The sequence below is a fragment of the Campylobacter rectus genome (assembly GCF_004803795.1).
In the GTDB taxonomy this organism is placed as follows: Bacteria; Campylobacterota; Campylobacteria; order Campylobacterales; family Campylobacteraceae; genus Campylobacter_A; species Campylobacter_A rectus.
In genome coordinates this window covers 1,837,989-2,299,361 of the sequence record NZ_CP012543.1, presented here as the reverse complement: position 1 = coordinate 2,299,361, position 461,373 = coordinate 1,837,989, and the positions used below count along the sequence as shown (strand labels likewise).

Here is a 461,373-nt window from a genome sequence, read left to right as displayed (position 1 = left end):
GCGAAGAGCTAAATAAGCAAAACGTAAGCACCAATATGAGTAAGGCGAGCAAGGGAGATACTCTGGGTATAGAGGTTCATCACATAGACTCTGTTATGCATAAAATTTACGACGAATACGACGAAGGATACTTTGATAGGCAAGAAGAGGATAAAAATACGTTTGGTCTAGATACCGTAAAAAGAGACGCCAATCAGGTATTTGAGCCAAGCATATCGGTCATCTCCGATCTGGGCCTTAGATACGGTATGGCAAACTATACGGAGAAATTCGACTATCAAAACACCTCCAAGCTTCATCTCATAAACGTGCTAAAGGCTTCTCACTTTATGAAGCAGCTAGTTGAGGGGCTATATCTGATGGAGTATCTTTTAAATCATAAAGAAAACGAAGCTAAGATAAAAGATAAAGATATAGCAGGAGCCCTAAACTACCTAAACGACTACATGCAAACCCTAGCCTCTCAGATACTGTTTTATAAAATTTATCTAAAAAACGTTCCGAGGCTAGGCAATATGGAAGAAGAAAAGATCTCAATCCTCGAAAGCGCAATATATCCCGTAAGCCTATACGTAAACGACTTTGGATACGATGATATCGGCGAGGCGCCTAATATAGAAGATCCTGTTAGCTGCCTGCTGGCCTATAAGCAAGATAATCTACTAATAAAAATAATAGACAAAGAAGATATCAAGGATATCAAAGCCAAAACCGTCGCCGCCGAGGTCATACAAGAGGATCTGAATTTGATGTTTGCGATCTATGGATGCAGATTTTTTACGCTAGATAAAAAGTTAAATTTAGAACAAGCAAAAGATAGACTCACGTATATATCCGATTTTTATAAAGATATAAGCTCATATATCCGCTCGAAAAAAGATAGCGAGGAGCTTGAAAAATGGATAGAGGCTAGGATAGAAATTTGTAAAAGCGCATATGAGCTTAAATTTGAAGGGTGGAGGTATCTATCTAACGACAAGAAGCGTTATTTGGTATTTACGAAAAAGTCAGGGAGCGCATATAAAAAAGAGATAGACGAGGATCAAAGAACCATAGTCCTGCCCGTCATCGAAGCGCTAGCGGATATGTCTAAGGAAGATAAAGAATATCAAGCAAAACAAGTCTTAAAGATGATAAGGTTTGAGCCTAGCGAGCTTATGCATATCTATCATAAAAACTGCGATATATTTTTAAAAAGCGAAAGTGTATTTGATATAAAGCAGATAGAAAAAGATATGAATTTAAGTTTTAAGTATCTAAACACCAAAGTCTTTATGATGAGTAAGCTTTTAACCGGAGGCGAAGAAAAAGTAGATCACGAGCTTTGTTTTAAAGAAGGATGCGACCGAGACGAAAAGGAAAACCAAGAAAATGCGAGCAAAATTTCCTCCGCGTTAAGCCCTTCTTCTCAAAACCAAGCCGACAAAGAGGGTAAAGAGGATGAAAATAGCGCTATGTATCTCTTTCAGCCGAGAGATACCGGTAGCGGCATAGGAAGACTAAATTTATTACATAAAAACGCACAGGCATGGCTACTAAACTACGATATAAAAGAGGACAGCCTAAATATCAAGCTAAAACCTGCCGGCAAAAAGGCAAAAGAGCTAAAGGGGCTAAATCAAATCGCTCCCGAAGATAAAGCTTTTGACGAAACGATCGTTAAAACCGGCGTCGCATATCTGCATCCGGTCATAGAAGACGATATCATAACCTGCGAACACGGCGGCAGGGTAGTGCTAAAAAGCGTAAGAGGAAGAACGATAAAATCAAGCGGTATACCTCTGATACTAGGATGCGATTTTATAAACACCCCTATAGTAGGTTGCAGGATAGCAAAATCTCCTTGCACTAGAGTGGCCTTTGTGCCAAGCGGCGCCCTAAGCCGAAAAACCGTAAACGGCGATCATGCCTTGATGCAAGATTTCGTAAATCTATGTAGGAGCAATAGAGGCTCTATACTAACCTGCGTTAGAAAATCAAACAAGCTTAAGATATCGGATCCTAGGGGTATCGGCGGCTCTTATATCTCAAATTCGGACAAAGATAGCGCTCATAGCAACTCTCCTTGCATAAGGCTGCATTTTAAAAACTACGCCTCGCAAAAAGACAATCTGCCCGTAAATATCTACTATCTAAACGATGCTAAATCTGAAAACAAAGAGGGCTTTAGTCAAATACGGCTAAATTTAAGCGAAGGTAAAAATCCAAGCGACGGCGAACTGGATAAAAAGCTAAAGCAAAACTACAACGAAGATCATAAATTTAAAGAATTTGAGCTACGCTACGGTATAAATACGATAAAGTTGGTATTTGTGATCCCAAACTCTCCTCAAAAGGCTTGCAAACAAGCATACAAAGATGCGGGCGAACCTGAGAGCGGGGTAGGATACTTCACTAGACTAGATAAATACGAAAGCCTAGATAAGTCGCAAAAAAGACCCGTGCATACGTTAGTGTTTTTCTCACCTTCATACGCCAAAAGCATAAAACTGCAAATCGCTAAAGGATTTGATAAAGACAATGAGTTAAGCCTAGATATATGCGAAGTAGTAATGCTAAGCGGGCAAGTTTAAATTTAAACGCAAGGAAGTAAAGTGCAAATAAGCGATATAAGAACAGTGCAGGATATAGAGACGCTGCTGAAAGAATTTGACAAGTATGCCAAGCAGTATAAATATATAACTTTTTATTGCAGAAATCTCAACAGCTTTTATCACAATGACGTATTGCAGCCAAATACTCTGGGCAGTATGATAATGCAAAGACTTTTTGATATGAGCCCAAACATACGAGAGACTTCGCGCGGCGGCAATAATATAAAAATAGTAACGCCGCGTTTCATAGATAAAAGCGCGCTCATAGACGGCAAAGAGACGATAAGAAACGGCAAATTTAACATTAGAAGACTAAACAAAGTTATAGAGGTACATACCGTAATAGACGAAGCAGATCCCATAGAAAAATTCGTTAAAGAACTAATAAACCTTGCAAACAAAAATAAAAAAGAGTATGAAAAGGTAAAAAATTTCACCGATGCGGCAAACGAACTCGTAAAAAACTACGACGCAAACAAATCTAGCATCCAAAGCAATTTGGACGAGCTGCAAAAAAGCATAATCGAAAAAGCCGAAGCGATACTAGAAAACGAGAAATTTGCGCCTAAAGAGGAAGTAAAAAAAAGCATAAGTAATACGTTTAATAAACTAAAAAGCAATATAGAAAAAACATCCAAGCAAACATACGGCTTTACGGTAAAAGAGCTGATAAAAGCGCTTGTTAGCATAATAGACTTTACGGAATTTAAAAAGACATTTAAGCCAGCAGCTCTGCTAATGTCTGCGGGAGATATTTATGAAACCGGTTCTAAGATATACGAGTATAGTAAAAAGAAAGGTTTTTATGCTTTTGCCGGACCCGCGGCAAATTTGCTTGCTAGCGAGTTTGGTTTTATCTTTGGACTTCTAAATTCGAACTCTCTTAGCAATATCGTGGTTTTTAAAACTCAGAACGGTGAAAGCGGAGGGTTTATAGATTTTTCGGGATTTGAGGCTTATGGACTAAATGCTCAAACAAACGTAGATGAGTATCTAGGCGTTTGCGGAGATTTTATATTTAACGAAAATAAAAAAGACGAGACGATGGATTTTAGAAACAATCCTCTCAAACCAAATTACTTACCGGGCAGCGCATATCAACTAAAAAATAATATGGAGTTAAGTATCGCGGACTTTTTTGATATCAGGGCAAAGATTCGTAAAGCTCAAAACGGAAACGTAAGTATTTATAAAAATACCGGAATGAATGAGAAAAATAGCTATAGCCTATATGAAGCCGTCGAAAATAGTATAGTATCAAACGGCGCGCACTTCGTATACATACAGCATCCGTTTTTTAACTCGTTAAAATTCGCAAATCTCATCCGGGATAAATCCGCTGCCGACAAAGACCGGGATACAAACAGCCTGCGATACGGAAAACTAGCCAAAAACTATCTCGTACTATCAAACGCCCCGTTTAAAACTAATGCTAAACTAAGCGAGTATATAGTAGAAACGGCGCTTAGCTATAAAATAAACGATGAAAATAACAGAAGCGGTAAGGACTCAAAGTTAATAAAACCCGACGACATAAGCCAAATAAAAGACTACAGCAAATACTCCATAAGCGTAAACGCAAAAGACGAAGAGGACTTGTATCTGCTAAATTTAAGCCCGTTCGTGCGTATATCAAAGGAGGAAATAAATCAAATAGAAAACGACATACGCAGATACGGTCGCGAGATCGCCTACAAAAACGGCTCTATAGATAGAAGATTAAAAAAATCCGAAATAGACGCTATTTTAAAAGAGTCTCATGAGCTAGTGATGAAGACCGGTTCTTTGCAGATGAAGCTAAGACACATAGATTCATTTTTCAGATCTCCTGCAGATATGGAAGATATAAAAGAAAAAGAAGAGGAATTTTTAAAAACAAGCATAAAAGAATTTGCCGATTATTTTCAAACTATAAATAAAAAGCACAAGGTAGAAGTATCTTATACGGAAGGTAACTCTCATAATATCGGCGCTTACGATAGTTTAACCGATGCAAAACGGTATATAGAAGGTCTTAGCCAAGATAGTGCTTTAGGGAAATACTCTATAACCAGCTACCCTCACTCCGCTATAGACATATTCCTTCTAGCTACGACCTTTTACGTCATCAGACAAAAATTCGACCAATCTTTGATCGAATTTAACTCTCCGGGTAGTTTTTTTCATATCGACAAAGGCGAGTACATAACTGTATACGACGAGCGATTCAGGCTTTTAAGCGACGATGCTTTTTTACAAACTAGCGAAGGTAAAAAGAAAATTTACTTTTTTAAGAAAACGATGCAAAACGCGAACGAGAAAGACGCCATATGTATAGAAGAGATAGTAGACGGCTTTGAAAACGGTTTCGTAGAAAACGGTATGCAGATATTTGAAGATAGCTTTTACGAGTTTTTTAAAGATTTCGAGAAAGAATACGGCGCAAATTTTCACGGCAAAGTGAGAGAAGATGAGCGGTGGGCGTATGAAGATCTAAAAAAAGCCCACGATAATGCTATGGCGCCGTTTAAGTCTGTCTCTATGAATGAAAATTATAAATTTTATATAGATATGTCTCTGGTTTCTATCACAGATGATATTTTAGAGGAGCTTTTTCCTTTTTACGGATATTTTGGAAGCGAAGGCTATGCAAATATAGCCAAAAGTATGACTAAATATATGTTTTCAAAAAGCAGCGTCAAAGAAATATTTATGGAAAATATCGGCGAGTTTAGGATATTTATGTCTTTAAGCTCCGAAAATATAAGGGCGATGATAGTAGACGAGAAAAGAGCCCAGAGCCTAACTAAAAAACTCGAGAGTAAGGCCTTTGCCGATATAGTCGAGATAAAAAAGAATACCTTCGCCTATTATGAAGTCACGGATAATCTTAATCCAAAAGACGCCTCGGCACACCTATCTAAATTGAAAAATATATCAAAAGAGTATCAAGCGGACATTCATAAAAGCGTAAGACTTAAAGCTATAGGCAAATTCTTTGTTAACTCCGCCGCAACCACCCTAAAAACCATAATAACCGGCAGCGGGTTAAATTTTATCCTAGATAGCCTCTACACCTCCGAATACGAAAAACAAAAACGTAAATACGAAGACATCTTATACAAATACTATACTCACAAATACGATGAACCTTACGCCGTAAAAAACATATCCCTAACTCCTATGAGTAAAGATACTAAAGAGTATCTTTACTATCCTATGCAAATTCACTCATCCTTTATGAACGTAGATTTAAAAAGAACGATCATAGGAGGAAGACTATCCAGCGGAGGACTAGACTATCATAAATTCTTTTATTACGACATAAACGACATCTATACGAAAACAAACTCCAGTCTATCTAAAAATATGCCATTAAATAAACTAATAGCCTATCTTTGTTTAGACGAACTAAGAACTACGTATAAAGACGATCAAAGCTTCTTTAACCATCTAAAAAACCACGATATGCCCTTTGAACCAAAAGAGCTTATGGTAGCAGAAGCAAAGAGACCTTTAGATATATCAAATAGTAGTTTTATGGATCATACGCAAAGAGGGAAAATTTACGAGATGTATAAAGAAGCTCAAAGAAGCGACGATGAAGCCGTGGGATTTGAATCCCCGATAGATAGCTACAACGAAGCTATGGAGATACTCCAAGACTTTAAAGAGGGTAACTTTAACACAGGTACTACCGACAAAGAGACAACAACTGATAACAAAGCAAGAAGACTACTGCAAGCCCTAGACGTAATAGGCACGAATAATATCAAGGGGCTTTATGTGGGGTGTAAGGACTATGCGGCGGATAAAAAGAGAAGAGATAGTAAGAAAGCGTCAGAAATTCCTCCGCGCCTAGTAGGACGATTGGCCACTACAATCATAATGGAAGACGGTTTGTTTTTGGGATAAGCCATGAAAAAGATACTTATACTATTAGCGGTATTAATTACTGCAACGATTACGATATATTACTTAAAAGGAAATGCTATGAATAATGAAACTTATACCGTGCTTACTCCAGACGGCAGAGAGGTTAAATTTGACAAAAAGACAAATTTATTAATTCCAAATAACGAAGAATATGAAAAGGTTAGAACAAGGCAAGACTACTTGGAAATCCAGTCAAAATTCCTTCTTCAAGCTCGTCAAATCCTCGACTCCTCTGCTTACAAAGACTACAAACCAAGCTACTTTAATCCAAATCCTAACGACTACGGACAAACGGAGTATCTATCCTTTGAGTCTTGGTATAAACTAAGCTTTAAATCAAATTCTAAAGAAATTTCTCCTTGGACTAAAAAAGAAAAAGCTTATTACGAAAGTTTAAAAGATAAAAGAGACAGATATATCTACCTGGTAAAAAGAAGCAATCTAAAATGCTCTATGATAGAAATACCCGATGATGCCATAGGAAGAGTAGATGAAAGAGGAAGACTAACCAAACCGGAATACAAAGAAATTTACGATACGGTGGAGAGAAATAAAAAAACCCTAAAGTCAAATTTGTTTATAGGAGAATGGGGTATATGTGCAGGAATACTAGGGGATGTTACAGCTCTTGGAAGCGGAGGAAGCGGAGGATTTAAGGCAAGGAAATTTCAAAGAGTATTCTTAGCCGCTCAGTTAGGAGAAGTAAAAGCTTTAAAGTATTTATCCGATGCTTTTAAATATTACACTTATAATATAGGATTAAACAAAAACCTATCCCGCTCCTTAGAATACAAAGCCTTATATGAAAATCCTCCCCTAGACGAATACGGTATGATACCTTATCTGGATGAGATAATAGGGAGTGATTTTATTATGGATTTTTCAAAAAGCGGAGTTGCACTAGATCCAGATGGCGGAGTAATGAGGTATTTTAGGGAACAAGTAGAAGAAAAGGGTAAATTTTTAGATCCAAGGGATGCAGACGCAAACGAGAAAACCAGGGAAGAATTTGTAAAAGCCGTCGAAGAAGCCCTAAAAGACGAAGCATTGCCGTATGACGTAGCGGAGCCAGACGAAAAGGAATACAAGCAGGTCATCTTAAATAGAGATATTAATATCCTCGAATCCAAAATAATGTCCCTAACTCCTCCCGAAGGATATCCTAACGCACCGTATTATAACACTCCCGAAGAACTAAAAAGAATGTATAAATCGGGCAAACTGGATAAAAGACTAAATCCTTTAACTCCTACTATGTATAAACCAAGCTTTCCAAAAGATCTGAAAGACAAGATAGAGGAGTATGCCAAAGAGCATAATATCAAGGATTGAATAAATTTGAGCGCAATTACTTTAAATTTATCCAAAAGAGACCAAGAGACCCTTTGTGCCGCAACCACCCTAAAAACCATAATAACCGGCAGCGGGTTAAATTTTATCCTAGATAGCCTCTACACCTCCGAATACGAAAAACAAAAACGTAAATACGAAGACATCTTATACAAATACTATACTCACAAATACGATGAACCTTACGCCGTAAAAAACATATCCCTAACTCCTATGAGTAAAGATACTAAAGAGTATCTTTACTATCCTATGCAAATTCACTCATCCTTTATGAACGTAGATTTAAAAAGAACGATCATAGGAGGAAGACTATCCAGCGGAGGACTAGACTATCATAAATTCTTTTATTACGACATAAACGACATCTATACGAAAACAAACTCCAGTCTATCTAAAAATATGCCATTAAATAAACTAATAGCCTATCTTTGTTTAGACGAACTAAGAACTACGTATAAAGACGATCAAAGCTTCTTTAACCATCTAAAAAACCACGATATGCCCTTTGAACCAAAAGAGCTTATGGTAGCAGAAGCAAAGAGACCTTTAGATATATCAAATAGTAGTTTTATGGATCATACGCAAAGAGGGAAAATTTACGAGATGTATAAAGAAGCTCAAAGAAGCGACGATGAAGCCGTGGGATTTGAATCCCCGATAGATAGCTACAACGAAGCTATGGAGATACTCCAAGACTTTAAAGAGGGTAACTTTAACACAGGTACTACCGACAAAGAGACAACAACTGATAACAAAGCAAGAAGACTACTGCAAGCCCTAGACGTAATAGGCACGAATAATATCAAGGGGCTTTATGTGGGGTGTAAGGAGTACTATGAATATAAAAACAGCACGGTAAAAGAACCTCCTAAAAAAACTCCACCTAGATTGATTGGTCGTCTAGCAACTACCATAATAATGGAAGATGGTTTGTTTTTGGGATAATACTGTGAAATTTAGTAAATTTAAAATTTTATTTTTAAGTATAGTAATAATGGTTGCAATGGTAGGAATAATAGCAATAAATGAAGGAGAATCAATGGAAGTATATGTAGTAATAGCACCTGATGGGCAGGAATTGAAATTTGACAAAAATACAAATTTGCTTATCCCTAATAATAAAGCCTATAAGTCTGTTAGAACAAATCCTGAATATCTTAAAATTCAGTCAAAATACTTACTAGATGCTAGAGAAATCCTCGACTCCTCTGCTTACAAAGACTACAAACCAAGCTACTTTAATCCAAATCCTAACGACTACGGACAAACGGAGTATCTATCCTTTGAGTCTTGGTATAAACTAAGCTTTAAATCAAATTCTAAAGAAATTTCTCCTTGGACTAAAAAAGAAAAAGCTTATTACGAAAGTTTAAAAGATAAAAGAGACAGATATATCTACCTGGTAAAAAGAAGCAATCTAAAATGCTCTATGATAGAAATACCCGATGATGCCATAGGAAGAGTAGATGAAAGAGGAAGACTAACCAAACCGGAATACAAAGAAATTTACGATACGGTGGAGAGAAACGTTAATACTTTAAAATCAAGACTGTTTTCGGGAGAGTGGAGAGTATGCGCAGGGATATTGGGAGATAAAAGAGCATTTGCTTCAGCTACAGTACTTAATAACTCGGGCTTTAAATCAAGAGCTAGACAATCGGTATTCTTAGCCGCTCAGTTGGGGGAAGTAGATGCTTTAAAAGTATTGGCTAGATATTTCTCTACGTCTGCTTATATGTCGGGATCAAACAAAAACCTATCCCGCTCCTTAGAATACAAAGCCCTCTACGAAAATCCTCCCCTAGACGAATACGGTATGATACCTTATCTAGATGAGATAATAGGGAGTGATTTTATTATGGATTTTAATAGGGGAGGGATAGCTATTAATCCAGATGGTTCTTTGCATAGGGAAATTAAGAGGTTGGTAGAAAGTGAAGGCAAGCTTTTAGACCCTAGAGATATAGATGCAAATGAAACAACTAGAGAAGAATTTGTTGAATACCTAAAAGAAGCAAAAGATGCACATATGGATAGATTTGAGATACCGGGCTTTCCAAAAGAAATGACCGCTAAAGACATCTCCCTCTACATCGACTCCACCATCCTCGAATCCAAAATAATGTCCCTAACTCCTCCCGAAGGATATCCTAACGCACCGTATTATAACACTCCCGAAGAACTAAAAAGAATGTATAAATCGGGCAAACTGGATAAAAGACTAAATCCTTTAACTCCTACTATGTATAAACCAAGCTTTCCAAAAGATCTAAAAGACAAGATAGAGGAGTATGCCAAAGAGCATAATATCAAGGATTAAATAAATTTGAATAATTTAGGCAGACCCGTTAATCAAGCCTGCTTAAATCTCGAGAGGATTATTTTTTTGAGATATAGCTTTCTAGAGCCTTTAGCACTAGGTATTCAAAGGCCTCTTTTTTCTCCTGGGTGCTTTTGGTGACGGCTCCGGATAGGTACTTGAAAAACGAGTTGTTTTCTACTATATCATACATATGAGAGTATAACTCCTTGCATACTAGTTGTAATAAGACGGAGTTTATTAGCTTTGTAGAGTCGGTTAGCCGTATGGTAGATAGTATGGCTTCCAGATCGGCTACGCTTAGAGTAGCGGAATTTGACTCTATCGTATTTGGCATGATTTCGCTTCTGAGCTGGGCTAATAGCTTTTGCGTTAGATCGTTTAATGTTTGCGAAGATAGCATATTTTGCGTGAAAGGCTTTGGGGCGTATGCGGGATTTGGCTCGGGCGCCTTTGGGGAGGGGTCGTTTTTTATGTAAAATTCGTCGTCTTCTTTCGGGAATATATTGATATCGGGCTGTTCTTTGAAATCAACATTTGAAAGTTTGCCTCTAGGCTCAAGATACACATCATCAAGCTTATCGAAATTCGGCGTATTTTCTATGAGTTTTTGCGTTTTAATTGCGTATTCTTCTAGTTTTGAGGGATTTATGAACATAAGCTTTAAGCCTCCCGCCCTAAACACGTCCCCTTCATTAACGACCGTTTCATAGTCGCTTGCGATCTTTGAGAAAGAATCTGCGTAAAATATATCGCAGTTTTCGTATGAGGATATCGTAAAAAAGCCTTCTTCATAACCTATTCTGGCATGTTTAGCGTGGATGCTTCCGTTTGCATCTTGGCATCTGAAAGTCGCGCTACTGTCGCTCCCTATATCGCCGCCGTTTTCATCAAAGATATAAAATTTAGATGAATAGTTTGCGGCATTTTCTAAATTTTGTATAGTGACGGCCATCTGCTCCATGATCTTCCTTAATTTAAAATATTTTTAGGCAACTTAAATGAAGATATATTTCTTAAAAGTTCCATTAATTCGGCATTATTAGGCGTTACGTCAAACCCGAAGTAATATTTTTCTTGCGGATTAAGATAAAGCGAATATTTGCCTTGCTCGGAGTTATAGATCGAATTTCGCAAAAGTCTATGCCAAGCCCACTCGCCGCTAAACGTTTTTTGCTCGATCTTATTGCCATTTTGAAATTTGGCTATAAATTTGATCTGTGCGGAGGTGTCAAAGTCTTTAGGCGTTATGTATAGACTTGACGGTATCGTGTGATCATAAGTTATACTTTTGTCGTTTACCGATGAAACGCTGATATTACTAAAATCTGCCGATAAATCAATAGCTTTAATATAAAAGTTGATTTTTATCTCATCGTTTAGATCAAGCACGGTATTTGCGATATTGTCTATCACGGATATGTTTTCAAGGAAGCTTTTGCTAAATTTAAAATCCTTGGCATATGCCGATCTAACCCTATAGCCGTTTGATCCTTTGCTCAAAATTTTCTTCAAAAATCTATCATAAAACTGATTCCAAGCTCCGTTTTTCCCGAAAAATGCTTTAAACGATTGTATGCTCACGGACTGCGCCGCCGTCTCGTCAAAAGGATAAAACGGCCTAATCTCGTTTGTATAAAGGCTGTAAATTTCATCCTGCCACGCCGTATTTAAAAAAGTAGAAGCGCCTGATTCTACTTGTTTCCAGGATAGTTTTGATACTTGCTGATAATAGTTCATAAGCTCTTTTGGCAGCATTTTTGAGTCGTTATTTAAAACTATAAATGGATCATTTTCGTTTTTGACTCCACCTATTACATAAGTGATTTTGTCGTTTTCGCTTTGTAGCATCTCGTAGTTAAAATCAAGGATTTTTTTATGGATTTTGGATACGTCGTCGCTTATGGTATTTAGTATGCCGTTTTCTTTTGAGCTGTCGCTTAATGCATGATACGAGCTAAAATCCGAGCTAAAATTTGAAAATAATTTTCTAATCTCGGTAGAAGGATAACCAAGGCCGTATATATATTTTAAGAAAGTTTCGTCGGTTAGAAGAGTGTTCGTGTTTAATGTATTTACAAGCGAATTTACCGGATTTTCAACCTTTGATAAAATTTCCAATTCGTCTAGCGTTTCTTTTCTCGAGTTAAATTTTTTGGGCGTTATGCCTCCTATGACGGTTATCCATCTGGAGCGATATTTTTGTAGATATAGGTTGGCTATACTTAAACGTAGATTAGTTTTATCCTCGTTTGTGTCGAAGTTGCTTGCTCGCTCGTTTTGAAATAGCCATTTTTCAATATTTGCCGAGTCGTCTATATAGGAGCTTAAATTTGACAAAAACTCCCTCATACCGTCTTTTGTATAAATTTTATTAAACGGCTCGAAAGCGTTACTGTTTTCTATGACGTTGTCTATGCCTGCGATCTCTTTTTTTATATCGTAAAATTCTTTTTCGTTTTTATATGATATGAATTCCAAAAGAGAGTAGAGCCTCTCTAGCCTTTCTACTTTTATAAGTTTGTCGCCGGCTACTTTGATAGAATTTAAATTTTGATATATATCTTTTAAGTCGGCATTTAATACGCTATCCGCATGGGATAAAAAGTCATCTTGATTTATATTGTATTTTTCAAATTTAGACCAATTGGTCTTGATCCAAATTTTAAATAAATTAGCATTTATAAAATCTTTATCAAACAACGACTGATACATATAAAAGGCTTTTATGAGATTGTCGGGGTTTGTCTCGGTTTCTAGCATATTTTCCATCTCGACAAGGATGGTATTTTTAAGAAAATCTATCGTCAGCTCCGTATATAAGTCTTTAGCGGACTCAAAGCCTTTGTAGGATATATCCAAAAGCGGATATTCAAATTTGGTATCCCCCGAAAAAAGTCTAGGATATATTCTTAGAGTATCTTTTAGATTGCGCAACAATTCTATTTTTTGAGTAGGCGTATAATCTTTGTATTTTTGGCCGTCAAGCAAGGTGGATATCGAAAGCATAGCATTTTGCGCTTCCAGTTCTTTCGCCGATTTTAAGTTTATAAAATGGCTGCATGCAAAGTAGGTGGCAACGCAAACAAGAGCTATCGATGCGAAATTTAAAATTTTTGTACTTAGGCTTTTGTTTAAATTCGGATTTGCCAGATGGCCTTTAAAAACAATATCTTTTAGTAGCGATTTAACAAAATAACTTTGCTTACTGTAGTTATTAAGGGCTCTAGCTAGCGGCTTTTTGATCCCATATCTATCGCACACCGTATTTACCAGATAGTTTATAGGTATATTTTCTTGAAATGCGCTAACAAAGTAAACGCCTTTAATCGGCGAGCTATTTTTCAATGAATTTTCGTCTTTTAGTTTTAAAGCAAAGTCGCTCACGAGTGCAAACAGGTTATCTAGCTGCTTTAAAAATAAATATGAGCGTTTTTTGTCTTCGAGGGAGTGAGAAAGGGAGTTTTTGCTCATTATGTTATAAAGTAACGAGCGACTTAGTTCTTTAAAATCATTGTCCAGATCGTCTTTATTAAAGGTATTTGACAAGCTGAGACCAAAAGCTTTATTTGCGATATCGTCTTTGAAAAGTTTAAAGTAATCCCCCATACCTTCAACTAGGTCGAGTTTGCTAAATACCACATAAATAGGAAATTTTATTTTCAAGCTATTTTCGCAGTCGTTTACTCTTTTTACCAGATATCTTATTAGATCGTTTGAGTACTCTTTTGGATTTTCTAAAAACTGCTGAGTATCCACTATCAAAATAGCGCCGCCTAACTTAGAGTGAAAAATATTTTTATTTAAGAAATTTAAAAATTCTTTCCATATGTTCTTTTTAAGGAGGAAGTCTTTGTTTTTTTCTACATCATCCTCGGGAAGCTCGTCCGTTGAGGACGGATTAAATAAAACTTCTTGCGCAAAATGAACGCCTTCGGTATCTATAAGCGCTCCGTTTTTTGATATGTAAAGGTTGAAATTCGTCGTGCTTTGGTGTATCTTTTTGTAAGTATCAAGGCTATCTCCAAGCGGGTATTCTATATTGGAATAATTAATAAAAGCGCTTTTGCCCGCTCTTTCATTTCCTATTATCATAACAAGCGGTATTTTTTTAAATTTTATATCGTTTTTCCAAGTATTTTTTGCATCTTTTACGGATATGAAAAAATTTCTTTTTGCTTTATTTACGGACTCGTTTGATACCTTTTTTATCTCTTTTATTTGCTGCCTTTTGTCATCTTTCATAGAAGAGAAAAATTTGATCGTTGCGCGCAAAGCGAAAATAACGAATGCAATTAGCCAAAAAATACAAAGAGCTATTATCCTCGATGATGTATTTGCAAAAATATATACGTCGTTAAAAGCTATATCGGGGCTATACCGCCAAAACAGAATACTAATCGCAATAAGCGAGATAAAAATAGAAACGCCTTTTATTTTAAAAACACTAAGAATTCTAGATATGAATGAGAGAGACAACTTTACCACCGATCCGAGATTTGATTAAATAGTTGTTTGATTATATCACAACTTCTTAAAATTTAAAACGAGTACTCAATTTAAAATAGCGAAATATCATGAGTATAACCTAAAAAACATCAAATAAGAGTCTTTTTTGTTTTTTCCTATTATGGAGCTGTAGCCTAACTTGCTATGAGAATCATCTCCTAGTTTGAGATTCATTTTGGGAGAATATTTTATGCTTATATATAAATCCACGGCAAATTCATTATTTGTAAGAAAAATCACGCTTTCTTTCAGCTTGTCGTGCTTTTGCCCTTTAGGAAAATATTTAACGGCTTCATCGTAATTTATATCTTTTATATAAATAGCCATTTTACTTTGATAGTCCAGAACCCTTTTGCCTAATATAAAATTTTTACTTAAAGAGTTATTTAATTTACCTAAATAGCTGCGTTGTTTTGGGTCTATAACTACTTGATGCGGGATATTTTCCAATATAAAAAGTTTATTTTTAAGATTAAAGTTGTATTCCAATACTCTTTGTATTTGTAGCTTTGGTCTCCTTAGGCTCAGGAGTAGCGGCGCAAATGGCAGATAAGCCCTGGCTACCTCTTTGTCGTCTATGCCTAAAATATTAAATAATATGGCCGAAATTCTATCGCTAAAATCTTTTTTAAAAGATTTGGGATAATTTTGCATAGATATGCTCTCAAAAAATATCCATAGCAAATAATTATTAAAAAAATCAAAAAATAATTTCCAATTTTCGTTATCGCTTCTTGAAAATTTATCCAGCATATAGCTTGGTAATTGCGAAGAGCTGCCGTATAGCCCCATAAAATTTACCATTATTTCTAAGAAATTTTTCTTTTCTTCATTGTTTAGCTTGGCGTATTCTATTTCTTTATTGGGGTGGCCTAGTTTCGAGCTATTTCTTAAAACGATATCGTTTTTGTCATAGTCGTTTAAGGCTTTTTTAATAAGCCTATAAAAAGAAGTTTCGCTCGCTAATTTCACAGCAATGCTTTATTGCCGCTATAAAGCGGATAGTCTATCGTTATTTTGCTTTGGACGCATTTTACCTTTAGCTCGCAAAATGAATTTATAGAAGCGAAGCTGGATAGAAATTTGGATAAAACCAATCCCGCGATATAAACTTCCCCTATGCTATAAAATTTGCTTTCGTCTATATAAAATATGCATAGCGTGCCTTTTTTCGTCATATGCCCGTCTATTCTATAGATAGATTTGGTTTTTATGTCTTGTAGCGAGCTTGCCAGGATTTTAGATATCGGGCTATCGCCGAATGAAAAGGCGTCTAATACGGCTAGGAATGATTTTTTTTCGAGTATGGTTTGATAACTAAAAGATAGTATGGATACGAGCCGCCAAAGCAAATTTCCGTCTATCGCAACTTTTTGCATAGATGTGGGGACGGTAATATTTTTTGTATTAATTTCCGGCTGGGCAGGAAAGTCGTTTATGTCTGATATTTTGAGCTCGGACGGTAAATTTCCATTGCAGCACAGGGTCTCTACGGTTACCGTCTGCTCCTTTTGAGAGTTAGAAAAAAACGATATCTCTTTGAACAAATTTGAATCGCCGTCCGTCCTATCGCTTAAAGAATAAAAATCATCTATATTTTCGCCGTTAAAGAAATTAAATCGTTCAAAACTTTTGTAGTTTTTTAGCACTCTTCTGCCCGTATCGCTATTATGAGCGACTACTTTAGTAACTTGAACTATATCGTAAGCATCGATCTTTGCCCTGTCTAAAAAAATCCTATGGCCGTTTTTTTTATTGTTATTTAATATAGGCTCCGCACTCATCTCGAATAAATTTATAATAGGAGTAGAAGATAAAGAAAAATGCTCGACTCTTGGGATATAGCCGTTTGGAAGATCTCTATCAAATACAAATTTGATAGTAAAATTTCTAGAACCGGAAGATTTAAGCATATCCAAATTTTTTATCGTTATAAAATTAAATTTATACGGCATAAAAAACAGTTCTTGCAAAAGAGCAAATGCTTCAAAACCAAAATCTTCATAATCGAGCAGTTTATCGCTAAGCCCCATAACCTCGATCGACGAAGTAGGAATATTAAACGTTTCATCGCTATCGGAACAAAATACGATGATTTTTTTTAGATATGTTTTCATCCACATAACTAGCGTAGAGGACATATATACGTCGTTGCCTAGGTATAAATTTATACGGTTCATATCGATATCGGACAACCTTGCTTCATCTTTTGTGATATTTAATTCTAAATTTAAAACATAATCGCTTTTATTATTGCTTAAATAGGTCTTATTTATTTTTAAAGGATACAAATAGACGTCATACGCGGTTTTAAATTTGCATTTTACGTCATTAACAGGCTTGGAAACGACGACCGAGCCTTTTGGTACGATTGTGCTATTTTTCTTGCTATCGCTTTTTAAAGAAAATTCTTGAATACATACCGAAGGTACCGGGTTGGTATAGTTTGGCGATACGATATTTATAAGGGATTCGGCGATTAGCGGTATATTTTCATCGAGCTCTTGATGGATTTTGGATGTAAGTATGGCTACGTTTTCTATTATTCTTTCAACATCGGGATCTTTGCTATCGGCATTTAAAAACGGCGCTACTTTTGGAAATTTTTCTATAAAAAGTTCTCTCATTTCGTAAAGATAGGCCATTTCTTTACGAAAATATAATACGTTATTTTCGTTTTTTTTCATCATAAAACCTCACAATACCTATTATTGCGAAAAGTTACTTTTATGGCAAATTCCTTAAAAGCGTCGTTTTGTCTAGTATATCTTATATTAAAAGTTAATTGCCACGGCTTTAAAGAATCGTCATAATCTATGGCAACTATGTTGATTCTATTTTCATATTTTTTAATGAGGCCGTATATTTCTTTTCCCATCAGTTGACAAAGTTCGTGTGAATCGATATTTAAAAAAGACATATCCGGAAGGCTTGAGCCTTGTATGGTTATGCAGTCGTCAAATTTGGAATTTAAAAGTATGCTTATGTTTTCTTTTATATCGTTTAAAATATCTTGGCGATAGGGCTTGTCTGCATTTTCTTCATTTAATGTATGTAAAACCCTATCGCTTAATGACATAGTCCGCCTAAATTTATTCTTTATCTAGTTTTCCGACTAGAGATAACTCAAAATTTGCACCCATAAATTTAAAGTGCGGTCTGGCTAGCAGCTCTATTTTATACCAGCCGGGCTCGCCGGGGATGTCGTTTACGTTTATCTTGGCGCTTCTAAAAGGCCTTCTGCTTCTTACGTCTGCAGGCGGATTTTCCTGATCGGAAATGTATTGCCTTAGCCACTCGTTTAAGCCGCGCTCTACGTCGGCCCTTTCTTTCCATGTGCCTATTTCCTCGCGCTGTAAAACTTTGAGATAGTGAGCCAAGCGGGATATTAAAAATATATAAGGCAACTGCGTGCCTAGTCTAAAATTCGTTTCAGCCTGTTTTCCTTCCGGAGTATTTGGAAAAATTTTAGGTTTTAGAGCCGAATTTGCTGAAAAGAACGCGGCGTTGTTGCTATCTCTACGCAAAGTAAGAGTAATAAATCCGTTTTCGGAAAGCTCATACTCCCTTCTATCGGTTATTAAGACTTCGGTTGGGATTTTCGCCTGTACGCTACCGTAGTTTTCATAAAGATAAGTAGGCAGATCTTTGACCGCTCCGCCGCCTTTTGGGCCTATTATATTACCGCACCATCTAAAATCGGCGAAACTCTCCGTTAGTCTTGTGGCGAGCGTGTATGCCGAATTGCCCCAAAGTAAGTGATCGTGAGAGCCTTCCACGTTTTCCTTATAATTAAAGCTTTTTATCGGATTATCCTCCGGCAAATAAGGCGAGCGAGTTAAAAATCTGGTTGCCAGCAGGCCTACGTATTTTGCGTCCTCGTTTTCCCTAAAAGTTCTCCACCTAGTGTATTGAGGGCCTTCGAGCATACTTTTCATATCTTTTATGTTTTCCAGCTCGGCGTAGTTTTCTAGGCCGAAGAATTTTGAGGATAAGGACGTCAGAAACGGGGAGTGACTCATTGCGGCGATGGAGGACATCTTGTGTAAAAACGTCATATCGGTATTGGTTTTGTCAAGCTCGTAATCGCCTATGATCGCGCCTATCGGCTCTCCGCCGAACTGGCCGTATTCTTGGGAGTAAATTTGCTTATACATTACGCTTTGCGTGATATCCAAATTTGAATCAAAATCCTCAAGAGCTTCTTCTTTGGTTATATCGGAGAGGACGATTTTTATATTTTCGTTAAAATTTGTTCTCTCTACTAAAAAGCGGATACCTCTCCAAGTAGACTCAAGTTTTTGAAAATCTTTATTGTGAAGTACTTCGTCCATTTGCTTTGACAAAAGATCGTCTATGTGGGCTATCATTTCATCAAGAGCGAGTTTATTTATCTTCTCTTCAGGGTTTTCGGATGTTACTATATTTGAGATAAATTCCGCTACGCCTTTTTTTACTATGCTATAGCTTTCATCGTCTTTGGAGTACTTGCTTTTCTCCATAATGCTTTCGATAATCGGCGTTTTAACTTTTACTTCTTGCATTTTACTTCCTCATTTTACGTCTTGAGAGTCTTTTATTTCCAAAAGAAGCTCTTGTTTGGTTTTTTTGTTCTTTAACGCATCCAAAACCGCTTTTCTAAAGTCGGGAATGTTTCCCATTGGGCCCTTTAGCGATACCAGCGCTTTTCTTAGTTCCAAAAGTTGATTGATCTCCGGGATTTGCTTTGCTATGTTGTCCGGAGAAAAGTCTTTCATATTTGATATTTTAAGCTCTATGTTGATTTCATCCGAGCCCAGACCTAGTTTATTTTCTACGGCAAAATTTGCTTTTATATCCATTTTTTGCATTACTTGGTCAAAATTGATTTTATTTATGGATACCACTTCTCGGTCTTCGACCGGAGTGTCGTTGCGGCCGGTCAAATTTGCCATAACCATCAGCTTAAGCGGCAGCTCCACATCGGCTTCTTGGTTGTTCGTTTTGGTTTTATATGTTATGTTTATGCGTTCTTTGGGTGCGACGGAGTTCTTGGTCATATTGCGTCCTTGGTTTGAATTTAAAATTAACCTCTAAATTATATTTAAAAAAATATTAAATCCTATTTAAGTATTTTAGTGGCTCCTAACTTTAAAATGATTTCGCCTTTTTATATATGTCGGAAAGATACTCTTTGAGCTCGGTATTTTCTATAAAATTTACTATTTGAGCGTATATGGTTTTTGCATTACTTTTCATACCCTTGCCGGAAAAAGCGCTCGCCATCAAAAGCATCGAGTTTAAATTTTCTCTTGAGTTGTTGGTCGTATTTTTGGCATTTATGTCCATTAAAATTTCATTTATATCTAAATCATCGATATTTTTGTCGGAAGTATTTTCTTGTTTGGCACCCTTTTGATTCATAAAAAAATCAAAGGTTTCCTTTGGGCACATATCTTCCGAGCTTTGAAATTTTAATTTTCGTATATCTATATGGATGTTTAAAAATACGGCAACTTGTTCCGATATAAAATTTTCTATAAAAGATAGGTTGTTTTTTGCTAAAAATTTACAAAATATCATTAATCCATCGATCCAAAACGGATTTAAAGCCAAATTTTGCATAAAAAGTCTTAAATTTTCTAAATTTAACGATTCGATATTTTTAATGTTTATGATCAAATTTTGCTCAGGATATCTAACGGGCGTGATAAAATCGTTGCTTGCCGGCAAGGCCTTAATCCTGCCCCATAAAGCCTGCATAAAAATAGCGTAAGCATTTACGTTTCGCAAATCGTCTTTAAGGAGTTCAAGCGATAAGTTTATAAAAAAATCTCTATATTCCCTATCGTTTATGGATTTAATATCCGTATGAGCCGAAAAATTCAAAGAAGCCGCGGTATGCGCATTGCTTTGAACCTGGTTGGCGACTTGCGTCTGCGTCGGTCGCTCGCTTTCGTATTCGGACTGCTTTGACGTATAAGCCCGGACATCGATACTTGCAAATTTGTGGTTTATGTTTTTTCCCAGTTCGTTTAGCAAAGAGACCATAGAATCGACAAAATTTTGCGGACAATTTAAATTTTGTTTATTTAATTCTTCTATAAAGCCATCCAATGAATTAATAAAAATTTTTCTCTTTGTCGCCAGCAGTTTTTCCGTTTGGCCAAGTCTTTGCGGATCATCTTTGAGCGCTTCTAAAAAAGATTTTAGAACATCTTTTAAAATTTCATAGTTTTTAGGCAAATTTATATTTGTCGCCGCTATACACAAATAGCTAAAAAATTTCGTATCGAGAGAAAACGATTGTAAAATTTTATAAGAACAATCAAAAACTCTATCCCATTTTATGGTTTCGTGAGCCAATGTTTTGTATTTAGACATCTCGCCTTGCAGCTCGTCCAAAAAAGCATCATCGGAAAAATTTTTATTAAATTCATAATATAACCGCATCTAAAACCTCTATACTTAAATTTTTCGTAGTTATTATTAGCTAAAATCATAAAATTATTTACCTTAATAGTATTTTAAAATTACTTCGATATACTTGTATATAGATACTATTCAAGGGTTATTAATATGTTTAAAAAAGTGTTTTTAGCAGCTATTTTTACAGTATTTATCGTGGGTTGCGGTCAGATACAAGTCGGTATAAACAATATGCCTAATTCAAATTTAAATAATCGCGGCGATAATGTTCCGATAACGGTCATAGTTTATCAATTGAGCGATATTAAGAAATTTGAAGAGGCCACCGAGATGGAGCTCATAACAAAAGAAAATGAAGTACTGGGAAGGGACAAGATAGATTCCATTAAACTTCAAATTCAGCCAAATGCCAATACGGCTATTGTAAAAATAGACAAAGAAAACGTTCCTTATGTTGGCGTATTGGTGCTTTATGCCGATCAAGGAAAAACTAAAATCAAGGAATTTAAAAAGACTTCCGACGTAAAAGAAGGCTATTTAATATTTAGCATATCGGATAAGGACATAAAAGCTTTGAGCGCCAAATCCTTGGTTGTAAAAGAATAGACGTAAAGATGGCTGAAAATTTAAAAGTCGTTTGGTATAACGGGATGAATGTGGATAAAATTCATTTCGAACAACAAGAAAGATATCTTGAGAGAAATATAAATTTAAAGACTATTTCTTCTTTTTCTAACCTTTATGGTGTTTTGGATATTCAAATTTCAAATGAACTGCTGGAGCAAGGAAAAATAGGGCTAAGGAGTATTTCCGCTATCGCTCAGGACGGATCGGTATTTAACGCTCCGGAGGAAGACGAGCTTCCGGAGCCTCTAGAAGTAGAGTTTGATTCGTTGTCCTCATCCATAATAGTCTTGAAAATACCTATGGGTAATCTGGTAGTCGATGTTAGCCTCCAAAACAGCATAACTAGCTCTAAATTTAAAGCAACTAGAGCGCTTATTAGCTCTAAAGTTCATGACGATGCCAGCGTTGACGTGCTTAAGGATTTGAGCGACGAAGAGGAGTATCTACTGGGATCAGCCTTTGATCAAGACAAAGAAAGTATCGTTCTTGCTAGTCTTAAAACAAATTTGGGAGTTTTGGGTAGCAAAACTCCGTATGAGCTTGAGATACCGATTTGTAAAATACAAAATATAAATTCTAGCAAACAAATAAAACTGGACGATAAATTTATTCCGACCTGCCTCGACATAAGTAGGCATCCGTTTATAAGACAGTTTATCGATGAGATGATATATGCGACAAGGCAACATAAGCAGACTTTTTTAAGTATATTCAAGGGTATAGACCAATCGAAAAATACTCTTGATTTTACTACCTATTTAACCTTAAATATGCTAAAAAAATGGAGCCTGAACTTCGCGTCTATAGCAAATAGACAAAAGTTTCATCCTGAATTTTTGTATGAAAAGTTAGTTGATTTTCAGGCTGATTTGATCGCTTTGAGCAATGATGATAGTTTTAGCGATTTTATAGCTTATAAACACGACGACCTGAGCGCTACCTTTTCGCTGCTAATTAATAATATAAGGCTATTATTTTCCAAAATCATATCCCCTAAATACGTCATGGCCCGCATCATATCAAATGCTCACGGGTTTTTTGATTGTATGTTTGATAACGCAGGTATTATCGAAAAAGGCGAGCTATTTTTGGCTATCAGCTCTAGCGTCGGTAGCGATTATTTGCTTAAGAATTTTAAAGAACAGTGCAAGATTCATACTCAATCCAACATCAAAAATATAGTAGCGTCTCAGCTTAATGGTCTTAATGTCGAGCAAGTTTCAATTATCCCGACTACTCTCCCGAGATTAAACGGATATGTTTATTATAGGCTAGACAAGAACGACAAGCTGTTTAAGTCTTTTGTCGGAGAGAATATTATCAGCGTATATGTCACGAATAATATAACAAACCCGGATATAAAGATGTGGGCGATACTATAAAATTTAAAGGTCGATAAGTGCAAAATAAAGATAACTCCTTTTCTATATTGTTTGAGAGTAAGCTCCATGGGCTAGGAACAAATCAAGCCCTAGATCACATATTGCCTCTTTTGCTTCTTGCCAATAGAATGTCAAAGATACAAAGCATTTCCCAAGAACAAATGGTTAGCTTAAAAGAAAAATTGACCAACGATATACTCAGCATAAGCTCGAAATTAGCTAGCCTTAGGATTTATGACGAAGACGATATTACTAGGCTCAGGTACTGCGTATGCGTTTTTATAGACGAAAGCCTTATGAAAAATGAAATTTTTATGAATAGTTTTTGGGCTAACAATACCCTTACTATTAGACTATTTAACGAAAATTTAGGCGGGAATAAATTTTTTGGCATAATGGATAAATGGTTTGAAAACCCTACTAAAAACAAAGATCTTTTGGAAGTTGTTTATGCTTGTTTAACTCTTGGATATAGGGGCAAATACGACCTGGAGAATGATTGTAACGAAAAGATAGGATATCTTTGCGAAAGTATAGCGTCAGCTATCGCTCCTTTGATAGGTAGCGAGGAAGAGATACTATTTAAAAAAGCTTATACCCCCTCTAAACCTGACAATATACTGAAAAATTTTACTTTTGGTGGAGCTAGAACTTTGACGATACTGGCGGCCTTGGCGGCAGTTGCACTTTCGTTTATATATTCAATTTATACCTTAGATAAAGAAAATATAAAAAATAATACGAGTATTAACAACAAAATAGATATTTTTATGAGAGATTCCAATACGAAAACATAATCTAGCTAATGAGTTATGCATTTTGTTTTTAAATTTTCCCGTGCGTAATCCGTCTAAAATAAAACAGCAATTTATTGTGCGGTTAAGTTAAAAATCTCGATACAAATTTTCATACGGTGATTTTAAAGATTATAAAGCTTTTAAAAAATCTTAATTTGCTACTCCTCTTCTTCCTTTCTATCCTTAGGCAATACCAAATGACCATTCTCGTCAATGAGCGAGTATTGGATCAAGACTATGTAAATTAGGTCATGGATACGATATTTATCAAAATCGCCAGTATAATCATCATATTTTCTTAAAAACTCAGCATAAGGAACATTATCTGTTTTTTTTATATGTGTTATTTCTGGAGTAGATCGAATTATGGGTACGTATTTTAAGGTGTCCTCAAATACTTCTTTAAATTTTTCATAGTCCTCATCGTAAATTTTCTTAAATAGTTCCTTATCGTTCTTATAAAGCATTAAGGCTAGTTTAGTAGTGTAGGTTCGGTAGTATGACTTTATACAGTTAATAGTCATATGTATATAGCCAGGTCCCACATCGGGGTTTGGATAATTTTCTATGGAGCTTATGTAGTCTTTTTGGCTATATATCATACACTCTTTTTGGGTTTTTCCTATCCTCTCTCTAGCTATCTTCCTGGCTTTATCTTTTAAATTTGGGCTTTCTTTCACTATTAGATTATAAAGATCAGCAAAGTAGTTATCTCTAAAAGAGTTATAGCTTGACTGGCATATAAAATCTTCCAAAGAGTATTTTTTAAATTTATACTTTCCTTTGGTGTTATAGCAAGCAAAGCTTGGTTTGCTCTCTGAGCCATAGTCGTTTGTAGAATTTATAATCCAATCTAGCTGCCCAAGCTCTTCTGCTCTTTTACTTGCTTTGCTTGGAGTTAAAGGCTCAAATGGATATAAATTTTGCCACATAAACGCAAATGCTAGTAATAAAATTTTAAATTTCATCTCTTATCCTTTTATTTAAATTTCTTAAATATATTTGCTTCTCGTATGCGTTTATACAAATTTGCCAAAATGATTAATTATAAAAAGAGCTATTATAGTATCACGGATACTCAAAGCCAAATTCATACTCTTTTAAAACTCCGTCAGAAAAGATAAACTTTTCGTAGTAGAGCGGCATATCAAATTCTTGCAAGAGTTTGCTTTGGCTTTGCCCGGTGATGTAGGTGGCAATAGAGGTAGTATTTTCTTCTTGTAGATCGGTTGGCTTGCCTAGCTTCTTTAAAATTTGCTCTTGTTTTTCGCCAAGTTTGATACCTGAATTTGTAGCAAATTCTTTTAGTTTGCTGAAATTTATATTTCCTTCAGTTAAATTTTTATCAAAAAATTTGACATTTATCCTTTGAATTTCGCCACTACTGCCACAGCAAAAATCAAGCGTCATAATCTGCGTTTTAGACAAATTTACAAAGCTTGCCTTTTCGCCATCCAGAAAGTATTTGATATTTTTTGAAGCTAAATTTTTGGTAAATAAAATTTTACCTACTTTGATTTTGTCTATGCTTGTTGTGCGCGGCAAATTTTCACTAGCTGTTAAATTTAGAAAACCTAAAATTAGAGATAGTATTAAAAAGTGAAATTTATTCATCTTTATTAAAGTTGCCCCAGCCGTTGCTAAGATATTTTGGATTTGGGCTAAATTCTCCGGCCCCCATGTCAAGATCGCCGCTATTTGGTATCCTGTAATGACCCCGCGCGCACGGCCTTGTTTGCACCTTGCTCACCTCGCACTCTCCACAAAATAAATTATTTGCGTACAAATCCTCATCTTCTGATATATCGTCGTATAGCAATTTTTTATCGTTGTCAATGTACCATCTTATCAGCATGCGGCCTTTAGCTTGAAATTTTTCTGCTTCGCCTTTTAAAAAATAGGTCGCTAAGGCTATGCCTTGGGCATTGATTTTGCCTTTCATAAAATCATCAACGCCGTAGTTAAAATTTGTATATTTTCTTATTTCAGATATTTGAATTTCGCCGTTAAACGATTGAGTTTTTCCGGCTATTTTGTAGTTGCCAGATACTATATATTTTGACCTTGATATCTTTTTAACGCTGTCAAAATTTATATGTAGCCTATGATAATCAGCTCCGACATAGCCCAAAAATTTTGTACGCTTGTCAGCCAAAATGTTAGAAAAATCAAATTCGTCAAATTTGTCTTCTTTGGCAAAATGTGCTTTGTTATCTAAAAAGCCATTAAAACACTGCTCGGTAGTTTGCTCTGCAAAAAGAGAAGGCGACATAAATACCATTAGCAAGAAAAGAATTATTTTATTTATAGTCTTCATATTTTTTAACAAGCCATCACTGGTATCTATTTTGTAACTTTTTATAAAATTTATCAAACGCTGTGAGCAGCTCTTTATTTGTCATCTCAAGCTTAGATGTAAATTTATTTTGATCTATCTCTTGTATATTGTCGCTCTTAAAAATAGTTTTTCCTTGTCTTGAAATGGTCAAATACACTGTCCTGTCTGGCATTATATCGCCATAAATTTCACAAGTTAAGATAAAAAATCTAAAAATCATTGCTCCTCCTCTTCTTCCTTTCTATTCTCAGGTAATACTAAATGACCGTTTTTGTCTATTAGGGAGTATTGGACTAATACTATGTAAATTAGGTCGTGGATACGATATTTATCAAAATCGCCGGTATAGTCATCATACTTTCTTAGAAATTCAGCATAAGGCCTATCGTCTGTTTTTTTAATGTCTTTCAAGTCTCTAAAAGAGTAAAGTATGGGCACATACTTTAAGGTATCTTCCAATACCTCTTTAAATTTTTCGTAATCTTCGCCGTAAATTCTCTCAAACAGCTCTTGATCATTTTTATAAAGCATTAAGGCTAGTTTAGCCGTATAGCTTCTATAGTATGATCTAGTGCAATGAATAGAATTACCAACGCTATAATTATATTTAATTTGTACTCTAAAGACTTTAGAATATCCTTCTATACACTCTTTTTGAGTTTTGCTTATCCTCTCTCTAGCTATCTTTTGGGCTTTATCTTTTAACTTCGGATTTTCTTTAATGATTAGATTATAAAGATCGCTAAAATAGTTATCCCTAAAGGCAATAAATTTTGACTGGCAAATAAAGTCTTCTAAAGAGTACTCTTTAAATTTATACTTTCCTTTAGCATCAGAACATTTAAAGCTGGGAAATATCTTAGTGCCATAATCGTTAAAAGAATAGTCATCTCCGGTAAAAAAATTATTATCAACCTGCTCTAATTGTTCAATAGCCTTTTCACTAGCCTTGCCGGGCATTAAAGGCTCAAATCCATATAAATTTAAGCCTATCATCAAGCTAGTTAATAATATAGTTTTAAATTTCATCTCTTGTCCTTTTATTTAAATTTCTTAAATATATTTGCTTCTTATATTGCCAATACCTTACTTATTCTTATAAAAAATTTCTCTCATTTTATTAAGCAATTCTGGCGTGACTTCATTTATATATATCTTATCCTTTTCATTGGTATATTTATAATATATTTCTGCCTTATCAAATATTTCTTTATCGCTATTTTCATCTATGCGTCCAAATTTCCAAACATATTCATACAAATAAAAATCTGATTCTAGATACTTAAACGACATATAAAAATCTACTATGTTGCCAAGTCTATCCTGATTGCCGCCTCTAAATTCGATAATATCCTTTTTAGCAGAAACTTCTTGCATCGATATATTGTTATAACAAAAATGCCATTTCTTATCTTTATATTTTGAAACGATAACAGCACACTCTTTTACATCTATCGCTCGCCCTAGACTATCTTCATTATAGTCACGCAAAATTTTTACAGAGTAGTTATTGTTGTCTATTTTAAAATAATAATTAGATATATCTTTGTGTTTAAAATTTGAAATTTCATCTTTTCCCATACCATTGCAAGCTAACAATTTTTTGTTTAGTTTGTCGCATGCTTCAAATTTTACTACAGCTTTCTTGTTTTCATCGGCATCTATTCGCAAAGGCGAGAGAACATCCTTGTTCTCGTATGTATACTCATTTGCAAAATAAGCCAGATTTTCACCGTATTTGTCCTTGTCTGTTTCTAGGTCAAAATTTATATATTTATCCTTTGCTATTTGTTTGGTGTTTAAATTTACTCTTACAAAATTTAAATTATAAGTAAAAACTTGCGCAAATAAATCACCGTAAAGAGATGATATAAAAAATATAAATAAAATTTTTTTCATATGATGTTTTCGGTTATAAATTACTCGTGTAAATTTCAAGTATAAGATTAATTATCTTCATATACTAACTCCTTTATATGTCAATAACCCAGTATGACTTTTGCGTAAAATTTATTTTAATAGTACATTTCTATATTAAATTTGGGTATAACGATTTTATTTTTTCCTATTTTAAAATTTTTCATCAGCGGAGAATTTGCGGGTTTTACATAAAAAGTAAAATTTTTAATATCCATACACTCATCTTGATCCTCATCGTCTCCAATACAGTTCGCAGTATAGATCGCCTTTCCTGTTAATAGATTATAGTCTAGAGTCTCGACTTTTTTGCTCTTGTCAAGATGGGTTATCGTAGCACCTACTACTTTCCATATCTTATCTTTTTTATCATATCTATATTTATGTAAATACTGCCAAGTAAAACGTCCTCCGCCTCCATCGTGGCTTACAGATATCACTCTGTTTGACACGGATAGCTCTGCAAACGGATCACCCATAGCACCGCCATCATCGCTATTTATTACTATGTTGTCAAAGCTGTGCCATAGCTTCCATTCGCTTGAATTATTTTGTTTAAAAATTTGCAGCATTCTTTGACCGTCGTTATTTTCGCTTATGAGGACTTTTTCTTCTATGTTATCGCCGTCCAGGTCGCCAAAAACGGTAGTTAAGGACGATTTTTGAGGATGAGCGGATAATAATTTGTCAAATTTTAAATATTTACTATCGCAATCTTCGAAATGAATATATTGATTCATAGAATTTCCATAGTTTTGTATAACAAGAGTGTCATTTTCATATGCTGCTTGAAAATTTTTAAATTTTACATAAAATTCACCCTCGCCGTTACTTTTTATATTTGATATATATCCTTCTGATTTTGTTTGATTATTATCGACTATCCTATAAAAATATCCTGTTTTGTTAGCATTTGCGATTTCTATCGAGATATTGCAAGGCTCGGTCTTGTAAATTCCAGTCAAATTTATATCTTTGGCGCAGGCATTATGTATCGTAAAGATCAACAACATAAAATAAAAAATAACTATTTTATTTATCATATTTATATCCGCTATTTGTTTTTAAATTCTTAAGCATATGTCGCATTATACTCATTAATAAAGGCAAAAACCATATCTCTTTAATCTTCCCATTCTTAAATTTATATTTTCTTTCGCTGGATAGTTTTCCGATGTTTTTAAAATTTGATTCGCCATCGTTAGTTAGAGCGCTCTTATGTGGTTTATCTATTATCAAAATAGTTTCATCAGTGACTTCAAAATTTGGCTGCTTGCACACCAATCTACCTCACCTTGAAATTTGACCTTGTCGTCATCCTTCTTTTCAAAAATTCTTAAAGGCTCACGTCCGCTGCAGGTGGCATAGTTTTGTACGTCTTGAAATATCCGCACTTCACTATGATTAAATTTGGTATAAAAGATCAAATTTGCTCCAAATTCATACTCGCATTCTTGACTATAAATTTCTTCACCATTTATTTTTTAGAGCATTTGCTATTACTGCTATAAGTTTCTAAATTTAAATTTTGAGCATTAGAAAATATATCTAAAAATAGTAATAGATATAAAAGCCTAGTTTTTGTCATGATTTTTCCTGTCCTCAGGTAACACCAAATGACCTTTTTCATCTATTAGGGGGTATTGAGTTAATAAAACATAGCTTGCATCCCAACAATGATTATATCCAAAACTTTCAATATCGTAGTCTTTGTATTTTTCTTTAAAATTTTCATAAAGTCTTATGTTTTCTTCTTTTTGCTTTGCGCTTATGCCTTCAAATTTAAGATAATATATAGAAAGAGTATCTTTAAATACCTCTTTAAATTTCTCATACTCTTCACCATAAATTCTTTTAAATAGCTCTTTATCATATTCATAAAGCATTAGCGCTAGCTTTGCTGTAAAGTGCCTATATTTTTTGCTTATGCAACTTATACTTTCAGATACAAATAAAGCCTTGCTTTCTATAAAACTATAGTCATACTCTTTTTTTGAGTATCTTATACACTCTTTTTTGCTATCCTTTATCCTCTCCCTAGCTATCTTTCTGGCTTTATCTTTTAACTTCGAATTTTCTTTAATGATTAGATTATAAAGATCAGCAAAGTAGTTGTCTCTAAAAGAGTTATAGCTTGACTGGCATATAAAATCTTCTAGGGAATATTTTTTAAATTTATACTTTTCTTTGGCATCGTAGCACTTAAAGCTTGGTGGGATACCATGACTGCCATAGTCCATTGTGGGATCAAGCGGATAGTCGTTTATCTGCAAAAAGTCAGAGTCAAATTTTCTCATAGCTTCATCTGGAGTTAAAGGCTCGAATCCATATAAATTTAAACCTATCATCAAGCTAGTTAATAATATAGTTTTAAATTTCATAATCGTTTTATTTTATAGGTGTATCGCAAGGCGTTCTTTTTGATATGCTTTTTAGCTTTTTCTTGCCGTTTTTGAGTGTCTTTAGCACAAAATACTCTTGCTTGCAAACATCTGTATCGAAATTTACATATCTAGCCATTAGAAGATCGCTATCCTCTCTAGTATAAAGTTTAGCAAATCCACCTATTTCACTATCTTTAAATAATGGTCTAGTTTCGGTATTGTCAAATTTATCCATACCTTCTATATTTACGGTCTTGCCTGCACTTAAATCTTCTACTGTTCTATAATAGCAACTAGTGCCACAACTATGCGTAACTATCATGTATTTACCTGCAAAATTTACGTAAAATTCTTGCTGATTGCTTACAAATTTACCAAATTTATCTCTATAAAGTCCCTCTTCATCCTTCTTGTAACTCTTTGGTATTTTTATTTCACCTTTATATACTTCTTTAACCTTGTATTTGTCAAATTTAGCTTCCAGTTTTTGCTCCAGCTTAGCGCCAAAAGCTGATGTGAGCAAAGCAAAAATAAGCATCATTATATTTAATTTCATAACATCTCCTTTAATCTAAAAATCTTTTAATCTCTTCATCATCTATAGCCAAGTCACTTATGTCTCTTTTTTCTAATTCCAAATGATACATATAGTACTCCATAAACTTTTCCATAGTTATGGTGCGTTGTCCATACGGAGAGTCTGGCATGCTAGCCCATTCATAATGTAGTCTTTTAAACTTATTATCTGTTCTACTTCTAACTGCCTCGTCAATTTTTTCATCTGCTATCAAATCAAGAGCATTTCTAATGTGTTTAATTAATATCAAGCAAGCTTTGTCCTGGTTAATAGGAGAAAAATCAGTAATACCATAGGTCCTTTTGTATTTTTTGAGAATCATATCCCAAGTGCTAGATTTTATCTGATATGCACCAGCAGCACTAGAATCAAGAGATTTTACATAATATCTTGGATGATCTGAAAAGTCTTTTCCATAATCTTTTGTGAATAACTTTCCGCCAACATTTATTTCGTATCCATTATTTCCATTTGTTCCCTCACCGTATTTTATAGCACACATAAAAGCTCTTATTCTTAGAATTCTAATGTCTCTATTTATCTCTACCTTTATAGCTACATCCCCATCCACCCACATACCTTTATCTACTCTGGTTAGGCTCTTTGATTCGTTAAACGAGCTTATGAATTTATCCATATTATCTTTACTCAGTAGATTGATACCGTATTTGGTATCTTGGTTTATGTTTGTTTGACCTGTTTGGGATTGGACCGGGTTTGTATTGCTTGGGTTTTGATTGTTTGCGGAATTCGCTTCATCTATGTAAATTCGATAGTTCTTATTTGTCTTCTCATCGGTTTTTAGCTCTTTGCTTAGCTTGTCGTCTTTATAGATATTTATATCTTTAGAGGCTATATCTTTATTTATATACAAGTAGCCGCTTTTATTTATCAATGCATCATTATAGTTTATACCGGCCTTAAACACCTTCTGCTTTATAGCATGCTCAAATTCATAGACGATTACTCTATCGTCTTTAAATTTGATATATAGAGGTATCTTTATATCCACCCTCATATGAGTCTTACCGTATCCGGTATTAAACTGAAATTTAGCTTCATTCGTATCTTTGAACTTATCGTTTTGTTTTTTCTTCTTGTCCGTTTCTTTCTCTTTCTTCTCTTTTTCTTTAAGAGCGGCAAAGAATATTATAGAGTGTCCTCCTTGTTTTAGTTTGGCCAGGTCGTCTTTGGTTACCACCTTTGAGATTTGGATCGTTATCTCTTTGCCTTTTATTAGACCTTCTTCTTTGTTTGATTTATTATCTTTCGTTTCTTTGATTCGTTCGTCTTTTTTATTCTTTAAGAGTATGACGTCTTTAGGATTTGATTTTGATGCTTCGTTATACTCTACGGTTTTTATTACCTTATATCCCCATACTACCTCTTTATACTTTTTGTTTTCGTTTCCTCGTTCGTCTTTTTCCTCTTGTTTATATATAGCCTTTAGGGTTATGTCCTCATTTGTTTTAAACGGATACTCGTTATCCGAGATAACGTTTATTATATTATCGGTTATATCTCTTAGAGAGGTTTTTCTTAGGTAGCAAAAGCTTTGGTTGTTTTTATCTTTATAGCTTAGAGATATTACCGCAGTATCCGAGCGTTTATGTATATCTTTGGTGGTATGGGTTTTACTTAGATCGCTTGAATATATTATGAGCTTGGTATCTTTTTTGTTTTCTTTATCTATGGGTATGTTAAACGTAGCCGTATATGAGTTTTTAAACAACGAGTCTTTGTTTTTGGTTATTTTAAAATTTTTACCCATCTTACTAAAATTTTACCTTTTCTATTTATATAGGCTATTTTTTGCCATATTTTATCCTTTGTTTCTTCTAAAATTATAACTTCGTCTCCTTTTATTAAATAATCTTTAGTTAAGCTATTTTCATCAGGGCTTAAGCACAGATATGTTTTATCTCGTATAGTATTTTTATTAAAATTAGAAACAAAAGACATCAATGCTTACTTTAAAATTTCTTTGTGTTTAAAGTCGCTATCTTTGCTTAGATATTTTTCATATTCTTCTATGTTTTTAGGATTTATTGTGTTACAACGAATAGCATTATCTATCTTGCCTTTGTTTTGTTTTTTGCACTCATTTGTATCTATAAAATTGATATTCTCACAGTCAAATAGATGATCTAAATCATCCTTTATACTCCTTTTTAACTCAATCTTTTCTTTTTGCCGATCCATTGTGTAATATAATTCATCTCCCTCCCACTCCAGCATACACGCTTCATCCGTTTCGTTTATCAAAATGCAGCCATTTTGCATATCTATAACCAAACAATGCACCTTATCTTTCCACAAAGGTTTTTCATCTTTATCATCAGAATATCCAGTAATATAGCCTCCCTCTAAAGCATCTAATATTACGTATCTGCCAGAACCAGACAAGATACTGCTACTAGGACCAAAGTAGTACGTGGCGTTATTGATGTATATCGTAGAATTATATTCTTTGCTAGAAAAGATTAGTTTCTTGTATAAATTTACCTCAAAATGTTCGTTTTTCTCAGATTCTTTAAATATTAAGAAGTTACCATTTTCGGATTTTATACTAGCTTCTTTGGCGTTTAAATTAGTCACTAAAACAAATAGCCAAAGTATAAATTTAATTATTTTCATATAGCTTACCCTTAAATATATTTGCTTCTCTTATGCGTTTATACGAATTTATTCTCTTTTGCTTATCTGCCTTCTTGTTCACTATGCTTGTTACTTTATTTACTGCATCTTTGTTTTCTGAGTCCGATTTGCTATGATTTAGGCTTTTATCGCAGTATCTGCATTACTTCCTATTATATTCCCCTCATCGTCAAGATAGATTTCTACGTCCTTATACTTTTCGTAAAATTTAGGAGCCAGAATTTCATTGAGATATTTTTTGCCTTTTTCCGTTACAGCTACAAGGATATTATATTGACTCCAATCATCAGGCTTATCCCAAGAGGTGCAAGAGTATAGGACAGAGTAACCCTCTTCGTTATTTCTATCTTCGTCGTAGCTTCTACAAAATTTCTTTTTGTAGAAGAAGTTATCCCTAAAATATACCCAAGCTTCGTATTTGGAATTTCCGTAGTAAGACAAATTCGTAGGATAATCCGTTTGTTTATAATCGTCGTCCCAGTCGCATAAGAAGTCTATGTATCCGGCTAGAAAAAGATTTCCTACTATACTTATGTATTCGCTTATGTAGGTTGGCTTTGGGGAGTCTATGTCATCGTTATCGTAGCTTATTAAATGCGGCATCATTTCGTCTGATTCGTGTCTGGCAAATGTAGAAATAAGTCGCAAAAATAGATATTCCATAAACTCCAATATGACGACTTTTGTAGCATGCGGCATAACTTTTAAAAAGATACTTATCGTAGGCTTGCTAAATAATTCATCGCTCTCTCTAAAAACTTGCTTATTACATTCATAGATAATTTTAGCTTTTTTCATTTTGGTTCCCATCCTTTTATATGTACTTTCCATTGACCGTCGCTTATATTGCCTATTTTATCTTTGGCTTTTTTAACGGCATCCATCTCTATCGTCTCTCCGCCTGCGCCTGATCCCGTTCTATATTTTATAATAGTCCTTCCGTCATCCAGTTTATGCATTGCAATATCTTCTCTAGTTGTAATTTTGGTTTTTTTGTTTGTTATGGGGACTGATCTTTTTTCTATAAATTTAGATCCTTTGGAGATTCTTATCCAAAGCAGATCCAATTCTTTCTTATTATTAACAAGCCTTACAAAAACATCATCTCCCTTTTCCAGCCTCATAAATATCCCCACTATCTTTTCCCTAGTTAAACTTCCCGGCAGTTTGATATTTTTTGTATATTTGGCTAACTTTGACGTGCCTTTTTTGGCAAGTCCACCGATACCTAAAGAAACCAAGAAATCATCCTCTAAAGGCGGATCTTCGTCTTCTATATTAAATAAAATTTCATCCTTAGGGACTAGTATCTCTATATAGTCGCCGCTATCGTCTTTGGTTTCTATTCTTAAAACGTTATAGTTTTCATCCTCTTTATTTTCTTCTTCATACTCTTTATTTATATCCACCCTCATATGAGTCTTACCGTATCCGGTATTAAACTGAAATTTAGCTTCATTCGTATCTTTGAACTTATCGTTTTGTTTTTTCTTCTTGTCCGTTTCTTTCTCTTTCTTCTCTTTTTCTTTAAGAGCGGCAAAGAATATTATAGAGTGTCCTCCTTGTTTTAGTTTGGCCAGGTCGTCTTTGGTTACCACCTTTGAGATTTGGATCGTTATCTCTTTGCCTTTTATTAGACCTTCTTCTTTGTTTGATTTATTATCTTTCGTTTCTTTGATTCGTTCGTCTTTTTTATTCTTTAAGAGTATGACGTCTTTAGGATTTGATTTTGATGCTTCGTTATACTCTACGGTTTTTATTACCTTATATCCCCATACTACCTCTTTATACTTTTTGTTTTCGTTTCCTCGTTCGTCTTTTTCCTCTTGTTTATATATAGCCTTTAGGGTTATGTCCTCATTTGTTTTAAACGGATACTCGTTATCCGAGATAACGTTTATTATATTATCGGTTATATCTCTTAGAGAGGTTTTTCTTAGGTAGCAAAAGCTTTGGTTGTTTTTATCTTTATAGCTTAGAGATATTACCGCAGTATCCGAGCGTTTATGTATATCTTTGGTGGTATGGGTTTTACTTAGATCGCTTGAATATATTATGAGCTTGGTATCTTTTTTGTTTTCTTTATCTATGGGTATGTTAAACGTAGCCGTATATGAGTTTTTAAATACGGAGTCTTTGTTTTTTACCAAAGACGAGCTTTCATATACCGTTTTATCCGAGCAGTGATGAAGATATACTTTATCTATATCGCTAGCTTCTCCGTTTTCATTTTCGATGATGAGATCTTGGAGGGTAAGGGTAAAGTTCGAGCTTGAGTAAGAAGTAGGCGTAGCTTCGTTTCCGTAGGCAAGAAGAAGCTTCATATCAAACATAGCTGAAGCCTTATCGTCTCTAAGGGTAAAGTTGTTTTCCTTAGCAAAATTTAGGAGGGTGAAATTTAGATAGGTGAGCCTATGGGGCGAGGCTTGATTCGAGACTGAATTTAATGCTTTGAGATCCGAGTCGCTGTTTTGTTTAAAGCAACTCATCTCTACCATGCCCTCTTTTAGCTTATACTCCATATCTTCTTCGTCTCGTCTAATAGACGTAAAGTACGGGTTTTTCGGTTTGGTTTTATCGCTTGAAGATTTTTTACCTTCTTTGCTATTTGCCTCGCTTTTGTTTTCGTTATCGCCACTATCTTCGCCTCGGTAAAGAGTTACCGTATCGTTTGAAACGAATTTGCCCGTAAAGGGATCAAGGGACCTGCTACTTGTTTTAGCGTTTTTAAATTTTATCTCTTCAGTAGTAGGGGTTTTTGGATCTTGGGTAGTATGCTTGGCGTTTGCTTTTTCATAAGGGTTAAATTTAAAATCCGTAAGCAACAGCTCGCATAAATTTACCTTACCGTAGTTAGCTCTGTTCGGATTTAGCTCTCTTGGATTTAGCTCGCTACAGTCAAATGGGGTTTGGCTAGCCAGCACTATGGTAAAGCTGCTCTTTTTGGGTTGGAAAATTCTAATAGGAGTAGCGGTTTTAACCGGGCATAGTATGAGTATATTCTCTTGTTTATAGAGCTCTTCCTCTCTTTTTCTTAAGAGCTTGTTTATCCTTGAAGCGTTAGACCCCGCTGTGAGGGTTAGGTTTATGCAGTAGATGTTTTCTAAACTAAAGGTTTTAGAGGTATGGGGGGCTAAGAGAAAATTTAGCCTGTCCGCAAAAAGCTTAAACAAGGCTTCTTGTTTTGAAGCGGCGGATGCGTCGCCCGGTTCTGCGCCAAATCCGCTTGGGCTCGGATTTTGTTTTTTTGAGCTTAAGTTTTTATTTGAGGAGCCGTTATTTAAATTAGGCGCTTTACTCGGCTTTACTCTATTTGTCTCGTAGGTTTTTATAAACTCCAGGCAGGTGGCTTCTTCTACGCTCTCTTTGTCTTCTTCGTCTTTTTTAGGGTATTTTATCTTTGTTACGTTTAAATGGCTAAATACATCTATACACTCGCTAAAGCCGATATGCTCCGTGCCGACCTTGGTCGAATTTGAAGCGCTAAGGCCGGTTTGGTTCTTAAAAGAGGAGGATGAGCCGTTTAAATTTTCGTTATATGCGTCATACTCGAAAAGGCCGAATCTGCTTGAAATCCTCTCTCTTAGTTTGGCAAATTTATCGCCCGTTTTACCGCCAAAGCTTTCATAGGCCAGCCAATACCAAACCCTAAAGCGATTTTTACTCTTGATATAAGTTACCAGGGAGGGATTTAGCTCCTTTTTATCGCTAAGATAAAGAAAAGCCAGAAGAGCTACGTGTTCTTTGCCGGGACCTGATGATCGCTTATCGGATGAAGCGGCTTCCTTGCCGGACGTTTGACTAGAGGTAGCAAGCGTAATATCTCCTAAATTTCCAAGAGGCGAGCCGCTTAGCTTTTTGTTTATCTCTCGGACGAGAGGTTTTAGCTTTTGTTCAAGGATAGCATTTTTTTGATCCTCGGAGGTAAATTTAAACTCGGGCAAAGGGTTTTGAGGTTTCTCGGTTTGAGAGGACGGGTTTTTAAATGAAGAGGGCGAGGGAGATTTGCCGGAGGATCCACTTGACGTCTGTTCTTTAGCTGACGATTTAGAAGTCTTTTTTGAATCGTTTGCGGCTTTATTTATTTTTTTATAAAGCAAGGTGGCGTTTTCATCGCTTGATTTGGTTTTATCTTTTTTAAAACCGGCTATAGCCTTTTTAACCCCCTCAAGAAGCGCCTTGTTTTTCTCTTTTCCGTAAATTTGATCGCATATCGTATCGATATCGTCTTTTAGGCTAAAGCCGTGGCCTATAAATGGTTTGTCACTTAGGAAAAAAGGACGATTTGTATCGACGGTATCTTTATATCGTAGTTTTATAAGTTCTATTAAATCTTCTTTGAAATTCGTATGGCTTCTAGGGGTTAGAGGCATAAAACATCCTTGATCGCTTTTTGCTTGGTATATTATCACAAACCTAGAGAATATTCAATAATATGTCTTAAATAACAATAAAAAAGATTCTGTTTTGTTGCAAAAAATCCGTGAATTATTAATGCTTTGAGTATAAAATTTTTACAACCCCAAGATAACAGACATAGTAGTCAAAGACGGACTTAGCTTAATTGCCGAAACGGGACTTAACGCCGGACGGGAAATAGAAGTTTCGAGCAAAAGCCACTTTGTAGCTCCTAATGCATAACGTAACTGATGCAAGCAGAGGTAAATCTACCCTAACGGTGCAAAAAGGAGATAAGAGCATAACGATAAACGAATTTAGCAAAGAAGATAAATCCCTAGGTATAAAACTGGATAAAACGCTATAGAGGAATTTCAGATAAGCGACTACCGGACGGTAACGGCAGAGTCCATATATCAAGCGTTTGGGAAAACATATCCAACTGGCACGGATACGCAAAACGCTCCTTTGGCTTTGCTGGGAGTCCCAAACAAGACGAATGAGGATAGTCTAAACGATAACACATCCGATATGTAGATTATAAGCTAGAATGCCAAGCAGGATCGTATGGTTGGCTTGGGCTAAAATACCATAAATCTAAATCAAGGACACTTGGATGGAGAGTTATTAAATATTTCTAAACGCCTCCCAAATCATCAGGCAAGTGTCGTCTATGATTAAATTCAGACCCGAAATGCAAGTAATCTTATTTTTGAGAATCTTTATAAAAACATACTAAAATTACAAACGGCTTAAATTTTTGCTACATAAATTTTAAATTTGCTACAAATTTTAAGCTATATTTTATGAAAGGGAATTGCGATATAAAATCGTAGAAAAACCTATGCCTTAGGGCTTTATGGTGTCACGGGGGAGACTTGAACTCCCGACCTCCGGCTTATGAGACCAGCGCTCTAACCAGCTGAGCTACCGTGACGTTAAAGTCTGCAATTATATTCAACGTTTGCTTATATATTGATAAAATATTTTCATTTTTGCGCGGCGGAGCGCTTGGCGCCAAATTTTAAAAATTAAATCGCCGATTTGCGAGCATAAATTTCGTCAAATTTAAATCGACAAAATCTGCAGCGCGTAAAATTTGCGCGCAAAGCGTTAAAAATAAAATAAACTAAATTTCGCGTTTTCAAGATGCAGGTTTTGCGGCTCAAATTTGACGAATGAAAATTCCGCCAAGGTAGGGCAAATTTTAAAATTTGCAAAAATAAAAAGTCAAATTTGCAAATTTGACTCCGCTGGAGAAAACGCAAGGCCGAATTTACTTGATAAAATAATCCCCGTCAAAGCTCACCAGCGAATATCTGCGCTCGCTGCCGATGCTGCTAACCAGCTCGTCCACGTCTAAAAACTCGAGGCTGTCCGCGCCGATATATTTGCACACCTCTTCGGGGGTTTTGTTCGCGCTGATGAGCTCCTCGAAGCTCGGAGTGTCGATGCCGTAGCGCTCGGGGTATTTTAGCTCGGGGCAAGCGACCTTAAAGTGTATCTCTCTCGCGCCCGCGTGACGTAGCAGCTCGACGATCTTTTTAGAGGTCGTGCCGCGCACGATGCTATCATCCACGACGACCACGCTTTTGCCCTTGAGCAGGCTTGCCATCGGGTTTAGCTTGAGTTTTACCTTGAGGTTGCGCATCTCTTGCGTCGGCTCGATGAATGTGCGGCCGACGTAGTGGTTGCGCACGATGGCTAGCTCAAACGGTATTCCGCTGGCGTTTGCGTAGCCCAGCGCGGCCGGCGTGCCGCTATCTGGTACCGGCACGACGAAGTCCGCGTCGATCTTGCTTTTTTTAGCTAGCGTTTCGCCCATTTTTTTGCGCACTTCATAGACGCTTTTGCCCTCGATGACGCTATCGGGGCGCGCGAAATAAATATACTCAAACGCGCAAACTCTGGGCTCCGCCTCAAAAAGGCGCACGCTCTCAAACTCGCTTTTGCCGTTTTCAAAAACGATCATCTCGCCGGGCTCCACGTCGCGGATAAAGGTCGCTCCCACTAAATCAAACGCGCACGTCTCGCTAGCTACGATGTAGCCGCCGTCTTTTAGACGTCCCAGCGAGAGCGGTCTCACGCCCCAGCGGTCGCGGATGGCGAAAATTTTATGTCGCGACTGGATGAGTAGACAGTAGGCGCCTTTGATCTGCTTTAGCGCCGATACGATACGATCTCGCAGGTGTTCGCCGTGATTTCTGGCGATGAGATGGACGATGTTTTCGGTGTCCATATTGCTCTGAAATATCGCGCCCTCGGCGATCAGCGCGTTGCGGACTTCGTCTTTATTTACGAGGTTGCCGTTATGCACGACCGAGATCGGGCCTAGCGCGCAGTTTGCGGAGATGGGCTGGGCGTCGGCGGCGGAGTTTTTGCCTGCGGTGGCGTAGCGGTTGTGTCCGATCGCCATATCGCCTTTTAGCGCTTCAAAGCTCTTTTTGCTAAAGACTTCGGTGACGAGCCCGTGCCCTTTGACGGTCTCGATGCGCCCATACTCGCTTGCGCTTATGCCGCTTGCTTCTTGGCCTCTGTGCTGCATCGCAAATAGCGCGTAGTATGCCGTTTTTGCCGCGTCTTTAGAATTGATTACTCCAACTATCGCACACATTTTTATCCTTTTTTAATAGCGTTATCTTTTTGCCTTATGCTTCGTTAAAATTTAAATTTCAAGCTCGGCAGACTTTATGTCTAGCCTACGCTTAAAATTTAAATTTCGCCTCGCCTAAGTCAAAAATATCGCCGCCGAAATTTTACTAAAAATAGTCTCGCGAGCGCTTTTTGCGGAGCTTGAAATTTTCGCCCTGCGACAGACTACATGTCTAGTCTTGGACGAAAATTTCTGCGCAACCCCCAAAATCATCTCGCGATACTTTGCCTCTCATACTAAAATTTAATTATCAAAATTTGAACGTAAAACGATAAGGCGAAGGATTTTTCGCTTAATTAAGGCGAAATTTAATTTTTAAGCGTAGGCTAACCGCGCGGGTTGCCGAGCTTGAAAATTAAATTTCAACGCAGTAAGTAGAAAAAGCCAAGCCGCCTATTTTATAGTCCGAGGCAATCATCTATACCATAAAGGCCGTTTTGCTGCCCGGCAACCCAAATCGCCGCCTTTATCGCGCCTTTAGCAAACGTCGCGCGGCTAGTGGCGGTGTGATTTAGCTCGATAAACTCGCCCTCGTTGTAAAATCCGACCGTATGCCTACCCACGACGTCGCCGCCTCGCACCGCTAGGATCGCGATCTCGTCCTTGCTGCGAGCTCCGACCATGCCGTCTCTGCCCGTTACCAAAACGTCTTTTAGATTTAACCCTCTAGCCGTCGCCACGCGCTCGCCTAGGGTCAGCGCCGTGCCGCTTGGAGCGTCTTTTTTGTGTCTGTGGTGCTGCTCGACGATCTCGGCGTCAAATTCGCGCAAAGCCTTTGAGGCAAGCGCCGCCAAGCGATTTAAAACCGCGACGCCAAGGCTCATGTTGGTGGCGTAAAGTATCGGCATCGCCGCGCTTGCGAGCTTGAGCAGGTTCGCGCCGTCCTCGCCAAGACCCGTCGTGCCGATGACTAGTGGTTTTGGGTCGGTGCGGGCGTAGTTTAGCAGATTTATCGCGCCCTCTTTGATCGTAAAATCGATAACGACGTCGCAGTTTGCGAAAAGCTCGTCGAATTTGTCCGTGAGGATGACGCCATCAGGCAGCGCAAAATCAAGCGGCTCTATCGTATAAGCCGCGCTAAGAGTTGCGCCGGGCTCGTTTTTTAGGCACTCGATGATCATACGTCCCATTTTGCCGCTTGCGCCGTGGATTCCTATTTTTACCAAAATTTATCCTTTAAAATTTGGGCTAAATTTAGCATAAATTTTATAAAAAATAAATTTAGCACGGCCGCCGTCTTCGCTGTGCGTGGGCGAAAATATTAAAAATCGCGCTATACAATCGGCTTTTTAAATTAAAGGACGACGATAAGGAAAATTTTATTTTTAGCCGTTTTTGCGGCGAGCCTTGTAGCTAAACAAGCGCCGATCGCGCAGGCAGCTAAAACGCGGCAGGCGGATGCGAATTTGAGCTCGTTAAATTTGACGCCGAAAGATAAAAACGCGTAAAAGCTAAATTTGACCCAGGATCCCGCCATCATCGGCGGCGAGCTCGCAAACGGGCTAAAATACTACGTCAAGGAAAACAAGCGGCGCGCAAATTCGGCCTATTTTATCCGGTCGTAAGCATCGGCCTGGCCGACGAACGCGAAAACGAGAGCGGGGTAGCAACTACGAGCCGGCTAAATCCTAAGCGGCAAGCAACTAAGCTATAGCAAATTTATAGGTCGACTTTCGCAAGGATACGGCGCAAGCTCGGCTGGCGCGGACTTTGAGCGACTTTTGCGCGCGCTGTTTTTGGAGTTTAGTGAGCCTAGATTTGACGAAAACGCGCTAAAAGCTAAAAATCAACGAGCTTGAGCGGCCGGAAAAGACTAAAAATCTGTCCGAGCGCAAATTTCGCGACGAATTTGCGAGATTTTTCTACGAAAACAACTCGCTCGAGGCCGCCGATATAAACGAACCGCAGATGAACTACGTAAAAAAGATAAATTTACCGACGCGGCTTCGTATGATTTTATCGTGGCCGGCGATCTAAATTTGACCGCGGCCCAGCCTCTTTTGCAAAAATATTTGGCGAATTTACCCGCGCGCGTGGAGCGTGAAAATTTCGCGGATGAGGGCGTAAGAGCGATCGCGGGCGAGCGGGAGTTTAAACGAAGCCACCAAACCATGCAGCGAAGCGACGCCGTGACGATAATAAAAAACGAAAAGGCGAAGTATTCGCGCCCAGAGTTACTGCGCATAAACGCCCTATCTGCGGTGCTTTCGATGATGCTGCGCGAGGACGTGCGCGATCCTCGCGGACAGGTCTACGGCCTGGGTGTGCATATGAATCTCGCAAAATATCCGTACGAAAGCTTTGTCACGCATTTTGGCTTTACGGCTGCGCCTGATAACGTAAATGCCGTGCTGAGCGAGATAAAATCAAACGTCGCCGAGCTAAAAGGCGGCGCGGACATCAAACGCTATCTGCAAATTCAAAAAATCGGCGCTCGTAAAAATGCGCCAATCCTACGTTCAGGGCGAGTTTTGGACGCGCGCGGTCATGCGCGAGCTGGTTTTCGGCGATGAGATTTTAAGCCTCGACGAGTACGAAAACGCGGTAAATGCGCTCACCGAGCAGGACGTGAAAGACGCGGCGAAGCTATATCCGGACGAGAAAAACGTCGTGATAAGCGTGAATAACCCCGCCTTGGCGAAGTAAATTTAAGCCTCGGCGGTAAATTTGATTTGCCGCTTGGGCGACTAGCGCAAATTTAGCTTTAGACTCGGCTGGAGGCTGTTAAATTTGAAGCTAAATTTGCCTCTCGTCAAACGAAATTTGAGTTAAATTCGCTCAAATTTAATTCAAATTTTCGCTGAGTTTTTTGTTCCCTTGTCGGTTTTATTAATACTAAATTTGACTAAGCAAATCACCTTTACCTGCTTTCCACTATAGCCTTTATCTCGTCGGAAGTTAGTTTTTTGTACGGTTTGATTATGTATTGGGTTGCGTTGTCTTTAAGAATTATCTTATCTTTTTTGCGAAGCAAGATACCTTGTATCGCATCTGCCTTTTTATACTCGTTTACCCAAGTTATGAAAGTCCTTATGTCACTAAAGGTGGAATTTTTCTCGGAGCAGTATTTTTGTAGCGCGTTTTTCGTTAAATTTTCATATTTTAAGCTATAAGTCCCGTTGTCGTCTATACTATAAGCTAATATGATGCTAAGCGCGTATTCATCGTAGCACTCCTCATACGCCTTCTTTAGCTCCTCGTTCGTAGGTTGCCCAGAAACGTTGTTGTCTAGGAGTAAATTTAGCATAGGTTCGTAGTTTGGTATAGTATCTAGCACGGCATAATACGAGTACTTAAAAGGCGAACTACCGTCTCTTAGGCCGGGAAACGAGGATGGTCTATTTCGAAATTTCGGTTTATACCCGCTAGCAAGGGCAAGCTCGGCCATTTCTACGTAGCTATGACTTACTATATATCCCATAGGTTCGTCCGCGTCTTTTGATTCCGTATTAACTTGATAGTTGTCTTCAAATATTATCTTTACGTCGTCTCCGTTGATGATAAGTTTTTCGATGTTGTAGTAAAAAGGAGTTTTTCTATACCACTGCACCGCCTTAAATTTAACCCCGCTATCAAGTAGCAGTTTGGCGGTCTTTGTCTAGTTGTTTTCGATAGCGTAGGCTAGAGGCGAGAGACCGAATTTGTCCTTTTGTCTGATATTTGCCCCGAGCTTTATAAACTCTTTTGTCGTATTTTCATCATCAAAAAAGCTTGAATACATTATCGGAGTAGTACCATAGATGAGCTTATACTCTACGCCGATGTTGTTATCTTGCATAAATTTTAAAATTTGATCCGTCTGTTTTGATTTAAATAGCTTTTTTAAATTCGTATCGATATCAGATTCTTTTAATACGCTTTTTGGATTAGAAGCGAAATCTATATCCCGGTATCTAAAACCAAAAGCGTCTGTCTCCTCTTGCGTTACGTATTTGCTTAGCTTGGAGCCCGGGATTATTTTAGTATCGACGGTGACGACGAAACGAGTCGGTGAGTTAAATTTAGCAAACAGTCCGTATCTGTCCGCCAAAAGATAAAGTCCTAAAAACAGCGCAGCGTATAAAACGGTTTTAAAGATTTTTGGCAAGGCGTGCAAATTTGATCTTTTTTGCTAATGATTAAATTTGCGAAATCTTAGCCAAAGGGCGGTTAAATTTGAGTGAATTTGGAGTGGGGGATTTGAAAAATAAAACCGAAAAATCAAATCAAAAATGGCGGGTTTAGAACGCCGCAAAAATTTGAAAGGACAAAGCAGAACTCGGTAAATTTGAGAAAATTTGAAGTAAAAAATGAAAATTTAGCCGAAAAGCTCGGCTAAATTTGATAAATTTAGTGAAGGTTCTCGATGTAGCTAAGCGCGCTAAGGGCCGCCATAGCACCGTCGCTCGCGGCTACGATGACTTGTTTTGGCGCGTCTTTTCTGATGTCGCCCGCGGCAAATAGTCCCGGCACGCTAGTTTGCATCTTTAGATCGACGCTGACTTGGCCGCCGGCTTCGGTTTGGCATACGAATTCGCCGTTTTCTTGGCGGAGGACGTCGTTATTTACGTTAAGCCCGACGAACACGAAAACGCCCGGCACTTTTAGATCGCGCTCGCCCTCTTTCGTGTTTATGATTAGGCCTGCGAGACCTGCTTTGTCGCCGTAGGCCTGCTTGATCACGGCGCTCGTGATAAACTCGATTTTGGCGTTAGCGCGAGCCTTTTCTAGCGTGACGGGAGCGGCGCGAAACTCGTCTCTGCGGTGGATGATGTAAACGCGCGAGCAGATGTTGGCTAGATACAATGCCTCCTCGATCGCCGTGTCGCCGCCGCCTAGAACCGCGACTTCTTTGTTTTTATAAAAAAATCCGTCGCAGGTCGCGCAGGTGCTCACGCCTCTGCCGAAAAACTCGTCCTCGCCCGCAAAGCCCGCGCGGCGCGGCGTGGAGCCCGTAGCTACGATGACTGCTTTGGCGTGCTCTTCTTTGCCGCCTTCAAGCTTGACCGTGAAGCTGCCGTCCGGGTTTTTTACCACGCGCTCTACGCCCGCCATCTCGTGCTTTAGTCCAAAATGCGTGCACTGCGCTACCCACGTGCTCATAAAGTCCATACCGCTTTCGCCGGGCGCTTTTTGACCCGGATAGTTTTCTATCTCCGAGCTGCTCGTTATCTGGCCGCCGGGCATACCTTTTTCAAACATTACGACGTTTTTTAGTCCGCCGCGAGTAGCGTAAAGTCCCGCGCTAAGCCCCGCAGGACCGCCTCCTATGATCGCTAGATCTAACATATTTTTTCCTTTAAATTTTATTTATTTTCGAATCTTGTTTGTAAATCCGCCCCTTTTGCAGCTTTAGCTCGACGCTGGCGGGCAGAGAGGAGATGTTTAAGGTATTCATCAGCTTTAAGACGGTGTTGACGTCTGAAGCGATGAAGGTCATATTTCCCTCGCTCGGCGCGCGTTTTTGCAACAAATCCACGGCGACTATTTTTAAATTTTTATTTGAAATTTTTAAAATTTCTCTCCAATTAGATTGGTTGGAGCTAAAAACCACAAGTAAAAATTTATCATCCTCGGGCACGAAAACTTCACTCTTTTCGTAAAAAGTGAGCACCGAAAAATCCACGAATTTGTATCTTGAAAATCTGTAATTGTTGTAAGAAAATACGCCGGCGACCAGCGCCGCGCCGATAAACGACGCAAAAACGGAGCTAAGAGGAAGCAGGCTTCCTCCTCGTCTAAAAGCCATTAAAGAAGCGAATTTATCTTATCGGCGATGGCTTGTTTTGATTGCGCGCCGACCATCTGCTCTACGACTTCGCCGTTTTTGAAAAATAGAAGCGTAGGGATCGAGCGGATGCCGAATTCTACGGCTAGGTCTTGCACCTCGTCGGTATTTACTTTGCAAATTTTAGCCTTGCCCTCAAACTCCTCTGCCAGCTCGTCGATGATCGGAGCGAGCATACGGCAAGGTCCGCACCAAGGCGCCCAAAAATCTACTAGCGCGACGCCCTCTTTAGCGACGTCGAAATTCGCAGTCGTTAGTTCTACGTATTTTCCCATCTTGTTCTCCTTTTTAAAGATAGTTGTAATTATACACGAAAGTATTTAAATTTTAGCTAAATAAGAATTTTTACAAACTAATATTTTCTATCCACTTTATCTCGCCCTTTTTTATCGCGATCAAATCGACCTGAAAATCTGTCTGCGCGCCGTTTTGCAGCAGATAAAAATCGATAGTTTTTAAAATTTTATTAAATTTGGCGGGCGTTAGGCGATACTCTGCCTCGTAGTCGCCCTGCGTGGCTTTGATCTCAGTAAAGCGCAAAATGCCGTCCTTTTTAGCGACGACGTCAATCTCGCCGAATTTGGAGCTAAAATTTCTATCGAGTATCTCGCAACCGTTTTTTAGCAAAAATTCGCAAGCCAAATCCTCCGAACTTTTGCCGAAAAGATACGCTCTAAGCCCCAAATTTTTGCCTTTTTGATTTAAGTATATCGTTATTTGCCTTAGAGCAGTACTAAAATGCTCTAGTTTGTTATTAAATTTATCGGTTATTAAAAAAAAAAAGGGGGGGGGGGGGTAAATGGGCTTTTATTTTTTAAAAAGGAAAGTATATGAGTAAAATTTTAAAAGTTGCTTTGGCGGCACTGCCTTTGTTGATTTTGGGTTGCGATTCAAAGCCGAGCTTGGAGGAGCGTCGAGAAATAATACGCGAGCTCGCAATAAAGATGGATAGAGGAATGCCCGACAATCAAAAGATAAAACTTCTAAAACCTTGTTGCGATAAAGGTATCGGCGAGTTGTGCTTTATGATGATACTTCTTGAGATGCCAAAAGACGGCGTGAATAACAGAGATAACGAAAAATATATCAAGCGATTAAAACATGCTTATGACAATAGCATAGACGAGCAAACAAAAAGAGCGATAAAAAATTCAATTTATCATTTAGAAAAAGAGCTTGGAAGATAGTTTTTATTAAAATTTATAAAAAGCAAGGCAAATTTTTAACTTACCCTGCTAAAGTTTTTGATGATTCGTATTTGATTTACTCTTCTATCCTCATCATAAAAGGTTTTTCTTTTACGAACTCTTGCTCTTGCAAAATTTCCATAGTGCGCCTCACATCCTTTTCCACGCTCGTGTGCGTCGTGAAAAATAGCGTCGCATACGGGCTCTCGTCCTTCGGTTTTTGCAGCAAACTATCGATAGAGAGGTTGTTTTCGCTCATTAAATTCGTGATTTTAGCCAGCACGCCGACTTTGTCCTCGACTCTAAGCCTAAAATAATACTTCGTGCGAATTTCGCTCGGATCTAAAAGCTCAAGTGTGTTTAGCTCAAACGGCGCTTTGTAGCCTAGCATCGGAGATTTGCCGTCTCTAGCGATGTCGATCAGATCGCTGATGACCGAGCTAGCCGTCGCCGGACCGCCAGCGCCCGGACCGTAAAACATCGTCTCGCCGACCGCATCGCCCACTACGCTTACCGCATTTGTCACGCCGTCTGTTTTAGCTATCATTTTATCTTTGGGTACTAGTGCCGGATGTACGCGCAGCTCGACCTTGTCGCCGGTTTTTTTGGCGATGGCTAGCAGCTTGATAACGTACTCGAAATCGTTAGCGAAAAAGATATCCTCGGGCGTTATGCCTTCGATGCCCTCTATCAGGATGTCTTCGGGGTTGCCGTGCACGCCGTATGCGATGCTGGCTAGTATCAGTAGCTTGTGCGCCGCGTCAAAGCCCCCGACGTCAAAGGTCGGATCGGCTTCGGCATAGCCTAGCTCCTGGGCTTTTTTTAGCGCGTCTGCGAAATTTGAGCCCTTGCTCATCATCGAGGTTAAGATGTAGTTGCTCGTGCCGTTTAAGATCCCGTTGATGCTTAGGATGTGGTTGGCGCTAAGGCCCTCGCGAAGGGCTCTGATGATAGGTATGCCGCCCGCGACGCTAGCCTCGAAGCCAAACGGCGTGTTTTGCGCCAAATTTTGCAAGGCGTAGCGGTGATAGGCCAGTAGCGCCTTGTTTGCCGTTACGACGGCTTTTTTACGCTCTAAAATTTTGCTAACGACTCTAAACGGCTCCTTAACGCCGCCCATAAGCTCGACGAAAACGTCGATATCGTCGCGCTTTATGACGCTATCTATGTCATCAGTGAGCGGGATGGCGACGTCTCTTTTTTTGTTTAAATTTCTAATGACGCCCACGACGGGAACTATCTCTTCTCCGCATCTTGCAGCGATCAGTTTTTTGTTTTGGAGTAAAATTTTAGTTACGGCTTCTCCGACCGTGCCGACGCCTAAAATGGCTATATTCATGCAAATTCTTTCAGGTATTTTTTGATGTTTCGTGCCGCTTGGCGGATTCGGTTTTCGTTCTCTATAAGAGCGAGGCGCACGTAGTCGTTGCCGCCCTCGCCAAAGCCGATACCTGGGCTCACCGCGACGCCGGCTTTAGTTAAAAGCTGCTTTGAAAACTCGAGGCTGCCGATGTTTCCGACTTGCGGCGGGATTTTCGCCCAGATAAACATACTCGAGCTTGGCTTATGCATCTCCCAGCCTGCGCCGGCAAAGGCTTCTAGCATCACGTCGCGGCGTTTTTCGTAAATTTGACGGATATCCTCGACGCAGCTTTGATCGCCGTCTAGCGCGACGGTGGCTGAGACTTGGATCGGGGTAAACATGCCGTAATCGACCCATGATTTTATCTTTTTAAGCGCGGCGCAAAGGCGCTTGTTACCGCATAAAAATCCGACGCGCCAGCCCGCCATATTGTAGCTTTTTGATAGCGTATAGCACTCGACGGCGACGTCTTTTGCGCCTTCTACCTCAAAGATGCTCGGCGTCTTGTAGCCCTCAAAAGTAAGGTCGGCGTAAGCGATGTCGGAGATCACGTAAAAGCGCTCTTGTTTGCTCATCGCGACCAGCCGCTCGTAGAAGCTTTTTTGCACGGTTACGGTCGTCGGATTGTGCGGGAAATTTACGACGACGTATTTAGGTTTCGGCGAGCTTGAGCGGATCGTGTGAAGCAGGTCTTCGAAAAATTTATTTTCGTCAAGCTCAAATTTGTCGTTGTATTTTAGCGGCATCTTCGCCACGCTACCGCCGGCGAATAAAAACGCCTGCGTGTGGATCGGATATGCGGGATCCGGCACTACGGCGACGTCACCCGGGTTTATCACGGCCTGAGCTAGGTGCACGAAGCCCTCTTTGCTGCCCATAACGGCGACGGCTTCGGTGTCGGGGTCTAAATTTACGCCGTATTTGCGCTTGTACCAGTTACAGATGGCTAGGCGCAGTTTGTAGATGCCCGCGCTCGCCGAGTAGCCGTGAGTTTTGTCTTTTTGCGCGCTCTCGCAGAGTTTATCGACGATGTGCTGAGGCGTGCGGCCTTCGGGGTTTCCCATCGAAAAGTCTATGATATCTTCGCCTGCTCGGCGCGCCGCCATTTTTATGGCGTTTACCTCGGCAAATACGTAGTTTGGAAGTCGTTCTATCGTATTAAATCTAATCTCGTCAAACATAAATTTCTCCTTACTCCAGGTAGATTTTGAGTCCTCGTTTGATATTTTCCAGGCTGACCGCATCGCCCACCATTAGATATTTCGCGTTTTGCGGGAGCGATACTTTTAGGCTATTTGCGGCCTTGTCGCTTTGTCTTTCGTCGAGTAAATTTAAATTTTTATCCAAAATTCTCACGACGGCGGACCAGCGATCCTCCGCGCTAGCGCTTATGACTGCGCTTTTTGCGCCGCTAACGTCTATGAGGTAGGGCTCGAGCGGCTTTGAGAGCTGAATTTCTTGCGAAAACTGCACGGGAGTTTGGTTTATAGACGAATTTGACGCGTCGATGACATACTCGTAGGATAGCTCTCCGGGCCTATTGATGTCGGTTATCTCGGTATCGCTTTCTTTAAGCGCGGCGTAGAGCGAGCCTGGATCCGGGATAAATTTGGTATCGATCGTCACGCCCCAAAGAGCGCCGCCGGCGTTAGAAAATTCGCTCGTTAGGATATTGTTGTAGCCAAGCCCGTTTAGAGCGTCTTTTACGACTTTCATAAGCAGCAACGGGTTGTTTTGGTGCGAGATAAATTTGATATTTACCTTGACGTTTTGCTTGTATGATAGGCGCAGGAGCGAATTTGACTTTAAAACGTTTGAGATTTTAGCGATATCGGGCTTGCCGTTTGCGTTTAGATATGCCGAACCGTCGCCAAAGAGCTGGGTTGCTTTTGCGCTATTTTGACCCAGTAGTCCGCTAGCGATATCTATCACGCCGCTGGCAAGGCAAAAAGCCGCACTAACGGCTAAAAGTATAAGCTTTTTTACCACGATTTACCCTTGTTTAGAGCTACGAATTCGTCGTATGTGAGCAGTGAAACTTTATCTTTTTCTATTAAAAATCTTTTCGGTCTATCATCGCCGAATTTGATCGTTTGTCCGTCTATTTCGAGATTTATGTCGCCGTGTCCGGTTACGGCGAGTTGTTTTTTGCCTATCTCTATGCTAAAGCTATTTTTAATATCTATTGAGCGTTTTTTATTTTCTTGCAGGTCTATGACGCCTAGCCATGTTTTTTTATTCGGCACGATTTTTATCTCTTTGGTGTCCGCCGTTAGGTACCAAATTTTATCGGTATTTGCTTTTTGGAGTTCTTTAGGGGCTTCTACGGAAGCGTTTTGTTCCTCGTTTTCGGTTGCGTTTTCTTCTTTGCTAGGTTGCACGGTCTCGTTTGCGTCGGTATTTACGCTTAAATTTACCTCGGGTATCGCCGCGGCTACGGATATGTTTTCTTCGGGCGGCAAAACGGGCTTGATGTTTTTGATGGCGTATAGATTTTCGTCGTTTGTAGCGTTTTTGCTCTCTTGTTTTACTTCGTCCAGATTTTTGGCAGCTTGCCTGACGGTAACGGATCCTGTGTATGTTACGCTTTTATTTTTATCTTCAAATATATTTAATATGCCGTTAAAATAATTATTTTCACTAAGCATATATATCACGCCCGCTACGACTAAAACAAGCGTTAATACTAGAAATTTAAGGCCTGCATTGGAGTGCCCGCCGTCAGCGGTGTATGCGGAGATTTTGGGCGATACGGATATACTTTTGTGCTCGCTGTTTTGACTCCGCTCGGATACAAACGCCTCATATTCGCTCATCCACTGCGTAAAATCAATATCTAGCTCGCGCTCTAAAATTTTAATAAAACCTTTAACGTTAAATCGCGCCAATTTTTCGAAGTTTTTATCAACGATATAGCCTAAATACTCGGCTTCTATGTGCGTCCTTCTGGCTACTTCGCTAAGCCCCAGCTCTTTTAGCAAACTTATATCATTCATTTATAATCCTATCGCAAAGTATCGCAAAAGCGGCGGAGACGTTTAGACTGTCCCAGTCGTTTTTCATTTTTATTCCTACTATTTCGTCGCTTTTGGTGAGGACTTTTTTGTGCAGACCCTCGCCCTCGCTGCCCATCACGAGCGCGACTTTTCGGTCAAATTTGACCTCGTGAGCGTTTTTGCCGCCGCTTGCCGTGGCGTAAATTTTAAATCCGACTTGTTTTAGCTCGTTTAGCAAGCTAAGTCCGTCCTCTACAAGCGCGATATCGGTTTCATAGGCCGCTCCGCTGCTGGCTCGCAGTACGCCCTCCATCGCTAAATTTTTAGCTACTATTACGACTCCGCCGCAACCCAAAGCATGTGCGGTGCGAACGATAGCGCCGATGTTGCCCACATCGCTAAGTCCGTATAAAATGGCTATAAAATTTTGTTTTTTTATCTCGTCAAGGCTTTTAAACTCAAACTCCTCAACCTCGGCCAAAAAACCCTGGTGATTGCCGCCGTGCGCGAGAGCTTGGGCTTTTTGATTATCCACGCGTTTTATCGGCGCGCCGACGCCTACGATCTGCGAAAATAGCGCTTTGTCGCACTCTTTGGCGAGATAGACCGTTTTGACGCTTTTTTTATAGTTTTTTATGATGTGCAAAAATAGCTGTTTTCCGTATATTATCATCGCCCGATGATAGCTAAAAATCGGTAAAATTTAGCTAAATTTCGGATAAATTCGCCGCTTGTCTAAGTCTGCGTGCGAGTTTTAGCACGCGAGTTCGGAGTAAATTTCTTTGGCGTTTTTGCCTGTGATTTTGGCTAGGAGTTTGGCCTTGGCCTTTGGAGAAATTTCAAGCTCCAAAATATCTTCTTGAGTGATTTTTTCAGGAGTAAAATTTGGATTTTTCTGCACGACGACGCACCACTCGCCGTTTAAATTTGTCTCTTGCAGCTTTTGCGCCAGCTTGATTGCCGGGGCTTTAAATTTGGTTTCAAATTTCTTTGTCGCCTCTTTTATGGCAAAAATTTCTCTGCTTGGCTCGAGTTTAGCAAAGTCTAAAACGAGCGAAAGTATGCGCTTTGGACTTTCGTAGATGACTGCCGGGAAGGGCGAATTTAGCGCATTTTGCACTGCTGCGGCCCGCTCTTTGCCGTTATTTGGTAAAAATCCCAGAAAGCAAAATTCTTTCTCGCAAAGTCCGCTCGCGACGACGGCTAAAAGCGCGGCGTTTGAGCCGCTTAGCACCTCGTATGCGATACCGTTTTTTATCGCGAAATTTACGAGCGCGGCTCCCGGATCGCTGATGCCGGGCATACCCGCATCGCTTAAAAACGCTACGTTTTTATCAAAAATTTCAAGCTCGATTTTGGATAAAATTTTATCTTCGTTATGCGTGTGTAGCGGGATAAATTTTTGGATATTTATATTTGCGTCAAAACGCGTATTTAGCAGGTTTATGAGAGATTTTGCGACTCTGGTATCTTCGCAAAAGAGTATCTCGCACTCGCGCAAAACGCTCAAAGCGCGAAGCGAGATATCGCTTAAATTTCCTATCGGCGTAGGAACGAAATAAAGCAAAGCGTTATTTCATATTGTATTTTTTCTTAAATTTATCGACGCGGCCCGCGCTATCTACGATCTTTTCGCTGCCCGTGAAAAACGGATGGCACTCTGAGCAGATGTCCACTCTGATTTCGCTTTTGTTAGATTTTGTCGTGAATGTGTTTCCGCAAGCGCAAGTTACTTTGCACTCAACAAATTCCGGATGAATTTCTTTTTTCATTTCTTGTCCTTTTATCTTCTGATTTTTAATTTTCATTTAAAGTAAGGCGAGATTATACAAAAAACAGCTTAAAAAATCAAATTTAAATCAAAATCTTAGCCGTAACGCCTAAAATCGCCGTTTGCGAGCGCAAGATATTTTTTGCTTTTAGTCCGTATTTTTTCGCGACCGCTTCTCGTTCGCTCCGGCTAAATCCGCCCTCTGGCCCGATCGCTAAAATTTCCTTGCCCGCGTAGCCGTCTAAGTTTTCGCCTTCAAAGTCGATAAGAGCGACGTTTGGGTAAAATTTGACCAGCTCGTCCAGGCTCTTATAAATTTCAAATTTCATCAAATCGTTTCGCCCGCACTGCTCGCACGAGCTTATCAAAATGCGCTCCAGCCGCGAAAAATCGAGCTTAAAGTTTTTTTGCGAAAATTCGCCGTAAAAAAAGACGATTTTAGCTACGCCTATCTCGTTTAGGCTAGGTAGAGCTTTTTCGATCGTTTTTGGATCGACGACGGCCCAGGCTAGCGTTAGATTGCTATTTCGCGCTTCCACGTCGTGCGAAAATATCAAATTTAGCTCCGCGCCCCTTTTGTCCAAATTTATGATTTCATAGATGTGGTTTTGTCCGTCGGTCAAATTTCTCACGTCGATGCGCTCGCCTATCTTTGCGCGCCTCGCCTTTAGGTGCAAAAACGCCTCGCCCTCAAGCCTGATTCGCTCGTTTTTAGCCTCTTTTGAATATAAAAATTTCATCTCACCCCGCTTGCAATTAGTATCAAAACAAAATCGGCCGCGATTTTTAGGCGCATTTTGGCTCTAAAAGCGGCGAAATTTTTAGTTTTCATCGCCGCCTTTAGCCGTTTAAACTCCATCGCTCCAAGCCCGATTAAAATGACCCAAACCGCGATCATCACGAGAGCTTTGGGGCTCGGATAAAAGTAAAAAACGCTCATCAAAAGTAGTCCCGTAAGCATCATCGCGGCCAAAAACGCGTAGTAAGCGGGCAAAAATAGCCTGATACGCTTAGCGTAGGCGGGCGAATTTACGCCGAAATTTATCAGACAAAAGTGCGCCGCTACTAGCGCCAAAAGCGTAAAGGCAAGCCCGATATGGATGGAGCGCGCCAGCTCGTAAAGCTGTGAGAGATGCTCGTTAAATTTCATTTTTCGGGCACCGGCTCGGGCGGCATATTTTCATCGATGCTCACGTTTGCGTCGCTTTGCGCGATAGGCACGTCGCTAGGCACGCTGTCTCCCAGATCTAGCGCCGCAGGCTCCTTTTTCTCCTCGCAACCGCTAAAAAACAGCGCCGCCAGCATCAAGATCGCAAAAATTTTCCCCATCCGCGCTAGACCTCCTTTGGATTTACTATTTTTTTGCCCAGCTTGATTTTTTCAAACAGCTCCGCATCCTCCCACTCTGCTCTCACGCCCTCGGAAAAGACGATTTCGCTCAAATTTACCTCGCCCATTTTGACATTATACGCGTCCTTTTTGAAGCACTGGGCATAGCCCGTGTCGGTCTCGTGAACGATGACGCTGTGAAGTTTCACTTCACGCTCGCCGTTTTGCATCTGCGTGGTCTTTAGCAGCCTATCGATCATCACGAAAAATATCCTGCAAAACTGCTCTGCGGAGGGATTTAGCGGGATCTCGATCCAGCGCGCGGAGTGTTTTTTGAGGTCGTTTTTATACTCTTCGTTATCGCCGCGAAATATCGTCGTGCAGTGATCAAAGCTGTCGATGATGCAGCCGATATTACGCTTCATCAGGCCAAAATCATACACCATTCCCGCATTATCGAGAAAATTTGACTCAAGTAAAATTTCGGCCCTGTAAGAGTGCCCGTGGATGCTGGTTTTGCAGCGTTTTGAGCTGCAAAATCTAACGATGTGAGCGTTTTCAAATTTAAACATTTTTCTAATTATCATTTTGGCTCCGTTTCTTAAATTTAGTTTCTATGCCCGAATTTCGCCGATTTCTTATACGATATCGATCCTTTTATTTTAAAAAGACTCAAATTTTAAACTCGGCTTCGCAGCTTAAATTTAGCTTTCGCGCTGTTTTACCCGAACTGACAACGACGTATGATTTCTATCTTGCAACCAAGCTTCGCGTTTAAAGTCGCCGCTTAGGCTCGTTTGTATCGCTTTGTGAAATTTCGCGACTTCTCGCTTGCCATTTGGCGGCTTTATCTTGCGATTTGTTCGTTCAAATAAAATTTAAGCAATTTTGCGTTTATGACCCGTGTCTTTACGGCATCAAATTTGACTTTTTAACAGCCCTCTTTTGCCGTCAAGCCGCTCAAATTTAAGTCTCAAACTCCTTCCTTTGCGCCCCAAAGCCTGATGTGCAGGCGATCGGAGTAGTTAAAGCCGTGCTTGATCGCAAACTGCGCAACCGCCCTAGCGTTTCGCTCGAGGCTTATTTTATCATAACCTTGCGGCATACAAAAGACATCCGCGTCGCAAAGGCCTAAAATACGTGAAATTTGCGCTATTGCCGAGCCGTCCTCAACGCTTTTTTTATCAAGGACGAATTTATAAAAACTGCCGGCAGCGTTTTGCTTTATCGCTTTTAGCGCGGTAGCATTTATGCGCCTAGCCTCGCTCTCGCCGCTGTTTTCAAGCTTGACACTGACGGCGAAACGGCATTTTTTATAAATCTCAAATCTAGCGAAATCTACCTCGATAGTGCCGTTCGTCTCAAAATGCGGCTCGTAACCCTCGCTAGTTGCAAAATCCAAAAAATCCAGCAAAATTCGGTTTTTATGATGCAGTAGCGGTTCGCCGCCCGTGATGACGAGGATGGGCTTTTGGCGCAAATTTACGCTCAAATTTTGCGTGATTTTGGCAAGTTCGTCCGCGCGCGAGATTTTTTGATACGAAAAATGCCCCGTAAAAACCGCGCGAACCGTATCGCAGCCCACTAGCGTTTCGCCGGTTTTGGGCGAGATAGCTCGCACGCCAAAGCCCGCACAGTTTAGATTGCAGCCCGCAAATCGTAGAAAAATCGCCAGACGGCCGCTGCTTGCGCCTTCGCCTTGGATACTCAAAAAATTCTCGACTAAGTTTAAACTCAAATTTTACCTTTTAAATTTTGGGCGATTATAGCAAAATTTGAAGGGTGATTTTATTGAACAAAACGGATTTTGCGTCAAATTTGAGTGGGTTTTGCTAGAAAAACGGCGATAAATTTACGGATAAAAAATATAAAATTTATAAGGATAAATTAAAAATAGATTGCAAATTTTGTGATTAAATTTGATTTAAATTTAGGCTCAAGATAAGTTAAGCGGATTTTAGCTACGACTTGCGTTGCTACTTACAAGACCTCTTATCAATTTTAGCACAATATGATAGAGCTCTTTTATAGAAACATCACTTCGTGAGCGCTTCGCTTGTTTTGCATCTTTACTGTTATTGTATCTAAACTCTACTTCGCTACACTCGTAGCTGCGTCTTGAAAAGCTACGAATACAGTGAAGTAGAGCATAACACATTCCTTTAGATAAAGCAAGAAATTCTCTTTGTTTAGTTTCCCTGCGGTCGCTACCGTCGCTACGCTTAAGAAGATTTCTTTAAATTTTGTTTAGCGTATCTCCCGTCTTCTCTACTTCGCTACACTCGTTACTTTTCAAGAACATAGTTCTCATCGTAACTCACTGCTCCTTTGCATGAGCTTAAGTTAAAGAGAGCCAAAATTTAATAAAAAGCAGGCCAAATCTACGTTAAATCTAGCGTAAATTTAGCCCGAATTTCAGCCGCCCGTTTGGTAAAAGGCGCGACTTGAAGTTTCGTTTTGAGCGCCGATCGCCCATTTGTTTTCTTTGGGCTTGTTTTGCAGCACCTGGCGCAAGATCTCGCTCGCGCCCGCGACATCGCCCTTTCTCACGGCGTCTTTTATACTCATCGCATCCTCGAAATACAGGCACGGAATGAGATGCCCCTCGGCCGTGAGGCGGATGCGGTTGCAGCTCTCGCAAAAGTCGTGTTTGTGCGGGTCGATGACGCCAAAGGTATAGCCGTCCTCCAGACGGTAGATGCTAGCGGGGCCTGTTTGGATTTTTTCGGCCGCTTTGAAGCGATATTTTTGCGCGATAACGTCCAAAATTTCAGCCGATTTCATACCTTTTAGCTCGCCCGTTGCGTAGATGTTTTCCATGTATTCGATAAAGCGGATTTGACAATCCATAGAGCGCGCAAACTCTAGCAAAGAGACGATCTCGTCGTCGTTTACGCCTCTTAGCGCGACGGTGTTTAGCTTGACTTTTAGCCCGGCTTCAAGCGCCGCGTCAAGGCCCGCTAAAACCTCGTGCAGGACGCTTTTTTGTGCGATAAATTTGGCTTTTTTGGGATTTAAGCTGTCAAGCGACATATTTATGCGCTTTAAACCCGCGTTTTTTAGGGCTTTTGCGTAGTGTTTTAGCATAAAGCCGTTTGTCGTAATGGCTAGATCGACCTCGGGGTTGTGCTGGTTTATCATCGCGATAAATTTGTCCAGATCCTTGCGTAGTAGCGGCTCTCCACCCGTGATACGGATCTTTTTTATGCCTTCGTCTAGGCAAACTTTGACAAATAAAAACAGCTCCTCAAAGCTCAGTAAATTTTCTCTTGGTTCCCAGCTAAACGGAGTTTTAGGCATGCAGTATTTGCACCTAAAGTTACACCTTTGCGTGACCGAAATACGCAGATAATCAACCGTCCGTCCATGCCCGTCTATTAACATTTTTCCGCCCTTAAATTTTATCAAAACGATTTAATTTTGATTTGGTTAAGAGGCATTATAGGAAGTTAAGCTTTAAATTTTTTTAAAATTCGCGTATAAAAATAATGTTATTTTTTTATATTTCGCGCCTGGGTTTTAAAACTATATCAGCTCCCGCAGTTTCAGCGTCAGCTCGACCTTGCCGACGCCCACGCACAGCTCTTTTGCGATGCTTTCGACGCTTTTGCCTTCGCTATACATCTGCACGATTCGCTTTTCGTCGTCCTCGCCGTTTGGAGCGGAGATCTTGCTGATACTTTTGGTGCGCTCCTCAAGCGTAAATAGCCTATCTTGCTGCTGGCTTTGGAAGCTATCTATCGAGCTTTCGATGCCTTGGAGGGTGTTTATTATCGGGGTTATTTTTTGATTTATTTTTTCGTTTAAACGCTGTTCGAGATTGCTTTCTAGCTGCACTACGTCAAATTCGGCCGGCTCGCTTCGGTCAAAATTCGCGACCTGCTTTTTTACCGCGTGAAGCTCTTGTATCAGGCCTTCGATCGCTTTTTCGTATCTTGAAAATTTTCTCGATGCCTCTAAATCTTTTATAAAAACCAGCACGAAAAGCACCGTCAAAATCAGCCCGAAAATGACAAATATTATCAAGTCGTTATTCATCGTTCATCTCCTTTAGTTCTCTTATCATAGCGCGCTCTCTGGCCGTCACGTAGCCGTTGTAGTCGCTCTCGTCGCTCTCGTTTATGCGTGTGATTTTGGCGGTTTTCTCATCTAGCGCTTCAAAAAATATCGCCACGTCTCGCTTCGGAAAAATAGGCATGAAAATGCGTCCGTAGTAGCCGGCGCCGTTTTTAAATTTAGTCTCTTTTATCCTAAAATTTTCAAAATTTATCCCGTCTAGCACGCTAGATTGCGCAAGCTCGAGTTTTACGAATTTCTCGTTTTTTATGTAGGCGTTTAGCTCGTCAAATTTACGGTGAAGCTCGACTAGTAGCGTCAGTATCACCTGATCGCTTTCTTTCGTGTCGCCCTTTGCTTTGGCACGCTTTATCCACGCTCCTAGCGGATCGTCCTCGTTGCCGCTTAGCTTGTCGAATTCGCGTAAAAACTCGCTCTCTCGCTCGCCGACTTCCTCAAAAACTATGTCTAAATTTGCCGGAACCAGTCTCATAGGCTAGCCCAAACGAAAACGAAAAAAAGTATGCCCAGATAGCCGTTTAGCGTGAAAAACGCGCGGTCGATCTTGCTAAAATCTCGCCTGACGATGCGGTGCTCGGCCACTAGGATGCCCCCGCAAAGCAAAATGCCAGCAAAGGCCGCCGTGCCGAGCCCTCCAGCCCACGCAAAAAGTAGCCAAAAGATCACAGCCGTAGCGTGAAAGATCGCCGAGATAAACATCGTAGCTTTTTCGCCGTAAACGCTAGGTATGCTAAAAAGCCCGTGCTCGCGGTCAAATTTGACGTCTTGAAGCGAATAAAGCAGGTCAAATCCCGCCACCCAAAACATCACGCCAAGGCAGAGTAGCACGCTAAAAAGCGGTATCTCGCCCGTGACCGCTACGGCTCCGGCGATGGGCGCGAGACCCAGCGAGAGGCCAAGGACTAGGTGCGCTAGCTCGCTAAAGCGCTTAAAAAGCGAATATCCGCCAAGTACGGCTAGGATCGGAAAGCTCAGCCAAAACGCAAGCTCGTTTATGAGATAGGCGACGAGCACGAAGATGGCGGCGTTTGCCGCGATAAAAATTTGCAAATTCGTCCTGCCGATGCGCCCGTCAACGCTTGGGCGATTTGCCGTGCGCGGGTTTAGTTTGTCGATATCTTCGTCCTTGTAGCGGTTAAACGCCATCGCGAAATTTCGCGCCGAAACCGCGCAAAGAACGCCTAAAATAAGCAACTTCCAGCCAAACCAAGCCGTGCCGTTTACCTGCGCGCTCGCCGTTATCATCGCGGTAAATATAAAAGGCAGCGCGAAAATAGAGTGCTTAAAGACGATCAGTTCGTTAATATCTTTTAAAATATTTATAAATTTTTGCATAATCTTCCTGAAATTTTTGCTTTATTTTATCTTATAAAAGCGTAAATTGTGATAAAATTTGAGCCGATTCACGAATTTTAAGGCATTTTTATGAAAGAACTCGCCATCATCGGCACCACCGCTAGCGGAAAAACGGCGCTCGCGCTAAAGCTCGCGAGCGAATTTAACGGAGTGATTCTGAGTCTTGATTCGCTTTGCGTTTATAAATTTATCGACGTCGCCAGTGCCAAGCCGACCGCGGACGAGCTAGCCTCGGTGCCGCATTTTGGGGTAAATTTGCTGATGCCGGACGAGCATTTTGACGTCGGGATGTTTTTTGAGGTTTATAAAACGGCTCGCGAATTTGCGCAAAAAAACGGTAAAAATTTATTTATAACCGGCGGCAGCGGATTTTATCTAAAGGCGCTGCTATCGGGTCTAACGCCTAAATTTGAGCGCGTAGAAAGCGGCCTAAGCAACGCTCAAATTTATGAGCTCGTTTCAAGCCTCGATCCAGAGTTTGCCGCCAAATTTAGCGCAAACGATACATACCGCTTGCAAAAATGGTTCGACATCTACTCGTTTTTGCGCTCTAATGGGCGAGGCGAGGCCGTAAGCGCGTATCTACGCGAAAATACCCTAGCTCCTGTCGTTTCAAATTTGGCGATTTTCGAGCTTAGCTGGGATAGGGACGAGCTGAGAGGACGCATCAAAGAGCGCACGCGAGCGATGTTTGAGCAGGGTTTGCTAGACGAAGCGCGGGAGCTGTTTGCGCGGTATCCACAGCGACCAAAGCCGCTAAACTCGGTCGGTCTAAAAGAGTGCGGCGAGTTTTTGCGAGGCGAGATCAAGACCGAGGCCGAGCTGGAGGAGCTTATCTGCACGCACACGGCTCAGCTGGCCAAGCGTCAGCGGACGTTTAATAGATCGCAGTTTGAGAGTAAATTTAGCGGCAGCGTCGGGGAGTGCGAAGCGAAAATAATAGAATTTTTGAGTGATTGATTCTGATTTGCGGCTCGTCTCGCGAGCGCTTTTTAATGAGTTTTGTTTTTGCTCCTGCGGCAACCTACATGGTTAGCCTTAGTCGCAAAAACTGCAACAACATTAAAAATCACCTCGCGATACTTTGCCTTGACTTTTTACGCTCAAATTTGCAAATTTAACTCGAAATTTTACGCACCGAGACCCTGTGTTGTTTGGTGGCGTCTAGCTTTTATGTTAAGGGGGAAGGGGCTTGAATTACGTTCTGCTAGCAGTTGCGAGGCAAAGCCGAAGCAAAATAGCTCCCTTCCCCCTTAACGATCCCCCAACCCCTACGACGTGAGAGGTTGCTGCACTACGTGCAGATTTAAATTTTGCTGGACTTTAAATTTAAGCCGCTAGCTTTAATAAAATTTGCAGTTAAATTTAGTAAAATCGGCAAAAAATATTCAAGACAAAATAGGCGTAGTTTAACTTTAAAATTTTAACCCGTGGGGCGTAACATACGACCGTCACGAATTTAAATAAAAAAGGCGAAGTATCGCACGGCTAGACTAGGCGGCTGAAAATTTTGCGACGGGAGTTACCGTGCGGGTAATGACCGAGCAAAATTTAAGACAACGACGTATAGCGCCGCGAGACGAGCCGTAAATCAGGAGAAAAATGTTAGTTCATATTTGCTGTTCGGTCGACAGCCACTATTTTTTGCAAAGATTACGCGCCGACCTTCCGCACGAGCGTCTCATCGGCTATTTCTATGACCCCAACATCCATCCGTACAGCGAGTTTTTGATGAGGTTTCGCGACGTAAAAAGGAGCTGCGAAAAGCTAGGCGTCGAGCTCATCTGCGGCGAGTACGAGTACGAGGCGTGGCTAGAGGGCGCAAAAGGCCTTGAAAACGAGCCCGAAAAGGGCAAGCGCTGCGCGTATTGCTTTGATTTTCGCGTGGGAAATTCGGCTCAAAAAGCGCTCGAACTAGGTGAAAAATCTATCACCACGACGCTGCTGATGAGTCCGAAAAAGGACTTCTCGCAGCTTGAAGCCGCGCTAAATAAGGCTGCGGGGAAATACGGCCTTGAAACCTTTGCCGTGGACTACCGCGCTGGCGGCGGCACGAACGCGCAGTTTGAGCTTGCTAAAAAAGATCAACTCTATCATCAAAACTACTGCGGCTGTATTTTCGGGCTTAGCAAGCAGCGCGAGGCGCAAAAACTACCGCTTAGCGAGCTTATGAGTGAGATTAGCGGGCGCGTGATGCCGGGCGGCATCGAGGAGCGGCTGGAGCTTTATGAAAAGGTTCGAGAGTGCGAGGAAAAAGGCGTGAAATTTCATCTGTCGCGCAAATATTTTTTAAACTACCGCTTGCTGCGCGCCTACGTCAAATTTGACAAAGCCGCCCTGCCGTCGTATTTTTTGCTCTACTCGCACTTTAAGCGCGAAAACGTCAAATTTAGCGTGAGCGAGGCGGCGCAAATTTGCGACGAGCTGCGAGACGGCGTGACGCTACTAAATTTAGCCAAATTTAACGAGCTCTCAGGCGAAAATTTCGCTAGCGTAAACGAGCTTTGCCACCGGCCTATCGAGGTTTCGCGCGAGCTGGAAATCCGCCGCGAGCTGTGCGGAGAATTTAGCCAAAATCCCATAATCGTGCTGGATGAAATTCACGCGGGCAGATACGAAATCTACGCCAAAGACGAGCTTTATAACGATAGTCGCGAGGTTTTGACGATGGAAATTTGCGCCGCCCGGACCGGGATTTGACTCTCGCCGCAAGGACGGCAAATTTGGAAGCAAATTTGAAATATGAGCGGGCAAATTTGACTAAAAAAGCAAGAGCTGAAATTTGGGTTAAATTTAAGCAAATTGGGCGGGTAAATTCTGATAAATTTTGGCTAAATTCGAGGCAAAATTTAACCCGCTCGACAAAAAAATCAAGGCTGAATTTGAGCCCGAAACGGTCAAATTTAGCAAGCAAAAGTAAGCCGAATTTAGCTGGCCGAGCGAAAAAATAAAACGAAATCGGCCGAATTTGACGCAAGTTAGCCGAGTAAATTCGAGCAAATATCAAAACAACAAATTTAAGCAATCAAATTTGACGAATGCGGATGAGCTAAATTTGAGTTAATTTAAGGTCAATTTAGCTCGCGCCACAAATTCGCCCATTAAATTTGGTGCCAAAAAGCGCGAAAATTTAGCCGTTAAATTTCGCCTCGGCCAAATCAATAATCTTTTTCTTAGCAAAATTTGGCTAAAATCGGCTTTAAATTTTACTCACAAGGTTTAAAGTGATCGACATCGTTGAAATCCAAAAAATACTCCCGCACAGATATCCGTTCCTGCTCATCGACCGAGTGACCGAGCTAGAGCCCGCTAAACACATCGTCGCGTATAAAAACGTAACGATCGGCGAGCCCGTGTTTCAGGGGCACTTCCCAGGTCACCCGATATATCCGGGCGTGATGATCATCGAGGGTATGGCGCAGGCCGGCGGCGTGCTCGCGTTTAAGAGCATGAGCGACGCGCATCAGGCGGGCATCGAAAATAAGGTCGTTTATTTTATGAGTATCGACGGAGCGAAATTTCGCCATCCGATACGCCCGGGCGATAGGCTCGAATACCGCCTCGAAGTGCTAAAACACAAAGGTAACATCTGGGTGCTAAAAGGCGAAGCCTACGTGGACGGCGCGCTAGCATGCGAGGCCGAGCTAAAAGCTATGATCGTCGATAAGTAGGCGCGAAAATGAGAAATATCCATCCGCAAGCCGTCGTCGAGGACGGCGCGAAGATCGGCGAGGACGTAACGATCGAGGCCTATGCCTACGTCAGCAAAGACGCCGTGCTAGGCGACGGCGTACTCGTAAAACAAGGCGCCAGGATCGTGGGCGATACGTGTATCGGCGAGGGCGGTAAAATTTACAGCTACGCTATCGTGGGCGATATCCCGCAGGATGTGAGCTACCGCGCCGAGGAAAATACCGGCGTTCGCATCGGCAAAAATGCGACGATCCGCGAGTTTTGCACGATAAACTCGGGCACTCACAAAGGTGACGGGATCACGCGCATCGGCGATAACGCCTTTATCATGGCTTACTGCCACATCGCACACGACTGCGCCATAGGAAATAACGTCATCCTAGCAAACAACGCGACTCTGGCGGGCCACGTGGAGCTGGGGGACTATAGCGTCGTGGGCGGTATGACGCCGATACATCAGTTCGTGAGAGTCGGCGAGAGCTGTATGGTCGCGGGCGCTAGCGCGCTATCTCAGGACGTCGTGCCGTTTTGCCTGGCTGAAGGCAACCGAGCCTATATCAGAAGCTTAAATTTGGTCGGTATCAGGCGAAGGTTCGATAAAGACACGGTTGAAGAGATAAATAGGGCGTATAAATTTTTATTTAGAAAAAGCGGGGATCTAAAGGCTGCGGCTAGCGAGCTTTTAGAGGGCGCAGCGAACGAACAGGTGCGAAAAATGTGCGAATTTATCCTAAGTACCAAGCGCGGTATCCCCTTAGCAAAAGGAAGAGAATAATGGCGAGAAAATGTAATTTTTGCGGCGAGGTAGAGTCTGCCCAGAGGAGGTTGCTAGCCGATATAGACGGGATTTCGTTTATATGCGAGCACTGCATCACCGCCGCTTATAAGGTGCTTTACGGCGAGGAGAGCCGCGAGCAAGAAAAAGAAGAGCGAACTAGAGACTATCAAAATTTGACGCCAAAAGAGCTAAAGGCGGTGCTGGATAACTACGTCATCGGTCAAGATAAAGCCAAAAAGGTCTTTAGCGTCGGCGTTTATAACCACTACAAAAGAATTTTTAGAAAAGGAGAGACTCCGGACGATACGGAGATCTCAAAATCAAATATCTTGTTAGTCGGCCCTACCGGTAGCGGCAAGACGCTGATGGCGCAGACGCTGGCTAAATTTCTAGACGTGCCTATCGCTATCTGCGATGCTACGAGCTTAACGGAGGCGGGCTACGTCGGCGAAGACGTGGAAAATATCCTAACTCGTCTTTTGCAGGCTGCGGACGGCGACGTAAAGCGCGCCGAGCAGGGCATAGTTTTCGTCGATGAGATAGATAAGATCGCCAGAATGAGCGAAAATCGCTCGATCACGCGCGACGTGAGCGGAGAGGGCGTGCAGCAGGCGCTTTTAAAAATCATCGAGGGTAGTCTCGTAAATATCCCTCCAAAAGGCGGCAGAAAGCACCCAAATCAAGAATTTATCCAGATAGACACCTCAAACATCCTTTTCGTCTGCGGGGGCGCGTTTGACGGTCTAGCCGACATCATCGAGCGCAGGATCGGCAAAAACGTGCTGGGCTTTGGTCAAGATAAACGCTCCAAAGACGACAGAGAAAATTTACTGGACGCGCTTGAAAGCGACGATTTGGTGCATTTTGGACTCATCCCGGAGCTCATCGGTAGGCTTCACGTGGTCGCCACGCTAAATAAAATCACGCAGGATGATATGGTGCGAATTTTAACCGAGCCTAAAAACGCGATACTAAAGCAATACCAAAAGCTTTTTGCGATAGATAGGGCGAATTTGAAATTTGACGATGAAGCCCTAAAAGAGGTCGCAAGGCTAGCTATCGAGAGAAAAACCGGAGCCAGAGGACTGCGAAGCATAATGGAAGAGATAATGACCGATGTGATGTATGAGCTGCCCGAGCTTGCCGGCTACGACGTAGTGATCACCAAAGAGGTCGTAAGCGGCAAGGAAAAGCCGATTTTCGTAAAAAACAATAAAATAAGCGCATAAAAAGGTAGAATGATGATTTTAGACCAGATAATAGGATTTTTTTCGAGCGATATGGGGATTGACCTAGGCACGGCAAATACGCTGGTGCTGGTAAAAGATAAGGGGATCATCATAAACGAGCCCTCCGTCGTCGCCGTGCAGCGCGAAAAATATGGCAAGCAAAAGATCTTAGCCGTCGGCCACGAAGCAAAGGAGATGGTGGGTAAAACCCCCGGCGATATCGAGGCTATCCGTCCGATGAGAGACGGCGTTATCGCGGATTTTGATATGACCGAGAAAATGATCCGCTATTTCATCGAAAAGACCCACCGCAGAAAGAGCTTCCTGCGCCCTCGTATCATCATCTCCGTGCCCTACGGCCTAACTCAAGTCGAGCGAAAAGCCGTGCGCGAAAGCGCGTTAAGCGCGGGAGCCAGAGAGGTGTTTTTGATCGAGGAGCCTATGACTGCGGCTATCGGGGCAAATTTACCCGTGCGCGAACCGCAGGGAAACCTGGTCGTCGATATCGGCGGCGGTACGACCGAGATCGGCGTAGTGTCTCTGGGTGGTCTGGTCATCAGCAAGTCTATCCGCACCGCGGGCGATAAGATTGATATAAGCATCGTAAATTACATAAAAGAAAAATACAACCTCCTAATAGGCGAGCGCGCGGGTGAGGATATCAAAATTTCCGTCGGCTCGGCGATCCAGCTGCCCGAGGAGCTTAGTATCGTAGTAAAAGGTCGCGACCAAATCAGCGGCCTGCTAAGCCGCGTGGAGCTAACGAGCGAGGACGTGCGCGAGGCTATGCGCGAACCTCTAAAAGAGATCGCCGACGCCCTAAAAACCGTGCTTGAGATGATGCCGCCGGATCTTGCCGGAGATATCGTAGAAAACGGCATCGTGCTAACCGGAGGCGGCGCGCTGATCCGCGGTATCGACAAATATCTAAGCGATATCGTCAAGCTTCCCGTTTTCGTCGCGGACGAGCCGTTGCTAGCCGTGGCCATAGGTACCGGTAAAGCGCTTGAGGAGATTAAATTCCTACAACAACTCGTAAATGAAGAGTAAAATTTTATTCGTCGCTCTCATCGGCGCGCTGGTATTTTTCTCGCTGGATATGGGCGCGCTCGTCTCAGAGTACGTCGTAAATTTAAACAACCGCATAGTCGCCGCCTACGACGATGCGGTCAAATTTGTAAAAGACGGCGTAAACGAGCATTTTAGGCAGCGTGAGGAGATAAAGCAGCTTCGCGCTCAAAACGCCGAACTGGAAAAATCGGCGGCTTTGCTTTCAAGCTTCGCAAAGGAGCTAAATGAAATTTTGGTCGATAAAAACTCGACCGCCTACGAGCCTAGAGTGCAGCTCGTACGCGCCCTTAGCTACGTAAATATCAGCGATTATGACAAGGTCTGGCTGGATAAATTTGACGGCTACGACGAGTCTAAAATTTACGGGCTGATTTACCAAGGCAAGAGCGCGGGTATCGTCGTGAGCAAGGACGGCAACCCTATGGCCTTGCTGCAAAATGATCCAAAAAGCATATTCGCCGTATCAATCGGCGAGGAAAAAATCCCGGGCATCGCGCACGGGAGCAAAGACGGAATAACGGTGAAATTTATCCCCCAGTGGCTCAGTCCAAAAGAGGGCGACGAGGTCGTCACGAGCGGGCTTGACGGGATATTTTTCAGCGGGATTTCAGTGGGCAAGGTCACGGGCGTGATCCAAGAGAGCCTATATAAAAGCGCGGCCGTAAAGCCCTACGTAAGCATAACCATCCCCTCATATCTATACGTCGTAACAAAGGAAAAATAATGCCAAAAAGAACCGATATTAGCACCATTTTACTCATCGGCAGCGGCCCTATCGTCATCGGGCAAGCGTGCGAATTCGACTACAGCGGCACGCAAGCTGCAAAAACGCTAAAGCAGCTGGGCTACCGCGTCGTACTCATCAACTCAAACCCCGCCACCATCATGACCGATCCCGATTTCGCCGATGCGACCTACGTCGAGCCTATAACCAAAGAGAGTATCAAACGCATCATAGATAAAGAAAAGGTCGACGCCATACTGCCTACGATGGGCGGTCAGGTCGCGCTAAACGTCGCGATGCAGCTATATGAGGCGGATATGCTTGGCGGCGTCAAATTTCTAGGCGCGAACCCGCAAGCTATCAAAAAGGGCGAGGACAGGCAGGAGTTTAAAAAGGCGATGCAAAAGATCGGCATGGACTTGCCGCAAAGCCAGTACGCCTACGACATGGACGAGGCGCTAGCCGCAGCCGCAAATATCGGCTTCCCGCTCATCATCCGCGCCAGCTATACGCTTGGCGGCGCTGGCAGCGGCGTGGCGTATAATATCGATGAATTTAAAGAACTAGCCCAAACCGGCCTAGACGCCAGCCCGATACGAGAAATTTTGGTCGAGGAGAGCTTGCTAGGCTGGAAAGAGTACGAGATGGAGGTCATCCGCGACCGCAACGACAACTGCATCATCGTCTGCTCGATCGAAAACTTCGATCCGATGGGCGTGCATACGGGCGATAGTATCACGGTTGCGCCCGCTCTTACGCTAACTGATAAAGAGTATCAGGCGATGCGCGATGCGAGTTTTAAAATTTTACGCGAGATCGGCGTGGATACGGGCGGCAGCAACGTGCAGTTTGCGGTAAATCCGCAAACGGGACGGATGATCGTGATCGAGATGAACCCACGCGTGAGCCGCAGCTCGGCGCTAGCAAGCAAGGCCACGGGCTATCCGATCGCCAAGGTCGCGACGCTGCTAGCCGTGGGCTTTAGCCTGGATGAGATCAAAAACGACATCACGGGCACGCCTGCTAGCTTTGAGCCCGTCATCGACTACATCGTGACTAAGATCCCGCGCTTTACGTTTGAGAAATTCCCGGGCGCGAACCCGTATCTAGGCACCGCGATGAAGAGCGTGGGCGAGGTGATGGCGATCGGCAGGACGTTTAAGGAAAGTATCCAAAAGGCGCTTTGCGGGATGGAAAAGGACTATTATGGATTTAACTTCGTAAATTTGGAGAAAAACGCGCTAATTTATGGCCTTAGAAATGCGAACGAAAGCCGCATTTTATACGTCGCGCAGGCGTTTCGAGACGGGCTTAGCGTGGCCGAAGTGCATGAGATGAGCAAGATCGATCCGTGGTTTTTGGATCAAATTTGGCAGATAGTTAAATTTGAAGAGCGTATCGATATGGACATCCTAAACGACGAGCTGCTACTTCGCGAAGCTAAAACGATGGGCTTTTCGGACAAGATGATCGCGCATCTCATAAATTTAAAAGACAACCTCGACCTCGGTCAAAACGATATTTATTTTGCGCGCGAGAAAATGGGCATAAACCTCGAATACAACGAAGTAGATACTTGCGCGGGCGAGTTTAAGGCGCTCACGCCGTATCTTTATTCGACGACGAATATCACGAAGCTACCGCATCTTTCGTCAAATTTCGCGGAGCAAAATTTAAACGCAAATTCGGCGCAAAAAGAGAAAAAAGTGATGATCATCGGCGGCGGCCCAAACCGCATAGGCCAGGGCATAGAGTTTGACTACTGTTGCGTGCACGCCAGCTACGCGCTACGCGATATGGGCATCAAAACCATAATGTACAACTGCAACCCAGAAACCGTCAGCACCGACTACGATACGAGCGATATTTTGTACTTTGAGCCGATTGATTTTGAGCACGTTAGAGCCGTGATCGAGCACGAGAACCCAGACGGCGTGATCGTGCATTTCGGCGGCCAGACGCCGCTAAAATTCGCCAAACGCCTAAGCATAGCCGGCGCGAAAATCATCGGCACCAGCGCGCGCACGATCGACGTCGCCGAGGACCGCAAAAAATTTAGCGAATTTATCTCTAAAATCGGCGTCAAACAGCCGCGAAATGACACCGCTACAAGCGAAAAAGAGGCACTAGAAAAGGCCGCTGCTATCGGTTATCCCGTACTCGTGCGCCCTAGCTACGTGCTAGGCGGCCGCGCGATGAGACGCGTGCACGATGGCGAGGAACTATGCCTATATATGAGCGAGGCGGTCAAGGTCAGCAACCACTCGCCCGTACTAATCGATAAATTTTTACAAGACGCCGTAGAGCTCGACGTAGACGCAATCAGCGACGGCAAGGATGTCTATATTGGCGCCGTGATGCAGCACATCGAGGAGGCGGGCATCCACAGCGGCGACAGCGCGTGCATACTGCCTCCGTTAAATTTGACCGCGCAGATGATCGAAAAGGTAGAAAACCAAACCCGCGACATCGCGCTAAATTTAGGCGTCGTTGGGCTTATGAATATCCAGTTTGCCATCTACGAGAATGAACTTTTTATGATAGAGGTAAACCCGCGCGCTAGCCGCACCGTGCCGTTTGTGAGCAAGGCGACGGGCGTGCCGATGGCAAAGGTCGCTACGCGCGTGATGTGGCAGGGCGATTTGCGCGAGGCGCTTAAATTTTACGATAACTACGGCGCGGTTTACGAGGAGCGCGGCATACTCAAGCCTCGAGTGAAAAATCACGTCTGCGTCAAAGAAGCGGTCTTTCCGTTTAACAAGCTCTCTGGCGCAGATCTGATCTTGGGGCCTGAGATGAAAAGTACGGGCGAGGTCATGGGCATATCAAGCGATTTTGCAAAGAGCTTTGCCAAAAGCCAGATTGCCGCGAGCAACTCGCTGCCTACTGGCGGGCTAGTCTTTTTGACGCTAGCCGATGCGGACAAAAAATACGCCGCAAATTTGGCGCGCGAGCTGATAAATCTCGGCTTTAAAATCATCGCCACGGGCGGAACGTATAAAATTTTAGAGGGCGCAGGCGTAGAGAGCGAGTTCGTCTATAAGATCAGCGAAGGCCGCCCAAACGTCGAGGATAGGCTCAAAAACGGCGATATCGCGCTTGTTATCAACACCAGCGACAGCAAGTCAAATAGCGAGGACGGCAAGAAAATCAGACAAAATATCATGCGATTTAAGATCCCGTATTTCACGACGATGTCGGCGGCACTAGCGGCGGCTAAATCGCTAAAAAGCGTACAGGACGGCAGCGCGCTGGAAGTAAAAAGCTTGCAGGAGTATTTAGGCGGTGAGTGAGGCTAAATTTACGCGGTTAAATTTGACTGCGCTTGCCTTTTTTGTATAAACGGGCGTAAATTTTACACGTGGACGGCTTTGGCAATGAGTCTAAAATGCTGTAAAATAAATGAGATCGTCGCCGAAAACGGCTGTGCAAAACTTTAGCGGGCAAAGAGCGCATCACGAAATCTACCTAAGCGACCCTAGAAAAACCGTTTCGCAAAAATGCAAAACGATAATCAGGCACCCGATTGGAAAAATTTAGTTATTTTGGGCTGAATTGTGCTTTGTGGTTATTTAATAAGTGTAATTTTTATGTATTTTTTGATAAAATAATTGAAAATATGGAGTTTCCCGTGTCACACATTCAGGAAAAGTATATAAGGGACATCAGTATAGCAGACCCTTTTTTTGATTCATTAAGAAGTGATTATGTTGGATTTGATATTTGGCTTTCAAAGAAGGCTGAAAAAGGTGAAAAAGCACACATATTAACAGATAGCGACAATAAACTCTTAGCTTTTTTGTATTTAAAAATAGAGAATCCAGTGGACAATGCAGATATCAACCCTCAGCTTGATACAAACTATGCATGGTTAAAAATTGGAACATTGAAAATTAGTCCACATGGTACAAAACTTGGTGAACGTTTTATAAAGAGAATATTTGACTTTGCAATATCTAATAGTATTTTCAATATATATGTTACTGTTTTTGAAAAACAAGACTTGTTAATTAAATTATTAAAAAAGTACGGTTTTGTGTATTTTGGAAAAAAAGGTGACGAGTTAGTTCTTGTAAAAACTATATCTACATCATCAAGAATGCTTCAGGGGGATATTTTATTGGATTATCCATCCATTGCAACAGGTGGCGATAAATATATTTTAAGTATTTACCCTAAGTATCATACCGGAATGTTTTCTGATTCTATGTTAAAGACCGAAAGTTATGATATTTTGAAGGATTTATCGGAATCAAATAGTATTCACAAGGTTTATATTACAAAAATGAGCAATATTGAGCAGTTAAAACGAGGTGATTGTTTAATTATATACAGAACTCAGGACAAAAATGCTCCAAATGCAAATTATTCATCCGTAGCGACTTCTTTATGTATTGTTGAAGAATATAGGCACATATCTAGTTTTGAAAATGAAGAAGAATTTGTAAAATATTGTAAGCCACATAATATATTTACTGATTTGGAGTTAAAAAGTTATTTTAAAACAAGATGTTTTCCCAAAATTATTAAAATGACATATAACGTTTCTTTTAAAAAAAGAGTTGTATTAGATAAAATTAGGAAAATTATGGGATATGAACCAAAGTATTGGGGTTTTGTAAAAATAACAGATGATATGTTTTTAAATATTATACAAGAAGGGCTAGTGAATGACCGCATTATTATCAATTAAACCGGAATTTGCAGAAGCAATTTTTAATGGAACCAAGAAATTTGAGTTTAGAAAAGTTAATTTCAAAAAAAATGTTAGTAAGGTTAAAGTTTATGTTACAAAGCCTGTGGGTAAAATTATCGGAGAATTCTTAGTAGATGAAATTTTAAAAGACACCCCAAAAGAATTATGGTATAAAACAAAAACCTATGCCGGCATAGATGTGGATCGGTATTTTGAATATTTTAATGGCAAAGATATAGGTTTTGCAATTAAAATTAGACGAGCAGTAAAATATAAAGAGCCTATATGTCCATATCTGGAATATCAAAACTTTATTGCTCCACAGTCTTTTAAATATATTTAAGGAGTGCGTATATGAGTGACAAAAAAGCTTTTAACGATACCGTGTCTATCATGACCGATTCTGATGTATCTAAAAAAATAGATGCCGTACTTCATCTAAATATATTTTTGCCAAATGATAGAGAGAATTCATATATGGAAATTGGAATTTTGGTTTCCAGAAAAGAATATAATAACTTTGATAGAAATTTTAACATAGATATTATATTTCCTTTTGAAATATCAAATTATAATTTTAAAGATATGAAAAATGAGCTATGCGATGGTAAAACATTGAATATGATTTTTAATGAAGAGACATATCTTAATAGAGGTAAGCTTGATTTTAGACTCAAAGAATATAAACTTGGTAATATAAGGCTTTGCAATACGACCCTAAACAATGATTCAAGTATTACTATGAGTGTTGCTGAAAAACAGAAAAATAGCTATTTTAGATTTAGAATTAATAATATAAGCAATAATATATCAGAGGAAAAGTTATCAGATGCAAGAGTAAATCCATTAGCAAAAACTGTGCAAATAATTGGCTTTTCTATAAACTCAACCAAGCGATATACAAAAGAAGTAAATAATGCATTAAAGTTTAATGAGATAAATGCTTTTGTTATTCTGGATTCAACAACAGAATTGATAGAAAAGAGCAGACCAATTAAAAGTTTTAGAGTTTTGGAAGACAAGTTGTGGAAACAATATATAAAATGCGATATTAATTCAACTATGATGGTGTATCAATTTAAGGATAAAGCAATTAATGAGGATTCAATAAACGGATGGAGATTATTTTTAAAGAGTATGCACCATAAAAAATCTATAATAGATGCTGTGTTATTTTTGACATTTTTAATTGTAGTCGCTCTTGTTTCCAACCTTTTTTCTAAAATGCTATTTGGATAAAAATGATACATTTTGATAATAATATAATCTTAGACTCATTATATAATGCATCTATCTGTATAAATCAGCAAAATGAATATTCGGTTTATCACTATATAAAAGATGCAAAGCTATACTATCCAAATTTTGATATTTGGTATTTTGCAAACGTAATACCGTCCCTCAAAAATGGCTCGAAAAAGATTCTTTTGTCAGAAACAGAGGGTAATTTAAGGGGATTAGCCATACTTAAATATAGTGAAAAAAAGCTGTGTCATTTATCTGTAATAAATAATTATAAAAATAAGGGCTATGGCATTAAATTATTTAAGCAGTGTTTTGAGGAACTCAAAACAGAAAAACCATTTTTGACGGTGTCAGAAGAAAAGCTTCCAGAATTTAAAAGAATTTTTAATTACTTTAATTTCAAGCTTACCAATATAGTTGAAGACTGTTATAGAAAAGGCAAGAAAGAATTTTTTTATAACCAGGAATAGAAACCGTGTTATATAGATTATATTGTATAGATATTATAGAATTATAATTTATTGTAAACATAAATTACATCCGTAAATATATAATGTTCTAGTCAATTCTTGCCTGGTTAATTCATCTAAGTTAAGCATAAACCTATATACTTTGGCTTTAAATTTAAGGCGGCAAATGAGATCTCAGAGCGAATTTTTTGGCGTTTTCATCACGCTTCTTGGCGGCGTATTATGGGGCTTTAGCGGCGTTTGCGGGCAGTATCTGTTCACACAAAAGGGCGTCAGCGCCGACTGGCTCGTGCCCTACCGCCTGAGCCTTGCCGGGCTTGCGATGGTGGCGTATTATTTAGCGCGTTCGCCGCGCGCAGCCCTCGCGCCGCTAAAAGATCGCGCGCTTTTGCCGCAGCTACTCATCTACGCGTTTTTTGGGCTTATGATGACGCAGTACGCGTATTTTTACAGCATCGAGCTCTCAAACGCCGCCGTCGCGACCGTGATCCAGTACTCCGCGCCCGCGCTCATCCTCGCTGTCGTTTGCTTTTTACAGCGGCGCGCGCCTAAAAAGGTCGAGCTCATCGCGCTTATTCTGGCGGTGCTGGGCGTCATGCTGCTCGCCACCCACGGCGATCCGGGCTCGCTCGTTATCAGTGCGGAGGCGCTGGTTTGGTGCCTGATTAGCGCGCTTGGCGTCGTGATCTACAGCCTCATCCCCACGAAGCTAAATCAAAAATACCCCATTGCGCTAAATTTAGGCTGGGGCATGGCGATCGGCGGCGGCGCGCTTGCGCTTTACACGCGGGTTTGGCGGCTAAATGGCGTGAGCGACGCGCAGGGCTTTGCGGCGCTTGCTGCGGTCGTGTTCCTAGGCACGATATGCGCGTTTAGCTTTTACATGATGGGGCTAAAGATAATAGGCGCTAGCAGGGCGAGCATGATAGCGTGCATCGAGCCCGTGAGCGCGGCGGCGTTTGCTTATTTTTGGCTGGGGACGGAGCTCGTGTTTCTTGATTTTACGGGCTTCGTGCTGATTATCTCTTGTATATTTTTGCTGGCCAGAGACGATAAAAAGCAAAAGCGTAAAATTTAGTGCGAATTTTACGGCGAACAAAGATAGGGCCGGCACAAAATTAGGTAAAATTTACCTAGCGACAGATGCATTTTAGAGATAAATTTGGAGATTTGAGATGATTTATTTAGCGCAGACCGATACGACGGCGGGATTTTTGAGCAAGGATTTTTGCGAGATAAACGCGCTAAAACGCCGAGCGGCAAACAAGCCTTGCCTCATAACGACGGCTAAATTTAGCGAGCTAAAAAATCTCGCTCGCGTGCCCGCTAAATTTAAAAATTTAGTGCGCCGCGCGAGAAAAACGACGTTTTTGTATCCGAACGCCAAGGCCGTGCGCGTCGTGAAAGAGTGCGCTCACGAGGAGTTTTTGAGGCAATTTGACTGGCTCTATTCTAGCAGCGCAAATTTAAACGGACAAAGCTTCGACGAAGAGTGGGCGAAAGCGGCGGCGGACGAGGTTGTGGATCAAAATTTCAGCCAAAACGCAAGCTCGAAAATCTATAAAATTTCAAAAACGCGCCTAAAACGGCTGAGGTAGTTTAGGCTAAGGCCGCATCTAGCCTTGCTTGCCGTTAATGATTTTATTTACCGCCAAGGCCGCCAAATTTAGCCCGAAACACGCCGTTACGCCCATAAAGCTGCCCATCTTCACGCACCTTGGCGGCTCGGTCGAAAACACGACGTCAAATTTACCTTTAAAGCCCGCTTTTTTAAGTTCGGTGCGTATTTTTTTAGCAAAGGGGTCGTTACAGGTCTGCCAGATCTGGGCGACTTTGATCTGCGTCGGATCTAGGCGCTTTGCGCCGCCCATCGAGCTAATTAACTTTTTGTGCGTTTTTAGCGCAAGCGCGACTTTAGCAGGTACGTCGTCGATAGCGTCGATCACCAGATCAAAGGGCGAAAAGTCGAAATTTGCGATAAACTCCGGCGTCATCAGCTCTTGCAGCGCCGTTACGCACTCGTATCTTTTGGCGAATTCGCCGACCTTAACGGCGCCGACTGCTTCGCTGTAAATTTGACGGTTTTGATTGGTTATATCAAAAATATCCTTGTCGATGACGGTGATTTTGCCCACGCCCGCGCGAGCCAGCGCGTCCGCGCAGATACCGCCCACGCCACCTACGCCGCAGATTAGCACGTTTGCGTTTTGAAGCTTTTTAAAATCATCGCCCAGCAGCCAGCGAGACCTCGTAAATCGGTCGGTTTGATCTAAAATTCCCTCGCTCAAATTTGATCCTTTAGCGCGGTTTTTAGGCTTTGTAAGCTCGCGTGCGCGGTCATATCGAGCATGATCGGAGTGATCGAGGCGAAACCTTCGCTAAGCGCGCTGATATCGGACTCGCCGTTTTGTTCGTAGTCTAAATTCGACGGTTGTCCGAGCCAGTAGTACTCGATGCCGCGCGGGTTACGGTGGAGCATCGCGTGCGTGGCGTAGCTGCGTCTGCCCGCGGGAACGATGCGGTAGCCTTTAAATTCGCGAGCGGAGACGGCGGGGATATTTACGTTTAAAAACTGGCGCGGAGGCAAGGAGATTTTGCCCTCTAGTACGCGCGGGACGATAAATTTGACGGCTTGTTGCGTGAGCGAAAAGCCCAGTTTTTCGATGCTGTCGTTTTTATAAAACTGCGAAAACGCGATGCTGGGCACGCCTTGTAAAACGCCCTCCATAGCCGCTCCGCACGTGCCCGAGTAGGTGATATCCTCGCCGACGTTGGCGCCGTGATTTATGCCGCTGATTACGAGGTCTGGTAGTCTTTTGTAAAGTGCGTGAAGCGCGAGATAGACGCAATCTGCGGGCGTAGCGTCGTCGAGTTTGTAAAAATCGTCGTCAAGCTTGATAAAGCGAAGGGGTCTAGTAAGCGTAAGAGAGTGCGCGCAGGCTGATTTTTCGGTACTCGGCGCTACGATCGTAACGCGCGTATCAGGTAGCTCCCTCAGTGCGCTAGCTAAAGCGTGCAAGCCGCTAGCCTCGAAGCCGTCGTCGTTTGTGATTAAAATTTCTTTCAAATTTATTCCTTTTTATCACGATTAACTCAAATTTGACGAGCGCATTGCTTTCAAATTTTTGAAAAAGATTTTATCATAGCTTTTGTTATTAATCGGTAAAAATAGCCGTTTTTAAATTTTGCCGCATTTTTACATTTTATGAAAAATTTTGACTGCAGATATTACAAAATATTTATTAAGTGTAAAGGAAATTTTTGTAACCAGTTGTGATTTTATTCAAAATCTTGATCTAAATCAAGTAAATTTAAAGATAAATAATGATAATATTAAGTAAATGGATCTGATTATGATTTATTTAAATTTACAAAGGAGGTTAGAAAGCCGATTATGGAAAACGCAAAGAAAAAAGCGTCTAAATGGGTCATAGCTTTGCTGGCGGTTATCGGACTTACGGGCGGATTTGGGATTTTTACGTTCTTTTTCGCTAATGGTCCTCAGCATCTTACTCGCGATCCCGAAGCCTGTATAAACTGCCACGTCATGAACCAAGTCTATGAAGGCTGGTCTAAGGGCGGACATCAACACGTTACGACGTGTATAGATTGTCACATGCCTAAAGAATTCGTAAGCAAATGGCTGGCGAAAGCTAAATACGGCTTCTTGCACGGTTATGCGTTTACTTTCTTGGATAATCCCATATCGTTTACCGCAAGCGATGAGCAAAAGGAGATCATACAAAACAATTGTATAGAGTGTCATAAGGATTATGCTAGAAATTCAGTCGATCCAAGAGCTATAGGCGATAGCTTGCCGGGTAAACACGGGCAGTATGCTAATGCCAACGAGCCGTTAAAATGCGTATCTTGTCACAGACAAGCCGGACACGCACATAACTTTTAAAACAATCCTAGGAGGAGAATAAATGAAAAATAACAAACTGTTATACGCGGTTACTTTTTTAGTGGCCGTTGCACTCGGTGCAGGCGTACTTGCTCTTTATAACGACATAGCTCATAAAAAAGAGGAGTCAAAAACTTACCCGCTAATGCTAAACAAAGTTAGCGACGCGGAGCCGTCTTTTGAAAAATGGGGTAAAAATTTCCCGTCTCATCTCGACGACTTCAAAAAAATGGAGCATAAAAGCGACGAAAATCCAAACGGAACCGAGCTAATAGAGACTCCTTTCGGCGGTTCTTTCCCTTATAGTAAAATTATCCGCTGGCCTGCGGCTACGGTATTTTGGAACGGGTATGTATTCGGCGTGGATTACAGTAAGCCTAGAACTCACTTCTACAATCAAATAGACCAAATCGAGACGAAAAGAAACGACAAGGAATATATGAATGCTCACGGCTTGCCTGCGTTTAAGGGTCAAAAAGGTACCTGTGTAAACTGTCACACCGGACACCTTATGGCTATGATGGTAGATACGGACTACAAACAACTAAGCGAAAATCCGACCGCCGCCGCGACTAAGCCTATGCCGTTTTTCGACGTAAAAGAAAACGGCGCGCAGATGAAGCAAGCTTGGACGAAGATGAACTCTATGCCTTATAAAGAGGTTATGGATATGGTAGCCAAGAAACACGGAAAAGACTCTCACGGCGGTTCGCATATGGGTATGTCTTGCGCCGACTGCCACCACCCTGAGGACATGAGCTTAAGAATAACTAGACCTGCTATGGTAAACGCCATGGTTGAGCGAGGCTACGAGGCCGACGCTAAACAAGGCATAAAGGCAACTAGACAAGAGATGAGAACTATGGTGTGCATGCAGTGCCACGTAGAATACTACTTTAATGCGGATTCGACTCCTGTTTTTCCTTGGAGCAAATGGAAAAAAGGCGAGCCGTTTAAAATCGAAAATTTTGACCAATACTACGACGAGCAGCTAGCTAAAGAGGATGGATTTAAATCCGACTATATTCATAAAGATACGGGCGCTAAAATTGTCAAAATGCAGCATCCTGAGTCTGAGCTATTCTCGACTAGCGTTCACGCTAGAAGCGGCGTAACGTGCGCGGACTGCCACCTGCCGTATAAGAGAAGCGGATCGGAGAAGATCACGGATCACTTTATGGTAACTCCGTTTAACAACTTAACCGCATCTTGCAAAACTTGCCACCCTCAAAGCGAGCAAGAGTTGAAAGATAGAATTAATTTTATCCAAAATCGCCACGCTTACGAGCTAAGAAACTGCGAAAATGCGTTACTTTCTTTCATCCAAGACGTCAAAGTCGCAAGAGCCGAGCTAGCTAAACACGAGAAATTTGCTTCGATCGCCGATGAAAAAGAGAGAAAAGAGGCTATCAGCAAAGCTCTTGGAAAAACGCTTCTTTTCCATAGAAAAGCTCATATTCGCTGGGACTTCAGCTTTAGCGAAAACAGCTACGGATTCCACGGAGACGAAGAGGCGGCTAGAATCCTCGGACAATGTAAAGAGGTTGCTCGCCAAGGACAAATCGAGCTAGTAAACGAGCTTGCTCCTTACGGCATCAGCATCAAGCTAACTCAAGTGGCTACTCCTGTTGCAGCAGGTGCTCCTATCGGACACAAATGGCCTACCGGCGCTGTTCCGACAGAGAAGATGAAGCAAACAGATGAGAACGTCAAGAATCTAAATTTTAAATAAAACCCCTAAACCCAAGGCCTGCAGGCTTTGGGTTTTTAAATTTCACGCTTTAATCTTATAAATTTCAAAACACCCGATTTGCTTACAAATTTAAAATTTATTGTTTATTTAGCCTTTTTAAGCGATAATCTTCGTCAAATTTAAAGGATAAACTATGCTTAAAAAAATTATTTTTACCGCATTTGTCGCGGGTTTGGTTTTCGGTGCGCAGGAGCTTGCGATAAAGGCGAAAGCCTCGTCAAATTCGGATGCGAATTTTGAGCAAGCAGCCGACGAATCACAGCTACGAGTGGAAGAGTGCATACAAAAAGATAGCTCGACCGTGGGTATGATCGAGTGTATAAATGCCGAATTTGCCGTCCAAGATAAACTCTTAAACGAAAACTATAAAAAAGCTATGAGCGTGCTAAACGACGAAAACAAAAAAAAGCTAAAAGACATCCAGCGCAAATGGGTGGCCTATAAAGAGGCCAAATGCCCTTTTGTGCCGCCTACGGGCACGCTTTACCGCGTAGAGGCGGCTGATTGCTATTTGCAGATGACCAAGGAGCGCGCAAAAGAACTTGCTAGCGTGGCTGCGGACTTCGAGGGCAATCAGTGAAGCTACTCGTCTCTTGTTTAGAGGCCTCTGCGAATTTGCACTTAGAGCAGGTTTTAGAATACCTGCCAAAGTGCGAACTAAAGGGCATTTTCGATGAGAAATTCGGCGAACCTTTTATGCGAAGCTCGGAGTTTTCTGCGATGGGCTTCGTGGAGGTTTTGCCGCTTTATTTTAAGGCAAAACGCGCGATAAAAGAGATGACGCGCCTAGCGGGGCAGTGCGACGCCGTGCTACTCATCGACAGCCCCGCTTTTAACCTGCCGCTAGCTAAAGCGATCAAAGAGGCAGGCATCAAAACGCCCGTGACCTACTATATCTTGCCGCAGGTGTGGGCGTGGAAGGCCGGACGCGTGGCGAAAGTCGAGGCGTACTGCGATCATTTGGCTTCGATTTTGCCGTTTGACGGGATGTACTATAACCGCTCGCGCTACGTCGGACATCCGCTGCTTGACGAGCTTCGAGTACGAAAAAACGAGCTTTTGCAAAGCGGCAAGATCGCTTTTATGCCCGGATCCCGCCGCGCCGAAATTTCACGGTTGATGCCGATTTTTCGCGAGGTAGCGAGCCGGATAGGGGGCAAAGAAAAACTACTCGTCGTACCGCCTTTTTTAGCAAACGATATGCAAATTTACGGCGACGTTAGCGACTTTAACGTAGTTACGGACGCGCCGCGCGCGCTTTTACAAAGCGAGTTTGCCTTCATCTGCTCGGGTACCGCGACGCTGCAGGCCGCGCTCGTGGGCACGCCGTTCGTGCTAGCTTATAAGGCTAAAGCCATCGACATAATGATCGCGCGTATGTTTGTGAAACTACGCCACATCGGGCTTGCAAATATAATGTTTGATTTTATGGGCGAAGCGGCGCTACACGAGGAGCTGCTGCAAGAGAAAGTAACGCCGAGCAATCTAATAAAAGCCTACGAGAGCTGCGATAAAGAGAAGTTTATCAAAGGCTGCGAAAAGCTACGAAAATACCTAAAACACGGCTCTGCAGCCAGCGTAGCGCAAATTTTAATAACGAACAAAGGATGAAAAATGACCGAACCGATGACGCTTTTCGGATATGAAAAAATCACGAACGAACTAAAAAATCTAAAGACCGTCGAGCGCCCGAATATCGTCGAGGAAATCGACATCGCGCGCAGTCATGGCGACCTAAAAGAAAACGCCGAATACCACGCTGCACGCGAAAAACAGGCGTTTATCGAGAGCCGTATAGCGGAGCTTAGCGACATAGTAAGTCGCGCCAAGGTAATCGACCCTTCCGAATACGAGCACGATAAGGTGAAATTCGGCTCCACGGTCGTCATTATGGACGTAGAAACCGAGCTGGAAAAGACCTATACGCTAGTGGGCACGCCTGAAAGCAACCTGGAGCGCGGTCTCATCTCGATAAACTCGCCTTTAGCCAAACAACTAATCGGCAAGAGCGAGGGCGACGAGGTCGCGTTAAATTTGCCAAACGGCAGAAGTGACGTCGAGATCGTATCCGTTAGCTACAAACCGATCAAATTTGAGTGCTGATGAGCTTGGTTTCGTCTGCTTTCGGAGGAGTTAAATTTACGCATCCGGCAGGTAAATTTAAAGGCGCGTTTTTTGAGCCGAATGCGGTTAAATTCGAGCTCAAAAATGCGGTAAATTTTACCAAATTTAAAATTTTATTTACTTTGACGTTTTGTCCGCGTTTGGTAAAATTTAATGAATTCAAAGCGGTAAAATTTGCGCTTGGACGAGCTGCTTTGCCGACTATGTTTGCAGCGTTTTTTAAATTTAACAAAATTTTGTCCGTTACGCTCAAGCCCGAGCCGAAAAAAACGGCTACAAATTTTATGTATGCGGCGCAGGTTTTATTGCATCAAAATTTAGCGCAAACGGTAAAATTCGAGTCGTCGAATTTGACGGTAAATTTTAAAATTTTAGACCAAGCGCTCGCTAAATTTTACAAATTCGCTTTAGTCGAATCAAGCTTGCAAAATTTGCTAAATTTTAAAATCTGCGGCCGAAAATTTAGAGCCGCAAAAAGTAAAATTTGATGTCTGAGCAAATCGTCATAAAAAACGGCGCGATATTTATCGCCGACTCGCACGAAAACGAAAATCGCGAAAATTTTTGGTATTTTTTGCGCGCGCTAAAAAACAGCGAGATAAAAACGCCGCAGCTGTTTTTGATGGGCGATATGTTTGATTTTTTGGCGGGCGAGTGCGAGTTTTTCGTCAAATTTTACGAACGATACGTCCGCGCGATCGACGAGCTGGGCGAGAAAATGGAAATTTATTATTTCGAGGGAAATCACGATTTTAACTTAGCATCGCTGTTTAAAAACATCAAAATTTACCCCATCGGCGTTCAGCCTGCGAGGTTTGTCTCCGAGTGCGGACAGAGCGTGTTTATAGCGCACGGAGATATATTTTTGCCCTTCGTTTCAAAATACGCCCTGAGATTTTTGCGCGTCAAATTTTTTTTAAAAACGATGAATTTTTTCGATAAATTTTTAAATTTCAGACTCTCGAAACGAATTTTAAATAAACTTAAACGAAAAATTTTAGATTATAAAATCCCGAATTTTAAAAATTTAGCCGAGGCGAAAATGCGCCGATATAACGCTTTTTATAAAGCCGACATCGTCGTCGAGGGACACTATCACCAAGGCGAACAATACATACTGGGTAAACAAAAATATATAAATGTTCCTTCTTTTGCATGCGAGCAAAGCTATTTTGTAGTAAAATACGACCAAAATATTAAGTTTGCTCGAAAGAGCGTAAAGGTTTAGGATGTTTAACAGCGGCACACTAAAAACCGGTTCAAACGAGATGGAACTTGTTGATTTTCGTATCTTTAAGCAGGCGGGAGACAAGGTGTATGAGGGCATATACGGAGTCAACGTCGCAAAGGTGCGCGAGATCATCAAGATGCCTAATTTAACCGAGCTTCCCGGAGTACCCGAGTATATCGAGGGGATTTTTGACCTGCGCGGGGTCGTGATACCCGTGATAAATTTAGCCAAATGGATGCAGATAAACGAGCCTAAAAACGCGGCAATCAAGCCTCGCGTCATCATCGCCGAATTTAGCGAAATTTTAATAGGCTTTATCGTCCACGAGGCAAAACGTATCAGGCGCATAAGTTGGGCGGATATCGAGGCGGCGACCTTTGCTTCGAGCGCGGGGACGCTAGATAAAGGCAAGATCACGGGCGTAACGCGCATCGAAAACGACGAGGTTTTGCTCATACTCGATCTTGAAAGCGTCGTGGAGGAACTCGGCATTTATAGTCCGAAAATCGAAGTGGAAATCGATCAAAATAGGCTTTTGAGCGGCTTTGCGCTAGTACTTGACGATAGCTCGACGGCTAGAAAGCTCGTCAAAGACACGCTTGAAAAAATGGGACTAAAGGTGGTTGAAGCAAAAGACGGCGTAGAGGGGCTTGCCAGGATGCAAGATCTTTACGATATGTACGGCGACAAGCTCGATCAACATCTAAGAATAGTCTTAAGCGATATCGAGATGCCGCAGATGGACGGATATCGTTTTGCCGCAACGCTCAAAGACGACCCGAAATACTCGGGAATTCCTATTATATTTAACTCCTCTCTTAGCAACGACTATAGCGAAGCTCAGAGTAAAGAGGCCGGAGCCGCCGCGTATCTGACCAAATTTGATGCGACGTTATTTTACAATGAAGTGCTTCGCGTGATCGAAGCGCACAAGAAATAAGGGGGAAATCATGGATGATATGAAAGAGATAATGGAAGACTTCCTAGTTGAAGCTTTCGAACTGGTAGAACAAATAGACCATGACCTTATCGAGCTCGAGTCAAATCCGGAGGATTTGGATCTTTTAAATAGAATTTTCCGCGTCGCGCATACCGTTAAGGGCTCGTCGAGTTTTTTAAATTTCGATATCCTCACTAAGCTCACTCATCATATGGAGGACGTGCTAAATAAGGCTCGCCGCGGCGAACTAAAGATAACTCCGGATATAATGGACGTAGTGCTAGAGTCTGTAGATATGATGAAGGGATTGCTCCACGGCATCAGGGATAACGGCAACGATACCGACGTAGGCATCGAGATAGAAGATATCTGCAAAAGACTAACCGCGATATCCGAAGGCGAAGCTCCGAGTGCGGCCGCTAGCGAGCCTGCTCCCGCAGCGCCGGGGCCCGTAGCGGAGGCGCCAAAGGAGCCCGAGCCCGAACCGATCAGTGATGAAAATTTGTCAAATTTAAGTGATGAAGAAGTCGAGGCCGAGATAGAAAGGCTGTTAAAAGTAAGAAAGGCCGAGGATCAGGCAAGGCGCGCTCAAAAAACAGCCGGAGGCGAAGCGCCAAAACCTGCCGCTCCGGCTGCGCCGCAAACTCCTGCACCGTCAAATTCCGTCCCTGCGCCAAAACCCGCTCCCGCAAAGCCGGCCGATAAAAAAGAGGAGAAAAAAGTTCCCGCTACGGGAGGTGGAGCGAGCACGGACGAGCAGACCATACGCGTCGAGGTTAAGCGCTTAGATCACCTGATGAATTTGATCGGCGAGCTGGTGCTTGGCAAAAACAGGTTGCTTAAAATTTACGACGACGTCGAGGAGAGATATGAGGGCGAGAAATTCCTTGAAGAGCTAAATCAAGTGGTATCCAGCCTAAGCCTAGTGACCACCGATATCCAGCTGGCCGTTATGAAAACGAGGATGCTGCCGATAGCTAAAGTATTTAATAAATTTCCTCGTATGATCCGCGATCTAAGCCGCGAGTTAAATAAACAAATCGACCTTGAGATCACGGGCGAGGAGACGGAGCTTGATAAATCCATTGTCGAGCAAATCGGTGATCCGCTCGTGCATATGATAAGAAATTCATGCGATCACGGCATCGAAGACGGCGCGACCAGAGTGGCTGCCGGCAAACCGGAAAAAGGCACTATCCAGCTAAAAGCCTATAACGAAGGCAACCATATCGTAGTCGAGATCACCGACGACGGTAAGGGGTTAGATGCCGATATGCTAAAATCCAGATCTATAGAAAAAGGCATCATAACCGAGCGCGAAGCTGACGCGATGAGCGATAAGGAGGCGTTTGGACTTATATTTAAGCCTGGATTTTCGACCGCTGCTAAAGTAACTAACGTAAGCGGCCGCGGCGTGGGAATGGACGTCGTAAAAACCAATATCGAAAAACTAAACGGCATAATCGATATCGAAAGCGAATTGGGCAAGGGCACTACGATGAAGCTAAAAATCCCGCTCACGCTAGCTATTATCCAATCGCTTTTAGTCGGCGCGCAGGAAGAATTTTTCGCTATTCCTCTAGCTAGCGTGCTTGAAACCGTGCGCGTGCCGATCGACGATATCTACACGATCGACGGCAAAAACGTGCTAAGGCTGCGCGACGAGGTGCTTTCCCTCGTTAAGCTCTCCGACATTTTCGGCGTCAAGCAAGTCTTTGACGGCGGAGATCAGACCTACGTAGTAGTTATCGGCGTAGCCGAGGCAAAGCTAGGCATCATCGTAGATAGTCTCGTGGGACAAGAAGAGATCGTCATAAAATCGATGGGCGATTATCTGCAAAATATCCCTGGCATCGCAGGCGCTACGATAAGAGGCGACGGCCGGGTAACGCTCATCATCGATGTCGGTATAATGATGGAGATGGCAAAAGATATAAAAGTGGATATAAAAGCCAGTATGGAAGCCTCAAAGAGCGTCAAAGAAAAGCCGAGCGATTATAAAGTGCTAATCGTAGACGACTCGAAGATGGATAGAACCATAATGCAAAAATCGCTGGCGCCTCTTGGAGTAACCGTGATAGAGGCTACTAACGGCGTCGAGGCGCTAACTATCGTAAAATCGGGCGAACACGCGCTTGATGCGATGTTAATCGATATCGAGATGCCGAGAATGGACGGCTACACGCTAGCGGGCGAAATTCGCAAGTATTCAAAATATAGAAATTTGCCGCTCATCGCGGTAACCTCAAGGACGTCAAAGACCGATAGGCTAAGGGGCGTGGAAGTGGGAATGACCGAATACATCACTAAGCCGTATTCGTCCGAGTATCTTGAAAACGTAGTTAGAAAAAATATCAAACTAATAGGATAGAACATGAATGATAAACTAAATCAGGTTCTAAAAAGACAGAAAAGACAGGTGATAGATCCGAGCGAAAAAGAGCGCGAGGAGATCGTCCAACTAGTCGGTTTCATCGTAGGCGACGAGGAGTATGCGATACCTATTTTAAACATCCAAGAGATAATTAAACCCATCGAATACACCCGCGTGCCTAGCGTGCCGGACTACGTTTTAGGCGTGTTCAATCTGCGCGGTAGCGTCATCCCGCTAATCGATTTAAGAAAGAAATTTTCTCTAAATGCCGCAAAACCGAGTGCAAGTACGAGGTATATCGTGATGAAAGAGGGCGATAATGTCGCGGGCTTCGTTATCGACAGGCTAACGGAGGCGATTAGGATACGACAAAACAGGATCGATCCGCCGCCCGAAACGCTTTTAAAAGATAAAGGTATGATTTACGGCATCGGCAAAAGAGATAACAACATCCTTACTATTTTAAAAGTCGAAGCGCTGCTAAAACGCGATTTCTAGAGTAAAATTTGATAAAACTTTGCGTATTTGATTTTGATTCGACCTTGATGGACGGCGAGACGATAGATTTTCTAGCCGCGGCAAAAGGCGTCGGCGATGAAGTTAGCGAAATAACGGCAAAGGCGATGGCGGGCGAGCTTGATTTTTTCGAGAGTTTGACGCGCCGCGTATCGCTTTTAAAAGGGCTTGAGCTTGCCAAAGTAGATGAAATTTGCTCAAATTTGCCGCTCATGCCTGGAGCCGCCGATCTGATCGCGCATCTAAAAAGCAAGGATATCAAGGTCGTAGTTTTTAGCGGAGGATTTCACTCAGGCACGGACAGAGCGCAAGAGAAGCTAAAATTTGACGCTAGCTTTGCAAATATCTTGCATCATAAAGACGGCATCCTAACCGGACTCGTGGGCGGCGAGATGATGTTTGGCTTTTCAAAGGGCGCGATGCTTGCAAATTTGCAAAAAATGCTCGGTATCTCAAAAGAACAGACGATGAGCGTGGGCGACGGAGCCAACGACCTATCTATGTTCGAGCATTCAAATTTAAAAATCGCGTTTTGCGCGAAGCAAATTTTAAGGCGGGCCGCAACTTGTTGCGTGGATAAAAAAGATTTGCGCGAGATCATAAATTTGATATAAAAGGCGATAAAAATGTTTAATAACGATATAAATTTTTCATTGTGGTGCGACTTTATCGAGCGCGACTTTTTGCAAAACGAGTTTGAAAATTTGCTCCAAAGCGGCGCGATTAACGGCGTGACCTCAAATCCGTCCATATTTAAAGCCGCGTTTTTATCGGGCTCCTATAAAGACGTCATCAATCAAATGGGCAAAAAATACCCGAAAGCGCTTTACGAGGCGCTTGCGGTGCAAGACATCAAGATAGCCGCGATCAAACTCTTGAAGCATTATGCAAACGGCGACGACGGCTTTGTGAGTATCGAGGTCGATCCAGGCTTTTGCGATAACGCCGCAGCTACGGTGGATGAGGGCGCTAGGCTGCACGAGCAGATCGGCATGCCAAACGTTATGATCAAAATCCCGGCGACAAAAGCGGGCTTTGAGGCGATGAGCGCTCTAACCGCACGCGGTATCGCGGTAAATGCGACGCTGATTTTCTCGCCTGAGCAAGCCGTAGCGTGTTTGGACGCTTTTGAAGAGGGCGTAAAGGCCTATGAGAAAAAATTTCCTCTAACGCCGCTGCCAAAAAGCGTGATTAGCATTTTTGTTAGCAGGTTTGACCGCTTGCTAGATGAAAAAATGCGCGAAAACTCGCTACCGACGGGGCAAATCGGCATAATGAACGCGACTAAAATTTACAAAATCATAGAAAATAAAAGCTTGCCTACGACAAGAGCGCTTTTTGCTAGCACGGGCGTAAAAGGCGATGAGCTGGCGAAGGATTATTACGTAAAAGAGCTGATGTATCAAAATGCCGTAAATACGGCTCCGCTTGACACCATTAAAGCCTTTATCGCAGGCAAAAACGAACCTAAAACCGCCGTCAGCGACGACAGTATAGAGAAATTTTTCGGCGTGATAAAAAGAGCCGATATAGATATGGAAAAGGTCTATAAAGACCTGTTAAACGATGGTTTAAAGCAGTTTGTGGCGGCATTTGAAGAGATAATGAAAGCGCTAAAATAATTAGGAAGAGCCATGAAGCCTTTAAGATTTACTTCCGTGAATGAAGAGGATGTTAAGGATTACGAGCCTATCGGCTCTAGCATCAAATTTGACAGCCAAGACGACGAGCTTGAACGCATAATAAATCAACGCGCAAATGCGGTAAAAAACGACATAGAAGCCGTTAGGGCTAAAAATAAAGAAATTTTGCAAGAAGAGCCGAACCAAACCGTAATACCTCTAAAAACGGACGGCTCTTTGCACAATGAAGCCTTAATGCAGCCTGCGGTTAAATTTGAAAAAAGCGGCGATTTTGATGATTTGCCAAAGTTAAAGCCCATAGACGACGAACCTGTAAAAAGCGAAGAACAAGCGGAGGTGGTCAAATTTGATAACTTTGATAACTTTAACGAACTCTCGGAACTGGAATCAAAAAGGCAAGAGCTAAACGAAAATCTCCAAGCCATAAACGAGGCTTTAAGCGAAATAGACGCCCTAAACGAGATGACGCCGCAAAAAGAAGAGCTTAGCGAGGCTGCGGTTTTTGTTACGCAAGACGAGCCTCAAATAGCCAATGAAGCGCAAGAAGCGATGAAATTTGACGGCGATAGCGAAAAAGCGAGCGTTTCTTATTTTGAACCTTTGCGGGAAAAAGTAGCAGAGGAGCAAACCCCCAGCGAGAAGGATCAGCTTTTGGACTTTTTAAGAGACGAATTTGGCTCGGCGGAGCGTGATAAAGATAAAACCGATGCCGGCGATAAATTTAGCATAAACGAAAATGAGGATACTGGGGATAAATTTAATACGGATAAAAAAGAAAATGCCCCGGATAAATTTGATGTTGATAAAAACGAGATAAATTCGGATCAAGTGCGGCCGAATTTGACTGCGGATTTTTGTGATGTGCCGCAGAGCGAAGAGCAAGATGATAAAAAATTTTTAAAGATTGACGAGCCCGTAAATTTGGACGGATCCGAAAAGCAAAATTTAGAGCCGAATTTGACAGAGATGCAAAAAAAAGTAAATAAAGGAGTAGCACAGGTGCAAACTACAAACGATATACAAATAGAGCAGACAAATGCGGTAAAAGAGCCCGAAACACAGGTAACAAAACGTAAGGATAGGGGCGCGCTATTAGCCGAACTCGGTCTGGCGATGAATGAAGATTCCTTAGGAATGTCCGGCGGCAGAGCGCCTATAGCGCAGGATGATGACGAGAGCGAGAAAAAGGCCGCTATGAAAGCGGTGCTTGACGAATACCTGATAAAGCTCATTGAACTTGGCGGCAGCGACTTGCATGTAAAGTCCGGCAAAGTGATTCGCGGTAGATTTAACGGCGAGATCGTTGCGATGGATGATAAAATTTTGGACTACGACCGCTCGATACTTCTTGCTAAAGAAATTTTAGGGTCGAATTATTACAACCTTATGAAAAAAAAGAGCGTGGATTTTACGTATAGGCTAAATGACGACTATCGCTTTCGTTCAAACATCTTTTTACAGATGGACGGCGTATCTTTTGTGTTTAGAACGATCCCGACTAAGATTCCTACGATGTCCGACCTCTTGCTTCCGCCTATTATCGAGAAGCTTTGCGATAGAGTAAATAGGGGCATCATCCTGGTAACAGGTCCGACCGGAAGCGGTAAAACCACGACTCTGGCCAGTATGATAAATTACTTAAACCACACGAAAAACTATCACATCGTTACTATCGAAGACCCGATAGAGTTTATCTATAACGACGACAAAAGCGTAATAAATCAGCGCGGTATCGGTCAAGACGTCGATAGCTTTACCGATGCGCTTAGGGCGTCTTTGCGCGAGGACCCGGATGTTATATTCGTGGGCGAGATGAGGGATCTAGAGACGGTTAGAACCGCGATAAATGCCGCAGAAACGGGTCACTTGGTGCTTGCGACGCTTCACACGCTCGATGCCAAAGAGACGATCGGACGCGTTATAAATATGTTCCCTAAAGAGGAACAAAACCGTATTAGGATGACCTTTGCTTCGGTCGCCGAAGCCATCATATCGCAGCGTCTAGTAGTGACCACGGGAAACAAACGCCGCGTGGCTTGCGAAATAATGATAAAAAACATAAGAATAAGAGATATGATTTTAGAGGACAGAGATAGCGAAATTTACGATGCGATAGAACAAAGTAGAAACACCTATCAGATGCAGACTTTTGAGCAGCACCTACTTGAGATGTATATAGGTGGGATAATCACGAAAGAGGAGGCTCTAAGGAGCGCTAGCAGAAGGGAAAATCTCGATATTAAAATAAAAAGCGCCGACCTCGCTAAAAGGCGGGCGATGGTCGCATCTATCGAAGAAGATACCGAGCTGTTGAGGGAATTTCAAAGCGACGTCATCGCGCTTAAAGATATCAAGTAAGGCGAAATTTATATAAATTTAGATATTATCAGCCTCTATTTTTTAAGAAAGGAAAACGATGTTAGAAGGTATCGTTAGAGAGAGTATCGGTAAAAAGGCGTCAAAAGCCTTGAGAAGAGATGGTTATCTAATCGCCAACATTTACGGCAAGGGATTAGAGAATGTGCAGGCCGCTTTTAAAATCAACGATTTTATAAAAGAGGTTCGCAAAAAAGAGAGCCTTGCGTTTGACGTAAAAGTAGGCGAAAAAACCTTAAAAGTCGTAGTCGTCGAATACCAAAAGGACCCTGTGACAAATGCGCTAAAGCACGTGGATCTAAAGGTCGCGCTTCCGGGCGTCGTCTCAAAATATATGATCCCGGTTAAACCTTACGGAACTCCTGTTGGTCTAAAAAATAAAGGCGTTTTGATCGTCTCGAAAAGACGTCTGGCCGTAAAATGCGCGGCTGAAAATTTGCCTAATTCATTCGATATAGACGTTAGCGGTCTTGACGTAGACGACACCGTCTTAGTGCGCGACATAGCAGTTCCTGCGGGCGTCACTATTGTCGATGCCGATCGCGTCGCGGTTCTAGGCGTAATAAAAGCTAAATAAGGCTAGCTTTGATACTCATAGTCGGACTGGGAAATCCCGGTCCCGAGTACTCCAAAACAAGACACAATATCGGCTTTATGCTGATCGATAGACTCAAAAACTCAAATTTCACCGACGTAAGCTCGGCCAAATTTCAAGGCGAGCTGTTTAAATTTCAAAATTTACTCCTTTTAAAACCCGCGACTTTTATGAACCTAAGCGGACGAAGCGTAAAAGCCGTCGCCGATTTTTATAAGCCTGAACGCGTTATCGTTATTCACGACGATCTTGATCTAAATTTCGGCGTAGTTAAATTTAAAAAAGGCGGCGGAAACGGCGGACATAACGGTCTAAAATCAATCGATGCGCTAATTGGCGCAGACTACGAGCGCGTGCGTATCGGTATCGGCAGAAGTGCGCATAAGGGCGAAAGCGCGGTGACCGGCCATGTGCTTGGCGAATTTAATGCAGAGGAAAAAGAGGGTTTGGAAAAAATTTTGGGTTACTGCGAGGATGCGCTAAAAGAGCTAATAAAAACCGATATCGACGCCGTTTCGCAAAAATTTTCCGTTAAAAAAGGGATTTTGTGAGAGGGTTAAATTTGCAAAAGAAATTCGGGGTAAAGCCGGATAAAACAAAATGGAGCGAAAACTTTTTAAATTTATTATTTGCAGGAAAAAACGGCGAGATTTTGGTTCGGCGTTTAAATTTATTCGCGTCAAATTTGACGAGCGGCTTTGAAAACGGATCGAATTCGCAAAAAAATTTCAAAATAAAATTTGAAAAAAAATGCATCAAAATTCGGCAAAAATATTTTTTTTCAAATTTTATCCGAAATTTTGCGCTTAAGTTTAAAATTTTTAATCTCGCAAAAATTCGTGCCGACCTTTTTACGAAACTAAAATTTAAAAAATTTGGATTACCGTTTTTTACGGCTGATAAATTTACGCCAAAATCGCTTCCGCAAAAACTTTTCGCGCTATTAAATTCGGCTCAAATTTATAAACGTTTTCAAGGTGCGGGTCTCGGACGAAAAAAAATCACGCCATACGCATCCTTTAAAAATGAGTTTGCGCAGCTTATTTTTTCGCAGAGCACGTGTTTAAAGTCGGTTTTTTTCGTAAAGCGAAATTTAAATTCGTCGGCTCGAAAAATCCTTGAGAGAAATTTGAAATTTGAAAATAAGGGTACAAATTTCAAGCTAATTCAAACATCTTTGCTTCGGCGCAATTTGATCCAAAATCCCGCCGAAATCGAAAAAAACGTCGGCAATGTCGCTATGCCAAATTTGAAATTTAAACTCCAAAATCCGCTCATTAGCAAGGCCGTTGGCCAAAACGCCAAGCGCCAAAATGTAAATTTGAGCGCCCAAGCCGCAAACATAAAGATCTCGGCGACTATACGATCTCAAAGCCCAAATTTGAGCAAAAAAGAGCCTAAATGAACCTTTACGCGCGTTACGTCGGCTGGCTTTATTTTAAATATTTCGTGATTTTATTCGTCGCTCTCACGCTTTTTTACGTAGGTATCGACATCCTCACGAACCTCAAAAGCATGCCGGCAAGCGCAAATTTAAAGCTGCTATATTTCGGGCTTACTTCGCTTACGGCTGTTAATTACGTCCTGCCGCTTTCGCTTATTTTTGCGCTTATCGCGAGCGAATTTAGTATGATTCGCAGTAACGAACTGGTGAGCTTTTACGCGCTTGGTATCGATAAAAATCGCTTGATAAAGCCGCCTTTTTATATCGCGCTTACCATCACGTTCGTTTACGTCGGACTAAATTTTACGCCTTTTGCCTACGCCTACGAGTACGGGCGAAACATCGTCAAACTCTCGAATTTATCGCGCACGAGCTCTGATATTTTCTTAAAATTCGAAGGCAAATTTGTCTATATGGACAGTCTAAATCCCATTAGCGGCGAGGCTAAAGACGTGCGGATATTTGACATAAACGGCAGCAATTTGCGTAGCGCGACTTTTGGGCTTAGCGCGAGATTTGTGGATGACCTTTGGTTGGTCAAGCAGGCTAAAATCGTAAATTTGCCCCAAAATATCAAGCTTGGCGAAAAAGGACTGGATATCAAACGACTTGGCGAGCTGAAAACGCTTGAAAATTTCAAGCCGAAAACCATCGAAAATGCCGCGGCCGAGAGCTCGGCGATCACGATATCCGATGCTGTGGATTACATTCAGGCTTTCAAAAACGAGGGTATCGGGCTAAATTCGGTCAAAACCACGCTTTATAACCTGGCTTTCTCGCCGTTTTTCGCACCGTTTATGGTGCTCATCATTTACTATTTTTTGCCGGTTACCGGACGATTTTTTAACCTCGCTTTAAAAAGCTTCATCTTCACGATCGCTTCGCTTTGCGTCTGGGGCGCGCTTTTTGTGATGATGAGGTTTGCTAGAAACGGTGTCATCTCGCCCGAGATCGGCGTCTTGCTCCCCGTCATTTTACTCGGCACATACGCTTTTTATCTTCATTTTAAGGCTCGTTAAGAGAGATTTAGGTTAAATTTTTGTAAAATCTAACTATTTTTAAACAAGGTCGGTTATGGATTTTACGAATTTGGCGCAAAAATACGGTACCCCTCTTTACATTTACGATTTTGATTATATGGCGCACCGCTACGAAGCGCTAAAAAACGCGTTTCACGCTAGAAAATCTCTCGTGTGCTACGCCGTTAAAGCAAACTCAAATTTAAGCGTTTTGAAATTTTTAGCGGGGCTTGGAGCAGGATTTGACTGCGTGAGCGTGGGCGAGGTTAGGCGCGCGCTGTTAGCCGGAGCTAAAAGCTATCAGATCATCCTAAGCGGCGTGGGCAAGCGCGACGACGAGCTCAAATTCGCGCTGGAAAATGAAATCTTGATGATAAATTTAGAAAGCGAAGCCGAGATGAACCGTCTGGAATCGATCGCAAAGCAGCTAGACAAGCCCGCTCGCATCAGCATCCGCGTAAATCCCGACATCGACGCTAAAACGCATCCATATATCTCGACCGGACTAAACGAAAATAAATTCGGCGTAGATCCGCAAACGGCAAAAAAAATGTATCTGCACGCTAAAAACTCGCCGTATCTCGAGCCCGTCGGCATCCACAGCCACATCGGCTCGCAGCTGACGGACGTTTGGCCTCTTATCGAGGCTGCAAAAACGGTCGCAAATTTGACTCGCGAGCTAAAAGCGGTGCAAATCGATATCAAATTTTTCGATGTCGGCGGCGGGCTGGGCATCATTTACGGCGATGAGAGCGAGCCTGATCTCTACGAATACGCGCAGGGCATTTTGGCAAATTTAAGCGGTCTGGACGTGACGGTAGTTTGCGAGCCCGGACGCTTTATCGCGGGCAATGCGGGATATTTTCTAACTAGCGTGCTTTACGAGAAATTTAACAAAGACAAGCGCTTTGTCATCGTGGACGGCGCGATGAACGACCTAATACGTCCGAGCCTCTATCAGGCTAGGCATAAAATTTTCGCTCTTAGCGGCGGCGAAATCTTTGACGAATGCAAAAAAGAGCAGCTTAAAGAGCTAAAATTTAGCCCTTGCGACGTGGTCGGTCCGATCTGCGAGAGCGGAGATTTTTTAGCCAAGGATAGAAATTTACCGCCGTTAAACCCCGGCGATCTTGTAGTCATCAAATCAGCTGGCGCATACGGCTTTGCGATGAGTAGCAACTACAACACTCGCGGGCGCGTCGCGGAGGTCGCCGTAAAGGGCGGCGAGGACTTTTTGATAAGGCGCCGCGAGAGCTTCGAGGACATAGTGGCGCTGGAGTGCGAATTTCTGGGCTAGGGAGCGAAAATGCAAAACATAAACGACCTTAGAAACGAGATAGATAGGATCGACGACGAGGTGCTAAAGCGCCTAAACGAGCGCATGAATTTCGTGCGAAAGATCGGCGAGCTAAAGCAAACCAGCGGTAGCTCGATCTATCGTCCCGAGCGCGAAAGAGCGATCCTAAACCGCCTCGAGGAGCAAGACTCCGCGTTTTTAAACAAGGCCGCGATCGAGGCGATTTATCTTGAGATTTTCGCCGTCAGCAGAAACCTCGAGATGCCCGAAAAAGTCGCCTATCTAGGGCCTGAGGGCACCTACACGCACCAAGCCGCCGAGAGTCGTTTCGGCGCGATGAGCGCGTATTTGCCGTTAGCTAGCATCGAGGCGGTTTTTACTAAACTAAAGCACAAAGAGGCCAAATACGGCGTCGTGCCGATAGAAAACAATACCGAAGGCGCGGTGGGCGCGACGTTAGACTGTCTCGGGCGGTTTGATAGCGTCAAGGTCGTAGCCGAAATTTATATGGATATCCATCATATTTTTGCGAGCAACTGCGAAAATTTAGGCGACATCAGGCGCATCTACTCGCACCCGCAAGGCTACAATCAGTGCCGCAAATTTTTAGACGATCATATGCTCTCGCCCGTCGAGTTTATCCCGGCAAAATCAACCGCGCAGGCCGCGCAGCTAGCTAGTAGCGAGCCAAACTCGGCCGCCATCTGCTCTAAGATCGCAGCCAAGCTTTATGGCGTGCCGATCTTGTTTGAGACGATCGAGGATAACGCCGCAAACCGCACGAGATTTTTTATCTTAAGCGATTTTAAAAACGAGCGCGCGCAAAAAAACAAAACATCAATCCTGGCAAAGACCGAGCATCGTCCCGGCGGGCTTGTGGAGCTGCTACTAGCCTTTAGAGACGAAGGCATAAATATAACCAAGCTAGAGAGTCGCCCGATCAAACAGCGCGAATTTAAGGCGAATTTTTATATAGATTTCGAGGGGCACATCGACGACGATAACGTCCAAAAAGCGATACAAAAAGCGATAAGCTACGGTCACGAGATCGCGTGGCTGGGAAGTTACGTCGCGTGGGAGGAGTGAGATGAAATTTAACGAAAATTTGGCGAATTTAGTGAGCTACGAGGCGGGCAAGCCTATCGAGCTAGTCGTGCGCGAATACGGCATCGACGCTAAAGACGTCATCAAGCTAGCCAGCAACGAAAACCCATACGGCACGAGTCCTGCAGTAGTAAAAGCAGTCGGCGAGATAGTAAATAAAATGCACCTCTACCCGGACGACAGCTACTTCGAGCTAAAGGCCGCGCTAGCGAGTAAATTCGGCGTCAGCGAAAAATCTATCGTAATAGGCTCGGGAAGCGATCAGATAATAGAATTTGCCGTGCATGCAAAAGCAAACGCGAACAAGGGCATTTTGACTGCGGGCATAACATTTGCTATGTATGAAATTTACGCTAAAGCCGCGGGCGCGAAGGTCTTTAAAACCGAGAGCAAAGAGCATGATCTGGGCGAGTTTTTGCAAATTTACAAGGCAAATAAGGACGAGATCGGCGTGATATTTTTGTGCGTGCCAAATAACCCCCTCGGAGGCTGCCTGGATGCCGAGGAAATTTATAAATTTTTAGAGCAGATTGACGCCGATACGCTCGTGGTTATCGACGGAGCGTATCAGGAGTTTGCTAAATTTAAAGACGCGAAAAAAGAGATAAAGCCGAAGGGACTCATAGCTAAATTTCCAAACGCGATATATCTAGGCACGTTTTCTAAGGCTTACGGCCTCGGCGGTATGCGCGTGGGATACGGCATCGGTGAAGAAAGCGTGATGAATGAGCTGGGAAAACTAAGGGCGCCGTTTAATATAACGACGCTTAGCTTAAAAGCGGCCATAGAAGCGCTAAAAGACGAAGAATTCGTAAAAATGACGCTTGAGACGAATTTTAAAGAGATGAAAAAATACGAAAAATTCGCCGATCTTCACGATATAAAGCGCCTGCCTAGCTTTACGAATTTTATCGTTTTTGAATTTGAGCGTCAAAATGCAAGCGAGATTGCTCAAAATCTGTTAAAAAAAGGTATAATTTTACGTGATCTAAAAGGCTACGGACTAAACGCGATCCGTATAACGATCGGTTTGCCTAGTCAAAACGACGTAGTTTTAAAACAAATCGAGGAAAATTTAAAATAAATGGATTTTAAAACCGCAGTTCAGCAAATCGGCCAGGTCTATCACAACCTCTCGCTAAGGCAGCGTCTAGTCGCCGCGGGCTCGATCGTGCTCGTGGTCGGGTTTTTGGTATTTTTGAGCATTTATAAAAGCTCAAACGAAGGCTACGACGGATATAGCGTCCTTTTTGAAAACACCTCCGCCGCGGACTCTGCGCTGATAATCCAGCAACTTGAAAAAGATAAAGTAAAATATAAAATTTTAAACGAGGGCACGATTTTAGTGCCAAACTCGGACGTTTACCGCGAGAGGATTTCGATCGCGTCGCTTGGTATTTTAAAGGACGGCAAGGTCGGATTTGAGATTTTCGATAAGCAAGAATTCGGCGCTACAGACGCCGAGCAAAAGGTCAAATTTCAGCGTGCGCTCGAGGGCGAGCTAGCCCGCACGATCGAAAGTCTAGCGCCGATAAATAAAGCCATCGTGCGCATCGCGATACCCAAAGAAACGCTTTTTACCGAGCGAGCTACGCCGCCAAGTGCGTCTATCGTGCTTAATTTAAAAGACGGACAGAGCTTAAATTTAAAACAAATCGCGGGCATTAAAAATTTAGTCGCCGCCGCGGTGGCAAATTTAAAACCCGAGCAAGTAAAAATCGTAAGCCAGGACGGAGTGCCGCTTGGCGAGGAGGACGGCGAATACGATAGCGATCAGATCACTCAACAGATCCGCTATAAACGCGACGCCGAGCACAATCTCGAAGAAAAGATCATAAACGTCCTATCGCCTATCGTGGGCGGAGCGGATAAGGTCGTGGCAAAGGTCACCATAGATTTCGACTTTGCCAGAAAAGATAGCCAAAGCGAGAGTTTTGATCCAAACTCCGTGGCTAGAAGCGAGCAAAATATCGAAGAAAAGCGCCAAGGCAGCAAAGAAGCCGAAGTGCAAGGAGTGCCGGGAGCCGTGAGTAATATCGGTCCGGTCGAAGGCCTGCAAGATAATAAAATGAAAGAGCTCTACTCGAAAAGCTCGTCTACGACAAACTACGAGATATCAAAAAAAGTCGAGCGCGTCAAGGATCAGTTTGCCAAGATAAAACGCCTAAGCGCCGCGGTCGTCGTGGACGGAAAATACGAAAATAAAAAGGACGAGAACGGAAATCCGACCAAAGAGATCGCCTACGTACCGCTTGATGAAAATCAACTCGCGCGTATAGACGCGCTCATTCGTCAAGCCATCTGCTTTGATCAAAACAGAGGCGATGAGATCACGGTGAGCAACTTTGAGTTCCAGCGTCAAGACGGACAAACTCCTGCCAGCAAGGTAAATTCGTTTTTCGAGCTTTACGTAGTGCCGTTTTTACCGATCCTAAAATACCTTTTTGCCGCGGTTTTACTCTATATCTTCTACAAAAAAGTCATCGTGCCGTTTATGGCCAAGATGCTTGAAGATATCAAAGAAGAAGAGCCTGAACTCCCGGATAGCGACGACCAGCTGGGCGATAGCGAAGATACGCTGGAGAAATTCCAAGCCGCCAGGAAAAAGGTTGAGGAACAGCTGGGTATCGGCGATAACTTTAACGAAGACGATCTGCGCTACGACGTATTGCTGGAAAAGATGAAGCTAATCGCACAAGAGCGTAGCGACGAGATCGCCGTGCTGCTTCAGGACTTGGTCAAAAACGATTCGGATTTTAGCAACCGTAAGGACTTTTAATGGCAACAAAGCTAAACGAACAGCAAAAGATGATGTATGACGACCTTTCGATGCCCGAAAAGGTCGCTATTTTGCTTATCCAGCTGGGCGAAGATGTCACGACTCTGCTTTTTTCGCATATGGAAGTGGACGTCATAACCGAAATTTCGCGCTATATAGCCACCGCAAAGAGTATGGATAAAAGCGTAGCGGCCGCTATTTTGGAAGAATTTTACGCTCTCATGCAGTCAAACCAATATATGAGAAGCGGCGGTTTAGAATACGCGAAAGAAATTTTATATCGCACCTTCGGTCCGGAAACCGCGCAAAAGATCCTCGATAAACTCGCAAAAAGTATGGAGAGCTCAAAGAGTTTCGGATATCTTACCAAGGTCAAGCCTCAGCAGCTTGCGGATTTTATTATGACCGAGCACCCTCAGACTATCGCGCTTATTTTGGCGCATATGGACTCGACCAGCGCAGCTGAGACGCTTTCGTATTTTAACGACGAACTTAGAAGCGAGGTCGTCGTGAGGATGGCAAATTTAGGCGACATCAGCCCCTCTATCATCAAGCGCGTTTCAACGGTACTCGAGGGCAAGCTAGAGAGCCTCACGTCCTACAAGGTCGAAGTCGGCGGACCAAGAGCCGTGGCGGAGGTGCTAAATCGCCTCGGTCAAAAAGCGTCAAAAGCCACGATCGAATACATCGAAGACGTCGATGACAAGCTCGCTACGACGATCAAAGAGCTTATGTTTACATTTGAGGATATCAACACCCTTAACCAAGCTGCCATCCGCGAGATACTTAAAAACGTCGATAAAAAAGACCTCATGGTCGCGCTAAAAGGCAGCGGCGACGCGCTCAAGGAGAAATTCCTCTCCAGTATGTCTCAGCGCGCCAGCGAAGCGTTTAAAGAGGAGATGCAGTTTTTGGGCGCGGTGCGCGTAAAAGACGTCGAAGAGGCGCAGCGCCGCATAGTAGAGCAGGTCCAAGCCCTAGCCGAGGGCGGGGCATTCCAAATAGGCGAAGCCGATGAGATGATAGAATGAAAAGCAGCGTAATAACAAACGAGCGCTCAAAAGAGCACTTCGTAGAAAACTATCGGTTTAAAATTTTAGGTCAGGAAAAAAGAAGCGAAGAGACGCACGTTTCACAAGAGAGCGAGCCTCGCCGCGTGCCGGAGCATCACCAAGAGCGCGTCTTAAACGGCGAGCAAGATAGCTCAAATTTAAGCGAAGAAAAAGAGCAAGGCGCGCATTTGAAGTCCGAATCAAGCTTCATCGAAGAGCTGCTAAAGCGTACCGACGAGATGAGCGGCAGTATGATAAAGCTGCAAATGCAAATCGAAAATCAAGAAAACGAATTCGCCAAACGCCTAGAGAGCGAAACCCGGCGCGCCAAAGAGGACGGCATAAAGCAGGGCGCAGATGAGGCGGCGGCTAAATTTGACGAGGAGCTAAGGGCGCTTGAGAGCAGATATCTCGGCTCGATAAATAAGCTAGAGGAGCAAGCGGCTAAATTTGAAAACCTCATCGCGTCTAGCGAAGCGCAGCTACCCGCCACCGCAGTCGAGATCGCAAAAGAGGTCGTGAAAAAGGAGATTTCGCTAAATTCGGCAAACATCGCTGCGGCTATTTGCAAGGAGCTTTTTAGCGAGATAAAAGACGCTAAAGAGGTGCAGATAAAAGTAAATCCGAAGGATTATGAGTTTATCAAAGAAAATTTCTCCGGGCAAAACGTCAAAATCTCCGCCGACGAAGCCATCAGCGCGGGCGGAGCGATAGTGCTAAGCGACGCGGGCAACCTCGAGGGCACGATCGAAGCCAGACTAGAAAAAATCAAAAAGATAATAAGGTAATGATAGACGTAAAATCGATGAACGCAGAAGAGCTCGAGGCGCTTTGCGGGAAGCTGCGGGATAAAATTTTACAAACCGTCAGCGCAAACGGCGGGCATCTGAGCTCAAACATCGGCGCAGTCGAGCTTATCGTCGCGATGCACTATGTTTTCGACGCCGCAAAAGATCCGTTTATATTTGACGTTAGCCACCAAAGCTACGCGCACAAGCTAATCACCGGACGTTGGGATAAATTTGACACGCTTAGAAAATTCGGCGGTATCAGCGGCTACACCAAGCCCTCCGAGAGCAAATACGACTACTTTATCGCCGGACACAGCTCCACCTCGATCTCGCTAGCAGTGGGCGCGTCAAAGGCGATCAAGCTAAAGGGTGAGGATCGCATCCCTGTGGCATTTATCGGCGACGGCTCGATGAGCGCGGGTATCGCATACGAGGCGCTAAACGAGCTGGGCGATATCAAAAACCCTTGCGTCGTCATCCTAAACGACAACGAAATGAGTATCAGCAAGCCCATCGGCGCCTTTAGCAACTACCTCTCGCAGATGATGGCGGGGCCGCTGTATCAGAAGTTTAAAAGCCGCGTCGAGCGATTTTTGAGCTATATGCCCGACGGCGCCGCATATATGGCGCGCAGGATGGAGGAGGGCATTAGGCTGATTACGCCCGGGATGTTTTTCGAGGAGCTTGGGCTTGAGTATATCGGCCCCGTAAACGGCCACGACGTGAAGGCGCTCATTGAGGCTTTTAGCGTCGCAAAAGGTATGAAAAAGCCCGTCGTCGTGCACGCGCAGACGTTAAAGGGCAAGGGTTATGAAAAGGCCGAGGGGCATCTAGCCAGCTGGCACGGCGTGAGCCCGTTTGATCTGCAAAGCGGCGAGGCTATCAAAAAATCGGCCGCCAAATCGGCCACTGCGCTTTTTGCGGAAAATTTGCTTGAGCTAGCGAGCGAACACGAAAATATCGTCGGGGTCACCGCCGCGATGCCTACGGGCACGGGTATAGACGCTCTGATGGAGAGATTTCCCGATAGGTTTTGGGACGTCGCGATCGCCGAGCAGCACGCCGTCGCCTCGATGGCCGCGATGGCGAAGGAAGGCTTTAAGCCCTTTATCGCGATTTATTCGACCTTTTTGCAGCGGGCGTTTGACCAGGTCGTGCACGACTGTGCGATCATGAATCTAAACGTCGTCTTTGCGATGGACCGCGCGGGTATCGTCGGCGAGGACGGCGAGACGCATCAGGGCGCTTTTGACGTGAGCTATCTAAATTTGATCCCGAATCTGACGATTTTCGCGCCTCGTTGCGCCGATAGTTTTAGGCTCGCGATGCGCTATGCTTACGCTCACGAGGGGCCTTGCGCTTTTCGCTATCCGCGCGGAGCTTTTGCGCTGGCGCAGGGCGAATTTGAGGCGAGAGAGCTAAAGCTCGGCAAGGGCGAGATTTTGGTCGAGGGCGGCGGCGAAGCGGCCTTTATCGCTTACGGCAACGCCGTTGGCAAGGCAAATGCCGCGCGCAAAATTTTACTGGAAAAAACGGACGGTAAATTTGACCCAAGCCTTATTGATCTAGTATTTGTTAAGCCGCTTGATAGCGAACTTTTGCAAGAGATCGCCCGCAGGCATAAAATTTGGTACGTCTTTTCCGATACCGCAAAAAAGGGCGGCGTAGGCGAGATTTTGGCTGCGTTTTTACAGGAGCGGCGCATTTTTGACGTGCGCATCGTTAGCTTTGAGTTTGACGACGCCTTTATCCCGCACGGCGCTACGGCGGATGTCGAAAAGGCTCTTGGTATCGATGCGGCGAGCATTTGCGATAAAATTTTAGCCAAGTCTTCGGATTAAATTTGAGCTGAAGCGTTTTTGTGCGTTTAAGCGAGCATATTCGGGCGGAAAAGGCGAAAAATTTGAGCGAAACAAACCTTTTTATACTCGGTCTCGCCGCTCTTACTTTGATTTACCGCGCCTTAAACGGCACAGGCAAATTTGTGCGAGTTAAGCCGGTTTTATTTATTTTTATCTTCGTTTATCTTTTTTACGGGCTGGCTTGCGAGCGAATTTTAGGTTAAATTTGGGCCGCGATAGGCTTTTGGGCTAAGGTTTGTTTTGCTCGTTGCGGGCTAGGATTAAAATCGCTAAAAAACATTACAGACTTTCGTTTTTGCCGTTTATAAAATGCTTAAATTTGGCGCCAATGCTTGATTGGATGCGGATTTTATCGAAAAGGTAAAATTTAAGTAAATCTTCGCTCGTAAATTTAGTCGTGCGGCAAGGCATAGAAGCTTGTTTAAATTTAAAATCGCAATTAGCGAAAACTCAAAAATGCGAATTATTTTTACACCTTTGCTTCAAAAACGTAGCCGTATCTAAAACGCTGCGGTATCGCCGCAACCGACGAAAATAAATTTTACGGCAGCGATGATAAGCGGCGGTCGACTGCAACGATCGATAGCAAAATTTACGCCGCATTAAAAGTCGGCTTTTTATTTAAATTCGGCGAGCAAACCGTCAAATTTAAATCGCCTTGCAAATTTAAGCCCCAAAACACTAAATTCGGCAGGGTAAATTTGAGCCCAAACGTCTAAATTTTACCTTAGGTATAGCGCTTAAACTCGCAAAAAGCATAAATTTGACTACAAATGACACAAATTTTAGTAAATAATAATTTATATTATCAACTATAAAGAAGTTTTAAATAAAATTTTTGTATATTTAGCGAAAAATATCAGGAAAAACGATGAACTATATGGAACTTCTCAAAAATCGCGGCCTCAAAGCCACCCCGCAACGCCTCAGCGTGCTAAAGATCCTCGACAGCCACACGCACCCGACGATCGACGAGCTCTACGACGAGATCTGCGCCGAAAATCCGTCGGTATCGCTCGCAACGGTCTATAAAAATCTAAATATGCTAAAGGACGAAGGGCTTGTCGTCGAGGTCAATATGCCCAACCAAAAAGTGCGCTACGACATATTTAGCCGCCCGCATATCCACGTCGTATGCGAGAGTTGCGGGCGCGTGGAGGACTATGATTTTTGCGAGGCGCTAAGCGAGTACAAGGAAAATCTGGAGAGAAAGCTAGGCAATCTCATCGAAAAGATGAACGTGCTAGTGACCGTAAAAAACTGCAAAAACTGCCGTCACTAGACGGTTTTTCTCATCTTTATGCTTGATTAATTCACCTATCTTATTTTTGCGACGGTTTATTTTTATCCGTTTTTGTGCGTTGCTCGGTTTTAAAGCGATCGCCGCCAGCGAAAACGGATAATTTTTGGCTTGCCTACCTTTTGCGATCGACGAGCTCGAATTTTTTGTGAGCCGCGCTTGCTCGTGACTTTAATTTAGCGCTTTTTGGATTCGCCGACGGAGCAAAATACGGTAAATTTGTAAAATTCGTCTTTTGCTTTATCGGCAATCTTTCTTTTAAATTTATTTAGAAATTTTTGGGTTTGTTTCGGTTTGCATCGGTGCCGAAGCTAAATTTGACAGTAAATTTAAACTCATCGAAAGCGACCCTGGAGCGAAAAAGTCGATAAGCCGTGTTAAATTTGCAGACCGAGAGCTAAATTCGTCGCGGCGGTAAAATTTATAAATTTTACGTTTAAGATACGGGTTGCGCGTAAAATTCGCTTTTTAGTGAGGGCAAAGAGATCGGTGGCCGTTTTATCAAAATCGGCCTATTTTTATTTACGGTTTTCGCGGCGCGGTTAAATTTAGGCTCAAATTTATAAATTTTGCCGCCGTTTTGATCTGACGAGCGAGATTTCACCGAAATCTCAAATTTATATCCACGAGCACTTCGGTTACAGCGTCAAAAGCCTATGACATTTCGCCGTGCTCGGCAACAACCGAATTTATGCCGAATTTACGTTAATTTTCACTCTGCGCGCGATTTGTCCGAATCAAAAACTCTTTGCTGGGTCCTCGTCGTCGAGGCAGACGGGCGTTACGAGTCGGGACGCAGTTTTCTGGGTCGTCGTTAGATACCCCTTGCTCGCTGCTGAAATTTCGCGTTTGGATGCGCGAAAAATCATCCTCGTCGCCGTTTGGCGGCATGCTAAAATCCTCGTTTCGGCAGATTTCATCGTATTTGATCGCAATTAGCCGCAAAAATCAAGCCCGCTGCGAGCCAAAACGCAGGCCGTCGCAGACCGAGCCCATGCGAAAACTCGTCCTCGCCCGCATCGTCCGGCTACAGCGCGCATACCAAGCCCTCCGAGCTGTCTCAAACCGCTATATCTGGGTGTCAAGCTCGCGATCCTCGCCGTAAAACCAATGCCCCAGCTCCTCGTCGCGGTTTTTCTCATCGTCCGCGAAACGATATCCGTGCTGCGCTCGCGCTCGTTGCAGTCTCTCACGCAGACGCCCCTGCGGATAGAGATTGCCGCGCCAAAATTTAATCAAAATACGCCCGTATCGTTCGGTTACAGCGCGCATACTAAGCCCCCCCCCGAGCTTCTTTAGCGCGCGTATATCCTTGCGGTAGTGACCGCAGAAAAGCTAAGCAAAGAGAATTTCTTACTTCATCTTAAAGAGAATGTGTTCTGTTCTACTTCACTGCGTTCGTAGCTTTTCAAGACGCAGCTACGAGTGTAGTGAAGTAGAGTTTAGATGCAATAACAGCAAAGATGCAAAACAAGCGAAACGCTCACGAAGTGATGTTTGTATAAAAGAGCTCTATCATATTGTGCTAAAATTGATAAGAGGTCTTGTAAGTAGCAACGCAAGTCGCAGCTAAAAATCCGCTTAACTTATCTTGAGCCTAAATTTTTATATGTTTTACTTAAAATTTTGGATTTCATCCGCCTCGCGTTTTTAAAAATTACGCGAGATGTCGTGCTTCGAAACGATGGGTGTCAAGACCACCGCGTAGGAGCTTGATATTTTCTATCCGTGTGCACTGCGACGCGCAAACTTATCCGATTGTGATTTTAGATATTGCGAGATTTGGTCTATACGATCGCGCCGCCCGGCTCGTGAGCGGCTCTCATAATCCCGCCGAAAAGCCCGGACTGCGCCGTTTAAATTTATCTTAACGTCGCACGCCGGGCGCTATTTGTAGTCAAATTTCCCCGTTCCCGCCCTCGGTATCGCCAGATCAGTACGCGGTAGTTACATTGCATAGTTACATTGCCCTTGTAAATTTACTGAAAATAAATCGTAAAAAAGGGCGCGCCCGTTTCCGCGAGCGCTCTGATAGATATGTTCTCACAGAGTTGTACTCGCCTCTTGCGATACTTACCCGAAATTTTTCTAAATTTCGTCGCTAAATTTTTAGCTTTCGATCAGATCGATTTGCCAGTTTGCGCCTTGCAGCGTCGTGTCTAGCTGCCTGATTTGCCTAGCTATCTCGTCTATTTGCTTTTGCAGCGCCGCGACATCGACCGTGCTTAAAATTTTAATCTCGCTATGCGAATATAAATTAACTTTTTGCGCGGCAGCTTGCGCAAATGCCCGTAGCATGTTCGCTTTTAGCATGAGTATGTCGCGCTTGGCGATGAGCTCGATGAGGCTCTTGCCGTCCGCTTTTGCGGTGCAGTTGGTTAAATTTATCCGAACGATTAGCTGTTCAAGCTCTCTGCTTAGCGCGTCCAGCTCGGCTAGTAGCGTCTTTGGCTCCTCGCCGGGCTTCTCGCCTTCTTGCACCTTCGCGTTGTCCGTGAGCCTTGATCTTAGCTGCTCGATGCGTTTTTGTATGTCGGCGCGCAGTATCAGCGCCTCGGCTAGTTTCATTTTCGTCCTTTTTTAAAATTTATTTACCGCCGCCAAGCTGTCTATCCTGGCCGTATCGCGGCGAATACGGGCCGTAGAGCAAGCAGTCTTTGCAATCTGTGCTAAACAAAATCGCGTCCGCGTGCGCCGAGAGGTCAAAGCTCGCGTCCGAGACCGAGTCGGCGATTTGTTTAACGAGCGCGGAGACTAGCATGCCGATGAGGTTGCCCCTGCCGCCGCCGGAGTCGTTTGCCGCCGCCGCGCTTTTTTGCCAGAGCACGGCGCTCGTGTTTAGATCGACCAGAGTCGCTGCTACGCTCACGCGCGTGACGCTGCTAAGCAGCATATACGAGGTGCCGTAGTCCGCGACGTTGAGGTAGAGCGCTGCGTCGGCGCCGAATATCCGCTTTAGCTTATACGCGGAAACCTGCGCGATCTCTGCTGCATCGTAGATACCGTTGTTTTTAAAGGTCTCATTTACGAGTGCGGGCGAAAATACGTAATATCCAGCCTCGCTAAGCGGATAGAGTGCGTTTGCCAGCACTGCCGCGGAGGCCTTTATCTCGGCTGCGTCGCTGGTGGGCATCATAACGACGATCGAGCGAGGCTTGGTCTGCAAAAACGCCGAGTAGTCGTATATCTGCGGCTGCGAGCCTGCGCACGCGCCCAAAAACAGCACCGCAAACGCGCCAAGAAGCGCCGATTTTATTTTATTTTTCATTTTGGCTTCCTTTTGCGGTCTTGCTCGTTTTGGCGGCGTTTTTACTTCTTTGTTCGGAGCTTATTGCGCTCGTGTTTGAGCTAAATTCGGCGGGCTTTGTTTGTTTTTCTTTTAAATTTTGCTCGCTTGAATTTTGGCCTTTGGCATTCGAGCTTAAATTTGACCCGTCGGCTTCAGATTTTAGGTCGCTTTTTGAGCTGTCGTCTAAATTTGAGCTTTTAGTGTCAAATTTGCCGCCGTTTCGCCCGTCGTCGATGCCTTTGGCTTGGTTGTTTAAATTTGCCGCGCCTGCGCCGACTTTTTCCTGCGACCATGTGCCTAAATTTGCGTCTTTATCGCTCAAATTTGCCGCAGATTTGCCTACCGCGCCCGCCGTTTTGCCGTTTTGATTTAGCAAAAACATCGCGTAGTCGCGCGACTCGGGATAGAGCTCGGCTTCTTTTTCGACGTAGGCTTTAAATTTAGCCCCGTTTCCTTGCGAAAGATAGAGCAGGCCCAGATGCGCGTGCAGTCCGGGAGGGACTTTGGCGGCTCTTTGATAGGCTTTTTGCAGGCTTTCCTCGAGCGCTGCGATCTGTGCGCCCGCGTCGCCTTCTTCGGTTAGATACTCGTAGACCGAGCCCGTGTAGGCGCCGTCCCAGTAGTATAGCTGCCTAGGAGAGTCGTCCGCGCAGCCCGAGAGTAGCAGGGCAGCGGCGGAGGCGAGCGCGAAATTTGCTAGAGTTTTAAAGCGCAAAATTTATCCTTATTTCGCGTTAAAAGCGCCGCTTTCAAGCCCGCGCGTTAGGTTATTTACGGCCTCGATGATGGCTAGGCTTAGCACCTTGCCGTTTAGCGTCGAATCATACCCAGCGCTTCCGCCAAAGCCCAGTACTTCGCGGTTTGAGAGCTCATACTCGCCGGCGCCCTGAGTGGAGTAGATCACCTCGGAGTTTTTCACGTCCACGACGTTAAGATTTACCTTTGCGTAGGCGGTTTGGGTTTTGCCTTTGCCAAGTATCCCGAAAAGTTGATGGTCGCCCGTAGTTTTGCGGCCAAACTCCGTCACGTCGCCCGTGATGACGTATCTTGCGCCCTTGATGTTTTGCGCCTCTTTGTTTAGCGCGCTTTCTTCTTTGATGGCGCGCATGTTGCTGCGGTCAAGCACCGAAAAGCGCCCGCTTTGCTGTAAATTTGAGATGAGGATGGTTTGGGCTTGGTTGCCTAGTCTGTCCTCGCCGTCTGAAAATACGCCGTTTTGGTATGATGACTGGTTGCTAAAGCGGCCGATCGAGACGGCGATCTTTTGTCCTTGATAGGCTGTGTTTAGGGTTTGAACTTTTGGCGTTTCGACCACGCGAGATCGCTCTGTCGCGCAGCCCGTTATCAGCATCGCGGCGCATGCGGCTAGTAAAAATTTGAGGTTTTTCATATCTCTCCTTTAAATTTGATTTGCATTATTATCTTAGCTGTTTTATGCTTAAAAATAGATACTGCAATCGCCCGTCCGTAAAATCTTTGCATGGCTAATCTTTGCGTTAGCTAAAACGCTTTTTTAGATTGTTAAAAGCTAGTTCAAGCGCCTTTACTTCATACCCAAGCTCTTCTATGACCTTTTTTCTAAGATTCAAGTTCTTGGCTATAAAATCAGAAAAATTTAGTGATAGAACAAAAACATCTTCGCTACTAAAGCGATATTCGATATCCTCAAACGTAAAAACTTTTGCCGAAAATTTAACGTTCGCCCAAGCTATCCTTTTCACTTTTAAAAACCCGCTTTGAAGATAAACGGCTTTTGTCGTAATTAGGGCGTTTTTAAAGATGATAAGCGGCAACTCTATCGGTAGGTCGTTTCTTTTTAGTCCGAGTTTGTGTCGTTTTAAAAATTTATTCGCCGCCTCGAATAAGCTATAATGGCTATTGCGTTTGGTCTCGTTAAAATACGAAACGCAAGCGTAAAAGACTTCGAATAATATGCCGCTTGACGAATCTTTATATAAAGTATCGTCGCCTTTAAGCGTAGTAAACGGCGTTACGATGTCTTTTTCGGTTTCGCTAAACAGATAATCGGTCTCTAAATTTCTAAACGGAGCGTAAAATTCCTCATAAAAAATATTTAGAATTTGCGTAAAATCCTGAGTATTTAAGCCGAGTTTGGCGCACTCTCCTTCGTAATATTTTCTCTTTTTCTCATAAAGCTCTTTTTGCTCGCGGGTTTCATTTTTATCTAGGCGCTTTTCTAGAATAGGAACCAGCTTTTCTTTCGCATTCTCTACGCTGTTCTCCCAGATGCCGCTCATTTGAAATATATCGTAAGGAAGCGTTAGGGCGTTATAAGTGAGCCTAAGATTGCTTATTATTTCATAGTCGTCTTCGTCATCCTCTTTTTTCTCAAAACTGTTTTTGTATAGCTCTCCAAGCATAAAGCTGGCGATAAATTCGTCCCAGCCGTTAAATTCGCTAAGAATTTTTTCACCGTAGAAATTTACGATTTTTTCATATTTTTTTTGCCTCAAATATAAATCCTCAAAGCCGATTATCGCCAATGCTATTATGGATGCGTAATCGTAAGCTCTTATGTTTTGTTTTTCGCAAACAGCGAGTATATCGCTCGTATCGGCGCAAAATTCGATAAATTTGCGTAAATTTTCATTTTTATAAAAATCCTCGGCGATTTGCATAAATTCGGCTTTTTTATCGACAAAGTCATCTTCGTTAAAATCGTCTTTATCAAAGGATACGCCGAAATTTTTAAACTCTTTTTTTATCTCCTCATCGGTTAAAATTTTATTAAACTCATCAAAGCTTAGCGTCTCAAGCTCATCTTTTATTTTATATAAAAAGTTAAATAAAATGCATTCGTAAATATGCTTGTCCAGCTTTTTTATATAGTTCATAACATCTTCTTCTAAAACTACTTGGTAAGCTTCCCGCAGTGCGTTTGGGGATCTGTAAAAACTACTCTCGTAGTCCTCGGAAATACAAAAAAATCGCTCTTCTAACAGCTCCTTGCAAAAGAAAACGTTCTGCAAATCATACGCCTTAAGAGGAAAAGCGAAAATGTTGTTGGGGTTAAAAACCTTATTCATTCATTACTCCTTAAATTTATTTTTAATAACTATTATTGCGCCGAGTTTATGATTTATAACGATAGCGCAAAATAAATCAAACCGCATTATAAGCCGTAAATCGCCGTTAAATTTGATGTGCTTTGCGCTTAAATTTAGCTCAAATTTGCCCGCGCAAGCCGCCTAAAATGAAATTTAATTAAAATTGATTATGTCACGCTCTGCCGCCGAATTTTACTTGGAGCTCAAATTTGGCCCGTGTCAAATTTACCCGAGACGTCGCGCGTTAAAATTAAAATTTAGCTTGAAATAACGCCGAATTTGCCGAATGCGCCGCCAAGTAAAATTTAAAATCGGCGCTGCAACAAGGTCTAATTTATCAAAATCGTCGTTTCGCGAAAGTCTAATTTGATCCAAAGCAAATCCGCAAGCGGGCGGAGTCGATTACAAAATCTCCGCCTCTTTGCTTGCGTTTACCGAGCTTAGCGCGATGCGGTCGCCGGGTTTTAGCTCGCTTAGATTTACCGTTTTGCCGTCCTTTTGTACTCGGACGAAATTTGAAATCTGTGCGAAAAACGACTCTTGCTGCGCATATGCGGCGCGAGCTAGTTTTAGCGCGTTTTCAAATTTGAGCAGCTTAGTTTGCGCGGCGGCGTCTAAAACCTGCCTTAAATTTAGCAAAATTTGCTCTTTGCGAGCGATTTTTTGCTCTAAACTCGCCTGAGAAAATCTCGCTCTCATCATGGCTAGAGCGTTAAATTTACGCTCCCAAACGCGCATAAAGGCCGCGTCCGCCGCCTCGCTTAGCCTGTCTATGCTCTGCATTAGCTCGCCTGCATCGGGCAGTAGCGCAGCCATCGCCGCGCTTGGTGTCGGAGCGCGAAAGTCTGCCGCAAAATCGCTGATGACGTAATCAATCTCGTGTCCGACGGCCGATATCACGGGCGTGCGCGCCGCGTAGATCTCGCGGGCTAGATTTTCGTCGTTAAAGCACCATAGATCCTCTCTACTACCGCCTCCGCGTGCCAGCACGATCGCATCCGCACCGCTTGTATCGGCTCTTTTTAGGGCGCGTATGAGCGAGGCGGGCGCGGTTTCGCCTTGCGTTAGCGAGTCAAAAACTATGATTTCCGCCGGCGCCCAGCGCTGCGAAGCGATACGCAGCATGTCTTGCAGCGCGGCCGAGGTTTTTGACGTCACTAGCGCGATCTTGCGGGGAAATTTAGGTAGTGGCTTTTTGCGCGAGATATCAAAAAGCCCTTCGCTCTCAAGCCGCGCTTTTAGCTGCTTAAATGCAAGCTCGAGCTCGCCTTCGCCGCTTGGGCGTATGAGAGTTGCGATAAACTGATAGCTGCCGCTTGGCGAGTAGAGCGAAATTTTGCCGTAGAGAGCGACTTTCATGCCGTCTGCGACGTCAAATTTGAGCTTGGCGGCGTTAAATTTATAAATGACCGCCGAGATCGCGGCCTTTTCGTCTTTTAGCGTGAAGTACCAGTGTCCGGAGCCGTGTTTAACGAGCCGAGAGATCTCGCCCCCCACTTCGACGTAGGAAAACGTCGTCTCAAGCAGCGTTTTGGCCTGCTCGTTTAGCTCGCTGACGCTTAGCACTCACGCGCCTTTTGCGCGATGAAAAGAGTAGAAATATCCATCGAAAAGCCCTTGCAAAGGCGCATCTCAAAGCCCGCGGCAGCTAGTTCGTCCGCAAAGCTTTTGGCGTCTAAAAAGCCCTCGATCGAGCTTGGCAGGTACTCGTAGGCTTCTTGATTTTTGGAGATAAAGCCGCCTATTTTAGGCAAAATTTTGCTTAGATAAAAGTCGCGAGCGCCAGTGAGAAGGCCGCTTTTTTTGCGCTTAGTAAATTCTAGCACTACGACGTATCCGCCCGTTTTTAGCACCCTGTTAAACTCTCTTAGCGCGGCCCCCCTTTCGACCACGTTTCTGATGCCGTAGCTGATGCTTAGCACGTCCATCGAGCCGCTATCAAGCGTCGTTTGCGTGGCTAGCGCCTCGATAAATTTAAACTCGGGAAATTTTTGCTTAGCGACTGCGAGCATGCCGCTTGAGGGATCGATGCCGATTAGATTTTCGATTTTTGCGTTAAACTCGCCAGCCGTCTTTTGCCAAAAGCCCATCATATCGCCCGTGCCGCATGCGACGTCTACGATATTTACGCTTGAGTCTTTGAAATTGCTTAGAACCGTTTTGCAGGCGATCTTGCGCCAGCTCACGTCCGCACCCATGCTCAGCACGCGGTTTGCTAGGTCGTAGGTGGGCGCGATGTCGTTAAACATTTGAACTATTTTTTCTTGTTTTTCCATTTTTTCTCTTTAGATATAGTAGATTTTTAAGCCGTGCGAAAGCTTTGTGAGGCTTTTTAAAATTTTAGGCTTTGAGTCCAAAATTTCGCTTCGTAGCTCGTAGATTTTTTTGTAAATTTTGCTCTGAAGCTTGTCCAGGCGCTTCTCTTGGGCGCCTATTTTTATATATGCAAATAGCCCCAGCCAGACGTCGGCGTCTTGCAGCGAGCCGAAAACTTCTTGTAAAATTTTGGTCTTTTTAAAGCATTTTCTAGCCGCAGGGAAGTCAAAACCGCTGCCGAAAATCTCGCTTAAGTATCTCAGCCTTTTTATCTCGATGCGACACTTATGAAACTGTGCGTTTTCGGTGGTTTGGCTCAAATTCGAGAGAGATTTTTTAAGGCGTAAAATTTGAGCTCTCATGGATTTTGCGGCGAGTTTTTTTATCGGCGCGTCTCCTAGCTCGCCTTTAAAAAAGTCGCTCCCCTCGCGTAAAAATACCTCCCAGTCGCGCAAAATTTCGTTCGCTTCGTCGCTTTGTAGCTCGGCTTGGACGCTTTGGGCTAGAGTTTTGCTTAAATTTTCCAGCTCGCTAGCTATCGCCTCAAAGCCTTTTTGCCTTTGCAAAAACTCGCAAAATACGTCTATATCGCGCTTTTGATTAGTTAGCTCGGCTAGTTTTTTAAAATTTAGCAGAAAATAGCAAGCCGTTTTTCGGTCGAAAACGAGAGTGAAAAGTTTGAGCAAAGAGCGGGTTTTGCGCAAATTTATGCGGATCTGGTGTAGCGCCTCGGCATCGCTAGAGCTTGCGTATTCGTTTAGGCGTTTGCCAAGCATCGTAAAAATCTGAAAAAACACCGTCCGCATCGCATCCATCGCGCCGATGTAGCTCGGTAAATTTAGCTCCAGCTCCGGGCTGTTTTGTAAAATCTCAATGCTCTTTTGTGCGTCAAATTTGCCCTGCGGCAAGCCAAAAAGCGCTAAATTTTTATTTTTATAGCGCTCATCCTCCGTGACCTCGCTAGCTATGTGCGCGGCGATAAACTCGGGCGGGTTAAACTCCGCCGCCTCGCGCTCGCTAGCAAACTCGGCCTCTAAAGTCACAAGCCCCTCTAAAGCGCCGTGAAAAATATCGACGTTGCAAGCAGCGCCATCAAGCCGAAATAAAAATCTCGTCTTTTTTATCGGAGCGGCGACTACGTTTTTTAGGGCTTTTTTAAAGCTTTTGGCGTCCGTTTCGCTCTCATTTTCCTCGCGCGCTAGACCGATGCCTGATTTTTGCGTGATCGTAAAAACGCCCGAAGCCTCGCGAAATCTAATCTCCTCAAGCGGAGTGATTTTGACGTAAATTTGCGTCACCTCTTTTTGCTCGGTGCCGATGTCGCGGGCCTTTAGCTCGCTTATGACGGCGGCGTCACGCAGGATAAATTTACGCTCGATCTCTATCAAATTTCGCTCCTTAATATGAAAAATTGTATCAAAAGGTAGCTTAAAGTGTAAAATTTGCGTCCTTTTGCCGCCGCCCTTGCGACGCAAAATGATTTTTTAACGCAAATAACGCTAAAATCAGCTCAAATTTGAAAGGAGTTTGGATGAATAGAAAGCTAAATTTTAGCGCGGGACCTTCGGCTCTGCCTCTTAGCGTGCTTGAGCGCGCGCAAAACGAGCTCACGGACTATCAGGGCAAGGGCTTTTCGATAATGGAAATCAGCCACCGAAGTAAAATTTACGAAGAGGTGCACTACGGCGCGATGGCGAAGGCACGCGAGCTATACGGCATCGGCGAGGAATTTGACGTGCTATTTTTGCAAGGGGGCGCGCATTTGCAGTTTGCGATGATACCGCTAAATTTAGCCGCCAAAGGCGTCGCGCAGTACGCAGACACGGGCGTATGGACTAGCAAGGCGATAAAAGAGGCCGCAAATGTCGGCGTATCCTACGAAGTAGTCGCCAGCAGCAAGGAAACCTCCTACGACCGCATCCCTGAGGTTAAATTTAGTGATGACGCCGCATACGGCTACGTCTGCACGAACAACACCATCTACGGCACGCAGTACCGCGAGCTGCCTCGCTCCAAAGCTCCGCTAGTAGTCGATGCGTCGAGCGATTTTTTCTCGCGGCCGATTGATTTCACGGACGTGGGGCTGCTATACGGCGGCGCGCAGAAAAATGCCGGCCCAAGCGGCGTAACCGTCGTCATCATCCGCAAGGACCTGCTAGAACGAGCCTGCATGGAGCGCACTCCGACGATGCTTCGCTACGACACGCACGCTAACGCTGCGTCGCTATACAACACGCCGCCGACGTTTGGCATATATCTGCTAAATTTGACGCTGGGCTGGGTGCAAGAACAGGGCGGTCTAGCGGGCGTAGACCGGATCAATGAGCAAAAGGCGGCGCTGCTTTACGGCGCGATCGACGGTTCTGGCGGCTTTTACAAAGGTCACGCGCAAAAAGATAGCCGCTCGCTGATGAACGTTAGCTTTACCATCGCAAACCGCGAGCTGGAGGCGGCCTTTATCTCCGAGTCCGAAAGTGCGGGCATGCTGGGACTAAAAGGACACCGTCACGTAGGCGGTATCAGGGCCTCGATATACAATGCCGTAAGTATCGAAAACGTGCGGACTTTGGCTGAGTTTATGAAAGAATTTGCGAGGAAAAACGGGTAAATTTGGCTGGACGCGTCGCGCGAGTTTGGCTTTGCTTCGGGTAAATTTAAGCCCGAGGCTAAATTCGGCGGTGCGTTAAATTTTGCTTTTTACTCAAATTTAAGCGGCTTTGGCTTGAGGGCGGCTGCTTAAATTTCTTTGGTTTTACGGCGAGCCGATTTTAAATTTACCTAGTTAAATTTAGCAAATATTTAGGGCTAAATTTAGCTCGCGTCCGCCTTTTATTGTGCATTTTTAAATTTGACCGCGTGAAGCAAAATTTGGAAAAATTTGAGAAACTACGACGAAAATCTCATAATCATAAACGACTACGGCGCACTGTTTTTGGCAGGTTGGCATATTATTCTTTTCGCGTTTGGTGTTTTTATAATTGTTTTTGGCGATGCTACGCTTTTATTTCGCATTTGTATGATTGCGCTATTAATCGGCCTTTTGTTGTTTGCCTTGCATAATACTTACGTCTTCGTGCCGCGAGTTTTCAAATAAAAACCAAGCTTTTTTAGATTTTCGGGCAGTATATTTACGTAGATAAAGTAAAGAGCGATGAAAAAGTCGCGCTCGCAAAGGATGCGGAAAAGGTCTATTTTTGCGTTATCAGCGAGCTTGATAGCTGATACGGCAGATTTCACTTTTTACCCCGTATCAGCTCTATAAAAAATCGTCAATCGGCGTGCATTTTAACAAAACGAAGGACTTTATAAGGTATCTTTTAGTGTATTTGATATTTGCGCTACCGTTAAAATTTATAAACTAAAAAACCGGCGAACCGCTGTGGTTACTGCGTAAAAATTTCGTCATCAGGATGAAAAATAGAAATTATTTTGGTAAATTGCTACAGCAAGGATGATTATTTTGAGCTGCTACGGTTTTTTGGGGCAACAAAATCCCCGTGGAGGACAAGACGAAATTTATGCCACAAGCTCAAAGGTCGGCGATATTTTTTGAGGACAAACACGAGATCCGGAGCGACGATGCAAACGACACGGAAATATCAAAAGACGACTGGAAGCGCAAGATGAGGCGGTTTTTTAGTTTGGAGTAGTAGCGGTAGGGGGGCCTTGCTGTGTTTTGGCGTTAAACCCGCTCAAGCGCGCCGTTTTTAAGAGAGTAGGAAATAGACGCGGCGAGATCAAATCGACGAAGCAGTAGTTACGACCCTTTAAATTTAGCGCTAAATTTACTCTTCGCTCGCTTAGCGTAAATATTTACAAGCCGCCTTTGCAAGGCTTTTTGACTGGTGCCGTAAAATTTAACTAGCCGTCATTAAAATCATAAACCGTAAAAAATGTCGCCTTAAATTTTGCGTTTCGTGCGCTAGCTCGGCAAATGTCTACAAAAAACAAATTTAGCCAAAATGCGACCGAGTCGGCTAAATTTGTTTTTTGACCTGTAAATTTATCTTACCGTCCGCCTCGAAAAATTTGTATTCCAAATCGTCTGAAATATAGCTTATGCTTTTATTCTCGCAAATTTGTTTCTTGCGGGAGGCTATCTTTTCTAGCATCGGCGGCAGCTCCTTGGCGATCAAAAGCTTGATGGACATATCCAGGCCGTGCGTTAGCTTTTTGAGAAATCTGCCGTCAAGTTCGCTCTCGTCTTTTATCATATATAAGGTCGCGTCAAAGCCGAGCTTTTGCAGTTTGTCGTAGAGCTCGCTTTTTTCTTCGGGCGGCGCGCAGTGGTCGCTTACGGCGCAGTGATAGCCGACGTAAATAGGCTTCGGGTATGCGCTTTGGATTTTTAAGTGTTCGATATTTAATATGTTTCTTATGTCTTCATGCGCTTGAGAGAAGTAGTTGGGCGAGGACTCGTTTAACGTCCACATAGTTTTGTCGGAGACATAAACTAGGATGTTGTCAAAGTGCGTATCGGTCGAATATCCGTAAAATTTAAGATAATTGACCTCCTTGCCAAATCCGATAAGCTCCCAAAAGAGCTTTGCGTAGCTACTATTGTCGATGAGGCCGTCTATTAACCATGGCGCAAATTTTGCCGCCAAAGCATTTATGTAGGCGCCGTGCGAACTGCCGACTAAGACTACGGGTAGCTCGTTTATATCGGTCGCGGGTTTAAACGGCGGGTTTGCTTTGATAAAAAGCGCGGCATTTATCACGTCTTGGGCTTGCATAACGCCGAAATTTTGATATTCGTTTTTAGTCGGTTGTAGCGTAAGTGAGATTTCCAGCTTAAAGTCGCCGGGTAAAATGCCGTTATTTTTTCTCGCAGTTATCTCGTCGTCTAGCTTTAACAAAAAGTAGTCGGCTATGTAGTCCGGGGCTTTTATTCCGATTTTCAGGCATTTATTTTTAAGGATGATTTTGTCGATCTCGTCTAAAAAATACGTCGCTCCGGTTTGAGGCCTGTTGCCGATGCAGTGATAATTCACACTCGCTACGGCTACTTCAAATTCGCTAGCTACGAATTGCGCTAAGCGCTCTCTATAGTTTTCGTTCGCATCGCCGCCAAGACCGGGCACTATAAAAACAAGGGCCCTGATCGCCTTTTCATCGTCGTAGCATAGCTTAAATTCTAACACGGATTCTCGCTTTACGCCAAGCTCTACGTCGTCGCAGGATGGAATTTCGTATGTTTTGTTTATTATCATTTATTCTACTTTTTGTATTGATTGGCTTATTATATCCGCACTCGGCTAAATTTAATAAAAATTTGATGAAAACAATCCTATGAAAAATATTCGAGCTCGGTTATTTGGCGATAAATTTAACCGCTGTTATTTTGCGCAAAACGCCGCATCCGGTATTTTGCGTGATTATAAAAGACGGACTAAATTTGCCCGCAAGCTTGCACATTATCGTTTCAGAGTGTTGGTGTTTTGACAGGCTAACGGCAGGTGTTAAAAAGTCTGTAAAATTTTAAAATAAAAAAGCAGCTTTAAAGTTTAACGCGTAATATGGAAAATTATAGTTACAAAACGTATTAGGAATTTGGATTATCTTAAAAGCAGTTGCGCCGGGTGAGACTATTTGCCGTAGTTTTCGCCGCCGAATTTTAACAGCGCCGAACCCCACGTGAAGCCGCCGCCGAATGCATCCAGTAAAATCAAATCGCCTTTTTTGAGCCTGCCCGCTTCATATGCTTCGTTCATCGCCATCGGTATGGAGGCCGAGCTTGTGTTGCCGTATTTTCCGACCGTTACGACGCATTGCTCGTTCGTGAAATTTAGTCTTTGTTTTACGGCTTCGATGATGCGTAAATTTGCCTGATGCGGGATAAAAAGATCGACTTTATCGCTTGAGATTCGGTTTTTATCCAGGATATTTACGACATCTTTGGTTAGCGTCTGGACGGCGATTTTAAAGACTTCGTTGCCGGACATCTTGATAAATCTCTCGTCTCCGCCGGGCGTGATGAGTAAATTTGCGTAGTTGCCATCGGCTGCCGTGTGAACGTCTATGATCTCGTTTGATTCGCGTCCGCTCACGACCGCTGCACCCGCTCCGTCGCCAAAGAGTATGCAAGTCGCCCTATCCGTCCAATCTACGATCTTGCTTAGTTTTTCGGCTCCGATTATAAGCACGTTTTTTTTACCGCCGCTTTCTACTAGAGATTTTGCAAGCTCGAGCAGGTAGATAAATCCCGTGCACGCCGCGCTTATATCAAAGGCCGTAACGGCGTCGATGCCTAAGTTTTTGGCGATCTTGCAGGCGGTTGATGGCATGCAAAGATGATCGGGCGAGATAGTGGCGCAGATGACGGCATCGATATCTTTAGCCGTCAAATTCGCTCTTTCAAGCGCTATTTTCGCCGCTTTCGTGCCGAGCTCGCTCGTGTCTTCATCCTGTGCTATGCGTCTTTGGCTGATGCCTGTGCGCTTAACTATCCACTCATCGCTGGTTTCTACGGTTTTTTCAAGGTCGAAATTCGTTAAAATTTTGGGCGGAGCGTATGCGGCTATGGAGATGAGCGAGGCTTTGGGCATTAAATTTTTCTTTGTAGTTTCATTTGGTAAAATGCGAGAGCTCGTCTTCGATGATTTTGTTTATGTCCGAGTCTGCAAATTTTAGAGCTTGAAATATCGCGTTTTTGATGGCTTTAGGCGTGCTTTTACCGTGGCTGATGATGACGCAGCCTTCGACGCCCAGCAGCGGTGCGCCGCCGTATTCGTCGTAATCGACTTGCTGTTTTAGAGTCTTAAAAACTTTTTTCATTAGAAGCGAACCCGCTATGGCGACCGGGGATTTTTTAACGTGTTTTTTTATGATTTTGGTTATCGCGTCGGCTACGCCTTCGCTTGTTTTTAGAAGGATATTTCCGACGAATCCGTCGCAAATTATAACATCCACGCTTCCGTCAAAAACCTGATTTCCTTCCGCGTTGCCTACGAAGTTATCGAGTTTTGAAATCATCGCAAAAGCTTCTTTCGTGGCTTCGTTGCCTTTACTGCTCTCTTCGCCGTTTGAAAGAAGCCCTAGTTTAGGGGATTTTATCTTTAAAATTTCCTTTGCATAGGCTTCGCCCATTATAGCAAACTGAAACAGATGCTCAGGCTTGCAATCCACGTTTGCACCGACGTCCAAAACCAGCGTTTTGCCCCCTGTTACGTTTGGCATCAGCGTCGCTATCGCGGGACGAGAGACGTTTTTGAGCCGTCCGACGCGAAGCGTGGCAAGGCTCATCGTGGCCCCGCTGTGTCCTGCCGAAACGACGGCTTTGGTTTGCTTATTTTTAAGTAGCTCGATAGCCTTAAATATACTGCTTTCTTTTCGCTTTAACGCATCGGTGGCGCCCTCGTTCATAGAGACGACTTCATCGGCTTGAATAAATTTTACGTATTGTTTGAAATTGTGCGGGATAAGGCTCTCTAAAATTTTCGTATCGCCTACCAAAACGGCTTCGAATTTTACTTCTTTTAAAGCCTCGATCACGCCGCCGATAATAGGCTGCGGACCGAAGTCGCCGCCCATCGCGTCAATGCAAATGCTGGTCATTAGTATTAATACTCTCCGGTAGTTTTATTTACGCGGTGAGGCATTTTCCATGAGCCGTCTTTGTCTTTTACGGGAACGGGAAGCGTTACTTTGTAGTGTGTTCTTCTCTTTGCCGCGCGAGTATGACTTACTCTTCGTTTAGGTACTGCCATTTTATTCTCCTTTATAGATTTTTACATTTTTCGCAATAAAAATAATCGCTCTTAAAAGCTTCTATTTCGCTTGTCAATACTTCTTCTAAATTTACAAAACCGTCGAAAAACTCGACCGCATCGTCGAGATTTTCTTCTTTATCTTTGTAAATTCCGTCGCTTAATATCAAATTTACATCTTCATCAAGCTTTAAATTTATATCTTCGCCGCATCTATCGCAGTTATGCGCTATTTTGCCCGCGATTTTGCCTTTACAGCTAACTAAATTTTGGCTTATTCTTTTTAATTCGCCGTTAAAATTTACCCCATCCAAGCCTAGCTCGAACGGCATTTGATTATTTGCGATTTTGGCAAAAGATATTTTCAAAATTTAACCTAAATTTAGCAAATTTCTCTTGTCGCAAAGAAAAATGCGATCTCGTTTTTAGCGTTTTCCAGGCTATCGCTGCCGTGAACGGCATTTGCGTCGATGCTCTCGGCAAAGTCGGCTCTTATCGTGCCCGGTTTTGCCTCTTTCGGGTTGGTTGCACCCATCAAATCGCGATTTTTAGCCACCGCGTCGTCGCCCTCAAGCACCATAACTACGACCGGTCCGCTTGTCATAAAATCGACTAAGTCGTTGAAGAAAGGTCTGTCCTTATGAACTGCGTAGAAAGCCTTCGCGTCGCATTTGGTTAGTTTGACTTTTTTCATAGCGGCGATTCTTAGTCCGTTGCTCTCGAATCTATCTACGATTTTTCCGATAACGCCCTTTTTAACGGCATCAGGCTTGATAATAGAAAGCGTTTGCTGCATAAAATTTCCTTATTTGTAATTTTTTATAAGGCGGTGATTATATCAGAAAAAAATTAAATTTCAAAATAAGCTCTGCAAAAGGTCTTAAATTTGGCGCTTAGGGTATGATAGCGGTTGCGCCCGTTCTCATATCGCCGCCTATGTCGGTACGAGATGGTTGCCCGACGCAAGGCGCGTCCCATACGATGCATCCGTCGGTCGGACAGGCGTATGCGCATGCGGGTTCGTCGTTAAAACCTACGCACTCGACGCATTTATCCGCATAGACGTAGTATGCATCCTCGCCGGTCGGGTTATCCGCGTCGTCTACGATAGCGCTAACAGGGCATTCGTCGATGCAAGAGCCGCAGCTTATGCAAATATCGGTTATTTTTACCGCCATTTTTTATCCTTTTTATTTAAAATTTTTATAAGGCTATCAAAAACTAAGTAAATTTGATATTAAATTTTCTCGTTAAATTTTTAAAACGAAAACATAAAATTTTTAGCTATTTTTAATTTTTAATTGATATAATTTCGCTACAAATAAAAATTATTAAGGAGAAAAAATGTTAGTAACGAAAAAAGCACCTGATTTCACGGCTGCAGCGGTTTTAGGAAACAATCAAATCATAAATGATTTCAACCTATACAAAAATATCGGCAAGAAAGGCGCGGTTGTATTTTTCTATCCGATGGACTTCACTTTCGTTTGCCCTAGCGAGATTATCGCTTTTGATAAGAGATACGACGAATTTAAAGCTCGCGGTATCGAAGTTATCGGTGTTTCAACGGATAATCAGTTCTCTCACTTCGCATGGAAAGAAACTCCGGTAAGCAAAGGCGGCATCGGTCAAGTTCGCTTCCCGCTGGTAGCCGATATGACGAAGTCTATCGCTCGCGGTTTTGACGTGCTTTTAGAGGATGCGGGCGTCGCTCTTCGCGGTAGCTTTTTGATCGATAAAGACGGCACCGTTCGCCACGCGGTCATAAACGACCTTCCGCTTGGAAGAAACATCGACGAGATGATAAGAATGGTCGATACGATGCTATTTACCAACGAACACGGCGAGGTTTGCCCTGCGGGATGGAATAAAGGCGATAAAGGTATGAAGGCCGATACCGCAGGCGTCGCGGACTATCTAGCGCACAATGCGGAAAAACTATAATCATCCAAATTTAAGGGCGAGTTTTCGCCCTTTTCTTCTCGCTTTTATCCGGCTGTCTAAAAATTTTTAATAAAATCTACGAAAAATTAAACTAAAATAAAAGAAATTTTACTATAATTACGATAAAATCTTTGAAATTTCGGAAGGAAAACTTTAAATGCTAGTCACGGATAACGGCGAATCTCTTATTTTGGAAGGCGCTATCAGCGTATTTTCAAGGGCTTTAAAAGACGGCCATCAAATTCATTTTTTAAATTTGTACAATGGCGTAAAGGTAGAGTGTCAGGGTAGCGTGATATCGGTCGAGGATGAGACCGTGGTCTGCAAAGTGACGCTAGAGCAAATTTTAGCGATGAAAGAGGAAAAAAACGCCTATATCGTGCGGGACGAGTATTTCGCCGAAAATTTAAGAGCCGACATCGTAGGGTTTGACCTGTCGAATTTGACCGTGACGCTTAGAAATTTTATCTATATGCATAACTTGCACGCAAATTTGCGAAAATATCAGCGCGTCTATCCAAACAGATACACCAAGGTTTCGCTCGCTCAAAACGGCAATGAAGTGCAAGGAAATTTATACGACATATCCGAAGGCGGACTAGGCGTCGTTAGCGCTGACGACGGAGAGTTTAAGGACGGCGAGCAAGTGAGGGCTAAATTTGAGCTGGATATCCCCGACTACGAAAGCGGCTCTTGCGAAAAAGCGGACATCGATATCGATCTAAAACTAGTTACCGCGCTAAAATACAAAGGCGCTATGAGATACTGCTGCCAAGTGATGAACAAACAAAACGCGCATCAAAATATCGTAAAATTTACCGACAAGCGCGTAAAAGAGACGCTTGAAGATCTAAAAGAGCAGCTAAAAACTTACCAATAAATTTATCGTAAAATTTAAAAGGCGGGTCTCGCGCTTGCCTTTTAAATTTTACCCGCTTCGATTTCAAATTTACCCTGCAGCTTCACCCGAAATTTAATCAAAAATCAGTAAAATAGCCCAAAATTTACAAGGAAATTTTATGAAAACCATCCAAGAAAATTTAAAGCTGTTTTACGTCGGACTCAAGGACAAAGAGCCGTTTTTTTACAAAAACAAAGACCTCACGACGCACGCAGCCATCATCGGTATGACCGGTAGCGGTAAAACGGGCCTTGGTATCGGCATCCTAGAAGAAGCCTGCATCGATAACATTCCGACCTTCGTCATCGACCCAAAAGGCGATATGACCAACCTCGCTTTGGCGTTCCCGCAGATGAGCGCGCAGGATTTTGCGCCCTACGTCGATGAAAACGAAGCGCAAAACAAAGGTATGAGCGCGGATGAATTCGCCGCTAGCGAAGCGCAGACGTGGAAAAAAGGCATCGAGGGCTCGTTTCAGAGCTTAGAGCGCGTAAGGCTTTTTAAGGATAGCGCCGAGCTAAAAATTTATACGCCAAAGAGCAGTAGCGGCGTCGGCGTGGCACTGCTTGGGGATTTTGCCCGTCCGAATTTGGACGTAGGTAGCGAGGAGTTTAGCGAATACGTCGGCTCTTTGGCTAGCTCGGTGCTCTCGCTTGTGGGCATAGAAAACGACGTAAATTCAAAAGAGCACCTGCTCATCTCAAACATTTTTATAGATAAATTTAGCCGGGGCGCGGACGTGAGCCTGGAGGAGCTCATCGGCTTTATCGCGACGCCTCCGTTTGCCAAGATCGGTGTATTTGACGTGGAGAAATTTTATCCAAGCTCCGAGCGTATGAAGCTAGCGGTTAAAATCAACACGCTGCTTGCAAGCCCCGATTTTCGCGCGTGGCTAAGCGGCGAGCGACTCGACATCTCAAAGATGCTTTTTAACGCAAACGGCAAAGCAAAGTGCAATATCTTTACGATCTCGCACCTAAAAGACAGCGAGAGGATGTTTTTTGTGACGCTGCTGCTAAACGAGATCATCGCGTGGATGCGCAAGACCGAGGGTACGAGCTCGCTTCGCGCGGTGCTTTATATGGACGAGATTTTCGGATTTTTCCCGCCAAACGGCAATCCGCCTAGCAAAACTCCGATGCTTACGCTACTCAAGCAAGCCCGCGCGCACGGCCTCGGCGTGATACTAAGCACTCAAAACCCGGTCGATCTGGACTACAAAGGCCTTAGCAACATCGGCACGTGGTTTATCGGGCGCTTGCAAACCGCTCAGGATAAAGCGCGCGTGATCGACGGTATGACGGGGCTTGCGGGCTCTGCGATGGATAAAGGCGAGATAGAAAATCTCATCTCAAATTTACAAAAGCGCAATTTTCTTTTAAAAAACATCCACGAGGACGGGCTATCCGTCATCTCGACGCGATGGGCCCTGAGCTATCTCAAAGGCCCGCTTAGCCGCGAGCAGATTTCAAATTTGATGAAAGAGCAAAGGGGCGGGTCAAATTTGAGCGAGTTAAGCCCGGTAAAAAGCTCAAATTTCGCTGCTAAGCCGGTGCTGTCGCCGGGTATCGCTCAAATTTACGCCGCAAGCTCAAATTTGCAGGAGGGCGGCGAGCTGGAGGGGTATCTTTACGGCGAAGCCAAAGTGCGATTTTACGACGCTAAAAAGGGGCTTGACGAGGTTCGTGAGGTTAGCTATATGCTCAGACTGGACGAATCGCAAAAGGAAGCTCTGTGGAGCGAAGCTAGCGAAAATATGCATTTTACCGCGGTTGCAGAGCCAAATTTTAAGCTCTCATACGCGCCGCTACCGGGCTTTGTCGCGGGAGCTAAAAATTTTAAAGAGCTAACTAAAAATTTTAAAGAATTTATATATAGAAACTACAAACTTAGGCTGTTTAGCGCGCTAAATTTAAGCTCGGCGCCGGGTGAGAGTAAGGAGGAGTTTTACGTGCGTTTGGCCGATAAATGCAACGAAATTTTAGAGGCGCAAACGGCCAAGCTTACGGCGGAATTCGACAAGCAAAAAGCGCGCCTAGAGGAGAAACTAAACCGCTCCGTGGCAAAGCTAGAAAAAGAGCAGCGAGACTTTAAAAGCAAGGGGATTGAGACCGCGATCTCGGTGGGTGCGAGCATTTTGGGCGCGATTTTCGGCAAGGGGCTACTAAGTAGCGGCAACATCGGCAAGGTCGCGACCTCCGCGCGCTCGGCAAATAGCGTGCTAAAAGAGCGTAGCGACGTCAAACTAAGCGAGCAAGAAGTCGCCCAGCTAAACGCGCAGATCGAGGAGCTGATGGCGAAATTTAAAGAAGACGCGAGCGAGCTAAAAGCCAAAAACGACGTGCAAAACGTGGAAGTGACGGAGGTGGAGGTGGGGCCGAAGAGTAGCGATATTTATGACGAAAAGCTCTATCTTTTATGGAAGTAGCGGCTTGTCTTTTGAGCGTCTTTGAATGAGTTTGAAATTTTAAGTCTGCGGCAGACTGCTTGTCTAGCCTTGACTTAAAATTTCTGCACAACATTCAAATCCATCTCAAAATACTACGCCTTATAGTTTTACGTTCAAATTTTAAGTCAAATTTTACTCGCCGAGACCCGCATCTTGAAAATGCAAATTTAAAACGCGCGACGCGAAAGCGTCAAATTTAAATCTGCGCATAGCGCAGCAACCTCTCACGTCGTAGGGGATAGGGGATCGTTAAGGGGGAAGGGAGCGACTTCGCAATTTAGCCCACCCCCTTTACAACAAAGTAAAAAAACAACCTTAAACGGTTGTTTTTTTACGCAAAGAGATACACCATACAACGCTAAATTTAACCAACCCAAATTTGGCGTTTTTGTGGTACAGGTCTCGGCGAGTAAAATTTACAAATTTACCGCCCTTTAAAACGACCGATTTATCAAAAAATCAGCCGAATTTAATTAATATTGCGAGATCGAAACAAAAATCAGGATAAAAAATGAACGAAAATTTGATAGCTTATGCCGCGGCGTATCTGCTAGGCGGCATCCCATCGGGCGTGATTTTGGCTTATATCTTCGGCGGAGTGAACATCAGAAGCGAAGGCAGCGGCAGTATCGGCGCGACCAACGTTTTGCGCGTGCTAAAGCAAAAAGACCCCAAACTCGCTAAAAAAATCGCGATTTTGACCGTCGTTTGCGACGTTTTAAAGGGCGTTTTGCCGATACTAATCGCGAAATTTTTGGGCCTTGTTCCAGCGACGCTTTGGGCGATGGCGGTGCTTTCGGTGCTCGGGCACTGCTATTCGCCGTTTTTAAAATTTGAAGGCGGCAAGGGCATAGCCACGGGTGCGGGCGTTTTGGCGGTCTTTTTGCCGCTTGAGATCGCTATCGCGCTCGTGGTTTGGTTTGTCGTCGGCAAGCTGCTTAAAATCTCCTCGCTCGCCTCTCTAGCCGCACTTGCGGCGTTTATAGTGGCGACTTTTGCGTTACAGCCGCAGATCCCGGATATCGACTCCTATGCGCCGATATTTTTGATCGCATTTTTAGTCGTTTATAAGCATCTGCCAAACATCAAACGCCTGATAACGGGGCAAGAAAAGCAAGTGATTTGACGACGATTATCAAAGATTATGAGTTTAGCACGATCATCGGTTTGCTTGATTTCGAGCGCGTGACGCCGCAAAAGGTGCGAGTTAGCGTCGAATTTCAAAGCGGCGGGTTTATGGATTATATCGAGGTGATAAATTTTATAGAGGAAATTTACGCGCGGGAGAAATTCGGCACCGTGGAGAGCTCGCTTGAAATTTGCGCTAAAAAGTTGAAGGAAAAATTTAGCTCACTTAGCTTTTTGAAAATGGAAATTTTAAAAATCGAGATCGTCAAAAATGCGCTGGTTGGCGCGAGAGCCGAGTTTAAATATTAATTTTTTTTTAAAGTATCTTGAAATCTCGCTTAATTTATGCTACAATCGCGTCAAATTTCACAAAAGGGAAAAAATGAGAATTTTAATAGTTGAAGATGAGGTAACTCTAAACAAAACTATCGCCGAAGGCTTGCAAGAGTTCGGTTATCAAACCGACAGCTCGGAGAATTTCAAGGATGCCGAATACTACATCGGTATTAGAAATTACGACTTGGTTTTAACCGACTGGATGCTGCCTGACGGCGACGGCGTGGATCTGATCAGTATCATCAAACACAAATCTCCACGCACCGCGGTCGTCGTGCTATCCGCCAAAGACGACAAAGATAGCGAAGTGAAAGCCTTTAGAATAGGCGCGGACGACTATATTAAAAAGCCGTTTGATTTTGACGTTTTGGTCGCTAGGATCGAGGCTAGGCTGCGCTTTGGCGGCACCAACGTCATCAAGATAGACGATCTCATCATAGATCCGGACGAAGAGAAAATCACATATCTGGGTCAAGATATCGAGCTAAAAGGCAAGCCGTTTGAGGTGCTAACTCACCTTGCGCGCCACAGCGATCAGATCGTTAGCAAAGAGCAACTACTAGACGCTATCTGGGAGGAGCCCGAGCTCGTCACTCCAAACGTAATCGAAGTAGCAATCAACCAAATCCGCCAAAAAATGGACAAGCCGTTGAACATCTCGACTATCGAAACGGTCAGAAGACGCGGGTATAGGTTTTGCTTTCCCAAAAAAGCCTAAGATTTAGGTTTATAGTGCAATTAGCATCGGCTTCTACGATGCTAATTCTCATCATCTCCGTTCTTTTATACCAGTATATCAAGGTCACGATATACGAGGGCATCTCGCAGTCGCTCGCATACGAAGCTAAAATTTTATCCACGAGCGCAAATTTATCCAAGATCAAAAGACCGTTTGAGTATTTCACGCTAAACGACAGTCCTACAAGAGCAAAGCTCGTAAGAGGCAAAGTTGTTTCGCCTTATTTCGTTACGGAAAAAGTCGGACAAAAGACCTACTTGACGCTGTTTTACCCGTATCTTGAGGATACGGGCATAGCGATGACCAAGGACACCACGCATCAAAGCAGACTCATAGATCAAATTTTAATCGACATCGTTATGGTAAATGCGACATCCATACTTTTGGTCATTTTTTACGTGCTATTTCTATCGCGGATGCTGCTTGTGCCGATCAAAATTTTAAGCAGAAAAATGACGAATTTAAACGAACGGTTTTTGCAGGCGGTAAGTCTTGACGAGCTACCGCCCGAGTTTAAGCCGCTGGGTAAAAGTCTAAACCGCCTGATCGAGCGTATTCAGACATTTGTGCTTTATCAAAAGGAGCTTTTTGTCGGTGTCGCGCACGAGCTAAAAACGCCGCTTGCGGTGATGAAAACCAAAAACGAAGTCACGCTAATCAAGCTGCGCGAGAGCGAAAAATACATCGAAGCGCTCAAAAACAACAACGAAGCCATCAATCAAATGAATAAAATGATCGGCTCGATCCTAGAGATCGGGCGGCAAGAGAGCGCGCAGTTTGAGGAGGCCGTGCGCATCGATATCATCGAGTTTTTGAAACAGTCGGCGAATAATTTTAAAATTTTAGCCCGCGGCGAGAGTAAGGATATCGCGACCGATTTTGCGCCGCACAGCCTTAAAATGACGCTGCAAACAACGCTTTTAACGCACGTTATTCAAAATTTCGTCCAAAACGCGATCAAATTTTCCCCTCCGGGCTCCGTGATAACGCTGCGTTCGCGCCTTGGCCAAAACGAGTTTATCATCGAGGTTGTAGACGAGGGCTGCGGCATAGACGAGAGCAAGGACCTTTTTGCGCCGTTTAAAAGATTTGGCGACAAAGGCGGAGCGGGGCTCGGGCTGTTTTTGGCTAAAGGAGCGGCCCAAGCGCTTGGCGGCTCGGTATCTATCAAAAACCGAACCGACGGGCATAGCGGCGCGATCTCTACGCTCACGCTCGCGATAAATAAAAACAACAAAGGTAAATAAATGGCAAAACGAACCGCCGTCATAGATATGGGCTCAAATTCGATGCGAATGGCGATTTTTGAGAAGACTTCGCGCTATGCGTTTCACATCATCGGCGAATTTAAGATGAAAGTGCGCCTGGGAGAGGGCGCGTACGAGCATGGCGGCGAGATAGCGGAAAAGTCGATACAAAGGGCCTGCGAGGCGCTAGGAGAGTTTAAAAATATAGCAAAAAGCTATAAATGCGCGAAAATTTTCGCTATGGGCACCTCGGCTCTACGCGACGCACCGAATGCAAGCGAGCTAATAAGTGCAGTAAGACGCGAGCTAGGGCTAAATTTGAAGGTTGTTAGCGGCAAGGACGAGGCGACGTTTGGCGGCGTGGCGGCGCTAAATTTGCTCGAGCCGCTAGATGAGTTCGTCACGCTTGATATCGGCGGGGGCTCTACGGAGATATCGCTTATTAGCGGCGGAAAGATAACGGATGCTATGTCGCTGGATCTTGGCACCGTGCGGTTAAAGGAGCTATTTTTCGATAAGAAAAATTTAAGCGCCGCACAGCCTTTTATCAAGGACGCGCTAAAAAATTTGCCCAAAAATTTTAAAAGTAAAAATCTAGTCGCTATCGGCGGCAGTCTGCGCGCGATATCCTCGGCGATAATGTCGGCACAAAACTACCCGCTAAAAACGGTGCATAACTTCGCTTATAAGCTGCAAAATCACAAAAGCTTTATCGAGAGTCTCGCGCGAGCGAGCGTGCTGGAGCTGGGGAAATTCGGCATTAAAAAAGACCGCTTCGATACCATTAGAGAGGGCGCGCTCATCTTTTTAGGCGCAGCCGAGGCGCTTAATGCGCAAAATATCTACACTAGCGGCGCAGGCTTTAGAGAGGGCGTATTTTTGAGCGATATCTTGCGTCCGACGCGTAAATTTCCGCCCAATTTCAACCCAAGCGTGAGGAGTTTGCAGGATAGATTTTTGCAGGATGATAACAAAGCCATCGTAAAATACGCAAAAGACCTCTTTGCCGCGCTAGAGCCTTTGCACGGGCTTGAGGGGCGCTACGAGAGCGAACTGGCAGTCGCTGCTAGGCTACACAGCGTGGCTCAATGTTTGGGATTTTACGGTGAGCACGCCAGTTCGGCGTTTTTCGTGTTAAATGCGCTAAACTACGGCTTTTCGCACGCGCAAAAATGTCTCATCGCCGCGATCATAGCACAAAACGGCAAGAAAAATTCGGACGAATTTGAGCGGTTTAAAAATCTGCTACCCGGCGAAAACGTCGTGCGCTGGCTGAGCTTTATCCTCGCGCTTGCTAAAAATCTCGATGCAAACCGTTCGCACAAAAAGCTGGAATTTGAGTTTATAAACCACACTTTGCAAATTTACGGCGCCAAGGAGCTGTTTATGGCGAAGGAAAATATCAAAAAGATGACCAAGCCCGATACTTTTGCGATCTGTTTTGCGTGAGCTTACGTCTTTTGCCCTTGAAGTTCTTTGAGGGCTTTTTCTGTCCTATCATCAAATTCTTTTATTTTTGCTAATATTATTTTTGATGTATTTTTAAATTTTGACTCTAAGTCGTTTTCTTTTAAATTTGCTATATTGAATTTTTCTATCGTCTTGGTTCTTTGAAATTTTTGGTTTGGAAAGATCATTTTATATAGGCTTTTTAATTTTTCGTTATCATTGCAGTCTGTATCGGAATAGTAACCAAACCAAATATAATTATCGTATTTCTCGATACCCAAATTTATAGCATATTCGTCATCCTCACGGGCGACTTCAGGTGTTTTGTTATATATGAATTTATACATATTTTCAGTACTCTTAGTTTTTATACTGTATTTTGTATAAAGCGGCGTATCATTGCTTTTTAAAGTATTTATTATAAAGTCATATAGTTTATCTATTTTTGTCTTTTTGTAGTTAATTAAAATTTGAAGCTCTTTTTCGTATTTGTCCCAAATTTGCTCACATAAATTTTGTAGTTTTTCATTGCTCACTATATTTCTCCTCTTTAGTAAATCGACATAGCTAGATAAAATTATATTTGCTTTTTGAGGCGGATTATTGTCTTTTAGTGCATATTTTATGCTCTCTCCGATCATTTTGTATGTCGCTGTTAGCCACTGACTTTGCTCGCTTTCGTCTTTTGGTGAGTGTCCGTCTTTTGTCAAGAAAATATAAATTCTTTCAAAATCCTTATATTTATCGTCAATAAATTTGCGATATTTGAGCAACTGTTCTTCGCCTTCGTCCGCTTCAACCTTGTTTTCTATCGTTATGACAAGTTTATTATTTTCGTCAATTAGCAAAAGATCAATATTGTAGCTTTCTCTAAAAATTCGTATATTCTTTTCTTGGATTTTTAGATATTTTTCTAAATTTTCGTACCTTTTTGAAGTATTATTGCCATTTTCTAGCGTAAATTTTAAAAATCTCTCTAAAATTTGATATTTTAGCCCGTGTTCATTATCTCCAAAGAGCCAAGCTAAGGTATTTGAGTGTTTTATTTCTTGATTGCCAAGGCCCGTAATTTCAAAGATATTAAAGTCCATTACGCTATTTTTGATAGCGTTAAATTTTTCTTGAGCCTCTTTATCGTTTATAAATTCTTTTAAAATTTCCAAATCGTTTTTGGACAAATTTATCTCCGAATTTTAGTCTATACTCGCCTTATCCTTGTATGCGTCCAGCGTTTGGCGATTTTCGATGTAGGCGTTTAGTTTTTTTTGATTTTCCTCAAAAAACGTCTGAAAGTCCTGCTCGCTCGTCATCTTTTCTTCGCCGAATTTATCCAAAAGCACGTTTGAAGCGCCCGTTAGCACGAGGTAGCGTCTATCGAGGTGTTGAAAAAGCACGACTTTATTGACATTATCGAGCGGTTTTTCGTAGAGTATATCCACGCCTTCGTCGCTTTTTACCTTTTCAAACCAGCTGTTTTCGCGCTTTGTTTTGAGCGTTTTTTGCTTGTTTTTTAGCCTTGCCTTGATAAACAAAAGCACGATCAAAAGCAGCGCCAAAACGCCTAAAACCGAGTAATATCTATAATCAATCATATCGCTTATGCCCTGCGTCATAAAATTTACGTCGCCGTTTTGCGCGCTCAAATTTAAGCCGGGGTTTTGGGCGGACGCGGCGGCTAAATTTGCGGCATTTTGTTTGCCGCTAGATAAATTTGAAGCGTCGGTTATATTTTCTCTGGTTTCTTGCGGCGATAGCGCGGTCGCGGCGGCCGAGTTTGCCGTATTTTCAGGTGTCACGCGTATGCGCAGGCCAAAGCCGTCGGTGGTTTTTGACGCGCTAACGGCCACCCGGGCGTCGCTTTTGATCACGAGGGCTAAATTTTGCCCTCTAGGCTCAAATAAAAGCTCTTGTAGTATGCTTGAATTTACGCTTTTTTCGATATTTTGATCGTTTTGCAGGTCTTTAAAAAGCAGGGTTATCGCGCCGTCTTTGCGTTCTTGCAAGATCGTTCCGTTATATGGCGCGTCAAAGCTAAGCATAACATCGACGCGGTCGCTGCGCTCGTAGATGTTGTATGTGGATAAATTTGAACCACAAAGCGCGGCGAAAAACAGTAAAAGCGCGGCGAAAATCCTCATAGCTGCTCTCTTTTGAAGTACTGGATGACGGATTTTGAGTCTAGGATTTCATTTATCCTGATGGCGAGGTTTTTTTCATAGACCATCACTTCGCCCTTGCCGAAAATTCGGTTGTTTATAAAAAGCTCCACGCTCTCGCCGGCCGGCTTTTCCAGGTCGATTACCGAGCCTACTTCGAGCTTTAAGAGCTGCTTTACGCTAATCGTCGTGGTGCCGAGCTCCGAGATAAAATCCACTCCGATATCCATCAGCTCGTCGTAGCTTTTAAAAAGCCCGCCGCGCTCTTGCAACATCTCTTGAACCCCTTGCGGCGCCGTTTCTGCGGCGGTTACCTCTTGTAGTTCTTCGCTCATCCTTTTTTGTATCCTATTTGAAATGTTCTATTTTTGATTTTATAGACGCGTTTGTCTTCTAGCTTGATGCGAAAATTCGTCCTGCCTAGATACTCAGGAGTGCCTAGTTTGTAGGCGTTTGCTTCGCGCTCGTTTAGTAGATTTTTGGCGTATCCGATCGTGAGATTAGCCACCTCTTTGCAGATGTCGCTTAGCTCGTCTTCGGCTAGTTTATCGACGCCAAGAAGCACGCCGGCAAAGCGATTTAGCGTATCTTTTTTAAAATAAAGATAAAAGTGAAACTCCTCCTTGCCCTTAAAAATCGGCAAGCTCGAGCCGTAAAATTCGCCCTCCGCGCTCTTTGCGCCCTCTACCTTGTAGCCTAGGGTATCCTCGCACAGATGCTTGATCCCAAGCTCCGCAACGTCCATCATCGCGTCGTCCTTTAAACGAAATTTTTTGATTATACTTAAATTTAACGTAAACGCGGCTAAATTTAAAAAAGTTTATTGATTTGCTTTATCAGCTCTTCGCCCTCGAATTTAGCCGTGAGCTTTACTATCTCGGTGCCGATTATCGCGCCGTCGGCATAGGTTTTTACCTCATCCGCGTCGTTTTTATTTTTCACGCCAAAGCCCACTGCGACAGGCAGATCGCTTCTTTTTTTTAGACCCTCTACGAGCGCTTTTAGCCTCTCCTCGCTAGCTCGCTGCGACCCGCTCACGCCGATAGCGCCGAGCGCATATACGAATCCCGAGCCGAATTTTAAAATTTTATCCGCGCGGTTTTGCGAGGTGACGCTGATTAGCGGGATGAGATCGAGATCAAATTTAGCGCACAGTCCCGCTACCTCCTCGCTCTCCTCAAACGGCAGATCGGGGATGATGAAGCCAGCGATACCGACCTCTTTTGAGCGAGCGATAAATCTCTGTACGCCGTAAGCAAACACGACGTTAAAATACACGAGAAATACGACGGGTTTATTTATCTTGCCTTTGCACTCTTCCAGCATAGTAAATATCGCGCCTGTGTTTACGCCCTTTGCGGCGGTTTCAAAGCTAGCTTGCGCGATGAGTTTGCCGTCTGCGAGCGGATCGGAGTAGGGGATACCAAGCTCTAGTAGATCCAGGCAGCTGCCGTCTAAATTTAGTAAAAATTCCTTCGTCGCTTTGAGGCTAGGATATCCAGCCACGACGTAGCCGATGTTTGCTTTTTTGCCCGCGAATGCGTCTTTTGCCTTAGCCATAAATTTTTCCTTTCTCGTAGCTCATCACGGTGTTTATGTCCTTGTCGCCGCGTCCCGAGACGTTTACGACGATGACGCTTTTTTTCGTCAAATTCGGACATAGCTTTTCTAGATACGCTAACGCGTGCGAGCTCTCTATCGCCGGAATGATGCCCTCTAGGCGGCTGGTTAGATATAGCGCGTTTATGCACTCGTCGTCGGTGATGCCGTAGTAGGCGGCTCGTTTGCTCTCGTGCAGGTGCGCGTGCTCGGGGCCCACGCCCGGATAGTCAAGTCCCGCCGAGATGCTGTGCACCGGCTCGATCATGCCGTATTCGTTTTGAAGTACGATCGTTTTCATGCCGTGGATGATGCCTGTGCGGCCCTTGGTTAGCGTCGCGGCGTGATACGGCGTGTGCGCGCCTAGGCCCGCAGCCTCGACTCCGATCAAATTTACGTCTGGGTCGCCCAAAAACGCGCTAAAGATACCGATCGCGTTGCTGCCGCCGCCGACGCAGGCGATGACGTAGTCCGGATGCACGCCGTATTCTTTTAGCTGGGCCTTGGTCTCGCGGCCGATGATACTCTGAAAGTCGCGCACGATCCTGGGATAGGGGTGCGGGCCGACCGCCGAGCCGATGACGTAAAAGGCGCTTTCTATCTCGTTTACCCACGCTTGGATTGCTGCCGTGGTGGCCTCTTTTAGAGTTTTTAGACCCTCTTCTACGCTCACGACCCGGGCGCCTAAAAGCTGCATGCGAAATGCGTTTAGCTGCTGACGCTCTACGTCGGTCGCACCCATATACACGTCGCACTCAAGGCCGAGCAATGCCGCCGCCGTCGCAGTCGCCACGCCGTGCTGACCCGCGCCCGTCTCGGCTAAGACCTTCTTTTTGCCCATTTTTTTGGCTAGAAGCGCCTGGGCTAGGGCGTTATTTATCTTATGCGCGCCGGTGTGGTTTAGATCCTCGCGCTTGAGGTAAATTTCATGCCCGTAGTGCTCGCTCAGGCGTTTTGCGTGATATAGCGGACTCGGGCGTCCGACGTAGTTTTTTAGTAGGTCGTCTAGTTCGGCCTCAAATTCAGCCGTTTTTACTATGCGATCAAACGCAGCCTCGAGCTCGTCTAGCGCGAACATAACGGTTTCCGGCACGAACTGTCCGCCGAATTTGCCGAAATATGCTTTGGTGTTCATCGGTATCCTTTAAATTTTCGTTTATTTTAGCATTTTAAGTTTTTATTAGGCTTATTTAATGTGCGGCGCGATCGCGCTAGCCGGTAAGCGGGCAAAATGAGAAAATTTGAAACAAGCGGTATTTTATTTAGACGAGGCAGTATGAGCGGCTAAATGCTTGCAGCTACACTTATATTGGCGGTAAAATTTGATTTTAAGTGAGTAAAATTTGCCCGCATTGCAAGAAAATTTACGCCTTTATCAGCTCCAAAATTTTCCTTATTTTTTCAGCCGATTTTACGCCGTTTTCATCCTCGACTTTTGAGTTTAGGTCAAGCACTCGTGGGTTAAATTTGATCGCCTCGCGCGCGTTATGTTCGCCGATACCGCCCGCCATGCCGAAGTCAAATTTGACCCCCCGCAAAATCTCCCAATCAAAACTGATGCCGTTTCCGCCGGCGTTTTCGCCCTTGCAGTCAAAAAGCGGCATATCGCAAAGCGCGGTATCTACGGCGGGTAGCTTATCCAGCACGCTATAAACGCGCCAAATCTCTAGCCCCATCGCCTTTAAATTTGCGTATAAATTTGAGCTAACTTCGTCGTGGATCTGCACCACGTCAAGCGCGGCAAATTCGCAGATTTCCATTATCTCGCAGTCGCTTTGCTCTGCAAAAACTCCGACGCATTTTTTACCCGCCGCGTGCGCGATATCAGCTATCTCGCGCGCCGTCCGTGCGCTCACTTGACGTTTGCTTTTAGCAAATATCACGCCCAAAAAATCAACGTCCAGGCTCGCCACCTCGCACGCCTCCGCAGGCGTTTTGATACCGCAAATTTTAACTAGCGTCATGCATCGTCTCGCACGTAGTTCTCGAAGTAGCGGTAAACCTTGCCCGATCCGATCGCCTCTAAAATGAGCGGCTTAGCCTCCGCAGGGCTTGCCACGACATCCGCGCAATATAGCGCAAACATCGCGTTTAGCACTACGATGTCAAATTTCGGTCCGTCCAGCTCGCCTTTTAAAATTTGCTTTAAAATCTCGGCATTTTGTTCGCCGTCGCTGCCCTCGATCTCGCTGTGAAACGCCCGCTTGAAACCAAACTGCTCGGGCGTGATGCTGTACTCGCTGATCTGGCCTCCTCGCAGCTCCACGACGCGCGTCTCGTCACACAGACTGATCTCGTCTAGTCCGTCCTCGCCGCGAACGACCAGCGCTCGCTCGCGTCCGAGCAGCTGCAGAGTCTCGGCATACAGGCGCAAAACGGGCTTGTGATATACGCCTGCAAGCTGATTTTTGAGCGCTAAATTTGGATTTAGCAGCGGACCGAGCACGTTAAAAACCGTGCGGATACCCAGGCGCCGGCGCACCTCGCGCACTTCGCCTACGAGCGGGTGGAAAAACGGCGCGTGGAAAAAGGCTAAGTTTTTATCGTTTAGCAGCTCGCGCTGTCGCAGGAGAGAATTTGAGTTTTGAACGCCCAAAATCTCAAGCACGTCCGAGCTACCTGATTTGCTGGAAACCGCTTTGTTTCCGTGCTTTGCGACTTTGACGCCCATACTTGCGAGGATAAACGCGACGGTGGTCGAGATATTTATCGTCCTAAAGCCGTCGCCACCCGTGCCGCAAAGATCGATCATCGGCGAGGGATCGCGGTAGGTCTGCGAGTATTTTAGGATATTTTTGACAAGGCTTGCTAGGCTTTGCGGATAGAGGCTTTTTTCGCTGATCAGTACCAAAAGTGCGGCTAGCTGCGTGATCTCGTACTCTTTGCTCGCGATGATTTCGCAAATTTGCTCAAAGTCGCGATCGTCCAGGCGCTCGTTTTCTTGTAGTTTGATCAGAAACGGCTTGAGCGGGCGGATTCTCGGCTCTTTGGCGACTTCGGCCGCAGGCGCTGCTTCGTAGTTGATGAAATTTTCGATGATTTTTTTGCCGTACTGCGTGAAGTAGCTCTCGGGGTAAAACTGGATGCCGAAAATCGGCCTGTCTTTGACGCTAAGCGCCATCACTACGCCGTCTTCGCTCACGGCCGTGACCTGCAAATTTGACGGTAGCTCGTCCACGTAAAGCGAGTGGTAGCGCATGACCTCAAATTCGTCCGGTAGCCCTGTAAATAGCGGCTCTTTGTGGCTAACTTTTATGAGCGAGGTTTTGCCGTGATATGGCTTTTGCAGGCGTTTGATTTTTGCGCCGTTCGCAAGCCCGATCGCCTGATGTCCGAGGCAGATTCCAAGCACGGGCGCGGCGATGTCGCTTCGTAAAATTTCTAAACAAATGCCGCTATCTTGCGGGTGCTTTGGGCCCGGGCTTAGTATGATCTTGCTCGGATTTAGCCTGCGGATCTCATCCATCGTGATCTTGTCGTTGCGCACGCAGCGCACTTCCTCGGAGGTTAGTTCGCGCAGATACTGCTCCACGTTAAATACGAAACTATCGTAGTTGTCGATCAATAAAATCAAAATTTCTCCTTTTTGGCGGCTTGTCTCGCGAGTGCTTTTTGTGGATTTTGTTAAAATTTGACTCGATAGGCTACATGCCTTATCTTCGTCAAATTTTAACTTCAAAACCCCAAAAATCATCTCACGATACTTCGCCTTGACTCTTTACGCTCAAATTTGAAGTCAAATTTGGCTAAATTTGCAAATTTTACCCACCGAGACCCACATCTTGAAAACTCAAATTTAAAATTTGCGACGCTTTGCGTCAGCAAAGCCAAGTCGCCACCTTAAAAGCGTCGTAGGGGGGGGGATTAAAGGGGGTGGGGAGCGACTTCGCGTCTGCTTGCAGTTGCGAGCATGGCGAAGCAAAATTAAGCCCCCACCCCCTTTACAACAAAGTAAAAAACAACCTTAAACGGTTGTTTTTTACTTAAAGCCCAAATTTATATTTCTCAAATTTCCTTTGCGTTTTTCGCAAACACGTTTAGCACCGAGATTCGTTTTTTGCAAATTTCTTTATATTCGTATCCTGGAACGCCGTCTATCACGATGTCAGCTCTAGTTTGTACGAAAATTTCGGCAAAATTTCCCTCGAGTTCGCCGCTCGTTAAATTTGACTCGCTTGCACGTTCGACGTTAAATTTAGCCCCGTTAGCGTCGTCAAGGTGCGGGTCATGCTCGCCCGTACCGGCAAATTTGCCTGCCGTTTCGTTAAATTTGGCGTTCAAGTCCGAGTCGTTTGCGCTAAATTTGCAGTAGCGAATTTGCCCGTTAAAATCAGCGTAGCCGCGGAATTTGCCGTCAAATTTACGTGCAAATATTGCTTTTAATCAAAATCGCCATCTGCGCATCGCCGTTAAATGAAAAATCCGATGCCGCCGCCGTAGGCGTTGAGTCTATATGACTCAAGCTAGGTGATGATCTTAACGGCGCGTATTTTTGGCGTGCCATTAAGAGTGCCTGCGGGGAAAATGCTGCCTGCACCGCGTCAAAGGCGTCCTGATCGCCCGCTTTCGCGTCGTAGACGTTCCGAGACGATGTGCATCACGTTCTCGTAGCGCACGATGCGCATGGATTTTAGCCGCGACGCTTTTTGGCTTGCTGACGCAGCCGATGTCGTTACGAGCGAGGTCGATGAGCGTTTTAGCTCGGCTGGTCCCTTTTCGTCATCGAGCAACTCGCGCTCGAGCGCGGCGTCTTTATCGCGTCTTTGCCGTGTTCGCGCGTGCCTGCTATGGGCGCGACGTAAATTTGCCCTCTTTGATCTCGCAGACTAGCTCGGGACCGGGCCCGCAACGTCGCCGTAACGGGTCGAAAGTGAAACATATACGGGCTCGGGGCACAGCTCGGCGCTCGGTAGAAGTCGAGACTATCCACGTCCGAGGCCGGTTTTAGCTGCTCGGCGAGCACGATTTGAAAGACGTCGCCGCTTTTAGATACTTTTTAGCGCGCTCGGCGATGCTTAGAAAATGCTCTTTTTCGCCGTCTAAATCAGTTAAATTTTATATTTGCTTTGCCTTTTTGCGCATTGTTTGTCGGCTGATGCGCGCCTTGCGAAAGCAGGTTGCCAAGATAGCGAGAAAAGATTTATTTCGCCATATCTTTTAGCAGGTTCGCCTGCGCTCCGCTTAGTTTGCTCACCGCATCGCACTCTTGCGCGCCGTATCTGGCAGCGATATTTTTTATATCCTCGTAGGCGATCACGGTTTTGTCGCCATCTTTGTAAAACAAAAATTTAAGCGGCAGTTCAAGCGCGATTTTAGGCTCGCACTGCATCAAAAGCGTGCCGATTTTCGGCGAGCCTACTATCACCACCGTCGTGTCGGTCATCTTAAGCCCCACTTTATCGGCTAGCTTTGAGTGTTCGATCACGTCAAATACCGTTATATTGCGAGACGCTACGGCTTTTTCGAATTTTTTCACCGCTTCGTCCACGCTAAGATCGCTTTGTGCGGTGGTCAGGTGAGATGCGCTTAGAGTGCTTGCCAGCGCGGTAGCGGCCGCAAATGTAACTATAGATTTTTTCATATTTTCTCCTTTAAAAAGCAATAATTATAAATTAAAACAGTAAATGTTAAAATCACGGCAAGGAAATAAAATGCAAGAAATGATCTCTTTTTTGAGCTTACAATACATTCTCATCGGCGTCGTGGTGGGTTTTATCAGCGGATTTTTCGGTATCGGCGGCGGCACAGTCGTAGTGCCTGCGATGATGCTTTTTGGTTACGATATCAAATACGCCATCGGCATCAGTATCATGCAAATGATCTTTAGCTCGATCTTCGGTTCGTTCGTAAATTTTAAAAACAAAATGCTTGACGTCGCGCCTGCGCTGGTGCTGGGGTTCGGAGGCTTTTGCGGCGCGCTTAGCAGCGGCTTTATCGTAAGCTACTTTTCGTCGAAATTTCTGCTCGGCACGCTCATTTTGGTGCAGATCATAAATCTAATCAAACTCTTTAAAACCCCGACCGAGCCCGCCGGCAAGGCTAACGAATCAAAAATTTTGCTCTTTATCGTGGGGCTTGCGGTGGGCGCCGTAGCGATCAGCGTGGGCATCGGCGGCTCTGTGTTCGTGATGCCTATTTTGATCAGCTTTTTAAACTACGATATCAAAAAGGCCGTAAGTACGGGGCTATTTTTCGTGATATTTTCCTCAAGCGCGGGCTTTCTCAGCCTCGCCGCACACGGGCTCGTGCATTACGACATCGGCGTGTTATTGGGGCTTGGCTCGCTAGCGGGCGTTTATGCCGGCGTCAAAACCTCGCACAAGATCGGTAAAAAAGCTCAAAAGCGCTGGATGATCGCGCTCATCTCGGTGATACTTTGCATCACGGTTAGGAAATTTTTAACCGTAGTATAGGCGTTCGCTTTGGCTTTTGCGCAAATTCGGCTTATAAAATTCGGGCGAAATTTTAAAATTCGTTCGACTTGTGCGCGGTAGGATTTATGCCGTCAAATTCGACTTTAAATTTGACGGATTTGCGTCGCGATAAAATTTATCGAATAAGTCGGTATTCGGCTTTAAATTTTACTCTCGCTTTCGGTATTTTTAGCAAGCGTTTTTTTAAATTTGGATTTAAAATAAAATGCCCAGGCAAGCGAGCAAAGGGTATCTAAAAAGTTACCAGTGAAACACCGGCCATGCCGATGCGCAGAAGCTAAGCGTATAAATGATCGCGTAGAGGATCATCAAAAAGCTGTTCGGCGCAAAAGTTGCGACCAAAACGTAAATGCAAATCGCGACTAAAGATGCGATAAAAGCCGGCGAATACTCCTCTTTTTGGCGGTCTATATCGGCGTCAAAATAGCCGTAAATGCAGCCTGCCGGTATAAAAATAGCGAGCACCAGCCGGATAAATTTGAGCCGGCGCGAAAAAATAGGCTCTAAATAGCAAATAGGAGCAAAATACCAAAAAAAATACGCATTTATGATAAAGTAGCAAAATATCGAAAAGAATATATCGCCCAAAATCCCGATCGTAACCGGGCCGAATATCTCGTTATCTATCAACCAAAATGCGCTATTTCGCCGCTAAAAACACAGCTGTGAGAAACCTTGTGCGACAAAACCTTGCCCGCAAAAATATCTGCAGATGCATTTGAAAAAATTTACGATTTTTGGCATTTTAGCTCCTAGATTTGCGCTTTGGGCTAAAGTAAAATTTGAGTTTATTAAATTCGACCGCTAAATTTTACTGCGTCCGTTTAAATAAATTCATCAAATTTAGCATCCGAAACCCGTCGTTTAAAATTTACGAATTTGCACTGAATTTGGGTGGGTTTTGGTGCCTCACATAAATTTTACAAGTAGCTAAATTTGCTCTTAGTCGCTGTAAATTTATCTAAAGCGAGATGGTCAAATTTGCGGGCGAGAGCGAGGCAAAATTTCCACTCCCGCTCCCGAGAAAAATCAGAAATTTTCTAAAAATCCGCCGTCAGATAGCTTAACCTCTAGGTCTTTTACGTAGTCCTCGGCCGCTTTTTGGTATTCGTTTTTGCTGACGGTTTTTATTGTCGCGCCGTTTTTGCCGGCAAACTCCAGATTTCTCTCTCTCGCAAATTTTGCCGTCTGTTTTACGATATTTTCGAGTGAGTTTTCGCCGTTAAATTTAAGCGCGATAAAAGCGTCAAACTGCGAAAAATTTGCGGATACGTTTAGCTCGTCGGTGATCTTTATCACGGGTTCGTTAGCGGTGCAGAAATACTCAAAATACCCCCGCACTCGCTCTTTTAGACGGCTTTTACCCGCTTCGTAAATGATTTTCGGGCGCTCGTATGTAGTGAGCTTGGCACAGTCTGCGGCTAAAATCTCCATAAAGCCGAAGTACGCCGATTTTACCGCGTTTTCATCGTCTTTTAAAAGCGCTGCGACGTCGGCGAAATTTACGCTTGCCGGATAAACGTCGTTAAATACCTGATAAAGCCAGGCGTATTCGGATTTCATCGGAGCGCTTTGGGTATTGACGTAGCCGTCTTTTTCTTTGTTAAAACCCGCCGAGATATGTAGCTTGCAAAGCTCGTCGGCTCCGATATTTACGCTAAAGTCGTTTGGAATGAGCTCCTTATGCACTATCATAGTGCGTCTAAAAACTCTGTTGGTTAGAAAGTCAAGCATTTGCTCTTTTTCGATGCGCGAGCCAAAATTCGCATCTATATACGTATCAAATTCCTCTATGCCCAAATTTGACTGAAAAACATCCTCGAGTCCGACTTCGGCGAGATAGGCGAGGTCGTTTTTTGCCAAGTGATCGGCAAAGTCTCTAAAATAAATCGGATTATTAAAAACCTCCAAATACTCGTGCGCGATATAGGAATCGTTTGTTGTAAGTATGTGGTCGATATGAAATTTCATACTCTCGAAATTTACGAAAATCTGACTTACGTTGCCGTCTTTTTGGCAAAATTTGGCATATTCACCAAGCACTTTTAAAAGCTCTCTAGCCCTAGCCACCTTTGCGGTTTTATCCTCGATGTTGCGGGTGCCGAAAAGCAAAAAATCCCTAATCGTATCCTTGATCTTCCAGCCGGGATATGTGTTGTAACTCACGTAGGCGACGCCGTTTGGGCTCAAAAAGCGCTTGATCGTTTTTAAGATCGCATCCTTTACGACGTCAGGCACCCAGCTATAAACGCCGTGGCAGATAATGTAGTCGAATTTCCCGTAATCGCTCACGTCCGCATCCGTAAAATCGCAGATATCTTTTGCCTTAAATTCGATATTATCTACGCGCATTTGTGCGGCCAGCTCTTTGGCTTTGTTTATCTGCACTTCGCTTAGATCGATGCCTAGCACCTTTGCCTGCGGGTTTGCGATAGCAAAAGGAAATAAATTTCCGCCGTAGCTGCAGCCGATCTCTAGCACTTTTGCACTCTTTGAACTTGGCGGCGTAAAAGACAAAAACGAGGCCAGAGCTTCAAGCCGCGCGGGCGAAGTCTCGGAAAAAGCGGCCGAGATATAGGGAAGCTCGTCGTAGGATTTTTGAAGGTCGTTCATTTTGTAGCCTTAAATTAAAATATTTTTACGATGATACAGCAACGCCTATTAAATGCGGGTAAATTTAAGCGACCGAAGCCGCCTAAATTTACTTAAATTTTAAGCCCGAAAACAGCCGAAGCGATAAAGACGACGGCTGCCGTGATGAGAAAAGTGCCCGTGATATTTAGCCAGATTCCCGCTTTTATCATTGAGCTGATTTTTACGTAGCCCGAGCCGTATGCGATGGCGTTTGGCGGCGTGGCGACGGGTAGCATAAAGGCAAACGTGGCCGCCATAGCGACCGGGATCGTAAATATCATCACGTTTGCGCCGGTGTAGCCAAGTCCGGCGCTAACGCCTGCGATGACGGGCAAAAAGGCCGCTGCGGTGGCGGTGTTTGACGTGATCTCGGTGAGGAAAATGACGAGCGCTACGACGGACATAATGATCGCCGCGATAGGCAGCGCGCCGAGTGCCGAGACCTGATGACCGATCCAAAGCGACAACCCGCTGCTGCTAAACTGCGCCGAGAGCGATAGCCCGCCGCCAAAGAGTATGAGGATATCCCACGGCAGCTTTTTGGCGCTGTCCCAGTCGATGAGACGCTCACCGCTTTTGTTTGCCGGCACGATAAATAGCAAAATCGCCGTATTCATCGCGATTATGGCGTCTAGACTGGCGATTTTTACGTCAAATGACTTTAGGATAAAACCTAGCGATATCCAGCACGTGGCGGCGGCTACGAAGATGACGCCTACCAGCTTTTCGGGTATGGTTATAGGGCCGAGCTTATCTAGCTCGTCTTGGATAACTTTTTTGCCGTTTGGTATCTCGCCGATTTCAGGCTTAAAGAGTACGTAGGTGAGCAAAAACCAGCACGCCGTAAGCATAACGACGCTAAGCGGCACTCCGACTAACATCCAGTCAAAAAAGCCGATCTCGATGTTAAATTCGTTTTTCATATATGCCACTAGCAGGGCGTTTGGCGGGGTGCCGATGATAGTGCCCACCGAGCCGATCGAGGCGGCGTAGGCGATACCGAGCATCAGTGAGATGCCGAAATTTGAGCTAAAGGCGCTCGTTTTTTCTTTTATCTCTTTTGCGATGTCGCGGCCTTTGTGAAATATCGTGTTCATCACGCCGCCTTGCACGCCTTTGCGCGAAATTTCGTCCAAATTCGCCACGTCCTCGATCGCCGTAAACGTCCATTTTTGAGTCGTTAGCCGTCCTACTAGATGCAGTACGCTAAGACCCACCGGTAGCATCATTATGGCGGTTGCGGTGTTGCTCACCCACATAGATAAAAATCCCGTCGCCACCATAAATCCAGCCACCAGCCGCCTCGGGCTCGTGCCTACTAAAAGCACGATAGCAAGGGCGATTCTGGTGTGTAGATTCCACCTTTGCATAGCAAGAGCCAGCACGAAGCCGCCCATAAAAAGATAGATAGTGTCCGAAGCATACGGCGCGGCGACTACCTTAAACGCATCGACGCCGAGCACCGGAAATGCCACCATCGGCACCAAAGCTGTCGCAGGCAGAGCGATGGCCTCGGTCATCCACCACACCGCCATCAGTGCGGCTACGGCAGCAACGACCGGCATAGCTTCTACGTGCAGTTTTTTGCCCTTTGCCGCCGCTAACGCGATATCTCCGGCGTTTGCAGGGAAAATTTTATAAACTAAAATCGCGAACAAAACCCCAAGCACTAGCCCGATGAGCTCGACTCGGTTCGTCCTTTTGTCGATAGGAATGTTTGGATTTGACATAAAAACTCCTATGTTTGGGATAAATTTATAATAGCTTTAAAAAGCTTATAACTTAAAAATCTATTTTACATATAAATTGATTTTTTATTAAAGTGTTGATAAAAGTAACAGCGATTTTGATTAAAGCGATTTTGGATATAATGACGGGTTAAAATTTTAAAATCACGGAAGCGAAAATGAACGCAAACGACACCATAAAAATCACGGGCGCGCGCGAGCACAACCTAAAAAATTTAAATTTAGAGATACCGAAAAACAAGCTCGTAGTTTTCACCGGGCTTAGCGGCAGCGGCAAGAGCACGCTAGCGTTTGATACGCTTTATGCCGAGGGGCAGCGCAGGTATATGGAGAGCCTTAGTAGCTACGCTAGGCAGTTTCTAGACCGCGTAGGTAAGCCCGACGTCGATAAGATCGAGGGTCTCACGCCCGCTATCGCGATAGATCAAAAAACCACGTCCAAAAACCCGCGCTCGACCGTGGGCACGATAACGGAAATTTACGACTATCTGCGCCTTCTATACGCAAGGGTCGGCATCCAGCACTGCCACAAGTGCGGCAAACCGATCTCCAAAATGTCGGCTAGCGATATCATAAACGAGATCCAAAAGCTACCCCAAGGCGCCAAAGTCGTCATCTACGCTCCGCTCGTACGCGAGAAAAAGGGCACGTGGGCGGATTTGATCGAAAATTTACGCGGTAAAGGCTACGTGCGCGCCCAGATAGACGGCGTGCAGGTGCGCCTAGACGAGGAGATCGAGCTAGCCAAAACCAAAAAGCACACGATAAAGCTCATCGTAGACCGCATCGTGATAGACGCGGGTAACGCGCAGCGCCTAGCTCAAGACGTGGAAAAAGCGCTAGGAGAGAGCTACGGCGAGGTCGAGATCGAGATCGCAAATGCCGAAGAACTCGGACTAAAAGAGAGCTTCATCCACTACAGCGAGCACTCGGCGTGCTTTGATTGTAAAATTTCATTTACGCCGCTTGAGCCGCTTAGCTTTAGCTTTAACTCCCCAAAAGGCGCGTGCGAGAGGTGCGATGGTCTTGGCATCAGATATAGCCTGGATCTCACCAAAGTGATCGACGAAGAAAAAAGCATCGAAGGCGGCGCGATAAAGCTACTTTACGGCTATAATATGAGCTATTATTATAAATTTTTGCTGGCTTTTTGCGAGCAAAACGGTATCGACGTAAAGCGCCCCTACTACGAGCTTAGCGAGGACGAGAAGCGCCTCGTGCTCTACGGCAACGTAAAAGAGGTCGAGTTTTTCTGGAAGCGAAACAAGCTGCTGCGCAAATTTGAAGGCGCGCTAAAAATCACTCACGGACTGCTAAAAGACTACAAGGACTTTGGCGAATATATGAGCGAGAAGGTCTGCGACGACTGCGGCGGACACAGGCTAAAGCCTCAAAGCCTAGCCGTCAAGGTCGCAGGGCGCGGTATCGGCGAAATTTTAGATATGAGCATCGAAAACTGCACCGCGTTTTTCTCAGACGAGTCAAATTTCAGCTACCTTAGCGAATACGATAAAACGATCGCAAAGCCGATATTTAAGGAGATAAACGAGCGTCTGTTTTTCCTCTACGACGTGGGGCTGGGCTACCTATCGCTAGGACGCGACGCGCGTACGATCAGCGGCGGCGAAGCGCAAAGAATTCGTATAGCAAGCCAGATCGGCTCGGGCCTTAGCGGCGTGATGTATGTGCTAGACGAGCCTAGCATCGGGCTGCACGAGCGCGATACGCTAAAGCTCATCAAAACGCTACGAAATTTGCAAGCCAAAGGCAACTCCGTGATCGTAGTCGAGCACGATAAAAAGACGATCGAAGAAGCCGACTATATCGTGGATATAGGGCCTGGAGCGGGGAAATTCGGCGGGCAGATAGTTTTTGCCGGCGACGTGAAAAGCCTGCTAGGCTCAAGCACGCAAACCGCGCTTTACATAAACGGCGAAAAGGAAATCGACTACCAAAAAAACCGCAAAAGCGACACGTGGCTCGAGATCTCAAACGTAAATATCAATAATATCTTAAATTTAAGCGCGCGCTTTCCACTGCGAAATTTGGTCGGTATCACGGGAGTTTCGGGCTCGGGCAAAAGCTCGCTCGTACTGCAAACCCTGCTGCCTGAAGCCCAGGAGCAGCTAAACCGCGCTAAAAAGGTAAAAAAGGTCGCGGGGGTAAATTTGAGCGGACTAGAAAATCTAGACAAGGTGATCTACCTCGATCAAAGCCCGATCGGCCGCACTCCGCGCAGTAACCCGGCCACCTACACGGGCGTGATGGACGAGATCAGAGGGCTTTTTGCGCAGACTAAAGAAGCCAAACTGCGCGGCTACAAGATCGGCAGGTTTAGCTTCAACGTCAAGGGCGGACGCTGCGAAAAGTGCCAAGGCGAGGGCGAGATCACGATCGAGATGCACTTTTTGCCCGACGTAAACGTCGTCTGCGACTCGTGCGGCGGCACCCGCTACAACGCGCAGACGCTAGAAATCCTCTACAAAGGCAAAAGTATCGCCGACGTACTAAATATGAGCATCGACGAGGCGGTGGAGTTTTTTAAATCCGTGCCCAAAATCGCCAGCAAGCTAACGACGCTGCAAGACGTGGGCCTAGGCTACATCACGCTGGGACAAAACGCCGTGACGCTAAGCGGCGGCGAGGCACAGCGCGTAAAGCTCGCAAAGGAGCTCAGCCGCTCGGACACGGGAAATACGCTCTATATCCTCGATGAGCCGACTACGGGGCTGCATTTCGCCGACGTCGATAGGCTCGTGCGCGTACTGCACCATCTCGTAGATCTTGGCAACTCGGTCTTTGTTATCGAGCACAACATGGACGTCATCAAAAACTGCGACTACATCGTAGATATGGGGCCTGAAGGCGGCGCAAAAGGCGGTAAAATCATCGCCAAAGGCAGCGTAAAAGAGGTCGCCAAAAATCATAAAAAAACAGGCAGCTACACGGGTAAATTTTTAGCCGAGGAGCTGGAAAATATGAAAAATGCGGCAAAAAAGGCGAAGAAAAAATAAACGGCGAAGCAGATCGGTAAAATTTATAAAGCTATGTCGGCATAAATTTACGCTAGACTTGCCGCGTTAAATTTGAAGGAGCAAAAATGGATGCAAAACTCTATCTAAACAAAGCCGTTATGCAGCTATCAAGAGGACTTGAGGAGGGCGGCGTGCAGAGCCTAAAGGATGCGCTCAAAAGCGACGGCGACGAGGCGAGCAAGGTGCAAGCTAGCGTGATTTTAGGCGAATATTTCGTGATGAAGGGCGAATTTTCGCAGGCTAGGCGACACCTCGAAGCCGTAGCCGAAAACGCTAGCGAACTGGAAGAAGAATACGACGATTTACTAAACGATGAGATCTACAAAGCCGATCTGCTCCTAGATATGATCGATCGCTTCGGGTTTTTAGCAAAGTAAGGCGATACGGCAGGCAAATTCGCGATATAAATTTGACGGTTTGCGGGCTTAACCGCGCCAAATTTAGCCCGCAAAAACGGCTGTAAATTTAACGAAAGGCAAAAATGAGACTTTGGACTATAAGCTTTAAATATCTCGACGCAAAGGGGTTTGTAGCGCTTTGGCGGGAGGCGCTGTTAGCTAAAAACGTGCTGGCTGGACTAACTAAGGGCTACAAAAATCACCCGCAACTTGACCGCTTTTACGCGCATGAAAACGCGCTAGAGGCGATAAATGCGTATCTGGCGGAGGTTTACGCGCAGGCCTGCGCTCGCGGCTATAAATTCGACGCAGCTAAAGCGGGCGAATTTGACGAGCGAAATTTAGTCAAAATAGCCGTCTCTAGCGGGCAGATAGAGTATGAATTCGCCTTTTTACAAAAGAAGCTAAAATCACGCGACGTCAAGGCTTACGAGCGAAATTTGAGCGTAAAAAATATAGAAATCGCGAGCATTTTTAAAGAGGTTGACGGCGGGATAGAGCCGTGGGAAAAGGTGAAAATTTTGCGTTTTTGATTTTAACAAATGTTTTATCCGCCAAAAATGGATAAGCGCCGTTTCACATAGTCTACACATAACTTTGTTATACTGCTTTTTCATAAAAATTCTTAAAGGAAACTTATGGAAAAGATCATAAAAAAATTCGTTGCTTCCGATATAGACGTTAAGCTTGCTAGACTCTTTGTTGTTATCGTGCTCGCGGTAATGGGCAATTATAAGTGGTTTGAATTTGAAGTGGAGGCCTTAAAACCTTTATTTTCAAGCACATGGCTTTCCTTTTTGCCTTCCGTATTGGGCTATCATGGCGCGAGTTATTTTCTAGGTATAGTGGAGATGATAGCTTATTTGTCGTTAATCATCGGCTTTTTTAGACCTAAAATCGGTATTTTGGGCGATGTTATAGTGATTTTTATGGCGCTAACTACGATTAGTTTGCTGCCGCAGCTCGGCAAAATAGACGGCTTTATATTTAAAGACCTATTCTTACTGGGACTTGGTGTAGTATTATTAAAGCACGATCTTAATTTTTTACGCCAAATTTCTGACTAAAAGAGTCTCGCCTGCGCATCGCGGGCTTATTTTTCACTATACCGGTTGCGTTGGATTGCCTAAATTTACCCATTTTAGGGAAGGATTTTTGTTTGCGTGCCTTTGCCTCGGATTTTGATGCCGATTTGGGCTCAAGACGCCCAAAAGGCCGCTTGCCATCGCGCTTTTTACGCACGCTAGCTTGTTTGGGAGCTTTATAGGGCTCGGATGAGCCTGCGGCCATTGCGAGCCTATGCGAATTTTACGGAGTGCCACTGCATTTGGGCTTTATGTATGCGGTAGCGGTTTATTTTAGGAGTTTTTATTTTACGCCGTCTTGTCTTGATGCGAGTTTGGGATGCCGCCGGTTTGTAGCTTTTTGATCGCCGAAAATGTCGCGACTTTTTTGATGTTATCTGACGGGCGAATTTACGGCGGCGAATTTAACGTAAAATTTGACGCTAGCCGCCATAACTCGCATCTTGACGATGCTAACCGAGTCAAATTCGGCTTAAATCCTCGGTAAGCGCAAAAAATCGCTTTGTAAATCTAAAAATTTATTGCACTAAATCGTCGTAAAATTTGCTCATAAGACGGGCGAATCGTATCGAAGCGGTTTTGGGCAATTTTAAAGCTTTATATATTTTGCGTTAGAGTCGAGCAAACCGTGCGACAAAGGCTAAAATTTGACAAGCGGGGTGCGGATGTCCGTCAAATTTAGCGTTTTTAAATTTAAGTATTCGAGTATGTCGAATTCGGTTTAAATTCGGCGCCGACTTCGTTTGTCTCGTCTTTTCAAATTTTAATCGTAAATACCGTTAAATTTCATCAAATTTAGCGATAAATTCGTCAAATTTTTAACCCGCGTAGAGTCGTTAAATTCGCCTTTGTTTTTTAGAAATCAAACTCCGCCGAGCCGCCAAATTTGCGGGCCGGTTTGACGGATCGGCGCTCGTTTTACTCCGCTCTCATCTGCTCGGCGGCAGGCACTTTAGGCAGTCCCGGCATCAGCATCGTAGATCCGCTAACCGCCACGATAAAGCCAGCTCCCCCGCGGATCTCAAGCGCGCTAACCTCGAAGCTAAAGCCCTTCGGTCGTCCTAGCAGCTTAGCGTCCGAGCTAAAGCTATACTGCGTTTTTGCGACGCAAACGGGCAGACCCTCAAAGCCTAGGCGCGAAATCTCGGCTAGATCCTCCTGCGCGCGCGGGCTAAAGACGACGTCTTTGGCGCCGTAAATTTTAGTTGCGATCTTTTCGATCTTGGTTTTGACGGGGTCGTTCGCATCGTAGGTGAAGTTTATCTCGCGAGCCGGTTTTTCGCAGATTTGCGCGACTTTTTTGGCTAGATCCTCCGTGCCCACGCTTCCTTTTAAAAAACCCTCACACACGCTAAACTCCGCCCCCGACTCCTTGCAAAGAGCGCGCACGTAAGCGATCTCGTCATCCGAGTCCGCGGCAAATTTATTTAGCGCGACGATGACGTTTTGGTTAAAATTTTTGAGATTTTCTATGTGGGCTTTTAGGTTTTCGCCGCCTAGCTTTAGCGCGTCTAAATTTGGCTGCGAGATGCCGTCTTTGTCGCATCCGCCGTTATATTTTAGCGAGCGGATAGTGCTTACTAGCACGACGCATTTTGGCGCGAGACCTGCGGTGCGGCACTTGATATCGAGGAATTTTTGCGCTCCCAGCTCAGCGCCAAAACCCGCCTCGGTCACGACGTAGCCCGCTAAATTTAGCGCCGTTTTGGTCGCGATCACACTGTTGCAGCCGTGAGCGATGTTTGCAAACGGTCCGCCGTGGATGAGCACGGGCGTGCCCTCGAGTGTCTGCACGAGGTTCGGTTTTATCGCCTCTTTTAGCAGTACGCAGACGGCATCGGCGCAGTTTAGGGATTTTGCGCGCACGAGGCCGCCCTCTTTATCGTAGGCGACAATGATATTTTGGGCGCGCTCTTTTAGATTTTTTAGGTCGGTCGCTAGGCATAGGATCGCCATTATTTCGCTAGCGGCTGTGATGACGAACCCGTCTTTTCGCGTAAATTTATTGCTCTTTTCAAGACCGATTTCGATTTCTCTTAGCGAGCGATCGTTCATATCCATGCAGCGCTTGAAAACGACGCGCGCAGGATCGATATTTAGGGCGTTGCCGTGGTGGATGTGATTATCTAGCATCGCCGCGATGAGGTTGTTTGCCGAGGTGATAGCGTGAAAGTCGCCGTTAAAGTGCAGGTTAATATCCTCGCTCGGCGTCACCTGCGAGTAGCCGCCGCCCGTCGCTCCGCCCTTTATACCGAAAACCGGCCCAAGGCTCGGCTCTCTAAGCGCGGCGCACACGCGTTTGCCGATACGCGCTAAGCCGTCTGATAGCCCGACGGTCACGGTCGTTTTGCCCTCGCCGTAGGGGGTCGGATTGGTCGCGGTAACTAGGATGAGGTTTGCGCCCGGCGCGCTGCCTAGTCGCGGTTCGACCTTGGCTTTTAGCTTGCCGAAGGTATCTAGCGCCTCCTCGCCTAGCCCCAGTTTTGCGCCGATTTTTACGATATTTTGCGGCTTTACGCTCGCTTCTATTTCTCTGTCGCTTAGCATCGTTTTTCCTTAAATTCGATTTAAAATTATTTTGTAATTTTACCGCGCGAATGCGAAAAATCTGATTAAAATTTAGCCGCTCGTAATCAAATTTGGGCTAAATTTGAAGCGAAATTTAACAAAAGGATCACGATGAAGGCGGTGAACGTTTTGCTTTACGAGGGATTTACTACGATGGACGCTTTGGGGCCTGCAGAGGTGCTATCTCGGGCGCGAGAAGACGAGCGAAAATGCTACGAGATAGAGTATTTTTCGGTTTTTGGCGGGCTCGTGGGCAGCAGTACGAGCGCTAAAATTTGGACGCGAAAGCTAGATGAGATAGCTAAATTTGATATTTTGCTGGTGCCGGGCGGTTTTGCGGCTAGAGAGCTTGCGCATGAGGGCGAGTTTATCGCTATTTTGGGCGAGCTAGCGCACAGACACGATCGCGTGATCACGGTGTGCACGGGCTCGGTTTTGCTAGCTAAAACAGGACTTTTGGACGGTATGGAGGCTACGAGTAACAAGCTATCGTGGCAGTGGGTGACCTCAGAGGCTCAGAGCGTGCGCTGGATACGTGCGGCCAGGTGGTGCGTTAGCGGGAAATTTTACACTAGCTCGGGCGTGAGCGCGGGTATCGATGCGGCTCTGGGTTTTATCGCAGATATGCACGGGCGAAACGAAGCCCAGAGGATCGCCGTGACGATGGAGTATGTCTACAATAGCGATAAAAACGCGGAGTTGTTTTAAGATGCGGGCGAGCTTTGTTTGCGACGATTGCTAAAATTTGACGGCTAAATTTAACAAAGCCGAGTCAAATTTAGCAACGTTGCGTTAAAGAGATGACATAAGATGTGCGATAGCGATGGTACTGCAGACACGAATTAGCTTGCTTGAGAGGCGTTTTGCCTTATGTTTTTATTCTTTAATTTTAAAAAAATATCATAATTTATGTGCTATTTCGATGATTTTCGTCAAAATTTGAAATCAAAATTTCACAACTAAAAAATAATAAAATTTAAGCGGATTTTATGGGGGGGGGGGGGGTAGAATACGCTCTTATTTCACTTTAAAGGATAAAAATGAATTTTTATTTTTTTGACGCAAAAGATTTAAGGCGCGTCGGTAGGTTTTTGGCTATTTTTATATCGTTTGTTATTGGCATCGGAGTCAGCGTTTTGTGCGTTCATTTTTTAGAAGACGATAGCTACTCTTTGCTATTTATAGTTGTTATCCCTTTGGTATATTTCGGGCTTAAATTTTATTCAAAATGCCCAAACTGCAAAAAGAGTTTTTGTACTAGAAAAATAGGTCAAGAGACGTTGCGGGAAGAGCTGGCGAAAGGGACTAAGAAGGTGGATAACAGAACGGTAAGTACGACTTTTAGGATAAAAGATATAGAAATTTATACCAAATGCGCTAAATGCGGTTTTGAAAATTTTTATACGGTAACCAAAAAAACAGAAGTGTAATTTTTTAAGGATTTTAAACATCTTAAAAAAATTTAATCAATAGGAGTAAAAAATGATAAACGAAAATTTCAAAAAATGGGCTTTGGGTTTTAGCGGTTGCGACGGCGGCGACATCGGTAGCGCGCAAAGCCCGAGCATTTGGCTGTGCGGGCTGGAGTGGGGTGGCGGGTTTAAGCCCGAAGAGTTGGCTGATGAGTTTAAGGATGACGTTAGCAAGCCGTCCGCAGGATACGAGAGTCACGAGCGAAATTTGGCGTATCAATATAATATCAAAGCCCTGAAGCTGCTTTGCGCACTTAGCGGAGCGAGCGACCATGTCAAATTTAACGAAACCGTAAAGCCATTTACGCAAGGTGCAAAGGGGTATTTTAAGCTAAATTTGTATCCGCTTGCGTTTAAAAATACCAGTCACAGTCTTTGGAGCGAGGGGTTTGCCGAGGCGACGGGTCTGGAAAATAAGAGCGAATATATACGCTGGATAGAGCAAAATCGCTTCCCTAGACTTAGGGTGTGGGCGAAAGAACGCAAGCCACGCCTGATAATCTGCGTGGGAATAAGCTATAAAAACGAATTTATCGTTGCGTTTGGCGATGAGGGTGCACAGGTGAAGGAAGCGGTCGCAGGCGGTAAGAAATTTTATTATTTTAAAAACGAGGCTGGCACAATCGTGGCGATAACGTATTTCTTGGGCAATCCGCACGGTTTAAATTCTGACGCGGCGATAAAAGCTACCGGAGAGAAAATAGCTCAGATTTTAGCTCAAAACATCGAATAAGCTTAGCGCTATTAGTCAAAATAAGACTTTTGGGCGGCATGGAGGCTACGAGTAACAAGCTATCGTGGGAGTGGGTGACCTCGGAGGCTCAGAGCGTGCGCTGGATACGTGCGGCCAGGTGGTGCGTTAGCGGGAAAATTTACACGAGCTCGGGCGTGAGTGCTGGTATCGATGCGGCTCTGGGTTTTATCGCAGATATGCACGGGCGAAACGAAGCCCAGAGGATCGCCGTAACGATGGAGTATGTCTACAATAGCGATAAAAACGCGGAGTTGTTTTGAGATGCGAGCGAGCTTTGTATGCGATGATTGCTAAAATTTGACGGCTAAATTTAAGCCGAGTCAAATTTACCGTTTTTATAATCGGCGCCTAAAAAGGCGTAAGATAACTAAAATTTGCCGCAATCATACGCTTAAATCGTAGCTTTTTGCTTCATCTGTAAAAACGGCGAATGTATTTAAAAAATTTCAAACACATCCGCGCTTTCTTAATTATTTTGATATACGCTTAAAGCGGCCTATATTCCTCGCGCTACCACAGTTTTAGGCAAATTTGTCCTATTATTACGGGGATCGGGGCTCCGTTTATGTCGTAGGTATTGCTTGAATTTGAACCGAAATCAGGCTTAACGACATTGCCCTCTATCACCCAAGTATTGCTTGAGTTCGCGCCGTATTTGGGTTTTATTTTCTTCCCGTCGAACTCAAAGGTGTTAGAGGAGTTGGCTCCGATTTTGGGCTTAAGCTCTCCGCCGTTAAATTCAAAGGTATTGTGCGTATTTGCGCCGTATTTAGGTTTGAGCTCGTTGTTTTCGTATATCCAAGTGCCGTTGCCCGCAGATCTTCCGTCCCAGTTGATTTTCGGCATTTTATCCTCCTTGAAATAAAATATAAGGAATTATATCAAATAAACGCCAATCGGGCGAGTTTAAAAGCTCAAATTTGCAAATCTCGCTCGGACTACTTTCCGCGGCTTGCTTCTTTTACTTTTACGGCTTCGTAAATTTCATCCGCGTTAGTTAAATTTGCGTCCAAAAACTCCTGCGCCTTTTTTAGCGTGCGCGCGCCCATGATGCCGTCGGCCTTGACGCCGATAGCCTTTTGCACGTATAAAATTTTCTCTTTTTGCGTCATCTGCGGCGCGGTTTTGGCTGTGGCGGTGGAGTTTGCTTCGCGCGCCGTCTCGTTTGAGCCGTCAAATTTAGCCGTCATCTCGCGAAATTTAGCCTCCAGGCCGCGCGACGCCTCAAAGCGCTCGTCAAGCGCCGTAATCGTCGGAGCGTAACCAAAGCCCGACACTGCGCCGTAGATCGCGCCGACCGCTCCAAAACCCGCTAAAATTTTAAAAAACAGAGCAAAAGCCTCTTTGTTTCGCATGTTTTGGCGGTACTCTTTAGGCACGCAGCTTCGTCGAAATAGCGTAACCAGCGCGCTAAGAGGCGCTAAGACGCACCAAGCCATGCCCGCGCAAACGGCCAAAAATATAAGCGTATAAATAGGCGCCATGATGTAGCGATCGGATAAATTTTCGCCCAAAAATCCCGCCGTAAAAACCAGCGCAAGCAGCCAAAATAGCGAGCCCAGCCCAAACCAAACTGCAGGCGAGTAAACGGGAGAGATTTTGTTTAGGCATTTTTTCATCGTTTCGCCAAGCTTGCTCGCCGCGCCCCTTGAGACGTAGCCTTCGCAGGCCTCTATCACGGCGTTTGCGGCCTCGGTTTGCGCGCCGCCCGTCTTAGCGATACGCTTTAGCGCGGAGTCTAGAGCTGGCTGCGAGCAGTAGCGCGTGAAAAATTTAAACGCCTCGCGCCTAGTTATCTTACCGTCGGCACCCATCTTTTCTAACATAGAAATCTCGTCTGCGAAAAGATCGTCGAAAAAGGGCGGCCGGATAAAGGCATAGGGCGGGTTGCTAAAGCCCACCGCCTCGTACTCCTTGCCTAGCAGTATAAAATTTAGCCTCGTTATCGCGCTGGAACCTACGTAAGAAAACAGGTGCGAATCCTCCCCGCCGCTCTCTTCGTCTTGATAAAAAGGTATCGTCTGCGAGAGAAATTTACAGCTGCGAGCGCACAAGAAGTCCAAAAGCTCGTCGGCGTAGGCGCGCGATTTTATGCGTAAATTTACGCTTGGTTTCGCGTAGGCGCCGATGTTTGCTACGGTGGTAAAGTACCCGTGTCCGCTGCACTGGGCGCACTGCAGGTAGCCGGACCCGCCGCATCCGCCGCACCTTACCGCACCCGATCCCGAGCAGCCGTAGCAGGTATTTGAACCGCTGCCGCCGCACGATGAACAGCTCTCGTAGCGATACGTCACGTAGGTGCTGCCGTCGGAGTTATACTGGGTGTGAGGGCGATTTACGCCGCCGCTGCCGCCGCACGTAGAGCAGCTTTGTCGTCCGCGTCCGCCGCAGCTAGAGCAGGTTTTTTTACCGCGCCCGCCGCACTCGCCGCAGCGCGTCTGCCCGTCGCCGCCGCAGTTGCCGCAGCGCTCGCTCATGCTAAATGGCTTAAAATCGTAATACCTAACCGTGCCGCCTGATTTAGCGACGGCTTCTTTTGCGTCTTGGCGTAGCTCGGCGAGTAAAATCTCGTGCAAATCGGCGCTATCTCTAGCCTGCAGTAAGCACTCTCTGGCGTGATTTTCGTAGCCGCGCGTATCGTCGCCAAAGTGTATCTGCTCCTTTGCGCCGCCTGCGGTTTTGCTCTCTTCGCGCTTGCCGTAAAACTCCCACGTCACGGTCGCCATCGCTTCAAAATCAAAAATTTCGTGCGAAATTTCTACCAAATCCTCAGGCTTGGCTTGATTGCCGCTTACTAGATTTCGCAGCCCTTTTAAAAACGGCTCGTGTAAACTTAACTCGTCAAATTCGCTCATTTTAAATCCTAAATTTGATTTTACGCGTCTAGTCCCGCGTGCTTTTTTATCTCGCTTAAAAACTCCGCCCCGCCGTCTGCGAAGGCCTCGCGCGGCACGGTACAAAACATAGAGTTTGCGATGATAACGACGACAAACTCGCCCGCATATCGCGCGTCGCTGATGATGTTATAAAAATATCTGCCTTCGCCGAATTTGCTTTTTTGCACGAAAAACCCATCCTCTAAGATCACGCTTTTTTGCCCGAATTCGCCGTAGTTTGCTTTGCTTAGCATAGTGCGAATCAGCAGCCAAGGTCGCAGCCCCGTGGCGTAAAGCACCGTCAAAAACGCGCCTATCCACGCAAGATAGGGCAAGATCGCCGCGCCTTCATAACCGTAATCCTCAAGCAAGCAGCCAAGGTCGTTGATGTAAAATTTGACGCACAAAAGCGTGATAAAAATCATCCCGATAATGATCGCCGCAAAGTCGCAAAGGCTGATATAGCGCATAAATTTATCGCCCTTATAAACGATCTTTCCCACCTCGCGCGCCGTCTTTTTATACTCGGCGCTAGGCTTTAGTTCAAATTCGGCTTTCAAATTTGACATTTGCTTCCTTTAAATTTTGATGAAATATTATCAAATTTGGCCTAAATTTAAGCTATTTTTAAAATTCGGCTAAAACGAAAATCACCGCTAAGACGCGAGGTTGCGTAATACGTTAAAAGGCGGATAATGTAAAATTAATCATCTAAGCGCCGCTAAATTTAAACTCAAATTTGACGGCAAATTAACCCGCCCGAATTTAACGCAAAATTTTATTTCGGCGGTAAATTTCGGATAAATTTGTCGCCTTCGCGATACGGCTTTTAAACGGCGGTTTAGCCGCTCAAATTTACCGCTTTATTTCGATATTCTCCTTAAATTTACCCGCTCAAATTTTGCGTCAAATTTAACTCAAATTTAACCGCTCCAGCGCTTACCCCGCGCCGCTAAATTTTAAATTTGCTTTCAAATCAGCCGTTTTTTTGCCTAAAATTTGTAAAATTAGCCCAAAAAAAGGATAAAAAATGAGCCAAAAAACGCTAACGATCATCGACACTTTCGGGTTTTTTTTCAGACTTTACTACGCGATGAGCGGGCTAAAAAACCGCGAAGGCAAGCCAAGCGGCATGGTGAGCGGCTTTGCTAGCTTTATTATGAACCTGCGTCAGGAGTTTGCCAGCGACTATATCATCTTCGCGCTAGATAGCAAGGGTAAAACGCTGCGCCACGAGATCCTGGGCGATTATAAAGCCAACCGCTCCGAGCCGCCCGCCGCGCTAAAAGAGCAGCTGCCCGTGTGCATCGAAATGATAGAAAAAATGGGCCTAGCCGCCGTGAGCCGCGAAGGCTACGAGGCTGACGACATCATCGCTAGCGTCGTAAAGGAGTGCAAGCAGCGGGGTATATTTGTGCGCATAGTGACGCACGATAAAGACCTCTATCAGCTCATCGAGGACGGCAAAGTGAGCATCTATAGCCCCCAAAGCAAGATCGACCACGATAGTGCTAGCTGCATAGAAAAATACGGCGTTCCGCCAAGCTGCATACGCGATTTTCTCGCGATCGCGGGCGATAGCTCTGATAATATCCCCGGCGTCAAAGGCATCGGCGCGGTCGGCGCGAAAAAGCTACTAAACGAATTCGGCAATCTAGAAAACATCTACGAAAACCTGCCGCTAGTGCGAAACGAACGTATCCGCGGGATGCTTGCCGAGGGCCGAGAGAGCGCGTTTTTGAGCAAGCGCTTAACCTCGCTCTTTGACGATGTGCCTGACGTGCTCGATCTAAAAAGGGCGGAATTTCCCGAGCAAAATCCGCTCGTAAAGGTCGCCGATACTCTTCGCGAATACGATCTAAACCGCCTTTTAAAAGCGCTACAAAACAGCCAAGACGCGGGCGAAAACGCGGAATTTAAGCTCGGCTTTAACGCGCGGCTTTTAACGGACGAGGGCGAGATCGAACGACTGCTGGCAAATATAGACGCGGACACGCTCGTGGCCTTTGACACCGAGACCACGGATGTCGATACGCAAAACGCCCGCCTGGTCGGCTTTAGCTTTTGCTTTAACGACGACGAGGCCTACTACGCGCCCGTGGCGCACGAGTATCTGGGCGCGCCGAGGCAAGTAAGCGAGAAATTTGCCGCTTGGGCGATCTCGCAAATTTACAAAGGCTGCGTGATCGGGCAAAATTTAAAGTACGATTTTAAGGTCGTAAAGCGAAATCTAGGGCTTGAGCCGCCCGTAAATTTTAAAGATACGATGATACTAGCATGGCTCATGGATCCGGGCTCTAGCGTGGGTATGGACGCGCTAGCCAAACGGCTCTACGACTACGACACGATCAAATTTGAAGACGTGGTAAAGCGCGGCGAGACCTTCGCGTCCGTGGCGCTGGAAAACGCGGCAAAATACGCCGCCGAGGACGCGTGGATAACGCTGAAGTTTTACAAAAGCTTTTTAAATTTGCTTGATCCCGAGCTGCTCGAGCTTGCCGATACGCACGAGTTTGCGTTCATCCTCACGCTTTTTGATATGGAGCGCGAGGGCATCGCGATAAACCGCGAAAAAATGCAAAATTTGATCCTAAAAAACGACGCTAAGATCAAGGCCTTGACCGCCGAAATTTACGAGCTAACGGGCGAAAATTTTAATATCAACTCCGTTAAGCAGCTAGGCTCGGTGCTGTTTGAACACCTAAAACTACCCGTAAAGAAAAAGACAAAAACGGGCTACAGCACCGACGAGGCCGTGCTAGCTGAGCTCATCGAGGAGCACCCTGTCATCTCTAAGCTGCTTGAATACCGCGAGCTATATAAGCTGCAAAGCACCTACTGCGAACCGCTGCTAAATTTGGCCAAAAAAGACGCTAATAGCAGGATATACACGAACTTTATCCAGACGGGAACGAGCACGGGCAGACTCTCGTCTAAAAATCCGAACCTGCAAAATATCCCGGCTCGCGGCAATCTAGCTAAGGACGTGCGAGGCTGCTTTGAGGCTAAAAGCGGCTTTAGCTTTGTAGGCCTTGACTATAGCCAGATCGAGCTGCGACTGCTCGCGCATTTTAGCCGCGACGAGGCGCTTTTGCGGGCGTTTGCGAACGACGAGGACATCCACGCGCGCACGGCGATTAGTATATTCGGCAGTGCCGAGGGGCAAAACCGCGCAGTGGCAAAGAGTATAAATTTCGGCCTCATCTACGGCATGGGCTCGAGCAAGCTAGCGGGGCAAGTCGGCATCACGCGCGCCGAAGCAAAGGAGTATATCGAACGCTATTTTAAAGCTTTCCCTACGATAAAGGGCTTTTTAGAAGGGATAAAAACCGCGGCCAAAAACGAGGGTTTCGTGCGCACGCTGCTGGGCAGGAAGCGGCTGTTTGACTTTACTACCGCGACGCCGATGCAAACGGCTATGTACGAGCGCGAGGCGGTAAATACGATATTTCAAGGCTCGGCTGCGGATATCATCAAAATGGCGATGGTAAAAATTCGCCCGCTTTTAAGCTCGCGCGCTAGAATGCTTTTGCAGATACACGACGAGCTGATTTTCGAGGTGCAAGACGGCTACGCTGAGGAGTTTGGCGCAGCGGCGCAAAAGATAATGCAAGAAATTTACAAACTAAACGTACCGCTAAAAACGAGCCTAAATGTGGCGAAGGATTGGGGCGAGTTGAAGTAAAAAATGAGCCACCTTTCGGTAGCTCATCGCGAAATTTAAAAAATAGAAAAAACAAAAGATAGCGCAAACAAAACCGCTAGTCCAAACAACATATTCGGGCGCTGAAATTTGTTTGCCGCTTTAAGCTCGGAATTTGGAATAACCGGGATAACCGTCGCAAGCGCCGCGACCGGACCGCCGGTTAGATAATACTGCAGCATCGCGCTACCGCCCGCAGCCATGACGGCTAGCGATAGCGGAGTTGCAGTGCCTAGCGCAAGAGCGGCTTGCAAGAAAGGTATGGTTATGGCTACGGACGCCGCATTGCTTTGCGTAACCAGCCCCGCTAAAGCCGAGACTAAAAGCATACTTTGAAGCGGCGCATGAGTAAGCATAGGGGTAAAAATTTCGCCGATGACGGCAGCTAGACCGATTTGTTTAATGACGCCGCTCATAAACAAAAATCCTATCGTCGCGACTAAAGGAGTGGCGATTTTACTAACTCCTTCGAGCATATCGTTCTCGCCCTTTTGAAAGCTCAAGATGGACAGAAGGATCGTAAAAATAGCGCTTGCAATGCCTACGATAAAGACCGGATATCCGAGGATAAAGCCCGCAAACAGCATCATAAAAGGCAAAAAGGCCCTCCAAACCGAAATTCCGCTATCGTTTATTTCAAATTCTTTTGAAATTTTCTCTATCTCCTCTTTAGAGATCGAAATTCCATCTTTTCTCTGTATTCTTTTCAATCTAAATAATGCGCAGGCAAAGACGCAAAGAGAAACTAGCGTGCCGATTACGTTTATGAGCCCAAAGCCGATATTCGTAACGGCTATGACGGCGACTTGCGTCGGATGCGTAAAGCCGCCGTAGTTGCCTAAAATGCCTGCGTGCCCGTGGATACCCGCCGATCTGTTCGGATCTACGCCTAGCTTAGTAGATGCCGTTCCCGTGATGACGGCGGTAATCGCAGGCTGCGTAAAGCCGGTAAGCATCCCGATAACTCCTGCGGCTATACCGCCTGCGGTAGCGACTCCGGCGCCGCCGCCTAGTTTGTTGCCCAGCCTTACTATGTTGCGAATGATAACGTCCATAAAACCGCTCGTTTGCATCACGCCTATGAACATTAAAATTCCCGTCATATCGGCTATTACCGGATTTAATCCGCCATTAACTAAAGACATTAAAGAAACGACTTCTTTGCCGCCGGTAATGGGAAAACCGGCTACCAAAGTGCTAATGGCCGATCCGACTATGGCCGTAGTATATAGCGGCGTTTTGCCGCTTATCATTAACAATAGCGTTAAAACCATAACGCATTGCGCTGCAACTAGCATTTTTGCTCCTTTCACAATGAAATTTTACTAGAAAGCATTATAGCACTTTTTTGATACATTATATATAATATTTGATATATAAAATAAAAGATGATATAATTGCGTAAAATTTAATAAAGAAAAGGGGCAAAAATGTCAAAATCTAAAATTTCAATCGGCGCGTTGGGCGGGACTATCTGCATGAGCGCTTGCGGCAACGAAGGCGGAGTAAAACCTAGCTTTAGCGCCGACGATCTGATCGCCGCCGTCCCCGCGCTAAAAGATATGGCCGAGATAAAGGCGCAGACCATACTCGCCCTGCCGAGCGGTAGCTTGAAGATAGATGATCTCGTGTCGGTTTATAAATGGGCGAAAGAACAGATCAAAAACGGATCTCGGGGCGTCGTAATAACGCAAGGAACCGACACTTTGGAGGAGAGCGCGTTTTTCTTAAATTTGATATGGGACGAGGCCGTTCCGCTAGTGATAACGGGCGCTATGCGAAATGCCGACGATATAAGCGCCGACGGCGCGGGTAATATATATGCGGCGACAATCGTCGCGCTCGAGCCGGAGAGTAGAAACAGAGGCGTTTTGGTAGTGTTAAACGATACCATCCATAGCGCTAAATGGGCGCATAAAAGCAATACCTTTTCGCTGCAAACTTTCGTATCCGTAAATGCGGGGGTTCAAGGCTTAGTAGTCGAGGGTCGCGCCAAATACCTATCCTGCGCCGTAAGTAGAAAAATTTATCCCCTTCCAGCTAAAGCCTTTCCGAAAGTAGCCGTAGTACAAAGCTATTTAGATAACGACGGGCAGATTATAGCGCTCGTAGGAAAATCCGAATTTGACGGCGTCGTTATAGACGGGTTTGGGGCGGGACACGTATCGTTTGGGATGATGGATGAGATAAAAAAGCTAAAAATCCCCGTCGTCGTATCCTCTAGGACGGGCAGCGGGATGTGCGCGACCAAAACCTACGGATACAAAGGCTCCGAGATCGATCTGCAAAGCAGCGGATGCGTGATGTCGGGCTGGCTATCCGCGATCAAAGCGAGGTTGCTGCTTATGATTTTGATCGCCGATGAAATACCGCCGCAAGAGATAAAAAACGAATTTGAAAATTTTTAAAATTTGGCTTTCGACTTATTTTATACCGCTTTTTTATGTATAATACTCCTAAAAATTCGGAGATTTGCATAGATGATATATGATAACTCGAGCCGTCCTATGACCACGACGGAATTTATCGTTCACAGCCTAAGTCGGGAGATTTTAAACGGCAAGATCAAATCCGGAAGCAGGCTCACGCAAAATGAAATTTCAAAAAAATTTAACGTCAGCCAAACGCCCGCGAGAGAAGCTCTAAAGATCCTTACCGCCGAAGGTCTGATAAGCTTTGATCCGTATAAAGGCGCGATCGTAAAGGGGCTTTGTTACAAAGACGCAAAAGAAATTTACGATTTGAGAATTTTACTAGAGCCCAAGCTGATCTCGGACGGATTTGCGAAATATAGCAAGGAGTGTCTCAAAAAGGCATCGGAGATACAACAAAAGATAGAAGAGTGCAAAGATCTAAACGAATGGGCGCTGCTAAATGCCGATTTCCACAGATGCTTTTGGCAAAGCGAGGCGGGCAGCAGGGCGTTTGCGATCGTGGAAAATTTAATATCGGCGGCGATCCCTTACGTATCGCTTTCGTTGCTGTATAAAAAATCGCATATCAAATCGTCCAATGCCGAACACAGAGCGATCCTGGGCGCCTACGAGGAGAAAAATTTAGAAAAATTGATCAGGCTTAGCGTCGAACACACCGCCAAAACAAGAGAAATTTTAGAGGATGCGATAAATAGCGTCCTTTAAAAAATTTAAAGGCACCGAGATAGGCGCGTTAAACAAAACGTATTAAAATTTAAACCGCCCGCAAGCGGCGGCTAAATTTAATATAATCCCATTGGCTTTTCTGCAAATTTAGCTAATTTTGTAGTTCATCGCCGTCATAAGGCAAGAAATAAAGTATCTTGGCCATATCAGGATCCAAAAGCTCAAGCGATTATGTGCATTCGCCTTCGCGATATAAATGAGCTGGCACGAGGCGAATTTGTTCGTTTATTTTGCAGATTGCACAAAAGCTAAATTTCGCTATAATCCTCCGCTTAGAATTTAGCGCGAAACGCGGCACATATATACGGCGCGGAATTTTAAAATTCCGAGCAAAGCAGATGCAAGCCGCAAACGCTCAAAATTTAAAGCCAAATTTAAAAGCCCAAAGAAAAACCGATAAACGTCCACAAAATCGCTTACGCGAGAGTTATCGCGCTGGCGTTTGCCACCTTTATTTTTAACACGACGGAATTTATCCCCGTGGCCCTGCTGAGCGACATAGCGGCGGATTTTGAGATGGACGTTACTAGCGTAGCCTCATAATCACCGTCTACGCGTGGGCGGTGAGTATCCTTTCGCTGTCGCTGATGCTGCTAACCTCGAAACTAGAGCGCAAGAGGCTGCTTTTGCGACTTTTAGCGCTATTTACGCTAAGCCACGTCCTAGCGGCGGTAGCGTGGAATTTCGCCGTTTTGGTAATAGCGCGACTGGGCATCGCGATTTTGCACGCGATCTTTTGGTCGATCACCTCATCGCTCGTCGTGCGCCTAGCGCCGATAAACAAAGGCTCTCAAGCCATCGGTATGCTGGCTTTAGCACTTCGCTTGCGATGGTTTTAGGGCTTCCTTTGGGGCGCGTGGTCGGTGAGCTTTTGGGCTGGAGGATTACGTTTTTCGCAATCGGCGCGCTTGCGGCGGCAGAGACGCTGTTTCTTTGTAAAATTTTACCGTTTTTGCTAAGCCGCCGCGCGGGCTCTCTTGCGAGTCTGCCGATGCTAGCAAAGCGCCCGCTGCTGCTTGCTTTGTATCTGCTGACGTTTTTGATCGTAGGCGCGCATTTTACGACATATAGCTACATAGAGCCATTTGTGGCGAAATTTAACCTCGCGGGCAATCACTTCGCAACCTACGTCCCGCTTGCATTCAGCGCTTCGGGCATCGCCGCGAGCGTGCTTTTTTCAAAGCTTTACCGCTCATTTGCGAACGCCTTTTTGATCTGCTCTATCCTCTTTATCCCAGCCTCGGTGCTGAGGCTAAAAGCTTTTGTCGCAGAGGGCGCAGCACTGCTGCTCGCGGCTTTCGTTTGGGGAGTGGGGATTTTTGGCTTCGGGCTTTGCTTGTAGATTAAAGTTTTGGCGCTAGCTCCGGATGCTACCGATGTCGCGATATCGATCTGCTCGGCGATTTATGACGTAGGCATCGGCGTCGAAGCGCTTTTAGGACATCAGATCGCAACGAAATTCGGGCTTTGGCACATAGGCGAGGCAGGCGCGATACTGGGTACACTGGGGCTTGCAAGCTACCTCTACGCAAGCGTGAAATTCGCGGAGAAAAATAAGGCGCAACGCAAAGATGCTGAGAATTTTTCGTTTCTGCCGATACTCATTAAATTTAAGGCGGCCGACATGGATAGTCTTAAATTTAAGCTCGCGTTCGGTTCGTAAATTTAAAGAATTTGATGTAAATTAAAGCTCATCCCGCAAAAATCCGCAAACCAAGCAACTCACCGCAAAAACCCCTGTTTGCGCAGAAATTTTTCTAGATGCGCGGCAAATTCCGCGTAGCCCGCAGCATTTGGGTGGATCTGATCGGACATCAGGCGGCTTTGTTTCATCACGTCGCCCCACGCGCCGGAGAGCAAAGGCACGCCGTATTCCTTCGCCAGCTCCTTATACAGCTCGTGATCGCTAAATATCCCAAGAGCCGCACCGACGGTGGGCTTTGGGACGCCGATCAGCACGGCGCGGCTACCGCTCTCTTTTACCGTGCGCAAGACGGCGGCGATATTGGCGCGCGTAACGGAGCTTGACTGAGCGCGCAAAAAGTCGTTGCCGCCGATGCTAACTATTACGAGCGCGGGTTTATATTCTCGCAAAAGCGCGGGCAAACGCGCCAAAGCCTGAGCGCTATCGTCGCCCGAAACTCCCGCGTTTATCACCCGCCAGCCGCTTGAGCGCGCCAAAAGCGCAGGCCACGCGGTCTGTTCGCTCGCGCCCACTCCCTGCGTGATCGAGTCGCCCAAAGCCACCACGACGCTGCCGGCCGGTAGCGGGCGTTCTTTGCCCTTGCCGCCGCAAGCTGCGATAGATAGCGCAACGAGCGCGACAAGCAATATCATGTAAAATTTTCTCATAAAAGCTCCATTAAATGTTTATTTCACCGCTTTTGCGGTAAATTTACGAAACGCAAACCGTGTCGCGACAAATTTAGCCGCCGCGCAGGGAAACTCGCTCAAATTTATAAATTCGCTAAATTTAAGATGCAGGCCGTCACGCATAAGAGCCTGCTAAAACTTAAAATTTAGCGCAAATTTTAAGCGGATCTCGTGTCGCTGCTCGCCGCGGCGTTTGTCGCTTCGCCGCCCGTCAACGTATATTTATCCGAATAAAGCCCTTAAAATTTGCCCCTCGCTAGAGCGATAAATTTTAAAATTTAGTGGCAAGGCGTAAAAATTTAAGGCGTAGAATTTAAAGTGCAAGCCACCAAAATTTAACTATTTTATAAACCCGACCTGCGGTAAAATTTCAGCCAGCGCCGCGTCCTTTTTCTCGTTAAATTTGACCTTGTTCTGCTCAAAAAGATTATTTCCGTGCGCGTCTATGGAGACGATGAGCGGGCCAAACTCCTTCACGCGACACTTCCACAGCGTCTCAGGCATCCCAAGCTCCGTCCAGTCCGCGCTCTCGATCTCCTCGACCTGCGTCGCGGCGACCACCGCGCAGCCCGCGGGAAATACGCAGTGTATCGCGCCAAACTCCTTGCAGCCGCTCATCGTGCCTTCGCCCATGCCGCCTTTGCCCACTATCAGGCGCACGCCAGTTTTGGCGATAAACTCGCGCTCGAATTTCTCCATCCGCATGCTAGTCGTAGGTCCGACCGAGACCATCTCAAAGCTTTTTTCGCCCGTTTTTCTGATGATCGGCCCTGCGTGCAGGATCGCGCCACCCCTGATATCTAGCGGCAGCTCGCGACCCTCCTGCACGACGCGTCTGTGCGGCACGTCGCGGCAGGTGACGATGTGCCCCGTGAGGTATATGACGTCGCCGATCTTGATATCCGCCAGATCCTCGGCCTTGATCGGCGTGGTTAAAATTTTCTTACTCATAGCGCGAACTCCTTGTGCGATTTTACGGCAAAATTTAGCCCCGCGTCCCAGATGATGTGGCCTTTGCGGTGCGACCAGCAGCCCACGTTTACGGCGACGGCGATGACGCTTGGGTGGCGGGCGCAGTTTTGTATATGCACGCCCATCACGGAGCTCGCGCCGCTCATGCCTTGCGGGCCCAGGCCGATTTTATTGATGCCCTCTTCGAGCAGCTTTTCGGTTAGCGCGGCTCGGTCGTTTGGATTATGCGAGCCTAGCGGTCTCATCAGCGCTTTTTTAGATAGTAGGGACGCCACGTCGATCGAGGTGCCGATGCCCACGCCAACTAGCAGCGGCGGACAGGCGTTTATGCCGTAGCTCGTCATGATATCCATGACGAATTTCACGACGCCTTCGTAGCCCATGCCCGGCATCAGCACGGTTGCCTTGCCGGGCAGGCTACAGCCGCCGCCCGCCATGTAGGTGTGGATCTCACACTCGCTGCTTTGCGGCATGATCTCCCAAAATACGCTAGGCGTGCCCTTGCCGACGTTTTTGCCGGTGTTGTACTCGTCAAATGTCTCGACGCTGTTGTGACGCAGCGGAGCTTCGCGCGTCGCTCGCAGTACAGCCTCTCGCAGTAGCTCCTCAAGCTCGCCGATGAGCGGGAAGTTCGCTCCGCAGCGCACGAAAAACTGGATCACGCCCGTATCCTGGCAGGATGGACGATCTAGCTGCTTTGCAAGGCGCTGGTTTTCAAACATCGTTTTGTAGATCTCTTTTGCCAGCGGCTGCGTCTCGCGCTCACTAAGCTCGCTCAGCTTTGCCGTCACGTCGTCGGGCAGCACCTTGCCCGTGTAGCCGACGAATTTCGCCATGACCTCGGTCATCTTTTGCGCGGCTTTTTCTTTATCCATCGCTTCTCCTTTGCCGGTTTTTACTTTCAAATTTTTCATACGCGCCCGCTAGCACGCAGCCCGCAGCGTAGCAGAGCAGATCGGCGAAGTCTAACGTCCCGCCGATCATTACTTTTAAAATTTTATTTTCTATGCCTAAAATTTGCACGGCTCCCAAATACTGCGCGAGCTCCAAAGCCGCCGCAAACGCGAAAATTTTAAGCGGCAAATTTGACGGCGGCGCGCCAAATGTAGCCCTCGCAAGCGCATAAAGCAAGATGACGGCCAAAACGTCGCCCGCGTAGTGGCGCATGAAGCCGCCCTTTACGCAGATCGCGATGTAAATTTCAGCCGCCAAAATCAGGACCGCCGCGGCTAAAAACGCTAGCCTCGTTCGCGTGCTTTGCCTCGTTTGCGGCTTTTGCGCGAGCTTTGCGGCACTTTTTTGCTCTCTTAAATTTTCCTCTCGCAACGCTTTCCTTTTAAATTTGGCTTTTAATTTGACCAGCGCGGCGGACGTAAATTTAGAGATGATTTATCAGGCTCGCGTTATACGCGGCGCCGAAGCCATTGTCGATATTAACGACGCTAACGCCGTTTGCGCAGCTGTTTAGCATCGCTAGCAGCGCCGCCAGCCCGCCGAAGCTCGCTCCGTATCCTACGCTGGTGGGCACTGCGATCACGGGCACTCTCACGAGGCCTGCAAGCACGCTAGCTAGCGCGCCCTCCATGCCGGCTACCGCGATCACGACCTTTGCGCCGCGTATCTGCTCTAAATTTGCGATCAGCCTATGCAGTCCCGCCACGCCCGCGTCGCTAAATTTACGCACGTCGTTGCCTAGAAATCTCGCCGTCTCGTACGCCTCCTCCACTACAGCGCCGTCGGCGGTGCCGGCAGATACTATCGCGATGTAGCTTTGCGTGAGCGCGGGCTTGCTAAATTTGACGCTGATGACGCGGCCGCGAGCGTTAAACTCCGCCTGCGGCAAGATTTCGCGCAGCCGCTTGAAAACCCGCTCGTTCGTGCGCGTGATCAGGATATTTTGCCCTCTCGCGCCGATCGCCTCTGCGATGCGTAAAATTTCATCATCGGTTTTGCCCTCGCCGTAGATCACCTCGCCCGCGCCGTTTCGCAGGGCGCGCTGAGTGTCGATCTTGGCGCAGCCCACATCGCTAAAAGGAAAATCGCGCAAGAGCTCTATTGCTTCGCGCTCGCTCTTTTCGCCCGATTTTACGGCGCGGATAAAATTTAAAGCCTCATCTTTCGTCATTTAAAATCTCCCCGCCAACCCCTTTAAATCGAGCAAAATTTCTACTCATCCAGCGCGGCGATCTCGCACACGACGCCGCTAAAATTGCTCGCACAAAACCGCCTCATCTTGCTCACGCGGCCGCTTTTTATCCCAGCGAAAAGTTCTAAAATTTCATCCTCTCTCATGCAAAACATCCTCTCGAAGCCCCTTTAGATCGAGCGTTACATCCGCCGCGCCAAGCGTCAAGAGCTGTCTAACGACGCTTTTAAATTTCGCGTCGTTTAGGAAGTCTCGCATGCTAGAAAAGGGCATTTGCAGCTTTATATTTTTGCGGTCGCACCGCGCGCGGACGTTTGCGTAGCCATTTGCGATGAGTAGATTTTCCGCGGCTTCGATCAAATTTAGCTCGTGCGGGTCGATCTCGCGCCCATGCGGCAGGCGCGTTAGCAAGCACGCGTAGCCGGGCTTTTCGGCGGTGGGTAAGCCCAGCTCGCGCGATAGCTCGCGGATCTCGGATTTAGTTAAATTTATCAGCGGCGAGAGTACGCCCAGCTCCTCTTTTGCTTTGAGTCCCGGGCGATATTCGCCTAGATCATCGCGGTTCGTGCCGTCTGCGACGCGGCTAAAGCCAAGCTCACGGGCGCGCTCGATCAGGCGCGAAAATACCGCCTTTTTGCACAGATAGCAGCGGTTTTCTGGGTTGTTTTTGATCCCCTCCGCGACGCCTAGCTCTAAAATTTCGTGCCTGATGCCGTAAGCGCGGGCAAATTCCACGGCTTCCGCGATCTCGCGAGACGACATATATGGCGATCTTATCGTTATGCCGATCGCTCGTGCATCCAGCGCGCCGTGTGCCGCACGCAGCAGCAGCGAGCTGTCCGCGCCGCCGCTAAATGCGACCGCGAGTTCACCAAGCCCGCGCAGATCAGCCTCTAGTTTTTCTAGTTTCGTCATAGATTTTCAGCGCCTCTTTTCGCACCCGCTCGATCGTCGTGCCGTGCGCGAGCGCCGCGGCCTTGCACTCGTCAAATTCCGGTTTTGCCTTTTGCGTTTGGCCGCTGCCAGAAATCTTAAGTCCTATCTCGCCGAATTTCGTCTGCACCCGCGCAAACTCGCGCTTTAGCTCGGTTTTAGCAACCTCTATCTCGCGAACGCCGATCGCTGTCGTGTGCGTAAATATCAGATCCTTTAAATTTTGCGCGTCCTGTTTGCGGCACAGCGCGTTTAGCTCAAAGCCCATGCGCCCCTTTTTCATAAAAATAGACCTGCTAAAGACGTCCAGCGCACCGTTTTCGCGCAGAATTTCGCACGCAAGCGCAAAGCTCTCGGCGTCAATATCGTCGATGTTCGTGGAGATTAAAATTTGCTTGCAAACCTCGCCGTAGCCAGGGCGTGCGCCTAAATTTCGCTCGCCCCCTTCGCCGCGCTCCTCATCGGTTTCGCAAAGCATCACTCGAAGCACGTTTGCAAAGCCCGCGGCATCTTTGTCGCCCGCGCCGTAGCCTACGGATAAAATTTTAAAATTTTGCGGCGCTTCACGGTGATCTGTGTCGCTTAAATTTCGCGCGCAGACCTTTAAGATCGCAGCTCCCGTCGGCGTCGCCATCTCAAAATCCGCTCTCCCGAGGCTAACGCTTGCTCCGCGTAAAATCTCAGCCGTCGCGGGGGCCGGCACGGCTAGCTTACCGTGGGCGCAGTGCACAAATCCACCTCCAAGCTCGATTTGCGAGGTAAAAATTTGCGGAACGCCAAGGGCTTCGATGCAGATCGCCGCACCTACCACATCGACGATAGAGTCTATCGCGCCGACCTCGTGAAAATGCACGTCCCATACGCTTACGCCGTGCATTTTAGCTTCGGCGATCGCGATCTGTTTAAAAATTTTGCCGGCCATATCTTTAACGAACGCGCTTAGTTGCGAGGTTTCGACGAGCTTTAAAATTTGACCGAGGTTTCGGGAGTGCGAGTGAAATTTAGCGTGCGTGCTTTGCCTTATATTTTCGCATCTATCCGCTTCAAATTTAACGCCCGAAAGTCTGTTCGAGTAAAATTTACCGCTAGAAAGCCCGGGTGGAATCTTGCCCCGCTCCCCGGCGCAAACGACGTCGATTTTTGTCGCGGCGATGCCGTTTTTTAGCACGTTTTTGCGCACGAGCTTAAATTCGCCGGCTAAATTTAACTTCTTTAGCTCGGCGCAAAGATAGTCAAAATCCACTCCAAGCTCCACCAGCGCGCCTAAATTCATATCGCCGCTAATGCCGCAGCTCGCGTCGTAATATAAAATTTTAGCCAAGCCTAGACCTTAGGCACCGTCATCGAGCCAAACGGCAGGATGATGATTTTGGCGTCCGCGCCCTTTTGCGCGAGCGCATCGTCCACGGCCTTTTGCAGATCGTGATACGGTTTTAGATGCACGGCGCGCATCTCATCGTCTCTTAGATCGCTCACCGCCCAGGTCTGCGCCCAGAGCGAGATTTCAGCCATTTTAGCGGCCTTGTGATAGCCGAGCTTAAAGCCCGCGCTGATCTTTTCTAACACCTTTTTAGGCGTATCCGCGGATGCCATCAGATCAAAAAACGGCTTTGGTCCGATGCCGGTGCGGCACTTTGCGACCATTATTAAAATTCCGTCCTGCGCGAGCGCTAGTTTGCCGTTATCTAGGGCTTTTTGCGCTTGGTAGAGATCGACGTCCATCGGATATGGCGCGACCGAGATCACGATATCTGCCTTGCGCGGGATATTTACGCAAAACACCTCGTCGGCCTTTTTCACGCAGTCGTAAAAGCTGTCGTTTAGATCGCCCGCGCTTGCGTAATACACGCCGTGCTCGCTGTCAAGCACCGTCTGGATCGAAAAAACGTCGATATGCGCAAGAACCTTCATCGCGTCGATCATATCCTCGTGTACGGGGTTGCCCTCTAGACGCAGAGCTTGCGCGTCGGCGCTAAGAGCTAGTTTATGGTTTTGCGTGATGCTCTCATACGACGCGGTGCCCGGCAAAAAGGCCTTTCTGCCGCCCGTGTAACCCGCGAAATAGTGCGGCTCGACCGAGCCTATGACGATCACTTTTTTAGCCTCGGCTACGATTTTGTTTAGATACATCTGCGTGCCGTTTTTGCTCTCGCCTAAAAAGACCATCTCGTCGTGCTTGGAGTCGTGATCGTGAACTTCGTTTTTGGCTCTGATCTCCGCGTAAATTTCTTTGCTGAAGATCATCTCGTACTCATCTAGCGTACCCTCTCTATGGCAGCCCGTGGCGATGATGAAAATTTTATTTTTTTCACGGATTTTCGGGTAAATTTGCTTTAAAATTTTTGCCGTCGGCGTAGGGCGGGTGCCGTCGTTTACGATGACGACGATCTTTTCATCGCCCGCGATAAACTCATCAAAGCTTTTTTGATTTATCGGATTTGCTAGAGCTTTTGCGATGAGCGCCGTTTCGTCAAATTTGGCCACGGGGTTGGGGTTAAAAACGCCGAGCAAGTTTCTCTCGTCTATCCGCAGATGAAGGACGTCCTCTTTGCCGTATGCGATGGGGATCTGCATATTTACTCCTTAAGCGGAATTATTAATTTTTTATTTTAGGATTATATCTCAAATTTTCTTTTAAACGTATTTAATAGAGATATTTAAATTTTACTGAAATTTGATGCGAGGCGGATTTATTAAACATAATGTTAATATTTACAAATGTATTTTTAATTTTTTATTAGTATTTAATTTTAATATTTATATAATCGAACCGTAATTTCCTAAAAGGAGAAAAAATGGAATTCCTAACCAGTTTGAGTGAAAGCACGCAGTTTACTCTCCAACTAATCGTAGTGCTCGGATGTTTATTCTACGGCGCTAAAAAAGGCGGTATGGCGCTTGGAGTTTTAGGCGGCATCGGCCTTGTTATCTTGGTATTTGCATTCGGTATGAAGCCTGGCAAACCCGCAGTAGACGTTATCCTCACGATTCTAGCCGTCGTCGTGGCTAGCTCCACGCTGCAAGCCGCGGGCGGTCTTGACGTTATGCTTCAGATAGCGGAAAAAGCGCTAAGGAAAAATCCTAAATTTGTTTGTATCCTAGCTCCTCTTTGCGGCTGGACGCTAACCGTTCTATGCGGCACCGGACACACGGTTTATACGTTACTCCCGATCATTTACGATGTATCTATCAAAAGTGCCATCCGTCCGGAAAGACCGCTGGCTGCGACTACCGTCTCCTCTCAGCTAGCCATCATCGCTAGTCCGGTTTCGGTCGCAGGCGTATCTATGGTCGCCGTTTTGCTAGGCACCGGCACCGTTCATATCGACGGCTTTTCTAGCTACGTGGATTTGCTAAAAGTCACTATCCCATCCACTTTTATCGGTATGCTCATTATCGGCACATATTCGATTTTTAGAGGCAAAGACCTGGATAAAGACCCTGAATTCCAAGAGCTTATCAAAGACCCTGAGCAGAAAAAATACGTCTACGGCTCGGACGAGTCTCACTCTCTCATCGGCGTTAAGCTTCCTACTAAGCAATGGAACGTGATGTGGATATTCCTCGCTACTATCGCGGTCGTGGCGATTTTGGGCTATTATAAGCAGCTTCGTCCTAGCTGGGCTAGCAATGTCCCCGGCAAATCTATCGAAATCGTAGTCGATAAAAAAGTAGTTCAAAACATCACCGTAAAAGACGGCCAAGTAGTCTCCACCGTAGATGGTAGCAAAGTCGTCTCAAACGTAAAAGACAACAAAGTAAAAGACGCTACTAAATTTACGAACGTAGAAGTTCTGGATAAAGACAAAAAAGTAACTCAAAGCTTTATGCTTCAAGGCGGCAACGTAGTCATCGCTAAAGAGGGTAAAACCGAAACCGTCGCAAACGCTAGCATCGTGGTAAAAGATACTATGAAAAAGACCGCGCCTCTTGGTATGGTCCATACGATCCAAATTTTTATGCTTTTAGCTGCGTCCATTATGATGATCTACTCAGGTATCAAAGCTGCCAAGATCGCTCAAAACGAGATCTTTCACAGCGGTATGGTAGCACTTGTAGCGATCTACGGTATCAGCTGGATGGCCGATACTATGTTTAACTCGCATATCGAGATGCTAAAAGGCTCGCTAGGGGAGGTGATGAAGGCCTATCCTTGGATGTATATCATCGTGGGTATGCTTATCTCTAAATTTCTAAATTCTCAAGCCGCAGCCGCCGCGACCTTTGTGCCGCTTGCCGTTCAGATCGGCGTAAATCCGGGCATCATCATCGCATTTGCTACCGCTTGCTACGGATACTTCATCCTTCCTACCTATCCGAGCGACCTTGCGGCGATACAGTTTGACCGCTCCGGCACGACCAAGATCGGCAAATACGTCATCAACCACAGCTTCATCATCCCCGGCCTTATCGGCGTGTTTAGTTCATGCGCAGTGGGTTGGGTGCTAGCAAGCTTATACGGATTTATTAAATAATCTTGCCTTGCGGGACTTGCTGCGGCTTGTCTCGCAAGCGCTTTTTGCGGATTTCGTTAAAATTTGACTGGGTAAGCTATATGTCTTATCTTCGTCAAATTTTAACTTCTTCTGCTTGCAGCTGCGAGCTTGTGAAGCAGAAAACCCCAAAAATCATCTCACGATACTTCGCCTTAACTTTTTACGTTCAAATTTGAAGTCAAATTTACAAATTTTACCCACCGAGACCTGCATCTTGAAAATGTCAAATTTGATTTGGCCAGGTTTGATGCTGCTCTGCTTTCCTGTCAAGGGGGAAGGGGCTTGAATTGCGAAGTCGCTCCCTTCCCCCTTGACAATCCCCCATCCCCTACGACGCTTTTAAGGTGGCGACACTGCTTTGCCTTGCAGGCAAAGCGCCGCGGGTTTGAAAGCAAATTTTTAAAATTTTATGAGCGAAAAGCTTTTTGCTTCGACTTCGTCTCGCAACTTTGAGCAGACCGTCTCTAAAATTTGAGCTAAGCGATAGCGAAGCCAAATTTTAGTACCGCGATTTATCACGGGCGTAAGAGACAACCGCTTTGAGCAAGTGAAATTTTAAAAATTTTTATTTAAATTTTACCAAAGTAAATTTTGACATTTTAAAGATTCGGGTCTCGGCGAGTAGAATTCTAAAATTTATCCAAATTTGAGCGGTGCAAATTTGACTCCGAATTTGGCTTCAAATTTAAAGCCAAAAGGTCAAATTTAAATTTCACTTCAGCCTATCGCCGAATTTTTGTTTGTCGCTCATATAAACGAAGCTTAGCACCTCGGCGACGGCTCGAAAGAGCTCTGCGGGGATCATATCGTTTACCTCGCACATCTTATATAGCTCGCGCGCTAGCGGCGGATTTTCGACGATCTTGACGTTGTTTTGCACTCCGATTTGCTTGATGCGAAGCGCTAGAAAATCCACGCCCTTAGCTAGGATCACGGGCGCTTTTTCCTTTGTTTTATCGTAGCGAAGCGCGACGGCGTAGTGGGTCGGGTTAGTGATGATGACGTCTGCTTGCGGGATATTTTGCATCATTCTGTTGCGCGCGGCTCGCATTTGCAGCTGGCGGATGCGACCTTTTACCTGCGGGTCGCCCTCCATCTGTTTGTACTCGTCCTTGATCTCCTGCTTGCTCATTCTTAGGTCGCGAAAATACTGAAAACGCACGATCAGTACGTCAAGAAGCCCGATGATAAACATCACGATGAGCATCACGGCAGCTAAAATCAGCATCTTTTCTTTTAGCCACGCCAGTTGCGCCGCCATCGAGAAAAACAGCGTGTGCGGCAGCTCTTTGATGAAGCTTAGAAACATCAAAAATCCGACAGTAAAAACCGCCGTGACTTTGAGTATCATTTTGATGCCGTCTATCAGCTTTTTGAGCGAAAAGAGATTTTTGAGCCCTTTTAACGGGTTGATTTTATTTAAATTCGGCTCCAAGGGCTTGGTTGTAAATATAAATCCAAACTGCATAAGGTTGGCGAAGACGCCCGCGATCGCGATACAAACGGCGATGGGCAGGATGATGAGCAGCGTGCGAAATATCGTTATGATCGTGACGCTAAAGAGCAGCTTGCGCGTGAATTCCTGACCGATGAGGTCCTGGTAGTAGTTATACAGCATAAAAAACTGATCTTTGATGAAGCCAAGAAGCGCCACTACGACAAAGATCGCGACCGCGATAGTCACGAAGCCCGCGAGGTCTTGGCTTTTGGGGACATTGCCGTCCTTGCGCGCGTCTTCGATCTTTTTGGAGGTGGGTTCTTCGGTCTTTTCTTGGTCTTCGCCTGCCATTTTCGTCCTAAATTTATCTTGCCGAGCGTTTTTATGCTCAAATTTTGCTTAAATTTAGGCGATTATACCCAAAAGGAGGTTAAATTTTACGCTAAAATGAGGCAAATTTAAAGGAGAGAAAATGCAAAAGCTTGACTGCCACGTAAGCGAGTGGTTTGGGTGGATGAGAGAGCGTAATGAGGCCGCCGCGGACCACTTTAAAAACTGTAAAATTCCCTATGACGAGTCAAATTTGATAGAGGTTTTGCAAAGCTCGCAGGATAAATTTGATCTCCTTTGGGCTACTATCGCCTTGCGCGAGCTGGGCACGACGCGCGCGATATCCGCTCTAAAAAGCATCGTCAAATTTAAAAGCCTAGACGTGCAAGGCAATGCGGCTCTAACTATCGCGTTTTTAGCGGACGGCGGCGAGAACGGCTTTTTGGCGAGTTTGCTTGCTAGCAAAGACTACCGCGCGAAATTTTACGCGATGACGGGGATCTTATACAAAGAGGATGCGGCGCACTCGGCCTTGCCTTTTGTTTTGGAGTATTCGGCTAGGGCGACCAAAGGCGGCAAGGCGCTTGCTAAAACGCCGTGCGAAGGGCTAGACTGGCTCTATCTGGCCAGATACGGCTCGCATCTGCCCCGGGCGCAAGAAATTTTTGATAAGATCAATAAAAATAAGGAGTATGTGAATGAAAATATTTTTACAGCGCTTGCAGGGGAGTTTGGGCAAATTTTTAGAACAAAGTTTAATAAGCTAATTTAAGAATTATTATCGTGCGATAAAAGATAATAAGATATATTTTATCCTAAATAATTAAAAATACTTAAAAATAATTTCTAACAAACAATAAAATTTATCTATATTTAATCAAAAAAACATTATCATTACATTCTAATTTTATTTTTAAAGGAGCATTTAATGAAATTTAAAGCTGTCGCATTATGCACGGTAGCGTTAGCAGCCTCGCTTAGTGCCGAAAATCTAATCCAAGACGCGCTAGATGCGGGTCTAGTCGCTATCCCTAGCGATCCTAAAGCGCTTACGAAAGCGATAAACGAGGCGTCCCCTGATGCCGATAAATTCCCTACCACTATGGCTGCTTACGAGCTTGGTAAAAGGCTTTATTTTGATCCTAGGCTATCAAAATCCGGCATAATCAGCTGTAACACCTGCCACAACCTAGGTCTCGGCGGAGCCGACGGAGTACCCGCATCTACCGGTCACAAATGGACCCCGAATCCTCACCATGTAAACGCCCCGACGGTCTATAACTCCGTATTTAACTCGGTGCAGTTTTGGGACGGCAGAGCCGCTCACTTAGCCGCTCAGGCTGCCGGACCTATGACGGCAGAGCCCGAGATGGCCTCTACTCCGGAGCTAGTCGTGGGTAGGCTAAAATCGATCCCCGCTTACGTTAATGAGTTTAAAAAAGCGTTTAACAGCGAGATAAATTTTGATTTAGTAACGACTGCGATAGGGATTTTTGAAAGAACGCTCGTAACTCCGTCAAGATTTGACAAATTTTTAGAAGGCGACGTTAATGCGCTAAACGACGTCGAGAAAAAAGGCCTAAAAACCTTTATCGATAAAGGTTGCGCTACGTGTCATAACGGCATAAATTTAGGCGGTACTTTGCAGCCGTTTGAGGTTACGGGTAAATACGAATTCGCAAACGTAGGCGACTTTAAAGGCGACGAAAACGGGCTCGTCAAAGCTCCTACGCTACGCAACGTAGAGCTAACGGCTCCGTATTTTCACAACGGCGCGGTTTGGTCTTTGAGCGATGCGGTTAAGATGATGGGCAGCGTGCAGCTGGGTATCGAAATCAACGATAAAGAAGCCGCCGATATCGTGACGTTTTTAAATTCTCTAACGGGCAAAATGCCTAAAGTAGAGTATCCGTCCTTCCCGGCATCTACTGATAAAACATCAAAACCCGAGCTTGACTACTAAGCTAAACAAAAAGGCGGATAAATTTCCGCCTCATTCAACTTAAATTTATAAATTTTTGGGTATCATCCGTCTCTTACAACCAACAAAGCTCCCCAAGTCTTTTGAAATCCAAAAGCGCTTTTTGGTCTTACCAAATTTTAGAAAGGTAGAGTATGTCAAAATACGCTATATTTAGGCACGGCGGCAAGCAGTATCGCGTCAGCGAAGGCGAATATCTTAAGCTTGACCATTTCAGTGCCGAAGCAAAATCATCAGTCGAGATTACGGACGTTTTGTGCGTAAACGACGGTGAAGTAAAGGTAGGCGCGCCGTTCGTAAAGGGTGCGAAAGTCGTTCTTGAAGTCGTAAACGAGGGCAAGGATAAAAAAGTCGTTATTTACAAAAAACGCAGACGCAAAGACTCAAAACTAAAACGCGGTTTTAGAAGACAGTTTACACGCGTAAAAGTCGTAAGTATCGCAGCTTAAGGAGATAAGATATGGCACACAAAAAAGGTCAAGGCTCAACCCAGAATAACCGAGATTCCATCGGACGACGCTTAGGCGTTAAAAAATTCGGCGGCGAATTCGTTCGCGCGGGCAACATCATCATCCGCCAGCGCGGTACCGCTACTCACGCGGGCAGCAACGTCGGTCTAGGCAAAGATCACACGATTTTCGCGCTAATCGACGGTTTTGTTAAATTCGAAAGACTAGATAAAAACAGGAAAAAAGTTTCGGTTTATCCTGCTGCGTAATCCTTGGGGCGAAAGCCCCTTTTAAATTATTCAAATTTCATAAAATTCAAAAGCTTCTCTCGCGCTATAAAGTAACCGCTCAAAAGATATTTAAGGCGAAATTTAAAATCTATAAAAATTTTACGTAGCAAAAAAGATCGCCGCGCTATTCGTCAAATTTTGAAATTTGACCCAAACTGTTAAAATTTGCCGCAAATAATCTGCTTTAATAACGGCGCACGGCAAATAGTTTGAACTCTGTGGCAAATCAAATTTTAATCAATAAACCGATATAATCCGAAGTTTTCGTAAAATTTAAATCTTAAGTTAAATATTTTTTATGAGCGGCAAATTTAGAGCGTTTAAGAGTAAAATTTGACAAATCGGCTTTAAATCGTGCGAGTAAAACGCTCAAATTTATCGGTGAGCCGGGCAAGGTAAGATATCGGAAAAGTTTGGCAATCGGCATTTGGTCGGATTTATGAAGCAACGAAACAAATAATAAAATAAAATTTAAAAACTAAGGCAAAAAATGTTTATAGATAGCGTAAATTTAACCCTAAGCTCGGGTCACGGCGGGGCCGGATCGGTGAGCTTTCGCCGCGAAAAACACGTGATTTTAGGCGGACCGGACGGCGGCGACGGCGGCGACGGAGGCGATGTGTATTTCGTCGCCGACAACAACACCCACACGCTGGCGGCCTATAAAGGCAAAAAGGCCTTGCGCGCGCAAAACGGTGAGGCGGGTATGGGGCGCAGGATGCACGGCAAAAGAGGCGAGCATCTCGAGCTTATCGTGCCTCCGGGCACCGCGGTGCTAGATGCAGAGACGGGCGAGCTACTTTGCGACCTGACTAGCCAGGGGCAGCGCGAGCTGTTTTTAAAAGGCGGCAAAGGCGGGCTTGGCAACGTGCATTTTAAAAGCTCGATCAACCAAGCTCCCGAATATGCACAAAAAGGCCTAGAGGGCGAAACGCGCGAGGTGCGGCTGGAGCTAAAACTCATCGCCGACGTGGGGCTCGTGGGCTTTCCAAACGTAGGTAAAAGCACGCTAATCTCGACCGTCTCAAACGCTAAACCCCAGATCGCAAACTACGAATTTACCACGCTCACGCCAAAGCTCGGCCTCGTCGAGGTTGACGAATACAGCGGCTTTGTCATGGCCGATATCCCGGGCATTACCCTTGGCGCTAGCGAAGGACGCGGGCTTGGCGTGCAGTTTTTAAAACACGTCGAGCGCACTAAAATTTTACTTTTTATGCTCGATCTTGCGAACTACCGTAGCCTTGAGGAGCAGTTTGACGCGCTGCGGGCCGAGACGGCGAAATTTTCAGGAGAGCTTGCAAAAAGAGACTACGCGATCGCTCTAACTCGCGCGGACGCGGCTGAAAATTTGCAGGAAAAATTTGACGCGTTTTTAGCACATTTGGGGCTTGCGGCAGGTAAAAACGGCGACGAAATTTTAAAACCAAATGCCGGCGAGACGGGTTCAAATTTAAATGCCGAGCCGAGCGAAATTTCTAAATTTAGCGCCGGAAACGGCGACGCATATCAGAGCGCAAACAACGCGGATCAAAATGCAAACGAGGCGGAGTCAAATTCTGCCGCACAAAACGCTAAATTTAACGGCTCGATCTACAAGCAAGATATTTATGAATTTGACTCCGCTAAGCCGTTTTTCGTAATGCCGATCTCCTCGGCGACGGGACAAAATATAAACGAGCTAAAATTTAAGCTGCTTGAGCTGCTAAGGAGAAAGTAATATGTCGCTATTTGCCTTCGAAGACGAACTAAGACAAAAAAAGGCTTTAGCGGTCAAGTGCTCAGATAGATCTAAGCGCTTTTATTGTCCTGATCCGCAGTGCGATGCTCACCTGTTTTTATGCAATCAAGACGGTGTGTCAAAGGCGTATTTTAGGGCGACACTAAAATCACACCCGCACAACCTTGATTGCTATTATAAAAATTCAAATGTCGGAAGTATTGAAAATTTTGACGAAAAAGCATTTAAATTTGATAGCTTTATGGACAATCTACTTAAGTCTGCCGTGCCGCAAAACTGCAGCGCTCTCCCATCGAATAATTCAAAATTGCCCTCAGGCAACGAAATCAAACAAGTAAGAACGATACGCCAAATATATGATCTTTGTAAAAGTATGGATATAAACGACGAATTTGCGGGTATAAAAATTTGGAAAATGCTTTTGGATAATAGAAGCGTAAAAATTTATACGAAAGGCGTTTTTGGGGAAAAGCTGATAGAAGCAAAATTTCGCAATTATTCAAAAGATAGCAAAACAATTTTTGTAAAGCTGGAGGATCGATTTATCTTCACATTAAATTTGAATGACGAGAGCTTATTTAATAAAATTTTGAGTGGCATTTTAGAAAATAGAGGCGGAAATATAGTCGTTGCAGGAGATTGGAAAGGCGATGGCGATAAATTTCACGCGAATATAACGAGCCAAAAGCAAATTTGGATTAGCAAGGAAAAGTAGTGAAAAATATAGTTTTTATGGGAACGCCCGAGTATGCGGCTAAAATTTTACGCGCGCTTGCGGAGGCGAAATTTAAGATCGCGGCCGTCTTTACGCAGCCTGATAAGCCTGTCGGCAGGAAGCAAATTTTAACTCCCAGCGAGGTTAAAGTTTACGCGCAGCAGTATCTGCCTGCCGTACCGATCTTTCAGCCCGCAACACTCAAAGACGAGGCGGTTACGGCGCAGATAAAAGAGCTAAAGCCTGATTTTATCGTGGTTGCCGCATACGGTAAAATTTTACCGCAGGCCGTCCTTGACATCGCGCCTTGCATAAACCTGCACGCTTCGATCCTGCCCAAATACCGCGGCGCAAGTCCCATTCAAAGCGCGATCTTGGCGGGCGAAAAGCAGACGGGCGTGACGGCGATGCTGATGGATACGGGGCTTGACACGGGCGATATGCTTGATTTTGCCTACACGCCTTGCGAGGATAAAACGGCGGCGCAGCTGTTTGACGAACTGGGTGATCTAGCGGGCGAGCTGATCGTGCGAGTGCTGCGAAATTTTGCAAATTTAACGCCGCTTAAGCAAGAGGGCGCGCAGGCTACGCACTGCAAAAAAATAAGCAAATCTGACGGGCTTTTTAGCTTTGAGGAAGGCGCACGGCAAATTTATAATAAATTTCGTGCGCTAACGCCCTGGCCCGGGATCTATCTAGCTAGCGGGTTAAAAATTTTAGAACTAGAGCTTTTGCGCGAATCTTGCGGGCGTAAATTTGAACGCACGGGCGAAATTCTGCACGTTGATAAGCTCGGCTTTTGCGTTTCTTGCGGCGAGGGTGCGGTCAAGATCATAAAGGTGCAAGAGCCCGGTAAAAAGCCCGTGGACGCTAGCGCGTATCTAAACGGCAAGCGGCTTAACGCGGGCGATATCCTCTCGTAGAACGTTTTTGTAAAAGTAAAAATTTAGCGCCGTTTAAGGCGCACACACGGCTATTTTTCTATGCCGCCTTGCCGGGTTTTGTTTGCGGCCGTTCAAGATGCGAATTTATCGGTAAAATATCGGGTAGGCGCATATTTTACGCGGCGGAGTCCTTTGAGCGCGACACGGATCGCCAGTCTAAAACGGCGTTTTAAAAATAAAATTTGCCCCGCCGCGCAGGCGAACTATATCGGTTTAAAATCAGCCGACTTAAATTTAAACGCCGCGTTTTATTTTTGCCGTAAACTTTAGGCTAAAAAGGCCGTGTCGGCGTTTTGTCTGCATTGTTCGGCACAAAATCGCACAAAGCATAATGTGCATTTTCGCTCGCATATCTTAAAATTTAATCTAAATTTTGTAAAATCTCCTTTTTAATCTATTAAAAAGGATGTATGTATGAAGCATGTTTTAAGTATCGCAGGCGTCGATCCCAGCGGGGGCGCAGGAGTCATTGCCGATCTGAAGGTTTTCGCTGCGCACGGAGTGTATGCGATGGGCGCGATCACGGCGCTTACGGCTCAAAATACAAAAGGGATATTTGATATGCAACTCGTAGAATGCGATTTGATCGCAAAACAGATCGAGGCGATATTTGACGATATCCGCGTAGATGCCGTTAAAATCGGCGTCGTGCCGAGCGAACAGATTATAAAAACCGTTGCGGCTACGCTTAGAAAAGTATCGAATTTACCGCCCGTGGTGCTTGATCCCGTGATGAGCTGCAAAAACGGCGATATCTGGCTGGAGGGCGCGGCAAAAGACGCGATCGTAAGCGAGCTTTTTCCGCTTTCTACGGTCATCACGCCCAATAAATTTGAGGCAAGAGAGATCGTAAAACGCGAGCCTAAAAGCAAAGATGAGTTTAAGCAGGCGTGCAAAGAGCTTTTAAAAACGGGAGCAAAAAGCGTCTATTTAAAATGCGGCGACGTGGGCGGCGTTTCGCTCGATCTGTTCTATGACGGCGCGGAATTTACGGAGTTTGAACAAGAGCGCATAGATACGAGCTCTACTCACGGCTCGGGATGCTCGCTTTCAAGCGCAATCGCTTCAAATTTGGCGCTTGGTTTTAGCTTACGCGAAAGCGCGCAAAGAGCCAATAAATATGTCTATAAAGCGATAAAGGCGGCATTTGCGGTAGGCTCGGGCTGCAACCCTATCAATCATTTTCATAACGTCGAATTTGGGGATTAAATTTGAGAATCGAATTTGTAGATAGCATCCCTTCTACGCAGGAGTTTTTAGCGGCCGCCGTGCGCGAAGGCAGGATAACGCCGCCATTTGCACTCGCGGCAAAAGAACAGACACAAGGTATCGGCAGCAGAAACAACACGTGGAGCGGGCTTAAAGGAAATCTGTTTTTTTCGTTTTGTATGAGCGAGACGGCGCTACCTGGCGATCTAAGAGGCGAGTCGGCATCGATTTACTTTTCGATGATAATGCGCGAAACGCTCGCGGCTCGCGGCTCGCGAATTTGGCTAAAATGGCCAAACGACTTTTACGTCGGCGATAAAAAAATCGGCGGAACTTTGACGACGAGAGTTGGCGAAATTTACGTCTGCGGAATGGGCATAAATCTAAAAAATGCGCCCCAAAATGCTGGAATTTTGGACATCGAGGTAAGTCCGAGTGTAGCGGTCGGAGAATTTTGCAAAAGGCTGCAAGCGGCTCCTTCTTGGGCGGAAATTTTTAAAAAATTTGAGATCGAATTTGAAAAATCAAGAGAATTTATTACGCATTTTGAGGGCGAAGAGATCTCGCTAAAAGAAGCTAAACTCCTACCGGACGGCTCTTTGGAGGTGGACGGTCGAAGAGTTTTTTCTCTTAGGTGATTTTTCTTAAATTAGGTATAAAATTTAATATTTTTAGTCAAATATCGACAGGGACGCGCTACGAAAATCTTTCAGAATTTTTAAAGCCGAAACTAAACTTGGACAAAGTAAGTTTTTTGTAAAATTAACCGATTTAAAACAAATTTTGGAAAATTCTCATGTGCGAAATCATAACCATTGCAAATCAAAAGGGCGGCGTTGGAAAGACGACTACGGCGGTAAATTTGGCCGCATCTCTAGCCGTGGCCGAAAAAAAAGTGCTACTCATAGACATCGATCCGCAGGCCAACGCGACGACCGGGATGGGTTTTAACAGAAACGACTACGAATACAACATCTATCACGTGCTCACGGGTCGCAAAAAGCTCTCGCAAATCGTCTTAAAAACCGAAATTCCTACGCTTTTTTTAGCCCCTTCAAACATCGGGCTGGTCGGTATCGAGCAAGAACTTAGCGAGCAGAGCAAAGACTATCAAAAGATACTAAAAAGCAAGATCGACGAGGTCGTGGAGCAGTATGATTTTATCATCATCGACAGTCCTCCGGCGCTGGGCAGCATCACCGTAAATGCCCTAAGTGCTAGCGATAGCGTGATAATCCCGATCCAGTGCGAATTTTATGCGCTGGAAGGACTTGCGCAAATTTTAAATACGGTCAAAATCATCAAAAAAACAATAAATCCTAAGCTAAATATCAAAGGCTTTTTGCCGACGATGTATAGCTCGCAAAACAATCTCGCCAAAGAAACGGTGGCAAATTTAAAGCAGCATTTTGAAAATAAGCTGTTTAAAACCAAAGACGGCGCGGAGGATTTCGTCATAGTGCCGCGAAACGTAAAGCTCGCCGAGAGCCCTAGTTTTGGAAAGCCCGTGATATTATACGACATAAAATCTCCCGGCTCGCAAGCGTATCAAAATTTAGCATATTCGATTTTGGGATAAAAGATGGCTAAAAAGGGAGGATTGGGGCGCGGACTGGGCGCTATACTTGAAGACGTAGAGCTTGCGTACAAAGCCGAACTAAGTGAAGGTAACAGCGATATAGTAAAGGATATCGATCTGGATCTGATCGTCGAAAATCCGTATCAACCGCGTAAAACCTTCGACGAGACGGCACTAAAAGAGCTTAGCGAAAGTATCAAAAGACACGGGCTCATACAGCCTATCATCGTCATAAAAAAAGACGGCGGGTATATGCTGATCGCAGGCGAGAGGCGTTTTCGCGCGACTAAACTGCTCGGAGAAGCCAAGATAAAAGCCATAGTCGCCGATATCGAAAGCCAAAGCCTGCGCGAACTGGCGCTCATAGAAAATATCCAAAGAGAAGACTTAAATCCTATAGAGCTTGCAAATTCTTATAAAGAGCTTATAGACGAATACAAAATCACTCAAGACGCCCTCGCAAACATCATCCACAAAAGCAGAGTCCAGATAACAAACACTATGCGGCTTTTGAGCCTCAGCGCAGCGACGCAAGAGTATATAAAAGAAGGCAAGCTCACGCAAGGGCATGCAAAAGTAATCGTAGGACTCGAGCCAAGCGACGAAAAAATGGCGGTCGATACTATCATTGGACAGCGCCTTAGCGTGCGCGAGACGGAAAATTTGGTAAAAAATTTAAAAAATAAGTTGCCGCCTAAAGTTGCTCTTAAGCTAGATAAAAGATATCTTGAAAAGCTTTCGAATTTAAAAGAAATTTTTTCTAAATTCGACGTACCGGTAAAAATAAAAGGCAAAAAAATCACTATCGAATTTGACGACATAGCTGATATAGACAGGATGATAAGCAAGATAAAATAAAATATTTATTTAAATTTAGCTTGTTTTATCCTTTTTTTTTGTAAAATAAGCCCGATTTTATTATGCTTAAAAAAATATTAAATTTTAAGGAGATTTGATGTTGGAAATTAATTTGCCGTTAGTCGTCCTGACGGCAGTTATTTTTCTGGGGCTCATCGCCGTTTTAAATTCCATCCTTTACAAGCCTCTACTTAAATTTATAGACGCTAGAAACGATGCGATCAAAAACGACGAAGAGAGCGCTAGCAAAAATACGAGCGATCTTGGCGTGTATGAAGCGCAAATAGAACAGCTCATAGCCGCCGCAAGAAGCGAAGCGGGCAAAATAAAGCAAGAAGCTATCGATGCCGCAAAAGACGCGGCCGCAAAGATAGTGAGCGAAAAACGCGGAGTTTTGGAGGCTGATTATGATGCTTTTATTCAAAATTTAAACGCTCAAAAGAGCGATTTTAGAGCCGATTTGCAGCAAAAACTGCCTGAACTTCAAGCCGCTCTAAAAGCAAAACTCGCAAGGATTTAATATGAAGAGCAAAATTTTACTTTTATTATTTCCTTTCGTTTTGATGGCGGACGGCGGTTACGATATCGTGCCTAGAACGATAAATTTCATCATTTTTGCTGCGATTTTGTATTATCTCATAGCAAATCCGGTCAAGAACGCCTATAAAGGAAGGATAGAGAGTATCGCTGCGAGACTCGATAATATCGAGCAAAAGCTAAAAGAGTCAAAAGCCAAGAAAGACGACGCCATAAAACGCGTAGAAGAAGCCAAGGCAAATGCCGACAGTCTGGTGGAAACGGCCAGAAAAGAGGCTTTTTTGATCTCGGAACGTATCAAAGAAGAAACCATGCAAGAGATCGTAAATCTGGAGAAAAGCTTCCAGGATCAAAAAGAATTTGAAAAAAGACGTATGGTCAAGTCCGTCGTAGGCGAAATTTTAAATGAAATTTTTGCAAGCGACAGCGTCAAAATGGATCAAAGCGAGCTTATCAATATCATGCTTAAAAGGGTCGGCTGATGAAAGAACTTGTAGCAAGAAAATACGTAAAAGCCCTAGTTAGCGATCTTGGCAAGGATGATTTTAATAAATTTACGACTAAGTTGCAAGAGATCGCAAATGCTTTCGCAAACGAAAAATTTCAAAACATTATCATTTCACCGAATTTGAAAAATAGCGAAAAAGTGGACTTCGTCCTTTCTTTGGTCGGCGAAGCGGATCAGAAATTTATAAATTTCATAAAACTGCTCGGCGAAAATAAAAGACTTGATATTTTACCTAGTATCGTATCCGAGCTTTTAGCGCAAAAATCAAAAATGGATAACGTTTTCTACGGCAAAATTTACGGCGGCTCGCAGATCAGCCAGACTCAAATTTCAGAGCTTGAAAATAGCTTTTCTAAGAGATTTAACGCAAAAATCATTTTAAAGCCGGTAAAAAGCGACTATAACGGCATCAAGATCGAGCTGGACGATTTGGGCGTGGAGGCCAGCTTTTCGGTAGATAGGCTAAAAGCCCAAATGAGCGAATACATATTAAAAGCAATATAAAGGAGAAAAAGCGTGAGTGCAAAAATAAAAGCAGATGAAATCAGCGCCATCATCAAGGAAAGGATTGAAAATTTCAGCCTTAACGTCGATGTAAACGAGACGGGCAAGGTTATATCCGTAGCCGACGGCGTTGCTAACGTTTACGGCCTAAAAAACGTTATGGCCGGCGAGATGGTCGAGTTTGAGAACGGCGAAAAAGGCATGGCTCTAAACCTTGAGGAAAGCAGTGTCGGTATCGTTATTTTGGGTAAAACGGACGGTATTAAAGAGGGTTCGAGCGTAAAACGCCTAGCTAAGCTTTTACGCGTTCCCGTTGGCGATGCTTTGATAGGCCGCGTAGTAAATTCGCTCGGCGAGCCGATAGACGCTAAAGGCCCGATCGAAGCTAGCGAGACTAGATTCGTCGAGGAAAAAGCAAAAGGTATCATGGCTAGAAAGAGCGTTCACGAACCGCTTCAAACAGGCATCAAGGCTATCGACGCGCTAGTGCCGATCGGCCGCGGACAACGCGAGCTCATCATCGGCGACCGCCAAACGGGTAAAACTACCGTCGCGATAGATACTATCATCAACCAAAAAGGTCAAGACGTTATTTGTATCTACGTCGCGATCGGACAAAAACAATCAACGGTCGCGCAAGTCGTTAAAAAGCTCGAAGAATACGGTGCTATGGAATACACCATCGTCGTAAATGCAGGTGCTTCCGACGCTGCTGCGCTTCAGTATCTAGCTCCGTATGCGGGCGTAACGATGGGCGAATACTTTAGAGACAACTCTCGCCACGCCCTAATCATCTATGATGATCTTTCAAAACACGCCGTGGCATACCGCGAAATGAGCTTGATCCTTCGCAGACCGCCGGGCCGCGAAGCGTATCCCGGCGACGTTTTCTACTTGCACTCTCGCTTGCTAGAACGCGCATCTAAGCTAAACGATAAGCTAGGCGCTGGTTCTCTAACGGCGCTTCCTATTATCGAGACGCAAGCCGGCGACGTTTCGGCGTATATTCCGACAAACGTTATTTCTATCACCGACGGTCAAATTTTCCTTGAGTCCGACTTATTTAACTCGGGCATCCGCCCTGCGATCAACGTCGGCCTTTCGGTTTCTCGCGTCGGCGGCGCAGCTCAGATAAAAGCAACCAAGCAAGTTTCGGGAACGTTGAGGCTTGACCTTGCACAATACCGCGAGCTTCAAGCATTTGCGCAGTTTGCGAGCGACCTTGACGAGAGCTCGAGAAAACAGCTTGAGCGCGGTCAAAGGATGGTCGAAGTGTTAAAGCAGCCTCCTTACAGCCCGCTTGCGGTTGAAAAGCAAGTCGTTATGATTTTTGCCGGTACAAAAGGTTATTTGGACGATATTTCGACTGTAGCGGTTACAAAATTTGAAGCCGAAATTTATCCTTATATAGAGGCGAAATATCCTGAAATTTTCGAGCAAATTCGAACTAAAAAAGTACTCGACAAAGAGATTGAGGAGCTTTTGCATAAGGCGCTAAAAGACTTTAAAGCGACGTTTGCCGCTAACTAAGGCTAGAATATGTCAAATTTAAAAGATATAAAACGAAAGATCAAGAGCGTCCAAAATACCCAAAAGACGACGCGCGCGATGAAGCTGGTATCTACGGCTAAACTTCGCAAGGCCGAGGAAGCCGCTCGTCACTCCAGGGTTTATGCGCTCAAGATCAACGAAGTTTTATCTGAAATCGCCTATAAGATCAATCAATATCGCTCCGTAAACACCGAGAGTAAATTTTTCGACGTCAAAGAGAATATCGAAAAGGTCGATATTATATTCGTTACCGCAGACAAGGGGCTTTGCGGCGGTTTTAACATCCAGACCATTAAAACCGTTAGAAATATGATTAACGAATTTAAGGCAAAAAAAGTAAAGATAAGGCTTCGCGCGGTAGGTAAAAAAGGTATAGAATTTTTTAGCTTCCAGGGTATAAATTTGCTTGAAAAATACATCGGCGTGAGCTCGTCTCCAACCTATGAGAAAGCTCAAAACATCATAAAAGACGCGATAGACGACTTTATAAGCGGCACAACGGATAAGGTTATTTTGGTGCATAACGGCTACAATAACATGATCTCTCAGCAAATTCGCATAAACGACATCGTGCCGGTCGAGCCGCCAAAGCTTGTCGAAATCGAGACGAATTCTTTGATGGAATTCGAGCCGAGCGACGACGGTAAAATTTTAAACGAACTGCTTACGAAGTATTTCGAGTATAGTATGTATTACGCTTTAGTCGATAGCCTAGCGGCCGAGCACAGCGCCAGGATGCAAGCGATGGACAATGCGACTAACAACGCCAAAGAGCGCGTCGCTCAGCTAAAACTATCGTATAACAAGGCTCGCCAAGAGTCTATCACCACTGAGCTTATCGAGATCATCAGTGGCGTCGAATCAATGAAATAATTAAGGAGTATGGATGAAAGGTATCATTTCTCAGGTAATGGGTCCGGTAGTCGACGTCGATTTCACGGATTATTTACCCAAGATCAACGAAGCCGTCGAAGTAAATTTCGAGGTTGAGGGCAAGCAAAACAGACTTGTGTTAGAGGTTGCCGCACACCTTGGCGATAACCGCGTAAGAACGATCGCTATGGATATGAGCGAAGGCTTAACCAGAGGCCTTGAGGCTACGGCTCTTGGCGCGCCTATTAGCGTTCCGGTCGGCGAAAAAGTTTTGGGAAGGATTTTTAACGTCGTCGGCGATCTGATCGACGAGGGTGAAGGCATAGAATTTGATAAAAAATGGTCTATCCACCGCGATCCTCCGCCGTTTGAAGAGCAAAGCACGAAGAGTGAAATTTTTGAAACGGGTATAAAAGTGGTCGATCTTCTAGCCCCTTATGCAAAAGGCGGTAAGGTCGGATTATTCGGCGGTGCCGGCGTCGGTAAGACGGTTATTATCATGGAGCTTATCCACAACGTTGCATTTAAGCATAGCGGTTATTCCGTGTTTGCCGGCGTGGGCGAGCGAACCCGCGAAGGAAACGACCTTTATCACGAGATGAAAGAGAGTAACGTTTTGGACAAAGTCGCCTTGTGCTACGGCCAGATGAACGAGCCGCCGGGAGCAAGAAACCGCATCGCTCTAACAGGCCTAACGATGGCTGAATACTTCCGCGACGAGATGGGACTTGACGTTTTGATGTTTATAGACAACATCTTCCGTTTCTCTCAGTCTGGCGCTGAGATGTCGGCGCTTCTTGGACGTATCCCGTCAGCCGTTGGTTATCAGCCGACTTTGGCGAGCGAAATGGGCAAATTCCAAGAGAGAATTACATCAACCAAAAAAGGATCAATTACTTCGGTTCAAGCCGTTTACGTCCCTGCGGACGACCTTACCGACCCGGCTCCTGCGACCGTTTTCGCGCACCTTGACGCGACTACCGTTCTAAACAGAGCTATCGCGGAAAAGGGAATTTATCCTGCGGTCGATCCGCTTGATTCGACATCAAGAATGCTTGATCCTCAAATTTTGGGCGGAGAGCACTATAAAGTTGCTCGAGGCGTGCAAGCGGTTTTACAAAAATATAAAGACCTTCAAGATATCATCGCTATCCTTGGTATGGACGAGCTTAGCGAAGAAGATAAGGTTACGGTCGATCGCGCTAGAAAGATCGAGAGATTTTTATCTCAGCCGTTCTTCGTCGCCGAGGTGTTTACGGGAAGTCCCGGCAAATACGTAAGTCTTGAGGAAAATATCGCGGGCTTTAAGGGAATTTTGGAAGGCAAATACGACGATTTGCCGGAAAACGCATTTTATATGGTAGGAAATATCGACGAGGCGATAGCGAAAGCTGAAAAACTTAAGGCCTAAATTTAAAGGAAAAAGTAATGGATAAATTACATTTAGAAATCGTTACGCCTGATGGTTTAGTGTTTTCAAACGATATTAAAAGCGTAGTTTTGCCCGGTAGCGAAGGCGAGTTCGGGGTTTTGCCCGGGCACGCCTCGCTTATCTCGCTTTTAAAAGCCGGCGTTATAGACATCGAGAGCGAAGATAAAAGTCATGATGCCGTCGCGATAAACTGGGGATATGCCGAGATAAACGAGGGTAAGGCAACTATCCTTGCCGACGGTGCCGTCCATGTGGCTGGAAATTCCGAGAGCGAGATAGCAAATTCATTGCAAAAGGCAAAAGATTTGATCGCTAGTATGAGTAGCGAAAATAACGCTATGGCGGCTACAGTTGCAAAACTAGATAGCATGGCTCGGACAAGATAGTGGCCGGACTTGATATTTTTTTAAACTACTTATCAAGAAGTAGTTTTATTACCGTATTTGTACTCGGTTGGCTCTCTTTTTATTTCATTATAAGCCTTACCGTGCTTTTATCTCGTATGGTAGGGCTTAGCTTATGGCAAAAAAAAGAGCAAAATGCGCTTGAGTCGCTGCTGATGGGCGGCTCCAAGCATATACTAAACGATTCGGTTTTAAAAAGATTCGTAAGCGGTTCGGTATCCAAAGAAAAGCTTTCGGTAGCCGTTAGTATTGCCGAGAGAAACGCAACAAGCGGTATTACTTGGCTTAGCATTATCGCTTCTACGTCGCCTTTTATCGGACTTTTCGGTACCGTTGTTTCTATTTTGGAGACGTTTTCTCAGCTTGGTCAAGGCGGAGGAAATTCGTCTCTAGGTTTCATCGCTCCAGCTATCAGCGAAGCACTTGTGGCCACTGGAGCCGGTATATTCGTTGCGATTCCCGCTTATACCTTTAGTTTGCTTATCAAACGAAAAGCTTACGAGCTTATGAGCGTTATCAGACGTGAAGTTGATATCCTTGCAACGTTTAAAGAAAATCAATGATAAATCTCGACGAAACTCCGGAGTTAAACATAACTCCGCTCGTAGATATTATGCTTGTTTTGTTGGCGATTCTTATGGTTACGACGCCTACGATTATTTACGAGGAGCAAATTTTATTGCCCGAGGGCTCAAAAACCAAAACCTCTTCGGTTCAAAAAAAGGATTTGACCGTTATGGTGGATGCTACGAAAAAAGTAAGAATCGATCAAAACACTATGGATCTGCGCGAGCTTCCCGACAATATCGTGCTGATCGGGGCAAAATACGATAAAAATTCGCCCGTTTATATTAAGGCCGACAAGAGCCTCATATATGATGATGTGATGTTTGTTTTAAAGAGCGTGAAAAACGCCGGCTTTACAAAGGTGGCGCTCCAGACTAATGGATAAATTTGATCTCAAATTTAACACTTCGGGCTACTTCTTACTATCGGCTTTTCTTTATCTTTGTATCATAAGCGGTATTTTTATTAAGCTTACTTACTTCAAAGAAGAGCCGAAAAAATACACCGACACCAAAGACGCCTTTATAGATATTATGATAGTCGAGCGCGAGCCCGACGTCACGGTAAAAGCTCCCGAGCCTAAAAAAGAGATCGTAAAAGAAGAAAAGCCCGAGCCCGTAAAAAAAGAAGAAGATATCAAGAAAGAGGAGCTAAAACCGGATACCACGAATAAACCGCCCGAGCCCGATCCCGCACCGCCCGAGCCCGAAGAAAAAAAGGTAGAAGAGCCGAATTTAAAGGATTTATTCGGTAGTATCGATACCTCTAAACTAAAAGAAGATAAAGTCGCCAAGAAAAAAGAGCAACCAAAAGAGCAAAGCCGCAAAAAGCCCGAAAAAGTCCAGATAACGAGCCAGCAAAAAAAGGCTAGCGACGTTATTAAAAATTTTACTTTGGATCAGGTTGCTAAAACTCCAAAGTCGCAAATGACCGGTGAATATAATGAATATTTCGGTATGATTAGCAGAATTTTACAGAGCAAATGGAGTGCCTACAAGGCCGACTCTAGCGATGAGGCGGAAGTCGAGATTGTCATCGACATTGACGGATCGTTTAGCTACGATATAAAAAAATTATCGTATAATAGCGAATTTAACGACAAGGTTAGAGATTTCTTGGAAAATATGACTTTTGAGAAATTTCCGCCGCCTACTCAGATGGGCAGAGCTGTTAGGCTCGCAACCAAACTAGAAGACAAACTGGAATAACGGAGGAAAAATGAAGAAAATTTTACTGTTTCTTGCTTTTGCGGGTTGGCTTTTTGCCGTAGATGCTACCATCTCGGTCATCAATAAAGGCTTAGCTCTGCCAAAGATCGTGCTCCAAGACGCCACTACTGCCGTCGGCGATCAGGCTTTTAAGGGCAAATTTCACAAAATCATGCTCGGAGACTTAAAGGTAAGCTCTGATTTTGAGGTCGTGGACGAGTATATCGCCAGCAGCTACGAGGGCGACTCAAACACGAACGTGATGAGCGAAAAGGGCGCCCAGCTCATTTTTAGATACGCGCTTGAGGGCTCTCCTACCTCGCCTTTGAGTCTCAGGGTCAAGCTCATAAATGCAAAAACCGCAACCACTCAATATGAGAAAATTTACAATATGAACGACGGCGCGAAATATCCGTTTATCGCGCATAAGGCGGTAGTAGAGCTTATTAACGAGCTAAAAATGCCGGCTGTTAATTGGATGGAGAAATTTATCATTTTCGCTAAAGGAACGGGCTCTAAGCAGAGCGAGATCGTCATAGCCGACTATACCTTGACCTATCAAAAAGTGCTTGTGCGCGGCGGCCTAAACATCTTTCCAAAATGGATAGGAGCCGACCAGAGAGCTTTTTACTACTCCGATTACAGCGGAGCGAAGCTAGTGCTCTACAGATACGACGTCGCAAGCGGTCAAAAAACTAAAATTTTAGACAGCAGAGGCGGTATGCTCATAGCCTCGGACGTCAGCCAAAACGGAGATAAAATTTTACTAACTATGGCTCCGCAAGATCAGCCCGACATCTATATATATGACTTAAATTCAAAAAGATTGTCGCAGATAACCAATTATAGCGGCATCGACGTTAATGGAAATTTCGTTGATGGCGACAGACGCGTGGTTTTCGTATCCGATAGACTGGGTTATCCGAATGTTTTTGCTCAAAACGTCGATGGAAGCGGCTTTGAGCAGATGGTATATCACGGTAAAAACAACAACTCCGTCAGCACCTATCAAAATTACATAGTTTATTCGAGCAGAGAGGACGGCAAAAGCGGCTTTGGAACGAGGGATTTTAACATTTATATGATCTCTACGCAGACTGATTACATCAGGCAGCTTACTGCAAGCGGTAAGAATTTATATCCTAGATTTTCTAGCGACGGACAAAGCGTGGTGTTTATTAAAGAGCTCGGGGGTCAGAGTTCGCTGGGTATTATCCGCGTAAATGAAAATAAAAGTTTCCAATTCCCGTTAAAAATCGGCAAAATTCAGTCGATTGATTGGTAATATTGAGTAAATTTTATGATATAATCACGACAAAATTCTACAAAAGGATAAAAATGAAAAAAGTAGTTTTAGCCTCTGCTGCTATTGCGGCTTTGTTGTTGAGCGGTTGTAGCTCTAAGACCCCTGAAGTTGATATGAGCGCCGATGCGAATCAAAATATGGGAAATATGGGTTCAAGCGATAATATGATGAGCGATAGCGAAAGATTGCAGCAATTAATTTCAAGCATTGAGGGTCAAGTTCAAACAGTATATTTTGATTTTGACAAATTTAACATCAAAGGCGATATGCAACCCGTTATCAATACAAATGCAGGCCTATTTAATCAATCAGAGGCTCAAGCTCTTTCTGTAAAAATAGAGGGTAACTGCGACGAGTGGGGCACTGACGAGTATAACTATGCGCTTGGTTTAAAAAGAGCAAAAGCCGCTAAAGACGCTCTCGTAAAACAAGGCGTTGCCGCAGATAGAATCATGGTCGTAAGCTACGGCGAAAGCAACCCTGTTTGCACCGACAAAACAAAAGCTTGCGACGCTCAAAACAGACGCGCCGAATTTAAAGTTCTTCCATAATTAAATTTATGACGAATTTAAAAACTATCGTGGCTCTTTTTATAGGAGCCACTCTTTCTTATTCCGCTTCCAATGAAATTTCCGTATTTGACGCTGGAAATTTAGACAGTTCTAGTCCCTACGGTTTAACCGATAATGAAAAAACTTTTCTCAAAAACAAGCAAAATTTAGAAAATTTAAGCAGAAATGTGGGCGACGTAGAGTCTTCGCTTAATAGCATGCAAGAGCGACTCGAAGGTTTGCAAAGTGTGTTAGACGGACTAAATTCGAGGATATCTAGGATAGAAAAAAGACTAAGTGATCTTGAAGGAAACGATGGAAATTTTACCGCAAAGTCAGACTTTGACGAGCTTAAAAAATACGTAGAGGAAAGTAGAAAAATACAAGAGGCCAACAATGCAAAAATCACAAAAGCTCTTAAGGATATGGGCGCTTTGATAGATAAAAGCAATGCTGCGCCTGCAAATACGAAAAAAACAGACGAAGATAAGTCTGCCGTTAAAACCCCCGATACCCAGTCGCAGAGCTCAAAGACGGATTTTACTAGGCGAAAGAATCAAGACGTAGCGAGCGAGGCAAAAAAACTGTTTGACGCAGGCAAGCTTGACGACGCAAAGGCCAGATACGAGTATCTTTTGAGCAAAGATCACAAACCTGCGATGGCAAATTTTTATCTCGGCGAGATAGCATATAAGCAAAAAGCTTATAACAACGCCATAAAACATTACCAGCAAAGTATTCAGCTCTACGACAAGGCCGACTATACGCCAAAGCTTCTTTATCACACCGCTATCAGCTTTGATAAGATAAAAGACACCGAAAGTGCGAATAAATTTTACAAAGCTCTAAAACTAGGCTATCCCGATAGCAAAGAAGCAAAACAAGCCCCTACTCGAAACTAAAACTTCCTTTAATAAATTTAACGATATAATCACGTTATTTTCATAAATAGGAGAAGAACGTGAAAGAACAAGTTGTAGCTATGTTTTATGAGCTAAAAGATGCAAAAACGGGCGAAATTTTGGAGTCGAATATGCAAGTCGGGCAAGAAATTTCCTTTCTAACCGGACGCGGACACATAATCGAAAAACTGGAAGAAGAGGTTTTAAAACTAAACAAAGGCGATACTAAAATCATCTCTATTTCCGCAGCCGATGCCTGCGGCGAATACGACCCTAACGCCGTTCAAGTGCTGCCAAAAGAGCAATTTGCGGGTATCGAGCTAAAGGAGGGTATGGAGCTTTTCGGTCAAGGCGAGCAGGGCGAGAACGTGCGCGTGATAGTAAAATCTATAGGCGAAGACAACGTGACTGTCGATTTTAATCACCCTTATGCAGGCAAAGATTTGGAGTTTAAGGTTCAAATTTTCGACAAACGCGACGCGACAGAGGATGAGATAGCTACGGGTATGGTAGCCGGCGCTCACACATGCGGATGTGGCGGACACGATCACGACCATCATCACGGCGAAGGCGGTTGCTGCGGAGGTCACGGTCATCACGAGCACAAAGAGAGCGGCTGCTGCGGCAGACACGACCATCACGGCAATGACGACGGATGCGGTTGTTGCTAAGAGGATTTAGATGAGAGCGGCGTTTATATTCCCCGGGCAAGGCTCGCAAAGTATCGGTATGGGCAAGGAAATTTACGAAAATTTCAGCCCCGCATCCGAGCTTTTACAAAATGCGAGCGATAGCTTAAAAATCGACTTTGCAAACCTACTTTTCAACGAAAACAACCTCATAAACAGGAGCGAATTTACCCAGCCTGCGATCGTTTTAAATTCGCTTATGTGCTATCTCGCGCTAAAGCAAAGCGTAAATTTAGAGCCAAGCTTCGCGCTCGGTCACTCTTTGGGCGAGTTTAGCGCGCTTGCGGTTAGCGGCGCGTTTGATTTTACGGATGCGCTTAGGATCGTAAATTTACGCGGTAAATTTATGCAAGAGGACTGCGTGGGTAAAGACGTGACGATGAGCGTTATTTTGGGCCTTAGCGACGAGACGGTCGAACAAATTTGCAAAAACGCTCAGACGGACGGCCATCAAATTTACGCCGCGAACTACAACTGCGACGGTCAGATCGTGATCGCGGGTCTAAAAGATGACATCGCCAAATTTGAGTCAACGTTTAAAGAAGCGGGCGCCAAGCGCGTATTGCCCCTAAACATGTCCGTCGTAAGTCACTGCCCGCTTTTAAAGAGCGCTAGCGAGAAGCTAACGGCGCAGCTAGAGCCTGCCTTGGCTGCTAAATTTGACCCAGTCGTTTCAAATGCGTCGGCGAAGCCTTACGGTACGAAAGACGAAGCGCTAAATTTGCTAAAAGCCCAGCTCGTTAGTCCCGTTTTATACAAGCAAAGCATCAAAAGCATCGAAAACGAGGTCGATATTTTTGTGGAGTTCGGCGGTAGCGTGCTAAAAGGCATCAACAAAAAAGTCACCGAGAAGCCGACCTTTAGCGTCACCGATCTTAGCAGTCTTGAAGAGCTTTTAAAGGAGCTTAAATGATAGCGATCTTGGGCGCGATGCGCGAGGAGGTCGCTCCTCTGCTCGAGCGCATCAAGGATTACAAAGAGGTTAAGCACGCAAATAACGTATTTTACCTCGCAAATTTCGGCGGCAAAGAGCTCGTGATCGCCTACTCTAAGATCGGCAAGGTAAATGCCGCTCTAACCGCAAGCGCGATGATCGAGAAATTTGGCGCCGACAAGCTACTTTTTACCGGCGTCGCAGGCGCGCTAAATCCAAATTTGAAAATCGGCGATATGCTTTATGCGACTAGCCTCGTGCAGCACGACGTCGATATCACGGCGTTCGGGCACCCTCACGGCTACGTGCCTGAGACCAGCATATTTATCAAAAGCGACGACGCCCTAAACGCGTTAGCTTCTAGCGTCGCGGTCGAAAAAGGCATCGAGCTAAAAGGCGGCGTCATAGCCACGGGCGATCAGTTTATCTGCGATAATGCGAAAAAAGAGTGGCTAAAGACGACCTTCAAAGCCGATGCGGCCGAGATGGAGGGCGCCAGCGTGGCGCTAGTTTGCGAGAGCCTAGGCGTGCCGTTTTTCGTGCTTCGCGCCATCAGCGACGAGGCGGGCGGCAGCGCGGAGTTTGACTTCGATAAATTTTTGCAAGACTCGGCAAACGTCAGCGCGCAGTTTATGCTCGCGATGATCGAGCGGCTATGATAGAGCTTAGCAAGCGGTTGCTGCGCCAGGTCGGACAGACCAATGCCAGATACCGTATGGTGCGCGGCGGGGATAAAATTTTGCTCGGTCTTAGCGGCGGCAAGGACAGCCTCGCGCTCGCGCACGTGCTAAAACACATGCAAAACGTCACGCCTGAAAAATTTGAGTTTAAGGCCGTGACGCTAAGCTACGGCATGGGCGAGGACTACGCCTATCTCACGCGCCACTGTGCCGAGCACGGCATCGAGCACGACGTGATCGACAGCTCGATCTTCGAGATATCCAAGGACAAGATCCGCAAAAACTCCAGCTTTTGCAGCTTTTTCTCGCGTATGAGGCGCGGCTATCTCTACACCTACGCGCTCGAGCACGGCTTTAACAAGCTCGCCATCGCCCACCACCTCGACGACGCGGTCGAGAGTTTTTTTATGAATTTTACTTATAACGGTGCGCTAAGAACGCTTGCTCCAAAATACGTCGCGGCAAATGGGATCGAGGTTATCAGGCCGTTTATATTCGTGCGCGAAAGGCAGCTACGCGAAAACGCCGTGCGAAACGGGCTTACCGTCATCGGCGACGAGGCGTGTCCTGCGATGCGATTTGACGTCAAGATGCCTCACGCTAGAGCCGAAACCAAGGAGCTTTTAGCAAATTTGGAAAAGCAAAATCCAAAGCTTTTCGTCTCGCTAAAGGCCGCTTTTGAAAACATCCACAGCGATACGTTTTTCGCCGCTCAGGCTCAAAATTTGACCGACGAGGAGTGAAAGCTCGTCAAATTTGACTTTTGTTGGTCGGTTATCTCCTTGCTCCTACCGCGCCATAAGCGATCTATTATCATCGCTCTGCGGCATTTTTGCTCCTTCGTTTTTGGATTAGTTTATTGGATATTAGCTTTTCTTTGTCTTGACTACTTATGTTGACATCGATATAAATCACCTTTGCGGGATTATTTTTGTGCGCTTCTAAAAACCGCAATACATTCTCTCGCCTTTTTTCTTCATTTGCCCATTTTACAAAAGATTCGGTATCTTTAAATGTAGCATTTTCGTCCAAACAGAGTGTTTAGAGTAAAAATTTATCGTATCGTCAAATCTTTTTATTTGTTCGGGATCTGGCGGCTTTGGCTTGTATTGCAAAAGACCGTCTTCATACAGTAGCGAATAAGGAGCATATTTGTATTTATTATTGGTTCTTTTTATCTTTTCTTCGGCCTCTTCGTCTCTGCCTTTATTTTATAGATGTATTTTTCTTTGTCTTCAACTGCCCACTTGTGTCTTATATAGCATTTTTTATACGCCTCTTTTAGCTCCTCGCTCGTAGGTTGCCCCGAAACGTTGTTGTCTAGTAGTAAATTTAGCATAGGTTCGTAGTTTGGAATATGCGCCAAAATACCAAAACAGTCAAATTCCTCGTTTCTTTGGGCTTTAAATTTACATTGGGGCTTATATCCCAGCTCAAAAAACATTTTTGAAATTTCCAGTAGATTATTGGCTATGGCGTAGCCGAAGGGATCTGCTGCATCCTTTGAGTCCGTATCGGCGATTTATATGCACGTCGTCTTTATCTACGACTATGCTATTTATCAGAGAGTATATCGCATGGTTTTGATAAAACTGCACCGCTTTGATCTCCTCAAGCCTGACACCGCTATCAAGCAGCAGCTTAGCGGTCTTTGTGGAGTTATTTTCGATAGCGTAGGCTAGGGGCGAGAGCTTGTAGTTATCTCGCGCATGAGCGTCCGCACCCATCTCCATGAGTCTTTTTGCCGTGGCTTCGTCGCCATAAAAGCTAGAGTACATCAGCGGGGTCGTGTTTGCCTTCATCTTTACGTCGGCGCTAAGCCCGTTTCTTTTCATAAAATTTAAAATCTTATCCGTATCTTTTAGCCTCAGCAAATTTCTTAAAGCGCTAAGGGTGGCGTTGCGCTCCTCGTATTCGTCTATATCCCAGTATCTAAAACCAAAGTCGTCTATCTCCTCTTGCGTTACGTATTTGGCTAGCTCGGAGTTTGGGTCTATTTTAGTGTCCGGAGTGACGGTAAAATGAGTGGGGCTAGATAGCTTTTCGTAGAGGAAATTTATAAAAACGACGAGGAAAAGAGCTGTGAAGACGAGCGCGAATCTATTCAAATTTATCCCCTAAATCAAATTTGCGAAATATTAGCCAAGACCCGGTAAAGAGGCGGTAAATTTGATGAAATTTGAGCTGTGATTTGCTAAAAAACTGCGCTCAAATTTAAGGTATCGGACGGGGTAGGGCGTGCGCGGGTTTATCCACCTTGATAAGGATAAATTTGGACAGGTTAAATTTAAAAGCAAATTTTAGCAGGTCGGATTAAAACGGCAATTTAGGCAAAACTAGCGATAAATTTGCTCGGGTAATTTACTCAAAGCCCCTGAAGTAAAACCGAGTAGAGCGCGTCTATCTCGTCATCATCAAGTAGCAGCGTAGAGCGCTCGCTAAAGAGCATTTTTATCTTTTCTACCTCAAAGCCCTTTTGCGCGGCGCAGTGCTCGTGAGCGGGCAAGAAGCTCCTGGCTAGCGCAACTCTATCCTCCACGGGCTCGTCGCAGATAAAGCAAAAAAGCTCGTCGTGCAGCCTGCCTTCGGCCTCTAAAATGCGCACGTAGCTCTCGATGAGTAGTCGTTTGGGGGCGCCTCTGTCAAAGCGCGAGGCGCAAAGCTCGAGCTCGCAAAAATACACCTCGTCTATCTGCTCGACGTCTCGCAGGTGTGCGTAGAGTAGGCGCATAAACTGCTGCCACACGAGTAGTCGCTCGCGCGAGAGTAGCCAGCGGTAGCCTAGGTGCAGGACGCTGCGCAGGTGCGGGAGGAAGTTTTCGCCGCCTTCGAGCTCGAAGTCGATCTTGTAGCCTTGCAGGACGTTTGAGTGGCGCGCGCCGTAGAAGCGGTAGGATTTGACTAGCAGCGAGGGCGTGAGGATGTAGACGAGCAGGTCCTCGTCGCGTACTTTTTGCGTGTGCAGGATGTAGCCTTGCATGGTTAGAAAAAGGTTTGGATTTTTTGGCGCAGGATGTCTGGCTCGGCGATGCGGTTTATCTCGTCGCGAAAGGCGCCCGCGCCTGGAGTGCCTTTGGAGTAGCGGTGTAGGTGCTTGCGAAATATCGCCGCTCCGTGCTCGCCGTAGTGCTCGATCATCGCGTCAAAATGCGCCAAGATGATCGCCTTTTTCGTCGCCGCGTCGATGCTCTCGCCCGTCTTTATCTCGTGGAAAACCCACGGCTTGCCGATGCAGGCGCGTCCTATCATTAGCGCGTCGGCGTTGGTCAAATTTAGCGCGTCGGCCGCATTTTCGGGCGAGATGTCGCCGTTTGCGATGACGGGGATGGTTACTGCTTCTTTAGCTCGGCCGATCGCGGCGTAGTCTACCGTAGCCGTATAACCGCCGGCTCTCGTGCGTCCGTGAAATGCGATGTAGTCCGCTCCGGCGTCCTGCGCGGCAAGGGCTAAAATTTCGGGTATTTTCTCGTCGAAGCCCAGGCGCAGTTTGACGCTGGTCATTTGCTTATTTGAGGTTTTTTTGATGGTTTCTACGATGCGTTTTAGATTTGAGATATCTTTTAGCAGTGCCGAGCCCGCGGACTGTTTGACGACCTTTGGCACGGGGCAACCGCAGTTTAGATCGATGCCGTCGATGCCCTCGATACCGTTTAAAATTTCCACCGCTTTTTTGACGATGTCCGCGTCGCTGCCTGCGATCTGCACGATATATGGCGTTTCAAGCGGCGATTTTTTGAGCATCTCAAGCGTTTTGCTGCCCTCATAGACTAGGGCGTTTGCGCTTATCATCTCGCTTACAGTCACATCGCAGCCAAATCGCTTAACCACGCTTCTAAGCGGCAGATCCGAAAAGCCCGCGAGCGGAGCTAGAAAAAGCGGCTTTTTTGAAAAATCTATCAGCAATGCGCGTGCTTGAAAAATAGATCGGTCGGGACGTTTTTGCCGTTTTGTCTGAGATATAGCAAGGTGCGGAAATTTTGATATTCGCCGGATTCAAGGCCCGACAAAACTTCCTGCGCGCGCTCGAGCATCTCAAACTCAAACAGCAGATAGACGTAGGCTTCCTGCGCCTCTTGGCGTTCGTTTTTAAGGCGCTCGAAGATGCCGATGATGGTGTCCGGAGCGATTTTGCTTTTTAGCGTCGCGGCGCTGATACCAAAGCTATCTTTTGAAATTTTATCCGAATTTAACAACTCCAAAATCTCGTCGTTGCTCAAATTTATCTCGTCTTTGGCAAAGCGGGCGATAAGCGTCATCCTCTCTTTTTCGTCCGGCTCGGGAGCAAATTTTTTGATATCGGCGAATGAGCCTAAATTTATTAGCTTTCGCCTTGCTTCGCGAGCGATCTCGCCTTGCTCATCGGCGGACTTTTTGAGCGTCTCCAGATAGTACCCGTCTAAATGCGCTATCTTGTTTAGCTCGTTTTTGATAAAGAGCGGATTATCTTTTGGTAACTTAAATTTTTTTAGATCGGCGATTTCTCCGTTTTTGACCGTGCGCATTATATCTAGGACGTTTTGTAGCTCCTCGCCCTCGATGCTTGCATCCTTGTATCTATCCCAAGGCGAAAGGATTCTAGCCATCTGAGACGGGATTTTATAAAAATCGGTTTTAAAGTCCTTATTCGTATCAAGGCCGAGCAAAATTTCTTTGCCGAGCTCTCTGTAAAATTTCTCATCGTGCGAAATTTTGCGTTTAAAAGCGTAAAATTTAAACCCGTGATAGGCCATATGAAGCACGCAAAATAGCGTCAAAATCGTAGGCGGCAGTATCATCCAGACGGCGACGGGTAAATTTAACGCATACGCGGTGTCGCTGCCTAAAAAGGAAAATTTAAGATGAAGCTCGTAAGAGCCGCCCTCGAAAAGATAAACGAGCGCGCCGACTATGACCAGATAAACGAGCGCATAGACTATAAAACGTTTGATTTGCATGGCGTACCCCTATTTTACGGTTTTTTCCACTATCTCGCGGCATGTTATGCAGTATTTTGCGTGCGGTTTGACGCGCAGGCGCGCCAGCCCGATCTCCTCCTCGCACATCTCGCAGATACCGTAGGTTTTGTCGGCTATTTTTCGTAGCGAGATTTCTATCTCGGCCAGTTCTTGCCTTTGTTGGGCGCTGATTGATTGCTCGATTAGCTGATCGGCATTTACGGAGGCGATGTCAAAATCGTCGCTGACGCCGCTTTGGCGCAGTCCCGCCATCTCATTTGACGAGTCTAAAATATTTTTGGCTATCTGTGCTTTTCGCTCCAGTAAAAGTGCCTTAAACTGCTCCAGGTCGCTTTTGCGCATTTTTTTCCTTTATTTGTGATATGGGTGGCCCTTGTTTATGCAAAGAGCTCTGAAAATCTGCTCGTAAAGCATAAGCTTGGCTATTTTGTGCGCCATCGTCATACGGCTCAGACTAACGACGACGTCCGCTTTTTGTTTAAAATTTTGGCTCAGCCCGTAAGCTCCTCCGATAAAAAACGAAATCTGAGCCTTGTCCGAGATGAGTTTGGCAAACTCCTCGCTGTTAAATTCGCGCCCGGCCTCGTCAAGCGCCACGCAAAAGCCGTTTAAATTCGGCTCATAAACCTCGTCGTAAGCTTTTAGCGCCTCTTCTCGCCCTTTGCTTTGGGCTTTGGCGATCTTGTCGTTAAAGATGACGACGTCTGAAATTTTGGCGAATTTCGATGACATCTTCGCGTAATCTTTGATCTCGTTTTCAAAATTTTCACGTTTCGACTTTTGGATGCAAAACACGGAAATTTCCAAGATTTATTCCTCGTCGTCCGAACTCTTGGCGCTCGGCTGCTTGGCGCTATAAACGGGATTGTTTAAGAGTAGCTTTATCATATCGCTTAAAAACTGCTTATGCTCTCTGCGCTCGACTATGGCGTCGATCAGGCCGTGCTCCAGCAAAAACTCCGATCTTTGGAAGCCCTCGGGCAGATCGGCTCCGATGGTTTGCTTGATGACGCGCTGTCCGGCAAAGCCGATGAGAGCGCCGGGTTCTGCGATGATGATGTCGCCAAGCCACGCAAAAGACGCGCTCACTCCGCCCATCGTAGGGTCGGTCAAAACCGATATATAGGGCACCTTAGCCTCATCCAGCAGCTTTAGCGCGGCGGAGGTCTTTGACATCTGCATCAGCGAAAACGTGCTCTCCTGCATCCTGGCGCCTCCCGAAGCCGAGACGATGATGAGAGGTTGTTTTTTATCGAGCGATCTTTTTACGGCGCGCACGATCTTTTCGCCCTCGACCGAGCCTAAAGACCCACCCATAAACCTAAAATCAAACACCGCCAGTTGCACGTTCATGCCGTCGATCTTAGCCTCGCCGCAGATCACGGCCGAGCTTCTGCCCGTTTTTTCTTCGCTTTCGCTTATGCGTTTTTTATAGGATTTTTTATCGACGAATTTGATCGGATCGACGGGCTTTAGCTTGGTATCAAGCTCGACGAAACTGCCTTCGTCGCAGATCATCGCTATCCTCTTGTCGGCAGCTAATCTCATATGAAAACCGCATTTTGGGCAGACGTTAAAATTTGCTTCGACCTCTTTGTAATACATCAGCGAGTGGCAGCTGTCGCATTTGACCCAGTGCGCCGGAGCCTCGCTGGGAGCGGACTGTTGCTTTCTGGTTTTGGAGAAAATATCTAAAAAGCTCATGGTTCCTACTTTTTAAAAAATTTAGGGATTATAGCCAAAGTTAGCTTATGTTTTGCTAGACGGGTATCAAATTTACGCTGTGTGTTTTTAAGGCGCTGCGAGCGAAATCGCCGAAATTTGCGCTATTGTGTTTGACATCGATGCCTATGCTTTCTGATGGAAATTTTTAAATTTATGCGGAGGCGGTTTGAAATTTTGGGCGGTTAAATTTGGGAAATTTGGCTGCGGCGCGCTTAAAATTTACTGCGAAAGCAAGGTAAATTCGAGTGATTTTAAAGCGGCTTATTTTACGTTAGCGTGTTAAATTATAAATTTGCTAAATTTGATCAGGATTTTGCGGTTTTCGATATAAATTTAAAGCGCTCAAATCCGTAAAATTTAACTCAAAATCCATAAATTGACGAAAATTTGACGAGCTATCTTACGGTTCAAATTTGAACCTTTAGTTTAGGGCTTACCACTCGATATAGGTTTTTGCCTTTTTTATATTCGCGATTTTTATTTTTAAAATTTGACCTTCGCTTTCAAGCGAGGTTTCATCGTCGTCGGCGGATAAAATTTTGCCTTTTAGCTTTTTATTTTCGCCGTCTACTTCGGCTGAGATTTTAGCTAGTTCTCCGACGCTTGAGATAAAATGGCTCGGTTTTTCTAGCTTTCGCTCAAGTCCGGGCGAGCTAACCTCTAGCACGTAGTCTCCGCTAAGCGGCGGCTCGACGTCAAATATCGGCGAGAGTAGGCGCGAAACCTTTTCGCAGTCGTCTAAATTTACGCCGCCTGGCTTTGCGATATAGATCCTATAAATGGCTCTGCCGTTTTCGTTCGCGACCTCGACGTCGTAGAGCTGCACGCCGCACTGCGAGATCAGATTTTCAAGATTTTGCATTTTTGTTTAGATCCTCTGAGATTTTTTCAAACAAATCGTCCATATGATTTTGGTATTCGAGCCTGTCGTCGAATTTGAAGTGAAAATTCGGTGCTCTATACCAGCCCTCAGCCGCCATGCAGTGGTTTTGCAGATGCTTTGATACGCGCTTTAAACGGTCTAGTATATAGGCCTGCTCGCGCTCGTCAAACATCATTTTATCAAGATATACAAACGCGTCGTATCTACCCTTTTTGCACTCGACGTCGGTCACGCAAAGCCCGCGCAAAAGCTCGTCCTCAAGCGTAGATAGAGCCTCGGGCAGCAGTTCTTTTAATACGCTTTGCGTGCGTAGGCGCTTTATCTCCGAGGGGTTCATAGGCTGGCTTGCTCCTCTACTTCTTTAAAGCTCTCGATGTAGTCGCCCTCTCTGATGTCGTTGTAGCCGTCGATGCCTACGCCGCACTCAAAGCCGCGCGCGACCTCTCTCACGTCGTCTTTGAAACGTTTTAGCGAGCTCACCGTGCCCTCGTGTACGACAACGCCGTTTCTGATTAGGCGGATTTTCGCGCCGCGGTTTATAGTGCCCTCGGTCACCATGCAGCCTGCGATCGCGCCTATTTTAGGGACGTTGATGACTTGGCGCACTTGGGCCTGGCCGAGTTGCTCTTCGCGGATCACAGGCGACATTAGACCGCCCAGGATCGCTTTTACGTCGTCGATTAGGTTGTAGATGACGTTGTAGGTTTTGATCTCGACGCCGCTTTCTTTGGCCTTTTCTTTCACTTCTCCCGTCGGCCTGATATTAAAGCCTAAAATCACGGAATTTTCGCTCGCTCTGGCTAGTTCCACGTCGCTTTGGGTTATGCCGCCGACGCCTGAGTGGATGATATTTACTTTGATCTCCTCGTTGCGAAGCTTTTCCAGGCTTGCTTTGATGGCCTCCAGCGAGCCGCCCACATCGGCTTTTACGATGACAGGGAGCGATTTTAGCTCACCCTCGGCGATCTTTTCGCTAAGCTCTTCCAGGCTTACTTTCGTCGTCTTGCTGAGCTCTTTTTGGCGTAAGTATTCAGCTTTTTTCTGTGCGTATTCGCGGGCTTCTTTATCGGTTTTGACGCTTATTAGCGTTTCGCCGGCTTCAGGAATCTCGCTAAGACCCATTATCACGCCGCATTCGCCCGGTTTTATCTCTTTTAAAATTTTACCCTGATCGTCGGTTATGCTTCTTATCTTGCCGTAGGCGACGCCCGCAACCACGATATCACCGACTTTTAGAGTGCCGTTTTCTACGATAACCGTAGCTACCGGACCGCGGCCTTTTTGTTGTGAGCTCTCTACGATGGCGGCTTTCGCATTTGCTTTCGCATTTGCTTTTAGTTCTAAAATTTCAGCCTGCAAGAGCACGATCTCAAGCAGATCGTCTATACCCATGCCTGTTTTTGCGGAGATCGGTACAAACTCGTAAGTACCGCCCCAATCGGCAGATAAGATATCAAGCTCGGCCAGTTCGCTTTTTACTTTATCCGGATTTGCGGCTTCTTTGTCCATTTTATTTATCGCGATGATGATCGGCACGCCCGCCGCTTTTGCATGGCTCACGGCCTCTTTTGTTTGCGGTTTTACTCCGTCGTCGGCTGCGACCACGATGATAACGATGTCGGTGATCTTGGCTCCTCTGGCGCGCATAGCCGTGAAGGCTTCGTGGCCGGGAGTATCGATAAAGGTGATGTTTTTGCCGTTTTTATTTACCATATAGGCGCCCACGTGCTGCGTGATGCCGCCTGCCTCGCCTGCTGCTACGCGCGAGCTTCTGATGTAGTCTAGCAAGGATGTTTTACCGTGATCGACGTGGCCCATGATAGTGATGACGGGAGCGCGGACGGTCAAATTTGCGTCTTCTAGCTGCTCCTCTTCTTCGTCGTAGGCTTTGACGTAGTCAAACGCTTCTTGCGTATCGACGATATTTACCTCGATGCCGAATTCATCGGCTAAAATTTCTATCGCATCCTCGTCCAGGAAGTCGTTTTTGGTCGTCATCATACCCAGCATAAAGAGCTTGCCGATGATCTCGCTTGGTTGCTTGTTGATCTTGTCGGCAAATTCGTATAGGCGGATCTCTTTTGGTATCTCGACGTAGGTTACTGCCTCTGCGCTATGATCCGCACGTTGAGATTTTTTATGCTTTTTACGCGGACGGCGCGCCGTGCCTTGCTCTAGGAATGAACTCACCGAAGTGTTTAACGTCGGTTTGTAAGAATTTACGTTGGCCGGCTGTCTAGTTCTTTGCGGTTCGGGAGTTTGGGTTCGCACCGAAAAATCAGGCAATATAACCACGTTTTCATCGTCTATCACGATGTCGGCCATATCGCGATCGCCGAGCAAGTCCATCTTCGTCGTACCGTCTTTTTTGGCTACTACGGTAGGCTTTTTTTCTTTTTTCTTTTTTCGCTCGATTTTTTCGTCGCTAAATTTAAATATGCTCTCTAAATTTAGCGCGGGCGCGGACTCTTTTTTTTCGCTCGATTTAGGCGCGCTTTGTTCGTCTTTTTTCTTTTTTACGATGACTAGGCCGCGTCTTTTTTGCAAGCTAACGTCGGCCAGGCTTTCTTTCGGTTGGGCGAGCTCGGCGGCGGCGGGCTGAGTCTTTGGCTCCTCTTTGAGCGCTGCTTCGATTTTTGGTTCGGACTCTTTTTCTGCGGGTTTTGGAGCGACTATCGTTTGTTCTTTTTCGGATTTTTCACTGTTTTTTTTCTCTGTTTTTTCTTTCGACAAAGGCTTTTCTTCTTTTGCGGCGTTTGTTTTTTTAGGCTCTTTTTGCTTGCTTTCTTTGCTCTGTTTCGTTTCCGCTTTTTTGGCGGTCGTTTTTTTCTTTTCCGGTTTTTTCTTGAGAACTTCGGGGATCTCGCCGGTTTGGATGTAGGTGTATAGCGCCTCCGCTTCCTCAGGAGTAACGCCGCTTGAGTGCGTTTTGACCTTTAGCCCAAGCTCAATAGCTTTCCCCAAAACCTCTTTGCTATTGTAGCCGAGCTCATTTGCTATCTCTGAAATTCGAACAGTCCCCATTTAAGAGCATCTCCTTTAAATTTTGCCCGTTTTGCAACGTCGCGATAAAGCTGCCTGCGACTCTTCCGAGCGATTTTCTTAAAATTTTCTCGTCTTTTTTTAGACATTCTTCGCAAAGATAAAAGCTGCGTCCGTTTCCGTTTCCGAAAAATAGCGAAGAATTTATCAGTCGGTATCTGCGCAAAATTCGCTGTTCAAAGCGCTTTTTGCAGACTACGCACATCCTGATAGGGATAAATTTTTGAGCCATTATTATAACTTCTTTTAGCTTTTTTTTAGCTTTGTAGGATTTTTATCCCGTCGTTGTCGAAATTTAAAATTTCAACCCGAAAGCCTTTAAATTTATCTTGCAGTTTTTGTTTTAAATTTGTCGCATCGCCCGCATAAACTATGTTTAAAAAGCTCGATCCGCTACCTGAAAGCGTGCTCAAAAGAGCGCCGTTTTCGTAGGCTATCTTGCGCACTTCAAAGAGCTCGGGTAGGCTTTGCATACGGATTTGCTCGTGCATGACGTCTTTTGCCGCCGCCCTTAAAAGTTCGTAATTTTCGCTAAAAAAGCAAGCCGTAAGAAGTGCTGCATGAGAGAGGTTGCTAACGCACTCGCCCATCGTGAAATTTTTAGGTAGCTTAGTGCGCGATTCGTTCGTGCTCATAGGCTTATCAGGTATCACTACGACGGCTTTTATATCGGCGTTTAAAGGTTTTTTTAGGGATTTTACCTTACCGTTTTCAACGACCGAGCTTACAAAACCGCCAAGCGTAGCGGGAGCGATGTTGTCCGGGTGGTTTTCGTAAATGAGCGCGGTATTTAAAATCATACTTTTGTCAGCCTTAAAACCGGCCGCCGCGTAAGCCGCCGTGATAGCCGAAGTGATAACCGCAGAAGAGCTGCCAAGGCCGCGCGAAAAGGGGATTTGATTTGTAAAAATCATACGAAAAGTGTCTTTTTTACCCGTTAGCTTGAGGTAAATTTCATTAAAAATGGATAGAAAAATGTTGTTTTTTTTAAGAAGGGCGTTGTCTTTACCTTCGCCTAAAATGCTCACGGAGGCGAAATTCGCCCTCATTATCTCGACTTTGTTGTGTAGCTCTAGGGCGAGTCCTAGGGCGTCAAAACCGGGGCCTAGGTTTGCGCTCGTGGCGGGAACTAAAATTTGCAAAAAATCTCCTATACGGCTTGTATAACGTAATTTGGAAGAGTATCTAAATTTAGATTTAAAACGGCTAAATTTTGCGGCAAGCAAAATTCGCCGGCTTGCGCTTTTTGCAGTTTGATGCCCTCGGGCGTATCTACGAAGCTTAAGTTTTTATTCGCCCGTATCGGTGCGCCGCCGTTTAGCTCAAAGCCGCTAACTGCGTAAAATTCGCACTCTTTTACAATGCTGATCGTTTTTAAAACGACGTAGGCGACTTTCACGCCCATAAAGCTACCCGGGCCGTTTGCGTAGATGATTTTTTGCAGGTTAAATTCGCCGCCGTTTAAAATCTGATCCATTATTTTTACGAGGGAAACGTCGGATTTTTCTTCGCTTGAGATACGCTCTAAAAGCTCGCCGTTTTCGTCATAAACGCCGACGATCATCGGCGAGCTAAGAGCTATAACTAAAATTTGAATATTTTTTATGCAAATACCTTTTGATATTCGCGCGCTAGATCGTCTTTTAACGTGACGATTTCATAGTTTTTGGCGTCGCTTAGTATGGCTAGGGTTAGCTCGTGATTTAGCTCGTGACTGCCTGCAAAGCTCGTATAATCCGCCATTAAAGGCGCGCCCATAAGGCTTAGATCGCCGATCGCGTCTAAAATTTTATGGCGAACGAATTCGTTTTCAAAACGCAGGCCTTCCGGATTTAAAATTTTATTATCGTCTATGACCACGGCGTTGTCCAGGCTACCGCCGAGGGCTAAATTTTGCGCTCTTAGCATCTGCACGTCTTTTAAAAATCCAAACGTCCTGGCGCGCGAGATTTCTTCGATATAGGCTTGTTTGCTAAACTCGAATACGTAATTTTGCTCGCCGATTATCGGGTGGGCGAATTTGATCGTAAAGTCGAATTTGGGATTGTTTGAGGGCGTTACTCTGGCGAATTTTCCGTTTTTATTTACCTCCACGGGGCGCTTGATTACGATGACTTTTTTATCCGCGTCAAGCTCCGCCGTGCCCGCTTCGTCCAGCATCATACAGTAGCTTATCGCCGAGCCGTCCATTACCGGCACTTCGTTGGCGTCTAGGACGATGCGGACGTTGTCGATGCCGTAGCCGCTTATAGCGCTAAGGAGGTGTTCGATCGTCGAGATATAGCCCTCTTTGCCGCCGATGACGGTCGCCATTTGAGTGTTTATCACGTTTTTCGGCTCCGCTTTAAAGCTCGCTCCGAGGTCTTTTCTGTAAAATATTATTCCCGAATTCGCCCCGAGCGGCTCGAGCGTGATCTTTATCGGTTCGCCCTTGTGAAGCCCGATGCCCACGCCTTCTACAACCGATTTTATAGTTGTTTGTTTCAAATTTTAGCCCTTAAATTTCTAAATTCTCGCCATTATACAACAAATTCGTAACAAAATGATAAATTTATTCGACCATTTTTTTTGCCGCGCTCAAAACGCCGGTGACGTTGTCCTTCATCCAGCCGTTATCCATCCACTCTTCGGGGCGCACTTCTATACCTTGCACCAGCATACCAAAGTGCAAGTGATCTCCCATCGCTAGGCCGCTAACGCCGGTGTTTGCGATCACATCGCCCGCCTTGACGGAGTCGCCGGCTTTGACGTTTATCGAGCTGCAGTGGCCGTAGAGCGAAAACAGTCCGAATCCGTGGTCTATCAAAAGATTGCGTCCGTATATGCCGTTTTCGGCGGCAAATTCGACTATACCGTCGTTGCTGGCGACGATATTCGCTTTTTGCGTCGAGGCCAGGTCGATGCCCATATGCCAGCTTTCGCTTACTTCTTTGTTTTCAAAAGTGTAGTATCTGTGGTCGCCGAAGCTCGCTACGGCTTTGCTGTTTTTTAGCGGGTAAAATTTATTTATTTTAAAATTTTCCGCCGCATCTATTTCTACTTTCGCCGCGATTTGTGCGATGAGTTTTTCATTTATGGTGCGCAGATTTTCATTTACGAATCTCATCTTTTCTAAAATAGTCATCGCATCGTGATTTTTAGCGTATTGCTGAGCCAGCTCGGGGATTTTTTCGTTTAAAAATCTACTTTGACCGTCCAGTTTTATCTTTGAGACGCGGTATTTTTTATCTTGGTAGAAAAATCTTATCTTGCTTTTGGTTATATTTCCCGCCGCATCAAGCGCGACGACATCGGCGCTAAACGAGCCTTGCTGCGCCGGCCAAGCCACCAGCGAGGCGTAGTAGCCCTCTTTTACGAATTTGCTCGGGATAAATTTTTTACCGTAATTCGTCTCGATATAGACCTCTTTTAGCATCTCGTCGGTGGCTTTAAACACGACCGTTGCGCTACCGCCTTTTGTTATGGCGTATGAGTGGTTTAGGATGTTTACGTCGGGTTTTTTGTTATCGACGATGATTTTGACCTCTTTTTTTTGCGTGTTGCCGAAGAAAAATCCCCATTTGCTCGTATCCGTAGCCTCGATCACGATGTTGTAGATATCTTTTTGCGCGCCGAATCCCGTTTTCGGAAAGGTCAAATTTAAATCTACGATTTCAGACGGCGCTTCAAATTTTTGAGTTAACAAATTTATGCTGCCTTTTTCGTCTACGAGTGAAATTTTGACCGATTTTACGCCGCCTTCGTCGGTTATTTTGATCGGTAGGGGCGAGGTTAGGTTCCAGTAAATTTGATCTGAGATAGCGATACTGGGAGCTTCGCGCTCAAATGTTTTTGAAGTAAATAAAAAAGCTATCGCCGCAACTAAAAGCAAAAAAACAATACCGAAAAATATCAAATTCGAATTGCCGCGTCTTCTCATAAATTCTCCTAATCTCAAAGATGCGAATTTTACTAAAAAGCGATAAATTTAAGGTAAATTTGCGCCCGAATTTATAAAATTTCGCGTATTTTTCTAGCTTCGCCCATCCATTCTCGCAGCTCGTCCCACTTCTCGTTTTTGACTAAATTTTCGCATTCGTCCAGCTCTTTTTTGAAAAGGTCTATCGAATTTATCAAATTTTGCTTATTTTGCTTAAAGATATCCGTCCACATCACCGGCGAGCTTTTAGCGATCCTGATCATACCGTTAAATCCCGTTCCGCTTAGCGCGATGATATTTTTTTTGTTTTCCTTTTTTAGCACGCTGCTAGCTAGCGAAAAGCTGATGGCGTGAGGCAGGTGAGAGATGACGCTGGCGTGGTGATCGTGCTCCGCCGCGCTCATGAAAATAATCTTCATGCCCAGGTGCGAAAAAAGCTCGACCGAGCGCTTGACGTGCATCTCGCCGCTTTCTTTAAAGTCGCAGATGGCTACGACGGCGTCCTTAAAAAGTCCCGGAAACGCGGCGGTCGGACCGGAGTACTCGGTGCCCGCCATCGGGTGAGCCGGGATGAAATTTTGCCTGATGCTCTCCGGCACGGCTTCGATTATTTTTTGCTTCGTGCTACCAAGATCTACGATGGTCGTGTTTTCGCCGATGCCTTCAAATTCTTTGACGATTTTGATGATGCCTTCGACGGGGATGGCTAGAAATATCATATCGCACTTTTGCTTCATCCCCTCAAGCGTCAAAATTTCATGCACTAGACCGAGCTGCATCGCTTGTTTTTCGTGCTCTTTGTTTAGATCCGTGCCGCTAACGCAGCTGATTAGCTTTTCGTTTTTTAAACTGAGCCCGAGCGAGCCGCCGATGAGCCCTAAGCCTACGATACCGATTTTCATAAATTCGCCTTTTAAATTTATATTGTTTAAAAATAAAATGTGCTATTATACAGCCTTATCATCACTTTTAGGTTAAATCAATGAAAAAAAGCGTTTTTCTACTACTTTTGGGCGCCGTTTTGGCAAACGCCCAGCAGATAACTTCCATAAATTTTAAAGGTCTCATCCATCTGTCTTCTGAAACCGCAAAGGAGATAATGGGGCTAAAAGTCGGCGACGAGCTAAGCGGCGATAGCACGGATAGGGCGATCGCAAAGCTGTTTAGGCAGGGCTACTTCGACGATATCTATATCGAAAACGATGGTGGCGACGTGACCGTAACGGTAAAAGAAAAGCCTAGCATCGCTCGTATCGATATCAAGGGCGTAGTAACTAACGACAAAACCGCTATCGACGGACTAATCAACATCAAACAAGGCAATATGTACGACGAGCTAGCCATCGAGCGTGCAAAAGAGCGCATCAGGCAGTACTACGAGTCAAAAGGCTACTTCGACACGGTCGTAGACGTAACCAAAGAGCCCGTAGCGGGTAATGAAAGCAGCCTTTTTGTCACGATGAACATAAACCGCGGCGAAAATATCATAATAGAAAACGTAAATTTAGTCGGCGCAAAGCTTTTTGATTACGGCGATATCGAGCCCGTAGTAGCGAACAAAGAGCGCGAATTTATGGGCTGGATGTGGGGTAGAAACGACGGTAAGGTCAAGCTTTTCGAGCTACCGAACGATCCTGCAAGAATCCAAGATAAATATTACCAAAAAGGCTACCTGGACGCGACGGTCTCAAACCCGTATCTAAACGCCTATATGGACAACTACACCGCAGATCTCACCTACTATGTAACCGAGGGCGAGCAGTATAGAGTATCTAGCGTAGATATCGAAGTGCCCGAGTTTTTAGATATCGATAAAGAGAAAATTTTAAAAGACTTTAGGCTGGAGGGCGGCGACGTGATGAACTCCGCTCGTCTAAGACAAGATATGAAAAAGCTTGATGATATGGTAGCGGATAAAGGATATGCGTTTGTAAGGATAAATCCGAAAACCGAGAAAAACGTCGAGGATAGAACCGTCAGTATCGTCTATGAGGTCGTGCCGGACGAAAAAGTATATATAAGAAACGTGCAAATTTCCGGTAACGATAGAACCGTAGATAGGGTCGTCAGGCGCGAACTATACCTCACGGAGGGGAATTTATATAACAGAACCGACCTGCAAGACAGCAAAGACGCGCTAAAGCGAACGAGCTACTTTGATGAGGTCGAGATCGAAGAGTATCGCGTCGGAGAGAACCAAGTCGATCTACTCGTAAAAGTAAAAGAGGCCTCCACGGGCTCGATCAGCGGCGGTATCGGCTACGGCAGCTCGGACGGCTTGCTGCTTAATGCGAGCTTGTCGGATACGAACGTATTCGGTAGCGGTATGAAAGGCGTCGTAAGCGTCGATAGGAGCGACAATGAACTCTCCGGTCAGATAGGACTAACCAACCCGCGCCTTTTTGACTCCGAGTATAGCCTGGGCGGTACGCTCTACGCCAACAACTACGATTGGAACAACTACGACGAGAAATCATACGGTATGAACGTGGTGCTAGGTAGAAAACTCACTAGAAATTTAAGCGCTTCTATCGGATATATCATCGAGCAAAGCCGTATCAGCGGGCTTAGCGACGTGCTAAAAAGCGTCGGCTACAAGGACGGCAAAAGTATCAAAAGCTCTCTCATTCCGTCTATCACGTATAACAGCACGGATGATTATTACCTGCCTCGCACGGGTATCATCGCAAGCTCCAGCCTAGAGTTCGCAGGCGTTGGCGGCGACGAGAAATTTTTAAAGAGCAGAACGAATTTCAACTGGTATCAGGGTATCAGAGAGTGGGTCGATTACGATCTTATTTTCAGGCTTAAATCAAGCTTCGGCAAAATTTGGGATCGCGGCTACATACCGATCAACGAAAAGCTCTACCTGGGCGGTATCAGAAATCTGCGCGGCTTTGAGAGCAGGACGGTCGCGCCGAAGGTGAAGGTCTCAAACGGTCAGTGGTACGAGACGGGCGGCACTATCTCGTTTAACAGCTCCGCCGAGCTTAGCTTCCCGCTAATAGAGCGCGTGAAGATGCGCGGCGTGCTATTTTTCGACTACGGCGTCATAGAAGGTAAGCATAAAGCGGAAAAAAGAGCCGGGTATGAATATATCGACGGGCGTATCAGTAGATATAGCGCAGGCGTAGGCATCGAGTGGGTGACGCCGATGGGGCCGCTTCAGCTCATCTTTGCCAAGCCGCTTAAAAAGCAAGACGGCGACGATACCAGCACATTTGAATTTACCATCGGGCAGCGCTTCTAGGCTTATGCGGATGCGGCGTTTTGGTTGCAAGACGCCGTTTGCCCTTTAAATTTACAATTTTTCGCCGTAAACCACCGCTTTCGGCGTTACTTTAAAAAGCTTTATTTTTTAAATTTGCAAATTTTACTCAGGCGTTTAAAACTCCGAGGGCCTGCTTTTTACATCCGAATTTTTCAAATTTAAATTTGAATTTAAGCGGTCGGATTTTTTATTTTAAGCAAATTTCGGCTCAAATTTTAATTATCTTTACATCGACATAAGAAATTTTATTTGACGCTTTTGCGGATTTTTCGGAGTAAAATTTAGTCGAAAAATTTTAGAAAACATACGCATCGTTATTTGCGGAGCAAGCGCGCTTTTCTTTTAAATTTATCGTCAAATTTGAGCTCGGTAAAATTTGAAATTTTATGATTCCGCTTCGGCGTAAATTTTTACGAGTCGTATCTCGAAAGTAAAATTTAAAATCCTGCGGTCAAATTTGGGTTTTAAAATTTCATTGCCTTCGGCGCAATTCGTAAATTTTAGATAGAGCGTAAAACTGCGTAAAATTCGGCGTTAAATTTATGCTTTTTGCGCGGGTTTTTTAGAAATTTAAGTCGAATTTGCGGCGGTTTTTAAATCCAAATCCCGTAAATAAAACAAAATTTAGCGGCGAAGCTAAATTTGATTGCTCGCTTCAAGCGCTTCCAAAATCACCGTGACATGGCTGAAATTTATATCTTTTGTCGCTGTTAGTAGCGCTATTTTGCCATAAGTTTTTTCTAGTGATTTTAGCTCGTTTAGGCCAACTAGCGCCTCTTTGTTCGTAAGTTCTGCCATAAATTTGAGCTTAAATTCCTCAAATCCGGTTTCCCTGTTTTCGTGAAACCACGCCCTAAGTTCGCTTGAAGGCGTGACGGCTTTTAGCCACAAAAATGAGCTAAAAACTTCCTTTTTTATACCTCGCGGATAGAGTCTATCGACAAATACGCCGTAAAAATCGCTATTTTCGTCGTCTTTGATAAAATCATAAATCCTAAAAGCTTGAAACACGAAATATCCTTATATATCAAAATTTAACTCGAATTTTACTGCAAAAAGTAAAATTTGTTGGAGGAGCGAGCGATAAATTTTTAATATTAAGCCTTATTTTAACATCGCGGGCATATAACCGCCATCGTAAGCACTACCAACGACATCACCGCACAAATAGACGATATGGCGAATGTAATCGTAGCGGATGTAAGAAAGAATAAATTTTAATCCCGGCCGAATCAAGGGCGCAGGTTAAATTTGCACCTGAATTTGGCCTAAATTTACCCTGGAACGATTCCAAATTTGACTGTATTGTACTTTGGTACAATATACAAAATCCTAAAATAATTATATAATTGTCACAAATTTAAAACAAAGGAGCATTTATGCAAATTCAAGCCGGAGTGGTAAAAAGCATAGAGGGAAAAGTCGTAGCCGTAGACAGTAGCGGCGCCAAAAGAGAGCTAAACGTAGGAGACGTAGTCTATCTCGGAGAGAGTATCGTCGGACAGGATACGTCGTCTAAGATCGTGATCTCGGCAAATGACGGTAAAGATATCGTAATGTTGGGCAAGGACACGCTAATACTCGATCAAAGCGTATCGGTAAGCGAAGGTTTTGGAAACGAGGCGATGATGGCGGACGTCGAGGCATTGCAGCAAGCATTGCTAAACGGAACCGATCTCCAGGATCTGGAAGCGACCGCAGCGGGCGGAGACGACGGATCGGACGGCGTGAGCCTGGGTCAAGTCGCATTTACTCAAGGCGGACACATATCAAACGTAATCGCTGCCTATGGCGACCTAGGCGTAGCAAGCCAAAGTCCTCAGAGTAGTAGCGTATTTGCGGGTGCTGCCGTAAGCGGCGCCGCTGAGAATGTTAATTCTCAGCAATCACAACCTCAGGGGCCGAGTAATTCCGGCGGTTCTGCTGGTTCAGGCGGCTCTGGCGGCTTAGGTGGTTCCGGTGGTGGCTTAGGTGGCGGCGGTTCAAATCAACCGGGTAATCCTGGCGGTTCAGGTGGCAACTCGGGCGGTAATTCCGGCGGTTCCGGTGGTTCAGGCGGTGGCTCAGGTGGCTCAGGTGGCTCAGGTGGTGGTTCCGGCGGTTCTGGCGGCGGTTCAAATCAACCGGGTAATCCTGGTGGTTCTGGTGGTGGCTCCAATGGTGGTTCTGGCGGCGGTTCAGGCGGCTCTAATGGTGGCTCCGGCGGTGGCTCCGGCGGTGGCTCTGGTGGTGGTTCCAATGGTGGCTCCGGTGGCTCCAATGGCGGTTCCGGCGGCGGTTCAGGTGGCTCTGGCGGCGGTTCAGGTGGTTCAGGCGGTGGCTCAGGCGGTGGTTCAAACCAACCAAATCAACCGGGTAATCCTGGCGGCTCAGGCGGCTCCAATGGTGGTTCTAATGGTGGCTCTGGTGGTGGCTCCAATGGTGGTTCCGGCGGCGGCTCTAATGGTGGCTCAGGCGGCTCCAATGGCGGCTCTGGCAGTGGCTCAGGCGGCGGCGGTTCCAGTGGCGGCTCTGGCGGCGGTTCAAATCAACCGGGTAATCCTGGTGGTTCTGGTGGTGGCTCCAATGGTGGTTCTGGCGGCGGTTCAGGCGGCTCCAATGGTGGTTCTGGCGGTGGTTCCAATGGTGGTTCTAATGGCGGTTCAAATCAACCAAATCAACCGGGTAATCCTGGCGGTTCCGGTGGCTCCAATGGTGGCTCTGGCGGTGGTTCTGGCGGTGGCGGTTCAAATCAACCGGGTAATCCTGGTGGCTCAGGTGGTGGCTCCGGTGGCTCCAATGGTGGCTCTAATGGTGGCTCTGGCGGCGGTTCAGGTGGCTCAGGCGGTGGCGGTTCTGGCGGTGGCTCTGGTGGTGGCGGCGGTTCAAATCAACCGGGCGCATCGGGACCTTCGGCTCCAAAAGTTACATTCCCGGAGGATGCGGACAATAGCGGAACATTATCGCCTAAAGAAAATCAAACCGACGGCGATTCAGGTAGCACAACGGCAAGAATTACGATTCCTGATGACGCTAAACCGGGCGATACGTTAAAAACAACGGTAACGGGACCTGACGGAAAAACTACCACAACCGAGACTTTATTAACTCCGGAAATTATAAATAAAGGTTCGGTAGATATAAAAGTTCCGGTACAAGACGGTAAAACATCGTCCGTATCCTCTACTATAAAAGATCAAAGTGGAAACGAAAGCGCTCCGGGAAAAGGAAGTATCGATGTAGATGCATCGGGACCTTCGGCTCCAAAAGTTACATTCCCAGAGGATGCGGACAATAGCGGAACATTATCGCCTAAAGAAAATCAAACCGACGGCGATTCAGGTAGCACAACGGCAAGAATTACGATTCCTGATGACGCTAAACCGGGCGATACGTTAAAAACAACGGTAACGGGACCTGACGGAAAAACTACCACAACCGAGACTTTATTAACTCCGGAAATTGTAAATAAAGGTTCGGTAGATATAAAAGTTCCGGTACAAGACGGTAAAACATCGTCCGTATCATCTACTATAAAAGATCAAAGCGGAAACGAAAGCGCTCCGGGAAAAGGAAGTATCGATGTAGATGCGTCGGCACCTTCGGCTCCTGCAATAATGGAAATTCCTTCGTCCGCATACAATGCCGAGTTGGGACAATCCATATACGAGGGCAATTTGAGCGGTAAAAACAACTTTAGTACTCCTAAGGATTCCAATCCTTTGGATCACTCTAATAGTTATTTTAAAAACTTGGACGCGGCTCAGAACAATACAGGCTCTACAACGCCTCCAAGCAGCGAAGTGCAGAATATAAGATCCGGATTATCCGATGCATTTAAAAACGCTTTGCCGGACGGTATGGTTGAGGGCGGTAAAATTAAAAATTTAAAATCCCAAAATAAAACCGTAGGAAATGAATTATTTTATAAAGAATACGTAAATCACGATCCGGAAAAATTTGACTATCAAGACGGTTGGTTTGTAAGCAAAGATAAAAAAACCATCATAGGTTCGGATAAAGCCAAAAAGCTGGTAGTAGCAGGCGAAAATACCGATACTTCAGGATACGAAAATAAAGCGGATACTACCGTAGTAAAAGTGAAAGATAACGTAAAACCTAAAATTTTCGGCTCCGATAAGGCCGACGACATCACCGTAGACGGCGCTAAAGTAGGTATGATCTCGACCGGAACGGGAGACGACAAGATCACCGTCAAAAACGGAGGCGAAATTTCAACCAATATCAACAGCGGTAGCGGTAACGATACGATAAATGTAGACGGAGAAGGCACGAAGGTAAACGGCGAAGTAGTAAAAGACGAGCACGGTAACGATGTAAAACGCGGCGGTATTTTAGCCGGAGACGGTGACGATACTATTAACGTTACGAACAAAGCCGAGGTCAAGTCGGGAATTTACGACGGAGACGGCAACGATAAGATCAACGTAAAAGGCGGAGCTACCGTAGGAGACAAGGATTCAGCCGAGGCTCAACAACAAATGCATGCCGGCATACAGCTAGGCGACGGTAAAAATACGGTAACCGTCGAGGGCGCGGATACTAGCGTAAGCAGAATAACCGGCTATAAATTTGGCGAAGATAAAAACGGCGTAAAGGCTGAAACCCAGAACGATGTAACCGTAAAAGATAAGGCTACGGTGGCTTTCGATATAGACATAGACAATAGAAATGTCGATAAAGTAACGGTAGATAACGCCACCGTAAAAGGAACTATCTTTACAAATGGAGGCGATGACGAGATAAACGTCAATAAATCCAAAGTCGGCGGCGTATTGGGAGAAGGCGGCAACGATACGATAAATATAAACGATTCTACGATTGGCGGAGAGGGTAGCTTCTATGGCGATGTAAGGAATAAAGCTACCGGCAAATTCGACCTAACCGGAAGCGATAAGCATAACAGATCGGCATATCAGGGCGTAAACGGAGACCAGCATACGGAATCTGTCGAAAAGCATTGGCAACACGGCGATGATAAGATAAATATTACAAATTCGACCGTAGAAGGTAAAGTTTGGGGCGGTAGAGGTAACGACGATATAAATATAACCGATAGCACGGTTAAGAAAGGCGTATACGGCGATGCCGAGAATAAGCCAAACGGTAAAGACGGTAGCGTAGACGGTAACGATACCATAAATGTATCCGGCAGCACTATTGAAGGAATCATCAATGGCGAGGGCGGAGACGACAAGATCACCGTAGATAAATCCAAGGTAGCGGGACAAAGCGCCAAAAATAGCAAAGGCCAGACTATCAAAGAGGCTATCATGGGCAAAGAGGGCAATGACGAGATCTCGGTTCAAAACAAATCTAACGTAGATGGCAACATTTCCGGAGATCAAGGAGACAATAAAATAAATGTAGATGGAGGCTCGAAAGTAGCCGGTTGGGTTTACGGAGCGAACGCTAAAGATACTAATATGTATAATGAAACCGGAAACAACACCATAACCGTTGCCGGGGAAAATACCGAGGTGTCACGTGTCGGCGACGTAAGCTCCGGCGACTCTAAGATAACCATCAGCGATAAAGCAACGGTAAAATCGGTTCATGGCGATAAAGGCACAGATACTATTACGGTAGATAACGCCACCGTGACCGAGAAGATAGAGGGCGGACATGGCGACGATATTATCAATATCAAAAACGGAGCCAAAGTAAAAGAAGTCAAAGGAGACCTTGATAACGATACAATTAAAGTTGCCGACAAAAACACCCATGTAGAAAAAGTGGATGGAGACAAAGGCGACGACACGCTCATCGTCGAAAACGGCGCGAAGGTTGATAACACCGTCTTGGATGTAGGCAACGACACCAAGATGACCACGACTAATAATAACGGCAATCTGACCATAAACAGTCTGGATAAAGGCGACACCATCGATCTCTCAAAAATCGCGAAAGTAACGGAAAATATCAACTCCGTAGACGCAAGCGCCGTAAATAACGCCGTAGTAAATGTGGATCCAAAAGACGTGCTAGACCTTGGCTCAGAAAATAAGACGCTAGAGATCAAGGGCGGTAGCGACGATACCGTAAAATCAAAATCTAGCGGCCAATGGAACGCGGACGGAGCGGATGCTACGCATAAGTCATTTACCGGCAGCGCAAACGACAACAGCGGCGTGACGCAGACGGTAACGATCAAGGTAGAAAACGAGGTCGCGACCGATCTGTAAGACCGTTTGCCAAATTTGGCAAACGAATCAAATTTGACCGACTCGGCGGATTTAAATTTGCCGAGTTAAAAATAATTTCCAAATTTCGTCTCGTAAATTTACCCCAAAGGCTAAATTTTGCGAGACGAATTTAAATAAATTTTTATTCGCAGCCTCTACGGCGCACTTCGATAAACGACATACTTTTTACGGTAGCCAGATAAGATAAAATTTCCCGAATTTGCTTTAGGGTTCGCGCTAAATTCTGTAATGTTTTTATAAATTTTATCTCAATTTAAAATTTCGCTCTCGTTTAGAGACGCTTAAAGGCTATTTTTCCTTAAATTTTGTTGTTTTATCAAAATAACCGCCTTTTGTTAAAATCCCGGTAAAATTCGCTTTTAAAATCAGCCGTTTTCGCTCTCGCAATCCAGGAAGCAATCATCCTTTACGCGCGATATTAGTCGCTTTTTAAGGAGCAGTTGCCGACGCGGGATAAAATTTGTCAAATTTAGTCGGCATAAAAATCAGCCGAATTTAGATAAAATCCAAAATACAAAAATCAAAAAGGAGAAAAATGAACGCGTTTTTGCAGGGCTTACTTCTAGGTTTTAGCGCGGCGGTACCGATAGGGCCCGTAAACGTGATGATAATGAGCGCGGCGATAAATTCGTTTCGGTCGGCTTTTGCCATAGGGCTTGGCGCGATGAGTGCGGATGTAGCGTATCTGCTGCTTTTGGCGTTTGGCGTGCTGGGGTATCTGCAAGGCGAGATAATAGAAAAAATCATCGGCGCTTTTGGCTTTTGCTACCTTGCCTACATCTCTTACGTCATCTTTAAAAACGCCGACAAACCCATAAGAGCGCAAGCGCAGGGCGTGCAGGCAAATTTTACCAAAAACTATGCGAAAGGGCTTTTCGTCACGCTTGTAAATCCTTATACCGTTGGCTTTTGGCTTAGCGTGGCTAGCTTTGCGAAAAGCTTTGAAAATGCGGGCGCGGTTGTTGCGGGACTGGTTGCGGCGATATTTATCTGGATCGCCTCGATGCCGTTTGCCGTGCATAAAAGCGCTAAATTTATCTCGCAAAATGTCGCAAAGTGGATAAATTACGTCTGCGCGGTCATTTTGCTGGGTTTTGCATTTTTTTTATCGTATAAATTATTTTTATAAATTTGAGCTTTAATAATTAACTTAAGTAAATAATGATAAAATGGGAGCAAAATTTTTAAAGAAGATTGATGCAAAATTTAGAATTAAAAAAATCGACAAGGCGCCTCATCGTGTTGCCGGTCGCCATACTCGTAGTATGTTCGTGCCTGGCGATGTGTTTTATATTTTATAATAAATTTCAAGATTCGACCAATTACCCTTCAAACGTCAGTATAGACGAAAAGGTCGAAGCGTATATGAATATAATCGAAATCATATATAAAGATATCGCAAAGCGCGATATAAAGGAGTTTCAACGCTACTCTGAGGCTATTAAAGCCGTGCCGTCTTGGATATTTAAGCAAACGAGCGACAAAAATGAGCTTACGGTGCTAGCCAGCTCGCAGTATCCGAATCTAATAGGCGAAAATTTACCTTATAAATTTTGCGATATGAGCGGCAAAGCTCATACAAATTTGGAGCAAAAAGGCGTCTATAAGCGCATCAGCCTTATTCCCGATAACAAAGTCGAGGTTTGCTATTTTAAGAAAATAGATGGCGTGATACTTGGTTATAATATGATTCACAACGTCAAAATTTCAGGCTTTGGCGACCCGCTTTTTGCGCAATGGTTTGCGGTAAATATGAAAAACGCTTTCATCGTAACGAGCATTATGGTGCTCATTTGTATTTTTCAGTATTTGCTCTTTTACAAAAGCATCCGTGACAATCAAATTTCACTGGTAAAAAGCAACGAAAAGCTTTTAGAAAATAACGCCCAGATGCAAAAGCGCCTTTATAGCGACGCTTTGACGGGCTTGCCTAACAAAACAGCCCTAGAGCGCGACACGGAGACGATGAAAAATCCTAAAATCATCATTATGGATATCGACGAATTTAGGAAAATGAATAACTACTTCGGCGCCGCGGTTTGCGATCAAATTTTGCTAAAAATGACGCAAATTTCGCAAAAATTCGCCGACGATAACGGTATGGCGGTTTACCGCGTCGGTGCAGATCAGTTCGCGCTGGTCGAGGATGCGGAGCTTTTTATCGACAGATACGAGGATCTGGCTACCGAGCTTTTAGACAATATCAAAGGCCTGGTCATCGACGTAGCCACCGAGGACGGCGAGCAAAACGAGATAGAGATCCATTGCACGGTGGGCTTTGCGCTTGACGAGACGGATACGTTTAAAAAGGCGATGACGGCGCTGGAGTTTGCTAAACAAACCGGGAAAGATTATTTTTGCTACTTTAAAAATATCGACGATACGCCTCAATATGCAGAGCAAATAGAACGCTCAAATATGATACGAAACGCCATCATAAACGACAAAATCGTGCCGTTTTATCAGCCGATATTTAACAAAGACAAACAAATTTTAAAGTATGAAACGCTGATCCGCATACAAAATAGCAACGAAATCATCTCGCCAAGCATCTTTTTGGAGGTCTCAAAACGCATCAAACGCTACACCGATATCGAAAAAATGCTCATCGAAAAGAGCTTTAAGCTAATCGCCGATAAGCCGGAAACTATGATCTCGGTAAATCTATCGGGACGCGATATGACCGACGGCGACGTGAGCGTATTTATCATCGAAAAGATGAATAAATATAAGGTGGCCGGGCGCGTGATATTTGAGATACTCGAAGACGAAAATATCGAAAACATCGAGCGTATCAGCGCCTTTATCGAGCGCGTGCGCAGGATGGGCGCAAAGATCGCCATAGACGACTTTGGTTCGGGATACAGCAACTTCTCCTACATCCTAAAACTAAAACCCGACTATATCAAAATCGACGGCTCTATCATCAAAAATATCGACTCAAGCGAGGACTCGCGCGCGATTGCCGGCGCCATCATCGCTTTTGCCAAAAAGCTTGATATCACCATTATCGCCGAATTTGTCCATTCAAAAGAGGTTTTTGACGCTTGTATAGAGCTTGGCGTGGATGAATTTCAGGGCTTTTATCTAGGCGAGCCCAGCGATACTCTAAGCGAAGATAAAGTCGCAGACGAATGATTTTTGAAAGAGCTAGATTTTGCGCTTTTATCTATGAAAACGGCTGGAGAAGCAAGGCTTGATTAAATTTAGCTGCGTATTTTAACGCAGCGCATTAGTTTATTCTAATCTATCTCGCATCGTTACAAATTTGTTTTTTACGAAAATTCGGCGAGAGCGAGAGTTACCATATTTGTTTTTGTAACGCATCGATATTTGGCGAATGCGGGGAAGAGTAGGCCTTTTGACGGCCGTATCCATACTTGCATTTTGTACAAATACAAAAAAGCGAGCGGCTCGGGTAAAAAATGGCGGCAAATTTGACGCGGGAAATTTGACGAAAATGCGCCGAAAATGAGACGAGCGATGAGAGGCGAACTCTATAAATCTAGGCTCTCTTTAACTTAAGCTCACACAAAGGAGTATTAAGTTACGATGAGAACTATGTTCTTGAAAAGTAACGAGCGTAGCGAAGTTAAAAAACAAATATATAGTCCGTTCCCGAATTTCAGAGAAGAAATTTAGAGAAATTCTCAAGTACTTTACAGAAGACATAGAAGCATCAAAGATATCAAATTTAACTAAAATTTCAGAAGTAACGCTATGTAAAATCTTTAGGGAAATAAGAATTCTTATGTCTAAAGAGTGTGAAAAGATAAGCAAATTTAGCGGTGAGATTTCCAGCTCGCAAGCTCGCCTAGAAGCTTCGCTTTGAGATTGATGAAAGTTACTTCGGAGCTAAAAGAGTAAGAGGCCTTGTGCTCGCACTCTCTTTGAGAAAAGAGGTAGAGGCGCAAGTGGAAAGCAATCGGTATTTAACTTCGCTTAGCGTCGCTTCGCTAGCTACCGTCGCCTAATGGCTCGAGACCGCTCGTTACTGCGAGCAGAACGGTATGCTTAAAAGAGACGGTAAGGTCTATACCAAGACTAGTTAAAAACTGTTCTGCTAGTGAACTAATACCCATACTATCGCAATATAGCAAGCTTGATAGCTCTACTAAATATTTAGATTGTTGGAAAGCTTACGATGGCTTGGTTGATTATGGAGCTAAAGCACACTACAGAGTAAAACATTCAAAGAATGAATTCGCTAATGGTAAAAATCATATAAATGGCATTGAGAATTTCTGGGGATACGCTAAACATAGACTAGCTAAATTTAAAGGGATAAAGAAAGAGAATTTTCTGTTGCACCTAAAGGAATGCGAATTTAGATATAATACTAAAACTACACAGGAAAACTTATATCAGAAACTGTTAAAATTGATAAGAGGTCTTGTAAGTAGCAAGACGTAGTCGCAGCTAAAAATCCGCTTAAGTTTAATTGAGCCTAAATCAAAAGAATCAAGAGAATTTAGAAATATCAAATTCAAACAAAGCTTATCAAAACGAGATCAAGAGCTTGCAAGACTCAAAAGAGAGCTTGACAAACAAATACAAAAACGCACTCAATGGCTTGAAGCACAGGTTAGTAGAGTGCCGAAGCGAAGCAGATACATTCAAAATACTATCGGTGATCTTGACGATAGCAGCGATTTTGGTATCTATATACGCATGGAGGCTATATCTACAAAAGAACGATTTAATCCAAGAAAATCAGACTATGAAGATGTATATAAAGCAGAATATAGATGGCGAGCAATAAATCATAAACATAATATTTTTAATGAAAGGATATTTGACAATGACTTTACTAGAGCAAACATTATTAGTGCAATTAGAAGAAAAAGAGAAGCAAGAGCAAGATCGGATGGCATTATTAAAGCAGCTATCGACGGAATACGACTCGTTAAGCGACGAATTAGCCAAGTTGCAAACGCAATTAATAAACGATACGAACTCTTTGTCTCAAGAATTAGAGAATGTGCAAATACAATTAACAAGCTTACAGAAGGAATCCGAAAACCGGACGTTTTTACAAGAGAAACACAAAACGCAACTAGAGAATTTGGGGAAGTCGCTAGAAAGTATGTATTAAGCCGTATACCCGAAGATATAAAGATGGACGAAAGTAAGATAAAAAGGAAGGAGATTAGAGGCGTCGGAGTTGGTGGAGATATGGGAATGGGTTAATTGCCTCAATACCGCCTGTACGACACAACCTGTCATTAGCTTATGTTAAATTTACGTCGTAATTTAAATCAAAGGAGAAAAAGTGCTAAAGTACATAATTGGAGGCGTGGCGTTAGTGGCCATTGGATACGGACTTAAAAAATATCTCGACAAATTTGAGATGCACACATAACTAAGTAGCAAAACGCAAAACAATGTCAAAATGGACAATCTTGATACAAATGAAACAGACATAGCAAACTCGGTGTGCCCTAAGGGTGATAATTTTTTAGAAATTAGAGCAATGGAAAAAAGTCGTAAATTTAACAAAACAATTCATTGTCTTTTTGTGTCATTGAGAAGTTTGCAAGAAAAACTATCAAGCGTGGAAAATTTGCCAGAGCTAAAATCCGCTTACTCGTCTATCAGTGGCGAAAATATCTTGAGATTTAAAGACTTTGATGCTCAAAATTTCAGCAAATTTTTCTATATATTTATAGACTACAAGGAGGATCTACAGATTTTGTGCGATCTAAATTTAATGATAGATTATGCGCTAGAATGTATGATAGAAAACAATATTTCTAAGCTTGATGCCGTACAAAAAATGCAAGAGATTACTGTAAATTTGATGCAGAACAACAAGAGATAATTATCAAGCTGCTTGAACTAAACAATGTTTTAGAGAGCTAAGGTCTGCCACGCAAATGAAGGAAATAGCAACCATCTTTAAGGATACGGTGGGAGTATATAAAAGGTATTATGATCAGAAATTTTTTAAGGAAAAAATTTCTGAATAAGATTGTGTTTGTAGCTGTTCTAGAGGTGGGAGCTTATGGAGTTAAAAAGTATTTGCAAAGCTATACGAATAGGCAAAGATTTTTTGATATATTAGACGATACGGTAAGTTTTGTCAAAAAAAGCGTAAAAAGAGGCTTTGAGCAAGATATCGGGGCTGATTTTTCATGTGAGATTAGAGAGGTATTTTATACGTTTGAATCTATGAAAAGTAAAAGTTTTGAGATATTTTTTGAGCTTCAAAAAGCACTTACCGAGATAAGGAATATAAAAACAAGGCTCAACGGAACTTAAGCGGATTTTTAGCTGCGACTACGTCTTGCTACTTACAAGACCTCTTATCAATTTTAACAGTTTCTGATATAAGTTTTCCTGTGTAGTTTTAGTATTATATCTAAATTCGCATTCCTTTAGGTGCAACAGAAAATTCTCTTTCTTTATCCCTTTAAATTTAGCTAGTCTATGTTTAGCGTATCCCCAGAAATTCTCAATGCCATTTATATGATTTTTACCATTAGCGAATTCATTCTTTGAATGTTTTACTCTGTAGTGTGCTTTAGCTCCATAATCAACCAAGCCATCGTAAGCTTTCCAACAATCTAAATATTTAGTAGAGCTATCAAGCTTGCTATATTGCGATAGTATGGGTATTAGTTCACTAGCAGAACAGTTTTTAACTAGTCTTGGTATAGACCTTACCGTCTCTTTTAAGCATACCGTTCTGCTCGCAGTAACGAGCGGTCTCGAGCCATTAGGCGACGGTAGCTAGCGAAGCGACGCTAAGCGAAGTTAAATACCGATTGCTTTCCACTTGCGCCTCTACCTCTTTTCTCAAAGAGAGTGCGAGCACAAGGCCTCTTACTCTTTTAGCTCCGAAGTAACTTTCATCAATCTCAAAGCGAAGCTTCTAGGCGAGCTTGCGAGCTGGAAATCTCACCGCTAAATTTGCTTATCTTTTCACACTCTTTAGACATAAGAATTCTTATTTCCCTAAAGATTTTACATAGCGTTACTTCTGAAATTTTAGTTAAATTTGATATCTTTGATGCTTCTATGTCTTCTGTAAAGTACTTGAGAATTTCTCTAAATTTCTTCTCTGAAATTCGGGAACGGACTATATATTTGTTTTTTAACTTCGCTACGCTCGTTACTTTTCAAGAACATAGTTCTCATCGTAACTTAATACTCCTTATGTTTGTATTAAGTTCCGATGAGCCTTTGATATTCAAACAGGCTAGCGGTTGATTTTCTATGGGCAATCAAAGGCTACCTATATTTTAGTGCTTAGTGCAATTTGGTGCTACATTAGCTATGGCATAAGCCGTCAAATTGGCTTTAAGTGCGCGCAAGAGCAGTAAAAGATGTGCCCGATAATTGTTGAAGGCGGCTATAAGATTGAGATTGCTGATGTTGTTTCTAAAAGGAATAGGAGTAGCTATGCAACAATTGACTCTTCCGAAAGACTTCATAATAAAACACAAATACTTTTAACAAAATGGTTTGCAAGATTATAAATTTACCAAAGAATTATGGTCGTGCTTGTGAATATATACCAAATAATGAAGTTATACTTAAGCATGTTCAAAGAATGGATGGTGACCTATGGCAACGTACATCGCACAAACTATTTACGTTGCATATAGTGCTGATGCAAAAACATACAAATTTGATAGCCGCTACTCGGTTACCAAATTTAACCAAGCTGGGGTTTTAGGGGTGCCCTGCTAACGAGTATGATTTGTATTGCGGGTGAAATCCGTAATACAAATAGTATGCTCGCCCGATAAAAACGTAAAATTTATTTTTGATAATAGTTACTGTGTCCATCCGTATGATTTGTAATACGTGAAAAACAAAAATACCTATAGCATTTTTATATTTGTCAAATCTGCAGGATGTATAGGATACGCATATCTGCATTATCTGTAGTACCGTATGTAATCTATCTATGTGTAATCAGTCCAATATGTAAAATATGTAACGTATAAATACTTGTATTATTTGTAATTTATGTAAGATTTGATCACTTGAGTACCGTGTTTGCTTTATGTGGATGCAGGTTTTTTACAAATCTTTATTTGTAATATCTGTAATATTTATGGGATGAGAATATTTGTATTGTGGGTAAATTAATCCAATTAATCCAATTAATCCAATTAATCTTGATAAAAATTAAGGCTCAAGATAAGTTAAGCGGATTCTCTCTTATCAATTTTAACAGTTTCTGATATAAGTTTTCCTGTGTAGTTTTAGTATTATATCTAAATTCGCATTCTTTAAGATGAAGTAAGAAATTCCCTTTCTTAATGCCTTTAAATTTAGCTAGTCTATGTTTAGCGTATCCCCAGAAATTCTCAATGCCATTTATATGGTTTTTCCCATTAGCGAATTCATTTTTGGAGTGTTTTACTCTGTAGTGTGCTTTGACTCCGTAATCAACTAAACCATCATAAGCTTTCCAACAATCAGAATAGATAGTAGAACTATCAAGCTCGCTAAATTCCTTCAGTATCGGCAATAGCTCATTAGCAGAGCAGTTTTTAACTATTTGGGTATATACCTTACCGTCACGCTTTAGCATTCCAAATACCGGTGTTTTATTTGCTGCCCCTCTACCTCTTTTTCCTCTTACTCTTTTAGATCCGAAGTAACTTTCATCAATCTCAAAGCGAAGCTTCTAGGCTGGCTTGGAAATTTCACCGCTAAATTTACTTATCTTTTCACACTCTTTAGACATAAGAATTCTTATTTCTCTAAAGATTTTGCATAGTGTTACTTCTGAAATTTTAGTTAAATTCGATATCTTTGATGCTTCTATATCCTCTGCGAAGTACTTTAAAATTTCTCTAAATTTCTTTTCTGAAATTCGGGAACGGACTATATATTTGTTTTTTAACTTCGCTACGCTCGTTACTTTTCAAGAACATAGTTCTCATCGTAACTTACTACTCCTTTGTGTGAGCTTAAGTTAAAGAGAGCCAAAATTAATAATCATTTGGTTGTTTGCTTTTATCTTATAAAAATCAATGTTCTTGCGTGTTTATTGATTTGCCTAAAATATGATTTGCGGTTAATGATAGCAGAATAATAGACGAGAATAATTAGATTTAGTCGCCTTATTATAAAACTTAATTCATTTTAAGATTTAACAAAAAAAGTCCAAAGTTGTTCTTGTATTGGTTGAGGAGTGGCGAAAATAAAATTTAAAAACGATAATATATATGGCACCCAAGATGGCACCTAGCTAAACCTTAAAGCTTCAAAACATTGATAAAATCGGGATTTATAAAGAAATGGTGGTTAGAGGCAGAATCGAACTGCCGACACGCAGATTTTCAGTCTGCTGCTCTACCGACTGAGCTATCCAACCACGCTGATAAAAAGAAATGTGATTTTAGCTATTTGATACTTAAATTTTGGTTAAAGGCGTAAATTTTAGTGCGTTTTTTAAATCGAAATTTATTCAAAAGATTACATAGCGAGATTTAGGCCGTTTGCTCTTGAATTTGACACCATTTCGAGCGCAAGTCTCACTAAATTTACAAATTTAAAATCGCTTTTTTAAATTCATCTCCGCGCTCTACGTAGCTGCCAAACTGATCGAGGCTTGCCGCAGCAGGGCTTAAAAGCGCTATTTCGTCCAAATTTTCATCATTTGCGCCAGCCTTTACAGCTCCGTCAAATTTGAAATTTTTATCTATCTCGCCGACCGCGACGTTTAAAAATTCGCATTTTACGGCCGGGATTTTAAACTCGCCCGCAAGCTTCATCAGCTTGTCTGTATTTGAGCCGATAGCGTAAATTTGCACCTTGGTGCCGTGCAAGGCTTCAAAAAGCGGCCGCATATCTACGCCCTTATCGTCGCCGCCTAAAATCAAATGCAAAAATTTGCCCTCATATCGCTTTACAGCTTGGATGCTTGCGTCGATGTTGGTCGCTTTCGTGTCGTTGACCCATATCCTACCGCGCGCATCGCGAAACTCCTCGAGCTTGTTGCCCTCGATGACAAAGCCGTTTAGTAGCCGTGCGTCGCACCTATCGAGCAAAATTTTCTGGATAGCAAGCGCCAAAAGCGCGTCCGTTAAAAACGGCGTTTTAAAGGCGATATCGTTTAAATTTACGCCGCAAAACCGGGCCAGATCGGCCTCGTTTTCGTAGCTTATCACCTTTGCTTTAGTCGCTGCCTCGGCATAAATTTTAGGCAGGATCGCGACCGTATTTTCGCCCATCATCGCCAGCGGCTTTAGCTTGGCGCGCTCATACTCGGCAAAGTCGCCGTGCCAGCTGAGGTGATCTGGCGTGATAGGCAAAAGCGCGTATATGCCGGGCGTCGCGGCGTTTGTATAGTGCAGTGTAAAGGAGCTGGTCTCGAGCACCCAAATTTTGGCGTTTGGGTCCAGGTCTGCGAGCGGGACGCCGACGTTGCCGCCCATTACCGAGCCGTAGCGCGCCAGCAGGTGCTGCGTCATCTTTGTCGTCGTGGTTTTGCCGTTCGTGCCGCTGATCCAGACGGTAAATGGCATTTTGTCGCCGTAAATTTGATAAAAATAGTCGTACTCGCTGATGAGATTTTGCGCGTTTTTAACCAGCTCGTGGCTCGGCGGGAAGCCCGGGCTCGGGATCTCTAGGCTGCTTTTTTCTGGGACGAAAAGATTTGGCGGTAGTAGGGTATTGCCCCACTCGTCGCCTGAGATCTCGCTAAATTTATCATCATAGATGTCCCAGCCGTCCTCGCCGCCGAAGTTTTTTGCGATAGCGCGCGTCGTGCCGCCGTAGCCAAATAGCGATTTTCTCATCTATCTCCCCTTTCGCCCCATAAAATTTGCGTTATCTCATCGGCGCCAAGCTCGGTTATTTCGCCGTTTTGCTCGCATCTTTCAAAAAGCCGCGGATCGTAAGTATCCTTAAAATTTAGCCTTAAAAACTCGGTGAAATATCCGCCCTCTACGGCAAAATTAGGACGATACCAAAAAGCGTCCAAAAACTCGTCTCCCGTCTCGTGCGGCTCAAAAGTACTCATCCGCTCTACGATCTCGCGCAGTTCGTCCCTTGTGATATCAGGCACCAAATTTGGCTCGGGTAGCGCGATATCAAAAGCCAAATTTTCCGCGCCGTCCGCTTCCCACCATTCCCGCAGGTTAAATTTACTCATATCTTTGCCCGTGATTTTGTGAAGCGCATCTTCCAGCTCGCGGTATTTTGCGCCGTCCTCATCGCCGTTTGCGTCACAGTAGTCGGCGTAAGCTAAAATTTGCCTTAAAATTTCGCCGTATCTTTCGCGCGCCGTTTCAAAGTCGGGCATAATCTGCACTCGCATCAAATTTACCTGATTTTTAGCGCGGTCAGGGCGATCAAATTTGCCAAGATAGCAATGAGCCAAAATCTCACGATGATCTTATTTTCCACCCAGCCTTTTATCTCGAAATGATGATGTATCGGCGCCATGAGAAAAATTCTCTTTTTAAGAATTTTAAAGCTTCCGACCTGCAAAATCACGCTTAGAGTTTCCATAACAAAGACGAAGCCGATGATGACGAGCAGGATTTCGTTTTTCGTCATCACGCCCATAAGGCCGATGTATGCGCCCACGCTTAGGCTTCCGCTATCGCCCATAAAAACCTCGGCCGGGTGGCAGTTAAACCACAAAAATCCCATCAGCGAGCCGATCAGCGCGGCGGCCACGACGACCGTCTCGCCAACTCCGGCAATCTTTGGTAAAAGTAAATACGAGCTAAATACCGCGTGTCCGCAGATGTATGCAAATACGCCCAGAGTCAGCAGCGAAAACACCGCAGGCACCGTAGCTAGCCCGTCTAGGCCGTCGGTTAAATTTACCGCGTTTGAGGCCGCGACGATGACGAGCGTCCAAAAAGCCACCGCAAAAACGCCTAGATCAAGCACGGGAAATTTATAAAACGGTAGATAAAATTTGCTCCCTAGCTCGCCTTGCAAATACAGCAACGCCGAAACGACAAGAGCGATTAAAATTTGCACCGCAAGCTTGGCTCTAGGGCTTAGTCCGTCATGGTTTTTGCCGCCTGAGATTTTGCGAAAGTCGTCTTTAAACCCAAGCGCCGTAAAGCCTGCGAGGCAGATCAGAGAAGCGAAAACGAAAAGATTGTCCAAACGCGCGCAGATCACGCTCGCAACAAGTGCCGCTCCGATAAAAACCAGCCCGCCCATCGTCGGCGTTTTGGCCTTTTTTTGGTGCGTTTGCGGAGCTAGCTCGTAGATGGGCTGGGCGGCGTTTTTGGCCTTTGCCCACGCGATAAATTTAGGCAGCGCCCAAACGGTCAAGCAAAATGCGATAAAGAACGAAAAGCCCGCGCGAACGGTGATGTATTGAAAGATATTAAAATTTAACAGTTCATAAATATAGTAAAACATAGAGGCCTTTATTTTTTAAAAAACTAATTTTAGTATAATGCCGTTAAAAAACATCTAAATTTAAGGCGAAAATTTAAAAATGGCGCAAAAAACGGTTTTAGTGATAACTGACGGCATCGGATATAACGAAAGTAGCGAATTTAACGCATTTGCAGCGGCAAAAAAACCCACTTACGACCGGTTGTTTAAAAACGTGCCAAACGCGCTCATAAAAACCTCGGGCCTAGCGGTCGGTCTGCCCGACGGACAGATGGGAAACAGCGAGGTCGGGCATATGTGTATCGGCAGCGGGCGTGTTTTGTATCAAAATTTGGTAAAAATTTCGCTCGGTTTTGAAAACGGCTCGCTAGCTAAAAGCGAAAAGCTTTTAAATTTGTTTAAAACCTGCAAACGCGTCCACGTCGTCGGGCTTTACAGCGACGGCGGCGTGCACTCGCACCTGAGCCACTTTGACGCGATGTGCTCTCTTGCGGTCGCAAACGGCTGCGAGGTGTGCGCTCACGCGATAACCGACGGTCGTGACGTGGGGCCCAAAAGCGGGCTGGCTTTTATCAAATCATTGCTAGAAAAGGCGCAAAGCGGAGGCTTTAGGCTGGCTAGCGTTAGCGGTAGATTTTACGCGATGGACCGCGACAAGCGCTGGGAGCGCGTAAAAACGGCCTACGACGCGATGACCCGTGGAGAAAATGCGCAAACCATATCGCCGCTAGAATACGTCATGCAAAGCTACGAGGCGGGCGTGACGGACGAGTTTATCGTGCCGGCTAGCTTTGGCGGCTTTGAGGGGATAGGCGAAAACGACGGCGTGATATTTATAAATTTTAGAAACGACCGTGTGCGCGAGATCGCGGCGGCTTTGGGCGATGAAAATTTTAGCGAATTCGCGCGCCCGTTCGTCGTCAAAAATCTAATCACGATGACCGAGTATGACGCAAATTTCGCCTTTCCGGTATTATTTGAAAACGAAAAGCTAAAAAATACCCTTGCCGAAGTCGTCGCAAACGCGGGCCTAACGCAGCTGCATACCGCCGAGACCGAGAAATACGCGCACGTGACGTTTTTCTTTAACGGCGGCGTCGAGGAGCTTGCCGAAAACGAAACGAGGGTGCTGGTACCAAGCCCTAAGGTCAAAACCTACGACGAAAAGCCCGAAATGAGTGCGCAGGCCGTGTGCGAGGCGGTGCTAAAAGGTATGGAGGACGGGCAGGATCTTATCGTGGTAAATTTCGCAAACGGCGATATGGTCGGGCACACGGGCGAATTTGACGCGGCGGTAAAGGCGGTCGAGGCCGTGGATGCGGCGCTGGGACGCATCGTGGCAAAGGCCAAGGAGAAAAACTACGCGCTAATCATCACGAGCGACCACGGCAACTGCGAGCAGATGAAGGATGCGCAGGGTAATTTGCTAACCAACCACACGACTTTTGACGTATTTTGCTTCGTGATGGGCGAGGGCGTAAAGGCGGTAAAGCCCGGCGGTCTAAACAATATCGCCGCGAGCGTTTTGACGCTGATGGGTATCGAAAAACCCGCCGAAATGGACGAGGCGCTGTTTTAAATTTTTAGTTTTATTCTTGATTAAATTTTCGCATCGACGCCGAGCGTTTGCCGCTTTTTGTTCGGCTTTGCTTGCTTTAGCGCGAGTAAATTTAGCTCGGATACTCGGTAGCGCAGGCTGTTTTTATAGGCGAAAAAAGCGAAAATACTCTCGCTAACGTTTTAAATTTTTATAAATTTTGCCTAATTTTCGCTCAAATTTTTCTATCCGAGCTGATTTTTGCGTGCGTGTTGCGAAATGATACGAATTTAAGCGATTTTGTTACTGTTATAAGCGGTTAAATTTGAACCCGAAATTTGCATTTGCGTATGTTCTAGGTACTATAATAAAACAGCTCATATCCGCACAAATTTCGCTTTTTTCAGCATCTCAAAATTTCATTTTCGCTAAAATCGGGCTAATAAATTTAAAGAAAAAATGCAAGCTTTGAGCATAATCGTTAGAATAGGCGGCGAGTTTTGCGAAGGATTTGGCGCGCAGACTAGACGAAAAGATCGATATAATGCGTTTCAAGCGAGAGTGATTTTAGGGCTTTTAGCGACGAAGTGAAGTTTAGCGAGCGCGTGCGAGTCGCGCGGAGCGGCATCGCGGCGGACGACTCGGCGAGTCCGGAAATCCTGCTCAAAATAAAGAAAACGAATTTAACGAGGAATGTGCCATAAAGCTTCATTTGCACGTTTGAGGCGAAGCGAGTAACCGAGCTAATCGGCCAAGAGGAGTTTGGGCAAAGGATCGAGGAATAAAAAGCTGATAGATCGAGCAAACGATGTTAAGCGCTTTATGGGCTTTGATAGCTCGTTAAAGGCGGTAAATTTGCGGATAAATTTGTTTAAAGTAGGCGGCCGGGCTTTTATGCCTTACGCTTGCCGCAAAAGCGTCAAATTTAACGACGAAAACGCGCGAGATCGGATACGTAAAGGCTGCGTCGTGTCGTATCAATAGCGTATTTATCTTAGGAATTTATAAGGAAAACGAGTGGAAAATTTAAAACAAGGAAATTTTAATCAAGCAAGCGGGCTTTACCGCACGACAGAAGCTGGCGGCGCGTCAAATTTGCAGAGCGAAACTTTAGCGCAAGGAAATTTAGAGCGCGCAAATCTAAGCAGAGAAAATTGGGCGCACTCAAATTTAAACGGGCAAACGGCTCGCATCGATGAAAGAGACCGCGCAAAGGAGCGAATCGCCGAGCGTAAAAAGGTCCATTTCATCGGTATCGGCGGTATCGGCATCTCGGCGATCGCGCGGTTTTTGCACGAAAAGGGTTTCATCATCAGCGGTAGCGACATCAAGGAGAGTCCAACTACGCGCGAGCTAGCCGCGCAGGGTATCGACGTCATCACGCCGCATAGCAAAGCCGCGATCAAAGATCAGGACTTCGTCATCTACTCGGCCGCGATAAAGCCTGACAACATCGAGCTCGTCGAAGCGCGAAGCAAAGGGCTGCAGTGCCTATCGCGCAAAGAGGCTCTGCCGATGGTGCTTGAAGGTAAGCGCGTGTTTTCTGTAGCGGGCGCGCACGGCAAAAGTACGACCTCGGCGATGCTCTCTAGCCTCGTGGAGGGCTCGGTCATCATCGGTGCGATCGCCAAGCAGTTTGGCTCAAATATGAAATACGAGCCCTGCGACAACGTCATTTTCGAAGCCGACGAGAGCGACAGCAGTTTTCTAAACTCAAACCCGTATCTAGCCGTCGTAACCAACGCCGAGCCCGAGCACATGGAGCATTACGGCTATGATTTGGAGAAATTTCACGCGGCGTATCGAGGTTTTTTGGAGCGAGCCAAGGTGCGCGTGATAAACGCCGAGGACGAGTTTTTAGGCACGCTAAAGCTCGATGCCGTGCGCCTTTATCCGAGCACCGATATTACCGAGCTTAGTATGATTGTGCGAGATTTCGTGCCTTATACTGCGTTTAATCTAAAAAATTTAGGCAAATTTGAAGTGCTGGGTATGGGCGAGCATATCGCCGTGGACGCGTCGCTAGCCATACTTGCCGCGCTAAATGAAACCTCTCTGGCGCAAATTAGGCAAAATTTGCTAAATTTTAAAGGTATCAAAAAGCGCTTCGATATCCTAACCGCTAGCCGCAAATTCGTACTCATCGACGACTACGCCCACCATCCGACCGAGATCAAAGCGACGCTACAATCGGTCTTTGAATACGCCAAACTACTAGGTATCACAAAGATCACGGCGATCTTTCAGCCGCACAGATTTACGCGCCTAAGCGCAAATTTAGAGGCCTTTAAGGAGTGCTTTGACGGCATAGACGAGCTAGTTATCCTGCCCGTTTACGCCGCGGGCGAGACGCCGATAGATATAAATTTAAAAGAGGAGTTTAAACGCTACAACCCCGTGATGACGCAAAAAGTCGCGCGCGAAGGCGAGGGGATAGTCTTTACGGACGAATTCGGCGTGAAAAACCTGCTTGATGACGGGTTGGTTATAGGGTTTGGCGCGGGCGACATCACCTATCAGCTAAGAGGCGACGTATGAGGGTCATAATCGTACTTTTAGGCGTGCTTGCCGCGATCGCGATATTTAGCGTGAGCGACGAGAAGCTGAGCAAAAAGGCGAAATTTGTCATCACTTTTTCGGCGATTTTCATCGCGGCGGCGCTGTATTTTTACGAGAGCGCCCTGCAAAGCGAGCAAAGCCAGAGGCTAGAGCTAGTCGCGCTTTTTAACCAAGGCAAAACCCTAAAATGCGGAAATTTCGACGTAAATAATACTAAATTTAACTACGAGTTCGGCACGTCCTCCTTCGTCGCAAAACGAGTGGCAAAGGAGCTAAACAGCGTCAAGATCGCGCTTGAGGGCTGCGAATTTAAAGGCGAATAATTGCGTAATTTTAAAGATAATCAAAATTTGACTAAAAGCGGCGACTTTTTGGGAACGAACGGATTTTTCGGCGTCGGCGAACTTCGCGGCACGTCAAATTTAAGCGGCCATTTTTCAAATTTTGCGACTCGCTTAAATTTTAGCTCGAATTTAAACGATAATAAGGCAAAATTCGACGGCATCGGCGAGTTTAAAAATACGATGCCAAGAGCTCAAAAAAGCGGCAAGTTTTACGAGTCTAAATTTGATCCACGCGCGGGAGAGTATAAAAATAGCGGCGGCGCTTGGGAAGCAAACGGGCGCGAAAATAACGTCTCGCGCGAGCAAAGAAACGGCGATGTTTCGGACGCTGCGGCGCACCGCGAGCAAAAAGAATTTGCAAACGCGGAAGGCTTTGAGCGGCTTATAAAAATTTTAGACCTGCAAGGCTATATGGAGAGGTTTAACTCCTTTTTAGCGCGCCCTAAGCCGCTTTTTATGGCGGGCGACAGCAGGCTGCATTATGAGAAAATTTTAGAACTCTCGCAAAAGCAGTTTGATCCGCCCGCATCGGCCCAAAATCTAGACGACGCGCTCATGCGCCTTAGCAAGCAAGCCACGCTACACGTGAGCGAGATTTTTGAGTTTGCTAAGATAATTGGCTATTTTACCTACCTAAAAACGCTCAAATTTGAGGGCAAACTAGGCGAGTGGCTCGCTAAAATCGAGATCCCGCAGCCGATGCTAAAGCTCGCAAACTCATTTGATAAAAACGGCGAGCTAAAAGACGAAGTAGACGAGCGTCTAAGCGGTATCAGAGACGCGTTTAGCACCAAAAGAGCGCAAATAGACGCCGATCTGCGCCGTCTCATCTACTCAAAATCTATCGCGCCCTATCTCGTCGATACGCAGGTGCACTATATCAGCTCGGTCGAGGCGCTGCTCGTGCGAGGAGGGTTTAACCACGTGCTAAAGGGCACGGTCGTGGCTAGAAGCTCGGGCGGCTACTTCTATGTCGCGCCAGAAAACATCCAAAAACTCAAAAAAGAGCAAAGCGAGCTGCTGGACAAAAAAGAGGAAATCGTCTACGAACACTGCAAAATTTTTAGCTCCGCGATGCACAAGGGCCTCCTATTTTTAAAATTTATAAACGGAGCGTTTGACGTATTTGACGCTTACTGCGCGCGGGTTTTTACGGCTAAAAGCGCGGATTTTGAGTTCGTGCTGCCAAGCGGCGGGTCAAATTTAAAGCTGGCAAATTTCGCCCATCCCGCGCTAAAAAATCCAAAAAGCATCAGCATCGACTTTAGTAAAAAGGTGCTACTGATCACTGGCGTAAACGCGGGCGGTAAATCGATGCTGTTAAAATCTCTCATAGCCGCAGCCTTTCTAGCTAAATACCTGCTGCCGATGCACATAAACGCGCAAAAATCGCAGATCGGAAATTTCAAGGAATTTGACGCCATCATCGAGGATCCGCAAAACGTGAAAAACGACATCTCGACCTTTGCGGGGCGTATGGTGCATTTTTCCAAGCTTTTTACGAAGAAAAATCTGCTCATCGGAGTCGATGAGATCGAGCTGGGAACGGATTTTGAGGAGGCTGCGAGCCTATACGGCGTGATGATCGAGCGGCTGATGGGGCAGGATATCAAGATGATCATCACCACCCACCACAAGCGCCTTGCTATGTTGCTAGCCAAAAATCCCGAAGTCGAGCTTGTGGCGGCGCTTTACGACGAGGAAAACTCTCGGCCTAAATTTGAGTTTTTAAAAGGCACGATCGGTAAATCATACGCCTTTGAGACCGCGGCTAGATACGGCATCGCGGCAAATTTGGTCGCGCAGGCGAAAAAAATCTACGGCGAAGACAAAGAAAATCTAAACGAAATCATCACAAAGACGCTGAATTTAGAGGTGCAACTCAAAGAAAAGCTCGAAAGCGCGGAGAAAAAAGAGCAAAAGCTGGACTCCCTAATCGAAAATTTAAAAGAGCAAAAAGAGCGCGCCGAGGCCGAACAGCATGAGGTAATAACGCGGCTGGAGCGGGAGTATTTTAAGGCTATAAACGAGGCTAGGCGAGCGATAAATCTAGACGACACCAAAGAAAAACAGCGCGCCCTAAACCGCGCAAACGAGGCCAAACGCGCCGTGCAAAAGCCAGAAATCTCCACTCCGCCCGAGCTAAAAGTCGGCGACCGCGTAAAATACGGCAAGATCAAAGGCGTCGTAGCAAGCCTCGGCAAAAACGATGCCGTGATACAAACCGATAACGTGAGTATGCGCGTACCGATAAACCAGCTAAAAATCAGCGGCGAAACGCCAGCACCCGCGAAAAAATCGGGCATAAATTTAAGCGTGCAAAAGCCGCAAAATGCCAGCGTCACGCTCGATCTACACGGCCTGCGCGCGGACGAAGCGGTACAAAAACTGGATAAATTTATCTCAGATAGCCTAGTGATGGGCTTTGACGAGGTACAGGTGTATCACGGCATCGGCACGGGCAAGCTCGCCTACGCAGTCAAAAATTTCTTGCGCGAACATCCGAGCGTGAAGGAGTTTTTTGATGCGCCGGCGGGGCAGGGGGGATTTGGAGCGCAGATAGTTCGTCTGTAAATTTGCCTTGCTGCGGCTTGTCTTTTTGGTTTATACGTCGTTAGATCTAAATTTTACTCGGTCACTACCGACAAGGTAGCTCCCGTCGTAAAATTTAAATCCGCCTCGTCTAAACGCAAAAAATACTTCGCCTTAATTTTTTTACGTTCAAATTTGAAGTCAAATTTGCAAATTTGAGTCACCGAGACCCGCATCTTGAAAACGTAAATTTAAATTTGCGGCGCGATAGCGTCAAATTTAAACCTACACGCAGTGCAGCAACTTCACACGTCGTAGGGAATAGGGGGATTGTTTTTTTTAAAAAAAAAAAAGGGGGGGGGGGGAGGGAGCTCTTTTGCTCTGCTCGCAATGCGAGTAGAAAGCGACTTGGTCGGCTTCGGTCACTACCGATGAGGTAGCTCCCGCCCTTAAATTTAAATCCGTTTCGTCTCCTCGTAGCGAAGTTTAGCTTCACTGCATTCACTACTGCAAGCAGAGTGTTACGAGTGCTTGTGCGAAGTAAAAAGAAAAAATACTGCGCCTTGATTTTCTTCAAACGGCTCGTCTCGTGAGCACTTTTCCGAGATTTTGCAAAATTTTTGCTCCGCAGGCTATATGACTAGCGCATGCTCAATTTTGCTTCTTCTGCTTGCAGCTGCGAGCTTACGAAGCAGAAAACTCGAAAAATCATCTCGCGATACTTTGCCTTATCGTTTTGTGCTCAAATTTGACTTCAAATTTGACTCACCGAGACCCGCACCCTAAAAATGCAAATTTAAAATTTGCGGCGCGGCAGCGCTATCGCACCTGCTTAACTTTAACTTTAACTTCACTACGTTCGCTACCATCGCTCTATCGAGCTTGAGACCGCTTCGTTCGTTACGAGATGGCGACAAGTCGCCCCTACGAAGAACGTGCAGTAGGGTTAAAGAGAGCTTCTGCATCGCTACGCTCACAACTGCAAGCAGACGGGGGCGGGTCTGCTTCTGGCAGTTCTCAAAGAGAGTGCGTCTTAACAGTAGCAAACGAAGTGCAGCTAAGCACAAGGCGAGTACATAGCACGACGCAAAGAAAAAAGGGCGCTCTACTTCGCTTCACTCGTAGCTGCAAGCAGACCGTAAGTAGGTCTGCTCTGCTTCGCATTCTGTTCGCAGCTTTTGGGGAAGCAGTTACGAGCCGCAGGCGGTCTCAAGCCCCATAGGGCGATAGTAGCGACCGTAAGGTAAGCTAAGTAAAGCCCCTTGTGCATCCCAAGAAAAACAAAATTTAATTGGCGAGTAAAGTTTAAAAATCTATGCTAAATTTGGCTCCAAACCTGAAAACCTGCGATGCTCTACCGATAAGGCAAGTTTTAACTTCTGATAAAATTTTACAGCCGATACAAACTGCGATCCGGCAAAAATTTCCAAATTTCCCTCAAATTTGTAAATTTAGCCCAAATTTGGATAGAATTTTGCTTATGAGATAAAATTTACGAAAGGATTTTTATGAAAAAAATAGCATATTTATTTGCGGCGTTCATTCTTGCGGGATGCGGAGGCTCGACTCAAATGGTCCAAAACGCCCGAATTGGCGACGACGCAAACGCCAAAGGCTACCAAGAAGTGATGCGCATCAAAGCGGACTGCTCGTCTTGCGCTAGCGGCGGCCAAAGCCTCACGATAAACGGCGCGAGCTACACCAGCGACGTCGCGATAAAGTGCTGCATCGCCCAAAGCAGGATCGATACGAATGCGGCGATAAAAAAGGTCTATATTCATAGAATTCTAGACGAAAGAAGCCCCGAGAGCGGTATAAAATTCGTCTCCAAAAAAGGCGCAAAAATGCTCTACTCAAAAGAGCGTCTCGAGGGACTTTTTTATCTTTTTTTACAAGACGAGCTGCTAAACCGCGGTATCATGGTCGTGGACGGACAAGTCTCGCCATACACTTACCGCGTGGATTTTGCCTTCACCGACTACGCCGCGACCTATAGCGCGTCGTCGCAGTATCTAAGCGCGGCGATGAAAGGCAAACTGGGCGTCAAAAACATAAATAAAACCCGCGTGCTAAATATCGGAACCAGGCAAGACGTGCGCAAACTAAAAGCAAGCGGCATCCAAGACTTTGATCTCTACATCTACCTGCTCGTCAAGCAAGCCGCCAACAAAGCCGCCGAAGAGATATCAAAACTATAAAGGAAAAATATGAAAAATTTCGCTTTTTTCGCCTTTATCACGCTTTTTGCCGTGATACTGAGCGGCTGCGCGCAGAGAAATTCGGTGCTAAATTTAGCTCCGTATCAATCGACCTCAAACCAGGCGGGCTACCAAAAAAATATCCGCATAAATAGCGTCGAGGACGCACGCGCAAACAAAAGCATCGTCGCTACGATCACGGGCGGCAACGGCAACGTCAAAGAGTACGTCACGCTGCAAAACAGCATCGAGGGCTGGCTGCAAGACGGCCTTAGCACCGAGCTTAAGCGCCTAGGGGCAAATTTGAGCGACTTTGGCGACGTCGTCGTGGACGTGAGGATCGTCGAGCTTAAAGCAAATCTAAGCGGCTACTCTACGGATAACCTAAAAGGCTCGGCAAAGCTCGCTATAACGGTAAAAAGAGGCGATCAGACCATCACTAAAAACATCTCGCAGGAGCAGACTAAATTTGCCCCGATCCACACGGGCGGCGCGTTTAAGAGCTTTTTTGACGAGCTACTCCAAGACATCGTAAAACGCGCGGCGATCCAGATCTTAAAAAGCTGATGAGATGCGCTAACTGCGGGCATTTTAGCCTAGCCGTGATCTGCAAAATTTGCAAAGATCACCTGCGCTCCTCGCCCGCAAGGACGCGCGTTTTGGACGGAGATTTTAAAATTTACAGCTTTTTTGACTACTCCGAAATTAAAAATTTACTCTACTCAAAGCACTTATTTCACGGCTCTTTCGTCTATGGCGCGCTTGCGAATTTGAGTTTTAAAGTTTTTGCTTGCAAATTTAGCTTCGGCTCGCCCGTGAGTGCCGTGCCGATCGACGATAGAGCGGCTAGCGGCTACTCGCATACGGCGATCTTGGCTCGCGCGTTAAAAAGCGCGGAAATTCGCCCGCTTTACGCCTGCTTGCACGCGGGCTCAAACGTCAGCTATCACGGCAAAGACCTAGCCTTTCGCCTAAAAAATCCGCGAAATTTTAAGCTCTTAAAAAGGCCTAAATTTCCCGTTATCTTGATAGATGATATCGTGACGACGGGCACGACGATAGACGAAGCCAGACGGACGCTGCAAAAAGCCGGCTGCGAGGTGCTTTTTGCGCTGACGCTTGCGGATGCGAGGTATTAAATTTTGATAAATGTTTTACTTTTTTCGGCTTTGGCGCTCGGAGTGGCGGTCACTGCAGACGTCGCCGTTTGGCGATGCAAACGCGAGAGCAAAATTTTAAATTTCTTATTTATTTTCATTATGATTTTTGGGCATCCGTTTTATTTCTCGGTAGCATTTTTCGCCCTATTTTCAAGCGAGATTCTTTACGGCGCAGATTACAATCTGGCGGTGCTCGGAGCGGTTTTGCTAGCGGCTGCGATGACGGCACTGGGCTTTTTGAGATTTAAAATTTACGGTCTTAAAAACAAGGCCGTCAAAATGTCAAATTTTGCTAAATTTTACTTTTTTACGGTCGGTTTTATCCCGTTTTATGCAGTCTTGATTGACGGCGGCGAGATGGGAGTCGCGGCGCTCATACAATTACTTCCCGCGGCCTGCGTTTTTGCTTTCGTTTACTCTGCGATTAAATTTAAGATAATCAAGCGCTCGGGCGGATAAATTTATCAAATTTTGCGCCGTAAAAAGAAAATTTAATGTGTAAATTTAATCCGCCCAAAGTCAAATTTAAGATATAAATTTAAGCCCGCGAACAAATTAATCCAAACGCCTCGAATTCGGACGAATTTTACCAAGCCGGACGGCGACGAAGCGCATTTATTTAGCAAGTTTTTATCAAATTTAAGCTAAAATCCAACAGTAAATTTTAAGGATAAAAATGGAAGAAAATCTACTCAATCAAAATCAAGACATCCAAACCGTGGATATCGAAGAGTCGATAAAAACGAGCTACCTCGACTACTCGATGAGCGTCATCGTCGGTCGCGCCCTGCCCGATGCTAGAGACGGTCTAAAGCCCGTTCATAGACGCATCCTATACGCGATGAACAACCTCGGAGTCGGCAGCCGCAGCCCGTATATGAAGTCCGCGCGTATCGTGGGCGACGTCATCGGTAAGTACCACCCGCACGGCGATACGGCTGTTTACGACGCGCTCGTGCGTATGGCTCAGAAATTTTCCATGCGCTATCCTGCGGTCGACGGACAAGGAAACTTCGGCTCCATCGACGGCGACGGCGCTGCTGCGATGCGTTATACCGAAGCTAGGATGACTAATCTCACCGAAGAAATCTTACGCGATATCGAAAAAGACACGGTTGATTTTATCCCAAACTACGACGACAGAGAGACCGAGCCTGATGTCCTGCCTAGCCGCGTGCCCAATTTACTACTAAACGGCTCTAGCGGTATAGCAGTCGGTATGGCGACGAATATCCCGCCGCATAGCCTTGACGAGCTAATCGACGGACTTTTACTCGTACTTGAAAATAAAAACGCGACGCTAGAAGAAGTGATGGAGTATATAAAAGGGCCGGATTTCCCGACGGGCGGGATAATATTTGGCAAAAAAGGCATCATTGAGGCCTACCGCACGGGACGCGGCCGAGTGAAACTACGCGCCAAAACCCACATCGAAAAAAAGCCGAACAAAGACGTCATCGTCGTAGACGAGCTGCCGTATCAGACGAACAAAGCCCGCCTCATTGAGCAAATCGCCGAGCTGGTTAAAGAAAAACAGATCGAAGGCATCAGCGAAGTGCGCGACGAGTCCGATAAGGACGGTATCCGCGTCGTCATCGAGCTAAAACGCGACGCGATGAGCGACATTGTGCTAAACAATCTCTTTAAATCCACGACGATGGAGAGCACGTTTGGCGTCATAATGCTTGCGATAAACAACAAAGAGCCGAAGGTATTTAACCTAATCGAGCTTTTGAAGCTATTTTTAAATCACAGAAAAACCGTCATCATCCGCCGCACGATATTTGACCTAGAAAAAGCTCGCGCTAGAGCGCATATCTTAGAGGGCTTAAAGATCGCGCTAGATAATATCGACGAGGTGATCGAGCTCATCAAAAATAGCGCCGACACGCCGAGCGCTCGTGAGGGATTGGTGGCGAAATTCGGCCTTAGCGAGCTGCAAGCAAACGCGATCTTAGATATGAGGCTAAGCAAGCTAACGGGTCTTGAGCGCGAGAAGTTAGAGGCCGAGCTAGCCGAGCTAATGGCTGAAATCGCGCGCCTTGATGAAATTTTAAAGAGCGAAACCTTGCTAGAAAAACTAATCAAAGACGAGCTGCTTGAGATAAAAAATAAATTTAAAGTGCCGCGCATCACCGAGATCGTAGATGACTACGACGATATTGACATCGAGGACCTCATCCCTAACGAAAATATGGTCGTAACCATCACGCACCGAGGCTACATCAAGCGCGTGCCGAGCAAGCAGTACGAGAAGCAAAAACGCGGCGGCAAGGGCAAGGTCGCGGTGACCACGTATGACGACGACTTCATCGAGAGCTTCTTTACGAGCAACACTCACGATACGCTGATGTTCGTGACCGACCGCGGACAGCTCTACTGGCTCAAAGTCTATAAGATCCCCGAAGGAAGCCGCACCGCAAAGGGTAAAGCGGTAGTAAATCTCATCCAGCTACAGCCTGACGAAAAGATCAAGGCGATCATTCCGACGACTGATTTTGCCCAGAGTAAATCGCTCGCGTTTTTCACTAAAAACGGCATCGTAAAACGCACGAATTTGAGCGAATTTAAAAATATCCGCTCTATCGGCGTGCGCGCTATCAGCCTAGACGAGAACGACGAGCTAGTAACCGCTCTCATCGTCGAGGGCGAGGAAGAGCCGATAAATCTAATTGGCGAGCTTGGCGTAGAGACCGAGATAAACGAGATAGAGGCGATAGAGGCGCAGATCGACGAGGAAAATTCGAACGATGGCGATAAAAACGGCGAAAGAACGGAGAGCGACGATAGCGAAAAGATGCTGTTTATCGTAACCAAAAAGGGAATGTGCCTTAAATTTAAGCTTAGCAAAGTGCGCCAGATGGGCAGAACGGCTCGCGGCGTGACGGGCATCAAATTTAAAGAAGCCGGCGACGAGGTCGTAGGCGCGGCCGTCATCGAAAACAACGCGCAAGAAGTGCTAAGCGTCTCTCAAAAAGGTATCGGCAAGCGCACTACCGCGGACGAATATCGCCTAACAAATCGCGGCGGCAAGGGCGTAATCTGTATGAAACTAACGAATCGTACCGGCGATCTCATCGGAGTCGTGATGGTCGATGAGGAGCAAGACCTGATGGCTCTAACATCAAGCGGTAAAATGATACGCGTCGATATGCAGTCTATCCGCAAAGCGGGCCGCAACACCAGCGGCGTCATCGTGGTTAATGTAGACGGCGACGACGTGGTCAGTATCGCAAAATGCCCTAAAGCCGAGGAAGACGGCGGCGAGGCGGATGAAGAGACGCTAGAAAATTTAGAATGAATTTAGCATTTTTGGAATACAATTTGCTAATAAATTTGCAAATAAAAAAATAACTGAATTTAAAGGTTCAAGAATGAAAAAAATAACATTCGCGGTTTTTGTAGTCGTTGCTTTTTTGGCCAGCGGTTGCTCCAAAAAGACAAACGCCCCAAGGCAGGACATCGTCATACAAAAGGTCGATAAAGACGACATCAGAGATGTCATGAGGCAAGAGAAAATGATATTTGACGCAGAGCCTGCCGAAGCGGTATTTAGTGCGGTAGGCGAGGGTATAGCGCCGATGAATACCGCCTCGCACGCCCAGTCTTTAGCCCTGGCTAAACGCGCCGCCATCGCAGACGGACACAGACAGTTGGCCGAGAAGTTATACGGAGTGAAGATCAACTCGCGCGATACCGTCCGCGACGCGATGCTAAAAGACTCAACCATAACCACTCAAGTGGCCGGACTAATCAAAAACGCCTCCATCGTAGAGCACGACTTTAAAGACGGGCTTTATCGCGTCAGAATGGAAATGAAAATAGACCAAAACAAGTGGCAAGAAATTTTTGCTTACTGATCGCCGCTGCGGCGCTTCTTTACGGCTCGGAGGAGTTTATCCTCTGGGCTAAAATCTCCACCAAAAACAACTCCGTCATTTACGATAAATTAGCGCTCTCAAAGGCCATGGTGCTAAGCGAGCTAGAGTACGAATATCTATGCGAAATAGACGCTTCCAAGCAGCCCGCGCAAAGCTCGCTGGATTTTTTAAATTTACATAAAAACGAGCTTTTCGAGTGCTTTTTGCATTATAAATTTAAGGTCGAAGATCGCTTCGTCCAATACAACAAAAATATGAGCTCCGCGACCGACCTCACGCTGTTTCCCGTGCGATTTACGGTGAAATTTAAGCCCTCTTCGGCTATCATAAGCGTATTTAAAAACAAAGAGTAAAAGATGAACATCGTAATAGTAGAAGACGACATAAATATGCGCAAATCCCTAGAGATCGCGCTTGGCGAATACGACGATCTAAAAATCAAAAGCTATAAAAGCGCGGTTGAGGCGCTTAAAAAAATGGGCGACGACGTCGATCTCATAATCACCGACATCAACATGCCCCAAATGGACGGGCTGGAGTTCATCAAGCGTCTGGAGGGCAAATTTGACGTCATCATAATGACGGGCAACGCGACGCTAAACAAAGCCATCGAGAGCGTGCGCCTTGGCGTCAAGGACTTCCTCACGAAGCCTTTTGACGCGCAAACGCTATACGAGGCGATAAAAAGGGTCGAAATTTTACGCCGTAAGCTACCCGCGGCAAGCCTAAAAGCCGCGCAAAACTGGTCAATTTCTCAGGCCGATTCGACCGATTTCGCAGCTAGTTCGCCCGCCCTTGCCAACGCGCTAAATTTAGCTTCACGCGTCGCAAAAACGGACGCTTCGGCGATGCTAATGGGCGAAAGCGGCGTGGGCAAGGAGCTGTTTGCTAAATTTATCCACAAAAACTCGCCGCGCAAGGACGGTCCATTTATCGCGATAAACATGGCCGCGATCCCCGAAAATTTGATAGAAAGCGAGCTTTTCGGCTTTGAAAAGGGCGCATTTACCGACGCCTCGGCGATGAAAAAGGGGCAGTTCGAGCTAGCAAGCGGCGGCACGTTATTTCTAGACGAGATTGGCGAGATGCCGCTAAATTTGCAGCCAAAACTCCTGCGTGCGATCCAGGAGCGCGAGATTACGCGTCTTGGCGCCACAAAGAGCGTCAAAATCGACGTTCGCATCGTATCTGCGACGAACGCGAACCTGCCCGCGATGATCAGCGAGGGTAAATTTAGAGAGGATCTGTTTTACCGCCTAAACACCGTGCCCGTCGCCATCCCGTCGCTAAGAGAACGCAAAGAGGAGATCTTGCCTATCGCCGAGCGCTTTTTGAAGCAAAGCTGCGAGGAGTTTAATCTCGGCGCAAAAAGCTTTTCCGAAGCGGCGGTAAAGGAGCTTGAAAATTACGATTTTCCGGGCAATATCCGCGAGCTCATCTCCGTTGTGCAGCGAGCGGCGATTCTGAGCGAAAGCGAGGAAATACAACCCGGCGATCTTTTTTTGCAGGCTCGCAGCAGAAAGTAGCTTAAATTTAAGCTTTACGCGAGTAAAATAAGCGAAATTTTAGCTTAAATTTTAAATTTAGCCGGCCGAGACGGCGACGCTGAAAACGCAGCGTGCGGTTTGGCAAATTTGAGCCGGCGAGAAATAAAATTCAATCGCAAATTTGAGTTAAATTTAATAAGCAAAGAGTAGTTGCGGATAACTTTCTGCCGAAAAATCCAAATTTAGTTCGCAAAGTCGGACGAGTCTTTTCGCTTCGCAGCCGCTTGCGACGAGACTGTGCTACGAGGAGTACGGGATCCAACCGACGAGACCAACCGCAAGACGGCTTGCCGTCTAAGAAGCAAACAAAATTTAGTCCGCAAAGCTCGATGAGTCTTTGGCGCCGGGTCAAGCCAAAGAGACTTGTCGCAAGGGCTTTGCCGACCGAGAAGTAAAAACAAAGGAGTCTAAAATGAGAAAATTTAACGTTGCCGTCGTGGGCGCGACGGGCGCAGTCGGAGAGGAACTTTTCCGCGTTATGGAGGAGGTGGATTTCCCGGTCGGCGAGCTACTACCGCTAGCAAGCGCGAAAAGCGCGGGCACCCAAATAGAGTTTAAAGGCAAAAACCACAAAGTCGTGGAGCTTACCGAGACCGTTTTTGACGAGCACGAGATCGACATAGCGTTTTTTAGCGCGGGCGGATCGGTATCCGAAAAATACGCCAAATTTGCAGCCGCCAGCGGCGCCGTCGTGATCGACAACACAAGCCACTTTAGGATGGACGCGGACGTGCCGCTAGTCGTGCCCGAGTGCAACCCGCAGGACATCGCGCAGTGGAAAACCCGCGGCATCATCGCCAACCCGAACTGCTCGACTATCCAGATGGTGCAAATTTTAAAACCGTTAGACGATGCGTACGGCATCAACCGCGTGGACGTAGCAACCTATCAGGCGGCTTCGGGTGCCGGCAAAGAGGGTATGGAAGAGCTAGTCGTGCAGCTGCAAAAGTTTTTCGAGTTTAAGCTCGACGAGTGCGAGCCGAAAGTCTTCGCGCACCAGCTAGCGTTTAACGTCATCCCGCACATCGACGTGTTTTTGGATAACGACTACACGAAAGAGGAGATGAAAATGGTCAACGAGACCCAAAAAATCCTCCACAAAAATATGGAAGTGAGCGCGACCTGCGTGCGCGTGCCGGTGCTTCGTAGCCACTCAGAGGCTATCACGATTCATTTTGATAGAGACGTAGACGCCGCGGCCGCTCGCGAAATCTTGCGCAAAGCGCCTAGCATCGTGGTCGTAGATGAGCCCGCCGCGAAAAAATACCCGATGCCGAGCATCTCAAGCGACACCAACGAAACCTACGTCGGACGCATCCGCACGGATAACTACCGCAAAAACGTCCTTCATCTGTGGTGCAGCGCCGACCAGATCCGCGTGGGAGCGGCGACCAATGCCGTAAGAATCGCGCAAAAATGGATAGAGATGCAGGAGTAGCAGCCCGCATTTTATTTAAATTTGCCGAATTTGCGTTTTGATTTGGCAAGCTTCGTCCTTGCCGCGCTCGTGCGTAAATTCGGCTAAATTTTGTCTAAATTTACGTTTATCTTATTTAGACATAAATTTAGTGCAGGTTTTGTGCAGGGTTAGTTTTCGGCTCTCTTGCCAAAGCCTTGCAAAGCTCGGATTTTCAGGCTAAATTTTGCTTATTTTAGAAAATAAAATCACGTTTTTTCAGCATTAAATTTTCTCATTTGTACCGATGTAAATTTTTAGTTTGACCCGCACACAATCTTTTGTAAATTCCACATATACATTTACCTACATCTTTACGATATATACAGCCACAAAGATATCTTAAATAGCTATGCTATTTAAAGCACAATTTGCTTAAAGATTTTAGAAAGTAATTTTTGTTAAATCGCTAATTATTTGCTTTGCCTATACACTTTAAATTTGCGAAATAAAGCTAAAAATATATAAAATGCTATCAAAAAAGGATACTTGAATTATGAAATATACAAGCATTGTAACTCCTAACGATTTAGCACGATATGCAGATATGCGTGAAAGCCAAGGAGTAATTCCGGAACTTATTTATCTACTTATCAAACAATCTGCACCCGATATAAGCGAGTGCCGCATACCTTACGGCGATGCCGTAAATCAACCCGGCATGGACGGCATTGTAGATTGCGAGACCGGATTTTTGGAATTTGTTCCTGCGGGGAAATCTTATTGGGAAATAGGTACCGGAAAAGATCCTCAAGAAAAAGCAAGTAGTGGCTTTCAAAAAAGAACCGATGAATTGAGCGATGAAGAACGGGCAGACTCTACTTTCGTCTTCGTTACTCCGCGTTCGGCCGAAGCAAATGGTTGGGATGAACCAAAACAGAGGGCTTGGATCAAAAGGCGGCAAAATACAGGATGGAAACGAATTATAATAATAGATGGGGTAAAGCTAGCGGATTGGCTTAGAGAATTTCCAGCTACTGGTAGGTGGATAGCTGCTAAAATAGGAATTTTGCCAAATTCAAGCGGCGTTATAACACCGCTTGAGCACTGGGATTTAACTAAATCTAAATTTAGAAACTGCAACTTGATCCAGTCACAATTTAATGGGCTGACTCTTCCGCCCGAGCTTTTTATCTCTTCTCGCGATAAAGAGTGTAGCGCGCTTGAAACCATCTTTTCTTGCGAAGCTAAAAAACTTTTTATTATTGCTGAGAGTGAAAACGATGTAGATGATTTTGTAGCGGCTTACCTTATGACGCTTGAAAAAGAAAAGGTGCAAAAATATGCAGATAAGTGTCTTTTTATAAAAGATAAAGATACATGGCAAGCGATATCCGAGTTGCGACGATCACATGTATTGGTTGCTAGCCCAAGGCTAGGCTTGGATGATGAACAACAAAATTTACTTGCATTAGCCATAGAAAAAGAGCATGGAGTGATCGTGCCGTTTTGCGATGCCTCATCAAACGGCAATGACGATGTTATAGACCTTAAAAGTCCTCCATCATATCAGATCAAAGAGATACTGACGAAAGCGCAGTTCCCAGATGCTCTTGCAGGGGAATTTGCTAAAATAGGAAATAGGAGGCTGTCTGCACTTATGAGGTATCTCGTAGGAGCCGCTGTGCCGTCGTATGCGAAACGAAATACTGCTCACGAATTGGCAAAAGCCTGTTTAATAGGTCGATGGGATGAAGAAAATAAAGCTGACATTCAAACCATAGAAGAATTTGTCGGCAAAAGCTATAAAGAATGGATAGAAAAATTTAGAGCTGACGCACTGCGTTCAGACTCTCCACTTGCTTTGATAGAGGGAAAATGGAAAGTTATTTCTCGTGATGAGGCGTGGGATGCCCTTGGAGGCTTGATCTCAAATGATGATCTAGCTCGCTTTAAAAATATAGCGATTTCAGTTTTAGAAGAAAGAGATCCGACGCTTGATCTACCAAAGGAAGAACGATACGCCGCTAGCGTTTATGGAAAACAATTAAACTATTCTAGAAATATTAGAAAAGGAATTTCTCAAACGCTTGCTTTGATGGGTAGTCGCCCTAAAGCGCTTAGTAACTGCTCTTGCAATGAGGCTTTAAACACTGTAAATTTTATTGTGCGCACATTGCTTGATGGGGCGAATTGGGAGCGATGGGCGAGCATAGATTACTACTTACCGCTTTTAGTAGAAGCCGCACCCAGCGAATTTCTTGATGCTGTAGAGTCGTCATTGGTCGATATTTCGAATTCCCCTTTTCATGAAATATTTGAACAAGAAGGAAGCGGGATAGAAGGTCGTAATTATATGTGCGGCCTGTTATGGGCTCTTGAAGAGCTGGCATGGTCTCCTGATTATTTATCAAGAGTGGCGGTCATCTTGGCAGATCTTGCCTCTATTGATCCCGGCGGATCTTGGGCAAATCGTCCTATAAGATCGCTTGTGAATATATTTTTACCTTGGCATGTGCAAACTACCGCAAAATTTGATAGAAGAAAAGCGGCGATCAAAGCTGTGATAAAAGATCAACCTAAAATCGGATGGTCTCTGCTGCTAGAGTTGCTTCCGGAAAGCTACCAAACCACAATCGGAACTTGCCGCCCTATTTGGAGAGATTTTATTCCTTTAGATTGGAAAGACGGCGTATTTCAATATGAATATTTGGAGCAAATTACTGCCCTATGCGAGTTTGTGATTGATTTAGCAAAAGAAGACGTGGATAAATTTATTGAGCTTATAGAAAGGCTTTCAAATTTGCCCAAAAATGTATACGATTTTACTCTTGATTATTGCTTGTCGGATAGTATAATAAATTTGCCCGAAGAAAAGCGCTATTTGGTTTGGGAAAAACTTGATGGGATTGTGCGTCGCCATAGAAAATTTTCTGATACTAACTGGGCATTGCCCGAAGAAGAACTTTGCAAAATCGAAAACATATCCGATAGTCTTGCGCCATCTTCGCCGGAAATAAAATATCGTTATTTATTTAATGGCGTAGCTTTTGAGTTATTGGACGAAGATGATAGCTATGATAAACAAATAGAAAAGCTCGCTAAAAAACGCAATTTCGCCATAAAAGAAATTTTGGACAGTGGAGGTTTGATAAAGTGCATGAATTTTGCCAAAAAAGTAGCTTCGCCGTTTGATGTAGGTCGAGCTTTGGGCGAAATAGAATATGATTTGATTGAAAATGAGCTATTGCCAACATTTCTTGATTCAAATGATGAAGTTGAAAAGCAGGTTTTAAGCGGATATGCGCAGATTAAATTTTATAAAATCGGCATTGATTGGGCTGATATGATTATGCAAAAAGATCAGTCTTTAGAGCAACGCGCTAAATTTCTTTTGCTTTTACCTTTTAATGAAGAGGTATGGAAAATGGTTTCTAATCATTTAGGAGAAAACAGTGAGGGGCTGTACTGGAAAAACGTCAGAGTTAATCCTTATGAATCAGACGGCAATCTAAATGAAGCAACCGAAAAATTGCTTATGTATGGGCGCGAAGGCGCAGCCGTTATCTGCGCTGTTCACAAGGCAAATAAAGCCGAAATTAATGAAGCCTTAGCGGTTCGTTCGCTTATGTCTGTTCTTAATAGCGAAAGTGGCATGCAAGAACTCATTAGTTATAGCTACGCTACCTATAGTGTAGTTGAGCTAATTAAGCGTCTTCAAAAATCAAAAACCATAGATCAAGACGTGCTACTTAAAATCGAATTTAAGTTCTTTCCTTGGCTAAAAAGATTTTCTAGAGAAAAATCTCCTACCGCAATCGAGAAAAAACTCGCTTCCGATCCGCAATTCTTTGCCGATATGATTGCTCTCGCCTTTCGATCCGAGTATGATAAAAGCGACAATACTAAAGAAATAGATGAAAATAAACGCTATCTAGCCCAAAATACCTACGATATTTTATATAAATGGAAACTTTGTCCGGGAGTTAAGGAAGATGGGAAATTTGACGAAAATGCATTTAAAGAGTGGATCAAGGAAGCCAAAAGAATCACCGAAGAGACGGGGCATATAAGAGTTGCTAGGCACTATATCGGACAAATTTCAACCTACGCGCCTGCTGATCCGGGCGGGCTTTGGATACATAAAGCCGTGGCCGATATTTTAGATGAGCGGGATGCCGACAAAATACGCTCCGAATTCACGCTCGCGCTTTTTAATCAGCGCGGAATGCATACTTTTACTTACGGGCGGGAAGAGCGAGAGCTTGCTAAGAAAAATCAAGAAAAAGCCAAAGCCCTTGATGCGGAAGGTTTTACTAGATTTGCAGCAGCTATGCGCAAGTTTGCCGAGCAGTATACAAAAGAAGCGGAAGTGGAAGAAAAAAGAGATATTTATGAAGAATACGATTAAATTTTTACTTTTTAGCTCCGGCTATCTTTGCTAGTTTCTGAGCCTAATCTTTAAGGAAAATATTATAAAATACGCGTTTTCTTTTTAAGCAAAGGACGTTAATACATAAATTTTTGATAGGATTTTGCTCTATAGCAACGCTTACACTCTCTTTGCCGCAATGCTTGGTCTGCTTGGCGCGATCGTATTTTCGTCATCGCCGCTACGACATGGGCTCATCAAGGCCTACCGCTACTTTTTGGCAAGGGCGAGCACTCCGAGGGCTTGCGCTCGGGCGTCGTCGGCGAGATCGACCTCTACCTCATAGCGCTCGTGCTCTACATCTTTAGCTTTGGCATTTACGAGCTGTTTATCTCCGAGATCGAGGGACTAAAGCAGTCAAAGCAAAGTCCTAGGAATGCACTCGCTCGGCGAACTCAAGGATAAGCCGGGCAAAGTTATCTTCATCGCTACGATCGGCGGCTTTTGGTTCGTTTTGCGTGAAAATTTCACCGCGCCGCTTGAGATCATCTACTTTGCGGCCTCGATTTGGCGCTTTATGCGCAATGGCAAGCGCCGAGGCCTTTTGCGAGCTTATATTTTAGGCTCGCTTTTAAAATTTCACTTCAAATTTTACCGCCGCGTCACACGTGAATAACTTTTAAATTTTGACTTCAGCATTAAGTTTTATTTCAAAATTTCACCAAATTTAAAGCAATATAAATTTAAGTTTTATTTTAGTGATAAATGCCGATTTTACAGGCTTTATGGGTTAAATTCAAGATTACAAGATTAGTCTAAATAATATAAATTATTTCACTTTTCACTCTGTGAAAAAAACGTGAAAAAGTTATGTTTAAATTCGGGCTTTTTCGGTAAATTTTGACGCGGTAAAATTCGAGCGGCAAAACTGCACGCTAAACACGTATTTTTACGGCGCGTTTTACGCGTTTATAAATCTCACCGGGTCTATGCGCTACCGCTTTTAAGCCTTATTATCGCTCTCTCGCAACCAAAATTTAATTTAAGCCGTAAAGATTCGGGTTTTGCAGGCTATATATTTAAAATAATGCAAGCAAGATAAAAACTCGAATTTAAGCACGCCGTCCAACTGTCCAACCCCTTTATCTACCCCCCCCCCCAGAGCTCTCTTGTTTTGGATATATTTTAGATCCGATCTGCCTGCTTTTTGAGCTCTTAAAAGCTGTTCAGACTACGCTTTGGTTGTTATTTGAGCTTTTGCAGGTCGGGCGCTTTAAGCGTTTTCGCATTTGCTTGAAATAAAATTTTTCTCCTCGTTTATCCGCGCCGCCTAAAAATTTCCTTGCTATGTCGTTTAATGAGCAAAATCTCCGCCTCCTTGCCGTTTTTAAGATGAAATCGCTCGTAAATTTAAGCTTTAAATTTCATTCGCAGGCTTTTTATAAAGCATCCATCGCTTACAGGGTAAGCTCGGCCGCTTCCCTTGCGGTCGCGACTACCAAGACTCTACGCCGTAAAGCGCTTGCGCATATAGGGCGAGCGGGCCTCCTCCGTCGGCAGTCGTTCTCCGACATCTTTATATCCGCTAGCTTTTTGGCCGCACGGCATTTGGCTTTGCTACATACCGAGCCAAAGAGCAAACGAGCCGTTTTTTAAGCTTAATTCCCAAATGCTCGCGCCCGCGCTTCGTTTGGCAAGACGCGCCAAATATCAAGTAGTTGGTCGCAAAATTTTATCGGCGTCATCAAAAGCGGTAAAAAGAAGCGTAAATTTAAGTTAAAAACCTGCAAAGAAAAGCAAAATTTGCTAAATTAAACCGGCGCAGACTCGTTGCATGCGCCGTTAAAAAAGAGAGGAGGTGAATTTTAATCAAAACGAGCAGCCAAAGCGCCGCCCAAAATCAATCAAACAGCGAATTTACGCTCTCGTTGTGATATACGCGTCTGATCACTTCGCCGAAAATCGGCGCGACGCTTAGCACTTTTATCTTCTCGTGTTCCTCGCGTAGAGGTATCGTGTCGGTCACGATGAGCTCGTCTAATGCGTCGTTTGCAAGATTTTCGTAGGCCTTACCGGAGAGCACGGCATGCGTGCAGCACGCCGTCACCGAGGTCGCGCCCCGCTCCTTAAAGACTCTGGCCGCCTTTACGATCGTGCCGCCCGTATCGATCATATCATCGACTAGGATCACGTCCTTGCCCGCCACGTCGCCGATCACGTTCATCACCTCGCTCTCGTTGGCTTTTTCGCGACGCTTATCGACGATGACGATGTCGAGATTTAGAGCCTTTGCGACGCTTCTGGCACGCGCGATGCCGCCGATATCGGGACTGGCGATGATCGGATTTTTGAGGTTTTTGTTTTTGATGTGGTCGTTAAAGATGATGGAACCGTAGAGATTATCGACGGGGATGTCGAAAAATCCCTGAATTTGGCCCGCGTGAAGGTCGATCGTGACGACGCGGTCAATGCCCGCCGTTTGCATCATATTTGCTACGAGCTTTGCCGTGATAGGCACGCGAGGAGCGGCCTTGCGGTCTTGGCGCGCGTAGCCGAAATACGGCACCACCGCCGTTATCGAGCTTGCCGAGCTGCGCTTAAGCGCGTCGGTTAGGATTAAAAGCTCCATCAAATTTACGTTTGCCGGCGCACAGGTGGGTTGGATGATGAAAATGTCCTTGCCGCGCACGCTCTCGCCGATTTGCACGCTGATCTCGCCGTCGCTAAAGCGCTTTACGGTGGCTTCACTGAGCGGAAGCGACAAATAGTGCGAAATTTTCTTCGAAAGTGCGGGGTTTGCGGTGCCCGAAAAGATTTTGTAACCTCTCATAACGATTAACCTTTATAAAATTTTTATCTAATTTTACCGAACTAAAACTTAAATTCGTAGATTTTTATAGGTAAATTTGCGTTTTTATCGGTTTAAATTTCGATTTTTATGCGCGAGCCGGGCTTCGGGCGGGCGAAATTTTTAAAAAATTAGCGGCATCGATCGCCTTGGCGAAGCTATTTTTGAGGTAAATTTTACTTCTAATCTTAAAATATTGCGAATTTATCTCGCGTCAAATTCGGTTTTAAAAACGGCGATCTTGAAAATGTGAAATTTTTAGTTTTTGCGCATGACCCTAAACTTTAAAATGCTAAAATTTAAGTCGAATTTGCAAAATCTAAACCCAAATACCGAGCATAAGTCGTCGGTATGGCCTCTAGCGGCGATATTTAAGTTTTGATACGGTCAAATTTTAAATAAAATTTTAAAATTTCACTCGCGCAAAGCATTTTTGTTAAAAGGGGATGGTTTGGATACGCTCTACTTTATTTCACGCTTTACGCTAGCGGCTTTTTAGAAGCGGCTGTTAAGAAAGCATACGCCAAAGCCCCGTCATCCCCGCTGCATAGAGAGGCGGCGACACCGCCTTGCTCTAAGAGTAGGGCGTCGCTGGAGCCAAAAACAAATTCGGTTCTAAATTTAACCAAACCAAATTTAACGTTTTTGCGGTGCGGGTCCGGGCGGACAAAATTTGAAGCCAAAATTTACAAATTCGACTTCAAATTTAAACGTAAAAAGTCAAGGCAAAGTATCGCGGGATGAATTTAAATGCTTTGTTTTTCTCGCAGTCAAGAGCGCTAGCAGAAGCGAAGAAATTTTAGACCGAAGATAGATAAGTTCATAAACCAAAATTTTACTTCCGTTTTACTTCGCGCTTTGCGCGTTTGTAGTTTTTAGGAAGCAACCGTAGGCGTAGGAAATTGCAAAATAAGCCGTCAAAATAAAAAGGCGAAGTTTTTTGCAAGCGCTAGTAGCGCTTTGCTTACGATATGAAGCTAAACTCGGCTATAAGGAGACGAAGACGCAAATAAGCCGAGCGAGGGCATATACATATAACCAAGCTTCGGCTATATTTCTTTCTGCTCCGCTTTACGCTGGCGGCTTTTTAGGAAGCGGTTGCGAGCGTAGCGAAAAGCTCCGCAAAATGCTCGCAAGAACCGCTAGTCTATTTTTAAAACGCTTAAAAACGCCTCTTGCGGCAAATTTACCTTGCCGATAGCTTTCATGCGCTTTTTGCCCTCTTTTTGCTTTTCTAGCAGCTTGCGCTTACGCGTGATGTCGCCGCCGTAGCACTTGGCGGTTACGTTTTTGCCCATAGATTTTACCGTTTCGCGCGCGATGACTTTGTTACCGATGCTGGCTTGTATCGCGACCTCAAAGAGTTGGCGCGGCACGATCTCTTTCATCGCTTTGACGAAGTCGCGTCCTTTGCACTGGGCTTTACTTTCGGGCACGATGATGGAGAGCGCGTCCACGGTCTCGCCTGCGACCTTGATATCAAGCTTTACCAGATCGCCCACGCGGTAGTCGCTAGGCTCGTAATCAAAGCTCGCGTAGCCTTTGGTGCTTGATTTTAGCTTGTCGTAAAAGTCCATCACGATCTCGTTCATCGGGATGTCGTACTCGAGCAGCACGCGCTCGGGCGTGATGTAGTCCATTTTAGTCTGCACGGCGCGGCGGTTGTTTAGCAGCGTGATGATGTTGCCCAAAAACTCGCTCGGAGTGATGATCGTGGACTTTACGTAGGGCTCTTTGACGTGCTCGATTTTATTAACCGGCGGGAGCTGGCTCGGGTTTTGGATACGTAAAATTTGACCGTCGGTTTGTACGACTTCGTAGGTCACGGTCGGAGCCGTGGCGATGAGATCAAGGTCAAATTCGCGCTCCAAACGCTCCTTGATAACCTCCATATGCAGCAGCCCCAAAAATCCGACGCGAAAGCCAAACCCAAGTGCTACCGAAGTCTCGGGCTCGTAGCTAATGGAGCTGTCGTTTAGCTTGAGTTTATCCAGGGCGTCGCGTAGGTCTTCAAATTTATCCGTTTCGATCGGATAAAGTCCCGCAAATACGAACGGCTTAGCCCGCTCAAAGCCGCCGACTGGCTCTTTTACGGGGTTACGAGCTAGCGTGATCGTATCGCCCACCTGCACGTCGCTAACGTTTTTTAGCCCCAGCACCACGATGCCGACCTCGCCCGCGCCTAGTCTTGCCGTTTTTATCGGCGCGATGGGGTTTGGATACATAAGATCTAGCACGATGTGTTTTTTGCCCGTGCCCATGACTAGGATCTCGTCGTTTTTCTTTAGCTCGCCGTCATAGACGCGCACGAGCGCCAAAGCGCCTAGGTAGTTGTCAAACCAGCTGTCGTAGATGAGTGTTTTTAGCGGCTTTTCCGCCTCGCCGCCGGGAGAGGGGATGCGCGTGATGATGGCTTCTAGCAGCTCTTTGATGCCGATGCCGCTTTTAGCGCTGACCTCGATCGCGCCGCTGCAGTCAAGCCCTATAACGTGCTCGATCTCGTTTTTTACGCGAGCCGGATCTGCTGCGGGGAGGTCGATTTTATTTATGACGGGGATGATTTCGAGGTTATTTTCTAGCGCGATATAGACGTTTGCGATGGTTTGAGCTTCTACGCCTTGGCTAGCGTCGACCACGAGTAGAGCGCCCTCGCAGCTAGCCAAGGAGCGGCTCACCTCGTAGCTAAAGTCCACGTGGCCCGGAGTGTCGATCAAATTTAGGACGAAATTTTGCCCGCCGAGCGCGTAGTTTAGACGCACGGACTGAGCCTTGATCGTGATGCCGCGCTCTTTTTCGATATCCATCGTGTCCATGATTTGCGAGCTCATCTCGCGGTCGCTGACGGCGCCGCACTCCTGTATTAGGCGGTCTGCGAGCGTTGATTTGCCGTGGTCGATGTGAGCGATGATGCTAAAATTTCTGATGTTTTTCATAAGATCCCTAGTTAAATTTTGGGCGATTGTATAAAAATTTTCGTTAAAGTAGAGTAAATTTATGTTTTATTAAGCATACGGGTTCAAATTTGACGGGAGGAGAGCGGCCTTACTGCGGGAATTCGATATAAATTTGATGCTGGCTCGACCGGTAAATTCTGCGAAATTATAAGACATAGAGAGGCTTAAAATTTTGACCGTAAAATTTAGCTTAAATTTTGAAATTTTTCACGTACGCCGCAGATAACGACGCAGAGCGAATATAAAAAACAGATATATGCCGCAAGCGGAACAAAAGCGACAAATCCTGAAGCATAAACTAGAGCGCTTAGGCCGTATGTCGCGTTTGCGAGCGCGGGTATATGATACGTCCAAAGCTCAGGCTTTTCAAAAGGAGTGTCGATAGTGTTGAAATACAAGGTTAAATTTAGCGCGAGCAGTAACAAAAATATATAATTCTTTTTCATAAAAGGAAAAGCGGCGCAAACCAAGGCTATCGCGAAATTTAATGCGATAAGAAAACCTATGTAATTAATATTTATAAAGGCGCAAAGCGAGCCTAAAATCGCGATTAATATATCTCTTTTCATATCTAATTGCCATCCTTTTCAATTTCTGTAATTATAATGCATGGGTTTAAATTTTGACGAAAAGACATTACCCAAAAAAACTTCTAAATTAGGTATTTTATGTTCTTGCGCACCTTGGCTCCCTGAAATTTCGCGAGATTATATGTCAAATTTGCTTTTGATAGGCTCAAATCGCCAGGAAAATTTGATGAGTGAAATTAAGCCAAAATTTTGACGTAGTTTAAATTTGCGGCTCAATTTGTAGCGCGGAATTTTAAAATTTAACGGCGCGATATACTTGGCTAAATTAAAAATGTAGCGCGCGCTGTGTCATTTCCGCGCTATTAAAATGGAAGGCATTTAGCTAAATTTAAACCATTCCAAGCTTCTACCAAATTTTGCTGCATTTATCAGACTACCGCTTCGGTCAAATTTAAAATTCCGCAAACGCGCATAGGCGCCGTTTTGAATGATGCAACGACTCGCTGCGTAAAATTCTACGATTTTGCGTGTGCAGAGCCTGATTTTAAAATGGCCTTTGCAGAGCGAAATTTTCAAATTCCACCGTGCGGAGGGATTTAAAAAATTCATAATAACCGCAAAATTTTAAAATTTAAATCTCAAAATTCTAAAATTCCGAAATTCCATGGCGCGGGCAAAATTTCAAATTCTAAATCGGGCAAAATTTAAAATTAAGCTAAATTTCAAATCCAAATTTTAATGACTATGCCCCAAATGCCCGCCATCACCATTTGATCTTACTTCGCAGATGAGCTCGCCGTCGCATTCGTTCTCGCTGCTCTCACACTGTAGCGTCGTGTGCGTGATGCCCAGATGCTCCATTTTGTGCGATATTTCGTGCAAGACCCGCTCCGCCTCGCGCACGCTCAGCTCGCCGCCGACCACGATGTGGGCCGTGAGCGCGTTTGCGTCGCTTGTTATGCTCCAGACATGCAGGTCGTGCACCGAAAGCACGCCGTCTACGCCCCTGATCTGTGCGACGAGCGCGTCCAGGCTCACGCCTTTTGGCGAGCCTTCCATTAGGATGTTTAGGCTGTCTTTTAGCACGCCCCAGCCGCTTTTTACGATGAGCAGCGCAGTCAAAACACTAGCCGCCGCGTCCGCCCACCACCAACCAAACCACATCATCGCTAGCGCGGCCGTTATCGCACCCACCGAGCCCAGAGCGTCGCCTAGCACGTGAAGGTAAGCGCCGCGCATATTGACGTTTTCTCTCACGTCGCCGCCACGAAGCATATACCAAGCCGCTATGATATTTACCAAAAGACCTAGCGCGCTGACGATGAGCATACCTACAGTGGCGACTTCGGGCGGATTTTGCAGGCGTCGCGCCGCCTCGATGATAATGAAAACGGCGATGACGATGAGCGTGACGGCGTTTATCGTCGCGGCTAAAATTTCAACCCTCTTATAGCCGAAAGTCTTTTGTAGATTGCCCTTGCGTTCGCCGAATTTAAATGCAAATAGCGAAAGCCCGAGCGCCGCGGCGTCCGAGAGCATATGTCCGGCGTCGGAAAGCAGGGCGAGTGAATTTGTGAGAAATCCGCCCGCGACCTCGATCAGCATAAAAGTGAATATAATCAGGAAAGAATTTCTCAAAACGACCTTGTTTGACGCGTGCGAATGCGCGCAGTGGGCGTGATTTTCTGACATTTTTTATCCTTTTTGCCTTGGCGTAAGCTTTTATTTAGTTAAAATGATATCTAAATATTTATTCGGTCGTCAAGGAGGGCAAAAGTAAAATTTAAGATATTTAAATTTATCGCTATCGCTCCTAAGTCCGGCGTTTATATGCTTGCCGATATCTTTTTAGCTTGCCAAGCTCCTCCGCCAGCCTCGGCGCGTCGTCAAGACTGATCGCAAATCAGGCCGTGATAAACCCGGCGACGTTGCCGTAGTCTATCAACCTCGGCGCACAGTCTAAGCTGATCGCAAACGTCTTAAATGCGCTATTTTGTATAAATTCTTTTAGTTAAAATTGCGCGGATTTTATTTGGTTTTAAAATTTGCGTCAAATTTTTTTTGAAAATTTTTGATGTAACTCTTGATATTACAACAGAATTTTATTATACTTCGCTCATCAGTTGTAAGTTATAACATTACAACAAAAAATTTAAGGAGAAAAAGATGTCAAACTACAAGATCGTTTCAACGAAAAGCGAACCGAGAGTCGAGCTGAAAGAAGCTCTAAATTTAAGCGGCTGTGAGCTTTCTATCAATGAGCTTCCCGCAAACGCGAGCGTGCCGTTCGTGCATTCGCACAAGCAAAACGAGGAGCTTTATTTGGTGCTAAAAGGCGGCGGCACGCTTTTCATCGACGGCGAGGAGACGGCGGTCAAGGAGGGCGACGCGATCCGCATAGATCCGGCGGGCAAGAGGTGCTTTAAGGCGGGTGCGCAGGGGATGAAATTTATCTGTATCCAAACTAAACGCGGCAGCTTGGAGCAGTACACTATGGATGATGGCGTGATAAACGAGGACGTAAAGCCAAGCTGGCTGTAAAATTTTGCGAGACGGGCGCGGAAAAATGCGGGCGTAAATTTTAAACTGCGCAGCGTGGCAAAACGACGCCCTACGTGGCGGGCGCATCAGCTGTGGCGGCGATAGGTGCTCATATGAGAGAGTGTATCGGCCGCATCGGCAACTAAATTAGCTTGCAGCAGCGATAAGCGGCTGTGTAAGCAAACAAAATCTAAATTTAAAGGATAGAAAATGAAAAAAGTAGCAATCATCGGAGCAAACGGAAAATCGGGTTCAAATTTGGTGCAAGAAGCCCTAAAACAAGGGCATGACAACGGCTACCCTGCGAAACAAAGGGTATAAAAACGGCGACGTAAAAGTCGTCTATAAAGATGTTTTAGAGCTAACGAAAGGCGATCTAGCAGGCTTTGACGCCGTTATCAGCGCATTTGCGGCATGGACGCCGGAGACGTTTGGGCTTCATAAAAAGGTAGCAAAACACCTTGCAGACGCTCTTAGCGGCACAAAAACAAGGCTACTAGTCATCGGCGGCGCGGGTACGTTATACGTGGACGATAAGCAGACGATGGTTATGGATACGCCAAGCTTCCCTGCCGAGTACATGGGTGTCGCAAAGGCTACGGCGGAGTCGTTTTTTGAGCTAAAAGGTAGAACGGGCGTGCTCTGGACATACGTCTCGCCTGCCGGAGACTACGATGCAAATGCCGCTCGCACAGGCTCATACGTCCTTGGCGGCGACAATCTAATCCTAAACTCCAAAAACGAGAGCTACATCAGCTATGCAGACCTCGCGCTCGCGGTCATAGGCGAGCTAAAAAACGGCGCCTTCGTGCAAAAGCGCTTTACCGCTGTAGGCGAGAGGGCGTAAGTTTAAAATTTTGCTTAATTTAGCTAAAATAATGCTGCGCGAAAAGAGCGCGCGGCTTTTAAATTTAAACCAAGGCTGATTATGCAAATAGGACAAAAATTTTCCATCGCTATACATATCCTGCTTAGCTGCGAGTTTTTTAAGGACGAGAAAAACACGAGCGAATTTTTAGCCGGCACCGTCGGCACGAACCCCGTCATCGTGCGAAATATAATCAGGCTTTTAAAATCGGCAAATTTGATAAACGTAAGCGCGGGCACGGGCGGGGCGAGCCTGGCTAAGAAGCCTGATCAAATCACGCTTTTTGATATATTTTCGGCGGTAAACGAGGGCGAAAACGGTATCTTTAAAATCCACAAAAACTCGCCGCCGCCTTGTCCGCTGGGAGGCAGGATCGAGGCGCTTTTGACGCCTAAATTTGCCTCTGCGCAACGAGCTATGTTTGATAGCTTAGCAGGCGTAAATTTGCAAAATTTGCTAGACGAACTCGCATTTTAATTAATTCGCTTTACATTATTTAAATATTAAATTTGATAAAATCGCTAAAAATTTGAAGGAAATATATGATTTTCATCGATGCTTGTTTAAAAAAACCGACGCCGTATACGCCTGTTTGGATGATGCGGCAGGCGGGTCGGTATCTACCTGAGTATATGCGAGTTCGAGCCGCTGCGGGCGATTTTTTATCACTTTGCAAAGACTATAAAAAAGCCAGCGAGGTCACGATCCAGCCGGTTGAAATTTTAGGCGTCGATGCGGCGATACTTTTTAGCGATATCCTCGTCGTGCCGCTTGAGATGGGTATGGATCTTAAATTCGTCCAAGGCGAGGGGCCTGTATTTAGCGATCCGATCAAGACGAGAGAGGATCTAGATAGGCTAGACGTCCAAAAATCAATCAAAAATTTAGACTACGTATACGATACGATCAAGCTAACGCGTGAAAATTTGGCGCAGGATAAGGCGCTAATCGGCTTTTGCGGGGCGCCGTGGACGATAGCTACGTATATGATCGAGGGCGGCGGGACGAAAACTTACGCGGCTAGCAAAAAGCTTTTATATTCAAACCCCGAGTTTATGCATCAAATTTTAGCCAAGGTTACGGCCTCGCTCATAGGATATATGAAAGAGCAGATAAAAGCCGGCGTAAATGCGGTTCAAATTTTTGATAGCTGGGCGGCGGCGCTGGAGGATGAGGCGTATTTTGAGTTCGGCTGGAAGTATATCATGGATATAGTGGATGCGCTTAAGGCTGAATTCCCGCAAATTCCGGTTATCGTTTTTCCAAAAGGCATAAGCGGATATCTGGATAAAATTTCGGGGAATTTCGAAGTTTTTGGCGTGGATTGGAGTACGCCGATCGAGCTTGCTAAAGAAAAACTGAGCCCGAAATACGTCCTTCAAGGAAACATGGAGCCTACGCGCCTTTACAGCAAGGAGGCGATCGACGCCGGTGTGGAACGAATTTTGCAGACGATGAAAAACGCGCCGCATATCTTTAATCTCGGACACGGCATCCTGCCGGACGTTCCCATAGAAAACGCGAAATATTTTATAAAACGAGTGCAAGAAAAAAGCGCAAGGTAGCACAAAAGGAGAGGGGGATGAGAGTGAACAACGTCGGTATCAAATTTAAGATCATGACGATAGCTATCGTCGGCCTCATCGGGCTCGGAATAATGAGCGCATTATGCTAAGCGGTATTTCAAAAACTGAATGCAATGAGCAAATCGTGGATACCATTCTTGCGACACACCAAGCCGGTTTTTAAAGATAAGCATTTCTATAAACGTAATGAGAGAGCTTGAACTTAAGCTACTAAGCAATATGAAAGAAGATGCCGTACTTATCAAAAATGATGCGAATACTCAGATGATCGTTAGCGCCATAGTTATTGCGACTTGTATTATACTTATGTTATTAGTGTCCACATTGATAGGTAGAAATTTGATCTCAGGTATTGATCAGACCAAAAATGGACCTATACAATTTTTCGACTTTTTAAACAACAAAACCGATAAGGCTTGGTTGCTAAACCGCTGTGGCAGCGACGAGATCGAGCAGACGAGCATAATGATAAACAAAAATATCAAGCAAATAGAGGCGGATCCGGCCAAGCAAAATAACTTCATAAAAGAAACTAACGCATTTGTTGGACAAATAGACAAAGGTAACTATGATACGGCTAAATGCCGATACCTCAAATCCGGACCTTAGCCGACTAAAAGTGAGACTTCACAAAAAGGTTTGAAGATGACGGCAAGATGGCTATAGGTATCAATGCTCTGAGTAAAGAAATAACCGACATACTAAGGACAAATTTAGAGTGAGCTCGAGTGTTGGAGGGAAAGGCGGAGTTTTTGGGTCAGTCGATGAAGCAGGTGACTGACGGTGCGAGCTCTCAAGCAAGCTCACTACAAGAAAGCGCCGCTGCAATCGAGCAGATGAACAGCTCGATGAGCGCCATCAACCAAAAGATGCATGATGCCAGTCTGAAGAGATTAAAATATTATCGTCATCATCCGTGATATCACCAATCAGACGAATTTATTAACTCTAAACGCAACTATCGATGCTACTTGTACAGACGAGTATAGACGCGATTTTGTTGCTGTAGCCGATGAGATTTGCAAGCTAGCTGGACGCACTCAAAAATCTCTTGGCAAGATCGAAGCCAACGCAGACGTACTGGTTCAAAGTATCAGTGAGATGAATGAAAGCATTAGAGGACAAAGTGAAGCTATAAATTTAGTCAATCAAGGTATATCTCAGGCGCCGTCACTGCCGAGGTAGATTATATGGCTAAAGCCATCGCTCAAGACGTGAGAAAAAATAAATTTTAGATCAAAAATGAAATTTACCAAAGGAGAATTTAGATGAAAAAGGTTGCAAACAAGATAGCTTTTATTATTTTCGCATTGTTGGCCGTACTGTTTACTGTATTTGCGGCTATGAACTACAATAGTACTAAAAATACTATTTTAGACGTTTCGGCAAATTCAAAGGAGGCCATCGCGCGCTCTTTGGAGGTTTATGCCGACGAGTATCTTGATTCCAAGGTCTTTGCGGTAGAAAGTCTGGCGCGATATATAGAGGAAAACCCCCATCTTATGATGGATAAAGAACAACTCAAAGATCGTTTGATGACTATGGCTGTTACAGTAGATATACCTGAATTTTTCATAGGTTTTACCGATAACGGCGAGCTTTATGATGCAGTCGCACAAGCGGGTAAGGGGCCTAAATTTTTAAATTTGACCCCTGAAAAGGATAAATTCGACTCTAGAGAAAAGGGCTGGTATAAACAAAGTGTTTCTAGGGGCAAGCTTTATTTTACGCCTCCGTATATAGCTCAGTCGAGCGGAAAAAATACTATGACGATAGCAAAATCAATCATAATAGACGGTAAGGCTGCCGGAGTAGTAGCTGCGGATTTGTATTTGGACGGTGTCGCAAGTAGCTTGGCAAAATCAAAAGAGTCCAAAACTAGCGTCGCAATGATAATAGACCTAGAGTCGCAGCTTGTGGTTTATCATCCGGATAGTAAATATATTTTATCTTCCGATCCGGAGCTTAAAAAAGCTGTCGAATTTGTCATAAATAGCTACAACAAAGACGGAGGTAAAGCATTTTTCAATAAGCTTGACGGCGATGAAAAAATCTTTGCATGCCAAAAATACGATAAAGCGGGTTGGCTTGTTTGCTCTACCAACTCAGTAAAAGATTACGATCCTATACTTGATAGAGTTTTGTTAAATCAGTCTGTATCTTCGCTCGTATTTATAGCTATTATCGTCGTTATTTTGGTGATTATGGTCGGGTATTTCTTAAAGCCTCTAGGCGTCATATCAAACGCGCTAGATGCGTTTTTCAAATACCTAAACTACGAAACCAAAGAGCCGCTTAAGGCAAATGTAGCCACAAAGGATGAATTTGGGGCTATGGCAGCACTCATAAACGAAAATATAAGCAAGATAGAAGCGTCAAATACCGCCGAAAATAACTTTATCAAAGAAGCAAACGCTTTTGTAGATAAGATAAAAGTAGGCGACTTTACCGCAACTCTTGATGCGCATACGTCTAACCCTGCGCTAAATCAGTTAAAAGTTACTTTTGCCCAGCTTCAAGAAGCCCTAAAAGATGCGATTGCCAAGAATGGTAATGATGTTATCAAATTACTAGAGAGTTTTAAAGCGCAAGACTTCACAAAGAGGCTTGATGATGACGGTAAAATGGCTGCGGGAATTAACTCACTAGGCGAAGAGATCACAAATATGCTCAATATAAATTTAGAGCAAGCTAAGTTGCTAGAAGAAAAAGCAGGCATTTTGGCCGAGTCGATGAAAGAGCTCACAAACGGCGCTAACGTACAAGCAAGCTCACTACAAGAAAGCGCCGCTGCGGTTGAGCAGATGAGCAGCTCGATGAACGCCATCAGTCAAAAGACCGGCGACGTCATGAGGCAAAGCGAGGAGATCAAAAATATCATCGTGATCATCCGCGATATCGCAGATCAGACGAATTTGCTAGCTCTAAACGCAGCTATCGAGGCTGCTCGTGCAGGTGAGCATGGGCGCGGTTTTGCCGTCGTAGCCGATGAGGTTAGAAAGCTTGCCGAACGCACCCAAAAGAGCCTTGGCGAGATCGAAGCTAACGCAAACGTACTAGCTCAAAGCATCAACGAGATGAGCGAGAGCATCAAGGAACAAAGCGAAGGCATAAATATGATAAATCGCTCTGTGGCTCAGATAGACGAGCTCACACACAACAACGTAGGCGTCGTAAGTAGAACTAACGAAGTAACCGCGCAGGTCGACAACATGGCTAAGGCTATCGTCGAAGACGTGAGGAAGAAGAAATTTTAACTCTTGTGACGGCTCTGGTTTTATGCGGAGCCGTCAAATTTACCCCAAATTTTACTCCGGCTTTTAGTATAATCGTGTATCTTAAATTTAGGAAAATCAATGCACATCGTCTTTGGTCCCGTTAGCTCGCGCAGGTTCGGCGTTTCGCTGGGCGTCGATCTATCGCCTGCGCAAAAGTGCTGTAACTTTGACTGCGTTTACTGCGAACTCACGGCGGCAAAACCCGTCGTGGCGATAGAAAATCCGCCTAGCGTAGAGCAAGTGATCGCCGAGGTAAAGGCTGCGCTTGCCGCACATCCGCACGTTGACGTCATCACGCTCACGGCAAACGGCGAACCGACGCTTTATCCGGATCTGGTGCGGCTAGCACACGAGCTAAATTTGATAAAAGGCCGTGCTAAAACACTCATCCTCTCAAACGGCTCAGGCGTGCTTGACCCTCAAATTTGCGAGGCGCTAAAAGGGCTTGATATAGTCAAATTTAGCCTTGATAGCGCGGCGCAAAAGACCTTTGCCAGGATCGATCGCTCGGGCGAGAAGATTGACATCGACGAGCTAGTAGGCGCGATGGCTAAATTTAGGCGAGAATTCAAAGGCGAGCTAGTGCTTGAAATACTGGTCGTAAAAGGGCTAAATGACACGAAGGCGGAATTTGAAGCGTTAAATGCGGCGTTAAATCAAATTTTGCCCGCCCGCGTGGATATAAGCACCATCGCCCGCCCACCCGCATATCCGGTCAAAGGCGTGAGCCGGGAGCTCCTATACGAGCTTGCGCAGCAAATTTCCGGCGTGCCGTGCGTGATAGCGTCGGCAAAATACGGCGATGAAAAATTCGAGCTTAGCAAGGAGGAGCTGCTAGAGCTCGTAAGACGCCGTCCGCAAAGCGAAAATGACGTGATAAATAGCTTTTCTGAAAGCTCGAAGCTAAATTTGCAGGAGCTTTTGGCTGACGGAAAGGTAAAAACAGTAGATGCGGCGGGAACTAAATTTTACCGTCTTGCGTGATTTTTAGCGGTAAATTTGGCAAATTTTACCCTTGTTGCCGCTAAATTTGCGGTATTTGCAAATTTAAGCTAAATTTTATTGACAAACTATACGTTTTTGCCTATAATACGACTTCTTTTAAAATATTCCGGATTAGCTCAGCGGTAGAGTAGTCGGCTGTTAACCGATTGGTCGCTGGTTCGAATCCAGCATCCGGAGCCATCTATACTAAAAAAATCCTTTTTAATCCCGATTTTACCGATATTTTAAGAGTTTTAAGTTTTACCGGTTTTCTAAAATTTATTCCCGAAATTTTTTAATATTCTCAATCTTTATATTTTGTCGCAAAGTATTTTAAACTATTGTTGGTATAAAATTTAAGTAATAGAAAAGATGACAATTTAAAAATCATAAAAAATCTCTAGTAAAAGAGTAGGCATATTCATTTTGTGGATAAAAACTTAACTATATCTTAGATTAATTAAAAGTAAAGTTTTCCGTTGTCGTATGTCTTGAGATTTCTCTCATAGTTTTTCTTTGTGTGCTTTATAGGTATGTGATGAGTCTTAAAAAATTCATTTATATCTCTTGCGAGCGAGGATGCTTTTTGTCTGACAAGTCGGACAAAATATCTCGTTAAGGATATCCCTTTGAAGTAAAATATAAACGGAGTAGATCTAAACGGTCAAATAAAGAGCTTGGATTGTAAATCCGGAAACGTTAAATTTCGCGATAAGATAGACGATAAAACCTATGAAGAGATAGCGGATTTGCTTATTAAGGATAGGTTATTTTGCGACCCGACCTATACCACAATAAAATTTTAAAAGAAAATATCCTCTTGGTTGAAAATCTTAAAATTTGACTCAACCTGTCGCATGCCTATGCTAAATTTCTCCGTAATTAAACTTGGTTCAACGGAACTTAATAAGATTTTTAGCAAGACGCGGTCACAGCTAAAAATCCTATTAACTTATCTTGAGCCAAATATTTTTAAGTACTATTTTTAGTGCTTATCTCTTGAGGATTTTTGTACTATATTAAAACATATTTAAGCAAGTTTAAATATGTTTTAATCGATAAAACCTTTCACATAACATAAAAATCTTGCGAATTAATCTCTTTTGTTCAGATTATTTATTGTTAGCATATAATAGTCTTTTAATATCAATATATGTAATTCATTGCTGTATTCCAGCTGTTTTGCAGAAAAATTCTTTATGTTTATATTCTTAATATCATATTGTTGCAAATAATCCATGTATTTTGAAATATATTCGTTTGCTATCCTATAGTTATTCATAATATCATTATAGGTTTTTATAAAATCTCTTTGATTAGTGGTTTTTAAATAGGCCATAACCGCAAAAGGGTTGCTGGTAATTATATTTCTTAATTTGTTTTCAGTTATTAATATAAGAGCTACACCAAATAGATCTTCTTGGCTTGTTCTAATAGCACTTTTTGGAACCATATGTTCAATCTCTTTAGCTTGTTCGGATGTATATTCCAGCAATCCCCTTTGATCTTTAAATTTGAAAAGTTTTAGTGTTTTCGCCATCTCTTCTTCATCAAATAAAATTTTTAATTCAATTTTATCTACCAATACATTTATTTTGCTCAGCACATCTCTTATTTGTTCGGGCGTATAAACATATGGATTGTCTTGCTCATAATTTCTTTGATACACAACTTGCATAGCGTCATATGCTTTCATTAGACTATCCTCTTGCAAACTTTTCAAATTCGGTTTTTTGCAATTTTGTATATCCCTTATAGCATTGTCGACGCTATCGCCTGTTATTGCAGTAACATAGTCCATGATTGCATTGATTTCAATTTCTTGATTAGAAAGGGAATTATATATATGTGTTAAATATTCTGGCGATACCTGAATAGTTGTAAGTATCCTTTCGGCCCAAGCATATGCAAGACTAAAGTCTTTACTTGGTGTTGTTAAAAAATCCACAGCAAGAATTGCCGCCAATACATTATCTTTTATCATAGTGTCTCCTTTATATGTAATATATCTTTATTGAACTTCAAGCATTATTGTAACAGTAGAAGGTGACAGGTTATGTCGCTTAGCTTATATCATTTAGCATATTTTTCATATACTCCATCTCATCAGTGCTTATCTTTTTGCCGTTTTTGGCTTTGTCGGCTATTGTTGTTGCCTTATCAAATCTCTCTTGTATAATTTTAATCCCTTTATGCAAAATTTCTTTTGCCTTTTTATGATTTTCAAACTCTTGATAGTTATTGTGATTTATGTATCTGCAAGCATCTTTGGTGGCTCTAAAGATCTCTTTAAAATCATCTTTGCTAATGGCATCGTCTATACTTTTGCATAGCTTTTCAAAAGGCGTATCGCCGAGCGACGAAAATAAAACAACTAACTTTTCTGTGACTTGATCAAATGGTATTAATAATATGGCTAGTGTCAATAAATTAAATGGCATAGAACTAATATTGTATTTTAAAAATGGCATATCCTCAAATTTCAGTAAAATTTGAGTGTAATCCTTTAGCACTTCAAGCCTACGGATATCATCGCTGCTTAAATTTTTATCCTCTTGCATAATTGCATACTTTTCTTTAAGTAACTCATCTATAAAAATATCTATCTTCGAATCTATTAAATTTAATTGCATAGAATTACGAATAGCTTTTATGCCAAGCGGAATAAAAACATTAAATCCCATCGCTAAGAATCCACTACCTAAAACTATAGACAATAACGATATCGGAAGACAATTGTTCACCGCAAAATAGCTTTTAAATTCCTCTACCTTTGCTTTTAGCTTTTTAAAATTTTCACTAAAGACATCCTCGCCTTTATACTCATTGCTAAACTCATCTAAAAATTGTTTATATGAGATATAATTTTGCGGAATGATTTTCTCGTTCTGTATATCCTCAAGTATAGGCTTGATAGCAGCCGCAAATTCATGTTGAAATTTATCTTTATCGCTTTTAAATAGACCAAAATCAAGCAAAGAAATTTTATCTTTTAGTTTTTTTCTTGTCTGTTCCATATATCCTATAACACTATCATAGGTAGCTATGCTAAGCTCTCTACCAACCTTATCATACGATGAGCTAAGTAAAATTTTGACAGCCTCGTCTTTACCACACTTTTGACTTTGTACTCCAGCTCTTGTCTTCCTTGATATGGAGCAAATTTTAATACTTTTAAGATTATTTTGCTCACAAGTTTTTTCAAGCTGACATAGCGTATCATTATCGGCGACATCGCAGTGAGTAAGCACTACTACTCCGTCTATATCGTATTTTTCTTTGATCTCTTTTATCTTATCTATCTCGCCAAGCTCTATTCTGGCACTTGAAGCGTTTATGATATAAAATAGCAAGTGTATGATTTCGTTTGGGTCCTTTTTGCTCTGCTTTTGAACCAAAAATTTATCAAGTTCACCCATCCATTTTGTTTGATTATCAGGTTCTAAGCCTACAGAATCATAGACATTTATCTTTATTCCCTTTTTTTCAAAATGATATGCTTGAAAATTTTCAGCCCAACTGGTTACTGGCTCCCCTGAACCGGTAGTAAATTTGTCCACATCAAAAAGATAATTTGCAAAAGAGCTTTTGCCGGTGCCGGTTTTTCCTATGATTAAAACATTACAAGCAATACTCATGGCTTATCCTTTGAATTGATCTTTTGCTTTGTTCATAATATCAAATATAAATTTTGAGTTAAAAACTTCAGCCCAAACAGGCATTTTGCCAGTCTTTAAAAACTCATCTAAGGCCTTAGCATTTGCCTCAGTTATTGCAGCACCAAATCCATAAGTAAGTCCTCCTGCAACAGTGGCGTTTATGAGCTGCCCCAAAACAGGTATTAATTTTGTAAGACCAGCTGCTGCTGCTTTGCCTACCATTTGTAGCAACTGTGCTTTTAAAAGCTCTTCTAAATTTAAAGCACTGCCCGTATTTAACCAAAAGATATTTGTTACCTTTACGCACATTGTCATTTGTTGTGGCGCTATAAGAAGAGCATCTGAGATTGGTATTGGATTTAGTCCCGCTGTCGCAGCAGTAGTTGTGGCAGCTATTTTTACTATCCTATATGCTTCTTGCTTTTTAAGCTCTATCGAAGAAATTTGAGCCGATATAAAAGCCTGCCTTAAGTGTTCACCATCAAGTTGACTAACGGACCACTCAAGTAAAGCATCTATATCAAGTTTCATACTTTCATTACTTGTAGTTTCAAAAAAATTCATTGGGCCGATTTTGTCTTTGATGATGCCTTTAAATTTGCTTGCATCCTTACCGCTACCATCCTCCAATTCCTCATCAACGTCACATTTTGTAAAAACTATTGCAATTTTATATCCGTTATCTTTAAAATACTTGATATTTTTTAGGCTCTCTTTAACTTAAGCTCACACAAAGGAGTAGTAAGTTACGATGAGAACTATGTTCTTGAAAAGTAACGAGCGTAGCGAAGTTAAAAAACAAATATATAGTCCGTTCCCGAATTTCAGAGAAGAAATTTAGAGAAATTCTCAAGTACTTTACAGAAGATATAGAAGCATCAAAGATATCAAATTTAACTAAAATTTCAGAAGTAACGCTATGTAAAATCTTTAGGGAAATAAGAATTCTTATGTCTAAAGAGTGTGAAAAGATAAGTAAATTTAGCGGTGAGATAGAAATAGACGAAAGCTACTTCGGAGCTAAGAGAGTAAGGGGGAAAAGAGGTAGAGTGCAGCAAATAAAACACCGGTATTCGGTATGCTTAAAAGAGACGGCAAAGTTTATACTCAAATAGTTAAAAACTGCTCTGCTAGCGAGTTGATACCTATATTATCGGAGTTTAGTGAATTAGATGAGAGCGTTATTTACTCAGATTGCTGGAAGGCCTATGATGGCTTGGTTGATTACGGAGTCAAAGCACACTACAGAGTAAAACACTCCAAAAATGAATTCGCTAATGGGAAAAACCATATAAATGGCATTGAGAATTTCTAGGGATACGCTAAACATAGACTAGCTAAATTTAAAGGCATTAAGAAAGGGAATTTCTTACTTCATCTTAAAGAGTGTGAATTTAGATATAATACTAAAACTACACAGGAAAACTTATATCAGAAACTGTTAAAATTGATAAGAGAAAATCCGCTTAAGTTTAATTGAGCCTTTTTTATATCGTAAGGCGTTGCTCTATGATTTGCTATAGATATGCAATACCAAACTATATGTATCTGCTCATCTAGATTCTTTTTTTGAAGTTTTTCAAACTCAGGGATGATGTTTTGCTCAAAATTTGTGTTATTTTGCTCATTGGCACTTGTCGTCTCGTATCCTTCAGTATCATAAAATACAATCGGTACATTTCCGCTTGGATCCTCTATCTTATTCATACCCTTAGTAACAGGAACCCCGACACCAACCTTTGCCACATTTTTACCAAATGTGCGATTTATAAGAGAACTTTTTCCAACTCCAGTTCCACCAACAATTGCCAAATTTGGCTTTTTAACACTATCTCTTTGTTTTTGAAATTCCTCTTCAAAAGCCTTAATAAAATCTGACATTTTTTCTCCTTTTTTGATCGGTTTTATAAATAAGTATCGACATTATAACAAAAAATGATTCTTATGAATAATAAATACACCCGTTTCCAACATATGGCACTTTTTATCTCTCGTTATAGCATACTGAGTAGGCGTCTTGTGGTCTGGTAGCGTATGAAGTAATAGCCACCTCTTGACTAAATTCATTCAAGTCCGTAAATACAAGGCGCTCAATAGAACCTCAAGAAATCTTGGCGAATTTAACGGCTCTATAAAACCATGCCAAATCATAATATTTTATACAATAAGCAAAATTATAAAACCGGCTGCAATTCACTATTGTTTTGAGGCCAATGCATCAGTTTTACAACGGAAACGGCAGAGTAGAGCGCTTTATAAACTTCCTACTATGTCATTTCAGATAATCCCTAAGCAAATTTTCAAATTTATCCTTTAAATTTAAAGGCTCGACTATCTTTATAAACGGTAGCCAGTATTTTACCACCCGTAGTATCTCGTCGTCATATGAAATCATCGTGCTTATTATGATCTTATCCTTATTCTCTTGCACTACTTCGTAGTTGGGTAAAAACTCTTTTCTCTTAAAATACTCCATCGCTTCGTTTTTGATTTCAAGCGTAACCTTAAATTTAGCATCCGAAAACCAGTTCGTATCGTTTTTTTCGATACGTTTTAAAAACTCGGCGTTTGCAGCGAAAGTATCGCCCTTTATTTTTATGCGTTTTATTTTAGAGAGCGTGAAGTTTTTTAGTTTGCCTTCGTCGTCTGCTAGCAGATACCATATACCGCTATTGTTTATCAGTTTATACGGGTTTAGTTTGCGCTCTTTACCGTTGTACTCACACTCCAAGGTGCGGTTTTTGATGACTGCGGCGCTTACGGCTTCAAAATCGTCTCTTGAGATTTGGATACTTTCAAAGCCTTGGTTTTTGATTAGATAGGCTTTGTTTAGCTTTTCGTTTAAAACGTCGCTGATAAATCTATCGTCTAGCTCGGGGAACAGCGACCTTGCGCCGATTAATGCGGCAAAGGCTTTTATGTCCTTAAAGCCCAGTTTGCCAAGAGCGTACTCTTCTAAAAAATACTTGCCGTTTTCTTTTTGGATAGGCAAGATACTTAGTCGCTCAAAATCTCTTAGAATCGTTCTTTTATTTACGTTAAATTCCTCCACAAGCTCGTCTATGCCTAGCCTTGCGCCGCTATTTAGTCTGGTTAAGATACGAGATAGCCTAAATCCGATTTTATCGTGAGAGCGCATTTTAATCCTTCCTATTTAAATTTGACGTATTTTAGCTAATTTTTTCTTTGCGACGCAACCTGTCACTCTCTTATGTTAAATTTACATCGTAATTTAAATCAAAGGAGATTAGATGAGTTTAAACGTAGATTTTATCCAAAAGGCTAACGAGGCGGTAGCTAAAGCAAAAGGCTTTAAGATGAGCGAACTAACGGATCAAATACTAAATTTAACCCAAAGCATAAAGCTAACTAAAAAACCGATTGACGCAGATGAGCGAGAAATAGACGATATGTACTATAAAGATACCTTCGGGCCCTTCGGAGGCGTAGCAAAAACTATCGGATACGCCGCTAAAACGGCTATGGGGCTAGATGAATACAACGAAATAGACGAAAATATCCTAAAAAAGCTATCCGGGATGGAGAATAAATTTCACGAAAACTATTTGCCGGATCTACTTTTAGAAATCGGCAAAGACTACGGCGAGCAGGAAAATAATGCTATAAATTCGGCCATAAGTCCGCTAGCTCAGATAGAGCTAGATACGGCTTTGATTAAATTTTACTGGACGCTAACTCAGCTCCAAACGGCCGTAAGCCTCAAAACCTAGAATCCGGTATGGGTGGAAGCAGTAAGGTAAGCAAGATGAAAGATGCGCTAAGACAACTGCAAGCTGCAGCGCAAAATTTGACAACTATTGCCGGGGAGTATGATTGGGAGGTAGACGGAGTTAAATTTTGCGATAAAGTCAAGGAGGAAAAATGAACACGAGTAGGTCTTTTACGAAAATAAGCGATACTTTAAAACAAATCGCCGATAATACAACTTCACACAAGGACGCCGATGAAATGCTGGGGTATTACAAAGATAGGTTTGAGAGTTTTGAAAACGTGATAAATAATCCCGAGCTAGGCGCAGATGACGATATTAAATTTAACAAATACGGCAAAATAAACGAATGGCTGGTAAAAAGGCAAAAAAGAATAGAAGGGCTAAAACCCAAAAATTCATTTGATTTTAGTTCCTTGCGTCGTGTTTTAAAAACGCTCGATTGCGCTCTAGGCAAGATAGTTTGCGAGCTGGTGGCGACGTCGCTCAAAGGAAATAATCAAAGCGAAAATTTGACGCGCGAGACCCAGCAGCTCATTGCCCGCCGAGGCACCATAGCAGTAGCGCAAGCACAAGCAAAAGGCAAAAAAGCCGCGCTAAATGCTACTAGAAAAGCCGTAAAATCGGCAGCGCTTTATGGCTATTTTAACGCCGAAGAGGTATCTGTATATATTAAAACAGATGCTGCGCCCGGCATATCTTTAGAAGATATGCAAGAAATATTAGACGTTGTGGCAAGGGCTTTTGGCTATGAAACAACCGTAAGCATAGAATACGTATACGATGAAGCCATGGGCGGAGCCAAGGTCGTTATCATAGCGACATCTCAAAATATGTAGTTAGCCTTCCCCGCCTCAGCCCTAGCTTTGACTACTTTGGCTAGTACGCTCTCACAAGTCGCGCCTACTATCTTTGCTCTTAGCTTAGTTACGTCGGCATGGGTGGGGGCTTTAGCGTGTACGGTTTCGTTTCGTAAATCTTGAAGCTCGGTTATGACTTTTGGCAGAGTTCTAGCCACGTAGTTTTGCAGCAAATTTCCCTCAAGCGCATCTTGGATCAGGCGATTTTTGAAAAGAAATTTATAAGTACCTAAATTTGGCTTGTTTTCAAATATGTCGCTTACAGTAAAGCTCGTGCCCTGCACTTCGTATGGGATTTTTAATATAGACGGCTTTATCTTTGCGAGTCGCTCTATGAGAACTTTAGCGAAAGCATAGATCTCTTGCTCCATAGTTTTTGAGTATTTGACCACGACGGAGCTAAAGTCATAAAGCGGGTTAGCTATATTATCAAGGTATTCTATCTCGGCGGAGATGATATTTTCTATGCTATCCGGGTGCATTAGATTTATTAGGCTTCGCCCGAAACAGTATCGGATCAAATTTCGCTTTATCTCTAAAAACTCGGCGCTTTTATAAACATCGGGATAAAATTTGTCCTCATCCTCGAAATAGAGCGTCTCTTGCTTCATCTTTATGATTAGCGGATAGACGTAAGCGTTGCCGTAGACTGCGTAGGTATGGCCGCTTACGGTAAAATTTGCCAAGTAATCGTCTCTAACGCATTCAAAGTCGTTTCTAACCAGCTCTCTGATATCGCTTATGATAAACCACTTTTCTACATCGAGTCTTTTTTCTTTATAATACTCAGGCGCTATCTCGCTCATATCATCGCTAGTTACGGCGACGACTTTTGCTACGAACAAATTTGAATAATCGGTCAGGAATAGTTGCAGATATTTATCGCCGTCAAGGCTCCGAGGAGTCAGATTTGGCGTTTTAGGACTTTCGGCTTTTAGGCTTTGATTGCTTAAATTTAAGTCCTCGTAAATTTTCTCAAGCTCGGCTTCGTGAGAGTTTATCATATCTCGCCGCTTACTTTTTATCTTACCAAAGGCTACTTTGCCTTTGGAAATCAAGATCTTAAGGTGCTGCTCGATAACATCGCTTTGGTAGTAGGGGTTGTAGAGGATGAGGATGTTGTGCATACTTTGCCTTTAAATTTAGCATATAACCGTGGGATGATTATACTAATTTAACTCTTAAGAGCCTTTTTAAATACCTCAGTTATAGCATCGACAAGACCTGAACTTGCGGATGTGGTTTTGCGCTCTAGATCTTCGTTGCCGCATTTTGGACAAATTTGCGGTATTTGCTTAAAGTCGCCTGCACCTAAACAGTCGCTTTTAAACTGAACACTCTTTTCAAAACCGCATTTTGGGCAGTAGATTTTAAACGGTTTTGGTTGTATTGCCATATTTCATCCTTATAGAATTTTTAAGAGATATAAATTTATCGCGCCTCTTTGCCGTTAAGATTATAAAATTATAGTAAAGAGGTGCGACAGGTTAGGTCAAAAGAATATTTTACGTACCACAAAAAAAATAAAATATGCGATGCCAATTATGCAGGGTATTATTTTCCAATATCCATTTATCTCTCTTTTTGGTTTTGCTCCATTGTCTGGCCTATTAATAATTAGTATAGTTCTATCAGAAGTTGTATTATTGGTTCTTCTATTTTGTCTAGTAACTAAATTTATTATATTTTCTATAGACTGACTTACGCCAGATAATAAACGCGAGACAAATTTACCAAAATTTCCAAAAGTTATTTCAAATATACTATCGTATGTTTTATGGGTATCCTCCCAGCCTCTATAGCTATCCCAAAATTTTTCATAAAAAATACAATATGTTACATCATCTAGATCTTTGGCCATGTCGCGTATTTCAAAAAATGGCTCTATATTACACTCATTTCCATTAATTTTTACATCTTTTATAAAACTGTGCAAAGAGTTGCGTTTGTAAAAGAAATTTACACGAATATCTCTGGAAAAAAAATTAAAACCAAGAAGTTTAAAAAGATATCTTACATAATCCAATCTATTAAGTTTTCCTTGCATAGCTATTTTCCTAATGGGAATCTTGCCCGATACCTTTTCCAAAATACTTACAAAATCATTGTATTTTTTATTTATATCATTTTCATATGTTTCTTTTAAATACCTTTCAAAATCAGCAAACATATTGCAAAAATTATTTACGAAGGCTTCATATTCCCCATTTCCAGTATCTATTTTGTTTTTTATTTTAATAAGGTCGGCAACTACTCGGCTTCTCATTTTTTCTTGATTTTGTTTAGATTCCTCATATTCACTTATAAAAAATTGGTCATCAATATTAAGATATCCATAACCAGCCAATAAACACCAAATTTTAGCTATATACTCTTCATTACTTTCTTTATTGCTCCTTTTTACTATATTCAATAATTCCATTACAAGCATATTTTTACTCTTATGATGATTCTCACCAAGAATTTTGTCACATTCAAACACCTCTGGCAATCTAATATCTCTATTTTTATATATTCTTGATATAAAAACCTCATACACTTCTTCTCTAATTAAGTTCACATTATATCCTTTGCCGTGACTATACTTCGGTCATGTTGCGAATTTTGGTTTTCTTTACACTCCAAATCTTCAGGATCAAAACCATTGGAAACATCGTTAATCATATTTTCCATTCTCCCTCGCTTTGGATTACTCATAGAAATATACAAGTTCTCAAAAAAATTTTTAATATTATCGTTGACATTTTCACTATCTATCTTTTTAAAATCCACTATTTTTTCGACTTTATCAAAATCAATTGGAACATCCTCGAGTCCGAATACCGCTTTAACCGCCTCTTTGAATTTATCCATTGCAGCTTTTAGTAGTTTCAGATTTTCCTCTTCTTTCTTCGTGCCAAAGGTGCTTTTTAACTCGCCAAGTTTAGTGTAGGCCTTGCTACCCATATCGTCAAGGCCATCTTCTAGCATATCTATACTAACTGATTGCAGCGTCTTTTGAATAGATTTTTTCTCTTTTATGCTGCCTTCTATCGCGCCTTTATATGCTTGGTATATATTTTTTAGCTTATTAAAAATCTCTACGTGCTTTTGGCTGGGCGTATCGCATTCGGTCAAAAATTCCTCTAAGCTTTTACCGACTATGCAAGGATTTTCAAGGGTTCTAACAGAGCTAAAGGTCTGTATGCCTTCGTAATTTATACTGTAGTTATCTAGATTTTGCCTTACGGTTTCAGTAATGGCCTCTAGGTCGCTAGGCGCTCTTAGGTCGGCTTTGTTTATCAAGACGTATAGCTTCTTGTTGTCTAGATCCAAGCTGCTTAAAAACTCCAAGTCGCCGCTTGGCATCGTACCTGTGCTGTCAAGCCCCACGAGCCATAAAAACACTCCCGCTTCTTCCAAAAACTCTTTTGCCGTATCTATGTCGGCACCATAGTTTGCTATATTTCCTGACGGGTTATAGCCCGGGGTATCTATAAAGCAGATATTTTTAAATTTTAGCTTCGTACCTAGCACGATAAATGGCAGAATTTCTTTTAAGTTAAATTTAAATCCTTTCATAAAATCGTGATTTAGCCTAGCGTGAAAATTTTTATCTATCTTACGCAAATCAATCGCACCGCCGTTTTTAGAGTAGCCCAGCAGATACTCCTTTGGCGCATTCATGACGTATGCCGGTATGGCGGTAGTAGGCTCTATAGAGATAGGCAACTTCACACCCGAGCCCATAAAGCTACTGATAAATTCAGACTTGCCAGCACTAAATCCGCCGCCCACGGCTATGATATTTTTTTGATATAGCTCAGGACAAGCGGCTATGATACCAAGCTCTTTTTCTATATTTTGCATCTGCAAAAATATCTCAGCTTCGTTTGCTAGCGTATCATCAGCGTTAGCAAACTCCATATAGTCGCCGTTTAACGTCTCATGAAACATCATTACGCCTTTGTTTTGAACTTTGGCAGCAAGAAGTTCCGAAACTAACTCATGTCTAAGACTAAGATCGGTTAAAATTTTATCCTGCTCTTCTTTTTTGGTGATCAAAATTTCAGCATTTTTGACAAAATCATCTATAGCGTCTAAATTTTCATAAACATGCTTTTTTATATGCTTTTTGTTTCTTAAAAAATGAAATAATCCATTTAAGGCATCTATATTATCTCTCATATCTTTTATATTAGTTCGCATTTGCATTTTTTATATCCTTTAGTATAAATTTATATCTATCCAAAGCTTGTTCTTTATTGTTTATATCGCTAACTAGAGAGTTTATTTCTTCATCATATTTTACGAAAATAATATTTGCCACGTCTTGGGATTTAAACGAGTCGATCAGTGCATTGACGCTGGATTTTACGTCGTTTTTTACTCTGCTTTTTAAATTTCTTGCAAATTCGCTGGCCGCATTTAAAAATTCCTCGGCTTCGTAGCCTTTTAGAGTTCCGCTTTTTTGTAGTTCTCTAGGAAATGATCCGGTATAGTTGATGTCTGGGTTTTGTACAGAATTTAAAGTCCCTCTTATGGTGCGTGAGATGATAACGGGATCTAATATATCGTCATCTACTACGCTTCTAGCCGATGATATCAGCGACTTATACAGGCTCTTCTTCCACTCCATTATATTTTGTCTATACTCTATCTCGGTTAAATTTTCTACCTCAGATATAACTTGATCGAGAGAGTTTTTGACGTAACCGGCTTTGACGGTGGTTCTAGTGCCGTATTTTGTTTTGTATCTATCGCCAAAAAGTCCCCATAAATTTGTAAATCCATTATCTTTGACTTTGTAACTATATTCCTCTGTAGCTTCGCTACTAGCTATATCGTCGGTTAGCTTTTTAAAGTAACTTTCGACTTTGGCAAAAAGCCTATCTTTGATATTTAACTCAAAACCTTCAAGGGAGTCTTCGTATGCCGTATTTACAGCCTCTACGGCTTTTGATTTGATTTTTAACATCTCCTCTCTTTGGCGCTTTATCTCATTTATATCGGAGTTTTCAATTGTTTGTATTTTTTCTTGAATTTGCTGCTCTATCGCTTGTTGATAGTTGAGTATATTTTTAGATTTGACCGAGATAAACTCCGCGCTTCTTTTTTGTAAAATTTCCTCTTTTTTCTCTTTTACTTTTGAGACTATTTGCTCGATCGCCTTGATGCCAGACAACAAATTTAAATTTGCCAAAGCTGACTGCTTGTCATCAAAATAATCTCGGTAAAAGTGATTTAAATTCCCCCAAACGTGCTTTGAGTTCGCATCCCACTTGGCTTGTGTGTTATAGTTTTTCATCATATAAAATGCTGCTGCCGAGCTTAGGAGCACCTTACTGTTTATAAGCTCATCTAGACTATCGCCTACTTCAGGACTTTGCGCCTTCGTCTCCCCCAAAACCTTTGACTGCTGAGTGCTTAAAGTTTCTTTTATATTTTCAAGCACTTTAGGCAACAAACCGCCGCCTTTTTCTTTTTCGCTACCAAAGAGTTGGTTGTCTACCTGAGATGCCACTAGATATACTTCTCTGATTCCGTCTTTTTTAGTGACGCGGTCGAGTAAATTCGTATCCTCCGAGCTCAAAAACTGGCCGGAAGGCGAAACTACCAACACCACATCGCAAGTTTTTAAAAGCTGCTTAGTGCGCTCTTCTCTTGATACGACCGGGTCGTTTACACCAGGAGTGTCGATTATCTCTATATCTTTTAGGCTTTCCTGATCTAGTTTTAGCGTTACGGATTTGGTAAATGGCATATATTTACCGTCAGCGCCGACAAAATCATAAAGCTTGCGATTTAGCTCGTCCATACTAGCAGCGGAGATATTTTTAAACTCATCTAAATTTGCCGAATTTACTCCAGAATGTTTGATACGCTCGTATTGTTCGGCGGCTGCGCTTAAAGCCGCATCATTTCGCATCTCTTGTTCGGCGAAATTCATCGCTCTTTTTCGTAGCTCGGCCTCTTTGGCTTCGTCTAGTTTTTTAATTAGCTTTTGCTTTCCTTTTTCACTCTCTATCAGCTCGTTAAATTTGGCCTCGGCCATCTCGCTTTTTCTTTTTTGAAATCTAGCCGCGTCCTCTTTGATGTCCCGCAAGTCCTCTTCGCTGAAAAAATCAACCTCGGCCTCTAAATTTTGCCCGTATTTTAAAACCGTAAGCGCAGCAGTCATCGGAGTAGCAGCCTTTGGCAACACGTCCTCTCCGTCAAAAATAAGTGCGTTTATGAGTGAGCTTTTGCCTGATTTTACGCGTCCGATGATGCCTAGCTTTAGCGTTCTGCCATCTTTTTGCATACCTTCTATCTCGGCTTCTAATTCCGAACTTTTTGAGATAGAATTATCCTGTTTTAAAAGTGAAACTTCATTACCAAGGTCGTATTTAGCTATGATGGCTTCAAGCTCTTTAGTAAATTTAACTATGTTCATTATTAGTCCTTTGCATATAAAATTTTAGTCGTTAGCGTCTTTATCTCTTCTTTTGCGTTTTCAAGAGCCAAAATTTGAGCCTCGATATCCTGTACGTCGTCGCCTTTTTCCTTTACGGCTTTTGATATTTCAGCCTCTTTTTGACGGAGCTGCTCTTCAAATTTATCGCTTACGGCTTCTATCATCGCGCTTATTTGCTCGTTTAACAAGGACGGCATCTCGCTTCTAAGCTTTGTTTTTACCGACGGAATGACGCTGTTTATTATCTGTTCTCTTGCTTGCTCGCGTTTTTTATTTTCGGCATATCCTTGGGTGAAAAACAAGATGATCTCAGGCAAAAATACGATAACGACCTCTAAAAGCGGATTTATAACCGTCGTAGTAAGGCCTATGATGGTGGTTATGGCTTTATATAGTCTGCCTGCATTTTCGCCGCTTTTTAGCTTTTTGCTAAAATCTATAAGTCCACTTTGGGCTTTTTGCAAAAACTCTTTTGTTGTTTGCGAGATTTTTTCTATCCATACATCGTCTATCTTGAAATCGGTCAAATTTAAGCTTCTCATCTCAAGGCTAAAGTTATCTACTAGCTGCGAGCCGATATCGCTCATTTTATTTTTTATCTCGCGCACTAGCGAGGTTTTTATGATGCCGTTTAGCTCAGCGGCAAAACCTTGTTGATTTACGGCGGCAAGGCTTGCTAGAGTGTCGATGTTCATATTTATATCGTTAGCAACCGCTGCAATAACGGAATTTACGCTACCGTCCGAGTATCTGCTTTGTATTTCATTAAGCGCGGCTTGCTTTTTGGCTTTTAGATTTTCTATGCCTCGCTTTAGTTCGTTTATAGCGTTTTGTGCCTCTTCTTTAGAGCTTTTTAGAGCTGATTTGGTGGTGTCGATAGCGCTTTGCGCCTCAAAAGAGCTTTGCTTTAGCTCGCTCTCAAACATATTTTTAAAAAGCTCTTTCGAGTCGATTTTTTCAAGGATATTTTTTAGCTCGCCTCCGCTGTCAAGCCCAATGACTGTTACGTCTTTTTGATAATCAAGATAGTCTTTCAGTTGCTCTTCTATCCTATTTTTTATCAAATCTACGTCGCTTGGCGCTCTTAAATTCGCCTTGCTCACACAAAACGAAAAACCTTTGCCGAATTCGTTGATGTTTTGTAGCTCTCTTAGTACGCTGCTTGTGATATTGCCGTCCTCGACGCTAATTAGTACGATGAAGTATTTACCTTTGCTAAGGTAGCTCAAAATGGCTTGATTATGTAACTGTATAGGCGAGTCAAAGCCCGGCATATCGACCAGCACTAAAGGCTCGATAGCCTTTAGATTTTCGTTATTTAGATAAAGGCGTAAAAATTTATATTCGGCAGCCCTTTCTTTGATCTCGTCTGTTTGAGCAAGATCGTATCTATCACTATCGCCGTTTTCTTTTACCGCCTCAAAATAGCTTTCTTCGCCGTATCTCAGCTCGGTAGCGAGCGCGGTTTCGGGAGTGATGTTTGTAGGCAGCACGCCTGAGCCTAAAAATGAGTTTATCAGCGTACTTTTGCCTGCGCTAAAGCCACCTACAACGGGTACGATAAGCTCTGTTGCCCGCAAAGAGTCTATCAACTCTTCCTGTTTTTTTACGTCGAATTTTAAAGGGCTTAGTATCGCCGACACGTCTTGCAAGTATTTGATATACGTTTGCTTTAAAATTTGCATATGTGTTCCTTGTGGTGAAATTTATTGATTTTTGAAGTGATTAAATTTGATGAAGAATGTGCTAAAAAAGGTAGTAAAATTTGACGAAAAATATTTGCCCTTAGAGCTACCCCCCCCCCCATCGGTTTTTCTAATTTTACCTGCATTTTACCTTCTTTCTTTAGCATTACGGAAAAATTTATTTTGTTAATTATAATTTAAAAATATTAATCCAAGCTTTTATATCATTTAAAACTATAAATACAATTTTTGTGACAATTTTATGTTTGTATTACTTGATATTTTCTCTAATCTTTTTGATGCTGTTGCGATTTGTCTTGCTTGGCATTGCATCAAATTTAAACAAAGCAAGCTCGGCTTAAATTTAGCCTTTGCTTGCTTTGAGAGGCTTAGATATCGGCGGCATATACGACCGGATATTTGCCTTTATTTTCGCTATCCTCACTCTCTTTGTTCTCGTCGCTTTCGTCTAACGCAGGCTTATTTGCACCACTCTTGTCGCTTATCTCGTCAAATATTCCGTATTCGTCGGCATAAGTCTTTAACCCATATCCAATGGCCACTAACGCCACGCCTCCAATTATGTACTTTAGCACTTTTTCTCCTTTGATTTAAATTACGACGTAAATTTAACATAAGCTAATGACAGGTTGTGTCATATTGACAAGCGATAATAAAAAGCTTCCTTGGTTACATCTTCATCCCATCCCCACTATCTTGCTTTTTATCTTATCTTTTATCTCTGTTGGCTCATTATTGTGGCTGTTATCGTTATATTCGCCAAGCATTGAGTATCTAATGCTTTTGGCTATTACCCCTAAGATATCCGACTTAGAAGCGTGCTTGGCTTCTCTAACGCTGCGCTCATATCTTATAACAGTATTCGCCTTGAGAATTTTGCAAGAGTGTCGAAGGTGCCAAATCCGATGAAGCTATACCTAATGTAGAAGGCTAGGGCGAGGTTCTTTTTGTAAAAATACTCCGTTTTATAATAGAATTTAAGACCGTAATTCCTTCAGAAAGTTGTGCTAAAGGGTATTATAATTTCGGTACAAAACTCCGGTTTAAGCGGATATCTAAAGGCAAGTGATATAGATAAGATATTTTTTGTAACTCAAACTTTCATAGGAATGCTATCAAAATCAGTGCGGTTTTATGACAAAAATGGTGAAAATATCTTTAAAATTTATATTCCAACAGATGAAAACAAAAAACTTTTGCAAGCCCAAAAGCTAAATTGAAGTGTTTTACGCATAACGATCAAATTGTTGTCTTAAATATTCAAGTCAAATTTATCTCAAGCTTTTGATTTTGAATATTTTAAAGTAATTTAAAATCTTAACTTTTAATCGCCGTTTTTCCACGAAATAGTAGCAAATATCATAATTACATTAAGTTGATTTTTATTACTATTAAATTATAATTTAGAATTAATTTTGATGATCAAGGATGCATTTTGTCCTCAAGAGCAAAAGAATTTGTAATTAGAAGCGTTATATGCATACTGTTTGGATTTATCATATCTTATTATTTAAGTATCAAAATTCCAAATTTTCTAGATATCGTTCAAAATGAAAAGCTCGTAGTCGCAAATTTTTTATTTATGGGCATTTTTACCGTTTGGTTTTTATCCTGCTATACGATAAGACTTAAATTTATTCTTGTATTAACGGTTTTATTTACCGCCTTGGCGGTCGGGATATGACTATGCTTCGGCTCTTTCATAGATATTTCGGACTTGCCTCTACTTGGGTGATATTTTTTATATTTTTTAGCGGAACCTTGGCTTATTACAGAGACGACATAACTTTATTTATGCAGCCTGAATACTATAAATTAAACTACAAAAATAGCGAATATCTGGATACTTCGCTTAAATATCTCAAAAAATATCATCCAAATTCCGATATCTGGAGGATAACGCCGCCAAGCGAATTCGCTCCTTATGTAACCGTATCTTGGCATGATGACGTTAGAGTAAGAGAGCATAGAAGAAACCGTAAAGTCGTAAAGATTGACCCCGATACGGCTGAGGTCATAATGGGCAGAAGTACTTACGGAGGAGGGTTTTTAAGTGCTCTTCATTATGATTTGTGGTTTATAAATAGAGCGACCGCACGCGAAATAATCGGCTATATAACCGTAGTTATGCTTTTTGTTTTACTGTCGGGCATTTTGATACACAAGAGAATTTTAAAAGATTTTTTCAAATTTAGAAAAAAATCCTTTTGGATGGATTCTCATATCTTAGCCAGCGTTAGCGGGTTTGTGATATTTTTAATGCTTAGCGTTTCGGGTCTTTATCTGGTTGAGAGGTTTATGCTAAAAGGGATATATTTTGAAGCTACTGCTCAAAACAGAGCAAGTATGCAAGAGAATTTTACCGCTAAAGCCAAGGCAAAAAACGAGGAGCGCAAAAGGCAAAAAGCGCTTGCAAAGGCGATGACCGAGCAAAATTTAACCGCCCAAAAAGACGAAGAGGGCTCTAAAAATTTAGCCGAAATGAGAGAACGGCTTGACAAAAGTATAGAATTTATGCCTAGCACGATAGCAAAAACCGCCAAATTTATGCCTACTACCGATCAGGTTAAAAGTATCATAGATAAACACTCAAACGAAAATTTCGAAAGCATAGTTATCCAAAGAAGTGTGCAAAGTGCAGCTTATATACAGCTAAATTTTGCGCCTAATAAGCCGTTTACCGATAATGGACTGAGTTTTGAAGCTAAGGTTTTTGACGCTGTAAGTAACGAAAAAATCGAAGAAATTTTTGAAAGAGAGGTTCCTAGGGCAAATCTTATAATGCTGTTTATGAGAATTTTTCATATCGGCGGTTTTGGCGGAGAGCTTGTTAGATTTATCTTTTTTGTATTTGGTTGCCTCGGGCTTGTTATGTGCGCTTCGGGAGCTTATTTGTGGAGTCGCAAGCAACACTCTAAATTCGCAATATATACAATAAAAGTACTTAACAATGCGTTTTTTATAGGATTATTTACCGCTCTTGGGGTTTATCTGCTTGCAAATCAGCTAATACCTTACGAGAATAAAACCAGATACGAGTATGAGGTTTATGCCTTTTTTGCGGCTTTTGCTCTTATCGCTATTGTTGGCGCGGTTTTTGTAAAAAGATACGCATATGCCTTAAGTTCCGTGATGACTTGCGGCGTTTTTGCCGTTGTTTTTGTGATCTCTATAGCAAACGGCTCATTTGTAAATTTTGAGATTTTCAAGATTTCGCTTGCCTGTCTTTTTGTTTGCCTTGCCTTTGCGTGGTTTAGCTTTAAATTTATAAAGGAGAGGGCGTGAGTATCTTGCTTGGAATTTTAAGCGTATTTTTTATCGCTCTTGCAGGGCTTGATAAGAGATTTTATTTCGGCTTGATTTTTTGCCTGATTTGCTTTGTTTTGCTGATGATTATGAACGATAATAAATTTTTAGATTTTACATATTTTTTCTTTGCGACGGGCATTTCGCAAATACTATTTAGTTTTGTAATAAATTTTAAAAAAAATTAAAAATATCTTAACAAAAGGAGAAACCTTGAAAAAGCAAATGCTTATAATGAGTTCGATTGCGGCTATGTCTATGGTTGGCTACGCAAAAGATGTTCAGCTTGCAGACTTAAATGTCACTGCTTTTTTCTTTGCGACGGGCATTTCGCAAATACTATTTAGTTTTGTAATAAATTTTAAAAAAAATTAAAAATATCTTAACAAAAGGAGAAACCTTGAAAAAGCAAATGCTTATAATGAGTTCGATTGCGGCTATGTCTATGGTTGGCTACGCAAAAGATGTTCAGCTTGCAGACTTAAATGTCACTGCTTTTTTCTTTGCGACGGGCATTTCGCAAATACTATTTAGTTTTGTAATAAATTTTAAAAAAAATTAAAAATATCTTAACAAAAGGAGAAACCTTGAAAAAGCAAATGCTTATAATGAGTTCGATTGCGGCTATGTCTATGGTTGGCTACGCAAAAGATGTTCAGCTTGCAGACTTAAATGTCACTGCAAATTTGTCAGGCGGAGATACTATACAAAAACAGGGTAAGTATCTAGGCGAGTCGAAAGTGTCAAGAGATACTATAGAGTCTTTGCCTTCCGTAAATAGAGGTCTTACGGATATACTTAAAGTAAATCCGAGTGTTCAGTTTAGTAATTCTCAAATTACGTCTAAAAATTCGGGAGAGATTGATCCTCAGGATATAAGTATAAACGGAGCTAAATTTTATCAAAACAACTTTATGATAGATGGGTTTAATATCAACAATGACCTAAATCCTGCCCAAAGAATACAAGATCAAACAAATATTCCCGGTAAAATTTTGCCTGATTTGGGATCTGTTTCTCAAGGCATAAATATAGATACCGGTCTTATCGAAAGCATTACGGTCCATGATAGCTCTGTTAGCGCTAAATACGGCGGATTTGAAGGCGGTGTTATAGACACTAAGACAAAAGATCCGCAAAAAGGTTTTCACGGCAAGATAAGCACTTCTCATACAAGCGATAAGGTTACGAAATTTTATATAGATAAGGCCGATAAGGAAGGATTTGAAAATTCGTATGAGCATACAAATCAACCAAAATTTACAAAATGGAAGCAAATTTTAGAGCTTTCAGGATATCTGACCGATGATTTCGGACTTATATTTAATTATTCTCAATCAAGATCAAAGATACCTCTTGTCGGTTATGATTCAAGATTCGTTAGCGATAAAAAAGACTCTTACGAAAAAGAAAGAGTTCAAAAACGCAAAAACGAGAATTTTTTCTTGAAAGCAAAATGGCTTCCTACCGATCGCTTAAGCATTACTCCTGTTATTATGTATGCGCCAAGTAGCGGAACATATTTCAATGCTACGACAAAAGATAGCAAACAGATTATGAAATCAGGAGGATTTTATGCTGCAGTAGATGTTAATTATGATTTTGATTGGTTAAATTTTGAGCAGGTATTAGGGTATTCAAAGCTTGAAAGCTCAAGAGATGCCGAGAAAGAATACTGGATACAATGGATGCCTAGCAAGAAACGTCCTTGGGGTAAAACCAATAGCTATGAAGGCGGTTTTGGGGATTTTATCCAAGAACAAGAGACATTTTCTTATAACGCGGCCTTAGATTTTGCGCCTATTGAATTTGTAAATATAGAGCATAATTTCGGAGCGGGTTTTGAGTTTAAGCACTCTAAAGGTTCTTTTGAAATTCCAAACGGATTTTATGCGGTGACTGCTACTAAGCTTTTAAAACCGGGCGAGAAATGTGCGCCAAATGATCCATGGTGCTCTATGGATGCGGGCGTTGGCGGTAAAAATCACTACCAAACTATTTGGAGTAAATACAACAAAGGAAAGATAGACGCAAAAGTAAATCAATTCTCTCTTTGGCTTGAAGATGAGATGAAAATAGGAAATTTGTCACTCAGACCCGGACTTAGATTTGATTCCGATGATTATATGAACAAAGATACTTTGGCTCCAAGGTTTAGTTCAAAATATGATATCTTTGGAGATGATTCTTCAAATGTGACCCTAGGATTAAATAGATATTACGGAAGGAGTGCTTTTGCTTATGCTTTAAAAGACGGTAAAAATAAACTTCAGTCAAGATGGATCAGAAAAGACAAAACAAAATATAGCCAATGGATAGAAGATACGGCATGGAATAGTAGAAATCAAAAGAGCGATTATTTATTTAGGGAGCTAAAAATTCCTTATAATGACGAATTGGCTCTTGGTTTTAATCAAAAATTTTCAAATTTTTATTTGGCTTTAAAATATGTAAAAAGAAATGCTAAAGACCAAGTGACTTTAAGTAGAGCTTCTAAAGAAGGCGTGACGCCCGACGGAAGCAAATATAAGACTGACGTTAAAGTTTATGCAAATAACGGAAGAAGTAAAACCGATGTATATACTTTAACGCTTTCAAATATCAATGCTTACGAAATACAAGGAACAAAGCATACATTTCAACTAGGATTTAACTATCAAAACAAAAAGACGAATGCCGCAACTTATAATGATGACGTGAGTTCTGAAGATTTTGATAGAACGATAAAACTGGACGGTAAATATATAAAATTTACGGATAAGCCGGCAACCGATTTTAACACAAACTGGACTTTAAATTTATTTACCGTGTCGTACTTTCCTCAAATTAATATGAAATGGGGCAATACATTTACTCTTAAAGACGGACATGAATATATTAATCATGTAGGCAAAGAGACCTACAAAGGCGAAAAAATAGATGTTTATGAAACCAAAAAACTACGTAATGCGTTTAGTTGGGATACCGCTTTCGGTTTTGAGTGGAATATGCCTAGGCAGTCTAAACTATTTGCAAATATAGACATCTTAAATGTTTTAAATAGAAAAAATGCAGTCGGCGAAGAAAATAAATTTATACTATCTTCAAAAGAGTTTGCTAATGTGCAAACTTACCAAACAGGCAGACAATTTTGGTTTGAGGTCGGCTACAAGTGGTAGAGATGATGAGTTTTTTAACTCAATATATAGACTATATCATATTTTCCGTCTTGGGAGCTATGAGCTTTATAGCTCTTGGTCTCGGACTTGAGCGAGCGATATTTTTCGCTCGCTTTAAGCAGGAGTATTATAAAGACTTAAACGAACTTGAAACAGATGTAACAAGAAATTTGACTTGTATAGGAGTTATCGGTTCAAATGCGCCTTATGTGGGGCTTCTTGGAACTGTTATAGGTATCATCATAACATTTTACGATATGGGACAAAGCGGAAATTTCGAGACATCGACTATCATGACAGGACTTTCCATCGCTTTAAAAGCGACAGCCCTTGGGCTTTGCGTAGCTATTCCAAGCCTTGCCATACATAGTTTTGCTTTAAGATCGGCGCAAAAAAAAATAAATGAATTTAAGAGTTTAAACGGCATAAAATAATGGATGTCAAGGAAGATTTTAAACTAAACGTTGTTCCGCTCATTGACGTTATGCTTGTGCTTTTAACGATAGTACTTTGTGCGGCAAGCTTTATAGAATACGGCAAAGTTGAAGTTCAACTTCCAAAAGCAAGCCAAGGCGAAAAGGAATTTCCAAAAGAGAGGGCCGAAATTTTACTAAAAGTCGATGGAGAGATAGCTTTGGATGATGAGGTGCTTCATTTGGATACTCTTAAAGAGCGATTAAGTGAATTTCCGAAAGATAAATTTATACTGTTTAAAGGCGACGAAAAAGCCGAATTTGGAAAATTTGTAGATATCTTGCAAATTTTAAAAGAGCTTGGTCTTTCAAATTTTTTAATTATGACAGAGGTTAAGCGGTGAAGCGAAAAGGGCTGAATTTAGTATTTGCTTTTTTGATCTCATCTTGCATACATGCTTTGGCTATAGGGTTTGTCGTTTATACAATATTCGGCAACGACGATAATACAAATATCTCAAAGGATAAAGGCGAAAGATTAGCCTTTGGTATAAGTTTTGCTCAAATTTCCGATATAAATACCGACAGCGAGGCTGCGGCCAAATCCCAAGAAATTTCAAATACCACCGAAGATCTAAGACCTCCTGTTGAAGAGGTATATGAAGAGGTTGTTTTTGAAGATAAACTTGAGGAAATTATCGAGCAGAAGGTAGATGAGGAGCAATTTAAGCAAGACATAAAACCAAAGCCCAAAGAAAAGATAAAAAAACCGGAAAAAAAGAAGCCTGTTAAGCCCGAAAAAATAGTAGAAAAGAAGCATATCTGCGAAAATTGCGCGAAACCTGAAAAAACCGCAGATGAAACTACCGAAAAATCTTTTGCAAAATCCAGTGCCGGCTCAAATATGCAAGCCGATAACGACGTAAATGCTATCGGAGGTAGCAAAAGCAGCGGAAGCGCGATAAACGAACAAGTCGGCGGATCGAATTTAAGCGGTGAAATTTATGCCGCTCTTAAAAAACATATGACATATCCTAAAAGGGCTCTTGAAAGAAAGATAGAAGGCAGAGTAGTGTTGGAATTTAGGCAAATCGACGAGAAAAAGTTCGAATATATCAAAGTAACGGAGTCTAGCGGATATAGAATTCTTGATATGCATGCTATAAAAATAGTAAATTCAGCCGCAAGATCTCTTCCGAAAGAGTCTCATAATCTAGTTATAACCGTGCCGATATCGTTTGATATCAACAACTTTTAAAGGGGAGCAATGAAGGTTATCGAGTGTCAAAATTTAACTCAGTATTTCGGCAAAAAGAAAATTTATGAAAATTTAAACTTTAGCGTAGAGCAAGGTTGCGTAGTAGGACTTCTCGGTAAAAACGGAGTAGGCAAATCAACTACCATAAATATACTTATGGGAAATTTAAAGCCCACTTCGGGCAGATGTTTGATATACGGCGAAGAGAGCGACAAACTAAGCGCTAAAACCAGAGCTAGAATCGGGCTTTTATACGAGGGACACGTTACTTATGACTATTTAAAAATTATAGATCTGTATAAACTTTATGAGCAAGAGTATAGGGTAAGATTTAAAAAAGAGCGTTTTTATGATCTTTTTAAAAAGCTTGAAGTGGATGAAAAGCAAAAAATTTCAACTCTATCTTGCGGACAAAGATCTCAAGTCGTGCTCGGGCTTATTTTTGCCAGCGATCCCGATCTGCTTATCTTGGATGATTACTCTTTAGGGCTTGATACGGGATACAGAAGACTTTTTGTGGAGTATTTAAAAGATTTTATCAAAAAGGGCGATAAAAGCGTTTTGATGACAACGCATATCGTAAATGATTTGGACGGGCTTTTAAACGAATTAATTATTATGAGGAAAAATCATAAACCGCTTCAAATCGGCTTTGATGAGTTTATGACCACGTTTAAAGGGTTTAGCCTAAATAAAGATGTCGATATAAAGGGTATTAAAGAGATACAAAGCGTGCTTGAGCTTAGTAATCAAAAGCAAATTTTTGGATTTTTCAAAGATGAAATTCCTTGTTCAAAAGAGATAAATTTAAGCTTTGAAGATGCTTTTTTGGGTCTTACGGGGAGATATTGATGATAAGGAAGGAATTTTATAAATTTAAAGAAATTTATCTGCTTTTTGCGCTTTTGATCTGCGCTTTTTTAATTTATTTCGGAGTTAAGCTAAGAGCGATTTTAAGCCAAATGGGCGGAGTTGAGACGAATTTAATTTTTTTATTTCAAAAAGGTTTTAGCTTTTATCATATCACTGATCTTAACCTCGTATTTGCCGTATCTATAGCCGTTTTTGTCTTTTTAAGAGAGAGGATAAACGCAAGACTTAGGCTTTCGCTTCATTTTCCGCGAAGCACATGGGTTAATATATTTTACATAGTGTTTATCGGATTTTGTTTTGTGGTTGCTTTATATATCGTCGAAATTTTAATCTTTAATCTAATAGTTTCAAATGTTTATGCAGGCGAGATCATCGGCGTTTTAAATTGTTCTTTACTGCAAAATTTTGCTTTCGGGCTTGTGCTTTATCTGTTTTGTGCCGGGCTTATAATAGAACCCGTTAAAAAAAGAGTTGCGGTAAATTTCATAGTTATGGCGGCATGTATTTATTTGTATTATGAGATAAATCCCGATATATACGCTCTTTTAAGCTTTTATGCAAATGATTTTGGCTTGTTTTATATAATCTTGGCAGGAATTTATGCCGCAAACTCTACTGCGATAGCATTTGATAACTATAAAAAAGGGTATATAAGATGAGAATTTTAAAAGATATAAATTTTATCATTATTACTCTTTTGATCGCGATTTTTTTGCCCCTTATAGCAGATAGCGTCTTTAATGAGGGGAAAAAGAGCGTGAGAGTTTATTATTCCGAGACGCTTGATAAATTTTTACTGCAAGGATATGACGAGGTTAAAAAAGAGCCGTTTTTTAAGATAGGTCTTGATAACGGCATAAGTCTTGATGAATTTATGGAAAATTTGCCTTTTAAATTTTACTCATATCTTCTTTCTAAAAACATATTTCCAAATCGATTTAAAGAGTGGGCGAATGCCGAAAAGATAAGAGCTAATTCTCAAAATTTAAATATTAAACCGGATATGTTTAACCAAAAGCAAATTCCGCTTTTTACCGTATTTGAATCGCGACCAAAATATTTAAAGCTAAAATTTAATGAATTTGGAATAAGAAACGCAAAAAACGGACTTGAGTTTATAAATTTTGATACTCTTAAATTGGATCAAAATATGAGTATAAAATTTAACCAAGCTCTTAGCGGCGCAGGGTTTAAATTCCCTTTTAAGCAGGTATATTCAAATCCAAATACCAAAAAACCTTTTGATGAAGGCGTTTTTTTAATAGACGATAAAGATGAAATTTATCATCTAAAAATGGTTGAATCTAAAGCTATTGCGGCGCCTACCGGTATAAAAAACGACTCCGTGTCGTTTATGCTGATAACGGAAAATGAACGTAAAGAGTTTTACGGAGCTCTTGTCGATAAAGACGGGGTTAAGCTAATAAGTTATGATAATTACAGGCTTATTGACCTTGTAAGCGATGACTATCGGCCCCAAAGTTCAAAATTTCAGCTGGCTATAACACCTTTAAGCAAAGTCGTAACCATAGAAAATGATGCAGGCGTAAAAGCTTTCAAGCTTGATGATAATTATAGAGTAACCGATAAATTCGAATATGTTTTTGATTCTTACGGACAATATGAGAGCATTAAAAGTATGTTGTTTGCTTTCGAGATAAAAAAAGAGGATGGATATGCCTATAAATTCGGCTTTTTCGAGTTTAGCTCCAAGGCCTTTTTTGTCAATATAATTTGTTTTATATTTATAGCGTTTCGTTTTAGAAAAGACAGAGCTCTTTTAAGGTCCTTTGTCGTATTGCTAACAGGAATTTACGGGTTTATAGCGGCATTTTTAGCTTAGATATTAAAGGCCAAAGATAAGTTAAAAACCTTCAAAAGAGTTTTTCTCAAAGAGAGTGCGTTGTATCGGTAACAAGCAAAGCGCGGCTAAGCACAAGAGCGATCTTGATGAGAGAGTTATTTATTTTGATTACCGGAAGGCTTATATGGCGGATTAGTCGATTACACAGCGAAGGCTCATTATAAGGCAAAGCACTCAAAGAATAAATTTTAACTACGCTATGCTCACTATTTTACAAGACGCAAACGGTAAAATCATATCAACGGTATAGAAAATTTTGGCTGCGACTTGCGCTGCTGCTGTTTCCTAAAAGGCTACGAGGCAGCAAAGTAGAGCAGACGAGATAAGGATACGCTAAACACGGATTAGCTAAATTTAAAGGGATTAAGAAAGAGAATTTTCTACCACACCTAAAGGAATACGTTCCGCTCTACTTCACTGCATTCGTAGCCTTTCAAGACGCAGCTACGAGCGTAGCGAAATAGGGTTTAGATATAACAACAGTAAAGACATAAATACGGGAGGACTTTGACGTGGTGAGATGGTTTTTGCGATAGGTTTATGGCTTGTGTGTTATATAGAAACAACTTTTTAAAAATCTAAAAATCCGCTATAGTGCATATGCATTTTAAATTTTGAATAAGGAGATAGAATGTCGGTTGCAAGCAGCAACATGCGCGCAGTTCACCATTTATCTCAGTAGAATTTTTAAAAACTATGAGTAGAATTTACAATATAGGCTTAAGAACAAGAGTAAGTTGGGTTTTACGAGACTGGGGTTAAAAAGAGAGTGATTATAAATCACTCTCATAAAGGCTAACTAAAGTCAAAGTTATCCGCAGTAAATTCTGCAGAACTATTTACGGTTCCTATAAGCTTGATTTCTTCCCCGGTTAAAGTGCCGTCTTCGTTATTGTTTATGTGATAAATTTTATATATATTATTGTTTTTAACTAAAACAATTGCTTTTTCATTTCCTGAAACTGCTGTAAAGGCCTTACCTGCTCCAAAGAAATTTTCAGCATTAAACTCTTTATCACTGTCTATTTTATAAACCTTACCTGTTGTTAAAGTTTCCGTACTCGTTTCGGTTAGTGCAAGATTTCCCGCTCCGGTAATGCTACTTTCAAGCGCCTTAAAGTTTATTTTATCGCTACTGCTAAAATTATTTAACTGAAGATCCGAAGTGCCCGCTTTGATAACAAACGTTTCATTAAGATCTTTCGCTTCTACATTACCGGCCACGTCAGATACTTTTACTTTTCCGCCGGCTTTGATCTTGCTGGATATTTGCCCGTATTCCGCCAAAGTAAGATTCATAGTCTCTGTAGCAGCAAGCTCTATAGTGTCAACTTTTTCACTAAATAGTAAATTTTTATAAGCAGTGATGTTTGAAAGTTTGTTTGTTTTAACATTTATTGTATCTTCCGCAGATAGCTTCTCCGGAGTTATGCTTTTTAAATGTATAAGATTTATGTCTATTACTCCGGTATCGGAAGCCTTAAGCGACATAACTTTAGCTGCAAGAGTCGAAGCCTTAAAGGTATCAGTTATGATTTTGCTTATATTTGTTGCACTATCCTCTATCTTTAGCGTATTGTCTGCTATCTTTGATAAAAACGAACCTTCCGAAGTAGCTGAGGCATCTTTGGTAAAAATATCATAATATTTTTCTACGTTCATCTTTTCGGCTTTGTTTATGCTGCCGGCCTTTATCGTTCTAGCGATAGTATCGTCTCCCGCTAAATCCGTGTTTATTGTAGGTTTTGCGGTTAGGGCTTTTAGTTGCGCATTTGTAAGAGGCTGGGTATCTGTAAGCTCTACGGAATTTTGTTTTATTTTCCAGATCACTTTCTTATCGTTTATCGAGCTTAATTCGTCGGCGCTTACTTGCAATTTCCTTATAACATAATTGTTAAATTTATCTGCATTTGCTCCTATTACCTCGTCAAATTGCACTTTGTTTAAAACGGGCTCTCCTTTAATAGAAACTATGGCTCCGGTACCAAATTTATTTGTGACTGGATATTTGAAAATTTCTTTAATTTTTTCAAAAGTCGTATTTCCGGTAACAGCTCTTACAGTGCTTCCATCATTGCCAAAGATATAAGTTATCTTGTCTATCGTTATCTTATTTGCATCAAAAATCTGATCATCCGCTACTTCTCCTGCTAAAAATTTCTCTTTCGTAATATTTTTAGCCTTCTCAAGAGTTAAATTTCCCGCCTTTCCAAAGCCTTTTTCAAATTTAAAGTCATCGGCAGAGACTATGCTGTCAATCTTATTTTTGTCATAGAAATTATATGTCGTATTTCCTATCTTTAAACTATCTCCTTTTAAAGAATTTGACACAAGCTCATTGAGAGCTAAGTTCTCTATCTCGGCCTTGCTTTGACTGGCTTTAGGAGTATTAAATTTAAAAATTCCATCATTCCCAAATTTAACGGCCTCTATATTAACCGTGTTCGTATTGTCATTTTTGCTTGTTATGGCCAATGGATTTTGGGCATTTTCGTCAGTATAATATTTTCCGTCTTTTTCATACACGGTATCTACACCGGCTATTTTGATAGATGTCTGGCTGTTTTTATCGAATAATTTCACAAACCCGTCACTATCGCTTATCTTTTCTATTTTAGGTTGCTCAGGCTGCGGATTTGGCTTGGGCTGTTCCGGCTCAGGATTTGGCTTAGGTTGCTCGGGTTGTGGCTGCGGTTTAGGTTGCTCCGGCTCTTTAGGAAGAGCGTCTTTTATTTCCTCTTCGCTCTTTCCTGTTAGACTAGATAGTATCTTTACCTTATTGTTATCTTGTAGCGACTTATCAAGTTTGGCTATATCTATATTAAGATTACTCTTATTATTTTCTATAGCCTTTTTTATATCCTCTTTCTTTGCGGTAGGAGTTAGAGCGTTATTTATATCTATAAAAGATTTTAGAACTTTTTTGATATCTGTGCTTTGCGGAACGTTTTCTATACTGTCGGCTACTATATTAGAGGCCATTATCTTATTGGTTAGTAGTTCATGCGCCGCTTTTGTAGCGGGATCTTTAGAGCTTGCATACTTTGGATCAAGAGCCGCTTTTAGCATTTCTACCGCTATGGTTCCCTTATCGATCCCCGAGTTTAGCTTCTCTATCCAAAAAGCCTTTCCCTCTTTATCTATACCCGTACCCTTTCCAAATACGTTTGCATAGATATGCTCTATAAATTTATCATTTGTGTTTATGCTGTCTCCAAAGAACTCTTTAGCCGGCGTAGTTTTAAGCATAGCATTTGCCGTGTCAAACATATTTAATTTTTGAGTTTTGGATACTTCTTGCCAGTATTTATTACCGGCACCCTCACTGGCTCTACCGAATAGAGCAACATATAGACTTGAAATTTGACTTTGCGTTAAAGACATGTTTCCCCCCTGAATGTGTAAATTTAGATTTAAAATATATAAGATTATATTTAAATTTTAAATAAATGTCAAATTCGCGATTTAGACAGTATAGATAAGTATATTTTATGTAAAAGACTCAAGCTTTTGTTTAATATATATTAATTATTATTTGGCTTAGCAAAACTTAAGCAAATTTTTATTATCATTTTAAGTTCAATATGATAAAATCATTTATATCATTATTCTTGTATTGCCTAAAATCAAAATTATCTAAAAATGCTGAATAAAATTTCCCCTCTTAATTCTTATTAAATTTAGCTAGACAATATTTAGAATATCTATGTTGGCAAAGATTGCGGACGTAACCTACGAAATGTTCAAATAAATACAAGTCTGCAATATATGCCAAAACGCATCCAAGAGCGGTAAATGGCAGGAGCTATGAATAAGCAAGTCAAATTCCCGTTGTTAGCGAGAATTTGCTTTTTATCTTATTTTTTCCAGGCTATCCAAGAATTCTTCTACTTTAAATGGGAATTCCAAACTGCCTAAAAAGTTTTGTCGGCATTAAAAAGGTTTCGCTGATAGAAATTTGAATTAAATTTTTACCGTTTTCTGGACCTTTAGTCGCTTATGCCATAATGTGTTTTCCGCATAGTTTTTCAAAACTCATTATTAATTCTAATGCTTTTTAGGTTATTTGGTTCAAATTTCTCCGATTTAGGGGTTTAAATAACATATGGCCAGCCGCATTAACGCGAAAGTCCAAATTTTGTAAAGCAAAGAGTCGGTATTAAGCTTAAGTAAAAAGCGTATAAATTTAAAAATTCGTTAATATTTGTAAAAACAATAATTATATTGACTAAATTTGACACTATAATTTTTTATAATCGCAACTGAAATTGGTAAAATAAAATGCGGTATCTAAAAACTTTTAATAATTTTTGTATTTGGAGACCAAAAACCGGACGTCACATATGACCTATGTTTTAATGCGTTTATATCTAACGGAATTCACGCAAATCAGGCGGGATGTCTACGATAAATGCCAAATTTAATATAGTTATTTTTACGTAATTTATAAGACGCAACTAAAAAATATTTCAAATTAATAAAAATTAATTATGCTAAAATATCCAAAAACGCAATAAAAAGGAGGCAAGATGGTTAAATACCTATATGGTGCAAGCGTCCAAGGTATACAAGAGTATATTTATGCTACTAACGATTTACAAGAAATCATCGGCGCTAGCGAAATAATAGACTCGCTCGGGCGGAAATTTAAAGATAAGCAAAAGGGTGATGGCGCGATATTCGGCATTTTTGATAAACTAAGAGAAAACGGTTTGGTAAAGCAAATTTTACTAAATGCCGCGGGTAATTTTAAAGCCGTCATTGAAGGTGAGGAGAATTTACAAAAGATTGTCCTAGATATGCCTAAAAAGATAATGCAAAATGCTTACGGCATTACCATTTCTCAGGCTGCCGTTCCTTATAATGACGGCGACTACGAAAAAGCTTCAAAAGAACTTGAAAAAAATCTAAAAATAGAGCGCAATCGCCCAAGCATACCGCTTGATATGAGTATAAATTTTATGAGTCTTGCGCCTAAAACGGCACGACCTATCGTGAAATTTGACGGTGATGACGCATTAGATATATCGTGCGCTCAAAAGAGAAAAGCGCACGCAATGTGGTTTAATAATCGCCGCAAAGAAGCTGAAAAATTAAAATTATTTAGTGATATTTCAAACGATAAAAACAAACTAGCCGTTATCCACGCAGACGGCAACGGGCTTGGCGTATTGGTTAAAAATTTGGTTGAAGTCGTAAAAAAGAGCGGTGATACCGGAGTCATAGCTAATTTTTCAGAGGCGCTTGCCGAAACTACTCAAAGCGCATTCGTCAAAGCTAAAGAAAAAACCAAAATCGTTCTTGGCAAAGATGACCTAAGGATAAAAGAATTGATCTTAAGCGGCGATGATATGACGGCGGTTTGCGATGCGGATATAGCACTGGAATTTACTAAAAATTTTATCGAAGAATTTGAAAACGAAACGGACAAGAAAAAGCCTGCAATAAAACAAAAACTAACGATGTGCGCGGGAATTGCCTACTGTAACGAAAAATTCCCGTTTCACTATGCGGTAAGTTTAGCCGAGGAGCTTTGCTCGGCGGCCAAAAAACACTCCAAAAAGAAATATGTCGAAAATCAAGAAAATCAGATCGCGCCGAGCTGCCTAATGTTTCATAACGTCCGAAGCTCGAATTTTACAAGCTGGGATAAATTTATAAAAGACGAGCTTATGATCGGGAGCGAAAAAGAAGGACGCGAGACCGAAGGCGAAAGCGCAAGCAGGCCTGTAAGATGTGATTTCGGACCCTACTATTTGGGTAGGAAAGGTGATCCGCAAGCAGTCGAACCACAGATAAAAGATTTTATAAAATTAGCCGAAATTTATCGCGGCGAAAATAGCCCCAAAGGCAAACTACGAGAGTGGATAAAAGAGCTCGGCATAAACGATAAACTAGCTAAAAGTATGCTAGAGCGGATAAATGAAATGTTGGAAAATAGGGGTGAATTTGATGAGGCCCTGAAGGCTCTTTACGGCGGGCTATCGTGCGGAAATTTGATTTTAGAAAAGGACGGAGCGCAAAAGACGCCGATTTATGACGTATTGCAATTTCTCTCCGTTACTTCGGGCGCTGAATATAAAAAAGTGGAGGGCAAAAATGACGATAAATTATGAGCTTAAATTTTTCGACTATTGGCATGTTAGCAGCGGTCTTAGCGGCGGAGCGGCGCTCGATAGCTATGTGGTAAAAAACTCCGCAGGCCTTCCGTATGTACCGGGCAAAACGATAAAGGGGCTTGTGCGCGAGGCGGCGGAGCTGTTTTGGGATCAAGACGATATAGATAAATGCTTTGGCTCTAGAGGTAGCAAAGGGGGACAAAAAGATAGTGGCGACGAGCAAAACGAAAACGACGATACTACGCAGGCACAGTGCTATTTTAGCAGCGCTACGATAGACGAAAAAATCGCTGCCGAAATAACGTCGAATAACTTGCAGCGCAATCTTTTTGAAATCATTTCGGCTACTAAAATCGATGAAAACGGCATCGCGGTAGATAATTCGCTAAGAGATATAGAGGTTGTTTTGCCTATAAGCCTAAAAGGCGAGATAAGAAACGTAGACGACGAAAACGCCCAAAATTTAAAACGTGCGCTAGGGATGATAAAGCGGATAGGATTAAACCGTAACCGAGGCCTCGGCAGATGCGAATTTAAAGTTAAGGAGCTGTGATGAGAGAGCTTAGATTTGAGATAACTTTTAAAAGTCCCGTTATTTTGCAGGCAAGCTCCAATACGCAGGGCAAGATGAGCTCGCTTGATTTTATCCCGGGAAGCGCATTTTTGGGTATGGTAGCTAGCAGATACAGTGATTTTAGCGATCCTTTTAAAATTTTTCATAGCGGAGCGGTGAAATTTTGCGATGCTGCGCCGATCAAAGATGGTAAAGAATTTTTTAAAATCCCGCTTTCCTATTTTCACGAAAAGCTTGACAGCAGCAAAATTTATAACCACCATCTGTTATGCAAATATAAAGATGAGGAGCGGAACAAATTTGACGATTTTACCCAGCTAAAACAGATGCGAAGCGGCTACATAAATGATGAAAAAAAGCAGCTTAGCCTGGATCGAGATTTTTCCCAAAAGAGCGCATACGATAAAAGTAAAAGACGCTCTAAGGATAAGGAGATGTACGGCTATGAGGCGTTTAGAGCCGGAATGAAATGGCGATTTAGCGTTAAATTCGACCATAGCGTAAGCGAAAAGGATATGGTTTTAGCGAAAGAGACGCTAGAGCGCTCAACTAGACTCGGCAAATCAAAGAGCGCGGAGTATGGGGCGGTAGAGATTAAATTTATCGGAGAAAATACCGACGAAATCCAAACCTTTACGCCGCCTGAGGGATATACTTTCATTTATGCCAAATCTCGCCTTGCGCTTATTGACGAAAACGGCAATCCAAGCTACGACGTGAAATACATTTTGCCAAATTTGGGCGCGAATAATGTCGATTATGGAAAGACGCAGATTAGAATTTCAAATTTTGCCCCTTATAACGGCGCTAGAGCCACAAAAGACTACGAGCGAGCTTGCATAAACAAAGGCAGCGTCATTGCTTTGAAAAATTTAAGTGCCGAGCAAATAACCGCGCTAAAAAACGGCGTCGGAGCGTATTTGAGCGAGGGGTTTGGCGAAGTGCTGATAAATCCGTGGTTTTTAAACGGCGGCAGCGTGAAAGAGGGGCCTATAAGATTCCAAGCGGAAGTGGAGGCTAAGCGCTCAGTTGAAAAAATGCCGATACAAAGTGATTTGGCTGAATTTTTAAAACAAAAACAGACCGCAAAAGACCAAGCTCTTGAAATAGCCGAGAGGGTGGCTGATTTTATAGAAAGTCATAAAGATAAATTTAGCAAAATTTCAAAATCACAATGGGGCGCAATAAGATCAATATGTAAGGAAGTTGCCGTTAGCGATAAGGTAATCGGAGAAAAAGATGTTAATGGCGAAATGCAAATCGAAGAGATTAAAAATGAAAGTATCGCGGAAAAGAACGAAAATATAGTGGCTCAAATATCTAAATTTATGCGAAATGGTGTAAGAAGCGTAAATTGGAACTGCGAAAAAAGAAACGATAAAAGTGTCTTGGTAGAAGGCGGGTGCGGCGATACGCTCGTAAAAGAAGTAGCAGGCGATCCTTGCCCGCTTAAATTTGCTCTACTTTTATCAATGCAAATGCCAAGAATCACAGGAGAAAAGCAATGAAAAGATTTTTAGCGCATATTATCATAGAGGCCAAAACTCCACTAAAAGTCGGCGGTGGCAAAAATGATCTATTTTTGGATGCACCGGCGCAAAGAGATTTTAACGGCTTGCCGATGATCTTAGGCACTTCGGTTGCAGGGATTTTGCGTAGGGCGTTTGAAGATAATACCAGCAAAGATACTACGAATGAAATTTTTGGAACCAAGCACGAGGGAAAGGGTCGGAGCGAAAAAGAAAGCGAAGACGAAAATTTAAATTTGATTGGTTCAAGATTAATCGTATCTAATGCCTTACTTGTCGATGAAAACGGCAAGGTTTGCGAGCAATTGCTTTCAGGAAAGAGCGAATTTTTGCGACTTTTTGATATTCTGCCTATCAGAGATCACGTCGCCATAGGCGCGAATGGTGCGGCAAAAGATGCCGGTAAATTTGACGAGGAAGTCGTATTTAAAGGCACTAGATTTAAATTTTCACTTGAGCTTGACGGGAGCAAAGAGGAGTTTGAGGAAATTTTAAATTTGCTTTGCGATCCTACGCTAAGGCTTGGCGGCGGAAGCTCGAAAGGCTTTGGCTCGCTTGGAATTTTAGAGATAAAATGGGGAGAATTTGAGCTCTATGAGTATACAAGTAGTTTAAATGACAACCCTCATGGACTTAGCGATTTTGACCTAAAAGGCGAAATAAATGAGAAATTTATTAAATATGAGCTCAAAATTTCGCCTGATGATTTCTTTATGTTTGGAAGCGGATTTGGCGATAACGAAGCCGATCAAACGCCTGCGCTTGAGAGTGTGATAGACTATAAAACCGGAAAGCTTAGCAAACAAAAAATTTTAATTCCGGCGAGCTCGGTAAAGGGTGCATTATCGCACCGAACGGCATTTTATTTCAATAAAATTAACAAGCAATTCAGCGAAAAAGCCAAGGTCGGCAATGAAAACCAAGCCGTAAGAGAAATTTTCGGCTATGAAAAAAGCAAAACCGAAAATGGCGCTAAGGGCAAAATCTTGTTAAGTGATTGCTTTTTAGATTACGACGAAGTAAAAGATACGAAGGTTTTCGAACACGTTAGTATTGACCGCTTCACGGGCGGAGCTATAGACGCGGCTTTGTTTCAAGAAAAAGCGATCGCTCAACGAAATAATTTTGAGATAGAAGTTGAGATAGAGCCAGATAAAACAGATAAAAAGGGCAAAAAAAGAAGCGGTTTTTGTGTTGAAATTTTAGTAAAAAGTAATGTGTCAAAGGCGTCCTTGGATGCATTTGAAGCTGCTTTAAACGACGTAATCAAAGGGCATTTACCGCTTGGCGGGGCGACAACCAAAGGATATGGATTTTTTAAAGGCGAAGTCGTGAAAAACGGCAAAAGATTGGAGTTAGCAGATGAGAAAAAATAGAGATGAAATTTTAAGATATGTCAATGAGAATTTGAAGGGCTATGAAGGCTATATCCAGCTAATGGGCGAGAAAATCGATGAGAAGCATCTATTTTTAGCGGGCGAACGAGCTCCTAGTTTGGGTAAAGATGAGCTTATTTACGAGGCGCATTTTTTTAATGCAAATTTGAAGAAAAGCATTTCTATCCGCCAGATAAACGACGCTTGGTTTATCGATGAGGCGGAGTTAAGGGGCGTAAATTTAGATCCGAAGGAAAACCCCAATGTTAAAGAATTTCATTCTAAATTTAAACCCGAATTTTCTACTAAATTCAAGGATGTCAAAATAAAAATGGTTCAAATTTGGGATAAACAAGAAGATAAATATTGCGAAAATTTGAAAGTTTCTAGGCTTCAAAAGATAGTATTTGCAGGTTTTAAAAAGGATAAAAAATGATAACCGCCCCATATAATTTCGTACCTCTAAACGATAAAATTTTCTACCCTCCGTGGGTCGGTGAGGATATTCTTAAAAATATCCATGACGTGCCGTTTAAAGACGGCGAAAGCGGCGTAATCGAGCTAGAGGTAACCGCCAAAAGCTCTATTTTTATAAAAGATAGCAAAAATCCTAGCGAATTTTGCCACTTTATAAATGAAAAAGACGCCAAAGAGTATTATATACCTGCAACCAGTATAAAAGGCATGATAAGAAATGTCCTTGAGATAATGAGTTTTAGTAAAATTCGCATAGACGAAGGAAAACATAAAAAGCATCTTGGCGTTAGGGATATGACGGATAGAAAAAATTTGGTTGGAGTAGCTGAGGGTTGTGGATTTTTGGTTAAAAATGATAATGGTTATATGATAGAAGATTGCGGAAGACCATTGACTATCAGTTACGACAAGATGGGAAGTGAATTTGCATTTGCCCGTAAGCTAGGAACAGCCAAAAATAAATATGAAAAATGCATAATATCCCGTGAAGTAAAATTTTTAACATATATCGAAGAGGGTAGGCGCAATATAACTAGAGCGCAAATAGATAAAAATTCATCTAAAATAGGGACGCTTGTATTTACCGGTGATATAGGCAATAAAAAACACGAATTCGTTTTTGCAAAAAATGGCAATAAAATTCAGTTAGATAAGAGTGTTTTTGAGGATTTTAAAAAGGTTTATTTTGAAAATAAAGATTCCATAGACGGGCAATATTGGAAAGAAAAATTTAACGAGGGCAAGGGTGAAAAAATCCCTATTTTTTATACGAAAGATAATGGCGGTAGGATAACGGCTATTGGCTTAACGCAGCTTTTCAAGCTCGCTTACAAAAAAACTATTTTCGAAGCAGCAAGGCAAGTAGGCGACGAAACAAAATTTGATTTAGCTGAAACAATTTTCGGAACCGTTAAAGGCGACAAAGCCCTAAAAGGACGAGTGTATTTTTCGCATCTGAAATCGAGTTTCGAGCGATTTGAAGCTCCGAAGGAAGGGGTATTTGGTACGCCTAATCCTAGTTATTATCCAAATTATTTAGAGCAGCGACCAAATGGTTCGTATATAACGCTTATGAGCAAAGAAGCAAAAATCAGAGGATATAAACGCTATCCGCTGCATGAGGACGTAGAGCGGCTAAGCGTCGGAAATGATAATGAAAAGATGAAAGTTAAATTTAAACCGCTTTCTGCGAATACTGTTTTTAAGGGCAAAATCGTATTTCATAATCTTAAAAAGGTCGAAATCGGAGCGTTGTTAAGCGCAATAACTTTTCACGGTAGAAGCGATAAATTTATGCACAATATCGGCTTTGCTAAGCCCTACGGTTACGGAAAAATCGATATAAAACTTACGCTAAAAGAATTAAAATATAGTCAAGATGAATATCTAAAAGAATTTGAAAAGCAAATGAATGAATTTGTACCGAATTGGCTTAATACTGAGCAGCTAACAGAACTTCGTAAAATGGCAAGCGTGGGTTATAAGGATTCAAGACTATTGCGGTATCAGCAGCTAGAGAATGAGAATTCCGAATACTTTAAAGGAAAAAATAACCATCAAGAAAGGAATGAATTCTCGGGAGCCAAAAGCTACAATGAGCGTTTAAGCCCGTACTCTGGTATGGTTGAGTATTCAAAGCCGCAAAAGCCGCTACAAAGTCCTAATGGACGAAATCACAATAATAGCAGAAATAATCGAGGATATAAAAAATGACGTATTATGAAAAAAGAAATTTTCAAAAAATAGTCGTTTCGCTTTTGGGAAGTTCTCTTTTAGGGTATAGGGCGTTTTTTATCATCGCGGGAGTATTGCTGTTTTTCGCTTGGTTGCCGGACGGAATGTCGTCGCTACTAGATAAAATTTTCGGCGGCGAAATTTTAAAATGGAGCGCCAAAGACGGCACTATGGCGGTTCAAATTTTAGGCTCTATAGCGATTTTTGTGGTAATCAAACGAATAATTCCCAAAGACATCCCTAATGTCGATATATGTATAAATGATAGACCCAAAAGAGCTAAAGTTCTGGTGCTATTTTTAAGTGAAAATAATAGCGGAATAGAAGAAATTTTGAAATTTAAAACTATCGATGAGTATGGAAGAAATAATTACAGAATGCCGCTTAAAGCGATAGATTATCATAAACAAGAACTTAAAAATATAATAGTCGTTTGCTCCGAGCAATCTTTCGGCGATAAAGATAAATTCTTAAAATGCGTCCAAAATCTCTTCGGCAAGGAGCTTGCGGATATGGCGAATGTACGATATATAAAGAATTTCGAAGACGCAAAAAGCGTCTATAAATTTTTAGAAAGCGTATATAACCAGCTCAAGCAAGAGGGCTTTATGGAAGACGATATCGTCTTTGACGTTACGGGAGGACAAAAGGCGATAAGTATAGCCGGAGCGATGTTTGCGATACCAAACGACAGGCATTTGCAGTACGTCTCCACTAGCGATTATACCGTCAAACACTATGATTTAACTTATATGCAAAATGAGGAGTAAAATATGAAAGTTGTAACAATTTTAGGTATAGGGCGCGCAAAAGAAAAATTTGAGGATAGACCCATTTATAGATATGATGATAAACTAGGCAGTTTTTACTCTTTAAAGAAACAAAGATATACAAATATGCTCCCACTTCTAATTGATAATTTTGGCGAGCAAAACATCATGTCTATTTTCACTAAAGATGCTAAAGATACTAACATAGAAGTTTTAAAAAAAGAATTTGATATAGAATATTGTGAATTTTTTAAGGATGAAAATTTCATAGATGGCGATAAAGATTTTTACAAAATTTTACGCATCATAAATGATGTAACGTCGGACAACGAAGAGTATATAATCGATCTAACTCATGGATTTAGACATATCCCTATTTTAGCTACCATTTCGCTTATCTCTCAAAGTCTAAATAATACGGATAAAATCAAACATATATTTTTCGCAAAAGAGATAAAATTCCAAGAAGATTATGAAATCATTGATTTAAAAGAATACTTAGAGCTTGCAAATATGTCATATATGCTCGAAACTTTCGATAAAAATTATACTGTTTCGTTTGTGGCGGCGTTCAAAAACGAGGATTTTGAAAATTTAAGAGGCGAGCTAACAAAATTTTCGAATGATATTCTTGCGAATTCATTAAAAGCGCTGGAAAATCGCTTCGACATAGTTTTGCAATACATAGAAAATATCAAAAAGAACGAGCAAATTTTTACTTTCAAAGCCAGTCTTGATAAAATCAAAGAGCATATAGAGGATTTAAAACGGATTAGCCGAAAAAAGGACTTCCAAAAGCTATATGAAATAGCAAAGGTGCTCAATAAAAAAGGTTATTTGCTGAACGCTATAACCTTGTTATTTGAGGGGATTGGTTACTATTGCGTGCGGGGATTAGAAAATTTTGATCCTAAGGTTGAAGCATATGTCAAAGAATTTAAAAATAGTAAATTTTTTGATTCTTATGATTTAACCAATCAATCTAGAAATTTAGTAAAAATCGGCAGGAAGATGAAATCTTATTTATTTGGCACAGAAAAGGCGCAAACTCATTTTGGACTTAGCGAGAAAAAAGCCAAGGAGCATCTGTGTGATATAAAAAATTTAATCTGCGATAAATTAGAAAGAATTCCAAATATTGAAAATTTTAGAAATTTTATCTTTGATGCCGAGGGGTTGAGAAATAACTTAGCTCACGGAAACAGCAGCGATGAGATAGAAAATACAAAGTTAAAGTTTAAGCAGCTTTTGGATGAGTATAAAAAATTCTGCATAGATGATGATATTCTGGACTCAAACAAATGAAAACTCTTTTTATACTAATAAACCATGCCTTGACGCCGGAGCAAGAAGAAGGTGCGAGGAAAAATTTAAATATTGATAAATTTGTAAATATAGCCGATGCAAAGTGGAGCGATATCGACCCGTCCGAAAAAAGCGTAATAAAAGTCGTTGAAACTTATAAAGACAAACTTAGATCGCAAGCGAAATCGGGCGACGTATTGCTGGTGCAAGGCGATTTTGGAGCGACTTACAATATGATAAGATTTGCTAAAAATATGGGTCTGATCGCCGTATATGCAACTACTAAGCGTATCGTGAGCGAGCAGGTAGAAAACGGCAAGGTCGTAATTAAACGGGAATTTAAACACGCAAGATTTAGAGAGTATGAGGATTGATAATGTCGTTAGATTTAAACAATAAAACGCTAGTTATTTTTGAAATTTTAAAAAGATTGGTAGAAAAAAGAGAAATCTATCCTTCCGATACACAGCTTTTAGATGAGCTAGGTATTAAGGAAAGAACGCTTAGAAGGCATATGGATGAAATTAAAATTTTGTTTCCCGACGCCTTTGTGGCAGAAAATAAACTCATAAAACACGGCAAAAGGCCCATAAAAGTATTAAGGGTATCTGATAAAAATAAAGACATAATTGTCGTTTTGGAATATCTATTAAAAAATGGCGATAACCTAGGCTGGATAATTACCTTATTAAATGAAAATGACCCCAGTTTATTGTCCGATCTAAAAATATACGAAAAAGAAGTATCTAAGCAGATAAAAGAAGATTCGGGCGTGTTTTTATTTAGAACCAATCCCTTGGAAGTTTTGCAAGACGAGCCGAGCAAGCGGTATTTAAACGAACTTCGAAACGCTGTTATGAATAGAGAATATCGAGACATTAAGTATAAATATATCGGCAAAACCGAAAATTTAACCGACGTAAAGTGCCTAAAAATAGTTTTTACAGATAGTAATTGGTATTTAGCTATCGAAGACACCAGGGGAAATTTTAGGCTTTTAAGGGTGGCTTTTATCGTATCGCTTAGTAAAAGCTCGAAAAATTACCAAAGCAGGGTCTTAGACAAATATAAAACGCATTTTAATAAAATACAAAACGCTATGAGCTTGCCGTCAGAACCATTGCAAAGAGCGTTGTTAAAGGCCTCACCTAAAGTAGCTATATATTTTCAAGAAGGCAGGAAACTATTTTTCCCATCTCAAAAATTTAAAGAGACGCTGGGTGACGGTAGTGTTACTTTTAGCATAGATTTTACTCAAGATATGGAGATATTGCCGTTTATAAAGAAGTGGCTTCCAGATATCGAGATACTAGAACCTCGAAGCCTAAGAGAAGCTTTTAAAGAGCAGTTGGAAATTGCTCTTGATATATTAAATAAATCTACTACAAAATAATATTTTTATTCATCAATGCCCAATAAATCTCTCGTATGATTTTAGGCAATATTAAAATTTAGCATCCAAAATCATTCGTATTCAAAAATATCTTAAAACCTTGATTTTATTGATATTTTGGAAGTTTTATGATTTCTTGGTTTTTTGTATTTCATTTTTTATTTCTCATTTGTTTTTAAAAAGGACGTTTAAGGCTTATGATGGCTTGGTTGATTACGCAGCGAAGGCTCATTATAAGGCAAAGCACTCAAAGAATAAATTTTAACTACGCTATGCTCACTACTTTACAAGATGCGAACGGCAAAATCATATCAACGGTATAGAAAATTTCTAGCTGCGACTTGCGTTGCTGCTGCGAGCAGACGGGGATACGCCAAGCATAGATTAATCAAATTTAAAGGGGTCTTCTCAAGCGTAGCGACTGCAGGGAAGCTAAGAAAAGAGATATTGCATCTTAAAGAGTGCGAATTTAAGGAATAATACCAAAACTACGTAGGAGAGCTTATATCAAAGTCTCTTAAAACCGATAAGAAAAAATTCGCTTAAGTTTAATTGAGTCTAAAATAATAAGCATAATAACGATTTTGACGCAACCCGCCTTAGATTTAAATAACTTTTATTTAAAAATTATTACTTTTAAAAGTTTTTGAGTGTATAATTGCGGTAAGAAATTTCTTAAAGGAGCGGTAATGAAAAATTTAATGATTTTTCTAGTATTCATCGGTATCATCGGCGGTGTCGCCATGAAATACGTCAATGCTTTTCCCGTGCTTGACGAGACGGTCAAGGAGAAATGGGCCCAGGTGCAAAACCAATACAAACGCCGCGCCGATCTCATCCCGAATTTGGTAAAAACCGTCCAGGGTTATGCCGGTCACGAGGAGGGCGTGTTTAAGGAAGTAACCGAAGCCAGGAGCAAGGCCACTCAGATGACGCTTGACGTTAGCGCGCTAGACGATCCTGCTAAGCTAAAAGAGTTTGAAGCCGCTCAAAAGACCCTGGGCGGCGCACTATCTCGCCTTATGGCCATCACCGAAAACTACCCTCAGCTAAAAGCCGATCAAAATTTCCTCGCCCTGCAAAGCCAGCTCGAGGGCACGGAAAATCGCATCGCGGTCGCTAGAAAGGACTACATCGAAGCGGTCAGAGACTATAACGTCGCTCTGCGCAAGATCCCGGGTAAATTTATCGCCGAGATGCTGTATCCCGAGCTAAAACCGCGCGCGACGTTTGAGGCTAGCGAAGCCGAACAAAGCGCGCCTGACGTTTCCTTCGCCAAATAGCCGAATTTAAGGTATAAAAATGAAACGCATTTTATCTGCTTTATTTTGCGTTTTTACGCTTGTTTTAGGGCTTTTGGCGGTAAATTTGTCGGCGGCGGATAATGCCGCCGAGCAAAATGCGTCCGCAAAAGAAACTCCGAGTAAAGAAAGCTCGAAATCCCCCGCCCTAACCGGCAGGCTAGTCGATCAAGCAGGCATCCTAAGCCCAGCCGTTAAGGCAGAGCTAGAGACCGCACTGGCCGCTCACGAAAACAACACCACAAATCAGGTCGTAGTCGTGACGCTAGAGTCTTTAAACGGCGCTAACATCGAAGAGTACTCTTTAGAGCTAGGTAGACGCTGGGGTATAGGACAAAAAGGTAAAGATAACGGAGTGCTGTTGGTAGTAGCTCCAAACGACAAACAAATACGTATAGAAGTAGGATACGGCCTAGAAGGCATCCTAACCGACGCTCTTAGCAGCAATATCATAAACTACTATATCATCCCCGAATTTAAAAAAGGTGATATCCAAAACGGTATAAAGATAGGCACGCAAAAGATCATTGCGCTGCTTGAGGGGGATGAAAGTGCGAAAAAGGAGGTAGAGGCCCAAGCCGACTACGAGCCGCTCGAGGCGGCCGCCTTGATGACCGGCATTATAACTCTCATCACATCCGGTTTTTTCGGCATTCTAGCCACGCGTATCGGCCTTAGTCTCTTGCTTTCGGGCATTATCAGCCTTTTTGTGAATTTAGGCTTTGAGATAAGCGATCTAGCCGGCCGATTTGCGGTAGTGCTAGGACTTTTTGCGTTATTTTTCTACTTAACGCGAAATATGAAAGCCGGCGGCAAAGGCTCACGCGGTAGCGATTACTCGGGGAGCTCTAGCAGTAGCAGCTCTGGCGGAGGCGGTAGAAGCTCGGGCGGCGGATTTAGCGGAGGGGGCGGAAGCTTTGGCGGAGGCGGAGCTGGCGGCAGATGGTAGTCTTTAAAATTTAGCGTCGAATTTTTACGCCCTTGCTTGCTAAATTTGACGCTAAATTCATTCGAATTTTATTAAATTTGATCGATTGAGACGCAAATTTGGCATTGTCTTTGGCTTTTCGGCACGTAAATTTGCAGTCGAATTTGGAGCGCGGTTTTGCTCGCTCGGGTTAAATTTGACGTCCAAATTCGCCTTGCAGGCGCGTAAAATTTGATATCTATCGCGAGCCGATATTTTAATTTCACTCAAAACGCCGTTAAATTTGCGGCTTTTTCGCGGGCGCCATAGATAAAGTATAACGGCTTTTTAAACTGGCTTTCCAAACCGCGCGCGACGTTTGAGAGCCGGAAGAGCCGAGCAAGGCGAGCTTGATTTAAGTTTGCCAAATAGCCAAATTTAAGGCATAAAAATGAAACGCATTTTAACTAATATTTTATATGTCGTTATTGCGCTGGCTTTGGGACTTTTGCTGGTGGATATCCCGGATGAGGAAAAGGAGCTTCAAAAAATCTCCGACCAGTCGAATTCCTCAGCATTAACGGATAGAGCGGTCGATCAAGCAGGCGTACCGAGTCCGGTCGCAAAAGAGAAAAAGGCGCCGCAAAAGATCGCAGATCAGCTAAATTTCCCCGCCCTAACCGGTAGGGTAGTCGATCAAGCAGGTATCCTAAGCCCAGCCGTTAAAGCGGAGCTAGAGACCGCACTGGCCGCTCGCGAAAACAACACGACCAATCAGGTCGTAGTAGTTACCCTAAAAACTCTCGGCGGAGTGAATATCAGCGGCTATTCTTTGGAGTTAGGCAGATACTGGGGCATCGGACAAAAAGATAAAAATAACGGCGTATTGCTAGTAGTGGCACCAAACGATAGGCAGGCGCATATAGAGGTCGGACATGGTCTAGAGGGCACGCTAACGGACGCTTTCGGCGAAACCATCATCGATAATTACATCGTTCCCGAGCTTACAAAAGGCGACGTAGAGGGCGGCATAAAGATAGGTGCGCAAAAGATAGTCGCGCTGCTTGAGGGCGACGAGAACGTCAAAAAAGATATAGAAAAATTAAGCGAATTTCCGATAGAAGGCTATGTGATGTTATTTAGCGCGCTGCTGATATTCGTTAGAAATATGTTCGGCATAATCGGACAAGCGTGCGCTATTATCGGAGTTAGCGCATTTACTGGCGGCGCTATTTCGCTTTGGGCCGCGCCAAGATTGGGCATCGAGGATTTCGCCGCCAGAGGCGGTATAACGGCTGCGCTTTCTGCGATACTTCTTGGCATAGCTTTAAGAAACATGCTGGCTAAGTACAAGAATGACGCTGGTGATGAGGGCGTCGAAGACAACGAATACGACGGTCCGGACGGAGACGACAAAGGCTTTAAAGGCGGAGGCGGAAGCTTTGGCGGAGGCGGAGCCAGCGGCAGATGGTAGTCTTTAAAATTTAGCGTTAAATTTTACGCCCTTGCTTGCTAAATTTGACGCTAAATTCATTCGAATTTTATTAAATTTGATCGATTGAGACGCAAATTTGACATTGTTTTTTGGCTTTTCGGCACGTAAATTTACAGTCGAATTTGGAGCGCGGTTTTGCTCGCTCGGGTTAAATTTGACGTCCAATCAAACCAAATTTTGATACGATTTTTAACAAAATTCGACTCAAATTCGACGTCGTATTTTGTGTTTATGAAGGCGCCGGATAACCAAATAAAAATAGGAGCAAAATGCAAGGCAATAAAAAAATGCGAGAGTATTTTTCGAGTTTAGACCCCAATGAGACGTCTCAAAAGGAAATAGAAAATTTTATGCGCGGTTTGCTGCAAGATTATGCATTAGAGGTTGCGGGCGTAAAATTTGCTTTTGCCGAGATCGAGATATATACGAACGCGGATAAAAATACCTACAAACGAACGTCAAGCGCCGGCGACATATTTTTTCATAATTTCGGCTTTGATATCTGTTTTAATAGCTCAGAAGAGGCTTACGGCGGGGTGCTCGTGCGCTCGCTTTGGCCGCTTGAAGGTGCCGAGCCGATAGCTGGTCCGCGCAGATGTGCGAACGCGATTTTAAATATATCCGAACCGAATTTAAGCTTTTGCCTTTTAGAAACTGGGGAGAACTCGCAAGAAGCGGCAGAGTTTAGCTGTAGAGTGCGCAGAGCCGACCTTGACGCGAGCGGCGAACGGGTAAATGAGCGCAGGCGGCTTACTTCGAGTAAATTTGAAAGTTGGCTGGAGTCGGGCGAAAAAGAAGCCGAAAAATACAAAAAAGCTATAAACAAATACAAGGACGGAACAGAAAACGAAAAATCAACGCCAAACCAAGCGAATTAGTAAATTTTATCTTAAGGCGGCGGCTTAAATTTGCGCTTAGTTGCACGTAAGATACACTACCAAACCGCGCTTTACCGTTAAATTTTTAATCCGCCACCACCGTAAAAGTGTAAATTTTGGATGAAACGTACGTTTAAAAAAACACGCGCAAATTTTATCCGCCGCAGTTAAATTTGACTTCAAATTTGTAAATTTTCGCCATCTTTAAATTTGCTTGCCGAATTTTGCGTGCCGACCGTCAAATTTGCGCTCAAATTTCGGATTAAATTTTCCCCAAAATCTTTTTATAATTGCTAAAAATAAGCGAGTTTTCGCCAAAATACAAACTCATCGCGCGCACGTATCGATCGAGCGGATTTTGGATGCGGTTTAGCGCCAGTCGCTCGCGAAACGGCAGGTCGTAGCTGCTTAAAATCACGCTAAAAGGCACGGGAAAATCGGTGCCGAAAAGGATTTTGTCGTGGATTTGCGTTTGGGTTTTTAGGTGCGGCAGGATGCGGGCCTTGTTTATGCAAAGCAGCGCCGAAACATCGGCGTAAAGCCCGTCGAATTCGCGCAGCCAACCAAGCAGCGTGAAGTAGTTTGCGCCCAGTTTCTCCGGATCGCGCGAAAACATGGACAAAGCGCCGTCGTTTGAGGCGCCCATGTGTGCGCAGACGATGCGGCAGCCTAGATTTAGCGGCGATTTTAGCTGCTCGATGCTCTCAAGTGCCTTGTTTGAGGCGAGCGAGTTTTCGTCGCCCACGTGGATCACCAGCGGCAGCCTAAGCTCGCTAAGTAGCCTAAAATAGGGCTCATAGCGCTTGTCGTTTAGATCCGTCTCCCAGTATGAGTGCAGCAGCTTGCCGCCTTTAAAGCCCATTTTGTGGTACTTTTCGATCAAATTTAGCGCGTCTTTGCGGTTTGGATTTACGCTAAAAAACGGCACGACCTCGTTTGGATTTTGCTCGTAAAAGGCAAAAACCTCCTCGTTTGAGGCGCAGACGGTTTTGTCCTTATGCACGAGATTTCCGCTATCGTCAAATTTCGCATCGACGCCGAAAACTACGGATTTTTGGACGAAATTCGAGCTTTTAATCAGCCGCGCGAAGTTGCTTTTGTAGCCCTCAAAGCCGTTTTTAATAAGCTCGCGCCTGTTTATGTCAAATTTTTTAGCGAAAAATGCAAGCGCTAGTTTGTCGTAAAATCGGTCGAATTTCACTTCGCTACTAAGCAGATGCGAGTGGATATCGACGGTTTTTATCTGCGTTAAATTTGAGTTTTGTAGGCCCTCCGAGTCGCTCTCCCGCATAGCGGTTTCGTTAAATTCGCTCTGCGAAAATTCGCTTAAATTCGCTTCGTTTGCCGTCAAATTTACGCTCGTTTGGTCAAATTTATCTTTGGCGTAAATTTGATTTGCCCTATCTTGGCAAAACCCGAGCATTTTTGGCGTAGCTATCTCGCCCGCTCTTAGATTTGAGCTTAAACTTATCCGTGCGTCCTGCTTTGACGGTGCGCCGCATATGGTTAAATTTGCTCGCATTAAATTCGCCGCTGTCTTGCGCCTAAAATTTAAACTAAAGTCGGCGACGTTTGCGTCGATTTTGTCGCGCGCTAAATTTGAGCTCAAATTTAAACCAAGATTTGCGACATTTGCGCCCGTCAAATTCGTCGCCGTTTTGCCGACTAAATTTAAATGAAAATTCGAACTCGCCGAATTTGGCGCCAAATTTAAAGCCCTCTCGCCCGTCAAATTTACAAAATCCGCCCGCACACCGCACCCGTTTGCCGCCACTAAAATGCCGAAATCTTCGCGGTTTGGCGCATAAATTTTATCTCGAAACATCGTTTCTCCTTTTTAAAATTTGTCGAAATCATAGCCTAAATTTTAAAAAGTGTCAAGTGATACTTTACGCTTTATGGTTTTCTAAGCTAAATTTGCGTAAGATTTCGTCAAATTTAACGAAAGGAAAGAGATGAGCTACAAGATGAGCGAGCTTTGCGAACTCTCGCAAACGCCCAAATCAACGATACTCTTTTACGTCAAAGAGGGGCTTTTGCCCGAGCCCGTGAAGGTAAAAGACAACGTGCATCAATACGGCGAAGAGACGCTTTTGATGCTAAATTTCATCAAATACGTCCAGAGCAACTTCCATCTCAGCCTAAAGGAGGTAAAGGCGCTCACGCAGCAAAAGGGCTTTAGCTTTAAGCGCTGCTACGAGGCGCTTTTTGATTCGCTCGATACCTTTATGGGGTCAAATTTCGCCCAGACGCTAAGCGCCGAGCAGGCGTGCGAGAGGCTGGGTATCACCGAGACCGAGCTGGATAAATTTATAAAGGACGGATTTATCTTTATGCGCGGCGGCAAGCTAACGGAAAAAGAGGTCGAGATCCTGCAAATCGTGCTAGAGACCCAAAAGAGCGAGCGCGGACGGGAAATTTTACAGACTTATATAAATTTAGCCAAGCAAACGGCTAAAATCGAAGCCGAGTGCGCGCGCGAAATTTACGCGAAAGCAAAGGATAAAAACGCGGCTTTAAAGCTCATTTTCGACAATATCTTGATCCTAAAACCGTATATCTTAAATTTTCACACCTTTAATGCCTACAAAAAGGAGAACAAATGAAAGGCGTTTTTTCGGTTAGGGGCTTTTTGCCCTTTTTGATCGTTATGTTTATCAACGCGGTCGTAGATCTGGGTCACAAGATCACGATCCAAAACATACTTTTTAAGAGTATCGAGGATGAAAATTTACAGATCATCCTGACCTCGCTCGTAAATTTACTGATCTTGCTTCCATACATTATGCTTTTTAGCGTTTCGGGCTTTTTAAACGATAAATTTTCGCGAACGCGCATCACGAGATATGCGGCTGCGAGCGAAATTTTACTCACGCTTTTTATCACTATAAGCTACCTTTGCGGCTGGTTTTACGTGGCGTTTGGCACGACGCTGCTGCTAGCGGTGCAAAGCGCGATATATAGCCCCGCCAAATACGGACTAATCAAAAAAATCGTGGGCGCAGAGAAGCTGGGCGCGGCAAACGGTATCGTGCAAGCCTTTACTATCGTGGCGATTTTGCTTGGTTCGTTTGTTTTTTCGGCGATTTTCGAGAGATACGCCGTAGCGAGCACGGATGCCGGAGAGATGATAAAATCGGTCTGGTTTATCGGCGCGATACTTTTCGTTTGCTCGGTAGCCGAGACGATTTTTACGTTTAAAATTCCGTTTTTCGAGGCGACCGACGCCGGGCTTAAATTTGACGCGAAAAAGTACTTTAAACTAGGCTACCTAAAAGAAAACACTAAGCACATCTTTAACAACAAAAACGCCTTTTTGTGTACGCTTGGGCTTTCGGTTTTTTGGGCGGTGGCGCAGCTGGTTATCGCCGTTTTCCCCGCTCACTACAAAGTTATGAGCGCAGATAACAACGTTATGATCGTGCAGGCGATTTTGGCCGTTAGCACCATAGGCCTGGTTGCGGGCTCTGCGCTAGCGGGCAGCTACTCGAAAAATCACATCGAGATGGGCATCGTGCCTTTTGGAGCGCTCGGGCTTTTTGCGTCGCTACTAATGTTTGCGCAGGGCTCTAGCGCGGCGTTTATGACGCTGGCGTCGTTTTTGTTCGGCTTTAGCGGCGGCATTTTCATCGTGCCGCTAAACGCAAATATCCAGTTTTTCACATCCGAAGAGCAGATGGGCCGCACGCTGGCGGGCAGCAACTTCATCCAAAACATCTTTATGGCGGCGTTTTTGCTGCTTGCTATGGCGTTTAGCATATTTGCCGTTAGTACGCCTGGGATCTTCGTCATTACCTCCTTTAGCGTGCTTATCTGCGCGCTGGCGACGATAAAATACCTGCCGCATCTTTTTGCGCGTTTGCTTATCATGCCGTTTTTTAGGATCGGATATAAGGTTAATGTCGACGGCGTCGAAAATATCCCGCAAAAAGGCGGCGTACTGCTGCTTGGCAACCACATCAGCTGGATAGACTGGGCGGTGCTGCAGATGGCCTCTCCGCGTCCGATCAGATTTGCGATGCATAAGAGCTTTTATGAAATTTGGTACCTAAAATGGCTGTTAAATTTATTTGACGTGATCCCGATAGGCGCGGGCGCTAGCAAAAGCGCGCTGGAGAAAATCCGCGAGTGCCTAAACGAGGGCAAGGTCGTGGCGCTGTTTCCGGAAGGGCATATCAGCTATAACGGGCAGATAGACGAGTTTGCGCACGGATACGAGATAGCCGCAAACGAGACAAACTCCGTCATCGTACCGTTTTATCTGCGCGGTCTTTGGGGATCTAGCTTCTCGCGCGCTCAAAAATACTACCAAAAAATCAGCCGTAAAGTAGACGGCAAACGCGCTATCAGGGTGAGTTTCGGTGCGCCTCTAGCTCCTGAGACCAAAGCCCCGCAGGTGCGCGAAAAGGTCGTCGAGCTATCGTTTTTTAGCTGGGCTGAGTATCTAAAAACTCTAGAGCCGATGCAGTTTAGCTGGCTAAAACACGCTAAAGCAAATCTTTTTAAACGCTCGATGGTAGATAGCACGGGCGCTGATCTAAACAACCTAAAAGTCATCACCGCCGTGCTGCTATTTTTATCCAAATTTAAATTCTCGTTTTTAAAAGAGCGACACGTCGGCGTGATACTGCCGTCATCGGTGATGGGTGGCGTCATAAATTTGATGCTATTTATCAGAGGCAAGATAAGCGTAAATCTAAACTACACGCTTAGCGAGCAAAATTTGATCGGCTGCGCGGATAAAGCGAAGCTAAAAAGCATAATCACGTCGCGCCAGTTTATCACCAAGCTAAAGGCTCGCGGCTTTGAGCTCGAAGAATCTCTAAAAGGCAGACTGATCTATCTCGAAGACGTCGCGCAGGGCATAAGTAAAGCAGATAAAATTTGCGCGATGCTAAAAGCGATTTTGATGCCGCGCTGGCTGCTTGAGCTTATTTATTTTAGCGACGTTCGCATCGACGACGAGGCGGCGATACTCTTTAGCAGCGGCAGCGAGGGCACGCCAAAAGGCATCGTGCTAACGCATAAAAATATAATGGCCAATATCAAGCAAATTTCAGAGATCGTAAATACCGGCGGCAACGACGTGATCTTGGCATCGCTACCGATATTTCACTCTTTCGGGCTTACCGCGGCGACCTTTTTTCCACTTAGCGAAGGTATCGCCTCCGCTCACGTGCCCGATCCCACAGACGCCTTTGCCGTGGGCAAGATGGTCGCCAAATACCACGCGACGATAATGTTTGGCACGTCGACGTTTTTTAGGCTCTATACCAAAAACAAAAAGCTAAATCCGCTGATGTTTTCTACGATCCGATACGCGATTGCCGGCGCGGAGAAGCTAAATGCGATCGTTAAGCGCGAGTTTAAGATGAAATTCGGCGTCGAAATTTACGAGGGCTACGGCACGACCGAAACCACGCCCGTTGTTAGCGTAAATACCGCAAACGTGCTAGAGCCCGAGTTTTTTAAAGAGCTCGTTTTCTCAAAAGAGGGCAGCGTGGGCCTACCGACTGCGGGCACGATAATAAGAATCTGCGATCCTACAAGCCTAGCAAAACTAGAAAACGGGCAGGCGGGCCTCATCCTAATCGGCGGCCATCAGGTGATGAAGGGCTACTACGAGGACGAGGAGCGCACGAGGGAGGCGATCGTCGAGCTAGACGGCGTGCGCTACTATAACAGCGGCGACATCGGCTTTTTGGACGAGGCGGGCTTCCTAACGATCACGGATAGACTATCTCGCTTTGCTAAAATCGGCGGCGAGATGATAAGCCTGGGCGCGGTCGAGGCTCAAATCTCATCCGTGCTGGGCGATGAGGTTACCTTTGTCTGCACCAACGTAGCCGACGAGAAAAAGGGCGAGCAAGTCGTCATGCTCTTTAGCGGCGAGATAAGCGAGGAGGATGTGGCCGCACGCATCAGGGCTTCTGCGATACCGTCCATCATGCAGCCTTCAAAGATTTATAAAGTCGATGCCGTACCGGTGCTGGGAACGGGTAAAGTGGACTTTAAATCAAGCAAAAAGCTAGCGGCCGAGCTTGCCTTGGGCGAGGGAAATTTAGGCACGGCGGAGGAAGCTTAAATTTGAGTGGTAAATTTAGGGCGACGAAATTTGACGCCCGTAAATTTGCAAATTTGATGAAAAGGGCTTAAATTTACGAGTTAAATTTAAGCCTGCCAAAGCTAGCGAAGTAGCGTAAATTTGACCGCCGTAAGCGAGTCAAATTTACACCAAATCCCTACTGCTAAAGATAAAATATCCGCCGACAAGCATAATTGCGCCTAAAATCAGCGGATAAAAAATAGAGTAAATAACAAATCCAAACGCGCTAAAGTTGTTTAACACGAAATTCGACGCTACGCCGATAACGGCTAAATTCGGATCAAACAGGCTAATCGCCGCGATCCTAAAGACCTCGATCGGGTTAATGAGCGCGATAAAAAAGATGATATCTTCGCGCACGTTAGTTTTCATCAAAAAGCCGATCAGCGCGAGATCCAAAAACGCTAGCAAGATAAGCCAGAGTAAAAACGCGACGCCTTGACCCATTTCTTGGTTTTTGATCACCGAGGAGATGAGAAATCCAAACGACAAAAACACGAAGCTAAGTGCGAAAAGTAGGGCGGTGTAGAGGATTAGGATATTCCACGGGATTTCTATTTTTTTAACTAGCCCCGCAATCACCGCAATCGCAAAAGAGAGCAAAAGCGGCACGAAAATGACGAAAATGCGCCCCAAAGCCTTGCCGAAATAGTATTCGCCCAGGCTAACGGGGAAGCTAAGCATATACTCAAGCAGGTTCGTATCGCGGTCGGCGCTGATACTGCGCACGGTCGAGATGAGGATGAAAATGGGCACGATGATGATGCAAATTTGGATAAAAAGCAGCAAAAGCCGCGTAAGCCCACTAAAGCCGAGCACCCGCGAGTCCGTCACGCCGCTAAAGATAAACGTGACGATAAGCCCCATAAAAACCAGCATATAGATGAGAAACCAGCGCGAGCGCAGCGACTCGGCGACGTCTAGTTTGGCGATGAGTAGGAGGTTATTCACGGTTGCCTCCTTGCGTGATCGGCTCGTCTTTGATGATGCGGCCCAGATCCATCTCGACGTAGCGGTTTGACATACTCTGCACCTCATCAAGCCTGTGCGAGATGAAAACCAGCGTCTTTTTGCGCGCGAACTCGCCTAGTAGATCCATAAAATTTCGCCTGGCTTTTGGGTCTAAATTTGCCGTGGGCTCGTCAAACATCATAGCTTCGGTGTTTTTAGCAAAGGCGATTGCGATTAGCATTTTTTGCTTCATACCGCCTGAGAGTTTGTAAAAGGGCTTGTGAAAATTTCCTTTTAGATCAAGCTCCATTTTCTCGCAAAATTTCTCTATGTTTTCCTGCGCGACGCCCGAGCTTTTGCAGACGAACTCGCAAAGCTCTTTTAGGTTAAATTTTAGCGGCGGCGGCGTTTGCGGGACGAAAGATATCACGCTAAGGGCTTCTTTGCGCGCGGTAAATGGATCAAAGCCGTTTACTCGCACCTCGCCGCTGTTTGGTTTAAATTCGCCCAGGATTATGCGCATCAGCGAGCTTTTGCCGGCGCCGTTTTGCCCAAGTACGACCGTTTTTTGCCCCTTTTTTATGCTTAAATTTACGTTTTGAAGTATCTTTTGCGAGCCAAAAGCCTTGGTGATGTCTTTTAAGATTATCAAATTTATCCTTTTAGATGAGCTTTTTAAAGCCGTTGTCGAATTTTAGCGCGTCGTGGTGGCACACGTCGATACAGCGCCCGCAAAGCGTGCAGTCGCCGCCTACGAGACGAAATTCTTTTTTATTTTCGTCGCCGCCCGTTTTAGCGTTTTTCTTCGTGATTTCTAATACGTGAGGCACGAGACAGGTATCGATACAGACTAAACAGTGGTCGCAGCGATCTTTGTTCCAGCTAACTTTAACGGCGTTGGTGCGGGTTAGCAGCGAGTACGTCGCGCCGATGGGGCAGACGTAGCGGCACCAGCCTCTGCGGGAGTAGAAAATCTCGACTAAAAGCACGAAAACCGCAAACCAAATCGCATGAAAATAGCCGTAGATGACGAACCTAGACACTATGCCCGTCACGCTAAAAATCTCAAACACGAGCTGCGCGCTGGCAAAACTCATCGCGATAAAAAGCGCGGTAAAGACGTAGCGCCATTTCGGATCGAACTCGCGGCGTTTGATTATCTTTTTGGCGGCTAAATTTTCGTGTATTTTCTCGCCGATCTCGCCCAAAAAAGTATAAGGGCAAATCCAGCCGCAAAAGGCTCGCCCGCCCACAAGCGCGTAAAAAAGTAAAATCGTAGCCGTTCCGATGATCAAATTTATCGGAAACTCGTGCGTCGCGGCAAATACCTGAAAGCTCATAAAAGCGTCGGTCAAATGAAAGCCTAAGATCCTTGATCCGCTGATGTCGCCTTCTAAAATTTGAATATCCGCGCGATAAGAAAGCACGAATAAAATATGCACCAGCGCAATCGTCATAAGCCGCCAAGCGCGGATACTAAGGCGCTTTTTGCCCTCGGCGTTTTTTACCGTGAGCGTGCTTAGAAACGGGACTTTGGCGACCGTGCAGCGCGTGGCATACTTGTCCATTTTCTACTCTTTAAATTTTGAAATTTCATCAGCTAACGCGCCTAGATCCTTGTCTGAAACATTTGTGAGAAGCCCCTTCATCAGGCTATTTGCCACTTTACCCTCTTTGTAGTTTTTTAGCGAAGCTAGGATTTCGTCCTTGCTTTTGCCTGCGATGCTAGGCGCCATCACGCCCTTGCCGTTTGCTCCGTGGCAAGGCGCGCAGGAGGTTAGATATCGTTTGCTAACGCCCTCGCTAGGCTGATTTGCGACGCTGTTTTGTAGCTGTTTGATCTTTTTGATCTCTTCGCTATCTTGCAAATTCAGCTCTTCGTTTGCGGCTTTTGGTTGCGTTTGTTGCGCCGGTTTTAGCTCGGGCCTGCTGGCGTCCTTTATGGGTGCCGACGGCTGGCTAGTCAGCATAAAAACCATGAGCGCAAGTACCAAAACTCCAAAGATTATCGCTATTTTCTTTCCCATTTTAGCCTCCTATTTTTTTCTAAATTGCTCGTTAAATTCGCTGATTTCATTAGCTAGCGCCCTGATCTGCGCATCGTCCATGCCGCGCACCAGATCTTTCATCAAAGGATTTGCCTTTTGCTTGCTCTTATACGCAGCGATCATGTCGTAAATTTGATCCGAGGTTTTGTTTAGCAGCGACGGGCCGATGATGCCGTTGGCGTAGTCGTCGTGACAGGCGGAGCATTTTACGATAAAGTCTTTGCTAAGCTGCCCTTTGATGAGTTTTAAATTTATGCTTTGTAGCGGGCTTCGCACCATCGCTAGCGCGCCGACTGAGCGGCTAGTCTCGCTCTCCTCGTCATCTAGACCAAATTTGACTCTCTTTTTGCCGTTTATGTCGTAGCTCATAAACTGATCGTAGTCTTTTTGAGCGGTTGCGTTAGCGTCCGCTTTTTGCGTCTCTATCATGCCTGCGGCGGCTGGCGTCGCTTGTGTTTTTGCCGATTGCGTCGCGCTTTTTTTATCATCCTTGCTCTCGCAGCCAGTTATCAGCGCAGCGGCGGCGAGGGCCATGAGACAGCCTAAAATTTTATTTCTCATTTTTATCCTTTGTAAATTTCGTCATAGCCGCGGTTTGGCGCTATATCGATGATCTGTGCCGGGCAAACCTCGGCGCACACTCCGCATCCGACGCAGCCTTGTTTAAATTCGGGCAAATTTCGCCCGTCGCTTTTAGCCATCGTTATGGCGGCGTCTCCGACCGGACAGAGGCTAACGCACAGATCGCAGGGCTTATCCACGCTATTTTGGACGGCGTCTTTTACGGCTTGCTCGCGGTCGTTGTAAATTTTACGCTCGAGCATTTTCGTAACGCCGCTTAAATTTACGTTTTCGTTTTTATAAGCAAGACAGGCCTCGCGCCCTCGTAGCACGCCCACGCCCATCTTTACGTCGTTGATCTGCGTCGTAGCGTGATCTAGCGCGCCGCTGGGACAGGCTAAAACGCAAGGAAAAAGGTCGCATAGATAGCAGCCTCGCTCGTGCGGGTTTATGTAGGACGTGCCGTTTGAGTAGCCCTGCGCGATATCTAGTAGCTCGATGCTGTGATACGGGCAGACCTGCACGCACTGGCCGCATTTTATGCAGAGCGATTCGAAATTTTTAACCGCTCCGGGAGGCCGTAAAAAAAGCTCGTCCGCGTGCGTTTTGGGTAAAAAATATCCGATGCCGTAGCCTGCGGCCGCCGCGCCTGCCGTTAAGGCGATAAAATTTCGTCTATTCATAGCGTTGCCTTTTCGGCGTTATTGGGGCGCATTTTAGGAGAGCCGTCCTCTAAAAGCTTGAGCGGCTCGGAAAACGGCGCAAGCTTAGCTAGAAAATTTAGCCCGCTTATCACGGTGGAGCCATAGAAAAAGCGCAGAGTCGGATAGTACTGCCAAAGCTTGTCGGCGTAAACGAAGTGCAAGTATGGCGTATCGCCGATGCCGTCTCTATCGACGTCGAGTCCTTCGTATTCGTCGAAATAATTACCGCTCCACTCGTTTAGCTCGATCTTTGAGCCCGGGGTGTCGTTGATAGCCGTTTCCATGTTTCCGATAAAATCATTGCCCTTAAATACGCTTTTTTCCTGCGTCGCGTGCATTTGCAGCCCGATGACGTTGTATAAAATTTGATTGTTTTCGAGGGTATTTACGGTGCCTGGATTTAGCGGCGAGCGATCCGAGTAGATGCCGCGCGAGTTATACAAAAAGGTATTTTCTCTGATGTTAAATCCCGAGGCGTCTTTTAGCGCGATACCCACGCCAAACGCTCCGTTTGAGTTGATTATCACGTTTCGGCGCACGAGAGAATTCGTAGAAAACATAAAATACATCCCCACCGCTCCGCCGCTAAATTCGTTATCCTCGATGAGGTTGTCCGCCGAGTACATCGTATGCACGGCGTAGCGGTTATTTTTGCCGAAATTTTTGCGGATTACGTTGTTGCTGGAAAACCACGCCACGATGTCGCGACTGTTATAGACGTAGTTTCGCTCGATCAAATTTTCGTGCGAATACCACGCGCGCACGGCGTCTCCGCGTCTAGGCACGTCAAAGCCCTCTTTTGAGGTGATGTTGTTATCTCTTATTATGGCTTGGTTGCATTCTGATAGCTCGATACCGAAAAGCACGTCTTTAAAGCGGCTTTTTTCTACTAAAAGATTATTGCCTTTTAGGCAGCTAACGCCGGCGTTTAGGTCCATCTGGCTCGTGCCGCTGCCCTCGATGTTTAAATTTATAAGCTTAACGTTTTTTGCCGTTACTTTTATCACGCTTGATTTGCGGTCGCCTCGTATCACGGCGTTTTCGCCCTTGCCTATTATCGTTAGCGGCTTATCGACGATTATATTTCCTTCGTAAAGGCCGTCGTTTAGGCGCAAGATGTCGCCCGGTTCCGCAGCGTTTATAGCGTCTTGTAGCGGACCGGCGAAGACCGTCAAATTTAGCGCGCAAAAGAGCAAAAGCTTAAATTTCATTTGGCTTCTTTGAGCTCTTTTTTCTTTGAAAATACGGCTAGGATACAAAGCGCGCTCATAGCCATCATCACCCAAAATCCTATGCTAGGATACGAGTGCGTCGTAAACTGCGCGACCTTGCCGTCGCCAAGCACGGTCGGCATAAACGGTTTTATCTTAAACGCGCCCCACTCTTGCATATTGTGCCCGTACCAATAAAGCCAGCCCGCAAATGCGCCCATGAAAAGCAGCGGAGCGATGGTCGGAAGCACCATGAGCAGGGAGTTAAATTTGCCGTCGTAGTATAAAAATGCTAGCATGCAAAGCGTGGAAATAAGCAGATAATAAGGCGCAATCGCACGCTCGACGTTGCCGCCGTGCTCCATCGGATACATGCCGATGTAGTGGTTTATGGTGTTCATCTCGTGCACGTCGCCGCCGTATCCGTCAACGTGGAAATAAACCGGAATACCGTCTGGAAAGGCGTCTTTAGGGTAGTTTGGCGCTTCAAGCGCAACGTACCAGATAGGAAAAGAGGGCGTGCCGATCTCGGCTTTTTGCTCGATCATCTTTTCTAGGCTGCTTGCGACGTCCTTTGACATCAGGTGATTTTTGTACTGAAACGAGGTGTAAAGGTCGTAAATTTTATACGAATATCCGGCAAGCGGCTCGCCCGCGGCGATTTTAGCCTTGGCTCCAAAAAAGCCAAGCACCGGGATCGTAAAACAAACGGTCATCAAGACTAACGCGATAATAGTGTAAATTTGATACTTCTTCATCGTTTCTCCTTTGTTAAATTTAAAAAATTTTTCGCAAAACGCTTTTTAAATTTAACGTAGGAGGCTCGAGTTACGCGCGCCGAGCCTCAAATTTAGCGGACTGATTCGGACCGCTAAGCCCGAATCAAATTTGGATTACATTCCTGCGTTTTCGTCGATCCATTTTAGATATTCGATGATATCTTTGATCTCTTGGTCGCTCATGTGCTGATTAGGCATCCTGAGGTTAAAGAAATCTATCATAGATTTGACGTACTCGTCGTTGTAAAATTTAGCAGGATCTTTGATAAAGTCAAACACCCATTTCTCTGCGTTTTCGTGGCGCAAAAGAACGCCGGTTAGATCTGGACCCGAGCTTACTTGACCGATGACGTGGCAGCCGTTACAACCGCCTTTTAGATAGGCTTCCTCGCCTTTGGCGGCAGCCGAGCTCATAGGCGTGGCGATCTCTTTAGCTAGGTTGTTTTTAGCTCTTAGGCCGACGTCTGCGGTTTTAACCATATACTGCCATACTTGGTACTCCCATAGGATCGCGCCGTTTACGTCGCCTTTTTTGTAGGCTTCGTCGGCTTTTGCTTTTACTTCAGGGATTTTGCCGTATTGATCCAGCGCGTCGGTAACTAGCTCTTTTACCTTAGGATATTTTTCGTAATGCTTCTCTTTTAGATACGTAACGACGCTTTGGATAACCTCGTCGGTAGCTTTGTTTGTAGCGATTACTTTATCGTATTCGGCTTTTAGAGCTTCCGGACTTAGGGTTTTTAGCTTGCTTACTTTGGCGGATTCGTATTTTTTGTTCGGATCTTTAACTAGCAAGTAACCCATCATCTCAAGGTGCAGCGCAGAGCAAAACTCGGTGCAGTAGTAAGGGAACACGCCCTCTTCATCCGCTACGAAATTTACGGTCGCGGTTTTACCCGGCTCTAAAGACGCGTGGATGTTGTAAAGATCCACGGTAAAGCCGTGCGTCTCGTCCTGGGCGCGCTCTAGGTTTGTTAGGTGGATAGTTACGTTGTCGCCTTTATTTACCTCGATGTGCTCAGGGTTTATGTGGCTTCTGATCATCGTAGCGTATACGGTTACGTTTTTGCCGTTGCGCTCGACTCTCTCTTGTCCGGCAAGAGTTACGAACGGACTTTCTTTGCCTGTGCGAGAGTTTGTTCCCATCGTATAGGTAGTAGCTGGTTTTAGCTTGCTAGCCGCGATAGAAACTACGTCGTGAGGCTCGCCAAGAGGTATCGGCATATCGTATAAAAGCTCCATCTTGGCACCCGTGATATCGATAAGCTGGTGGTTTTGCGGGTGAAGAGGACCTACCGGGTTAAAGCGATCGATCGAAAGTTTATCAAGAGCGATAGCGTATTTGCCTTTAGGTTTTGACGATTTCCCCTCCATAGTATCAAGGTGTCCGATGTTGTAGTGGACGTTGATCCTATCTAGAACTTTTAAATTTTTATAGTCCCATTTCACGATCTGGCTATCGACGTAAAGAGAGGTATAGATGATGCCGTCTTTTTCGTCAAAAGAGTTGTGCAGAGGTCCAAGGCCAAGTTCCACTTGTCCTTGCAAGGTCTTTGCCATATCAAGCACAGGGATACCGTACGGATCGGTGCCAGCGAACTCTTTTTTGTCGATTAGGTTTTTGATCTTTTTAAAATCATAAACCGTCGCGTGAGTATCTAGCTTGCCGCCGATAACGATATAGCGGCCGTCAGGAGTGACGTCTACGCCGTGCGGGCTCTTTGGCTCCGGGATCAAAAATAGCGCGCCGGCTTTAACCGCGGCCTCTATCGTAACTACTCTATGGCCGTTTATCTCCATATAGTTTTTCTTATCCTGAGCCAGTTTTTCTAAAATTTGCCAGTTATAAACGTGCAAATAGTCCGTGTCGTTTCTGCTCGCGCCCGCTTCAAACGGAGGCAAGCCTTTTTCGATACCGCCCGTATACATCTCGGTATTTATCGAGTTTGTAAACGCCCAGCCGAAGCTCTCGCCCTTACCGGCGTCGCTTAGGTCCTGCCAGTACGGAGGAAGCTCGAGCGAGAAGGAGGCTTTCTCGTCTATCTTGCCTTTTGGATAGTCGAATTTCCAAAACGTTACCGCGCCGCGATAAGCCGCTTCGTATTCGTCCATCGAGTGGTAGCCGTTATCTAGCGGAGCCGCGTACTGCGCCGCTTCGATGACGTATTCGCTGTTTGGAGTGATAAAGCTGCCGCCGTGTTCGCTTTTCATGATAGGGTTAACCACGATCTGAGTCGTCTCGAAATCGTGCAAATTTATCACGGCGATGCGAGGGTTGGCCTTGTCGTTGATGAAAAGATAATCTCCGACGTATTCGCCGTTTTTCTCGGTGAGAGCAGGGTGGTGAGTGTCGCCCCACGTGATTTGTTTGCCTCTGATGGCGCCGCTTTTTAGGATGGCTTTAGACTCTTCGTCGTAGCCGTATCCCTGCCAAGGCTCCGGCGTAAAGACGCCGATATACTTGTAAATCCTCATTGAAGGCACGCCGTAAACCATCACCTGTCCGCTTTGGCCTCCTGATGAGAAGACGATGTAGTCGTCTTTTTTGCCGCTTGGCTGATATGTTTTAGCGGCTGCTAGGATGTCTTTTTCCGTTAGCCCGCGCGCTTTCATGATAGCTTGGAGGTCGCTACCCGATGCACACGCACCGCTAACGGCAAACGCGAGGCTCGCAGCCGCAACGATACCGCAACTAAGTAGTTTGTTCATTGAAAATCTCCTTTCCTAAGATTTTTTCTTGTAAATTTGGATCTCGCCGTTTATGCTAACGGCTATGACGCTATCTTCGTCGTTAAAAATTTTTATCACGGCGTCAGAGTTTTTGCCCATTTTTTCTATCTGTTTAAACTCCGCGTCGCTTCGTAAAATTTCGCCGTTTCCAAGCCCGATATAAACTTTATCCTGCACGATTAGTAGGCTTTTAACGCGCGAATTTGAGATTTTGTAAATTTGGACGATTGGGTTCGGGGCGGCTTTGGTTTCTGTGCTCGCCGAGTTTTTTGTTTCTAAATTTGTAGAGTTCATCAAATTTGCGTTTGCTTTGCCGTTAGCCAAATTTAGATCCGTTTTGTTTTGCGCGTTTTTGACGGCGGTCAAATTTGCCTCGCGCGCTCCGTCTTTATCACTTATCTGTAGCAAATTTACCTCGGCGCTCAAATTTGTGTCCATTTTGCCGACTGCGCTTGCTTTGGCGTAGTTTAAATTTGCTTGGTCGTTAGCCGAATTTGCTGCGCTTGCTCGCTCGCTCGCCAAATTTACTTTTATTTCGTTCGTCAAATTTTCCCCAGCGTCAAATTTGAGGCTCGCTATTTCGCCGCTAGCAAGTCCGAAAATCACGCCCGAGTTTATCTCTGCCGCGCTCAGAGCTACGGATTTTAATTTGCCCAGATTTATTGCCTGCATCGTGCTTAAATTTACGGTAAAAACCGATCTATCCCAGCCCGTTATCAGTGCGACGCCGTTTAAAATTTGACAGGTCGCGATACGGTATGCGCCGTCAAGGTTCGTGCGCGCCTGCTTTTTTGACGCAATGTCGTAGGAGATAAAGGCGTTTTTGCCGGCGACTGCGTAAATTTTGCCGTTTTCGACCCGAAGGTGCGTTATCTGCGACTCAAAGCTTAAATTTGAAAGATTTAGCATACCGGCAAAAGAGCTGAAATCCTCGCTAAATTTAGCTATCTTGCCGCCTGAAAATCCCGCGTATAAATTTGCGCCTTCAAAGTCGAGCGAGGTTATACCGTCGGTTTTAAAATCAAATTTATTAATAAGTTTTAAATCTTTTGCGTCAAGTATCTTTAGCGAGTCTGCAGCGTCGTAGATGGCAAGAGTGCCGTTTCGATTACTATACGCACAGCCTTTTACATCGCTACCGGCGAGATTTGTACCGACTTCGCTTGAGCTTGAGAAAGAGAAAATAAGTAAGGTGCACAAAAACGCTATTATTTTCATAACGCTTTCCAGATTTTAAATTTTCTATTAATGAAACTATACAGCTCGGGAGCTTAAAAAGTATTGATATAAATCAAGGTTTGTAATAATCGGATAAAATAAATCTGTGTTATAGCGTAACACAGATTTTATAAAATAATAAAGCTGTTATTATTTCAAATTTTCGAGCGTCTTTTTGATATTTTGCGTCGTTAAATTTGAAATTTCGGATACGAATTTGCCTTTTTTGTCCAACACGTAGAGCGAGGAGCTGTGCGCGACGGAGTACTCCATAGCCGATTTTTCAAGTAGTACTTTTTGATATTTCACGCCGTATCTTTTGGCTACCTTAGGCAGATCGTCCGCTACGACGCCGTAAGAATTAGGGTAAAAATACTTCGCATATTCATCGACGTTTTTGGCCTCATCGCGCTCGGGATCAAGCGTGATGAAAAACACTACCATATCGTCTCGTTTAAGTTCGTTTAAAACGCCCGCAAGGATGCCAAGAGCCGCCGGGCAGACGTCGGGGCAGGTCGTGTAGCCAAAGTAAATGATCTTGTTTTTCCCCTCAAAGCTCTTTAAGCTAACGGCGCCGTTTGCGCCTTGACCCGTGAAATTATATTTGTCTGAGTAAAGCGCGAGAAATATCGCGCCAAAAACCGTCGTAATTAGTATCAAAATGATAAAAAGTTTTTTCATTGTTCGCCTTTTTGGTTAAATTTATACCTACTGATGTAGGTCAAAGTCTATATAAAGTCCGCTTCTTTTGCCGTTTTCAAGCACCTCGAAGCGGTATCTCATTATGTTTATCAGGCACGCGCTAAGCACTATGTTTGAGATATAGGCGTTATCTCTTTTTTCGACGTCGGCTTTGATGACACCCATATCCATATTTATGCCGCGGATCTCAAGGCTCGGGTTTTTAAATCCCTCCAACCCCTCGATACGAACGAGCGTCGGCTGCATCGTATAAACGGGCTTTGGCGAGAGGCTAAATTTAACCGTCTTGCCGCGAAACTCCACGCCGCAGGAGTGCTGCTCGTTCATATCGCAAGGAAGCGGGGTTAAATTTGCCCCCACGTCCTCCGAGCTTAAAAAATCCTCCTGTGCTTGCGGCTTAAAAAACAGATACGCCGAGGCGCCTAGCGTCAGGATTAGCAAAGCTAAAATTACGAGAAATTTTTTCATTATTTTAATGTTTTTGCTTGCTCATATCCATATGTCCGCCGTGATCGCGGCCGCCCTCTTTTTTAGCCATAACCGGCTTTGCGACGATATCTTTTATCTCGATCTTTTCGCCGTTGTCAAATTCCAGCACGGCTTCGAGTTTGTCGCCCTCTTTTATCGGCGCTTTGATATTCATCAGCATCACGTGCAAGCCGCCAGGCTCGAGGCTCACGGTGCTTTCGGGCGCTATCTCGATGTCCTCTATCTGTACCATTTTTTTCATACCGTCTACTTCTTGGTGCGTGTGTATCTCGCTTATAGCGGCCGCTGGAGAGCTGGCGCCTATTAGTTTTACGGGTTTGTTGGTGTAGTTTTTGATCTCAAAAAACAGCGCCGTATTTTTCGCGCCCGGAAGAGTGGCTTTGGCGTAAATGTTTGAAATCTCGATATCTGCGGCATTTGCGAAGCCTAGAGCCGTCGTTAGTAGCGACGCGACTAAAATTTTGCTTTTCATTTTTTGTATCCTTTTAAATAATATTTTGATATTCGCTATTGTAACACAAAATAGATGTTTTTAAAAAATTTAAGAGAAAATGTAATATAATTGCTGCCTTTATTACGAAATTACACAGCGTTAGGATGGTTTTGAAAAAGATATTTGATTTATTTATTTTTTCCGTTTTATCCTCTCAAATTTTAGCGGCGCAAAATTTAACGGACGCGAATTTGACCTCTGCGAAATACTGGCGTTCCAAGCTAACCGATGCTAATGTCACCTACGGCTACTACGAGAAAAAAACTAAAATCATCGTCGTAAATAAAGCTCAAAAAACTTTGCACGGCTTCGAATATGCAGGCGGCGCGCTAGAGCAGACATTTTCACAAAACGTGATAACCGGCAAAAGCGGGGATAAATTTAAAGAAGGCGACCTAAAAACGCCCGTGGGAGTTTATGATATCATAGATAAATTTACTCCGCCCGATCCTTTTTACGGACCGCTTGCTATGTCGCTATCCTATCCGAACGCCCACGACAAAGCCGCTAAAAAAACGGGCGGAGGCATCTGGATACACGGGCTGCCTATGAACGGCAAACGCGAGGATGAGGTGCGAACGCGCGGCTGCGTAGCGTTTGATAACGACGCACTGGTAAAATTCGGCAAACTAATCGGCGATAAAGGCGTCGTGATAATCAGTGAGAACGAACCCGTAGACGCTAGCAAAGACGATATCGCGCGCGTGCTGGCGCATCTGCAAGAGTGGCTGCAGATGTGGAGAGATAACGAAACTAAAATTTACCTTAGCTTTTATGCGGATAAATTTGTGAAGATAGACGGCAAAAACGCGCTTTCAAAGGCAAAATTCGCCGAAAGGAAAAAGAAAATTTTCGCCCTAAACGAAAAAAAGAGCATCAAGGCGTCAAATTTTAGCGTGACGCCGTATCCCGGCGTCAAAGGGCAAAATCTTTTTAGAGTCGTTTTTGACGAGGATTACGCCGCGCCAAGCCACGAATTTAAAGGGCGAAAAGAGCTCTACGTGCAGTTGGATAAAGATAAATTTCAAATCTTAACGGAGAAATAAAATGCAAGAAAAAAAAGAAATGGTAAAAAATCAAATCGAGGAAATTTTAAAGGCTAGGGACGAGTTTTTCGCCGAACTGGATCGCCAGGTGCCAAAGGTCGCCGGCACGGACGTGTTTGATTTCGCAGCGGTTAAAGAGGCGGATCTAAAGGCGCTTTACGCTAAATTTTACGCCTACGATTATAACACCAGAAAGCTACTGCCTAGCGTCTATGAGGCGTTTGGCGTAAAATTCAATGTCTGAACTCGTCTTAAATAGGGCCGCTTATATAAACAATCTAACCAAAATTTGCGCCAAAGCCGGCGGCAAAGATCGCGTCATTTTGGTGCTAAAAGACAATGCCTACGGGCACGGGGCAACGATAGTGGGGCGCGAAGCGGCGAACTACGGCATCAAATTTTGCGCGGTCAAAAACGAGACCGAGGCGCGCGAACTGGAGCCCTTTTTCGAGCATATCCTCGTGCTCTCGCATATCCCTGACGGCGGCGAGAGCGAGCGATTTATCTACGCGGTAAACAGCCTTTCGCTAATCGCTAAATTTAAAAAAGGCGCGCGCGTGCATATCGCCGTTGATACGCTCATGCACCGAAACGGCGTCGCGGTCGGCGAGGCGAAGGCGGCGTGCGAGGCGGCTTTGGTGCACGGGCTACAAATTTGTGGCGCATTTACGCATTTTAGGAGCGCAGAGGAGCTCAGTAGCGATTATTTCGTGCAGAGGCGAAATTTTGATACGGCAAAAGCCGTAGTGCGCGAAATTTGTGGCGAGAGAGATTTGGTCTTTCACTCACATAACTCCGCCGCAACCGAACGCTTCGGCGAGCTAGCGGACGAGTGCGTGCGCGTGGGCATCGCAGCCTACGGATACGCGCAGTTTGATGAGAGTTTGGAGCTTAAACGCGTGGCGTCGCTCTGGGCGCATAAAGTTAGCGACAGGGTGCTAAAAAAAGGGCAATGCGCGGGCTACGGCGCTAAATTTTGCGCGAGCGAGGATATGCGAGTCGCGATTTACGATCTGGGATATGGCGACGGACTGTTGCGCTACGTGGGCGAGGGCGAGCTACGCACTGCTAGCGGACAGAGGCTGCTCGGCAAAATGTCGATGGATAGCTTTTGCTGCGAGGATGCGGGCGAGAAAATTTGCGTATTTGACGACGCTCGCGTTTGGGCGAAGTTTTTCGGCACGATCAGCTATGATGTTTTGACCAAGCTGTCGCCTAGCATAAACCGAAGATGGGATTAAATTTAATATTCCTAAAAACTACAATATATACTAAAATTTTTATATTCCATCGCTTTTAACAAGACTATATCGTCAAATTTATATATTAAATACTTAAACATACTTTCTTAAAATTATCTTTTTTTATTGCTATTTTGTTTATATAAAAATACTATAAAATCGTAGTTAAGCCTTATTTATGCATCTTTTTTATATTAAAACATATATTATAATTCTAAAAAAAATATTAATTTTATAATTTACTATTTGATTTTTATAAAATCCTTGACAATTAATCATAGTTATTATATAATCACGATTAGAAAAATAACTTGATTATGACTTAGTCAAAATTTAATGACCGTAAGGAGTAAAGATGAAGATCTTAGTAGGATGCAAAGTTGTTCCGGAAGAACAAGATATCGCCGTAAACGGTGAAACTCTTGAGCTTAGTAAGGCGAACCCGAAGATCAGTCAGTTTGATCTAAACGCCTTGCAAGCGGCAGTAGATATCAAAGAACAAAATGCCGACGCGAACATAAAAGCGCTCAGCATAGGCAGCAAAAGCCTTGAAAATACGAAGGTTAGAAAGGATATCCTTTCAAGAGGCGCAGACGAGCTTGTCGTTATATCAAACGATAAATTTGAAAACTTGCTGCCTTGCGATACTGCCGAGATGTTTAAACAAACAGCTTCAAATTTAGGCTTTGATCTTATCATCTGCGGCGACGGCTCAGGCGATCTTTTTGCAGGTCAAACGGGTCTTAGAGTTGGCGCGCTTCTTGATATCCCTGCGATCAACTGCGTAAATAAAATCGTATCGGTTGATGCAACGAAAATCGTAGTTCAAAGAGAGCTTGAAAACGAGATCGAAGAGCTTGAGATCGCGCTTCCTGCGCTTATCTGCGTATCTACCGATATCAACACTCCTGCGATTCCTGGCATGAAAGCTATCCTTGCTGCGGCTAAAAAACCGGTAAACGTTATGGATTCAAATTTTGATTTAAGCAGCGTCGTAGAGCTAAAAGAGGTAAAAGCGCCTAAGAAAAAAGATAGGCTAAAAGTGATCGTAGAGGGCGATGGCGACGATAAGATCGCCGAATTTGCGGCAAATTTCAAAAAAGCGTTGAATTAAGGAGAAGGCGATGAGTAAAGTTTCTAACGTATGGGTTTTTAGCGATGCGGCAAATCGCCTAGAAGAAGTAATGGGCGGCGCGAAAGAGCTTGGCGAAAAGGTAATTTGTTTCGTAATGAACGCAGAAGACGCAAAAAAAGCTTTTGCGCTTGGAGCTGACGAAGCTTTGGTTGCTAAAGAGGGCGAGCTGGCAGAAAATTTAATCCCTAGCTTTGCTAAAGCTTTAAGCGGTCAAAACGGCATAGTTTTAATGCCTAACTCCAGAAGATGTAAAGCCGTAGCGGCGATGCTAGGCGCTAAACTAAATGCGGGCGTCTGCACCGAGGTAAACGAAGTGAGCGTAGAGGGCGGCGTAGTTTGCAAAAGGATGATGTACGGCGGTCTAGCCGTAGGTAGCGAGAAAATCGCCTCAAGCATCGCGATAATAGTCGCAAACAGCGGAGCGTTCGCGCCTGCACAGGCAAATTCGGCAAGCGATAAAGAGCCAAAAGCCCTTGAGTTCGTAGAGCCAAAAAGCGCTATCAAATGCCTTAACAAGCTTCCGAAACAATCAAGTTCGGTCGATCTTAATAAAGCAAAAAGAATCGTCGCCGTCGGCCGCGGTATCGCAAAAGAGGAAGATCTTGCGATGGCTCGCGCGCTTTGCGAGGCTCTTGGCGCAGAGCTTGGCTGCTCACGCCCGATCGCGGAAAGCGAAAAATGGATGGAACACGAGAGATATATCGGTATCTCAAGCGTTATGCCAAAGCCTGAAATTTACATCTCTATCGGTATTTCAGGACAGATCCAGCACATGGTCGGCGTAAAAGACGCGGGCAAGATCATCGTCATCAATAAAGACAAAAACGCACCTATCTTTGATTATGCAGACTACGGTATCGTAGGCGATCTTTACAAGGTCATTCCGGCGCTTGTAAATACTTTAAAATAAGGAGAATAAAATGGCGAATTATCACGGTTCAAACGAAGTTATCAGCGAGTTAAGAGAAGATGGAATTTTAATCCTAACGATCAATAGACCGGAGAAAAGAAACGCGCTAAACGGCGCTACTTCGGCAAAAATGGAAGAGATTTTAAATTTAGCCGAGAAAGATAAAGCCGTTCGCGTTATCATCGTAACCGGAGCTGGCGAGAAGAGCTTTTGCGCCGGCGAGGATCTAAGCGAGCTAAGCAGCACCGGCGAGTGCCAAACCGTTACCGAGCACGGCTTCGGCGGTCTTACGAACAGACTAAGCGCTAAACCTATCATCTGCGCCGTAAACGGTACGGCCGTAGGCGGCGGTATGGAGATAGCCGTATCTTGCGATCTTATCGTTGCCGTTAAGGGCGCTAGATTTGGTCTGCCTGAAGTAAAAGTAGGCCTTATCGCATCAACTGGCGGTCTAGTACGCATGGCAAGAGAGCTTCCTAGAAAGATCGCTATGGAGCTATGCTTGACCGGCAAACTAATCTACGCCGACGAAGCAAAAGAGATCGGCATCATAAACTACGTCGTAGAGCCAGAGGAGCTAATGAACAAAGCTATCGAGCTTGCCGAGACTATCGCAGCAAACGCGCCGCTATCTCTAAAGATCACGAAAGAGATTATGCACGTAGCTCCGTCTATGTCGCTTGACGATGCGATGAGATACTCTGACACGGCTTATCGCTTCATCGAAAAGACTGCCGACGGCGTAGAGGGACCTCTTGCCTTTATGGAGAAGAGAAAACCTAACTGGTCGGGCAAATAATCAAATAAGTAGAGCGCGCCTCTTAAAATTTAGAGGCGCCTTATGCTTTTGTAAATTTAAACGCGGTTTTAAATTTTCAAAAACATAAATCAAGAAGGGGCTTTTATGGGGGAGATTATCTTTTCGGTATTTACGGGCGTCTGTCTTGTCGTAACGGGCATAATCTTAAGCGCAAATTTAAGCGCCGAGCAAAAAAAGATAAAAGAGCCGAAATGAACGTTTATGCGGCGGGTGTTTTTATAGGTATCTGCGTTTATTTACTCATAGGTTTTTACGCCGGTAAAAAAGTTAAAAATTTAGAGGATTATTACGTAAGCGGCAGAAATGCGACTACGTTTTTTATAGCCGGTACGATGTTTGCCTCGATGCTGAGCACCAACGGCTTTATGGGCGATACGGCTTACGCTTACGGCGGCAACATCACTACGATCTTTCTTATCAACACCCTTTGCGCATGCGGCTATATCATCGGACCGCTATATTTTGGAAGGTTTATCAGACGCGCGAAAGTAAATACGATGCCGAGCTACTTCTTTTATAGATTTAACAGCAGACGGATTCAAAAATTTGCCGGCGTTATCACGGTCGTCTCTTTGGGGGCGTATCTGCTTAGCGTGATCTCGGGAACGTCCATTTTGATGGAGGCGCTTAGCGGATTTGACAGAGCCGCCTGCCTTTTCATATCGTGGCTATGCATACTGCTTTTTACGATATATTCGGGCTCAAGAGGCGTCATCATCATAGATACGGCGATGTGCTTATGCTTTTTGCTCTCGACCGTTTTCGTGGGATATTTTGTTTTCGCAGAGATCGGCGGAGCGTCAAATTTGATCCAAAAGCTCGCCGTAAATCCCAATACGCCAAAAGATCTATTATCTTATCACGGCAACACCGGCGGCGGAAGCGTGTTTGACATAGTTAGCTACGGTTTGACCCTCGGCATCGTTTGGATGATAACGGTCGCCGTGAGCCCTTGGCAAGCGGGGCGAAATTTGATGGCTAAAAACGAACACGTGATATTTCGCTCAGGCGTGATTTCGGCGCTTTTAACTATATTTTTCCTTCTGTTTCTTTACATCATCGCAATTAGCGTTATAGAGCTAAATCCAAACATGGCAAAACCTGAGCAAGTCATCATCTGGGCGGCGCACGAAGCGGTGCCTCAAATTTTAGGAGTATTTTTGCTGACGGGAATTTTATCGGCCGGCCTTAGCTCGGCTACGACCTTTTTGTCGGTCGTTAGCTTTAGTCTCGCAAACGATATTTTCGCGATAAATTTTAAAAGCGAAAAGCAACAGGTAAATTTTACCAGGATCGTCGTATTCGTCGTTAGCGTCGCGGCTCTTGCGGTGGCGTATTTCGATCTGGCGAGTATCCGCGTGATCGCGTGGTTTGCTAGCACGATAATCGCGGCTTCCTGGGGATTTTTAGCCTTTGCCAGCGTTTGGAGCAAATGGCTTACCGAGCGTGGCGCGTATCTATCGATGATAGGCGGATTTTTCGGGTATCTTGGCAGCAAGGCCTTGGTGGAGTTTGCGGGAGCGCCGCTTAAAAATTTCTTCGATCCGTTTTTTATAGGGGTTTTTATCAGCATCGCTTTGGCGATACTAGGCTCAAAGGGGCAGAAAAGAACCGCTGCGGAGACGGAATTTCATACAAATTTACATATCCTGCCGCAAAGCGAGCAAAATTTAAAAGATTACAAGATAGATAAAATTTACGCTTATGTTTTGATAGCTTCGGGCGCCATCCTTACGTGGCTGCTGATCACGTATTGGGCGGTGCCTTACAATGAAATAAAGGGAATGTTATGAACGCAAAAAACAAAATAGACGTGGTAGCTAAGCTCTCGGCCGAGATGAAAAAGGTCGTAGATGTCCAGCTAGCTAGCGCTCCTGCCGAGCCTGCCGAGACAAACGAACAGATGAGGCAAAACTACGAAAACGAGCGAAAATTTTGGAACGAGGGCGGCCCCGTGATGCATAATAGCAAGGACGTCTGGGTGGAATTTGAAGGAAGCCGCATCAGGACTAGGATCTATTATCCAAATTTACAGAGCGAATATAAAACGATATTTTTCATCCACGGCGGCGGTTGGGTCGTAGGCAGTATCGATACGCACGATAGGATTATGAGAATTTTGGCTGATCTTAGCGGATGCGCGGTGATCGGCATAGACTACACCTTGGCGCCGGATAAAAAATATCCGTTTCAAATCAGGGAGTGCGACGCGGCGATCGATCATTTTTTGGCAAATTCTAAAGAATATAAAATTTCGCCCGAATTTATCGCATACGCCGGCGATAGCGCGGGCGCTAATATGTGTATGGGCACCTATCTATATAGACGAGACAGTGGCAAAGATAGTAGCGGCGTAAAGGCTATGGCGCTATTTTACGGGCTTTACGGCTTAAAAGACTCGGCCTCTCGCTCGCTTTACGGCAACGAGATAGATTGGCTAAGGCCTGAAGATATGGAATATTATTTTAGAGAGTATCTGCAAAGCAGCGAGGATGAGGAGAAACCGTACGTAAATATTTTAAATGCCGATCTTACTCGGGGCGTGCCGCCTTGCTTTATAGGCGCTTGCGAATTTGATCCGCTCAAAGACGACAGCGTTGCATTGTATGAAATTTTAAAGGAGCGCAGCGATAGTAAATTTAAAGAGTATAAAGGCGTTATGCACGCGTTTTTGCACTATAGCAAGATGATGGAAGCAGCAGGCGGCGCCCTAGAAGACGGGGCTAAATTTATCAGTAGTAAATTCAAAATTTCATAAAGGAGTTAAAATGGCTCAAAAAAAAGTCGGGATAGAACCAAAGGTATTCTTTCCTTCGTTAATTATCGTAGGCATCCTTAGCTGGCTAGTCGTGCAGGATCTGGACGCTGCCAACAAAGCCATAAACGCAACGTTTGCTTATGTAACGGGCTCGTGGGGCTGGGCTTTTGAGTGGTATATGGTGATTATGGTGATCGGGTGGTTTTGGCTGGTGTTCGGTCCTATGAAAAACAAAAAGCTCGGCGACGAGGACGATAAACCGGAATTTAGCACGATTAGCTGGATATTTATGATGTTTGCTTCGTGCACCTCCGCGGCCGTATTGTACTGGGGTACGGCTGAAATTTACTACTACGTAACGACTCCGCCGTTTGGTCTTGAGCCTATGAGCAGACAAGCGCAGGATCTGGGTCTTGCTTATAGCTTATTTCACTGGGGACCGTTACCTTGGGCGACTTATAGCTTGCTTTCGGTAGCATTTGGATACTTTTTATTCGTTAAAAAAATGAACGTCGTTAGACCAAGCGGCACGATAGAGGCGGCGGTCGGCGAGAAACTGGCTCGCGGCTGGCTCGGAGTGGTTATCGATAACTTCTATATCGTAGCGCTAATCCTTGCTATGGGAACGAGCCTAGGCCTTGCTACTCCGCTTGTTACGGAGTGCTTCGAGTGGCTTTTCGGTATCAAAAGAACCCTGGCGCTTGATACTATGATCATATCTTGCTGGGTTGTATTTAACGCTATTTGCGTGGCATTCGGCTTAAACAAAGGTATCAAGATCGCCAGCGACATAAGAAGCTATCTAATGATTATTATGCTAGCTTGGGTTGTTATCATCGGAGCTTCGACATTTACGATAAACTACTTCACGGATAGCGTAGGACAGATGTTTAACAACCTAGGCCGCATGCTATTTAACACCGATGCGATCGGTCAAGGCGGTTTCCCTCAGAGCTGGACGGTGTTTTACTGGGCTTGGTGGGTTGTTTACGGTATCCAGATGTGCATCTTCTTGGCGCGTATCTCACGAGGTAGAACCGTGCGCGAGCTTTGCGTAGGTATGGTTGCGGGTCTAACTGCCACTACGTGGATACTTTGGACGATTCTCGGTAGTAACACAATGCACCTTATGATCACAAAAGCTATCGATCTACCAAGTATCATCGCTACGCACGGCCTTGCTCGCGGTATCATCGAGACTTGGGCTGCGTTGCCGCTTTCAACTATAACTATTTGGGGATTTTTCATCCTATGCTTCATCGCTACGGTTACGCTTATCAATGCTTGCTCTTATACGCTTGCGATGAGTACTTGCAAAGAGGCCAGCGGTTACGACGAGCCGCCTCTATGGGTTAGAATCGGTTGGTCGATCCTAGTCGGCGTTATCGGCGTTACATTGCTTGCGCTAGGCGGACTAAAACCTATCCAAACGGCTATTATAGCGGGCGGCAGCTTGTTATTCTTTGTAAATATCATAATCCTTGTTTCGTTCTTTAAAGACGCGAAAAAGAATAATTGGTATTAAAATTTGACCCCAAACGGGGTCAAATTAAAATTTAGGCAGGGTTATAGTTTTAAAATTTAAAAACAAGCGGAAGTATCGCGAATCAAAGCGAGACGACGCGTAAAATAGAAAGGATATAGATATGATGGATTTCAAACTAACCGACGAGCAAGAGCTTTTCGTTGCAGGCGTTAGAGAACTTATGGAGAGAGAAAACTGGGAGGCGTATTTCGCTAAATGCGACGAAGCGCACGAATATCCAATCAAATGGGTAAAAGAGCTAGCGGAGCTTGGCGTAGATACTATGCTGCTTCCTGAGGAGCACGGCGGCATGGACGCTAGCTGGGTAACACTAGCAGCTATCTGGGAAGAGCTTGGCAGATGCGGCGCGCCTACATACGTGCTTTATCAACTTCCGGGATTTAGCACTATCCTAAAATACGGCTCGCAAGAGCAAATAGATAAAATTTTCGCTTTCCGCGGTACGGGCAAACAGATGTGGAACTCCGCTATCACAGAGCCTGGCGCCGGTTCAGACGTCGGTAGCCTAAAAACTACTTACACTAAAAAAGACGGCAAGGTTTATCTAAACGGACAAAAATGCTTCATCACTTCAAGCGCGCACACTCCGTATATCGTCGTAATGGCAAGAGACAGCCAAAGTGAAAAACCGATCTTTACCGAGTGGTTCGTAGATATGAGCAAGCCGGGCATCAAGCTAACTCCGCTTGATAAACTAGGCCTTAGAATGGATAGCTGCTGCGAGATCGTGTTTGATAACGTAGAGCTTGAGGAAAAAGACGTATTCGGCGAGTACGGCAACGGCTTTAACCGCGTTAAAGAGGAATTTGACGCAGAGAGATTTTTGGTCGCTTGCACAAACTACGGCATAGCTTACTGCGCATTTGAAGACGCGGCAAAATACGCAAATCAGCGCGTACAGTTCGGCGAAACTATCGGCAGAACTCAGCTCATCCAAGAGAAATTCGCTCATATGGCGATGAGACTAAACGCTATGAAATATATGGTTTATAGCACCGCTTGGAAGATGGATCAGGGCCTAAACGTAACCGGCGAGAGTGCTATGTGTAAATTTTACTGCGCTAACAACGCATTTGCGGTAGTAGACGATGCGATCCAAGTTCTTGGCGGTATCGGCGTAACGGGACATAGAGTTTCAAGATTCTGGAGAGACCTAAGAGTCGATAGACTATCTGGCGGTTCAGATGAGATGCAGATCCTAACTCTAGGCCGAGCGATCTTGAAGCAATACAGATAGTCGGGTTTTTCAAAGGGGACAAGGGTGGCTACTTACGAAGCGACCCCCTTATCCCCCCTTTTGATCCCCCAAACCCCCAGCACGTTCAAGGTGCAAACATAGCGCAAATTAAAATTTGCGCGTTTGCGTTTGTTCGTCTGGCTAGTGTTTTAAAATATTAATGTTTATAAAAATAAAGTGATATGACGCACTCTAAATTTAGAAAGGAAAAAGATGAAATTTAATACACCAAAATTTGGCCCCCTCTCCGGCGTCAAAGTAGTATTTTCGGCGATGGAGATAGCAGGACCGTTTTCGGCGCAAATGCTTGCCGAATGGGGAGCGGACGTTATCTGGATAGAAAACTCAAAATATCCGGACACCATAAGAGTTCAACAAAACTATAAAGAGCTTAGCCGCAGAAATTTATACGCTCTTTCGCTAAATATCTTTAGCGACGAGGGCAAGGAAATTTTCTACAAACTAATAAGCGAGTGCGACGTATTTATCGAAGCGAGCAAAGGCCCTGCGTTTGCTAAAAAAGGAATTACCGATGAGGTTTTGTGGCAGCACAATCCAAAGCTAGTCATCGCTCACCTCTCGGGCTTTGGTCAATACGGCGATCCTGAATACACCAATCTAGCCGCTTATAACACGATCGCGCAAGCATTTAGCGGATACTTGATCCAAAACGGCGATCAAAATCAACCTATGCCAGCGTTCCCATATACGGCTGATTATATGTGCGGTATGTGCGTAACAAGCTCCGTGCTTGCGGCTCTTTACAACGCGCAAAGAACCGGCAAGGGCGAGAGCATCGACGTAGCGATGTATGAAGTAATGCTAAGAGTCGGCCAATACTACATGATGGACTACCTAAACGGCGGCGAGATGTGCCCAAGAATGATCAAAGGCAAAGATCCGCTTTACGCAGGATGCGGCCTATACACGTGCAAAGACGGCTATATCGTATTTGAAATCGTCGGCTCATATCAGGTAGAAGAGATGTTTAAGCTTCTCGGTATCAGCGATCTTTACGGCGGCGATGACGTACCTGTGGGCACTCAGCTAATCAGCCGCAAGATGAAGGTAAACGATAAATTTGAAGCCGCGCTTGATAAATTCTTCGGCGAGAGAACTATCGAAGAGTCGCTTAAAATTTTAGCCGATCTAAAAGTAGCGGGCGCAAAAGTGCTTGAGGTAAGCGAGCTGCAAAGCAATCCTCAATATATCGCACGCGACAGCTTCACTACATGGAAAAACGAAGCGGGCAAAGAATTTAAAGGTCCAAACGTAATGCCTAAATTTAAAAACAATCCTTGCGTAATCTGGCGCCCGATGCCAAGCTACGGCGAGGATACGGCCGACATCATGGCTCACCTAGGCTATACGAACGAGCAGGTTCAAAAGCTAAACGACGAAAAAATCATAAGGGTGAAAAAATAACATGGATATGATAGGCAAGAAAAACCTAGGCGCGTATTTTCGCGAGCTAGCTCTCACTCACGCAGACAAAACGGCGATCATTTGCGAAGACGCCGAGGGGCGAATTTCAAGCCTATCATATAAAAATTTGGATGAGCGTATCAGCCAAACGGCAAATTTGCTCAAAAGCCTAGGCGTAAAAAAGGGCGAATTCGTAGCGATCCACCTGCTAAACAGCATAGAGTACGTCCTGGCCCTCATGGCTATAGCAAAGCTAGGCGCGATAGCCGTGCCTATAAACGCCAACTACGTTTACGCCGATGCGCTCTTCATCATCCAAAAAACAAAGCCCGTAGCCGCTATAACGCAAGGCGAGTTCGTTAAAATTTACGAGGAGATCGAGGAGAAAAACTATAAATTTAAGAACGGAATCGTTCTTATAAAGGCGCAGGGCAGCTCCCGTGGACACGTAGATTTTGATAAAGAGATAAAAAAGCAAAGCACGCAGCTTAAAGAGGAGGAGTTTAGCAATCTATGCCCGGCCGAGATTATTTTCACTTCCGGCACCTCGTCCTTTCCAAAGGGCGTGCTGATAACGCATTATAATCTGCTTTTTGCGGGATTTTATACCTCTTGGCAGATAAATTTAGAAAGCAGCGATATCTATCTCACCGCTATGCCGCTTTGGCATATAGACGCGCAGTGCACCGTTATGATGCCGACGTTTTCCAGGGGCGCAACGCTCGTGATTTTGGAGAGATTTTCGGCTCGTAAATTTTGGGATCAGATCCTTTATCACAAGGCCACGATCACCGAGTGCATACCCAAGATGATCTGCACGATGATGGTGCAGCCCGTTAAAGCGAACGAAAAGGATCACTACCTAAGACAGATGCTTTTTTACCTGGGTATCGCGCAAAAAGATATGGACGATTTCTTGCAGAGATTCGGCGTAAAAAGCGTGCTAAGCTCGTACGGAATGAGCGAAACGGTCGTTGGACTCATCGGCGATAGACCGAGCGAAAAGAGAAAATTCCCCTCTATCGGCAGAGTGGGCTTTTGCTACGAAGCAAAGATCGTGGATAAAGACGGCAAGGAGCTGGGCGCGAACGAAAAGGGCGAAATTTGCGTAAGAGGCGAAAGGGGCAAAACGATCTTTGACGGATATTTCGAAAACACCGAGGCTACGAACAAAGCCATCGACAAGGACGGCTGGCTGCATACGGGCGATATCGGATATTTTGACGAGGACGAGTATTTTTATTTCGTCGATAGGGACGTAAATTTGATAAAGGTTGCAGGCGAGAACGTCTCTAGCGTAGAGGTCGAAACCTATCTGCAAACCCACGATAAAATTTTTGAAGCGGCAGTAATCGGAGTGCCGGATAACTTTGATAATGAACTGATAAAAGCATGCGTAGTGCTTAAAGAGGGCGAAAGCCTAAGCGAAGACGAGGTCAAACAATACTGCGCGCAGGGGCTTGCCAAATTTAAAGTCCCGAGCATCGTGCGGTTTTATTCGTCTTTGCCCAAAACCTGTACGGAAAAGGTAAAGAAAAACGTGCTCAGAAGCGAGCATTTGAACGAAAATTTAAAATAAGGTTCGTTGTGCTCGTAGGGCGTAACAAAGCGTCTTGGAGCTAGGTTAAGATTACTAGATATAAGCGGAAGTATCGCAAAGATAGGCTAGGCGACTTTTTGCGAGATGAGGGAGTTTATGTTTTATAAATGACCGAAGTTGAGCAAAAAGGCAACGACGCATATCAAAGCGAGACGACGCGTAAAAAAGGAAAAAGATGGATGAAAAATTTGACGCGATCATCATCGGCGGCGGCATCGCCGGCTGCATATCGGCGTATCTGCTGGCAAAGGAAGGGCTTGAGGTGTTGCTCATCGAAAGAGGCAACTTTATAGGGGCTAAAAATATGAGCGGCGGCAGAATTTACGCGCACAGCATCGAGCCAGTGTTTCCAAATTTTGCACAGATCGCGCCGATCGAGAGGCTGATAACTCGCGAGAAGCTATCGTTTATCACCGCGGACGACAACGTCACGATGGAGTACGCTCTAAAGCCTAGCGAAAACAAAGCCGATCTATCGTATTCGGTTTTGAGGGTCAAATTTGACGCGTGGCTGGGCGAAAAAGCCGAGGAGGCTGGAGCTTCTATAATAGCGGGCATCAGAGTGGACGATCTTATTAAAGAGGACGGCAAGGTTTGCGGCGTGATCGCGGGCGGCGAAGAGATGAGAGCCGACGTCGTAATCGTAGCGGACGGCGCTAACTCCACTATCTGCTCAAAATACGGTCTAGGATACGAGCTAAATCCGCATACCTGTGCGGTCGGCGTAAAAGAGATCATCGAGCTCGGCAAAGACAGGATCGAGGATATCTTTAACGTAAGCGGCAACGAAGGCGCTGCGTGGTTATTTGCCGGAAGCGCGTCAAACGAGCATATGGGCGGCGGATTTTTATACACCAACGAAACTTCGATATCTTTGGGCGTAGTTTTCGGTCTACACAACTCGCACGTAAGCGATATGAGCGTGCCTGCGATGCTGGAAAATTTTAAAAACCACCCTGCGGTTAAGCCTCTTATCAAAAACGGCAAAACGACGGAGTATTCGGCTCACATCGTGCCTGAGGGCGGGTTAAATTCTATCAAAAAGCTAAGCGATCACGGCGTGATAGTAGCAGGCGACGCGGCGGGTCTTTGCCTAAACGTAGGATACTCCGTACGCGGTATGGATCTAGCGGTAGAAAGCGGCGTTTTAGCGGCCAAAGCGGTGCTAAAAGCTAAAGCTGCGGGAGATTTTAGCGCAGATAGCTTGTCGTACGAAAAGATGCTTGATGCGAGCTTTGTAATGAGCGATCTTAAGCTTTATAAAAATCTGCCTGAGTTCTTGGGTAATGAGAGAATTTTCGACGATTATCCGAAGATGATGAGCGGCATTATGAAAGATCTTTTCGTTATAAACGGACCTAGCCGGCCGCTAAGAAGTAAAATTTTGCCGAGACTTAAGAAGGTCGGCTATATGAATCTCATCAAAGATGCATTTAAGGGAGTGAAGTCGATATGAAAACCGTAAACGTTGATGCAAAACTAAGTTTAGATAAATTTTTCGTAGATGAGAGTAACGCGCATATCGAGCTTGTGGATGATATAAACACAAGCGAGTTTGCAAAGCTAGAGGTCGCATGCCCGGCCGGACTTTATAAAAAGGACGAAAACGGCTATCACTTCGACTACGCGGGCTGTCTGGAGTGCGGTACGTGCAGAGCGCTTTGCGGTAACACCATAATCAAAAAATGGGAGTATCCAAGCGGTACTTTCGGAGTCGAATACAGAGAAGGCTAAAAATAACTTTTTTAAAAGGAGAAAAACATGAATAGAAGTTTTGCTTTAATGGCTACGATCGCATGCGCGGCCATTGCGGCTAACGGCGCCGATACGCTTGAAGAGGCGTTTAAAAACGGCAAGGCGAGCGGCGACGTGTCCGCTTATTACGAGAGTCGCCACGTAGATAAAGGCGATAAATCGACATATTTTAACAACACCGCTTGGGCTATCGGCTCGGTCGGGTTAAAATACGAAACCGATTTTTACAAAAGCTTTAAAGGCGTCGTAGGTTTTAGAGGCAGCGTGCCTTTTTACGAGGACGATAAGGATTTTGATACCGGACACGGCAAGGGTGATTCTACCGAGAGGATATACGAAAATAACAGATTTATGCTCTTAAATTTATACCTGGAGTATAACGCCTACGACACGGTCGTAAGAGTCGGTCGCCAAAATATGAACTCAGATTGGGTCACGAAGGTAAACGACGGCGTTAGCGTAACGAACAGCTCGGTTTCAAATTTGACCCTAGACGCTCTTTGGACCAGAGCTCGCGGCAAGGTTCAGCTAAACGAGATGTTTAGAGTGAAAAAGATCAATAAAAACAAAGGACTATTCGCGGGCGGCGCGACGTATAAATTCGATAACGGCCTAGCGTTTAGAGGCTACGTTATGCACGCGAGCGATATATTTACCGGATACGGCGCTAAAGCGATGTACGACGGCTCTATTACCGAGGATTTCGGTATGGGCGGTATGATCCACGTTACTCGAACCAGCGAAAGGCATGCCGACGACGGCAAGCTGTTTGATACCTCCGTCTACGCTAAGTATCAAGATCACAAATTTACCGTAGGCTACACTCAAACTGGCAAGAAAAACGGCTGGGGTAGCTTTAACAAAGCGGGCGATAACATCGTGCAGTTTGAAGAAGGCGACGTAATGTACGAAAGAGATGTCAGAACCGTTTATACGATGGTATCTACGAAAGTGCAAAAACTATCTATCGACGCGATACTGGGCACGACTAGCTACAAGCTAAAGGGCGGCGACGAAAAGAGATACAGACAGCACGAATTTAGCACGTGGCTAAGCTATCCGATCTTAGAAAATTTGAGCGCGATAGTTAAATTTGATAAAACGATAAAGGCACAGCCTTATTATCCTGCTATGACGCAAGTGAGTGCGGGACTTAGCTATACGTTCTAAGCTGATTAAAATAAGCCGAATTTGTCTTAAGAATTCGGCTTTTGTATATTTTAGAGATATGGTATTTGTCTAAAAATATTTTAAGCGGGTTAAAATTTTTTAAAGGAAATTTAAACTACAATCCTTTTTCAAAAAAGACGTATAATGAAAATCGTAAATTTATTAGATAGGGTTTGTTTATGGGCAAGGACGAAAGAGCGAATATAAAAAGATCTCGTATGATGAAATACTTTATAGACGCCGCTAACGAGATAATAAAAAAAGAGGGAATAAGTGCCGTAAATATAAGAAATACGGCTCATTTGGCGGGCTACTCCAGCGCGACGCTTTATAACTACTTCGATAACCTGACTCATTTGGTTTTTCTAGCTACGTTTAATCAGCTCGAGGAGTATAATAAAGCCTTGTCGGACTGCATAGCCGAATGTAAAAATTCGATCGAAGTTTATATGAAGGTTTGTAAATGCTTTTGCGATTTTGCTTACGAAAAACCCGAAATTTACGAGATACTGTTCTTTTCGCACAACGACGGCAAATTTAATGATTATATCGAGCAATACTACAAACTATTCCCAAATAAAAGCTATAAAAATTTGCCCAATTTCTTAGGCAAGATGTTTAAGTCCAACGATATTCATAAAAGAAGCCTTTTTATGCTCGAAAACTGTATCAAGGAAGGCTGCTTGGATGAGCTAAACATAAACGATTTTAACGATATTTGCTTGCGTTTTAATAAAACCATACTGCAAGACGTTAAGGAGAAAATTTTATCCAAAGATGAGGCTACTAAATTAACGCTTAGATATTATTACCGAATGTTTTATTGTTATATAAACGAAGAATATCGGCATTTATTGGACGATAGCTATAATGACTTAATGAAGGCTTCGTAAATTTCATAGCATAAATTTAGCTCGTCAAATTTATAAATCAAAGACGGAGCATTAAACGCAAAGACTTTTGTTATAATACGATATAAGACCGATTAGAAAGGTTTTAATCAATGAAAATAAACTCTATCAAGGATGCGATTTATCCTTTGCGCGCCCTATATGTCGAGGACGATAATGAGGTAAGGCAGCAGACTGCAAAAATTTTAAAACTATTCTTTCATCAAGTTATCGACTGCGGCGACGCTCAGGAAGGTATCGAGAAATTTAAAGCAAGCAAAGCGGGTATTGTTTTTACCGATATCAATATGCCGGGCATTAACGGGCTTGAGATGATAGAGCGGATCAAACAGATCGATCCTTTGGTAAAAACGGTCATTTTCTCAGCCTACGACGAGTCTAAATTTTTCACCAAAGCCATATCTATCGGCGTGGACGGCTATATTCTAAAGCCTTTTACGACCGAGGATCTACTAAGCGTGCTTGAAAAAATCACGCAAAGCATCGAAACGAAACCAGGAAAGTTTATTTATCTAAGTGGCGATTTCGTGTGGGACAAGCAGAGTTTAACCCTATGCAAGGCGGGCGAAATTATCAAGCTAACTAAAAACGAAACCTCTTTGTTGCAGCTGCTTTTAAGCTCTAGCGGACGGATCGCAAGCGGTCTTGAGATAGAAAACGAGCTGTTTGAGGACTATGGCGAATATGACGACAAACGGGTAAGAAATATCATATCCAGATTTCACCGAAAAATCGGCTATAAGCTGATAGAAAATATCTACTCACAAGGATACAGGATAAAATGGCGATAGTAGACATCAAAAAAAATCATCAGAGATTTGAGACGATATTTTCAAATTCCGGCGTCGGCATCTTCATCGTGGATAAGAAAAGAAATATTATGGAGTGCAACGAGACCTTTTGTAAAATTTTCGGCTACGAATACGACGAGATCATCGGCAAATCCGCGCAAACCATACATCTAAGCGAAGAAAAATACTTGCACTTCGCAGACATCGCCTTTAATAAAGTAAGAAAAAACGAGGCTCTGCAGCTAAACTACGAGCTAAGGCACAAAAGCGGCAAAGGGCTGTGGATTAGAATTTCGGGCGATTCCATATCGGGAAACGACGAGGTGCTTTGGATAGTGGTGGATATCACCAAAAGAGTGATGGCGGAGAAGAAATTAAAACAAAGCAGGCTGAAGGTCAAACGGCTAAATTTAACGCTCAACCACGAGATCGAAGAGCAGCTAAAGCTCATAAGGCGCCAAGACGAGCAGCTGCAGTATCAATCAAGGCTCGCACAGATGGGCGAAATTTTAAATATGATAGCGCATCAATGGAGGCAGCCGCTATCTGCTATCTCGGCTACGGCTTCGTATCTAAGCACTAGTTGCTTGATGGCGGATAAATTTGACAAAACAGCTCTTTTGGAGGAGCTAGGTAAGATCGAGCAGTATTCCAAGCACCTATCCGAAACGATCGACGAGTTTAGAAATTTCTTTAAGCCCGCTAAGATCAAGGAGGTTACGAGCCTGGAGGAGCTTTGCAATATGGCGATAAATATCGCAAAAGCGATACTGCAAAACCAAAAGATTAAAATTTACGCGAAATACGGCTGCAACCAGACTTTGCTCACATATAAAAACGAGGTTTCGCAGGTTATTTTAAACATCATAAAAAACGCGCAGGACGCCTTTTTGGAAAGAAATATCGACGACGGCGTTATCGAAATTTCAACCTACATCGAAAAGTCCTACCTTTGCCTAAGCGTAAAAGACAACGCCGGCGGCATCAAAAAGGAGATCGCGGATAAAATTTTCGATCTGTATTTTTCTACCAAAGCCAGCAAAAACGGCACCGGCATCGGGCTATATATGTCAAAGATCATCATCGAAGATCACTGCAAGGGCTCGCTCGTCGTAGAGAGCCTAAAAGGCGGTTCAAATTTCATAATCAAACTTCCGAAATGAAGCTTTTCTGAGACAATTTAAAATTTAATCCAAATTTACGCTACAAATGAGCTGCACTCTTTTTATATAATTTAATAAAGATTAAATTTTATGTAAGGAGGAAGCGATGAGCGAACCTGAAGAGAAAATTTATCTGGAGGAGCGGAAGCTTGTTAGAAAGTATTCTCCGCTCAAATCGGCGCTTGTAAACACTCTGTTTTTGTTTGTGGTGTTTTACGCATCGTGGTGGATCTTTCAAGATCCTAGGGGAGTGATGAGGATGTATACCCCTTATGTGGGATATATGTGGTGTAGATGGCTGCTCGTAGTCATCATCTGGATCGCGTATATTTTTGATTTTTGGCCTTTTAAAAGAGAGTGGCTCTATAATGCGGGGCCGGCGAAAAAGGGCATTATCTTTACGGTGATGGTATTTTTTACCTTCTTCGTATTCTTAAAGATATTCTTCGAATTTATTTTAGGCGAGCTTGCCATATCGTATTTTAGCCCGCGAAGACTTGCGGAGCTTGGCATAACCGATTTTTACGCTCTTGAGTACTCGGCTCAGGCCATTTTGATGTTTGCTGCTATCGCGTCGTGGCTCAGCCCCTCTTGGGTGGTGGCTGCGGATAATTCCCCGTGGCAGAAGCTAAAGCAGCCCGTTAAAGGCTTTACCGTTTTTATCTGGACCTTTTTGCTAAGTATGATTGTATATTTCGTATTTTTCCACTCGCAAATGGGAATTTTATTCGATCCGTGGCAAAAATACACATCCATTACTCCGCCTTGGTGGCACAACTTCGCCGATACCGTGCACGGAAATTTCAATATCGCGTGGATTATGTGCTGTACCGTTATGGTCTGGGTGTATGAAACTATCTGGGAGAGGTATCCTTTTAGCCTTATTAAAACGAACTGGCTTAGAAGGGTGGCGTCGTTTTTCGGCATTATAGCGATGGCGTTTTGCTTTTCGTTCTTCTTTTACTATCTGCAAGAGCTCATCTGGGGCGTGCATATTAGAGGCGACAGGAGGCTTTTTGCGCCCGATTGGCGATGGCTGCACGTAGGCGAGATAGCTATATTTTGGCTGGTGCCGGTGCTATTTATTAAATTTTACTGCAACAACGCGGTCAATAAATTTTCAAAGCCCGTCAATATCCTTCTTAGAACGATCATAAGCATGGTAGCGGCCATCGTCCTATACTATGTCTATTATCAGGTCTCGCACTTTTTACTAGGCACCCAAAAGGGCTTTTCGCATCCGCAACAATTCCCTATGATTCCTATGATCTGGTTTATCAACGTTATGCTGATAAATTACTGGTTTATGGACGGCTGGCCGGGCTGGAAGCTTGCCGGCAAGAAAGAGGAAGCGAAGGAAGCGGGCGAGGAAGACGATTTTAGAAATAAAAATTCCATCAAAGGCTTGGTAGTGGGCTTTATCATAGGCGTAGTCATCTATCTCGCCGTAGTTTATCTAGCGCCTGCCGTGGGCAATATGCTTACAATTTTTAATAAATAAAGGATCCGAGATGAATGAAGCTAGAAGAGATTTTATAAAAGGCGGCGCGGCGGGCATAGGGCTCGGAGCGCTCGCATCGATGGGGGTGTTTTCATACTCTCCTGCGAGGGAATTTTTTCTTCCGGATGAAGTGCGAAAGATGACCGATTTTGGCGCGATTAAAAGCGTCGAGGTTACTAATATCTCCGAAACAAGCTGGTTTGATAACTCGATGCTGATGGGAGATATAAAAGGCGCAGGAGGACTGCTAGTCAATCAATATCTATTTAACTGGCCACCGTTTGGTAACGGTAAAGGGCTTGCTAAGGGTAGCTACGAAGAGGGAATTTCACAAATCAAGCATCTTCTACCCGATAAGATCGATGAGGCGTGGGAGGTAACCAAAAAACTTTCCGTAAATCCCGATAACGCGGGCGGCTACTCTGCTCTCATAGAGATAGAGCGTCTAAACGGCGAAAAGAAAAAATATCTGCTTGATTGCGGCTGGTCCTATAAATGGATGCACGAGTGTTTTAAGCGGGAGGGGATCGACAAGATGCTGCAAAGCGGCGAAATAGACACCCTCATAATGTCGCACGAGCACTATGATCACTTTTGGGCGCTACCCGTCGTTTTAAAATACAAGCCGGACATCAGGATCATAATCCACGAAGGCTTTTACCCGGAGGGCAGACAATATATCAAAGATTCTGGTCATAAGGGCGAGCTTGTAGTGTTTAAAAAGGGCAGAAACGAGATTGAGCCCGGAATGTGTACGTTTTGCTATGACTGCCCTATCATTACGAGGGTTTTTGGCGAGCAGTCGATCTTCGTAAACGTCAAAGACAAAGGTCTTGTGAGTATCACGGGCTGCTGCCATCAAGGCATCATTACTTTTTCGGACTCCGCGCATAAGGAGCTTAAGTACGATAACGACCAACTCTACGGGCTTTACGGCGGACTTCATATCTCGCCGTTTGACGACTGGGATCCAAAATACGACGATCTGGTTATCGGGCTGAAAAGATGGAACTACCAGGTCATGGCGTGTAACCACTGCACGGGTTTGCTGACCGTGCAAAAATTCGTCCGCGAGGGCTATCCGATCGTAAAGGGCACGGCTAGATTTAGAACCAAAACGTCCGATTATCTGGGCAACGGCGATAAGGTTAAATTTGGATAGAAAAATGGAATTTCAAGATATTTTCCCTTTGAAATTTAAATACTCGTTTGAGGATTACAGGTCGCTTATGAGATGCATATTGATGAAATCTCTTTACGATAGCGACGTAAAATCCTCAAGCAGGTATCAGGGGATGTATAAGGGGAACTATTTTAACGAATGTTGGAGCATCAAATTTGGCTTTTACGGCGGAATTTACGGCATCGTTTTGCGAGAGGTGAAAGATGGCGCGGGCGTATTTGAGCTTTATTATTTCCCCTCCGCAAACGACGAACTGCTCGGTAACGTCTCGCTTTTTGAAGCCGTTTTGGCCGGAGAGCCGGACTTTTTGACGAAGGTGCGAAATTTCTCCGCGCACAAGGAGCTTTTAAATAACTTCGGCGTCGCTACGATCTATTTAAAGCCGCAAGAGCAGGGCATAGCGCTATCTTTTAAAACAAAGCTCAGAGATAGATCGTACGCAAAGGACGGTGTGCGCATAGAGGGCAAGCAGATCATCGCAAAAGAGGGGCTCGATAAAAATTTCCCCTGCTTTAGGGTATCGCTTGCGTTTATGAACTTTTTGCATATCGCGCTTTGTAAAATTTACGAGCCGCGCTACGAGAGCTTTGAAATTTACAAAAAAGCGGCTCGCGCCGTAATCTACGACAAAGATCGAAATTTAAAAAGCAAAAAAGATCCGCTCTGCGGCGAAATTTTTGTAAATTTAATCTACGGCGAGGACGCGGGTGACGGATGCTTTAAATTTAACGATAAATCCTTTAAGAAGCTGCCAGGCTCGGCGCCTTTGTCTAAATTTTTGCTGCGCTTAGCTAAAGAGGATAAAAAGCAAATTTTTATGCAAGGCGGCGAGCGGCCGAATTTTTTCATCATCACCGGCTATCTGGGCTCTGGCAAGACGAAATTTATCCAAAATTTCATCGAGCACGAAACGGCGCAAAATAGATTTATGGGCATCATCCAAAACGAGATCGGCAAAATCGGCCTAGACGGTGCGCTACTGGACGCCAAATACGCGCTCGTAGAGATTGATGAAGGCTGCGTTTGCTGCTCCATGGCGGGGCAGATCAGGCTCGCGATCTCGCAGCTAAAGCCCAAAAAGCCCGATAGCATCGTGCTTGAAACCACGGGCGTCGCCAATCCTTTCAATATCTTAAGCGAGCTAAACGAGATCAAAGACGCGGTCAATCTATGCGCCATCGTCACCATCGTCGATGGGGCGAATTTTTTAAAAGAGCGGGGCAGATCAAAAATAATGCTCGAGCAGATCAAGGCCGCCGACGTCATAGTGCTCAATAAAATCGATCTGATCTCAAGCGAGCAGAAGGAGCGGATACGACAAGCTTTGATCCAAAACAACCGCTGCGCCGAGATATTCGAGACGGTGGGCGCCGAGCTAAATCCAAACTATCTGCTCTACCGCCAGAGCGATACCTCGTATATTGCGTCCGTCCTGCTTGAGGGCAAGATGCATGCTACGCACGAAGACGAGGGGATAGTCTCGTTTAAAAAAGATCTTCCCGAGGGCATCGATAGGCAAAATTTCATCAAATTTATGAGCGATATACCGGAAAATTTTTACCGCATCAAGGGGCTTGCGAGCTTCAAAGATGATGAGGCGCAATACGTCGTGCAGTTTGTAAACGGTAAATTTGAGATAACGCCTTTTAGCGACCGCAAACGCTGCGATAATTTTTTGGTTTTCATCGGGCGAGGGATAGATGAAAGCGCTTTCTCGACCGAACTTTTTTAGAGCTTAGAGATCAAATGGTTTTGATTTATAGAATAAATTTGTGCGCATTTTGAACGGCGATGCGGCACGACTTTATAAAAACGATAGAATGCCGCCGCCAAACATTAAATTTAAACACAAGTTGACTCGAACTCTTGCGGTAAATTTCCCGAATTGATCGCTGCGCTGGGATTTATGTAGTGCGCTGCTTGCTCTTGAAAGTCCTTCGGGTCGTTTGCTCTACTTTTTATCCCAAAATATCCCGAAGCGCCGTTTTTAGATCGCTAAATTTAAAGCTAAATCCGCTTTTTATCAAGGCTTTGGGATAAACCTTTGCGCCTTCAAGCAGTACGCCGGATCCCTCGCCAAACATCAAATTTAACGCAAATTTAGGCACCTTAAAAAACGTCGGTCGCCCCAAAACCTCGCCTAAAATTTGAGTAAATTCGCCGTTTGTGCTAGGAGTCGGCGAAACGAGATTAAAAACGCCGCTTTGACGGTTTTGCAAGGTAAATTTAAACGCTTCCAGCAAATCCGTTACGCAAATCCAACAAAACGCCTGCTCGCCGCTACCGATCTTGCCGCCAAGACCGAGCCTAAACGCCGGCAGCATCTTAGCTAGCGCGCCGCCTCGCCCCAGCACTACGCCTAGGCGAAATATCGCCGTTTGTGTCCGCGCCTTAGCGGCCTCGCTCTCCCACTCGCATGCTAGCTCGCCCAAAAATCCGCGGTCAAATTTGACCGAGCTCTCGTCGTGACCAAGCCCGTTTTCATATATCCCAACGGCTGAAGCGCTGATGAAAAAGGGCGGATTTTCTAGCTCGTTTATAGCGCAAACCAGCGTGCGCGTTGTCTCTATCCTGCTTGCGCGAAGGCGCTTTTTGTAGGCCTCGCTCCACCTTGCGGCGATAGAGGCGCCCGCTAAATTTATAACCGCATCGCAGCCTTTGATGAGGTTTTTGAGCGCGTCTTTGTCGGCGTAGGCGGCCCTTGGTATAGCTACGACCTCGTGCCCCCGGACTCTAAAAAAGCGGCAGAGTTCGCCGCCGATAAATCCGCTCGTGCCGTTTACGGCTATTTTCATGTTTTGCCTTTTTGATAAATTTTATTTTGACGCGTACGGTCAAATTTGATGCGGCGCAAAGGGCAAATTTAGCTCAAATTCCACCTTACGCTACAGCAAGATTCGTGCCTATCGTAAGCTGAGTTTATAATCAAAGTTGCAAATCAAATGTCAAATTTAATGCCTGAAACCTAGCCGCCCGGCAAACCGGCAAGCTAAAATCGCGGCGGGAATTTGTAAATTTTACGGCTGCGACGGGAGACATAAATTTGCCTCTATACCGAGATAAGGTTCAAATTTTACTTGATGCCGTAATTTTCCTCGCGGCTTTTCGTGCTTTCCGGGGCGAAGTGCCGTATCCAATTATCCAAAAAGCGCATTTGCTCCTTTGTGTGAAACCTGTGCTCACCGTTTTTCATAACGGTGAGCGTCGCGCCGGTTTGATTTGCGAACTCGCAGACTGTTTCAAACGGTGTCAGATCGTCGTTTTCGCCGTATAAAATATGCGTAGGCGCCGTCCAATAAATGGGATTTTGCCTTACGTAGCAAAGGTATTTCCACGAAAGTTTTTCGCCGTAGCTGGTGTCCGGCTCGCCTTTTTCGCGTAGCTCTTTTTCGCTTACGTTTGCTTGCGCCATCATATTTGCGATCAAATTTTCTATATTTACGACGGGAGAGATGAAAAACGCCTTTTTTATCGGCGCATCCGTTAAGGCGTGCATGGCGAAAAATGCGCCGATGCTGTTTGCTACGAACATTGCAGAGTCGTATTTTTTAAAAACGGCATCAAAATAGGGCGGAAATTCCTCTTTTGCCTCCCGCGGCGTTTTGGCTTTGTAATCAAAACCGACCACGTCGCAGTCCGCAAAAAGCGACCCATAATGAGACGCTTCCTGCGCACTTCCGTGTTTGCCGTGTATGTATACGACTATATTTTTCATGATTTTGCCTTTTTTCGACCTAGACCGCCTTTAAATTTTAGTTTTCGCAAACTGCGGCGATATTTTCTCGTAAAAAAACCGCCCGAATAAAATTTGGGCGAGTTTCGAGCCGCTTAAATTTGACGGCAAGACCTGCGCTTAAATTTGCCCGTCAAATTTACTTTCTAAAATACTCTTTCACGCCGTTTTCGCTATCTAGTTGCGAGCGTAAATTTTCTAGCGCGGCGATGCGGTCTTGAGTGCTCGGGTGCGTGCGAAATAGCGAGCCTAGCGCGCTTTTGACGCCGCTAAAAGGATTTATGATAAACATATGCGCGCTTTGTTCGTCGGCGTTTGCCATCACGCGTCCGCGCGCGTAGTCCTCGAGCTTTCGCAGCGCGCCGGCTAGGTGTTGGGGCTTGCCCGTTATCATCGCTGCGCCTCTATCTGCCTCAAACTCCCGCGCCCGCGAGATCGCCATACGTATGATCGTGGCGGCTAGAGGCATGATGACGGCTAGAGCGATTAGCATCAGGGGATTTTGCTTGCCTTGACGATTCGCCGCGCCAAACTGCGCAAAATTCGCCAGTATCGCGATCGCGCCCGCAAACACAGCCGCGATAGAGCCCGTCAGGATGTCGTAGTGGCGCACGTGGCTTAGCTCGTGAGCTAGCACGCCCTCTATCTCGTCTTTGTTTAGCAGATTTAGCAGCCCTTCGGTCACGGCTACTGCGGCGTGGCTCGGGTTGCGACCCGTGGCAAAGGCGTTTGGAACGGCTTCTGGGATGATGTAGATCTTTGGCATCGGCAAATTTGCCTTCGCGCAAAGCTCGCGTACGATCTGATAAAGCCCCGTCGCGTGCGCTTCGTCTACGGGCACGGCTTTGTAGTGCTTTAACACGAGCGTGTCCGAGAAAAAATACGAAAAGAAATTCATCCCAAGCGCAATCAAAAATGCCACCATCATGCCGCTGGTGCCGCCTATCGCGCCGCCCACGGCTACGAAAAGCAACATCAGCGCCGTCATCAAAAATGCGGTTTTAAAAAGTTCCATTTATTTCCTTTGCTCGTATAAATTTTACGAAAATATATTGCCGCCGTCTTTTATCTTTTTTATGAAGGCGAAAATATCTCGCCCCACTATGCGCATCGGAACCGAGCCTAGCGCGCCTAGATCGTTTATATAAATCGCATCGTCCGAGTTTAATTTTATGAAAAATCCAAGGTCGCCGTCTTGGCCTATCATATAAAAACCGGGCTCGTAAAGCGCTATTTCGTATGTTTCGTTTCGCTCGGCTAGAGACGCGCGCCCGTATAGATAGGCGCCCGCGCCCATTTCGTTAAAAACGTCTATGCACTCTTCGTCTCCGATATCTTCTAAAAATTTTAGATATAGCGGCGGAAATTTTATCATCTTTTATCCTTGCCTATTACGGCGTTTTTAAAAATTGCGACGTCCGCGCCTGTTTTAGCCAGCTCGGCTAGCTCGCCTTCGCCGCCGATAACGACGCAAATTTGAGCGTCAAACAGATAATCCTGCGCCAGCTTTGCCGCCTTGATCGCAAGCTCGCGGGGCACGACGATAAATTTCGCTCCGGCTGCGTTTGCGACGATAGTTTCGTTTAGATTTTCCGCCTCGACGCAAAACTGTGCGCCGAGCTCCTGCGCGCGCTTTATCGCGGCCTCGTCAAATTTAAATAAATTTTGCTTGCCCGCTTCGATCTGCTCTGCATTTTCGCGCCAAAATAGCGGCTCATAGGGCACTAGCTCGTGGCCGATTAGTTTCATTTTTTATCCTTTATGCCCTTTATTTTTCGCATTGCATGCAGTCCTCGCAAACATAACCGCCGCCGCTTATTACGGCGTCTTTTGCCTCTATAAAGGTGCCGCATTTTTTACATTCGACGAAATTTTCGGCCTCTTTGTCCTCTTTTTTTGCGCCGCCTTTTACGCCTCTTTTGACGCGGGTTTTAAAAAATATCAAATAAATCGCGATTAAAACCGCCAAAAAAGCTAAAATTTTAAATAACATCGCCGCCCTTTATAAGTACGTAATTTCGGTTGCCGCGCCCGTAAATTTGAGCATTGAGCCCGTCTAGCTCGCTTTGCACGCTGCTTCCTTTGTAAAGTAAAATTTGAGTTTGGGCGCCCAAAAAACCGTTGCAAATCCCTAGTAAGTCTTTCGTTTTCATCAGCGCTCGGCTAGTGATTAGCTGCGCCGTAAAGGGCTCGCCGTCCTCGATCTTGCAAGCTTTGACGCAGACGTTGGTTAAATTTAGCTCGGCCTTGACGTAGCTTAGAAACGACGATTTTTTCGGGCTGGGCTCAAAGAGATGCCACTCGCACTCCCTTAAAATCATCGCGAGAAATATCGCGGGAAAGCCCGCTCCGCTGCCCACGTCAATCGCCGTTTTAGCACCCCAAATTTGCGGGAAAATTTCAAGCGGAGCTATGCTGTCTGCTATCTGCTCGTTTAAATTTTTGTAGCTAGTTAGGCTGTGCACGCGGTTAAATTTAGCCAAAATCTCGCTAAATTTGGCTGTTTGCGCGTCAAAGTCCCGCGGCAGGTCAATTTTCATCTAGCATATGTCCCATCTGCTCTTTTTTCACGCGCAGGTAGTTTTCGTTAAATTTGTTCGCGTGTATCACGATCGGCACGCGAGAGACGATCTGCACGCATTTTAGCCCGGATAATTTTTTTGGATTATTGGTTAGCAAATTTATCTTTTCGATGCCGAAGTGCTTTAAGATAAAATCCACGATCTCGTATGTGCGCTCGTCGGCCTTAAAGCCTAGCTGGTGATTTGCCTCGATGGTGTCAAGGCCCTCGTCTTGCAGGTGGTAGGCGTTTACTTTGTTAAACAGGCCGATATTTCGCCCCTCTTGACGCAGATAAATCACCATACCGCCGTGCTCTTCGATATATTTTAGGCTGGCTTCCAGCTGGTCGCGGCAGTCGCACTTGAGGCTACCGATCGCATCGCCCGTTAGGCACTCGGAGTGGATGCGGACGTTTACGACCTCGCCGAACGGTTTTTTGTATATAGCCAAATGCTCCTTCTTGCCCTCCTTAAACGCCTGTATCTCGAATGCCCCGAAACGAGAGGGTAAATTTGCCGTATTTGAAAGCTCGATATTCATAAAATTTTAACTCCTATTATGTTACACTAAGCGTAAATTGTAGCGAAGTAAAAGGAAAATTATGTTTAAACGTTTTAGAAGGCTCAGGATAAATCCCGCGATCAGGGAAATGGTGCGCGAAACTAGCGTTTGCGCGAGCGATTTTATCTATCCGCTTTTCGTCGTCGAAGGCAGGGGCGTGAAAAAAGAGATAAGCTCGATGCCGGGCGTCTTTCAGATGAGTTTGGACGAAATTTTAAAAGAGTGCGAAATCGTGCGAAATTTGGGCATAAAAGCGGTGATATTGTTTGGAATCCCGAGCCTAAAAGATAGCGTAGGCAGCGACGCTCTAAGCGACGAAGGTATCATCGCGACCGCGCTTCGAGCGATAAAGGATAAATTTGCCGATCTAGTCGTGATCACCGATCTTTGCTTTTGCGAATACACCGATCACGGCCACTGCGGCATCCTAGATCACGTTCATCAGACCGTCGATAACGACGCGACGCTGGAGATCTCCGCTAAACAAGCGCTGATCCACGCTAGAAACGGCGCCGATATGATCGCTCCAAGCGGTATGATGGACGGCATCATCGCTACTTTACGCGGGGCGCTGGATTTGAGCGGATATGAAAATTTGCCGATTATGGCGTATTCGACCAAATTTGCTTCGGCGTACTACGGGCCGTTTCGCGACGTAGCGGAGAGCGCACCGAGCTTCGGCGACCGAAAAAGCTATCAGATGGATAGCGCAAACCGCCTGGAGGCCGTGAGCGAGAGCCTAGAAGACGAGGCGCAAGGTGCCGATATATTGATGGTAAAGCCCGCCCTTGCGTATCTGGATATCATCCGCGATCTGCGCGAAGCAACGAGACTGCCGATCTGCGCGTATAACGTGAGCGGCGAATACACTCTGCTAAAAGCTGCAGCAAAAGCGGGCGTCATCGACTATGAGCGCGTTATGATGGAAACGCTGGTCGGGTTTAAGAGGGCGGGGGCGGATCTAATAATCAGCTATCACGCCAAAGAAGCCGCCGCTTTACTAAGAAAATAGCGGCTTGTCTCGCGAGCGCTTTTCCGAGATTTCGCAAAATTTTCGCTCCGCAGGCTATATGCCTAGCGCACGCTCAATTTTGCTTCAAAACTCGAAAAATCATCTCGCGATACTTCGCCTTGTAAATTTTATGGGTAAAATTTGGGAATAAGGGGGCAAAATGCGACACTTTTTGACGCTAAACGACTTCGGTAAAGACGAAATTTTAGAAATGATAAATTTGGCGCGCGAAATAAAAAAAGAAGCAAAGGCGCGAGATTTCAAACCGTATCTCAAAGATCAAAAATTGGCGATGATATTTGAGAAAAGCTCGACTAGAACGCGCGTAAGCTTTGACGTGGGGATGAACGAGCTTGGCGGACACGCGCTGTTTCTCAGCTCGAGCGATATCCAGATCGGGCGCGGCGAACCGATAAAAGATACCGCTCGCGTGATCTCGCGAATGTGCGACCTCGTCATGGCTCGCGTTAATCGTCACGAGACGCTCGAGGAATTTGCCAAATTTAGCCGAGTGCCCGTGATAAACGGCCTTAGCGATAAATTTCACCCAGTGCAGCTGATGGCGGACTACCTCACGATGCTGGAATTTGACGCGGGCGGATGCGTAGCCTACGTCGGCGACGGCAACAACATAGCTCACTCGTGGCTGATGCTAGCTAGCAAGCTCGGCCTAGAGCTAAGGATCGCGACGCCCGCGGGCTACGAGCCGGACGGCGAAATCCTAAATTTAGCGATGAAAAACGCGCAAATCTCGGGAGCTAAAATTTATCTGACTCATGACGTAAAAGAAGCCGTCTCGGGCGCTAACGTCGTCACTACCGACACTTGGGTCTCGATGGGGCAAGAGGCGGAAAAAGAAAAGCGTCTAAAAGACTTCGCGGGCTTTTGTGTGGATGAAAATTTGATGAAATTAGCCGCGCCGCACGCGATATTTTTACACTGCTTGCCGGCCTACCGCGGATACGAGGTAAGCGAGGCGGTGTTTGAGGCGCACGCGGATGAGATTTTTGCCGAAGCCGAAAATAGACTGCACGCGCAAAAAGGCGTGATGGTGTGGCTTGATAGACATCGAAACGGGTAAGTTAAGGAAGTAAATGAAAGAAAAAAATCTACAAAAAACATACGAAAAAATCGACGAAATTTCGGGCGAGCTCGGGATAAAAGAGGGCGAGAAAACGATATTTGAGATCGTGCCGACAAGCGACCCCAATCAAATGAGCCTCAGCCTAAAAAGCGGCTCGTGGGACGGAGTGGAGCCGTGGTTTGGCATCGACGAAAATCAAAATTTGCACACGATGGTTTCGTTAAAATCGCTCTCGCAGCTCATCGAAGCCTACCGCAACGTCCAAAAAGAAAATTTCGAGCTAAGGCTTGAAAAGACGATCTGGCAAAACGTGCCGATAGATTTCGCCGACGTTTGGGTCGTGGCGATGGACGAGATACGCAAGATCGCCGCAAAAAATAAAAACAAAAAAAGCATCGACGTAAATTTGGAAAAACTGGTAAAGGGTATCAAAAAACAGTATCCCAATTTGTTCGTCGATATGCAAAATTTAATGAAAAACGCGAGGAATAAAACGCTATGATAGATTTTGACGCTTACGTGAAGTATTCGCGCCCGGGACCGCGCTACACGAGCTATCCGACCGCGCCCGAGTTTAGCGATAAATTTAGCTACGAGGACTACCTGCGGGAGCTAAAAAACCGCGACGCCTCGCGCCCGATTTCGCTTTATTTGCACTTGCCGTTTTGCCGCAGCGCCTGTTATTTTTGCGGCTGTAACGTGATATATACGAGCAAAGAGGAGCGCAAGGAAAAATACATCGACTATCTCGAAAAAGAACTTGAAATTTTAAGTGCAAATCTCGACACGAGCGCGCCCGTGCTGCAAATGCACTTTGGAGGCGGCACTCCGACTTTTTATAGCGCAGAGCAATTAGACAAAATAATCCGCCTCATAAAGGCTAAATTTAAAAATTTCTCGCTTGAAGCTGAAATCAGCTGCGAAATCGACCCGAGATTTTTAACCCGCGAGCAGCTTGAGGCGCTCGTCTCTCACGGCTTTAACCGCATCAGCTACGGCGTGCAGGACTTTGACGAGCGCGTGCAAAAAGAAATCCACCGCATCCAGCCCTACGAGATCACCAAAAACGCCGTGGATATGGCGCGCGCCAAGGGTATAAACTCGATAAATATGGATCTGATCTACGGCCTGCCGTATCAGACGCTAGAGAGCTTTAAAGCGACGCTGGATAAGGCCTTGACGCTGTCTCCCGACCGCCTGGCGGTGTTTAACTACGCGCACGTGCCGTGGATAAAAAAATCTATGCGTAAATTTGACGAAGCTACGCTACCTAGCCCTAAAACCAAGCTTGAAATTTTAAAATACACTGCCGAGTTTTTTATCAAAAACGGCTACAAAATGATCGGTATGGATCACTTTGCAAAGCCGGGCGACGAGCTTTTTGCCGCGCTTGCTAACGGCACGCTTCATCGCAACTTCCAAGGCTACACGACCAAGGGCGGAGCCGATCTCATCGGCATCGGGCTAACTAGCATCGGCGAGGGGCAAAGATACTACGCTCAAAATTTCAAAGATATGGACGAATACGAAAAGGCCCTGGATAGCGGCGTTTTGCCGTACTGCAAGGGCATATATCTAACTGGCGATGATCTAATCAGAAAAGCCGTGATAATGAGCCTGATGAGCAACTTTGCGCTTGATATCAAGGCGGTCGAGGCTAAATTTGACATCAAATTTTTCGAGTATTTTAAGGATGATTTGGTCGAACTTGAAAATTTAAGCGAATTTGTCACTATAACGCCCGAAAAAATCAGCGTAAACGAGACCGGCACGCTAATCATCCGCAATATCGCGATGTGCTTTGACGCGTATTTGAAAAAAATACCTGAAAATTTACGCCGATTTTCAAAAACGGTTTGATGAGTAGATATGTTTAAATTTGACGAAATTTCCGATAAATGCGTAAAATGCGGTAAATGTATCCAAGTCTGCACGATTCATCACATAAACTCCGACGAAACGACCTCTCCGCGCGGTTTTTTGGATCTTATGGGAGCTTACGAGCGCGGCGAACTGAAGCTTGATAAAAGCGCGAAAAATATCTTTGAGAGCTGCTTTTTGTGCGCGAGCTGCGTCGAGGTCTGTCCGAACTCCTTGCGCGTGGATACGGCGATAGAAAACGTCCGCCGCGATATCGCGGATAAATTTGGCATCGCGTGGTATAAAAAGGCGTTTTTTTGGCTACTGCGCCACCGTGCGGTTATGGATGTTTGCGCGAGGCTGGGATACGTGTTTCAAAGCTGCGCGTTTAAGATCCGCGAAGGCGCGATGAGCCCGAGATTTAGCCTGCCGATGGTGAAAAAAGAGCGGCTTTTGCCCACCGCTAGCAAAAAGAGCTTTTTAAACTCACACGCCGAGTTTATCGATAACGGCGGCGACAAAACTATCGGAGTTTTCATCGGCTGTATGGGAAACTACGCATATACGGGCATCGGCGAGGCTTTGGTTAAGATAGCGCGCGAGCTTGGGTTAAATTTAAATTTGATGAAAAAGCAGGCCTGTTGCGGCGCGCCGGCGTATTTCACGGGGGATTTTGCTACGGTCGAGGTTTTGGCGAAGCGAAATATCGAATATTTTGAAAAAATGCTGGGAGAGCTAGATGCTATCATCGTGCCCGAGGCGACCTGTTCGGCGATGATAAAGATCGACTACGAGCACTTTTTTGCGGGTGACGAACAGTGGCGAGAGCGCGCAAAAGCGGTGAGCAAGAAGATATTTTTAGCAACGGAGTATTTTGAAAAATTTACGAATTTAGCTGAAATTTTGGCTAAAAAAGGCAAAAATTTAGCCACTGTGACCTGTCACGACCCTTGTCACGCTAGAAAAATGCAAGGCGTCTTTAAAGAGCCTCGCAAACTGCTCGCTCAAAACTACGAAATGATCGAGATGAACGATCCTAGCGAGTGTTGCGGCTTTGGCGGAGTGACGATGCAGTCCGAAAAATATCACTTAAGCCGCGCGGCCGGACAAAGAAAAGCCGCGATGATAAAAAACTCGGGCGCAAAAATCGTAAGCGCGGAGTGTAGCGCCTGTAAAATGCAAATCTCAAACGCCTTGCATATCAGCGGCTCAGAAGTGAAATGCGAAAACCCGATGGAGCTCATCGCAAAGGTACTCGGATAGGACTCGGTGCTAAATTTATAACTTTTTTATTTTTTATAATATATAATTGTCGGTTAATGTATTAGCGTTAAATTTAAAATAATTACAAAGGATTTTTATGAAAAAAACAGTTGCGATTAGTTTATTGGTCTGTAGCTTTTTATTTGCAAACGACGAATATAACGTATTTGTGGGTAGCTTTAGCGATGACGTCAAAGAAGAAGCTATCGAAAGCGCTAGAGCTAGCGTGGAACGCAAAGTCGGTGACTTTGAAGACGTAGAAAAGGTCGTGAGCGGAACCTACGGCAAATACCGTGCCATAGCCGTTAAAACCAAGTCTTTGGACAAAGAAGGTATCAAAAATTTGATAGATAAAATCAAGGCTGCAGGATATACTGACGCTTATAGCACGATCGCTAAGGACGAAATCGGCAAAAACGGCGATGAGAGCGGCAATTTAAGCGATAAAAATAGCGCCTCGGAGGCTCCAAAACCGGGCTTAAGGAAAAAACAGGATTTGTTTTTTAAGGAAGCGCCTGAGCCTATGGGGGTAAAATATCTCGAAAATAGCGCACAAGAAGGCGGTCAAGTCAGTCTAAACGAAGCTGTTAAAAATTTGCTCCTTGAAAACCCGGGTTTAAAAGAGACGGAATTTGCCTATATGCAAGTGGGAAAAGACCTAAATATCGCTAATAATGCCTATTACCCAACGTTTGATATCGGCGGAAGCTACGGCTACCGAAAAGAAAAAATAAATAACGGCATAACCGTGCAAAAAGGCGACGGCAAGAAGTTTGCGGCAAACGCGACGCTAACTGAAAATTTATATAACGGCGGAGCCGATAAAAACAGAATGATATCGCAAAGTTATAGGATGGACGCGGCCGCTTACAGCGTAGCCCAAAAGGCCGACAGGCTCACGCTTGAGTTTGCAAACGCTTATCTTGGCGTGCTTCAGACTAAAGAGCTGCTTGATATCGCAAAATCAAACGTGAAAATCCATGAGGAAATTTACTCGCAGATAAAAGATAGAACCAGCTCGGGTTTTGCAAGAGGATCCGAAGAGAGACAGGCTGGTTCTCGCCTTACGCTAGCTCAGGCAAATTTAATATCTCGCGAAAATAACTATAACGATGCGTTAAGCACTTTTGAAAAGCTTTACGGCAAAGGGCTTGCGGCGGAAAATTTGATCGCGCCGAGCTTTGAGTTGCCCTTGCCGGGCAGCGAAAGCGCGGTGTATAACATCGCTATGAGATGTAACCCCGCCGTGCTTTTGCAAGATGCCAACATAAAGATGAATCAATCGGTGGTAAATGAGAAAAATGCGGCTTTTAGGCCTAAGGTGGATCTCGAAGCCAGCGCAAATCACGAGAAAAACGACGTGTTTTACGACAATTATAAAGATACCTCTTACGACGTTTTGCTAAGAGTAAAATATAATCTTTATAACAAAAACGCCGACAAGCTGGAAAAAGAAAAAGCCGTCCTAGCCGTCACCGAGTCCTCTCACGGGCTTGAGAGGGTAAAAAGAGATCTCTCGGAGAGCCTTAAATTTTCGTGGCAGACTTACGTGCTAAATCAAAAAAGGCTCGGATACCTAAACGAGCACGTAAAATACGCTAGAGAAACACTTGATGCATATAGGGACGAGTTTAGGATAGGTAGGCGCGATCTTATCAATTTGCTTGACGCCGAGAGCGAATACAACAACGCTTTAGTCGAGATAGTAAATACTCAAAAAGAGCTTTTATACGCTAAATTTAGGCTTCTTGATAATATGGGTATGATAACTGATAGCTTCGAGCCGGGATTTGCCAAAAAATATATCCAAGGCGCTTGCTCGATAGCCGAAGATCTAAGATAGCTTTAAAAAACGAAATTTAGATAAAATTTATGAAATTTAGCATAGGCGCAGGCAAATATAAAAGGGCGTTTTTAGCGAGCGTCCTTTTCGTGTTTGCGCTTTTTGCCGGTGGCGAGTTTATAAAAGCCTCCACCTATGACAAGATCACTAAAATTTACGGCGAAAACGCCAGAAAAAGAGTGGTTGCTTTAAACGAGCTCATGGTGAACCTAAAGAACGCTACCGAACAAGAAAAGCTCATAAAAGTTAATGATTTTTTCAACCGCTTGCAGTGGAAAGACGATAAGGAGGTGTGGGGTAAAAAAGACTACTGGGCTACTAGAATGGAGTTTTTGGGCAAAGGCGCGGGAGATTGCGAGGATTTCGTTACGGCGAAATACTTCACTCTAAAGCAGCTGGGAGTCTCTGCGCAAAAGCTTTATTTTACCTACGTAAAGGCGCTTGATTACAACCAAGCTCATATGGTTTTGTCTTATTACGACAGCCCAAAGTCCATACCGCTGGTTTTAGATAATATCAACCCAAACATCAAAATAGCTACGCAAAGAAAAGATTTAGCACCGGTTTATAGTTTTAGCGGCGATTCGCTATTTTTATCAAAACAAGAGGGCTTAGGGCAGGCCATCCCGGGCGGAAATAAAAAACAAAATCCAAAATGGCTAAATTTAGTCGATAGAATGAAAGAGGACGGATAGATGACGCTTTTAAAACAAATAATGCTGGCGATAATCTCCTTTATGCTGCTTATTTTCGTAGCAGTCGGGATTTTAAATTTTAGTACGATAAACAACTACATCGTTTCTCAGCTGGGCACCAACGCTAAACATACGGCAAATTCGCTTGGCCTTGCGATAGCCTCGGTAACAAATCCGAAAGATTTATCGGGCGCTCAGACGATGATAAATTCGGTATTTGACAGCGGATATTACCCAATGATAAAGCTAACGGGGCTGGAGGGCGAGACTCTGATAGAAAGCTCGCAACCTCTGGTCGTAAATAGCGTGCCAAAATGGTTCGTAAATAACGTAAAACTCGAGGCTCCCGTGGCGCAGAGCGAGATAATGATAGGCTGGAATAAATTCGGTACCCTTCACGTGCAAAGCAATACGGGCATTGCTTATTACGAGCTTTACAATATCGTTCAAAATGTATTTTACGTGCTTCTTGCGATGTCGATAACGGCGCTGCTTATCAGTTATTTGGGCGTAAAGGCGATTTTTATACCGCTTAAAAAGGTGCAAAAACAAGCCGAAGCCATATTGCAAAACAGCTTTATTTTACAAGAAAAAATCCCTTTTACGGTCGATGTCAGGCAGATAGTTTTAGCTATGAACGTGATGATAACGCGCGTTAAAGACGTATTTGAACAAAGTGCGAAGACGCTTAGCAAATACGAAGAGCTGCTTTATAAAGACGAGCAAACCGTGCTTTTTAACAGAAGGTATTTGCAAAATAACTTTAAGGAATATATTTCGAGCGAAGAGTATTCAAGCGGCGCGGCATCGATGATAACATGTAAAGATTTGCGAGATCTAAAACAAGAAATCGGCTTTAACGGGCAACAAAAATTGATAAAAAGTATCGCGTCTATAATATCTCAAAATGCGCTAGGTATGTTGCGCGCCAGATTAAACGAGGATGATTTTATCATCGTATCTCCAAATTTAACGACGCAAAACGCTAAAAATTTGACCGATAAAATTTTGCTAACGATAAAAGAAGAATTTATCAAATTTAACGTAGATATGGATAAGCATCCCGTTTTTGCGGCGATCGTGCCTTACGGTCCAAAGACTCCGCTAAAAGACGTGCTGACAACGGCTGACATCACGCTGGCTAGAGCCAAAGAGGGCAAAAATTTCGCCTCGTTAATTTACAAGAGCGACAAAGAAATCGTACTCGGAAAAGAGCAGTACAAGGAGCTCATCGAAACCTCGCTTAAAAACGGTATGTTTAAATTCGCCGGACAAAAAGTGGAGTCGGATTTTGCTGAATTGGTGCACCGCGAACTGTATATAAGGCTTGTCGATAGCGAGGGCAGATGGCAGATAGCGAGCTACTTTATGCCGATGGTAAATGAAATCAAGATGACCGTCGAGATCGACCTTTACGTTTTAAATAAATTTGCCGATATGCTAAGAGGCGGTATGCTTGAAAAGATGCAATACGCGATAAATTTAGGCAAAGATATTTTAAGCTCCGCTCAACATTTTAACGAGTTTGAAAACGCGCTTAAAAAGATAAAACAATACGCCTCGGCTAAAATTTACATCGAAATCCCGAACAAAGACGACATCGACACGGCAGTACTCGTCGGGTTTCATCAAAGGCTACGCTCGCTGGGATTTGGCTTTGGGCTGGATCATTTCGGATTTGACGCCAAAAGTATCGAAAGACTTAGCGCGGTTAATCCCGATTACGTCAAAATTCCGGCGGCGAATTTGATAGACTTTTTGGGCGGGGAGGCGTCCGAGCAAAGAAGCTGGTTTGAAGCGATGATGATGAGTAGGGGCGTAAAGATCATAGCTACGGGTGTAGAAAACGATGAGCAAAAGCAAAATTTGCAAAATTTGCAAATCAACTCTATGCAAGGAATTCTCATATCTGAAATAGAAAATATCGGATAAAAAATGCAAGAAAAGAAAAACGACGAACTGCTTGATTGTTTGGTGATATTTACCAAGCTACACAACAACCCCTATACCGCCGATGCGTTAGTAGCGGGGTTGCCGACGAACGAAAACGAAGATATCGAGCTTTTTTCTCTAAGCGGTTCGAAGTCGCTTTTTACCAGAGCGGCGGCTAGAGCGGGGTTTATTTCAAATTTGGTAAATAAAAGAATGGAGGATATCTCGCCCTTGGTGCTGCCTTGCATCCTGCTTTTGCGCGGCAAAAAGGCTTGTATATTAGAGAGTTTTGAGGGCAAAACGCACGCTAAAATCATAACTCCGGATATGCCAAACGGCTCAAATTTGATAGAAATCGAAAAGCTAAAAGAGGAGTATCTGGGCTATAGCTACCTGCTAAAGCGCGAATTTATCCCCGAGGATAATAAGCCAAATTTGATAGATACGAAAACCAGCCATTGGTTTTGGGGCACGCTAAAGCGCTCGAGGAAAATTTACATCGACGTTATCGTAGCTAGTATAGTGATAAATTTATTCGTTTTAGCCAGCCCGCTTTTTACGATGAATGTTTACGACCGAGTCGTGCCGAATAACGCCGTAGAGACGCTTTGGGTGCTGGCTCTTGGCGTGGGCGTGGTTTATCTTATCGATCTGTTTTTAAAATTTATACGCACGTATTTTCTCGACGTTGCGGGCAAGAAAAGCGACATTATTATGAGCTCGTTGCTTTTTGAGCGAGTAATGGATATAAAGCTCTGTGTCAAACCAAAATCGGTCGGCTCGTTTGCCAATAACTTGCGCGAATTTGACACGGTTAGAAATTTTTTCACTTCAAGCACCTTGGCCGTTCTCATCGACCTGCCGTTTGCGATTTTGTTTTTGCTGATTACTTATTTTATCGCCGGCTATTTGGTGGTCGTGCCGCTATTTTTTATGGCGGCCGTGCTTTGCTATACGCTTTTTATCAAAAATCCGCTCCAAACCAGCATAAAAAGCACTTTCGAGGCTAGCGCGAAGAAAAACGGAATTTTGATCGAGACGCTAAACGGTCTCGAGACGATAAAAACTATGGGCGCGACCGGAAACGTGCAGTGGAACTGGGAAGAGGCCACCGGCGAGATAGCCAACAAAAGCATAAAATCAAAAATGATCTCGGCCTCGATAAATACCGTTACGTCTTTTCTCGTGCAGCTAAATACGGTCGGCATTATCGTCTTTGGCGTTTATATGATACAAGACACCAAGCTCACGATGGGCGGCCTTATCGCGGCCGTGATGCTTAGCTCGCGCGCTATCGCTCCGATGGGGCAGTTTGCGAGCCTGCTGGCAAGCTACGAACAGACTAGAGCGGCCTACGAGAGCCTAAAAAAGATAATGCAGATGCCCGTCGAGCGTCCCGAAGGTAAAAAATTCGTCCGCCGAAACACCTTTAACGGCAAGATCGAGTTTAAAAACGTAAGCTTTACCTATCCGGAAAGCACCAAAGCCTCGCTAGATAGGGTAAATTTTACGATAAATGCAGGCGAAAAGGTAGGTATCATCGGTAGAAACGGATCGGGAAAAACCACTATCGAAAAGCTTATTTTGGGGCTTTATTCGCCGAGCGAGGGCTCGATCCTGATAGACGGCATCGACATAAATCAAATCGACCCCGCCGACTTGCGCCGAAATATCGGCTACGTCCCGCAAGACGTGGTTTTGTTTAAAGGCACCGTAAGGGCAAATATCGTCTATAAAGCCCCGCACGTCGATGATATGCAGATCATCCGCGCGGCTAAGGTTAGCGGCGTGGATGAATACGTAGACGCGCATCCGCTGGGTTTTGATATGCCGGTACTCGAGCGCGGCGAGGGCATAAGCGGTGGACAGCGTCAAGCTATCGCCGTAGCGCGCGCCTTTTTGCTGGATAGTCCGATCATATTGCTCGACGAGCCGACCAATTCTCTTGATAGCAGCGTGGAAAATAAGCTAAAAAACAATCTCAAATTTAACACGAAAAACAAAACGATGCTGCTCATCACGCACAAAACATCTCTGCTCGAGCTGGTAGATAGGCTCATCGTCGTCGATAGCGGCAAGATATTGCTAGACGGACCGAGGGATGAAATTTTAGCCAAGCTTGGCGGAAAGTAGCGAGCATGGATAAGAAAAATTTAGAGATTCAAGAAAATATCGGGCGAAATTTAAAAGCTTCGACTCAAAATATAAAAAAGATCATCCAGTCTAAAAACTACGACGCTAACGACCTTCGCTTTATGTCGAGCCTCTCTGAAGCGGTGCTAGCCAAGGCGCCGTCGGGGTCTAGGAAAATTTTATACATCGTTGCCATAACCGTTTTTTGGCTCGTAGTTTGGGCGTCGTTTGCGCAGATAGACGAGATCACGCGCGGCAGCGGCAAGATAATCCCGTCGGGCAAAAATCAGATCGTGCAAAATTTAGAAGGCGGCATAATAGAGGAAATTTACGTTCATGCGGGAGACGAAGTAAAGAAAAATCAAATTTTGCTAAAAATCGACGACAAGAGCTTCTCTAGCGTATATGGCGAGTCCAAATTTAGACTAAACGAACTCCAGGCGAAGTACCTGCGCCTCTACGCCGAGTCAAACGACGAGGAATTTGATACCAGAGAGACGGGAGATAAGGACTATGACCGATTCGTAGGATTTGAAAAGAGCCTTTATGATACGAACAAAGCGCGGCTAAGGGAGCAAATCGGCATCCTAGAGGAGCAGATAAAGCAGCGCCAAAGCGAGCTAAGGGAGCTCGAGAGCAAGATCGACCAGACTCAAAGCAGCTACAATCTACTACAAAAAGAGAAGCAGATAACCGAGCCGTTATTTAGAAAAGGGCTGGTGAGCGAGGTTGAATACCTGCAGCTTCAAAGGCGCGTAAACGATCTAAGAGGCGAACTAAGCGCGGCAAAACTCTCTGTCCCTAGGGTGCAGTCTACGATAAAAGAGGTGGAAAATAAAATAACCGAGGCCAAGCTTGCTTTTCAAAACAGCGCGAAAAAAGAATTTAACGAAGTTTCGGCTGAAATTTCTAGACTAAACGAAAGCCAGGTAAATTTAAGCGACAAAGTTGAAAGGACGCTCGTGCGCTCGCCCGTGGACGGCATAGTGAGCAAACTGATGGTAAATACGGTCTCGGGCGTCATAAAGCCCGGTATGGATATCGCCGAGATAGTTCCGGTCGAAGATAATTTGATAGCCGAGGTAAAAGTAAGGCCCGCAGACGTAGCGTTTTTGCGACAAGGACTAAAAGCGATGGTTAAGCTTACCGCTTACGACTTTGCGATATACGGCGGCTTAGAGGGCGAAGTGACTCAAATATCGGCCGATACGGAAACGAACGAAAAAACGGGCGAGAGCTACTATCTGGTCAGGATAAAAACCGATAAAAACTACCTTGGAAGCGAAAATAAGCCGCTTCGCATAAAGGTTGGTATGATAGCTAGCGCCGACATTATAACCGGCAAAAAAACGGTGTTTGATTATTTGTTAAAGCCGATATTAAAGGCTAAACAAAACGCTTTAAGAGAACGATAGGGGTTTGCAGATGAGAGTTTTGGCGTATTCTGGAAATATAGCCGTAATAGACGAAATAAAAGAAAAACTGGCAGGAAAAGACGTCACGACGACGCGACAAAAAGATAAATTTTTAGAGTTTGCTTACAGCAAAGACTACGATGTCGTTTGCGTGGATATTTGGGATGCCGACAAAGAAGCAAGAGAGCTTTTGGGCGCAGTGGAAGATATTAAAATTTTAATACTTTCTCACGAGCCTAAATTTAGCGAAGGTAGAGAATTTTTGCGTCTGGGCGCAAAAGGCTATGCAAATGCGCGTATGCTTGAGGTGCATTTTAAAGATGCGCTTGAAGCGATAGAAAGAGGCGAGGTTTGGCTCTATCCGGAATTTATTCAAAATATGATACAAATGATGACGAAGGAAATCTTGCCGTCAAATTCGTCAAATTTATTAGAAAATCTAACAAATAAAGAAAAAGAGATAGCGCAACTAGTCTATAAAGGCTTAACTAATCAAGAAATCGGCGAAATTTTACAAATAACGGTAAGGACGGTAAAAGCGCACGTTGGCACGATTTTTGAAAAAACCGGCGCAAAAGATAGGATAAATTTGATTTTATTAATGCAAAAAATGGAATAAATTTCTCAAAAACCTTGACTTTAAAGAGAAATTGGGATATAATCCAACTTTCACAAATCAGGATGCTGGTGTAGCTCAGTTGGTAGAGCTACTGCCTTGTAAGCAGTGGGTCGGCGGTTCAAGTCCGTCCACCAGCTCCATTTCATAACAGTGTTTGACCAGAAATACCATTACAAAGCATTTATTTTTAAAAATAGGGTGAGATACTCAAGTGGCCAACGAGGGCAGACTGTAAATCTGCTGACTATGTCTTCCGTGGTTCGAATCCACGTCTCACCACCATGCTACGCGCGGGAGTAGCTCAGTTGGCTAGAGCATCAGCCTTCCAAGCTGAGGGTCGCGGGTTCGAGCCCCGTTTCCCGCTCCAGATTTTGGAACTAAACTGGGAGCTGTAAGATGATAAAAATGTTAAATTTTATGCATTTTCTACGGCACACCTTTTTAATTTCATTTAGTTGTTTATGCTTTTAAAAAATTCTCTAACGCCAAGCGTTTGTAACGCTCATATGGCTCAGAGGTAGAGCACTTCCTTGGTAAGGAAGAGGTCGCGGGTTCAAGTCCCGCTATGAGCTCCACGGATTTTAGAGAAAAAATTAAGCATAAATTTGAATTGCAAATATCATTACGGAGGAAGAGATGGCAAAAGAAAAATTTTCACGTAACAAGCCACACGTAAACATCGGTACTATCGGTCACGTTGACCATGGTAAAACAACTTTGACAGCTGCAATTTCTGCTGTTCTTTCAAGAAAAGGTCTTGCCGAGCTAAAAGACTATGATAATATCGACAACGCTCCAGAGGAAAAAGAGCGCGGTATTACCATCGCTACTTCTCATATCGAGTACGAGACCGAAAATCGCCACTATGCGCACGTTGACTGCCCGGGTCACGCCGACTATGTTAAAAATATGATTACCGGTGCGGCTCAGATGGACGGCGCTATCCTAGTTGTTTCTGCGGCTGACGGCCCAATGCCACAAACTAGAGAGCACATCTTGCTATCTCGCCAAGTAGGCGTTCCGTATATCGTTGTTTTTATGAACAAAGCCGATATGGTCGATGATGCCGAGCTTCTTGAGCTGGTTGAGATGGAGATTCGCGAGCTTCTAAACGAGTATGATTTCCCTGGTGACGATACTCCAATCGTAGCAGGCTCTGCTCTTCAAGCTCTTAATGAAGCCAAAGCCGGAACAGAAGGCGAGTGGTCTGCAAAAATTCTTGAGCTTATGGCTAAAGTTGACGAGTATATCCCGACTCCGGTTCGTGCAACGGATAAAGACTTCTTGATGCCTATTGAGGACGTTTTCTCTATCTCCGGTCGCGGCACCGTCGTTACCGGCAGAATCGAAAAAGGTATCGTAAAAGTCGGTGATACTATCGAGATCGTAGGTATCCGCGATACTCAAACAACTACCGTTACCGGCGTTGAGATGTTCAGAAAAGAGATGGATCAAGGCGAAGCGGGCGATAACGTAGGCGTTCTTCTAAGAGGCACTAAAAAAGAAGACGTTGAGCGCGGTATGGTTCTTTGCAAACCTAAATCAATCACTCCTCACACTAAATTTGAGGGAGAGGTTTATATCTTAACTAAAGAGGAAGGCGGACGCCATACTCCATTCTTTAATAACTATAGACCGCAGTTTTATGTAAGAACTACCGACGTTACCGGTTCTATCACTCTTCCGGAAGGAACAGAGATGGTTATGCCTGGCGATAACTTAAAGATAAGCGTTGAGCTTATCGCTCCGGTTGCTCTTGAAGAAGGAACTCGCTTTGCGATCCGCGAAGGCGGCAGAACAGTCGGTTCAGGCGTCGTTTCTAAGATTCTAGCATAATCTAAATTTATATTTTAGCGGAGATTTTTCTCCGCTTTTTTGAAGGGAATTTATGGCAAAAGGTAATAGAATAAAAGTCGGTCTTAAATGTTCTGAATCAGGCGATATAAATTACACCACAGTAAAAAACAGCAAGACTACGACTGAAAAATTAGAATTAAAAAAATATTGCCCAAGATTAAAAAAACATACTGTTCATAAAGAAGTTAAGTTAAAGAGCTAAGGCTTTTTAGGGCAATAGCTCCAACGGTAGAGCGCTGGATTCCAAATCCAATGGTTGGGGGTTCGAATCCCTCTTGCCCTGCCATCAAAAGGTTAAAAATGGAAAAAATGATAAATTATATAAAGCTTTCTCGCGCAGAGATCGGAAAGGTAATTTTTCCACTCAAAGAGCAAATTAGAAACGCTTTTATAACAGTTTTTGCCGTAGTAGCTATTGTTTCGCTCTTTTTGGCTCTTGTTGATGCGATTATGTCTTTCTCTCTTTCAAAGCTAATCTAAGGTTGAATGATGGCACATAAATGGTATGCGATTCAAACTTATGCCGGCAGCGAAATGAGCGTAAAAAGGGCTATTGAAAATTTAGTTAGAGATAATCATATAGAAGAACAACTAAAAGAGATCATAGTTCCTACCGAAGATGTAATAGAAATCAAAAACGGTAAGAAAAAAATAAACGAGAGAAGTCTTTATCCGGGATATGCTTTTGCCCATCTTGATTTAGATACCGCTCTTTGGCACAAAATTCAATCTCTTCCGAAAGTCGGTAGATTTATAGGCGAGGCGAAAAAACCTACGCCTTTAAGCGAAAAAGATATAAATTTGATTTTAGAAAAAGTCCAAAAACGTGCCGCTCCTAAGCCGAAAATTTTCTTTGATAACGGAGAAAACGTTCGTATTACCGAGGGGCCTTTCGCAAATTTTACGGGCATAGTAGAAGAGTACGATATGATACACGGAAAGCTAAGGCTAAATGTTTCGATATTCGGCAGGAGTACTCCGGTTGAAATTTTATATTCGCAAGTCGAGAAGATAGTATAAGGAGAAGTTTATGGCTAAAAAAGTTATAGGCGAAATTAAATTACATATTGCTGCAGCAAAAGCAAATCCAAGTCCTCCGGTAGGTCCGGCTCTTGGTCAGCAAGGCGTTAATATTATGGAATTTTGTAAGGCTTTTAATGAAAAAACAAAGGATATGGCCGGCTTTAGAGTTCCGGTTGTTATTACCGTTTATGCCGATAGAAGTTTTACGTTTATTACAAAACAACCGCCTGCTACGGACTTGATAAAAAAAGTTGCGGGGATAGAAAAAGGTTCGGATAATCCGTTAAAAAATAAAGTGGCTAAGCTTACCAAAGCTCAAGTGCTTGAAATAGTAGAGAAAAAAATCGCCGACTTAAACACCAAAGATAAAGAGCAAGCGGCCAAGATTATAGCGGGTTCGGCTCGTTCGATGGGAATTTCGGTGGTGGATTAATCCTTTTACCACATAAGGATTTTAATAAAGTTAAATTTATGTATACGCGACGAATTTATTTTAGCGCGTATATTTTAAATTTGGCAATGTGGAAGCATAAAATTTAAAAATGCGGAGAAATTAATGTCAAAAAAAACTACAAAAAGATTTAGCAAACTGCTTGAAAAAGTAGATACTACCAAAAACTACTCTTTAGCTGAAGCTATCGATACCGTAAAACTACTAAAAAGCGCCAAATTTGACGAAACTGTCGAAATTGCATTAAAACTTAACGTTGATCCTAGGCATGCCGATCAAATGGTTAGAGGCTCGGTTGTGCTTCCTGCGGGAACCGGCAAAACCGTTCGTGTAGCCGTTATAGCAAAAGATGCGAAAGCTGACGAAGCAAAAGCTGCCGGTGCCGATATAGTCGGTAGCGACGAGCTTGTTGAGGATATTCAAAAAGGAATTATGAATTTCGACGTTCTTATCGCCACTCCGAATTTAATGGGATTAGTCGGTAAAGTAGGGCGAATTTTGGGACCAAAGGGTCTTATGCCAAACCCAAAAACAGGCACGGTTACTATGGACGTAGCGCAAGCGGTTAATAATGCAAAAAGCGGTCAAGTAAATTTCCGCGTAGATAAACATGGAAATATACATGCGGGTCTTGGCAAGGTTAGCTTTTCAAAAGAGCAGCTAAACGATAATATTTCGACTCTTGTCAAAGCGGTGAATAAACAAAAACCTGCGGCTGCAAAAGGCAGATATATTAAAAGCGCCGCTTTATCATTAACTATGAGTCCTTCCGTTTTGCTTGAGACTCAAGAACTTATGGATTTACGCTAATTTAGCTAATAAATTTTTATCTTAGATTGGAGATAGCAGAGGCTTTTGCTTAATCGCGCTTTATGCCGCTCTGCTTGAAATCGCTAGTCGGAAAGGAGAAAAACTAGATGACGAGAAACGAAAAATCTGAAATAATCAGCAAACTTGAAACCGAATTTAAAGAAAACGAAGCGATCATAGTTTGCGATTATCGCGGCCTTAGCACTAAAAAATTAGAAGCTTTAAGAGATGCGGCTAGGGTTTTAAACGTAAAAGTTCAAATCGTAAAAAACACTCTTGCCAATATCGCTCTTAATAACATCGAAAAGTCCGGTATGGTCTTAAAAGATACAAATATCTTTATCTGGGGCGATCAGCTTTCAGCTACCAAAGTTGCGGCCAAATTTGAAGAAACCAATAGCGAACTATTCAAAATAAAAACCGCTCATATCGACGGCGAAGTCGCGAGCGTCGAGAAGGTCAAGGCTCTATCTAAGATGCCTAGCCGCAATGAGTTGCTTGCGATGCTTTTGCAAGTTTGGAATGCGCCTATCCAAAATTTCACTATTGGACTAAATGCGCTTAAAGATCAAAAAGAAAAATCAGCATAAAAAGGATAAAAAATGGCAATTACTAAAGAGGACGTATTAGAGTTTATTTCTAATCTTTCGGTATTAGAGCTAAGCGAATTAGTAAAGGAATTTGAAGAGAAATTCGGCGTCAGCGCAGCTCCGGTAATGGTAGCAGGCGGCGCAGCGGCAGGCGGCGCAGCCGATGCGGCTGAAGAAAAAACCGAATTTAACGTTGTTCTAGTTGATGGCGGAGATAAGAAAATCAATGTTATTAAAGTCGTCCGCGCTCTTACCGGTCTTGGTCTTAAAGAGGCTAAAGACGCAGTCGAGCAAACTCCTTCAGTTATCAAAGAAGGTATCGGCAAAGACGAGGCTGAAGCAGCTAAAAAAGAGCTTGAGGAAGCCGGCGCTAAAGTCGAACTTAAATAATTTTTACTTATTTTTACAAAGGAGGCGTCGCCTCCTTTTTTAATTTTTAAAAAAGATGCCGCAGACGTGCGGTTATTTACTTTCTTTCAAACTTATGCCATGAGGTAGAATATGTTAAATAGTTTATACTCAGGAAATCGTCTTAGAGTTGATTTTTCAAATGTTGCCAAAGAGATCGATGTTCCTAACTTGCTACAATTACAAAAAAAGAGTTTTGACCAGTTTTTAAACGTAGATAAAAATCAAAGCGAAAGCGGTATAGAAAAAGTTTTTAAATCGATATTTCCTATACACGATCCGCAGAACCGCTTAAGCTTAGAATACGTAAGCTCCGAGATCGGAAAGCCAAAATACACGATCAGAGAGTGTATGGAGCGTGGGCTTACTTATTCGGTAAATTTAAAGATGAAAATAAGGCTGATCGTTCACGAAAGAGACGAAAAAACAGGCGAGAAGATCGGCATAAAAGATATAAAAGAGCAAGAAATTTTCGTTCGCGAAATTCCTTTGATGACGGATAGGATTTCATTTATTATTAACGGCGTCGAGCGCGTGGTAGTAAATCAACTACACAGAAGTCCGGGTGTTATTTTCAAAGAAGAAGAAAGCCCGACGGTCGTAAATAAGCTTATTTATACGGCTCAAATCATCCCCGACCGCGGTAGCTGGCTATATTTCGAGTATGACACCAAAGACGTACTTTGCGTGCGTATAAATAAGCGCAGAAAGGTGCCGGTAACCATCTTATTTAGAGCGCTGGGATATAAAAAACAAGATATTATTAAGCTATTTTATCCTATTCAAACATTAACGATAAAAAATAATAAATTTTTGACTCCGTTTAATCCGGACGATTATCAAGGCAGGGTCGAATACGACATAAAAGACGAAGAAGGTAACGTTTTACACGAAGCCGGCAAGAGGCTAACCAAGAAAAAGGCCGATAAGATCATCGCTGACGGCATCAAATTTGTCGAATATCCGACTGAAATTTTGGTAAATAGATTTTTAGCTCACCCGGTTATCGACAAAAATAGCGGCGAGGTGCTTTACGATACTCTTGCGCAGCTTGACGAAAATAAATTGGTTAAAATTTTGGCTGATCAGGAGAGCATCGAGATAGCAAACGACTTAGCCGCGGGAGTGGACGATGCGATCATAAATTCGTTTATCGCAGATAACGAGACGTTAAAACTGCTACGTCAAACCGAAAACGTCGATGACGAAAACGATCTTGCCGCGATTAGAATTTATAAAGTTATGCGCCCCGGCGAACCGGTAGTTAAAGATGCCGCTCGCGCTTTCGTAAATGATCTGTTTTTTAACCCTGAAAGATATGATTTGACAGGCGTAGGCCGTATGAAAATGAACCACAAGCTAGCGCTTGAAGTGCCTGAATACGTAACGGTTTTGACCAATGAAGACATTATAAAAACGGCGAAATATTTGATAAAGGTCAAAAACGGACAAGGTCACATCGACGACCGCGATCACCTGGGCAATCGCCGCATCCGATCTATCGGCGAGCTTTTGGCAAACGAGCTTCACTTGGGCTTTGTAAAAATGCAAAAAGCCATCAGGGACAAATTTACGACGCTGAGCAATACCGAGGAAATTATGCCTTACGACTTGGTTAATCCAAAAATGATAACCACGACGATAATGGAATTTTTCACCGGCGGTCAGCTAAGTCAGTTTATGGATCAGACCAACCCGCTTAGCGAGGTTACGCATAAGCGCAGACTTTCCGCGCTCGGCGAAGGCGGTCTTGTTAAAGATAGAGCCGGCTTTGAGGTGCGCGACGTTCACCCGACTCACTACGGCAGAATTTGTCCGGTAGAGACTCCGGAGGGTCAAAACATCGGCCTTATCAACACTCTTTCTACTTACGCAAAGGTAAATAATCTCGGCTTCGTCGAAGCACCGTATAAAAAAGTCATAGACGGCAAGGTAACGGACGAGATCGTCTATCTAACGGCGACTCAAGAGGAAAATTTGGTCATCGCTCCGGCTTCTACGGTGCTTGACGAAAGCGGCTATATCGTAGAGGATTTGATCGAGGCTAGACAAGACGGCGAGATGATACTGGCTAAACGCGAGGACGTCAAGCTCATCGACCTTTGCTCGGGTATGATAGCCGGCGTCGCGGCGTCGCTTATTCCGTTTTTGGAGCACGACGACGCAAACCGCGCTCTAATGGGATCAAATATGCAGCGTCAAGCCGTGCCTTTGCTCCGCTCGTCCGCTCCTATCGTAGGAACGGGGATGGAGAGCACGGTGGCCCGCGATGCGTGGGAGGCGATCAAAGCTAGACGCGCGGGCATAGTCGAAAAGGTGGATAATAAAAACATCTTTATCCTCGGTGAAGACGAGGCCGGTCCATATATCGATCACTATTCGATGGAGAAAAATTTAAGAACTAACCAAAATACGACTTTTTCTCAGTGTCCTATCGTTAAAAAAGGCGAAAGCGTCGTAGCGGGACAGATCATCGCAGACGGTCCGTCTATGGAGCGCGGCGAGCTGGCTATCGGTAAAAACGCGCTGATAGCTTTTATGCCGTGGAACGGCTACAACTATGAGGACGCCATCGTAATCAGCGAAAAAATGATACGCGAGGATGCATTTACGAGTGTGCATATTTACGAAAAAGAGATTGAGGCGCGCGAGCTAAAAGACGGCGTCGAAGAGATCACTAAAGATATCCCGAATATCAAAGAAGAAGATTTACTCCATCTCGATGATAGCGGCATAATAAAAATCGGCACGCAGGTAAAACCTGGCATGATCTTAGTCGGCAAAGTTTCTCCAAAAGGGGAGGTTAAACCGACGCCCGAGGAGCGTTTGCTTCGTGCGATATTTGGCGAAAAAGCGGGTCACGTGGTAAATAAATCCCTTTACGCGACTGCATCGATGGAGGGCGTCGTAGTAGATGTTAAAATTTTTACCAAAAAAGGCCATGAAAAAGATAGTCGCTCAAATAAGGTTTATGAAGAAGAAAAAGCGGCTTTTGAAAAAGAGCACCACGATAGACTCTTGATGCTGGACCGCGAAGAGATGCTAAAAGTAGGCGCTCTGCTTTGCAAGACGCCTTTGAGCTCAGCCCAAACTATCGGTAAAAAAACCTATAAAAAAGGCGAGAAGATCGATAAAGAGGAGTTTGAAAACATCAACCGCTTTACCCTAAGCGCGATCGTTAAAGGTTTTTCAAAAGATGTTCAAAGATCATATGACGACATAAAAAATCATTTCCAAAACGAGAAGAAAAAGCTCAAAGAAGAGCACGACGCGAAGATGGAAATTTTAGAAAAAGACGACATCTTGCCAAGCGGCGTAGTTAAGCTCGTAAAAGTCTATATCGCTACCAAGCGCAAGCTAAAAGTAGGCGATAAGATGGCGGGTCGTCACGGAAACAAAGGCATCGTTTCAAACATCGTCCCAGAAGTCGATATGCCGTATCTGCCAAGCGGTCAGCCGGTCGATATCGTGCTAAATCCGCTAGGCGTTCCTAGCCGTATGAATATCGGTCAAATTTTAGAAAGCCATTTGGGACTTGTCGGCTACCGTCTAGGCGAGCAGATAAATCAAATTTTCCAAGAAAAAAAGAGCGAGTGGATCAAAGAGCTACGAGTTAAGATGATAGAGATAGCCTCGGTTTCTAAATTTATGAGCGCTAAAAAAACTCTTGGCAAGATGAGCGACGAGCAGCTTTTAGAATACGCTAAAGACTGGGCGAACGGCGTTAAATTTGCCACGCCGATATTTGAAGGCGTCAAGGTTGATGAGCTAATGAAGCTATTTGAGATGGCGAAAGTCGATATGGACGGCAAGACCGAGCTTTACGACGGACGCACGGGCTCAAAGATAAAAGAACGCGTAAATGTCGGGTGTATGTATATGCTTAAGCTTCATCACTTGGTCGATGAAAAAGTCCACGCCAGAAGCACCGGCCCATATAGCCTGGTTACGCAGCAACCGGTCGGCGGTAAAGCGTTATTTGGCGGACAAAGGTTTGGAGAGATGGAGGTTTGGGCGCTTGAGGCATACGGCGCGGCTCATACGCTTCGAGAGATGCTAACGGTCAAGTCAGACGACGTCGAGGGACGTTTATCGGCGTATAAGGCCTTAACTAGAGGCGAAAACGTGCCTGAAACAGGTATCCCCGAGACGTTTTTCGTTTTAACCAACGAGCTAAAATCATTGGCACTTGATGTCGAGATATACGATGAGGATGAAAATAATGAGTGAGTTAAAACCTATTGAGATAAAAGAAGAACGCAGACCGCGCGATTTCGAGGCGTTTCAGCTTCGTTTGGCCAGCCCCGAAAAGATAAAATCATGGAGCCACGGCGAGGTAAAAAAACCCGAAACTATAAACTACCGCACGCTAAAACCCGAGCGCGACGGCTTATTTTGCGCTAAAATTTTCGGTCCCATTCGCGACTACGAGTGTCTTTGCGGTAAGTATAAAAAAATGCGCTACAAAGGCATCAAGTGTGAAAAATGCGGCGTCGAGGTAACCAGCTCGAAAGTGCGCCGCTCAAGAATGGGTCATATCGAGCTTGTGACTCCTGTCGCGCACATTTGGTATGTAAATTCGCTCCCGAGCCGCATAGGAACGTTGCTTGGCATAAAGATGAAGGATTTGGAGCGCGTGCTTTACTACGAGGCATACATCGTCGAGTCTGTCGGCGACGCGTTTTACGATGCCGAAAATAGCAAAAAAGTTGAAATTTTCGACGTTTTAAACGAAGAGCAATATGTCTCTTTGGCTTCTCGTTTCGAAGAGAGCGGATTTAGGGCCAGAATGGGCGGCGAAGTTATCCGCGATATGCTAGCCAATATAGATTTGGTCGAGCTTTTAAATACTTTAAAAGACGAGATAAGCGCTACAAATTCGGAAGCCAAGAAAAAAACTATAGTAAAAAGATTAAAAGTCGTCGAGAGCTTTTTAAATTCGGGCAACCGTCCTGAGTGGATGATGATCACGAATTTGCCGGTGCTTCCGCCCGATCTTAGGCCGCTCGTTAGCCTTGACGGCGGCAAATTTGCAGTTTCTGATGTAAATGACCTATATCGCCGCGTTATCAACAGAAACGCGCGCTTAAAACGCCTTATGGAGCTTGACGCGCCTGAGATTATCATCAGAAACGAAAAGCGTATGCTTCAGGAATCCGTAGATGCGTTATTTGACAACGGACGACGCGCAAATGCGGTAAAAGGCGCAAACAAACGCCCGCTAAAATCGCTTTCTGAGATCATTAAAGGCAAGCAAGGCCGCTTCCGTCAAAATTTGCTCGGTAAGCGCGTGGATTTTTCCGGTCGTTCAGTTATCGTCGTCGGACCAAAGCTACGTATGGATCAGTGCGGACTGCCGAAAAGAATGGCACTTGAGCTGTTTAAGCCGCATTTGCTGGCTCGCCTCGAGGAGAAGGGCTACGCTACGACCGTAAAACAAGCTAAAAAGATGATAGAGGATAAGACGAATGAGGTTTGGGAGTGCCTAGAGGAGGTCGTTAAAGATCATCCGGTCATGCTAAACCGTGCTCCGACGCTTCACAAGCTATCTATCCAGGCATTTCACCCGGTGCTCGTCGAAGGCAAGGCGATACAGCTGCATCCGCTGGTTTGCGCCGCATTTAACGCGGACTTTGACGGCGACCAGATGGCCGTGCACGTGCCGCTATCGCAGGAAGCGATCGCCGAGTGCAAAATTTTAATGCTTAGCTCGATGAATATCTTGCTTCCTGCAAGCGGTAAGGCTATCACGGTTCCTAGCCAGGATATGGTTTTGGGAATTTACTACCTAAGCCTAGAAAAGACCGACAGCAAAGGCGCAAATAAAATTTTCGCGTCCGTCGATGAAGTAATGATCGCCGAGGAAGCCCACTGCTTAGAGGTGCACTCGAAAATCAAAACGATGATCGACGGCAAGACGCTATTTACGACTGCGGGTCGCTTGATCATCCGCTCGATTCTGCCTGATTTTGTTCCTGAAAATATGTGGAACAGGGTTATGAAGAAAAAAGATATCGCAAATTTGGTCGATTACGTCTATAAAAACGGCGGCCTTGAGGTAACGGCGGGATTTTTGGACAAGCTTAAAAATTTGGGTTTCCGATACGCGACCAAGGCCGGTATCTCGATCTCTATCGCCGATATCATCGTGCCCGATAGCAAACAAAAATATATCAACGAGGCCAAGAAAAAGGTCCGCGAGATACAAAATCAATACGGCGCGGGCTTGCTAACCGACTCCGAGAGATACAATAAAATCATCGATATCTGGACGGATACGAACAACGTCGTCGCAGGCGAGATGATGAAGCTCATCCAAGGCGACAGGGGCGGATTTAACTCTATTTATATGATGGCCGACAGTGGCGCGAGAGGCTCTGCGGCTCAAATTCGCCAGCTAGCCGGTATGCGCGGTCTTATGGCGAAACCGGACGGCTCGATCATCGAGACTCCGATCATATCAAATTTCCGCGAAGGCCTAAACGTTCTTGAGTACTTTAACTCAACCCACGGTGCGAGAAAAGGACTTGCCGATACCGCGCTAAAAACGGCGAATGCGGGATATCTAACCAGAAAGCTGATCGACGTCGCGCAAAATGTGAAAGTGACTATGCACGACTGCGGCACCCACGAGGGCGTCGAGATAACCGAGATCACCGAAAACGGCGAGCTGATCGAAAGCCTGGAGGAGAGAATTTTAGGTCGCGTGCTGGCCGATGACGTGATCGATCCGATAACGAACGAAGTGCTATTTAGCGAAGGTACCTTGATAGACGAGGAAAAAGCCAAGGTCGTAAGCGAAGCGGGTATAAAATCGATCAGTATCAGAACGCCTATAGCCTGCAAAGCCGCAAAAGGCGTCTGCGCGAAGTGCTACGGCGTAAATTTGGGTGAGGGCAAGCTGGTAAAACCCGGCGAAGCCGTCGGCATCATCTCGGCTCAATCTATCGGCGAACCGGGCACTCAGCTAACGCTAAGAACCTTCCATATCGGCGGTACGGCATCGACCGAACAGCAAGACTACCAAGTCGTCGCGCAAAAAGAGGGCTTTATAAGGTATTATAATCTAAATGTTTATGAAAACGGCGGCAAAAAAATCGTAGCAAATCGCAGAAACTCCGCCGTCTTGCTCGTCGAGCCTAAGATCAAAGCTCCGTTTGACGGTAAAATCGAAATCGAGATCGCTCACGAGGATGTAAATATCATTGTAAAAGGCAAAAAAGAAGAGAGAAAATACACGCTAAGAAGAAGCGATCTGGCTAAACCAAACGAGCTAGCTGGCGTTAGCGGCAAGGTTGAGGGTAAAATTTACATCCCTTACGTAGGCGGCGACACGGTCAAAGAAAACGAAAGCATTGCCGAGGTCATCAAAGAAGGCTGGAACGTGCCTAATCGTATTCCGTTTGCCAGCGAGATAAAGGTAGAAGACGGTGAGCCTATCGCTAAAAAAATCCCTGCCGGCGCAAACGGCGTGCTTAAATTTTACATCTTAAAGGGCGATTATTTAGAGCGCGTCAAAAATGTCAAAAAAGGTCACGTCGTGAGCGAAAAAGGGCTGTTTGTCGTGGTCGCCGACGAGGACGACAGGGAAGCGGTTCGCCACTATATACCGCGAAATTCTATCATCAAGGCAAACGATAGCGATATCGTGGATAGCAAAGCCATTATCTCCGAGCCCGAAAGTTACGAGAAAACCGTTATCGCCGAGTGGGATCCGTATTCTACGCCTATCATCGCCGAGGCCGCAGGTAAGGTAACGTACGAGGATATAGAGCCGGGATATAGTGCGGCGGAGCAATACGACGAAGCGACGGGGCAAAGCCGTCTGGTCATCAACGAATACTTGCCTTCGGGTATCAAGCCTACGATCGTGATTAGCACCGATGAAGGCAAAATAATCCGCTATCAGCTGGAGCCGAAAACCGCGATATTCGTAGGTAACGACGAGGCGGTGAAGCAGGCAGATATCTTGGCCAAAACGCCTAAAGCCGTCGCGAAATCAAAAGATATCACGGGCGGTTTGCCGCGAGTTTCCGAGCTATTTGAGGCTAGACGCCCGAAAAATACCGCTATCATCGCCGAGATCGACGGCACCGTGAGGTTTGAAAAGCCGCTTCGCTCCAAAGAGCGCATCGTGATAGAGGCCGACGACGGCGCAACGGCGGAGTATCTGATAGACAAAACTCGTCAAATTCAGGTTCGCGACGGCGAATTTATCCATGCCGGCGAGAAGCTAACCGATGGACTAATATCAAGCCACGATGTTTTGAGAATTTTGGGCGAAAAGGCGCTGCACTATTATTTGATCAGCGAAATTCAGCAAGTTTACCGCTCTCAAGGCGTTGCGATTGCCGACAAGCACATCGAGATCATCGTCTCTCAGATGCTTCGTCAGGTCAAGATCGTCGATAGCGGCGATACGAATTTCATCACGGGCGATATGATCTCTCGAACGAGATTTAAGGAAGAAAACGAGCGCATAATGCGAATGGGTGGCAATCCTGCGATCGCCGAGCCTATTTTGCTGGGCGTTACGCGCGCTGCTATCGGAAGCGATAGCGTCATCTCGGCGGCATCGTTCCAAGAGACGACCAAGGTGCTAACCGAGGCTTCGATCGCAGCCAAGATTGATCACCTCGAGGATCTAAAAGAAAACGTGATTTTAGGCCGTATGATCCCTGTAGGAACGGGTCTTTATCAAGATCAAAAGATCAAGCTAAAACAAAACTAAAATTTGACCCCTAAGCCTCGCCGAATTTGCGGTGGGGCTTAAATTTATCTCCCTTTAAAAATAATCAGATAAAATCGCTCCTTTAAATTTTAAGGAGTAAAAATGAAAAAATTCGATTTGGGAATTTTGTTTGCGAGGCTAGGGCTTGGTATCTGCCTTTTTATGCACGGTTTTGCTAAAATTTTACATGGGTTAGGCGGCGTGAAAGGCATTTTGGTAAAGGCCGGCTTGCCTGAATTTATGGCATATTTTGCATATGTCGGCGAGGTTGTTGCGCCGCTAATGATAATCTTGGGCGTATTTTCTAGGATCGGCGCGCTGCTTATTGTCGCTACGAGCTTTACTATACTATACGCTTACAACGGACTTGGAAATTTATTCGAGCTTACAAACGTCGGCGGATTTAAGGCTGAAATTTTATATCTTTACATCGCTTTATCGCTTTGCATTATCTTTAACGGAAGCGGAAAATACGCTGTTAAAAAAGATTAGCGCGATAAAATTCGGCGTTAAAGATGAAATTTACCTTATATTAAGCCAAATTTAAATAAAATCAAGTCTTTTTAATAAATTTAGTCGAAAGGAATTACTGTGCCAACCATTAATCAATTGGTCAGAAAAGAGCGCAAGAAAGTGACTTTTAAGTCAAAATCTCCGGCGCTAAAAGAGTGTCCTCAAAGAAGAGGAGTTTGCACTAGGGTCTATACCACGACTCCTAAAAAACCAAACTCGGCTTTGAGAAAAGTTGCCAAAGTTAGGCTTACAAGCGGATTTGAAGTGATCAGCTATATCGGCGGTGAAGGCCACAACCTACAAGAACACAGCATCGTGCTAGTGCGCGGCGGTCGTGTTAAGGACTTGCCGGGCGTTAAATACCACATCGTGCGCGGCGCTCTTGATACAGCTGGCGTTGCGAAAAGAACGGTTTCTCGCTCAAAATACGGCGCTAAACGTCCAAAACCCGGTCAAGCGGCAGCCGCAGCGGGAAAAAAGAAATAAAAATTTAGGTTCGCAGACCATGCCATTAGCGGCATAGGTTTGAGTAAAATTTATAAAATTTGAAGGAATAATCAAATGAGAAGAAGAAAAGCTCCCGTCAGGGAAGTAATGCCGGATCCAATTTACGGCAATAAGGTAATCACTAAATTTATTAACTCTCTTATGTACGACGGCAAAAAAAGCGTCGCTACCGAGATCATGTACGGCGCCATCAAGGCTATCGAGAAAAAAAGCGGCGACGTAAAAGGTATAGACGTATTTAACGACGCTATCGAAAACATTAAGCCTCTTATGGAGGTTAAGTCTCGTCGCGTCGGTGGCGCTACCTACCAAGTACCGGTAGAGGTTCGCCCGGCTCGCCAGCAAGCTCTTGCTATCCGCTGGATCATCGGTTTTGCCAGAAAAAGAAGCGAAAGAACGATGATAGACAAGCTCGCTAACGAGCTACTAGATGCGGCAAATTCAAAAGGTGCATCTTTTAAAAAGAAAGAAGATACCTACAAAATGGCAGAGGCTAACAAAGCGTTTGCTCACTACCGCTGGTAAGAGGAGGCTGGTATGGCAGAGAGAAAAACCCCTTTACATATGGTTAGAAACATCGGTATCGCCGCTCATATCGATGCCGGTAAGACTACGACAAGCGAAAGAATTTTATTCTTTACGGGTATGAGTCACAAGATCGGCGAGGTTCACGACGGCGCTGCTACGATGGACTGGATGGAGCAAGAAAAAGAGCGCGGTATCACAATTACGTCTGCGGCGACCACTTGTTTTTGGAAAGATCACCAGATAAATTTGATCGACACTCCGGGCCACGTTGATTTTACTATCGAAGTTGAGCGTTCTATGCGCGTTCTTGACGGCGCTGTTTCGGTATTTTGCTCGGTCGGCGGCGTTCAGCCTCAGTCGGAGACCGTTTGGAGACAAGCAAACAAATACGCCGTTCCAAGAATCGTTTTCGTAAATAAAATGGACAGAATCGGCGCAAATTTCTTTAACGTCGAGTCTCAAATCAGAAACCGCCTAAAGGCAAATCCGGTGCCTATTCAAATTCCTATCGGCGCGGAGGATAACTTTAGAGGCGTAGTCGATCTTGTTAAGATGAAAGCTTACGTTTGGGAAGACGACAAAAAGCCGACCGATTACACCGTAGTCGAGATCCCCGCCGATCTAAAAGAAAAAGCCGAAGAATACCGTGCCAAACTAATCGAAGCGGTTTCTGAAACAGACGATAGCTTGATGGAGAAATTTTTCTCAGGCGAGGAGCTAAGCGAAGAGGAGATCAAAAAAGGCATTAAAGCAGGTTGCTTAAGGATGACCATAACTCCGATGCTTTGCGGAACGGCGTTTAAAAACAAAGGCATTCAGCCGTTGCTTGACGCGGTCGTAGCGTATTTGCCTGCTCCGGACGAGATCGAGGCGATCAAAGGCCTTTACGAGGATGGCACCGAGGTAGCGGTAGAGAGTACCGATGAGGGCGAATTTGCCGCTCTTGCGTTTAAGATTATGACCGACCCGTTTGTCGGACAGCTTACTTTCATCCGCGTTTATCGCGGCAGTCTTGAGAGCGGTAGCTACGCTTACAACACCGTTCAAGACAATAAAGAAAGAATCGGTCGTTTGCTAAAAATGCATTCGAATAAACGCGAGGAAGTTTCGGTTATTCACGCAGGCGAGATCGGCGCGGTCGTAGGTCTAAAAAACACTCTAACCGGCGATACGCTGGCTAGCGAAAAAGATAAAGTTATCCTTGAAAAGATGGATTTCCCTGATCCGGTTATCAGCGTCGCGGTCGAGCCGAAAACTAAAGCCGATCAGGAAAAAATGGCTATCGCGCTTCAAAAACTAGCTCAAGAGGATCCAAGCTTTAGAGTAGGCACGGACGAAGAAAGCGGCCAAACTATCATCAGCGGTATGGGCGAGCTCCATCTTGAGATTATCGTAGACAGAATGCTTCGCGAATTTAAAGTCGATGCCGAGGTCGGCCAACCGCAGGTCGCTTACCGCGAGACTATTCGCAAAACCGTTGAGCAAGAGTATAAATACGCTAAACAATCAGGCGGTCGCGGTCAATACGGACACGTATTCTTGCGCCTAGAGCCGCTACCTGCAGCTAGCGGATTTGAGTTTGTTAATGACATCAAAGGCGGCGTCGTTCCTAAGGAGTACATCCCTGCGGTAGAAAAAGGCTGCAAAGAGGCGCTTCAAAGCGGCGTGCTTGCCGGTTATCCGGTCGAGGACGTTAAGGTTACGCTATTTGACGGTAGCTATCACGAGGTCGATTCGTCTGAAATGGCGTTTAAACTCGCCGCTTCTATGGGCTTTAAAGAAGGCGCTAGAAAAGCGGGCGCGGTTATCCTTGAGCCTATGATGAAGGTCGAGGTCGAGACGCCCGAGGATTATATGGGCGACGTTATCGGCGACCTAAACAAACGCCGCGGACAGGTAAATTCTATGGACGAGCGCAACGGAAGCAAGATCATCACGGCTTTTTGCCCGCTAGCCCAAATGTTTGGCTACTCTACCGACCTTCGCTCTATGACGCAAGGTCGCGCGACCTATTCTATGGAATTTGACCACTACGAAGAAGTTCCAAAGAACGTCAGCGAAGAGATCATCAAGAAAAGAAACGGCTAAGCCGAATTCGGCGAGGGTGCATAATCCTCGCCTTTTAAATTTGTAAAAGTAATCGCTGTTTAACTCCCGTAGTTGGGTGCAGTTTTAAAATTTCGCGCTTACTAAAATTTGATAAATCTTTCAAATTTGTCAAATTTATCGTTTTTTGTGTCCTCATAGCTCAGCTGGATAGAGCGCAGAATTCCTAATTCTGAGGCCACAGGTTCAAATCCTGTTGGGGACACCACTCGCTTAATTATTTGCAAAGTAAAAATTTACTTAAATTCTACAAATTTCTATTTACAACGACGACTATTTTATAAATCTTATTTTTAATGTACCGCCAAATTTAAGATATCTGCGAAGATCGCTCGTTCAAACATATTGAATAGCCGCTTATTTTTTTTTGATGCGACATAATTATAAAAAAATATTTAATATAAAATTAAATACAATAAAGAATTTTAGGAGATTTTTATTTAAGCTTATTTTCTAAAATTAAATTATATAATTAAGAATAATCAAAATAAATTTAATACAAGGAGGACGGCCAAAAGATGCAATCTGTAAATACGTATTGTGGAGATGAGTCGTAAATCAAAGATTTACAGGTAAATAGCTAACGTAAATTTAAGGAGATGCTATGAAAAACTCAAACTTTTCAAGAAGAGATTTTGTTAAGTTAAGTATGGTCGGTGCAGGCGCCTTAGCGCTTGGCGGAGTTAATGCGCAAGCGGCGGTAAGCTCAAAAGACGTCAAATTTGACGAGGAGTGGGACGTAGTCATCGTAGGCAGCGGCTTTGCGGGGCTTGCCGCAGGCATCACCGCAGCCGAGAAGGGCAACAAGGTGCTGATCCTTGAAAAGATGGGTCGCATCGGCGGCAACAGCGTCATCAACGGCGGCTTATTTGCAGTGCCCAATAACGACAAACAAAAAGCAGAGGGCGTGAAAGATAGCAACGAGCTTTTTATCAAAGACTGCCTGAAAGCGGGTCGGGGTCTAAACCACGTCGATCTCATCGATACCATTGCTACCCGCGCGCAAGACGCATATAAGCTCACCATAAAATGCGGCGTAAAATACATAGATAAACTCTCGCATCTGGGAGGTCACTCTGTCCCAAGAACCGTTCAAACTACTAACGGCAGCGGCTCGGGCATCGTTCAGCCGATGGTCGAGTATTTTAAAAATTTACAGGGTGCGGAGCTTAGACAAAGAGCAAAATTTGATGAATTCGTTTTAGGCGAGGATGGCGGCGTAGAGGGCGTAATTATCAGAGAAAACTACAAATTTGACTCAAATAGTCTAAAAGACGACGTCGAAAATACAAGCGGCGAGAAAAAGACGATCAAAGCCAAAAAAGGCGTAGTTTTGGCAGCGGGCGGATTTTGTCGCGACGTATTTTTTAGAGAAGTGCAAGACCCTTCGATAACCAAAGAAACGGATAGTACAAATCATCCCGGCGCTACGGCGGGCGCGATGAAAGAAGCCTTTAGAATCGGCGCGATTCCCGTGCAGCTTAGCTGGATACAGTTTGGCCCATGGGCTTGCCCAGATGAAAAAGGTTTCGGAGTAGGTTCGTTGTTTAACGTAAATGCAAGCTTCCGTTACGGCATCTCGGTAAACCCTAAAACGGGTAAACGCTATATGAACGAGCTAGCCGACCGCCGTACTAGGGCTCAGGCGATGTTTAGGGTTATCGGTACCGACGGCAACTATCCGATAAATTTCTGCGACTCAAACGGCGTAAAAGCCCTACTTCCCGAGCAGCTCGAAAAGCCTTTAAATTCGGGAATTTTAAAAAAATTTGATAGCATTGATGAAATTGCGGCATTTTATAAAATTCCAGCCGATGAGCTAAAAAAGACCGTCGAGCGCTATAACGGCTTCGTAAAAGCAGGCAAAGATGATGACTTTGGCAAGCCTTTAGATAAAACTACTACTGACGGCTATGACGTTTCTAAACCGCCTTTTTACGCTATGCGCGGCACGCCGAAGCTCCACCACACGATGGGCGGTATCGACATCAATACCAAAGCCCAGGTCATCTCGCTAAAAACAGAGATGCCGATCCCTAGGCTATTTGCCGCAGGCGAGATCACCGGCGGCGTGCACGGAGCCAGCCGCTTAGGTAGCGTCGCGATCGCGGATTGTCTGACGTTTGGTATGATCGCAGGCGAGAATATCGGCTAAATCGTAAAACGAAGTTCTCGCGAGTTTATGCTTTGTTGGATCTAAATTTTATCGCTTGATGAACTAAATGTTCTATCTGTGCTCTAAAATTTAGATCCGCCTCGCCTAAACCTCGCGATAGTTCGTTTTAAATTTATATTCTCTTTCGAGTGCTTTTCAGTTGCGCTCCGCTTACTGCTTTTCAAGAAGCGGGGTTTGTTAAATTTTAACTTAAAAGCCTCGAAATACTCGCAAATATTATTTCGTATCGCAGGTCAAATTCGGCTTGCGATACTTTAAAATTTGAAGTTAAATTTATAAAATTTACTCTACCAAAATTTAAGCCCCGTGGCGCGACAGCACCGAATAAACCTGCACGAGTGCAGCAACTTCTAACGTCGCCGGGAATGAGGACTCCTAGAGGTAAGTGGATTTTTGCTTCGGCTTTGCTTCGTAACTGCGAGCAGAACGTATTTCAAGCCCTTTCTTTCTTAACATAATTTAAACAATGCGTTAAATTAAAAAGCAAATTTAATGCCATCAAGGCGCGAGTATTAGCGCATAAAATTTTAAAATTTACCGATTTTTTAAATCAAATTTTGCCGAGTAAAATTTGATTCCCCGTCATCTTTCTTAACCCAAATTTCGCTACAATCTCTTAAAATTTATCCGAACAAGGAGCGAATTTGAAAAATTCTACGGCGAGCGTGCAAAAAATCCGCTGCGACTGGGCGGAGAAAAGCGATCTGGAGCGCGTATATCACGACGAGGAGTGGGACAGGCTCGTAAAGGACGATGCGAAATTTTTCGAGCTCATCGTGCTTGAGGGCTTTCAAGCCGGTATCTCGTGGCATGCGGTGCTGCTTAAGCGCGAGGCGATGCGAGCGGCGTTTGACGGATTTGACGCGCGCAAAATTTCGCTCTACAGCGAGGAGCAGACGGCAAAATTTATGCAAAATCCAGCGCTCATCAGAAACCGCCTAAAGCTAAACTCGCTTGCCGCAAACGCCCGCGCATTCCTCGCCGTCGTGGGCGAGTTTGGCAGCTTTTACGACTATCTTTGGGACTATCTACTACCTAAATTTGACCCGAAATTTGACGGCAAGCCTATCATAAATCACTACGAAAGCCTAAAGCAGATCCCCGCCACCACGCCGCTTGCGGATTTCGTCGCAAAAGAGATGAAAAAGCGCGGATTTAAATTTCTGGGACCCACGAGCGTCTATGCGTTTTTGCAAAGCGCGGGCGTAGTGGACGATCATCTGGACGCTTGCTTTTGCAAAGGAGGCAGATGATGCTCGCGCAGAAGCGAGTTTTTAGCTACATAAAGGAGAAATTCGGCGCGCAGGGCGAGCGAGTATTTGACAAGCACCCCGCATTTGCCGTATTTCGCTACGCAAAAAACCGAAAATGGTTTGCCGTTTTTATGCGCGTGGACGGCGGCAAGCTGGGGCTTAAAAGCGCTCAGGAGCTAGAGATACTAAATCTAAAATGCAAGCCCGATCTTGCGGCGATCCTGCGCGACGCAGATCAAATTTTGCCCGCCTATCATATGAATAAAAAGCACTGGATCAGCGTAAATTTAAGCTCCAAAATCGCGCCCGAGCAGGTAGAGGATCTGATCGATCTTAGCTTTGAGCTTACCAAGTGAGCGAAATTTAGCGGTCGCGAGCTTTGCTCTTAAAATTTTAAAAAATCGATTTTTTAGCTTTCATCTGATAAAATGGCGGTCAAATTTAAAAACCCAAGGAGAAAAAATGAAATTTAGTGGAAAAAATGTGTTGATCACGGGCGCGAGCCGCGGTATCGGCGCGCAAATAGCCAAGACATTGGCGCAGATGGGGCTAAAAGTCTGGATAAACTACCGCTCAAAGCCCGAGATAGCCGATGCTTTGCAAGCCGAGATTATCGCAAACGGCGGACGAGCCGCAGTGATAAAATTTGACGCGACCGACGAGGACGAGTTTATAAAAGGAATAAATTTGATCGTTGATAGCGACGGCGAGCTTAGTTATCTGGTAAATAATGCAGGAATCGTCAATGATAAATTGGCTATTCGTATGAAACTGGAGGATTTTAACGGCGTGGTCAATGCAAATTTGGTTTCCGCTTTTATAGGTTCTAGAGAAGCTTTGAAAGTGATGAGCAAAAAACGCTTTGGCGCAGTCGTAAACGTCGCGTCCATCATCGGCGAGATCGGAAATATCGGGCAAGTAAATTACTCGGCCAGCAAGGGCGGTATGATAGCGATGAGTAAAAGTTTCGCGAAAGAAGGAGCGGCCAGAAACATACGCTTTAACTGCATAACGCCGGGATTTATAGCAACGGATATGAATAAAGATTTACCGGAGGATATCAAAAAAACGTATCTGGACGCAATCGCTTTAAAACGCTTCGGCGATGCAAGCGAAGTTGCCGATGCGGTAGCGTTTTTGCTAAGCGACCACGCAAGCTATATTACCGGAGAGATACTCAAGATCAACGGCGGATTATATATGTAAGCGCGCAAATTTTAGGTATTTGCGAAAATTTAAGCTAAAATATATTAAAATCACGAAATTTTTTATTTTTAGGAGAAGAAAAATGGCAATATTTGATGATGTAAGGGACGTAGTGGTAGAGCAACTAAGCGTGGCTCCCGATGCGGTAAAACTCGAGTCTAAGATTATCGAGGATTTGGGTGCGGACTCGCTTGACGTGGTGGAGCTTGTGATGGCTCTTGAGGAAAAATTCGAGGTAGAGATACCTGATAGCGACGCCGAAAAACTAATCACCATAAACGACGTCGTAAGCTACATCGAGACGTTAAATAAATAAGTTTTTTGCAAGGAGAGGTCTTGAAAAGAGTCGTAGTAACCGGGATTGGGATGATCAACGCTTTAGGGCTCGACAAGGATAGTTCGTTTAAGGCTATCTGCGAGGGTAAAACCGGCGTAAAAAAGATAACTTCTTTTGACGCGAGCGATTTTCCCGTTCAGATTGCTGCCGAGATAGTAGGGTTTGACCCGCTTAGCGTGATGGACGCTAAAGAGGTAAAAAAAGTCGATAGGTTTATCCAGCTTGGACTAAAAGCGGCCAAAGAGGCTATGGCGGATGCAAATTTCGGCGAATTTGATGCTGAAAATTTCGGCGTTAGTTCGGCTGCCGGCATAGGCGGTTTGTCCAATATCGAAAAAAACTCCAATATCTTGCTTGAAAAGGGCCCAAGAAGAATTTCTCCGTTTTTTATACCTTCTGCGCTCGTAAATATGCTGGGGGGTCTGGTTTCCATAGAACACGGCTTAAAAGGTCCAAATCTATCTAGCGTAACGGCCTGCGCGGCATCTACTCACGCCATCATCGAAGCGGCAAAAACGATCATAATCGGCGAGGCTGAGAAAATGCTGGTCGTCGGCTCGGAGTCAACCGTTTGCGGCGTAGGTATAGGCGGATTTGCCGCTATGAAGGCGCTTTCTACCAGGAACGACGATCCGGGGACGGCGTCTAGGCCTTTTGATAAAGACAGAGACGGCTTTGTTATGGGCGAAGGAAGCGGCGCGCTCGTGCTTGAAGAGTATGAAAGCGCCAAGGCTAGAGGGGCTAAAATTTATGCCGAGATAGTCGGATTTGGCGAGAGCGGCGATGCGCATCATATCACTTCGCCTTCGCTTGAGGGGCCGCTTTGGGCTATGAAAAAAGCTTTAAAAATGGCGGGGAATTTGCAGATTGATTACATTAATGCGCACGGCACTTCGACGCCGACGAACGACAGAAATGAAACCGCGGCTTTAAAAGCTCTTTTCGGCGATCGCGTACCGCCCGTTAGCTCTACGAAGGGGCAAACGGGACACTGCCTGGGCGCGGCCGGCGCGATAGAGGCCGTCATTTCCCTAATGGCTATGCAAGAAAGCCTCATACCGCCGACGATAAACTACACCACCAAAGACGAAGAGTGCGATCTAGACTACGTTCCAAACGTAGCTAGAAAAGCCGAGCTAAAAGCCGTTATGAGCAACTCTTTTGGATTTGGCGGTACAAACGGCTCTATTATATTTAAGAAGATATAATGGCGAGTTATTTAGATTTTGAGCAAGGCATCAAGCAAATAGACGACGATATCGCAAACGCGAGGATTCGCGGCGATGAGCACGCGGTGGAAATTTTAAATAAAAATTTAGAAAAAGAAACCGCAAAAATTTATAAAAATCTTAACGAATTTCAGCGCCTTGCCTTGGCTCGTCACCCAGATCGCCCTTACGCTATCGACTATATCAAGGGTATGATGAGGGATTATTACGAGCTTCACGGCGATAGAGCGTTTCGAGACGATGCGGCTATAGTTTGTTTTATCGGTTACATAGGCGCAAAAAAGGTCGTCGTGATAGGCGAACAAAAGGGCAGAGGAACCAAAAATAAGCTAAAAAGAAATTTCGGTATGCCTCATCCGGAGGGTTATCGTAAAGCTCTGCGAGTAGCTAAGATGGCCGAGAAATTCGGGCTTCCGATACTATTTTTGATCGATACTCCGGGTGCGTATCCCGGTATCGCGGCCGAGGAGCGCGGTCAAAGCGAAGCGATAGCTAGAAACTTGTTTGAATTTGCAAATTTAAAAACCCCGATGATAGCCGTCGTTATCGGTGAAGGCGGGAGCGGCGGAGCTTTAGCCATAGGCGTAGCCGACAAGCTGGCTATGATGAGAAATTCGGTTTTTTCCGTTATCTCGCCGGAGGGTTGTGCGGCTATACTTTGGAACGACCCGTCAAAACAAGAGCAGGCGACTAAGGCATTAAAAATAACCGCAGACGACTTAAAAAGCTTAAATTTGATAGATGATGTTATAGAAGAGCCGATAAACGGCGCGCATAGAGATAAAGAGACCGCTATTAAGGCACTTGCAAGCTATTTCATAACCGAGCTAGACAAGCTCGAAAAACTAAAGATAGACGAGCTTTTAAACGCCAGGATAGCCAAAATTTTATCTGCCGGCGCTTTTGAAGAAAGCAAATAGAGTAATATATACAAAATTTTTAAAATTTGCTAATGCTTCGCAATCAAGTCTTATGCTGCGGTTAAATTTTTAAGTTACATACGATATGAATTTACACGGCTAAATCAACACTCCCGAAAAAACCGAAACTAACATAACCGATTTTAAAGATCGCCATCAGACCGACTTTTTCTGTATTGCTAAATCTTGGGAAAATAATCGGGACGAGTTATCCGCATATTTTAGATACTTCAAAAAGATTGGGCGACTTATATACTCGACCGACGCAACCTTATCATCAAGCGTAAAACACTCCTGAGGCGGTATCATCTCCGGATGGCGCCTTTGAGGTCTTATATCGCTCTATATTAGAAATTTCGGATAAATGAAAAATCGGCGAGATAAGGGGCCGGGATAAAATATATCCGCGGACTAGTATTTACTTTGGTTAAACCTTAGAGAAATATGAGTAAAATTCGGTATAAGCGATTAGAGGCTATAGATGATTTGCGCAGATCGCCCGGCACTCTATAAAATCTTTCTACTATGGTTAAATATCCGTAGCAAGGACATCTGATTATATTTAAGCTCCTATTGCTATTTCTTGCATCTCGTTTATCATTTAATAAAAGCAAGTATGCCAAGAGCGGGGATTTGTTAATCAGATAATATCTTTTTTAGCATCACATACTCTGCCGTCCTGTATTCTTCTTTAAAACCGCAATTTAGAAATAGTTTTATTGCCGTGTTATCAATTGCTATATAATCATATATTTCTTTTACGCCGTTATCTTTTGCTTTTTCACACAATAGCGTTAGTGCGATCTTGCCATATCCTTTGCCGCGGTAAGGTGCGTATATAATAACGCTTGCAACGTATATGTCCCTTTTATCGTCAAAGCGATAAGCAACTTCGCCTACGAATTTATCATCTTTTTGTATATATCTATAAAAATATCTATTATCTTTATTTGCTATCCACTGACTATACCATCGCTTCCATTGATATTGAGGAAACGGAATTATACCGCCCCATGAACGGTTATACGACATTGTTTTTTCATCACTCAGTATTTTTTCTCTAAACCATAAATCTTCAATTTTAGGAGCATATAGTCTTATCATTTTATTTCCGCCTTTTACATTAAGAAGTGAGGATATGAACTCCACATCCTCACAACATAATTATAATAGGACAAATTTTTAAAACAACTCATCATCCATAGGTTCTCTGGCATTTATAGAGCCTAACTTACTTGAAGCTTTATACTCTTTATAGTTTTTCTTAGCCTCATTTAAAGATACCACATTGGGCTCTATTATTTTATCAGGGTTATTTATAGCTTTTGTATTGTATTGCCAAAAACAAACGGGACAAACATCTTGTATTAAATTCTTATCCTCTTTATCTACTATGGTTAGATATCCGCAGCAAGGACATCTGATCATCTTATACTCCTTTCATTTATATAATACAAATACCTCCATACTGATTTATTATATCAAATTCGTCAGAGAACTAAATCAAGAGAAATTTAAAAATTGTAAAAAGTAGTTAAAAATAAAAAAAGAAAGAGCCCGAAACGGGCTCAAATTTTAGTGTAGTTCGCTCCAGACTTTGCGTTTCCAAAGCCATCCGAAGATACCGAATATCAAGAAATAAATCATAATGTAGATGCCTAGGCTCTCGCGTTCGGCCTTTTTCTCGTCGCCGGCTTTTGCCATATAGGCTACGGCTTGATCCTCGGCCTTTTTATTTAGTCCGACGCGCGGCATAGCGGTTCCGGCTAGCATTTTTTGCGTGTCGTTGATGAACTTATGCAGATAATCATCGCCCTTCGAGCGGATCATCATAGATAAATCGGGCGGATTTGAGCCCATATACTCGGCTAGTTTTGCGCTGTTTGTTAGCATAAAGACGTTTTCGTATTTCATATCGTGGCATCTTTGGCACGCGTCGCGGAATACCTCGGCGTCGCTAAGCGTTTTTGGCGCGATAGATTTTAGATACGCGACCATATCGGCTAGCTCGGCGTTTGGATCCTCTCCGCCGGCTCCGAAAAACGGAGGCATCGGATAAGGATGCTCGTCGTTAAATTTGTGCGTTAGTTTTAGCGCGGTAGCCGGGTCTTTGATGACGGCAGCTAAAAATTTCTCGTCGTATAGATAGCCTGCGGTGCTGAGATCCGGCGGCACTACGCCGTAAGCCTCGCTTGATGCGTTTACGTCAAGAGGATCGGGCATGCCGGCGGCGGATAGGCCGTGACAGCCGGCGCAGCCCGCGTTTGCAAAGACCTCGGCGCCTTTTTTGGCGTCGCCTTTAGCAAAATTTATCGCATTTATATCCGCCCAAAAGGATTTGTATTTCTCTAGGTTCGCTTCGGCTTGCTCGAGCTCTTTTTTGGCGTTTTCTATTTTTTTAGCGTCGCCGGAAGCTTCGGCGTTTGCTAATGCGTCCTTTTTATTTTTTACGGCTAGCTCGCCTTGCTCGGCGTCTTGGGCGCTAAAGTCGTAGTTTGTATCCGCTACGTGCGGATGCATCGCTTGATGCGCATAGGGCTCGATGCCCCAGTAGGTAACGCCGGTAAAGATGATTAGGATGATTAAAATTTTAAGCTCTCTCATTTGGCGCTCCTTTTTTCAAGCGTAGTGATGATCGGTAGCGCCACAAAAAATAGCGCGAAAAACGCCACCGAGGAGGCAAAGCCTATGGCCGAGTTATCGATACCTAACGTCACGCCGTCGGCAGGGAGCTTGCCAAATATCGTAAGCACGACCAGGTCTATCATAAGTAACCAAAACCAAACGAAAAAGCCCTTTCTCTCGTGAGCCGGAGCCACGACGTCGCTCCTGTCGAGCCACGGCATGAAAAACAACGACACGCCCGCGACCGCAAAGGCTATCAGGCCTAGATTTTCAGACGGGATACCGCGTAAAATTTCATACTCCCACAAGAAATACCACTCCGGATATATGTGCAGAGGTGTTTTCAGGTGGTTGCCCGGTTCGAAGTTTATCGGATCCATCGCGAAGTTGAACTGAAAACAGACCAGATAAAAGAAAAATATCATAAAAAAGCCGATGTACATAAAGTCTTTTGCCAAAAAGCCCGGCCAAAACGGAATGACTTTAGCGTTTTTCTTATCGCCGCTTAGGTATTTTTCAGCCTCGACTTCAAAGTCTATCTCCTCGCCGGTTTCGTTATTTACGTGCGGGATGCGCAAAGAGTAAAAGTGAATGACGATAACAACTAGCAAAACAAGCGGCAGCAAGCAGACGTGAAGCATGAAAAATCTCGTCAAAGTCGGGTCGCTAGGTATATAGTCGCCTCTGATCCACTCTACTAGAGCGTCGCCGATGAAAGGCACTGCGCCAAAGAGCTGGGTTATGACCTTTGCCGCCCAAAAGCTCATCTGTCCCCAAGGCAGCATATATCCGCTAAAGGCTTCGGCCGAGAACAAGATAAAAAGCAACATACCGCTTAGCCAAATCATCTCGCGGCCTTTTTTATAAGAGCCGTAGTAGATCGCGGTAAAGGTGTGTATGTAGATGATCAGAAATATCACGGATGCGGCGACTGCGTGGATGTGACGCCATAGCCAGCCGTATTCGACCTCTTTCATGATAGTCATATTTACGCTATCGAAGGCTAAATTTATATCCGGTTTGTAGTACATAACGAGTAAAAAACCCGTCACCAAAAGTAACACGAAAAGCGTCGTGAGGATGACGCCCATCGCCCAAAGGAAATTTATATTTTTGGGTATCCAGTATTCGCTGACGAGCACTTTCATCAGTTTATTGACGGCTAGCCTTTGATCCAGCCAGTCTAAAAATCCCGTTGATTTGTGAATTTGCATTTTCTCCCCCCTATGCCTTATTTACGAGCTTTTCGTACTCCGGGCTCGTTTCGCCCAGCACCAGTTTCATACCTTCTATTTTAAAAGGCGGTATATCAAGCGGTCTTGAAGGGGGACCGAAAGTATTTACTCCGTCGGCGTTAAATTCTCCCGCATGACAGGCGCAGAAAAATATTTGTTTATTGGGTTGCCATTGCGGTATGCAGCCAAGATGCGTGCAAAGTCCGATCGCGATCATAAATCTCGCGTCTCCGACAACGACGTCGCGCTTGTCGTTTGGTGGCATAGAAGGGTCTTTTTTGAGGATAAAAATAGGTTGTTTGCGCCATACGACCTGACGCATCTCCCCGTCTTGCATCGGACTAAGGTCGAAGCTCGACGTAGCGCCTGCTTTTACGCTAGGGAGCGGATCCCAAGTCTTTTTAACGGCCACAAGCGATAAAGCCCCGCCGACGGCGGCTACGGCGCCAAACGCCAGACCGATAAAATCTCGTCTTTCTTGTTTTACGGACATTATTTTCCTTTCAGTGATTTTTTAAAACGTATCATTATACCCTTGTGAAAATTAAAATTTCATTTTTTTGGCAAATAGTTCAAGGATTTAAATTAATTTTAAACAATCATTTATCATTTTGCTTTTAAAGCGACTTGGGGTAAAATTTGCGTACAAATTTGGCTCACAGAGTTAAATTTGGCGGCAAAATTTGATGCCGATGTGCGGTAAATTTATAAAGTTTGGCGTGAATTTGATCGGGTGAAAATTTCTGACTTAAAACGAGATAAAATTTAAATTTAGCTTTGACGCGGTTTGCTCGCCTTGCCGTTAATCTTTTGTGCTGCTGGGCTTAAATTTATGTAGTAAGGATAATCCTCAAATTTGAGCTTTTGCTATTGCGGATCGGCTTTGTGCGATTAAATTTGATTTAAAAAGGAGAAATTTATGCGTATCGCTTCGATCGATCATATCGTTTTAACCGTCGCCGATTTACAACGGACGCTTGATTTTTACGTGCGAGTACTGGGTATGCGCGAGGTTGATTTCGCAAACGGACGCAAAGCTCTGGCCTTCGGCTCGCAAAAGATAAATTTGCACGTAAAAGGCGAGGAGATTTTGCCAAACGCCCTAAACGCAAACATCGGAACGGCCGATATCTGCTTGCTTACGGATACGCCGCTTGAGTCGGTTTTAGAGGAGTTGGAGGCTGCGGGTATCGCCGTAGAGCGGGGTATAGTGCCGCGAACGGGCGCGCTTGGAGCGATAAGCTCAATCTACGTGCGCGACCCGGACGAAAATTTGATAGAGATTAGCAGATATATTTAAATTTAACGGATTTAGAAATCCTCCAAATTTGCCCAAAAGCGGTAAAATTTAAACCGAAATAAAGGCCCAAGCGACGGGCAAATTCGGTCGTAAATTTAGTCTTTATCGTTGTCGTCCGGTCTTAAAATAAAATAGGTTTTCTTTGGAGATTATCCAAATTTTGCCCCGTTTTAAGCAAAAAATACTTTTTTAGTTCCAAACGGTTGCTTTTTGAAAAGACAAAATCTATAAAGCCGTTAGCGCGGTCTTTAATCAATAATTCATCGCATGCTTCAAATGAAAAATTTTTATTTACGAAAACGTTTGATAACAAATTCATCGTTACCAGCGAACAAAACAAGTAGGCGACAATGCCTAAAACGAGCATAATTTCGCCAAAAACGATCAAAAATAACGCTACTATTATGCCGCCGTATATATAAATTTGCGGGCGAACGCGGTTTTTGGGCGCGTTAAATTCGTAGCCGTCGCAGCCGAGAAATAAAACTTTCTCCACGCTTTTTATTTGATTGGCGGGAATGGATTTTTTGATTTTACTTGCAACATTGTATCGCACGGCTGAGCCTGAGAATTCGACCGTGCAATGGTTTTTAAATTTGAAAAAATCAACAAAGTTATGTATATTTGATGCGAATATAAAGCATGCCGTGAGTGAGTATTCATAATCGCCGAAAATAAAATAAACGACGAACGCAAAAACAAGCGTGATGGACGACAAGATAAACACCGCATGCAAAGCATAATCTTTAACGATTAACGGCTCTTTGTCGTAATCTCTCGCAAATTTTATTGCGCCGGGATTTGCTAAATTTGAACTTTGGCAATCGCCGCCGACGTTTGAAATTTCGTCTGCACCGCTCAAATTTTACTCCTTAAGGTAAGCTCTAAATTTAGGCTACCGTTTTGCTTTGCCGAGTGGGCGCTAAATTTACTGCGACTCCCTCGCATTCATCTTTATATAGATGTGCAAGATATCTATCGCAGCAGGCGTCACGCCGCTGATCTCGCTAGCCGCAAAGAGCGTCGGCGGGGCGAATCTCTCGAGCTTTTCGACCACTTCGTTACTAAGCCCGCTGATACCGCGGAAGTTAAAGCCCTCGGGGATTTTCACGCTCATCATATCTTTCATGCGGTCGATCTGCTTTTTTTGCTCGGCGATGTAGTGCTGGTATTTGGCTTCGGTTAAAATTTGCTCCAAGCTCGCCTCGTCAAGCGCCTCGAAAAACGGATCCAGCTTGCGCAGCTTTTCACCCGTGAAGCTCTTTCTTGCGACGATTTTTTGCAGGGTCAAATTTTGGCTGATTATCTCCTCGTCCAGGCTATCTAAAAGCTCTAAATTTCGCTTTGTCGGCGTGATCTCGGTGCCGTTTAGCAGCTCTAGCCCGCGAGTCAAATTTGACCTTATGGCTTCTATTTTCTCAAACGTTGCTTCGTCTAGCAAGCCAAGCTCGCGGCCGTATCCTCCTAGGCGCAGCACGGCGTTATCCTCGCGCAAAAGCAGCCTATACTCGGCGCGGGAGGTAAACATACGGTATGGCTCCTTCGTGCCCTTAGTCACTAGATCGTCGATGAGAACGCCGATGTAGGCCTCGTCGCGGCGCAGGACGAACGGCTCTTTGCCATCAAGCGCAAGCGCTGCGTTTATGCCGGCCATCAGCCCCTGCGCGCCCGCTTCCTCGTAGCCCGTGGTGCCGTTGATCTGGCCCGCGAGATATAGTCCGCGCGCTTTTTTGGTCTCTAGCGTGTGTTTTAGCTCGGTTGGCTGGACGTAGTCGTACTCGATCGCGTAGCCGTGGCGCACGATGCGAGCGTTTTCAAAGCCTCTGACCGAGCGCAGCATCGCGACCTGCACTTCATACGGCAAGCTCGTAGAAAAGCCGTTGATATAGTACTCCGTGGCCTCTAGCGTCTGCGGCTCGACGAAAAGATGATGCCTGTCGCGGTCGCCGAATCTATTTATCTTATCCTCGATACTCGGGCAGTAGCGCGGACCCACGCCCTCTATCTGGCCCGTAAATAGCGGCGCTTTGTCGAAATTTGAGCGGATGATGTCGTGGGTGGTTTCGTTGGTGTAGGCGATGTAGCACGGCAGCTGCGTAGGCGCGAAGTCCCGCGTGCGGAAGCTAAACGGGCTTGGTTCCTCGTCGCCGCCTTGGATCTCAAGCACGCTAAAGTCGATGCTTTTGGCGTCCACGCGCGGGCAGGTGCCGGTCTTTAGCCGACCGACTTCAAGGCCAAGATCACGCAGGCTATCGCTTAGATTTTTAGCGCTTAGCTCGCCCACGCGGCCGGCTTCCAGTTTGTTAAATCCGACGTGTATGAGCCCGTTTAAAAACGTGCCCGTCGTGATGATGAGCTTACTTGTTCTATACTCGTTGCCTAGGTGGGTTTTTACGCCCGTGATTTCGCCGTTTCGGCTTAAAATTTGCGTCGCGATCTCTTGGCTGATTTCAAGATTTGGCGTATTTAGCAGTAAATTTCGCATATAGACGCGGTAGCGGTCCATATCGATCTGAGCGCGGCTGCCTCGCACGGCCGGGCCCTTGCTCTCGTTTAGCACGCGAAACTGTATGCCCACGGCATCGGTCGTTAGCCCCATTTGCCCGCCTAGAGCGTCGATCTCTTTTACGAGGTGGCCTTTTGCTAGGCCCCCTATTGCGGGGTTGCAGCTGGCTGCGCCGATCTGCTCGGCTAGGATGGTGATTAGCAGCGTTTTTTTGCCCATTCTTGCGGCGGCGAGGCTGGCTTCGATGCCCGCGTGACCGCCTCCGACGACGATAATATCATAATTCATATTTAAATTTTCCTTGTCCTTAAAATTCGCGATTTTATCAAAAAACAGATAAAATATACAAAAATTTAGGAAAGACGGCGAGGAAATTCGGCTTAAATTTAGCCCTCTTTGCCGCCGCGCCAGCTGACGAAACTACCTAAAATGCGCTTAAGGCGCGCGAGGTTGAAATTTTACGAAAAACTTCGTTATGCTTTTGCCGTCGCAAGGCTTGAAATAGCGTTGATACGAGTTTGATAAGATCGCGTGCGAGTTTCGCTTTATCAAAGCTATAAATTTAAAAATTTTAGAAATTTTTAAATTTACTCTCAAATTTCTTTTTATTTTTTACTATAATATTTTAAAATGATTTTCAAATTTTACCTCAAGGAGAGACGATGGAGTTTTTAACGCTCGTTTTGATCGCCGCTTGCATGTATGTGCTTATGTTTCGCCCGCAAAGGCAGCGGCTCGCGTTTTGCTTGTTCGGGGCGGCAAGCTTCGTTATGGTCGGTATGTGGTTTGTCTCGACGTTCGGCTCGGTATTTGGCTCGGGCAATTACTAGGAGGGCGCCGTGTGTTTTAGCGAAAAGAATTTTAACGCCTTGATGGCGACGGCGATCATGCTTATTTTGGTGATCCCCGTAGGCATCGCAAACGTCTGGCTGGGTTACGTGGTGGGAGAAAGCCCGTGCGTGCTTTGCTGGTGGGAGCGCATAGGTATGATCTTGGTGGGGCTGCTCGGGCTTTTTATCCTCAGATACGGTCCGCGGCCCAGATACGTCGTAGCGGTCTTTTTCATCGCGGCATTCGGGATGCATATGGGGCTGAGACATCTTGGCAACTTCGTCCAGCTCGACGTAGATATGGGGCTTGGCGCATCGATACTGGGCGTGCGAACCTATACGTGGGCGGCGATCGTGTATTGGGCCGTCGTCATCGTAATGAGCCTCTTTTTGATATTTATCAAAAAAAGCGCGGAGCTAAATGCCGATTTTAGCGGGCAAAGAAGCGTGATCAAGCCCTTTAACGCATACGGCAAGGTCGTTTTCTACCTCTCTTTCGCGCTCGTTATCTCAAACGGCGTGCAGGCGTTTTTTACAAACGGCATCCCGCCCTACGGCGGCAAAGCGCCCACCGATAGGATGAGTTTAAATTTGGCTATGAGCTCCAAAACGTGGGAAAGATACGTATGGGACAGGCTCAAATCCTTTAATCTCAAGAAGGATTATCCGCAAAGACCCTATATCCGCGGCGTATTCGATACGAAAAAATTTAACGAAAATTTTGCCGACGGTGCAGTGCCCAGCGCTGTGAAGCTAGGGCTTTTAGGCACGAAGCAGATCGAGATAAAGATGAACAGAGGCGAGATGATAGCAAGCGTCTCATACGACGAGAAAAATCAAGAGTTCGCCCTTACCTCCTCGTATGCGGGTAGCTACTTCACGAAAGATCTTAAAAATTTCGATAAATTTGCGGTGCTTGATTATCAAAACAGCTGGAATCTAGGCCATACGACGGCGAGCGCCTTCGTAGGAGAGGATCTGCTCGTAATCGGTCAGAACAAGACCGCCTACGGGCTAAAAAGGCTCAAAGAGCCGATGGATAAGGTGATAGAGTATAGGACTTTTTTACAAACCAGCGGCGATTACGGCAGCTACTTTGAAAAGGGCGTCGATAGATACACCAAGGACGGGCGGCCGTTCCTTACGATGATACGGGCTAAGCAGGCGTATGCTTTGGCGTTTGCGGCGGATGAGAAGTTTATGTATATAATCAGCGCGCCCAACGATGTCGTAAAAAACGTCGTAATCGGCAAATTTTTAATAAGCGAACGCAAGCTAAGCGCCGAGGCGTATCTAAAGCCCGCCAAGGGGCTTGAGCTCAAGCAAAAGCGAAATTTTAAGGATTACTACGTCGTAGGGGCCGCGAGCGCGGGCGATCAAATTTTAGCCTACAGCAGGGAGTATAACACGCTGCTTAGCATCGATAAAAACAGCCTCGAGGTCGTGCAGGCCTACGAGATGCCACAGATGAGCGAGCCTCATTCGCTCGCCGTCGGCGCGGATCGGCTCTATGTGCTAGGCTTTGAGGGCGACAAAAATCTACTTTACGAGATAGAGCGCCCGTTTTGATCGCTGCAAATTTTAAAATTTAGCTCCGCTTGCGAATTAAGCCCGCGATTTGGCGGCACTTTTGCGGGGTCGCATAAATTTTAAGCCCCCGCGATGCCAAAGGGCGGCGGTAAATTTGAGCCGTTTTTAGAGCGGATTTTGAGGGAATTTTACGGCTTCGTTTTTGCGAGGCCGCTTAAATTTTAACCAAACGGCGCGTCTGCGGCGAGTTTTGTTTGCCCGCCCGGCGCGTCGATCTCTTTTACGAGGCGGCCTTTTGCTAGACCGCCGATAGCGGGGCTTGCCCATGAAATTTACATGAAATTTCATCGCGCCGTTTATGCTCGCACCGCGTCGTCTGCTCTGAGCAAAACCTGTGCAGCGGCAGGCTAATCGCATTTATGTTTGTTTCATATCGCTTAAGTGTGAGCTGCATAGATACCTGCGCGCGCAGAGCTTGAACGTTCTTTGACGACGTAGTGCGAGCCGTAGCGTCGGCTGCGGCAAATTTTACTCAAACAACGCCTTGTTTTTTTGCATCTGCGCCTGGCTTTTTTGTTAGCGCTATGCGGCTTGCATATGCACCGAAGCTTTTGCGCTCGCGCTTATATCTGACGCCGTATCGTTTGCGCTTGCAGGGCATCGACTTGAAATTTTATAGAAAACCGCAGCCTTGGGCGCAAGGTGCGATTAAATTTAAACTTGCGCCGCTAGGTCTTTTTGGGTATGTCGCTTGATGCGCCGCGCTAGCTTTTAGTATCGTTTGCATATAGCCTTCGGCCGTTTTGCCAGAGTTTGCTGCCAGGCGCCTTAAAATTTAGCGCTTGATCGAGTAAAGTTCGTGTCTTAGGCTCGCCACGCTTGCTCTCAATACCCACTACGCGAAAGCGTATCAATCCGCCGCCCAAAGCCAAAGCCCCTCATACGCGAACCGCAGGGCACCAAGCTCATCCGTGATGACGTATTTGCAAAACCCTTTTTTGCGACGGGTGTATCGGCGCCTACCTCGCAGCCTTGCCGTCTTTGCCGGCGCAGTAGCTTACCGCCGCGGGAGTTTTTATGCGCCATACATTTGCGGCTAAATTTTTTAAAATTTCAAAGGCGGATGGGCTGGAGGCGCGCTAAATTTTGACGCACAGGCTAGGGCGCTAAATTTTCGGCCGCAATCTACGCAAAAGCGCAATGAGGTCCAGCCTCGAGTGAAATTTACGCACAGATGCGGCAAAATTTCGCGGTTAAAATTTTACGCAAAGACGCAGCCTGGTTTTTAAAAAGGGCGGTTAAATTTTCCTACGCGCGGTTTGGCTTTTGCGAACGATTTGACTTTTGCGCGCAGTTCGGCTAGCTAGCTCGTTTGCGAACGGCTAGGCTTTTCTGCGGCGCGGACATTATACCGATCCTAAAAGCAGATCGTATATCTCTTTTTGTAGGCGGCTAGGCTTTTCTTTGCGCACGGACCCGCGCGACGACCTGCCAGAGCCCCGCATCGCTTCGTAGCTCCTTCCGCCACGAAAACGACGCCTCGCTCATCTGCGAAAATACATAGCGCATCGCCTCTTCGCCGTTTTGCACGAGCACGATCTCCTCCGCCTCCTTGTGCGCGGTTAGGCGCAGCGCCGTGCCTATGCAGCCGTAAAAAATATCCCACGTCCCGCTTGCGGGCTCATAAATCCTTATCGTCGTGCCGTATTCGGCGTCCGGTTGCGGATTTACGAGCCGCTGCGCGCGCGAGGGCACTATAAACACGTCCTGCACCGCGGATCCGTCCAAAACCCGCGCGAAGAGCCACTCGCCCCTAATTTCGCGCGGCGTGCCGCTCTGCAGGCCGTCCGTCCACCATATGTCCCAATCGCCGATGAGCGGCGCGAAAAAATCGTGCTCGCTCGGTATCTTTGCGCTCCGTGCGTCGCTGCACAGAGCCTTCGTAAATCCGCTTTTTTGCATTAACGCTCCTTGATTAAATTTGAGTGGTTGTGCGCGTGACGAGCGAAAAATTTGTGCTCAGTTTGGCAAAACGGCGTCAAATTTTACTTTTCATATAAAATCAACCGAGGTCGGTGTCGAGTAATTTAACGACGAGCGAAAATAAAATCTGCAAAATTTAAAATTCTCGACGCATTTTTACGACGCTCGGCGTTTTTTGAAGTGCGTGCCTACGAGTTAAATACGCTACTAAATTTACAAATTTACCCCCGCGTTAAAGTCAAATTTCCTTTGCGATTTTGTTCATCTTGGCAAAAATTTCCGCTCGCTCGCCGTCTTTTAGATTGCCCATCTCTAGCTTCGTCATCATCTGCATAAAATCAAATTTCTTAAACATTTTCGCGGCTTCTTTGGCTTCGCGCTCGAGTTTTGCGTAGATTTGCGCTTCGTTTTCGTTGCGGGCTAAATTTTGCAAAAACGAACTCGCCTCGCCGCCGTGAAATTTATCCGCATCAAATTTACCCGCCGCACTGTTTGAACTTGCTTTTTCGTTAAATTTATCCAGCATCTGGGCAAAATCCGTCAAATTTGCCGCCGCAAGCGTAGAGCCGGCTAAAAATTGATCGCCTTTTTGACCTTGAGCGACGCGGTTTGCTAGGGTCTTTAAAATCTCGTTTGAAGCGCCGTTTTTGATCTGCATTTTTATCCTTTTATATTACTAACGTCAAGTCCTAGCAAAAAGTATTCCGTTAAATTTTAAAGGTTTTGGTTAAATTTTAGCTTAAGCTTTTTAAAACATTATGGGACAAGATGCTCTATTTTGCGTATCAGATAGCCTATACGTAATATTTTTATATTCGTATAAATTTAAAAAAATGCCTATTTACCGCAAATTTAAAGATAAACTTAAAAATAAATAATTCATAAAAATTAATCTAAAAAATACAAAATTCGTCAGGCAAATGACGGAAATAAATTTCTAAAAGTAATACAATTAGCTCAAGATTTAAGAGAAATCAAGAATCGTAAAACAAGTAGAAAGGAGAATTTATGAAACAACATAAATTTGTGATCGCCGATTACAAACGTTGTATCGGTTGCGCTACTTGGATGCGGCCTGTTTTCGTAGTGCTTATGGGTGCGGTAAGCTTTCAAAAGCTAGACTGCGGTGCTCCCGTCAAGCAAAAGGCGTCATAATGGCGCAGTGTCGCCGGTGCGATGACGGTCCTTGCGCGAACGTATGTTCTGCCGGGCACTCAGGTTTAACGATAACCGCATTGAGCTTTGCGAGAAGATTTTATAGGCCGCAAACTCCGCACGATCGCTTGCTCTTACGGCGCGATAAGCTCTGGCGCGGAGCTAATGCCACTCATAAGTTACGCGGTAGGGCCGAAATCCACCTCGAAAAGCCAAGCGGGCGCGAAAGATACCGCGATCAAATGCGATATGTCTTCGGGCGCGAAAACGGCCCTGCGTGCATCAAGGTTTGTCTGACCGGCGCGATCATCATAGTCGATCCGCTACACAGCCATCACAAGCTTAGCGGCAGGATCGAGCAGGAGGCGGCACGGGCTTTCGTAATAAAATTTTACGCGGAAGCGAAATTTAAAAGAGCCTCGCGTTTTAGCCGATATAGGCGCAGGACGTGGATGCAAAGGCCGACTTTATCGTTATTGGCGAGCTTTAAAAACTCCTAGCGAGCAAGCAAGAGAGCAAGCGGCGTCGAATTCGCACGCTATAAACGACGAAAATAGCGGCGCACAGGGGTGCGAGACGGTAGGCGTTTATCCGCTTTTTGGTTGGCGTCGCCGTTAGCATCCTGCTCTACGGCGCGCAAAAATCAGCCGTCAAAATCGGCTTTGGATTAAGCGCGATTAGTTGTTTTTACGCGCTTTGCTACTTTTAAAATACCGGTCTTAAGTAGGCCTATTTGCTATTTTCAAATTTATCGTTTTTGTGATTATTATTTGATAATTCTTTTATCTTAAATATTTTTAAGGCGTATTAAAATTTGCCGAGGCCGAGTGCGATTACTCTGCGAGTTTTTGTAGATTTGCGCCGCGACAAAAAGCGAGCGGTTAAATTTCGGCGGTAAATTTAGCCCACTCTGAGGCTAAATTTTATAAAATAGCTCAAAATTTAAGGACGAAAAATGTTTAACGGACTGATTAGAGAGATCGCGCAGGTTGCTAGCTATTCGCAAAATACCCTGCGATTAAAAGCCGCATACCGCCCGAATTTAGGCGATAGCGTCGCGGTAAACGGCGCATGTCTTAGCGTGACGCAGCTGCACTCAGACGGCTTTAGCGTGGAGCTTAGCGCCGAGACTAGAGCGCATATCGCGACGGAAAATTTGCGCGGACGCGTGCATATCGAGCCTGCGATGCGGCTAGGAGAGCGCATAGACGGGCACCTGCTGCAAGGACACGTCGATGCTATCGGCGAGGTCGCGCGTATAGAGCGGCACGAAAACGGGGTTGATTTTTATATAAATTTGCCATTTAGCGTCATGCCTCTGATGGCGAATAAAGGCAGCATCGCGGTCGAGGGCGTGAGCCTCACGATCAACGAAGTTTTGCCGACCGGCGTGCGCCTAACGATCATCCCGATCACTTTTAAGGAGAGCTTGTTTGGCGAGTTTGAGCCGGGGCGCCGCGTAAACGTAGAAAGCGACCTGCTAGCGCGCTACGTGGCTAGGCAGCTGGAGTTTGGCCGTAGTGCCCAAAACGGCGGCAAAAGCGAGATCGGCTGGGACGAGTCGCAGCATATCGCGAGCCTTTATTAGGCACGGCGGGTTAAATTTGACGCCGTTAAATTTGGCGGCGGATTTTGACTTGGCGCGCTAAATTTACCAGCTCGCACGGAAACGGCATATTAAATTTAGCGGTTTTGCGTGCCAGGCGGGGCGATGGATCTAGCTTGCAAAAGCGCACTCTTTACGAAGCGGCAAATGCGCAAGAGCCGTTTTGGGCAGTCAAATTCGGTGTTAAATTCGACAAAGCGGCGAGTTTTTGCGAGCGGGCAAATTTGTCAAATTTGCAAAAAGCGGCTTGCAAGGCAAAAATCGGCCACAAAGCGCAGGCTGTCGCTCCGACGAATTTATCCGCAATTTTTAAATTCGGCGGCAAAATTTACGAGCAGGCAAACGCCGTAAATTTAAACAAATAACGAACGGTCAAACGTAAGAGCAAAGAGTTTAAGAAAAAATGAAGCGGGAAATTTTGGATGTAGTTTTTGAAAACGAGCGATTTACGGCGGGCTTTACGACGCGTTTTGGCGGCGTTAGCGAGGCTGCGTACGAGGGGCTAAATTTAGGAGATCACGTCGGCGACCGAGCTTGGAGCGTCGCGAAAAACCGTGAAATTTTAGCAAATAGGCTCGGTATCTCCGTGCAAAATCTAAAATTTATGCGCCAAATTCACTCGGACGTCGTTTTTGCGTTGTCAAATTTAAACGAACCCGTCCCCGAGTGCGACGCTATCGTTTCAAATCTGCGCGGCGCGGCGCTTTGCGTTTTGGTCGCGGATTGTTCGCCCGTTTTGCTGATCGACGAAAGGCGCGGGGTTGCGGCGGCGGCGCATGCCGGTAGGGCCGGCGTTATGAAGCGTATCTGCACGAAAGCCGTGCACGAAATGGCGCGCGGATACGGCTGCAAGATGAGCGATATACGGGCGTTTGTGGGGCCGAATATCAAGAGCGGTTGCTACGAGATCGGCGAGCTTGACGTCGGAGAGTTTGCGCGATACAAGGCGGACGGGAGGTTTGATATGGACGCGGCTTTGCGGGACGAATTTGCCGCGCTGGGCGTGCGGGATGCCAGGTTTAGCAAAATTTGCGCGCATTGCGACGAGAGGTATTTTTCTTATCGTAGAGACGGCATCACGGGGCGATTTTGCGGATTTGTATTGATAAAATAGCCTTACGGCAGCTAAATTCGGCCTATAATTTCAGATAAAAGCAACCCCGAATATACGCTTTTGGTAATCTTAATTTCACGGATTTTAAGCTCTATATTATTATACCATTTCTACTTGATTTTGTTTAAATTAAGGAGCTGTTATGAAAATAAGATGTAAAGAGTGCGGACACGCCGAAGAGGTAAATCTTGCCCTTTTTGTTAAGATCATAGGCGCTACCGTGGTCGGCGGCGGCTATTGGGCGTGGGTTGCGTATATCTTTGCCTAAACGGGTTTTGCTATGCCGATATGTATAGCTATCGTCGTAGGAGGCGTGGCTATCGCGGCCTTTTCGGAACAGATTACTAAGTGGATTATCGCTAAAAATTATCCATGCGAAAAATGCAAATCTTCAAAATGGGAAGCCGTTATAGAGTGAGCGTATTTTCAGCGCTTACGGTTTATTTTGGCGTAGATGTGCGCGAAATTTCGCAAACGTCGGTGCAAAACGGTATGCGGCGGACCGGGCTGCCCGTCGGCCCAATTCGATTTGTTTCCGCCGCTTTGTTAAAGTCCGTTTTTAGCGTCTAAATTTGAGCTTTAAGGCTCGTTCGTATCGCCGCGATCAAATTTTAAGCTTATTATTTTGCCGAATTTGCCGTTTATCGAGCGGACATAGACGAAAAGTCGCTTAGAGATTAAATTTGACACGAAATCCTTATTTGCGGCGAAATTTGAGCATAAATTTACCTCTATTTTTTTATAATAATCTCAAATTTTATCAAAAACCGAGAAAAATGCCTTACGAAAATTTTAAATCAAAAAATCATCTTGCGGCAAAAATCGCCGCAAATGCAAGGAAATTCGGCGTCCAAACTCTGCAAAACGAGGAGCTCGTAAATATCCTTTTAAAAGCCGAAAAGCTCGAGATTTCGGCCGAGCGGCGCGAAGCGGCGGAGCGGATATTTACGGGCTTGATGAATATCGAGGAGAGCGTGCAGCTAAGCGGATAAAGCCGCGCCGAATTTACTTGCAAAACTTTCGCAAAACCGCGTAAAATCCAATAACTTTGTAAAAAGCCGTATGAGGCCAAAAACGGCGAAATTGCCGAATTTTTATACAAAAACGGCTTTTGCAAACCGCGTAAACGTCGTTAATTTGCAAGTAAAAACCGCTCGAGAAAAAGCGGTAAATTCGCGTCGCCGCGCATTAAAGCCCATGCTTTTAAATTTTTATTAAACGGGCTTTGCACCGTCGTTTTGATTTTGCCGATCGCGCGGAGCTAAAAAGCGCCGTAAATTTAAGGCGTTTTAAAGCTGCGGCAAAATTTGTCGTTTTTTAAATACATTAAGCGTAAAAATTTAACCCAAAAGCCCGATACGCGCCGCTGAAACGATAAATGAAGCGCAAAAAAGCGGTAAAAATTTAGTGGACGCGCGGTTGCGACCGATCAGTCGGTTTGGGCGAAATTTAAGGCGAAATTTAGCCGAGTTTCGATTTCGGATTAGGATAAATAGGGCGTTTGGATACAAATTTGCAGGTTTTTGCAAATTTATTCGAAATTTAAGCGGGTTTTGTCGCCGTATAATAAATTTAGCGTTTGCGGACTATCTTGAGCGTTTTGGTTTCGGGCGCGACGGAGGTTAAATTTGAGCGATGTGTTGTCGGCGACTATATTTGTTTGTTGCGTCTGTGGCGCGGACGGCTTTGTCAAACTGCCGTTTCGCGAGTCGGCCGCTTAAAACGCGTCAAAATTTACCGCACGTAAAAGAGTCGTCGGCAAACGAACATCCCAAAATACGCTGCATTTGTTTTGCAAATTTCGTCGAAAATATATCGCGTTCGCTTTGCCGAGGTTATCAAAACGCGCCGATTTCATCGCGGCAATCTCAAAAATCCGCCGCGTCCGCCTCGCTAACCAAAACCGAAATATCCGATTTTTATCAAATTTGATGTAAAATGACGGCGTGACATCGCAATCAAAATAAGCTAAAAACGTAAATTTTAAAATGAAAATCCAAAGCAAAGGAGAAAATATGCTGTTACTTAAAAATGCCGATCTATACGCGCCAGAACACGTCGGCAGGAGCGACGTTTTGCTCGGCGGAGGTAAAATTTTGGCCGTTTCCAAGGGGCTTGATTTTCGTATTGAGGGGCTTGAAATTTACGATCTAGAGGGTAAAATTTTAGCGCCTGGGCTCATCGATCAGCACGTGCACATCACGGGCGGGGGCGGCGAGGCGGGCTATCACTCGCGCACGCCCGAAATAACGCTATCGCAAATCATCCGCTACGGTACGACGACGGTCGTGGGCACGCTGGGTACCGACGGATGCACGAGGAGCCTGGAAAATCTCTACTCAAAGGCCAAGGCGCTTGAATACGAGGGCATCTCGACCTTCATCCACACCGGCTCTTACGCGCTGCCTAGCGTTACATTTACGGGCTCCGTCACGCGCGATCTGGTGCTCATCGACAAGGTCATCGGCTGTAAGATCGCGATGAGCGACAACCGCGGCAGCTACCCGACCTCTCAGGAGCTCATCAAAACCCTGACGCAGATACGCATCGGCGGCATGATCTCGAAAAAAGGCGGCGTGCTGCATATGCATATGGGCGGGCTAGCGGATAAATTCGATCTGATTTTTAGCGTGATCAAGGATTATTCGTTCCCCGTTAATTACTTTTCGCCGACACACTGCGCGCGGACGAAGGAGCTCTTTGACGAGGCGATCAAATTTCAAAAAATGGGCGGCTACATCGACATCACGAGCGGCGGAAGCCAGTTTATGCCGCTTCACGAAGCCATCGCCTACGGGCTTGCTAACGGGCTAAATTTAGATCGTCTAACGATGAGCTCGGACGGCAACGGCAGCGTGCCTAGATTTGACGAAAACGGCGCGCTAGTGGGCTACGGCTGCGCCTCGTGCGATACGAATTTAGAGGTCATTCAAGCCTGCGTCAAAAATAAAATCCTAACCATCCCGCAAGCGCTAAGCATGATGGGCAAAAACGTCGCAAAATACCTAAATCTAAGCGGCAAAGGCGAGATAAAAACGGGCTTTGACGCTGATTTTGCGGTATTTGACGAAGCTCTAAACCTAGATAGCGTGATCGCGAAAGGGGAGTTTTGCGTGAAAGAGGGCAAGCTCGTGAAAAAGGGATTTTTTGAGTGAAAATTCCTAAATTTAACGGGCACGCTTAAATTTACGGACGGTTTTCGCTTGAGGCGTAAATTTGAGTCGAGTGCCCGAACCTTGTGTTTTTGCCCGGCGTTTCACATAGGCGCTTTGATCGGCGGGCAAATTTGACGAGCCGGGCTTGGTTGCCGGATGCGATGCGGGCATTTTAGCGAACGAGTTTAAATTTGCGGCAGCTTACGGCTCGGTCGAAATTTATTTTACAGTGCGACGGTTTAAATTCGAGCGATTAATTTTGCGAGTCGGCTTGAGCGAGTTTGCTGAATTTAATCGGCTATAAGTATGACCTTTGACTTGTTTGCGCTACGGCATTTTTGCAAGTTTGTTTGACGCGCTCATTTTTGTTAAATTCGACGAATAATCTTGCTCTCGACCTTTGTGGTCATCTTGTCTTTGCGGCGCAAAATTTAACCGTGCAGAAGTTTGGATTATATTAAATTTAGCTTTAATTCAGTTATTTTTAAATATAATCCAAGCTTCAATTCACACACACCAGTCCTAAAATTTGGTTGCGTTTGTTAAAAGCAAATGTTAATGGGTGTGGAGGAGAAACCTAAATTTCGGGGCAACCCACAAGGAGAAAACTCATGGTAACAATGAGAGATTTGCTAGAGTGCGGCGTTCATTTCGGACACCAAACGCGCAGATGGAATCCGAAGATGAAAAAATTCATTTTCGGCGAGAGAAAAGGTATCTATATCATAGATCTACAAAAAACTATCCGCTACTTCCGCTACACTTATAATGTCGTTCGCGACGCGGCTGCAGAGGGTAAAACCATACTTTTCGTAGGCACCAAAAAACAAGCCGGCGCAACTCTAAAAGAGTATGCTGAAAAATGCGGCATGCCGTATGTAAATCACCGCTGGCTAGGCGGCATGATGACAAACTTCGGCACTATCCGCCAATCTATCCGCAAGCTCGAAGTAATCGAGGCTATGGAGGAGGACGGCTCTATAAATTTACTAACTAAAAAAGAAGCGCTAATGCTTCGCCGCAAAAAAGAGAAGCTTTTAGCGTCTCTAGGCGGTATCAGAAACCTAAAAACCGTACCTGATATGATTTTCGTCATCGACACCGTAAAAGAAAAAATCGCCGTTGCCGAGGCTAACCGCCTAAAAATCCCTGTCGTAGCTCCGATCGATACAAACTGCGATCCTGACGTCGTAGATTTTCCGATCCCCGGCAACGACGACGCGATCCGCTCGGTTCAGCTTTTCTGCCAAGAGATGGCCGAGGCTATCATCGAGGGACGCTCTCAGCTTGAAAAAGACGGCGGCGAGCTAGAAGAAGGCAAAGAAGCCGTAAGCCAAGCCGAAAAAGACGCAGTCGTAAATGAGGCTGCGAGCGAAGACTTCTCTGAAGACTTCAGCGAGGACGAAGAGTAATGGAAATCAGCGCACAAATGGTAAAAGAGCTCCGCGAATCAACCGGAGCCGGAATGATGGACTGCAAAAAGGCGCTAACCGAGGCTAACGGCGATATGGAAAAAGCCGTCGATATCCTGCGCGAAAAGGGTCTAGGTCAAGCCGCTAAAAAAGCTGACCGCCTAGCTAGCGAGGGTCTTGTGAGCGTTGTTGTTTGCGATCACTGCAAGACCGCGACCATCAGCGAGATAAACTCTGAGACCGACTTCGTCGCTAAAAACGCTCAGTTTCAAAATTTGACCAAAGACACTACGGCGCACATCCAGATAAATTTGATAAAAGACGTCGAGAGCCTAAACTCAAGCGTTATTAACGGCGTTAAATTTGAGGATTATTTCAAAAGCCAGATCGCTACTATCGGCGAAAATTTGGTCGTTCGCCGCTTTGAGACTATAAAAGCGGACGATAAAGGCGTAGTAAATGGCTACGTGCACTCAAACGGCCGCGTAGGCGTGCTAATCGGTCTAGCTTGCGAAAGCGCAGAAATCGCAAGCAAAGCGGCTGAATTTGCAAGAAATTTATGCATGCACGCAGCTGCTATGAAGCCAAGCGTAATAAGCTATAAAGACCTTGACAAAGAGTTTGTGGAGAAGGAATTTATCGCGCTTCGCGCCGAGCTTGAAAAAGATAACGAAGAGCTAAAACGCCTAGGCAAGCCGCTTCACCACATCCCTGAGTATGCCAGCCGCTGCCAAATAGGCGATGCCGAGCTTGCAAAAGCTACGAAAGCTATCGAAGAAGAGCTAAAAGCCGAGGGCAAACCTGAGAAAATTTGGGATAAGATCATCCCCGGCAAGATCGAGAGATTTTACGCCGACAACACGGTGCTTGATCAGCGCCTTACGCTACTTGGACAGTTTTACGTAATGGACGATAAAAAAACTATCGAGCAAGTCGTTGAAGAAAAAGGCAAAGAGCTAGGCGGCAAGATCGAGGTAGTAAAATACGTTCGCTTCGAGCTTGGCGAAGGCTTAGAAAAGAAAAACGAGGACTTTGCGGCCGAGGTTGCGGCGCAAATAGGCTAAATTTAATGCAAATCTTAAAGGGCGTAAATCTAGGCTTTGCGTATGATTATGCGCTCTTTGAGGATGTAAATTTAAGCGTCAATGCCGGCGGCAGCTGCGCCATAACGGGCGTTAGCGGCTGCGGCAAATCAACCATACTCCACATACTCTCCACTCTTTTGCGACCCAAAAACGGCGAAGTTATCTACGGCGGCAAGTCGCTTTACGAACTACCTGCAAACGAGCTTTTGCGTATCCGCAGATTTGATTTCGGTATCATTTTTCAGGCGCACTATCTTTTTAAAGGCTTTAGCGCGCACGAAAACATCGAGCTGGCCTCAGTTTTATCCGCGCAAAAAATTGACGATGCAATTTTGTCAAATTTAAAGATAGACGGCGTGCTAAATCAAAAAGTAGGCGAGCTAAGCGGCGGGCAGCAGCAGCGCGTCTCGATCGCTAGGGTGCTTTGTAAAAAGCCGCGCGTGATATTTGCCGACGAACCGACGGGAAATCTGGACAAACAGACCGCAAATGAAGTGATGCAAACGCTGTTTAACTATATCAAAGCAAACGATGCGGCGCTTGTTTTGGTCACTCACGACAACGAGCTTGCGCAAAGATGCGACGAGGTTTACCGCCTCGAAGATAAAAAACTATCTTTGGTTTCTGGTGAATTTATTTAAATTTTTATTTTTCCGCTAGCGATGGTTTGGATTCATACTTCATCAAATTTGAGCCCGCAAATTTAAACCGATTCAAGGCAAATTTACCTAAATTTATCTTGCGACGCTCCGTTTTGAACCACGAATTCTAATTTCTTACTCTTTATAAATTTTGCCGTAAAACAACTAAAAATTTAAATTGTTTCTTTTTGAGTTTTCTTTTTTTGTAAAATTTTAAAACTAAGCCGCGTCTACCTTTTGTATTTTTCGTCTCAAAATTTCAATCAAAAATCTAATTAAGAAAACATAATTACTTTTTTAAATAAAACTTGGCCGATTAAATAATTCTTAAAAAAAAAAAAGGGGGGGGGGTAGAATACATAAAATTTATTTTAAGGAAAATATTATGAAAAAGACGGTTTTTGGTTTAGCGTTGCTTTGTGCTTTTGCGTCGGCAAATGGGATGTTGGCGGAATTAGAAAAGAATTGTAAGGCCGGAGATATGTTAAGTTGCGATGAACTTGGCGGTGCTTACGACGTTTATCATTCGTTTTATCAAACGAACAGGGATTATAAAAAAGCATTTAAATTTTATGAAAAAGCTTGCAAGGGCAAAGTTTATAACTCCTGCTATCAGATCGCGGTTTTGTATCAATTCGGCCAAGGTGTAGAGAAAAATTTAAAAAAATCGATCGACTATCACAAGATAGCCTGCGACGACGGGCGGCTAGTAGGTAGCTGCCAAATCGTAGGCAAGATGTATACTGGCGGTATCGGCGTGGAGCAAGACGTCGCTCGGGGCGAAGCTTATATGAAAAAGTCTTGCGATATAGGTAGCTGGATGGCATGCGGAGTTTTTGGAGGGTATTACGAGGATGCTGGCAAAAGTAAACAGGCGGCGCGATACTATCAAAGGGCATGCGATATGGGCGTAGCCGACCCCGATGTCCAAAATAACGTGGCCAATAAAAACATTTGGCGAGGATATTGCGATAAAGTCGATATTTTAAAATAAAAATTTTGATTTGTCATTTTAAAATTTATCCCGAATAAAATCAAATTTATAAATTCGTCGGCAAATGATAGATCGAAAAATAAACAAAAGCCGGGGGTATCGTAACGCCATAAAAGAAAAAATGAAATTTAATGGCCATTTATTCTTGCGATCCATCAAATAAAAAATGCTTAAATAGGCTATGAAAAATCGGCGAATTTATAAAAAGATACCTAAAAACACCTTTTAAACGGCCAAATTTGGCGCATATCAAAACTCGCCCCTAAAATTTACCGAATTTTTAAGGATTTAACCCTAAAATAACGGCATTTAAATTTAAAACGAAAGAGTCAGGTGGAGCTAGTAGAGTTTTTCGCGCCCGAGCGCGTCATCACCTTTATGCTGCTGTTTGCGCGTATCGGCGGGCTGATGCTGTTTTTCCCGTTTTACGCTCACGAGCAGATCCCTATGAGCGTCAAGACCGCGTTTTCGTTTTTGCTCACGCTATTTTTGTTCCCGCTTGCTAGCATTAAAAGCGGCGAGGTCTATTATCTAGCCGTCGAGATCGTGAGCGAGGCGGCGCTGGGAGTTTGCGCCGGACTGCTGCTTCATATCGTTTTTGCCAGTTTGCAGTTAGCGGGCGAGCAGATCTCGATGATTATGGGCTTTTCGATGGCTTCGGTGCTTGATCCGCAGACCGGCCTTAGCTCGCCAGTGATCTCAAATATCATAAATTTCCTCGCGCTTATGACCTTTTTGGCCTTCGACGGGCATCATTTGATCCTGCTTTTTATCTCAAATTCTCTCACGCACGTCCCGCTGGGCGGCTTTTACCCGAGCCCTGATATCGTGCAGTACGCCTCAAAGTCTATGATAAATTTATTTACTTTCGGGTTTATCATTTCCTTCCCGATTTTGGCGCTTTCGCTGCTTTCTGATTTGATTTTCGGCATGCTGATGAAGACGATGCCGCAGTTTAACCTGCTGGTCGTGGGTTACCCGATCAAGATCACGATCGGCTTTGCCGTATTGATCGCGATACTGGCGGGTATGATGGAGCTTTTTAAACAGCTCGCTCTTCGCGTTATCAACGACCTTCCGTCGCTATTTTTCTAAAACTAAGCTTGAAGTAATGGAAAATATTTTAAAATACGTTTTTTAGGTTTAAAAAAGGAGGCCTTTCGTGAAAATCGTTCTTTTAAACGCCAATCCCGCCGTATCGCGCTTGGCGACGCTGGCTCTTAACAAAATGGGTTACGAATACGTCGAGATCGGCGATGTTAGCGAGCTTGAGGGCGTTTTTGAGGTGCTTATCATCGACAGCGATATCGATGTAAAAGAGACGAACCTAAAAGAATTCGCAAATAAAATTTTATACCTTTCTTCTAAACATTCCCCGACTTTCGAGAACGCGGACAGAATACTGCCAAAGCCGTTTTTGCCGACGGAATTTATCACTATCGTGGAGTATCTGGCCGGCAAAGTTAGGGACGCCGAGGACTCGGGCAAGGTATCGGTGAGCGGATTTGAGTTTATGAGCGATCCGGTCGAGGACATCTTAAAAGAGGAGATGATGAAGACGGAGACGGACGAGTTTGCGCTAGATAATGAATTGGGCGAATTTTTACAAGATAGCGCTCCACAGAGCAAAGAAAGCGCTTTTGACGAGCTAAACGAGATCGTCAAAGCAATAGACGATATGGATGAATCAAGCGAAAGCCTGCAAGAAGACGATTTAAATTTGGATGATCTTATCGACGAAGTGGTTAAATTTGACGAACCGGATGAGTTTGAAATCGATGCAAAAGAGGAAAAATTTGACAATATAGAGGGTATTTTAGATGCCGAGGATGCTGGTGATACGGCCGAGAAATTTGACGCGGCGGACGAGCTTGAGGACGTCAAATTTGAAACGATAGACGAGCCTGAAGATGCCGAGGATAAATTTGAGCTGGACTTTGACGGCAGCATCGAGGATATCAAGCATCAAATCGATGAAATAGACGGCATGGATGAGGAGATCAAGGATGAGCCTGCAAATTTTGACGCAGCGCGGGATGCTAAAGACGCCGAGGACGACGATGATCCGGCCGAGAAATTTGACGCGGCGGACGAGCTTGGAGACGTCAAATCTGAAACGCAGGACGAAGCGGAGCCTGATACGATGGGATTTACCGTAGAGGAGAGCGAAGACGAACCGGAGGCCGTGCAAAATTTCACCCGAACGCAAGATAACGATAAATTTTTGATAGAGGAAACGGACGAGCAAGAGGATATTTTTGCGGACGAGGAGATGAAATTTGAGCCGGAAGAACGAGACGCGCAAGCTGAAGATGACGCTTTGAGCGAATTTGACATCGCACTTGAAGCCATAAAAGACGAGCCTGCGGACGATGAAAATTTGACGCAAGATATTTTTGACGAGGAGAGCGCGGAAGATATTTTTGCCGACTTTGAGCAAGAAGAGCAAGAAATCAGCGAGCCTGAAGCCGCTCAAAACGAGCCCGAAACAGCGCATAAGCCTCATCCGAGCGAGTACGGCGACATCGAGCAAATCAGCGAAAAAGATATGGCATTAGCGCTTAACGAAAGCGGATTTGAGGGCGGCGAGGCGGCGAATTTGAGCTCGCAAAAAGCTCAAACGACGTCAAAGATAAACGAGCTAAAGGCTCAAATTTCAGACGCCGTAGCAAAAAATCTGGAAAATTCGCTGCAAGACGGCGAGCTGCGAGAAGCTCTAAAAAATCTCAACATAAAAATCAATATAAGCTTTGAGGAAAAGTAGTTGAAGGGGCAAATTTTAATCGTCTCCGGCCCCAGCGGCAGCGGCAAAAGTACGCTTTTAGGCCGTCTTTTAAAAGAGGAAAACGATCTTTATTTTTCTATCTCAAGCACTACAAGAGCGCCGAGGCAGGGCGAGACCGAGGGCGTGAATTATTATTTTATAAACAAAGACGAGTTTAAAAAAGGCATAGACGCGGGCGAGTTTTTGGAGTGGGCGTTCGTGCACGGCAACTACTACGGCACCTCGCTAAAGCCCGTTTTAAAGGCGCTTGAAGAGGGCAAAATAGCTATTTTTGATATCGACGTGCAGGGCTTTAATATCGCAAAATCAAAATTTGCCGAAAATATCACCTCCGTTTTTATCACGACGGCTAGCAAAAACGAGCTAAAATCAAGACTGCAAAATCGCGGCACCGATAGCGCGCAAACTATCGAAAAGCGGCTGATAAACGCAGTCGGCGAGATGGAGCATATCTTAGAGTACGATTATTTTTTGATAAACGACGACCTGCAAAACTGCTATGAAAATTTGCGCGGGATTTTGCACTCGATGCGCCTAAAAACGTCAAATTTAGACGCAAAAGAGATTATTAACAAATGGAATAATTGATAAAATTATGCTAATATAACGAAAATCAAAAGGAGAAAAAATGGGTCCAAGCGTCCAACAATTGCTTATTATTTTACTTATCGTGGTCTTGCTTTTCGGAGCGAAAAAGATCCCCGAGCTCGCAAAAGGCTTAGGCAAGGGTATAAAGAGCTTCAAATCGGAAATGGAGGACGATAAAAAAGCCGAGAACGTAGAAAAAGTAGAAGAGAAAAAAGAAGAAACCGCAACCGTCGCAAAAACCGAAGATACGGCTAAAAACGCGTAAGGAAAGGCGTTGAAAAAAAGCGTAATAAACGAGATAAAAGGCGCCGTAGGCTTTGACTTTGCGCTGGAAAAGCCAAAAGATAAGGGCTTGGCGCACTACGCGATGCCTACTTTTAGCCTAGCAAAACAGCTCAAAAAATCCCCCGTAGCTATAGCTGCCGAGCTAGCGTCTAAATTTGAAAATAGCGAAGTTTTCGAGGCTGCGGCGCTAAACGGATATATAAATTTCAAACTAAAGCCTGCATTTTTGGATAAATTTGCCTCCGCTAGCCTTGCAAATCCGAGCGAGTTTGCAAAAGGCGGCGGAACTAGCGGCGAGAAAATTTTGCTCGAGTACGTCAGCGCAAACCCGACCGGCCCACTTCACATCGGGCACGTTAGAGGCGCGGTTTTCGGCGATACGCTGGCTCGCGTCGGGCTTCACATCGGCGAAAATATCGCAACCGAATACTACATCAACGACGCAGGCAATCAAATCGAGCTTCTAGGCACGTCTATATCGCTTTGGGCGCGTGAAAATTTATTCGGCGAGAGCGTGGCGTATCCGGAGAAATTTTACCGCGGCGACTACATCGAGCCTATCGCAAAAGAAGCGCTAGAGAAATTCGGCAAAGAGATATTTTACGACGAGAGTCGAAATCTCGAGCTAGCCGAGTTTGGCAAGGATAGGGTGCTGGTTTTAATCAAGCAAAATTTAGCCGACGCGCAAATTTTCATCGAAAACTGGGCTAGCGAAAAGAGCTACTACGATAAACTCTCTCTCACGCTAGATCGCCTAAAAAACGAGAACGGCATATACGAGAGCGAGGGTAAAATCTGGCTAAAATCAAGCGAAGTGGGCGACGAAAAAGACCGCGTCATCGTGCGCGAGGACGGTCGCGGTACGTATCTAGCCGGTGACGTGGTCTATCACGACGATAAATTTAGGCGCGGATTTGATCGCTGCATCAACATCTGGGGCGCCGATCACCACGGCTATATCGCGCGTATGAAGGCCGCCCTGCATCTGCTTGGATACGATGAAAATCGCCTCGAGATCATACTTTCGCAGATGGTGAGCCTGCTAAAAGACGGCGAAGCCTACAAGATGAGCAAGCGCGCGGGCAACGTCGTGCTGATGAGCGACGTGGTCGAGGAGATCGGCTGCGAGGCGCTTAGATTTATGTTTCTTAGCAAGCGCTGCGACACGCACCTGGAGTTTGACGTGGACGAGCTAAAGCGCGAGGACAGCTCAAACCCGATATTTTATATCAACTACGCGCACGCAAGGATCAATCAAATTTTCGCAAAAGCGGGCAAAAACGTCGCCGATATAGTGGGCGTGAAGTTTGCAAATTTGAGCGAGGAGGGCAAAAATTTATTATTTGAGGCGCTTACGCTAAATGATATTTTAGTCGATAGTTTCAACACGCGCTCGATGAATAAAATTTGCGACTACCTAAAGAGCCTGGCGGCGAATTTTCATAAATTTTACAACGAAAATCGCGTCGTAGGCAGCGAAAACGAAGACGAGCTTTTAAAGCTTTTCGCCGTCGTCGCGCTCTCGATAAAAACGGCTCTAGGGCTAATGGGTGTCGCCGCAAAAGACAAGATGTAAGAGTCGGTTTTAGTAAATTTAGAAGCGTCAGGTGGCGCTTCTTGTTAAAAACCCCTTAAAATCTATGAAACTTTCTAAAATTTCCGCCGCATTTTTCTTTATATTTTTGATAGCGATAGAGTATCTCGCCCTCACGCCCGCGCAGATAAAACTCATCGAAAACAGCTGGGATAAGGCAAATCATTTCTTCGCTTTTTCGGTGCTTTACGTTACTTTGAATTTTGGCTTTTCTAGGTTAAATTTGGGCGCAAAGGTCGCTATTTTGCTAGCTTACGGCATCCAGATAGAAGTAGCGCAGTCGTTTGTGCCAAACCGCTATTTCAGCCTGCTAGATATCGTCGCAGACGGCATTGGTATAGTTTTTGGTATCTTGCTGGTGAAAATTTTGGACGGATTTAAGGCGAGATTTTAAATTTAAGACTTCAAATTTGACGGTTGGATGGCGTGAGCTCCTCTTACGCTGCACCGTTTTATTCCGCTTAAACTAAAAATTTAGCATTAAATTTATAGCGGTATTTCGCAGGCTCAAATTTACGGACGTCAAATTTAAACTAGCCCGCGGAGTAAAGCGATAAATTTATAAATAGTCGCTAAAATGCGCCCTAAAATTTAACGGTAAGCGGCAAGAAAAGAGCGCAAACCGCAGCTAAATTTAAACGCAAAATCCAAAATAAAAGAGTAAAAATAAAATGGCAAGATAGCAGACGAAGCGACAACGTCGAGGATAGACGGCAAAACAGCGTAAACAGCATAGGCTCGCTGGGTGCGCTCTACCAATTATCAGATTTTTGCCGGGCTCAAACATCGGCCGCGTGGTTTTGGTTGTCAGCGCAGTGGTGTATTTTATGGGCTTTAATCCCCTCGCGCTGCGTGAGGGCGGCGGTGCCGGCGGTCAAAGAGCGGCATTAGATAGCCCGCAGGAGAAAGAAAAAGTCGCCTTTGTTTCAGCTGTGCCGGCGCAGACCGAGGACGCGTGGAGCAGAGTGTTTAAGGCAGGCGGCGCGCAGTATAAGGACCCTAGTTTGGTGCTTTTTAGAGACGCAGTCTCTAGCGCGTGCGGCATGGCGAGCTCGCAGATGGGGCCTTTTTACTGCCCCGCGGACAAAAAAGTCTATCTCGACCTTAGCTTTTTTGGCGAGCTAGAGGCCGAATACAAGGCCGCGGGCGACTTCGCGCAGGCCTACGTGATCGCCCACGAGGTCGGACATCACGTGCAAAATTTACTAGGCACGCTCGGTAAAATAAACGAGCTAAAATCGCGCACGAAAAGCCCTGTAGAACAAAACGCATTGCAAGTAAGGTCGAGCTGCAAGCTGATGCTATGCGGGCGTCTGGGCGCACTACATGGGGCGCTACAAGGTGCTAGAAGACGGCGACATCGAGGAGGCGCTAAATGCCGCGAGCGCGATAGGCGACGACGCGCTGCAGAAAAAATACCAAGGCCGCGTGATGCCAGACTCGTTCGCGCACGGCTTGTCAAAGCAGCGTATGGCGTGGTTTAAAAAGGGGTTTGAAGGCGGGCAGCCAAGCTCGTGCGCGTTTGAGATCTAAATTTGACTTTCTAGCTCTTTGGGTTGCGTTTGGCGAGCGCGAAATTTCTACTAGGGCGCATTTGGATAAATTTAAATGCGGCTTTTCAGGCGTCGTTTGACGCAACTCAAATTTAAATTTCCGTGATTTTAAATAAATTTGACGCGGCACGGTTTGTTCGGCACGCGGCTTGTAAATTTGGCGCAGCAACCGATAAATCAAAAAACGGAGCGAACATGAAAAGAAGAGAGTTTATAAAAGACGCTGCGACCTGCGCGGCTGGGCTTGCTGCGGGAGTAAATTTATTTGCCGAGCGCACTAGCGAGACTAGTGCGGCAAATTTGGCGGACGGCGTAGATCTAAGCGGTGCAAAAAACCTCGGCGAGAAGCTTGCCGCCATGACGCCCTATCTCACGCTAAGTAATAGAATTTTAATGCCGATCATCGGGCTTAGCGCAGATAAATTTGACGGTTCAAAAGATAAAAATGCGCTCGAGGCGGCCCTTGGGCTGGGCTACCGCCTGATCGATACGGACGGAGGCGAGGAGGCGCGGCTACTGCATTTGCGGCTAGCGGCTTAGAGCGCGGGCAGCTATTTATCCAAAGCTCGGTAAGCGCTCAAAACGCGGACGAAAACGATATGATAAAAAGCCTTGAGCGTTCGCTAAAAAAACTAAATACCGACTACGTCGATCTACTTTTGCTGCGCGTAGGGGCGGGCGATGCTGGCTCTGCGTGGCGCGTTTTGCAGAGGCTTTACCGCGAGGGACTTGCGGCTGCGATCGGCATTTGCGACCATCTAGGGGAATTCGGGGTCGAAAATTTAGCCAAAATCGCGCAAGGTAGCGAAGTTAAGCCTGCTGTTTATCAGGCGCCTGCGCGCTCCTATCTGCGGCATTTTGCTATGCGCGGCAAGCTTACCGACCATAGCGTGCAATTACAGCTGCGATATGAGCCGGGCGAAGAGCTAAAAGAGCCCGCGCTCGCGCAAATTGGCGAAAAATACGGCAAAACGAGGATGCAAATTATCTTGCGCTGGCTTGTGCAGCACGGAGCCTGCGTGATAGTAAGCGCCGGTAGCAAAGAGCGTTTGCTTGAAAATATCGATATTTTCGGCTTTGAGCTAGCACGCGAGGATGCCGCGCGGGTAGAAAAGCTCTGGCGGAGTTAGCACGCGAGGCGAGGCGGATCGCCGCGCTATAAATTTGCTAGTTTGATGGACGTTAAATTTGGCTATAAAACCTCGCAAATCGTACCTAAAAAGCGAGATAACAAACCTAAGGAAAATCAATGAAAAACTTGGACTACGAGACGCTTAAGGCGGAGTGGCAAAAAGAGTGGAATGAAAAGGGCGAGAAATACGCCAAGGCCGTAAACGATATGGTGGCCTTTGCCGAGGTGCACGGCTGGGACGCCTACAAGGGCGAGGATGCGGTCGATGAGCGTGAGGGTATGATGCAACTTTGCGAGGCGGTTTTTGAGCTGCTAAAGGATGCCAACGAGCGCGGCGAGACGGCGAAATTTAGAGCCGATTTTCCGCCGTCAAACATTATCTTTGAGGGGTGCGAGGATGAAGCCGGCAATGCTGGCGAAAAGGATAAAGTAAGAGACAAGCTGGGGGATGTCGATCAAATTTGTTCTTTGTGGGGCGAGAACGTCCTTTTTATCGCTTCAAACGACGACGGCAAGACGTTGTATCTGCTGGAGGGCGACCGCGTGAGCGAGGTGGCAAAGGGCGTCATCGCCGTGGGCAAGTCCAAGCGAAACGAAATTTACGCCCTGCTAAATCAAGACGAGGTATGGCTGATCAGGGGCTACGACGGCAAGAGCGGCGGCGAGCTGGTGGCGAGATTTAGCCACGAGCTGGAGATCATCTACGACGAGGCTGGAATTTTACCCTTTAACGACGGTAGCAAGGTGCTTTTGGTCGCCCACGACGGAATTTTTTTGATCTCGCAAAGCGGTGCGAAGCTTATCCATCCGATCTACGAGGATGAGGGCGATGACGACGACGAACTTGAGATAGATATGGCAAACGCGACGCTCTCAAATGACAACGAGCTAATCGTCGCGGGCGAGCAAGATAGCGATCACGTCCTGATGGATAGCGAGGGCGAGCGGCTGGGAGGCATCGGCGCGCAGAGCTCGTATCCGCACTTTTGCCTCTTTAGCGCGGACGATACGCAGCTCATCACAAACTCCTGCCACTTCTACAACGGCGTTACGATCGGCGTGGATAGGGCGCTGCTAAAGCGCGGGCTGGAGGTCGAGGCTTATTCGTATGACGAAGAGGGCGAGAAAAATTTCACGCTGATCGACGATGCGATGAGAGTTTACGCGGGCGTAGCGGCGCGGGACTTTTACATCCTCGGCGACGCATACGGTTACATCAAAGCAGTCGGCAAGGACGGGCGTAAAATTTGGCGCCACTATTTGGGCGGCACGATAAAGTCTATGGCGTTAAGCGAGGACGGGGGGCGTGCTATTTGTGGGTACATACGGCGGCAGGCTGCATAAGCTACGCCTCGGCGCGGGCCAAGACAGCCACACGATCGGCAACGGTAACCACAAAGAGGAGTTTAGACTGATTGCATTTGAAGATAAAATTTATCGGTGGTAGCCGCGGCGCGTTGTTTTAGCGGTGCTTTGTCGTGCCGTCGCTTATGGATTTGCCGTTTGCTAGTTTTTGCGCTTATTTTTGCATTTTTTGATTAGCTAGCGTTTTAGCACGCCGAAAAAGCGCTTGGCTTTTGCGTATCGAAAAATAAAAACTCCAAATTTGCCCGCTTGAAAGCAGTAAAAGCTACGCGATGTTATAGTGCTTTTAAAAATCATCAGAATCAAATTTGGCGTAAATTTGCCGCCCGTTAAAGCCCGCCTAAGCAAGAGTCTATGTAAAAATAGATCCATAAAACCGGTCAAATTTAAATAAGGGTAGAAGTCTATATGTCGGCTTTTGGCTCAATAATCAAGCGCGTCGCCTTGCGAGATCAAGCAAATTTTTACCGTTTATAGCGGCCGCGACTTCGGTCAAATTTCGCCGTCTGTTTCGCGCTTTGGGCCAAATTTGACGCTATCCGTGCGGCAAGCTAAATTTGGCTTAGGCTTTCGCCTCTTTTAGCTTGCTTAAAAACTCTTCGATGTTGTATTTGGCGCGGTACTGCGCGCTCATAAGGTGGATGAGGATGTCGCCCAGATCGATCACGACCCAGTCGCCGGAGCTTTCTATGCCCAGAAATTGCTCGCCAGCGTCCTTTAGCCCCTCTTTTAGGTCGTCCGTTAGCGAGTAGGCGTGGCGTTCGCCCATCGTGGTGGCGATGATGACGCATTTTGCGATGTATTCGCGCCCGCTCATATCGATAGCTTCGATGGCTTCGGCCTTTTTGGCGTCTAGGATTTTGATGATTCGTTCGATTCTTTCTTGCATGTTTTTCCTTGGTAAAATTTCGCCGCCTCGTCCGCTATGCACGGTATCATCAGGCTTTTGTCCAAATTTTGCCTGATTTGCGAGGACGAAACGGGCGCGTTTATGTTTAAAATTTTAAAATTTTCAGGCACGGCCACGTCGTCGCGGCTAGCTACAACGAAGGTCGCGAGCCTAAAGAGCTCATCTATCTCGTGCCATTTATCCAGGCTCGCTAGGTGATCGGCGCCGACGATGAGGTAGATTTCGCACTCGCCGTAAATTTGCCGCATATGTCGCACGCTCTGTATCGTCGGTACGGGGCGATTTTGCGCGATCTCATAGTCGCTCACGCAGACTTTTGCCAGCGCGCCCCAAGCCTCGTTCGCCCACTTTAGCCGAAGTAGCGGCGGGGCGGAAAACTCGCTCTTAAAAGGGCTAATAAAGGTCGGCATGATGATGAGCTTATCCGCATCCAGCCGCTCTAGCGCGGCTTTAATGGCGGCATCGTGCCCGAGGTGAGGCGGGTCGAAACTGCCGCCGAAAAGCGCGATTTTCATAAATTTGCCTTTAAAATTTCGGTGCAGTTTAGCGAATTTGAAGTGAATTTCGGTTGAAAATCAAAAAATTCGCCGATAAAGCGCAAATTAAATGGATATTTTGTAAAATTTGAGGATTTTTGGGCTTTGGCGGGCTTGCTTTTGGCGTCCGTGCAGGGCTAAATTTGCAAAAGGCGGGCTTTAGGGCGGCTTAAATTTACGCGCTTAGCGTATGCGAGGGCAGGGTAAATTTAGCGCGCAAAAAGCTAAAAATACGAAAAACGTTTCCGAGCGCGCTGGAAAAGCGACCGGAAAATGCATCGAAAGGAGCCAAACATGGTAAAAATCGCAATCAACGGTTTTGGACGTATCGGCAGGTGCGCGGCGCGCATCATCCTGGAGCGAAATTTCGCCGGCGAGGAGGTCGAGCTGGTCGCCATTAACGACACGGCTACGCGGGATATGACTCGATATCTGCTCAAATACGATAGCGTGCACGGCGAGTTTAAGCCGGGCGTGCGCGTCATAGACGACGAGAATATCGAGGTGGCAAACGGCGAAAATATTAAAAATATCCGCGTATTTTCGACTCGCGACCTAAACGAGCTAAATTACGCAGATTACGGCGCGGACGTGGTTTTGGAGTGCACGGGTAAATTTTTAACTACCGAAAAATGCGAGCCCTATCTCGCACGCGGTATCAAAAAAGTCGTGATGAGCGCTCCGGCCAAGGACGACACGCCGACCTTCGTCATCGGCGTAAACGACGATGCCTACGCAGGTCAGGCGATCATCTCAAACGCCAGCTGCACTACAAACGGACTGGCTCCGGTAGCGAAGGTGCTCGATGAGAAATTCGGTATCCAAAAGGCGCTGATGACGACGATCCACGCCTACACGCACGGCCAGAGCTTAGTCGATGTCAAGGCAAAGGACTTCCGTCGCTCGCGCGCCGCGGCGCTAAATATCGCTCCGACCACGACGGGCGCAGCAAAGGCTATAGCCAAGGTGCTTCCGCAGTTAAGCGGCAAGATGCACGGCCAAAGCGTGCGCGTGCCGGTCGCTAACGTCTCGATAGTCGATCTAACGGCGATTTTGGGTAAAAGCGCAAGCGCAGAAGAGATAAACGCGGCGTTTAGAGAGGCTGCGGACGGCTCGATGAAAGGTATCTTGCTCGTGGATGACGACTCGCGCGTTAGCAGCGACTTTTGCACTAGCTCATACAGCAGCATTGTAGCTAGCGACACCACCCAGGTTATCTGCGGCGATATGGCTAAAATTTTTGCGTGGTACGACAACGAGTGGGGCTACTCGCACCGCCTCGTAGATCTCGCCGTGCGCGCGGTAAAAGGCTAAAAATGAGCGATATCCTATCCATAAACGATCTTGAGCTGGGCGGCGCGAAGGTATTTGTCAGGTGCGATTTTAACGTGCCGATGGACGAGTTTTTAAACATCACCGACGACCGCCGCATCCGCTCGGCGATCCCTACGATCCGCTACTGCCTGGATAACGGCTGCAGCGTAGTTTTGGCCAGTCACCTCGGGCGACCTAAAAACGGCTTTGAGGAGAAATTTTCGCTGCGAGGCGTAGCAAAGAGGCTTTCGCTTTTGCTGGGTCGCGAGGTTGCGTTCGCCGAGGACGTCATCGGTATGGACGCCAAAACAAAGGTCGCCGCACTGAAGCCCGGCGAAATTTTGCTCCTTGAAAATTTGCGCTTTGAAAAGGGCGAGACCAAAAACGACGAGACGCTAGCAGGCGAGCTAGCTAAATACGGCGAATTTTACGTAAATGACGCATTTGGCGTCTGCCACAGAGCGCACGCATCAGTCGAGGCGATCACTAAATTTTACGACGAAAAGCACAAGGCGGCGGGATTTTTGCTGCAAAAGGAGATAAATTTCGCTCAAAATCTCATCAAACACCCCGCACGCCCGTTTGTGGCAGTCGTTGGCGGCAGCAAGGTGAGCGGCAAGCTACAAGCCCTGCACAACCTGCTTCCACGCGTGGATAAGCTGATAATTGGCGGCGGCATGGCGTTTACGTTTCTAAAATCGCTCGGCGAAAATATCGGAAATTCGCTGCTCGAAGAGGAGCTCGTAGAGGACGCGCGCCAAATTTTGCGCAAGGGCAGGGAGCTTGGCGTTAAAATTTACCTGCCCGTAGATGTCGTCGCGGCTCAGACGTTTTCGGCCGAGAGCGCCGTAAAATACGTCCCAGCTCAAGAGATCCCAAGCGGCTGGATGGGGCTAGATATCGGGCCTGCGTCGGTTAGGCTCTTTAAAGAGGTCATCGCCGACGCGCAAACCATCTGGTGGAACGGGCCGATGGGCGTTTTTGAGATGGATAAATTTAGCAAAGGCAGTATCAAAATGAGCCACGCCATCATCGACACTCACGCAACTACGGTCGTGGGCGGTGGCGATACGGCCGACGTCGTCGAGCGCGCGGGAGACGCCGACGAGATGACATTTATCTCGACCGGCGGAGGTGCTAGCTTGGAGCTCATCGAGGGCAAAGAGCTGCCCGGCATAAAACCGCTCAGAAAGGCTGCGGAGTGAGGTTTTTAGCAAATTTAAAGTGCAATCACACGAGAGCGAGCTTTGCTAAATACGCTCAAATTTTAGACGCAAATTTGAGCACAAACGACGACGTTACAGTATTTCCGCCGTTTAGCGCGCTTGATCTTGCGGCTCATAAATTTAAACTCGGCGCGCAAAATTTCTACCCGTGCGAAAGCGGCGCTCACACCGGCGAGATCGGTAAGGCGATGCTGGACGAGTTTGGCATAAAAAGCGTGCTGATCGGGCATTCCGAACGGCGCGAGCTAGGCGAGAGCGAGGAGCTTTTGCGTGCTAAATTTGACTTCGCCGCAGAGGCGGGCTGGCAGATCGTCTACTGCATCGGCGAAAATTTGAGCGTAAATGAAGCGGGGCGCACGAAGGAGTTTTTAGCGGGACAGCTAAAAAATATCGATCTTGGCTACGAGCGGCTACTGATCGCCTACGAGCCCGTCTGGGCGATAGGCACGGGCAAGAGCGCTAGCGCGGAGCAGACCCGAGATATTTTAAATTTTATCCGCGAGCAGACGAGCGCGCCGCTGCTTTACGGAGGTAGCGTAAATGCCGCAAATATCGGCTGGATAGCTGGTATCGCGAACTGTGACGGGGTGCTAGTGGGGACGGCGAGCTGGGACGCCTCGAAGTTTTTGGAGCTTATGCGCGTCGTCTCGCATCGCTATACTTCGTTGTCTTAAAATTTTGCTCGGTCATTACCTATATGGTAACTCCCGTCGCAAAATTTTAAGTTGCCTAGTCTAGCTTCGCGATACTGCCGCTATCGAATTTGGTTTCAAATTTGGCGTTTCGCGAGATTTGGCGAATTTTAATTTATAGAATTTTAAGTCAAATTGCGCAGGATTTTGAGATGATTTTTGGGGCTTTGCAGTTAAAATTTTGCGTAGGCTAGACGGATGGTCTGCCGAGCAAAATTTTAACAAAATCGCCAAAAAGCGCTCAAAAGCCAAGCAAATTTTAAAGGAGAAATAATGATTTTAAAAGGCAAAAAAGGCCTCATCGTCGGCGTCGCTAACGCCAAATCCATCGCTTACGGCATCGCCGAAGCTTGCCACGAGCAGGGTGCGCAGATGGCGTTTACCTACCTAAACGACGCGCTAAAAAAACGCGTAGAGCCGATCGCGGAGGAGTTTGGGAGCAAATTCGTCTATGAGCTCGACGTAAACAATCCCGCTCACCTAGACAGTCTTGCGGATCGTATCAAAGCAGATCTGGGTGAGATAGATTTCGTCGTGCACGCAGTGGCCTATGCGCCAAAAGAAGCGCTAGAGGGCGAGTTCGTAAATACGACCAAAGAAGCCTTTGATATCGCGATGGGCACAAGCGTTTATTCGCTGTTAAGCCTCACGCGCGCGGTGCTACCTGTGCTAAAAGAGGGCGGCTCGGTGCTCACGCTAACCTACCTCGGAGGGCCGAAATTCGTGCCTCACTACAACGTTATGGGCGTCGCAAAAGCTGCGCTTGAAAGCTCCGTGCGCTATCTCGCTCACGATCTTGGCGCGCGCGGTATCCGCGTAAACGCCATCAGCGCGGGCCCGATCAAGACGCTTGCCGCAAGCGGAATCGGCGATTTTAGGATGATTTTACGCTACAACGAGATCAACGCGCCGCTCAAGCGCAACGTCACGACGCAAGACGTCGGCAAAAGCGCGATGTATCTGCTTAGCGACCTAGCTAGCGGCGTGACCGGCGAGGTGCACTACGTCGACTGCGGCTACAACATTATGGGTATGGGCGACGTGGCGACCGATGCCGAGGGTAAGACGATCCTCGCGTGGGATGCGGCCAAGGCCGAGTAAGCGGCGTGCAAAAAGGGCAAAATTTGACGCGCACGGTATATTACGAGGCTAGGCACAAAGCCGTAGCTAAGGGCGGCTTAGAGGGCATCGCCGCCGTTTTGCGAGGTGATGACGAGGCTAAAAAGGCCTCGCTTTCTTGTGTCCTGGTTTTACCTTGATTCCTACTACGGCTGCAAGTTCCTGCAAAAGAGCGAAATTCTTGCCTTTTTGCAGGAGCTGCTTCTGACCGAGCGTTCGCAAGCTATCAGAAACGACATTTTGCAGCTTCTGGGCGATTACTGCGGCGATTTTAGCGTGCTACGAAGCAAAATTTGCGAGGCGTCCGGCGAGCTTTTGCCCGATATCAAGCGCTTGACTAAAAGATAAATTTAACGACCGGCGCGCTTTTGCACACGGTAATTGCGTCGCGGCGAGCGGTAGCGAAATTTGTCGCCTCCGCATACGCCCTTTTTTGTTGCGAAAATACGGCAGCGTAAAATTTAAAATTTGGAAGCGGCGATGAAAACTTCGGATGAGCTTATAAACAAAAGCGAGCCCGGCCTGGATACGGTGCAACAATGGCCTGCGGAGGCGAAAACCCGTATGAAATTTTGCCGAGAGACGAAAATCATGCCGCACGGCAGCTTTTGGCTTGCAGGTGACGACGCGTTCGTCGATGGGCGCAACCCGCTACGGCTGCGGCGGGATTTTGATAGATCACGGCCGGCTGCGGATCTTGGGCTCTGGCTGCGAGCGGCTAAATCGCGGGATTTATGATTTCAACCTCGGCAAGAGCTTTGCAGAGGCCCGGCGGATGCCTAGTTATTTGCTCGTAGCAGACGACGTTTTGGGCGGATTTTTCGCGATAAACGGCAGCGCATTCGCGGGCGAGGCGGGCAATGTATTTTACTATGCTCCGGGTAGCGGCGAATGGGAGGACTGCGAGATGGGGTATTAGTTTGTTTATTGGCGCTGTGCGGCGTTTGCAGAAATTTTACGAGCCGTTTATATGGGAGGGCCGGCGCGAGGATGTTGCGAGCTTGAGCCCAGATAAAACGATGTTTGCGCTACCGCCTCTGCTCTAGCGGGACGCGGATATCAAGCGCAAGCTAGAACAGATGCGCAGGGAAGGAATGCCGACAGAGCGGTACTTTGCGCTCGTTTTTAAAAGAGCTAAAATTTAACGTTTGAGCGTGATTTGCTCTAAATTTAGCCTAATTTAAAGCAAATTTCGATGTAACCGCAAAAAACGCGGCGCGGTACTTAAAGACGGTTTGCCGTAAACCAAACGCCGTATAAATGCCGTCAAATTTGAGCTTAAATTTGAATAATAAAACAAAAATCGGTACTAAATTCGTGCAGGTTAAAACGGTCGCAAATTTAAGCCAAGCGAGTATTTTAAAATTTATCGCCGAAAGACATACGCCCAATCCTTAAAATAGCGGCTAATTGTAATCGCCAAAACAAAGCTATAATTGCAATCAGGATGTACTGGAGTATCAAACTCGTCTCTAAACGAAGTATATTTAGGCTCGGAGGTTGCGGCCTTAGGCTTGACTTTTAGCGCGAAGCATACGAAAGCATTTCTTAAAATGTCTCCACAAAAGTCCTGAAAAATCGTCATTTTCGTAAAATTTCATCTAAATTTAATCGCTTTAAATTTGAGCGAAGTCTAACTCAAGCAAAGTAAATTTTTCTCTTAAAAATCACAGATTAAGCCCAAAAACCGTAAAATAAGAAAACACCAAATTTAAAGGAAAAATATGCAAAGCCTACTTTTCTCGCCGTTAAAAATCGGCGATCTACAGATCAAAAACCGCATCGTGATGCCGCCGATGTGTATGTATAAGGCCAAAGAGGGTAACGGCTTGCCTAGGTGCTTTCACCGTTTGCACTACGCCGCTCGCGCGCTGGGAGGCGTCGGACTCATCATCGTCGAAGCTACGGCGGTCGAGCCTAGGGGCAGGATCACGAGCCGCGATCTGGGGCTGTGGAACGACGAGCAGCTAGAGGCGCACGCCAGGCTCGTCAAAGAGTGCGTCAAATATGGTGCCGCCATGGCCGTCCAGCTCGCGCATGCGGGCAGAAAAAGCGAGTGTGAGGGGCTGATAGCGCCAAGCGCGGTAAAATTTAGCGAGAGCTACAAAACGCCTAGGCAGATGAGCGCCGAGGATATCGTCTCAGTTAAACAAAACTTCGTCCGCGCCGCAATCAGAGCCCAGTGCGCGGGATACGCCGCGATCGAGATCCACGCTGCGCACGGCTATCTCATCAGCGAATTTCTCTCGCCTGGGGTCAACCTGCGAGACGACGAATACGGCGGGAGTTCCGAAAATCGCACGAGATTTTTAAAAGAAATCCTAAGCGAAATAAAAACCGCGGTGCAAATCCCGGTCGGCGTACGCATAAGCGCACAAAGCTGGGTGAAGGGCGACTGGAGCTTAGATGACAGCGTGCAGCTGGCAAAGAAGCTCGAGGCCTTGGGCGCGGCGTTTATCCACGTCTCGACGGGCGGATTTTTTGAGCGCACGGATAGCGCGCCGACGGTTGCGCCGCTTTATCAGGCGAGCTACGCCAAGGCGGTAAAACAGGCCGTGGGCATACCCGTGATCGCGGTCGGGCTCATCACAAAGGCGTCCGAGGGCGAGGCGCTGCTGCTAGGCAGCGTTTGCGATGCGGTAGCCTACGGTAGAGAGCTGCTGCGAAATCCAAATTTCGCGCAGGCCGCGATGAGCGAGCTGGGATGCTCCGAGCTGATAGAAAACTCGTATAAAAGGGCTTTTAAGTAAAATTTTAAGATGAATTTGGCCTGAAAATATACAAAATTTGATTTAGTTGCGTCGGTTAAATTTTTGATAAATTTAACTAGCCGATTAGGCTCGCGGTTTAGCGAATTTAGACGGACGGTTTGGACTGCGGATTTTGATAAATTTGGATTTTGGCTTAAGCGTAGCGTCAAATTCGGTTTGATTGCGAGACGTTATCGTGGCGGCTTTGGCGGCTTGAGGGGAGTAAATTTGACGCGAAGAGTCAGGCTGATTTTTGGTTTTAATTCGCTTATATTTCATGTCCGTTTCGTAAAATTTTTATTTAAATTTGCGGCGGCAAGCTGACTTGCTTGCCAAACGGTGCGTTTGCTCGCGGTCACGGTGGGCGAGCGGCCGACTTGTGATTTGTCGGCGTGCCTATATCGGCTCCGTAAAATTTGACTTTAAGACGGATAAGATAAATGCGGCATCGAATAAATTAGGAGTAAATTTTACCGAAATTTAGAGTTTTATCTGATTTGCTCAGCCGAAATTCGACTAAAACTCGGCTATTAAATTTTAAAAAGTCGTAGTTTGCGTCGCCGTGTAAAGCACGGCCGATACGGTATTTTTGAATTTAAAACCGTGTGCAACGTTGTTTCAAATCCGCTTGGTTTACGGGTTGTTAAATTTGCCGACTGCATCGCCGAGACGGCATTATTTGAGATATAAAAGCGGTCAAATTTGATGTTTCGGTATGCCGCGATGATAAAATTTCGGTTTTTGCGGTACTAAATTTATAGTCAAACGGTTCATTTTTGCGCTTATTATTAAATTTTATCTCGCGTGCTTAAAGTCGAGCTTTTCAAATTTTAAATTTCAAATTCGAGCGGATAAATTTATAAACTTTATCGCATTTTGTATTTGATTTCTTGCGTAGAATTTGCAGAATTAAAAGATAAAATTTAAGCCGCAAAAACAGCTTAAATTTACATAAGTTTGTAACTAACCGGGATCTTGATGACGTAGTCGCGATCAAGTATCGGGAAGTCCGGCGCAGCGCAGTTTATGAGCTCGACCGCGGTCTCGTCTAGCGTCTCGTAGCCTGAGCTTTTTATTACTTTTACGTCGCGGACGGTGCCGTCTTTTTTGTATAAAAAGCTAACCTCTACGACACCTTGATGGCGCATTTTTTTCGCGCGTTTGGGGTATTTGTGGCGCTTTTGTATTGCCTTTTGGATTTTATAAAATCTATCGTCGCCCGCCGAAGTCGCGAAGTTAAATTCTCCGACCGTTTCCACTCCGCTAGGCGGCAAATTCGAGCTTATACTCGAGCTTGGGGCGCTACTTGGTTGTGCGGCAGGGGGCGTAGGAGTAGGCGGCGACGGCAGTGCGGGCGGCGCTACTTGCGCGACTTGCTGTTTAGGTTCGGGCTCGGGCTTTTTGAGCGGCTTTGGCTTAGTTTTCGGTTTAGGCTTTTCTACGGGTTTTTCCGCGGGTTTTGGCTTCTCCACGGGCTTTGGTTTTTCTATAGGTTCCGGCGGCGGGGTAGGTTTTGGCGGTTCGGGCTCCGGCGGAGGCGGAGTGACGACCGGTTCAGGCGGAGGAGGAGCGGGAGGCGCCGGAGGCGGAGGAGCTGGCGGAGTGGGTGCCGGCGGGAGCGGAGCTACTGGCGGCGTAAAGGTATTTAACGCTATCTTGACGCTTTTTTCTTCGGATATCGGTTTTAGTTCTTCGTAAAATTTAGCGAATATGCCCGCGACGGCTCCGTGCAACAAAATAGAAACGCCAAGCCCCGTTAGGCTAGCGCGTCTATTCAGTTGTCGTCGTGATAGCGAAGTTTTCATGATTTTTTTCTTTTAATATGTCGATAACCTTGATAAACGAGTCGAATTTGCTCTCTTTGTCACTTTTAAGTTCTATTAATGTTTCGTTTTTGATCTCGTTTAACTTCTCTTTTAAATTTTCTTCGGGAACTTTCTCTTCGCCTATAAAAAAATCATTATCTTTGTTGATTAAAACAGCGATTTTGTCGTTTTCGTCTTGCTTTTTTTCTGCGCTTTCGCTGTTTGGTAGGTCGATTTTGATGCTTCCCTGAGCGATAAAAGTAGAAACGCTAAGCACGATGGCTAGCAAAACGAGCATAATATCTATGAGAGGGATTACGTTTAATCCCTCTTTTTTAGGCATTCTCACATGAAGCCTTGTAGCGATTTACGAGTACGTCCACTTTTCTCATAAACGCGTTGTAGATCATCAGCGTCGGTATAGCGACGATGAGACCTAGCGCGGTGGCTTTTAGCGCGAGAGATAGGCCGACCATGATGCTTTTAGTGTCGATGCCTCCGCTCATACCCATGTCGTAAAAGGTAACCATAATGCCTGCGACCGTGCCTAAAAGCCCGACATAGGGGGCGTTTGAGTAAATAATATAAAGCGTGGTTAAATTTCTCGTCATACTTTCTTCAAAGTCGTCTTGGTTTTTGTAGTTTTCAAATTTAACGTTTGCGTAAAAGATTAATCGCTCTATCGTGAGCCACACTACGACAAAACTCATAAGTCCCAAAATACCGATGATAACGTAATCAACGTTGTGTTTGAGAAATTCCATTTATTGCCTTCTTGTAAAAATCCGTGAATTCATTATATCAGATTATGGTATTTATTGTCAATAACAAATAAAAACTTAATATTTTAATTAAATTTATATTTTATATAATATTTATTCTCATAATTTTAAACAGTTTAAAAAATAAAATTTAAATTTCATATAGGATAAAAATGAGTTTTAACGACGTTGTAAAAACCCTTTCCATCGGTGCGAATATCGCCGAGAACGTAACGCCAAATGGCAAGAGAGCAACGAGCGCCGGCGGCGACTACGGCAGGACGACGCAAAGATAAGCGCGAGAAATGCGGCCACACCAAAGCATCATCGCGATACCTCGCTTTTATCTGCGGCGCAAACGGCGCAAAATTTATACGAGAGGCGAGATCGACCGCAGCCTAAACTCGCGATCGGCAGCGCGAAACGAAACGGCAATACTTTTAACCGCAACGCAAATTTACCGAATTTAATCAAACGTATCGACGTTAAGGTCGGTCGCACTAGGGCATAAACGATCGGAGCCCTTGGCGGCTCGGTCGCGTTTAAGACGGCGAGCGCTATAGAGCTCTAGAGAACGGCGAAACAATCGGAGTTAAAACAAAACAGGCTATGCGTCAAATAACGACGAATTTCTCAAAAGCCGACGGTGTTTGCCGCATCCGCCCGGGTTTGAGTCCATAGTCGCGAATCATAAAGGCTACGGCTACGGCAAAAGCGGCAACGGTAATAAAATCGGCGGCAACGACTTGAGCTGTCTTTTTAGCTCGATTACAGCTTTTTGGCGCCCGCAGGATACTCTCTCGCAAACGCAACCATTACGAGAACTTTTATGCGATGAGAGCGGAGTTTGGCGGCCGAGCGTAGATAGCGCCGATAAACCGTAAATGTGAGTGCGGTACGACAACGCTAAAATGCGATTTTCCGGCAAGCCGCTAAAATTTGGCGGCGAAATTTGGCGGCGGCAAATTCGGCGAAAACCGGAGGTCTAGCGCAAAAGCAAAAACCGTAATCCAAGCGGGCGACGCGATGCGCACGGGTGCGGCGTATTATCACGGTGAAACCTTAGCAAGCTCGGTAACGCTCGCCCCGAAAAAACAAATAACCGCTCGTTTTATTTTTTGAGGAAGGATGCGATCAAATTTGCGGGCCTTGCCGTGACCCGGCGCCAGATACGAGCGTCACGGGTTAAATACTCGTAACGGCACGGGCGCGACATCGGCTACAAATACAAATTTGACGAATTTACGCCGCTTTCGCGTTTGATTATGGATTTACGAAGAGGCTTTGCGCGTTTGCCGGCTGTATGCTAAATCTTTAGAGGCTAGCTATACTTAGCTGGCGGCGCTAGCAGGCGCAGTGCCGGGATACGGAGCAACCCTGTTCGAAACCGGCGGACAATATCTACGAGATCGGCGGACGATATGGGGCGAGTTTGGCCGGACCGGCTACGTGGGCTTTGCGGCGAAGCGCTTTCAAGACCGAACAAAAAATCCGAGCGGCGGGCAAATGCATAAAACCCGTGCTGATTGGACGAAATGCGGGTGGCGCGGCTACCGGCGACATCAAGCTTTGCGAGATTAAACCTTAATGCGCTGAGTCTTGGCGCTAGCTACGCGCATCAAAAAGTAAGATACAAAGGCGGGGCGGCTACCACGCCAAAACGTCATCGGCTACCGCGGCCAAGGCGGCAAATGCGCCTTTAACGCAAAGTATTAGGCAAACGCTATCGATACGCTCGCGGGATACGACCTTGTTTATTTCGCCTCAAAAGACGTGACGAGCGCGGACAACGACGCTACCGCGCGCATCCCGAGCTACGCTGCGAGCGATATCTATTCGCCTACGCGCCAAGCAGCGGCAAATTTGAGGGCTTGAGACTGACGCGGGCGTTTATGACGCGTTTAACAAAACTTAAATTTTGCAGTCTTAAAGGCGGGTCGGATATGACGGCATCTGCCAACCTAGAGCTTAAAGTAGGCGTCTCTTATAAATTTTAATGGCTCAAGATAAGTTAAAAACTTTCAAAGGAGTTTTTCTCAAAGAGAGTGCGTCTTATTAGTAGCAAACAAAGTGAAGCTAAGCACAAGAACTATGATTTTATCAATGTTCTTGAAAAGTAACGAGCGTAGCGAAGTTAAAAATATCTAAGTTTTTAGGTGAGATAGAAATAAACGAAAGTTACTTTTACTTCGCTTAGCGTCGCTTCGCTAGCTACCATCGCCTAATAGCTAGAGACCGCTCGTTACTGCGTCTTTAAAAACTACGAACGCAGTGAAGTAGAGCACAACGGAGCTAAAAGAGTAAGAGGCAAAAGAGGTAGAGGAGCAACCGGTATTTCTACTTCGCTACGCTCGTAGCTGTAAACAGACGGTATGTTTAAAAGAGACGGCAGAGTTTATACTCAGATAGTCAAAAACTGCTCTGCTAGTGAGTTAATACCTATATTATCGCAATATAGCGAGCTTGATAGCTCTACTATTTATTCAGCCTGCTGGAAAGCTTATGATGGATTAGTCGATTACACAGCTTTAGCTCACTATAGAGTAAAACATTCAAAGAATGAATTCGCCAACGGTAAAAATCATATAAACGGCATAGAAAACTTTTTCTCAAAGAGAGTGCGCAAGCGTAGGACGGTAGCAACCGCAGAGAAGCCAAGCAAAGAGAATTTCTTGTTGCACTTAAGGGAATGTGAATTTAGATTTAATAACGGTAAAGATACAAAAACTTTCTATCATATTTTATTAAAGATGATAAGAGGTCTTGTAAGTAGCAAGACGTAGTTGCAGCTAAAAATCTACCTAAGTTCCGTTGAGCCAATTTTAATTTAAGGCCTTTTAGCATTTCGAAAGCTTAAATTTTAGCCTTTCTTCCCCGGTTTTTAGCATCGCTTTTACCTTTTTTTGCAAAGAGTCGTATTTCGTAAATTTTAATCAAATTGACCGCATTTTGCTATAAAATTTCGGCTTAAATTTTCGAAATAAATTTGACCTGTTCTTGTTTTTTTAACGAGTGTCAAATTTGAAATTTAGCTCGGTAAATGCCGTCTTAAAACGTAAAACACTAAATTTAGCTTGAATTTCGGAGCTTTTGAGCGGTTAAATTAAGGCGATTATAAAGGCTCAAATTTAAAAGATGCAAATAAAATTTAGTTGAGCGTCAAATTTACACTCGCGAATTTGCGGCAGTATAAACATAAAATTTGCGGTAAAATTTTATGTTTTCCAGATGCGGGTTTTTGACGTAAATGTAAATTTGTCGAAATAAATTTTAGCGGCGAATTCAAGGTTAAATTTACCGCCGTAAAGAAGAAATAAAGATAAAAAAGGCGAGCCGAATTCGGCTCGCCGCCGCAAATTTAACGCTTTTAAATTTAGCGTTAAATTTATCGTTTTCTACCCATCCTTTTTAGGTTGTCGCACCCTGACGTATCGCCGCTAAAGCATGCCGAGCGATAGATGCTTCTAGCCTTTGACTCGTCCTGCGCGACGCCTAGGCCATGCTCGTAAAGCACGGCCGTATTGGTGCAAGAGGGCACGTCGCCCAGCTTGCAGCCTCTATCGTAGGCCAGCATCGCATTTACGTAGTCGGGCTCTTTGCCGTCGTTATCCGAGCGGTAAAATTCGCCCAAATAATAGCACGAATACGCCCCGCCGTTCGCGCACGAGTCCTTGTATATCTCGAGGGCTTTGTTTTGGTCTTTTTCCGTGCCGATGCCCACTTGATACATATTGGCGAAATTTGTGCAACCGGCTTGATAGTTATTTTTGCATGCCCTTTCGTAGTATTTTAGAGCGTTTTTGTGATCTTGCAGATTTTGATAGCTGATGGCAAGATCGTTGCATGCCGAGTAGTTGCCGCTTTCGCATTTCGGCTTTAGCACCTCTATGGCGCGCTTGTTAAAGTCGTAGTCCGGATTATCGCTAGCGCCGCCGCTCGAGGCCGCACAACCTATGAGTAAAAGCCCTAATAGAGCAAAAAGTAAATTTTTCATTTTTAATCCTTTCTTTTTTTAAAAATTCCCGAAGAGGTCGTTTAGCGCCTCTTTAACACTCGGGTAGGTGAAATTTGGTTTTTAAAGAAATTTGCGCCGGAGCCTAGAGCTATAACTACGATATCGCAGCTTGTCATATAACTTTACCTAGGATATAGTGCGTAGTTTCATTTATCTTTTTTATATTTACTTTATTTTTTTCAGCCCAGTTTTCGATCACGTTTAGCGCATCGCTTTGCGCGCCCGGCGTTTTGCCCGCGTTTTTTATCTTAAACACGTCCTCGCTGCCGCTCATCGCGACAAAGCTGCCGAGCGGTTTTAGGTGGTCGTTTAGCGTGATAATGCTGTTTAAATTTAAACCGTCGCAGTTGTTTAGGATGCGCTTAACCTGCGCGATGGTTGCGTCGTTTTCGTTGTAGCCCAGTTGATTTAAAAGAGCTGAAATTTCCATATTTTTCCTTTCTAGTTTATGCTTTTTTGACTTACCAAAACGCCCTCGATGAGCTTTTTTATATCGCCGTCTAGTATCGCGTCGGTTTGGCTATACGCCTCGCCGCTGCGGTTATCCTTGACCTGCTGATACGGGAAAAGCACGTAGGAGCGGATCTGATGGCCCCAGCCGATCTCGCTTTTTTCGATACTACCGGCGGCTTCTTGCTGTTTCATCAGCTCTAGCTCATATAGGCGCGATTTTAGCATTTTCATCGCGGTGGCCTTGTTTTTGTGCTGGCTGCGGTCGTTTTGACACTGCACGACGATGCCTGTGGGCGCATGAGTGATACGCACGGCGGACTCGGTTTTATTTACGTGCTGACCGCCCGCTCCGCCCGCGCGGTAGGTGTCGATTTTTAGGTCTTTTTCGTCGATTTCTATCTCGATATCGTCGTCGATCTCGGGGCTTACCATCACGCTGGTAAAGCTCGTGTGGCGGCGACCTGCGCTATCAAACGGACTGGTTCGCACGAGGCGGTGGATACCGTTTTCGGCCTTTAGATAGCCGTAGGCGTTTACGCCTTTAACGATAAAGCTCACGTCTTTTAGCCCGGCTTCTTCGCCCTCTTGGAAGTCCAGGGTTTCGACCTTAAAGCCTTCCCGCTCGCAAAAGCGCAGATACATACGGTATAGCATGCTAGCCCAGTCGTTACTCTCCGTACCGCCCGCACCGGGATGGATGGTGACGATGGCGTTTTTGCCGTCGTCCTCGCCGCTAAGCAGCATAGAAATCTCTAAATTTACTATCTTATCCTCTAACTCGCCAGCCTCGGCAAAGAGCGAATTTATCGTCTCTTCGTCATTTTCCGAGTTGGCTAGCTCGTATAGATCCTTTGCGTCGTCTACGGCGCTTTTGGCGTTTAGGAAGTTATTTAAGATATTTGAAATTTTCGTTTTTTCCTTGCCGATGGCGCCCGCTTTTGCAATGTCTTGCCAGAAATTTTGATCGTTTTCGAGCTCCTCGATCTCTTTTAGGCGAGTTTTTATGCTCTCAGGCTTTACGACGCCCGCGATATTTTCTATTTTTGTGTTTAGGGTTTTTAGAAGTTCCGTGTATTCGTAATTATCCAAAATTTAAGACCTTTTTCGTACTTTTTGGCGTGATTATAACATATTTGTAAGAGTAAAGATAAAATTTGCTATAATCGCGCGTTAAAATTAAACATAAAGAAGAAAAAATGCAAATTTTAAAAACAATAAAACAGCTGCGAGATTTCGTCGCGGCAAATCCCGAAAATATCGGCTTCGTGCCCACTATGGGCGCGCTTCATAGCGGACATGCAAGCCTCATAGAAAAGTGCGTTGCGCAGAACAAAACCGCGATCGTTTCTACTTTCGTAAATCCGACGCAGTTTTTAGCGGGCGAGGACTTTGAGAGCTATCCGAAAAACGAGCAAAACGACGCTAAAATTTGCGAAGAGCTGGGCGTGCATGCGATGTTTGCGCCCGAGGCTGGGGAGCTGTATTTTGATACCGAGCCGTTAATCAGCGCGCCTGAAAATTTAGCAAGCGTGCTCGAGGGCAAGACTCGCCCCGGGCACTTTGACGGCGTGCTTCGCGTGCTAAACAAGCTCTTTCATCTCACAAACGCAAAGCGCGTCTATATGGGCAAAAAGGACGCGCAGCAGCTACTCATCGTGCGCAACTTCGTCAAGACCTGCTTTTTAAATTTAGAGATTATCCCTTGCGAGATCGTTCGTGAGAAGGGTGGTTTGGCGCTTAGCTCGCGAAACGCTTATCTGGACGAGGGGCAAAAGCTAGAGGCGCTTAAGCTTTCGCATTCGCTTAAAAAAGCCTCAAATTTGATCGCTGCTGGCGAGCTAAACGCGCAAACGATAAAAGGCGAGATGCTGCAAACCTTAGAGCCTTTACGCGTGGACTACGTCGCGATCACGGATAGAAATTTAAACGAAATCTCGCTAATAGAGCCGAACAACACGATAATCCTGGTCGCCGCGTATGTCGGCAAAACGCGTCTAATAGACAATCTGTGGGTATAGGATGGGCAAACTTCACTTAGTATCCTTAGGCTGTAACAAAAATCTAGTGGACTCCGAGATCATGCTCGGACGCCTGCAAAACTACGAGATCACGCCCGAGGTCGCGCGCGCCGACGTCATCATCGTAAATACCTGCGGTTTTATAAACTCGGCCAAAGAAGAAAGCATCCGCGCGATCCTGGATATGCACGAAGCGCGTAAAAAAGGCTCTCTGCTCGTAGTAACGGGCTGCCTAATGCAGCGATACCGCGAGGAGCTGATGAAGGAGCTGCCCGAGGTCGATCTTTTTACCGGCGTCGGAGACTACGATAAGATCGATGAAATCATCCTAAAAAAGCAAAATTTATTTAGCCCGGACACCTACTTGCAAGCAAACGAGGAGCGCGTGATAACGGGCTCAAACTACCACGCCTATATCAAAATTTCGGAAGGCTGTAATCAAAAATGCAGCTTTTGCGCGATCCCGACTTTTAAGGGCAAGCTAAAATCCCGCTCGCTGGAAAACATCGTAGGCGAGGTGCAAAAACTCGTAAAAAAGGGCTACTACGACTTTAGCTTCCTCTCGCAGGACAGCAGCTCGTATATGCGCGATCACGCTGTTAGCGACGGGCTCATCTCGCTCATCGATGCGGTCGAGAAGATCGAGGGCGTCAAAACCGCGCGCATACTTTATCTTTATCCGAGCACGACCTCAAATGCATTAATCGAGCGTATCATCGCCTCGCCGGTGTTTGCGAACTACTTTGATATGCCGATCCAACACGCAAGCGATAAAATGCTAAAAATCATGAGGCGCGGAAGCGGCGCGGCGCGGATCAAAGAGCTTTTAAATTTGATGAAAAAGGCACCTAATGCATTTTTGCGAACGGGCGTTATCGTCGGACACCCGGGCGAGAGCGAAGCCGAATTTGACGAGCTTTGCGCGTTTTTGCAGGAGTTTAAATTTGACCGCGTTTCGGCGTTTGCATATTCGAAAGAGGAGGACACGCTCTCGTATGAGATGGAGCAGGTGCCCGCCAAAATCATCTCAAAGCGCCTAAGCAAAATAGAAAAGATCACTCGCGCCGCGATCGAGGCGAGCTTTGCGCGAGAACTGGGCAAGAAATTTATCGTTTCGCTCGAGGGCGAAAGCAGCGAGGGCGAGATGTTTTACGCCGCGAAAAAGGCGCTGTGGGATAAGGACATCGACGGCGAAATTTTGATCAACGAAAGCGACATCGAGCAGCTAGAAACCGGCGGTCGCTACTGGTGCGAGATCACGCAGGTAGCGGGCAGCCAGGCGCTAGGCAAGATCACGGCAAAGGCGTAAGATGAAGGCTTGTGGCTTTTGGACGGTCTTTTTTAGCCGCGTCACCGCACCTTTCAAAACGAGCCTCGCTTCAACGCTGACTAGCCTAAATTTATCCGCTGCATCCATACCAAAAGCGGCCAAAATCGCCGTAAAAGGCGCGAAATGAACGCTCCGGCGCTTAGTTTAAAGACGCTCGAGACGCTAAAATCTGGGCAAAATCTGCTTGCCTTTTCTCACGGCGTCGATAGTACGGCGCTTTTTTATCTTCTGGACGAGGCGGGCGTGAAATTTGATCTTGCAATCGTGGACTATAATGTCCGTGCGCAAAGCAAAGACGAGATCACCTCGGCAAGACAGCTCGCGCTTAAATTTAACAAACAAATCTACGTAAAAAGCGTGTGTCTTGGCGCGTCAAATTTCGAACACGAGGCGCGCGCGGCCAGATACGAGTTTTTTTCCGAGATTTGCCGCGAGCATGGATATGAAAATTTGATCTTGGCGCATCAGTTTGACGATAAATTCGAGTGGTTTTTGATGCAGCTTGGGCGCGGTGCAGGGCTTAGCGAGCTGCTAGGCATGCAGGAGCTCGAAGCCCGCGAGGACTACGTGATCGCTCGCCCGCTTCTAGGCGTGCGAAAGTGCGAACTGGAGCGGTTTTTGCGTGAGCGAAATCTAAAATACTTCACCGACGAGACGAATTTAACGGAGCGGTTTAAACGCGGCTTTATTCGCGCAAAATTTAGCGAGCCGTTTTTGGACGAATACTTTAGCGGCGTAAAAAAGAGCTTTGAGTTTTTGGCGGCTGACGCGTTAAATTTAACTCCCGAAATTTCTAATCCCGCGGCAAAAATTTATCTCGTAAAACGCGGCCCGAGCGAGCTTCGCGGCGTCGATCAGGCGTGCAAGCGACTAGGGCTCGTGCTAAGCTCGGCGCAGCGAAACGAATGCGTGCGCTGCCTAGAAAACGGCGCTGACTGCGTGCTAGGCGGCAAGGTAGCCGTGGGTGCGGGTGAAAAATTTATCTTTGTGACACCTTACGCTAAGCCAGCGATGGAAAAGAAATTTAAAGAAGCATGCAGACAGCTCGCCGTCCCGCCGATAAACCGCGGATTTTTATTTGCTTCTGGCACGGATATTGCGCTATTTGAGGAGCTTTTATGAGCGTTTATTTTACCTCCGATCTGCACTTCGGCCACGAGCTGATGTTGAAAAAATATCCGAATTTTAGAAAAGGTGCGAACGCGGCTGAGATGGATGAAAATCTCATCGCCGTTTGGAACGCACTTATTACGCCCGAGGACGTCGTTTACGACCTGGGCGATGTGTCGTTTCACAAGGATTTTGCGCGTACCTACGAGATCTTGCGTAGGCTAAACGGGCGACATTTTTTGGTGCTCGGCAACCACGACGAGCAAATCGTCGCAAGAAAAAACGAGCTGCTGAGCTGGCGCAAGGCAGACGGCAATTTCATGTTTGAGCAGATCGCGGATTACGCCTTCGTACGGCTCTTTCGGGTAAGCGCGGCGCTGTCGCATTACCCGATGAGCGAGTGGGGCGGCTGTCACAAGGGCGCGCTGATGCTCTACGGCCACCTGCACGCAAACATCGCACCGATCGTCGGCAGAGCGCTAAACGTAGGCTTTGATCTGCACGGCAAAATTTTAAGCGAGGACGAGGTCTGGTCGTATCTCAAAGACATACCGCCTAGAGCCCATCACGCAAGCGAGCTAGAGGGCATTAGCGAGAGCGACGGCGTGGAGCAAAGGCGGGTTTTGATAGAAAATTTTTTACGCGAAATAAACCGAACTGAAAAATAGAGGCTTGACTCAAGTTGTCGCAACGCGATTTTGCAATACCCTAAACGCTATAAAATCTTTAATATATAAAATCAATGTAAATCTGCTAAAAATTAATTCAAAAAATATTTAAAATATGATATCGTTTCAAGCATTAGATAATATATTAATAAGGAATTACAAGTATGTCGCAAACAGCAGGAAAAAAGAAAGTATTTTCAAAATTTAGGCCGTTTATTTATAACGGTGAAATAGACGATAGCTCTGATTTTGTTTGTTCGTTTTATTCTGACGACAATAAATATTTAAGGGATATATTAAAAAATAGGCTCAAGATAAGTTAAAAACTTTCAAAGGAGTTTTTAACTATGATCCTGTCGATGAAAAATAAGTATATAGTCCGTTTCCGAATTTCAGAGAAGAAATTTAGAGAAATTCTCAAGTATTTTACAGAGGATATAGAGGCTACTAAAATAGCAAATTTAACCGGGATTTCTAGAATTTCCATCAACAAAATTCTAAAAAATATCAGAATTTTAATGGCTAGCGAGTGTGAAAAAATTAGCAAGTTTAGCGGTGAGATAGAGATTGACGAAAGCTACTTCGGATCTAAAAGAGTAAGAGGTAAGAGAGGTAGAGGAGCAGCAAATAAAACTCCAGTGTTCGGTATGCTTAAAAGAGACGGCAAAGTTTATACTCAAATAGTCAAAAACTGCTCTGCTAGTGAGTTAATACCTATATTATCGCAATATAGCGAGCTTGATAGCTCTACTATATATTCTGATTGCTGGAAGGCTTATGATGGATTAGTGGATTACGGAGCCAAAGCTCATTATAGAGTAAAACATTCAAAGAATGAATTTGCTAACGGTAAAAATCATATAAACGGTATAGAAAACTTCTGGGGATATGCTAAACACAGATTATCTAAATTTAAAGGCATTAAGAAAGAGAATTTCTTGCTTCATTTAAAGGAATGCGAATTTAGATATAATAACAGTAAAGATACAAAAACTTTCTATCATATTTTACTAAAGATGATAAGAGAAAATCCGCTTAACTTATCTTGAGCCTAAAAAATAATAGACTCTATGCTTCTAATTTTTTAAAATTTAACGATGTCAGGGAAGGTTGGTTTAATTTCTTATTTTCCAAAAGTGGCGAAGAAAAAGATATCGTCAAAGCGTTAGAAAATATTAAAAGTGAAAAAGAAAAAAGATTTATTTGTTGTTTTAGTAAAAAATTTAGAAAAGATTCTAAGAAAGAGCTTCTTATGTGGGCGCATTATGCTAATAACCATATAGGTTTTAGGATAGATTTTACTCTAGATGAAAACGAGATGAGTAAAACATATGACGTAAAATACGGCTACGAACCAAAACTAATAGAAAATATCAAAAACTTGCCTAAAAATAGCGAAATAATCGAAATATTAACTAGAAAAGATGAGATATGGGGGGTATGAACACGAATGGAGGACCATATTAGAATCACACGATACGGACAACGGCGCGACCAATGGAGATGGCAAATTTATAAAAATAAACATAGAACGAGTGGCGATAGGAAGAGGATTTTTGCCTGTTGTTTTTGATTGTGATAGAGGTAATAATATACCTAGAAATATAGAGGACTTATCGTATGCCTTAAAAGGGCTTCTAAAGAATGAAAAAATAAAAATTAGCATATATAAAAGTAGATATGATGATGAGCTTATAGATATTTAAGATACAAGCAAAAATTGATTTGCAATATCTTAAACTTAGTATCCAAGGGCTACTAAGTTTAAGTAAATTTATGAGTTATAAACTATCACTCCCCGTATTTTTCTTTAGATCGTCCCACGTCACCAGCGTGCGTTTGCCCTCTAGGCTGCGGATGCGCGTGATATCTTGCGTCATCTCGAGCACGCCCTTAAATACGCCGTTTTCATCACGCACGGCGGAGTAGTAATATAGATAAATTTGCCGAGAAGCTCCAGCCAAAAGTTGGTCTCGTCACGCTTGCTCTGCGAAAGGCGTCGATGATCTCCGGCACGCTAGCTACGCTCTCGCACGAGTGACAGTTTTTCACGTCGCGCCCGATGACGCCGGCACTTAGCGGAAATACGCGGCGCTTC

The 461,373-nt window shown here is 44.4% G+C and carries 445 protein-coding genes, 9 tRNA genes and 10 pseudogenes (2 of these 464 running past the window's edge); 279 read left to right on the top strand and 185 right to left on the bottom strand.

Annotated elements, in window-relative coordinates:
* The 5 genes from CRECT_RS11075 to CRECT_RS11055 all read left to right on the top strand — a co-directional run.
* Positions 1–2,573, top strand: partial view of an alpha/beta hydrolase family protein gene (locus CRECT_RS11075; protein WP_002946129.1) — the 3' portion only. The gene continues 1,285 nt to the left of window position 1, outside the view; the window shows 2,573 of its 3,858 coding nt (coding positions 1,286–3,858); the start codon falls outside the window, past its left edge; the stop codon is at positions 2,571–2,573.
* Positions 2,574–2,594: 21 nt separating this feature from the next.
* Positions 2,595–6,488: a hypothetical protein gene (locus tag CRECT_RS11070; RefSeq protein ID WP_171992743.1), complete on the top strand. Its 3,894-nt coding sequence runs from the start codon at positions 2,595–2,597 to the stop codon at positions 6,486–6,488.
* A 78-nt stretch (positions 6,489–6,566) separates the two neighbouring features.
* A complete protein-coding gene (locus CRECT_RS11065; protein WP_227932297.1) occupies positions 6,567–7,841 on the top strand; it encodes a thioredoxin reductase in 1,275 nt (424 codons plus the stop codon).
* 6 nt (positions 7,842–7,847) lie between these two features.
* Positions 7,848–8,804, top strand: coding sequence for a hypothetical protein (locus CRECT_RS11060; protein ID WP_171992741.1), 957 nt, complete (start codon positions 7,848–7,850; stop codon positions 8,802–8,804).
* A gap of 4 nt (positions 8,805–8,808) precedes the next feature.
* Positions 8,809–10,179 carry a thioredoxin reductase gene (locus tag CRECT_RS11055; RefSeq protein ID WP_227932294.1) on the top strand — a complete coding sequence of 457 codons (1,371 nt, stop codon included), beginning with the start codon at positions 8,809–8,811 and terminating at the stop codon, positions 10,177–10,179.
* Between the two features lie 58 nt (positions 10,180–10,237).
* On the opposite strand, the gene CRECT_RS11050 is transcribed toward CRECT_RS11055, so the two are convergent.
* From CRECT_RS11050 to CRECT_RS11015, 8 genes are all read right to left on the bottom strand, one after another.
* Positions 10,238–11,143, bottom strand: coding sequence for a hypothetical protein (locus tag CRECT_RS11050; RefSeq protein WP_002945794.1), 906 nt, complete (start codon positions 11,141–11,143; stop codon positions 10,238–10,240).
* A gap of 8 nt (positions 11,144–11,151) precedes the next feature.
* Positions 11,152–14,667 carry a type VI secretion system membrane subunit TssM gene (tssM, locus tag CRECT_RS11045; protein WP_227932292.1) on the bottom strand — a complete coding sequence of 1,172 codons (3,516 nt, stop codon included), beginning with the start codon at positions 14,665–14,667 and terminating at the stop codon, positions 11,152–11,154.
* 87 nt (positions 14,668–14,754) lie between these two features.
* The gene (locus CRECT_RS11040) at positions 14,755–15,660 is read right to left on the bottom strand and encodes a type VI secretion system baseplate subunit TssG (RefSeq protein WP_002945792.1); all 906 of its coding nucleotides are present in this window, start codon (positions 15,658–15,660) and stop codon (positions 14,755–14,757) included.
* A complete protein-coding gene (gene tssF / locus CRECT_RS11035; RefSeq protein ID WP_002945789.1) occupies positions 15,657–17,375 on the bottom strand; it encodes a type VI secretion system baseplate subunit TssF in 1,719 nt (572 codons plus the stop codon). The genes CRECT_RS11040 and tssF overlap by 4 nt, the downstream gene beginning before the upstream one ends.
* A complete protein-coding gene (locus CRECT_RS11030) occupies positions 17,375–17,767 on the bottom strand; it encodes a GPW/gp25 family protein (RefSeq protein WP_002945788.1) in 393 nt (130 codons plus the stop codon). Before CRECT_RS11030 ends, tssF begins: the two co-directional genes overlap by 1 nt.
* Before the next feature lie 13 nt (positions 17,768–17,780).
* Positions 17,781–19,232 (bottom strand): type VI secretion system contractile sheath large subunit, encoded by a 1,452-nt coding sequence (tssC, locus tag CRECT_RS11025; protein WP_002945798.1) that lies wholly within the window; start codon positions 19,230–19,232, stop codon positions 17,781–17,783.
* A gap of 9 nt (positions 19,233–19,241) precedes the next feature.
* The gene (gene tssB, locus CRECT_RS11020) at positions 19,242–19,727 is read right to left on the bottom strand and encodes a type VI secretion system contractile sheath small subunit (protein ID WP_002945782.1); all 486 of its coding nucleotides are present in this window, start codon (positions 19,725–19,727) and stop codon (positions 19,242–19,244) included.
* A 91-nt stretch (positions 19,728–19,818) separates the two neighbouring features.
* The gene (locus tag CRECT_RS11015; protein WP_002945779.1) at positions 19,819–21,120 is read right to left on the bottom strand and encodes a type VI secretion system domain-containing protein; all 1,302 of its coding nucleotides are present in this window, start codon (positions 21,118–21,120) and stop codon (positions 19,819–19,821) included.
* Between the two features lie 126 nt (positions 21,121–21,246).
* Between CRECT_RS11015 and tssJ the strand changes: the two genes are divergently transcribed.
* From tssJ to icmH, 3 genes are read left to right on the top strand one after another with little or no spacing between them, the layout of a single operon-like run.
* Positions 21,247–21,702: a type VI secretion system lipoprotein TssJ gene (gene tssJ / locus CRECT_RS11010; protein WP_002945786.1), complete on the top strand. Its 456-nt coding sequence runs from the start codon at positions 21,247–21,249 to the stop codon at positions 21,700–21,702.
* 8 nt (positions 21,703–21,710) lie between these two features.
* Positions 21,711–23,105, top strand: coding sequence for a type VI secretion system baseplate subunit TssK (gene tssK / locus CRECT_RS11005; RefSeq protein WP_002945767.1), 1,395 nt, complete (start codon positions 21,711–21,713; stop codon positions 23,103–23,105).
* 17 nt (positions 23,106–23,122) lie between these two features.
* Complete coding sequence (gene icmH, locus CRECT_RS11000; protein WP_039888599.1) at positions 23,123–23,902, top strand: type IVB secretion system protein IcmH/DotU; 780 nt, start codon at positions 23,123–23,125, stop codon at positions 23,900–23,902.
* Positions 23,903–24,060: 158 nt separating this feature from the next.
* Here icmH and CRECT_RS10995 read toward each other — a convergent pair whose 3' ends face one another.
* From CRECT_RS10995 to CRECT_RS10930, 14 genes are all read right to left on the bottom strand, one after another.
* Positions 24,061–24,870 (bottom strand): hypothetical protein, encoded by an 810-nt coding sequence (locus CRECT_RS10995; protein WP_002945777.1) that lies wholly within the window; start codon positions 24,868–24,870, stop codon positions 24,061–24,063.
* A 100-nt stretch (positions 24,871–24,970) separates the two neighbouring features.
* A complete protein-coding gene (locus CRECT_RS12360; RefSeq protein ID WP_198400779.1) occupies positions 24,971–25,516 on the bottom strand; it encodes a hypothetical protein in 546 nt (181 codons plus the stop codon).
* The gene (locus CRECT_RS10985; protein ID WP_171992739.1) at positions 25,509–26,174 is read right to left on the bottom strand and encodes a hypothetical protein; all 666 of its coding nucleotides are present in this window, start codon (positions 26,172–26,174) and stop codon (positions 25,509–25,511) included. The genes CRECT_RS12360 and CRECT_RS10985 overlap by 8 nt, the downstream gene beginning before the upstream one ends.
* A gap of 61 nt (positions 26,175–26,235) precedes the next feature.
* Positions 26,236–26,412 carry a hypothetical protein gene (locus CRECT_RS10980; RefSeq protein ID WP_157752399.1) on the bottom strand — a complete coding sequence of 59 codons (177 nt, stop codon included), beginning with the start codon at positions 26,410–26,412 and terminating at the stop codon, positions 26,236–26,238.
* A gap of 44 nt (positions 26,413–26,456) precedes the next feature.
* A complete protein-coding gene (locus CRECT_RS10975; protein WP_002945769.1) occupies positions 26,457–27,269 on the bottom strand; it encodes a hypothetical protein in 813 nt (270 codons plus the stop codon).
* 57 nt (positions 27,270–27,326) lie between these two features.
* On the bottom strand, positions 27,327–28,139 hold the full coding sequence (locus CRECT_RS10970) for a hypothetical protein (protein ID WP_002945784.1): 813 nt from the start codon (positions 28,137–28,139) through the stop codon (positions 27,327–27,329).
* A 116-nt stretch (positions 28,140–28,255) separates the two neighbouring features.
* Positions 28,256–29,170, bottom strand: a complete 915-nt coding sequence (locus tag CRECT_RS10965) for a hypothetical protein (RefSeq protein WP_157752400.1) — start codon at positions 29,168–29,170, stop codon at positions 28,256–28,258.
* A gap of 561 nt (positions 29,171–29,731) precedes the next feature.
* Positions 29,732–30,505 carry a hypothetical protein gene (locus CRECT_RS10960; RefSeq protein ID WP_039888601.1) on the bottom strand — a complete coding sequence of 258 codons (774 nt, stop codon included), beginning with the start codon at positions 30,503–30,505 and terminating at the stop codon, positions 29,732–29,734.
* A 40-nt stretch (positions 30,506–30,545) separates the two neighbouring features.
* Positions 30,546–31,097 carry a hypothetical protein gene (locus CRECT_RS10955; RefSeq protein ID WP_002946261.1) on the bottom strand — a complete coding sequence of 184 codons (552 nt, stop codon included), beginning with the start codon at positions 31,095–31,097 and terminating at the stop codon, positions 30,546–30,548.
* Positions 31,098–31,107: 10 nt separating this feature from the next.
* Complete coding sequence (locus CRECT_RS10950; protein ID WP_171992737.1) at positions 31,108–32,889, bottom strand: glycoside hydrolase family 24 protein; 1,782 nt, start codon at positions 32,887–32,889, stop codon at positions 31,108–31,110.
* Complete coding sequence (locus CRECT_RS10945; protein WP_124853118.1) at positions 32,868–33,080, bottom strand: hypothetical protein; 213 nt, start codon at positions 33,078–33,080, stop codon at positions 32,868–32,870. The genes CRECT_RS10950 and CRECT_RS10945 overlap by 22 nt, the downstream gene beginning before the upstream one ends.
* 6 nt (positions 33,081–33,086) lie before the next feature.
* Positions 33,087–33,755 carry a hypothetical protein gene (locus tag CRECT_RS10940; protein WP_002946224.1) on the bottom strand — a complete coding sequence of 223 codons (669 nt, stop codon included), beginning with the start codon at positions 33,753–33,755 and terminating at the stop codon, positions 33,087–33,089.
* Positions 33,756–33,893: 138 nt separating this feature from the next.
* Positions 33,894–34,574, bottom strand: a complete 681-nt coding sequence (locus CRECT_RS10935; protein WP_002946223.1) for a hypothetical protein — start codon at positions 34,572–34,574, stop codon at positions 33,894–33,896.
* Positions 34,571–38,149 carry a hypothetical protein gene (locus CRECT_RS10930; RefSeq protein WP_171992736.1) on the bottom strand — a complete coding sequence of 1,193 codons (3,579 nt, stop codon included), beginning with the start codon at positions 38,147–38,149 and terminating at the stop codon, positions 34,571–34,573. The genes CRECT_RS10935 and CRECT_RS10930 overlap by 4 nt, the downstream gene beginning before the upstream one ends.
* 260 nt (positions 38,150–38,409) lie before the next feature.
* Between CRECT_RS10930 and CRECT_RS13020 the strand changes: the two genes are divergently transcribed.
* Entirely contained in the window at positions 38,410–38,541 is a 132-nt protein-coding gene (locus CRECT_RS13020) for a hypothetical protein (RefSeq protein ID WP_257792179.1), read from the top strand.
* Positions 38,542–39,034: 493 nt separating this feature from the next.
* Here CRECT_RS13020 and CRECT_RS10925 read toward each other — a convergent pair.
* The 3 genes from CRECT_RS10925 to dapB all read right to left on the bottom strand — a co-directional run bounded on the left by CRECT_RS10925 (position 39,035) and on the right by dapB (position 41,993).
* Positions 39,035–39,111, bottom strand: a tRNA-Met gene (locus CRECT_RS10925).
* A gap of 339 nt (positions 39,112–39,450) precedes the next feature.
* The gene (gene purF, locus CRECT_RS10920; protein ID WP_002943972.1) at positions 39,451–40,788 is read right to left on the bottom strand and encodes an amidophosphoribosyltransferase; all 1,338 of its coding nucleotides are present in this window, start codon (positions 40,786–40,788) and stop codon (positions 39,451–39,453) included.
* Positions 40,789–41,225: 437 nt separating this feature from the next.
* A complete protein-coding gene (gene dapB, locus CRECT_RS10915; RefSeq protein ID WP_002943864.1) occupies positions 41,226–41,993 on the bottom strand; it encodes a 4-hydroxy-tetrahydrodipicolinate reductase in 768 nt (255 codons plus the stop codon).
* 795 nt (positions 41,994–42,788) lie between these two features.
* Here dapB and CRECT_RS12805 point away from each other — a divergent pair.
* Positions 42,789–43,340 carry an insulinase family protein gene (locus tag CRECT_RS12805; protein ID WP_227932289.1) on the top strand — a complete coding sequence of 184 codons (552 nt, stop codon included), beginning with the start codon at positions 42,789–42,791 and terminating at the stop codon, positions 43,338–43,340.
* On the top strand, positions 43,315–43,473 hold the full coding sequence (locus CRECT_RS12800; protein WP_227932287.1) for a hypothetical protein: 159 nt from the start codon (positions 43,315–43,317) through the stop codon (positions 43,471–43,473). Before CRECT_RS12805 ends, CRECT_RS12800 begins: the two co-directional genes overlap by 26 nt.
* 214 nt (positions 43,474–43,687) lie before the next feature.
* Here CRECT_RS12800 and CRECT_RS10905 read toward each other — a convergent pair whose 3' ends face one another.
* From CRECT_RS10905 to CRECT_RS10880, 6 genes are all read right to left on the bottom strand, one after another.
* Positions 43,688–44,377 carry a hypothetical protein gene (locus tag CRECT_RS10905; RefSeq protein WP_050771473.1) on the bottom strand — a complete coding sequence of 230 codons (690 nt, stop codon included), beginning with the start codon at positions 44,375–44,377 and terminating at the stop codon, positions 43,688–43,690.
* Positions 44,378–44,425: 48 nt separating this feature from the next.
* A complete protein-coding gene (locus CRECT_RS10900; protein WP_171992735.1) occupies positions 44,426–44,914 on the bottom strand; it encodes an ankyrin repeat domain-containing protein in 489 nt (162 codons plus the stop codon).
* 242 nt (positions 44,915–45,156) lie between these two features.
* Entirely contained in the window at positions 45,157–46,095 is a 939-nt protein-coding gene (locus CRECT_RS10895) for an NAD(P)/FAD-dependent oxidoreductase (protein ID WP_002943771.1), read from the bottom strand.
* 10 nt (positions 46,096–46,105) lie between these two features.
* Entirely contained in the window at positions 46,106–46,555 is a 450-nt protein-coding gene (locus CRECT_RS10890; protein WP_002943714.1) for a hypothetical protein, read from the bottom strand.
* Entirely contained in the window at positions 46,555–46,869 is a 315-nt protein-coding gene (trxA, locus tag CRECT_RS10885) for a thioredoxin (RefSeq protein WP_002943868.1), read from the bottom strand. Before trxA ends, CRECT_RS10890 begins: the two co-directional genes overlap by 1 nt.
* Before the next feature lie 70 nt (positions 46,870–46,939).
* A complete protein-coding gene (locus tag CRECT_RS10880) occupies positions 46,940–47,278 on the bottom strand; it encodes a YraN family protein (protein WP_002943749.1) in 339 nt (112 codons plus the stop codon).
* Between the two features lie 146 nt (positions 47,279–47,424).
* Here CRECT_RS10880 and CRECT_RS10875 point away from each other — a divergent pair, with 146 nt between their 5' ends.
* Complete coding sequence (locus CRECT_RS10875) at positions 47,425–47,781, top strand: hypothetical protein (RefSeq protein WP_002944002.1); 357 nt, start codon at positions 47,425–47,427, stop codon at positions 47,779–47,781.
* A gap of 76 nt (positions 47,782–47,857) precedes the next feature.
* On the opposite strand, the gene CRECT_RS10870 is transcribed toward CRECT_RS10875, so the two are convergent.
* The 16 genes from CRECT_RS10870 to mqnP form a co-directional block, all read right to left on the bottom strand.
* Positions 47,858–49,120 carry a homoserine dehydrogenase gene (locus CRECT_RS10870; RefSeq protein ID WP_171992734.1) on the bottom strand — a complete coding sequence of 421 codons (1,263 nt, stop codon included), beginning with the start codon at positions 49,118–49,120 and terminating at the stop codon, positions 47,858–47,860.
* The gene (locus tag CRECT_RS10865; RefSeq protein ID WP_002943620.1) at positions 49,117–50,325 is read right to left on the bottom strand and encodes an LL-diaminopimelate aminotransferase; all 1,209 of its coding nucleotides are present in this window, start codon (positions 50,323–50,325) and stop codon (positions 49,117–49,119) included. The genes CRECT_RS10870 and CRECT_RS10865 overlap by 4 nt, the downstream gene beginning before the upstream one ends.
* A 10-nt stretch (positions 50,326–50,335) precedes the next feature.
* Positions 50,336–51,133, bottom strand: a complete 798-nt coding sequence (locus CRECT_RS10860; RefSeq protein WP_002943992.1) for a hypothetical protein — start codon at positions 51,131–51,133, stop codon at positions 50,336–50,338.
* Positions 51,127–52,140, bottom strand: a complete 1,014-nt coding sequence (locus CRECT_RS10855) for a helix-turn-helix domain-containing protein (RefSeq protein WP_002943638.1) — start codon at positions 52,138–52,140, stop codon at positions 51,127–51,129. Before CRECT_RS10855 ends, CRECT_RS10860 begins: the two co-directional genes overlap by 7 nt.
* The gene (rlmB, locus tag CRECT_RS10850; RefSeq protein ID WP_002943732.1) at positions 52,133–52,813 is read right to left on the bottom strand and encodes a 23S rRNA (guanosine(2251)-2'-O)-methyltransferase RlmB; all 681 of its coding nucleotides are present in this window, start codon (positions 52,811–52,813) and stop codon (positions 52,133–52,135) included. Before rlmB ends, CRECT_RS10855 begins: the two co-directional genes overlap by 8 nt.
* 81 nt (positions 52,814–52,894) lie before the next feature.
* A complete protein-coding gene (rsmI, locus tag CRECT_RS10845) occupies positions 52,895–53,707 on the bottom strand; it encodes a 16S rRNA (cytidine(1402)-2'-O)-methyltransferase (RefSeq protein WP_002943848.1) in 813 nt (270 codons plus the stop codon).
* A 4-nt stretch (positions 53,708–53,711) separates the two neighbouring features.
* On the bottom strand, positions 53,712–53,912 hold the full coding sequence (rpmE, locus tag CRECT_RS10840) for a 50S ribosomal protein L31 (RefSeq protein ID WP_002943728.1): 201 nt from the start codon (positions 53,910–53,912) through the stop codon (positions 53,712–53,714).
* 82 nt (positions 53,913–53,994) lie between these two features.
* A complete protein-coding gene (locus CRECT_RS10835) occupies positions 53,995–54,651 on the bottom strand; it encodes a 16S rRNA (uracil(1498)-N(3))-methyltransferase (protein WP_002943860.1) in 657 nt (218 codons plus the stop codon).
* Positions 54,648–55,061 (bottom strand): hypothetical protein, encoded by a 414-nt coding sequence (locus CRECT_RS10830; RefSeq protein ID WP_002943784.1) that lies wholly within the window; start codon positions 55,059–55,061, stop codon positions 54,648–54,650. The genes CRECT_RS10835 and CRECT_RS10830 overlap by 4 nt, the downstream gene beginning before the upstream one ends.
* Positions 55,058–55,240, bottom strand: coding sequence for a hypothetical protein (locus tag CRECT_RS10825; protein ID WP_002943875.1), 183 nt, complete (start codon positions 55,238–55,240; stop codon positions 55,058–55,060). The genes CRECT_RS10830 and CRECT_RS10825 overlap by 4 nt, the downstream gene beginning before the upstream one ends.
* Before the next feature lie 5 nt (positions 55,241–55,245).
* Positions 55,246–55,827, bottom strand: a complete 582-nt coding sequence (locus CRECT_RS10820; protein WP_002943606.1) for a 6-pyruvoyl trahydropterin synthase family protein — start codon at positions 55,825–55,827, stop codon at positions 55,246–55,248.
* A 386-nt stretch (positions 55,828–56,213) separates the two neighbouring features.
* Positions 56,214–56,978, bottom strand: a complete 765-nt coding sequence (locus CRECT_RS10815) for a 7-carboxy-7-deazaguanine synthase QueE (RefSeq protein WP_002943879.1) — start codon at positions 56,976–56,978, stop codon at positions 56,214–56,216.
* Positions 56,979–57,655: 677 nt separating this feature from the next.
* Entirely contained in the window at positions 57,656–58,624 is a 969-nt protein-coding gene (gene moaA / locus CRECT_RS10810) for a GTP 3',8-cyclase MoaA (RefSeq protein WP_039887750.1), read from the bottom strand.
* A 141-nt stretch (positions 58,625–58,765) separates the two neighbouring features.
* Positions 58,766–59,278 carry a DUF6115 domain-containing protein gene (locus CRECT_RS10805; protein WP_002943903.1) on the bottom strand — a complete coding sequence of 171 codons (513 nt, stop codon included), beginning with the start codon at positions 59,276–59,278 and terminating at the stop codon, positions 58,766–58,768.
* The gene (locus CRECT_RS10800) at positions 59,271–59,789 is read right to left on the bottom strand and encodes a hypothetical protein (protein ID WP_002943759.1); all 519 of its coding nucleotides are present in this window, start codon (positions 59,787–59,789) and stop codon (positions 59,271–59,273) included. Before CRECT_RS10800 ends, CRECT_RS10805 begins: the two co-directional genes overlap by 8 nt.
* Positions 59,786–60,652 carry a menaquinone biosynthesis prenyltransferase MqnP gene (gene mqnP, locus CRECT_RS10795; protein ID WP_002943893.1) on the bottom strand — a complete coding sequence of 289 codons (867 nt, stop codon included), beginning with the start codon at positions 60,650–60,652 and terminating at the stop codon, positions 59,786–59,788. The genes CRECT_RS10800 and mqnP overlap by 4 nt, the downstream gene beginning before the upstream one ends.
* A 90-nt stretch (positions 60,653–60,742) precedes the next feature.
* On the opposite strand from mqnP, the gene miaA reads away from it, so the two are divergent.
* The 14 genes from miaA (at position 60,743) to CRECT_RS10725 (ending at position 76,177) form a co-directional block, all read left to right on the top strand.
* On the top strand, positions 60,743–61,633 hold the full coding sequence (miaA, locus tag CRECT_RS10790) for a tRNA (adenosine(37)-N6)-dimethylallyltransferase MiaA (protein WP_002943625.1): 891 nt from the start codon (positions 60,743–60,745) through the stop codon (positions 61,631–61,633).
* A gap of 642 nt (positions 61,634–62,275) precedes the next feature.
* Entirely contained in the window at positions 62,276–63,373 is a 1,098-nt protein-coding gene (locus CRECT_RS10785) for an epoxyqueuosine reductase QueH (protein WP_002943883.1), read from the top strand.
* Between the two features lie 524 nt (positions 63,374–63,897).
* Complete coding sequence (gene fabZ / locus CRECT_RS10780) at positions 63,898–64,344, top strand: 3-hydroxyacyl-ACP dehydratase FabZ (RefSeq protein WP_124851674.1); 447 nt, start codon at positions 63,898–63,900, stop codon at positions 64,342–64,344.
* A gap of 8 nt (positions 64,345–64,352) precedes the next feature.
* On the top strand, positions 64,353–65,141 hold the full coding sequence (gene lpxA / locus CRECT_RS10775; RefSeq protein WP_002943657.1) for an acyl-ACP--UDP-N-acetylglucosamine O-acyltransferase: 789 nt from the start codon (positions 64,353–64,355) through the stop codon (positions 65,139–65,141).
* Positions 65,141–66,373 carry an ATP-dependent Clp protease ATP-binding subunit ClpX gene (gene clpX / locus CRECT_RS10770; RefSeq protein WP_039887745.1) on the top strand — a complete coding sequence of 411 codons (1,233 nt, stop codon included), beginning with the start codon at positions 65,141–65,143 and terminating at the stop codon, positions 66,371–66,373. The genes lpxA and clpX overlap by 1 nt, the downstream gene beginning before the upstream one ends.
* A 12-nt stretch (positions 66,374–66,385) precedes the next feature.
* Positions 66,386–67,423 carry a rod shape-determining protein gene (locus CRECT_RS10765; RefSeq protein WP_002943827.1) on the top strand — a complete coding sequence of 346 codons (1,038 nt, stop codon included), beginning with the start codon at positions 66,386–66,388 and terminating at the stop codon, positions 67,421–67,423.
* A complete protein-coding gene (gene mreC / locus CRECT_RS10760; protein WP_002943853.1) occupies positions 67,413–68,168 on the top strand; it encodes a rod shape-determining protein MreC in 756 nt (251 codons plus the stop codon). Before CRECT_RS10765 ends, mreC begins: the two co-directional genes overlap by 11 nt.
* The gene (gene carB / locus CRECT_RS10755; RefSeq protein WP_002943671.1) at positions 68,168–71,461 is read left to right on the top strand and encodes a carbamoyl-phosphate synthase large subunit; all 3,294 of its coding nucleotides are present in this window, start codon (positions 68,168–68,170) and stop codon (positions 71,459–71,461) included. Before mreC ends, carB begins: the two co-directional genes overlap by 1 nt.
* A gap of 233 nt (positions 71,462–71,694) precedes the next feature.
* A complete protein-coding gene (locus tag CRECT_RS10750; protein WP_171992733.1) occupies positions 71,695–72,861 on the top strand; it encodes an N-acetyltransferase in 1,167 nt (388 codons plus the stop codon).
* Positions 72,839–73,207 carry an ASCH domain-containing protein gene (locus CRECT_RS10745; RefSeq protein WP_002943874.1) on the top strand — a complete coding sequence of 123 codons (369 nt, stop codon included), beginning with the start codon at positions 72,839–72,841 and terminating at the stop codon, positions 73,205–73,207. Before CRECT_RS10750 ends, CRECT_RS10745 begins: the two co-directional genes overlap by 23 nt.
* Positions 73,208–73,218: 11 nt before the next feature.
* Complete coding sequence (locus CRECT_RS10740; RefSeq protein WP_002943611.1) at positions 73,219–74,103, top strand: hypothetical protein; 885 nt, start codon at positions 73,219–73,221, stop codon at positions 74,101–74,103.
* A gap of 2 nt (positions 74,104–74,105) precedes the next feature.
* The gene (locus CRECT_RS10735; protein WP_002944010.1) at positions 74,106–74,579 is read left to right on the top strand and encodes a GNAT family N-acetyltransferase; all 474 of its coding nucleotides are present in this window, start codon (positions 74,106–74,108) and stop codon (positions 74,577–74,579) included.
* Positions 74,580–74,745: 166 nt separating this feature from the next.
* Positions 74,746–75,657: a DMT family transporter gene (locus tag CRECT_RS10730; RefSeq protein WP_002943741.1), complete on the top strand. Its 912-nt coding sequence runs from the start codon at positions 74,746–74,748 to the stop codon at positions 75,655–75,657.
* A 97-nt stretch (positions 75,658–75,754) separates the two neighbouring features.
* The gene (locus CRECT_RS10725; protein WP_002943785.1) at positions 75,755–76,177 is read left to right on the top strand and encodes a Sua5/YciO/YrdC/YwlC family protein; all 423 of its coding nucleotides are present in this window, start codon (positions 75,755–75,757) and stop codon (positions 76,175–76,177) included.
* A gap of 18 nt (positions 76,178–76,195) precedes the next feature.
* Here CRECT_RS10725 and CRECT_RS10720 read toward each other — a convergent pair whose 3' ends face one another.
* Positions 76,196–76,867: a tRNA threonylcarbamoyladenosine dehydratase gene (locus CRECT_RS10720; protein ID WP_002943988.1), complete on the bottom strand. Its 672-nt coding sequence runs from the start codon at positions 76,865–76,867 to the stop codon at positions 76,196–76,198.
* Positions 76,864–77,646: a 5'/3'-nucleotidase SurE gene (gene surE, locus CRECT_RS10715; RefSeq protein WP_002943739.1), complete on the bottom strand. Its 783-nt coding sequence runs from the start codon at positions 77,644–77,646 to the stop codon at positions 76,864–76,866. Before surE ends, CRECT_RS10720 begins: the two co-directional genes overlap by 4 nt.
* Before the next feature lie 327 nt (positions 77,647–77,973).
* Between surE and nrfH the strand changes: the two genes are divergently transcribed.
* The 5 genes from nrfH (at position 77,974) to greA (ending at position 82,342) form a co-directional block, all read left to right on the top strand.
* Positions 77,974–78,486: a cytochrome c nitrite reductase small subunit gene (nrfH, locus tag CRECT_RS10710; protein WP_002943894.1), complete on the top strand. Its 513-nt coding sequence runs from the start codon at positions 77,974–77,976 to the stop codon at positions 78,484–78,486.
* Positions 78,487–78,508: 22 nt separating this feature from the next.
* The gene (locus CRECT_RS10705) at positions 78,509–80,218 is read left to right on the top strand and encodes an ammonia-forming cytochrome c nitrite reductase subunit c552 (protein ID WP_002943699.1); all 1,710 of its coding nucleotides are present in this window, start codon (positions 78,509–78,511) and stop codon (positions 80,216–80,218) included.
* Between the two features lie 154 nt (positions 80,219–80,372).
* The gene (locus CRECT_RS10700; protein WP_124851696.1) at positions 80,373–80,819 is read left to right on the top strand and encodes a lysozyme inhibitor LprI family protein; all 447 of its coding nucleotides are present in this window, start codon (positions 80,373–80,375) and stop codon (positions 80,817–80,819) included.
* The gene (gene lpxB / locus CRECT_RS10695) at positions 80,816–81,850 is read left to right on the top strand and encodes a lipid-A-disaccharide synthase (RefSeq protein WP_002943760.1); all 1,035 of its coding nucleotides are present in this window, start codon (positions 80,816–80,818) and stop codon (positions 81,848–81,850) included. The genes CRECT_RS10700 and lpxB overlap by 4 nt, the downstream gene beginning before the upstream one ends.
* A gap of 3 nt (positions 81,851–81,853) precedes the next feature.
* Positions 81,854–82,342: a transcription elongation factor GreA gene (gene greA, locus CRECT_RS10690; RefSeq protein WP_002943687.1), complete on the top strand. Its 489-nt coding sequence runs from the start codon at positions 81,854–81,856 to the stop codon at positions 82,340–82,342.
* Here greA and CRECT_RS10685 read toward each other — a convergent pair.
* Positions 82,326–82,616 carry a hypothetical protein gene (locus CRECT_RS10685; RefSeq protein ID WP_157752355.1) on the bottom strand — a complete coding sequence of 97 codons (291 nt, stop codon included), beginning with the start codon at positions 82,614–82,616 and terminating at the stop codon, positions 82,326–82,328. The two genes, greA and CRECT_RS10685, sit on opposite strands and share 17 nt — an antisense overlap.
* 234 nt (positions 82,617–82,850) lie before the next feature.
* Between CRECT_RS10685 and CRECT_RS10680 the strand changes: the two genes are divergently transcribed.
* The 20 genes from CRECT_RS10680 to CRECT_RS10585 all read left to right on the top strand — a co-directional run bounded on the left by CRECT_RS10680 (position 82,851) and on the right by CRECT_RS10585 (position 104,668).
* Complete coding sequence (locus tag CRECT_RS10680) at positions 82,851–83,591, top strand: UDP-2,3-diacylglucosamine diphosphatase (RefSeq protein ID WP_002943691.1); 741 nt, start codon at positions 82,851–82,853, stop codon at positions 83,589–83,591.
* A 1-nt stretch (position 83,592) separates the two neighbouring features.
* Positions 83,593–84,534, top strand: coding sequence for a chemotaxis protein (locus CRECT_RS10675; RefSeq protein ID WP_002943927.1), 942 nt, complete (start codon positions 83,593–83,595; stop codon positions 84,532–84,534).
* Between the two features lie 10 nt (positions 84,535–84,544).
* Positions 84,545–86,905, top strand: a complete 2,361-nt coding sequence (locus tag CRECT_RS10670) for a hybrid sensor histidine kinase/response regulator (RefSeq protein WP_002943755.1) — start codon at positions 84,545–84,547, stop codon at positions 86,903–86,905.
* A gap of 3 nt (positions 86,906–86,908) precedes the next feature.
* Positions 86,909–87,406 carry a chemotaxis protein CheW gene (locus tag CRECT_RS10665; protein ID WP_002943971.1) on the top strand — a complete coding sequence of 166 codons (498 nt, stop codon included), beginning with the start codon at positions 86,909–86,911 and terminating at the stop codon, positions 87,404–87,406.
* Between the two features lie 8 nt (positions 87,407–87,414).
* A complete protein-coding gene (serB, locus tag CRECT_RS10660; RefSeq protein WP_002943753.1) occupies positions 87,415–88,038 on the top strand; it encodes a phosphoserine phosphatase SerB in 624 nt (207 codons plus the stop codon).
* 12 nt (positions 88,039–88,050) lie between these two features.
* Positions 88,051–89,046, top strand: coding sequence for a transaldolase (locus CRECT_RS10655; RefSeq protein WP_002943647.1), 996 nt, complete (start codon positions 88,051–88,053; stop codon positions 89,044–89,046).
* Between the two features lie 12 nt (positions 89,047–89,058).
* Complete coding sequence (locus CRECT_RS13115) at positions 89,059–91,425, top strand: type IV pilus twitching motility protein PilT (protein WP_171992732.1); 2,367 nt, start codon at positions 89,059–89,061, stop codon at positions 91,423–91,425.
* Positions 91,426–91,483: 58 nt separating this feature from the next.
* Complete coding sequence (locus tag CRECT_RS10645; RefSeq protein ID WP_002943715.1) at positions 91,484–92,020, top strand: 50S ribosomal protein L25/general stress protein Ctc; 537 nt, start codon at positions 91,484–91,486, stop codon at positions 92,018–92,020.
* An 8-nt stretch (positions 92,021–92,028) separates the two neighbouring features.
* Positions 92,029–92,589 carry an aminoacyl-tRNA hydrolase gene (pth, locus tag CRECT_RS10640; protein ID WP_002943964.1) on the top strand — a complete coding sequence of 187 codons (561 nt, stop codon included), beginning with the start codon at positions 92,029–92,031 and terminating at the stop codon, positions 92,587–92,589.
* Positions 92,586–93,443: a hypothetical protein gene (locus tag CRECT_RS10635; protein WP_002943873.1), complete on the top strand. Its 858-nt coding sequence runs from the start codon at positions 92,586–92,588 to the stop codon at positions 93,441–93,443. The genes pth and CRECT_RS10635 overlap by 4 nt, the downstream gene beginning before the upstream one ends.
* Positions 93,440–94,501, top strand: coding sequence for an LptF/LptG family permease (locus CRECT_RS10630; RefSeq protein ID WP_002943612.1), 1,062 nt, complete (start codon positions 93,440–93,442; stop codon positions 94,499–94,501). Before CRECT_RS10635 ends, CRECT_RS10630 begins: the two co-directional genes overlap by 4 nt.
* 55 nt (positions 94,502–94,556) lie before the next feature.
* On the top strand, positions 94,557–95,798 hold the full coding sequence (gene lysA / locus CRECT_RS10625; protein WP_002943855.1) for a diaminopimelate decarboxylase: 1,242 nt from the start codon (positions 94,557–94,559) through the stop codon (positions 95,796–95,798).
* Between the two features lie 9 nt (positions 95,799–95,807).
* Positions 95,808–96,884: a prephenate dehydratase gene (gene pheA, locus CRECT_RS10620; RefSeq protein ID WP_171992731.1), complete on the top strand. Its 1,077-nt coding sequence runs from the start codon at positions 95,808–95,810 to the stop codon at positions 96,882–96,884.
* A gap of 1 nt (position 96,885) precedes the next feature.
* The gene (hisC, locus tag CRECT_RS10615) at positions 96,886–97,986 is read left to right on the top strand and encodes a histidinol-phosphate transaminase (RefSeq protein ID WP_002943722.1); all 1,101 of its coding nucleotides are present in this window, start codon (positions 96,886–96,888) and stop codon (positions 97,984–97,986) included.
* Positions 97,987–99,681: a flagellar basal-body MS-ring/collar protein FliF gene (fliF, locus tag CRECT_RS10610; protein WP_002943899.1), complete on the top strand. Its 1,695-nt coding sequence runs from the start codon at positions 97,987–97,989 to the stop codon at positions 99,679–99,681.
* Positions 99,681–100,712 carry a flagellar motor switch protein FliG gene (gene fliG, locus CRECT_RS10605; RefSeq protein WP_002943628.1) on the top strand — a complete coding sequence of 344 codons (1,032 nt, stop codon included), beginning with the start codon at positions 99,681–99,683 and terminating at the stop codon, positions 100,710–100,712. Before fliF ends, fliG begins: the two co-directional genes overlap by 1 nt.
* Entirely contained in the window at positions 100,709–101,521 is an 813-nt protein-coding gene (gene fliH / locus CRECT_RS10600) for a flagellar assembly protein FliH (protein ID WP_002943876.1), read from the top strand. Before fliG ends, fliH begins: the two co-directional genes overlap by 4 nt.
* A gap of 2 nt (positions 101,522–101,523) precedes the next feature.
* A complete protein-coding gene (gene dxs, locus CRECT_RS10595) occupies positions 101,524–103,365 on the top strand; it encodes a 1-deoxy-D-xylulose-5-phosphate synthase (protein WP_171992775.1) in 1,842 nt (613 codons plus the stop codon).
* A 62-nt stretch (positions 103,366–103,427) separates the two neighbouring features.
* The gene (locus CRECT_RS10590; protein ID WP_227932284.1) at positions 103,428–103,589 is read left to right on the top strand and encodes a hypothetical protein; all 162 of its coding nucleotides are present in this window, start codon (positions 103,428–103,430) and stop codon (positions 103,587–103,589) included.
* Positions 103,590–104,257: 668 nt separating this feature from the next.
* Positions 104,258–104,668 (top strand): Fur family transcriptional regulator, encoded by a 411-nt coding sequence (locus tag CRECT_RS10585; protein WP_039887735.1) that lies wholly within the window; start codon positions 104,258–104,260, stop codon positions 104,666–104,668.
* A 723-nt stretch (positions 104,669–105,391) separates the two neighbouring features.
* On the opposite strand, the gene CRECT_RS10580 is transcribed toward CRECT_RS10585, so the two are convergent.
* From CRECT_RS10580 to CRECT_RS10535, 10 genes are all read right to left on the bottom strand, one after another.
* Positions 105,392–105,631: a hypothetical protein gene (locus CRECT_RS10580; RefSeq protein WP_002943684.1), complete on the bottom strand. Its 240-nt coding sequence runs from the start codon at positions 105,629–105,631 to the stop codon at positions 105,392–105,394.
* 123 nt (positions 105,632–105,754) lie between these two features.
* Complete coding sequence (locus tag CRECT_RS10575; protein WP_171992730.1) at positions 105,755–105,925, bottom strand: hypothetical protein; 171 nt, start codon at positions 105,923–105,925, stop codon at positions 105,755–105,757.
* 870 nt (positions 105,926–106,795) lie between these two features.
* Positions 106,796–107,254, bottom strand: a complete 459-nt coding sequence (locus tag CRECT_RS10570) for a DIP1984 family protein (RefSeq protein ID WP_002943850.1) — start codon at positions 107,252–107,254, stop codon at positions 106,796–106,798.
* A gap of 19 nt (positions 107,255–107,273) precedes the next feature.
* On the bottom strand, positions 107,274–107,954 hold the full coding sequence (locus CRECT_RS10565) for a DUF799 domain-containing protein (protein WP_002943817.1): 681 nt from the start codon (positions 107,952–107,954) through the stop codon (positions 107,274–107,276).
* Positions 107,944–108,690: a DUF4810 domain-containing protein gene (locus CRECT_RS10560; RefSeq protein WP_002943821.1), complete on the bottom strand. Its 747-nt coding sequence runs from the start codon at positions 108,688–108,690 to the stop codon at positions 107,944–107,946. The genes CRECT_RS10565 and CRECT_RS10560 overlap by 11 nt, the downstream gene beginning before the upstream one ends.
* 9 nt (positions 108,691–108,699) lie before the next feature.
* On the bottom strand, positions 108,700–109,365 hold the full coding sequence (locus tag CRECT_RS10555; RefSeq protein ID WP_002943984.1) for a CsgG/HfaB family protein: 666 nt from the start codon (positions 109,363–109,365) through the stop codon (positions 108,700–108,702).
* Between the two features lie 106 nt (positions 109,366–109,471).
* Positions 109,472–111,022, bottom strand: a complete 1,551-nt coding sequence (locus CRECT_RS10550) for a DUF1266 domain-containing protein (protein WP_002943780.1) — start codon at positions 111,020–111,022, stop codon at positions 109,472–109,474.
* Between the two features lie 423 nt (positions 111,023–111,445).
* A complete protein-coding gene (gene xseA / locus CRECT_RS10545) occupies positions 111,446–112,609 on the bottom strand; it encodes an exodeoxyribonuclease VII large subunit (protein WP_002943743.1) in 1,164 nt (387 codons plus the stop codon).
* Entirely contained in the window at positions 112,603–113,319 is a 717-nt protein-coding gene (gene ubiE, locus CRECT_RS10540; RefSeq protein WP_002943973.1) for a bifunctional demethylmenaquinone methyltransferase/2-methoxy-6-polyprenyl-1,4-benzoquinol methylase UbiE, read from the bottom strand. The genes xseA and ubiE overlap by 7 nt, the downstream gene beginning before the upstream one ends.
* A 9-nt stretch (positions 113,320–113,328) precedes the next feature.
* Positions 113,329–114,747 carry a CYTH and CHAD domain-containing protein gene (locus CRECT_RS10535; RefSeq protein ID WP_039887733.1) on the bottom strand — a complete coding sequence of 473 codons (1,419 nt, stop codon included), beginning with the start codon at positions 114,745–114,747 and terminating at the stop codon, positions 113,329–113,331.
* A 143-nt stretch (positions 114,748–114,890) separates the two neighbouring features.
* Here CRECT_RS10535 and serC point away from each other — a divergent pair, with 143 nt between their 5' ends.
* Positions 114,891–115,967, top strand: coding sequence for a 3-phosphoserine/phosphohydroxythreonine transaminase (gene serC / locus CRECT_RS10530; protein WP_002943762.1), 1,077 nt, complete (start codon positions 114,891–114,893; stop codon positions 115,965–115,967).
* Between the two features lie 455 nt (positions 115,968–116,422).
* On the opposite strand, the gene CRECT_RS10525 is transcribed toward serC, so the two are convergent.
* Positions 116,423–116,596 (bottom strand): hypothetical protein, encoded by a 174-nt coding sequence (locus tag CRECT_RS10525; protein WP_002943986.1) that lies wholly within the window; start codon positions 116,594–116,596, stop codon positions 116,423–116,425.
* 281 nt (positions 116,597–116,877) lie between these two features.
* On the opposite strand from CRECT_RS10525, the gene CRECT_RS13015 reads away from it, so the two are divergent.
* Positions 116,878–117,009 carry a hypothetical protein gene (locus CRECT_RS13015; protein WP_257792178.1) on the top strand — a complete coding sequence of 44 codons (132 nt, stop codon included), beginning with the start codon at positions 116,878–116,880 and terminating at the stop codon, positions 117,007–117,009.
* A gap of 327 nt (positions 117,010–117,336) precedes the next feature.
* On the opposite strand, the gene CRECT_RS10520 is transcribed toward CRECT_RS13015, so the two are convergent.
* The 7 genes from CRECT_RS10520 to CRECT_RS10490 form a co-directional block, all read right to left on the bottom strand.
* Positions 117,337–118,572: a DUF2920 family protein gene (locus CRECT_RS10520; protein WP_002943773.1), complete on the bottom strand. Its 1,236-nt coding sequence runs from the start codon at positions 118,570–118,572 to the stop codon at positions 117,337–117,339.
* 375 nt (positions 118,573–118,947) lie between these two features.
* Positions 118,948–119,907, bottom strand: a complete 960-nt coding sequence (locus CRECT_RS10515) for a beta-ketoacyl-ACP synthase III (protein WP_124851145.1) — start codon at positions 119,905–119,907, stop codon at positions 118,948–118,950.
* A gap of 19 nt (positions 119,908–119,926) precedes the next feature.
* The gene (plsX, locus tag CRECT_RS10510; RefSeq protein ID WP_002943744.1) at positions 119,927–120,916 is read right to left on the bottom strand and encodes a phosphate acyltransferase PlsX; all 990 of its coding nucleotides are present in this window, start codon (positions 120,914–120,916) and stop codon (positions 119,927–119,929) included.
* Positions 120,917–120,921: 5 nt separating this feature from the next.
* On the bottom strand, positions 120,922–121,068 hold the full coding sequence (rpmF, locus tag CRECT_RS10505) for a 50S ribosomal protein L32 (RefSeq protein WP_002943740.1): 147 nt from the start codon (positions 121,066–121,068) through the stop codon (positions 120,922–120,924).
* 11 nt (positions 121,069–121,079) lie between these two features.
* Positions 121,080–121,436 carry a YceD family protein gene (locus tag CRECT_RS10500; protein ID WP_002943998.1) on the bottom strand — a complete coding sequence of 119 codons (357 nt, stop codon included), beginning with the start codon at positions 121,434–121,436 and terminating at the stop codon, positions 121,080–121,082.
* A 14-nt stretch (positions 121,437–121,450) separates the two neighbouring features.
* A complete protein-coding gene (gene ndk / locus CRECT_RS10495; protein WP_002943924.1) occupies positions 121,451–121,864 on the bottom strand; it encodes a nucleoside-diphosphate kinase in 414 nt (137 codons plus the stop codon).
* Positions 121,865–121,961: 97 nt separating this feature from the next.
* On the bottom strand, positions 121,962–122,246 hold the full coding sequence (locus CRECT_RS10490) for a 4Fe-4S dicluster domain-containing protein (protein ID WP_002943717.1): 285 nt from the start codon (positions 122,244–122,246) through the stop codon (positions 121,962–121,964).
* Between the two features lie 166 nt (positions 122,247–122,412).
* Here CRECT_RS10490 and CRECT_RS10485 point away from each other — a divergent pair, with 166 nt between their 5' ends.
* The 8 genes from CRECT_RS10485 (at position 122,413) to CRECT_RS10450 (ending at position 131,261) form a co-directional block, all read left to right on the top strand.
* Entirely contained in the window at positions 122,413–123,012 is a 600-nt protein-coding gene (locus tag CRECT_RS10485) for a peroxiredoxin (RefSeq protein ID WP_002943872.1), read from the top strand.
* Positions 123,013–123,169: 157 nt separating this feature from the next.
* Positions 123,170–123,892: a PilZ domain-containing protein gene (locus CRECT_RS10480; RefSeq protein ID WP_002943768.1), complete on the top strand. Its 723-nt coding sequence runs from the start codon at positions 123,170–123,172 to the stop codon at positions 123,890–123,892.
* Between the two features lie 139 nt (positions 123,893–124,031).
* Positions 124,032–126,341 (top strand): ATP-binding protein, encoded by a 2,310-nt coding sequence (locus CRECT_RS10475; RefSeq protein ID WP_002943942.1) that lies wholly within the window; start codon positions 124,032–124,034, stop codon positions 126,339–126,341.
* Between the two features lie 532 nt (positions 126,342–126,873).
* On the top strand, positions 126,874–127,488 hold the full coding sequence (gene plsY / locus CRECT_RS10470) for a glycerol-3-phosphate 1-O-acyltransferase PlsY (RefSeq protein WP_002943718.1): 615 nt from the start codon (positions 126,874–126,876) through the stop codon (positions 127,486–127,488).
* Positions 127,485–127,799, top strand: coding sequence for a dihydroneopterin aldolase (locus CRECT_RS10465; protein ID WP_002943776.1), 315 nt, complete (start codon positions 127,485–127,487; stop codon positions 127,797–127,799). Before plsY ends, CRECT_RS10465 begins: the two co-directional genes overlap by 4 nt.
* 73 nt (positions 127,800–127,872) lie before the next feature.
* Positions 127,873–128,544, top strand: coding sequence for a homeostatic response regulator transcription factor HsrA (gene hsrA, locus CRECT_RS10460; protein WP_039887768.1), 672 nt, complete (start codon positions 127,873–127,875; stop codon positions 128,542–128,544).
* 38 nt (positions 128,545–128,582) lie between these two features.
* Positions 128,583–129,812: a sensor histidine kinase gene (locus tag CRECT_RS10455; RefSeq protein WP_002943995.1), complete on the top strand. Its 1,230-nt coding sequence runs from the start codon at positions 128,583–128,585 to the stop codon at positions 129,810–129,812.
* Positions 129,813–131,261 carry a Ppx/GppA phosphatase family protein gene (locus CRECT_RS10450; protein WP_002943863.1) on the top strand — a complete coding sequence of 483 codons (1,449 nt, stop codon included), beginning with the start codon at positions 129,813–129,815 and terminating at the stop codon, positions 131,259–131,261.
* A 2-nt stretch (positions 131,262–131,263) separates the two neighbouring features.
* On the opposite strand, the gene CRECT_RS10445 is transcribed toward CRECT_RS10450, so the two are convergent.
* From CRECT_RS10445 to CRECT_RS10390, 12 genes are all read right to left on the bottom strand, one after another.
* Entirely contained in the window at positions 131,264–132,439 is a 1,176-nt protein-coding gene (locus CRECT_RS10445; protein WP_002943727.1) for a PDDEXK-like family protein, read from the bottom strand.
* 15 nt (positions 132,440–132,454) lie between these two features.
* Positions 132,455–133,399, bottom strand: coding sequence for a hypothetical protein (locus tag CRECT_RS10440; RefSeq protein ID WP_002943815.1), 945 nt, complete (start codon positions 133,397–133,399; stop codon positions 132,455–132,457).
* Positions 133,396–133,692 (bottom strand): flagellar motor switch protein FliN, encoded by a 297-nt coding sequence (gene fliN / locus CRECT_RS10435; protein WP_034957998.1) that lies wholly within the window; start codon positions 133,690–133,692, stop codon positions 133,396–133,398. Before fliN ends, CRECT_RS10440 begins: the two co-directional genes overlap by 4 nt.
* Positions 133,693–133,748: 56 nt before the next feature.
* A complete protein-coding gene (locus tag CRECT_RS10430; protein ID WP_002943737.1) occupies positions 133,749–134,162 on the bottom strand; it encodes a chemotaxis protein CheX in 414 nt (137 codons plus the stop codon).
* Positions 134,163–134,227: 65 nt separating this feature from the next.
* A complete protein-coding gene (gene trpA / locus CRECT_RS10425) occupies positions 134,228–134,977 on the bottom strand; it encodes a tryptophan synthase subunit alpha (protein ID WP_002943878.1) in 750 nt (249 codons plus the stop codon).
* Positions 134,970–136,151, bottom strand: a complete 1,182-nt coding sequence (gene trpB / locus CRECT_RS10420) for a tryptophan synthase subunit beta (protein ID WP_002943919.1) — start codon at positions 136,149–136,151, stop codon at positions 134,970–134,972. The genes trpA and trpB overlap by 8 nt, the downstream gene beginning before the upstream one ends.
* Before the next feature lie 229 nt (positions 136,152–136,380).
* Complete coding sequence (locus tag CRECT_RS10415) at positions 136,381–136,980, bottom strand: phosphoribosylanthranilate isomerase (protein WP_002943956.1); 600 nt, start codon at positions 136,978–136,980, stop codon at positions 136,381–136,383.
* Complete coding sequence (gene trpD / locus CRECT_RS10410; RefSeq protein WP_039887765.1) at positions 136,977–138,590, bottom strand: anthranilate phosphoribosyltransferase; 1,614 nt, start codon at positions 138,588–138,590, stop codon at positions 136,977–136,979. The genes CRECT_RS10415 and trpD overlap by 4 nt, the downstream gene beginning before the upstream one ends.
* Positions 138,591–138,706: 116 nt before the next feature.
* Positions 138,707–138,847, bottom strand: a complete 141-nt coding sequence (locus tag CRECT_RS10405; RefSeq protein WP_157752354.1) for a hypothetical protein — start codon at positions 138,845–138,847, stop codon at positions 138,707–138,709.
* 174 nt (positions 138,848–139,021) lie between these two features.
* Positions 139,022–139,297 carry a hypothetical protein gene (locus CRECT_RS12790; RefSeq protein WP_039887727.1) on the bottom strand — a complete coding sequence of 92 codons (276 nt, stop codon included), beginning with the start codon at positions 139,295–139,297 and terminating at the stop codon, positions 139,022–139,024.
* Between the two features lie 415 nt (positions 139,298–139,712).
* Positions 139,713–139,946 (bottom strand): hypothetical protein, encoded by a 234-nt coding sequence (locus tag CRECT_RS13275; protein WP_407643373.1) that lies wholly within the window; start codon positions 139,944–139,946, stop codon positions 139,713–139,715.
* Between the two features lie 210 nt (positions 139,947–140,156).
* A complete protein-coding gene (locus CRECT_RS10390) occupies positions 140,157–140,597 on the bottom strand; it encodes a DUF302 domain-containing protein (RefSeq protein ID WP_002943865.1) in 441 nt (146 codons plus the stop codon).
* Positions 140,598–140,667: 70 nt separating this feature from the next.
* On the opposite strand from CRECT_RS10390, the gene CRECT_RS10385 reads away from it, so the two are divergent.
* The gene (locus tag CRECT_RS10385; protein WP_002943849.1) at positions 140,668–141,429 is read left to right on the top strand and encodes a sulfite exporter TauE/SafE family protein; all 762 of its coding nucleotides are present in this window, start codon (positions 140,668–140,670) and stop codon (positions 141,427–141,429) included.
* A 261-nt stretch (positions 141,430–141,690) separates the two neighbouring features.
* Here the strand turns inward: CRECT_RS10385 and CRECT_RS10380 are convergent, their stop codons facing one another.
* From CRECT_RS10380 to CRECT_RS10370, 3 genes are all read right to left on the bottom strand, one after another.
* Positions 141,691–142,080, bottom strand: coding sequence for a hypothetical protein (locus CRECT_RS10380; RefSeq protein WP_002943819.1), 390 nt, complete (start codon positions 142,078–142,080; stop codon positions 141,691–141,693).
* A gap of 399 nt (positions 142,081–142,479) precedes the next feature.
* Positions 142,480–144,063: a methyltransferase domain-containing protein gene (locus CRECT_RS10375; RefSeq protein WP_002943842.1), complete on the bottom strand. Its 1,584-nt coding sequence runs from the start codon at positions 144,061–144,063 to the stop codon at positions 142,480–142,482.
* A gap of 92 nt (positions 144,064–144,155) precedes the next feature.
* Positions 144,156–145,814 carry an SLC13 family permease gene (locus CRECT_RS10370; RefSeq protein ID WP_002943712.1) on the bottom strand — a complete coding sequence of 553 codons (1,659 nt, stop codon included), beginning with the start codon at positions 145,812–145,814 and terminating at the stop codon, positions 144,156–144,158.
* A 176-nt stretch (positions 145,815–145,990) separates the two neighbouring features.
* On the opposite strand from CRECT_RS10370, the gene uvrA reads away from it, so the two are divergent.
* From uvrA to CRECT_RS10350, 4 genes are all read left to right on the top strand, one after another.
* Entirely contained in the window at positions 145,991–148,846 is a 2,856-nt protein-coding gene (gene uvrA, locus CRECT_RS10365) for an excinuclease ABC subunit UvrA (protein WP_002943811.1), read from the top strand.
* A gap of 86 nt (positions 148,847–148,932) precedes the next feature.
* Positions 148,933–149,244: a hypothetical protein gene (locus CRECT_RS10360; protein ID WP_002943696.1), complete on the top strand. Its 312-nt coding sequence runs from the start codon at positions 148,933–148,935 to the stop codon at positions 149,242–149,244.
* Positions 149,245–149,348: 104 nt separating this feature from the next.
* Entirely contained in the window at positions 149,349–149,798 is a 450-nt protein-coding gene (locus tag CRECT_RS10355; protein ID WP_002943896.1) for a pyrimidine dimer DNA glycosylase/endonuclease V, read from the top strand.
* Between the two features lie 105 nt (positions 149,799–149,903).
* Positions 149,904–150,332 carry a DUF417 family protein gene (locus CRECT_RS10350; protein WP_002943613.1) on the top strand — a complete coding sequence of 143 codons (429 nt, stop codon included), beginning with the start codon at positions 149,904–149,906 and terminating at the stop codon, positions 150,330–150,332.
* A 936-nt stretch (positions 150,333–151,268) separates the two neighbouring features.
* Here CRECT_RS10350 and CRECT_RS10345 read toward each other — a convergent pair.
* Positions 151,269–152,897, bottom strand: a complete 1,629-nt coding sequence (locus tag CRECT_RS10345; RefSeq protein ID WP_002943932.1) for a formate--tetrahydrofolate ligase — start codon at positions 152,895–152,897, stop codon at positions 151,269–151,271.
* Positions 152,898–153,029: 132 nt separating this feature from the next.
* On the opposite strand from CRECT_RS10345, the gene CRECT_RS10340 reads away from it, so the two are divergent.
* From CRECT_RS10340 to CRECT_RS10325, 4 genes are all read left to right on the top strand, one after another.
* The gene (locus tag CRECT_RS10340; protein ID WP_002943870.1) at positions 153,030–153,626 is read left to right on the top strand and encodes a DJ-1/PfpI family protein; all 597 of its coding nucleotides are present in this window, start codon (positions 153,030–153,032) and stop codon (positions 153,624–153,626) included.
* 332 nt (positions 153,627–153,958) lie between these two features.
* Positions 153,959–154,348 carry a hypothetical protein gene (locus CRECT_RS10335; RefSeq protein WP_002943634.1) on the top strand — a complete coding sequence of 130 codons (390 nt, stop codon included), beginning with the start codon at positions 153,959–153,961 and terminating at the stop codon, positions 154,346–154,348.
* A 52-nt stretch (positions 154,349–154,400) separates the two neighbouring features.
* Positions 154,401–155,123 carry a hypothetical protein gene (locus CRECT_RS10330; protein WP_002943954.1) on the top strand — a complete coding sequence of 241 codons (723 nt, stop codon included), beginning with the start codon at positions 154,401–154,403 and terminating at the stop codon, positions 155,121–155,123.
* A gap of 29 nt (positions 155,124–155,152) precedes the next feature.
* Complete coding sequence (locus CRECT_RS10325) at positions 155,153–155,404, top strand: type 1 glutamine amidotransferase family protein (RefSeq protein ID WP_002943951.1); 252 nt, start codon at positions 155,153–155,155, stop codon at positions 155,402–155,404.
* Between the two features lie 250 nt (positions 155,405–155,654).
* Here CRECT_RS10325 and CRECT_RS10320 read toward each other — a convergent pair whose 3' ends face one another.
* The 3 genes from CRECT_RS10320 to CRECT_RS10310 all read right to left on the bottom strand — a co-directional run bounded on the left by CRECT_RS10320 (position 155,655) and on the right by CRECT_RS10310 (position 158,589).
* Positions 155,655–155,990 (bottom strand): hypothetical protein, encoded by a 336-nt coding sequence (locus CRECT_RS10320; protein WP_002943977.1) that lies wholly within the window; start codon positions 155,988–155,990, stop codon positions 155,655–155,657.
* A gap of 92 nt (positions 155,991–156,082) precedes the next feature.
* Positions 156,083–157,999, bottom strand: a complete 1,917-nt coding sequence (locus CRECT_RS10315) for a hypothetical protein (RefSeq protein WP_171992729.1) — start codon at positions 157,997–157,999, stop codon at positions 156,083–156,085.
* Between the two features lie 20 nt (positions 158,000–158,019).
* Positions 158,020–158,589, bottom strand: coding sequence for a YcxB family protein (locus CRECT_RS10310; protein WP_002943751.1), 570 nt, complete (start codon positions 158,587–158,589; stop codon positions 158,020–158,022).
* Between the two features lie 461 nt (positions 158,590–159,050).
* Between CRECT_RS10310 and polA the strand changes: the two genes are divergently transcribed.
* Positions 159,051–161,705 (top strand): DNA polymerase I, encoded by a 2,655-nt coding sequence (polA, locus tag CRECT_RS10305; protein WP_171992728.1) that lies wholly within the window; start codon positions 159,051–159,053, stop codon positions 161,703–161,705.
* 35 nt (positions 161,706–161,740) lie between these two features.
* Here polA and CRECT_RS10300 read toward each other — a convergent pair whose 3' ends face one another.
* A complete protein-coding gene (locus tag CRECT_RS10300) occupies positions 161,741–163,021 on the bottom strand; it encodes a citrate transporter (RefSeq protein ID WP_039887723.1) in 1,281 nt (426 codons plus the stop codon).
* 132 nt (positions 163,022–163,153) lie between these two features.
* On the opposite strand from CRECT_RS10300, the gene CRECT_RS10295 reads away from it, so the two are divergent.
* The 5 genes from CRECT_RS10295 (at position 163,154) to CRECT_RS13100 (ending at position 166,547) form a co-directional block, all read left to right on the top strand.
* Positions 163,154–164,131 (top strand): asparaginase, encoded by a 978-nt coding sequence (locus CRECT_RS10295; protein ID WP_002943970.1) that lies wholly within the window; start codon positions 163,154–163,156, stop codon positions 164,129–164,131.
* A 72-nt stretch (positions 164,132–164,203) separates the two neighbouring features.
* Complete coding sequence (locus CRECT_RS10290) at positions 164,204–164,863, top strand: GntR family transcriptional regulator (protein ID WP_039887722.1); 660 nt, start codon at positions 164,204–164,206, stop codon at positions 164,861–164,863.
* Between the two features lie 584 nt (positions 164,864–165,447).
* Entirely contained in the window at positions 165,448–165,723 is a 276-nt protein-coding gene (locus CRECT_RS13110) for a hypothetical protein (protein ID WP_322745949.1), read from the top strand.
* Positions 165,621–166,226 (top strand): MFS transporter, encoded by a 606-nt coding sequence (locus tag CRECT_RS13105; protein WP_332370061.1) that lies wholly within the window; start codon positions 165,621–165,623, stop codon positions 166,224–166,226. The genes CRECT_RS13110 and CRECT_RS13105 overlap by 103 nt, the downstream gene beginning before the upstream one ends.
* A gap of 9 nt (positions 166,227–166,235) precedes the next feature.
* Positions 166,236–166,547, top strand: coding sequence for a hypothetical protein (locus CRECT_RS13100; protein WP_322745947.1), 312 nt, complete (start codon positions 166,236–166,238; stop codon positions 166,545–166,547).
* A gap of 59 nt (positions 166,548–166,606) precedes the next feature.
* On the opposite strand, the gene CRECT_RS10280 is transcribed toward CRECT_RS13100, so the two are convergent.
* The 10 genes from CRECT_RS10280 to CRECT_RS10245 all read right to left on the bottom strand — a co-directional run bounded on the left by CRECT_RS10280 (position 166,607) and on the right by CRECT_RS10245 (position 173,882).
* Positions 166,607–167,236: an arylesterase gene (locus tag CRECT_RS10280; RefSeq protein WP_002943994.1), complete on the bottom strand. Its 630-nt coding sequence runs from the start codon at positions 167,234–167,236 to the stop codon at positions 166,607–166,609.
* Positions 167,237–167,254: 18 nt separating this feature from the next.
* A complete protein-coding gene (locus CRECT_RS13010; protein ID WP_002943930.1) occupies positions 167,255–167,380 on the bottom strand; it encodes a hypothetical protein in 126 nt (41 codons plus the stop codon).
* Between the two features lie 216 nt (positions 167,381–167,596).
* Positions 167,597–168,208 carry a L(+)-tartrate dehydratase subunit beta gene (gene ttdB / locus CRECT_RS10275; RefSeq protein ID WP_002943763.1) on the bottom strand — a complete coding sequence of 204 codons (612 nt, stop codon included), beginning with the start codon at positions 168,206–168,208 and terminating at the stop codon, positions 167,597–167,599.
* Positions 168,205–169,104 (bottom strand): L(+)-tartrate dehydratase subunit alpha, encoded by a 900-nt coding sequence (gene ttdA / locus CRECT_RS10270; RefSeq protein WP_002943966.1) that lies wholly within the window; start codon positions 169,102–169,104, stop codon positions 168,205–168,207. The genes ttdB and ttdA overlap by 4 nt, the downstream gene beginning before the upstream one ends.
* Positions 169,097–169,555: a ribosomal maturation YjgA family protein gene (locus CRECT_RS10265; RefSeq protein WP_002943754.1), complete on the bottom strand. Its 459-nt coding sequence runs from the start codon at positions 169,553–169,555 to the stop codon at positions 169,097–169,099. The genes ttdA and CRECT_RS10265 overlap by 8 nt, the downstream gene beginning before the upstream one ends.
* Positions 169,556–169,607: 52 nt before the next feature.
* Complete coding sequence (gene larB, locus CRECT_RS10260) at positions 169,608–170,354, bottom strand: nickel pincer cofactor biosynthesis protein LarB (protein ID WP_002943987.1); 747 nt, start codon at positions 170,352–170,354, stop codon at positions 169,608–169,610.
* Between the two features lie 41 nt (positions 170,355–170,395).
* Positions 170,396–170,530: a hypothetical protein gene (locus CRECT_RS13005; protein WP_257792177.1), complete on the bottom strand. Its 135-nt coding sequence runs from the start codon at positions 170,528–170,530 to the stop codon at positions 170,396–170,398.
* A complete protein-coding gene (larE, locus tag CRECT_RS10255) occupies positions 170,508–171,290 on the bottom strand; it encodes an ATP-dependent sacrificial sulfur transferase LarE (protein ID WP_002943978.1) in 783 nt (260 codons plus the stop codon). The genes CRECT_RS13005 and larE overlap by 23 nt, the downstream gene beginning before the upstream one ends.
* The gene (gene larC, locus CRECT_RS10250) at positions 171,262–172,629 is read right to left on the bottom strand and encodes a nickel pincer cofactor biosynthesis protein LarC (protein ID WP_002943877.1); all 1,368 of its coding nucleotides are present in this window, start codon (positions 172,627–172,629) and stop codon (positions 171,262–171,264) included. The genes larE and larC overlap by 29 nt, the downstream gene beginning before the upstream one ends.
* Positions 172,630–172,631: 2 nt before the next feature.
* On the bottom strand, positions 172,632–173,882 hold the full coding sequence (locus CRECT_RS10245; RefSeq protein ID WP_171992727.1) for a lactate racemase domain-containing protein: 1,251 nt from the start codon (positions 173,880–173,882) through the stop codon (positions 172,632–172,634).
* Between the two features lie 221 nt (positions 173,883–174,103).
* Between CRECT_RS10245 and CRECT_RS10240 the strand changes: the two genes are divergently transcribed.
* Positions 174,104–175,783 carry an anaerobic C4-dicarboxylate transporter gene (locus CRECT_RS10240; RefSeq protein ID WP_002943826.1) on the top strand — a complete coding sequence of 560 codons (1,680 nt, stop codon included), beginning with the start codon at positions 174,104–174,106 and terminating at the stop codon, positions 175,781–175,783.
* 733 nt (positions 175,784–176,516) lie between these two features.
* Here CRECT_RS10240 and flhB read toward each other — a convergent pair.
* Positions 176,517–177,593 carry a flagellar biosynthesis protein FlhB gene (flhB, locus tag CRECT_RS10235; RefSeq protein ID WP_002943901.1) on the bottom strand — a complete coding sequence of 359 codons (1,077 nt, stop codon included), beginning with the start codon at positions 177,591–177,593 and terminating at the stop codon, positions 176,517–176,519.
* Between the two features lie 121 nt (positions 177,594–177,714).
* Here flhB and CRECT_RS10230 point away from each other — a divergent pair, with 121 nt between their 5' ends.
* The 28 genes from CRECT_RS10230 (at position 177,715) to CRECT_RS10095 (ending at position 200,727) form a co-directional block, all read left to right on the top strand.
* Positions 177,715–178,344, top strand: coding sequence for a HEAT repeat domain-containing protein (locus tag CRECT_RS10230; protein ID WP_002943979.1), 630 nt, complete (start codon positions 177,715–177,717; stop codon positions 178,342–178,344).
* A gap of 156 nt (positions 178,345–178,500) precedes the next feature.
* On the top strand, positions 178,501–179,535 hold the full coding sequence (locus tag CRECT_RS10225; protein WP_002943775.1) for a cytochrome-c peroxidase: 1,035 nt from the start codon (positions 178,501–178,503) through the stop codon (positions 179,533–179,535).
* A 152-nt stretch (positions 179,536–179,687) separates the two neighbouring features.
* Positions 179,688–180,002, top strand: a complete 315-nt coding sequence (gene rplU, locus CRECT_RS10220) for a 50S ribosomal protein L21 (RefSeq protein WP_002943840.1) — start codon at positions 179,688–179,690, stop codon at positions 180,000–180,002.
* A gap of 11 nt (positions 180,003–180,013) precedes the next feature.
* Positions 180,014–180,271 (top strand): 50S ribosomal protein L27, encoded by a 258-nt coding sequence (gene rpmA / locus CRECT_RS10215; RefSeq protein ID WP_002943616.1) that lies wholly within the window; start codon positions 180,014–180,016, stop codon positions 180,269–180,271.
* Positions 180,272–180,782: 511 nt separating this feature from the next.
* A complete protein-coding gene (gene obgE / locus CRECT_RS10210; RefSeq protein WP_002943976.1) occupies positions 180,783–182,012 on the top strand; it encodes a GTPase ObgE in 1,230 nt (409 codons plus the stop codon).
* A gap of 1 nt (position 182,013) precedes the next feature.
* Positions 182,014–182,748: a hypothetical protein gene (locus CRECT_RS10205; protein ID WP_002943941.1), complete on the top strand. Its 735-nt coding sequence runs from the start codon at positions 182,014–182,016 to the stop codon at positions 182,746–182,748.
* A 17-nt stretch (positions 182,749–182,765) separates the two neighbouring features.
* Positions 182,766–183,671 (top strand): methionyl-tRNA formyltransferase, encoded by a 906-nt coding sequence (gene fmt, locus CRECT_RS10200; protein ID WP_039887759.1) that lies wholly within the window; start codon positions 182,766–182,768, stop codon positions 183,669–183,671.
* A gap of 435 nt (positions 183,672–184,106) precedes the next feature.
* Positions 184,107–184,901 (top strand): bifunctional hydroxymethylpyrimidine kinase/phosphomethylpyrimidine kinase, encoded by a 795-nt coding sequence (gene thiD, locus CRECT_RS10195; protein ID WP_002943993.1) that lies wholly within the window; start codon positions 184,107–184,109, stop codon positions 184,899–184,901.
* 2 nt (positions 184,902–184,903) lie between these two features.
* On the top strand, positions 184,904–185,539 hold the full coding sequence (locus CRECT_RS10190) for a biotin--[acetyl-CoA-carboxylase] ligase (RefSeq protein WP_002943985.1): 636 nt from the start codon (positions 184,904–184,906) through the stop codon (positions 185,537–185,539).
* Positions 185,540–185,697: 158 nt separating this feature from the next.
* Positions 185,698–186,480 carry a ParA family protein gene (locus CRECT_RS10185; RefSeq protein WP_002943655.1) on the top strand — a complete coding sequence of 261 codons (783 nt, stop codon included), beginning with the start codon at positions 185,698–185,700 and terminating at the stop codon, positions 186,478–186,480.
* 3 nt (positions 186,481–186,483) lie between these two features.
* Positions 186,484–187,338 (top strand): ParB/RepB/Spo0J family partition protein, encoded by an 855-nt coding sequence (locus tag CRECT_RS10180; RefSeq protein ID WP_171992726.1) that lies wholly within the window; start codon positions 186,484–186,486, stop codon positions 187,336–187,338.
* A gap of 97 nt (positions 187,339–187,435) precedes the next feature.
* On the top strand, positions 187,436–187,858 hold the full coding sequence (locus CRECT_RS10175) for a FoF1 ATP synthase subunit B' (protein WP_002943891.1): 423 nt from the start codon (positions 187,436–187,438) through the stop codon (positions 187,856–187,858).
* 1 nt (position 187,859) lies between these two features.
* Positions 187,860–188,357 (top strand): F0F1 ATP synthase subunit B, encoded by a 498-nt coding sequence (locus CRECT_RS10170; RefSeq protein WP_002943653.1) that lies wholly within the window; start codon positions 187,860–187,862, stop codon positions 188,355–188,357.
* A complete protein-coding gene (locus tag CRECT_RS10165) occupies positions 188,357–188,887 on the top strand; it encodes a F0F1 ATP synthase subunit delta (protein WP_002943968.1) in 531 nt (176 codons plus the stop codon). Before CRECT_RS10170 ends, CRECT_RS10165 begins: the two co-directional genes overlap by 1 nt.
* Positions 188,888–188,899: 12 nt before the next feature.
* Positions 188,900–190,417: a F0F1 ATP synthase subunit alpha gene (atpA, locus tag CRECT_RS10160; RefSeq protein WP_002943766.1), complete on the top strand. Its 1,518-nt coding sequence runs from the start codon at positions 188,900–188,902 to the stop codon at positions 190,415–190,417.
* Positions 190,418–190,426: 9 nt separating this feature from the next.
* Complete coding sequence (gene atpG, locus CRECT_RS10155) at positions 190,427–191,311, top strand: ATP synthase F1 subunit gamma (RefSeq protein WP_002943756.1); 885 nt, start codon at positions 190,427–190,429, stop codon at positions 191,309–191,311.
* Positions 191,312–191,324: 13 nt separating this feature from the next.
* Positions 191,325–192,722: a F0F1 ATP synthase subunit beta gene (atpD, locus tag CRECT_RS10150; protein WP_002943946.1), complete on the top strand. Its 1,398-nt coding sequence runs from the start codon at positions 191,325–191,327 to the stop codon at positions 192,720–192,722.
* Positions 192,723–192,739: 17 nt separating this feature from the next.
* Entirely contained in the window at positions 192,740–193,129 is a 390-nt protein-coding gene (gene atpC, locus CRECT_RS10145) for an ATP synthase F1 subunit epsilon (RefSeq protein WP_002943950.1), read from the top strand.
* Between the two features lie 116 nt (positions 193,130–193,245).
* Positions 193,246–193,710, top strand: coding sequence for a MotA/TolQ/ExbB proton channel family protein (locus CRECT_RS10140; RefSeq protein WP_171992772.1), 465 nt, complete (start codon positions 193,246–193,248; stop codon positions 193,708–193,710).
* Positions 193,707–194,099, top strand: a complete 393-nt coding sequence (locus CRECT_RS10135) for a biopolymer transporter ExbD (RefSeq protein ID WP_002943918.1) — start codon at positions 193,707–193,709, stop codon at positions 194,097–194,099. Before CRECT_RS10140 ends, CRECT_RS10135 begins: the two co-directional genes overlap by 4 nt.
* A complete protein-coding gene (locus tag CRECT_RS10130; protein ID WP_002943752.1) occupies positions 194,092–194,922 on the top strand; it encodes a TonB C-terminal domain-containing protein in 831 nt (276 codons plus the stop codon). The genes CRECT_RS10135 and CRECT_RS10130 overlap by 8 nt, the downstream gene beginning before the upstream one ends.
* Before the next feature lie 10 nt (positions 194,923–194,932).
* The gene (gene tolB / locus CRECT_RS10125; RefSeq protein WP_002943750.1) at positions 194,933–196,207 is read left to right on the top strand and encodes a Tol-Pal system protein TolB; all 1,275 of its coding nucleotides are present in this window, start codon (positions 194,933–194,935) and stop codon (positions 196,205–196,207) included.
* Positions 196,208–196,260: 53 nt separating this feature from the next.
* On the top strand, positions 196,261–196,779 hold the full coding sequence (locus CRECT_RS10120; RefSeq protein ID WP_039887719.1) for an OmpA family protein: 519 nt from the start codon (positions 196,261–196,263) through the stop codon (positions 196,777–196,779).
* Between the two features lie 8 nt (positions 196,780–196,787).
* On the top strand, positions 196,788–197,681 hold the full coding sequence (locus tag CRECT_RS10115) for a tetratricopeptide repeat protein (RefSeq protein WP_002943617.1): 894 nt from the start codon (positions 196,788–196,790) through the stop codon (positions 197,679–197,681).
* Positions 197,682–197,740: 59 nt separating this feature from the next.
* Positions 197,741–198,352 (top strand): FKBP-type peptidyl-prolyl cis-trans isomerase, encoded by a 612-nt coding sequence (locus tag CRECT_RS10110; protein WP_002943734.1) that lies wholly within the window; start codon positions 197,741–197,743, stop codon positions 198,350–198,352.
* A gap of 10 nt (positions 198,353–198,362) precedes the next feature.
* Entirely contained in the window at positions 198,363–199,283 is a 921-nt protein-coding gene (gene fabD, locus CRECT_RS10105) for an ACP S-malonyltransferase (RefSeq protein ID WP_002943895.1), read from the top strand.
* Positions 199,280–199,963 (top strand): 5'-methylthioadenosine/adenosylhomocysteine nucleosidase, encoded by a 684-nt coding sequence (locus CRECT_RS10100; protein ID WP_002943666.1) that lies wholly within the window; start codon positions 199,280–199,282, stop codon positions 199,961–199,963. The genes fabD and CRECT_RS10100 overlap by 4 nt, the downstream gene beginning before the upstream one ends.
* Positions 199,960–200,727, top strand: coding sequence for a tRNA 2-thiocytidine(32) synthetase TtcA (locus CRECT_RS10095; protein WP_002943975.1), 768 nt, complete (start codon positions 199,960–199,962; stop codon positions 200,725–200,727). The genes CRECT_RS10100 and CRECT_RS10095 overlap by 4 nt, the downstream gene beginning before the upstream one ends.
* 70 nt (positions 200,728–200,797) lie before the next feature.
* Here the strand turns inward: CRECT_RS10095 and CRECT_RS10090 are convergent, their stop codons facing one another.
* The 18 genes from CRECT_RS10090 to CRECT_RS10010 form a co-directional block, all read right to left on the bottom strand.
* Positions 200,798–201,016 carry a hypothetical protein gene (locus CRECT_RS10090; RefSeq protein WP_039887714.1) on the bottom strand — a complete coding sequence of 73 codons (219 nt, stop codon included), beginning with the start codon at positions 201,014–201,016 and terminating at the stop codon, positions 200,798–200,800.
* A gap of 142 nt (positions 201,017–201,158) precedes the next feature.
* Positions 201,159–201,428 carry a hypothetical protein gene (locus CRECT_RS12785; protein WP_050771469.1) on the bottom strand — a complete coding sequence of 90 codons (270 nt, stop codon included), beginning with the start codon at positions 201,426–201,428 and terminating at the stop codon, positions 201,159–201,161.
* Positions 201,429–201,447: 19 nt separating this feature from the next.
* Positions 201,448–202,092 (bottom strand): ankyrin repeat domain-containing protein, encoded by a 645-nt coding sequence (locus CRECT_RS10085; protein ID WP_050771468.1) that lies wholly within the window; start codon positions 202,090–202,092, stop codon positions 201,448–201,450.
* Positions 202,093–202,349: 257 nt separating this feature from the next.
* On the bottom strand, positions 202,350–202,964 hold the full coding sequence (recO, locus tag CRECT_RS10080) for a recombination protein RecO (RefSeq protein WP_039887755.1): 615 nt from the start codon (positions 202,962–202,964) through the stop codon (positions 202,350–202,352).
* Positions 202,965–202,966: 2 nt separating this feature from the next.
* On the bottom strand, positions 202,967–203,884 hold the full coding sequence (locus CRECT_RS10075; RefSeq protein WP_039887754.1) for a tRNA dihydrouridine synthase: 918 nt from the start codon (positions 203,882–203,884) through the stop codon (positions 202,967–202,969).
* The gene (locus CRECT_RS10070; protein WP_002943778.1) at positions 203,881–204,918 is read right to left on the bottom strand and encodes a hypothetical protein; all 1,038 of its coding nucleotides are present in this window, start codon (positions 204,916–204,918) and stop codon (positions 203,881–203,883) included. Before CRECT_RS10070 ends, CRECT_RS10075 begins: the two co-directional genes overlap by 4 nt.
* A 9-nt stretch (positions 204,919–204,927) precedes the next feature.
* Positions 204,928–205,281, bottom strand: a complete 354-nt coding sequence (gene dksA / locus CRECT_RS10065; protein WP_002943729.1) for an RNA polymerase-binding protein DksA — start codon at positions 205,279–205,281, stop codon at positions 204,928–204,930.
* A 9-nt stretch (positions 205,282–205,290) separates the two neighbouring features.
* The gene (locus CRECT_RS10060) at positions 205,291–205,746 is read right to left on the bottom strand and encodes a 23S rRNA (pseudouridine(1915)-N(3))-methyltransferase RlmH (protein WP_002943747.1); all 456 of its coding nucleotides are present in this window, start codon (positions 205,744–205,746) and stop codon (positions 205,291–205,293) included.
* Between the two features lie 3 nt (positions 205,747–205,749).
* Positions 205,750–206,643 (bottom strand): acetyl-CoA carboxylase, carboxyltransferase subunit beta, encoded by an 894-nt coding sequence (gene accD, locus CRECT_RS10055; RefSeq protein WP_002943662.1) that lies wholly within the window; start codon positions 206,641–206,643, stop codon positions 205,750–205,752.
* A gap of 454 nt (positions 206,644–207,097) precedes the next feature.
* Positions 207,098–207,526, bottom strand: a complete 429-nt coding sequence (gene rimP, locus CRECT_RS10050; RefSeq protein ID WP_002943829.1) for a ribosome maturation factor RimP — start codon at positions 207,524–207,526, stop codon at positions 207,098–207,100.
* Positions 207,513–207,884, bottom strand: a complete 372-nt coding sequence (gene rbfA / locus CRECT_RS10045; RefSeq protein WP_002943703.1) for a 30S ribosome-binding factor RbfA — start codon at positions 207,882–207,884, stop codon at positions 207,513–207,515. Before rbfA ends, rimP begins: the two co-directional genes overlap by 14 nt.
* Positions 207,881–210,571, bottom strand: coding sequence for a translation initiation factor IF-2 (infB, locus tag CRECT_RS10040; RefSeq protein WP_171992725.1), 2,691 nt, complete (start codon positions 210,569–210,571; stop codon positions 207,881–207,883). Before infB ends, rbfA begins: the two co-directional genes overlap by 4 nt.
* Positions 210,537–210,821: a YlxR family protein gene (locus tag CRECT_RS10035; protein ID WP_002943989.1), complete on the bottom strand. Its 285-nt coding sequence runs from the start codon at positions 210,819–210,821 to the stop codon at positions 210,537–210,539. Before CRECT_RS10035 ends, infB begins: the two co-directional genes overlap by 35 nt.
* 25 nt (positions 210,822–210,846) lie before the next feature.
* The gene (gene thrB, locus CRECT_RS10030) at positions 210,847–211,731 is read right to left on the bottom strand and encodes a homoserine kinase (RefSeq protein ID WP_171992724.1); all 885 of its coding nucleotides are present in this window, start codon (positions 211,729–211,731) and stop codon (positions 210,847–210,849) included.
* Between the two features lie 8 nt (positions 211,732–211,739).
* Complete coding sequence (locus CRECT_RS10025; protein ID WP_002943636.1) at positions 211,740–212,153, bottom strand: hypothetical protein; 414 nt, start codon at positions 212,151–212,153, stop codon at positions 211,740–211,742.
* Positions 212,154–212,191: 38 nt separating this feature from the next.
* A complete protein-coding gene (gene lpxC, locus CRECT_RS10020; protein WP_002943701.1) occupies positions 212,192–213,076 on the bottom strand; it encodes a UDP-3-O-acyl-N-acetylglucosamine deacetylase in 885 nt (294 codons plus the stop codon).
* A 64-nt stretch (positions 213,077–213,140) separates the two neighbouring features.
* Positions 213,141–214,508, bottom strand: a complete 1,368-nt coding sequence (pgp6, locus tag CRECT_RS10015) for a peptidoglycan metallopeptidase Pgp6 (RefSeq protein ID WP_002943892.1) — start codon at positions 214,506–214,508, stop codon at positions 213,141–213,143.
* 71 nt (positions 214,509–214,579) lie between these two features.
* Positions 214,580–215,410 (bottom strand): prephenate dehydrogenase, encoded by an 831-nt coding sequence (locus CRECT_RS10010; protein ID WP_002943667.1) that lies wholly within the window; start codon positions 215,408–215,410, stop codon positions 214,580–214,582.
* Positions 215,411–215,490: 80 nt separating this feature from the next.
* On the opposite strand from CRECT_RS10010, the gene bamA reads away from it, so the two are divergent.
* The gene (gene bamA, locus CRECT_RS10005; protein ID WP_002943779.1) at positions 215,491–217,758 is read left to right on the top strand and encodes an outer membrane protein assembly factor BamA; all 2,268 of its coding nucleotides are present in this window, start codon (positions 215,491–215,493) and stop codon (positions 217,756–217,758) included.
* 657 nt (positions 217,759–218,415) lie between these two features.
* Here the strand turns inward: bamA and CRECT_RS10000 are convergent.
* Complete coding sequence (locus CRECT_RS10000; RefSeq protein WP_002943782.1) at positions 218,416–218,790, bottom strand: DUF488 domain-containing protein; 375 nt, start codon at positions 218,788–218,790, stop codon at positions 218,416–218,418.
* 368 nt (positions 218,791–219,158) lie between these two features.
* On the opposite strand from CRECT_RS10000, the gene CRECT_RS09995 reads away from it, so the two are divergent.
* The 7 genes and pseudogenes from CRECT_RS09995 (at position 219,159) to CRECT_RS09965 (ending at position 230,246) form a co-directional block, all read left to right on the top strand.
* Positions 219,159–223,964 carry a retention module-containing protein gene (locus tag CRECT_RS09995; protein WP_171992723.1) on the top strand — a complete coding sequence of 1,602 codons (4,806 nt, stop codon included), beginning with the start codon at positions 219,159–219,161 and terminating at the stop codon, positions 223,962–223,964.
* A gap of 556 nt (positions 223,965–224,520) precedes the next feature.
* On the top strand, positions 224,521–225,114 hold the full coding sequence (locus tag CRECT_RS09990) for a LysE family transporter (protein ID WP_002946137.1): 594 nt from the start codon (positions 224,521–224,523) through the stop codon (positions 225,112–225,114).
* A 68-nt stretch (positions 225,115–225,182) separates the two neighbouring features.
* Positions 225,183–227,123: an EAL domain-containing protein gene (locus tag CRECT_RS09985; RefSeq protein WP_002946139.1), complete on the top strand. Its 1,941-nt coding sequence runs from the start codon at positions 225,183–225,185 to the stop codon at positions 227,121–227,123.
* 469 nt (positions 227,124–227,592) lie between these two features.
* A pseudogene (locus CRECT_RS09980) lies at positions 227,593–228,398 on the top strand (IS1595 family transposase).
* Between the two features lie 180 nt (positions 228,399–228,578).
* Complete coding sequence (locus CRECT_RS09975) at positions 228,579–229,175, top strand: hypothetical protein (protein WP_124853112.1); 597 nt, start codon at positions 228,579–228,581, stop codon at positions 229,173–229,175.
* A 343-nt stretch (positions 229,176–229,518) separates the two neighbouring features.
* Complete coding sequence (locus tag CRECT_RS09970) at positions 229,519–229,806, top strand: hypothetical protein (RefSeq protein WP_002946237.1); 288 nt, start codon at positions 229,519–229,521, stop codon at positions 229,804–229,806.
* 110 nt (positions 229,807–229,916) lie between these two features.
* Complete coding sequence (locus tag CRECT_RS09965; protein WP_124853114.1) at positions 229,917–230,246, top strand: hypothetical protein; 330 nt, start codon at positions 229,917–229,919, stop codon at positions 230,244–230,246.
* A gap of 18 nt (positions 230,247–230,264) precedes the next feature.
* On the opposite strand, the pseudogene CRECT_RS09960 reads toward CRECT_RS09965, so the two are convergent.
* Positions 230,265–231,070 (bottom strand): annotated as a pseudogene (locus CRECT_RS09960) (IS1595 family transposase).
* 484 nt (positions 231,071–231,554) lie between these two features.
* Here CRECT_RS09960 and CRECT_RS13000 point away from each other — a divergent pair.
* A complete protein-coding gene (locus CRECT_RS13000; RefSeq protein WP_257792176.1) occupies positions 231,555–231,680 on the top strand; it encodes a hypothetical protein in 126 nt (41 codons plus the stop codon).
* A 451-nt stretch (positions 231,681–232,131) separates the two neighbouring features.
* On the opposite strand, the pseudogene CRECT_RS09955 reads toward CRECT_RS13000, so the two are convergent.
* From CRECT_RS09955 to mraY, 5 genes and pseudogenes are all read right to left on the bottom strand, one after another.
* Positions 232,132–232,833, bottom strand: a pseudogene (locus CRECT_RS09955) (IS1595 family transposase).
* Positions 232,834–233,246: 413 nt separating this feature from the next.
* Positions 233,247–233,322: transfer RNA gene (locus tag CRECT_RS09950), tRNA-Phe, on the bottom strand.
* Between the two features lie 169 nt (positions 233,323–233,491).
* Entirely contained in the window at positions 233,492–234,748 is a 1,257-nt protein-coding gene (gene murD / locus CRECT_RS09945; protein ID WP_002944931.1) for a UDP-N-acetylmuramoyl-L-alanine--D-glutamate ligase, read from the bottom strand.
* Positions 234,745–235,269: a hypothetical protein gene (locus tag CRECT_RS09940; protein ID WP_039888310.1), complete on the bottom strand. Its 525-nt coding sequence runs from the start codon at positions 235,267–235,269 to the stop codon at positions 234,745–234,747. The genes murD and CRECT_RS09940 overlap by 4 nt, the downstream gene beginning before the upstream one ends.
* A 5-nt stretch (positions 235,270–235,274) precedes the next feature.
* The gene (gene mraY / locus CRECT_RS09935) at positions 235,275–236,339 is read right to left on the bottom strand and encodes a phospho-N-acetylmuramoyl-pentapeptide-transferase (RefSeq protein ID WP_002944993.1); all 1,065 of its coding nucleotides are present in this window, start codon (positions 236,337–236,339) and stop codon (positions 235,275–235,277) included.
* Between the two features lie 79 nt (positions 236,340–236,418).
* Here mraY and gpmI point away from each other — a divergent pair, with 79 nt between their 5' ends.
* From gpmI to CRECT_RS13090, 18 genes are all read left to right on the top strand, one after another.
* The gene (gene gpmI / locus CRECT_RS09930; protein ID WP_002944930.1) at positions 236,419–237,897 is read left to right on the top strand and encodes a 2,3-bisphosphoglycerate-independent phosphoglycerate mutase; all 1,479 of its coding nucleotides are present in this window, start codon (positions 236,419–236,421) and stop codon (positions 237,895–237,897) included.
* A 426-nt stretch (positions 237,898–238,323) separates the two neighbouring features.
* Positions 238,324–238,446 (top strand): hypothetical protein, encoded by a 123-nt coding sequence (locus tag CRECT_RS12995; protein WP_257792175.1) that lies wholly within the window; start codon positions 238,324–238,326, stop codon positions 238,444–238,446.
* 231 nt (positions 238,447–238,677) lie between these two features.
* A complete protein-coding gene (locus CRECT_RS09925; RefSeq protein ID WP_157752390.1) occupies positions 238,678–238,839 on the top strand; it encodes a hypothetical protein in 162 nt (53 codons plus the stop codon).
* 237 nt (positions 238,840–239,076) lie between these two features.
* On the top strand, positions 239,077–240,393 hold the full coding sequence (murC, locus tag CRECT_RS09920; protein ID WP_039888324.1) for a UDP-N-acetylmuramate--L-alanine ligase: 1,317 nt from the start codon (positions 239,077–239,079) through the stop codon (positions 240,391–240,393).
* The gene (locus tag CRECT_RS09915) at positions 240,390–240,737 is read left to right on the top strand and encodes a hypothetical protein (protein WP_002944952.1); all 348 of its coding nucleotides are present in this window, start codon (positions 240,390–240,392) and stop codon (positions 240,735–240,737) included. Before murC ends, CRECT_RS09915 begins: the two co-directional genes overlap by 4 nt.
* A gap of 432 nt (positions 240,738–241,169) precedes the next feature.
* On the top strand, positions 241,170–243,332 hold the full coding sequence (locus CRECT_RS09910) for an endonuclease MutS2 (RefSeq protein ID WP_050771505.1): 2,163 nt from the start codon (positions 241,170–241,172) through the stop codon (positions 243,330–243,332).
* 1,466 nt (positions 243,333–244,798) lie between these two features.
* Entirely contained in the window at positions 244,799–245,488 is a 690-nt protein-coding gene (locus CRECT_RS09905) for a hypothetical protein (RefSeq protein WP_002944928.1), read from the top strand.
* 9 nt (positions 245,489–245,497) lie between these two features.
* On the top strand, positions 245,498–246,055 hold the full coding sequence (locus CRECT_RS09900) for a YajG family lipoprotein (protein WP_002944980.1): 558 nt from the start codon (positions 245,498–245,500) through the stop codon (positions 246,053–246,055).
* Positions 246,055–246,627 (top strand): ComF family protein, encoded by a 573-nt coding sequence (locus CRECT_RS09895; RefSeq protein ID WP_002944974.1) that lies wholly within the window; start codon positions 246,055–246,057, stop codon positions 246,625–246,627. The genes CRECT_RS09900 and CRECT_RS09895 overlap by 1 nt, the downstream gene beginning before the upstream one ends.
* Before the next feature lie 3 nt (positions 246,628–246,630).
* The gene (locus CRECT_RS09890) at positions 246,631–247,107 is read left to right on the top strand and encodes a hypothetical protein (RefSeq protein WP_039888312.1); all 477 of its coding nucleotides are present in this window, start codon (positions 246,631–246,633) and stop codon (positions 247,105–247,107) included.
* A gap of 217 nt (positions 247,108–247,324) precedes the next feature.
* On the top strand, positions 247,325–249,949 hold the full coding sequence (gyrA, locus tag CRECT_RS09885) for a DNA gyrase subunit A (protein ID WP_002944958.1): 2,625 nt from the start codon (positions 247,325–247,327) through the stop codon (positions 249,947–249,949).
* Between the two features lie 73 nt (positions 249,950–250,022).
* A complete protein-coding gene (locus CRECT_RS09880; protein WP_002944982.1) occupies positions 250,023–250,508 on the top strand; it encodes an LPP20 family lipoprotein in 486 nt (161 codons plus the stop codon).
* Complete coding sequence (locus tag CRECT_RS09875) at positions 250,484–250,882, top strand: hypothetical protein (RefSeq protein WP_002944929.1); 399 nt, start codon at positions 250,484–250,486, stop codon at positions 250,880–250,882. Before CRECT_RS09880 ends, CRECT_RS09875 begins: the two co-directional genes overlap by 25 nt.
* Before the next feature lie 3 nt (positions 250,883–250,885).
* Complete coding sequence (locus tag CRECT_RS09870; RefSeq protein WP_002945004.1) at positions 250,886–252,055, top strand: sigma-54-dependent transcriptional regulator; 1,170 nt, start codon at positions 250,886–250,888, stop codon at positions 252,053–252,055.
* Between the two features lie 433 nt (positions 252,056–252,488).
* Positions 252,489–253,514, top strand: coding sequence for an aspartate-semialdehyde dehydrogenase (locus CRECT_RS09865; protein ID WP_039888314.1), 1,026 nt, complete (start codon positions 252,489–252,491; stop codon positions 253,512–253,514).
* A 514-nt stretch (positions 253,515–254,028) separates the two neighbouring features.
* Complete coding sequence (locus CRECT_RS09860) at positions 254,029–257,883, top strand: hypothetical protein (RefSeq protein WP_002944986.1); 3,855 nt, start codon at positions 254,029–254,031, stop codon at positions 257,881–257,883.
* Positions 257,884–258,147: 264 nt separating this feature from the next.
* Entirely contained in the window at positions 258,148–258,309 is a 162-nt protein-coding gene (locus CRECT_RS13095) for a YqhA family protein (RefSeq protein ID WP_311767674.1), read from the top strand.
* On the top strand, positions 258,281–258,520 hold the full coding sequence (locus CRECT_RS13090) for a hypothetical protein (protein ID WP_311767675.1): 240 nt from the start codon (positions 258,281–258,283) through the stop codon (positions 258,518–258,520). The genes CRECT_RS13095 and CRECT_RS13090 overlap by 29 nt, the downstream gene beginning before the upstream one ends.
* 1,224 nt (positions 258,521–259,744) lie before the next feature.
* Here CRECT_RS13090 and CRECT_RS09850 read toward each other — a convergent pair.
* From CRECT_RS09850 to CRECT_RS09835, 4 genes are all read right to left on the bottom strand, one after another.
* A complete protein-coding gene (locus CRECT_RS09850) occupies positions 259,745–260,674 on the bottom strand; it encodes a ribose-phosphate pyrophosphokinase (protein WP_002944935.1) in 930 nt (309 codons plus the stop codon).
* A 1,160-nt stretch (positions 260,675–261,834) separates the two neighbouring features.
* Positions 261,835–263,625, bottom strand: coding sequence for a translation elongation factor 4 (lepA, locus tag CRECT_RS09845; protein WP_002944954.1), 1,791 nt, complete (start codon positions 263,623–263,625; stop codon positions 261,835–261,837).
* A 206-nt stretch (positions 263,626–263,831) separates the two neighbouring features.
* Positions 263,832–264,215, bottom strand: coding sequence for a hypothetical protein (locus CRECT_RS09840; RefSeq protein WP_002944950.1), 384 nt, complete (start codon positions 264,213–264,215; stop codon positions 263,832–263,834).
* A 696-nt stretch (positions 264,216–264,911) separates the two neighbouring features.
* Entirely contained in the window at positions 264,912–265,868 is a 957-nt protein-coding gene (locus CRECT_RS09835; RefSeq protein WP_002944972.1) for a cation diffusion facilitator family transporter, read from the bottom strand.
* 474 nt (positions 265,869–266,342) lie between these two features.
* Here CRECT_RS09835 and CRECT_RS09830 point away from each other — a divergent pair, with 474 nt between their 5' ends.
* From CRECT_RS09830 to CRECT_RS09790, 11 genes and pseudogenes are all read left to right on the top strand, one after another.
* Positions 266,343–266,717 (top strand): cupin domain-containing protein, encoded by a 375-nt coding sequence (locus CRECT_RS09830; RefSeq protein ID WP_002944992.1) that lies wholly within the window; start codon positions 266,343–266,345, stop codon positions 266,715–266,717.
* A gap of 286 nt (positions 266,718–267,003) precedes the next feature.
* A complete protein-coding gene (locus tag CRECT_RS09825) occupies positions 267,004–267,564 on the top strand; it encodes an NAD(P)H-binding protein (RefSeq protein WP_227932279.1) in 561 nt (186 codons plus the stop codon).
* A gap of 81 nt (positions 267,565–267,645) precedes the next feature.
* Positions 267,646–268,062, top strand: coding sequence for an Rrf2 family transcriptional regulator (locus CRECT_RS09820; protein ID WP_002944945.1), 417 nt, complete (start codon positions 267,646–267,648; stop codon positions 268,060–268,062).
* A gap of 65 nt (positions 268,063–268,127) precedes the next feature.
* A complete protein-coding gene (gene hemE, locus CRECT_RS09815; RefSeq protein WP_171992722.1) occupies positions 268,128–269,150 on the top strand; it encodes a uroporphyrinogen decarboxylase in 1,023 nt (340 codons plus the stop codon).
* A 207-nt stretch (positions 269,151–269,357) separates the two neighbouring features.
* Positions 269,358–269,780, top strand: a complete 423-nt coding sequence (locus tag CRECT_RS09810) for a hypothetical protein (protein WP_050771504.1) — start codon at positions 269,358–269,360, stop codon at positions 269,778–269,780.
* Positions 269,781–269,923: 143 nt separating this feature from the next.
* Complete coding sequence (locus CRECT_RS12780) at positions 269,924–270,091, top strand: hypothetical protein (RefSeq protein WP_185714570.1); 168 nt, start codon at positions 269,924–269,926, stop codon at positions 270,089–270,091.
* The gene (locus CRECT_RS12775) at positions 270,072–270,356 is read left to right on the top strand and encodes a methyl-accepting chemotaxis protein (RefSeq protein WP_081451675.1); all 285 of its coding nucleotides are present in this window, start codon (positions 270,072–270,074) and stop codon (positions 270,354–270,356) included. The genes CRECT_RS12780 and CRECT_RS12775 overlap by 20 nt, the downstream gene beginning before the upstream one ends.
* A gap of 83 nt (positions 270,357–270,439) precedes the next feature.
* Positions 270,440–271,258, top strand: a pseudogene (locus CRECT_RS13270) (PDC sensor domain-containing protein); the annotation flags it as partial.
* A gap of 117 nt (positions 271,259–271,375) precedes the next feature.
* Positions 271,376–272,428 (top strand): methyl-accepting chemotaxis protein, encoded by a 1,053-nt coding sequence (locus CRECT_RS13265; protein WP_407643372.1) that lies wholly within the window; start codon positions 271,376–271,378, stop codon positions 272,426–272,428.
* A 99-nt stretch (positions 272,429–272,527) separates the two neighbouring features.
* Complete coding sequence (locus tag CRECT_RS09795; protein WP_002944984.1) at positions 272,528–273,433, top strand: radical SAM protein; 906 nt, start codon at positions 272,528–272,530, stop codon at positions 273,431–273,433.
* A gap of 126 nt (positions 273,434–273,559) precedes the next feature.
* Positions 273,560–273,634 (top strand) — tRNA-Asn (locus tag CRECT_RS09790).
* 892 nt (positions 273,635–274,526) lie between these two features.
* Here CRECT_RS09790 and CRECT_RS09785 read toward each other — a convergent pair.
* The 3 genes from CRECT_RS09785 to CRECT_RS09775 all read right to left on the bottom strand — a co-directional run bounded on the left by CRECT_RS09785 (position 274,527) and on the right by CRECT_RS09775 (position 277,722).
* Positions 274,527–275,417 (bottom strand): hypothetical protein, encoded by an 891-nt coding sequence (locus CRECT_RS09785; RefSeq protein ID WP_002945000.1) that lies wholly within the window; start codon positions 275,415–275,417, stop codon positions 274,527–274,529.
* A 79-nt stretch (positions 275,418–275,496) separates the two neighbouring features.
* On the bottom strand, positions 275,497–277,071 hold the full coding sequence (locus tag CRECT_RS09780; protein WP_002944941.1) for a GTPase: 1,575 nt from the start codon (positions 277,069–277,071) through the stop codon (positions 275,497–275,499).
* A gap of 3 nt (positions 277,072–277,074) precedes the next feature.
* Complete coding sequence (locus CRECT_RS09775) at positions 277,075–277,722, bottom strand: DUF697 domain-containing protein (protein WP_002944996.1); 648 nt, start codon at positions 277,720–277,722, stop codon at positions 277,075–277,077.
* A gap of 176 nt (positions 277,723–277,898) precedes the next feature.
* On the opposite strand from CRECT_RS09775, the pseudogene CRECT_RS09770 reads away from it, so the two are divergent.
* Positions 277,899–278,572 (top strand): annotated as a pseudogene (locus tag CRECT_RS09770) (IS1595 family transposase).
* Here the strand turns inward: CRECT_RS09770 and CRECT_RS09765 are convergent.
* On the bottom strand, positions 278,524–278,973 hold the full coding sequence (locus CRECT_RS09765; protein WP_171992721.1) for a GTPase: 450 nt from the start codon (positions 278,971–278,973) through the stop codon (positions 278,524–278,526). The pseudogene CRECT_RS09770 and the gene CRECT_RS09765 sit on opposite strands and share 49 nt — an antisense overlap.
* A gap of 391 nt (positions 278,974–279,364) precedes the next feature.
* Positions 279,365–280,231, bottom strand: a complete 867-nt coding sequence (locus tag CRECT_RS09760) for a helix-turn-helix transcriptional regulator (protein ID WP_004318529.1) — start codon at positions 280,229–280,231, stop codon at positions 279,365–279,367.
* Positions 280,232–280,343: 112 nt separating this feature from the next.
* On the opposite strand from CRECT_RS09760, the gene CRECT_RS09755 reads away from it, so the two are divergent.
* Complete coding sequence (locus CRECT_RS09755; protein ID WP_004318289.1) at positions 280,344–280,823, top strand: hypothetical protein; 480 nt, start codon at positions 280,344–280,346, stop codon at positions 280,821–280,823.
* Between the two features lie 151 nt (positions 280,824–280,974).
* Positions 280,975–281,661 carry a hypothetical protein gene (locus tag CRECT_RS09750; RefSeq protein ID WP_004318497.1) on the top strand — a complete coding sequence of 229 codons (687 nt, stop codon included), beginning with the start codon at positions 280,975–280,977 and terminating at the stop codon, positions 281,659–281,661.
* Here CRECT_RS09750 and CRECT_RS09745 read toward each other — a convergent pair.
* The 7 genes from CRECT_RS09745 to CRECT_RS09715 all read right to left on the bottom strand — a co-directional run bounded on the left by CRECT_RS09745 (position 281,649) and on the right by CRECT_RS09715 (position 290,399).
* Positions 281,649–282,809, bottom strand: a complete 1,161-nt coding sequence (locus CRECT_RS09745; RefSeq protein ID WP_004318623.1) for an HP0729 family protein — start codon at positions 282,807–282,809, stop codon at positions 281,649–281,651. The two genes, CRECT_RS09750 and CRECT_RS09745, sit on opposite strands and share 13 nt — an antisense overlap.
* 47 nt (positions 282,810–282,856) lie before the next feature.
* On the bottom strand, positions 282,857–283,078 hold the full coding sequence (locus CRECT_RS09740; RefSeq protein ID WP_004318371.1) for a hypothetical protein: 222 nt from the start codon (positions 283,076–283,078) through the stop codon (positions 282,857–282,859).
* Positions 283,079–283,174: 96 nt separating this feature from the next.
* Entirely contained in the window at positions 283,175–284,242 is a 1,068-nt protein-coding gene (locus CRECT_RS09735) for a hypothetical protein (protein WP_004318592.1), read from the bottom strand.
* Complete coding sequence (locus tag CRECT_RS09730; RefSeq protein WP_004318378.1) at positions 284,239–285,876, bottom strand: dynamin family protein; 1,638 nt, start codon at positions 285,874–285,876, stop codon at positions 284,239–284,241. The genes CRECT_RS09735 and CRECT_RS09730 overlap by 4 nt, the downstream gene beginning before the upstream one ends.
* Positions 285,860–288,097 carry a dynamin family protein gene (locus tag CRECT_RS09725; protein ID WP_004318448.1) on the bottom strand — a complete coding sequence of 746 codons (2,238 nt, stop codon included), beginning with the start codon at positions 288,095–288,097 and terminating at the stop codon, positions 285,860–285,862. The genes CRECT_RS09730 and CRECT_RS09725 overlap by 17 nt, the downstream gene beginning before the upstream one ends.
* Positions 288,098–288,099: 2 nt before the next feature.
* Positions 288,100–289,803, bottom strand: coding sequence for a dynamin family protein (locus CRECT_RS09720; protein WP_004318549.1), 1,704 nt, complete (start codon positions 289,801–289,803; stop codon positions 288,100–288,102).
* A gap of 389 nt (positions 289,804–290,192) precedes the next feature.
* Entirely contained in the window at positions 290,193–290,399 is a 207-nt protein-coding gene (locus tag CRECT_RS09715) for a hypothetical protein (RefSeq protein WP_039887799.1), read from the bottom strand.
* 429 nt (positions 290,400–290,828) lie between these two features.
* Here CRECT_RS09715 and CRECT_RS13260 point away from each other — a divergent pair, with 429 nt between their 5' ends.
* The 13 genes and pseudogenes from CRECT_RS13260 to CRECT_RS09650 form a co-directional block, all read left to right on the top strand.
* Positions 290,829–291,044 (top strand): ChuX/HutX family heme-like substrate-binding protein, encoded by a 216-nt coding sequence (locus CRECT_RS13260; RefSeq protein ID WP_171992720.1) that lies wholly within the window; start codon positions 290,829–290,831, stop codon positions 291,042–291,044.
* A 215-nt stretch (positions 291,045–291,259) separates the two neighbouring features.
* The gene (locus tag CRECT_RS09705) at positions 291,260–291,508 is read left to right on the top strand and encodes a hypothetical protein (protein WP_004318261.1); all 249 of its coding nucleotides are present in this window, start codon (positions 291,260–291,262) and stop codon (positions 291,506–291,508) included.
* The gene (locus CRECT_RS09700) at positions 291,505–293,109 is read left to right on the top strand and encodes a PepSY-associated TM helix domain-containing protein (protein ID WP_004318438.1); all 1,605 of its coding nucleotides are present in this window, start codon (positions 291,505–291,507) and stop codon (positions 293,107–293,109) included. Before CRECT_RS09705 ends, CRECT_RS09700 begins: the two co-directional genes overlap by 4 nt.
* 234 nt (positions 293,110–293,343) lie before the next feature.
* Positions 293,344–293,505, top strand: coding sequence for a hypothetical protein (locus CRECT_RS09695; RefSeq protein ID WP_004318272.1), 162 nt, complete (start codon positions 293,344–293,346; stop codon positions 293,503–293,505).
* A gap of 25 nt (positions 293,506–293,530) precedes the next feature.
* Positions 293,531–293,692: a hypothetical protein gene (locus tag CRECT_RS09690; protein ID WP_004318272.1), complete on the top strand. Its 162-nt coding sequence runs from the start codon at positions 293,531–293,533 to the stop codon at positions 293,690–293,692.
* A 25-nt stretch (positions 293,693–293,717) separates the two neighbouring features.
* Positions 293,718–296,288 carry a TonB-dependent receptor plug domain-containing protein gene (locus CRECT_RS09685; RefSeq protein ID WP_004318540.1) on the top strand — a complete coding sequence of 857 codons (2,571 nt, stop codon included), beginning with the start codon at positions 293,718–293,720 and terminating at the stop codon, positions 296,286–296,288.
* A gap of 5 nt (positions 296,289–296,293) precedes the next feature.
* The gene (gene exbB / locus CRECT_RS09680; RefSeq protein WP_039887853.1) at positions 296,294–296,722 is read left to right on the top strand and encodes a TonB-system energizer ExbB; all 429 of its coding nucleotides are present in this window, start codon (positions 296,294–296,296) and stop codon (positions 296,720–296,722) included.
* The gene (locus CRECT_RS09675) at positions 296,722–297,105 is read left to right on the top strand and encodes an ExbD/TolR family protein (protein ID WP_004318263.1); all 384 of its coding nucleotides are present in this window, start codon (positions 296,722–296,724) and stop codon (positions 297,103–297,105) included. Before exbB (CRECT_RS09680) ends, CRECT_RS09675 begins: the two co-directional genes overlap by 1 nt.
* Positions 297,102–297,959, top strand: a complete 858-nt coding sequence (locus tag CRECT_RS09670) for an energy transducer TonB (protein ID WP_004318468.1) — start codon at positions 297,102–297,104, stop codon at positions 297,957–297,959. Before CRECT_RS09675 ends, CRECT_RS09670 begins: the two co-directional genes overlap by 4 nt.
* Positions 297,960–297,968: 9 nt before the next feature.
* Entirely contained in the window at positions 297,969–298,811 is an 843-nt protein-coding gene (locus CRECT_RS09665; RefSeq protein ID WP_004318294.1) for an ATP-binding cassette domain-containing protein, read from the top strand.
* Positions 298,811–299,491: a hypothetical protein gene (locus CRECT_RS09660; protein ID WP_171992719.1), complete on the top strand. Its 681-nt coding sequence runs from the start codon at positions 298,811–298,813 to the stop codon at positions 299,489–299,491. The genes CRECT_RS09665 and CRECT_RS09660 overlap by 1 nt, the downstream gene beginning before the upstream one ends.
* A complete protein-coding gene (locus tag CRECT_RS09655; RefSeq protein ID WP_004318570.1) occupies positions 299,488–300,675 on the top strand; it encodes a DUF4857 domain-containing protein in 1,188 nt (395 codons plus the stop codon). Before CRECT_RS09660 ends, CRECT_RS09655 begins: the two co-directional genes overlap by 4 nt.
* A gap of 97 nt (positions 300,676–300,772) precedes the next feature.
* Positions 300,773–301,094 (top strand): annotated as a pseudogene (locus tag CRECT_RS09650) (hypothetical protein); the annotation flags it as partial.
* 397 nt (positions 301,095–301,491) lie between these two features.
* On the opposite strand, the gene CRECT_RS09645 reads toward CRECT_RS09650, so the two are convergent.
* Positions 301,492–304,080, bottom strand: a complete 2,589-nt coding sequence (locus CRECT_RS09645) for a DUF4214 domain-containing protein (RefSeq protein WP_004318608.1) — start codon at positions 304,078–304,080, stop codon at positions 301,492–301,494.
* A 1,145-nt stretch (positions 304,081–305,225) separates the two neighbouring features.
* On the opposite strand from CRECT_RS09645, the gene CRECT_RS09640 reads away from it, so the two are divergent.
* From CRECT_RS09640 to CRECT_RS09580, 13 genes and pseudogenes are all read left to right on the top strand, one after another.
* The gene (locus CRECT_RS09640; RefSeq protein ID WP_004318278.1) at positions 305,226–306,812 is read left to right on the top strand and encodes a Cas10/Cmr2 second palm domain-containing protein; all 1,587 of its coding nucleotides are present in this window, start codon (positions 305,226–305,228) and stop codon (positions 306,810–306,812) included.
* On the top strand, positions 306,796–307,368 hold the full coding sequence (locus tag CRECT_RS09635; RefSeq protein ID WP_004318491.1) for an RAMP superfamily CRISPR-associated protein: 573 nt from the start codon (positions 306,796–306,798) through the stop codon (positions 307,366–307,368). The genes CRECT_RS09640 and CRECT_RS09635 overlap by 17 nt, the downstream gene beginning before the upstream one ends.
* Complete coding sequence (locus CRECT_RS09630) at positions 307,368–308,897, top strand: hypothetical protein (RefSeq protein WP_004318446.1); 1,530 nt, start codon at positions 307,368–307,370, stop codon at positions 308,895–308,897. Before CRECT_RS09635 ends, CRECT_RS09630 begins: the two co-directional genes overlap by 1 nt.
* A complete protein-coding gene (locus tag CRECT_RS09625) occupies positions 308,894–310,294 on the top strand; it encodes an RAMP superfamily CRISPR-associated protein (RefSeq protein ID WP_004318523.1) in 1,401 nt (466 codons plus the stop codon). Before CRECT_RS09630 ends, CRECT_RS09625 begins: the two co-directional genes overlap by 4 nt.
* A complete protein-coding gene (locus CRECT_RS09620) occupies positions 310,281–310,730 on the top strand; it encodes a TIGR04423 family type III CRISPR-associated protein (RefSeq protein WP_004318582.1) in 450 nt (149 codons plus the stop codon). The genes CRECT_RS09625 and CRECT_RS09620 overlap by 14 nt, the downstream gene beginning before the upstream one ends.
* A complete protein-coding gene (locus CRECT_RS09615; protein ID WP_004318392.1) occupies positions 310,727–312,484 on the top strand; it encodes a TIGR03986 family type III CRISPR-associated RAMP protein in 1,758 nt (585 codons plus the stop codon). The genes CRECT_RS09620 and CRECT_RS09615 overlap by 4 nt, the downstream gene beginning before the upstream one ends.
* Entirely contained in the window at positions 312,481–313,275 is a 795-nt protein-coding gene (locus CRECT_RS09610; RefSeq protein WP_004318634.1) for a hypothetical protein, read from the top strand. Before CRECT_RS09615 ends, CRECT_RS09610 begins: the two co-directional genes overlap by 4 nt.
* A gap of 3 nt (positions 313,276–313,278) precedes the next feature.
* A complete protein-coding gene (locus CRECT_RS09605) occupies positions 313,279–314,580 on the top strand; it encodes a CRISPR-associated DxTHG motif protein (protein ID WP_004318257.1) in 1,302 nt (433 codons plus the stop codon).
* Positions 314,577–314,954, top strand: coding sequence for a CRISPR-associated protein Csx20 (csx20, locus tag CRECT_RS09600; protein WP_039887805.1), 378 nt, complete (start codon positions 314,577–314,579; stop codon positions 314,952–314,954). Before CRECT_RS09605 ends, csx20 begins: the two co-directional genes overlap by 4 nt.
* 2 nt (positions 314,955–314,956) lie before the next feature.
* Positions 314,957–315,973 (top strand): WYL domain-containing protein, encoded by a 1,017-nt coding sequence (locus CRECT_RS09595; RefSeq protein WP_004318322.1) that lies wholly within the window; start codon positions 314,957–314,959, stop codon positions 315,971–315,973.
* Positions 315,974–316,160: 187 nt separating this feature from the next.
* A pseudogene (locus CRECT_RS09590) lies at positions 316,161–316,469 on the top strand (hypothetical protein); the annotation flags it as partial.
* A gap of 193 nt (positions 316,470–316,662) precedes the next feature.
* On the top strand, positions 316,663–317,256 hold the full coding sequence (locus CRECT_RS09585; protein ID WP_039887807.1) for a LemA family protein: 594 nt from the start codon (positions 316,663–316,665) through the stop codon (positions 317,254–317,256).
* 19 nt (positions 317,257–317,275) lie between these two features.
* On the top strand, positions 317,276–318,223 hold the full coding sequence (locus CRECT_RS09580; protein ID WP_004318568.1) for a TPM domain-containing protein: 948 nt from the start codon (positions 317,276–317,278) through the stop codon (positions 318,221–318,223).
* Between the two features lie 57 nt (positions 318,224–318,280).
* On the opposite strand, the gene CRECT_RS09575 is transcribed toward CRECT_RS09580, so the two are convergent.
* Positions 318,281–318,472, bottom strand: coding sequence for a hypothetical protein (locus CRECT_RS09575; RefSeq protein WP_157752359.1), 192 nt, complete (start codon positions 318,470–318,472; stop codon positions 318,281–318,283).
* Between the two features lie 160 nt (positions 318,473–318,632).
* On the opposite strand from CRECT_RS09575, the gene CRECT_RS09570 reads away from it, so the two are divergent.
* Positions 318,633–319,655 (top strand): TPM domain-containing protein, encoded by a 1,023-nt coding sequence (locus CRECT_RS09570; protein ID WP_004318274.1) that lies wholly within the window; start codon positions 318,633–318,635, stop codon positions 319,653–319,655.
* A gap of 290 nt (positions 319,656–319,945) precedes the next feature.
* Positions 319,946–320,554 (top strand): hypothetical protein, encoded by a 609-nt coding sequence (locus tag CRECT_RS09565; RefSeq protein WP_004318260.1) that lies wholly within the window; start codon positions 319,946–319,948, stop codon positions 320,552–320,554.
* 262 nt (positions 320,555–320,816) lie between these two features.
* Here CRECT_RS09565 and CRECT_RS09560 read toward each other — a convergent pair whose 3' ends face one another.
* The gene (locus CRECT_RS09560) at positions 320,817–322,379 is read right to left on the bottom strand and encodes an amidohydrolase family protein (protein ID WP_004318425.1); all 1,563 of its coding nucleotides are present in this window, start codon (positions 322,377–322,379) and stop codon (positions 320,817–320,819) included.
* 130 nt (positions 322,380–322,509) lie between these two features.
* On the opposite strand from CRECT_RS09560, the gene CRECT_RS09555 reads away from it, so the two are divergent.
* Both CRECT_RS09555 and CRECT_RS09550 read left to right on the top strand, forming a co-directional pair.
* Positions 322,510–323,160 carry a MerR family transcriptional regulator gene (locus tag CRECT_RS09555; RefSeq protein WP_004318421.1) on the top strand — a complete coding sequence of 217 codons (651 nt, stop codon included), beginning with the start codon at positions 322,510–322,512 and terminating at the stop codon, positions 323,158–323,160.
* Positions 323,157–326,639, top strand: a complete 3,483-nt coding sequence (locus CRECT_RS09550) for an acyl-[ACP]--phospholipid O-acyltransferase (protein ID WP_171992718.1) — start codon at positions 323,157–323,159, stop codon at positions 326,637–326,639. The genes CRECT_RS09555 and CRECT_RS09550 overlap by 4 nt, the downstream gene beginning before the upstream one ends.
* A 144-nt stretch (positions 326,640–326,783) precedes the next feature.
* On the opposite strand, the gene CRECT_RS09545 is transcribed toward CRECT_RS09550, so the two are convergent.
* The 13 genes from CRECT_RS09545 to CRECT_RS09485 form a co-directional block, all read right to left on the bottom strand.
* Entirely contained in the window at positions 326,784–327,611 is an 828-nt protein-coding gene (locus CRECT_RS09545; protein WP_004318334.1) for an ABC transporter permease, read from the bottom strand.
* Complete coding sequence (locus tag CRECT_RS09540) at positions 327,604–328,263, bottom strand: ABC transporter ATP-binding protein (RefSeq protein WP_004318428.1); 660 nt, start codon at positions 328,261–328,263, stop codon at positions 327,604–327,606. The genes CRECT_RS09545 and CRECT_RS09540 overlap by 8 nt, the downstream gene beginning before the upstream one ends.
* Before the next feature lie 10 nt (positions 328,264–328,273).
* Positions 328,274–329,179 carry a NapH/MauN family ferredoxin-type protein gene (locus CRECT_RS09535; RefSeq protein ID WP_004318349.1) on the bottom strand — a complete coding sequence of 302 codons (906 nt, stop codon included), beginning with the start codon at positions 329,177–329,179 and terminating at the stop codon, positions 328,274–328,276.
* A 3-nt stretch (positions 329,180–329,182) separates the two neighbouring features.
* Positions 329,183–329,638, bottom strand: a complete 456-nt coding sequence (locus tag CRECT_RS09530) for a c-type cytochrome (protein ID WP_004318309.1) — start codon at positions 329,636–329,638, stop codon at positions 329,183–329,185.
* Positions 329,639–329,647: 9 nt separating this feature from the next.
* A complete protein-coding gene (locus tag CRECT_RS09525; RefSeq protein ID WP_004318488.1) occupies positions 329,648–330,220 on the bottom strand; it encodes a c-type cytochrome in 573 nt (190 codons plus the stop codon).
* Positions 330,221–330,222: 2 nt separating this feature from the next.
* Complete coding sequence (locus CRECT_RS09520) at positions 330,223–330,903, bottom strand: 4Fe-4S dicluster domain-containing protein (RefSeq protein WP_004318615.1); 681 nt, start codon at positions 330,901–330,903, stop codon at positions 330,223–330,225.
* Positions 330,900–332,135: a nitrous oxide reductase family maturation protein NosD gene (locus tag CRECT_RS09515; protein WP_004318528.1), complete on the bottom strand. Its 1,236-nt coding sequence runs from the start codon at positions 332,133–332,135 to the stop codon at positions 330,900–330,902. The genes CRECT_RS09520 and CRECT_RS09515 overlap by 4 nt, the downstream gene beginning before the upstream one ends.
* The gene (locus tag CRECT_RS09510; RefSeq protein ID WP_004318331.1) at positions 332,132–332,893 is read right to left on the bottom strand and encodes a hypothetical protein; all 762 of its coding nucleotides are present in this window, start codon (positions 332,891–332,893) and stop codon (positions 332,132–332,134) included. The genes CRECT_RS09515 and CRECT_RS09510 overlap by 4 nt, the downstream gene beginning before the upstream one ends.
* 135 nt (positions 332,894–333,028) lie before the next feature.
* Positions 333,029–335,623, bottom strand: coding sequence for a Sec-dependent nitrous-oxide reductase (nosZ, locus tag CRECT_RS09505; RefSeq protein ID WP_004318607.1), 2,595 nt, complete (start codon positions 335,621–335,623; stop codon positions 333,029–333,031).
* A gap of 15 nt (positions 335,624–335,638) precedes the next feature.
* Entirely contained in the window at positions 335,639–336,862 is a 1,224-nt protein-coding gene (locus CRECT_RS09500; protein ID WP_004318397.1) for a PQQ-binding-like beta-propeller repeat protein, read from the bottom strand.
* A 150-nt stretch (positions 336,863–337,012) separates the two neighbouring features.
* Positions 337,013–337,543, bottom strand: coding sequence for an SCO family protein (locus CRECT_RS09495; protein WP_004318478.1), 531 nt, complete (start codon positions 337,541–337,543; stop codon positions 337,013–337,015).
* A gap of 27 nt (positions 337,544–337,570) precedes the next feature.
* Positions 337,571–338,032, bottom strand: a complete 462-nt coding sequence (locus tag CRECT_RS09490) for a hypothetical protein (RefSeq protein WP_004318531.1) — start codon at positions 338,030–338,032, stop codon at positions 337,571–337,573.
* A 4-nt stretch (positions 338,033–338,036) separates the two neighbouring features.
* Positions 338,037–338,525, bottom strand: a complete 489-nt coding sequence (locus CRECT_RS09485) for a copper chaperone PCu(A)C (protein WP_004318430.1) — start codon at positions 338,523–338,525, stop codon at positions 338,037–338,039.
* Positions 338,526–338,650: 125 nt separating this feature from the next.
* Here CRECT_RS09485 and pgp2 point away from each other — a divergent pair, with 125 nt between their 5' ends.
* The 21 genes from pgp2 (at position 338,651) to CRECT_RS09380 (ending at position 362,470) form a co-directional block, all read left to right on the top strand.
* The gene (gene pgp2, locus CRECT_RS09480; protein ID WP_004318639.1) at positions 338,651–339,592 is read left to right on the top strand and encodes a cell shape-determining L,D-carboxypeptidase Pgp2; all 942 of its coding nucleotides are present in this window, start codon (positions 338,651–338,653) and stop codon (positions 339,590–339,592) included.
* A gap of 1 nt (position 339,593) precedes the next feature.
* Positions 339,594–339,836, top strand: a complete 243-nt coding sequence (gene cmeU, locus CRECT_RS09475; protein WP_004318293.1) for a CmeU family protein — start codon at positions 339,594–339,596, stop codon at positions 339,834–339,836.
* Positions 339,829–340,833 carry an alanine racemase gene (locus tag CRECT_RS09470; protein WP_004318464.1) on the top strand — a complete coding sequence of 335 codons (1,005 nt, stop codon included), beginning with the start codon at positions 339,829–339,831 and terminating at the stop codon, positions 340,831–340,833. Before cmeU ends, CRECT_RS09470 begins: the two co-directional genes overlap by 8 nt.
* A gap of 355 nt (positions 340,834–341,188) precedes the next feature.
* Positions 341,189–341,947, top strand: coding sequence for a putative electron transfer flavoprotein FixA (fixA, locus tag CRECT_RS09465; RefSeq protein WP_004318413.1), 759 nt, complete (start codon positions 341,189–341,191; stop codon positions 341,945–341,947).
* A gap of 10 nt (positions 341,948–341,957) precedes the next feature.
* Positions 341,958–342,878 carry an FAD-binding protein gene (locus CRECT_RS09460; RefSeq protein WP_004318602.1) on the top strand — a complete coding sequence of 307 codons (921 nt, stop codon included), beginning with the start codon at positions 341,958–341,960 and terminating at the stop codon, positions 342,876–342,878.
* 10 nt (positions 342,879–342,888) lie between these two features.
* Positions 342,889–343,677 (top strand): enoyl-CoA hydratase/isomerase family protein, encoded by a 789-nt coding sequence (locus tag CRECT_RS09455; RefSeq protein ID WP_004318605.1) that lies wholly within the window; start codon positions 342,889–342,891, stop codon positions 343,675–343,677.
* 212 nt (positions 343,678–343,889) lie between these two features.
* Positions 343,890–345,491, top strand: coding sequence for a sodium:solute symporter family protein (locus CRECT_RS09450; protein ID WP_004318399.1), 1,602 nt, complete (start codon positions 343,890–343,892; stop codon positions 345,489–345,491).
* The gene (gene aes, locus CRECT_RS09445) at positions 345,488–346,456 is read left to right on the top strand and encodes an acetyl esterase (RefSeq protein WP_004318532.1); all 969 of its coding nucleotides are present in this window, start codon (positions 345,488–345,490) and stop codon (positions 346,454–346,456) included. Before CRECT_RS09450 ends, aes begins: the two co-directional genes overlap by 4 nt.
* Positions 346,457–346,466: 10 nt before the next feature.
* Positions 346,467–347,981, top strand: coding sequence for an L-carnitine/gamma-butyrobetaine antiporter (gene caiT / locus CRECT_RS09440; protein WP_004318516.1), 1,515 nt, complete (start codon positions 346,467–346,469; stop codon positions 347,979–347,981).
* Positions 347,982–348,102: 121 nt separating this feature from the next.
* Positions 348,103–349,239 (top strand): crotonobetainyl-CoA dehydrogenase, encoded by a 1,137-nt coding sequence (caiA, locus tag CRECT_RS09435; protein WP_004318587.1) that lies wholly within the window; start codon positions 348,103–348,105, stop codon positions 349,237–349,239.
* Positions 349,240–349,452: 213 nt separating this feature from the next.
* Complete coding sequence (gene caiB, locus CRECT_RS09430) at positions 349,453–350,664, top strand: L-carnitine CoA-transferase (protein ID WP_004318307.1); 1,212 nt, start codon at positions 349,453–349,455, stop codon at positions 350,662–350,664.
* 1 nt (position 350,665) lies between these two features.
* Entirely contained in the window at positions 350,666–352,243 is a 1,578-nt protein-coding gene (gene caiC, locus CRECT_RS09425; protein ID WP_004318541.1) for a crotonobetaine/carnitine-CoA ligase, read from the top strand.
* Positions 352,244–352,439: 196 nt separating this feature from the next.
* The gene (locus CRECT_RS09420; RefSeq protein ID WP_004318538.1) at positions 352,440–353,720 is read left to right on the top strand and encodes an FAD-dependent oxidoreductase; all 1,281 of its coding nucleotides are present in this window, start codon (positions 352,440–352,442) and stop codon (positions 353,718–353,720) included.
* On the top strand, positions 353,717–353,998 hold the full coding sequence (locus CRECT_RS09415; RefSeq protein ID WP_004318259.1) for a ferredoxin family protein: 282 nt from the start codon (positions 353,717–353,719) through the stop codon (positions 353,996–353,998). Before CRECT_RS09420 ends, CRECT_RS09415 begins: the two co-directional genes overlap by 4 nt.
* Before the next feature lie 27 nt (positions 353,999–354,025).
* The gene (locus CRECT_RS09410) at positions 354,026–355,189 is read left to right on the top strand and encodes an Opr family porin (protein ID WP_004318475.1); all 1,164 of its coding nucleotides are present in this window, start codon (positions 354,026–354,028) and stop codon (positions 355,187–355,189) included.
* A 218-nt stretch (positions 355,190–355,407) separates the two neighbouring features.
* Positions 355,408–356,082, top strand: a complete 675-nt coding sequence (locus CRECT_RS09405) for a TetR/AcrR family transcriptional regulator (protein ID WP_157752360.1) — start codon at positions 355,408–355,410, stop codon at positions 356,080–356,082.
* A 110-nt stretch (positions 356,083–356,192) separates the two neighbouring features.
* A complete protein-coding gene (locus CRECT_RS09400; RefSeq protein ID WP_004318604.1) occupies positions 356,193–356,891 on the top strand; it encodes a response regulator transcription factor in 699 nt (232 codons plus the stop codon).
* Positions 356,882–358,054 (top strand): PAS domain-containing sensor histidine kinase, encoded by a 1,173-nt coding sequence (locus CRECT_RS09395; protein ID WP_004318457.1) that lies wholly within the window; start codon positions 356,882–356,884, stop codon positions 358,052–358,054. The genes CRECT_RS09400 and CRECT_RS09395 overlap by 10 nt, the downstream gene beginning before the upstream one ends.
* A gap of 106 nt (positions 358,055–358,160) precedes the next feature.
* Positions 358,161–359,555, top strand: coding sequence for a hypothetical protein (locus tag CRECT_RS09390; protein ID WP_004318256.1), 1,395 nt, complete (start codon positions 358,161–358,163; stop codon positions 359,553–359,555).
* Between the two features lie 10 nt (positions 359,556–359,565).
* Positions 359,566–360,717: an MBL fold metallo-hydrolase gene (locus CRECT_RS09385; protein WP_004318461.1), complete on the top strand. Its 1,152-nt coding sequence runs from the start codon at positions 359,566–359,568 to the stop codon at positions 360,715–360,717.
* Positions 360,710–362,470, top strand: coding sequence for a CobW family GTP-binding protein (locus CRECT_RS09380; RefSeq protein WP_004318287.1), 1,761 nt, complete (start codon positions 360,710–360,712; stop codon positions 362,468–362,470). The genes CRECT_RS09385 and CRECT_RS09380 overlap by 8 nt, the downstream gene beginning before the upstream one ends.
* Before the next feature lie 226 nt (positions 362,471–362,696).
* Here CRECT_RS09380 and CRECT_RS09375 read toward each other — a convergent pair whose 3' ends face one another.
* From CRECT_RS09375 to ribA, 8 genes are all read right to left on the bottom strand, one after another.
* Entirely contained in the window at positions 362,697–363,533 is an 837-nt protein-coding gene (locus tag CRECT_RS09375) for a TIGR01777 family oxidoreductase (protein WP_004318387.1), read from the bottom strand.
* A 278-nt stretch (positions 363,534–363,811) separates the two neighbouring features.
* On the bottom strand, positions 363,812–364,453 hold the full coding sequence (locus CRECT_RS09370) for an alpha/beta hydrolase (RefSeq protein ID WP_004318535.1): 642 nt from the start codon (positions 364,451–364,453) through the stop codon (positions 363,812–363,814).
* A gap of 157 nt (positions 364,454–364,610) precedes the next feature.
* Complete coding sequence (gene htpX, locus CRECT_RS09365; protein WP_004318283.1) at positions 364,611–365,486, bottom strand: zinc metalloprotease HtpX; 876 nt, start codon at positions 365,484–365,486, stop codon at positions 364,611–364,613.
* 24 nt (positions 365,487–365,510) lie between these two features.
* A complete protein-coding gene (locus CRECT_RS09360) occupies positions 365,511–365,846 on the bottom strand; it encodes a hypothetical protein (protein ID WP_004318600.1) in 336 nt (111 codons plus the stop codon).
* Positions 365,843–366,220: a hypothetical protein gene (locus CRECT_RS09355; RefSeq protein ID WP_004318552.1), complete on the bottom strand. Its 378-nt coding sequence runs from the start codon at positions 366,218–366,220 to the stop codon at positions 365,843–365,845. Before CRECT_RS09355 ends, CRECT_RS09360 begins: the two co-directional genes overlap by 4 nt.
* Positions 366,221–366,239: 19 nt before the next feature.
* Positions 366,240–366,464, bottom strand: a complete 225-nt coding sequence (locus CRECT_RS09350) for a PP0621 family protein (protein ID WP_004318493.1) — start codon at positions 366,462–366,464, stop codon at positions 366,240–366,242.
* A complete protein-coding gene (rsmG, locus tag CRECT_RS09345; RefSeq protein ID WP_004318329.1) occupies positions 366,454–367,011 on the bottom strand; it encodes a 16S rRNA (guanine(527)-N(7))-methyltransferase RsmG in 558 nt (185 codons plus the stop codon). The genes CRECT_RS09350 and rsmG overlap by 11 nt, the downstream gene beginning before the upstream one ends.
* Positions 367,001–367,573 (bottom strand): GTP cyclohydrolase II, encoded by a 573-nt coding sequence (gene ribA / locus CRECT_RS09340; protein ID WP_004318612.1) that lies wholly within the window; start codon positions 367,571–367,573, stop codon positions 367,001–367,003. Before ribA ends, rsmG begins: the two co-directional genes overlap by 11 nt.
* 61 nt (positions 367,574–367,634) lie before the next feature.
* Here ribA and hemB point away from each other — a divergent pair, with 61 nt between their 5' ends.
* The 38 genes from hemB (at position 367,635) to accA (ending at position 406,095) form a co-directional block, all read left to right on the top strand.
* The gene (gene hemB / locus CRECT_RS09335; RefSeq protein ID WP_004318589.1) at positions 367,635–368,606 is read left to right on the top strand and encodes a porphobilinogen synthase; all 972 of its coding nucleotides are present in this window, start codon (positions 367,635–367,637) and stop codon (positions 368,604–368,606) included.
* Positions 368,607–368,766: 160 nt separating this feature from the next.
* Positions 368,767–369,687, top strand: coding sequence for an ornithine carbamoyltransferase (argF, locus tag CRECT_RS09330; RefSeq protein ID WP_004318476.1), 921 nt, complete (start codon positions 368,767–368,769; stop codon positions 369,685–369,687).
* Between the two features lie 13 nt (positions 369,688–369,700).
* On the top strand, positions 369,701–370,192 hold the full coding sequence (locus tag CRECT_RS09325) for a DUF2603 domain-containing protein (protein WP_004318434.1): 492 nt from the start codon (positions 369,701–369,703) through the stop codon (positions 370,190–370,192).
* Entirely contained in the window at positions 370,189–371,550 is a 1,362-nt protein-coding gene (gene hemN, locus CRECT_RS09320) for an oxygen-independent coproporphyrinogen III oxidase (RefSeq protein WP_004318319.1), read from the top strand. Before CRECT_RS09325 ends, hemN begins: the two co-directional genes overlap by 4 nt.
* Before the next feature lie 9 nt (positions 371,551–371,559).
* Complete coding sequence (locus CRECT_RS09315) at positions 371,560–372,813, top strand: (Fe-S)-binding protein (protein WP_004318561.1); 1,254 nt, start codon at positions 371,560–371,562, stop codon at positions 372,811–372,813.
* A gap of 97 nt (positions 372,814–372,910) precedes the next feature.
* The gene (locus tag CRECT_RS09310; RefSeq protein WP_004318338.1) at positions 372,911–374,656 is read left to right on the top strand and encodes a TolC family protein; all 1,746 of its coding nucleotides are present in this window, start codon (positions 372,911–372,913) and stop codon (positions 374,654–374,656) included.
* 29 nt (positions 374,657–374,685) lie between these two features.
* Positions 374,686–375,351, top strand: coding sequence for a transglutaminase-like cysteine peptidase (locus tag CRECT_RS09305; protein ID WP_004318368.1), 666 nt, complete (start codon positions 374,686–374,688; stop codon positions 375,349–375,351).
* Complete coding sequence (locus tag CRECT_RS09300) at positions 375,352–377,283, top strand: bifunctional diguanylate cyclase/phosphodiesterase (RefSeq protein ID WP_004318641.1); 1,932 nt, start codon at positions 375,352–375,354, stop codon at positions 377,281–377,283. It begins immediately after the preceding gene.
* A gap of 3 nt (positions 377,284–377,286) precedes the next feature.
* A complete protein-coding gene (locus CRECT_RS09295; RefSeq protein ID WP_004318584.1) occupies positions 377,287–379,416 on the top strand; it encodes a type I secretion system permease/ATPase in 2,130 nt (709 codons plus the stop codon).
* Between the two features lie 5 nt (positions 379,417–379,421).
* Entirely contained in the window at positions 379,422–380,831 is a 1,410-nt protein-coding gene (locus CRECT_RS09290) for an HlyD family type I secretion periplasmic adaptor subunit (protein WP_004318365.1), read from the top strand.
* A 10-nt stretch (positions 380,832–380,841) separates the two neighbouring features.
* Positions 380,842–381,450 (top strand): response regulator transcription factor, encoded by a 609-nt coding sequence (locus CRECT_RS09285; protein WP_039887817.1) that lies wholly within the window; start codon positions 380,842–380,844, stop codon positions 381,448–381,450.
* A gap of 64 nt (positions 381,451–381,514) precedes the next feature.
* Positions 381,515–381,590 (top strand) — tRNA-Thr (locus CRECT_RS09280).
* A 57-nt stretch (positions 381,591–381,647) separates the two neighbouring features.
* Positions 381,648–381,732 (top strand) — tRNA-Tyr (locus CRECT_RS09275).
* 8 nt (positions 381,733–381,740) lie between these two features.
* Positions 381,741–381,817: transfer RNA gene (locus tag CRECT_RS09270), tRNA-Gly, on the top strand.
* Between the two features lie 133 nt (positions 381,818–381,950).
* Positions 381,951–382,025 (top strand) — tRNA-Thr (locus CRECT_RS09265).
* 61 nt (positions 382,026–382,086) lie between these two features.
* Positions 382,087–383,286 (top strand): elongation factor Tu, encoded by a 1,200-nt coding sequence (tuf, locus tag CRECT_RS09260; RefSeq protein WP_039887818.1) that lies wholly within the window; start codon positions 382,087–382,089, stop codon positions 383,284–383,286.
* A 52-nt stretch (positions 383,287–383,338) separates the two neighbouring features.
* Positions 383,339–383,509 carry a 50S ribosomal protein L33 gene (rpmG, locus tag CRECT_RS09255; protein ID WP_004322121.1) on the top strand — a complete coding sequence of 57 codons (171 nt, stop codon included), beginning with the start codon at positions 383,339–383,341 and terminating at the stop codon, positions 383,507–383,509.
* A gap of 8 nt (positions 383,510–383,517) precedes the next feature.
* Positions 383,518–383,593, top strand: a tRNA-Trp gene (locus CRECT_RS09250).
* Between the two features lie 14 nt (positions 383,594–383,607).
* Positions 383,608–383,787, top strand: a complete 180-nt coding sequence (gene secE, locus CRECT_RS09245; protein ID WP_004318614.1) for a preprotein translocase subunit SecE — start codon at positions 383,608–383,610, stop codon at positions 383,785–383,787.
* Between the two features lie 6 nt (positions 383,788–383,793).
* Positions 383,794–384,327, top strand: coding sequence for a transcription termination/antitermination protein NusG (gene nusG, locus CRECT_RS09240; RefSeq protein WP_100067254.1), 534 nt, complete (start codon positions 383,794–383,796; stop codon positions 384,325–384,327).
* Between the two features lie 10 nt (positions 384,328–384,337).
* Positions 384,338–384,763, top strand: a complete 426-nt coding sequence (rplK, locus tag CRECT_RS09235; RefSeq protein ID WP_004318423.1) for a 50S ribosomal protein L11 — start codon at positions 384,338–384,340, stop codon at positions 384,761–384,763.
* Between the two features lie 123 nt (positions 384,764–384,886).
* Entirely contained in the window at positions 384,887–385,591 is a 705-nt protein-coding gene (rplA, locus tag CRECT_RS09230) for a 50S ribosomal protein L1 (RefSeq protein ID WP_004318562.1), read from the top strand.
* A gap of 107 nt (positions 385,592–385,698) precedes the next feature.
* Positions 385,699–386,181 carry a 50S ribosomal protein L10 gene (rplJ, locus tag CRECT_RS09225; RefSeq protein WP_004318558.1) on the top strand — a complete coding sequence of 161 codons (483 nt, stop codon included), beginning with the start codon at positions 385,699–385,701 and terminating at the stop codon, positions 386,179–386,181.
* A 12-nt stretch (positions 386,182–386,193) separates the two neighbouring features.
* Entirely contained in the window at positions 386,194–386,571 is a 378-nt protein-coding gene (gene rplL, locus CRECT_RS09220) for a 50S ribosomal protein L7/L12 (protein WP_004318518.1), read from the top strand.
* Positions 386,572–386,682: 111 nt separating this feature from the next.
* A complete protein-coding gene (rpoB, locus tag CRECT_RS09215) occupies positions 386,683–390,819 on the top strand; it encodes a DNA-directed RNA polymerase subunit beta (protein ID WP_039887825.1) in 4,137 nt (1,378 codons plus the stop codon).
* Positions 390,812–395,320 carry a DNA-directed RNA polymerase subunit beta' gene (rpoC, locus tag CRECT_RS09210; protein ID WP_004318471.1) on the top strand — a complete coding sequence of 1,503 codons (4,509 nt, stop codon included), beginning with the start codon at positions 390,812–390,814 and terminating at the stop codon, positions 395,318–395,320. Before rpoB ends, rpoC begins: the two co-directional genes overlap by 8 nt.
* A gap of 102 nt (positions 395,321–395,422) precedes the next feature.
* Complete coding sequence (locus tag CRECT_RS09205; RefSeq protein ID WP_004318281.1) at positions 395,423–395,812, top strand: DoxX family protein; 390 nt, start codon at positions 395,423–395,425, stop codon at positions 395,810–395,812.
* A 99-nt stretch (positions 395,813–395,911) separates the two neighbouring features.
* Positions 395,912–396,319 (top strand): 30S ribosomal protein S12, encoded by a 408-nt coding sequence (rpsL, locus tag CRECT_RS09200; RefSeq protein WP_004322129.1) that lies wholly within the window; start codon positions 395,912–395,914, stop codon positions 396,317–396,319.
* Positions 396,320–396,394: 75 nt separating this feature from the next.
* The gene (gene rpsG / locus CRECT_RS09195; protein WP_002947591.1) at positions 396,395–396,865 is read left to right on the top strand and encodes a 30S ribosomal protein S7; all 471 of its coding nucleotides are present in this window, start codon (positions 396,395–396,397) and stop codon (positions 396,863–396,865) included.
* 12 nt (positions 396,866–396,877) lie between these two features.
* Entirely contained in the window at positions 396,878–398,956 is a 2,079-nt protein-coding gene (fusA, locus tag CRECT_RS09190; RefSeq protein WP_004318485.1) for an elongation factor G, read from the top strand.
* 149 nt (positions 398,957–399,105) lie between these two features.
* A tRNA-Arg gene (locus CRECT_RS09185) sits at positions 399,106–399,182 on the top strand.
* Positions 399,183–399,578: 396 nt separating this feature from the next.
* A complete protein-coding gene (locus CRECT_RS09180; protein ID WP_004318483.1) occupies positions 399,579–401,129 on the top strand; it encodes a flavocytochrome c in 1,551 nt (516 codons plus the stop codon).
* Positions 401,130–401,794: 665 nt separating this feature from the next.
* Entirely contained in the window at positions 401,795–402,403 is a 609-nt protein-coding gene (locus CRECT_RS09175) for a DNA-3-methyladenine glycosylase I (RefSeq protein ID WP_004318463.1), read from the top strand.
* Complete coding sequence (locus CRECT_RS09170; protein WP_039887830.1) at positions 402,400–402,759, top strand: MmcQ/YjbR family DNA-binding protein; 360 nt, start codon at positions 402,400–402,402, stop codon at positions 402,757–402,759. Before CRECT_RS09175 ends, CRECT_RS09170 begins: the two co-directional genes overlap by 4 nt.
* Before the next feature lie 106 nt (positions 402,760–402,865).
* Positions 402,866–403,609 (top strand): 3-oxoacyl-ACP reductase FabG, encoded by a 744-nt coding sequence (gene fabG / locus CRECT_RS09165; RefSeq protein WP_039887862.1) that lies wholly within the window; start codon positions 402,866–402,868, stop codon positions 403,607–403,609.
* 82 nt (positions 403,610–403,691) lie between these two features.
* Entirely contained in the window at positions 403,692–403,925 is a 234-nt protein-coding gene (gene acpP / locus CRECT_RS09160) for an acyl carrier protein (protein ID WP_039887863.1), read from the top strand.
* A gap of 20 nt (positions 403,926–403,945) precedes the next feature.
* Positions 403,946–405,154, top strand: a complete 1,209-nt coding sequence (locus CRECT_RS09155) for a beta-ketoacyl-ACP synthase II (RefSeq protein WP_004318455.1) — start codon at positions 403,946–403,948, stop codon at positions 405,152–405,154.
* The gene (gene accA / locus CRECT_RS09150) at positions 405,154–406,095 is read left to right on the top strand and encodes an acetyl-CoA carboxylase carboxyl transferase subunit alpha (RefSeq protein WP_004318626.1); all 942 of its coding nucleotides are present in this window, start codon (positions 405,154–405,156) and stop codon (positions 406,093–406,095) included. The genes CRECT_RS09155 and accA overlap by 1 nt, the downstream gene beginning before the upstream one ends.
* Before the next feature lie 636 nt (positions 406,096–406,731).
* On the opposite strand, the gene CRECT_RS09145 is transcribed toward accA, so the two are convergent.
* The 5 genes from CRECT_RS09145 to CRECT_RS09125 form a co-directional block, all read right to left on the bottom strand.
* A complete protein-coding gene (locus CRECT_RS09145; protein ID WP_004318593.1) occupies positions 406,732–407,199 on the bottom strand; it encodes a GNAT family N-acetyltransferase in 468 nt (155 codons plus the stop codon).
* A gap of 78 nt (positions 407,200–407,277) precedes the next feature.
* A complete protein-coding gene (locus tag CRECT_RS09140) occupies positions 407,278–407,523 on the bottom strand; it encodes a CPCC family cysteine-rich protein (RefSeq protein WP_004318611.1) in 246 nt (81 codons plus the stop codon).
* Between the two features lie 147 nt (positions 407,524–407,670).
* Entirely contained in the window at positions 407,671–408,699 is a 1,029-nt protein-coding gene (locus tag CRECT_RS09135) for a c-type cytochrome (protein WP_004318503.1), read from the bottom strand.
* Positions 408,696–409,934 carry a cytochrome b gene (locus CRECT_RS09130; protein ID WP_004318559.1) on the bottom strand — a complete coding sequence of 413 codons (1,239 nt, stop codon included), beginning with the start codon at positions 409,932–409,934 and terminating at the stop codon, positions 408,696–408,698. Before CRECT_RS09130 ends, CRECT_RS09135 begins: the two co-directional genes overlap by 4 nt.
* Positions 409,935–409,944: 10 nt before the next feature.
* Positions 409,945–410,448 (bottom strand): ubiquinol-cytochrome c reductase iron-sulfur subunit, encoded by a 504-nt coding sequence (locus CRECT_RS09125; RefSeq protein ID WP_004318632.1) that lies wholly within the window; start codon positions 410,446–410,448, stop codon positions 409,945–409,947.
* Positions 410,449–410,874: 426 nt separating this feature from the next.
* Between CRECT_RS09125 and CRECT_RS09120 the strand changes: the two genes are divergently transcribed.
* Entirely contained in the window at positions 410,875–411,255 is a 381-nt protein-coding gene (locus CRECT_RS09120; RefSeq protein ID WP_004318268.1) for a VOC family protein, read from the top strand.
* A 121-nt stretch (positions 411,256–411,376) separates the two neighbouring features.
* Here CRECT_RS09120 and CRECT_RS09115 read toward each other — a convergent pair whose 3' ends face one another.
* Together CRECT_RS09115 and mnmG are read right to left on the bottom strand one after the other, a co-directional pair.
* Positions 411,377–412,117, bottom strand: coding sequence for a hypothetical protein (locus CRECT_RS09115; protein WP_004318405.1), 741 nt, complete (start codon positions 412,115–412,117; stop codon positions 411,377–411,379).
* Between the two features lie 66 nt (positions 412,118–412,183).
* A complete protein-coding gene (gene mnmG / locus CRECT_RS09110; RefSeq protein WP_004318638.1) occupies positions 412,184–414,049 on the bottom strand; it encodes a tRNA uridine-5-carboxymethylaminomethyl(34) synthesis enzyme MnmG in 1,866 nt (621 codons plus the stop codon).
* Between the two features lie 374 nt (positions 414,050–414,423).
* Here mnmG and CRECT_RS09105 point away from each other — a divergent pair, with 374 nt between their 5' ends.
* Positions 414,424–414,591 (top strand): preprotein translocase subunit YajC, encoded by a 168-nt coding sequence (locus CRECT_RS09105; protein ID WP_004318441.1) that lies wholly within the window; start codon positions 414,424–414,426, stop codon positions 414,589–414,591.
* Positions 414,592–414,600: 9 nt separating this feature from the next.
* Positions 414,601–416,160 carry a disulfide bond formation protein B gene (locus tag CRECT_RS09100; RefSeq protein ID WP_004318622.1) on the top strand — a complete coding sequence of 520 codons (1,560 nt, stop codon included), beginning with the start codon at positions 414,601–414,603 and terminating at the stop codon, positions 416,158–416,160.
* Positions 416,161–416,354: 194 nt separating this feature from the next.
* Here CRECT_RS09100 and CRECT_RS13255 read toward each other — a convergent pair.
* From CRECT_RS13255 to CRECT_RS09085, 3 genes and pseudogenes are all read right to left on the bottom strand, one after another.
* Positions 416,355–416,441: pseudogene (locus CRECT_RS13255) on the bottom strand (FAD-dependent oxidoreductase); the annotation flags it as partial.
* Between the two features lie 1,132 nt (positions 416,442–417,573).
* Positions 417,574–418,083, bottom strand: coding sequence for a hypothetical protein (locus CRECT_RS09090; protein ID WP_004318382.1), 510 nt, complete (start codon positions 418,081–418,083; stop codon positions 417,574–417,576).
* A gap of 259 nt (positions 418,084–418,342) precedes the next feature.
* Entirely contained in the window at positions 418,343–418,762 is a 420-nt protein-coding gene (locus CRECT_RS09085; protein ID WP_004318629.1) for a hypothetical protein, read from the bottom strand.
* Between the two features lie 350 nt (positions 418,763–419,112).
* On the opposite strand from CRECT_RS09085, the gene CRECT_RS12770 reads away from it, so the two are divergent.
* The 23 genes and pseudogenes from CRECT_RS12770 (at position 419,113) to CRECT_RS12985 (ending at position 438,650) form a co-directional block, all read left to right on the top strand.
* Positions 419,113–419,259, top strand: a complete 147-nt coding sequence (locus tag CRECT_RS12770; protein ID WP_227932276.1) for a hypothetical protein — start codon at positions 419,113–419,115, stop codon at positions 419,257–419,259.
* Positions 419,259–419,759 carry a 4Fe-4S dicluster domain-containing protein gene (locus tag CRECT_RS09080; protein WP_227932274.1) on the top strand — a complete coding sequence of 167 codons (501 nt, stop codon included), beginning with the start codon at positions 419,259–419,261 and terminating at the stop codon, positions 419,757–419,759. The genes CRECT_RS12770 and CRECT_RS09080 overlap by 1 nt, the downstream gene beginning before the upstream one ends.
* Positions 419,760–420,214: 455 nt before the next feature.
* Positions 420,215–420,847 (top strand): riboflavin synthase, encoded by a 633-nt coding sequence (locus tag CRECT_RS09075; protein WP_004318580.1) that lies wholly within the window; start codon positions 420,215–420,217, stop codon positions 420,845–420,847.
* 44 nt (positions 420,848–420,891) lie between these two features.
* On the top strand, positions 420,892–421,230 hold the full coding sequence (locus CRECT_RS09070; protein ID WP_004318390.1) for a hypothetical protein: 339 nt from the start codon (positions 420,892–420,894) through the stop codon (positions 421,228–421,230).
* Between the two features lie 38 nt (positions 421,231–421,268).
* On the top strand, positions 421,269–421,979 hold the full coding sequence (locus tag CRECT_RS09065; protein ID WP_004318571.1) for a purine nucleoside phosphorylase YfiH/LACC1 family protein: 711 nt from the start codon (positions 421,269–421,271) through the stop codon (positions 421,977–421,979).
* A gap of 142 nt (positions 421,980–422,121) precedes the next feature.
* The gene (locus CRECT_RS12990) at positions 422,122–422,247 is read left to right on the top strand and encodes a hypothetical protein (protein ID WP_004318347.1); all 126 of its coding nucleotides are present in this window, start codon (positions 422,122–422,124) and stop codon (positions 422,245–422,247) included.
* Positions 422,248–422,755: 508 nt separating this feature from the next.
* On the top strand, positions 422,756–422,971 hold the full coding sequence (locus CRECT_RS09055; protein WP_039887866.1) for an acetyltransferase: 216 nt from the start codon (positions 422,756–422,758) through the stop codon (positions 422,969–422,971).
* Positions 422,972–423,994: 1,023 nt separating this feature from the next.
* Positions 423,995–425,134, top strand: coding sequence for a beta-aspartyl-peptidase (gene iadA, locus CRECT_RS09050; RefSeq protein WP_039887836.1), 1,140 nt, complete (start codon positions 423,995–423,997; stop codon positions 425,132–425,134).
* Between the two features lie 611 nt (positions 425,135–425,745).
* Positions 425,746–426,546 carry a 30S ribosomal protein S2 gene (gene rpsB, locus CRECT_RS09045; RefSeq protein ID WP_004318396.1) on the top strand — a complete coding sequence of 267 codons (801 nt, stop codon included), beginning with the start codon at positions 425,746–425,748 and terminating at the stop codon, positions 426,544–426,546.
* Positions 426,546–427,610 carry a translation elongation factor Ts gene (gene tsf / locus CRECT_RS09040; RefSeq protein WP_004318642.1) on the top strand — a complete coding sequence of 355 codons (1,065 nt, stop codon included), beginning with the start codon at positions 426,546–426,548 and terminating at the stop codon, positions 427,608–427,610. Before rpsB ends, tsf begins: the two co-directional genes overlap by 1 nt.
* A 5-nt stretch (positions 427,611–427,615) precedes the next feature.
* The gene (locus CRECT_RS09035; protein WP_004318291.1) at positions 427,616–428,272 is read left to right on the top strand and encodes an ABC transporter ATP-binding protein; all 657 of its coding nucleotides are present in this window, start codon (positions 427,616–427,618) and stop codon (positions 428,270–428,272) included.
* Positions 428,273–428,753: 481 nt separating this feature from the next.
* Positions 428,754–429,266 (top strand): tetratricopeptide repeat protein, encoded by a 513-nt coding sequence (locus tag CRECT_RS09030; RefSeq protein ID WP_171992717.1) that lies wholly within the window; start codon positions 428,754–428,756, stop codon positions 429,264–429,266.
* A gap of 333 nt (positions 429,267–429,599) precedes the next feature.
* On the top strand, positions 429,600–430,361 hold the full coding sequence (gene fliR, locus CRECT_RS09025) for a flagellar biosynthetic protein FliR (protein WP_004318543.1): 762 nt from the start codon (positions 429,600–429,602) through the stop codon (positions 430,359–430,361).
* Positions 430,362–430,428: 67 nt separating this feature from the next.
* Positions 430,429–432,030: a putative sodium/potassium/calcium exchanger gene (locus tag CRECT_RS09020; RefSeq protein WP_004318360.1), complete on the top strand. Its 1,602-nt coding sequence runs from the start codon at positions 430,429–430,431 to the stop codon at positions 432,028–432,030.
* Positions 432,031–432,639 carry a guanylate kinase gene (gene gmk, locus CRECT_RS09015; RefSeq protein ID WP_004318270.1) on the top strand — a complete coding sequence of 203 codons (609 nt, stop codon included), beginning with the start codon at positions 432,031–432,033 and terminating at the stop codon, positions 432,637–432,639.
* Between the two features lie 40 nt (positions 432,640–432,679).
* On the top strand, positions 432,680–432,904 hold the full coding sequence (locus tag CRECT_RS09010; protein ID WP_004318537.1) for a twin-arginine translocase TatA/TatE family subunit: 225 nt from the start codon (positions 432,680–432,682) through the stop codon (positions 432,902–432,904).
* A gap of 9 nt (positions 432,905–432,913) precedes the next feature.
* Positions 432,914–434,500, top strand: coding sequence for an arginine--tRNA ligase (gene argS / locus CRECT_RS09005; protein ID WP_004318276.1), 1,587 nt, complete (start codon positions 432,914–432,916; stop codon positions 434,498–434,500).
* Positions 434,501–434,564: 64 nt separating this feature from the next.
* Positions 434,565–434,912: a VanZ family protein gene (locus CRECT_RS09000; RefSeq protein WP_039887870.1), complete on the top strand. Its 348-nt coding sequence runs from the start codon at positions 434,565–434,567 to the stop codon at positions 434,910–434,912.
* Between the two features lie 272 nt (positions 434,913–435,184).
* Positions 435,185–436,051: pseudogene (ypfJ, locus tag CRECT_RS08995) on the top strand (KPN_02809 family neutral zinc metallopeptidase).
* A gap of 215 nt (positions 436,052–436,266) precedes the next feature.
* The gene (locus CRECT_RS12765) at positions 436,267–436,611 is read left to right on the top strand and encodes a hypothetical protein (RefSeq protein WP_039887837.1); all 345 of its coding nucleotides are present in this window, start codon (positions 436,267–436,269) and stop codon (positions 436,609–436,611) included.
* A 59-nt stretch (positions 436,612–436,670) separates the two neighbouring features.
* Positions 436,671–437,201, top strand: coding sequence for an aldo/keto reductase (locus tag CRECT_RS12760; protein ID WP_039887838.1), 531 nt, complete (start codon positions 436,671–436,673; stop codon positions 437,199–437,201).
* Between the two features lie 119 nt (positions 437,202–437,320).
* Entirely contained in the window at positions 437,321–438,547 is a 1,227-nt protein-coding gene (locus CRECT_RS08985) for a hypothetical protein (RefSeq protein WP_227932272.1), read from the top strand.
* Positions 438,519–438,650, top strand: a complete 132-nt coding sequence (locus CRECT_RS12985) for a hypothetical protein (protein WP_004318418.1) — start codon at positions 438,519–438,521, stop codon at positions 438,648–438,650. The genes CRECT_RS08985 and CRECT_RS12985 overlap by 29 nt, the downstream gene beginning before the upstream one ends.
* Positions 438,651–439,130: 480 nt before the next feature.
* Here CRECT_RS12985 and rsfS read toward each other — a convergent pair whose 3' ends face one another.
* A complete protein-coding gene (rsfS, locus tag CRECT_RS08980; protein ID WP_004318479.1) occupies positions 439,131–439,457 on the bottom strand; it encodes a ribosome silencing factor in 327 nt (108 codons plus the stop codon).
* Positions 439,421–439,993, bottom strand: coding sequence for a nicotinate (nicotinamide) nucleotide adenylyltransferase (gene nadD, locus CRECT_RS08975; protein WP_004318254.1), 573 nt, complete (start codon positions 439,991–439,993; stop codon positions 439,421–439,423). Before nadD ends, rsfS begins: the two co-directional genes overlap by 37 nt.
* A gap of 315 nt (positions 439,994–440,308) precedes the next feature.
* Between nadD and gap the strand changes: the two genes are divergently transcribed.
* From gap to CRECT_RS08935, 8 genes are all read left to right on the top strand, one after another.
* Complete coding sequence (gene gap / locus CRECT_RS08970; protein WP_004318311.1) at positions 440,309–441,328, top strand: type I glyceraldehyde-3-phosphate dehydrogenase; 1,020 nt, start codon at positions 440,309–440,311, stop codon at positions 441,326–441,328.
* A gap of 2 nt (positions 441,329–441,330) precedes the next feature.
* The gene (locus tag CRECT_RS08965) at positions 441,331–442,533 is read left to right on the top strand and encodes a phosphoglycerate kinase (protein WP_004318384.1); all 1,203 of its coding nucleotides are present in this window, start codon (positions 441,331–441,333) and stop codon (positions 442,531–442,533) included.
* Positions 442,530–443,228 (top strand): triose-phosphate isomerase, encoded by a 699-nt coding sequence (locus CRECT_RS08960; protein ID WP_004318494.1) that lies wholly within the window; start codon positions 442,530–442,532, stop codon positions 443,226–443,228. Before CRECT_RS08965 ends, CRECT_RS08960 begins: the two co-directional genes overlap by 4 nt.
* A gap of 291 nt (positions 443,229–443,519) precedes the next feature.
* Positions 443,520–444,347: an enoyl-ACP reductase FabI gene (gene fabI / locus CRECT_RS08955; protein ID WP_004318473.1), complete on the top strand. Its 828-nt coding sequence runs from the start codon at positions 443,520–443,522 to the stop codon at positions 444,345–444,347.
* A gap of 5 nt (positions 444,348–444,352) precedes the next feature.
* The gene (locus CRECT_RS08950) at positions 444,353–444,505 is read left to right on the top strand and encodes a hypothetical protein (protein WP_004318300.1); all 153 of its coding nucleotides are present in this window, start codon (positions 444,353–444,355) and stop codon (positions 444,503–444,505) included.
* Positions 444,486–444,713, top strand: coding sequence for a hypothetical protein (locus tag CRECT_RS08945; protein WP_004318314.1), 228 nt, complete (start codon positions 444,486–444,488; stop codon positions 444,711–444,713). The genes CRECT_RS08950 and CRECT_RS08945 overlap by 20 nt, the downstream gene beginning before the upstream one ends.
* Positions 444,714–444,984: 271 nt before the next feature.
* On the top strand, positions 444,985–445,284 hold the full coding sequence (locus CRECT_RS12755) for a DUF2625 family protein (protein WP_232501092.1): 300 nt from the start codon (positions 444,985–444,987) through the stop codon (positions 445,282–445,284).
* Between the two features lie 805 nt (positions 445,285–446,089).
* On the top strand, positions 446,090–447,115 hold the full coding sequence (locus CRECT_RS08935) for an NADH:flavin oxidoreductase/NADH oxidase (protein ID WP_004318514.1): 1,026 nt from the start codon (positions 446,090–446,092) through the stop codon (positions 447,113–447,115).
* An 84-nt stretch (positions 447,116–447,199) separates the two neighbouring features.
* Here the strand turns inward: CRECT_RS08935 and CRECT_RS08930 are convergent, their stop codons facing one another.
* The 4 genes from CRECT_RS08930 to exbB (CRECT_RS08915) all read right to left on the bottom strand — a co-directional run bounded on the left by CRECT_RS08930 (position 447,200) and on the right by exbB (CRECT_RS08915) (position 449,684).
* Positions 447,200–447,394 carry a hypothetical protein gene (locus tag CRECT_RS08930; protein ID WP_004318335.1) on the bottom strand — a complete coding sequence of 65 codons (195 nt, stop codon included), beginning with the start codon at positions 447,392–447,394 and terminating at the stop codon, positions 447,200–447,202.
* 668 nt (positions 447,395–448,062) lie between these two features.
* Positions 448,063–448,920, bottom strand: coding sequence for an energy transducer TonB (locus CRECT_RS13050; protein WP_171992716.1), 858 nt, complete (start codon positions 448,918–448,920; stop codon positions 448,063–448,065).
* Positions 448,886–449,263 carry a TonB system transport protein ExbD gene (gene exbD, locus CRECT_RS08920; protein WP_124850616.1) on the bottom strand — a complete coding sequence of 126 codons (378 nt, stop codon included), beginning with the start codon at positions 449,261–449,263 and terminating at the stop codon, positions 448,886–448,888. The genes CRECT_RS13050 and exbD overlap by 35 nt, the downstream gene beginning before the upstream one ends.
* On the bottom strand, positions 449,256–449,684 hold the full coding sequence (gene exbB / locus CRECT_RS08915) for a TonB-system energizer ExbB (RefSeq protein WP_004318296.1): 429 nt from the start codon (positions 449,682–449,684) through the stop codon (positions 449,256–449,258). Before exbB (CRECT_RS08915) ends, exbD begins: the two co-directional genes overlap by 8 nt.
* Before the next feature lie 170 nt (positions 449,685–449,854).
* Between exbB (CRECT_RS08915) and CRECT_RS12975 the strand changes: the two genes are divergently transcribed.
* Positions 449,855–449,977, top strand: a complete 123-nt coding sequence (locus CRECT_RS12975) for a hypothetical protein (protein WP_004318557.1) — start codon at positions 449,855–449,857, stop codon at positions 449,975–449,977.
* Between the two features lie 1,992 nt (positions 449,978–451,969).
* Positions 451,970–452,464 (top strand): annotated as a pseudogene (locus CRECT_RS08910) (IS1595 family transposase); the annotation flags it as partial.
* A gap of 602 nt (positions 452,465–453,066) precedes the next feature.
* Here CRECT_RS08910 and CRECT_RS08905 read toward each other — a convergent pair.
* From CRECT_RS08905 to prfB, 3 genes are all read right to left on the bottom strand, one after another.
* Positions 453,067–453,675 carry a tetratricopeptide repeat protein gene (locus CRECT_RS08905; protein ID WP_004318556.1) on the bottom strand — a complete coding sequence of 203 codons (609 nt, stop codon included), beginning with the start codon at positions 453,673–453,675 and terminating at the stop codon, positions 453,067–453,069.
* Between the two features lie 133 nt (positions 453,676–453,808).
* Positions 453,809–454,126 (bottom strand): hypothetical protein, encoded by a 318-nt coding sequence (locus CRECT_RS08900; RefSeq protein ID WP_004318324.1) that lies wholly within the window; start codon positions 454,124–454,126, stop codon positions 453,809–453,811.
* An 11-nt stretch (positions 454,127–454,137) separates the two neighbouring features.
* Entirely contained in the window at positions 454,138–455,238 is a 1,101-nt protein-coding gene (prfB, locus tag CRECT_RS08895) for a peptide chain release factor 2 (protein WP_004318507.1), read from the bottom strand.
* A 107-nt stretch (positions 455,239–455,345) separates the two neighbouring features.
* On the opposite strand from prfB, the gene panC reads away from it, so the two are divergent.
* From panC to CRECT_RS12350, 8 genes are all read left to right on the top strand, one after another.
* Complete coding sequence (gene panC / locus CRECT_RS08890; RefSeq protein WP_004318265.1) at positions 455,346–456,167, top strand: pantoate--beta-alanine ligase; 822 nt, start codon at positions 455,346–455,348, stop codon at positions 456,165–456,167.
* A 1-nt stretch (position 456,168) separates the two neighbouring features.
* The gene (gene rimO / locus CRECT_RS08885) at positions 456,169–457,476 is read left to right on the top strand and encodes a 30S ribosomal protein S12 methylthiotransferase RimO (RefSeq protein WP_039887851.1); all 1,308 of its coding nucleotides are present in this window, start codon (positions 456,169–456,171) and stop codon (positions 457,474–457,476) included.
* A 1-nt stretch (position 457,477) separates the two neighbouring features.
* On the top strand, positions 457,478–457,624 hold the full coding sequence (locus CRECT_RS08880) for a hypothetical protein (RefSeq protein ID WP_157752361.1): 147 nt from the start codon (positions 457,478–457,480) through the stop codon (positions 457,622–457,624).
* The gene (gene tilS / locus CRECT_RS08875) at positions 457,621–458,619 is read left to right on the top strand and encodes a tRNA lysidine(34) synthetase TilS (protein WP_004318566.1); all 999 of its coding nucleotides are present in this window, start codon (positions 457,621–457,623) and stop codon (positions 458,617–458,619) included. Before CRECT_RS08880 ends, tilS begins: the two co-directional genes overlap by 4 nt.
* Complete coding sequence (locus CRECT_RS08870) at positions 458,616–459,275, top strand: metallophosphoesterase (RefSeq protein WP_004318415.1); 660 nt, start codon at positions 458,616–458,618, stop codon at positions 459,273–459,275. The genes tilS and CRECT_RS08870 overlap by 4 nt, the downstream gene beginning before the upstream one ends.
* Positions 459,276–459,622: 347 nt before the next feature.
* Complete coding sequence (locus CRECT_RS08865) at positions 459,623–460,324, top strand: IS1595 family transposase (RefSeq protein ID WP_039888879.1); 702 nt, start codon at positions 459,623–459,625, stop codon at positions 460,322–460,324.
* Positions 460,325–460,527: 203 nt separating this feature from the next.
* The gene (locus tag CRECT_RS08860) at positions 460,528–460,719 is read left to right on the top strand and encodes a DUF2971 domain-containing protein (protein WP_171992715.1); all 192 of its coding nucleotides are present in this window, start codon (positions 460,528–460,530) and stop codon (positions 460,717–460,719) included.
* Positions 460,700–460,981, top strand: a complete 282-nt coding sequence (locus tag CRECT_RS12350; RefSeq protein WP_002945471.1) for a hypothetical protein — start codon at positions 460,700–460,702, stop codon at positions 460,979–460,981. The genes CRECT_RS08860 and CRECT_RS12350 overlap by 20 nt, the downstream gene beginning before the upstream one ends.
* 75 nt (positions 460,982–461,056) lie before the next feature.
* Here the strand turns inward: CRECT_RS12350 and CRECT_RS12345 are convergent, their stop codons facing one another.
* Both CRECT_RS12345 and CRECT_RS12340 read right to left on the bottom strand, forming a co-directional pair.
* Positions 461,057–461,194: a hypothetical protein gene (locus tag CRECT_RS12345; RefSeq protein ID WP_198400773.1), complete on the bottom strand. Its 138-nt coding sequence runs from the start codon at positions 461,192–461,194 to the stop codon at positions 461,057–461,059.
* A protein-coding gene (locus tag CRECT_RS12340; protein WP_232501125.1) for a PAS domain-containing protein crosses the window boundary here: on the bottom strand, positions 461,187–461,373 show its 3' portion. The gene runs 20 nt beyond the window's last position; 187 of the gene's 207 nt are visible here — the last part of the coding sequence; its start codon lies beyond the right edge, outside the window; the stop codon is at positions 461,187–461,189. The genes CRECT_RS12345 and CRECT_RS12340 overlap by 8 nt, the downstream gene beginning before the upstream one ends.

Bases quoted from the DNA above. Each gene is read 5' to 3' on its own strand.
- CRECT_RS11065 (WP_227932297.1), top strand. From the start codon at position 6,567: ATGAATAATGAAACTTATACCGTGCTTACTCCAGACGGCAGAGAGGTT.
- CRECT_RS11050 (WP_002945794.1), bottom strand. From the start codon at position 11,143: ATGGAGCAGATGGCCGTCACTATACAAAATTTAGAAAATGCCGCAAAC.
- tssF (WP_002945789.1), bottom strand. From the start codon at position 17,375: ATGAAAAAAAACGAAAATAACGTATTATATTTTCGTAAAGAAATGGCC.
- CRECT_RS11030 (WP_002945788.1), bottom strand. From the start codon at position 17,767: ATGTCATTAAGCGATAGGGTTTTACATACATTAAATGAAGAAAATGCA.
- tssC (WP_002945798.1), bottom strand. From the start codon at position 19,232: ATGCAAGAAGTAAAAGTTAAAACGCCGATTATCGAAAGCATTATGGAG.
- tssB (WP_002945782.1), bottom strand. From the start codon at position 19,727: ATGACCAAGAACTCCGTCGCACCCAAAGAACGCATAAACATAACATAT.
- CRECT_RS11015 (WP_002945779.1), bottom strand. From the start codon at position 21,120: ATGCGGTTATATTATGAATTTAATAAAAATTTTTCCGATGATGCTTTT.
- tssJ (WP_002945786.1), top strand. From the start codon at position 21,247: ATGTTTAAAAAAGTGTTTTTAGCAGCTATTTTTACAGTATTTATCGTG.
- tssK (WP_002945767.1), top strand. From the start codon at position 21,711: ATGGCTGAAAATTTAAAAGTCGTTTGGTATAACGGGATGAATGTGGAT.
- CRECT_RS10995 (WP_002945777.1), bottom strand. From the start codon at position 24,870: ATGAAATTTAAAATTTTATTACTAGCATTTGCGTTTATGTGGCAAAAT.
- CRECT_RS12360 (WP_198400779.1), bottom strand. From the start codon at position 25,516: ATGAATAAATTTCACTTTTTAATACTATCTCTAATTTTAGGTTTTCTA.
- CRECT_RS10985 (WP_171992739.1), bottom strand. From the start codon at position 26,174: ATGTCGCCTTCTCTTTTTGCAGAGCAAACTACCGAGCAGTGTTTTAAT.
- CRECT_RS10980 (WP_157752399.1), bottom strand. From the start codon at position 26,412: ATGCCAGACAGGACAGTGTATTTGACCATTTCAAGACAAGGAAAAACT.
- CRECT_RS10975 (WP_002945769.1), bottom strand. From the start codon at position 27,269: ATGAAATTTAAAACTATATTATTAACTAGCTTGATGATAGGCTTAAAT.
- CRECT_RS10970 (WP_002945784.1), bottom strand. From the start codon at position 28,139: ATGAAAAAAATTTTATTTATATTTTTTATATCATCTCTTTACGGTGAT.
- CRECT_RS10965 (WP_157752400.1), bottom strand. From the start codon at position 29,170: ATGTTGTTGATCTTTACGATACATAATGCCTGCGCCAAAGATATAAAT.
- CRECT_RS10960 (WP_039888601.1), bottom strand. From the start codon at position 30,505: ATGATAGGTTTAAATTTATATGGATTCGAGCCTTTAACTCCAGATGAA.
- CRECT_RS10955 (WP_002946261.1), bottom strand. From the start codon at position 31,097: ATGAAATTAAATATAATGATGCTTATTTTTGCTTTGCTCACATCAGCT.
- CRECT_RS10950 (WP_171992737.1), bottom strand. From the start codon at position 32,889: ATGGGTAAAAATTTTAAAATAACCAAAAACAAAGACTCGTTGTTTAAA.
- CRECT_RS10945 (WP_124853118.1), bottom strand. From the start codon at position 33,080: ATGTCTTTTGTTTCTAATTTTAATAAAAATACTATACGAGATAAAACA.
- CRECT_RS10940 (WP_002946224.1), bottom strand. From the start codon at position 33,755: ATGAAAATAATTAAATTTATACTTTGGCTATTTGTTTTAGTGACTAAT.
- CRECT_RS10935 (WP_002946223.1), bottom strand. From the start codon at position 34,574: ATGAAAAAAGCTAAAATTATCTATGAATGTAATAAGCAAGTTTTTAGA.
- CRECT_RS10930 (WP_171992736.1), bottom strand. From the start codon at position 38,149: ATGCCTCTAACCCCTAGAAGCCATACGAATTTCAAAGAAGATTTAATA.
- CRECT_RS13020 (WP_257792179.1), top strand. From the start codon at position 38,410: ATGCATAACGTAACTGATGCAAGCAGAGGTAAATCTACCCTAACGGTG.
- purF (WP_002943972.1), bottom strand. From the start codon at position 40,788: ATGTGTGCGATAGTTGGAGTAATCAATTCTAAAGACGCGGCAAAAACG.
- CRECT_RS12800 (WP_227932287.1), top strand. From the start codon at position 43,315: ATGCGCGAGCTGGTTTTCGGCGATGAGATTTTAAGCCTCGACGAGTAC.
- CRECT_RS10895 (WP_002943771.1), bottom strand. From the start codon at position 46,095: ATGTTAGATCTAGCGATCATAGGAGGCGGTCCTGCGGGGCTTAGCGCG.
- CRECT_RS10890 (WP_002943714.1), bottom strand. From the start codon at position 46,555: ATGGCTTTTAGACGAGGAGGAAGCCTGCTTCCTCTTAGCTCCGTTTTT.
- trxA (WP_002943868.1), bottom strand. From the start codon at position 46,869: ATGGGAAAATACGTAGAACTAACGACTGCGAATTTCGACGTCGCTAAA.
- CRECT_RS10875 (WP_002944002.1), top strand. From the start codon at position 47,425: ATGAGTAAAATTTTAAAAGTTGCTTTGGCGGCACTGCCTTTGTTGATT.
- CRECT_RS10870 (WP_171992734.1), bottom strand. From the start codon at position 49,120: ATGAATATAGCCATTTTAGGCGTCGGCACGGTCGGAGAAGCCGTAACT.
- CRECT_RS10865 (WP_002943620.1), bottom strand. From the start codon at position 50,325: ATGTTTGACGAGATTAGATTTAATACGATAGAACGACTTCCAAACTAC.
- CRECT_RS10855 (WP_002943638.1), bottom strand. From the start codon at position 52,140: ATGAATGATATAAGTTTGCTAAAAGAGCTGGGGCTTAGCGAAGTAGCC.
- rlmB (WP_002943732.1), bottom strand. From the start codon at position 52,813: ATGATAATATACGGAAAACAGCTATTTTTGCACATCATAAAAAACTAT.
- rpmE (WP_002943728.1), bottom strand. From the start codon at position 53,912: ATGAAAAAAGAAATTCATCCGGAATTTGTTGAGTGCAAAGTAACTTGC.
- CRECT_RS10835 (WP_002943860.1), bottom strand. From the start codon at position 54,651: ATGAAATTTTTATATTCAAAAGAGGCTAAAAACGAGCGAATCAGGCTT.
- CRECT_RS10830 (WP_002943784.1), bottom strand. From the start codon at position 55,061: ATGAAATTTAACGAGCATCTCTCACAGCTTTACGAGCTGGCGCGCTCC.
- CRECT_RS10825 (WP_002943875.1), bottom strand. From the start codon at position 55,240: ATGGGGAAAATTTTTGCGATCTTGATGCTGGCGGCGCTGTTTTTTAGC.
- CRECT_RS10820 (WP_002943606.1), bottom strand. From the start codon at position 55,827: ATGATAATTAGAAAAATGTTTAAATTTGAAAACGCTCACATCGTTAGA.
- moaA (WP_039887750.1), bottom strand. From the start codon at position 58,624: ATGTTAATAGACGGGCATGGACGGACGGTTGATTATCTGCGTATTTCG.
- CRECT_RS10805 (WP_002943903.1), bottom strand. From the start codon at position 59,278: ATGAATAACGACTTGATAATATTTGTCATTTTCGGGCTGATTTTGACG.
- CRECT_RS10800 (WP_002943759.1), bottom strand. From the start codon at position 59,789: ATGAGACTGGTTCCGGCAAATTTAGACATAGTTTTTGAGGAAGTCGGC.
- mqnP (WP_002943893.1), bottom strand. From the start codon at position 60,652: ATGCAAAAATTTATAAATATTTTAAAAGATATTAACGAACTGATCGTC.
- miaA (WP_002943625.1), top strand. From the start codon at position 60,743: ATGAAAGAACTCGCCATCATCGGCACCACCGCTAGCGGAAAAACGGCG.
- CRECT_RS10785 (WP_002943883.1), top strand. From the start codon at position 62,276: ATGTTAGTTCATATTTGCTGTTCGGTCGACAGCCACTATTTTTTGCAA.
- lpxA (WP_002943657.1), top strand. From the start codon at position 64,353: ATGAGAAATATCCATCCGCAAGCCGTCGTCGAGGACGGCGCGAAGATC.
- clpX (WP_039887745.1), top strand. From the start codon at position 65,141: ATGGCGAGAAAATGTAATTTTTGCGGCGAGGTAGAGTCTGCCCAGAGG.
- CRECT_RS10765 (WP_002943827.1), top strand. From the start codon at position 66,386: ATGATTTTAGACCAGATAATAGGATTTTTTTCGAGCGATATGGGGATT.
- mreC (WP_002943853.1), top strand. From the start codon at position 67,413: ATGAAGAGTAAAATTTTATTCGTCGCTCTCATCGGCGCGCTGGTATTT.
- carB (WP_002943671.1), top strand. From the start codon at position 68,168: ATGCCAAAAAGAACCGATATTAGCACCATTTTACTCATCGGCAGCGGC.
- CRECT_RS10745 (WP_002943874.1), top strand. From the start codon at position 72,839: ATGACCGCATTATTATCAATTAAACCGGAATTTGCAGAAGCAATTTTT.
- CRECT_RS10740 (WP_002943611.1), top strand. From the start codon at position 73,219: ATGAGTGACAAAAAAGCTTTTAACGATACCGTGTCTATCATGACCGAT.
- CRECT_RS10735 (WP_002944010.1), top strand. From the start codon at position 74,106: ATGATACATTTTGATAATAATATAATCTTAGACTCATTATATAATGCA.
- CRECT_RS10730 (WP_002943741.1), top strand. From the start codon at position 74,746: ATGAGATCTCAGAGCGAATTTTTTGGCGTTTTCATCACGCTTCTTGGC.
- CRECT_RS10725 (WP_002943785.1), top strand. From the start codon at position 75,755: ATGATTTATTTAGCGCAGACCGATACGACGGCGGGATTTTTGAGCAAG.
- nrfH (WP_002943894.1), top strand. From the start codon at position 77,974: ATGGAAAACGCAAAGAAAAAAGCGTCTAAATGGGTCATAGCTTTGCTG.
- CRECT_RS10705 (WP_002943699.1), top strand. From the start codon at position 78,509: ATGAAAAATAACAAACTGTTATACGCGGTTACTTTTTTAGTGGCCGTT.
- CRECT_RS10700 (WP_124851696.1), top strand. From the start codon at position 80,373: ATGCTTAAAAAAATTATTTTTACCGCATTTGTCGCGGGTTTGGTTTTC.
- greA (WP_002943687.1), top strand. From the start codon at position 81,854: ATGACCGAACCGATGACGCTTTTCGGATATGAAAAAATCACGAACGAA.
- CRECT_RS10680 (WP_002943691.1), top strand. From the start codon at position 82,851: ATGTCTGAGCAAATCGTCATAAAAAACGGCGCGATATTTATCGCCGAC.
- CRECT_RS10675 (WP_002943927.1), top strand. From the start codon at position 83,593: ATGTTTAACAGCGGCACACTAAAAACCGGTTCAAACGAGATGGAACTT.
- CRECT_RS10670 (WP_002943755.1), top strand. From the start codon at position 84,545: ATGGATGATATGAAAGAGATAATGGAAGACTTCCTAGTTGAAGCTTTC.
- CRECT_RS10665 (WP_002943971.1), top strand. From the start codon at position 86,909: ATGAATGATAAACTAAATCAGGTTCTAAAAAGACAGAAAAGACAGGTG.
- CRECT_RS10655 (WP_002943647.1), top strand. From the start codon at position 88,051: ATGTTTAATAACGATATAAATTTTTCATTGTGGTGCGACTTTATCGAG.
- CRECT_RS13115 (WP_171992732.1), top strand. From the start codon at position 89,059: ATGAAGCCTTTAAGATTTACTTCCGTGAATGAAGAGGATGTTAAGGAT.
- CRECT_RS10645 (WP_002943715.1), top strand. From the start codon at position 91,484: ATGTTAGAAGGTATCGTTAGAGAGAGTATCGGTAAAAAGGCGTCAAAA.
- CRECT_RS10630 (WP_002943612.1), top strand. From the start codon at position 93,440: ATGAACCTTTACGCGCGTTACGTCGGCTGGCTTTATTTTAAATATTTC.
- lysA (WP_002943855.1), top strand. From the start codon at position 94,557: ATGGATTTTACGAATTTGGCGCAAAAATACGGTACCCCTCTTTACATT.
- pheA (WP_171992731.1), top strand. From the start codon at position 95,808: ATGCAAAACATAAACGACCTTAGAAACGAGATAGATAGGATCGACGAC.
- hisC (WP_002943722.1), top strand. From the start codon at position 96,886: ATGAAATTTAACGAAAATTTGGCGAATTTAGTGAGCTACGAGGCGGGC.
- fliF (WP_002943899.1), top strand. From the start codon at position 97,987: ATGGATTTTAAAACCGCAGTTCAGCAAATCGGCCAGGTCTATCACAAC.
- fliG (WP_002943628.1), top strand. From the start codon at position 99,681: ATGGCAACAAAGCTAAACGAACAGCAAAAGATGATGTATGACGACCTT.
- fliH (WP_002943876.1), top strand. From the start codon at position 100,709: ATGAAAAGCAGCGTAATAACAAACGAGCGCTCAAAAGAGCACTTCGTA.
- CRECT_RS10585 (WP_039887735.1), top strand. From the start codon at position 104,258: ATGAACTATATGGAACTTCTCAAAAATCGCGGCCTCAAAGCCACCCCG.
- CRECT_RS10570 (WP_002943850.1), bottom strand. From the start codon at position 107,254: ATGAAACTAGCCGAGGCGCTGATACTGCGCGCCGACATACAAAAACGC.
- CRECT_RS10565 (WP_002943817.1), bottom strand. From the start codon at position 107,954: ATGAAAAATAAAATAAAATCGGCGCTTCTTGGCGCGTTTGCGGTGCTG.
- CRECT_RS10555 (WP_002943984.1), bottom strand. From the start codon at position 109,365: ATGAAAAACCTCAAATTTTTACTAGCCGCATGCGCCGCGATGCTGATA.
- CRECT_RS10550 (WP_002943780.1), bottom strand. From the start codon at position 111,022: ATGAATAAGGTTTTTAACCCCAACAACATTTTCGCTTTTCCTCTTAAG.
- ubiE (WP_002943973.1), bottom strand. From the start codon at position 113,319: ATGGAAAAACAAGAAAAAATAGTTCAAATGTTTAACGACATCGCGCCC.
- serC (WP_002943762.1), top strand. From the start codon at position 114,891: ATGAATAGAAAGCTAAATTTTAGCGCGGGACCTTCGGCTCTGCCTCTT.
- CRECT_RS13015 (WP_257792178.1), top strand. From the start codon at position 116,878: ATGCCACAAGCTCAAAGGTCGGCGATATTTTTTGAGGACAAACACGAG.
- CRECT_RS10520 (WP_002943773.1), bottom strand. From the start codon at position 118,572: ATGATAATAAACAAAACATACGAAATTCCATCCTGCGACGACGTAGAG.
- CRECT_RS10515 (WP_124851145.1), bottom strand. From the start codon at position 119,907: ATGCCCAAAGCCTCGCTCATCTCCATAGCCGCATACGCTCCGCCCAAA.
- plsX (WP_002943744.1), bottom strand. From the start codon at position 120,916: ATGACCAGCATTTGCATTGACGCGATGGGCGGCGACTTCGGTCCGCAG.
- rpmF (WP_002943740.1), bottom strand. From the start codon at position 121,068: ATGGCAGTACCTAAACGAAGAGTAAGTCATACTCGCGCGGCAAAGAGA.
- ndk (WP_002943924.1), bottom strand. From the start codon at position 121,864: ATGCAGCAAACGCTTTCTATTATCAAGCCTGATGCCGTTAAAAAGGGC.
- CRECT_RS10490 (WP_002943717.1), bottom strand. From the start codon at position 122,246: ATGGCGGTAAAAATAACCGATATTTGCATAAGCTGCGGCTCTTGCATC.
- CRECT_RS10485 (WP_002943872.1), top strand. From the start codon at position 122,413: ATGTTAGTAACGAAAAAAGCACCTGATTTCACGGCTGCAGCGGTTTTA.
- CRECT_RS10480 (WP_002943768.1), top strand. From the start codon at position 123,170: ATGCTAGTCACGGATAACGGCGAATCTCTTATTTTGGAAGGCGCTATC.
- CRECT_RS10475 (WP_002943942.1), top strand. From the start codon at position 124,032: ATGAAAACCATCCAAGAAAATTTAAAGCTGTTTTACGTCGGACTCAAG.
- plsY (WP_002943718.1), top strand. From the start codon at position 126,874: ATGAACGAAAATTTGATAGCTTATGCCGCGGCGTATCTGCTAGGCGGC.
- hsrA (WP_039887768.1), top strand. From the start codon at position 127,873: ATGAGAATTTTAATAGTTGAAGATGAGGTAACTCTAAACAAAACTATC.
- CRECT_RS10455 (WP_002943995.1), top strand. From the start codon at position 128,583: ATGCTAATTCTCATCATCTCCGTTCTTTTATACCAGTATATCAAGGTC.
- CRECT_RS10450 (WP_002943863.1), top strand. From the start codon at position 129,813: ATGGCAAAACGAACCGCCGTCATAGATATGGGCTCAAATTCGATGCGA.
- CRECT_RS10440 (WP_002943815.1), bottom strand. From the start codon at position 133,399: ATGAGGATTTTCGCCGCGCTTTTACTGTTTTTCGCCGCGCTTTGTGGT.
- fliN (WP_034957998.1), bottom strand. From the start codon at position 133,692: ATGTTGCAAGAGCGCGGCGGGCTTTTTAAAAGCTACGACGAGCTGATG.
- CRECT_RS10430 (WP_002943737.1), bottom strand. From the start codon at position 134,162: ATGGACGTTGCGGAGCTTGGGATCAAGCATCTGTGCGAGGATACCCTA.
- trpA (WP_002943878.1), bottom strand. From the start codon at position 134,977: ATGGCTAAGGCAAAAGACGCATTCGCGGGCAAAAAAGCAAACATCGGC.
- trpB (WP_002943919.1), bottom strand. From the start codon at position 136,151: ATGAACACCAAAGCATATTTCGGCAAATTCGGCGGACAGTTCGTGCCG.
- CRECT_RS10415 (WP_002943956.1), bottom strand. From the start codon at position 136,980: ATGACGCTAGTTAAAATTTGCGGTATCAAAACGCCTGCGGAGGCGTGC.
- CRECT_RS10390 (WP_002943865.1), bottom strand. From the start codon at position 140,597: ATGAAAAAATCTATAGTTACATTTGCGGCCGCTACCGCGCTGGCAAGC.
- CRECT_RS10385 (WP_002943849.1), top strand. From the start codon at position 140,668: ATGCAAGAAATGATCTCTTTTTTGAGCTTACAATACATTCTCATCGGC.
- CRECT_RS10375 (WP_002943842.1), bottom strand. From the start codon at position 144,063: ATGAACGACCTTCAAAAATCCTACGACGAGCTTCCCTATATCTCGGCC.
- CRECT_RS10370 (WP_002943712.1), bottom strand. From the start codon at position 145,814: ATGTCAAATCCAAACATTCCTATCGACAAAAGGACGAACCGAGTCGAG.
- uvrA (WP_002943811.1), top strand. From the start codon at position 145,991: ATGAACGCAAACGACACCATAAAAATCACGGGCGCGCGCGAGCACAAC.
- CRECT_RS10360 (WP_002943696.1), top strand. From the start codon at position 148,933: ATGGATGCAAAACTCTATCTAAACAAAGCCGTTATGCAGCTATCAAGA.
- CRECT_RS10355 (WP_002943896.1), top strand. From the start codon at position 149,349: ATGAGACTTTGGACTATAAGCTTTAAATATCTCGACGCAAAGGGGTTT.
- CRECT_RS10350 (WP_002943613.1), top strand. From the start codon at position 149,904: ATGGAAAAGATCATAAAAAAATTCGTTGCTTCCGATATAGACGTTAAG.
- CRECT_RS10345 (WP_002943932.1), bottom strand. From the start codon at position 152,897: ATGCTAAGCGACAGAGAAATAGAAGCGAGCGTAAAGCCGCAAAATATC.
- CRECT_RS10340 (WP_002943870.1), top strand. From the start codon at position 153,030: ATGAAGGCGGTGAACGTTTTGCTTTACGAGGGATTTACTACGATGGAC.
- CRECT_RS10335 (WP_002943634.1), top strand. From the start codon at position 153,959: ATGAATTTTTATTTTTTTGACGCAAAAGATTTAAGGCGCGTCGGTAGG.
- CRECT_RS10330 (WP_002943954.1), top strand. From the start codon at position 154,401: ATGATAAACGAAAATTTCAAAAAATGGGCTTTGGGTTTTAGCGGTTGC.
- CRECT_RS10320 (WP_002943977.1), bottom strand. From the start codon at position 155,990: ATGCCGAAAATCAACTGGGACGGAAGATCTGCGGGCAACGGCACTTGG.
- CRECT_RS10315 (WP_171992729.1), bottom strand. From the start codon at position 157,999: ATGAGCGAATTTGACGAGTTAAGTTTACACGAGCCGTTTTTAAAAGGG.
- CRECT_RS10310 (WP_002943751.1), bottom strand. From the start codon at position 158,589: ATGTCAAATTTGAAAGCCGAATTTGAACTAAAGCCTAGCGCCGAGTAT.
- polA (WP_171992728.1), top strand. From the start codon at position 159,051: ATGAGCCAAAAAACGCTAACGATCATCGACACTTTCGGGTTTTTTTTC.
- CRECT_RS10300 (WP_039887723.1), bottom strand. From the start codon at position 163,021: ATGCTAGTTGCAGCGCAATGCGTTATGGTTTTAACGCTATTGTTAATG.
- CRECT_RS10295 (WP_002943970.1), top strand. From the start codon at position 163,154: ATGTCAAAATCTAAAATTTCAATCGGCGCGTTGGGCGGGACTATCTGC.
- CRECT_RS10290 (WP_039887722.1), top strand. From the start codon at position 164,204: ATGATATATGATAACTCGAGCCGTCCTATGACCACGACGGAATTTATC.
- CRECT_RS10280 (WP_002943994.1), bottom strand. From the start codon at position 167,236: ATGAGAAAATTTTACATGATATTGCTTGTCGCGCTCGTTGCGCTATCT.
- CRECT_RS13010 (WP_002943930.1), bottom strand. From the start codon at position 167,380: ATGCGTGACGGCCTGCATCTTAAATTTAGCGAATTTATAAATTTGAGC.
- ttdB (WP_002943763.1), bottom strand. From the start codon at position 168,208: ATGAGTAAGAAAATTTTAACCACGCCGATCAAGGCCGAGGATCTGGCG.
- ttdA (WP_002943966.1), bottom strand. From the start codon at position 169,104: ATGGATAAAGAAAAAGCCGCGCAAAAGATGACCGAGGTCATGGCGAAA.
- larB (WP_002943987.1), bottom strand. From the start codon at position 170,354: ATGACGAAAGATGAGGCTTTAAATTTTATCCGCGCCGTAAAATCGGGC.
- CRECT_RS13005 (WP_257792177.1), bottom strand. From the start codon at position 170,530: ATGTTTTGCATGAGAGAGGATGAAATTTTAGAACTTTTCGCTGGGATA.
- larE (WP_002943978.1), bottom strand. From the start codon at position 171,290: ATGACGAAACTAGAAAAACTAGAGGCTGATCTGCGCGGGCTTGGTGAA.
- CRECT_RS10245 (WP_171992727.1), bottom strand. From the start codon at position 173,882: ATGCAGATCCCCATCGCATACGGCAAAGAGGACGTCCTTCATCTGCGG.
- CRECT_RS10240 (WP_002943826.1), top strand. From the start codon at position 174,104: ATGGAATTCCTAACCAGTTTGAGTGAAAGCACGCAGTTTACTCTCCAA.
- flhB (WP_002943901.1), bottom strand. From the start codon at position 177,593: ATGGCAGGCGAAGACCAAGAAAAGACCGAAGAACCCACCTCCAAAAAG.
- CRECT_RS10230 (WP_002943979.1), top strand. From the start codon at position 177,715: ATGCAAAAGCTTGACTGCCACGTAAGCGAGTGGTTTGGGTGGATGAGA.
- CRECT_RS10225 (WP_002943775.1), top strand. From the start codon at position 178,501: ATGAAATTTAAAGCTGTCGCATTATGCACGGTAGCGTTAGCAGCCTCG.
- rplU (WP_002943840.1), top strand. From the start codon at position 179,688: ATGTCAAAATACGCTATATTTAGGCACGGCGGCAAGCAGTATCGCGTC.
- rpmA (WP_002943616.1), top strand. From the start codon at position 180,014: ATGGCACACAAAAAAGGTCAAGGCTCAACCCAGAATAACCGAGATTCC.
- obgE (WP_002943976.1), top strand. From the start codon at position 180,783: ATGTTTATAGATAGCGTAAATTTAACCCTAAGCTCGGGTCACGGCGGG.
- CRECT_RS10205 (WP_002943941.1), top strand. From the start codon at position 182,014: ATGTCGCTATTTGCCTTCGAAGACGAACTAAGACAAAAAAAGGCTTTA.
- fmt (WP_039887759.1), top strand. From the start codon at position 182,766: ATGGGAACGCCCGAGTATGCGGCTAAAATTTTACGCGCGCTTGCGGAG.
- thiD (WP_002943993.1), top strand. From the start codon at position 184,107: ATGAAGCATGTTTTAAGTATCGCAGGCGTCGATCCCAGCGGGGGCGCA.
- CRECT_RS10185 (WP_002943655.1), top strand. From the start codon at position 185,698: ATGTGCGAAATCATAACCATTGCAAATCAAAAGGGCGGCGTTGGAAAG.
- CRECT_RS10180 (WP_171992726.1), top strand. From the start codon at position 186,484: ATGGCTAAAAAGGGAGGATTGGGGCGCGGACTGGGCGCTATACTTGAA.
- CRECT_RS10175 (WP_002943891.1), top strand. From the start codon at position 187,436: ATGTTGGAAATTAATTTGCCGTTAGTCGTCCTGACGGCAGTTATTTTT.
- CRECT_RS10170 (WP_002943653.1), top strand. From the start codon at position 187,860: ATGAAGAGCAAAATTTTACTTTTATTATTTCCTTTCGTTTTGATGGCG.
- CRECT_RS10165 (WP_002943968.1), top strand. From the start codon at position 188,357: ATGAAAGAACTTGTAGCAAGAAAATACGTAAAAGCCCTAGTTAGCGAT.
- atpG (WP_002943756.1), top strand. From the start codon at position 190,427: ATGTCAAATTTAAAAGATATAAAACGAAAGATCAAGAGCGTCCAAAAT.
- atpD (WP_002943946.1), top strand. From the start codon at position 191,325: ATGAAAGGTATCATTTCTCAGGTAATGGGTCCGGTAGTCGACGTCGAT.
- atpC (WP_002943950.1), top strand. From the start codon at position 192,740: ATGGATAAATTACATTTAGAAATCGTTACGCCTGATGGTTTAGTGTTT.
- CRECT_RS10140 (WP_171992772.1), top strand. From the start codon at position 193,246: ATGGTAGGGCTTAGCTTATGGCAAAAAAAAGAGCAAAATGCGCTTGAG.
- CRECT_RS10135 (WP_002943918.1), top strand. From the start codon at position 193,707: ATGATAAATCTCGACGAAACTCCGGAGTTAAACATAACTCCGCTCGTA.
- CRECT_RS10130 (WP_002943752.1), top strand. From the start codon at position 194,092: ATGGATAAATTTGATCTCAAATTTAACACTTCGGGCTACTTCTTACTA.
- tolB (WP_002943750.1), top strand. From the start codon at position 194,933: ATGAAGAAAATTTTACTGTTTCTTGCTTTTGCGGGTTGGCTTTTTGCC.
- CRECT_RS10120 (WP_039887719.1), top strand. From the start codon at position 196,261: ATGAAAAAAGTAGTTTTAGCCTCTGCTGCTATTGCGGCTTTGTTGTTG.
- CRECT_RS10115 (WP_002943617.1), top strand. From the start codon at position 196,788: ATGACGAATTTAAAAACTATCGTGGCTCTTTTTATAGGAGCCACTCTT.
- fabD (WP_002943895.1), top strand. From the start codon at position 198,363: ATGAGAGCGGCGTTTATATTCCCCGGGCAAGGCTCGCAAAGTATCGGT.
- CRECT_RS10100 (WP_002943666.1), top strand. From the start codon at position 199,280: ATGATAGCGATCTTGGGCGCGATGCGCGAGGAGGTCGCTCCTCTGCTC.
- CRECT_RS10095 (WP_002943975.1), top strand. From the start codon at position 199,960: ATGATAGAGCTTAGCAAGCGGTTGCTGCGCCAGGTCGGACAGACCAAT.
- CRECT_RS12785 (WP_050771469.1), bottom strand. From the start codon at position 201,428: ATGTTTTTTGAGCTGGGATATAAGCCCCAATGTAAATTTAAAGCCCAA.
- recO (WP_039887755.1), bottom strand. From the start codon at position 202,964: ATGCAAGGCTACATCCTGCACACGCAAAAAGTACGCGACGAGGACCTG.
- CRECT_RS10070 (WP_002943778.1), bottom strand. From the start codon at position 204,918: ATGCAAATCAAACGTTTTATAGTCTATGCGCTCGTTTATCTGGTCATA.
- dksA (WP_002943729.1), bottom strand. From the start codon at position 205,281: ATGCGCAAAAGCGACCTGGAGCAGTTTAAGGCACTTTTACTGGAGCGA.
- accD (WP_002943662.1), bottom strand. From the start codon at position 206,643: ATGAGCTTTTTAGATATTTTCTCCAAAACCAGAAAGCAACAGTCCGCT.
- rimP (WP_002943829.1), bottom strand. From the start codon at position 207,526: ATGCAAAATCTTGAAAATCTGATCTCGCAGTGCGGCGTGCAGCTCTAC.
- rbfA (WP_002943703.1), bottom strand. From the start codon at position 207,884: ATGAACCCCTCGGAGATAAAGCGCCTACGCACGCAAAGCGTATTAAAA.
- infB (WP_171992725.1), bottom strand. From the start codon at position 210,571: ATGGGGACTGTTCGAATTTCAGAGATAGCAAATGAGCTCGGCTACAAT.
- CRECT_RS10035 (WP_002943989.1), bottom strand. From the start codon at position 210,821: ATGGCTCAAAAATTTATCCCTATCAGGATGTGCGTAGTCTGCAAAAAG.
- CRECT_RS10025 (WP_002943636.1), bottom strand. From the start codon at position 212,153: ATGATCGTCGGCGTTTATGACGAAAACGGCGAGCTTTTAGAGCGTATC.
- pgp6 (WP_002943892.1), bottom strand. From the start codon at position 214,508: ATGAGAAGACGCGGCAATTCGAATTTGATATTTTTCGGTATTGTTTTT.
- CRECT_RS10010 (WP_002943667.1), bottom strand. From the start codon at position 215,410: ATGAAAATCGGTATCGTAGGCTTAGGGCTCATCGGCGGCTCGCTCGGG.
- bamA (WP_002943779.1), top strand. From the start codon at position 215,491: ATGAAAAAAAGCGTTTTTCTACTACTTTTGGGCGCCGTTTTGGCAAAC.
- CRECT_RS09995 (WP_171992723.1), top strand. From the start codon at position 219,159: ATGCAAATTCAAGCCGGAGTGGTAAAAAGCATAGAGGGAAAAGTCGTA.
- CRECT_RS09990 (WP_002946137.1), top strand. From the start codon at position 224,521: ATGAACGCGTTTTTGCAGGGCTTACTTCTAGGTTTTAGCGCGGCGGTA.
- CRECT_RS09985 (WP_002946139.1), top strand. From the start codon at position 225,183: ATGCAAAATTTAGAATTAAAAAAATCGACAAGGCGCCTCATCGTGTTG.
- CRECT_RS09965 (WP_124853114.1), top strand. From the start codon at position 229,917: ATGATCAGAAATTTTTTAAGGAAAAAATTTCTGAATAAGATTGTGTTT.
- CRECT_RS13000 (WP_257792176.1), top strand. From the start codon at position 231,555: ATGGCAACGTACATCGCACAAACTATTTACGTTGCATATAGTGCTGAT.
- murD (WP_002944931.1), bottom strand. From the start codon at position 234,748: ATGAGAAAATCGCTATTTGGCTACGGCGGCACGACGCGCGCTATCGCA.
- CRECT_RS09940 (WP_039888310.1), bottom strand. From the start codon at position 235,269: ATGCGAGTGCAGATTATGCCCGACTTTGAAACGGCGCGCGAAAGATAC.
- mraY (WP_002944993.1), bottom strand. From the start codon at position 236,339: ATGTTTTACTATATTTATGAACTGTTAAATTTTAATATCTTTCAATAC.
- gpmI (WP_002944930.1), top strand. From the start codon at position 236,419: ATGGCGCAAAAAACGGTTTTAGTGATAACTGACGGCATCGGATATAAC.
- CRECT_RS09925 (WP_157752390.1), top strand. From the start codon at position 238,678: ATGGGCTTTGATAGCTCGTTAAAGGCGGTAAATTTGCGGATAAATTTG.
- CRECT_RS09915 (WP_002944952.1), top strand. From the start codon at position 240,390: ATGAGGGTCATAATCGTACTTTTAGGCGTGCTTGCCGCGATCGCGATA.
- CRECT_RS09910 (WP_050771505.1), top strand. From the start codon at position 241,170: ATGGAGAGGTTTAACTCCTTTTTAGCGCGCCCTAAGCCGCTTTTTATG.
- CRECT_RS09905 (WP_002944928.1), top strand. From the start codon at position 244,799: ATGAAAAAAATAGCATATTTATTTGCGGCGTTCATTCTTGCGGGATGC.
- CRECT_RS09900 (WP_002944980.1), top strand. From the start codon at position 245,498: ATGAAAAATTTCGCTTTTTTCGCCTTTATCACGCTTTTTGCCGTGATA.
- CRECT_RS09895 (WP_002944974.1), top strand. From the start codon at position 246,055: ATGAGATGCGCTAACTGCGGGCATTTTAGCCTAGCCGTGATCTGCAAA.
- gyrA (WP_002944958.1), top strand. From the start codon at position 247,325: ATGGAAGAAAATCTACTCAATCAAAATCAAGACATCCAAACCGTGGAT.
- CRECT_RS09880 (WP_002944982.1), top strand. From the start codon at position 250,023: ATGAAAAAAATAACATTCGCGGTTTTTGTAGTCGTTGCTTTTTTGGCC.
- CRECT_RS09870 (WP_002945004.1), top strand. From the start codon at position 250,886: ATGAACATCGTAATAGTAGAAGACGACATAAATATGCGCAAATCCCTA.
- CRECT_RS09865 (WP_039888314.1), top strand. From the start codon at position 252,489: ATGAGAAAATTTAACGTTGCCGTCGTGGGCGCGACGGGCGCAGTCGGA.
- CRECT_RS09860 (WP_002944986.1), top strand. From the start codon at position 254,029: ATGAAATATACAAGCATTGTAACTCCTAACGATTTAGCACGATATGCA.
- CRECT_RS13090 (WP_311767675.1), top strand. From the start codon at position 258,281: ATGCACTCGCTCGGCGAACTCAAGGATAAGCCGGGCAAAGTTATCTTC.
- CRECT_RS09850 (WP_002944935.1), bottom strand. From the start codon at position 260,674: ATGAGAGGTTACAAAATCTTTTCGGGCACCGCAAACCCCGCACTTTCG.
- lepA (WP_002944954.1), bottom strand. From the start codon at position 263,625: ATGAAAAACATCAGAAATTTTAGCATCATCGCTCACATCGACCACGGC.
- CRECT_RS09840 (WP_002944950.1), bottom strand. From the start codon at position 264,215: ATGAAAAGAGATATATTAATCGCGATTTTAGGCTCGCTTTGCGCCTTT.
- CRECT_RS09835 (WP_002944972.1), bottom strand. From the start codon at position 265,868: ATGTCAGAAAATCACGCCCACTGCGCGCATTCGCACGCGTCAAACAAG.
- CRECT_RS09830 (WP_002944992.1), top strand. From the start codon at position 266,343: ATGTCAAACTACAAGATCGTTTCAACGAAAAGCGAACCGAGAGTCGAG.
- CRECT_RS09825 (WP_227932279.1), top strand. From the start codon at position 267,004: ATGACAACGGCTACCCTGCGAAACAAAGGGTATAAAAACGGCGACGTA.
- CRECT_RS09820 (WP_002944945.1), top strand. From the start codon at position 267,646: ATGCAAATAGGACAAAAATTTTCCATCGCTATACATATCCTGCTTAGC.
- hemE (WP_171992722.1), top strand. From the start codon at position 268,128: ATGATTTTCATCGATGCTTGTTTAAAAAAACCGACGCCGTATACGCCT.
- CRECT_RS09810 (WP_050771504.1), top strand. From the start codon at position 269,358: ATGAGAGAGCTTGAACTTAAGCTACTAAGCAATATGAAAGAAGATGCC.
- CRECT_RS13265 (WP_407643372.1), top strand. From the start codon at position 271,376: ATGGTCGGGTATTTCTTAAAGCCTCTAGGCGTCATATCAAACGCGCTA.
- CRECT_RS09795 (WP_002944984.1), top strand. From the start codon at position 272,528: ATGCACATCGTCTTTGGTCCCGTTAGCTCGCGCAGGTTCGGCGTTTCG.
- CRECT_RS09785 (WP_002945000.1), bottom strand. From the start codon at position 275,417: ATGATAAAAGATAATGTATTGGCGGCAATTCTTGCTGTGGATTTTTTA.
- CRECT_RS09780 (WP_002944941.1), bottom strand. From the start codon at position 277,071: ATGAGTATTGCTTGTAATGTTTTAATCATAGGAAAAACCGGCACCGGC.
- CRECT_RS09765 (WP_171992721.1), bottom strand. From the start codon at position 278,973: ATGTCAGATTTTATTAAGGCTTTTGAAGAGGAATTTCAAAAACAAAGA.
- CRECT_RS09760 (WP_004318529.1), bottom strand. From the start codon at position 280,231: ATGCGCTCTCACGATAAAATCGGATTTAGGCTATCTCGTATCTTAACC.
- CRECT_RS09755 (WP_004318289.1), top strand. From the start codon at position 280,344: ATGAGTTTAAACGTAGATTTTATCCAAAAGGCTAACGAGGCGGTAGCT.
- CRECT_RS09750 (WP_004318497.1), top strand. From the start codon at position 280,975: ATGAACACGAGTAGGTCTTTTACGAAAATAAGCGATACTTTAAAACAA.
- CRECT_RS09745 (WP_004318623.1), bottom strand. From the start codon at position 282,809: ATGCACAACATCCTCATCCTCTACAACCCCTACTACCAAAGCGATGTT.
- CRECT_RS09740 (WP_004318371.1), bottom strand. From the start codon at position 283,078: ATGGCAATACAACCAAAACCGTTTAAAATCTACTGCCCAAAATGCGGT.
- CRECT_RS09730 (WP_004318378.1), bottom strand. From the start codon at position 285,876: ATGCAAATGCGAACTAATATAAAAGATATGAGAGATAATATAGATGCC.
- CRECT_RS09725 (WP_004318448.1), bottom strand. From the start codon at position 288,097: ATGAACATAGTTAAATTTACTAAAGAGCTTGAAGCCATCATAGCTAAA.
- CRECT_RS09720 (WP_004318549.1), bottom strand. From the start codon at position 289,803: ATGCAAATTTTAAAGCAAACGTATATCAAATACTTGCAAGACGTGTCG.
- CRECT_RS09700 (WP_004318438.1), top strand. From the start codon at position 291,505: ATGACTATGCTTCGGCTCTTTCATAGATATTTCGGACTTGCCTCTACT.
- exbB (WP_039887853.1), top strand. From the start codon at position 296,294: ATGAGTTTTTTAACTCAATATATAGACTATATCATATTTTCCGTCTTG.
- CRECT_RS09675 (WP_004318263.1), top strand. From the start codon at position 296,722: ATGGATGTCAAGGAAGATTTTAAACTAAACGTTGTTCCGCTCATTGAC.
- CRECT_RS09665 (WP_004318294.1), top strand. From the start codon at position 297,969: ATGAAGGTTATCGAGTGTCAAAATTTAACTCAGTATTTCGGCAAAAAG.
- CRECT_RS09660 (WP_171992719.1), top strand. From the start codon at position 298,811: ATGATAAGGAAGGAATTTTATAAATTTAAAGAAATTTATCTGCTTTTT.
- CRECT_RS09655 (WP_004318570.1), top strand. From the start codon at position 299,488: ATGAGAATTTTAAAAGATATAAATTTTATCATTATTACTCTTTTGATC.
- CRECT_RS09645 (WP_004318608.1), bottom strand. From the start codon at position 304,080: ATGTCTTTAACGCAAAGTCAAATTTCAAGTCTATATGTTGCTCTATTC.
- CRECT_RS09640 (WP_004318278.1), top strand. From the start codon at position 305,226: ATGGTTAAATACCTATATGGTGCAAGCGTCCAAGGTATACAAGAGTAT.
- CRECT_RS09635 (WP_004318491.1), top strand. From the start codon at position 306,796: ATGACGATAAATTATGAGCTTAAATTTTTCGACTATTGGCATGTTAGC.
- CRECT_RS09630 (WP_004318446.1), top strand. From the start codon at position 307,368: ATGAGAGAGCTTAGATTTGAGATAACTTTTAAAAGTCCCGTTATTTTG.
- CRECT_RS09625 (WP_004318523.1), top strand. From the start codon at position 308,894: ATGAAAAGATTTTTAGCGCATATTATCATAGAGGCCAAAACTCCACTA.
- CRECT_RS09620 (WP_004318582.1), top strand. From the start codon at position 310,281: ATGAGAAAAAATAGAGATGAAATTTTAAGATATGTCAATGAGAATTTG.
- CRECT_RS09615 (WP_004318392.1), top strand. From the start codon at position 310,727: ATGATAACCGCCCCATATAATTTCGTACCTCTAAACGATAAAATTTTC.
- CRECT_RS09610 (WP_004318634.1), top strand. From the start codon at position 312,481: ATGACGTATTATGAAAAAAGAAATTTTCAAAAAATAGTCGTTTCGCTT.
- CRECT_RS09605 (WP_004318257.1), top strand. From the start codon at position 313,279: ATGAAAGTTGTAACAATTTTAGGTATAGGGCGCGCAAAAGAAAAATTT.
- csx20 (WP_039887805.1), top strand. From the start codon at position 314,577: ATGAAAACTCTTTTTATACTAATAAACCATGCCTTGACGCCGGAGCAA.
- CRECT_RS09595 (WP_004318322.1), top strand. From the start codon at position 314,957: ATGTCGTTAGATTTAAACAATAAAACGCTAGTTATTTTTGAAATTTTA.
- CRECT_RS09585 (WP_039887807.1), top strand. From the start codon at position 316,663: ATGAAAAATTTAATGATTTTTCTAGTATTCATCGGTATCATCGGCGGT.
- CRECT_RS09580 (WP_004318568.1), top strand. From the start codon at position 317,276: ATGAAACGCATTTTATCTGCTTTATTTTGCGTTTTTACGCTTGTTTTA.
- CRECT_RS09570 (WP_004318274.1), top strand. From the start codon at position 318,633: ATGAAACGCATTTTAACTAATATTTTATATGTCGTTATTGCGCTGGCT.
- CRECT_RS09565 (WP_004318260.1), top strand. From the start codon at position 319,946: ATGCAAGGCAATAAAAAAATGCGAGAGTATTTTTCGAGTTTAGACCCC.
- CRECT_RS09560 (WP_004318425.1), bottom strand. From the start codon at position 322,379: ATGTTTCGAGATAAAATTTATGCGCCAAACCGCGAAGATTTCGGCATT.
- CRECT_RS09555 (WP_004318421.1), top strand. From the start codon at position 322,510: ATGAGCTACAAGATGAGCGAGCTTTGCGAACTCTCGCAAACGCCCAAA.
- CRECT_RS09550 (WP_171992718.1), top strand. From the start codon at position 323,157: ATGAAAGGCGTTTTTTCGGTTAGGGGCTTTTTGCCCTTTTTGATCGTT.
- CRECT_RS09535 (WP_004318349.1), bottom strand. From the start codon at position 329,179: ATGGACAAGTATGCCACGCGCTGCACGGTCGCCAAAGTCCCGTTTCTA.
- CRECT_RS09530 (WP_004318309.1), bottom strand. From the start codon at position 329,638: ATGGGAAAGAAAATAGCGATAATCTTTGGAGTTTTGGTACTTGCGCTC.
- CRECT_RS09525 (WP_004318488.1), bottom strand. From the start codon at position 330,220: ATGAGAAATAAAATTTTAGGCTGTCTCATGGCCCTCGCCGCCGCTGCG.
- CRECT_RS09520 (WP_004318615.1), bottom strand. From the start codon at position 330,903: ATGAATAGACGAAATTTTATCGCCTTAACGGCAGGCGCGGCGGCCGCA.
- CRECT_RS09515 (WP_004318528.1), bottom strand. From the start codon at position 332,135: ATGAAATTTAAGCTTTTGCTCTTTTGCGCGCTAAATTTGACGGTCTTC.
- CRECT_RS09510 (WP_004318331.1), bottom strand. From the start codon at position 332,893: ATGAAGAAGTATCAAATTTACACTATTATCGCGTTAGTCTTGATGACC.
- nosZ (WP_004318607.1), bottom strand. From the start codon at position 335,623: ATGAACAAACTACTTAGTTGCGGTATCGTTGCGGCTGCGAGCCTCGCG.
- CRECT_RS09500 (WP_004318397.1), bottom strand. From the start codon at position 336,862: ATGAAAATAATAGCGTTTTTGTGCACCTTACTTATTTTCTCTTTCTCA.
- CRECT_RS09495 (WP_004318478.1), bottom strand. From the start codon at position 337,543: ATGAAAAAACTTTTTATCATTTTGATACTAATTACGACGGTTTTTGGC.
- CRECT_RS09490 (WP_004318531.1), bottom strand. From the start codon at position 338,032: ATGAAAAAATTTCTCGTAATTTTAGCTTTGCTAATCCTGACGCTAGGC.
- CRECT_RS09485 (WP_004318430.1), bottom strand. From the start codon at position 338,525: ATGAAAAGCAAAATTTTAGTCGCGTCGCTACTAACGACGGCTCTAGGC.
- pgp2 (WP_004318639.1), top strand. From the start codon at position 338,651: ATGGTTTTGAAAAAGATATTTGATTTATTTATTTTTTCCGTTTTATCC.
- cmeU (WP_004318293.1), top strand. From the start codon at position 339,594: ATGCAAGAAAAAAAAGAAATGGTAAAAAATCAAATCGAGGAAATTTTA.
- CRECT_RS09470 (WP_004318464.1), top strand. From the start codon at position 339,829: ATGTCTGAACTCGTCTTAAATAGGGCCGCTTATATAAACAATCTAACC.
- fixA (WP_004318413.1), top strand. From the start codon at position 341,189: ATGAAGATCTTAGTAGGATGCAAAGTTGTTCCGGAAGAACAAGATATC.
- CRECT_RS09460 (WP_004318602.1), top strand. From the start codon at position 341,958: ATGAGTAAAGTTTCTAACGTATGGGTTTTTAGCGATGCGGCAAATCGC.
- CRECT_RS09455 (WP_004318605.1), top strand. From the start codon at position 342,889: ATGGCGAATTATCACGGTTCAAACGAAGTTATCAGCGAGTTAAGAGAA.
- CRECT_RS09450 (WP_004318399.1), top strand. From the start codon at position 343,890: ATGAACGTTTATGCGGCGGGTGTTTTTATAGGTATCTGCGTTTATTTA.
- aes (WP_004318532.1), top strand. From the start codon at position 345,488: ATGAACGCAAAAAACAAAATAGACGTGGTAGCTAAGCTCTCGGCCGAG.
- caiT (WP_004318516.1), top strand. From the start codon at position 346,467: ATGGCTCAAAAAAAAGTCGGGATAGAACCAAAGGTATTCTTTCCTTCG.
- caiA (WP_004318587.1), top strand. From the start codon at position 348,103: ATGATGGATTTCAAACTAACCGACGAGCAAGAGCTTTTCGTTGCAGGC.
- caiB (WP_004318307.1), top strand. From the start codon at position 349,453: ATGAAATTTAATACACCAAAATTTGGCCCCCTCTCCGGCGTCAAAGTA.
- caiC (WP_004318541.1), top strand. From the start codon at position 350,666: ATGGATATGATAGGCAAGAAAAACCTAGGCGCGTATTTTCGCGAGCTA.
- CRECT_RS09420 (WP_004318538.1), top strand. From the start codon at position 352,440: ATGGATGAAAAATTTGACGCGATCATCATCGGCGGCGGCATCGCCGGC.
- CRECT_RS09415 (WP_004318259.1), top strand. From the start codon at position 353,717: ATGAAAACCGTAAACGTTGATGCAAAACTAAGTTTAGATAAATTTTTC.
- CRECT_RS09410 (WP_004318475.1), top strand. From the start codon at position 354,026: ATGAATAGAAGTTTTGCTTTAATGGCTACGATCGCATGCGCGGCCATT.
- CRECT_RS09405 (WP_157752360.1), top strand. From the start codon at position 355,408: ATGATGAAATACTTTATAGACGCCGCTAACGAGATAATAAAAAAAGAG.
- CRECT_RS09400 (WP_004318604.1), top strand. From the start codon at position 356,193: ATGAAAATAAACTCTATCAAGGATGCGATTTATCCTTTGCGCGCCCTA.
- CRECT_RS09395 (WP_004318457.1), top strand. From the start codon at position 356,882: ATGGCGATAGTAGACATCAAAAAAAATCATCAGAGATTTGAGACGATA.
- CRECT_RS09390 (WP_004318256.1), top strand. From the start codon at position 358,161: ATGAGCGAACCTGAAGAGAAAATTTATCTGGAGGAGCGGAAGCTTGTT.
- CRECT_RS09385 (WP_004318461.1), top strand. From the start codon at position 359,566: ATGAATGAAGCTAGAAGAGATTTTATAAAAGGCGGCGCGGCGGGCATA.
- CRECT_RS09375 (WP_004318387.1), bottom strand. From the start codon at position 363,533: ATGAAAATAGCCGTAAACGGCACGAGCGGATTTATCGGCGGCGAACTC.
- CRECT_RS09370 (WP_004318535.1), bottom strand. From the start codon at position 364,453: ATGAAAAATATAGTCGTATACATACACGGCAAACACGGAAGTGCGCAG.
- htpX (WP_004318283.1), bottom strand. From the start codon at position 365,486: ATGGAACTTTTTAAAACCGCATTTTTGATGACGGCGCTGATGTTGCTT.
- CRECT_RS09360 (WP_004318600.1), bottom strand. From the start codon at position 365,846: ATGATAAAATTTCCGCCGCTATATCTAAAATTTTTAGAAGATATCGGA.
- CRECT_RS09355 (WP_004318552.1), bottom strand. From the start codon at position 366,220: ATGAAACTAATCGGCCACGAGCTAGTGCCCTATGAGCCGCTATTTTGG.
- CRECT_RS09350 (WP_004318493.1), bottom strand. From the start codon at position 366,464: ATGTTATTTAAAATTTTAGCTTTTTTGGCGGTTTTAATCGCGATTTAT.
- rsmG (WP_004318329.1), bottom strand. From the start codon at position 367,011: ATGAAAATTGACCTGCCGCGGGACTTTGACGCGCAAACAGCCAAATTT.
- ribA (WP_004318612.1), bottom strand. From the start codon at position 367,573: ATGAATATCGAGCTTTCAAATACGGCAAATTTACCCTCTCGTTTCGGG.
- hemB (WP_004318589.1), top strand. From the start codon at position 367,635: ATGTTTAAACGTTTTAGAAGGCTCAGGATAAATCCCGCGATCAGGGAA.
- argF (WP_004318476.1), top strand. From the start codon at position 368,767: ATGCGACACTTTTTGACGCTAAACGACTTCGGTAAAGACGAAATTTTA.
- CRECT_RS09325 (WP_004318434.1), top strand. From the start codon at position 369,701: ATGAAAGAAAAAAATCTACAAAAAACATACGAAAAAATCGACGAAATT.
- hemN (WP_004318319.1), top strand. From the start codon at position 370,189: ATGATAGATTTTGACGCTTACGTGAAGTATTCGCGCCCGGGACCGCGC.
- CRECT_RS09315 (WP_004318561.1), top strand. From the start codon at position 371,560: ATGTTTAAATTTGACGAAATTTCCGATAAATGCGTAAAATGCGGTAAA.
- CRECT_RS09310 (WP_004318338.1), top strand. From the start codon at position 372,911: ATGAAAAAAACAGTTGCGATTAGTTTATTGGTCTGTAGCTTTTTATTT.
- CRECT_RS09305 (WP_004318368.1), top strand. From the start codon at position 374,686: ATGAAATTTAGCATAGGCGCAGGCAAATATAAAAGGGCGTTTTTAGCG.
- CRECT_RS09300 (WP_004318641.1), top strand. From the start codon at position 375,352: ATGACGCTTTTAAAACAAATAATGCTGGCGATAATCTCCTTTATGCTG.
- CRECT_RS09295 (WP_004318584.1), top strand. From the start codon at position 377,287: ATGCAAGAAAAGAAAAACGACGAACTGCTTGATTGTTTGGTGATATTT.
- CRECT_RS09290 (WP_004318365.1), top strand. From the start codon at position 379,422: ATGGATAAGAAAAATTTAGAGATTCAAGAAAATATCGGGCGAAATTTA.
- CRECT_RS09285 (WP_039887817.1), top strand. From the start codon at position 380,842: ATGAGAGTTTTGGCGTATTCTGGAAATATAGCCGTAATAGACGAAATA.
- tuf (WP_039887818.1), top strand. From the start codon at position 382,087: ATGGCAAAAGAAAAATTTTCACGTAACAAGCCACACGTAAACATCGGT.
- rpmG (WP_004322121.1), top strand. From the start codon at position 383,339: ATGGCAAAAGGTAATAGAATAAAAGTCGGTCTTAAATGTTCTGAATCA.
- secE (WP_004318614.1), top strand. From the start codon at position 383,608: ATGGAAAAAATGATAAATTATATAAAGCTTTCTCGCGCAGAGATCGGA.
- nusG (WP_100067254.1), top strand. From the start codon at position 383,794: ATGATGGCACATAAATGGTATGCGATTCAAACTTATGCCGGCAGCGAA.
- rplK (WP_004318423.1), top strand. From the start codon at position 384,338: ATGGCTAAAAAAGTTATAGGCGAAATTAAATTACATATTGCTGCAGCA.
- rplA (WP_004318562.1), top strand. From the start codon at position 384,887: ATGTCAAAAAAAACTACAAAAAGATTTAGCAAACTGCTTGAAAAAGTA.
- rplJ (WP_004318558.1), top strand. From the start codon at position 385,699: ATGACGAGAAACGAAAAATCTGAAATAATCAGCAAACTTGAAACCGAA.
- rplL (WP_004318518.1), top strand. From the start codon at position 386,194: ATGGCAATTACTAAAGAGGACGTATTAGAGTTTATTTCTAATCTTTCG.
- rpoB (WP_039887825.1), top strand. From the start codon at position 386,683: ATGTTAAATAGTTTATACTCAGGAAATCGTCTTAGAGTTGATTTTTCA.
- rpoC (WP_004318471.1), top strand. From the start codon at position 390,812: ATGAGTGAGTTAAAACCTATTGAGATAAAAGAAGAACGCAGACCGCGC.
- CRECT_RS09205 (WP_004318281.1), top strand. From the start codon at position 395,423: ATGAAAAAATTCGATTTGGGAATTTTGTTTGCGAGGCTAGGGCTTGGT.
- rpsG (WP_002947591.1), top strand. From the start codon at position 396,395: ATGAGAAGAAGAAAAGCTCCCGTCAGGGAAGTAATGCCGGATCCAATT.
- fusA (WP_004318485.1), top strand. From the start codon at position 396,878: ATGGCAGAGAGAAAAACCCCTTTACATATGGTTAGAAACATCGGTATC.
- CRECT_RS09180 (WP_004318483.1), top strand. From the start codon at position 399,579: ATGAAAAACTCAAACTTTTCAAGAAGAGATTTTGTTAAGTTAAGTATG.
- CRECT_RS09170 (WP_039887830.1), top strand. From the start codon at position 402,400: ATGATGCTCGCGCAGAAGCGAGTTTTTAGCTACATAAAGGAGAAATTC.
- fabG (WP_039887862.1), top strand. From the start codon at position 402,866: ATGAAATTTAGTGGAAAAAATGTGTTGATCACGGGCGCGAGCCGCGGT.
- acpP (WP_039887863.1), top strand. From the start codon at position 403,692: ATGGCAATATTTGATGATGTAAGGGACGTAGTGGTAGAGCAACTAAGC.
- accA (WP_004318626.1), top strand. From the start codon at position 405,154: ATGGCGAGTTATTTAGATTTTGAGCAAGGCATCAAGCAAATAGACGAC.
- CRECT_RS09145 (WP_004318593.1), bottom strand. From the start codon at position 407,199: ATGATAAGACTATATGCTCCTAAAATTGAAGATTTATGGTTTAGAGAA.
- CRECT_RS09140 (WP_004318611.1), bottom strand. From the start codon at position 407,523: ATGATCAGATGTCCTTGCTGCGGATATCTAACCATAGTAGATAAAGAG.
- CRECT_RS09135 (WP_004318503.1), bottom strand. From the start codon at position 408,699: ATGAGAGAGCTTAAAATTTTAATCATCCTAATCATCTTTACCGGCGTT.
- CRECT_RS09130 (WP_004318559.1), bottom strand. From the start codon at position 409,934: ATGCAAATTCACAAATCAACGGGATTTTTAGACTGGCTGGATCAAAGG.
- CRECT_RS09125 (WP_004318632.1), bottom strand. From the start codon at position 410,448: ATGTCCGTAAAACAAGAAAGACGAGATTTTATCGGTCTGGCGTTTGGC.
- CRECT_RS09120 (WP_004318268.1), top strand. From the start codon at position 410,875: ATGCGTATCGCTTCGATCGATCATATCGTTTTAACCGTCGCCGATTTA.
- mnmG (WP_004318638.1), bottom strand. From the start codon at position 414,049: ATGAATTATGATATTATCGTCGTCGGAGGCGGTCACGCGGGCATCGAA.
- CRECT_RS09105 (WP_004318441.1), top strand. From the start codon at position 414,424: ATGGAGTTTTTAACGCTCGTTTTGATCGCCGCTTGCATGTATGTGCTT.
- CRECT_RS09090 (WP_004318382.1), bottom strand. From the start codon at position 418,083: ATGCAAAAAAGCGGATTTACGAAGGCTCTGTGCAGCGACGCACGGAGC.
- CRECT_RS09085 (WP_004318629.1), bottom strand. From the start codon at position 418,762: ATGCAGATCAAAAACGGCGCTTCAAACGAGATTTTAAAGACCCTAGCA.
- CRECT_RS12770 (WP_227932276.1), top strand. From the start codon at position 419,113: ATGAAACAACATAAATTTGTGATCGCCGATTACAAACGTTGTATCGGT.
- CRECT_RS09080 (WP_227932274.1), top strand. From the start codon at position 419,259: ATGGCGCAGTGTCGCCGGTGCGATGACGGTCCTTGCGCGAACGTATGT.
- CRECT_RS09075 (WP_004318580.1), top strand. From the start codon at position 420,215: ATGTTTAACGGACTGATTAGAGAGATCGCGCAGGTTGCTAGCTATTCG.
- CRECT_RS09065 (WP_004318571.1), top strand. From the start codon at position 421,269: ATGAAGCGGGAAATTTTGGATGTAGTTTTTGAAAACGAGCGATTTACG.
- CRECT_RS12990 (WP_004318347.1), top strand. From the start codon at position 422,122: ATGAAAATAAGATGTAAAGAGTGCGGACACGCCGAAGAGGTAAATCTT.
- CRECT_RS09055 (WP_039887866.1), top strand. From the start codon at position 422,756: ATGCCTTACGAAAATTTTAAATCAAAAAATCATCTTGCGGCAAAAATC.
- iadA (WP_039887836.1), top strand. From the start codon at position 423,995: ATGCTGTTACTTAAAAATGCCGATCTATACGCGCCAGAACACGTCGGC.
- rpsB (WP_004318396.1), top strand. From the start codon at position 425,746: ATGGTAACAATGAGAGATTTGCTAGAGTGCGGCGTTCATTTCGGACAC.
- tsf (WP_004318642.1), top strand. From the start codon at position 426,546: ATGGAAATCAGCGCACAAATGGTAAAAGAGCTCCGCGAATCAACCGGA.
- CRECT_RS09035 (WP_004318291.1), top strand. From the start codon at position 427,616: ATGCAAATCTTAAAGGGCGTAAATCTAGGCTTTGCGTATGATTATGCG.
- CRECT_RS09030 (WP_171992717.1), top strand. From the start codon at position 428,754: ATGTTAAGTTGCGATGAACTTGGCGGTGCTTACGACGTTTATCATTCG.
- CRECT_RS09010 (WP_004318537.1), top strand. From the start codon at position 432,680: ATGGGTCCAAGCGTCCAACAATTGCTTATTATTTTACTTATCGTGGTC.
- CRECT_RS09000 (WP_039887870.1), top strand. From the start codon at position 434,565: ATGAAACTTTCTAAAATTTCCGCCGCATTTTTCTTTATATTTTTGATA.
- CRECT_RS12765 (WP_039887837.1), top strand. From the start codon at position 436,267: ATGAAAAGAAGAGAGTTTATAAAAGACGCTGCGACCTGCGCGGCTGGG.
- CRECT_RS12760 (WP_039887838.1), top strand. From the start codon at position 436,671: ATGATAAAAAGCCTTGAGCGTTCGCTAAAAAAACTAAATACCGACTAC.
- CRECT_RS08985 (WP_227932272.1), top strand. From the start codon at position 437,321: ATGAAAAACTTGGACTACGAGACGCTTAAGGCGGAGTGGCAAAAAGAG.
- rsfS (WP_004318479.1), bottom strand. From the start codon at position 439,457: ATGCAAGAAAGAATCGAACGAATCATCAAAATCCTAGACGCCAAAAAG.
- nadD (WP_004318254.1), bottom strand. From the start codon at position 439,993: ATGAAAATCGCGCTTTTCGGCGGCAGTTTCGACCCGCCTCACCTCGGG.
- gap (WP_004318311.1), top strand. From the start codon at position 440,309: ATGGTAAAAATCGCAATCAACGGTTTTGGACGTATCGGCAGGTGCGCG.
- CRECT_RS08965 (WP_004318384.1), top strand. From the start codon at position 441,331: ATGAGCGATATCCTATCCATAAACGATCTTGAGCTGGGCGGCGCGAAG.
- fabI (WP_004318473.1), top strand. From the start codon at position 443,520: ATGATTTTAAAAGGCAAAAAAGGCCTCATCGTCGGCGTCGCTAACGCC.
- CRECT_RS08935 (WP_004318514.1), top strand. From the start codon at position 446,090: ATGCAAAGCCTACTTTTCTCGCCGTTAAAAATCGGCGATCTACAGATC.
- CRECT_RS08930 (WP_004318335.1), bottom strand. From the start codon at position 447,394: ATGAAATATAAGCGAATTAAAACCAAAAATCAGCCTGACTCTTCGCGT.
- CRECT_RS13050 (WP_171992716.1), bottom strand. From the start codon at position 448,920: ATGAAAACTTCGCTATCACGACGACAACTGAATAGACGCGCTAGCCTA.
- exbD (WP_124850616.1), bottom strand. From the start codon at position 449,263: ATGCCTAAAAAAGAGGGATTAAACGTAATCCCTCTCATAGATATTATG.
- exbB (WP_004318296.1), bottom strand. From the start codon at position 449,684: ATGGAATTTCTCAAACACAACGTTGATTACGTTATCATCGGTATTTTG.
- CRECT_RS12975 (WP_004318557.1), top strand. From the start codon at position 449,855: ATGAGTTTTAACGACGTTGTAAAAACCCTTTCCATCGGTGCGAATATC.
- CRECT_RS08905 (WP_004318556.1), bottom strand. From the start codon at position 453,675: ATGAAAAATTTACTTTTTGCTCTATTAGGGCTTTTACTCATAGGTTGT.
- CRECT_RS08900 (WP_004318324.1), bottom strand. From the start codon at position 454,126: ATGGAAATTTCAGCTCTTTTAAATCAACTGGGCTACAACGAAAACGAC.
- panC (WP_004318265.1), top strand. From the start codon at position 455,346: ATGCAAATTTTAAAAACAATAAAACAGCTGCGAGATTTCGTCGCGGCA.
- rimO (WP_039887851.1), top strand. From the start codon at position 456,169: ATGGGCAAACTTCACTTAGTATCCTTAGGCTGTAACAAAAATCTAGTG.
- CRECT_RS08880 (WP_157752361.1), top strand. From the start codon at position 457,478: ATGAAGGCTTGTGGCTTTTGGACGGTCTTTTTTAGCCGCGTCACCGCA.
- tilS (WP_004318566.1), top strand. From the start codon at position 457,621: ATGAACGCTCCGGCGCTTAGTTTAAAGACGCTCGAGACGCTAAAATCT.
- CRECT_RS08870 (WP_004318415.1), top strand. From the start codon at position 458,616: ATGAGCGTTTATTTTACCTCCGATCTGCACTTCGGCCACGAGCTGATG.
- CRECT_RS08865 (WP_039888879.1), top strand. From the start codon at position 459,623: ATGATCCTGTCGATGAAAAATAAGTATATAGTCCGTTTCCGAATTTCA.
- CRECT_RS08860 (WP_171992715.1), top strand. From the start codon at position 460,528: ATGTGGGCGCATTATGCTAATAACCATATAGGTTTTAGGATAGATTTT.
- CRECT_RS12350 (WP_002945471.1), top strand. From the start codon at position 460,700: ATGAGATATGGGGGGTATGAACACGAATGGAGGACCATATTAGAATCA.